The organism is Archangium lansingense, from assembly GCF_026626635.1.
In the GTDB taxonomy this organism is placed as follows: Bacteria; Myxococcota; Myxococcia; order Myxococcales; family Myxococcaceae; genus Archangium; species Archangium lansingense.
The window spans coordinates 12,001,162-12,459,368 of the sequence record NZ_JAPNKA010000001.1 but is presented as its reverse complement, the minus strand read 5'-3'; the positions used below and the strand labels follow the sequence as shown (position 1 = coordinate 12,459,368).

Genomic DNA, 458,207 nt, shown 5'->3' with positions numbered 1-458,207 from the left:
TGACGCGGCGCTCGCCCGGTGGAGCGGCGTGGCCGGGCCCGGCGTGCTGGTGCTGCTGGGCGACACGGAGTCCCTTCCCTGGGTGGATGGCCTCGTCTACCTCGGGCGCGACACGGCGGCCCCCTCGTTGCTGCTGCCGTGCACGCTCGCCCCGGACGTGGCCCCCGCGCTGCTCGAGCGCGCGCTCGTCGCTCGGGCCTCGGGGAGTACGCCGCTCGCCGTGCTGCCGGGCTCGGCGCACCTCGTACCCGTGGGCGCTGCGCGTCCCGTCTCCCGAGACACCGTGCGTGCGTGGCTGGCGAAACAGGAGAGCCCATGAGCACCCTGCCCGAGGCGCTGCGCCCCTGGGCCGCGCAGCTGTCTCTCTTCTCGGAGGACCTGGCGCTCAGCCTGGGCCACCACGTGGCGCGGCTGGCCGCGGCGCTCGGCCCCCTGCGAGCGCGCAATGAGCTCGAGGGCGGTGAGCCCCAGGGCTACGACGGCCTCTCCCGCCGCGGCTCTCCCGAGCGGCTGCTCATGAGTGAGTGGCTGATGGCCCTGGAGGCTCCGGACGAGTTCGTGCGCCGAGCGGCCTTCGGTGAGCAGTCCTTCCTCCGGACCGCCTATCGCCAGCCCCAGAGTGGACGCCGCACCGTGGCCCTGCTGGATGCCGGGCCGGACCAGCTCGGCTCGCCCCGTATTGCGCACCTGGCGCTGCTGGTGGTGCTCGCCCGGCGCGCCGAGGCCGCGGGCGCGACCTTTTCCTGGGGCGTGCTCCAGTCTCCTCCCAAGAAGCAGCCCTTCTCCACCGTCGACGCCGCTGCCATCGGCCAGTGGCTGAAGTCCGCCAACGCCGCGCCTCCCCTGCAAGCCCAGCTCGCCGCATGGCGCGAGGTGCTCGAGCTGGGGCGCGCTCCTGAGGACGTGTGGCTGGTGGGCGGTGCGAGGCTGGCGCGGTTGCCGGGCGCCGAGGACCTGTCCCGCGTGGCCGTGGACGAGGTGGTGGCTCCCGGTGCTCGGCAGCTCTCGGTGGAGGTGCGGCCCGCGTCCCGGCCGGCGCGCCAGGTGGTGCTGGACCTGCCGCCCGCGCCCCAGTGCGTGCGGCTGCTGCGCGACCCATTCGCCGCCGCTGTCGCCGCTCCCGTGCTGGATGCGAGCAACGGCGCCGTGCGCTCCATCCACTTCTCCGCGGATGGCCTGCGGCTGATGATGGCGTATGCCAACGGCAGCGTCTCGGCACAGGTGCTGCCTCAATCTCCACGGGACACGGTGCCCAAGCCCAAGCGCTTCCTTCTCCCGAGCGGTGAGCGGGTGGTGGCCACGGGCTGGCGCCGCACCGGTGGGTTGCTCGTGGTGACGTGGAACCAGGCCAGGCTCTGCCTGGGCGTGTATGGCACCCTGCGCGGGCGCCAGGGTCACGTGTGGACCATCCCCCACACGGCCTTGGTCGAGCCGCTCCGGTTCCCGCTGACCAGCGAGCCCCCGCTGCTGGCCCTGTCCCTGATGCGCGAAGGGCGGGAGAGCGTTCTCGTGCTGGACTCCACGCACACGCTCCGTCCACTCTTGGGGGACGAGCGCTCCCTCGTGCAGCCCCTCCGCGGGGTGACTGCGCTCTTCGAGCGCCGGGGCGGCCTCTTCTTCGTGGACCGAGACCGGCAGGAGGACCGGGGCATTGCGATGCCGCGCACCGGGTGTCTTCTGCCCAATGCGTTCGATGGATGGATACAGACGCTGCCCGTCGAGGGGAGCGGAGAGGCGTACTTCGGCCATGCGAAGGACTCCGCTCAGAAGGACCCAGGGCCTCCGCTCGCGGTGCGCCACCAGCCGGGCCGCTGGTGGGTGACGCGAGACTCTCACGATGAGAAGCAGGGGGTGATGGTGACCGTCGCCGAGGGCCTGCGCGTGGTGGGGTTGTGCTGCTGGCCGGTGGACACGGCGCGGCCAGGACTGGTGGTGCTCGGGCAGGACGAGCGCACCTTCTACCGGGTGCCCGCGGACGGCGTCCCCGAGTTCCTGGTGACGGCTCCGGCCCGCGTCGTCACCAGTTGCGTCAGCCCCGCTCAGCCCGTGCTGGCCTGGCTGACGGAAAAGGGAGAGGTGTGCGGCTGGAGCTTCCAACACCGGGCTCTCGTCTACCGCTCCATGCCGGGAGGTAAGCCATGAGACCCGCGCGCTCGCCGCGGCCTCGCGCCCATGTCCACCGGGGCTTCGTGGAGGCGGTGGCCTTCTGGTTCGACCCCGCGCTGCTGGGAGAGGCTGAGGCGCGCCGGCGCGTGCTGGCCGCCTGGACGCCGGGAGCGGCGGTGTACGCACTCGCTGGAGGCTTCCTGTTGCGGCTGACGGCCCCGTGCCGGGTGGAGTGTGCCGCGGCGCCGGGCCTGCCTTTGACGCAGCAGGACGGCGTCCTGCTCTCCGCGCCCCTCTCGTCCTCCGAGCACGAGCGACTCGCCCCCTCGTCGGGGAGTGCCGTGTTGGTGCGCGCGGGGACGGCACAGGTGCATCCGCTCGAGCCCTCGCGGCGGGTGGACGTGTCGGCGTGGCTCGACGTGTCGGGCTGGGGCATGGTGCCCGTGGAGAGCCTGGGTGCACTCCCGCCTCCGGTCGCCACGCCCGTGCCCGTCGAGGCGCCCACGCGTGCCCGCTTCGGGGTAGGTGCTCCCGCTCCCGAGGCCGAGGTGATGCGGGCTCGCCTGGAGGGGCGGCCCGAGCCTCAGCTTCCCCGCGCTCCGGGGCTGCTCGAGAGGCTCAAGGCCTGGTGGAACAAGAAGCCGCAACGGCCGGGCGAGGCGACCGTGGAGGCGGGGACTGCCGCGCGTGCAGCTGGGATGATGGAGAAGCTCCGCGCCTGGTGGCGAGGGACGTCGCAGCAGCCAGGTCAGGCCGCCATGGAGGCGGGGACTGCCACGCGTGCTCCAGGGTTGTTCGAGAGACTCCTGGCCTGGTGGAGCGGGCGCGAAGGAGGGGCCTCCTCTGAGGGGCGGGGCACATCCGGGAATGCGCTTCCCTCGCCGCCGCCTCCGCCCCAGGGGCCGGGGTTGTTCTCCCGGCTCGCCGAGTGGCTCGCCACCTCCACGCCGCTGGGCTCGCTGCTGGGCCGGCGCAAGGCGGAGTACGTGCGGCGACTCTTCGATCTCTTCGACGAGGGCAACCTGCAGGAGGCGCTGCGCTACGCCATCCCGCTGGACAAGGGGGCGCCCTCCGAGCAGGTGCGAGTGTCGCTCGGGCTGCCCGGCCCCCGAGAGCAGCTCGCCATCCAGCCGCGCCAGGGTGGAGCGGCCAGCGTCTTCGGAGGCGGAGCGGCGGTCTACGAGGCGCTGCGCGAGCGCTACCGCGAGGCCTTCCGGAAGCTGGAGCGCGAGGGCCGCATCGAGGAAGCGGCCTTCGTGCTGGCCGAGCTGCTGAACGAGAGTGCGGAAGCTGTCTCCTTCCTGGAGCGGCACGGGCGTTTCCGGCTGGCGGCGGAGCTGGCCGAGGGGCGCAAGCTGGCGCCGGGGCTGGTGGTGCGGCAGTGGATGCTGGCGAAGGACGTGGCCCGGGCCGTGGACATTGCCCGGCACACGGGGGCCTTTGCGGATGCGGTGTTGCGGCTGGAGCGCTCGCACCCGGCGGAGGCTCGTGTCCTGCGGCTGCTCTGGGGCGAGGTGCTCGCGCAGTCGGGAGACTACGCGCGTGCGGTGGAGGTGGTGTGGCCGGTAGAGGATGCGCGGCGGCTCACCCTCGCGTGGTTGGAGCGAGGCGTGGAGGTGGGCGGCGTCAGCGGGGCGCGGCTGCTGGCGCGAATGTTGTCGGCGTTCCCCGAGCGCTTCGACAAGGTCCGCACGCGAGCGCTCGCGCTGCTCGACGGGGAGGACGCGGAGGGTGCTCCTGCACGCCAGGTCTTCACCGAAGCGCTGGTCCGCGCGGTGGAGCATGACAAGAGTGGAGGGGACGCGGGGCATGTGCTCCTCCGTTCGGCGGTGCGCGCCTTGCTGAGGGACAGAGCGGCCGGTCACCTGCCCTTGAATCCCCGGGAGCTGGAGCGCATGGTGCAGCTCACGGGAGACACGGTGCTGCGAGCCGACCTGCCTCCGTTGCCGCCTCCGCCCGAGCGCAAGGGCTTCTCAGCGGAGGGCGCACGCCACGTCTTCGATGCGGCGGAGGGCGGGCCCTGGCCCATCTACGACGCGGTGCCCCTGTCCGGAGGCCGGCTGCTGGTGGCGCTCGGCGAGGCGGGCGCGCGGCTCGTCACGCGCGAGGGCCGGTGCGTGGCTCACTTCGACGTGCCCGCCTTCTCGCTGGTGCTCTCGATGCACGAGGACCGGGCGCTGGCGCTCGCACCTCGCGGGGCGGTGAAGCGCCTCTCGCGGCTGGAGCTCGCCCAGCGCCGGGCCGAGCCCTGGTGCGACACGCGCGTGGACGCCTTCGCCCGGGTGTACGACGGCAACCTGTGGTTCCTCGCCGTGGAGGACACGGTGATGGCGGTGGATGCGCTCGCCTCGGAGCCGCGGGCGCTGTGGCGGGTGCCGCAGTTGGGCGGGCATGTGCTGGAGGTGGCGGCGGGGCCGTCCGAGCTGAGCTTCGCCACCTTCAACGCGTCAGCGGAGCTCGAGCGGTGGACCTACTCGCTGCCGGGCCCCACGTTGCGCTCGCGCCAGGCGCTGCCGCGCGCGGTGGAGGAACTGCGGTACCTGTCGTTGAGGATGGACGGGGAGCTGGTGGCGCTCGACCAGGAAGAGGGCCAATGGCTGGGCGCCTACAATGCGAGCTCGTCTCGGCCTCCCGCTCAGGTGTTGCCCAGGAAGGAGCTGAGGGGAGTGGTCCTCGGCGGGCTGTGGATGGCGACGATGGAGCCCATGCCGGAGGGCGAGCGGGTGGGGCTGCTCGAGCGGACGCAGGGCACGGCGCGCGCGCAGTTTTTCTTCGAGGAGCATTGGGCGGTGTCGGTGCGCTTCCTCAACGGAGAGCTGTTGCTCTTCGACACGGCGGGCCGGCTGGCCCGGGTGGATCCGGCGAGAGGCGAGGTGCGGCGCGTGGTCCTGCGCTGACCACCCCCTCGTGCCCACCAGGAAACAGATGATGGGTCCACAGGGCAATTCAGTACGGGCCGATTCTTGCTGTCCCAGAGTCGTATGGACAGCTTGCGGGTATGGCCCTCCAGTTTTCGCTGTCGCAACAGGTGGCGCGCCTTTTGTCGGGCTGTCCCTCGACAGTGAGGGGGCGTGTCCTGCGTGAGCTGTCCCAGCGGCTCGCGGCCTCCCGGCCTCCACCCAACAAGGGGCTGGAGGTGGGCGTGCTGCGGTTGCCCTCTGGCTTCCAGGTCAGCTACCGGCTGGACCGCGAGCGGCAGCAGGTGGAGATGCTCGACCTGGCCGGCGCTCCCGGCTAACAGCGCCGCGTCGCCTTCTTCAGGAAGGTCCGGAGCACATTGAGGTCCACCGGCTTGGGCACGGCGCCGAGGATGCCCTCGGGCAGGGGTTGGGCGTCCCCCGCGCCGGACACCACCACCACCGGGAGCGAGCGCAGCGCCGGGTCCTCGCGCACGTAGCGCATCAGCTCCCAGCCGCTCATCACCGGCATCATCAAATCCAGCACCATCACCGCGGGCAGGGGCGCACCTCGAAGCCGCTCGAGTGCCTCCAGCCCATGGCCCGCCACGTCCACCTCATAGCCGAGCGCTTCGAGGAACTCGGCGAGCAGCTCCCGGCTGTCCGCATGGTCCTCCACGACGAGCACTCGGTTGCGCACTTCGCTCCTCTCCTCCCGGCCTTCCTTCTCGAGGGCGCGCCATAGCACGACAGCATGACGAAGCCCGGAAAGAGACTTGGGCTCTGCCGCGCCAGGGTTGGCTCCTGGACCGATGGGGGGACCCCGGAGGGCCGAAAAACCGTCCGGCGTGGGGGGTTGGACCCGGAATCGTTCGGGGTGGGACATCCCGGGTACTCGGGGAAGGCGAGAACCAGGTCCCATGTCCCGAGCAGGACGTGAATGGTCATCCCATCACCTGTCGGCTCCAGCGAGTTGGCCAACCTATTGCGTTCGGTTCGCCTCTGAAGCCACCCGCCGGGGGAACGATGAGGCGTGGCCTCGCAACCATGCGCTCCAGCGAGCACTATTAGGGTCCCAGGTTTTCGCGACTACCCATCCTGTCCTGTCGCGGGCTGCCTCTCCGGCTCTAAGCAGACGGCCTGATGGGTCGCCTCCGCGAGAGTCAGAGAACCACCATGGGACAACCGTCGACCGGCAAACTGGCAGCAAACGTGGGCGAGATTGCCCGCGAGGCGCGGGTGCGCTCGGGGTTGACGCAGGCGGACGTGGCGGAGCGGGTGGGGCTGGCGACGGAGGTGTACGGGCGGCTGGAGCGGGGGCGGATGTTGCCCAGCGTGCCCTCGTTGCGGCGGTTGTGCATTGCGCTGCGGATGCCCTCGGACTCCTTCTTGGGCCTCAACACGGGCGAGGTGGCGACCTGGGTGGCCGAGTCCTCCCCAGCCGAGTACGAGGAGGTGCCCGAGCTGCGCCGCCTCATGCGCACCCTGCGCAAGCTGGACGCCTCGCAGCTCAAGCTGATCGGCCTCGTTGCCGCGGCGCTGCAGAAACGTTAAGCGCTGGCGGGCAGGCGGGCCCCTTCGTGGCCGTCAGGGCTTGTCTTACCCCCGGGCAGGCTGGCGTCATGGGCTCCTTCCCTGCACGGACGGGGTGCACATGGCGAACGAGCAGCGGCGACTGAACGCGGAGTGGAGGCCCCGTACGGCCCTGGCCCTGGCCCTGGTGCTGGCCGGCCTGCTTCCGCTCGCGGCGGCCCGGGCGCAGGCACCCACCACGCCGCCCGGCCTGCAGAACATTCCGGACGCGCCCCTGGCCAGCCCCGATGCGGGCCTGGTGCCCACCGAGGTGGACCTGCAGCGCGCCGAGGACGGCTTCGCCCTGCAAGGGGCCGGGGATGGGGGCACGCAGCCGGGTTTCGAGGCCCCCACGCTGGTGGTGGACGCGCCCGCGCGCTATCCCGAGGCCCTCGCCGCCCAGCCGGTGGCGGGCACGGTGCGGCTGGAGCTGCTGGTGGACGAGCAGGGCGAGGTGGCCGAGGTCCGGCTCGTCCAGGGTCTGCACCCGCTGCTGGACGAGGCCGCTCTCCACGCCGCGCCCGGCCTGCGCTTCTCCCCCGCGAAGGTGGATGGCGCGCCGATGCCAGTGCGCCTGAACTTCGAGTACCGCTTCGAGGCTCCTCAACAGGTGGCCGAGGCTGAGACGCCCCTGCCCCCCGTGACGCTGCGCGGGTTGATCCGCGCCAAGGGCAACCGCAAGCCCCTGGTGGGAGCGGTGCTCGTGTCGGATGCAGCGCGGGAGATGCCCGTGGAGACGGGACCGGATGGCCGTTTCGAGGCGCGGCTGCCTCCGGGCACCCAGACGGTGCGCGTCAACGCTCCCGGCCACAAGCCTGGCGTCTTCCTCGAGGAGGTGCGCAAGGGCGAGGCGCTCGAGGTGGTGTACGGCCTGGAGCCGCTGGTGGTGAACCCCTACGAGACGGTGGTGCGCGGAGACCGTGAGCGCACCGAGGTGTCCCGCGTCACGCTGCACGACGCCGAGCTGCGGGAGATCCCCGGCACCATGGGAGACCCCTTCCGGGTGATGATGCTGATGCCCGGCGTGGGCAGCATGCTCTCGGGCATCTCCTACCCAGTGGTGCGCGGCAGCCAGCCGGCCGCCACGGGCTATTTCCTCGACGGCATCCGCGTCCCCATCCTCTTCCACCTGTTCCTCGGGCCGGCCGTCATCCACCCGGACTTCATCGACTCCATCGACTTCTTCCCGGGCAACCCGTCCCCCCAGTACGGACGGCTCACCGGAGGCGCGGTGGAGGGCAGGCTGACGCGTCCGCGCGATGACCGGCTGCACGGCAGCGCCTACGCGGACCTCATCAACGCGGGCCTCTTCCTCGAGTACCCCTTCCAGTCCACGGGCACCAACGTCTCGGTGGCGGGCCGCGTCTCGTATACGCCATGGTTGATTGCCCTGGCGGCCAACGCCCTACAGCCGCCCGGTGCCAACGACTCGAAGCTGGTGCTGGACTTCTACGACTACCAGGCGCGCATCGAGCAGGAAGTGGGGCCGGGCCGGCTGCGCCTCTTCGCTTTTGGCTCCTCGGACACGTTTGGCACCCAGGCGACGAGCGACAACGGCACCACCGCGCTGCAGTCCGTCCTCTTCCACCGGGTGGACCTGCGCTACCGCCACCCCGTGGGCGGTGGCGAGCTGGAGGGAGGCGTCACCTGGGGCTTGGACCGGTTTGCTCTCGGCGCTGAGACGGCCCGGGAGGGCGGCACCCGCATCGACATTGACCAGAACGACCTCACCGCGCGCCTGGGCTATCAGCGCAAGTTTGGCGAGTCCCTCTCCCTGCGCAGTGGCCTGGACGTGGACCACAAGCGCGCGCTCGTCACCCTCGAGCAGCGCTTCCGCCCGCCCACCGGCGGTCCGCTCGAGGAGACGAGGCTGGAACTGCCGGTGGCGATCGCCACCTTCAGCGGCGTGTGGGCGGAGCTGCTGTGGGAGCCGAAGGACTCGCCCTGGTCGGTGGTGCCCGGCTTCCGCGTGGACAACTACCACCTGGCCGGCGGCATCAACCACGTCGCGGTGGAGCCGCGCATCACCGCGCGCCGCAAGCTGGGCGAGCAGCTCACCCTCAAGGGCGGCGTGGGCCTCTACCACCAGCCGCCCACCACGCTCATCAGCTTGCCCATCATCGACATCGCGGCCCTGGGCCAGGGGCTGCAGCAGGCGCTGCAGGTGTCGGCGGGCGTGGAGTACAAGAACCTGTGGGGCTTCGACGTGAGCCTGGATGGGTACGTCAACCCGATGCTGCGCACGGTGGAGCTGACGCCGTTCGGCAACGAGGAGCTGCCCATCGAGACGCCGGACCAGCCCGGTGATGGGGTGGGGGACCCGAGGGATCCGCCGCCGCCCGGGACGGGGGGGAGGCGTGTGGTGCGAGGCATGGCGCAGGAGCAGATACCCCTGCCCGACATTGATATCCCGGACATGAGCAGCCGAGGCCTGTCGTACGGGCTGGAGCTGCTCATCCGCCGTCCGCTGGGGGGCAACTGGTTCGGCTGGCTGTCCTACTCGCTGCAGCGGAGCACGCGCCTGGTGCGCTTCACCCGCTTCAACGACCAGGACGTGCCGGTGGGCCAGGACGAGGCGGACCTGCCCTACGTCTTCGACCAGACGCACGTGGCCAACCTGGTGCTGAGCTACAAGTTCGCCAACAACGTCACGCTGGGCGGGGTGCTGCACTTCAACACGGGCCGTCCCGAGTCGGGCAACCTCACCAGCCGCACGATGGTGGAGGGCCGAGATCCCCTCGGCCAGTCCCGCTGGGTCCGGGTGGACATGGACAAGGTGGAACGGTTACCGCCCTTCTTCCGCTTCGACGTGCGCGTGTCCAAGGCCTGGGCCTACGACACCTTCACGCTCGAGGCCTACCTGGACATGCTCAACGTCACCATCAGCCAGGAGGTGGTGAGTTTCGACTATATCGGTGGCCTCGGCGTGCCCCTGGAGAGGCGTCCATCGGGCGTGCCCATCGTGCTGCCCATCCTTGGGCTCAAGGGACGTTACTGAGCCAGCACCCACCGCCCCGTCTTAGAGACATCCACCCCACCGTCTCCGGGCCGGGCTCGAATTCGAGCTCCCGGGAATGCGTTTCCAGGCCAAAGGTTGGGAGGTCATGGCCGACACCGGGAGGGTCATGGCATACTACTTCCCGCACCGGTTTCCTGCGCATTCCAGAGCCTTCGCGGGGGCGGTGAGGTGGGGGGACTGCATGACTTCATCCTGGGTTCCAGGGCCCGAGCTCGCGTGGCAACTACATGCCGAGTGCCCGGATGCGTGCATCCTCTTCCAGTCCGTGCGGGAGGAGGCCGGCGCGCTGCTCGACTTCCAGTGGAGGGCGCTCAACCCGGCCGCCGAGGTGTGGGTGCGCGGCCTGGGTCTGAGCCCCGCGCTGTCGGCGTGGGGCGGCGTGCTGGAGGGCCTTCCGGAGCACGGCCTCCTGGGCGAGGTGGTGGAGACAGGCGCGCCGCTGTCCTTCGAGCTGCGGAGCCGCCTGGGCGGGGTGGAGCGCTGGTACCGGGCCCGGGCGCTCAAGCGCGACGATGGGTTCTCGCTGTGGCTCTCCGACATCACCGACATCCAGGCGGAGCGGCAACTGCTGCGCGAGGCCTTGGCGCAGGAGCGGGCCGCGCGGGCCCGGGAGGAGCACCTGCGGCTGGCGCTGGAGACGGCGCGGATGGTGACGTGGGAGTGGACAGAGGCACGGCACAGCCTCGTCTGGTCTCCCAACGCGGAGGACTTCTTCGGCCACCGCCCGGGCAACACCCTGGAGTGCCTCCTGGAGGAGGTGTACCCCGGAGAGCGAGCGCGGGTCGCCGAGGCCTTCGTGGAGGGGCAATGCGCGGAGAGCCCCTTCACCTTCCAATTCCGCGGGCCTCGGACGAACGGTACGCAGCGCTGCTTCGAGGTGGTGGGACAGAGCCACCGCGAGGAGGGCCGGCCCACGCGCATGTTGGGCGTGGTGGTGGACTGCACCGAGCGCGAGCGAGTGCAAGCTGCGCTACGCGAGGCCGAGGAGCGCTACCGGCTGGTCTCCTGGGCCACCAATGATGTGCTCTGGGACTGGAACCCCAATGGCGAGTACATCCACTGGGGTGAGTCCAGCCGCGCGGTGTTCGGCTACGCGTCCGAGGAGATGGGCGGCATCTCCTGGTTGCGGCAGCAGCTCCACCCGGAGGACCGGGAGATGGTGCTGCGCACCCTCGAGCACGTGGTGCAGTCGGGCGGGGAGTCGTGGATGGCCGAGTACCGCTTCCGGCGCAAGGACGGCACGTATGTGCACGTGCTGGACCGGGGCCTGGTGGCGCGGGACGCCCAGAGGCAGACGGTGCGGGTGATTGGCTCGATGATGGACATCACCGAGCGCAAGCGCGCGGTGGAGCGGATGCAGGAGGAGGCGCAGTTCCGCGAGCGCTTCATCGGGATTCTGGGGCATGACCTGCGCAGCCCGCTCAACGCCATCATGCTGTCGGCGCGGCAGTTGCGGCGGCGCAGCACGCTGTCCCCGGTGCAGCTTGCCCAGCGCATCGAGGCGAGCGCGGAGCGCATGGGGAAGATGATCTCCGACATCCTCGACCTGACGCGGGCGCGGCTGTCCGGGGGCATTCCCCTGCACCTGTCGCCCACGAGCCTGCCCGCGCTGTGCCGGCAGGTGGTGGAGGAGCTGTCGGTGGCGCACCCGGGGCGCGACATCTCCGTGGAGGCCGAGGGCGAGGGTGAGGGCATCTGGGACCCGGATCGGCTGGCCCAGGTGGTGAGCAACCTGGTGGGCAACGCGCTGGAGCACGGCGAGGGCGAGGGGCCGATCCGCGTGCGCTGCCGGGGCGAGACCGAGCTGCGGGTGCTGGAGATCTCCAACCGGGGCACGCCCATCCCCAACCATTTGCTGGCCACGCTGTTCGACCCGTTCCGTCAGGGGGGCTCGTCGCGGAGCGGGCGGAGCAGCGGGCTGGGGCTGGGGCTGTTCATCGTGCGCGAGCTCGTCGAGGCCCACGGTGGTCAGGTGTCGGTGCGCTCCACGGAGAAAGAGGGGACGACGTTCTCCGTCCTGTTGCCCTCGGACGCGCGTCCGTTCGCCCGGGAGGGGAGTACCCTCTCGGAGGAAGCGCATACCGGCTGACGCCACCCACGGCCCCGGTCAGGAGTGCGCGCTGGCCGCCTCGGCGTGGCGCAGGGTGAAGAAGGCCACCTCGGGGTAGGTACCCCGCCGCAGGTACGGCCCGCCGAAGCCGAAGCCCAGCCCCATGTTCACGTAGAGCTGGTTGCCGCGCACATGGTAGTGGCCCTGGATGTACGGCTGGCCGGCGCGGCGGAAGATGGCCTCGGTGAGGCCCCGCACCACGAACTGGCCCCCGTGCGTGTGCCCGGAGAACTGCACCAGGTTGCTGTTGGGCGGCAGCTTGTCGATGGTGGGTGGCGCGTGCGTGAGCACCAGCCGCGTGCCCGACTCGGGTGCGCCCCGGAACGTCCGCTCCACGTCATCGCGGCCCGTGCGCCCATCATCGATGCCCAGCACCGCGACCGGCGCCCCGCGCATGTGCAGCACCCGGTGCTCGTTCTGCAGCACCGTGTAGCCCAGGCGCTCGAAGCCCGAGCGCAGGTAGTGCGCGTCCACCCAGTGGTCATGGTTGCCCAGCACCACGAACACCGGGCTGGAGAAGCCGGACAGCAGCTCGATGACGCGCGGCAGCGGCTTGGGGCTGTGCGTGACGTAGTCGCCCGTGAGGAACACCAGGTCCGGGTTGCGCGCGTTCACCTCGGCCACCGCCCGGCGGATGCGCACCGCCGATGTCGCCTGTCCCACGTGGATGTCCGACAGGTGCGCGATGCACAGCCCGTCGTGCTCCTGGTGCATCCCCGGCACGTGCAGCACATTCTCCGACAGCGTGAAGTGGTCTCTCCAGCGCAGCCGTGCCTCGGGCCGCAGCGGATCCGGCCCGATGGCCCTCAGCTCGTTCCGCTTCATGTGGTTCCGGTGCGACCCGGGAGCGGGGGCGGAGGCCGCCTCTGCGGTCTGGGTGGCGGAACGGCGGCGGGCGAGTCTCAAGGCCATGAATTTCCTTCCGTCGGCGGGGGACGGCTCGAATTGTAAAGGACACCGGCGACATGCGACGAGGGCGTGCCTCGGGTTCGCCTGCCCGGTCTCCAGCCGATGTCAGCGGGCGGAAGGTAAAGGCCGAGACGTCTCCAAAAATTCCGGGCCGCCGACATCTCGATCGGCGGCCCGGGGACGGAGGGGGCCTCAGTGGCCTCGGATGACCGTGAGACCCCTGTTGGTGAGCACGTAGAGCATCGCCGGCTTCACCGTGGGGTCGTACAGCAGCTGCTCCACCACCGTGCCATCCACGCCCGCCACGTGCGTCAGCTTCTTGCCATCCAACCGCCAGAGCCCGAAGCCCTCGGTGCCGATGAAGAGCGAGCCGTCATCCGTGGCGGCCAGTGAGCTGAGCCGGTCGGTGGGCAGCCCCGCGACCTTGGTGCCGAAGGCCTCGGAGCGACGCGCGACGCTCATCTGCCACAGGCCGTAGTCCTTGCTCGCCAGGTAGTAGAGCCCATCCGCGGTCTGCTGGATGCCTCGCCAGTAGTCCTTCTCTTCCTCGCTGTTGAGCCCGCGCAGGTGGGAGTTGAGCTTCTCGGGGTTGGCCGTCTGGCTGGTCCTGTCCCAGTCCACCAGGTTCTCCGAGGGCGTCACCACGCCCACGCTCCAGTCGTTGCCGATGAGCACGTCTCCGTTCTGTGCGATGCCCAGCGCATACGAGTAGCCGGCCATCTGCGTCACGCCGCCGTCCGGCTTGGGCTTGAACCACACCGGGTGCCGGTGGCTGTTGTAGGTGAGCCCCTGGATGCGCGTCACACCGTGGTTGGTACCGATGTAGACCTGACCCTTGTGCTTGCCGCGCATGACCTTCGTGCAGCTGAGCACCGAGCGGTCCTCGTCGAAGTGGTGGTCATTCGTGTTGCGGATGCCGATGTCCTGCGGCCCGGTGCTGCGTGCCGAGCGGCCCAGGTGCGTCTCCAGCGCCACGCTGCCGTCCGGCTGCAGCTTCACCACGTCCAGGTCGCCCTTCTGGTACTCCTGGTAGCGCACCGGGTCGAAGCGCGTCGGGTCCGGGTCGTTGTAGCCGGGGAAGTTGCTCCCATCCGGGCTGTAGATGAAGGCGCTGTCCAATTCATAGGTGTGGTAGCCCACGTAGGCGCGGCCCGCGCTGCCACCGCAGATGACGGTGGAGCCGAGTGCGAGCTTGTCAGGACCGAAGCCTGGCGCTGCCTGGCCCACGCCGCTCGTCCAGCGGGGTGAAGTGTCCCCGGCCCGCAACACACCGATGCGGTCACCGTGGAGCAGCCAGATGTTGTACGCGTCGTCCACCGCCACCGCCTGCACGGAGCCGAGCCCGTAGCGGCTCGAGTAGTTCACCACCGGCTCGTCCGGCCAGGGCCCCGCCGTCACCTCCGGGTCCGGATTGCCAGGGTCGATGGGGCCAGGGTCCGGGTCCGGCTCGCCAGGGTCGATGGGGTCCGGGTCCGGCTCGCCAGGGTCGATAGGGTCCGGTTCCTCGGGGGGCTCGGAGACAGGGGGCGGCTCGACGACCGGAGGAGGCCGCTCGCCCGTTGGAGGCGGCTCCTCGGTACGAGCCGTGTTCTCATCCACTCCCGGAGTGCCCGGCGTGCTCGTCGTGCTGCCGCAGCCCCACGCCACCAATGCTCCCACCGCCCACGCCCCCAACAGTCTGCGCATGACCTCTCCCGCCTCCTCGGGCTTCGCCTCGAAACGCGTCTCGAAACACTTCGGGTAGAGCAAGCGCCATACCCGCGGGGGTGAGGCGGTGCGAGGGCGCGCGTGGGAGGCGGGCTTCGCTACGGAGGGAAGCGGATTGCACCGCGCGTTCCCCCACCGTGCCGGAGCCAGGGCGGAAAATGACCGGGCCCGCTCCCCAGAGAGGGAAACGGGCCCGGCTGCATCCAAGGTGGCTGTTTCAGGTGTTACCGCGGAGGCTCACGCTGGGTATCCGGCGTGCCCCTACTTGGTGCCCTTCTTGGCTCCCTTGGGGCTGGTGGCCTTGAGCTCCAGCGCCACCGCGTCATCCCCATCAATCTGGAAGCTGGCGCGCACCTGGGCGCCCTCGGGGATGTCTCCCACCACCACCTTCTTGCCGTCCAGCAGCACCACCGTCTGGGCGCGCACGTCCAGTTCCACGTCCGGCAGGTTCTGGCTCTGGCGCGACAGGATGATGTCGTCATTGTCCGCGCGCTTGAGGGTGCCGTTCACGTTGAAGGCGTTCGCCTTGTTCATCAGCGCGTCGGTCTTCTCCTGGTCGTGCTTCTGGGCCTTGGAGCCACTCAGGCCCGGCAGCACATCGGTGGCCTCGACGCCCGTCTCGATGCTGCGCGAGTCGTCCTTCTTGGTCTCGTCCTGGGCCTGGGTGTTCTGGTTGACGTCCGTCTGCGCCAGGGCAGCCGAGCTCAGGGTGAGGACCAGTGCGGCCAGCAGCTTCTTCATGATGACCCCTCCGTCTCCATGTGGGATACCTGCCGCAAAAGGGTGGTATCCCAAAGGGCCAGCGCCAACCCGACGGCACTCGGGAGACGACGTGCCGTCCGGAGAGCAGGCAGGCGGGAGGGCAGGGGCTGGACGTGCGGGGCGGGCGGCACTAGACGCAGCGGTCACACAGGCCGCGCAGCTGGATGTCCACCGAGCGTGCGGCCACCGACCTGGGCGCTCCCTTGGTCGAGGTGAGGCGGACCGACTCCGAGGGCAGGCAGGCCACGGAGCCGCAGTCCGTGCACGTGAAGTGCGGGTGCGTGCCCTGGTGTGCCTTCTCCTCGCGCTTGAGCTCGAAGCGCCAGACGTGGTCGCCCAGATCTGCCCGCACCACCAGACCGGCCTCGGTGAGGTCGGTGAGGTTGCGGTAGATGGTGACGCGGTCGTAGCCCTCTTCCCCCAGCGCATCCACCAGGTCGGCGTGACTCAGCGGTGCAGTGGCGGACTCCAATTCACGCAGCACCGCTACCCGAGGTGAAGTACTGCGCAGCCCGGCGGCGCGCAGACGGTCCTGGTACTCGGTGAGCTTGGGTTGGGGTGAGTTCTTCCTTGCAGCCATCTCCTTCCGCATAACTCAACTCCTAGAAAGTTGCATCTCACTTGCTACGCACAAGGTGAGGCGCCGTGCATTTTGGGTAGGAGAGCAGGGGATTCCGGCCGGTCAGCGGACGGCCGGGCGGCGCCGGCGTCACGCCGCGGCCCGCTCCGTCGTGTCCGTAAGGAGGAACACGTAGAGGGAAAACGGGGGGTGATGCAACTCTATTTCAGGTGCAGGATGGTTGCGTTGAACCCGGAGTAGGAGTGGGCGGCACGAGGGGGTTGGCTGGAGGAGGCGGTGGTGGGACGGGGGGTGTAGTTCCTCGACACGCTGCGCCTTGGAGGAAGTGCCGCGAGGCCTGTCCTAAAAAGGCCGCATGTCCTAGCGTTCGGCTTTTGAGGAAGGCCCGGGACGGGGGACACTCCAGGGTCTGGCAAGCGGGGAGGCCGGTACGTGCTACGGGTGCTCGTACTCGAGGACGATGCAGACTTGAGGACCATCCTCTGCGAGCTGCTGTCGCTGTCCGGAGCGGACGGGTGCGTGAGCGCCGGTACCGTGGCGGAGTTGAAGGGCAAGCATACGGAGGCGCTCGGGTGCGGGCTGGCCCTCCTGGACATCAACCTTGGGGCTGGAGTGCCCAGTGGGCTGGATGCGTACCGCTGGCTGAAGGACAACGGGTACGCCGGGAGGACCGTCTTCCTCACCGGCCATGCCCGCTCCCATCCGCTGGTGCGCGAGGTCCTGGAGCTGACACACGTCCAGGTGCTCTCCAAGCCCATTGAGTCGAAGGTCCTCCTGGCGCTGGTGAGGGACAGCTCCTATGGGACCGGAACGGCCTAGGCTGCGCGCGCTCGGGGTGGTGGAGGAGGAGCTGCTGGGCCGGGGCTGGCGCGGCGCCTTCTTCGGCAGCTTCATGGTCGTCCTGACGGAGCTGGCCTACGTCTTCATCGACTACCAGGTGTTCCGCGGCGCGCTCCTGATGCCGATCCTGCGCGCGCTGCACGTGCTCTGGGCCCTGGGGGTGCTGGGCGTGCTGCTCGCACGCCGCCACCGCCTCTCCCCGGCGTTGATTCACGCCAGCTTCGCGGCCGTGGTGCTGCCCTTCCTGCCCCTCTTCGCCGCGGCCGAGTACTCCATGACGGGCTCGGGTCTCATCTGGATACCCATGACGGGCCACCGGCTGGTGATGCTGGCCATCGGTGTGCTCGCCCCCACGGGACTGTGGCTGGGTGGGGGGTTGATCGCCTCCTTCGCCCTGGAGGCGGTGGTGCTCTGGTACGTGCTGGGGCTTGGGAGCCACCCGGGAGTGCGCTCTCCCTGGGAGCCCTGGGGCACCCTCATCTACGGCGGCGTGGCGCTGGCCATGCTGGCCTACCGGGTGCGCAGCCACAGCATCGAGCTGAAGCTGCGCGAGGTACGCGCGGAGGCCGAGGCGCTGGAGCGACTGGCCCGGCTCTTCCTCGCGGTCCGCGACGCCACCAACACCCCCTTGCAGACGCTGGAGTTGAGCATCGCCCTGCTGCGCCGGCGCAACCCCGAGACCGAGCCCACCACCGCCGCCATGGAGCGGGCCGTGGAGCGGCTGCGTTCCCTTGCCCAGCGGCTGGGGAGTGTCGATCCGCTGCTGGTGTGGCGCGAGGGCGATGAGTCCTTCGACGCCGATGCCATGCTCCGCCATCTGGAGGAGGACCTTGCGCGCGAGCTCGAGCGCCGGCGCCACTGAGTCGCGCCCTCCAGTCGACAGTCGCCTCTTGTCAACCCTGCTCCGCATCCCCAAGTTCCTGTGCGAGGCCTACACGAAAGGACATCGGATGCCGGAGAAACAGACGCTCCAGCGCGCGCGCCAGGCGAAGCGCATGGGCAAGAGGCCCACGACGCAGGCCAGTGAGTTCGTCCGCGAGGAAATGCATCACATGAAGGAGGGCAAGCACGGGTCCGAGTCGCGCGAGCAGGCCATCGCCATCGGCCTCTCCAAAGCGCGTCGGGCCGGAGTGGACCTGAAGCCCCCGGCTCCCGGTCAGGCGAAGCGCAAGACACGCCAGAGCGCCCGGAGCGCACACCGCCTCGGGCAGCAGGAGGGAGAGCTGAGCGACAAGAAGACCGCCCCTCCTCGCCGCCGCTCCACTACCGCGCGCAAGAGCACCACCGCACGTAAGAGCACCACCGCCCGGGGCTCCAAGAGAGGAGGCCGCACCGCTGCCGCGGGTCGCACCGGCCGCGCGAAGACGGCGTCGCGGAGTGGTACCCGGAGACGCTCCTCCTCGCGCACGAAGAAGTAGCCGCGTGCCCCATTCGCGGTGGGTCCACGAGCCGGCCCTCCTTTCCCTGTCGTGCCGGTTCTGCTTTCGTGGACCTTCCGCCCCATGGCTCGCTCCCCGCGCCGCAAGACTCCTCCCTCGCCACCCGTGTCTCTCGCGCCGGTTTCACACCTGGAGGCGCTGAGAGCCCGGGTGCCCGCGTGGGCGCTCGTCCTGGTCGTGGCGCTCGGGGTGCGCCTGGCCTACTTGCTTACCGCGCGGGGCCCCGCCTTCGACGCGCCGCTGATCGACGCGGACTACTACGACTACCTCGGAGAGCGGCTGGCGCGGGGCGAGGGCTTTGACGCAGGGCCCTTCTGGCAGCCCCCGCTCTACCCATTGCTGCTGGGTGGCCTCTATTGGGTGGGCGGACACAGCCTGTGGTGGCCGCGTCTCCTCCAGGCCCTGCTGGGCGCTCTCACCGCCGCGCTCGCGTGTGGGGTGGCACGGCGCGTCTCTGACCGCCACGAGGTGGGGCTGATCGCCGGCCTTTTGGTGGCGCTGCACGGTCCGCTCGTCTTCTACGACGGAGAGCTGCTGGCCACGTCGTTGGGGACCTTCCTGGGCACCGCGGCGCTCTGGCTGGCCGTTCGCGAGGCTCCTCGCCCGGGTACCGCGCTGTTGTGCGGGGCGTGCATCGGACTGGGAGCGCTCGCGGTGGCGCCGTTGCTGCTGCTCGTACTCCCGCTGGCGTGGGCGCTCGCGCGGGGACGTCCGGTGCGGGCCCTGCTGTGTGGATTGGCCTGTGCCGCCGTGGTGCTGTGCGCTACGTCCGCCAACCGCGTGCGCTCGGGCGAGTGGGTGCTCATCTCCGCCAACGGGGGCATCAACCTGTGGTTGGGCAACAACGCGGATGTGGACGGTGCCATGGCCCTCCGTCCCGGTGCAGCCTGGGAAGCGCTCGTCAACGAGCCCGCCCGTTATGGCTTCCACACGCCGGCGGCCCAGGACGGCTATTTCCATCGGAAGGCGCTGGACTGGTGCCGCTCGCAGCCACTCGACTGCGTGGGCAATCTGCTGTGGAAGGCCCGGTTGCTGCTGGTGGCGCGCGAGCTGCCACGCAATGAGGACCTCTACGTCGCCCGCGCGCAGTCCCCTGTGCTGTCGGCCCTCACCGTACGGCCCGGCGGCTTCGCGCTGCCCTACGCTCTGCTGTGGCCCCTCGCGGCGGCGGGCGCCGTGGTGCTCTGGCGCAGGTGGCGAGCGAAGGAGGACATGCGCGCGGTGCTCACCGTGGTGGGTGCTGCCCTGATGCTCGCCGCGCCGTCCGTGCTCTTCTTCGTCACCGGCCGCTACCGCGCGCCTCTCGCCCCCGCGCTGTGCGTGCTCGCGGCGTTGGGACTTCAGGCGCTGCTGTCGCGTGCCTCTTCTCGCGGGGTGCCCGCGGGGATGGCTCTGGCCGTGCTCGCGCTGTCCGTGTGGCCGGTGCAGTTGGCGGTGGACGCTGTCGACTTCGAGGCCGAGCAGCACTACGCCGTGGGAGGCCGGTATGCCCGGCTCGGCAACGACGCGGCCGCGGTGGAGGCCTGGCGGCGCGCCGTGCTCCGCAAGCCGGACTATCTCGAGGCGGGTTATAACCTGGGGCTCGCGCTGGAGCGGTTGGGCCGGACGGACGAGGCTGTCCGCACCTACGAATCCCTGTTGCGTTGGTACCCGCGCGAAGCCCTGCTGCGAGAGAGGCTCGTCATCGTGAAGGGGACGGCGCGGGACGGCGGGCCCTGAGGGCCTGGCGTAGGGGCACTGCTCTGGGGGCCCGTCGTCCCACAAAGTCAAAGAAGGCCGGTGGTGCGGTCACGACTTCTTGCTGGTCATCACGTTGACCTGGGAGATGCGCTTCTCCACGTCCTTGGTCCGGTGGCAGATGGGGCACTCGGCCACGCGCTCATCGTGCTCCTTCACGTGCATCTGGCTGGTGAAGGGCTGCTTGCACCTGGTGCAGAAGAATTCGTAGTTCGGCATCGCCGTTTCCTCTGTCGGGTTGCGTCACGTGCAACTTCCGTCCCCCGCATGGGGGAGGCATCGCACCCCGGGGCGGGAACGGGCTGGATGGGGCTCGGCTGCCTGCCCGCGGCTTTGTACGGAGCGGTGGTCTGCCTCCGGCCGCGTCCCTAGCTTGCGTGGGAGCGTGGCAGAGGTGGCGGATGACTGTATGTGAGAACTGTCGGGCGAGGCCCGCGGTGGTGTTTCTCAAGCAGCAATCGGGGGATGGGCGAGAGCGCTCCCTGAGCCTGTGCAACCACTGCGCGAGTGCCATGGACATGGGCGCGGGAGGAATGCCCTTCGGCTCGTTGGAGAGCCTGTTTGCACAGATGACGGGCCCTCGGCCGAGGCGGGAGAATCTCCTCGCGCAGCTCTCGGAGATGGCGCAGCAGGTGTTGGAGCACGCGGCGCGGCTGACGCTGGAGTGGGGCTATGAGCGCATTCGTACCGAGCACCTGTTGCTGGCGCTCATCCAAAAGGTCCCCGACATCCGCGCGGCGCTCGAGGTGGAGGGAACGGATGTGGCCGAGTACGAGGCTCGGCTGGAGCAGGTGATGGAGCGGCGGGAGCCTCGCCACGCCGAGGGAGTGGGGTTGTCCTCGGGGATGAAGCGCGTGCTGCAGCTCGCCAAACTTCAGGCGGTGCAGATGGGGCACACCTTCATTGGCCCAGAGCACCTGTTGCTGGCCATCATGGCCGAGGGGGAGAGCTTCGCCGCCCAGTTCCTCTCCGACATCGACCCGGATGAGCTGCGTCAGTTGTTGAAGGCGCCTGTCGCGGCGGCCACTTCCGCGGGCGGGCGGGGAGAGGAACCGCTTCCCCCCAACCTCACACGCTTCACGCGAGACCTCACCGCGCTGGCGAAAGCGGGAGACCTGGACCCCATCATCGGCCGCGAGAAGGAAATCGGGCGCTGCATCCGCATTCTCAGCCGCAAGACGAAGAACAACCCGGTGCTCATCGGCGAGCCGGGCGTGGGCAAGACGGCCATCGCCGAAGGCCTGGCCCAGCGGATTGTCTCGGGCGAGGTGCCGGACGTGCTCAAGGACAAGAGGGTGCTCTCGCTGGACCTGGCGGGGGTCATCGGTGGCTCGAAGTTCCGCGGCGAGTTCGAGGAGCGCTTCAAGGGGCTGATGGAGGAGATCCGCGCCCTCAAGGGCAGGGTCATCCTCTTCATCGACGAGGTGCACACCATCGTCGGTGCTGGGGCGGGCGAGGGCTCGATGGATGCGGCCAACATGCTCAAGCCAGCTCTTGCGCGGGGAGAGCTGCACTGCCTGGGCGCCACCACGCTCGACGAGCACCGCAAGCACATCGAGAAGGACGCCGCCCTGGAGCGTCGCTTCCAGCCAGTATTGGTGGCCGAGCCCACCCCGGAGCAGGCCATTGAGATCCTCCGGGGCCTGCGTGACTCGTACGAGGCGCACCACCGGGTGAAGATCTCCGACGCAGCGCTCACCGCCGCGGTGGAGCTCTCCGACAAGTACATCAGCGACCGCTTCCTGCCGGACAAGGCCATCGATTTGCTCGACGAGGCGGCGGCGATGGTGCGGCTGGGAGCGCACACCGAGCCGGGTCGCATGAAGGAGTTGGAGGCACGGCTGGCGCAGAAGGAGAAGGACAAGGAGGCCGCGGTGGCGGGCGAGCGCTACGACGAGGCCTCGCGGCTGAAGGGCGAGCTGGAGGCGCTGCGCGCGGAGGTGGACGGGCTGCGCACGCAGTGGCAGCAGGCCCGGGGCGTGGCCGAGCCCACCGTTATGCCGGAGGCCATCGCCACGGTGGTGAGCGAGTGGACGGGCATTCCGGCGAAGAAGCTGCAGCAGGAGGAGTCGCAGCGGCTGCTGGAGATGGAGCAGTCGTTGCGCCAGCGTGTGGTAGGCCAGGAGGAGGCTCTGCGTGCCATCTCCGAGGCGGTGCGCCGCGCCCGTGCAGGGCTGAAGGATCCAGGCCGGCCCATCGGCTCGTTCATCTTCCTGGGGCCCACGGGCGTGGGGAAGACGGAGACGGCGCGTGCGCTCGCCGACTACCTCTTCAACGATGAGAACGCGATGCTGCGCTTCGACATGTCCGAGTACATGGAGCGGCACACGGTGAGCCGGCTCATCGGCGCGCCCCCGGGCTACGTGGGCTACGAGGAAGCCGGCCGTCTCACCGAGGCCGTGCGGTGGCGGCCCTACTCGGTGCTGCTCTTCGATGAAATCGAGAAGGCGCACCTGGATGTCTTCAACCTGCTCCTGCAGATATTGGACGACGGGCGGCTCACCGACTCGCGCGGGCGCACGGTGGACTTCAAGAACACCGTCATCATCATGACGTCCAACCTGGGCGCCGAGCAGTTGGGGCTGCGCAAGGGAGCCCTGGGCTTCCAGCGGCCCTCGGAGGGTGGCATCAGCGTGGAGGACGAGCGCGTGGCCGCGACGGTGATGGACGCGCTGCGCCAGCACTTCCGGCCGGAGTTCCTCAACCGCATCGATGAGATCATCGTGTTCCACCCGTTGGACCGAGAACAGCTCAACCGCATCGTGGACTCGATGCTGGCGTCTACGCGGCGCAAGCTGCACGGGCAGAACGTCACATTGGAGGTGAGGGACTCGGCGAAGGACGAGCTGGCGCGGCGCGGGTTCGATCCGAAGTTCGGTGCTCGGCCGCTGCGGAGGGTCATCCAGCGAGAGCTGGAGACAGAGCTCAGCCGGATGCTGCTGCGAGGGGAACTGCGCGAGGGGGACAAGGTGCTGGTGGACTTCGCGGACGGGCGGTTCACCTTCGGCGTCGAGGGACGGGTCGCCGAACAGGGAGTGCCCGTGCACTGACGACCCTCACCCTGACCCTCTCCCAGAGGGAGAGGGAATTGGCTTCGACCCTCTCCCTTTGGGAGAGGGCCGGGGTGAGGGTATCGAGTGGACTTGGTTTCACCTCAGGCGTGGATCTCTTCCTGCCGCCCACCGCGGGGCTGCTCTTCTCGCGGCACGACCTTCCGCAGGGCGTCCCGCTTGCGTGCTCGCACGCTCAGCCCCACCGAGATGCCAATGCACGTCACGATGATGGCCACCGAGACCAGGGGGGCCACGTGGACCCACTCGGACAGAACCATCTTCAACCCGGCGAACGCGAGCACCGCTGCCAGTCCCCAGTGGAGGTAACGCAGCTCGTGCACCGTCTTGGCCAGGGCGATGTAGAGCGCGCGCAGCCCGAGGATGGCGAAGACGTTCGAGGTATAGACGACGAAGAGGTTGTGACTCACCGACAGCGCGGCCGGCACCGAGTCGATGGCGAAGGCCACGTCCGACAGCTCGATGGCGATCAGCGCGATGAGGAGCGGAGTCGCCTGCCACTTGCCGTCCACGTGCTTGAAGAACTGCTTGCCCTCATACTCCGAGGTCACGGGCAGACGCTTCTCCAACCAGTCCACGACCTTGTTGTCCGACTCCTCCGAGGGATGGCGACGTGCCACGCGCCACGCGGCGACGAGCAGGATGGCGCCGAAGATATAGACCACCCAGTTCCAGCGCTCGATGGCCTCCAGGCCCAGGAAGATGAACAGGCCTCGGAACACGAGGGCCCCGAAGATGCCCCAGAAGAGCACCCGTCGCTGCTTGTTCTCGGGCACGCTCAGGCTGGCGAAGATGACGAGGAAGACGAACAGGTTGTCCAGGCTGAGGCTCTTCTCGATGAGGTAGGCGCCCAGGTACTCCTGTGCGGTGTTACCCCCATGCCTCAGCCAGACGAAGAAGCCGAAGGCCAGGCCCACGAGTATCCACGCGATGCTCCAGGCATACGCCGCCTTCTTCGTCTCCCCTCGCTTCGTCCGGTGGGCGAGCAGATCGATGAAGATCATCGACACCACGACCACTCCGAAGAGGCCCCACTCCCACGGTGCTATCTGCCCTGAGCTCATCGGCCCGCTCCTGGCGTCTTCGAGGCCTCCTGCGGGTGGGCAAGCGCTTCGGCGGTCACTGCGACCGCACCAGGCACTCCCCGGCGGATGAACGGACGAGCCATGCACACCTCCCGGCCACGGATGCGGCGGCCGTGTGGGGAAGCTGACAATGCAGCGGCCCATCAACAACCTGGACTCCTCGGGACTCGTCATCCCGTGTGCGCTTCATCCTTTCGGAAGCCGCTCAGCGTGCGACGAGCATGGCGCCTGTCCGTCCGCCCTCCCTACAGCTCTCGTTGTCGAGTGCTCGGGTCTCCCGGCGCGGGGCTGCCCTCTCTCCACTGCTGAGTCGGCTCACGATGTGGCGCCGCGCAACTACGGCAACCTGCGCATCGGCGCGTCCACCTCCATCAGCCGTCCCATCCTCTGCCTGGAGCTATCTCCCCTCGAACTGCTCAGCTGCCTCCATGCGAGGTGGCATGGCCGGCACCGTCCACCTGCGGCGGGGCGAGGCGCTGGAACTGGTGGCCACACTCAACATCCCGCCTCCTGTGATGGACGCCGTGCGCGTTGTACCTCGGGGCAAGGGCATGGCGGGCCTCGCCCTGGGCACGGGGGAGCCAGTGCAGACGTGCAACCTTCAGGCGGACGAGAGCGGCCGCATCCAGCCTGGGGACCGGCGCGTGCCCGTGCGCGCCGCGGTGGCCCTGCCCGTGCTCGACGCGGCCGGTGAGGTACGCGCCGTGGTGGGCATCGCCTTCTTGCACGAGGGCGACCTCTCCTCCGAGCTGACGCGGGCGCTGATGGCCGCCGCGGCCGAGCTTCCGTTGGCGGCCTGTGAGCCGATGCTCAAGGCCAACGCCAGACGCCGTTGACCCCGGAGTCTCGCGGGAGTTGGACGGTACCGGACTTGGAACTGGGTATCCGAGGCATGCGCCCATCAGGGCCCCCCAGGGCGATGCACACGGGATACTCCGCGCCATTCGGCAGCAATGCTTTCGTGTAGCGGCCGATGACGGCTTCCCGGCCGACGTCATCCGTCAGGCCAGGGCCTATCCACAGGTAGCCATACAAGAGCGAGCCCTCCACCAGCAGCCCCTCTCCAACCGTGATGCGGCCGACGACGGGGCCTTCCTTGTAGAGCCCCATCTCCCACGCCTCTCCCGGCTGGTTGACGTCGACGAGTGCCCTCAGAGGGCTGGCCGTATGGAACTTCAGTTCCTTGAACATCGCCTCGGTGGCTTCCGTGGGGCAGTTGGCCGGTGTGGGCTTCACCTGGACAGCGGGGCAGCCCAGTCCGATGGTGGCGCACAGCCAAACGGCGAGGATGCCTGAGCGCGAGGAATGACGAGGGGAGGAGGAGTCCTGGGGAGCGATGGGGTGAAGCACGGGCGGGTTTCCTCTCTGATTGGGGGCGGACATACCAGGCTCCGCCACGGGGGAGGACGCGAGCGTGGCTCGTCCGGAGAGCAGTCCCATGGCGCCAAGGACGAGGAGTGCCGCCAACGCGGCGATGAGCCACCTCCTCCGGCGCCCCATGCCGTGCGCCCGGGGGGGCGTCTCCTGCTGGGGGTCCTCTTGCGATGGAGCATTCTCCGAGGGTCGAGCCGCCTGCGCGTCGGCAACTGCTTCCTGGTTCCAGCCCGCCTGCTCCTTCGACGCCTCGAATGCCGAGCTGTCTGGCGCGGTCAGGGGGACCTTCCAGGCGGGGGACGTCCTCTCCTGCTCTGCGGCCCTCTCCAGCGTCACGAGCAGTGACGCGGTGTCGGGGTAGCGCGCCTCGGGCTTCTTCTCCAGCAGCTTCATGGCGATGTCGCTGAGGGAGCGCGGCGCCAGGGGATTGAGGAGGTGGGGGGCGGCCGGGGTGACGGTGGCGATGGCAGCCACCAATTCCTTGTCCGGCAGCTCCGGGTCGAAAGGGTGCAGGTCCGTGAGGGCTTGATAGAGCAACACCCCCAGTGCATACAGGTCCGCGGACACGCCTCCGTGGAAGGGTTCTCCCCGCTTCCACGCCTCGGAGCGTGTGTAGGCCAGGAGCTCGGGCGGCAACAGGTGCAGCACACCCTCGGGCAGGCCCAGCGTCTTCGTGAGGGCTCCCGGAATGCGCACGGTGCCGAAATCAATGAGGAAGGGCCTGCCGTCCTCGCGACGGATGAGGATGTTCTCCGCCTTCAAGTCGCGGTGGTGCACGCCTCGTGCGTGCAACACGCCCACGGTACGTACCACGCTGGAGAAGGTTTCCACCAACCGGGCTGAGTGAGGGGGCTTGCGCCACCGCCACTGGTGCCAGTTGTCCCCGTTCACGAAGTCGGTGACGAGAAAGGGGTAACCCTTGGTGGGGTTGGGCCAGAAGTCTACCCCGTACACGCGCAGCAGGTTGGGATGGGAGGAGTAGGTGAATAGGGCCGCCGCCTCGCGCGCCAGTTGCCGGTAGGTGCTCTTCTCCTCCACGTACTGCTCTTCCGTGAGGTCCTCCCTGGATTGGGTGAGAGGGAGCAGCGCCATCTTCAGGGAGTAGGGGCGGCCATCGCGCTCCACCTTGAAGACGCGGGAGGACCCTCCACGGCCCAGCACCTGGACGATGAGCCAGGGCCCCACCATGTCGCCGGGGTTGAGATGGTCGGGGTGCAGCGCGTCCGTCATGGCCGGCCTTCCTAGAGTTCCGCAGTGCCGATGACAAGGTGCCGCTCGCCACCCTTTTCCCGCAGTTCAAGGCGGAATATCTCGGCGACGTTCCAGTAGGGCGATTCCGTCTCGGCTACCACCAGTCCCGTTTCCCCTGGGGCGAGTTTCGGTCTGTCCATGCGCACGGAGAGCACCTTCACGGGCATGCCGTCCGCCCTGATGAGCCGCGCCTCCCCTGCTGTCCATGGCTGCTGCCCGGGGAGGTTGTGCACACGCATGGCGACCAGCGCCCAGGTTCGTGCTCGGAACCCGGTGCCCTCCTTCAGTTTCATGCCGGACTGGATGTCCTGAATGAGTTTGATGCGCCGGGCCCGGACGCCATCGAGATCCAATCGTCCGGAGAACACGAGATTGGCGGGCCCGCCCGCTTCGCACTGGGCCAGTGCCGCTTCCAATGCCGCCGGGAAGCGTTGCATGCGTGCAACATCCACCCGCGTGTCCACCATCGTGGGGTGGGACACGAGAGCGACGACGGCATGCGCCGGGGAACGACCGTCCTTGTAACGCACCCGCACACCCAGTCGCTCGCCGTCCCCAGGTGCCACGAGAGGTTCGAGGAAGAGAGTGCGCTCGCCTGGGTCCACCAACCGGAAGCGTGTCGACTGCCCCTCTACCTCTATCGAGGCCCTATCGATGGGGGCGTCGAACACGAGAGTGGTGGCGATCCCGGCCGCCACCCGCACCTCTGGCACCGGCTCACTCGAATTGCTCGGGACGAAGACTTGCCGCTCCTGGCGGTCGTGGCCAGGGTGCTGGGGCTGCTGAGCTGTCGCCGCACTCCCCGTCAGGATGAGAACGAGCGTTAGCAACGGTAGAAGTTGCACCAGGGTGGAATACCTCCAGAGTCAACCCTAGCAGATGCCGCATCACATGCGAGCGGACTCCTAGGAGCCTGTCGGAATACCTCGGCCACCCACTACATGAGGGGTAGTGCGACTCAAACACACCGCTATGGTTGGTATGTAGGAGTCGTTTTTCGGCGGTACTCCGACAAGCTCCTAGGAGCGCTCTAAGTCATCCGAACCAAGTCTCTTCAAGCGGTGCACTTGCCGCAAAGACGAGGGCACCTTCTGGCCGCGTGGCGTGCCGACTGGTCCGACCATCGGACCAGTTGCTCCCGAGCGAGGCCAGGACCTCCCTCCCCTGAAAGAACTTACTAGCGTGCTGGTGCGAGGCGTTGCGGCACTACGGCGAACCACGAGGACATCCAGGCTGACAGCGGGGGCCATGTCACGCACAGTGTGACTTCGCTATTGACTAATGATGTGTGGAGGTGTACTACATATCCACGCTCGACGCAGGGAAGACGCTCCCTGCACCGCTTGGCAGCAAAGCGCGCCGATTTCCTCTTTCGGGGGTCGCGCTCAACAAGTCAACCGCCTAAAGGGAAACGCACCGCCTGTATGGGGTGGCCTCCCCACCAATGCTTGTCACGGCTTCCGCGGTCCTGTTGCGACCGCGATTCGTTACACCATTTCACCCGGAGGTAGCACATGCACTACGAAGAGAAGACGAGCTGCCCGCATTGCCACTATCACGGCCCCATCCAGAGGGATTTTGGATACCGGCGCAGGAAGGACGGCTCCCTTCACCCTCAGTCGTGGTGCAGGATCTGCCGCCGAGAGGAGCGGAAAAAGCGGCGACTCATGGGGAGTCCGTCGAGGAAGTATTGAGTGCTCGCTTGTTGCGAACATGCCTCGAACCTGACCTCTGACCCCACTCTCACGTGGGGCCCTCGTCCACCACGACGCAATGAGGAATGCGTACGAGCATCTCAACGCGGTTCGGCAACGAGTCTTCCCGTATGCAACTTCCCGCCTTCCTGCACGGTTCACGAGGTACGGTCCATCGCAAGGCAGTGGCCGAGGGGCGGCGCTGTGCCCGGCAGTACCAGAAGAACGGCTCCTTCACGCTGCCTCGCGAGATGCTCGAGCTTTCACCCGTTGACGTGGTGAGCACCTATGGCGGCTCGGACTTCCAGCAGCATCTTCCGGCGTGGCGGCTGTACCTGCTCTTCGATGTGGAGATGAGCCTGTGCGAGGCCCTGGAGCGCGGCGACTGGAGACAGGCGGAGGACCAATACGAGGTGTTCTTCCGCGAGACCGCCTGGGGCGCGTTGTACTACGCCATCGCCGAGAAGCTCCCCGAGAGCGCCGAGCGCACGGCGCAGCGCATCCAGGCGGTGCTGCGCTCGTGGGAGATGCTGGAGACGGCGCGCTACCATTACAAGAAGCCTGGCGCCATTCTCGGCCTGGGTGAGCTACTGGGCTGTGCCCTGGACTGGGTCCTGGAAGGCTGGTGCTCCGAGGGAGGAGACTCCGTGCGGGCCGCCCTGGAGGTCGCGGCTGCTCGAATGGCTCGCGCCAGCCGCGGGGACTGCGAGGAGGTCATCCTCAGGCGCCTGCCCTGGGTGTTTCAGTTCGCGGAGCAGCTCCAGCACCCGGAGACGGTGACCGACATCGCCTTCTGGCGTGAGCGGCTCCCCCTGCTCGACACCGAGTCCTTCGATCGCATCTCCGCCGCTTCCCCCGTCAGCGTGACGCAGCTGCTGTACCAGTGGGACCGGCAGCTCTCGGGGCACTGAGCCCCTCACCCGGAGGGTGAGGGGAAGGGCGCTCACTGAGCCTCTCTACCGGCGCGGCTGCTCAGGCAGGGCCGGCTCAAGCGCCACGGCCTCCAGCGTCTCCGCCAGCGTGAGCCCCATCACCTGCGAGTAGAAGGCCAGCTCGGCCTCCAGCGCCTTCTTGGTGTCCGCAGTGATGCGCGGGCCGTACGGCTCGCCGTCCACGGGCAGCATCGCCGTGGGCACGCCGTTGGCGCGCAGCTTGCGCATCATCTCTTCGGTCTCCCGCTGCGACGTCTGGCCGTCCAGCCGGGCCTGGATGAACAGCAGCGGGCTGCGCTTGATGTTGTCCAGGTGCACGCTGGGCGAGCGGTCCTGCAGCAGTTGCCTGGACTCGGGCTGGGGTCCGAGCACCTGGTCCATGTAGTGGGCCTCGAACTTCTCCGCGTGCTCCGCCAGCGACTCCAGGTTGGCGACGGCGCTGGCGCTGGTGCCGCAGCGAAGGATGTCGCGGAAGGCCAGCAGCGACAGCGTGGTGTAGCCGCCCGTGCCGCTGCCGCGCGCCACCAGCCGCTTCGCGTCTGCCTTGCCTTCCTGCACCAGCCGCAGCGCGGCGTTGGCGCAGTCATCCACGTCCATCACACCCCAGTTGCCGTAGAGCGACAGGCGGTACTCGCGCCCGTAGCCGGTGCTGCCCCGGTAGTTGACGTCCACCACCGCGAAGCCTCGGCTGGTGAAGTACTGGATGGTCCAGTCCAGCTTCGTCGAGGCGGAGGCCGTGGGGCCGCCGTGGTTCATGATGAGCAGGGGCGGCTTCTCACCCGCGGGAGCGCTGTAGCCCGGGTGGGTGGGCGGGTAGTACCAGGCATGGGCCTCGCCCAGCTCCGTGGTGGGGAAGTGCAGCGGCTCGCAGCGCGAGAGGTAGGGCACCAGCTCCTCGGGCAACCGCGTGCAGGCCTTGAGCACCTGCGGCTTGCCGGACTCCATGTCCAGCCGCACCACGGATGCCGGCTGCTCCGGCCCGCCGCCCACGAAGTAGGCCGTGGCGAAGCCCCCGCGCACCTGGGACACATCCGTGAAGGGCGTGGCCAGCTCGGCGAACTGGCCGAGCACCACGTCCAGCCGCCCCAGCTTCCACTGGCCCTGCTCGTTGAAGGCACACACCACGTGCCGCGGCGAGATGAAGGCATAGGTGGACATGCCGAGCTGCCACTGGGCCGCGCCGAACTCCGCCTTGCGCTCCAGCACCGGCACCACGCTGCGCCCTTGCAGCCGGTAGAGGTTCCACCAGTTGTTGCGGTCGCTCACGAAGTACAGCTCGCCCTGCGGGCTCCACTCAGGCTGGAAGACGGACTCGGTGGTGCTGCCGGCCACCAGCCTCGGGTGGTGCAGCACGCCCATCTCGTCCACATCCGCCACCCACAGCTCGCAGCCATCCCACGGCATGCAGGGGTAGTCCCAGGCCAGCCACGCCATGCGCCGGCCGTTGGGGCTCAGCGTGGGCGAGGAGTAGAAGTCCCGCCCCTCCGTCAGCACCGTCTGCCGCTGCCCATCAATGTCCACCGCCACCAGCGAGGCGCGCGGCTGGCCGTCCTTCAGGTTGCGCCAGTCCTCGCGCACGCACACCACGCGGTTGCGCGTCCGGTCCATGACCAGGTCGCCGAAGCGGTGCTTGCCACCCGTGTCCGGCGTGAGGGGCACCGGCGTGCGGCCCGGGTTCACCCGGTACAGCCGCTGGTCCACGTGCATCCCGGTGCTCGCGTGGTTGACGAAGACCACCAGCCCCTCGGACACCGCGAAGGAGCCTCCGCCCTGTCCATACACCAGGCTGTGCGAGCTGTAGGCCGGCTTGCCCTCTCCCGGCAGGGGGAGGATGTCCGTGAGGGCCCCGTCCACCGAGCGCCGGACGATGGCGTGCCGTCCCCGCTCGCTGGGGCGGACCTCCAGCCAGTACACGTCATCGCCATCCACGGCCACCTCCCCCAGCGACAACGTCTGGGTGGCGATCATGTCGGCGGTGATGGGGGACTTCCATGAGCCGTAGGGAGCCTCCCGACTAGCGAGCGTCATGAGCAGGCCTTTCCTTGGGTACGTGTGAGCGACGGAGCCCTGTTTCTAGCACCCCAGCACGACGTGCCGTGCCGGGGGCGGGGACCCGATTCCGTGGGGAAGTGTCGCATTTCGCGCACCCGGCGTCGATCTACGCGCCCCGGGGGGAAAGGATGCCCCGGTTAGAAACTTCCGCCCAGGCCCACCAGTGCACCCCGCGAGGAGAAGGCCAGCACGGGCTGGAGCCGGCGGGGCGCGGAGGCCATGGCGGGGGCCTGGGGGCCGGGCGCTCGCTCTGGCCGAGTGAGCTCGTAGCCCACCATGGCGCCCATCAGCGGGAAGGAGAAGGCGAGGGGCAGCCCGAGCGTATGGGGAACAAACATCGCTACGAGGATGCCGGGGAGGAGGCCCAGGAGCGATCCGGCCAGGGCCCCCAGGAGATTTCCGTCCCCACCCATGAGCTGACCACTGCTCCAGACACCCAGGGGTATCCCGATGCCGACGCCCAGGAGCACTCCGATGAGGTTCGGACCCAGGCAAGGCATGAAACCGCCCTGGAAGCCCAAGAGGTCCGCGTCACACATGGCCTGGCTGGTCACGATGCCGGCGTACCCACCTCCCAACCCCAGCAGCACGCCGACCCCCGCCTCGGTCACGAGGCGCCACCCGGGCGAAAGGCGAGAGGCGTCGTCCGCTTGTGCCCACGGTTCTTCGCTCAGCCGCAGGGGGGCATGCTCTTGCGTGCCGGGCTGCTCGGAAGCGGCGAGAGGGGGCTGCTCCTCGGTGGCCGGCTCTTGGGCGGAGAGGCCCACGCCGGGGGCGAGCAGGAGGATCAGCAGCAGGGGGAGTCGGGTGGTGATGGACGAGAAGTCGCTCATGGCCGCGGCCGCTTGCAACAAGAGGGCCGTTGCCTCACCGAGAGCGGAGCGGGACTGCGCACTCCAGGGCCTGTGCAATAAGCGACACGGGAGTGCTGACGGGGCTGCACAGGGCTTCAGGGAGGCACTTCAGAAGAAGCCACCCAGGCCCACACGGGACAGGTGCGAACCCGGGTTGGCGGGCTCCGGAGTCCTCAGGGCGTTGGGCGCACGTTGTCCCGAATCCACTGCAGATACGGAGCGTGGCCCTCCGCCACGTCCAGCCGCAGCACCTCCGGGCACTGGTAGGGGTGCACCGCCACTACGCGCTCGCGCAGCGCCTCGAAGAGCGGGGCTCGCGACTTGAGGATGAGCAGGGCCTCCGGTTCGTCGTGCACCTTGCCTTCCCAGCGGTAGATGGAGCGCAGGCCGGGCACCACGTTGCCGCACGCTGCCAGCCCCTCCTCCACCAGCGTGCGGGCTAGCTCCGCGGCCTTGTCGGCCGTAGGCGCGGTCACCAGGACAAGGATGGCATCGGTCATGGGTCCACACATACCCGCCCGCTCGCGAGCGGGGAAGAGGCTGCCAATTCCTTACATGGCCCACATCTCATTGTCTGAGAGTTATTATCCAGACGGATCATTCCTGACATGAGGTCTGGAATGTTTTGCCTGTCTTAAATCAGTACGTCAGATGTTGTGTACAGCCAGACAGCAGGCCGCCGGTGGGGCCATGTCCGACTCCGCGCGCGGGCAGTGAAATGTCTCATATTGGATGCAGCAACCCTCTGCCTTCACAGGAGAAATAGGGGGAATGCGCCTTCGGGGCTGGAGGAGTGTCCGCTAGCGTCCATGCGCCGGGCCGTGTGCTCTGGGACAGTAGGCGAGCAGGCGTGGTTTCTCGTATTCCCTCTCATGTATGTTACTCGCAGTGCTCTTGGATTCCTTGCAACCGTCAGGGAATGCAAGGGGCACGGTCCAAGGGGGGAAAAGCGACATGTCATTCGCCACGCACGCACTGTCCCATCAGTCCGGAGTGTCCGCGGAGCCCTCGCGCAAGGTGTTGCTCGTCGACCAGGCCAAGGAGTTGCGGCTGTACCTGACGCCGCTGCTGCGCGCGGTGGGCTGCGAGGTGGTGTCGGTGGACAACCTGTTGTCGGCGCGGGTGGAGCTGAGCCGATTCCGGCCGTTGATGGTGGTGGTGGACTGGAGGGTGCTGCCGGCGGATGGCTCGCCGGGGTGTGCGGCGCTGCGGGGCCACGCGCAGAACGGAGACGTGCCCATCCTCGTGGTGGTGGGAGACCACACGCCGGCGGAGCTGCTGGAGGCGTGTGTGCAGGGCGGGGCAGAGGACTGCATGCTGGGTCCGGTGCGCGTCCCCGAGCTGCAGGCGCGCATCGACGTGCTGCGCGAGCGGGTGCCCGGGACGACGCCCCGGCTGATGGAGCGGCGCACCCCGCGCACCGTGCTGCTGGTGGGCGAGAGGCCAGGCGCGCGCGGTGGCTTGGGTGCGGACCTGGAGGCCTGTGGCCACCACCTGCTGTACGCCTCCACCACCGAGCAGGCCGTGGCCCGGGTGGCTGAGTTCGGTGAGCCCATCCACCTGCTGCTCACGCGCGCCTCCGTCACCTCGGCTGAGGAGATGATGCGCGTGGAGCGCCTGCGCACCGAGTCGCGGCTGGGGCGGGTGCACACCGTGGTGGTGTCGGACGGCGAGGTGACGGCGGTGCCGATGCTCGGGCAGGTGTGGCTGAGCGCGCGCACCCTGGCGCCGCGCCACCTGCTGGCCCGCATCAACGGTCTGATGCAGCGCAACGTGTCCACACTGCTGGTGGACGAGCGCGTCCCCTTCGTCTGCCCGGTGGAGTACCGCGAGGTGGGTAGCTTCTCCTGGTCCTCTTGCTACTCCAGCGCGCTGAGCCCGGGCGCCCTCTTCGTGCGCACCCTGGTGCCCGCCCGCGCCGGCGCCGCCCTGGAGCTGCGCATCCACCTGCCCACCACCCGCGAGGTGCTCGAGGGCCCCGGCCTCGTCTCCTGGTCCAATCCCTACACCTCGCGCCGCACCTCCACCTATCCGCTCGGCATGGGCATCCAGTTCCTGGGGATGAGCCCCCGGCGGCTGATGCAGCTGCGCGAGCTCATCCGCGCCAGCAGTGGCCTCATCTGATTTCCCCTTCTGTCTTTACCCCTTCTCGGAGGAACGACATGGCCAGGAAGAAGATCCTCCTCGTCGACGACTCGAGCACCGTGCTGTTGCTGCACCGGATGATGCTGGCCCACTGCGGCTATGAGCTGCTCACGGCCAGGGATGGCCAGGAGGCGCTCGACAAGGCCTACACCGAGCGGCCGGACCTCATCTTCTTGGATGTCCTCATGCCCCGCATGGATGGCTTCCAGACGTGCCGGGCCTTGCGCTCGCGCTCGGAGACGAAGGACGTGCCCATCATCCTTGTCACCACCCGGGGCGAGCCGCACTACGTGCGCCAGGGCTTCGAGAGCGGGTGCACCGACTACATCACCAAGCCCTTCGATGGTGAGGAGTTGCTGGCCAAGGTGCGCAGCCATCTGGAAGAGGCGAGGAGCGCATGAGGGAGGAGCTCCGCTGGGAGAACGAGGCCCTGCGCACGGAGGTGGCGGCCCTGCGCGCGGAGAACGGACGGCTGCGTGCCTCGCTCGCTCGCCACCAGGAGGAGGAGCAGTGGAGGGCCCAGCGTCAGGGCCTGGTGGAGGCAGAGCTCGCTCACCTGGTGCGCCTGCGCGTGGCCACCCAGCGGCTGCACGAGACGCTTCATCCGCCGGAGCTGCTGTCCATCCTCCAGGATTTGCTCGTCAACCTGGTGGGCTCGGAGACGCTAGGCATCTTCGAGCGCGAGGGCGCGGAGCTGGTGCTGCGGGTATCGCTGGGCATCGACGCCGAGCGCTTTCGTCGGCTGTCGCTGGAGGACGGCCCTATTGGTCGGTCGGCGAGCACCGGCACCTCCTGGTTGGAGGAGTTGATGGAGACCGGGAGCGCTCAAAACCAGACAGAAAGGCCGCGCGCGTGCGTCCCCCTGAGACTGGGAGGGCACGTCCTCGGGATGATGGTGCTGTTCGGCCTGCTACCCCACAAACCGCGCCTCGAGCCTGAGGACCGTGAGCTGCTGGAGCTGCTCGCGACGGAAGGTGGCAGGGCCTTGTACTGCGCCCGCGGCATGGCCGCGGGCAAGCCGTCCTGAGAGGGCGGTTTCGAGGGAGGGGGACGAACTTGGAACTGGATCGCGAGCGATTGCTCGCCACCTTTGCCGAAGAGTCGGGCGAGATCCTCACGGAGATGGAGGAGACGCTCGTCTCGATGGAGGAGCACCCAGACGAGGAGCGGCTGCGGTCCATCTTCCGGGGCGCTCACACGGTGAAGGGGGCGGCAGCGGCGATGGGCATCTCCGGCATGACGGACGTGGCGCATGTGCTGGAGGACGTGCTGGAGATGCTGGTGGAGCGGCGGCTGCCGGTGTTGGACGAGCACGTGACGGTGCTGCTGGCGGCGGTGGACCGGCTGCGAGAGCTGCTGGCGGCGGTGCTCGCTGGGCAGGAGCGACCGGCGGAGGAGGATGCAGGGCTGGTGGAGCGCCTGAGGGCCTGTGTCGAGGCGTTGCGTCAGCAGGAGGCGCCGCGGGTGGTGTACGCCGCGCGGGTGGAGGAGCCGGCGCTGGAAGACCTGGCGGGGCGTCGCGCGCGCACGCTACGCGTGGACGTGGAGAAGCTGGACCGGATTGCCATCCTCACAGGAGAGCTGGCCATCGCGCGCACACGGCTGGCACAGGTGCTGGCCACGGGCACGGCCGAAGAGGCGCTGGAGATTCACCTCGAGGCGGACCGGCTGCACGAGGAGCTGCAGGAAGAGGTGATGCGGGTGCGGATGGTGCCGGTGGGTCCGCTCTTCCGGCAGCACCTGCGCACGGTGAGGGATTTGACGCGGACGGAGCGCAAGTGGGCGCGGCTGGTGCTGGAGGGCGAGGAGGTGGAGGTGGACACCGCGCTGGTGGAAGGCCTGCGCGAGCCGTTGCTGCACCTGGTGCGCAACGCGGTGGACCATGGACTGGAGATGCCGGAGGAGCGGCGGGCGGCGGGAAAGGAGGCCTGCGGCACGCTGGTGCTGAGGGCCTTCCACGAGCCGGGCTCACTGGTGGTGGAGCTGAGCGATGACGGCCGGGGCCTGCACTACGAGCGGCTGAAGGAGAAGGCGCGCGGGCTGGGAATGGAGCCCGAGCGGATGACGGTGGAGGAGCTGGAGGAGCTCATCTTCCTGCCGGGGCTGTCCACGGCGGAGGAGGTGACGGAGGTGTCCGGGCGCGGGGTGGGCATGGATGTGGTGCGCCGGAGCGTGGAGGCGCTGCGGGGCTCGGTGACGCTGCGCAGCCAGGAGGGGCAGGGCACCACGGTGACGCTGAGGGTTCCGCTGACGCTGGCCACCATCCAGGGCTTCTCCGTGGGGGTGGGCGAGGAGACGTACGTGCTGCCGCTGGAGGCGGTACGCGAGTGCCTGGAGCTGCCAACGGATCGCAGCGGGCAGCCGGGGGGCGGCGTGTTGAACCTGCGAGGCCGGTCGCTGCCCTACCTGCGGCTGCGCGAGCTGCTGGGGGTGCAGGGCCCCGGGCCCGACCGGGAGAGCGTCGTCGTGCTGGGCCACGGAGGCAGCCGCGCGGGCCTGGTGGTGGACTCGTTGTTTGGCGAGGGCCAATGCGTCCTCAAGCCCCTGGGCCGGCTCTTCCGTCACCTGCCCGGCGTGTCCGGCTCCACCATTCTCGGGAGCGGCCGGGTGGGGCTCGTCCTGGATGTCCCGACCCTGCTGCGCACGGCTATCCGCCAGCGGGCCGCCGTGGGGTAACGCCCCGAAGGCCCGGACTCCTCATCTCTTGAAAGACAACCATGCTCCAGAACCTCACCATTTCCCGAAAGCTGCAGCTTGGATTCGGAGTCCTCGTCACGCTGCTCGCCACCGCCATCTGGGGGGCCTACGCCTTCTTCATGATGTTGGTCAACCAGCCTGATTACTACCGCTCCCATGAGGTGCGCATAGAGCTGCTGAACATGGGCATCAGCCTGGTGGCCATGCATGACCAGGTGACGGAGTTCATGCTCACGGGCAAAGAGGCCTTTCTCGAGCCGCTGCCCCAGCGGAAGTCCGAGTTCCTCAATGCCCACGCTCGGGCGAAGGAGCTGACGGCCAACACCGCGAAGGAGCAGGACCTGCTCCAACAAATCATGGGGCAGTACCAGCTGCAGTTCCTTCCTCACCTCGAGCGCATGACGGCACTGCGCCAGGACGTGGACGCGGGCCGTGTCCCCATGGAGCAGCTCTCCGAGTTCGTGAAGAGCGGCAAGGGGGGACAGATTCTAGGGGTCATGCAGGGCATGGCGGAGACCATCAAACAGGATGAGTTGGAGGGGCGCCGCCGTGTCACCGAGGTGTCCGACGCGCAGATCGCCTCGCTCAAACAGATGTTGCTGGGAGGAGGCATCGTGGGGCCGGTGCTGGCGATGCTGCTGGCCTGGATGCTGTCTCGCAGCATCGTCCGGCCCCTCAGTGAGGGCGTGAGGCTCACCGGTCAGCTGGCCTCGGGAGATCTCACGGCGTCCATCGAGGTGCAGGGCCGGGACGAGACGGCACGGATGCTGGTGGGGATGCGGGAGATGGTGCAGCGCTTCGGCAGCGTGCTGGGAGAGGTGAGAGGGGCGGTGGGCTCGCTGTCGGGCGCCTCGGGACAGGTGGCGGCGGCGGCCCAGGCGTTGTCACAAGGGACGAGCACACAGGCGGCGTCAGTGGAGGAGACGACGACGAGCCTGGAGCAGCTGAGTGCGTCCATCAGCCAGAACGCGGAGACGAGCAAGCAGCTGGAGGCGATGGCGGTGAGGGGAGCGGTGGAGGCGGAGGAGAGCGGGCTGGCGGTGAATGAGACGGTGGAGGCGATGGCGGCGATAGCCGAGAAGATCTCCATCGTGGAGGAGATTGCGTACCAGACGAACCTGCTGGCGCTGAACGCGGCGGTGGAGGCGGCGAGGGCGGGAGAGCACGGGAGAGGGTTCGCGGTGGTGGCGGCGGAGGTGAGGAAGCTGGCGGAGAGGAGCCAGAAGGCGGCCAAGGAGATAGGGGGACTGGCGGGCAACAGCGTGAAGGTGTCGGAGCGCTCGGGGAAGCTGCTCAAGGAGTTGGTGCCGTCGATACGGAGGACGGCGGAGCTGGTGCAGCAGGTGGCGGCGGTGTCGAGGGAGCAGGCCAGCGGAGTGGTGCAGATGAACCGGGCGATGGTGCAGGTGGACCAGGTGACGCAGAGGAACGCGTCAGCGGCGGAGGAGCTGTCGTCGACGGCGGAGGAGCTGGCGGCCCAAGCCGAGTCGCTGCAGCAGATGATGATGTTCTTCCGGGTGGTGGCCGAGGAGGTGCGCTCGACGCATGGAGTGGCGCAGCAGCTGCGGTCGCTGAGGCCAGCACCCGTGCACCTTCCTCTGGTGCACTCGCCGGTGCAGGGGCTGAAGGCGGTGGCGCAGGTGCTGCCAACGCAGGTGTCGCCCGCGTCCGTTCCAGGGACACCCGAGCGTGCGGCGCCTGGCGTGGACCACGACTTCAAGCGCTTCTAGCGACGCGACATCCATGCTCGAGAACCTCACCATTGCCAGGAAGCTACAGCTTGGGTTGGGCCTGCCCGTTGCCTTGCTCGTCGCCATCATCTGGGGGACCTATGCGCTCTTCGCCGGTCTGGTGGACGCCGCTGTCGCGAACTACCGCTCCTATGAGGTCGCGGGTGAGGTCGAGACTCTGAAGGTCCTCCTCCTGGACATGGAGGACCGGATGCGAGGCTTCGCACTCACGGGGGACGACTCCTTTCTCGAGCCACAGCCCCAGTTGCAGTCCCAGTTCCTCCAAGCTCATGCGGCCTTGAAGGAGAAGAGCGCGACAGGTGGCCATGCGCGCGAATTGCTTCAACAACTGCTGGACCAGTATCAGCAGCAATTCCTTCCGCACTTCGCGCACCTGGTGTCGCTGCGCCGGGACGTGGATGCCGGGCGCATCGGGATGGAGCAACTCTTCGATTACGTGAAGAGCGGCAAGGGACGGAAGATCATGGGGGGGTTGCGCAGCACGGCGGAAGCGCTCCAGAAGGCAGAGGGGGTTGCGCGAGAGCAGCGTGACGAGGTGTCCGGCAAGAGTGTGGACCACTTGAAGCACATGCTGGTGCTGGGGGGGCTGGGGGGGCCGGTGCTGGCGGTGCTGCTGGCCTGGGTGCTGTCTCGCGGCATTACCCAGCCGCTGAATGAGGCGGTGGCGCTCACCGGTCAGCTGGCCTCGGGAGATCTCACGGCGAGCATTGAGGTGAGGGGCCAGGACGAGACGGCGCGGATGCTGGCGGGGATGAGGGAGATGGTGCAGCGCTTTGGCAGCGTGCTGGGAGAGGTGAGAGGGGCGGTGGGCTCGCTGTCGGGAGCCTCGGGACAGGTGGCGGCGGCGGCGCAGGCGCTGTCACAAGGGACGAGCACACAGGCGGCGTCGGTGGAGGAGACGACGACGAGCCTGGATCAGCTGAGTGCGTCCATCAGCCAGAACGCGGAGACGAGCAAGCAGCTGGAGGCGATGGCGGTGAGGGGAGCGGTGGAAGCGGAGGAGAGCGGGCTGGCGGTGAATGAGACGGTGGAGGCGATGGCGGCGATAGCCGAGAAGATCTCCATCGTGGAGGAGATTGCGTACCAGACGAACCTGCTGGCGCTGAATGCGGCGGTGGAGGCGGCGAGGGCGGGAGAGCACGGGAGAGGGTTCGCGGTGGTGGCGGCGGAGGTGAGGAAGCTGGCGGAGAGGAGCCAGAAGGCAGCCAAGGAGATAGGGGGACTGGCGGGAAGCAGCGTGAAGGTGTCGGAGCGCTCGGGGAAGCTGCTCAAGGAGCTGGTGCCGTCGATACGGAGGACGGCGGAGCTGGTGCAGCAGGTGGCGGCGGTGTCGAGGGAGCAGGCCAGCGGAGTGGTGCAGATGAGCCGGGCGATGGTGCAGGTGGACCAGGTGACGCAGAGGAACGCGTCAGCGGCGGAGGAGCTGTCGTCGACGGCGGAGGAGCTGGCGGCCCAAGCCGAGTCGCTGCAGCAGATGATGATGTTCTTCCGGGTGATGGCCGAGGAGGTGCGCTCGGCGCATGGAGTGGCGCAGCCGGTGCGCTCGCTGAGGCCAGCACCCGTGCACCTTCCTCTGGTGCACTCGCCGGTGCAGGGGCTGAAGGCGGTGGCGCAGGCGCTGCCAACACAGGTGCCACCCAACGGCGTACCCCAAGACTTCAAGCGCTTCTAGGAACCGCTCTCTTCTCCTTCTCGGCATCCACTCACAGGACATCCATGATCGACAGCCTGAGTATCGCCAGGAAGCTCCAGCTTGGGTTTGGTGCGCTCGTCACGCTGCTCGCCGCCGTTGTCTGGGGTTCCTTCCTGCTCTTCCTTGGCCTGCTGGACACAGCGGGGGAAAGCTCTCGTTCCTACGAGGGTCTGCTGGAGTTGCGAGCCATGGGCATCGCCCTGATGGATCATGAGGCCCGGCTGCAGGGGTTCGCACTCAGCGGCTCTGAGTCCGCCCTCGAGCTGATGCCCCAACGGCAATCCGAGTTTCTCCGCAGCCATGCCAAAGCGAAGGAGCTGACGGCGGAGAATGCCCGCATCCAGGAGCTGCTCCATCAACTGCTGGACCACTATCAGCAGCAATTCCTCCCCCACGTCGAGCGCCAGGTGTCGCTGAAGCGGGACGTGGACGCTGGCCGCGTGCCCTTCGAGGAGCTCGTGGCCTACGCCAAGAACGGTCGGGGACAGAAGATCATGGAGTCCATGCGGGGTCTGGCGAACGCCATCCGCGCGGAGGAGAAGGTGTTGCGCGAACAGCGTGACGCGCAAGGCCAGGCGCGGGCGAGCCTGGTGAAGTGGATGTTGGTGGGCGGCGGCATTGTGGGGCCGGTGCTGGCGGTGCTGCTGGCCTGGGTGCTGTCTCGCAGCATTACCCAGCCGCTGAATGAGGCGGTGAGACTCACCGGGAAGCTGGCGTCGGGAGACCTGACGGCGAACATCGAGGTGAGGGGCCGCGACGAGACGGCACGGATGCTGGTGGGGATGAGGGAGATGGTGCAGCGCTTTGGAGGGGTGCTGGGAGAGGTGAGAGGGGCGGTGGGCTCGCTGTCGGGGGCCTCGGGACAGGTGGCGGCGGCGGCGCAGGCGCTATCACAGGGGACGAGCACGCAGGCCGCGTCGGTGGAGGAGACGACGACGAGCCTGGAGCAGCTGAGTGCGTCCATCAGCCAGAACGCGGAGACGAGCAAGCAGCTGGAGGCGATGGCGGTGAGGGGAGCGGTGGAGGCGGAGGAGAGCGGGCTGGCGGTGAATGAGACGGTGGAGGCGATGGCGGCGATAGCCGAGAAGATCTCCATCGTGGAGGAGATTGCGTACCAGACGAACCTGCTGGCGCTGAACGCGGCGGTGGAGGCGGCGAGGGCGGGAGAGCACGGGAGAGGGTTCGCGGTGGTGGCGGCGGAGGTGAGGAAGCTGGCGGAGAGGAGCCAGAAGGCGGCCAAGGAGATAGGGGGACTGGCGGGCAACAGCGTGAAGGTGTCGGAGCGCTCGGGGAAGCTGCTCAAGGAGTTGGTGCCGTCGATACGGAGGACGGCGGAGCTGGTGCAGCAGGTGGCGGCGGTGTCGAGGGAGCAGGCCAGCGGAGTGGTGCAGATGAGCCGGGCGATGGTGCAGGTGGACCAGGTGACGCAGAGGAACGCGTCAGCGGCGGAGGAGCTGTCGTCGACGGCGGAGGAGCTGGCGGCTCAGGCCGAGTCGCTGCAGCAGATGATGATGTTCTTCCGGGTGGTGGCGGAGGAGGTGCGCTCGGCGCATGGAGTGGCGCAGCCGGTGCGCTCGCTGAGGCCAGCACCCGTGCACCTTCCTCTGGTGCACTCGCCGGTGCAGGGGCTGAAGGCGGTGGCGCAGGTGCTGCCAACACAGGTGCCACCCACTGGCGTATCCCAAGACTTCAAGCGCTTCTAGGACGGAGAGCCTCTCCATGAGCACGAATACGAACACCGCACCTGACCTCGCCCGTCCGGCGCAGTACCTGGGCTTCTCGCTGGCGGGCGAGACCTACGCCATCGAGCTGCTGCGCATCCGTGAAATCATCGAGCACGTGCCCATCACGCGGGTGCCGGGCATGCCTCCAGCGGTGCTGGGCGTCATCAACCTGCGGGGCCGGGTGGTGCCCGTGGTGGACCTGGCGGTGACGATGGGGCTTGGCCCTCGTCCCATCACCCGGTGGACGTGCTTCGTCATCGTCGAGGCGCTCCTGGACGGGGAGCGCACCTCGCTGGGGCTGTTGGCCGACACGGTCAGCGAGGTGCTCGACCTGGGGGCGGATGACATCGAGCCGCCGCCCGCCTTCGGCACGCGCTCTCCCGTGGACTATCTGCGAGGCATGGGCCGGCAGGAGCAGCGCTTCATCCTCCTGCTGGACCTGGACCGGTTGCTGAGCGCGGACGAGCTGCTGGGCCTGGTGGGGGCCGCGAACAGTGGGGGCGCATGAGGGCAGCGGCTTCAGCGGAGACCGCGCTACCCGGTGTGGGCCCGCTCCCGTTGACGGAGCGAGAGTTCTCTCTCTTCCAGTTGTTGGTGGAGCGGGAGGCGGGCATCCACCTGGGCCCCTCGAAGCAGGCGCTGCTGGTGGGGCGGCTGTCCCGGCGGGTGCGCGCGCTGGGGTTGCCGTCCTTCGGCGCCTACTACCGCTTCGTCACCGCGCGGGGGAACGAGGCGGAGCGGGTGAGGATGCTGGACTGCCTCTGCACCAACGAGACGCACTTCTTCCGCGAGCCGCAGCACTTCGAGTTCCTGCGGCAGCGCGTCTTCCCCGAGTGGACGCGGCGGGCCGCGCAGGGGTTGATGGCGAGGCGTGTGCGGGTGTGGAGCGCGGGGTGCTCAACGGGCGAGGAGCCCTACTCGCTGGCCATGGAGCTGCTCTCTCATTTTTCGCCGGGCTCGGGCTGGGAGGTGGAGGTGCTGGCAACGGATCTGTCCACCTGGGCGTTGGAGCGTGCCAGGCAGGGGCTGTGGCCGATGGAGAAGTCGGCGAGCATCCCCCGGTCGCTCCTGCGCGCCTTCATGCTCAAGGGCGTGCGCAGCCAAGAGGGGTGGATGCAGGCGGGGCCGGAGCTGCGTGAGGTGTTGCGCTTCGCTCGCGTCAACCTGAGCGACGAGCGAGGCTGGCCAACGGGGCCCTTCGAGCTCGTCTTCTGTCGCAACGTCCTCATCTATTTCGGGGCCCAGGCCCGGGCGCAGGCGCTGAGTGCCCTGATGCGGCGGCTGCCTCCCACGGGCTACCTCTTCCTCGGGCACGCCGAGAGCCTCACCGGCAGTGCCGAGCCCGCCCGCTGCGTGGCTCCCAACATCTACTGCGCCAGGTCCTCTCCGCCCGCGGGCGGCGGCCCTACTTGACGGGGATGCGCTCCAGCGCCAGGTCGAACAGCGCCGTCTCCAGCCGCTCCACGTCCTTCTCGGTGATGCCCTGCATGGCGAACGAGACGCGGTGGGTTCCAATCTTGCGCTGCACCGCCACCACCCGGGCCTTGCCCTTCACCGGCTCCAGGTTGCCCGGCAGCCGCAGGGTGAAGCCCGGCTCCTCCGTCTCGACGGGCGGCTTGTGCAGCATCACCGAGAAGCCGCCCACCGACACATCCAGCGTCATGGCCCGGATGGGTCCGCTGGCGAAGGCCAGGTCCACCTGCAGTCCCTGAGCGATGCGGAAGCTGCGGCGCGCGGACTGCCCGGGCGGCAGGCTCATGCCCTGGGCCGCCGTCAGTGCTCGCGCGAACTGCTCCCGGGCCGCAGCGTAACGCCGCTTCTCGTCCTCCGGTAGCTGTCCCTTGCGCGCACGCGCATGGAGTGCCCGGAATTGCTCCACCCACAGATTGGCGCTCATCGCGGCTCTCCGGGGTGTACGTCTACGGAGCGGTGATGCCCACCCGCTCCAGCGCGAAGTCGATGAGGAAGCCCTCCAGCAGCTCCATCTCCCGCTCGGTCAGGTCCATGAAGGCGAAGGAGGCGCGGTGCTTGTCGGCGCGCTGGAACTGGGACACCACGCGCACGCGGCCCGCCAGCGTGGAGCCATCCGGCAGGTACAGCAGGGCGCTGGGTCGCTCCTTCACGTCCACCGCGTGCGGCAGCGTCACCGAGAAGCCACCGGCCGAGATGTCCAGCGTGTTCGTCCACACGTTGCCGTAGGCCATCTGCAGCTCCACCGGGAGCTGATGGGCCACGCGGTAGTGGCGCCGGGCCTCGGCTCCGTCGAGCATCAGGCCCTGGGCGTTGAGCAGGGCCCGCGCGAACTGCTCGCGCTTGGCCAGGTAGTCCTGGCGCTCGGTATCCACCAGTTTGCCCTGCCGCGCTCTCGTGTGGAGCGCGCGGAACTCGTCGATGAACTGGATCACGCCCATGGTGTCGCTCCTGTCTCCTGGTTCTTACTGGGATTTTAGCGCTCCCGCCATCAGGGAGTGGGCTTACGCCCCAGGTTGCGCGCAACCCCGTCCAGGCGCGGCGGTTCGCCCCGGCTCATAGGACGGCTCCGATCAGACACTCCTGAAAGTCGCTGCTGAGGCTGCCCCTCATGGGTGCGTACTTGTGGGAGAAGGATCCAGGTGGAATGCATCGCTGCCCGCAGGATAACCGGGAGTCGGGGAGGGCCGGAACCCGGAGTGTATGCTTTCTCTCCGGGTGTGATTCTCTCTCGCTGAGAGGATTGCCGGCCCAGGGTGCTACGGCGTCGCGGGTCCGGCGTACTCCGGGGAGCTGAGCCCCGCCGCGCGGGTGGAGACGGGCCGCGCCGCGCCGATGACGATGGGCGGCTCGATGAGCTCCGGGGGCGTGGCGTCCTTGTCATCCGCCACCCACTCCGGTTCGCGCACCGTCTGCCCTCGCTTCCAGTCGCGAGGCACCCGCCTCAGGCCGACTGGGTAGAGCCACAGGCGCCCGTCCCGATCGATACGCATCCGCAGGAAGTTCTTCCAATCCGGGATGGTCAACGAGGAGAACGCCTCGTTGGCGTGCGCCCCGAAGCCGTTCAGGGAGATGAGCAGGTAGAGGCCCATGAGCGTCGGTCCGAGCAGGAAGCCTCCAGCGAAGACGAGCACCGCCCCGAGCAGCTCCTGCGGCACGCTGCCGAGTGGCAGCAGGGCACCCGTGAGGGCGAAGGCGCCCCAGAAGACGAAGAGCGACGCCGCCAGGTGCGCGCATCCGTGCAGCAGCCCCACCACCCAGCGGGCCCGGCCGAAGCGTGCGTCCGCCAGGCCGATCATCCCCAGCACCAGCAGCACCGAGAGCAGAATCACCCCTGGGTTGACGAGCCCCGTGCTCAGCACCCGCGACAGCTTCCACGCCACCGTGCTGCCCTCGCGCAGGTCCGCCACCTGCATCCACGCCAGCAGCAGGTAGAGGATTCCCGTGGCGATGCCGAAGGTCGGGTTGTGCCCGAGGAACCCCAGGTTGCGCCAGCACAGCCGCCTGGACTCCGCGGCGTCCGGGTACAGCTTGCGTGCGGTGAAGCCCTCCGGCAGCGCGGCCTCCTTCCGGGGCACGTGCGTCGGGTGCAGGAAGGCCCCGCCCCCTCCCGCGATGATCTTCTGCCGGCCCTCCTCGTTGGCGTGCCGCCGGTAGTGGTGGATGTCTCCCGTGAGGAAGACGCTCACCTTCTTGCCCAGCACCTGCTGCTCGAGGAAGACGAGGTTGTTGTCCAGGTACGTCCGCTCTCCTGGAGGGCGTACCTGGGCCAGCAGCCACGCCGGCTCCGCCAGGCAGAGGATGATGCGATCCTCTTCATTCATCTGCTTCGCCAGCTCCTGGAAGTACTGCACCTGTGGCTCGTCGAGGTCCGACTCGAGCTGCATGTCCGTGCCAAGCAGCCACCAGCCGTGGGGTAGCTTCACCGCGAAGTAGCTGCGCCGCTGGTGCGTCTGCCAGCCCGCGGGCTGACGGCCCTGACAGAACAGCCGCATGAAGGAGACCAGCCCGTCATACCAGTCGTGGTTGCCGGGAACCGCGAACAGGTGGGGCGCTGGCCCCTGCCCTCGCATCGCCGCCTCCCAGGGGCGCACGGTGCGCTCCTCGTACTCCTTCACGCTCGCCTCCGGGTACACCTCGTCCCCGCCGAAGACGAGCACCTCGCCCCGGCGCGTCTCGTAGGTCGTGCCCGTCTCGTCCTTCAGCGTCAGGGTGGGCCGGGAGACCGCCTGTGCCACCGCGTACGTGGAATCCCAGCCGTCTCCCAGGTCCGCCACGAAGTCGAACCACAGCTCCTCGCGCGGCCGGCCCGCCCCGTCCACCGAGAAGTCACTGGGCTCCACCTTCGGCGCCGCCAGCGCATCCAGCAGCCGGCGATCGGCCTGCTCCCCGAAGGTGGTCGCGATGGTCGAGCGGATGCCCGCCTTGAGGAGCACGAACGGATCGAACCAGCGCACCATCTTCCGGCCTCGGGGGCGCTCGGGGGGCGCGGCCGGTGAGGGGGCTGGAGTGGTGAGGACGTCTATACCCGAGGCCATGGCTCTTCCTCCGTGTAAACGGGAAGGGGCACGCGAAGCGGTACGGCACGGGGCTCCTTCAAACGTGCTCGGCGCCGTGGCTCGGAACAAGGCGGAGTCTTTGCTCGCACCCGAGTGTCGGGTTTCCCGCACGGAGTGGGACATGCCAGGCGAGCGCCTCGTCGGGGCCCTCCACGGCCCGCGAGTTTTGAGAACCATGCGCTCCTGTCTCCCGAGGGGTTGCCTCCGCACTGGGTCCCAACACATTGATACCGGTCGTCACGGCCCACGTGGCAGGGGGTGAACCATGGACGAGTCCTTTTCGCGGCCTGGTCTGGAGCGGACGCTGCGAGCGCTCGCCTCCGCGGCCCGCCCTCATCCGACCGAGTCGGAGGAGTACGCTGTCATCGCGCTCGCGGCCCGGGCCCTGCTGTTCCTCCACTCGCGCGACGAGCTCGAGGACTTCTACGGCTGGCTCGAGTCGCGTGAGGCCGGCAATGGCTTGTCCAGCCCCGTCCAGGCTTTCTCCTCCATGCGCGAGGCCCTGGGTTGGCTCGAGGTTCAGCCCGAGGCCACCCAGGGCTCCCTCGTCGAGGTGGAGCACGAGACGTATGTCATCGCGCTCGGGCCCACTGGCTCCTTTGTGCTCGTGCGCACGGTGACGCACCACGCCGCGGTCGGGGGGTAGGCACGGTGGGGAGGCACGGTGGGGAGGCACGGTGGGGAGAACGGGCCCGGGCACCCTCACCCCGTCCCTCTCCCGGAGGGAGAGGGGAAGTAGGGGGGGGAAGTAGGGGGGCGGGGAAGTAGGGGCAGGGTTGTTTATTTTAGACGGTGGCGTGGGGGGACTTCAGTGCTCCTGGGCTCGCCATCGGCAGCGTGAAGGTGAACGTGCTGCCCTTGCCCCACTGGCTCTCCGCCCAGATGCGGCCACCGTGCGCCTCGACGATTCCCTTGGCGATGTACAGCCCCAGCCCCGTGCCCCGGCTCTCCGCGTCCTTCGCCTGCCAGTAGCGCTCGAAGACGTGTGGCAACGCCTCGGCACTGATGCCCGTGCCCGTGTCCCGTACCCAGAGCAACAGCTCGCCCCGGTGCAGTCGCGCCCCCGCCGTCAGCTGCCCACCGTCCGGGGTGAACTTCACCGCGTTGCCCAGCAGGTTGCCCAACACCTGCAACACCCGCGTCCGGTCGCACCTCACCCGCACGTCCTCGTCCGGCAGCTCCGCTGTCACCCGCAGCCCTCGCGCCTCCGCCAGCGGACGCACACTCTCCAGCGCCTCCGTCACCAGCGACACCACGTCATGCTCCGACGGCTCCAGCGGCAGCCCGCCCGCTTCGATGCGGCCCCAGTCCAGCAGGTCCGAGATGAGTCGCCCCATCCGGTCCGCCGCTGCCTGGATGCGACCCGCCTGCTTCAGCACCGGCTCGCTGCCCGGTTTGCCCTGCGCACCCCGCAGCAGCAGCGCCGAGGCCAGCTGCACCACCCCCAGCGGGTTCTTCAAATCGTGCGACACCACCGCCAGCAAGTCCTCACGCGCCCGCGTCGCCCGCCTCGACTCGCCAAAGAGCCGCGCGTTGTCGATGGCCAGGCTCGCCCGCACGCACAGGTCCTCCGCCAATGCCAGATCGCTCGGGCCGTAGCGCCGCCCCGAGGCCGATGAGACGAACGTCACCGTCCCCAGCGTGTGCCCCCGCGCCTTCAGCGGGATGATCATGTACGAGCGCGCCTGCAGTCGGCTGAGCAGCGCCGGGTGCTCGGGCTCGGAGGCGGCGGCGCGCAGCAGTGAGTCCGTCACCGCCGGCACCAGCTCCGGCTCGCCCGTGTGCAGCACCCGCAGCACTCCCACCGGGGCCTCGCGCCGCTCGAAACGTTTCGTCAGTGCGCGGGCCTGCTCGAACTGCGTCGGGTCCAGGTACGCTACCGCCACGCGCGACACCCAGGGGCCCTGCTCCACCGCGTCCACCAGGCACCAGTCCGCCAGGTCCGGCACCGCCAGGTGCGCCAGCAGCGTGTACATGCCCTGCGGGTCCGGCGGGTGCGCGAAGAGCGTCGTCATCGCCTGGTAGAGGAAGGACTGTCGGCGCTCGGCGGCTTCCACCTCGGCTCGGGCGGCCTGCTCCATCGCCAGCGCGCGCGAATGCACGGCCTCCGCCTCCGTGAGGGCTCGCACCGTCACCAGCACCCGCACCGGGCCTTGTCCGTCCCGCATGGGCGTGAAACAGAAGGTATGGGGCCGGGGGCCTCGCCCGTTCGGCCAGCTCGCCTCCACCGAGTATGGAGCGCCCGTGGCCATCGCCACCCCTCGCCCTGACTCCAGCAGCGAGCCTTCCTCGGCACCGAGCGCCAGCCCGGCCCAGTGCTGGCCAGCGAGCAGCTCTGGCGGCATTCCCAGCACCGCCGCTCCGACCGTGCTGCACGACAGCACCCGCCCCGCCTCGTCCAGGAGGTAGGTTGGTTCCGGCAGGGCCTTGAAGGCCATCTCGAATCCGGAGGGGGAAAGACTCATGGCAACGCCACAACCGGCGGCGGATGACTCCTCTTCATTTCATAGCACCGGAACTGCCACCGACTTGTTTGAAGAGCAGGCGGGCGAGAGGCGTCCGGAAGGCGACGTTGGCTCGCGCATTCGTGCGCCTGCTCACGCTCCCCCGGCCTCTACCCCGGCGAGATCCCGGAAGCGGCGGGAGATGTCGCCGAGTGGCAACACCTCATGGACGAGTCCCGCCGACACGGCCACCCCCGGCATCCCGTAGACGACACTCGTGGCCTCATCCTGGGCCATCACCCAGCCTCCGGCTTCATGTACCTCTCGCAAACCCTCCAGGCCGTCCTGCCCCATCCCCGTGAGGACAGCAGCGGCCAGGGAAGCGCCAAACACCTGGGTCGCCGAGCGGAAGAGCCACGTGCCCGAGGGCCGGAAGCCTCCCACCGGGGCTGCGTTGGACACCTCCACACGCCCGTCTGCTCGTACCCCGAGGTGCCGATCATCCGGGGCGATGTAGACCACTCCCGGGCGTAAGGCCTCGCCGTCCTCGGCCACCTTCACCTCCAATGGGCACACGCTGTCCAGCCAGGTGGCCAGGCCCTTGGCGAAGCCCAGGGCGATGTGCTGCACCACGAGAATGGGGAGGGGGAAGCCCGCGGGCAACTCCGAGAGGATGCGGTGCAGGGCCGCGGGGCCTCCCGTGGAGGCGGCGATGGCGAGCAGCGCGGCCTTGCCTCGGCGGGGCTGAGCCACCGTGGGGCGCTTGGGGACTCCGTCCTCGCGTGAGGGCCAGTGCCGCATGACCTTCACCTCGGCCATGGCCTTCACCGTGTCGCGCAGCCGGCGCGCCTCGTCCTCGAAGTCCGGCGCCTGCGGGCCCACCAGCTTCTGCAGCACCGCCAGCGCTCCGGCACGCAGCGCGGCCATGGACGTCTGGATGTCGCGCTCCACCAGCGTGGACACCACCACCACCGGCGTGGGCACCTCCGTCATGATGCGCCGGGTGGCCTCCAGTCCATCCATGTTCGGCATCTGGATGTCCATGGTGACCAGTTGCGGGCGCAGGCGGCGGGTGAGCTCCACCGCCTCCACACCATCCTTTGCTTCGCCCACCACCTCGAAGGCGGGGTCGGCCCGCAGGATTTCCACCAGCAGACGCCGGGCGGTGGGGGAGTCTTCGGCGACGACGACGCGGAGCTTGTCGGGCTTCATAGGAGATGCCTCAGGGTCTCCAGCAGGTGGGTCTGGTCGAAAGCACTCTTCACCAGGTAGGCGCTGGCGCCCACCTGAAGGCCGCGCGCCTTGTCCTCGGGCCGGGCTCGCGCGGTGACGAGGACGACGGGCAGCCGGCCGAAGCGCGGAGAGCCACGCACCGCCTCGGTGAGGGCGAAGCCGTCCATGCGCGGCATCTCCACGTCCGAGACGATGGCGTCGGCTCCTTCGGTCACCAGCCGCTCCCAGGCCTCCTGCCCGTCCACGCACGCCAGCACGTCATAGCCGGCCGCCTCGAGGATGCTCTGCTCCAGCGCTCGGGTGGTCATCGAGTCGTCGGCGAGCAGCACACGCCTGCGGGTCTTCTTCTCGACAGGAGCGGGGAAGAGTCCGGCGGGGGCAGTGCGGCCCTCGGCGGCGCGCACCAGGGAGGCGGCGTTGAGCAGCAGGGCCATGCGCCCATCCGGCAGCACCGCCACCCCCGAGACATGGCGCGCGCGGCGGATGCGCGAGCCCAGGCCGCGGATGAGCACCTCCTGCTCGGCCACCACCTCGTCCACCACCAGCACCGCGCGCACCTCACCCGCGGCCAGCACCATGGCGCCAGGGCGCGGCCGCGGGGCGCTCGCCTCCAGGCCGAGCACCGTCGTTAGCGGCGCCAGGGGCACCAGGGCTCGTGTCGCGACCCACATCTGCCGGCCTTCCACCACGCGCACGTCCCCTGGCTCCAGCCGCAGCAGGCGCTCCACGCTCTCTCCCGCCACCGCGAAGGACTGCCCGCCCGCAGTGACCAGCAGCACCCGCAGCGTGCTCAGTGTGAGGGGCACGTCCAGGGTGAAGCGCGCGCCCTGGCCCGGCTCGAAGGCCACGTCCACGCTGCCCCGCATCGCCTCCACCTGTGCGCGCACCACGTCCAGCCCCACCCCTCGGCCGGACACTGCCGTCACCGACTCGGCGGTGGACAGGCCTGGCATGAAGATGAGCCGAGCGTCCCCCGCATCCTCCAGCACGGGCAGCCCGCGGGCCCGCGCTTTCTCGCGAATAGAGGCCACGTTCAGCCCCCGCCCGTCGTCCTCCACCACCACCTGCACCCGGCCCCCGCGCAGCCGCGCGGACAGCGTCACTCGGCCCTCCTCGGGCTTGCCTGCTTCTTGCCGCGCCGCGGGGGTCTCCACCCCATGTGCCACCGCGTTGCGCACCAGGTGCAGCAGCGGCTCGCGCAGGCCCTGCAGCAGCGAGCGGTCCAGCTCTAGCGCGCCACCCCGCACCTCCAGCCTCACCCGCTTGCCCAGGGCGAGCGCCAGGTCCCTCGCGTTGCGCTCCAGCCCCGCGCAGGCCTCTGCGAAGGGCAGGGTGCGCGCGCGCCGTACCTCCTCGTCCAGGCCGCCTGTGGCTTGCAGCAGCATGCGCTGGTCCGTCGCGAGTGCCCGGCCGAGCTGCGCCAGCCGCGTCTCCAGTCGCCGCGCCGCCGCCTCGTCCGTACCCCTCAGCCGCAGGCGGAGCTGGTGCAGCTCGTCGTGCATCGCCTCCACCAGCTCCACCCGTCCCTCCATCCTCAGTCCTGCCACGCGCAGCTCGCCACTGCGGGCCAGCAGCGCGTCCAGCTTCTGGGCGGACACGCGCACCGGCAGGCTCTCGGCGCCGGTGGTGGGGGCTTCCGGTGGGACGGCGGGTGCTGGGGTTTCGGGCGGGGGTGGGGGCGGGGGCTCCGAGGGGCTCGGGGGCGCGGGGCGGGGGGACTCGGGCGCGTGCGCGGCCTCCTGCAGCCGGGGTAGCAGGGCCTCCAGGGGCGAGCCCTTCAGCTCCTGTTTCAGCGCCAGCCTCCGTCCCGCGTCGTCCAGTGCGTCCGCGGCGGTGAAGCACACCTCCATCAACTCAGGGCTGGCCTGACCCTGGCGCTGGACCTCCAGCAGCACCTCTTCCAGCCGGTGGCAGGCCGTCTCGATGAGGCCCTCGCTCACTGCCCGCGAGGCGCCCTTCACGCTGTGCACCGTGCGCAGCAGCGACGTCATCAGCTCGCCGAAGCGCGCAGGGGAGGTCGCCTTCTCCAGCGCGAGCAGGTCCCGGTTGAGCGCGGCCACATGCCCCTCGAGCTCCTCGAGGAAGGTGGCCATCAGCGCCTGGGCGAGCCTGTCCCGGTCCATCGTCATGCGGCGCGCCCGTACTCGCTCAGCAGGCCCTTCAGCTTCTGGCCCATGGCGTTGAGGTCCTGCACCGCGCGCTCCGTCTGCCGGATGCTGGTGAGCGTCTGTTGAGTGGCCTGGCTCACGTCCCGCATGGCCTGGCGTATCTGCCCGGTGCCGGTGGCCTGCTGGCTGGCAGAGGCCGAGATCTGCGCCGCGGTGAGCGAGGCCTGCCCCAGCAGCTCGCCGAGCGTCTGGATGGTGGCGCCCGCCTGCGTCACCACCCGGGTGGCCGAGGCCACGCTCTTGGTTCCCTCCTCCGTTGTCATCACCGCGCCCTGGGTGGCCTTCTGGATTTGGCCCAGAATCTGCCGCACCTGGGCGGTGGCCTTCTTGGACTGGTCCGCCAGGGCCTTCACCTCGGCGGCCACCACGGCGAAGCCCCGGCCGTGCTCTCCAGCGCGACTGGCCTCGATGGAGGCGTTGAGGGCCAGCATGTGCGTCTGCTCGGAGATGTCGTTGACGGTGGTGATGATGTCGCCGATGGCCTGCGCCTGCTCGGCCAGGGCGAGAATCCGTGAGGCGATGGACTCCACCTGCTCGCGCACGGTGCCCATGGCGGCGATGGCCTCGTCCACCGCGCGCCGGCCGCTCTTGCCCACCTCCTCCGAGTGGCGCGCCGACTCGCTCACCCCACGCGCCCTTCCCGCGGCCTCCTCGGACATCTGGGCGATCTCCTCCACGGTGCTCACCGTCTCCGCCACCGCGCTGCCCTGCTCCTGGGCTCCGGCCACCTGCTCGGTGGTGCTGGCGAGGATTTCGGCGGTGGTGGCCGTCAGTTGATTGACGAACTCAGCCACCGTCCGCAGGGTGTGCTCGCGCTCCTCGGCCTGCTTCGCCAGTTGTGCCTCCGCCTGCTGGCGGCGCTCGGCCATGGTGTTGAAGGCACGCGCCAGCTCTCCCGTCTCGTCAGCGGAGTTCACCTCGATGCGGTGGGCGAAGTTGCCGCGGCCAATCTGCTCGGCGCCCTTGACGAGTTTGTCCAGCGCGCCGGTGATGCCGCGGGTGAGTCGAATGCTGCTCAGAGCCACCAGCACCGTGCCCAGCGCCGAGCCGAGTCCGATGATGAGAAGCACGCGATCGGACGTGGTCTCGGCCTCGCGCTGCCGCTTCTCCCACAGGGCGCGCTCGCTGTTGAGCAGCTCCGCGGTGAGCTGGCGCACCTGCCTCATCCGCTCCGTGCCCTGGCCGCTGGACACGTACGCCAGCGCCGCGTCCTGGCCGCGCTCCTGGCGCAGCTCGACGCCCGTGGCCAGTGAGTCGAGCCGGGCCTGGAAGAGCGGCTCGACCTGCATGATGCGGCGGCTCTGCTCGGCATCGTCCTTCTCGGAGTCGCGCAGCCGCTGCAGGGCTGCCTTCGCCTCGCTCACCGAGGCGCGGTAGCGGGTGAGGAAGTCTTCCTTGCCGGTGATGAGGTAGTTACGCTGGTGGGCCTCGGCGTCCACCATGTGGGAGATGAGCTCGTCCACCCGGTCGACGGTCTGCTGGCTCTCCACCATCTGGACGGTCGCGCCCCGCAGCTCTCGTGCCCCCTGAAAGGCCACCGCTGCCACGATGAGGAGGACGAGGAGGCTCAGCCCGAACCCCGCGGCGATCTTCTTCCCGATGCTCATGCGCTCCGCTCCTCGGAGAAGTCGAAGAAGAGGCGACCATCCCCCAGCAAGGTCTCTGCCTCCAGGACGATGATGCCGTCACGGCTAATGCCGGACACGAGTGTCCGCTCCTGCGCGCCGAGCGCGGGCGGTGGCGCCAGGAGGGTGTCGCGGGCGAGGACGAGCACCTCCTCCACCACGTCGGCGCGCAGGCCCAGCTCCGGCCGACCCTGGCCCACCACGAGCACGGGGCCATGGGTGGCGGGCGCGGAGCGGCCAAAGAGGGGCGCGAGCTCCACCACCGCGAGCACCTCGCCGTGCAGCAGGGTGAGCCCGTGCAGCAGCTCCGGTGCGCCCGGCAAGGGAACGAGCTGCTCCGGGGCGCGCATCACCTCCAGCACGAAGCGCGTCTCCAGGGCGTAGTCCTGCTCGCCGGAGCGGAAGTGCACCAGCTCTAGCAGCGGGCCCGCCTGGCGTTGGTGCTCGAGGGGCCGTGCCAGTGCCCGCGCGCGCTCGTCGAGCAGCGCCGCCTCTCGCACGGGGTCGACCGAGGTGGCGGCCTCGGTGGTGGAGGCGAGCCGCTCCAGCCGCTTGTAAGCCGCGGCCCAGTCCAACCCGCCGCCCTTCGAGTCATCGCCTCCTGTCATTCACGTGTCTCCTCGCGAACTGCTTCCAACCGGGTGCGCTCCTCACGGGCCACCTCCGCCAGGCGGCCGGCGCGCTCGCCGTCGGCCAGGGGCACCAGGGTGTCCGGGGCCAGCGTGGCGCACAGCGACTCGGCGGTGCGGAAGGCGCGCCGGGCCCCCTCGGTGTCTCCTTGGCGCCGGAGGATATGGCCCAGCATGAGGTGGGCGACGGCCAGAGAGGGCTCGAGGTAGATGGCCTGGCGTGCAGCGCGCTCGGCATCTGCGAGGCGGCCGAGCCCCAGCAGCAACATGGCCTCCAGGTAGCGCAGCTCCACGGCGAGCGGGTGGCGCCTGATGGCCTCGGTACAGGCGCGCACGGCGGCCAGCGGATTCACGTTGGCCAGGGCTCGGATCGCCATGGCCTCTGCTTCCGCGTCCTCCGGGTGCGCCGCGGCCAGCCGTGCCGCTTCGCCCCAGTCTCCAAGCGCGAGGGCTCGCTTCGCTCCCTCCAATCCCAGGGGCGACGGAGACTCTGGCATTGGCTGCGGCGAGGGCATGGGCGGCGTGGAGGCGACGGGCGGGGGCGTGGGAACGGGCCGCGGCGCGGGTGGGGGCGCGTGGCGGACGGAGTGAGCCCACGGAGCCTGGCCTGGGGCGGTCCGGTGGTAGACGAGGCCCCAGTCGGTGAGGATCGTCTCGAAGGGGGCGAAGGTGTTGAGGGGCGGGTCCGAGGGGCCGGCGATGAGGAAGCCGCCTTCGGCGAGCGAGGCGTGGAGCCGGCGAGCCACTGCTTCGATGGTGGGGCGGTTGAAGTAGATGAGGACGTTGCGGCAGAAGATGAGGTCCATGCCCCAGAGGCCTTGGGTATGGGACGGCCACGTGTCGTCGGCGAGGTTGAGGTAGCCGAAGTGGACGCGGTTGCGCACCTGGGGGACGAGCCTGTAGCGCTTGCCCTCCGCGAGCAGGAAGGGCCGCATGTGGCGGGCTTCGGAGCCGCGCAGGGACCACTCGCTGTAGCTTCCCAGCTGGGCCCGAGCGAGCGCTGCGCGTGACACGTCCGTGGCCCGCACCTCCATCCGCTCCCCGTAGCCCTCTTCCATCAGGAGGACTGCCAGCGAGTAGGGCTCCTCGCCCGAGGCGCAGCCGGCGCTCCACACGCGCACCACGTGTCCCGGGCCCCGCCGGCGCAGCACGTCCGGCAGCACCTGGTAGCGCACGAAACGGAAGTGCTCCGGGGTGCGGAAGAAGTACGTCTCCCCGATGGTGAGCTCCACCAGCAGGTCGTCCAGCATGGCGGGTTCTGCTTCGAGCCGAGCCAGGTAGGTGGGGAAGTCGGACAGGCCCGCGCGGGCCATGGCCCGGTCGATGCCCTCCATGGCGGCGGGCGGGCAGCTCGGTGGCAGCAGGCCGGCGCGCGCGGCAACGAGGTCGATGACGGCGACGTAGCCGGGGTGCCGCCAGTCCTGAGGGCTGTCACCGCTCACTGCCGGGCTCCCTCCTTCGCGAGCGCCTCCCCCAACTCGAGCGCCTCCGCTTCCGAGAGGAAGGTGCGCAGGTCATGCAGGAGCACGAGCCCATCGGGCAGCTTGATGGCACCGGCCACGTAGCCCACGCCTGGCAGCTCGCTGGGGGCGGCGTCGAGCTGGTTCGCCTCCAAAGAGAGCAGGCCCTCGGCCCGGTCCACCCGCAGGGTGACGCGGCGGGGGCCGGCCTGGGCCACCACGAAGTGGTCCGAGGAGGAGAGCGGGCGGGCAGGCAGGCGGAAGCGGCGGCGCATGTCCAGGACGGGGAGCAGCTCACCGCGCAGGTTGAGCAGCCCTTCCACCACGGCGGGGGCTTGGGGCAAGGGGGTGAGGCGCACGGCTCGGAGCAACTCACGCACGTCTTCCAAGGGGAGGGCGTAGCGGTGCCCTTCCAGTGTGAAGAGGAGAACCTCCCGGGGCTGCGGCATCACCATGCGTCTCCCAAGAGTGCACAGTGTAGGCCTTGGTTGCTCGCCGTGGCCGCCCGCGTGAGGGGCAACGGGAAGACTTGACGTCTGGTGGACGTCGCGCGAGCCCGGCCTCATCTATCCGCTGTGGCACAGTCCGCTGGGCGGGTGTCACGTTGGAAGGTGAGGGCGGAGGCTGCGCGTCCGGGCGGCGCGGAGGAGGGGGATGGCCGGGAGTGCTGGCCGCTCTGGGAGGGAGCTTCCCGGCCCTCAGGGTGGGGTGGCAGCCTCTCGACTGGGGGCTGCTCCATCTTCAGGGCATGGCGGAGCACCCAACACCGCTGGAAACACCTGAGCAACTCCCTCTCCACGACTTCATCCGGGGGCATCGCGCCCACATCCTGGAGGACTGGGAGCGGGCGGTGCGGTTGCTGCCCAGCACCCGGGGCCTGCCCTATCCCCGGCTCGGGGCCCATCTCCCGGTGTTGCTCGAGCGCATGGCGGTGATGATGGAGGCGCTCCACCAGGGCGCCTCGGGGGAGTGGGCGGAGACGCCGCGGCTCGATGTGCTGGATCGGCTGGACCTGGGCCATGACCTGGAGGAGGTGTCGGGCGAGTACTCGGCCCTGCGTGCCAGCATCCTCCGGCTGTACGCCGAGCACCTGGAGCACCGTGGGGGGCAGGGGCTGGCCGCGGTGTTGGGGGAGCTGGAGCGCTTCAACCGGGCCTTCGACGCGCTGGTAGGTGCCGCCGTCGCGCGCCATGCCCGGGCGCGCGAGCACACCTTCCAAGTGCTGGAGCGTATCTCCCAGTCGGCGCTGGGGACGGAGGACCTGGACACCATCCTCCCGAAGCTGCTGCGCGTCATGCTGGAGGCCACCTCGGCGGTGGACTCGGTGACGCTGCTGTTGCGCGAGGGGGACGTGCTCCGGGCACGTGCCTCGGTGGGGCTGGAGGAACTGGTGGCCTCCGGCTTCTTCGTGCACCTGGGTGAGGGCTTCGCAGGACGCATCGCCGCCGAGCGGTGTCCCATGGCGCTGCGCTCGGCGGCCACGTCCTCGCAGGTGAAGTCGGGGGTGTTTCGGAGCCAGCGGACGCGAGGGTTGTATGGCATTCCTCTGATGCAGGGGGAAGAGGCGCTGGGCGTGGCGCTGATGGGCAGCCGCACCGCCTTCGACTTCTCCAACGAGGACAAGCTGCTCTTCGGCTCGATGGTGAGCCGGGCCACCGCCTTCATTCTCCAGGCGCAGCTGGCGGCGAGGGAGCGTCAGGCGCGGGAGCAGGCGGAGCGGGCGTTGGAGCGGCTGCGAGAGCAGGAGTCGCGCACGAAGCGTCTGCAGGAGGTGACGGCCGCTCTGTCGCAGGCGCTCACCACCGCGCAGGTGGCCCACGTCGTGGTGGAGAAGGCGGTGCGGGCGCTGGGGGCCGCAGGGGGGTCGCTCGGGCTGTTGTCGGAGGACGGCCAGTGGTTCGACATGCTGGAGGCCACCGGCTACTCCGAGGACGAGACTCGCGACTGGACACACTTTCCGTCCGATGCCCCCGTCATGTACCGCGACGCGGTACGTACGGGCGCCCCTCTCTTCTACGAGTCGCTGGAGGCGATGCTGGCGGACTACCCTCAATGGAGGGACCACCCCAGGATGGAGGAGTACGGCGCCTTCGCCTGCCTGCCGTTGGGGGTGGAGGGGCGGGTCATCGGTGCCATCGGGTTGTCCTTCCGCCGGCGCCACCCGTTTCCCGCGGGCGAGCGGGCCTGGATGGGCGTGGTGGCGGGCCAGTGTGCCCAGGCGCTGGAGCGCGGGCGCCTCTACGATGCCGAGCGGCGGGCGCGCACCTCGGCGCAGGATGCCCTCTCCCGGTTGGACGCCATCATGGAGACGGTGCCGGTGGGCCTGGGCTTCTGGGACACGGAGCTGTGCTACGTGCGGCTCAACGAGCACCTGGCCCAGATCAACGGGGTTTCTCCCCAGGAGCACTTGGGGAAGACGATACGCGAGGTGCTGCCGGCGATTGCGCCCCAGGTGGAGCCCCTCCTGCATCGGGTGATGGAGACGGGCCAGCCGGTAGTGGACGCGGAGATAGCGGGGGAGACGCCTGCCCGGCCCGGGATGAGGCGCCACTGGCTGGCGAGCTACTACCCGGTCCGAGATGCGGATGGCACCGTCGCTGGGCTGGGCGTGGTGGTGGTGGACATCACGGAGCAGAAGCGCGCGGAGGAGCACCTGCGCCGGACGGCGGAGTTCCGCGAGCGCTTCATGAGCATCGTCTCGCATGACCTGCGCAACCCGCTCAACGCCATCCTGCTGTCGGCCAACGCGCTGCTGCGCTCGGAGGACCTGGGGGAGCGGCACGTGAAGGGAGCGCGCCGCATCATCGCCAGCGCCGAGCGGATGAAGCGGATGATTTCAGACCTGATGGACTTCGCGAGGGGGCGGCTGGGAGGCGGGATTCCCATCAGCCCGCGGGAGGTGGAGCTGGCGGCGCTGTGCCGGGAGGTGGTGGAGGAGCTGGAGGCGGGACGGCCCGGGCGGGAGGTGGACCTGAAGGTCGAGGGGGACTTGCAGGGCGAGTGGGACGCGGACCGGCTCTCGCAGCTGCTCATCAACCTGGGGAAGAACGCGCTCGACTACAGTCCCGAGGAGTCGCGGGTGTGCTTCTCGCTGTATGGGGAGGAAGGCTTCGTGCGGCTGGAGGTACAGAACGAGGGCACGCCGATTCCGCCCGAGCGGCTTGGCTCTATCTTCGAGCCCTTCCAGCGGTTCGCGGGGGAGGCGCAGTCACCGACGTCGACGTCGGGGCTGGGGCTGGGGCTCTACATCGTGGATCAGATTGTGCGGGCGCACGGGGGCGAGGTGTCGGTGTGCTCCACGGAGGAGGAGGGCACCACCTTCACGGTGCGGCTGCCCCGGCATCCGGCGGGGACGGGGGTGCACTGAGGGGTCCGGGCCCGGCGTCTCCAGGTGTGCCTCCATCAGGCGTTCCCCCGTCCGGGCCTGTGTCGGGAGTTCCTCCATCCAGGTCGGGGGAAGGCGAGGATGGGGACTCCTGGGTCACTGGAACGCGCTTGCCGGCCCGCCACTGCCACGTCCCCGCGTCATCAAAGGGAGACATCGTGTTGCCGAGCGGGAAGTCGGGACTCTCTGGGATTGGCACAAAACCCGGGATCGGCTCGATGACGATTACGTCGGGCATGGTCACCGGTTCGGTGGTGACCATCAGGACTCCACTGTCGGGCCTGTCCAGATCCTCCAGGGTGGGGCTGTCTCCCGACTCCGTGACGACCGTCACCCTCCCGCCATCGGGGGTCTCCAGACTCCAGACGTGATCATCCTCGTCCAGCCCATCAAGGACGCGCCGGAGGATGCGACCGTCCTTGCTGATGGCGTATTTCGCGCCTGAATCCAGCGCGTGAGTCGTGCGGCCGCAGTAGGCGAGATCTTCGTTGACGTAGACGAAGATGACGTCTCCCCGACGGGTGAACCGGAACGTATGGGCCTGCGGCTTGAACCTGCACGGCAGCTCCAGTTTGGAGGTGTCTGGAGGAAAGAGGTCATTGGAGACGATCATCAGCGCACGCAGCACCTCGCCATCCAATTCATACGTTTCCTCTTGGGGCTTGATCTCGACAAGGCCACTTCCGACGGACAGCGGGAAGATGACGGTCCTGTCCTGCTCCGGCCGTGTCGAGAAGGGCTCCCACTTTCGTATGCAGCTCGAGAGCGCGAGGGCAGTGACGACAATCAGTTTTCTCGGACTCATGAATCATCCTCAATGTGGATTCCGGCCGGCGTCTTCCTGGATGCTTCTGAGCCGATAGGTTTTGTCATTGAGCCACTCGAGGATTTCGTGCTTCGTCATCTTCCAGCGGCCCTGCGTCTGGACCCACGTCGTGACCACGCGTGTGGCGGGAACATATTGATAGAAGCCATCGCAAGTAGGCGCCGCTGGGGCCTTCGATCGCGAGAAGAAGGCGATGATCGCGAGCCGGACCTTGCCGTTCCTCGTTTCGACTTCCCAGGCGTGATGGTAGGCCATTTGTTCGATGAACCGGTAGTCGCTCAAGGAGAGGGTGCCGCCGAAGGGATGATTGTGAAGGGCGAAGATGTATTTGAGTTCGCCCGGCGCATAGCGCGAGTCATTCACGTACGTGGGGAGCACACAGGTTTTCTTGTGGGTCACGAGATCATCCGGCTGAGACAAGTCCGTCAGCATGCTCATCTCGTACTTGTGCTCCGGAGTGTAATAGAGCCAAGCGCAATATTCGGTGGAGGTTCGGGCTGCCAGTTCGGGGTTCAAGTCCTGGAGATAGCCCACGGTGGCGTTGGGCTTGGAGAGGATGAGCGGGCAGGCGGCCTTCAGTGCGTCCGCGTAGGAGTCGAACGGGCCGAAGTTCTTCATTGGTCCCGGGATGTGGTCCGGGTCCTCCCCGGGGCCAGGGCGCCAGACGCCTTCGATGGGCCTGGGCGCTGAGCACCCCAGCCCGACGAGGAGTGTAACCAGGAGCCACGGGTTGAGGTGCTTCGCTGCGGACATGGGAGGAATCAGCCTACCCGCCTTCCGCGAGCATCGCCATGCACCCAGTTTCTCGCGCTCCGCTCTCGCGCGGCCTCAATTCACGAGCATGGCCAGCCTGCCTGGGTTGTCGCGCGGGAGTCTCGCGGTGAAGGTGGTGCCATCGCCCGAGTGGGACTCGGCGCTCAACGTTCCACCGTGAGCGAGGATGATCTGCTGCACGATGTAGAGCCCGAGCCCGAGCCCGCCACTGTTGTGCGTGCGCTCGCGGGTACCGCGGCGGAAGGGCTCGAAGAGCTCCGGCAGCACGTCCTCGGGGATGGGTGCGCCCTCGTTGTGCACGGAGAGCATCACCTCATGAGGTGCGTGCCCGTCCACGGTGACGCGGATGGGTGAGCCCTCGGGGCTGTACTGCAAGGCATTGCCCACCAGGTTGGAGATGACCTGGGAGAGCCGTCCCGAGTCCCACTCACCCAACCCATGTCCGAGCACTCGCAGCGACAGGCGCGAGCCAGGGTGCGAGGTCTCCAACTCCTCCAGCGCCTCGCGACAGATGGCCGACAGGTCCGCCAGGCTCGGGTCCACGGGCATGCCGCCTCCCAGCCGGCTGCGGGTGAAGTCCAGCAGCTCGGAGATCATCCGCACCATCCGGTCCGCGCTGGAGGCAATGCGCCGCACCGCCTTCAGCTCGCGCTCGGGCAGGGCCTCGGACACCAGCAGCACGCGGGCCGAGAGGGTGATGGCGTTGAGGGGGTTGCGCAGGTCATGCCCGACGATGCCGAGGAAGCGCTCGCGGAACTCCGCGGTGGTGCGCAGCCGCTCCAATGACTCGTCGCGCTGCTGCTCCAAGGCCAGGCGCTCCGTCTCGTCGCGGGCGGTGAGCACGGCGCCCACGGGCGAGCCGTCCGGGCGGTGCAAGGGCGAGGCAGTGCCGCACAAGGTGCGGACCGAGCCATCCGGGCGCCTCACCAACCAGCGGGCGTTGCTCACCGGCTCGCCCTCGAGGGCGCGGTAGAGGGGCGTCTCGCTCAGGGGCAGGGGCTGCCCGTCCAGGGTGAGCAGGCCGAAGGTGGAGGCCCACTCGGGGGCGGACACTTGCTGGCGGGTGACGCCGTGCTGGCGCTCGGCCTCGGCGTTGAAGAGCTGGATGACGCCCTGGGCGTCCGTCACCACGATGGCATCCCCGCTCTGCTCGATGACAAGGTCCAACAGCGCCTGCCGCTCCTCCACTGCGCGGTGGGCGGCGTGCTCGCGCTCCAACATCCCGGCCCGTTCCGTCTCGGCGCGCACGCGCTGCCGGAGCGCGCGTAACAGGAAGACACCCAGGGCCAGGGTCACCAGCACCGTCCCGAGGAAGCCCAGGGCGAGCATCCCCAGCGCATGGGTGGAGTTCGACCGGGTCTGATAGCGGGCCTCCCAGTAGCGCTCGCGCTCGTGGTCGGCCAGTGCGTTCAGGGTCTTCTCCAGCTCGACGCGGATGGGTTGCAGCTCCGCCAGCAGCTGGGGGCCGGACGCGGGGCCCTCTTTGAGCCGCCGGTCGATGATGCGCTCCAGCACGGGGCTCGCCCGAGTCCGGGTCTCCAGGAAGTGCTCCACCAGCCGGCGCTCCTCTGGCGTCCGGGGCTCGTGGCGCGTGAGCTGCGCGATGACGGTTCCGAAGTTCAGCCGAGCCTGCTGCAGCCCGGCCAGGTAGCGCTCGTCCTCGAAGAGGAGGAAGTCACTCGTCCGGTGCATGAGGTGGGTGTTGGCCGTGACGAGCTCCTGGGTGAGGACCACGTCCTCCATGTACCCGGTGATGAGCTGGTCCTGGCTGTGCAGGGTGGAGTGCAGGACGGCGAGCGAGCTGGTGCCCAGCAGCATGGCGACCAGGGCGACGAAGATGAAACCGGCGACGGCCTTTCGCATCGGCGGGAAGAACGCCCGGGCCAGCGGGAATCGTGCCATCGGGGCTGAAGAATCAGGACGCCTGCCCGCCTGGAGAGCTGCAACGCCGGCGGCTTCCAGGCATCGTAGCGCCGCCATGGTACGTCACGTCATCGTCGTGGGAGCGGGACCCGGGGGCCTGTCGGCCGCCATCAACCTCGCGGGGTTGGGGCTGAAGGTCACGGTAGTGGAGAAGGAGCGGGTGCCCGGAGGGCGGATGAGGGGGCTCACCCTGGGCGAGCACGGCGAGTACGCCGTGGACACGGGGCCCTCCATCCTGCAGCTCCCCGGGGTGCTGGAGCGCATCTTCGAGCGCTCGGGCAAGCGCATCTCCGACTATGTGAAGCTGGTGCCGCTGGACACCAACACCCGGGTGCACTTCTGGGACGGTACGTACCTGGACACCACCCGAGACGCGGCGCGGATGGAGCGGGAGGTGGCGAAGTTCGGCGCGGACAAGGCGCCCGCGCTGCGCCGCTGGCTGGAGGAGAGCCGGGAGAAGTACCCGCTGGCCTATGAGAAGTTCATGGCCACGCATGCTGACAGCCTGGCCTACTATGCACCCTGGCGGTTGCTCTCCACGCTGCGCTTCAAGCCGTGGCAGACGCTCTACCGGCACCTGGACGGCTTCTTCCACGATGACCGCATCACCTACGCGCTCTCCTATCCCTCCAAGTACCTGGGGCTGCACCCCACCACGTGCTCCTCGGTGTTCAGCGTCATCCCCTACCTGGAGCTGGCCTTCGGGGTGTGGCACGTGGAGGGCGGTTTCCGAGCCCTGGCGCGGGGGATGATGAAGTGCGCCGAGGACCTGGGCGTCACCTTCCGGATGGGCACCCCGGTAGAGCAAGTCCTGGTGGAGTATGGCCGGGCGGCGGGGGTACGGCTGGCGGGCGGCGAGCGGCTGGAGGCAGACGCGGTGGTGGTGAACGCGGACCTGCCCTACGCGGCCCAGAAGCTCGTCCCCTCCGAGGCTCGCGCCGGCACGCGGCTGACGGACGAGGCGCTGGAGAAGGCGAAGTACTCGTGCAGCACCTTCATGGCCTACTACGGGGTGGACCGGGTCTATGAGGAGCTGCCCCACCACCTCATCTATCTCTCCAACAGCGCGCGGCGCACGGACCGGGAGGCCCTGGAGGACCAGAAGGTGGACGTGGACGACCCGCCCTTCTACGTCTGCAACCCGGGGGTGACGGACAGGAGCGGGGCGCCCGAGGGCCACTCCACCTTGTATGTCCTGGTGCCTACGCCCAACACCTCGCGGGAGGTGGACTGGGCGGCCACGGAGCGCACGCTGCGCGAGCGGATTCCGGCCATGCTGGAGAAGGTGGGTCTGAGGGGGGTGCGCCAGCACCTCCGCGCCGAGCGCTACTTCACCGCCCAGACCTGGCGGGACGACTTCAATGTCTTCCGGGGGGCCGTCTTCAATCTGTCGCACACCTGGACACAGTTGGGTCCGCTGCGACCCCATGTGAAGAGTCCCAGCGTCGAGGGGCTCTACTGGGTAGGGGGTGGGACGCACCCGGGCAGCGGGCTGCTCACCATCATGGAAAGCGCCAACATCGCGGCGGACTACCTCTCCCGGGAGGCAGGGAAGGGGCCCCTGGCCGGTTGGCCCTATGTGCCGCCGGTCGAGGAGCATTCGACCGGGCTCCATGCACGTGTGGGCTGAGGTCATCCGGAATACGTGGTAGGACTCGGAGCCTTCCGACACGCGAACGATGAACGAAGCGCTCCAAGTCCTGTTGACCGACGGTGTGATTGACGAAGTGGTGGGCCGCCTCAAGAGTGGCAAGGAGGCGGACGTGTATCTTGTCCGCCACCACGGAGAGGTGGTCGCCGCGAAGATTTATAAGGAGCGCGAGCACCGCAACTTCCGCAACAACTCGGGCTACCGGGAGGGCCGGCAGGTGCGCAACAGCCGCACCGCGCGCGCCATCGCCAAGGGGAGCCGCTTCGGGGTGCAGGCCGCCGAGGACGCGTGGAAGACGGCCGAGGCCGATGCCCTGGGCAAGCTGTTCGCCGCCGGGGTGTGCGTGCCCAAGCCGGTGATGTTCTACGAGGGCGTGCTGCTGATGGAGCTGGTGCTGGACCTCGAGGGTCACCCGGCACCGCGGCTGGAGGAGGCGGCGCTCACGGCCGAGGAGGCCTCGGCGCTGTACTTCGACCTGCGCAACCAGGCCATCCGGATGCTGTGCTGCGACCTCATCCACGGAGACCTGTCGGCCTTCAACATCCTGCTGGGCAACCGCGGGGCCACCATCATCGACTTTCCGCAGGTGGTGGATGCGGCGGCCAACAGCCAGGCCGAGTTCTTCTTCAATCGGGACGTGGAGAACCTGCGCCGCTACTTCGAGGCGGCGGACCCGAGCCTGCGGGCGCGGGCAGGGGACGCGAGCGAAATCTGGCGGGCGTACACGAAGCGTGAGCTGACGCCGGACTTCGTGCCCACGGGGCGCTTCCAGGGCAACGGGCCGCGCAACGGCGGGAACCGTTTCAATGGGGGAGACCGGCCGCCGCGGGGAGACCGGCCGCCGCGGAACGACCGTCCGCAGGGCGAGCGCTTCCCTCGAGGCAACGGTGAAGGCCCGCGCCAGTGGTCGGAGCAGGGTCCTCGGGAGATGCGTCCCCAGGGTGAGCGTCCTCCTCGGAGTGACCGTCCGCAGGGAGACCGGCCACCGCGGAATGACCGTCCGCAAGGCGAGCGCTTCCCCCAGGGAGACCGGCCACCGCGGAATGACCGTCCACAAGGCGAGCGCTTCCCCCAGGGAGAGCGGCCGCCGCGGAATGACCGTCCACAAGGCGAGCGCTTCCCCCAGGGAGAGCGGCCGCCGCGGGGAGAGCGGCCGCCGCGGGGAGACCGTCCGCAGGGAGAGCGGCCGCCGCGGAACGACCGCCAGCAGGGTGAGCGCTTCCCTCAGGGAGACCGTGCACGGGGAGAGCGACTCCCTCGGGGCAACGGAGAAGGCCAGCGGCGGTGGGGAGAGCAGGGCACGAGGCCCTCGGAGCAGCAGGGGCCACAGGGCCCGCGGGGGCGTCCTCCGGAGCGGAGGAGCGAGCGGCCCGAGCGTGGGCCACGTCAGCCTCGAGGCGGTGGCGGTGGCGGTGGCGGTGGCGGTGGTCCGGTGGTGTCCTACGTACAGAAGGCCCCGGCCCCTTCCGCTTCGCCGTCGAAGCCGGAAGACGAGTCCTAGGGGTAGCGGTGCGGCGGCGGTGGCTCGGGCTGGCAGGCCACCTCGAGGAAGGTGGTGCTGCGCCCGCTGACGAGCACCCAGAGGCATCGCAACAGGCAGGTGGCTCCGAACTCCCGGTAGATGAGTCCCAGGTTTTCGAGCACCTCGCGTCCGGTGATGACTCCCCGCATGCCGCACCCCCTGATGAGCGTCGCCAGGGGCCAACTGCAAAGGCTTTGCCGAGCCCTTCCTGTCGAAATGACAGGGTTTGTCGGCGGCTGAACGCGCCAAGCCCCTCACCTTCCGTTGGGAGATTTACGCCCACCTGCGCCGAGGTGTGACGGCCCGGCCTGAAGCCTGAAGTTCCTACAGGCGGCCTGTGGAAAGGTTGACGGGGGCTCGTGGATGATGCGCCCGCCGTCCAACCCCTCCCTCCCTGGAGTCCCCCATGCGTCGCACCGTCATCGCCGTTGCCGTGGCCTTCGTCCTCGGTGGTTTCTCTCAGCGCGCCTTCGCCGAGAAGCAGCCCAAGATGGAGGAGGCGCTCGTCCACCTGCGTTACGCGCTGGCCGCGCTCAAGTCCGCCTCCCACGACAAGGGCGGCCACCGCGCCAAGGCCGTCGAGCTCACCGAGAAGGCCCTGGAAGAGGTGAACAAGGGCATCGCCTCCGACAACAAGCGCTAACGCTTTGCGTCAAACCGCCGGGGTGGGGGCAGCCCCGGTGGTTCTCATGATCCGAAAAAACCGCCCTACGCAACTGGAAACCTACAGGGCCGATAATCGTAAATAAGCAGGTTCCGTACATCTTCCGCCCTAAGCGCACCCCAGGCGCACGCTGGTCCCTCGCGAGGTTTCCCCATGTCGATCAAGAAGACGGATGGCTCCACTTACGTTCCGAAGCCGAAGCCGCCGGAGCCGAAGCCCGTCGAGACCAAGGCGAAGCCGACCACGACGACGGCCAATGGCAACCAGGGGGCGGCGACGACGCGCAACCAGGTGAAGCCGCGGCAGACGCGGGACGGGTTCGACGGTGGCAAGGCGCCCTCCTCGGCAGCGCGTGGCCAGCAGGCGGAGAAGCTGGGGTCCACCACGGCGCCCACGACGGCCCAGCCCGGCGCCGCCACGGACAAGGGTGCGCTGGCGAAGCTTGGCCTGACGGAGGACGACCTCAAGAAGGCGGGCGAGGCGGCGCGTCCGCACCTGGAGAAGGCAGTGCAGTCGGTGGCGGGCGGGCACCCGGAGCAGGCGCTGGAGCACCTGCGCAACGCGGCGCTGGCCTCGCCCGAGGTGGCGCAGAAGGCCATCCGCGGTCTGGCGCAGAACCTGCCCGAGGGTCCTGCCAAGACGCTGCTGACGGATCCGAAGGTGGCCAAGGAGCTGGTGACGAACAACCAGCTGCACGCCTCGGTGGGCAAGCTCATCCAGAACCCGGGTGACACGGCCGCGGTGCGCGAGCTGCTCAACAACGCCCCCGCGCGCGACGCGGTGCTGGGCGCGCTGAGCAATGACCCGAAGGTCAAGGAGCAGCTGGCGAAGGTCGGCCTGGAGCCGAAGGACCTGGTCGAGGCCGGTGCGGCCGCGCCGAAGCTGTGGGACGCCGCCGAGAAGATCAAGGCGGGCGACATCAAGGGCGGTCTGGCGGACATCCAGGCGGCGGTGGAGGCCGCGCCGGGGCTGGCCGCGAAGATTGGCGAGAAGCTCGAGAAGCTTCTGCCGCAGGGCGTGAAGGACCAGTTCGCCAAGCTGGGCATCACGCCGGAGCAGATCCGCACGGCGGGTCCGGCGCTGCCGCACCTCTATGAGGCGGCGGACGCGGCGGCCAAGCAGGACTGGGGCAAGGCCTTCAACGCGCTGAAGGAAGCGGCCATCGCCGCCCCGGATCTCACCACCCAGGCCATGAAGGGCCTGGCGCAGCAGCTCCCGGCCAGCCTGGGCGCGGTGAAGACGCTGCTGACGGACGACAAGTTCCTCAAGGAGGTCGTCACCAACCGCGACCTGCACGGCCAGGTGGGCAAGCTCTTCGACGAGTCCACCCGGATGGAGGGACTGCGCGGGCTGCTCAACAACGACAAGGTGCGTGACACGGCGCTCACGGCGCTGGGCAACGACCCGAAGGTCAAGGAGCAGCTGGCGAAGATCGGCCTGGAGCCGAAGGACCTGGTGGAGGCCGGCAAGGCCGCGCCGAAGCTCTTCGATGCCGCCGAGAAGATCAAGGCGGGCGACATCAAGGGAGGTCTGGCGGACATCCAGGCTGCGGTGGAGGCCGCGCCGGGGCTGGCCGCGAAGATTGGCGACAAGCTGCTGAAGATCCTGCCGCAGGGCGTGAAGGATCAGTTCGCCAAGCTGGGTATCACCGAGCAGCAGCTGCGCACGGCAGGTCCGGCGCTCCCGCACCTCTATGAGGCGGCGGACGCGGCGGCCAAGCAGGACTGGGGCAAGGCCTTCAACTCGCTGAAGGAGGCGGCCATCGCCGCCCCGGATCTCACCACCCAGGCCATGAAGGGCCTGGCGCAGCAGCTCCCGGCCGGCCTGGGCGCGGTGAAGACGCTGCTGACGGACGACAAGTTCCTCAAGGAGGTCGTCACCAACCGCGACCTGCACGGCCAGGTGGGCAAGCTCTTCGACGAGTCCACCCGGATGGAGGGACTGCGCGGGCTGCTCAACAACGACAAGGTGCGTGACACGGCGCTCACGGCGCTGGGCAACGACCCGAAGGTCAAGGAGCAGCTGGCGAAGATCGGCCTGGAGCCGAAGGACCTGGTCGAGGCCGGCAAGGCCGCGCCGAAGCTCTTCGACGCCTTCGACAAGATTCAGAAGGGTGACGTGAAGGGCGGTCTGGCGGACATCCAGGCGGCGGTGGAGGCCGCGCCGGGGCTGGCCGCGAAGATTGGCAACAAGCTGGTGGATGCGCTGCCGCAGGGCGTGAAGGACCAGTTCGCCAAGCTGGGCATCACCGAGCAGCAGATCCGCTCGGCGGGTCCGGCGCTCCCGCACCTGTTCGAGGCGGCGGATGCGGCCTCCAAGCAGGACTGGGGCAAGGCCTTCAACGCGCTGAAGGAGGCGGCGATCTCCGCGCCGGACCTCACCACGCAGGCGCTGAAGGGCCTGGCGCAGCAGCTCCCGGCCAACCTGGGCCCGGTGAAGACGCTGCTGACGGACGAGAAGTTCCTCAAGGAGCTCGTCACCAACCGCGACCTGCACGGCCAGGTGGGCAAGCTCTTCAATGAGTCGACCCGTCTGGAGGGCCTGCGCGGCCTGCTGGGCAACGATGCGGCGCGCGACACGGCGCTCACGGCGCTGAGCAACGACCCGAAGGTCCAGGAGATGCTGACCAAGGCGGGCCTGACGCAGCAGGATCTGCTGCAGGCCGGCAAGGCGGCGCCGCACCTGTTCGACGCGGTGAAGGCCTTCTCCGAGGGCAAGATTGACGACGGCATCACCGCGCTGGGCGCGGCGGCCGAGGCGGCTCCGGAGCTGCTGAACAAGATTGGCGAGAAGCTGATCAACAAGCTGCCCGAGGGCCTGCGCAAGAACATCTCCGACCTGGGCATCACTCCGTCCGAGCTCATCCAGGCGGGCCGGGCGCTGCCGGATCTGCTGAAGGCGGGCCAGGCGCTGGGCCAGGGTGACTTCCAAGAAGCGCTCAAGGGACTGCAGGGCGCGGCGAGCAAGATGCCGCCGTCCATCATCGAGAAGGCCATCACCACGACGGCCGGGAAGCTGCCGGACGAGGGCTTCGCGGGCGTGGTGAAGTCGATGCTCACGGACAAGGACTTCGTCCACCAGCTGGTGGCGAACCCGGACGTGCACGCGGCCTTCGGCAAGATGATGTCGGGCGACCTGGTGCAAGGCACCAAGGACCTCCTGACGAACCCGGCGCTGGCCACGGCGGCGGGCAACGCGCTGGCGAAGAACGCGGGGCTGATGGAGAAGCTCAAGCCCTTCGGCATCGAGAGCGGCGCGGACATCGCGGCGCTGGGCGGCGCGGTGTTCGACGTGATGGAGGCGGGCAAGCAGATCGCCGAGGGCAAGCCGGGCGAGGCGCTGAAGTCGCTGGGCAAGGCGCTGGCGGACGTGCCGCCGGAGCTGCGTGGCCGCATGGCGGGCAAGCTGGCGGAGAAGCTGGGCGCGCCGGAGTGGGCCAAGGACACGATCGTCGCGGCGGCGAGCCTGCTGGGCAACGACCAGGTGGGCGATGCGCTGGGCAACGCGTTCGACGCGCTCAAGAAGGGCGACATCGGCGGCTTCGTGAAGGGCCTGGCCACCACGGGCAAGACGATTGCCCAGACGGCGCCGGAAGCGGCCAAGGCGTTCCTCAACTCGCTGTCGCATATTCCGGGCAGCCTCGGTGAGCTGTTCGGGGACCGCGAGCTGAACGCGGCGATGGTGGACTCGGGCGCGGTGACGAACCTGTTCGAGGCCGCGGAGAAGCTGTCGACCGGTGACATCGGCGGGGCGCTGCGGGAGATCGCCGAGGCGGGTGGAGCGCTGCTGACGCAGGGCGACCACTTCGAGGTGGCGGGCCAGGAGCTGCCGTTCGGGCGTCAGGGCATCGAGAACATGACCCGGCTGTTCGGGCGGTTCGTGGACGCGCTGCCGGACGAGCTCAAGGAGAAGATCGCCAAGGAGTCGGCGAAGTTCGCGGCGAAGGCGGGCCTCAAGTCGGTGCCGCTGCTGGGCAACATCATCAGCGCGGGCAGCGCGATTGGCAGCGCCAAGGACCTGTGGGACGAGCTGCACAAGGACCCGAAGGACGGGCTGGACATCGCGCTGGCGGCCGGTCAGCTCGGCCTGGACGTGGCCGGAGCCATCCCGGGTCTGAACAGCATCACGGGCCCGCTGCAGATCGTGCTGGGCACGGCGAAGGTCATCAAGGGAGCCGCGGACCTGATCGGCGACGTGAGTCAATTCCAGCAGAGCCTGGTCGGCGCCTGAGCCCCAGCCGTTCCCCCTCCTCATCCCTCGCCCCAACCACCCCTCGCCCTCCGGGAGAGGATCCCCCCGGCGTTCAAAGGGGGGGAAAGCCCCCCGGGGTGAGGGTATCGGAGGCCCCGGGTTGACCCCGCGTCAACCTCCTCTCCCACTGTGAGAGGGGGAGGGGTGAGGGTTTGCCCGGGGGGATGACGCGGCCGTCCCCTCTCGATATGGTGTCCTGAAACTACCCACGTCCCGAGGCCTGAGCGGTCCGGGAGGTGGGAGGCGGGGGGCCCCCATGCGGAGAGTAGAGGCAGGTGGGTGTAAGGTGCGCGTGGGCTCCTCGCGCGAAGGAGGAGCGCCTTGCTACGAGTACAATCACCCATGAAGAGTTTGCCGCTGGCCGTTCTGCCCCTGATGACCCTTCTCGCGGTTCCGGCTGTGGCCGCGCCTCGCGTGAAGATCATCCTCCCGGAGAAGACGAAGAACACCTGCATCCGCAAGGTGGCGCGTCTCTCCTCCACGCTCAAGTACGAGGCGGCGCTTGCCGGGCTCGCCGAGCCCGGGTGTACACAGGACCTGGGGACGGACGAGCAGCTGTGGGTCTCGCTGATGGAGGGCATGCTGCACCAGGCCCTCGGGCAGACTCCTCAGGCGGAGGACGCCTTCTGCCGCGCGTTCAAGCAGGAGGAGCTGGCGAGCCTGCCCCTCGCCGACAAGCCCACGGCGGAGCTGGACGGGCTCTTCGAGAAGATGCGGGTGGAGTGCCCGGAGCGCAACAAGCCCAAGCCCGAGCAGGCCGAGGCTCCGGCGCCCGTGGCTCCGGTGGTGGAGGCTGCTCCGCCGCCCGCCCCGCCCCCTCCCGCGGTGGAGGAGACTCCCCCGGCGCTCTCGCTGGCGGACTCGTTCGAGCTGTACGCCGGAGTGCATGGTGAGGCCGATGTGGGAAGCTCGGGACCGCTGCCGCTGGGTGGCCTGAGCGTGCACGGCTCGGTGCACCTGCTGCACGGGCTGAGGGCGGGAGTGGGCCTCACGGCGCTCGGCTCGCCGCGGTTCGCCTCCGCCATTGGCCTGGTGCATGCTGACGTGCGGCTGGCCTATCCGGTCATCGCCCGGACGGAGAGCTTCGGCCTGCATGTCTTCGCGACGGGTGGCCCGCTGCTCTACGGGCCCAGCCCCATGGCGGTTGGAGGCAGGGCCGGACTGGGCCTGGCGATGGACGTGTCCAAGGTGCGCGTCTCGCTGGGTGGTTCCTACGAGTGGCGCAGCCACTACCGGCTCGACTACGCGGCGCCGATGGCGTGGCTCGAGGTGGGTTGGAAGATCGCGGGCCGCTAGGCAACACTGCCGCGACTAGAAGCCGCCGAGGTCCAGGGATTGCCTGGGCCCAGGCGGCTTCTCTGTTTTAGTCCCTGCGTTGCTCGAGCCGCTCCAGCTCGGCCTGCAACTCCTTCAAGCGCCGCTCCGCCTCCTCACGGCGCCGGGTCTCCTCTACCAGGTGTTTCTCCGCCTCCAGGCGAAGCCGGGTCTCCTGCTCGCGTCGGTGCACCTCATCCTGCAGTTGGCGGGAGTCCTCTTCGGCGCGGTGCTGCACCCCATGCAGCAACTCCTCCAGCCGGGCGATGAGCTCGTCCGACTCCATCAGCAGCGCGGTGCCCGTCCAGAAGCGCAGCCGATCTCCCTCCACCTGCAGCTCCAGTCCCAGCACCCGCGAGACATAACGCCCCTGGCGCTGCTCCATGGGCACGTAGGTGTGAGCTTCGGGTGAAGCCAGCCGGTACGCCTCCAATCGCTGCCGGGCCCGGTCGTAGATGAAGTACTCGGGAATGCCGAGCCGGGCGTAGCGCTGCACGTTGTACTCGGCGTCCTTCTTGCGATCGCCGCCCACGTGCACCTCCATCACCCAATCCAGCCCCTTGCCCTCGGCACTCACCACCCACTTCTGGCGCGGGTACGGCTCGGCATCCAGCACGGCGAGCAGATCCGGCGCGAAGCGCCGCTCGCCCGGGTAGTAGATGGGCAGCTCGGCGCCCAGGTACACCTTGCGCTCCTGGCGTTTGAAATAGCCGCGCAGTGCATCCATGGCCTGGACCTTGCCCTGGAAATGCCGGTCGCCCTCCGGCATGGCCATCTCGTCCCACGTCACCTCCCCGGGCAGTGAGTCCACCACCCGGTCCCGCTCCTCCTGCCCCATCGCCTCCCACTCCTCTTGCGTGGGCGCCCGGGGGAAGGCGTCTCCACGCTCGTCCGTGTGCCGTCCCATGCGCATAAGCGTGCGACGGGTGACCTCGGCGGTCAATTGCCCCCACGCTACTTCTCAGCAAGGAGTAGGCCGAGTGGACAAAGTCCGCCGTGCCGAGCGGACGGTGCGTGGGAGCGCCCGCGGCACGGGTCCCGCTCGGGAGGCGGCATCCCGTGGCGCGGATGTCTGACGGGTGCCAGGAGAGGCTCTTCTGTAAGAGGTCTCGAAGGGGCCAGAGGCCCCGATGTGCAACCGGCCCACGACTTGCTGTGCCTCGTCTCGAGGGGGACGGGGATAGCGGCGACAGGTTGACCTTGGAGGTCTCCCGCCTCACGCTTCGAGACATGGAGCGCGATCGGCGGGGCAACGCAGAGGCCATCCCCCACGCACCCTCCCAACAGGAGTGGGAGGCGATGAGCGTGGAAGAGCGGGAGCAGGTGGTGGCCTCACTGCCCGGGGAGGTGACATGGGAGGAGATGGCGCTGCCGGAAGGAGACCGGCACTTCCTGGCGAAATTGGGCGCTCTGGATGTGTTGAGGGGCCACTTCGGCCGCCACCGGCGGCACAAGGTGTACCTGGGGGCGGAACTGCCCGTGTACTACCCGGGCGAGCGGCGTTTCGCGCCGGACCTGCTGGCGGTGCGAGACGTGGAGCGGCACGAACGGGACAAGTGGGTGGTGAGTGCCGAGGGCAAGGGGCTGGACTGGGTGATGGAGGTCCACGTGGGCGGCGATCGCAAGAAGGACGCCGAGTACAACGTGCGGCGCTACGCCCGGCTCGGCATTCCCGAATACTTCATCTACGACCGGAAGAAGGAGCGGCTGGTGGCGTACCGGCTGCCGGGAACCGGGGCGAGGAAGTATGCGGGTATTCCCCTCGTGCGAGGCCGCTACCACTCGGAACAGCTGGGGCTGGAGTTGCAGGTCGAGGAGGGACGGCTGCGCTTCTGGGCAGGGCGCACGCCACTGTTGGAGTCGGACGAGCGCATTGCATGGTTGACGAAGGAGGCGAAGCGCTTGCGGCGGCGCGTAGACGAAGAGGCGCGGCTCCGGGAAATGGCGGAGCAACGCCTGGCGAAGCTGCGAACCGAGCTGAAGCGGCTCAAGACACGTGGCGTCTAAGCGTCGAGCCCGCCCAGAAGGCGAAGGTGCACCGGGGGGAGGGTCTGCCCCTCCACCCCGTTCGGAAGCACCTACCCGAGCTTCTTGATGAAGGCGGCGGCGAGCTCGGCCTTCTTCGCATCGCTCTCGTTGGCGGGCACGATGAGGATGCGGTCGGCGGGGAGCACCTTGCGCGCGCGCTCCTGCAGGTGGGCGGAGTACTTGGCCACGTACTCGTCGGCGGTCTTCTGGGCGACGCCGGAGGCGAGCCCCTTCTTGCGCTGCTCCTCGAGGCCGGCGAAGTCGAGCACGCACCCATCAGCCTGGCCGAGGTAGAGCAACCAGCTCACGCTGTAGACGCCGATGCGCTGCTTGCCGGCGGCGAGCTTGTCGAGCGCGTCCTTGTAGTAGGGGGCGAGCTTGGGGTTCTCCCCCGGGGGAAGGTCGCCCTTGAGGAGCAGCTTCTGGGCCTCCTTATTATCGGAGACGGCGTCCGTGATGGCCTCGTTGTCCACGAAGGTGAGCTGGGACGTGGCGCAGGCGCGGGCCATCCAGGGGGCGGATTCGGCCGGCTCGTTGTCGAAGACGATGACGAAGCGCTTCATCGAAGGGGGTCTCCAGGCGAGGGATGGGGCCATCATAACCCCGAGAGGCTGGTCGGAGAGCATCCTGGCGGGCGGAAACTGGGAGGGGAACACGGAGCCGGAGTCCGGAGGCCAGGCGCATGTGGCGGCACGGGAGATGCGGCACACGTGGGGGCGCCGGGTTAGAGAGAGGGCGTGTCTCCTCCGCATGTCACGGCGCGTCCCCCCCAATCCCTCAAGGCCCGGCTGAAGAACGCGGGCAGCCTCTTCCGGCAGTTGCCGGGCACCTTCCGGCTCTTCTGGGAGGCGAGCCCCTGGGGCGCGGTGGTGCTCGGGGCGCTGACGCTGGTGGCGGCGCTGGTGCCAGCGGCCATCGCCTGGGTGGGAAAGCTCATCGTGGACGGGGTGGTGGCGGCGTCCTCTGGCGGGGGGCCGGCGGCGCGCGAGCAGGTGGTGCGGCTGGTGGTGCTGGAGTTCGGGTTGATGGTGGGCTCGGTGACGCTGGACCGGGCGCTGGCGCTGACGCGGGAGCTGCTGCGGGCCAGCCTGGGCAACCTGCTCAACGAGCGGATCCTCCAGAAGGCGCTGCAGTTGGAGCTGCGGCACTTCGAGGACTCGGACACGTACGACAAGATGCAGAACGCGCGGCGCGAGGCGAACAGCCGGCCGCTGGCGCTGGTGATGGATGCGTTCGCCATCGTGCGCAACATGGTAACGCTGTCGACGTACGCGGTGCTGTTGGTGGCGCTGTCGCCGTGGAGCGTGGTGGTGCTGGTGGCGGCGAGCATCCCGGCGTTCATCGCGGAGGCGCGGCTGGCGGCGGAGGGCTTCCGGCTGTACTCGTGGCGCGCGCCCGAGGGACGCAAGCTGAACTACCTGGAGTGGATCCTCACGCGAGACAACCACGTGAAGGAGGTGAAGGTGTTCGCGCTGGGCTCGCTGGTGCTAGGGCGCTACCGGACGCTGTTCCAGAAGTTCTTCCAGGAAGACCGGGCGTTGGCGCTCAAGCGGATGGGGTGGGGCCTGGGGTTGGGGCTGTTGTCGCTGGGGGCGTTCTACGGGTGCTACGTGTTCGTGGCGAACCGGGCGGCGCAGGGGGAGATCTCCGTGGGAGACATGGTGCTGTACCTGAGCGTGTTCCGGCAGGGGCAGGCGGCGTTCCAGGGGATTCTCTCGAGCGTGGGGAGCATGTACGAGGGGGCGCTCTTCATGAGCAACCTCTTCGCGTACCTGGAGATACCAACGGGGCAGGAGGCGCCGAGGGTGTTGCCGGCGCGCACGGCGCCGAAGGGGCGGGGCAACGCCATCGAGCTGCGCAACGTGTCGTTCCGCTATCCGGGGAAGCAGGAGTGGGCGCTGCGCAACCTGTCGTTGAAGCTGGAGCCGGGGGAGAAGCTGGCGCTGGTGGGGGAGAACGGGGCGGGGAAGAGCACGCTGGTGAAGCTGCTGCTGCGTCTGTACGAGCCGACGGAGGGGGACATCCTCTACGGGGGCGTGAACCTGAAGGACATGGAGCCGGAGGACTTGCGCTCGAGGTTCGGAGCGGTGTTCCAGGACTTCGTGCGCTACCAGTTCAGCGTGGCGGAGAACATCGGGTTGGGGCACGTGGCGGCGCTGGAGGACCGCAACCGCATTGTGCGGGCGGCGGAGCAGGGAGGCGCGAGCGCGGTGATTTCAGCGCTGCCCAACCAGTACGACACGATGTTGGGAGGCTGGTTCGAGAAGGGGCAGGAGCTGAGCGGAGGGCAGTGGCAGAAGCTGGGGGTGGCGAGGGCGTTCATGAGGGAGGACGCGGAGGTGCTCATCCTGGACGAGCCGACGGCGAGCATCGACGCGGAGTCGGAGCACGCGCTGTTCGAGCGCTTCCAGGAGCTGGCGGCGGACCGGATCGCGCTTGTCATCTCCCACCGGTTCTCGACGGTGCGGATGGCGGACCGCATTGCAGTGCTGCACAACGGGGAGGTGGAGGAGTTGGGGAGCCACACAGATCTGATGGCGCGCAACGGGCGGTACGCGCACCTGTTCAACCTGCAGGCCCGAGGCTACCGGGACTGAGCCGAGCCTCCACTTCGCCCAATATCCCCTCGCCCTCCGGGAGAGGGACGGGGTGAGGGTGCCACGCCTCCCGGGTTCCCCAGGTGTGCCCTTCAGGTCGGAAGGCGGGGGCCTACCTCCTGACTTCTTGCGGAGCGGCGGGCGAGGGATAAGAGCCCTGTCATGCGCTACACGCCCATCATTGGCACGCTCGGCTACGTCATGTCTCCGGACGGGACGAAGGTGCTGCTCATCCACCGCAACGCGCGTCAGGACGACGCGCACCTCGGCAAGTACAACGGGCTCGGTGGGAAGATGCACCCGGACGAGGACGTGGTCTCCTGCATGCGCCGGGAGATCCGCGAGGAGGCGGGAATCGAGTGCACGGAGCTGACGCTGCGAGGCACCATCAGCTGGCCGGGCTTCGGCCCGAAGGGGGAGGACTGGCTGGGCTTCATCTTCCGAATCGATCGCTTCGAGGGCACGCCGCACGAGCGCAACGTGGAGGGAACGCTCTCGTGGGTGCCGGTGAAGGACATCATGAGCCTGCCGTTGTGGGACGGGGACCGGCACTTCCTCCCGTTGGTGTTTGACGGAGACCCGAGGGCCTTCCACGGCGTCATGCCCTACGAGGACGGTCGAGCGGTGAGCTGGTCCTTCACTCGCATCTGAATCTTCCCTCCGCGGAAACACGGCCCCACAGCTGGATGCCCGTGTCCGACTGCGCGAGGGCGGGGGGCACCCACTGCACCCGTGACGCGGCGCAGCCAGCCAGGAATACGAGTGCGAGCAGGATGTTGCGGCGAGTCTGGGGATTGATAGGGCCTTCTCCTCGGGAGGGTCGGGGTTGGAGGGACCCTCGGGGGCCGGTACCCTACGCCATCCATGGCTCACCCCCTCTCCCCGCCTCCGCCCTCTGCTCCGCCTCCAGCTTCGCTCCACTCCGTTTCCTCCCCAGAGGGCAGTGCCCCGCGCTTCGGCTGGCTGCCCACGCCGGGCTCGTGGAAGTTCCACCTGCTGCTGAGCGCGGTGGCCATCTTCGTGCTGGGGCCGCTGGGAGGCATTGCTGCCTCGTACATGAACTTCAGCCTGGGCTTCTTCGTGGGCGGGCAGGTGCTGGCCGGCATCCTCGGCAGTGCCGTCACCTACGGCTACGGCCCCGAGGGCAAGCACGGCGCCAACTACATGCAGACGATGGCCGCCTCGGTGGCCTCCATGTGCGCCATGTCCGTGCTCATCCAGGCCATGGTGTGGCTGGGCATGCCGCAGCCTCCGGCGTGGCACCTGATGCTCTTCGTGGGCTGCGTGGGCATGTTCGGCGTGGGCGTGGGAATGCTCTACACGCCGTTGCTGGTGGACCGGCTGCAGCTCGACTACCCGTCGGGGTATGCGGTGGCGAACATCCTGCGGGCGCTCACCGACAAGCGGTTGCTGAAAGCCTCCATCGCCAAGCTGGGCGGTGGCATGGGCCTGGGGGCGGTGGTGGCGGGGCTCACCGAGCGCGTGGTGGCGCTGGGCTCGTTCGGCGTGAGCGCGTCCACGGTCGGCGCGGGCATGGTGGTGGGCAGCCGCATCACCGTGCCGGCCATCATGGGCGGCCTCATCGGCTATGCCTTTACCCCTTACCTGCGCAGCATCGGCTGGCTGGGGGAGAACGAGCCATTCCGCAAGATTGGCTTCCTCATCGGCCTGGCAATGATTTGCGGCGCGGCGGTGGTGGACCTGTCCTTGCTGGCGGTGCAGGCGGTGGACCGGGTGCGCAACCGGGCGCAGGCCCCGGCCGACGAGGTGCCCGCGTGGAAGCAGGTGAGCTTGCCCAAGCTGTTCGGCTGGGTGGGCTTCTGGGCGGTGGCGGTGGTGGTGGTGGCCACGCAACTGCTGGAGCAGCCCCTGGGCTTCATCCTCTTCGGAATCGGGCTGTCGCTGCTCTTCGTGCTCATCAACGGCATCGCCTATGGCATCACCGACCAGAATCCCATCTCCAGTGCCTTCGTCATCTCGGTGCTGTTGATGTCGCTGCTGGGGCTGAAGAACCCGCTGGTGGGCGTAATGGCCGCGAGCATCCTGCTCATCTCCACCTCGGTGGGCTGTGACATGCAGCAGGACCGCTCCACCGGCTGGCGCCTGGGCACCGACCGCACCATCCAGTTCCGCTATCAGGTGATTGGCATCGTGATGGGGGCGGTGCTGTGTGTGGGATTGGCGCGGGTCTTCATGAGCGCGTATCCGGTGCTGGCCATCAACCAGCTCGACAACCCGGAGATGCAGGTGGGCCAGTGGAGCTCGGCGATGACGTACAAGTTCGTGGGCGCCATTCGCAGCCTGGGCTCGATGTCGGACCACACGGTGAAGGCGTTGCTGCTCGGCCTGTCGATTGGCTTCACCATCGAGGTGGCGCGCAAGCTGCTCAAGCGCAATGCGCGCTACCAGGCGTTCCTGAAGGGCTCTCGCGCGGGCTACGTGGTGGGCTGGACGATGGACTCGGTGCTGCTGTCGAGCCCGTATGCTTCGTCCTTCGGCGGCTTCGTGAGCCTGCAGTCGGCGCTGTGGTTCGGCGCGGGCGGCGTGGTGTCCTCGCTGTGGAACACGCTGACGAAGAAGCCTGCGCCGCACACGGCGGGCTCACCGGGGGAGGGCGAGGCGCTGCCCGAGGACATGAGCACCACCTCGCTGGTGGGTGGAGGGCTCATCGCCGGCGAGTCGCTCTACTTCCTCATCGTGGGCCTGGCCGGGTTGCTAGCGCTGCTGTGGTGAAGCCCCCTCTCTACCAACCCTCCTGTACCAACCCCTCTGAGCCAACCCTTCCTCTCCCTCCGGGAGAGGGTCGGGGTGAGGGTATCGAGGTCCCAGGGTTGTACCCGTCTGCTGTAACTCCTACCGATTTCGGGACTCCCTCATGCCCCCGTGGAACCCCAACCCGTTGAAATCACGAGTCCCGACCCCAGAAACCGCGCTGGCACGCGAGATGCTCTATCTCCCTGCGTGAGGTGAGTAGGGCAGGGCGGGTGGGGCAGGACGGGCGGGTGGGGCAGGACGGGCGGGTCGGTCGAGGGCGGCGGGTAGGGGTGGGGTTGGGGTTGGGGAGCAGTACGAAGGGTAAGGGTAGGGCTTCTTCGGGTGCAGTGCCTGGGGTTGTTACGGGGGCAGTACAGCGGGGAGGAGCTGCTTGGGGGCGGCTCCTCCCCGAAGTTTTTCCGGGCGTTGCCCTACTCGTGGGTGCGCTTGCTGAGGACCTCGCACTCGGTGCTCATCTCGTAGACGAGCGGCACGCCGGTGGCGAGCTCCACGCCGACGACCTGCTCGCCGGTGAGCTTGTCGAGCTTCATCACCAGGGAGCGGTTGGAGTTGCCGTGGGCGACCACGAGCACGTTCTTTCCCTGGCGCAGGTCGCCGGCGATGGCGCGGTCGTAGAAGGGCAGCACGCGCTTGGCCGTCATCTCCAGCGACTCGCCATTGGGGGGCGGGACGTCATAGGAGCGGCGCCACTTCTTCACCTGGTCATCGCCCCAGCGCTTGGCGGCGTCCTCCTTGTTGAGGCCCTGGAGGTCGCCGTAGTGGCGCTCGTTGAGGGAGGCGTCGCGGATGACGGGGATGCGCTGGCCGAGCGTCTCGAGGATGATGGCCAGCGTCTCCTGAGCGCGGGTGAGGGCCGAGGTATAGGCCACGTCGAACTTGAGGTGCCCCAGGGCCTTGGCGGCCTGCCGGGCCTCGGAGCGGCCCTTCTCCGTCAGGGGCACGTCCACGAAGCCAGTGAAGCGGTTCTCATGGTTCCACAGGGACTGTCCGTGTCGGACGAGAGCGAGGATGGGCATAGGCGCCCCACTCTAACCAGGGTCGGGCTGTAAACAACCATGGGAGCGCGGCGCCTCCACTGACAGGACGAGCCCTGGTCGCCAGAGGACACGCGAGTGCTCCTTTGATGCGAAGTCCACACCGTTACGGGACTCGTTGATGAGGGCGAAGCCATACGCGCCGGAGCCCGTCACCACGGGGGTCACGTCGTACTCCACCCAGCTTCGGTGGGGCACCTCGCCCAGGTCTCCCAGCGGCTCTCCCGTTATCGAGGGCCGCTGGCTCCACGTGAGGGTGTTCTCATTCAAGTCCGTGGTGGTTGGGTAGAGCTTGGGGCCGTCGGTGCTGCCATCCAGCGCGAAGAGGCGCAGCGAGGCCTGCATCACAGGGCCCGGCAGGGCGGGCACGTTGAAGCGCAGGTAGGCCGAGCGTCGGGAGAGGTTGTCCGCCACCAGCTTGCGCTCCACGCCGGAGCCCGCCTGCTCCAGCCCCTCTTCCACATAGCCGTCGTCCGTGGGCGCAACGGCCAGTTCCTGCATCTCCAGTCCCGAGGATTTCTGACAATCCACTTCGCTCGAGGGGGCCTCATCGCCACACCCGGCGAGCAGCACCAGTGCCGCCCACCCGGTGACACCCCTAACGCCCCAGCGCACACCTTGCTTCATGCTTCCCCCGTTTCTCCACGAGGGGGGTGCACCAGGGATGCCAAAGGACAGGTGCCAGAGAACCCCGATTCGTCCGCGAAACTCTGCGCGCGTGGGGCGATGCCGCGCTCACTTCGGGAAGGCGCGTTGCCCTCGGGGTGCAGGCCCGGGGGCAGCTTGAGGCGTGACGGCTCTTGCTCCAGCCCCTCGGGGCAGGGCTGTGTGCGGCGCGCGACGGACGCGAGCTCAGTGGCCTCGCGTCGGAGCCGGACGGCCCTCCGCGGAGGTGCTGTCTCGCAGGGCCACGCTGCTCATCAGAGCGCGGGCGCGCTCCAGCAGCGACACGAACTCCTCGCGCTCGGCATTGCCGGCGGGGGTGGCACCGCGGGCGATCTTCAGCACCTGCTCGAAGCTCCAGCGCTCGGCGTGGGGGCTGCGGCGGAGCAGCTCGGCGGCGCCCATGACGGCGGTGGCGAAGCGCAGGTCCGCGGAGGCCTCGGGGAAGGAGGCCGCGAGCGCCGTGGCGGGGAAGCGGAACGAGCGCTCCGAGGCCGTCTCACCGCGGGGCCGCTTGGCTCGCAGACGCACGGTGGCGAGGCCCTCGCCCGCGCCGGGCTTCAGCTCCAGCTCGTAGAGCGCGGTGACGGTGTGGCCGGAGCCAATCTCTCCCGCGTCCACCTTGTCATTGCGGAAGTCGCGGTCGGCGATGTCGCGGTTCTCGTAGCCCACCAGCCGGTAGCGCGCCACCTGGGCGGGGTCGAACTCCACCTGGAGCTTCACGTCCTGGGCGATGACCTCCAAGGTGCCGCCGAGCTGCTCCTGGAAGATGCGACGCGCCTGGAGGAGCGAGTCCACGTAGTAGTGGTTGCCATTGCCCTGGTCGGCGAACTGCTCCATGACCGTGTCTTTGTAGTTGCCCATGCCGAAGCCCACGGTGGTGACGGTGATGCCCTCCTTCACGTGGCCGCGGATGAGCTTCAGGATTTCCTCATGGGAAGAGGGGCCCACGTTGGCATCGCCATCGGAGAGGATGATGACGCGCGAGATGGAAGTGCCATCGAGCTGCTTCATGGCCTGCTGGTAGGCGAGCTGGATGCCGGAGGCCATGGCGGTGGAGCCGCCGGCGGTGAGGTCCTCGATGGCGGCATGGATGAGGGCCTTGTGCTCCAGGCCGGTGGGAGGCAGCGCGAGCTTCACGCCGCCCGCGTAGGTGACGAGCGCCACGGTGTCGCCATCGCGCAGGTTGTCCACGAGCATGCGCAGGGAGCGCTTGGCGAGCGGCAGCTTGTCGGGAGACTGCATGGAGCCGGAGACGTCCACCAGGAAGGTGAGGTGGGCGGACTTGCGCTCGGAGACGCTGAGGCGCTTGCCCTGGACACCCACGCGCAGCAGGTGGCGGCCAGGAGTGAGGGGCGAGGGCGCGGCATCCAGGTGCACGGCGAGCGGGGAGCCCTCGGGCTCGGGGTACGAGTAGCGGAAGTAGTTGAGGAACTCCTCCACGCGCACGGCCTCGCGGGGCGGCGGTGTGCCCTCGAGGAGCTTGCGGCGCGCGAGCGTATAGGAGGCGGTGTCCACGTCGATGGCGAAGGTGGACAGCCGGTCCTCGGCGGTGGTGACGAAGGGATTCACCCCGTGGTCGCGGTACTGCTCGGTGTTGCCTTCCGAGGGCGGCTCGGCGGGGACGCTGGCGGTGGGGGGACGCACGCTGGCCCTGCCGTTGAGGGAAGCCCCGGCGCCCATGCCGACGCCCTGCCCGTAGCCTCCACCCCGGCCCCGGGTGCCGATGGAGCCGATGCCGATGACGTCACCGCCCCCGCCACCTCCGCCACTGCCCTTGATACCGAGCCCTCCGAGTCCCTGGGCGGTTCCTCCGCTGCCCGAGCCGAAGAGCTGCGCGGCCGGGAGCGGGGGCGCGGGGGCATCCTTCTTGCCAATGGCGGCCTCTTCCCCCTTGGCGTTCTCCTGTTTCTGGGCCGGTGCGGAGAGCTCCTCCGGCGTCTGGACCACGAGTCGCTGCAGCCCGCGCGTCGGGTCCTCCTCGGACCTGGCACGCTGGCATCCTCCGAGCGTCCAGCTTCCAACGGCCAGCGCGCACACGACTCCCGTGACGGCGAAGGGGCTCCGCCTCATGTACTGCCTCCAGAACAGGTGGGGTTCGTCTCTCGGAGCCCTTGGACAACGGTGCGCGCGGCAGGTTCCCGGGTATTCACGCGAAGACTGAGGGCCTCTTCCCCCGAAGGCCCAGATGGTCCAGGCTGAGGCGCACCGTGGAACGTTCGCGCGCCCCCGTTCGTACACCTGAGGCCTCCGGCGAGGTCGTCCCCGAGCCCGTGAGCCTGGAGCCGCCTCCGTCCGCGCGCTGGCTGCTGGAGCAGGTGCGCGCTCCAGGTGTGGCGCGGGCCGAGGTGGATGCTCTCCTGCGCGGGCTCGAGCTGCCGTTGGGGCCTGGGGAGGCGGCTCGCGAGCGGGCGGACCTGTTGCACGGCATCCTGGAGGACGAGGAGGTCCGCGAGTACACGGGCACCGGTGGCCGCAAGGTGGGCCATGTGGCGGTGCTGCAACTGGTGGAGCTTGGCTTCCCGTACGCGCTGGAGGTGCCTCCGGAGCTGTTCGCCCAGGCGCGGGCCGCCGGAAGCGGAGGCGCACCCCAGGAGGGCTCCTCGCGCGGTGGGCCGAAGGGCTGGATGGTGGTGCTCGCGGGGGGCCTGGAAGCGTTGCCCGCGCTCGCCTTGGCTACCTCGGGCCTGGGAACCGGTGGCGGGTCCGACGACATCACCACGGCTTTGAGCTGGTTCCTGGTGGTGTCCCTCACCTCGTTCGTGCCGGCCTTCCTGGCGGACACCGAGCCGGTGTTGCGCAGGCGCTGGCTGCACTACCTCATGCTGCTGGCGATGGCGCTGCCGGCTCTGCCCTGGCTGGCGGCCACGGCTCTTGTGTTTGCTGCCGCGGACGGGAAGTTTTGGGCGTTGCTATTCTTCGTACTGCCCCTAGGGATGGCGCTGCTTCGCCTGATCGGCGCGAGATCCCTGTATGGCCCGGCGCCTGAGGCGAAGCCCGCAGAGGAGTCCGACGAGGAGCAGTCGGGGTTGGAACCCAGCTGACAGAAGGCAGGGGTTGGATGCCTGGCGGGGAGCGGGTGAGCGAGCGGGGCCTCGCCGTACGGAATGCAAGGGGCGGGAGGCATTCCTACCTTCCGGAGGTATGCGCCGCCGAACGAGCCTCGTGCTCCTCAACGCGCTGTCGTTGTGCCGCCTGCCGCTGGCGGTGTTCTTCGTGTTGATGGAGGACTCGCTGGCCCGGGTGGGGTTGGTGCTGGCGGCGGCGCTGACGGACTTCCTGGACGGGTGGATCGCGCGTCACCGACACCTGGAGTCGTATTGGGGAGCGCTCATTGATCCGCTCGCGGATCGGGCCTTCGTGATGGTGGCGCTGGTGACCTTCGTGGTGGAGGGAAAGCTAACGCCAGTGGAGTTCGGCATCCTGGTGGTGCGCGACGTGGCGACGGCGCTGGGGTTCTTGGTGGCGCGCATCGTGCCGAGCTTCCGGCTGGTGAAGTTCCAGGCGCGGATGCTGGGCAAGGTGGTGACGACGCTGCAGTTGGGGGCGTTGCTGGCGGTGCTGGTGGCGCCGGTGTTGGTGAGGCCGTTGGTGGTGGCGGTGGGAGTAACGGCGCTGGCAGCGGTGGCGGACTACACAGCGACGGTGTGGAGGAAGAGGACGAGGCGCCAAGGCCCCCGAGGTCCCACTCTCCCCAATATCCCCTCGCCCACCGGGAGAGGGACGGGGTGAGGGTACCGGCAGCCCCGGGTTGCGCCGGAGCGTCCCCCGCGGGCCTCAGGAGCGCAGCTGCGTGAAGAACCGCGCGAGCTTCTCCGTATCCAACCTGCCATCCGTCCGCACACTGCTGCACAGGTCGAGCCCGAAGGGACCCACCTGGCGAATCGCCTCGCCCACGTTCTCCGGGCGCAGACCCCCAGCGAGGAACACGGGCACGCGCACCTGCTCGCGGATGTGTCGGCTGATGGCCCAGTCATGAACGCGCCCGGTGCCGCCCAGCTCCTTCACGGCAAGGGACTGATTGCCCGAGTCGAGCAGCAGCGCATCCACGTGGGACGCTACGCTCAGGGCCTCTTCGAGGGACTCCTCGCCGGTGACGTGAATGACCTGGACGAGCGACACGCCGGGCATGGCGCCCCGCAGGTCCGCGTAGCTACCCGCGGTGAGCCGATCGCAGATCTGCACGGTGTTGGTCCGGCAGCGGCGCTGCTGGGCGATGATGTCCCGAGCGTCCTGGCTGCACGTGAGCAGGAAGGTGCCGATAGGAGGCGGGACGGTGGCGGCGATCTCCGCGATGAGCGGCTCGGAGATGACGCCGGGGCCGCTGGGCATCGACGAGACGAGTCCCAGTGCGGAGGCTCCAGCTCGGATGGCGGCGTGAGCCTCTTCGACGCTGGAGATGCAGCAAATCTTGATGCGCGGGATGCTGCTCGCTTCCATGGGGGTTCTCCTACCACTCCACGTGGGTGATGAAGTCGGTGCCGGAGGGGTTCTTCACCTCCATGCGCACGCGCGCGTTCACCTTGGCGGCCTTCAGGAGGGCCTGCTCCACGACGCCCTGCATCCACGCAGGGCCGAGCAGCTCGCCGTGGCAGATGAGGCGGCCGGAGCGGGGGCCCACCCGCTCGTACGCTCGCTCGCCGAAAGCGGTGACGGCCTTGTAGGCGGAGGGGGAGCTGGCCATGAGGCGGTGAGGCTCATCGCCGGACAGGAAGGACATCATCTTGCCGGCCTGGGAGTCGAAGAAGTAGTTCACGGCGGCGCGGCCGAACTCGGCGATGGAGTCGTGGTAGCCGCGCGAGGTGGTCTTGGTGCGCTTCACGCCGAGGTCGGCCATCCGGAGGAGGTCGGCCACGGGGTAACGGAAGAAGCTCACGATGCTGCGGGAGCCGAAGACATCCCTGCGCACGTTCTCGGCTTCCGTGGGGCCGAGCTGCCGCTGGAGGTTCTCCATCGAGCTGTCGAAGAACATACCGAGCAGCACATCCTTGTCGGTGGCGGCTCGGATGCGGAGTTGCAACGCGTCACTGGTGTCCATGAAGCCCCCTGCGGAAACAGGGCGGGTGCCTACCACCAAGGTGGGGTGGCCGGGAATCCGTTTTCTGTAGGACGGGGGTGGGCTGGTTGCCCGCCTGTGTACGTGCTGGGCGGGGCTCGAGCAGGTCTCTGGCCAGACGGCGCAGGGCCTCTCAGCTCAGCCCACCCGCGAACGGCATCGTCCGCCAGCGCTCGAGCGAGGACGCGAGCCACTCGGCCAACATCGGCAGTTGGGGCACGAGCGCATAGCTGGCGACCATCCGAATCATCCCCGCGGCGTCCATGACGCGCAGGACAGCCGGGTCGAGAGGCCGCACGCCTGCCCGCGCTGCCGCCGCGTTGTAGACGGCGGCGCCTTCCGGACCGAGGAACGAGAGATCCCACTCCACCGGGCCGAGGTTCACGTCCTCGAAGTCCGCGTAGCGCACTCCGGAGGTCGTGCGGATGATGTTGTACGACGGGGCGTCACCGTGGATCGGCTGGACGCTGACGTTCGGGAACGCCTTGGCGAAGCCCTCACGCGAGGAGAGCACGGGCTGAAGGACAGTCCACTCGCCTCGAACCCGCTCGAGGTCGGCGGGAGCCAGGGGCCCGGGGTTCTCTTCCAGGAGCGCGAGGCACGAGGGCACGCTCTCCGTGACAGGTGAGAGGAACGAGAGCTGGCCCGGGTAGTCGCGCAGCGCCGCATGCAGGTCGGCCGCGAGCGCCGCGTCGGCAATGAAATCTGGCTGGCGCGAGGTATCGACCTCCACGAACTCCCAGAACGTCATCGAGAAGCCGTCCCGCTGTACGGGCTCGCGGGGGACGAGGGGACTTGGGCGAACAACGGGGAGCCCCCGGTCGGCCAGCCATGCGACCGCGGCCAATTCGCGCGCCTGGCGCGCAGTCTGCGGTGCCCCATTGAGCCCGGGCGGCAGCGCTACGGGGACTCGGACCACCACGGGGGAGGGCGCGAGGTGCACGACGACGGAGAACACGTCATGCAAGACCTTCGGGTCGGCAACGTCGAGTCCGAGCGCACGGCCCGCGCTCGTTGCCGCGGCAACGGCTCGGGCCGTACGGGCCTTCAGGTCACTGGGCGTCAGGTGCTCGATGGGCATCCCGTCATCCTGCCATGTGGAGAGTGCCTGGCCATGGGGTTCGGGTCTCACTCCCAGTGGGAGGCCGCGGCCCTCCGCGATGGCGCTTCACTTTCGCCGGTCTTGGCCGGTGATCTCCTGCCTCTCCGGGTGTGCCGTGGCTCCGCCGACGGTGGGGCAGGCCAGCCGTGCCCGCTGAGCACTGGCGATGGGACCTGCCCGGCGGAACCATTCATGTTGGCTCAGCTCGGCGAGCGCACGGGGCTTGGGGCCTTCCTGCTCGAGCGAAGGAATCGGGTCCACCTCCGTCCAGACCCGGTTCACCCGGAGACGCAGGGCCAGCTCCACGGTGCCAGTGCAGCAGGAGCGCACCTCGCCTTGGAGCTCGCGGGGGAGCAGCGCCGATGACCGGGAGAGATGGGGACGCTCCGGGGAGATGCGGAGGGAGAGGCATCCGAGAGAGGAATCCGCGGCGGGCCGGGTCTCCAGCAGCAGGGGGAAGCCATCTCGTCGTCGGAGCCGGAGCTGCGCGGTCCCCAACTCGCGCTGGAGCTCGAGAATCAGTGCGTCGTCCATCGCTTGTGCCCCGGTGAGATGGAGCGAGGGCTGGGAAGGAACTGGGACCATCAGCCATGCATCGAGCCACGCGGTGAGTTCTCGGACGAAATCCCGTGCCCACGGAGGAGGGCTCAGGGCTACTTCGAAGTTGCTCCGGGGGCCCAAGTAGACACGCGCGTCACGCTTGCCAGGCGGTTTGAGCCAGAGCCGAAGCGTCTCGGGGGTGGCGGTCAGCCGCGCCACGGTCTCGTTGAACAAGGGCGAGGAGAGGGTGAGCTCGACCACCTTGCCGCGCACTGCGATGAGCTTCCAATGCCCCTCCAGCTTCCGTTCCCCCGTGGCTTCCACCGTCACCCGGCCCTCCAGACCGATGACGGGGAGCTTCTCCCGGAGCGCGAGGGTCCGGGTGATGAGCTCCGTCTCGAGGTTCTTGCGGTCCGTGGGCCAAGGCTTGTCCGCCTCGCACCCCACGAGTGCCAGGAGGAGGACCGGGAGGACGGCGAGCAGCGCGCTTGCGGCGGGGACACGCTTCAGCAGCACCTTCCCTCCTGGAGCTTGAGGACGCGATCGCAGCGAGCCGCGACCCGCTCATCGTGCGTGGCCACCAGCACCGCTCTGCTGCGGTTCTCCTCCGGTGCCAGGAGCAGCTCCCCGACGACGGCCGCGTTGGCGGCATCGAGTGCCCCGGTTGGCTCATCTGCGATGACGAGCGGCGGCTGCTTGATGAGTGCTCGGGCCACGGCGACTCGCTGGGCCTCGCCGACGGAGAGAACATCCGCCCTGCGATGGGCGAGCGGCCCGAGTTGCATGGCCTCGAGCAGCAGTTCGAGCCGGGCCCGCGAGGTCCCTCGTGCTTCCTCGGGAAGGGGTTCGAGCGCCAGCAGCAGGTTCTCCTGGACCGTGAGGAAGGGGAGGAGGGCCGCGCGCTGGAAGACGAAGCCAATGGTCATGGCTCGCAGCTGCTCCAGCTCTCGGGGGCGCAGGGTGGAGAGCGCGCGGCCCTGAATGTGGACTTCGCCGCCCTCCGGGGGCCTGAGCCCCACGAGGTGGACCAGGAGTGTGCTCTTGCCGCTTCCACTCGGCCCCATGAGCGCGACGGTCTCTCCGCGGCGCAGGGTCAGGTCGAGTCCTTCCAGGATAGGCGGCTGGCCCGGCGCGTAGCGCACCGTCAGTCCGCGCACCTCCACGAGTGGCTCGGATGCCCGGGTCTCCATGTGTCCTCCCTAGGGCCTCATGAGCTGGGCGGGAGGGACCGACCCCGCGCGCAGTCCGGGGCCCAGCGCGCCCAGCATCGCCGTGACGACTCCGGCCACCATGGCCAGGGTCAGCTCCACCGGGGGCAGCCATCCTCCCAGCCCGGGGTGGGCGGCGGGGACGATCGTCAGCAGGATGAGCTGTCCCACGAAGCCTCCGTTCATGGCTCCAAGCACTCCGAGGAGGGCTCCCTCGCACAGCACTTCGCCAGCGATGGCCAGCCTGGAGAAGCCCAGGGTGCGCATCACGGCGAACTCCGCGGACCGCTCGCTCACCATGCCCCAGAGCGTGAGCAGTGCGATGAGCGCGCTCAGCGTACCCACCAGCACGGTGAGTGTCCGCGCGATGAGCCGGAGTGGGGCGGAGGCCGCATCGGCGCGGGCGCGAGCGGTACTCAGACTGGAGACATGCCACTCCGGCAGCACCGCCGCGACACGTTGCTCGTGCTCCGGCGCCCGAAGGCCTGCCTTCAGCTCCAGTAGGGAGAAACTCAGCTCTCCTTCCCGTCCCTGCTCCTCCTGCAACACCGAGAGAGGCACGTAGACGTCCGCCGTCACCACCTCGGGCCGGCGCTCGAAGAGCCCCACGACCGTGAACGGCGGGCTGCCTCGGAACAGGGGCAGGGCGCTGCCAGGAGTCAGCCCCCTGCGGTCCGCCAGGTTCCGCTCGACCATCGCGGTGCGCTCTCCGGGCCTGGGCGCGCGGCCCTCGCGCAGCATGTAGAGCTCGGCCATCTCCGGCGGAGCGGGCTGCGGGAAGCTGCAGAGCACGAGGGGCACCGGGTCCCGCTCGTCGATGAAGGCCGTGAGCAGGAAGTCATGACGTCCCGTGACACCGAGGGTGGCCAGTGCCTCCTGGTGGGCATCCAGCTCGCGGCTCTCGAAGCTGGTCGTATAGCTGTCGTAGACGAGCAGGTAGCGGCTCTCGAATTGGGCGAACAGCCCCGCGGCGCGCTCGGTGGGACGGACGGTAAGCTCCCGGGTGACGAGGATGGTCGCCACCGCGGCGGAGACGGTGGCCACGGCGAGCAGGCTGCGTAGCCACCGGTAGCGCAGCGAGGACACCGCGAGCCAGACGAGCCGCTGGGGGCTCATGGTGCCACCACTGCGCTGGCGAGCACCTGGCGCTCGTCGTGCGAGAGCGAGACGTCCAGCCCCAGCTGCGACCGGCACAGCCAGAGGGCGACGGCGGCGGGCACGTCCGCCACAGGCCGCCCATCACCGTCCCGCGAGAGCTGGATGTCCACCAGTGAGGGCAACAACCGAGTCTCGAGCCCGGCCCGCGCCAGCACCTTACGGACGGCGGCCTTGCCGGCGAGCCGGGCGGCCACGGCGCTCACGGGGTTGCGGCGCGAGGCCAGGGCAGTCAGCTCCGCGGGTGTGAACCAGCGGAGCAAGGGGCCGTGTGGCCCGTCCGCCTCGCGCCACCATTGCTCCACGGCGCGTGTGGAGGCCACGACGGTGGCCGTGTGGAACCGCCGTTCAGGCATCCGGCTGCACCCTGGTCGCGGGCTCTCGCGGCTCCACGGGTGGCTCCTTCGCGCCGACCGCATTCCGCAGGGCCTGCCGGGCCGACAGGAAGAGGATGTAGCGGACATAGGTGTCCACGGTGATGAAGCTGAAGAGGTCGCGAAGCTGCAGACTGGTGACGGCTGCATCCGGCTGGTAGCCCTTGGGGACCTCCGTGGACATGAGAGCGGCGAGCTGCTTGACCCGGATGTAGGCCATCCGTTCCCGGGCTCGCGACGAGCCGCCCACCTCACGCCAGAGACTGAAGAGATCTCTGGAGGGCAACGGGCTTCCCTGCAGGGACTCCTGCACCGCCTCGGATTCGAGCACCGCGACCTGGCTGGCGAGGTCCGGGTCCTTCGCGAGCACGTCCCGGAGTGCCGCTGCCAGCTCGGGTGTTCGCCGGAGCTCCAGCACCAGATGCCCCACCGCCCGGCTGGCGTTCACATCCTCGCGTGCATCGCCGACGGCCGTCCGGAGCTGGTGAGCGAAGTCCGGCTCCTTCATGGTGTCGTGGAACATGCGGAGCATGCGCTGGCGCACCTCCGGGTCATCACCTCCCGGGCGGACCGACTCCTCCTTCATGAACTCGAACAGGGTGGTGCCGCCGAGCTGCTTCTCGAGCCGCTCCAGTCCCTCCAGCAGCGGCATGCGGAGCGTCTCCTCGTCCGCCTTGGCATCCGGGATGTCCAAGCCGAAGTCCTGGCGCAGCCGGTACGTCAGCTCCAAGAAGGCGATGGAGTCCGCATCGAGGTCCGACACGAGCCGGCTCGCGGGTTTGATGTCCTCGGCGTTGAGGACGAGGATCTCCGCGAGGATGGAGGTGAACTTCTCCCGCACCTCAGCATCGCGGAGGGGGTGGCGGATGGTGCTGATGACGTTTTCCACGGGAAGCTCCTTTCAGTCCTGGGCCCTGCGCCGATTGACGTATTTGAGGGAGTAGCCACCATCCACCCCCAGCTCCTGGCCGTTGATGTAGGCGGCGTGAGGGGAGACGAGGAACGCGACTGCTTCGGCAACGTCCTCGAGGGTGCCGAAGCGGCCGAGCGGGATGGCGGCCCGGAGCTGCTCGCCGAAGGACTCGATGCCGAACGCGCTCATGTCCGTGGGAACGACGCCTGGGGAGACGAGGTTCGCCGTGAAGTCCATGCGGGGGGAGAGCTCGTTGGCGAGCGTCTTGATGAAGCCCGCGAGTCCCGCTTTCGAGGCCGCGTAGGCGCACTGGCCCTGGAGACCGCCATGCGTGCCCACGGGGGAGCCGATGGCGACGACCCGACCATGACGCCTGCGCGACATGCCTGGCACCGCGGCGGCGGTGAGGTGCAGCGCTGCGTGGAGATTCGTCTCGAGCGTCTCGCGGATGCCCTCGAAGTCTGCGCCCATGATGGGGCCCCCCCTGGCCACCCCAGCGTTGTGGACGAGGATGTCGAGCCGCTTCAGCTCTCCTTCCGTGTCGGTGACCACCCGCTTGCAGTGGGCCGGATCTCGCAGGTCTGCCTGGAGTAACAGGGCCCTGCCACCCGCGGAGTGGATCTCCTCGGCCACCGCGCGTGCGCCCTCCTCGCTGGCGCGGTAGTGCACCGCGACGGCCGCTCCTTCCCGGGCGAGCCGCAGGGCGATGGTGCGTCCGATACCGCGTCCCGCGCCGGTGACCAGCGCGACCTTCCCTTCGAGGTTTTTCCCCGGGGTCATGCTTCCTCCCAACGCCGGAAGATGAGCGTGGCGTTGACGCCGCCGATGGCGAAGCTGTTGGACAGCACTGTCCGGAGCCCTGGGACTTCGCGCCCTCCCTCGTGGACGTAGTCGAGGTCGCACAGGGGGTCCGGTTTGAGCAGGTTGCGAGTGGGGGGCACCTTCTGGTGCTCGAGCGACTTGATGGAGATGAGCGCCTCGATGGCGCCCGCCGCGGCGATGAGGTGCCCGGTCATGCTCTTGGTGGACACCACGGGGATGCGCCGGGCGTGCTCCCCCAGCACACGCTTGATGGCGTGGGTCTCGATGCGGTCATTGAGCGGGGTGCTGGTCCCGTGCGCGTTGATGTGATCGATGTCCTCGGGCGCGAGACCCGCGTTGTGGAGTGCCATCGTCATCGACAGGACGGCCCCCTCGCCGTCCTCGGAGGGAGCGCTGATCTTGTACCCGTCGTCACTCGAGCCGTAGCCGATGAGCTCGGCATAGATGCGCGCCCCGCGGCGCTGGGCCTGCTCCGCGCTCTCCAGGACCAATGCAGCGGCGCCCTCGCCGACCACGCAGCCATCGCGGCGCAGATCGAACGGCTTGCTGGCGCCTTCCACTTCTTCGCTCTTCCCCGTCACCGCGTTGAGCTTGCAGAAGGCCGTCAGGTCCAGGGAGTTGAGCATGCTGTCCGCCCCGCCCGCCAGCATCACGTCCGCATCACCACGCGCCACCATCCAGGCCGCCTCGCCAATCGCCTGGGCACTGGCCGCGCAGAGGCTGACGATGGTCATGTTCGGGCCCATGGCGCGGTAGCGCATGGCGATGTACGCCGCCGCGACCGACGGGCACTGCTGCAGGAAGTAGAGCGGGTTGAGCTCGCGCGCGACAATCTCTCCGAACTGCCGCGCCAGGTCCTCCGCCGGGAGACTCATCCACTGGGCCTCGTTCTTCTCCTGGCGGGCCTGCCCCCGGTATTTGTCGAAGACCCCCAGGGCGACCTGCTGCATCAGCGTGCGTCCGGACAGGCCCATTCCGAGGCAGACCCCCATCCGCTTGCGGTCCACTCCTGGCGTCTCCCCAGCGGCCGAGCTGCCCTCGCCAGCCAGCAACGGCTCTTCGAGACGGGCGTCCGACAGCGCGCGCAGGCAGGCGCACAGCGCCCATTGGTGCACCGTGTCCATGGTGCGCAGGTTGCGCAGCGTGTCCCGGTCCTGGACGAAGCGCTTCGCGTCGAAGCCCTCCACGACGCCGCCAATCTTGCAGGGCACCGAGGAGGTATCGAAGTGCGTGATGCGCCGGATGGCGCTCTCCCCGCGGTAGAGGCGCTGGAAGACCTCCTCTGTGTCGAAGCCGTGGGGAGCGATGGTACCGAGGCCGGTGACGACCACACGTCTCAAGGGACGTCTCATGTCCGTTTACTCCTCCATGCGTGCATCCCACGGGCCTTCGATGATCCGGCGCAGCATCTCTCCCTGTTGCACCACGGCCGCGTACTCGGGCTCGCCGCGGTATTCCTTGAGCGCGAAGCTGAGCTCCGCGCGGAGGGCCAGCTCACCGTCGACCCGGCCCGAGGCCTGGGTGGTGGCCAGGCTGCGTTCCAACACCTGCAGCCGGGCCTCGATGACGAGCTGATCTCCAGGGCGGATGGCTCGGACGAAGCGGGCGCGGGACACTCCCGTGAAGAGAGGAAGGACCTGCCGCTGCTCCTTTTCCCAGACGGAGCGCGAGATGAGGTAGCCGGAGCTCTGCGCCAGCGCCTCCATACCGAGCACGCCAGGGAGGATGGGCATCCCCGGGAAGTGCTGGTCGAAGAAGGCTGACTCCATGGTGACGTTCTTGAGCGCGACGATGCGCTCGCCAATGTGCAGTTCCCGGACACGATCGATGAGGAAGAATCTCAAGCACCACCTCGGGGGTGAGGGCTCAACAGATGGACGACAGCCGTTGCATGGTCTCCGCACAGGGCGGTCTCGGCCTGGAGGGTGGCGCCTCTGGCGCGGACGAGCGCCGCGGGGGCTCCGTAGAGCGTGACCTCGGCGGTGTTGCGCTCATCGAGCCGCACCTCGATGTCCGTGGCTTTGATGCCGGCGATGAAGCCCGTGCCGAGCGCCTTCAAGGTGGCCTCCTTGACCGCGAAGCAGAGCGCGAGCTCCTCGACACCCGCGTGGCCTGCACGGTGTTCGACCTGGGTGAAGAGCTCATCCCGAAAGGCCGGCGGATTGCGGCCCAGGACGCGCGCGAGACGCGGGATGGACACCACGTCGCAGCCAATGGAGTCTCGGGAGCGAGGGGCCTTCATCGGGACATCGTCCTGTGGAAGTCATGGAGGGCCGCCGTGCTGGCATCCAAGTCCTGGCGGGAGACGGAGGGGGGAGGGGGCAGCAGCTCACCGACCTGCACCCGGGCGTTGCCCGTCAGTCCGAAGCGCACGGAGACAGGTAGCAGGCTCGCGCCCAACCGGATCGCCAGCCAGGCAGCACCCCGCTTGGTCATGCCCTTGCGCTGATTCATTTCCCGGCCATCCACCATCAGTCCCAGGAGGGCACCGCGGCCGAGTACCGCCTCCGCCTCGTCGAGCAGGCGCGTGCTCAGCATGTCCGCGGGCGACACGAAGATGACGGAGAAGGTGCGTGCGAGCTGGCGGGAGAACGGGAGGCGCCGCATCACGGTGCTGGCGAGGAAGGTGATGTCCCGTTCCAGGAGCGTGGAGAGCAGCAGCCCGCTCCTCACACCCAGGCCGGTATGGTTTACGGCGAGGATGACGCGTCCCTGCTGGGGGATACGCTCCAACCCCTGCGCCTCTATCCGGTGCATTCGGCGTACGAGGCGGTGGAGCCAGACTGCGGAGGGACTTTGAAGCATCGTCACTCCTTCCGGGTGGGGGTTGCCAGCCAGGCCTCGGGAACGGGGCCCTCGAGGAAGCGCAACACCTTCTCCAGCTCCCGGTGGGGTGGCACTTGGGGTTGCTCCGCCGGGTATCCGATGGAGATGACGCCCGCGAGCTGCAGATTGGGCGGGAGGTGCAAGAGGCGGTTCACCACGCCTCGCAGGAAGGGCAGAGGGCCCGAGTGCATGCAGGCGCTCAACCCCTCCGCATGCGCAGCGAGCAGCAGGTTCTGGATGGCCATCCCCAGGGTGATGAGGTTCGGATTGTAGTGAGTGACGTCTCCAGCGGCCTCGTTGGCGGAGGACAGCATCTGGTCCAGTCGCTCCGGAGAGGGCTTGTAGAACGCGAGCACGATGACCGGGCTGCTCCTCAGCGGGTAGAGCCAGGTGCGCACATGGTCGAGCAGGTGGAAGAGCTCATCCGCTTTGTCCGAGGACCCGACGCGTGCCACGCCTCGCTCGAGCAGTTCATAGATGGCCTTGCACCAGGAGGGCTCGTCCGCGACGACGAACTGCCAGGGCTGCCGATTGAAGTTGCTCGGGGCCCTGGTGGCGCAGTCGATGAGCCGGGCGGTCAGGGCGCGTGGCACCAGGCGCTCCGCGTAGACCCGGATGCTGCGGCGCGTCCGGGCGAGCTCGAAGAACGCATCCCCCGCCTCCGTTTGGGCCTCCGCCTGCAACGGCTGGACAGGTTCGCTCATCTTCCCCCCTGGATGACAGCGCGTGGCCAAGCCTAAACAGGAAGCCCGCGCGTCAGGAATTACATGGGGGTGTCCGCGTCGCGCTCGGAGGTAAATCCTGTCCGTCGGTCAACATCGCCGGCCTGGGTACTGTGCAGTCATGAAGCGTCCGCCTGTCGCTCCTGCTCTGGACAGGCCTCCCGGTCACCGGAGGGTCTTGCGCTTCCTCTTCACTTCTACGTTCTGCCCCGTCTTCTTCAGGCTTCCCGCTTTGCCGGTCGCGCTGATCGTGACCTCCAGCTCGAATTCACCGCCCATCTCTTCGCTGCATCGGACGCACACCAAGGTGTCAGGCATCGCTTTGAGCCGTGCCTGGGGGATCTCGGCTTCACACACACCGCAGTGAACCACCTCGGTTGTTTCGGTCGCCATGTCCTTTGTCTCCCTTTTGGGCGCTCGATGCGAAGGCATCCCCACGCCCGAGTCGCCAGACGGCAACCGGGGTGGGGCACTGACACAGGGGTCTTGTTTGCGCGCAGCATGAGTGCGGACGTCGGCGCGATGCAAGGGACTCGGAGCGCCGAAGTCCGAGGGTTTGCACTCTCCATCAACCATTCTTGCTCTCGGGTCCGAAGACGGCGAGACCCACCCCGGGGCGCAGTGCTAAGCCGTCCCGCGTGAAAACCACTTCTTCGAACTCCCTTGCCGCGACTTTCCGAGCTCTGCACGCCAACGAGCAACTGCTGCTTCTCCCCAATGCCTGGGATGGCGCGAGCGCCCGCCTCATCGAAGCGTGTGGGGCCGCCGCGATTGCGACCAGCAGCGCCGCCGTGAGCTGGTCACATGGTGTTCCCGATGGGGAGCACCTGACCCTCGAGATGCTGTTGGCGACGACGCGCGAAATCATCCGCGCCGTCCGGGTGCCGGTGAGCGTCGACCTGGAGGCGGGCTACGGTGCCACTCCCGAGGCGATTGGCCCAGTCGTCCGCCAGGTCGTGGACACCGGCGTCGTCGGCATCAACCTCGAGGACGGGGCTGCTCCCCCCGAGGTGCTGGTGGCGAAGCTTGAGGTCGCCAGGCGCGCCGCGGCAGCCGCGGGAGTGGAGCTCTTCATCAACGCGCGGACGGACGTCTACCTGCGGGGCCTGGTCGCTCCGGAGGAGCGCGTCCAGGAGACCCTGAAGCGGGCGCGCCTCTACCGCGAGGCTGGGTGCGATGGGCTGTTCGTGCCGGGCATCGCCAGGCCGGAGGAGATCGCGGCCATCGCGCAGGCAGCGGGCGTTCCGCTCAATGTCATGGCGCTGCCCGGATTGGCGCCAGCCCCCAAGCTCAAGGAGCTCGGCGTGCGGCGGCTCAGCCTCGGAACGGCGCTCGCCCAGGCAGCGCTTGGAACGGTGCGGCGTCACTGCGTGGCCTTGCTCGAGCGCGGCGAGTACGGCGGAGTCTTCGAGGGCCAGGTTTCCTATGGGGAGATGAACGCGCTGCTGTCGCGGAGCTAGCTACTTCCCCTTTCCGTCCCTTCGCCACTCTCGCGGAGATTGGCCCGTCCAACGACGGAAGGCATGGTGAAAGGCGCTCGGCGCCGGGTAGCCGAGCCGCCAGGCCACCTCGGCAATGGGGGTCGCCGCTTCGAGGAGGACGTGGGCCTGGTGTCGCCGGAAAGCCTCGCGCTCGGCTTCCAGCGACGTGCCTTCGTCGCGCAGGCGGCGCTGGAGCGTGCGGGGACTCATCCGAAGGCGAACGGCCAGGTGAGCGAGGTCCGCGCCGGATTCGGGCAGCAGCTCGGGCAGCAGAGCCCGGACCTGGTCCGCCACGCGCGACGAGGCGGGGAGGCCGGCCAACATCCGGTCCGTGGAACGCGCGAGCACTCTCGACAAGCCGGCGTCAGCTCCAGGCAACGGGCTCGTGAGAAGGGCTGCGGGCATCACCAGCACGTCCTGCGGTGCGCGGAAGGAGACCGGCACGCCGAGCACGCTCGCATACGCCGAGGCCTCCGCGGGGCGTGGCCCGTGCAACCGCAGGCGAGCCCCCGGCAGCCCGCCTACCAGCCGCCCGCCATTCACCACGAGGTCCGCGAAGACGAGCTGGGCCATCAGCCGGTGCGCGAGGCGCTCGGGCCCGTAGGGATGGTACGTCACCGTCACACGCCCGGCGCTTCGCTCCAGCGAGAATCGCTCTCCCTCGCTCCACAGGCGTTGATAGCGCAGCACGTGCTCCAACGCGTCACCGAGCGTGTGGCTGCTCACCATGAGGAAGCCGAGTGCATCGAGATCGTCCACGCGGAGGGACACTCCCAGGTGCAACCCGAGACACCTGTCCTCCAGCCGGGTCGCTGCCTCCTCCAGGAGCGTGTAGACGCAGAGCAGGGGAACCCGAGCCTCTGGCTCGGTGAGCCGCGCGCGCTCGAGCCCGGAGGCCTCCAACAGGACGCGTCGTGAAAGCCCTCTGGCCTCGGCGGAGTCGAGCACGCGGAGCGCCAGCCCGGCCCAGGCGGTGGGCCCTGCCGGTGCCGAGCGCGGTTGGCGCGTGGGAGCATTCCTTCTGGCGCGTGGCATCACTCACGTCCGGTGGGGCCTCTCTACATTGGAGGCATGAGAGGCCCCTGGCTGATGGGAACGGATGAGAATAGGCAGACGCAGCGACTGGGAGCACCAGAGGACTTCGTACGAGACACGTGGTACCCGGTGCTGGAATCGAAGCGGCTGGGCCGCCGGCCCGTGGGGGTGACCCGGCTCGGCCGTCAGCTCGTGCTGTGGCGAGACGCCCAGGGCAGACCCGTGGCACAGGATGCGGCCTGTCCCCACCGGGGTGCCGACCTCTCCAAGGGTCGCGTGGTGAGCGGCTGCCTGGAGTGCCCCTACCACGGCCTGCGCTTCGCAGCGGATGGCGCGTGCGTGCGCGTACCCTGTGAGGGGAGCACACGCCCGATTCGGGCTGACCTGAGGGTGAAGGGGTACGTGGTACGCGAGGGGCTCGGCCTGGTGTGGCTCTGGTGGGGCGAGGAGCGGGAGGAGCTTCCCCCGCTGCCTTGGACCCACGAGCTTCCGGATGCAGGGGCGGGCTCATGTACCGCCACGCTGACCTGGAACGTCCCCTTCGCCCGGGTGATGGAGGGGAACCTGGACCTCCACCACTTCCCCTTTGCTCACCGCCGGTGGGCGCCTGGGATGGGGACCTTGCTGGACCCGTACACGGCGCGACTCGAGGGCGACACCATCCACACTCACGGTGTTCTTCGCAGGGATGACGGCAAGCCCTGGGACGGTCGAAGCGGATTCGAGGCGGAAATCCGGGTGCTCTTTCCGCACCTGGTGCTGCTCCGCTTCGGCAGCTTCACCCAGGCCATGGCGGCGGTTACGCCCATCGACGCGGAGAGCACCTGGGTGGTCTTCCGCTACCGCAGCAGCCTCCCGCTCCTGGGCGGGCTCGTAGCGTGGCTCCTCGTGCAGTCTGAGGTGCGACTCATCCAGCCGGAAGATTACGCGCTGCTGCGCGACAGTGAGCCCCGGCACCCTGCTCGCGAGGACTTCCATCTCGTGCGGGCCGATGCGGGCATCGCGCTCTGGTACCGCTTGTATGAGCGGCGGCTGGAAGCCCAGCGAAGGGCGCTCCCGTCGGGGGAGGTTGTCCAGCGGGCCGTGCGTTGAGTGGAACTCGGCTTCGGAAGCTCGGAAGGGGGGCTGAGCGGGGGCTCTATCTGGCTGAAACCGCTGTCAGTACGATGGGGGCTCTGAGGAGCGTTTCCCCATGCGTCCGGATTTTGAGGTTGAGCTGCGGGCGGCCCTGGCCGAGGGCCTTCTCTCCGAGCAGGAGGCAGACAGTCTGCGCGAGGAGGCTCGGCGCCTGGAGCGGAGTCCCCTGGCATTGCTCCGTGAGCGAGGCCGCTTGTCCGAGGGGACGCTCATCTCGATGATGGCGCAAGTACGGGGCGCCACGCCCCAGGCGGCCGACGCAGCCCCTCCAGCATCGTCAGTCCCCGAGGTCCCAGTCTTTCCCGTCAGCGGTTGGGAGCGTTACCAGTGCGTGCGCTTCCTCGGCGAGGGTGGAATGGGGCGGGTCTTCCTCGCGCATGATCCGCGGCTGAACCGCAACGTGGCCTTGAAGTTCGTCCGGGGTGACGAGCCCGAGCTCACCCAGCGCTTCCTCTCCGAAGCCAGGGCCCAGGCGCGGGTGAACCACGAGCGGGTGTGCAAGGTCTACGAGGTGGGCGAGGTCCAGGGTCGCGTCTACATCGCGATGCAGTTCATCGAGGGGCGGACGCTGAGCACGCTCGCCCGCGAGCTCTCCGTCGAACAGAAGGTGTTGGTGCTCCGGGAGGCCGCCGAGGGCGTGCACGAGGCGCACCGAGTGGGCCTCATCCACCGGGATCTCAAGCCCTCCAACATCATGGTGGAGCGCGCGGAGGATGGGACGCTGCGCCCCTACGTGATGGACTTCGGGCTGGCGCGAGACTGGAACGATGGGGCCACCATCACCGGCGCGGTGATGGGCACGCCCCAGTACATGTCGCCCGAGCAGGCCCGCGGAGAGATCTCCAACCTGGATCGCCGGGCGGACGTCTACAGTCTGGGCGCCACCCTCTACAGTGTGTTGACGGGCCACCCGCCCATTCCCGGCGGTAACGGGCTGGAAGTGCTCAGGAACGTCCTCGAGGTGGAGCCACGCCCGCCGCGCGCGGTGGATCCAAACATCCCCGCGGACCTCGAGGCCATCGCGCTCAAGTGTCTGGAGAAGGAGCGCTCGGCCCGGTATGACTCGGCGCGCGCCCTGACCGAGGAGCTCGACCGCTTCCTCTCGGGCGAGCCGGTGCAGGCCCGCTCCAACAGGGCCTGGTATCGCCTGCGCAAGAAGCTCCACAAGCATCGGCTCGTGGCGTCCGTGGCCGCGGTGGCGGCCGTGCTCGTGCTCCTGGCCCTGGGTCAGGCGGGGATGGCCCGCCGCGAGACCGCCGTGCGCGAGCGCCTGGCCCGGCGGTTCACCGAGTCCGTGGAACGCATCGAGGCGCTGGCGCGCTACTCGGACCTCTCCCATCTGCACGACACACGCGCGGATCAGCGGGCCATCCGCGCGAGGATGGCGGCGCTCGAGGCGGAGATCCAGGAGGCGGGCGAGCAGGCCGTGGGGCCTGGCCACTACGCGCTGGGGCGCGGCTTCCTCGCGCTCGGAGACGAGGCCAGGGCTCGCGAGTCCCTGGAATCCGCCTGGAAACAGGGCTTCCGCGAGCCTCGGGTGGCCTACGCGCTGGCCCTGGTGACGGGGCACCAATACCAGGAGCAGCTGCTGGAAGCTGAGCGCATCCGCGACACCGAGCGGCGAGAGGCTCGCAAGCGGGAGGTCGAGCGCCGCTACCGGGAGCCGGCGCTGGCCTATCTTCGCCAGAGTGAAGGGGCAGAGGTTCCCTCCGCTGCGTATGTGGCAGCGCTGCTCGCCTTCTACGAGAACCGATGGGACGAAGCCCTCGCTCAGCTGGACGCCATCGGCACTGAGCTCTCCTGGTTCTATGAGGCCCCGAAGCTGCGCGGAGACATCCTCTTGGCTCGTGCCATGCGGCAGTGGAACCAGGGCAAGCACGAGGGAGCGCTGGCGGACTTCGAGGCGGGCCGGAAGGCCTATGCCGAGGCGGCTTCGATCGGCGAGAGCGTGGCTTCGATCTACGCAGCTCAGGGCGAGCTGGAGTACGGCGCGCTCATCCTGGAGCTTTACGGGAAGGGCGAGGTCACTCCCCATTACACCCAGGCGCTCCAGGCTGTCTTTCGCGCGCTGGAGGCCATGCCGGAGCATTACGACGCCCGCGTGTTGGAGTCCCGTCTCCATCGGCGGCTCGCCGAGCATCAACGCAACCTGGGCGATTACTCGGAGACGTTGCCGGAGAAGGCCGTGGCCGCCGCGCAAAGCGCGCTGAAGCTCGAACCCTCGCGGTCGAAGGCTCGGCTGGAACTGGGGCAGAGCTATTGGATTTGGGGTGACACCCGCCAGAGCCACTCGTTGGACCCGCGCGAGCAACTCCGCAAGGCAGTCGAGAGCTTCGAGAGCATCGCCCCGGAGGAGCGGGACTACGACTTCCTCCTCAACCTGGGCATGGTCTACCAGACATGGGCCGACTACGAGGAGCAGGTGGGCGCGGATCCACTGCCCAGGTACGGCAAGTCGATCGAGTCTTATCACTCCGCCATCCAACGGGACGGCCAGGTGCCGGAAGGTTGGATCAACCTGGGCATTGCGCACTACACGCGCGCCACCCATCCACGGGCCCCGGAGCCGGACGGAGACCTCACCCAGGCGCTGGCGGCATTGGACAAGGCCCGGACCCTCAACCCTGGTCACGTGGTGCCCTATTTCTACGCGGGGCTGGCGCATGAGCTCGTGGCCCGGAGGCTTCGCGTCGCGGGAGGTGAGCCGGGCCCCTCGCTGGAGCGCTCCGCGGAGATGTTCCGGAAGGGGCTCGAGCTCAGCCCCAGCATTCCCCAGCTTCACAACGGCCTGTGCCTGACGCTGATCCAGCAGGCTCAGGCGAGCTGGGACCGCGGCGGCAATCCCTTCCCTGCGCTGGAGCAGGCCCAGGCTGCCTGCGAGAAGTCCGTGGCCATCGCTCCGAAGAGTGGCTACGGGCAGATCAACCTCAGCGAAGTGCTCGCCCATCGAGCGCTGTACCAGCGCGCCCGGGGAGAGGATCCCAGCCCGAGTGTACGAGCGGCCGACGAGGCCCTGCGGCAGGCGCTCCAATGGCTTCCGGAGAACGCGGGGGCCCTGGCCAACCGCGGCATGGTCCATGCCATCCTGACCACGTTCGAGCTGGAGCATGGGAAGGACCCTCGCCCCAGCATCTCGCGGGCGGAGGTGGCGCTGCGGCAGGCACTCGCGCGCAATCCGACCCACGCCGAGGCCTGGTACTACCTGGGAGAAGCGCTGGGAGCCAAGGCGCTAGCCCCGGGGGGGCGCCCCCAGGACTCCGAGGACGCGGCCCAGGCGTTTCAGAAGTGTCTTGAGCTGGCGCCGGAGCGGCAGGAGTTCCGCATTGGCTTCGGGCATTTCCTCCGCCGCTGGTCCACCCGCTTGATGCAGGGGAAGCAGGACCCGGCTCCCTCGCTCCAACGCGGGCTGGAGCTGGCCCAGCAGCTCCTCGCGGTGCGGCCCGGATGGCCAGACGCTCGCCTCTTGCGAGGCAGTCTGTTGGCGGTCCAGGCGGCGCTCCCCTCCGCCGCCCCCGGACAGAAGCAGGAGTGGCGCGGACAGGCCCGGGAGGAACTCTCCAGCGCGCTCTCCGCCAACCCGGGCTTTCAACGGGAGTGGGGAAGCGCCCTCCAGCGACTCCAGTCCAGCGGGCCCTAGCCCCCGGGGGCCGCGACGTTTCGCGAATGTCGGCGACATGTCGCTGACAGCTGCTCCACCCCCTCCCAGCCCTGCCCGGCGGGGGTTCTCCTCTGAACAGCCCCCACGCAGGTGTTGGCACGCAGCGTGCTCAAGGGCACTCCGAGTTCATTCGAGACTCCCCGAACCCGGAAGGCCCACCCTCATGTACGCCCCCCGTTGGAAGAAGCTGATGTTCGCCGCCAGCCTCGCCGTCCTCCCTGCCTGCGGGCTGGAGGACCCGAAGAGCCCCGAGGCCAAGGGGCTCGACCCGCAGGCCCCCACGGAACTGGGCCAAACGCGGGCCGCACTCACGACTGGCCCGGCGAGCTGCCAGGACATCAATAACGCCAATCCCTCTGCGGCGGATGGCGAGTACGTGCTGTTCCACGGCGGCGATAGGTCCAAGCCCTGGTCGGCGTGGTGCCGCAACATGGCGGGCACTCCCGCGGAGTATTTGTCGCTGCCGTCGACGGGCCCCTCGCTCAACTTCTCCCAGTACACCGCGGGAGTTAACAACGGCGGCGGCACCAACGTGCGGACCCTCTTCACCAAGGTTCGCATCGACCCCGCCACCCTGCGCGTGAGCGCCGGCGACCAGACCTTCTCCACCTCCTCCGGGTTGCTCTGGCACGGGGATGCCGTCACCTCGATGTCCTATGCCGCGGCGATGAACTGCGACTTCGGCAACCCTGGAGTGGGCAATATCGACCTGCGGGGCACGTCCTTCGCGGTGGCGCCCAACCAGTTCGTGGCGGTCGGCTCCTACCCCTCTGGTGCGGCCACCTACAGCGCGAACAACCAGGTGGTGGACCTGTGGGGCCGGGGGGATTGCGGCTGGATGTCGGTGCAGGGCGCCGACCATCCCTTCAACGGGCGGCCCGCGCAGTTGCAGCTCCAGTACAGGCAGAGCACCCCGGCGAGCTGCCAGGACATCAAGAACGCCCATCCCTCCGCGGCGGATGGCGAGTACGTGCTGTACGTCAACGGCGACGCGGCCAAGCCGTGGGAGGCGTGGTGCCGCAACATGGCGGGCACTCCCGCGGAGTATCTGTCGCTGCCGTCGACGGGCTCCTCGCTCAACTTCTCCCAGTACACCGCGGGAGTTAACAACGGCGGCGGCACCAACGTGCGGACCCTCTTCACCAAGGTTCGCATCGACCCCGCCACCCTGCGCGTGAGCACTGGCGACCAGACCTTCTCCACCTCCTCCGGGTTGCTCTGGCACGGGGATGCCGTCACCTCGATGTCCTATGCCGCGGCGATGAACTGCGACTTCGGCAACCCTGGAGTGGGCAATGTCGACCTGCGGGGCACGTCCTTCGCGGTGGCGACCAACCAGTTCGTGGCGGTCGGCTCCTACCCCTCCGGTGGGGCCACCTACAGCGCGAACAACCAGGTGGTGGACCTGTGGGGCCGGGGGGATTGCGGCTGGATGTCGGTGCAGGGCGCCGACCATCCCTTCAACGGCCGCAGCGCCCAGCTCCAGCTCGAGTACGCGTCTGCTCCTCCCGCGCCTCCCGCGCAGCCGACCTCGGGCAGCTTCAACTTCAACGCCTCCAACACCAACAGCGCGACGCAGAACACCACGCCCTTCGACGTGACGCTCACCGCCGGGCAGACGCTCTCCTTCGGCACCTGCTCGGTGAACGGCGCGTCCGGCTCGGGTGACACCTACCTGCGGCTGTATGCCCCGGATGGCACGCACGTGACCGCGAATGACGACGCCTGCGGTTACCTCTCGTTCGTGGGCTACACGGCCACCCAGTCCGGCACCTACCGGATCCAGGCCGGCTGCTACTCCTCTTCGAGCTGCAGCGGCACGGTGGCCTTCACCATCCAGTAGGGGCCTCTCTCAAGGAGTGTACGATGGGCGGACCATGCGCCCCGTACACTCCTTGCTCCTCGTCTTGTGTCTGTCCTGCACATCCCCTTCGTCGAGTTCCCCGTCCACCCCGAAGGACTTCTTTCAGGAGCCGGACCGGGTGCAAATCTTCATCGCCGTGACGGATCCGAAGCTCCTGGGTGAAGAGCCCTTTCCCAACCAGGAGAACCTCCCTCACAACGGTCAGTACGTCTTCTCCGAAGAAGGTTCCGAGCTGAGCAGGGCGGAGCGTCAGGCGTTGGCGAAGAGCTGGGTGGCACCGGAGAACTACACGCCAATGCCGCCGCGCAAATGCCTCTTCAATCCCAACATCGCCCTGCGATTCTGGCGCGGCAAGACCTGGGTGGATGCGGTCGTGTGCTTCACCTGTCATCGGATCAACTTCCTGGACGAGCAGGGGAACAGCATCAACCCAGGCTTCCTGCAGGACTTCGGCTTGCTGGGCCAGCTCTCGCGGCGCGCGTTCCCCGGCAGGCAATTCATGGGCTTGCAATGAAGGAGAGGCAGAGCGTCGGACCTCTCCCTGCTGCGCATGCTCCCTCTCCCTCTGGGAGAGGGCGGGGGGTGAGGGTAGTCCCCTGCGTGTCTCTCGCTGCCGCGATGTCATACAGAGGGAAGACCCTCACCCTAGCCCTCTCCCAGAGGGAGAGGGGACATCCACGGGTGCGGCGCTGAGGAAGGCGTTCGCGATACCTCCCTCCCAGAGTCGAAGGTGATGACGTCGAAGCGGCGTTCCATGCGTGCTGGGTGAGCCATCTCTCGAGGGTGGGCTTGCCCCGATGACGTGGGGCCGGCTCGACAGGAACTTCCCTCAGGGCTTGGAGGCTGTGAGGGAGCCGGGCTGGCCCTGCCCGCCGATGGGCACGGGTCTCTGCCCCAGCCCGCTGAGGCGCAGGCTATAACGTGACTCTCCCGAGTCACCCGCGAGCATGTGATTCACCTCGAGGATCCTGCTCCCGCTCTCGATGTCCACGCGATCCTCCTCATCTTCACTCTGGGGGTCCCACAGTGACTGGAGCGAGGTGGCCAGCTTCTTGATGAGCCGCCCGGGTTCCAGCGTTGGCCGGAACAAGGGGGTCTTCTGCTCCTCCTGCTTGAAGAACCACAAGCCAGCGCCCCCGAACTCGTCGGGCTGGAGCACGATCTCGATTTCATCCTGTGGCGCCACCACCAGGTACATCTCGGGTTGATCGTCTGGCTCCCACGTTCCCTTCCAGTTGACCACCACCCTGCTGGTGACCTTGGACTGCCCTGCCTCGGAACGGATCGGGTATTTCCTGCTGAGCTCTCTGGAGATGATCAGTTGATGTCTCGCCACGGTGCTGCTCCTTTCGAACCTGCGCCAACGCTGTGCAGCGGACATGCCGCGATTCAGGAGCTCCGGGCGCTCAGGCCCAGTTCCTTGAGGCGCCGGTTGAGCGCCTTCTTGGAGACCTCCAGGCGCTGGACCATGGCGTTCAGGTCGCCTCCGCACGTTTGATGGCAGGCGGTGATCTCCTCCGCGCTCAGGGTTCCCGCCCGGCGGATGTTCGGGTGCTTGTCGATGAGGTCGTAGATGGAGGAGCGCGGAATCCCGAGCGTGTCCGCCGCCGACTTGAGATCCCAGGCGTGCTGCCGCAGCGCGGAGAGGAGTTCCTCTCCGGTGACCTCGGTGGACTTGCGGCGAGCCACCGCAGTGGGCGTGGGGGCGGGTTCTAGCTTCGGAGCGGGCCCCGCGGCGTCCAACTCCTCGGCGAGCCGTGGATCCAGTTGCAGGACGGCCTGCCCCCGGCTGCCAATCACCAACTGCCGGGTGATGTTGCGCAACTGCCGGATGTTGCCGGGCCAGGCGTAGCGCAGCAGCCGCACCGCGAGCGACGCGGGCAACCAGGGCTCGGCATAAGGGTCCTGGGGCGTCAGGCGGTGGGCCTCGCCAATGGCCTCCAGCTCCTCTCGCGCGAAGTGTTGGAACAGCATCCCGAGGTCCTCGCGGCGCTCGCGCAGGGGGGGCAGCCGGATTTCATAACCGGCCAGGCGATGCAGCAGCGGCGCCTTGAAGCGCCCATCCCGGATGTGCTCCTCCAGGTTGGCGTCGGTCGCGGCGATCAGCCGGACATCCGTCTTGATGGGCGTATGCCCGCCCACCGGGTACAGCTCGCCGGTCTCCAGCACCCGGAGCAGCATCACCTGCACCTCCGGGGGCGCCTCGCCCACCTCGTCGAGGAACAGGGTGCCCCCCTGGGCCGCCCGGAAGAAGCCCTCCCGATCCCGAGTCGCTCCAGTGAAGGCGCCTCGGTGCGCGCCGAACAGCTCGGCGGCCGCCAGCTCCTTGGGGATGGCGCCCAGGTTCACGCTGATGAAGGGGCGCCCCTTGCGCGGGCTGTGCTGGTGGATGGCCTGGGCCACCAGCTCCTTGCCCGTGCCGGTCTCACCTCGGACCAGCACCGGGACGTTGAGGTCGGCGATGCGCTGGATGTGCTCGCGCACGCGCCGGATGCCCGGGCTCTCGCCCACCATGCCCAGCGTGTCCCCGGGTGCTCGCGCCTTGTTCGAGGCCTGGTGCAGCAGCACCACCACCCGGCCCGAGAGCTCCAGCAGCACGCCCGCCGCCAGCTCCTCCGGCGTGAATTCACGGCTCGTCAGCAGCTGCCCATCCACCACCACCCGGGTTCCGCCCTCTCCCACGCGCACCCGGAGCCGCCCTTCTTCGCCAGGTGAGAACACGATGGGGGTCCGGCTCACGAAGGGATCGGACAGGGGCTGCCCGAAGGTCTCTCCAGGCCGGGTGAAGTTCGGGCCGTTGCGAGACACGGCCACCTCTCGGCCCGCCGCGACCCCCTCCAGCACGAGTCGCTCTCCCGCCCGGGTGGCCGTGGGGTGGGAGATGAGGGTCAGCACCGGCACCGCCTGGTCGGCGGATGCCACGGTGCTTGGCGTATGGCCGATGGCCGTGGAGACCTCGGCGACCAGCGGGGGGGACTGGGACTCGCGGGGCTCGGAGCGAGACATCGCCCGCGACTGTACCACTTCCCTCCCGTGGCCCGTCTCGCGACCTCCAGGGCCGCGACGTTTCGGGGAGTTGGCGACATGTCGCCGACAAACCGCGCCATGGTCTCCGAGGCCTTCCCCGCGGGGTTTCTCCTCGGAAGCTCCTCCGGGGACGTGCTGGCACGAGGCATGCTCAGGGTCGCCGCGAGCTCGTTCAAGGCTCCCTGAACCCAGAAGGACCCACCATGAAGAAGATTCATCCCCCCGACTTCGCCATTTGCCTCCCCGTGAAATCGAAGAGCCTCCCCTTGCGGGGATTACTCCTGGGCGCCGCGCTCATGGCGGGCGTGGGCTGCGGCCCGGGGGAGGAACTCCCCGCGCAGGAGGAGACCGGCTCGAGCGGCCAGGCTCTCGCCACCACGGTGCTCCTCTATGAGCATGGGAACTACGGGGGCCGCGTCCAGTCCCTCCAGCCCGGCCGCTATGACATGAGCCAACTGACCGGCGTGGGCAATGACTCGGTCAGCTCCCTCCAGGTGCCGAGCGGCTGGAGCGTCACGCTCTACGAGCACGGCTTCGACGGCAGGTCGAAGCTCTTCACCGCCGATACCGTCTGGGTGGGAGACGACTTCAATGATTTGACCTCGAGCGTGGTGGTGGAGGCGCCCTCCATGCCGCAGAGCAACTCAGTGTATGGCCATTGGAGCGGCTCGGGCGGGATGAACCCCGCCAGCACGGCCAACCGCCAGTTCATCGTGGACTACACCGGCCCGGCCAGCACGGTGACGTTCAACCTCACCGCGCCGCTCGACACCTACCTCTACCTGACGGATGTGAACGGCAACGTCCTCGCCCAGGACGATGACAGCGGTGGGAACCTCACCTCGCGTCTGTCCTATTTCCTGTCGCCGGGCACCTACAAACTCGTCGCGGCGACCTACTCCCCCGGGGCGAGCGGGGAGTTCACGCTCAAGGCGGACAAGGCGGTCATCCGCTACCCCCAGCGGCTCTTCGTCCAGGCGGCGACCTCGTTCAACTGGATCTACGACGACCATGGGACGGGCGCCGACAACGATGTGGCCGTCTGGCGCGCCAACCTCGCCCAGTACCCCGGTTACTACTCGCTGGGCGACGTGGCGCAGCCCTTCCATGGCTCGGCTCCCCGGGTGAGCTGGGTCGCCAGCGGCGAGGGCGATGTGCTGGCGCGGCCCGCCGATTACGCCTGGGTGTGGAGCGATTGGGGCTCGGGTGGCACGCATGACGTCTCCATCTGGGAGCCGCTGCCCGCCGCGGGCTACACCTGCCTCGGCACCGTCACGGTTCTCGGCTACGACAAGCCCTCGACTGACCTCATCCGCTGCGTGCGCAGCGAGTACGTGCTCCCGGCGAACCCCTCCGGGCTCTGGAATGACAGCGGCTCGGGCGCGGACTACGACGTGGGCATCTGGCAGGTGGAGCCTCGGGACCATCGCGGCCTGGCGCTCTCCACCTTCATCGCCCGGCCCAGCCACTCGGACACCGGCGGCAACCGCTACTGGGTCATCAACAAGAGCGCCACCGCCAACGTGGAGTTCAAGGGCACGCCCGTGGATGCCGTGACGGCCGCCCTGTTCGCGCCGCTCATCTGGCTGCATGGGGAGGAGTATTACTTCCCGTCCTCGATCGGGTTCTTCCTCCCCAACGTGCACGAGTCCAACGGGTACATGGTGACCAACCAGGCCCTGGGGTGTGACTCCTGCACGGATCCCCAGTTCCTCGATGGTCAGCGCCCGAACACGACCTCGGTGCCCATCTACGCGGAGATCATCAACCGCACCCAGGGTGGCCAGCCGACCAACATCACGGACATCGTCTACTGGACCTTCTACCCGTACAACAACGGCAAGCGCGTGTGCATCGGCTGGTACTCGCCCTGGGGCTGTGTTGGCGGTTACTCCACCTTTGGCAACCACGTGGGAGACTGGGAGCACCTCACGGTCCGCTTCGTGGAGGGCCGGCCGTCCCAGGTGTTCCTGAGCCAGCACTCGGGGGGGCAGACCTTCAACTTCGGGGACAAGAACAACCTGGCCCTGGCGGGCTTCCACGCGGAGGTGTACGCGGCGCAGGGCTCGCACGGCATCTACCCGGACGCCGCCCGGCACATCTACAAGACCATCGGCAACGGGGACTTCCTCGCCGATGACACGAGCCGCGGCATCCCCTGGTACACCTGGAACAGCACCGTGTCCTTCGTCCGGCAGTCGCCCGGTACGTATGGCGGGAGCCAGTCGTGGCTCAACTCCACCAGCCGTTGGGGCAATCCCAAGTCCGGGTGCAACTTCTCGGAGCAGGTGAGCGGTGAGTGCGTGCTCAACGACGGACCCACCGGAATCATGGACAAGTCCGCCTCCAATCCCGAGAACCTGACGCTGGACTGAGGCTTCTTGGGCTCCCGTCTCCGCTCAAAGCCAGAGCTGGAGTCCAGGCCGTACCGCGCTCAGGCGCCGCAGGAAGTCACCTGGCTGCACGAACTGCTCGACGTGCAGCACCCCACCCGGACGATGGCCGGAGAGCAGCAGCCGCGCGACCTCGGCCGCAACCAGCCCGGTGAGTTCCGCCTCTCGTCTGCCGGAGAGCGCGAACTCCCGGGTGGCGGGGCGGGTTCCGATAAGTCCCTCGGCCCGAGCCAGAATGGCGCAGTCCTCCGAGCCGAGGTGCACCGCACGTAGCGAGCGGATCGCACCTCGGCGGATGATGGGCCTGCGCAGCAGCCGCGACAGGCGCAGCCGCGAGGCAAGGCCCACCATCGATGTGAGCAGCGCCGAGTCGAAGCACATCCAGGTGGAGACAGTGGGAAGGGTGAGCGTGCGTGCCACCACGCGCTGATCAGGGAAGTTGAACCTGTAGGCGCGCCGCTCCTGTGAGGAGCCTGGAAACCGGACGCGTGCGTGCTCGCCAAAGCCACGGACACGGCGAAGACGACCGTCCTGGAAGACGTCGAACTCCTCATCCAGGTTGTCCAGCATCCACCCGATGGCCGCCTCGCCATGTTCATCGCCGGCCCCCAGCATCAGGAAGAGGTCCATCTTCCCCACCCGGTCGAACTGCCTGGCCGCATGAGCCGCCAGAAGGTTCGTCAATCCAGGGGCAACACCCACGCTGAGGAGTGCCGTGCTTCCGCTCTGTCTGGCCAGGGAGTCAAGCCGCTCGAAGGACGTCAGTGACTCCTGCTTTGCGGTCACGTCGATGTAGTCGATACCAGCGGCGAGGCAGTGCTCGACGAGCTCCGTTCCGTCCTGGTCCACGCACATGATGACGAGCCGTGCCCGGGCCAGGAGGGGGTGCTGACAGCCCGCCGTGAGCTCGAAGTCCGTTGCTTGGGCACCACCTCCGAGCGTGGCGGCGAAGGCCTCGGCCTTCACCCGGCTACGACCCGCGATGACCACCTGTCCGGGGAAGATGGGGGCGAGGAAACGGGCTACCGCCTGTCCGACCTGACCATATCCACCCACGATGAGAATGAGGGGCTCTCCACTCATCTCCCAGCCTCCCAGCCCGCGGTGACGGAACGCGCCCGGAGCCACTCGCGGAGGATGCGCCAGTGCGACCGCACCACCCACGCCGCGATGGGAACCTGCAAGACACCGGTGAGCTCGAAGAGCAGGTCATCGGGCAGGGAATAGACGGAGGCCGGGAAGAGGCGGCCCATCACCTGTGGACTGGCGCCCGCCAGGAACAGGAGGTCCTTGAGGACGTGGCTGTACAATCCCTCGAAGGCACCAAGCCAGCCCACCGGAATGGCCGCCGTCAGGAGCGTGAACACGGCGAGGCCCACGCTCCGGTAGGTGACGGACGCCGCGCTCGCCCCGAGAAGCAGGGCTCCGGCAACCACGGCGAGCCCCACCACATGCAGGCGCCAGGGAGTGGCATAGAGCCATGCTCCGTAGACGTGGTGGACGACAGTGAGCAACAAGACTCCCAGGGACGCACGGGTGGAGCGTCGGACCAGAAGCCGGAAATCGGTCGGGTTCTCATGAGCAGGCATCGCTGATTTTCTGTACCGTGCGAGTCCTGAACACCAGCGCGCTTCGGGAACCTCACTTGTGCGCGCCGCGCATGAATCATGGAATGGGGAGCCACTCCAGGTGAAATCCCTCGCGAACATCGAAGCCTTCGTCCGAGCCGTGGAGCAGGGAGACTTCACCCGTGCGGCCCGGACACTCGGGCTCACTCCCTCTGCCGTCAGCCGGCGGGTTGCCCGCCTGGAAGAGGAGCTCGGATTGGCGCTGTTCCGCCGGACGACTCGCGCCTTGCGGCTCACGGATGACGGCCGTGCGTTCTACGACCGATGCAGGCGCGTCCTGAGCGAGCTGGAAGAAGCCCAGGAGGCCATGACCCGCGTGCGAGCCAAGCCGACGGGAAGGCTCCGGGTGGATGCCCCTCAGGTTCTCGGACAGCTCATTCTCGTTCCCGCCCTTCCGAGATTCTTCAAACAATACCCAGGCATCCAGCTCGAGCTCACCCTCAGGGATTACCTGGTGGATCCAGTGGTCGAGGGCGTCGACGTGCTCCTGCGCATTGGAACCCTCCGGGACTCGGGGATGATGGCTCGAAAGCTGGGGGTCACCCGGATGGTGGCGTGCGCGTCGCCGGGCTACCTGAGGCACCACGGGCGCCCCCGGACACCCGAGGACCTCTCCACGCATCACTGCCTCGGGTTCCTGCGGGAATCAGGTCCCGTCCCGTGGCGGATGAGCACGGGGGAGTACGAAGTGACGGGTCCGTTTCACGTGAACCAGGGCGCGTCGCTCCGCGATGCTGCCGTGGCCGGCCTGGGCATCTGCTGGCTCTTCGATTTCATGGTCGCCGAGGAGCTGGCATCCGGGAAGGTGGTGCCGGTCCTGGAGGAGTACGCGTGTGACGAGAGGCCCATCCACGCGCTCTACTCGGAGAACCGGCACCTCCTACCGAAGGTGCGCGTCTTCCTCGACTTCGCGGCGTCTCTCCTGGCGAAGCCCCGAAGGGGATGAGGGGCGAGGTGCACCCGCAGCCCGTGTTCTGCTCCGGAGTGTCCCGTCCTACGGCTCAGCTCACTCAGGCTCTTCTTCGCAGGCCATCACGCCCAGCTCGACGTTGGGGATGCGGGAAAGCTCGAGCTCAGCGCGCTCCAGGGCCTCCAGGATGTCCTGCGGGGAGGCCAGCTTCACCTCCACGTTGCAACCGGTGAGGAACTTCAGGTCGTCGATGGCATGGGAATGGGTGGGGTCGCTCATGGCGACGGTGAGCGTGCTGCCAACCCGACTCAAGGGAACCAGGCTGTGCTTGCGGGCCAGTTCCAGCGGTACGACGCGCCGAAACATGTCCAGATCGAGCTCGCGGCCGTGGAGCTGGATGCTGTCCTTGGGGGAGACGAGGCCCACCGGCACCGCAACGCAGTGGCCGGCCCGGGCGTGCTGCGCGGCCTCCTGCGTGCTTTGGCTCAGGTACACCCGCTTGTGGCAACTGCCGCACCAGCGCACTCCGGCCTCGGCGGTCTCCTGGAGAGCGTCCCACTGCATTGGGCACTTGAACTGAAAGCGCACGTGGCAGTTCTGGATGGGCTTCTCGGCCATGCTCACAAGCCTACCACGCTCATGAGCAGGCTGATTTCGAGGCCTTGTCCGTGAGGCCTGTCACGGATTGACGCAGGTGAAGCTCTCGGCCGAGGTGGCAGCTCCCGTGCCGTTGTACCTGGGGTACTGCGGGTATTTGCACAGGGGGCGGGAGAAGACGCTCTGGCCCGTTTCGGCGTTCAACTTCGTCGCCACCAGGTTCGCCTGGGAAGGAGCGACGCCCTTCTCGACCCAGTTCTCCAGGGCGGTGAGCAGATCCACCGCGTCCGCGCCCGCGCCGCCGAAGCAGTGGTTGACGCCGGGAGCGGGGAAGTACTCGACGAACGTGTCCGCCGCGGCCTGGCCACCCGCAGCCGTGACCAGCCTTTCGTAGTACGCGGCCGTGCCATGCTGGCTGATGGCCGCATCGGTGCCGCCGTGCCAGAGAATCAGCTTCCCGCCGCGCGCCTGGAATCGCCCCAGGTCCGCGCTGTTGGCCGACACCAAGGTCGACGCCGCGTTGATCTCCGGGAGCCATTCGTCCGGGTTGAACGCCAATGGGTCGTAGTCAGGGTTCTTGGTGATGAAGAACTTGATCAGGCCGGCCCCAAACAGGCCGCCTCCCGTCAACGAGGCATTGTCATTGCCGGTGATCCACGCTGACCAGCCTTCCGGGTCAGCCTCGCCTCCGAAGGGCCATCCCGGGTTGATGACCTCCCCATTCAGCACCATGGGGGAGTAGAGGGTCCGGACCGAGGCCTCCTGCTCGGCCGTCAGGCAGCCCATGTTGTCGGGTCCGGTGCAGCGCAGGGCGGCGGGGTCGAACTCGCAGGCGGCCGGGTGGGAGATGATGCCGTCGGCGAGGCCATCTTTCGCGTCACAGGTGTCGAGGACTGCCTTTCCCAGGATCCCGAGCTTCACGTTGGGGAGACCGGCCCCGGGCTTGGAGAGCTGCCGGTGGTTGCGGTTGAACGCCAGCATCAGCTCCACGAAGTTGTAGGCGGGGGCCCGGGCAATGATTCCGTCGAAGTCTTCCGGCCAGCGTTGCGCTTCGATCAACGCTTCACGGCCTCCGTTGGAGCAGCCCTCGAAATACGTCTTCGCGGAGCTCTTACCGTAGCGCTCCTGGATGATGGCCTTCGCGACGGGCAGCACGCGGTGGGTGGAGAGCTGCGCGAAGTCCTCGAGCTTCACAGGGTCCAGGGCGAATGAGCCGTCCAGGGCATTTCCCGTATGCCCACCATCCGAGGCGATGGAGGCGTAGCCCTTCGCCGTGTAGATGTCTCCACTGGGAATGGAGCCGTCGAAGCCACCACCCCCTGCGAAGACGGTCTTCTCGTTCCAATCGGTGGGCAGGCGCACCTCGAAGTTGAGCGAGGGCTCCAGCGCACCCTGGACCTTGCAATACTCCGGCAACTTGTCGGACGCGGCGACGAGCACGGCGCTGGTGATGCGAGCTCCCTGTAGGGTCTTTCCCCGGAAGCTCTCGCAGTGAGTCCGGGCCGGAGAGCCACACCCTCCCAGGGTCAGTAGCACTGCGACGGACGCGCCGAGCCAGGGACTCGAGTGGCGCACACCCTGATGCTTCTCTGAACTCATGATGCTGTTCTTCTCCGATGTCATGAACGAGCCCCGGCCCGACTCGATGGCGGACGAACATAGCGGCGAGATGCTCGTGAGGACAGCAGCAGGATGCTGGTTGGGAGAGGGTGGTTTACAATGGTGCGCTACGCCGGGCCCGTGGAGGTGGCGCGATGAGACGCTGGTGGATGCGAGGAGGGCTGCTCGCGGTGCTGGCCCTGGGGATGGGGTTGGCCATGTTGCGTGCTCCGGACGCTGCATCTCTGCCGGCCGCGGAAGGCGCGTCCGGTTCTCGGGGGCCCATGGCCCGGATGTTCCAGACGCTGTTGCTTGCCGAGCCTTCCGCCGGCGAAACGACCTTGCACATCCGGGGAACCGTGAAGGGCGCGCAGGGACCCGTGGCGGGAGCGCGGGTGCTCGCCTCGGCCACGGTGGAGGGAGAGTCGCTCTCGGAGCTGCCCTGCCCCGACTCCCCCATGAAATCCATCTCCGAGTGTGCCAGTTCCGCTCCGTTGCTCGAGCTCGTGGCGCAGCGCTCCGGCGAGGCGCCAGTGCTCGCGCGGGCCACGTCCGCCGCGGATGGCTCCTTTTCCCTGGAGGGGCTGAAGGCAGGCCGCCATGCCCTCTGGGTGGAGAGCCCCGAGGGCACCGCGCTGCTGCTGGACGTGATGGCGGGCGAGGAAGGGGTGGAGCTGGTGCTCGGGCCGGGCGTGCGGGTGTCGGGAGTCGTGAGCGGAGATGACGAGAAGCCGGTCGCGGGGGCGCTCGTCACCGCCATCTACAAGGCTCACAGCCGCTTCTTCGAGGCGGTCTCCGACGATACGGGACACTTCACGTTGGGCACGCTGCCTCGCGGTGAGTACAGCCTGGTCGTCTCCCGGGAGGGTCTATTGCCCCTGCGCTCGGGGTTCCTGGGCTATCCAGCCGAGATGAACCTGCGCCCCCAACTCTTCCGCGCGCGGCGCATGTCGGGCACGGTCGTGCATGGGGGCGAGCCCATGGCGGGGGTACAGGTGCGTACCCACTCCTATTGGGACTTCATCGAGCGGAAGGCGCTCACGGATGCGAGCGGACGCTTCTCCTTCGAGGGCCTCCCTCCCCAGGACACGTATGGCCTTACAGTCGTGCACGAGGGGCTGAAGGCCGCGCTCGACGTCGACTTCAAGGCGCCGGAAGGTTCCGACTCCAAGCTCCTCGGTGAGCGCACGGAGTTGCTCGTGGAGCTGACGCCTGCCATCGAGCTGCGAGGAATTGTGCGGGACGAGGCGGGTCGGCCCATTCTGAATGCGGAGGTGACGGTGGAGCAACAGGAGGGGGAGTTCTTCACGTACTCCACCTCGGCGGAGACGGATGCGGAGGGCCGCTACGTGCTGGACGCCTTGGAGCCCGGCATCTACCAGCTTGCAGTCGATGCCGAGGGCCATCTCACCTCGGAGCGGCAAACGCTGGAGGTGCTCAAGGGGACGGGCCATGCGGACTTCGTCCTCCCGCGCGCGACGCTTCTCGAGGGTGTTCTGGTGGATGCCGAGGGAGAGCCCGTTCCGGGTGAAACGGTGAACCTGACCTCGCCAGATCTGGAGGAAGCCTTCAGCACGATGTCCAAGGAGGGAGGGCGGTTCTCGTTCGACCTGTCCCATCCCGGGCCCTACCACCTCCAACTGCCTGGCGGGAGCATCCAGGAGCAGTCCCGCGTGGAGGTCACCGCCCCGGGGGATGTGCTTGTTCGCGTCGAGCGCCTGCCCAGGGTTCGAGGCCAGGTCGTGGATGAAACGGGCATGCCCCTGCCCTATGTCGAGGTGTCCATCTGGGCCGAGGCGCCTCACGACTCGAGGCACCAGCTTGGTTCCGCTCAATCGGGCTCGGATGGACGCTTCTCGCTCAAAGCTCCCTCCGAGGGCCGCTACCGGCTTGCCGCCGAGTTCTTCATGAGAGGCATTGCCGAGACGGTCATCCAGCGCGTGGAGGTGGACAAGCGAGGAGCTGAGGTGCAGGTGCGTCTGGGAGAGGGTGGCCGTGCGCTCTCCGGCGTGGTGGTGGATGCGCGGGGCCAGCCATTGGAGGGTGTCAACGTCGAGGTCCTCTCCACCCTGCACGCCTCGCTCCTGCGATGCGGGATGCCCGCGGGGGGGATGAAGACGGGCCCCGATGGCCGCTTCCAGTTCCAGCGCGTCTCGGGAGAGTCCCTGGTTCTGAAGGTGAGGAAGGACCTGTACGCGCTCTCTTGTTCGGAGGACGAGAAGCAGGAGTTGTTCCCGCTGACACCGGAGGCTCGGGAGGTGCGTGTCGTCCTCGTGAAGAGGGCCTTCGTCTACGGGCGGCTTGTCCAGGAGGATGGCGCGCCCGTGAACTCCTACACGCTCAACGGTTCGCAGAGGGCCCAGTCCGAGGGCCGCTTCTCATGGCTCATCCGGTGTACGGGGCCCCTGACGCTCGAGCTGTCCGCGCCGGAGGTGGTGCCCGGCTCCGTGCCGGTGCGGCGCTCCGTGGTCGTCCAGGAGGAAGTGAAAATGGATCTGGGGACGATCGTCATCGCCCGCCCGTGAGCACCTTCCGTCCCATCCCAGGAGCGCTCAGGAGCGGCTGCATGTTGGACGGTGCCAGCACCTCGCCCACGTCGAGCAGGGAGCGGACATGCCGGAGTAACTCGCTCCATTGACCGGCCGTGGATTTTCAGGTCGGTCAGGTTCACGAGGAGAGTGGGGGCGGAATCGGCCAGGTGCGTCCGAGGAGGGCTGCCTCGAGGAGTTACTGGAGCTTTTCCGAAGGAATCCACGGGGGCGCATCACCTGGACAGTCGTCGAAGGTGCGTGGGATCGTTGCATCAACTTCCGGCAGTTCATCAGGGCCATCGAAGATGCAAACGCTTCTGCTCACCCTCCTGCTTGCCGCGGCGGCCGCCGAACCCGCCGCGGGGCAACGCGTCTATGTGCGCGGTGCTTCCGTCAACCTGTGCAAGGAGCCCTCGTTGCAGGCGGAGTGCTTGGAGACGCTCCAGAGCGGAACGGAATGCCGAATCACCGAGAAGCTGGAGGGGGACTGGCTGAAGCTCCAATGCGGAGGAAGGGAGGGCTACGCGCCCGAGCCCTTGTTCGGAGCGGAGATGCCCTCGTCCGAGCAGCGTGCGGAAGAGGCCACGAAAGCGGTCTCCGGAAGTGGCGGCGTCTCCGCCGTGGATCTCATCCAGAAGAACTACAGCGCCAGATATGCGGGCCCGGCACCGGTGCCCTTGGCTCCCGAGGTGGCACCCGTCACGCTCGCCGTGCCCACGGTCGCCCAGGCGCTCCATGACTGGTACGCCGCGGAGATTCGCAAGGACAACAAGGCACTGGCCAGGAAGCTGCGCAAGCTCAAGGCCAAGGCCTACAACAACGTCCTCGCGCAGCGCCGGACCAAGGCGCTGGAGTGTGTCACCAGGCTACCCGCGGAGCTCCAACCGCAGGTGGAGGCGTTCCTGGCAGCCAGCGAGGCGGAGGCTCAGGACGCCTCCGTTCGCAAGCTCCAGGAGGCCACCGAGGGACAGCCCCGGGAGGTTCTCGACTGTGTGGATGCCGCGGTGGTGAAACTCGACAGCCGGGGAGTGCTCGTGGGCGGGTTGACATGGGGGAAGACGGCCGAGGGTACCGAGAAGCTCAAGCCGACCCGTTACAGCCCCGGGCTGGCATTCATTCTGAGGCCCCAGGTGCTCACTGCCTGGCCCGGTCGGGCCGACTCCGCCCTGCGTGTGATTGATCCCCGGCAGGGCCCCTGGAAGGTCCTGCTGGCCCACACCTACGGAGAGAAGACCGGGACCCACCGAGAGAGATGGAAGAGGCTGAAGGCCACACAAGCTGCGGACTATCTCCAACAGAAGAACAACGGGAACATTCTCCTCGTTGACGAGGCGGATGTTCCCCTGGGGTGGCTCGACATGGACCAGGCCGCGTTCTACGAAGAGGAGTGGGCTGCGTCCGCGGACATCTCCAAACCTGTTTTCACGAGTGGTATTGCCGCCTTTGTTCAGGGAGTTTGGTGGAATCCTCAGGGATTCTCCGAAGCAGGTGGCGCGGGAGGCGTAGCGACGACCCGTTACCAGGATTCCGTTTACGTCATCGACTTCCTTCGTCTCGTCAAATTGGAGACGAGCCAGACATCAGTACCCGTGCGCAATCCCTATTCTGAGCCCTTGCAAAGCCGCCAACTCCGGAAGCTATATCAAGGTGAAGGGATTTATGAGAATGAACTCAAGGTGGTTGCGGAGTGTCGGGGTCACCCGGACTTCCTATGGAGTACCGGAGAGGAACTTGGCAGCATCACGGTCCACAAGGGGCGCCTTCAGTACAAACTGAAGACAGCGAACGTTAGGACGACACTCAGGAAACTCTACCGCCTGCGCTGAGTCACGTGAACGCCTATGGCTGACAACAACTATCCCTTCATCAAGCGCGAAGAGTATCAGCTTGAGCCAACGGCTGTTCTCCAGTCATCCCGCCTCTACCCTATCGATGGTTACGAAATACCGCCCGGGATCCTCGCGCATGCAACCCGGTATCACTTCATCCGGGTTCCGCTCCTTGGCCAGTTCAACCCGCGCGCAGGTGTGGACAACTGGTGCGGGCGCACCTCGGCCTCGATGCTGTGGAACTACCACCGACTCGTCGCCGGCCAGGTGCACTCCAGTGACGATTACATCACCCACTGGCGAGGCAGCGACGGCCAAGGTCAGATGAACCTGCGCTATCCGAGAGGAGATATTGCATTCATTCTACCGGACGGTCGTTATGCTTTCGAAGGACAACTCCGGGATGCATTCCAGTCCGTAAGGCTGGAGCAAACATGCATTCTCCCGGACAATGTTTCAAATCGTGACGGGCGCCTCCGAGACGCAGAGGAGATCCGCTTCTCGCTGGACAAGCAACGGCAGCATTTGAGTCCCATCCTGAAGTCGCTCGAGGACAACAACCCGTGCATTCTCTACACGGGCATGTCCACCTCATACGGTGGACATATCATCCTCGTCTGCGGTTACTGCGAGATGCCCGACCGGGACGGCAGCCTCAAGCTCTGGCTGCTTATCGCTGACCCCTCCCCGCCCAAGACCAGTAAGGGGCCCATGTGTACCCCGGTGGGTCATGGGAATGAGGACGACCATCTGCTCTTGTCGAAATTGCAAGAGGGGCAGAATGCACTCGTTGCGATTGCCAATGGCTCATGGGCATGTACGCGCGGTTATCTCTATCTCCTGCGAGCAAGCAAGCTGTTCGAGAGGAACACGCACAACCCTGCGGCGAAGATCTTGTGGCTGGACGACCTCTTGAATGAGAAAGTGGGTGGATACTTCATCCACAAAACCACACCGACTTTGCTTGACCCTCGGGTGGTCGTCACCAAGAACGTCATCAACAATCTCTGCTTCCCCTTTCAGGAAAAGCCCTACATCCTGACCAGCCCGATCCAATATTACACGCAAGCGGAGGCAGCTGGCTCTGGATTCTACCCCCTCGGCTCGAATCAATCGCTGCACGGGGGCGTTCACCTGCCACTCCCAATTCCCGAAACCCATTGGGTCAAGAGCAGTGCGCCAGGCTATATCGTGGCGGCGCGACTCTCGAAAAATGGTGCGGATAAGCCAGTTCGCGAGTTTCTCAACAACCACAACGGGTTTGTACTCGTGCGGCACGAGGTCGTGGAGACCATCAAGGGTGATGTCAGCGATGGAGCGAAGAAGCCCATCTCGAAGCCTGTGCCCTTCTATAGCCTGTACATGCATATGATGCCGACAGGCTGGCCGACGGACCCGGATGACCCCTACCAGGACATTCCCTGGCTCCGCCGATTCTTTTTGTTTCGTCACGGCGCGGTGGTGAATCTCGACTCCAAAAGTGGCCCTATTGGTCGGCTCTCCTGGGCTACGAACAAGATAGACATCGACAAGAACAAGTGCACGATTTACGAAGATCCCGCAGACTTCCTGCTGACGCAGGAGCGAAAGCTTCGCGATGGCAACCGCTACCTGGGCTACGTCAAGGTTCCGCAGGGTGATATGGTGCAGGCCTACGAGGCCCTTGGGTCCGGTGCAGTCGTGACCTTCTCGGGTCCGTTCCTGCCCGTAGAGCATGGCGAGATGCTGGGCTTCCTCCGCCCTCAATCGGAGACGCACGAGCAGGCGGGTTGGCTTCACTGGGAGTTCCTGGCACCTGCGGCCAGGGAGAGTGCGATCAAGAAGGTGTGGGACCTGGCCCACAACCACTTCAAGCTGGACCTTCCCCAAGTGTCCGAAGTCGGGGCGCAGAAACAGGACAATCTGCTAGAAGCCGATGAGGTCAAGAGCCTGCTGCTGGAAAAGCTTCCCATGGGGGATGATAGGAAGCTCTTTCAGTATGTTCTGCCCGCGATAAAGGAAAGGAATTACGACGGGTTCCGCAGTGCGATGAGCCGATTCATGAGTGAGCTCTCGAAGTTTGCTCACCAGCCGATGGGGCAGAAACTCGTCAGGCCCGAGTTCGAGACCAGAAACGAACAAGAGTTGAAGCGCCTCGCTACGCAACTTTACACCGTCACCCTCGAGATCGATAACACGCAGTACCGTGTCACTTCATCCAGCAAAAACCCCGCCCCCTACAGACTGGGTCTCATTTATCGTGGCGAGAGCATCCCGAATTTGAACGGTGGCCCTGTCATCGCCCGGGCGAGCGTGGAGTTGACGGAAGCGGACCTCGCGAAGGACAAAATTGAGCTCAACCTCCAGGTCCCGGCGAGCGCGGTCGCTGTCGAGATCGACTGCCCCCATTTCCACCTGGATTCCGGAGCCTCGGGCGGGCCGGTGGACACGAGTCTGGCTCAGGCCTTCATCGATGCTCGCTGGCGGGGGCTCGTGCTCAAGCATGCCAGCGAATGGAGTCCCGCGGGGCTGGACACGCTCGTCCGCAGGCTCTGTGAGCACGACCTGATGGACACCCCTCCAGGAGGCGTCGACAAGGCAGTCGAGGCGGTCAGGCCGTCCTCCTGGTACGGGGTCGACCTGAGGACGACGAAGAAGCCCAACGCCCCGGTCGAGATTCCCATCCTGGGCACCGACGGCAAGGAGCTGTCTCTCTTCGACGAGAGCAAGGGCATGCTGCCCGTGAATAATGGCAGCGGCGAGGTGCTCAACGTCCATCCGGTCACCTTCCTGTGGCTGCTCAAGCTGATGCAGAAGGGGGACCTCTGCAGCCTCGTCACGGAGTTCAAGCCGGACCTGAGCGAAGAAGGAAAGGAAGGCCCCCTTTTCTGGGGCTGGTTCCCTCATGAGACGCGGCCTCGGCGCGTGGGCGAGTCCCTGAGCGTGGTCTCCCTCCGGCGGGACTGGGGCTCCGGGCCGGTGACGCTGGTGGCCGAGCGGCTCGATGCAGGGCCTCCTGGTACGCCTCGTGTCCTCGAGCTCGCGACGGGCAGCTACGCCGACGGCGTCTTCTCTTCGCGGGTTGCTCCCTGGTTCTGGGGACAGTGGACGCTCAAGGTCAAGGGCCACGAGGGCGAGAGCCCGCAGCCGCAAGGTGGCATCGAGCCGCCCGTCAGCCTTCACGTCCTTCCGCCCAGGCTCGCGCGGACCTTCGAGCCCAAGAAGGATGCCAGGACCGGCCTGTACAGCGCGGAGCTCCACTTCATCGAGAGCTGTCCGGAGGCGCTCGGGGGCTACCTTACCTACGCGTTCACGAAGGTTCCCCACCCTGCCGACAAGGAGTTTCCCCAGGCGGAGAAGTGGCTCCTGGACGCCGATACGGCCGGCTACATCGAGGGCCTCAAGAAGGGCGAGAAGAACGTCACCGCTCACTACACGCTGAGCGATTATCTCGGTGTCTCCGAGGGCGCGCAGCGGGTGAGCGTGGAGCTCTGCAAGGCGGTCGAGCGCTTCCGTAAGGCTTGCAGGGTCGTCCTTCGGGTGATTGAGCTCTCCGAGGACGGGCATACCGCGATGCTGGAGGCCCGAGGACCCGCGAAGCTCGGCGCCCTCCTCCAGTGTGCCGAGCAGCAGGCCGGGGCGTTCGACACCTCCATCGAGGCTCAGGAGGTGGAGTTGGAGGTGGGGCGGAAGAAGAAGAAGGTCATCCAGCTCAAGTTCACCGCCACGAGACGCCCCTTGCCGCTCGTGTGGCAGGAGGCGAGTTGCTGCAACAATGTGTATGCGACCCGAGTGCCTCCGGATGATGGGGCCTTCAATCGCGAGGGAGACTTCCTGACGGGCCTCAAGTCAGCGAAGGCCAAGGACGCACGGGTCTCGGCCCATTACACGTGGAGCCAGTACCGCAAGGCCGCAGGCGGCGGTGCGTTCAAGCTGAGCAGGCACCTCGCGGATCAGCTCGAGGCCCTGCGAAGCGGCGTCAATTTCAAGGTGTTCATCCAGGCGCTGAGCGCGGACGGGCTCACGGTGGGTGTGCACTGCGAGAAATGGAAGAAGAACAAGGGCACGCTCCAGGCACATGCCGCGCTGCTCAGGTATCGGAAGGATGGACGGGAAGAGGGCTCCTTCCTGCCGGAGAGCCTCGTCTTCAAGAAGCTCCCCCTTCCCGGAGAGGCCGGCCCGGAGGGCTTGGAGGTCCTGGTGCTCTCCGTGAAGCCGCCACCGCTCGATACCTCCGGATGGCTTCGCTTCGAGTTCGATCCGCGCGACATCTTCGCGGAGCTCTTGCGGCAGGCCACGCCCGCGCCGAACGAGCGGGTCTGGCTCAAGGCCTCCTTCGTCGCGCCCAACTGCTATCAGGTCGAGCATTACGAGGGACCCTCCCGTACGCCCGTCCCGACTCCACAAGGCTCCACCGTCGCCGAAAGCCTGAAGGCCGAGGTCGAGGGCGTCTTCAAGACGCTCGCATTGCCAGGCTTCGAAGGTGTACGTCTGAGCGTCGCAGGACAGTCCCTCTCCATCCAGGTTCCGCTCCGGGGCCGCAGGGAGGACTGGAGCAACGCAAAGCCAGCCATCTCCGTCGACGGCACGGAACAGCTGGTGAAGCCGAGCGCCGCCGGGCTCGTGTGGACGCTCCCGCTCTCCTCCAACAAGCCGGACACCATCGTCCATGGCAACAAGGAGAAGTTGTCCATCAAGGCGTACATCACCAATGGCGATGCTCTGTTCGATGGGGAGCGCATCGGTATCGAGCCGGTGTCCTGGGAGGGCAATACCATTCCCCGGCTCCTTGGACCGTTGATGGCGGAGGCGCAGCCAGGAAAGGTGACGCTCCGTGCTCGGGTCTACTGCTGCCCGACTCGCGCTCCCTGTCCGAAGCTCCGCTACACCGTCGTGAGCGAGCAACTCCCCCCCGTGGGCTCGAAACGGAAGAAACAGCGTCCCACCCAGGGCTTCGTGACCGGTGCCCGTATCAGCTACACGGGGATGGAGCTCGAGGGCCTCTTCGAGGCGGAGTTCCCCACCAGGCCGGGGGAGAGCTACCACTTCGAGCTGGTCTCGGGAGGGGCCGACGGAAAGCTTCTGGGTGCACCCATGGAATCGCTCCACCTCGATTACACCGCTCCGGTCGAGAGCCACTGAGCAGGGAGGCTTCTCATGACAGAAGACAAGGACAGCAAGCCCCAGCGGGCCCCGCTACGGATGGAGTTGGGGTTCGCTGGAACCATTCGCCTGGTGGCCTCGCCCATCACGGAGCTCACGCTCAACCGGCCCACGAGTCCCTTGGATCCCGGTGTCATCACCGTCGATCGGCTCAAGAAGCCCATCGTGGTGACGGGCAACTACAAGGGCACGACGGAAAAGGTCATTCCCGCGAACCTCGTCTGGCTCATCCATTACTACAACCCTCCTGACTACAATGAGGTGGCGATCCCTGGGCGGATGCACATCGACAAGGATGGCAACTTCCAGTTCAAGGCGGCGAAGGCGGACAACCCGGAGGGGCATCCGGAGCTCGACGTGTTGCGGCACCGGCTCTTTGGAAAGGGCTCGGTCGGTTACCGCCTCACGCCGCAATACCCCCATGCGCCGAGCGAGACGATGCCCCCAGGCCTCATCGAGTTCGACATCCCGCTGGATGTGAAGTTCAACCCCGTGCCTGACCCGGCCATGGGCTCGCGCCTCCAGTTCATGCTCGACAAGGACTGGGCCGTCGAGCAGCTCCTCCAGTCCGGCCACAAGGTGCGACTCGTCATCGACGAGGAGGACGCAGGGGAGGCCAAGGTCAAGAAGGGCTATCAGGATCTGCGGGTCGAGCTGTTGTGGGGTTCCGCGAACATGAACGAGGCGCTGTCTTGGCTGATCGGCTGTAGCGCGACCAGCATCCCGGAGAACCCCCGGCTCGACTATCCCGAGGCCAAGGAGGAGAAGGACTTCGAATTCTCCTACCGGTTACTCATCGACCTGCCCGAGCCCAAGCCCCCTCCCAATGGAAAGAAGGTCAAGACGCCGGCTCCCCTTGAAGCGCGAAAGTCCCAACCCCTCGTGAAGGTTCCCCGGCCCGCGCTCGAGAGCTTCTCACTCTCTTTCGAGCCCGCTCGCGAAGGGCACGAGCCTCGGCTGGTGGCGCGAGGGGAGATCGCCGGACTCGCCAGAGGCATCATTCCCACGGTCGACATCAGCCTCTGGCGCAGGGCGGCCAAGGCCGAGGGGCGGTTCACTCGGGTCAATGGCCCCTTGACCATTCATGTGGATGCCGGCCGATTCGAGGCCGTGGTCCATACACTGCCCTTGGACCCCGGATCCTTCGGAGATGATCCCCTCTGGGAGTGGGCATCCACCTATGCAAAGCCGGGCGCGGGCGAGAGACCGGAGCCGGCCCTGTTCGCGACGGTGTGCATCAACCCGGGACACCTGAGCCAGCCGAAGCTGCCCGCCTGCGCATCACTGGATTTCGACGCCGGGCGCTTCGACGCCTTTGACGAGGGCAGAGGTGTCATCAGCAGCCCTCTGGCGGGTGGCAGCATCTGCTCCTCCGAGTCCAAGAGTGGCTCCGCCGTGGTGGCGAGCCTCATGGCCCTGTTCACGAGGGTCGCCGGAGGCTGAGCCGCGCGCATCGGCCCGGCGTGCTCAAAGGCACGTGGGGCCCCTTGGCCGTGAGCGCGGCGTGCTCCAGTCTCAGAGTCCATCGCCCTCAAGGGCGGGGATCCCAATTCTGTCCCACTGGATAACTTTGGCGGTGTAATGGCGGGTGCGGGGGGGCGTCATATGTGGAAACGATGGGGGCTCGTCGCCGGTTTTTGCCTGTTCCTGGCATCGTGCTTCACACCGATTCCGGGTGACCCATGCGGCAAGGAGAACAGGTCCCACTGCATCAATGGGACGAATGCGATCTTCTGCGAAGGAGGCACCTACCGTGCCTACTTCTGTACGGGTCCGGGTGGATGCACCGAAGAAGGGGATGCGGCCAGCTGTGATCTCGCGCGCTCTCGGGCCGGCGAGGCCTGTCCGAGTCTCCTGGAAGGGCAGGGGCAGTGTGATGCCGCCCAGCCCGATAAGGCGCTCATGTGCAGGACCGGAACCTGGGTGTCGCAGGTATGCAATGCTTGCTCGATGAATGGGGGTGGCTCGGTGTCATGTGGGGCCGAGCGGGTTGGCGATCCCTGCACCACCGAGGGTCGCGAGCAATGCATGGCGTCCTCGAGCGACAGGGCGATGGTCTGTCGCAGCGGCGTCTGGGCGACGCTGCCATGCAACTCCTGCACGCCGAAGGACGCCGACAACGTGACGTGTGGAGTGCCTCTGGCAGGTGAGCCGTGTAGCGCCTCGGGCAAGAGCCAATGTGATGCCTCCGACGGTAACCGGAAGCTGGAGTGTCGCGGGGGGCGATGGGTGGCGGAGGCGTGCAACAACTGTGGGTTGAAGAATGGCCAGGTCGAATGTGGCCCGCCCCGGCAGGGTGATACGTGCACCTCCGAGGGGAAGGCCCGATGCGACTCCACTCGTGTCGATCAGCTGCTGGTGTGCAGGGCCTCACTCTGGTCCGCACAGGAGTGCAAGGCCTGCACTCCCTCTGGCTCGACGGTCAAGTGCGCGGCGGCCAGTGTCGGCGACCCCTGCATCCCCTCGCAGGAAAACGACCTCCAGTGCAATGCGGAGATCCCGGATCGGATCATCGTCTGCCGTGGCGAAAGGTGGCTGACGCAGATGGAGTGTCCCCAGGAGACGGTCTGCAGCACCCCGAACGGCAAGCCTCAGTGCAGATAGGGAGATGCCGCTGGATGTCTCATGACTCCTGGAGGCGGTGCAGCGCCTGTGCGGCGTCATCGAAGACCTTGGCCAGTACGGGCTCCGCCGGCCGGTGGGCCTCGATGAGTGGCGCGTCCTCGGGACGCCCCACGTGCTCGAGCAGGACGGCGGCTCGGAGGGAACAGTTAGGTGATGAACTGGCCGCCACGCACTTGCGGGCCACCTCGCGCAACTGGGAGCGGGCCTCTTCCGGGAGACTGGGGAGGAGATGCTGGGGGTGTAACAGCAACAGAGCGAAGAGGTCTTCGCAGTAGTACGTGGCGGCCCCTTTCTGGCTCGCGGCCGTATCGGCCAGGGCTCGGGCCGTGGCAATGAAGGAGGGAAGGGTGGCCCACAGTGTTTCGGGTACTTCTTCCGTGAGGATCGCGAGCACCTCTGCCTTCTGCTCCACGGGCACCGATAGGTCTCGGGCCCAGGTGCCGAGTTCTCCTGGCGGCTTCTCCAGAAGCACGAGCAATCCATGCAAGGGAGTCGGTTGGGTAGGGGCGAGCCGCGCGACGGCCTCACGGACGGCCGGAAGCAGGTGCGGGTGACGCCTGCGCCAGAGCGCACAGGCCACGGTAGTCATGTCCGAGCGTCCTGCTTCACTGGCGGTCAAGCGCTCCAGCCGGCGGACGAGGACGTCCCGTGCGCGCGTCGCCTCGATGTGTCCAAGCGCTTGGGTGATGGTTTCCGCGACGGACTCTCCGTCATGACTCCGCCGCGCCTCTTCGAGGGCGAGCTGCTGCTCCAGCCGTCTGGCGCTGGCGTTGCCGCCCAGCTCACCCAGGCCGAAGACCGCGGCCTGACGGACGAGGGGAGCCGGCTCCTCCAGCATGGCCTCCAACAAGGCTCGGGCCTTGCGAGGTCCGGGCTGTCGTACCAGGGCCCGGGCTCGGGACTCCTCCCCGAACTTGCAGGCCGTCACCAGTTCGTCCCGCCATTGCTCTATATCCATATCTCGCGCCATGGCTTCTCCTGGATTCGAACCTATGGGTACTTCACACCGGGCGGGACATATCTCTTGAGCAGCTTTCCGTTGAGCAGGTACAGCTCGTGGATGGCTGCCGAATCCGCCCGTATCATCGAATCGAAGGCGTCGAGCTCTCGCTGCATGTCTCGAGGGTTGGAGACATAGTTGATATTGTGCCGCACGCCATCCGGCCGCAATGAGGAAACGTCTGGCTTCCGGAAGCGCACGCCCTTGACTGGCTTCGTGTCGAAGACGCGTCTGTCTCGATCACTCACCTGGGGCTTGTTCTTCCGCAGATCGCCATGACCCGCTGCTTCTCGGGCGGCGAGCTCCTTCTCGATGGCCTCGTTGTGGGGCGGATTCTGCTGGGTGTGCGGCTTGCCGTAGCGGGTGGAGAGCTGCTGGGTGCCGCTGGATGCACTGCCCGAGGAATTCGTCGTGCACAGGGCGAGGCCGGAGCAGGCGGCGGTGCCCGCGGCCACACCGGAGACGAGGAGGGATCCGTCCGCCACCACCTGAACGGTGGAGATGGACTGCGCCAGGGTGAGCCCCTCGGGCGTCAGCGAGGGCAACAGCCGCCAGATGCCACCCTCGGGCACCTGGGGAATGAAGCGGGCCACGCCCAAGGTGCCCACCGTCACCAGCACGCGCAGGTAGGTGCCGCCCATGGACTTGCCGAAGCGCGCGGAGGCAGCCTCCAACTGGTGGGGCGTGGAGGCGGCTTCGCTCTCCTCGTACAGACGCAGGCAGGCGAGGGCCAACTGGCCCACCTCCACCACTCCCACGGCGAGGGAGAGTCGCACGGTGAGTGCCGCGGCGAGCGCCTTGGAGAACAATGGCTCGGGCGCCAGCCAGGCGGAGAAGTAGACGATGATGGAGAGGCAGACGCTGAGGACGAAGGCCGGGGAGGTGAAGAGCTCGATGGCGGCCTCGCGGATGCCCTCGGCCATGTAGCGGGTGGAGAGCTGGAGGGCGAGGAAGAGGCGGCTTGTCGCCAGGGACTCAGGCAGCGGCAGCAGAGGCGGGCCGAATTGGGAGATGAACTCCTCGCGCATGCGCCGCTCCCAGGAGGAGGCGGGCCCCTGGCCAGTACGGTCCGCCTCGGGCGACTCCAACAGGTGCAACCGGGCGCGAGGCTCGAGGCCGAGGGAGTGGAAGGCCGTGAGGAAGGGGCGCACCTCCGCGAGGCTCAGTACCTCCAGCTCGGGGTTGGGCGAACGGGGAGGGATGATGAGCCTCCAGCGTCCATCCGGCAAGGCGTCGGTGCGGAGGGCGGGGGACGCTTGGGGCGAGGGCGCTTGATCGGCAAGCCGTGCCCCTGAATGGGTGGAGGAGTCCAGCGTCGGCCATGGCGCGCTCTCGGAGCCGGTAGCGTGTGGCGAGGCGCTGGCGGGAAGGTGGGGCGCACGAGGGTCGCCGTGCGGCGCGTGCCCTTGCGAGGTAGCGCAGGCGGCTTGCAGCAGGAGGACGCTCAATGCGAGGGTGAGGTGTAGCGAGGCGGGGACAGTCCTCATGGCCCGCGAGCATGCCCCACCTGGGCGTCCGGGACGAATGGGGCGCCTCTTCGCAGAGAGCCTGGCGCTGCGGCTCCATGCCATCCCCCCCACTGCGGAGAGTCGGCCCCCATCCCCCTGCAACCCCCGAGCATCCCCTCCCCATCACCCCTACGGTGGCACACCACCACCGGCGTGATGCCCATCAACCAGCTCGCTCACGCGCCCATCAGCCAGCTTGCGCGTCAACAGGTAGGCTGGAGCAGAAGGCGGAGGAGAGTCGCAGCCCCTGCCGGATTGCGCTTCCAGTGCCGCGAAGGGAGGCCCACCCCTGCCACGAGGGATGGGCCCCGGTCGCCGCCTACTTCGCGTCGAGGTAGGAGCGGTAGGCCTCGAAGCCGTAGGGCCGGCCGAGGAAGTCCTTCACGAGCTCGGCGGCAGGCTTGGAGCCACCGGGCTCGAGCACCGTCTTGCGGTACTTCATGGTGGTGGCCGTATCCAGGTAGCCGTGCTTCTGGAACTCGGTCTCCAGGTCCTTGGCGATGACCAGTGACCAGACGTACGTGTAGTACGCGGCCGAGTACCCCTCCAGGTGGCCGAAGGCGAGCTGGAAGTGCGTGCCGTCGCGGTACTCGTGGCGGAACGGGCTGTACTTCTCCTGCTGCGTCTTGAGGGCCTCGGTGGTGTTGAAGCCCGGCGTGCGCGAGTAGTAGTCCAGCGACACCGCGGCCAGGAACATCTGCCGGCGCGTCCACAGGCCCTTGCCGAACTCCTTCGAGGCGCGGAGCTGCGCCACCTGCGCGGCGGGGATGACCTCACCCGACTGATGATGGCGGGCGAACTCCTGGAGGATGGTGGGGTTGGAGGCCCACTGCTGCAGCAGCATGGAGGGCGTCTCCACGAAGTCCCACTCGGTGGAGATGCCGGTAATGCCCTTCCACTGCTGACGGCCGGCGAAGACGTGGTGCAGCAGGTGGCCGAACTCGTGGAAGAACGTCTCCACCTCGTCCTGCGTCATCAGCTCGCCGGGGCGCGGGAAGTTGCACACCAGTGAGCCCTCCGGGTAGCGCTTGCCGGCCTGGCCCGCGACGAGATCGAACTGGGCCGCGTGCTTGTACTTGTCCTCACGCGGGTGCATGTCCAGGAAGATGCGGCCCAGCAGCGTGCCATTCTCGGTGACGTCGTAGGCCTCGACCTCGGGGTGCCACACGGCGGCGTCCTTCACCGGCACGTAGGTGATGCCCCACATGCGCGAGGTGATATCCATCACGCCCTTCTTCACGCGTCCGTACTCGAAATAGGCGCGCAGCGACTGCGAGTCGAAGCCGAGCTTCTCGGCCTTGAGCCGGTCCTCGTAGTAGTCCTGATCCCAGGGCTCCAGGGTGGTGGCCTTGGGGTCATCCTTCTGCTTGCGGGCGAGCAGGTCCGCGTGCTCCTGCTTCGCGCGCTGCTCGGCGGTGGCGGCGACCTTGTCGATGAACTCGGAGGCCACCTGCTGGGTGCGCGTCATCTTGGTCTCGGTGACGAACGCGGCCCAGGTGGGGTAGCCCAGGAGGGTGGCCAACTCGTGGCGCTTGGCGATGAGCTGCTCGAGCACCGGCAGGTTCTTCGGATGCGCGCGCTGGTGGTAGGCGCGCCACACCTTCTCGCGCGCCTTGCCATCGCGGGCGTACGTCATGAAGGGGAAGTAGTCGGGGTAGTTGGAGGTGAGGACCACCTTGCCGTTGGCGCCCGGTGCATGGGCCTTGATGAAGTCCTCGGGGAGGCCGGCGAGCTCCTTCGGCTCCAGCTCCACCTTGCGCACGTCCTCGGCGATGTTCTGGTTGAAGGTCTGGCCGAGCTTGAGGATCTCCTCGTTGAGAGCCTTCACCTTCGCGCGGGTGGCGTCGTCGCGGTCCACGCCGGCGCGGCGGAACTCGAGCAGGGTGCGCTCCATCCAGTAGCGGGTGGCGGCGTCGGCCTGAGAGAGGTCCACGGCGGACAGGGCGTCATAGACGCTACGGTCCTGGGAGATCTCCACATTGAGGGCATCGGCCTTCTGCTCGCAGGCGCGGGCGGCGTCGCGGAAGGCGGCCTGGGGATGGACCTCGCGGGTGAGGCTGGAGCGGTTGAGGGAGGCGCCGAGGGCGGCGGTGGCCTCGTCATAGGCCTCGAGGATGGCGCGGCCGTCGGAGGAGGGCTTGAGTGCCTTCAGGGAGGCAATCTGCGCGCGGGCGCGCTCCAGGTCGGCGGCGCAGGCGGCGTTGAAGGTCTCGAGGGTGCCGGAGAGGAGCTTGGAGCCTTCGGGGGCGGGGAGGGGCTTGCGGGCAGCAGCCTGGGAGGCGGAGGGCTCGGGATTCGGCATGGGGGAGTGGGAGCAACCGGCCGCGGCGAGGGCGGCGGCGAGGGTGAGTGCGGCGATTCTCAAGACGACTCCTTCAGGGGGGAAACGGAGGGCGGAATCTACCGTCGGCGGGAGGACGCCGCAGCGGGAAGGATGCCTCTGTGAAAGAGAGCCCACACTGTCCGCATGTCCCCTCGCCCTCCGGGAGAGGGACGGGGTGAGGGTGCCACGGGCCCTGGATTCCCACCCGTGGTTGCTCTCCGCGTCCTCTCGGGCTCACGAGGCGCTACGCTGCGGCCTCCAGACCCAAAGGCGTGGTGACCGTGAATCAACGACGTGGCTCCTGGCTGTGGCTCTGCTGTGTCCTCGGAGTGTCCTGGAGTTGCGATCCGGGAGCGCCCGATTCCAGCTCACCTGGCACGGGGCCGGGGGTGACCGCGTGTGGAGCGAACGGGGTGCTGCTCTGTGACGACTTCGAGCAGGCGACCGTAGGTGGGGCGCCCGACCCGGCGAAGTGGGAAGTCAGCGTCTTCGAGCAGAAGGGCCGCATCGCCATCGACGGCACGCAGGCGCACTCCGGCACGAAGTCGGTGTACGTCAACGGCACGGGACAGGGCAGCTACCGCTCGGTGTTGTTCTCGACCACGGCGCCCTTCCCGCCGCAGCACAACAGCTTCTACGCGAGGGTCTTCCTGCGCTCGAAGAACGGGATGGGCGAGGGGCACAGCACGTATTTCGGAGGGGGCTCGGCGGACAACCAGCGCATGGTGCGCATCGGCTTCCACCAGTACGTGCTCGAGGCGAACCTCATCCATCCGGGGACGGAGTACGAGGTGCTCTCAGGTCCGTGGGGCCAGCCTTCGCAGGGCATCCAGCTCCAAGCGGGCAAGTGGCACTGCGTGGAGGCGTTCTTCAATGGAGCCCAGCACGAGCTGCGCGTGTGGTTCGACGGGAGTGAGGTGGCGGGCCTGCACACGACGAACTGGAACAAGAACCTGACGACCTGGTCGCCGCAGTATGCGCGGGCGTGGTTCGGCTTCGAGACCTACCACAGCGAGCAGGATGAGCTCTGGTACGACGACATCATCATCGGGACGCAGCGGATTGGCTGCGGCGGATAGGACATGCGGATTGGCGTCATCGGAACGAAGTGGGGGCTGATGCACGTCGGCGCCTTCCGCGCGGCGGGAGCCGAGGTGGTGGCGCTGTGCGGTCAGCATGCGGCTCCCACGCGCGAGGTGGCAGCGAGAGAAGGCATTGCCCTGGCGACGGCAGATGTCCGGGAGCTGTGCGCGGCGGTGGATGCGGTGGTGGTGGCGAGCCCGGATGCGTTGCACCGGGCGCACGTTGAGGCGGCGCTGGAGGCAGGACGCGCGGTGCTTTGCGAGAAGCCCCTGACGCTCACCCGTGAGGACGCCGAGGCCCTGGTGGAGAAGGTCCGGCGCGCGAAGCGTCCCTGTGCGGTGAACTTCCCCTACCGGATGCTGCCGCCGCTGCGAGTGCTGAGGGCCTGGCTGATGGAGCACCGCGCGCACCACCTGGTCATCACCGTGCGCAACCACTTCGTCCCCAAGGAGGCGCTGGAGCCCGGGGCCTACGTGGGGCGCTCGGCGGACTTCGGGGGCGTCTCGCACCTGCTGGACGCGGCGCTGTGGCTGACGGGCGCTTCGCCCACGTGGGTGAAGGCCTCGCTGTCGGGCCGGCCAGTGCACACAGCGGCGTTGCAGGTGGGGCTCTCCAATGGAGCGGTGCTGGTGCTGACGCATGCGGCCTGTCCGGAGCCGGGGCTGCATGGCGGCTGGTCGCTGCTGGGCGAGGACTGGGAGGTGGGTTTCTCCGGTGGCTTCATCCCCGTGCGTGAGGGCTGGTGTGTCTCGCCGGTGCGCTGCTTCGAGTCCGGTGCGTGGAGGGACCTGGCGCCGGGACTGGAGCCAAGGCCGGGCGAGCGCGAGCCCTGGGCGGAGGCCCACGTGGAGACAGCGCGCCGGTTTCTCGGGTTACTCAGGAGTCCGCCAGAGGTGGAGCCAGAGCTGGCCACGGTGGAGGAGGCGGCCACAGTGCAGCGCATCCTCTCGGCGGCCATGGAGTCGGAGGACGGCGGCTGCCGCATTCTTCTGGACTGAGTGGCGGCCCCATCCTTCCGGTGCCTGACAGCGGACAACCCGCCCCTTCTCTTCCGGTTGCCGCGCTTCTCGCCGAGCGCCAGGACTCTGGTTTTCTCGGTGATTGAGTGGATGGGAACAGCAAATGCGTCCAGAGTGCGACTCCCGAGTTCTCCTGGAGGGAGGTGTCCTCCTCGCCAGGTCGTGAATACGTGTTTTCCACGATGAAGCAGGAAGAGTGTTTTACAGCAAAAATTTAATATTATAGTCTTACTGGCTGAGAGCAGTTGGCTCTCCAGGGTTCCCGTCCGCCTCGAGGTTCTGATGCTTTCCGTCCTCCCGTCCGGTTCCGCCGCGTTCGCCACTTTGGAAGAGGTGCCTTTCCTTCGTGGACCCAGCCTCTCGACACTGAGGATGCCCGCGTCCTGGCAATCGGAGCCGAGCCTGCACGCGAAAGCGATTGATCGCGCCACGCGGGCGCGGGTGCTGGCGGTGAAGCTGCTGCCGAAGGTGCAGCCGGCGGTGAGGCGCTTCGATGCGAGCCAGTTCGGTCTGCTCACGGCTTACACCTATCCCCAGGCGACGCGGGAGCGGCTGGAGGTCTGCAACGATTGGCACGTGTGGCTGTTCCTCTTCGATGATCAGGCCGACGAGCAGGAGGAGGTGGGGCAATGTCCGGAGTACCTCCAGGAGTATGTGGAGGCCTGTCTCCAGGTGCTGCGCGGACGGCCGCTGCGCACGCGGGCGACGCCGCTCGAGCGCTTCACCCACCACCTGCGCGAGCGCATGAGCCGCCTGGCGAGCGAGGCGTGGTTGGAGCGCTTCGCCCGGGACGTGGAGGACTACCTGTACCGGGGCACGCTTCCGGCGGCGCGCCACTGGGCCGCGGGCACCGTGCCCGAGCTCGAGCCCTATATCGAGCAGCGCGCCATGGACTCGGCGATGTACACGGCGTTGGATTTGGTGGAGTTCGCCCGCGAGGGGCAGGAGCTGACCGAAGAGCTCTTCCAGCAGCCGCTCGTCCAGCGGATGCGGCACTTGTGTGCGCGCGTGGTGGGGCTGACCAACGACCTGTTCTCCTTCGAGAAGGAGGTCCTCTGGCACCGCAACCCGAACAACTTCGTGCACGTGCTGCGGGTCAACCAGCAGCTGGGGCTGAAGGAAGCCATTGGCGAGGCCATTGGCGTCATCAACGCGGACACGGACGCGTTCCTCGCGTGCGAGGAGGCGCTGCTGGAGCAGGGGCCGGTGGACCCGCGGGTCCTCTCGTACGTGGAGGGGATGAAGGCGTGGATCCACGGCAACGTGCGCTGGTCGATGGTGACTGGGCGCTACAGCTCGCCGACCTCGCCATTCCCCGAGCTGCGCCGCTAGTCAGGCTTTGGGCAGGTGGTCCCGGATGACGCCGAGCCAGTACTCGCGCCCGTAGTACTGGCTCATCTTTCCGAGCAGCTTGCCGTCGCGGAACAGCAGGAAGGTGGGGATGCCGTACAGCCCGAAGCGCCGGGCCAACTCCTCGTGCTCGTAGGCGTTCACCTTCACCACGCGCATGCGCGCGCCCTCGAGCTCGGAGAGCAGGGCGGGCTCGGCGGCCGCGTAGATGTCGCAGTTCGGGCAGCCGGGTCCCCAGAAGTCCACCACCACCAGCTCGTCCTTTGGCTGCATGACCAGCGTGTCGAAGGTCTCCGTCGTTGCGTCGTAGCTCACGGGATGTGACATGCCCCCCTGAGTAATGGCGCGCGGCGCCCGCTTCAACCGGGGAAGCGGGCGCCCGGGTGCTTCAGCGGCGCTCCCCGGCGGGCGGGCGGGCCTGCCGCTGCTGAGGCTGTTCAGGCTGCTGGCCGACCTGCGCCTGGGGTTGGGATTGGCCGAGGAGCTGGTAGGCCTGGGTCCGGTGCTCGCGCAGCGTGGGCAGCAGCCCGTCCAGAAGGGGAGCCAGGTCGGGGTACAGCTGCCGGCCGATCGTCACGATCTGGATGACCTCGTCATGGGCGGAGACCTGCGAGGCCAGATACTCCTGGTCATAGAGCGGGGCATCCAACACCGAGAGCTTCGCCTTGGTGGCTTCGTTGGCGTCCTTGAGCCGGACCTGCACGGCGTTGGTGGGCTGGAGCCTGGCGGGGAGCTGGATGCCGCGCTGTTTGGCGAAGTCCAGGAGCTGCTGGTCGGCTTTCTTGTGGTCCCGCACCATGTGCTCGCCGTACTGCTTCACGGTAGGGGTCGAGGACTTCTGCAGGGTGAGCTCCCCGAGGGCAATCTCCGTCTCGTTGATGGAGTGGAGCTGCGCCAGGAAGGCCGGTGCGCCGTCCGCGACCATCAGCCGGCCCATCTGCTCGGCCTGGTACGCCTGCGGGTGTTTCCTGTACTCCGGTTGCTTCTGGCCCATGGGGGGCTGGGGCCACTGGGGCTGCGCGGGCACGCCGGTTTGCGCGTGTGCCAGCAAGCCTCCCACCCCCATGGTTACCACCATCGCCCCGAGCATTGCCCACCGTCGTCCCCACGAGCGCCTCATGTGTCCTGCTCCTTTCGAGCCTTTTCCGGGGAAGCTGGGCTCGGGAGGGGTGGGGAGGACAGGGGAGGGCAGGCCGCCGAGCGAGGCCCCTCTGGCAGGGAGGGGGGGCCCCGGAGTCGGGGTCAGCGCGCGGTGATGTCCAGGGTGAGGGTGATGTCGGCCTCGAAGTCTCCGGTGGACGAGCGGGGAGTACTCCCGCGCAGCCCGAGGAGGAAGTCGCTCCGGGCCAGGTTCGCATCCAGGGACTCCAGCGACTTGCCGGTGGTGTCCATATCGAGCTGGGCGCTGCCCTTGGGGTCCTCGAGGGTGGCGATGTCCACCTGGGCTCCGGTCTCACTGGCGCGCAGGAAGGCCGTCACGTCGCCGGTGAGCACCTCCTGAAGCGTGCCCACGTTTTTTGACTCCGTGACATCCAGTTGCATCCGCGCGCTGGTGACCTCGAAGCGGGAGGGGGCCTCGCCCAGGGTGGTGCGGGCCTGGGACAGGAAGGCCGTCCACTGGGGGTCTTCGGGGGTCACGCGGATGCTGTCGGCGATGGTGCCGCCGATCACGCTGCTGGGCTTGAGGCGCACTGAATAAGTCACAGTGCCTTCGTGGCTGGGGCCGCAGGCGATCAGGGAGAGGGCGAGGGGCAGCAGGAAGAGGAGGCGGGTCATGGGGCTCCAGAAGGGATGTGGAGGGGTGCTCCCGTTGGTTGACTCCATACGGGATCAGCTGCTCCGGGATGCGGAAAGGCTGCCCGAGAGGACCGCGGCTGTGCACAATATCCGACGAGGCGCACTGCGCAGCAGGCCCCGGGCGCCATAAGTTGGGGCCCTTCGACGCGGAGGGGATATGTACGAGTGGCTGGAGGGACTTCAGAAGTCGGCGAAGCGGACGGCAGCCGGAGTGGGACCCGAGGATGTCCAGCGGGCGGAGACCGAGTGCGGGGTGCCCTTCCCCGAGGAGCTCGCCTCGCTGTACCGGACGTTCGACGGCGGTGAGCTCCAGGGGGACGTGACGCTGTTCCCGCTGCATGGTGCCGAGGGCGTGCCCAGCGTGCTGGAGAAGACGCGGCTGAAGCTGGAGAGCCTGCCGGCAGCTGGAGTGTGGCGCATCGGGGTGAAGGGGCCGCACCGGCAGCTGTTCGCCGCGCGCAAGTCGGCGATGGTGGAGCAGGCCGATAGCCCGCTGCCGGGATGGGCGGAGTCGCTGTCGGGGGAGGACTGGCTCTACGGCACCTGGGAGACGGAGAAGCGCGAGCTACGGCTGTACCGTTCGCTGCAGACGATGCTCGAGGTGCTGGTGCCTCCCGCTGAGGTAGAGGAGTTCGGTGACAGGACCTATGCACGAGCCCTCTCGGCGGTGCAGGGCGCGCTGAGCGACTTGTCGGTGGAATACGACGAGGGCCAGCGGCCGGTGGCTGAGGCGGAGGAGGAGGAAGAAGAGGCCGAGGAGGAGGGCGAGGAGGAGGAGGTCGAAGAGGAGGGCAAGGAAGCGCGGGCTGAGGAGGCGGCGGAGGAGGAAGAAGAAGAGGCCGAGGAGGAGGCCGAAGAGGAGGGCGAGGAGGAGGTCGAAGAGGAGGGCGAGGAAGAGCGGGCTGTGGCGGAGGAGGGCGAGGAGGAGGAAGAGGCCGAAGAGGTATCCGATGAGGAGCTGCGGAAGCCTGTAGTTGCGGCTGCTGAGCGCCGGGTGGTGCAGCTCCGGCAGGCGGCTCCCGAGGCGCAGGCCGAGCCCGAGAGTCGTGTTCGGAGCACCGTGAAGAAGGCAGCAGCCGTGGCACAGGGGGCCGCGAAGACGGTCGCTGCCGTGGCGAATGTCGCCGCGATGACGGTGGCTGGCGGCACTACGTCCACCGCTGGTGCTGGTGCGAAGGCTCCTGCGAAGAAGGCAGCCGTGAAGAAGGCTCCTGCGAAGAAGGCAGCAGCGAAGAAGGCTCCTGCGAAGAAGGCAGCAGCGAAGAAAGCTCCGGCCAAGAAGGCAGCAGCGAAGAAGGCTCCGGCCAAGAAGGCAGCAGCGAAGAAGGCTCCGGCCAAGAAGGCAGCAGCGAAGAAGGCTCCGGCCAAGAAGGCAGCAGCGAAGAAGGCTCCGGCCAAGAAGTCGGCAGCGAAGAAAGCTCCGGCCAAGAAGGCAGCAGCGAAGAAGGCTCCGGCCAAGAAGGCAGCAGCGAAGAAGGCTCCGGCCAAGAAGGTAGCTGCGCGCGGTCGTCGCTAAGCCGCGTCGTCGTTCGCCCTCACCCTCATCCCCTCTCCGAACGAGAGGGGAGTGGCCTCAGTGCCGGATCGCGGGCGGCTCCGCGCCAGTCGGTGAATCTCCAAGGGGCAGGCCCTCGCCTACCCTTCAGGCAGATCATTGGGCGGCATGGGCCGCAGCGGCTCCCGGGGCCGAGCGGTGAGCTCCGCCTCCTGCTCCTCCTCGTCTCCCCTCCGGAACTCGTGAATCTGATCCGGGAGGATGTCCCGGTAGTCCGGGTCCTCTTCCAGCGGTGGGGTGGCGGACAGCTCCTGATCCGTGAGGTTGATGTGCTCCTGGCCGGTGACGGGGTCCCGGTTGCGAAGGGATTCGGACTCACCCACGTCCTCGGAACCGAGTTTCTTGAATCGCATGGCGCTTCCTCCGAGCACGCCGGGTTGGCTGCTCCGAGCCAACGGTGCGAACCCATTGGATTCCACGCAACAGAGCGGGGCCGCCTGCCTGTCAGGTGGCTCAGCGCGGCGCGGCCAGCGTTCGGCCGGAGGGGTAGCGGGGCTCCGCCTCGGCCAGCACCATGCCCAGGGCGAGCACCCGGGAGAACGTCTCGCGCAGGGCGTAACGGCGAGTTCGGGGCCGGCCCTCGTCGGCGGCCACCCCCCAGGCGTCGATGCCCACCGAGTTGGCGATGTAGAGCGCTCGCGTCAGGTGGAAGCGTTGGGTGACGAGCACGGCCTCGCGCACCCCGAAGACGGTGTGGGCCCGGACGGAGCTGTCATAGGTGGACAGGCCCGCGTCGTCCTCCTCCACCGCCGAGGACGGCACCCCCCGCTCCAGCACGTAGCGCGCCATGGCCCGTGTCTCGTCGTGGAAGGGGTCCGAGTTGTCCCCGCTGAGCAGCAGCGAGTCCACCGTGCCCGCCCGGTATAGGGCGATGGCCGCGTCCAGCCGCTGGGCCAGCACGGGCGAGGGCACGCCTCCGGGGGCCAGTCCCGCCCCGTACACCAGCGCCACCGGGGCCTGGGGCGCCTCGGCGCGCGGGATGATCCGGTCCGCGTAGCGCTTCTCCACATAGAAGGAAACGACCCACACGCCCAGGACCGCGGCCAGCCCCATGGCCAGCAGCCCCAGTACCCACCTGCGCGCGGGATGCGCCTTCTTGCCGCCTCTCCCCATGGTCCCCGGCCAAACCGCCGGGAGGCTCATTCTCGTCCCTTCATTCCCAGATGGAAGGTGCTCTCTCGCCTGCTGCTCACACGGGGACACCCGCTTGGGGGTCCTCACCCTTGAGCGCATGCCGCTCTACTGCCTCCAGGACCTGTTGGGGGTCCGCCGGCTTGCCCAGGAAGGCCGCCACCCCGTAGCTGGAGGCATACAGGGCCCGGTCCCTCGCGCCCATCCCCGCCATGGCCGCCGAGAGGATGACCACGGGAATGGCGCGCAGGGAGGCATCCCCCTTGCGTGCGGTGAGCACTCGGTGGCCGTCCAAGACGGGGAGGGTCATGTCCAACACCACCATCGACGGCTGGGGGCGGCGTCCCAGGTGCTCGAGGGCCTCCCTTCCATGGCTGGCGACGCGGACCGGGTAGCCATGGGCTTCCAGGAAGTGCTGGAGCGACTCCCGGATGTCCGGGTCGTCCTCCACGATCAATACCGGGCCACGCAGGGGGGCCATGGTTCAGAGCTCCGCTGACAAAGGGAACCTGCCCTCGAAGGCTAAGCCCGAGGCGCCGGGGTGACATCCCCGGGGCTGGGTGGTGCGTCTCCGCCTGGATGCTCGGCTCCAGCCCCAAGGCCCCCCTTGTTGGAAGGCCACGGTTGACCGGCCGCCATACCGCCTATATAGGGGGCCGCGTCCAGGCCCTGCCCTCTCTCACCTGGAGGGGCGCTCGGGCCCGCGTTTCCAGAGGAGTTGGTGGCCCCATGGCGTCCCTTCGCGATATCCGCAAGCGCATCCGCTCGGTGAAGAACACGCGGCAGATCACCAAGGCCATGAAGATGGTCTCCGCCGCCAAGCTGCGCAAGGCACAGGACGCCATCATCGCCGCGCGTCCCTACGCGCAGATGCTGGACCAGATCATCTCTGACCTGTCCACCCGTTCCGGTGACCAGGAGCTGGCGCACCCGCTGCTCACCGCCCGTCCGGTGCGCAAGGTGGAACTGCTGCTGCTCACCTCGGACCGCGGCCTCGCCGGCGGCTTCAACTCCAACGTCATCCGGCGCGCCAGCCGCTTCCTGTACGAGAACAGCGGCGTGGAGGTGGAGGTCTCCACCGTGGGCCGCAAGGGCAACGACTTCTTCCGGCAGCGTGGCCAGAAGATGCGCAAGGACTTCGGCTTCCTCTTCCAGCGGCTGGACTACCCCCACGCCTCGCAGGTCGCCGAGGAGATGAGCGCCCGCTTCCTGAAGGGCGAGGTGGACGCCGTCTACGTCGTCTACAACGAGTTCCTCTCCGCCATCAGCCAGAAGGTCACCCTGGCCCAGCTGCTGCCGCTGCAGACGCTCTCGGTGGGCGCCCCCACGGCGGCCCTCGCCGGTCAGAGCGCTCCGGTGGCTGCTCCCACCCCGGCCCTGGTGGACTTCAAGTACGAGCCCGGCCGCCAGGAGGTGTTGGATCGCCTGGTGCCCCAGGCGGTGGCCATCAAGCTGTACCGCTCCCTGCTGGAGAGCGTCGCCAGCGAGCATGGCGCCCGCATGAGCGCCATGGAGAACGCCACGAGCAACGCCTCGGACATGATCGCTAGCCTGTCGCTCACGTACAACCGCACCCGCCAGGCGGTCATCACGAAGGAGCTGATGGAGATCGTGTCCGGCGCGGAGTCTCTGAAGTAGAAGTTCCGCTTCTGGCCGCGGGGCCATCAAGCTTGACCCCTGGGGGAGGCCACCTGTAGAGGGGGCCCGCCCATCCCCCGGGCCACAATTTCGACGAGGGACGGAAGACATTCCATGAGCGCTCAAGTTCAGACGGTTGGCAAGGTGACCCAGGTTCTCGGTCCTGTGGTCGACGTGGAGTTTCCGCCCGGCGGTCTCCCGGAGGTGTTCACCGCCCTCAAGGTGACCAACGCGAACATCAGCACCGAGCAGGACAACCTCACGCTCGAGGTGGCGCAGCACCTGGGTGAGAACACCGTGCGCTGCATCTCCATGGACTCCACCGAGGGTCTGGGCCGCGGTGTGTCGGTGAAGAACACGGGCGCCCCCATCATGGCGCCGGTGGGCAAGGCCACCCTGGGCCGCATCCTCAACGTCACCGGCGATCCGGTGGACGAGAAGGGCCCCGTGAAGGCCAAGGAGTCCTGGCCCATCCACCGCGCGCCTCCCGCGTTCACCGAGCAGGACGTGCGCGTGCAGATGTTCGAGACCGGCATCAAGGTCATCGACCTGCTCGCCCCCTACACCCGCGGTGGCAAGATCGGCCTGTTCGGCGGCGCCGGCGTCGGTAAGACGGTGCTCCTGCAGGAGCTCATTCGCAACGTGGCCGTGGAGCGTGGTGGCTTCTCGGTGTTCGCCGGCGTGGGCGAGCGCACCCGCGAGGGCAACGACCTGTATCACGAGATGCAGGACTCCAAGGTCATCAAGATCGACAACCTGGAGGAGAGCCAGGTGGTGCTGGTGTACGGCCAGATGAACGAGCCGCCCGGCGCCCGCGCCCGCGTGGCCCTCACGGCCCTCACCATGGCCGAGTACTTCCGCGACGTGGAGGGGCGCGACGTGCTCCTCTTCATCGACAACATCTTCCGCTTCACCCAGGCCGGTTCCGAGGTGTCCGCTCTTCTGGGCCGCATCCCGAGCGCCGTGGGTTACCAGCCCACGCTCGCCACGGAGATGGGTGGCCTCCAGGAGCGCATCACCTCCACTACCAAGGGCTCGGTCACCTCGGTGCAGGCCATCTACGTGCCCGCCGACGACCTGACGGACCCCGCCCCGGCCACCACGTTCGCCCACCTGGACGCGACCACGGTGCTCAACCGCGCCATCTCCGAGCTGGGCATCTACCCGGCCGTGGATCCGCTCGACTCCACCAGCCGCATCCTCTCGCCGGACGTGGTGGGCGCGGAGCACTACGCGGTGGCCCGCAAGGTCCAGGGCATCCTCCAGCGCTACAAGGAGCTGCAGGACATCATCGCCATCCTCGGCATGGACGAGCTGAGCGAGGATGACAAGCAGGTGGTGGCGCGCGCCCGGAAGATCCAGCGCTTCCTGTCGCAGCCGTTCTTCGTGGCGACCATCTTCACCGGCTCGCCGGGCAAGTACGTGAAGCTGCAGGACACCATCCAGGGCTTCAAGGAGATCGCCGACGGCAAGCACGACGACGTCCCCGAGTCGGCCTTCTACATGGTGGGCGACATCAACGAGGTGCTGGAGAAGGCCCGTAAGATGGCGGCGGCCTAGTCGGCCGTCTCTCGCTGGGAGGTAGCCCACGTGCTGCGTTCCGCCCTCGTACTGATGCTGTTGGTAGTGGCGCTCCCGGCCGTGGGTCAGGAGCGCTCCAGCCGTGCGCGGGTGAGCGCCAACGGCACCTACAGCGTGCGCCTGGTGGAGCAGGCCGGGAAGTGCACGCTGGAGGTGTCGAAGGAGAGCGGCCCGGTGTGGACGCTCAAGCAGTGCGTGGGCGGGGTGGACGACCTGTACTTCGTCTCCAATGACGGAGAGCGGGTGTGGGTCCTCTTCCCGCTGGCGCCCAAGGGCACGAAGAAGCTGCCCGGCAAGCAGTACAAGAAGGTGCCCGCGTGGGCCAACACGGTGGTGGCGGAGGAGTATGACCGCCAGGGGCGCGTGCAGGAGCGGCGCCTGATGAGCTTCGTGAGCCCGCGTGAGGTATCGGAGGTGCGGGAGTTGGGACAGCACCTCAAGTGGTTGGAGGGCGTGCTCGGAGTTCCGGGCAAGGGCCCGCGCCTGACGGACGCAGGGCGCATCGAGTTCGAGACGGTGGGCGGCAAGTCCCACCAGCTGACCTTCTGAAAAAGCGGTACCCAGGGAGCACGGAAGCCCATGGCCAAGCTGACGGTCGAGATTGTGACCCCCGAGAAGCGCATCCTGTCGGTGCAGGCGGACGAGGCGATCGTCCCGGGCGGCAAGGGCCTGTTCGGCGTGCGGCCGGGCCACACGCCGTTCCTGTCGCTGGTGGAGCCGGGGCCGATGACGCTGCTCGACGGAGGGCGTCGCGAGTACTTCTTCGTGGCGGGCGGCTTCGTCGAGGTGGCCAACGACAAGGTGCTGGTGATGGCGGACGTGGCGGAGCCGGTGACGGGCATCGACGTGGAGGCGGCGAAGCGGCGGATGGCGGAGGCGCAGGAGCGGCTGCGCGGCATGTCGTCGGATGACGTGCGCTTCGACATCGAGCAGGCGACGGTGCGCCGCGAGACGGCCCGCATGAACGCTGCGACGATGCGCTGAGCAAGTTCCCAAGCAGGCGAAACACCTTCTCCCCAGGGGAGAGGGCTAGCGAGCCCCCATGCACGACGCGCCCCGATACGGGCGCTGTGCATCGGGGGCTTCGTCATTTTCACTACCCCTACATTGCCCTATCAGCCCTGCTCCCCCGAGGATCTCTTGACACCGTGCTCTGAAAAGAGCATCTAGAATGCATCTTTAAAGATGCATGTTGAATGCATCGAAACAGGGACCGCATGCGGCCCGGGGAGCGAGCGCACATGAGCACCAACGTCGCGGAGAAGAAGAGCAGCGTGTACGAGCAGATTGGCGGGGAGCCGGCGATGGCGGCGGCGGTGGAGCTCTTCTACCGGAAGGTGCTCTCGGACGATCGCATCAGCCACTTCTTCGAGGACGTGGACATGGAGCGCCAGGCGGCGAAGCAGAAGGCGTTCCTCACCATGGTGTGCGGGGGGCCGAGCGCGTACTCGGGCCAGGACATGCGCAAGGGGCACGCGCACCTGGTGAAGCGCGGGCTGAACGACACGCACTTCAACGCGGTGGCGGAGCACCTGGGGGCGACGCTGGCGGAGCTGGGCGTGGCGAAGTCGCTGGTGGAGCAGGTGCTCGCCATCGCCGAGAGCGCGCGAGCGGACGTGCTCAACCGCTGAGTCAAGGGAGAGCACGCACATGGCGAGCGTAAAGCACGAGGGACAGTGGTACGGGCTGGACGAGGGCGAGTCAGTGCTCGACGGGCTGCTGCGGCGGGGGGTGGACGTGCCGCACTCGTGCCGAGCGGGGGCATGTCAGTCCTGTCTGATGCGTGCCGAGCGCGGCGAGGTGCCGGCGAAGGCCCAGGTGGGGCTGAAGGAGACGCTCAAGGCCCAGGGGTACTTCCTCGCATGTGCGTGCCATCCCGAGGGCGAGCTCGAGGTGGCGGGGGCGGGAGCGGAGCTGAGAGTGCCCGCGCGCCTCACCGCGCTGGAGCGGCTGAGCGACAGCGTGCTGTGCGTGCGGCTGCGCCCGGAGGGAGCCTTCGAGTACCGGGCCGGACAGTACGTGTCGCTGCTGCGTGATGGGCTCGCCCGCAGCTATTCGCTCGCGAGCCAGCCTCACGAGGACACGCTGGCGTTGCACGTGCGCCGCATCCCCGGAGGCCGGATGAGCGGGTGGCTCTTCGACGAGGCCCGGCCGGGAGACGTGGTGGAGCTCCAGGGCCCGGCGGGCGAGTGCTTCTACGTGCCGGGGCGGCCAGAGCAGCCGCTGCTGCTGGCGGGCACGGGCACGGGCCTGGCGCCCTTGTACGGCATCCTCCAGGACGCGCTGGCGCGGGGGCATACCGGGCCCATCTGGCTCTTCCATGGTGCGCTCGAGGCCTCCGGGCTCTACCTCGTGGATGAGCTCCGCGCGTTGCAATCCCGTTACAATCACATCCAGTACCGCCCCTGCGTTCTCAAGGGCCAAGAAAGGGTGGGAGTGACGGTGGGGGCGCTGGACGCGGTCATCAAGGAAACGTGCCCTCGGCCGACTGGTTGGAGAGCCTATCTGTGCGGAGACCCGGCCCTGGTGCTATCCCTCAGGAAGAAGCTCTTCCTCGCCGGGCTGTCGCTCAAGGAACTCCATGCGGATGCGTTCCTTCCGAGCACTCCTCCGCCGCAGGCGGGAGCGGGAGTGATGAGCCGTGCATCTGACGCTTCACGCTGACTACGCGCTGCGCGTGCTGCTGTACCTCGCGGCCAACCCGGATCGGGTGGTCTCCACGGGCGAGGTGAGCGACGCGTACGGCATCTCCAAGCACCACCTGGTCCGGGTGGTGCAGGGTCTGGGCCGCCACGGCTTCGTGGAGGTGAGGCCAGGACGTTCCGGGGGAGTGGTGCTAGCGCGGCCACCCGCGGAGATCTCCGTGGGGGAGGTCGTGCGCCACATGGAGCCGGACTTCCACATCGTGGAGTGCTTCGATCCATCGACGAACACCTGCCCCATCACTCCGGCCTGTGGGCTCATCGGCGTGCTCCACGAGGCGACGCGCGCCTTCCAGGCCACGCTGGACAAGTACACGCTGGAGGATTTGGTGCGGCGCAGCCCACGCAAGCTCTCCAACTACTTCCTCAAGCCCGCGGCGGGCGCCGCCGGAGCGGGCGGGGCATGACGGGGCAGGTGCTGGAACTCTTCCACCGCATCGCGGATCCGCCCTCGGCTGCTGCGCGCCGCTACGTGGTGGACTACGCGCTGGAGGACCGGGTGAGCTTCCGCAATGTCGCCTTTCCGGAGGCGGAGGCGGCCTGGCGAGAACTCGGTGGACACAGCACCCCAGCACTCTGGGATGGCGAGCACCTGCACCAGGGCGCTGAGGCGGTCGTGGCGAGACTGCAGGCCGTTGTCAACCTCGGTCGCGACGGCTAGGGCGGTGGGCGGCTTGTGGTGGGAGAGCGTCCTTCACCCAAGCTATGCGCCGGCATGCGGGGAACTCACGAAGAGATGAAAGTCGGGGCTAGTCATCGAACGCGGCTCGGTTATCTTGCCGCTCCCCATGTCGCTGACCCCCGCCGAACGCCAGGACAGGTTTCAAGCGGCGTTCCTGGGACTTGCCATCGGGGATGCCCTGGGCTTTCCGCTGCGGGGCGTCCCGCCGGCGAGCCTCACACGCCTACCTGGACTGGCGGAGGACTTCGCGCCTCGGCCTCGGGGGAAGTTCGCCAAGGGCCAGTTCTCCGATGACACGCAGCTGATGCTGGCGGCGGCCGAGAGCGTCATCCGCGAGAACAAGGTGGATGGGCGCAGCGCGGCGGCGCACCTGGCGTGGCTGTGGCAGGAGGGCATCATCCTCCAGCCGCCCAAGCAGCTGGCCGAGGCGCTGCAGAAGCTGGCGCAGGGCACGCCGTGGATGAGCGCGGGAGCGCCCCTGGGGGTGAAGTGTCCCTCGGTGCTCAGCCGTGCGGTGGTGGTGGGCCTCTTCGAGAGCAAGAGCCGGGTGCGCATCCGCCACGACGCGGGCGTGCTGACGGTGCTCACGCACAAGGACCCCACGTGCGCGGCGGCGGCTGCTGCGTTCGCCCAGGCGATCGCGCTGGGGCTGACGACGAGCGAGCCCCTCACGCCCGCGGAGTTCTGCGAGGAGCTGGCACTCTCGGCGGCGGCGCACGACAAGGAGCTGGCCGAGGAGCTGCGGCACCTGCCCCGGCTGCTGACGTGGGACCCGGCGCGGGCGCTGGCGCAGCTTCGCAAGGTGAGTGTGCCGCCCAGCCAGCTGAAGGGTGTGGATGGGCTGCCGCCGCACGTGGTGCCGGTGCTGCTCACCGCGCTGTACGCCACGCTGAAGGTGCCCCACGACTTCCGCCAGGCGGTGGAGCTGGTGCTGCGCTGCGGAGGCGAGGCGGACGTGGCCGCGGCGTGCACGGGAGCCCTGGTGGGGGCGCATCTGGGCACGGCGGCCATTCCCGCGCGGCTGCGCAAGAACGTGCTGTACGCGGACACGCTGCTGGACACGGCGGACCGCCTCTTCCAGGCCCGGCAGGTGCGCGAGACGCTGGCCACTGCCCTGGCCCAGCAGCACCACCCGAAGCGCCGCCGCTAAGCACGGGCCGGGTGCCGGTCCCCTGGCTGCTCGCTCGCTGGAGGGGAGGCGGCCGGGCGTAGTCGACGCCCGGGCGGCCAGACTTCCCGTGGAATGTGTCCGCTCCCACCTTCCGCGGGAGAGCGGGACGCGCCTGGTACCCCGGGTGGGCCCGCCGGATGCCCCGGGAGGCGGAGACGTGGAACTCGAGTCGGAGCGTCTGGAGCGAAGGCAACTGGAGTCATTGTCCACGGCGGAGCTCATCCGCCATGCCATTGAAGAGGCCCGGCTGCTGGCGCGGGCCGAGGTGCTTCATGCCAAGAAGGAGCTTCAGCAAGAGGTCAAGGCGGCGCGCACCTCGGGCATCCTCCTGGGCGCCGGTGGCGTGCTGGGGCTGATGGGCCTGGCAGCCCTCCTGGTGGCGTTGGGGCTGGCGCTGCCGCTGGGGGAGACGCTCGGCGTGCTGCTGGTGGGGGCCTTCCTGGTGTTGGTGTCGGGCGGCCTGGCGTTCGCGGGCGTCAAGCGGCTGCCGAAGAAGCCCCTGCCGCACACCCAGGAACGACTGAAGACGGACCTCGCCCGCACCCGGGAGACACTGCAATGAGCGAGCAGGACAACAAGGGCGGCGGACCCATCACCGCCGGCATGAGTGACCGCGAGCAGGTGGAGAAGACGGCGGACCGGCTGCGCGACGAGCTGCTGCTCACCCTCGAGGAGCTCGACCGGCGGCGCGAGCGGGCCATGGACGTGCGGTACCAGGTCAGCCACGCCATCGAGAAGAACCGGGACGTGCTCTTCCAGGCGGGAGGCGTCGCCGTGGTGCTGGCCGTGGTGGGCGTGGGCTATTCGTGGTGGCGTTCGCGCCACCGGGAGGAGCTGCTGTGGAAGCATCGCGCGCAGGCGGTGCGGCGTGCCTGGGAGCACCCGGACCGGGTGGCCTCCCGCGCGGACGAGCGTCCCGTGGGCATTGAGCTCGGTCGCAAGCTCGTCCTCATCTTCGTCAGTACGCTGGCCACGGCCCTGGCGAAGCGCGCGGTGCAGTCGCTGGTGCCTCCCTCCGAACAGCAGCAGGCCTCGGAGGGCAAGAAGCACCTCGGGCCGCGCTTCTTGCAGTCTCCGGCCCACGCGTAGCTCTGGGCTGAGCGGGTGGATGCGGCTCTCTCCGGCGACGGGGAGCGCCGCGTTCACGTCCTGGCATGAATAAGAATTATTGATTGCGTGGAATTAACGCATAAAGCAGACTCATCCACGCCATGGATCTGCTCTACGCGCGTGCCCAGATGGGCCTGTCCCTCGCCTTCCACATTGTCTTCGCGGCGGCGGGAATTGCGCTGCCGCTGCTGATGGTGCTCAGCGACCTGAAGGCCCGGAGGACGGGAGACGCGGACTACGCGCTACTCAGCAAGAAGCTGGCGAAGGGGACGGCCATCCTCTTCGCGGTGGGGGCGGTGAGCGGCACGGTGCTCTCCTTCGAGCTGGGGCTGCTGTGGCCCGCCTTCATGGGCACCTATGGAGAGGTCATCGGCCTGCCCTTCGCGCTGGAGGGGACGGCCTTCTTCACCGAGGCGGTGTTCCTCGGCATCTACCTGTACGGACGTGAGCGGATACCGGCGGGGCTGCACCTCTTCTCGGGGGTGATGGTGGCGCTGAGCGGCGCGGCGAGCGCCTTCTTCGTCACCCTGGTGAACGTCTTCATGAACGACCCGTCGGGCTTCACGCCCACTGCGGGCGGGCCGGTGAACGTGGACCCGGTGGCGGCGATGTTCAGCCCGGGCTGGCAGCACCAGACGGCGCACACGCTGCTCGCGTGCTACCAGGCGAGTGCCTTCGCCATGGCGGGCATCCACGCCTTCGTGCTGCTGCGGCACCCGGGGGCGGCCTTCCACCGCAAGGCGCTCTCGGTGGCGCTGCCGCTGGCGTGTGTCAGCGCGCTGGTGCAGCCGCTGGTGGGCCACCAGTCCGCGGAGCACGTGGCACGTGCGCAGCCGGTGAAGCTGGCCGCGGCCGAGGGCCTCTTCCAGACGCAGCGCGGGGCGGGGCTGAGCGTCGGCGGGCTGCCGGACGTGGAGACAGGCACCATGCCCTATGCGGTGGAGATACCCAAGGCACTGTCCATCCTGGCGTTCTCGGACCCGGACGCGGAGGTGAAGGGGCTGAACGAGTTTCCGCGCGACGAGTGGCCGCCGGTGGCCAAGGTGCACCTGGCCTTCCAACTCATGGTGGGAACGGGGAGCGCGATGGCGCTGCTGGCGGTGGTGACGCTCTTCCTGCGCTGGCGGCGCAAGGCCTGGCCGGAGGACCGGCGGGTGTTGTGGGGATGGCTCTTGTGCGGGCCGCTCGGGGTGGTGGCGATGGAGGCGGGGTGGCTCGTCACGGAGTGGGGACGTCAGCCGTGGATCATCCGCGGGGTGATGCGCACGTCGGAGGCGGTGACGCCGGTGCAGCACCTGGCGGCGCCCTTCTGGACGTTCACGCTCGTGTACCTCTTCCTGGGAGCGATGGTCGTCTTCCTCATGGTGCGGCAGGTGGCGGGCACGCTGCCGGGCCGGGAGCCGCCGTCGGGCGAGGTGGCCCATGAGCACTGAGCTCTCGCTGGGCGGTGCGCTGGTGGCCGCCTTCGTCCTCTACGCGCTCTTCGGGGGCGCGGACTTCGGCGGCGGAGTCTGGGACCTGCTGGCCTCGGGGCCGCGCAAGGCGGAGCAGCGGGCGCTCATCGCCAAGGCGCTCGGGCCGGTGTGGGAGGTGAACCACGTCTGGCTCATCATCGGAATCGTCATCCTCTTCTCGGGCTTCCCGAAGGCCTTCGCGGCGCTGTCGGTGGCGCTGCACGTGCCGCTGACGCTGTTGCTGCTGGGCATCGTCTTCCGGGGCACGGCCTTCACCTTCCGCACCTACGACGCGCGCGGGGACGCGGTGCAGCGGCGCTGGGGCCTCGTTTTCAGCATCGCGAGCGTGCTGTCCCCGGCGCTGCTGGGCATGTGCGTGGGCGCGGTGGTGAGCGGGGACATCCGCGTGCAGGGGCTCACGGTGGTGAGCGGCTTCTTCTCCGCGTGGCTGTCGCCCTTCGCGCTGGCGGTGGGGGCACTGGCCCTGTGCCTCTTCGCCTTCCTGGCGGCGGTGTACCTCACCGCGGAGACGCACGAGCCCGGGCTGCGGGAGGACTTCCGGCGGCGGGCGCTGGGCGCGGGCGTGGCGGTATTCCTGGCTGCTTTTGGCGTGCTGGTGCTCGCACGAGAGGGGGCTCCCCGGGTGTGGTCGGGGCTGACGGGCTCGCCCTTCGCGCTGGCGCTGCACGCGGGGACGGCGGTGACGGCGGTGCTGGCCTTCGGGCTGTTGCTCGCGCGGCGCTTCTGGCCGGCGCGCGTGGCGGCGGCGGCGCAGGTGGGCTTCATCGTGATGGGGTGGGCGGCTTCACAGTACCCGTACCTCGTGGTGCCGGACCTCACGCTCCAGGGCGCGGCGGCCTCCGCGGCCACTCAGCGGGCCCTGCTGGTGGCGCTCGGGGTGGGCGCCGCCCTCATCATCCCCTCGCTGCTCTTCCTGCTGCGCGTATTCCAATCCCCACCGGCGGAGCCCGCCCGGAAGTAGTGGGGCGCGCCTACGCCTTCTCCCTCCGGGCCTGGGTGTTCCCCCAACCCCGGCCCTGAGGGAAGAAATCACCCCCAGGGCCGGGCACTGCTTCACATATCAGTCGAGGGTCGCCGTGATGGACACGCCGCTGTAGGCCGCGTAGCCGTACATCATCACGTAGTAGGTGACCGGGCTGATGACGTAGGTGGCACACGACTCCGAGTTGCCGCCATTGACGGACTTGCACTCGTAGGTGGTCGTGGTCGGCTGGAGATCCCGGCGGACATACACGTCCGCGTCCCCAGTGCCGCCCGTGGTCCGCACGGTCAGGAAGCCCTGGCCGGACGGCACGGTGACGCGCCAGTAGCGCATCGAGTCCATCGCCCCGGACAGTCCGGACACCGTCTGGCCGAGCGTCAGCACATCCGTGGGGGGATTGGGATTCCCGCCGCCGGTGACGTAGCTGCCGCGCAGGGTGGCGTTGGTGAGCGTCTGGGACGAACCCGCGTTGTAGACGCGCACGTGCCAGGTGCCGGCCGCGGGCGAGTTGATGGTGCACGACTGGCTGTTGTTGCTGGAGCCGCCCATCGTGCCCTTGCAATCATAGGACGACAGCGTGGGCACGGCTTCGCGCTTCACGTACAGGTGGGCGGAGCTCCCGGAGCCGCCGTAGGTGTTGAAGGTGACGCTGGTGGCTCCCGACGGGACGTAGAGCGTGTAGTCGCAGGAGAAGCCCCCCGGCGGCGCGCTCACGCCGTACGTGGACGAGTTGTTGGTGAGCGGGCTGGTGGATGTGCACCCCGGCTGGCCTTCCGACAGGGTGTAGGTGCCCGTGATGCCCACGCCGGAGAACGTCCCGGTGCCGTACAGGCGCGCGTAGTAGGTCCCGGGGGACGTCACGGAGACGGAGCAGCTCTCCGTGTTGGTGTAGTAGCTGGATTTGCAGTCGTAGACCGTCTCGGTGGGGGATGCTTCCCGGCGCACGAACAGGTCGCCGTTGCCGGTGCCTCCGCTGGTGGTGAACTCCACCCGGGTGGCCCCGGTGGGGACATAGAGCTTGTAGATGCAGGACCAGCTGCCCGTGGTCGCGCCCACGCCGGTCGCTGGCACGCCGTTGCTCAGGGTGGTGCTGCTGGTGCAGCCACCCGTGCCGGCAGGCGTGTACGTCGCCTTCAGACTCAGGCCGCTGAACGCACTGTAGCCATAGAGCTTCACGTAATACGTGCCCGCCTGCGCGCCGGAGATGGAACAGGCCTCCGCGTTGCTGGAGCCCGCGGAAGAACAGTCGTTATCCCCCGACGTCGGCTCCGAGCCACGCTTCACGTACAGATCCGCGTCGCCCGAACCGCCGGTGGTGGTGAAGGTGAGGTTGCTGTTCGAAGAAGCGACGGACAGCGTGTACGTGCAGGACCATTCCCCTGTGTTCGCGCTGATGTTGGTGATGGCCACGTTGGGCGTGAGGGCGATGTTGCCGGAGCAGGCGGCCATGGCCCGCACGCGTTCCTCCGGCGGCGGTCCCTTCTTCGCCGCCGGGGCTTGTTCGCCGGCCTCGGGGATGGGCTCCACCGCTGCCTCCGGGCCCTGTTCCAGCTCCGCGCCACAGCCCGTCACGGCACACGTCAGCCACGCCGCGGCCAAAGCCTTCCATGCAAGACGATTCAAGTTTTTTCTCATTTGTGGAAATGTGTTTCATCCGGAGCGGCGAAAGCCTGTCGTCACTGGCCGCCGGATGATGCGAAAGCTATCAAGCGTGTCTGACATTCTGGCTGGGGCCGGCACCGCGCGGCGGGTGCGGGTGCATGACACAGGTCCAGGCCGTCCGGGGTAGGGTGCCCGGGCGAGCTGTCAGGTCGGCGAACCGCGAGTCGTCCATGAGATGGCCCCAGGTGGCCCGACAACACCTGGCTGTGCCGTTGCCGATGCCCGGTATCAGAGCACAGGCAGCGCGGAGCCCGCCCGGAAGCAGTGGGGCGCGCATTCCACGGGTGGAGGCACGTCAGCGGGACAGGGTGAAGCGATGGACGACGGCTCCCTCCTTGTCCATCAGGGAGATGTCGAGCGTGTGGCCCTGCTGGAGGCGGTAGACGATGCGCCGCACCTGATCCTCGCCTGGCGTCTCGAAGATTGCCTGCCCCACCCCGTCCGTCTCCACGAGCGCGTACTCCAGTGCGCGGCCGTCGCTCTCCTGGGGCGTGAGCTTGGGACCGAAGTGCAACAGCCGCATGATGACGGCATCACCGTCCCGCTCGAGCGTCATCAACTCATGGAAGCCGGCCGTTCCGTTCTTCATCGCCCGGAACATTCCAATCATCGACTCTCCCTCGGGCGCGCTCCAGGTCTCCTCGAAGTAGGTCGTCCCCGCCTTGCCATGCCAGCGGCCGGAGAGCCAGTCGAGCCGCATCACGGCCGTTGGCTGGGACGGCGCGGAGGGCGTGGGGGGCGACGACGCGCAGGCCGTCAGGAGCGTCAAGGCGAGCAGCAGGGGAAGGGGCGAGGTCACGGGCCCCGGTTAGCGCAGTTCCTCGCGAGAGGGAATCTTCCCTGACACGCCGCGCCCGTCGGGGTCAGGGGGCGCGCCGCGCGACGGCGGGCACGTATGTCCTGTCGTCGGGGGCCGCCGCCAGAAACTGGTCTTCATCGGCGTGGGCCTCGATGAACGGGCCCTGCACGCCAGGCTGGATGCAGTGCTCCTGACGGAGCCGTCCTCAAGAGGCTCAGGTCCCCTGCCGCGCCCCTCATGGGAGGAGCATGCCCAGGCATGTGACTGCGATGCTCCCCCAAGCGGGGGCGGAGGAGGCGAGCGTGGAGCCTGAGGCGGTGGAAAGGAGGGAGCCGAAGAAGGAGCGGACGGAGCGAGTGGATCAGGCGGGGCTGCTGATGAGGACGTTGGACTTCGACGTGTCCGCCTGCGTGAGCTGTGGAGGCAGGCGGAGTGTATTGGCGCGAGCCCGGGCCGAGGTGCCCTCCGGGCCGGTGGCGCGAGGAGCTCGGCCTGCTGGACCTCGCTCATGGAACTCTCGAGTGCCCACGGTCGTTCAAGAGGGTCGTCTCTCGGAGGACTCCCATGGTGTTCACCCTTGGATTGATCGCCCTGCTCGCGGCCACTCCCGCTGAGCCTGTCGAGCTCGAGGTCTTCGTTCCGCTGTGCGACGGTGCTCAGCTCGACTGCGGTCGGAGGGGAGCCGGGGACCCACGTTCCCTGGAGGCGAATCTCTATTGGGGAGCCGCCTTTGGTGCGGAGCGGTTCCTGTCCCGCGCTCCAGGCTTCCGGGTTCGAAGCCGGCGCGATGGCCCCCCTGCCTCCGGGGTACTGCGCGAGCTCGTCATCGAGCGGGCGGCCACGAAGGGAGAGCGGCTTGTCCGGCTCTCACTCCGGGCCTACTCCGGAGATCGGATCGATGACGCCCTGGAAGACTTCCTGCGCGCGGCCGCTGGCGGGAGCTCAGCGGACCTCGTGGTCTGGGCCGGGCACGACCGGCTCATGGACCGGGCTCCGCCCGAGCTCCGGGCCCTCCCGGGTGCCACACCGCGGCCCGTCGCGGTGCTGGCCTGCATGAGCGAGCAGTACTTCGGGCCGGTGCTGCAGTCCCTCGGGGCTCGGCCGGTCGTACTCACCCGGACCATGATGGCACCGGAGGCCTACCTCCTCGAGGCGCTGGCGGCGACGGTTGCGAGGCATGGGCCCACCGAGGCGGGACTCCTTCGCACCGCGCTGGTGGACGCCTATGCCCGCTATCAACGCATCACGCCCCGAGCCGCGGGCACGGTCTTCTCCAGGCTCCCCCAGCCTCAGGTGGTGGCGTCGCAGCCGAAGCAGTGACGATCGCTCGCGCCCTGCTGCGCGTCTTCCAATCCCCACCGGTGGAGGCCACCCGGGAGACACCCTCTCCTTCTGGGAGAGGGTGGGGGTGAGGGTCATCCCCTGTATCTCTCGGAGCTGCGCGCGACGGCGGGCACATACGTCCTGTCGTCGGGAGCTGCCGCCACCGGCTGATCGGGCCGACCCACCTCGGGCGTGGGTCCATCCGCGTCGAGCAGCACGCTCTCGAGCACATCCCGGAATCGCTCGCGCAGGGACTCCTCGTACAGCACGAAGCGCACCTCACGCAGCCGGCTGCCGCCCAGCAGCAGGTGCCAGCGCAGCGCCGAGGCCTCCGCGCGTGCGCTCGCCTCGACGGTGACCCTTCCCGCGCCCGTGCCGAGAGCCGGCACGGCGAGCGAGCTCAAACCCTCCTCCTCCGCGGTGAGCAGCGCCCGCTGCATCGCCCTTCCGATGCAGCTCACCTCTTCCCACGCGCTCACTGCGTGCAGCACCCGCCGGCACTCGAGCCGCCCCGCTCCCGTGGAGATGCACGCTCCCAGAGGCTGCTCTCCCCAGTTGCGCGCCTCCTGCTCGATGCTCTCCCCGCCGTGAGCACGCAGGGCCGCCGCGGCACCTCCGCTCATGCTCAGCTCGGGAACGGCCGGGCTCACAATGCCGTCTACGCGCGCCCGCGCGAGGTCTCCGGTCTCACAGACAATCCGCGTGGGGCCGAAGGCCAGGGTGCCATCGTCCAGGCGCGCGGCGGCACTCGGCGGGCGCGTGGTGGTGGCCAGCCGATCGAACAGGTGACGCACCTGGGCCACGTCAGAGAATCGGGCCTCGGGGTGGGGCGCGAGCATGCGTGCCAGCACGTGCTGGAAATATGCCTCCTCGGGACCGCTGGGCGTGGGGAAGACGGGGTGCGCCTCGCCGCGGCGCCGGGGCTCGAGCCCCTCGAAGGGAGGCCGACCGTAGCGCAGATGATAGGCGGTGGCGCCCAGGCCAAACACGTCCGCACGCCGGTCGAACGCCTCCCCGCGCAGCACCTCGGGGGCCATGTACGGCCCGGTGCCGGAGATGTCCCCCACCTGCTCGCGGCCCACGCTTTTGGCTACCGCGATGCCGAAGTCACCCAGCTTGGTGCCCAGCTCCGGCGAGTCGAGGATGTTCGACGGCTTGAGGTCGCGGTGCAGGATGCCGGTGAGGTGTGCGTCGGCGAGCCCTTCGGCCACTTGAGCGAGCACCTCGCAGACGAACCACAAGGGCAACCCGTACCCCAGGGCCCGGCGCCTGCGCACGTCCACCTCGTCCATGTCGATGCCGTCCACGTACTCCTGCACCAGCAGCGGAGTTCCCTTGTGGATGCGCACGTCGGTGGCTCGCACCACGCGGTGGCTGGGCACGCGCGCCATCAGCCGGGCCTCGTTGAGCATGCGCCGGTAGCGCTCCTCGGGGTCCGCCTGGAAGTGCGGCTTGAGCGTCTTCACCACCAGTGGCGAGGCGAGCAGCACATGGCGAGCAAGCCACACGTCGCTCATCCCGCCGCCGCCGATGCGGCCCCAGATCTCGTAATCCCCGATGCGCGCGCCGGCCTCGATCATGGTGCGGGTTCCTCTCATACCCTGGAGGTCCCCGCATGTCGAAGGGGGGAGGCCGCATCCAGCCGGTGCGAGTCGTCGCGCACCCGGAGAGGACACGCGCCCCCCTGTGCCGGACGAGTTACGGGGCCTTATGACAGACGTCATTCACAAACATCTCCTCGAAACCCTCGGCGGAATGTTACGAGAAATACATAAAATCCTGGGATGTTGACTTTATCGGCTTTTTGTCTAGTTTGCCCGCCCGCTTCACCTGACGAGCAGGATCAGGCGAGAAAACCATGCTCATGAAGAACGTGGGCTTACTCTGGGGAAATCACATGAAGACGTCTCTCAAGCGGATGGCCGCCACGGTAGCGGTCACCATGCTCGGCGCCGTACTCAACCCTGTCGCGGCGCACGCCGGTACCCGGTTCGCCCCGACCACCACCGACACCGGCCAGGTGTATGACCTGGTGATCGAGTACATGTTCAACAACGGCGACGCCCTGCACTTCGCCGCCGACTCGAACCAGATCCAGCAGGACTTCTTCGAGTCCGCGCCGATCAACAAGCTCTATTACGTCAAGCAGACGAACACGACGTTCTGGGAGCGCTTCGGCATCAGCGACAGCGCCATCGCCCTCGAGCGCGACACCACCGCGCCTCCCGGCTCGCCCAACAATTCCTATGACGCCTACCCGCACGGCAGTCTGTGGATGCCCCGCTACTGGACGGTGGGCCAGGAGACCAGCTTCAGCACCACCATCAAGTGGTTCGACAAGACGACCTGCCGCTACACGGGCCGGCAGGATCCCTGGACGTACGGGCGCCACTTCCTGCGCTACCAGGGGCCCATGGCCATGGGCGGCAGCCTCGGCACCATCGACGTCGTCATCATCGACCGGTACCACTGGATCTCCGACGATCCGAACTCGGCCCAGTACTACAACAGCCCCGAGGCCGAGCGCTTCTGGTTCGCCCGCGGCCGCGGCTGGGTGCGCTGGGACTACTTCGCCAACCGCACCACCACCACGAAGTGGAACTACTCCGACCCCACCAGCCTGCTGAGCCCCGGTGCCACCACCACGGTGCTCTTCACCACCAACAGCCCCAACAACAACTCCAAGACGCCGAACAAGCTCTGCAACGGTGGCGTCTTCTGATTCTTGACGCGGTGGGTCATCCACTTGCTTGGGCGGCGGGTGACCCACCCATGCTTTCTTTTTCCACCACTGGTGTGGGGAAAAGCGCTTCCGGACCCATCCAGTAGGGCCCCGAGTTGGAGTAGCGTCCCGGGTCCTGAGGCACAGGGGGGGTCCCAGGACCACCGCCCACTTCCCAGAACCCAAGGAGCCCGAACCCCGATGACGAGCCCCAAGTTCGAGACGCTGGTCGATGTCTTTCTTCAGAGCATTGCTTCCTTCGGCCCACGGCCGCTCTTCGGTGAGAAGAAGAACGGACAGTGGACGTGGATGACGTACATCCAGTTCGGCCAGATGGTGGATGACCTGCGCGGTGGTTTGGCCCAGCTCGGCGTGACGCACGGAGATCGGGTGGCGGTCATCGCCAACAACCGTCACGAGTGGGCGGTGGGCGCCTACGCCTGTTACACGCTGGGGGCCGCTTACGTCCCCATGTACGAGGCGCAGCTCGACAAGGAGTGGGCGTACATCCTCAATGATTGCGGCGCCAAGGTGGTATTTGCCGCCACCGACGCCATCGCGGCCAAGCTCAAGGCGCTCAAGCCGGAGCTTCCCGCGCTCGAGCACATCATCCGCTTCACCGGCACCGCCACCGAGCCGGACACCTTCGCGTGTTTGCTACGCCGCGGCGCCGACACGCCCAGCCCCGTCACCCAGCCCAAGGCTGCGGACCTGGCCGGCCTCATCTACACCTCGGGCACCACCGGCAACCCCAAGGGTGTGATGCTCAGCCACTCCAACCTCGCGCGCAACGTGCAGGCCATGCACGAGCTCTTCCCGATGAACAAGGAGGACCGCTCGCTGTCCTTCCTGCCGTGGGCGCACTCCTTCGGGCAGAACGTGGAGCTCAACGGCCTCTTCTCCATGGGCGCCTCCATGGGCATCGCCGAGGGCGTGGACAAGATCGTCGACAACCTCGCCGAGGTGCAGCCGACGCTGCTCTTCTCGGTGCCGCGCATCTTCAACCGCATCTATGACGGCTTGCAGAAGCGCATGGCCGCGGAGAAGCCCATCAAGCGCATGCTCTTCAACCGCGGCCTGGAGGTGGCCAAGCAGCGCAAGGCCCTGTCAGACAAGGGCCAGAGCAGCGTGCTGTTGGATCTGCAGCATGGCTTCTTCGACAAGGTCGTCTTCTCCAAGGTGCGCGCTCGCTTCGGCGGCCGGCTGAAGTACGCCTTCAGCGGCGCGGCGGCCATCTCGCGCGAGGTGGCGGAGTTCATCGACAACCTCGGCATCACCGTCTACGAGGGCTACGGCCTCACCGAGACGTCCCCCATCGCCACCGCCAACTACCCCAACAACCGGAAGATCGGCTCGGTGGGCAAGGCCGTCCCCGGCACGCGCGTCGTCATCGACCGCTCCGAGACGGGCGACCCCAAGCAGGGGGAGATCGTCGTCTACGGCCACAACGTGATGATGGGCTACTACAACCTGCCCGACGAGAACGCGAAGGTCTTCACCGCCGACAGCGGCTTCAAGACCGGTGACATGGGCGTGCTCGATGACGACGGCTACGTCTGGATTACCGGCCGCATCAAGGAGCAGTACAAGCTGGAGAACGGCAAGTACGTGGTGCCGGTGCCCATCGAGCAGGGGCTGCAGCTCTCGCCCTTCATCACCAACGTGATGCTGCACGGGCAGAACAAGCCCTTCAACGTGGCCATCATCGTCCCGGACATGGAGTCGCTGAAGAAGTGGGCCACCGAGAAGGGGCTCGACATCAGCTCCATCCCCGAGCTGCTCAAGCGTGAAGAGGTGCAGCAGCTCTACCGCGAGCAGATCAACCAGTTCTGCAAGGAGGCCAAGGGCTACGAGAAGCCCCAGCGCTTCCTGCTCATCAGCGAAGACTTCACCACCGCCAACGACATGCTGACGCCCTCGCTCAAGCTCAAGCGGCGCAACGTGCTCAAGAAGTTCGGCGAGGCCGTGGACGCGCTGTACGCCGAGGCCGAGAAGAGCGGCGAGCGCGCGGCCTGAGTTTCACGAGGGCCCGGCGGGCTCCGGCACCTCTCGGGTGCCAGAGCCCCCGTACCTCAGGCGGCCTTCGCCAGGAAGGCCGCCACTGACTCGATGGTGGGGTACTGCCGCAGCAGCGTCTCGTCGAGCTCCCGCTGCAGCCAAGTCTCCAACTCTCCGATGACGCGCAGCTGCTCCATGGAGTCCAGCCCGTAGTGCTGGAAGGGCGCGCGCACGTCGATGTCCGCGGGCGTCAGCTCCAGGAAGCCCGCCACTCTCTCCACCAGCCAGCGCTGAATGTCCTCAGACGTCCTCGCGCTCACTTGCCCGTGCCCTGACGCAGGCGCGTCGCCATGGCCGCCAGCTCGGACTGCTCCGTCGGCGTGCCCACGATGGGGGGCAGATCCGCCATGGAGTCGGTGGGAATCAGGTGCACGTGGGCATGCGGCACCTCGTAGCCCAGCACCACCTCCACCACGCGCTTGCACCCGGTGCGCTCCTTGAGCAACTGCGCCACCGTGCGCACCGCCTGCATCAGCTCCACGTACCGTTGCGGCTCCAGGTCGAACAGGTAGTCCCCGTCCGCCTTCGGAATCACCAGCGTGTGTCCGGGCTTCACCGGCCGGATGTCGAGGAAGGCCAGGTGCTTGTCGTCCTCCCAGACCTTGTGACAGGGAATCTCACCGCGAACGATGCGGGCGAAGATGTTGTTCTCAGCCACTCTGTGCTCTCCGTCTTGATTGAAAAGTCGGTGCTCCCTTGATTACCGGGCAGGTCTACTTTACACACTAAGTATGGACTCTGGGGTGATGCAGCGCACGGCGATCGCTCATCCGGAGGGGTTCACGTTCCTTTCGTGGGGTGGGGTGGGCGTTGGCGTGTTGGAGGAGCGGCTGGATGGCCCCCTCCTCAAGTACTTCCTGTCACCCAGGGAGCAGGTGTTCCTCGACCAGATGGTACTGCCCCAGCGCCAGCCCGAATGGTTACGCGGACGTCACGTGTGCAAGCAGGTGGTCCGGGAGCTGCTCGGCCCAGAGTGTCTGGCGCGCCAGGTGGAGGTGTTGCCGGATCCCCAAGGTGTGCCACAGTTGCACTTGCAGGCGGGTTTCGGGTCCCTGGAGGTGTCACTCAGCCATGCGCGCGCACTGTCGGTGGTGGCCGTTACGGCAGAGGGGCGGGTCGGGGTGGACGTAGAGTCCGTGGCCCCCGTGGAGGAGCGCCTGTGGCACTTCTTCCTCACACCCGCTGAGCGGACTCGCTGCGAGCAGGAGCCGGAGCTGGCCTTGAAGCTGTGGGTGCTGAAAGAGGCGCTCTACAAGGCCGTCCGCCCACCCCGGCATGTGCCGCTGCGTCATCTGGTGCCCGAGCTGGGTGAGGGCGTGCTCCGGCTCGCTCCTCCTTATGAGCGCGAGCTCTCCTTCACTTTCCTGACCCTCCGCAACCACCTGCTGGCCGTCGTGCGCTCATGAATCCCTCCTCCTCTATCCGTATCCACGGCATTCACTACACGCTGCCCGAGCGGCAGGTCGGCCTCGAGCAGCTCGCGGCGGAAGGGCGCCTCGTCAGCACGCCCGAGACGATGCGTGACTTCGGCTTCGGCGACTGCCGGGTGTCCAACGTGCCGGCCACGCAGCTCGCCTCCACCACCCTCAAGGCGCTGCTGGAGCGCCACGGGGTGGATCCTCTAGAGGTGGGGTTGCTCATCAATGCCAGCGTGCTGCCCACCAGCTCGCTGGTGCCGCGCGGAGAGTCGCTCGCCGAGTTCCCCACCGGGGAGAATGCGCACCTGGGGTTGTTCCGCTTCTCCAGCACGCGCCTCCAGGACGAGCTGGGCCTGTCCAACGCGCGCACGGTGGGCCTGAGCGAGCTGGGCTGTGTGTCCCTGTCCCATGCGGTGTGGCTGGCCCATGCCGTCATGGAGATGGAGGACTTGAAGTACGCCCTGTGCGTCAACGCGGACGTCTTCCCCGACGGCATCAAGCGCGAGGTGGTCTACAACGTCTGCAGCGACTCGGCGTGCGCGGTGCTGTTGTCTCGCAACCCCGAGGGCTTGCGACTCAAGACGTACCACACGCTCACCCGCGGCTATTACTGGGACCCGGACGGCCACCAGAACGAGCTGCTCGCCGCCTACTTCCCCACCGGCAAGCGCATTCTGGAGAAGACCTTCAAGGCCAGCGGCCTGGCGCGTGAGGACATCAAGCTCCTCATCCCTCACAACGTCAGCCTGCGCAGCTGGGAGATCCTCAGCAAGTTCACCGGCATTCCGCTGGAGAAGATCTACACGGAGAACATCCGCCCCAAGGGTCACTCAGTTGCGGCGGACAATTGGATCAACCTCAAGGACGTCATCGATCGCGGTCTGGTGAAGAAGGGCGACCACGTGATGATGTTCTCCTTCGGGCTCGGCGCCCACTGGGGCTGCAGCATCGTGCAGATCTAGTTCCGCCCGGGTTCGCCTCTCTCCCCCCGGAGTTCCCCCCAGAGGTTCCCCCCTCATGCATCTGTTTCTCACCGGAGTCACCGGCGCCGTCGGTATGGAAATGGCGCGCTGGATTGCCCGCAACACGCCGAAGGCGCGGGTGTATGCGCTCATCCGGGCCCCTTCGTCCGTGGTGCTCAAGGCCCGCTGGTCGAAGCTGGCGGCGAAGCTATGGCCGGATGTCTCGGCGCGCCCGCCCGAGGGCCAGTTCATCCCCGTGCTGGGTGACATCACTCAGCCAGGGCTGGGGCTGTCACCCGAGGATGCGGCGCGGCTGGCCAGTGAGGTGACGCACGTCATCCACTCGGCGGCCAACGTCGAGCTGGACGCGCCCCTGCCGGAGGCGCGGCAGGCCAACGTGGACGGCACCCGCCATGTCTTCGAGGTGGTGCGCACCTTCCGTAGGCTGGAGCGCGCCGGCTACGTGAGCACCCTCTTCGTCGCGGGCAAGCGCCCGGGCCGTTTCCTGGAGACGGATGAGGTGCACGAGGCGGACTTCGTCAACCCGTACGAGCAGAGCAAGTACGAGGCGGAGCACCTCGTGCGCGGGCTGATGAAGGAGCTGCCCATCGCCATGTACCGGCTGGCCTACCTCATCGGCCGGGATGACGGCGAGGTGACGCGGTACAACTCCATGCACTCGCTCATGCGGCTCTTCTACCAGGGGCACGTGGGCGCGTTTCCGGGCACGCCGGACTCGCGGATGGACTTGTCCTCCAACGACTACGCGGCCGCCGCTTTGCTCACGCTCTTCCTGGAGCACTACCAGCCGGGACGCACCTTCCACATCGGTAACGGCGACGAGGGCCTGCGGCTGCAGGACTTCATCGACACCATGACCGAGGTGTCCGCGGAGACGGAGCGGCGCTGGGCCCAGGGCGTCTTCCTCCCGCCGGACGTGGTGGACGAGGACACGTACACGCTGCTGCGGCGCACGCTACTGCAGACCCAGAACAAGCAGTCCCACGAGGTCATCCGCCTCGGGGACACCATGTACGGGCACCTGCTGGCGAGCCAGGTGTTTGACGCCAGGCCCGTGCACGCGTTGCTCGGCGAGCGGGTGAAGCCGCCGCCCGCGAAGCAGTTGCTGCGCGACGTGCTGCGCCACTGCGTGGCCACCGATTGGGGTCGTAACCGCATCTGACGAGGGACAGACTCATGGACAGGAATCAGTTCGAGGAGCGGCTGCTCACCTTCATTCGCAAGCTGTGCGTGGAGAACGGCATCACCGCGGACATCGGCCGGGACACCGCGTTGTTCGAGAACCGGCTCATCAACTCCATGCGCATCATTGACCTGATGGGCTTCATCGAGAGCGAGCTCTCCATCGAAGTTCCCGAGGACAAGTTGACGATGAACTTCTTCCGCACGCCGCGGATCATCGCCGACACGTTCTGCCCCGCGGGTGGAGAGGCGAAGGCATGAGCGCGCTGACGGTAGACCCGAAGAGCCTGGCCTTTGGCTCCGGGCGTTCGCCCCGGCCCGAGACCATCGGCCAATTGCTGGAGCGGGGAGACCTGCGCTCCTACGACAACGGCACGCTGGGCATGTCCGGCCCCGCGCTGTGGCTGTTCCGCTACTTCGAGCGCAAGTTCCTCGAGCTGGCGTTCAAGTACGGCGCCTCCGAGCGCCAGTACCCCACGCTGATGCCCATCTCCGTGATGGAGCGGACGGACTACTTCAAGTCCTTCCCGCACCACGCCACCTTCGCCATGTGCCTGGACCGGGACGCCACGCCCATGCGCCAGTTCGTGGACGCGGTGAAGGGTGGCCAGCGCGTCGAGGAGTCGGCGGCCTCCCGGGTGCGCTCGGCGGGCGCGGTGCTGTCCGGCGCCGTCTGCTACCACTGCTACGCGGAGCTGCAGGACCGCGCCATCACCGGCGAGCCCCTGGTGCTCACCACGCAGGGCCGGTGCTTCCGCTACGAGCACGGGGAGTTCGCCCCGCTGCGCCGGCAGTGGGAGTTCACCATGCGGGAGATCGTCCTGCTGGGGCCCGAGGCGCCCATCGCCAGCATGCGCGAGAAGCTGCTGCTGGAGGTGGTGGAGTTCGCGAAGTCGCACGGCCTTACCGGGCGCATCGACGTGGCGTCCGACCCGTTCTTCGGAGCGGTGGAGGGCCGGGCGCGCACGCTGCTGCAGCGGGCGCAGTCGCTCAAGTATGAGCTGCTGGTGGATGTCACCGGGCAGAAGGGGGGCGATCTGGCCATCGCATCCTTCAACCTGCACGGGGACTCGTTCTCCCGCACCTTCGGTCTCACCCTGCCGGACGGCCAGCTGGCCAGCACGGGCTGCATTGCCTTTGGCCTGGAGCGCTGGGTGGCCGCCTTCACCGCCTACCACGGGGTGGACCCCGCAGCGTGGCGCGAGGTGATTCCCGCCTCGGAGTTCGCACCCTCACCGAATCGAGGAGCGGTATGACGACGGAGCGCTACTACTACGACTTCTTCGGCGCCAAGTCGGAGTCGCGTTGGAACGTGGAGAAGGACATCCCCTGGGGGGAGATTGACCGGGAGGCCGCGCTGAGCCAGCCGGACATCCTGGATAAGGTGCGGCGCACGGCGCTCATCGAGTCCTACCACGCCCTGGGCACCGTCTCGCTCATCAAGCTGCTCTATCAGGACGTGGACGCCACCTCGGTGTTCCAGGTGGAGTGCTTCGAGGGCTTCCGGCACTTCTGGAGCCTGCGGCGCTACCTGGACCTGGTGGGCTTCGAGCCGCGCATCACCGACGAAGAGTTGGTGGAGATCCGTGAGCGCAACATCGAGCACGTCAACTACAAGCCCGAGGACACCGTCCAGGAGCTGGTGAACTTCATCTGGTCCGAGCACGCGGCGGGCTACTTCGCCCGGCAGCTCGGCGCACAGTGCAAGGACAAGGTGCTGGCGAAGCTGCTCGGCTTCATCTCCGTGGACGAGTTCCGCCACGCGGAAGGCGGCTACCAGATTCTCACCAAGTTGCTGGAGCGCCAGCCGGAGCTGAAGCCCGAGGTGCTGCGCGCGGCGAGCAATTTCAAGCACTACGGCTGGCACGTGTGCGAGCTGCCGGTGGCGGTGGAGAACGACTTCACCACCGTGCTGCAGATGAAGCGCAAGTTCGAGAAGGTGTGCGGTGCCCGCATCGTGAGCTGGCGCGAGGGCTGGTCCAATGGCTGAGGCGGCTCGGCGGCTGAGTCCCGAGGCGCACGAGCCGTCCTCGCCCGTAGCCAACAAGGCGGGCTGGGTCCTTCAGGAGCCCGTCTTCGGGTGGACCACGCCGGACGGCAAGCCGAAGGAGCCCACGGTGGGCGAGGCGCTGCGCGAGTGGTGGAGCGCGGTGAACTTCTTCGCCGACGCGCGGCGGCTGCCGTCGGCGCTGCATGTCGCCTTCCACCTGGCAACGCTGGGGAGCCTGGTGGCCCTGGTGGGCTGGCACCTGTCGTTGAAGAGTGCGCTGTACTTCTCCGTGTCCGCCTTCTTCCTGGCCACGGTGACGCACACCGCGTGGCTGCACCGCTATTGCTCGCACAAGGCCTTCGATTTCCGCAGCCCGTGGCTGGCGCGCGTCTTCCTATGGCTCAACGGCATGACCGTCCGCGAGGACACCTATGCGATTCCGCACCGGGTGCACCACCAGCGCTCGGACAGGGTAGGGGACCCGTACGGCCCCCACCTGGGACGCATTGGCAGCTACCTGGCCATCGAGTCGGTGGCGAAGTTCAACACCGACATGGCGCCGGAGCAGTACGAGCACGTGGCGAAGACGGTGAACCACATCGGCTTCCCCGTCAGTACGTACGAGCAGTTCCGGCGCACGGGCACGGTGGAGCATGCCGGGCACCTGGCGGTGCGCACGATCTTCGCGCAGGTGTTCTGGAGCGGATTGGCATACGTGGTGGGCGGCGTGCCGTGCGTGCTGGCCTGGTACGCGGCGGTCTTCTTCGTCACCTTCCTGATCCGCGACTTCAACTACCTCGGCCACGGTGGCCGGCGGCCACGGGCGAAGATTCAGGGCTGGGAGTTCGACGATCGGACCCTGGCCCTCAACCAGGTTTTCTACGGCCTCCTCGCCTCCGAGTGGCACAACAACCACCACAAGTTCCCCCGCTCGGCGAACCTGCAGCTCGTCCCGGCGCAGGTGGACATGTCCTTCCTCTTCATCCGCCTGTTGCACGCGGTGGGGGTGGTCACCTCCTACGTGGACGCGGTGCCTCGCTTCCGGCAGCAGCTCGCCGATGGCAAGGCGGTGCGTCCCATCGCCGGAGACGAGGAGTACGCCAACGCCACCGGCATCGCAGACGGCAACGACGGCACGCCCCTCCCCGAGCGTTCCTGAACTTCCTGGACGTCATCCCGAGGACCCGCGGATGTCCCCTCTCCCAAAGGGAGAGGGAGCATGCGCAACCCAGAATCCCTACCCCCGACCTGGAGCACCTCCCCCATGGCTTCTGACTGCATCTCGGGCGCGACCTCGCTCGCCCAAATTCTTCACCGCCGCGCCGAGCGTCACCCGGAGCGCAGGGCCCTCACCTTCATCGCCCGCGGCACCGAGGAGCGTAAGGCGCACTCCTTCGCGGGACTGGACCAGCGAGCCCGCACCATCGCCGCGCTGCTGAAGTCCCATGGGGTGGAGGGCGATCGCGCCCTGCTGCTCTATCCCCAGAGCGCTGAGTACGTGGAGGCCTTCCTGGGCTGTCTCTACGCGGGCACGGTGGCGGTGCCGGCCTACCCGCCGGACCCCACCCGCCTGGAGCGCACCTTGGGCCGGTTGCTCGGCATCATCGCGGACTGTCGTCCCAAGGTGGTGCTGTCCACCGCGGAGATCTGCGCCATGGCGGCCGCCTTCGCCGAGCAGGTGCCCGGACTGGGCGAGCTGACGTGGCTGGCCACGGATCAAGCGGACCTGGGCGTGGCGCCGCTGGAGTCGCCGGCCAGCGCGCGGAGCGAGCAGCTCGCCTTCCTCCAGTACACCTCGGGCTCCACCTCGTCGCCCAAGGGGGTGATGGTGAGCCATGGCAACCTGCTGGCGAACCTCGCGCACATCCGTGGCAGCGTGGCGCTGGGTGAGGACTCGTGCTCGGTGACGTGGCTGCCGTCCTTCCACGACATGGGCCTGGTGGATGGGCTGCTGGAGGGCTTCTATTCGGGCTACCCGGTGTACCTGATGTCCCCGGCGGACTTCCTCAAGCACCCGCTGCGCTGGCTGCAGGCGGTGTCTGCCTTCAAGGTGACGCACTCGGGCGGACCCAACTTCGGCTACGAGCTGTGCGTGCGCAAGGCGACGCCCGAGGCCCTGGCTGCGTTGGACTTGTCCTCGTGGCGCAGCGCCTACTGCGGCGCTGAGCCCGTGCGCGCGGGCACCATGCGGCGCTTCATCGAGACGTTCTCTCCGCGGGGCTTCTCCCCCTCGGCACTCTTCCCCGTGTTCGGCCTGGCGGAAGTGACGCTCAAGGCTCCGGGCCCGCAGGGGCGGGGTGTGGTGACGCTGAGCGTGGACAAGGAGGCGCTCAAGGAGGACCGGGTGCTGCCGCTGCCCGCGGGCGATGCCAACGCCGCGGAGATCGTCTCCTGTGGCGAGTCCGAAGAGGGTTACGGCCTGGCCATCGTGGACCCGAGTCTCGCGATGCGCTGCCGGACGGGCGCGTGGGGGAGATCTGGGTATACGGCCCGAGCGTGGCACAGGGCTACTGGCGCAAGCCGGAGCTGTCCGAGGAGACGTTCCGTGCGCGCATCCGTGGGGATGACTCGCGCCAGTGGCTGCGCACGGGAGACCTGGGCTTCATCCGGGACGGGCTGCTGTACATCACCGGCCGGAAGAAGGACCTCATCATCATCGGTGGGCAGAACCACTATCCGCAGGACATCGAGTGGACGGTGGAGGCGGCGCTGCCGGCGGTGCGGCCGGGGTGTGGCGCGGCCTTCTCGGTGGAGGTGGAGGGCGAGGAGCGGCTGGTGGTGGTGGCAGAGGTGGACACGCGGCAGCAGCAGGGGGGGGCGGTTCTGGACCTCGAGGCGGCGACGGCCACGGTGCGCCAGGCCGTCAACGAGGCCTACCAGCTGCGGCTGCATGACCTGGTGTTCCTCAAGCCGGGCAGCGTGCCCAAGACGTCCAGCGGCAAGATTCAGCGGCAGGCGGCGAAGCGTGCGTACCTGGAGCGCGGCCTTCAGCCGGTGACGGAGGAGCAGGCGGCATGAAGGTGGCCATCGTCGGGGGCGGCATCGCGGGATTGGGGGCCGCCTACAGCCTGCACCGTCAGCACGAGGTGACGCTCTTCGAGGAGTCGCCCGTGTTGGGAGGCCACGCGTACACCGTGGAGGTGACGCGCGGGGGCCGCACGGTGCCGGTGGACATCGGGTTCCTCATCTACCACGACTGGGTGTACCCGAACCTGGTGGCGCTCTTCCGGCGGCTGGGCGTGGAGACGCAGCCAATGCGGCCGGGTCTGGAGCTGTCCATTCACTTTCAGGGAGGCCACTGGCGCACGGGACGGGACTCGGCGTTCTGGGAGTCCATGCGGGACGAGGTGGACCGCTTCCAACAGGCGCTGCCAGAGCTCGTCTCGAACCCGAAGAAGTACATGCCCCTGACGGTGGAGCAGTACCTGGACAAGGAAGGGTACTCGGAGGACTTCAAGTACAAGGTGGTGGCGCCGCTGCTGTCGGTGCTCTTCGTCACCCGCATCGGCCTGCTGCAGATGTCGATGTTCATGGTGGCGGCAACCTTCGGGCCCGTGAGCGGTTACTCGCTGGCGGGGCCCACGCCGTGGCGCACGGTGAAGCAGGGCTCGCGCGAGTACATACGTCGGCTCGCGGCCCACTTCGCCTCGAGCGTGCGGACGGGCTGCGGGGTGCGCTCCATCCGCCGCGAGCGGGACGGCGTGACGGTGACGAGCGCGGACGGTGGGGTGCACCGGTTTGATCAGGTGGTGCTGGCCACGGAAGCGGGTGTCGCGCTGAAGCTGCTGGAGGACCCCTCCTCGGACGAGGCAATCCTGCTGGGTGAAGTGGAGTACGAGCCGGCGAGCATCGTGCTGCACACGGACCCACGGGTGATGCCCGAGGACCGGAGCCTGTGGGCGGCGTACACGTATGTGACGTCCGAGGCGCGGGGGCCTTTCACGCGGGCGTATTACAACTACTACCTGCCGGCGCTGCAGGACTGGGTGGGCGAGGACTTGTTCGCCACGTGCAACCCGCCCGAGGGTCTGATTGATCCGGCGAAGGTGGTGAAGACGATGCGCTGGCAGCACCTGGTGTGTGACGGGGTGCATCCGGTGCGCTCGGCGGAGCTGCACCGCATCCAGGGCAAGCGGCGCACATACTTCTGCGGGGAGTACGTGGGCTTCATCTCGGGGCACGAGATGGCGTTCACGTCGGGACTGGCGGTGGGTAAGGCGCTCGGAGGGGAGTTTCCGTTCGAGGACAGCGAATTCGCGCGGCGGAGCTTCTACGACCTGGCAGTGCACCACATGAAGGTGGTGAGGCCGGAGGATGCGCCGGTGGAGGAGTCCCCCACGTGGTGGCCGCCGCCGATGGCACGGGTGCAGTCCGAGGTGCTGCGCGCACTGGTGGAAGATGAGGTGCGGCGCCGCATGCGGGCGGTGCTGCCGCTGCCCCAGTTGCTACGGCCGCTGGAGCAGGCAGTGGCGGGCACGGTGGCCGGCCGCGTCTCGCTCTACGACGAGCTGCGCAAACAGAAGAAGCCGAGCACCTGATCGCGGACATATTCCCTCTCCCGGAGGGAGAGGGGACATGCACGGTCCCTCCATTAGAATCGCGGTCCATGTTCCGACCGGTCCGCTGGTTCTTCGTCCTGCTGGGATGTGTCACGTGTACGCGCACCCAGCAGTCATCTCCGCCCAGCCCTGACGCGAGCCGCTCCGTGCGCGTGCTCTTCATCGGCAACAGCTACACCTACTACAACGACCTTCCCGCGATGCTCGAGGGCTTCGTCCGAGCGTTGGCGCCAGGGACTCGGCTGGAGACGGGCTCGGTGCTCATGGGCGGCGCGACGCTCGAGTCCCACTGGAAGGGGGCCGAGGCGAGGGCGCTCATCCGCAGCGGGGCCTGGAACTACGTCGTGCTGCAGGAGCAGAGCCTGCTCGGGAACCTGAGCATCAACGGAGTGGCCCACATGAACGCGCCCGAGGATCGCTTCTTTCCCTACGGCCGCCTCTTTGCCCAGGATGTGGCGGCAGCAGGAGCGCGGCCGGTCTTCTACATGACGTGGTCACGCAAGGCGGATATGCCCGCCCAGGAGGTCCTCACGTACGCCTATGCGCGCCTCTCGCGCGAGGAGCGAGGCGTGCTGTCTCCGGTGGGAGTGGACTGGCAGCGGGTGCGGCGGGAGCGGCCCGAACTGGAGCTGTACGTGGAGGACGGTCACCATCCGGGACCCGCGGGCACATACCTGGCGGCCTGTGTGCTCTACGCCTCGCTGTTCCACCAGCCCTGCCTGGGCGCGCCGAGCACCCTCATTGGGCGCCCCTGGATGGACACGGCTTTCGATACCTCGCGCACCGAGGTGATGGTGACGCTCCCGGAGGACACCGCGCGATACCTCCAGCAGGTGGGCTCCGAGGTGGGGCTCGCCGCCGAGTTGCCCGAGAGCGTGGCTTCTCCCCCTCCTGCCCCAGTGCTCCCGAGCCTGCCGCGCGGCATCCCGTTGGACGTCTCGCGAGTGGCGGGCACGTGGGAAGGGACGCTCGCGTTCTACCCGGCTGAATTGGGCATGGCGCCAGTGCCCTTCCAGCTCTCTCTGGACACTCGGGGGACGCGGCCCGTCGGCCGCGTGCGCATCCTGTTCCCCCAGCAATCGCCGCTCGAGGCCGATGTGGAGCCGCGGGTGGAGGGCGAGGTGCTGTCGTTCTCCCTCCCGGACGCCACGCTGCTCAAGACGACGCTGCAGTTGCGAGCGGTGCTCGTGGAGGGAGAGTTGCGTGGGGTCGCCAGCGCCGAGGACCCCCGAGGCGGGCGCTGGTTCGGCTCCTGGTCCGTTCACTCCGCCCCGGGTTCACAGTCCACGGGCTCGGGGCGGTGAACCCGATACCCTCACCCCGACCCTCTCCCGGAGGGAGAGGGAGAGGGAGGAGTGGGGGCGAGGGGGCGGAGTGGCGCAGGGCTACTTCGATGTGGGGGCCGGCACCTTGCTGTTCACCGGCCGGTACTTCATGCCCAGCTCGTTGAAGAGGAACGCGTAGACGTCCACCTCTTCTTCGATCTCCTGGTCCAGCGGCGTGCCCATGCCGTGGCCCATGTTGTTGGTGCGCAGCAGCACCGGCCTCTTGGAGCCCGTGGCCTCCTGCAGCCGCGCCACCATCTTGCGCGAGTGGAACGGGTCCACGCGCGGGTCGTTCTCGCCCGACGTGAAGAGCACCGAGGGATACTTCACCCCGTTCTTCACCTGGTGGTACGGCGAATAGGCCTGCATCGCCTGGAAGTGCTCGGGGTTCTTCACCGTGCCGTACTCGGTGACGTTGAACTGGCCGTTGGGCGTCAGCTCCACGCGCAGCATGTCGTAGATGCCCACGTGCGCGAGCACGGTGCGGTACATCTCCGGGTGCTGGGTGAGCGCCGCGCCCATCAGCAGGCCGCCGTTGCTGCCACCCTGGATGGCCAGGCGCTCGGGCTTCGTCCACTTCTGGTCCACCAGCAGCTTCGCGCAGGCGTAGAAGTCGTCGAAGACGTTCTGCTTCTTCGTCAGCGAGCCGTTGGCGTGCCACTCCTCGCCGAACTCGGCGCCGCCGCGCAGGTTGGCGATGGCCACCACGCCCCCCTGCTCGATGAAGGCGAAGTTCATCGGGCTGAAGCCCGGGGACAGGGAGATGTTGAAGCCGCCGTAGCCGGTCAGCAGGGTGGGGTTGTTGCCATTCAGCTTCGTGCCGCGCGTGTGCAGGATGTTGAGCGGCACCTGGGTGCCGTCCTTCGAGCTGCACATGACGCGGTCCACCACCACGTTGCTGGTGTCCACGGGCGAGGTGCGGCCCAGCGCCGTCTTCGTGAGCTTTCCGTCCTTCGCCCCGTAGCGGTACAGGGTGGGCGGCTCGGTATAGGTGCTGGTGCCGAGCAGCAGGTCGTCACCGCCCAGGTACACTCCGGTGCCCACGGACGAGACGGGCGGGGTGGGCACTACGCCAATCTCCTTGCCGTCCAGGCCCACCATGCGCATCCGCGAGGGGCCGCCGAGCTGCTCCACCACGTAGACGCGGGTGGCGGTGGGGCGGAAGCCAGCGATGGAAGCCTGGCCCTCGGGGATGAGGACGGTGGCCTTGTCCAGCGCGGGCGTGGCGAGCGGAATCCTCAGCAGCTTGCCGCGCGGCGCGTCCTTGCGCGACAGCGCGTAGAGCGCGCCATCCATGCCGAACGCCGCGCTGATGAGCTTGTCCTCGAACTTCGACAGCTGCGTCCAGGTGCCCGAAGGCCCGCGCAGGTAGAGCGCGTACTCGCCACCGTCGCCGTTGCCCAGGATGGCCAGCACGTGCGAGCCGTCGTTGGACGTCTTGAGGTCGTAGTTGGCGATGCGCGGGGCGTCCTTGCCCAGCTCGTACGTGTCCTTGTCCGTAGTCGTGCCGAGCTTGTGGAAGTACACCTGCAGGAAGAAGTCGCGGTCCTCGGCCGGACGCTCCTCGCCGCGAGGGTAGCGCGTGTAGAAGAAGCCCGTGCCATCCGCGTTCCACGTGAGGCTGCCGCCGGCCGTGCCGCCGTTCACCCGAGGCACCACCTCGCCGGGCAGCGGCTTGCCGGTGGCCACGTCGTAGACGGTGATGTCACCGCTCTCCGTGCCGTCCTTCGACAGCGACACCGCCACCTTCTTCCCGTCCAGCGAGGGCACGTAGAAGTCGATGGTGGTGTGGCCACTCGGGTCCAACACCATCGGGTCCACCAGCACGCGGGCGCTGGAGGTGTCGTCCATCGAGGGCAGCACCACCAGCATGGACTGCTGCCGGGGCGGCTGGAACTTCATGGAGAAGAGGACGCCGCCGCGCTGAACCATCGCGTAGTGGGCGGCGGACTTGTGGGAGAGCAGCGTGGTGATGCGCGCGCGGATGGCATCGCGCGAGGGCAGCTTGTCCATCACCGCGCGCATGTGCACCGTCTGCCCGTCCACCCACTTGCGCACCTCGGGGTCGTCGCTCTTCTCGAGCCACTGGTACGGGTCGTCCACCTTCGTGCCGTGGTAGGTGTCCGCCACGGCCTTCTTCGCGGCGACGGGCGCTGGAGGCACGGCCCCCTTCGCACCAGCCAGCGACGTGAGCGGAAGCATCAGCGACAGCGCGGCGACGGCCGGCTTGAGGCGTTGTTGCATCGAGTCCCTCGGGTTGGTTGAGGGCCCGTAGCCTGCCACGCGTCGTTACCGTCCGCTCGTCCCGGCGCGTCAGCTCGCACGCCCGCCAGCCGCGCGGCGCTTCCCGTGTGCGCTCCTGGGACGCCATCCCATTTCCGGACACGCTTCACTGTCCGTCATGGAGGCAAGCCGCCACCTTCATGCGCGCCGCGAGGACCTCTTCGCCGCGGGCTTCTTCGCCGCGGGCTTCTTTGCCGCGGGCTTCTTCGCTGGAGCCTGCTTCTTCGGCGTGGCCGTCTTCGCTTTCTCCGGGGCGGATTTCTTCTTCGCTGCGGGCTTCTTCTGCGCGGCCCGCAGGGCGGCGTCCACCGCGCGGCGGGCCCAGGGCAGCAGCGCGTGGGCGTCGTCGCTCGCGTCCGCCGGAGGCGTCCAGTAGGACATGGTGACGGGCTTGCCCTTGCCCGAGTCGTAGACGAAGGGCTCGCCCCCCGCGGCCTCGAAGTCGGGGCGCGTGGTGTCGTCCGTCTTCAGGTAGAGCCGGTCCTCCACGATGAGGCCGATCATCCTCCCGCCGTAGTACACGCCCCATCCGCCGAACATGGCGCGCGCCTGCACCGGGCCCAGGGGCTCCAGTAGCTCCAGCGTGTACTCCACGTAGCTGTCCATGCGCGCCATGCGGTGTCCCTCCCGTTCACCCCATCATGGCGCCGGGGACGTGGCGGTGGCCACGCCCTTCTTCACCAGAGGTGGTGCGTTGGCCACCACGGCCGTGCGCTCCAACAGCGCGTCCAGCTCGCTCCTCGGCAGCCAGCGCCCGCGCACCATCACCCCGGCGATGTCGCGCGTGTGCTTCACGTCCTGGAGGGGGTTGGACTCCAGCAGCAGCAGGTCCGCGCGCCGGCCCTTGGCCACCGTGCCCCAGGTGCCCGCCTCTCCCAGGTACTCCGCCGCGTTGCGCGTGGCCGCCTCCAGCACGCCGTAGGGCGGAATCCCCGCATCCGCCAGGGCCTCCATCTCCCGGTGCACCGCGAAGCCCGCCACCATGAAGAGCTGGGGCGAGTCCGAGCCCACCATCAGCTTCGCCCCCGCTTCGTACAGCCCGCGCGTCACCTGCCGTCGCAGCTCGGCGAACCTGCGCTTGCGCTCGGCCGGTGCGTTGGCCATCTGCGAGTCGTTGGACATCATCTGCGTCCACGTCTCCACGGAGGCCTGCTTCACGTAGCGCAGCTCCGGACGCGCTCGCAGGGACTTCACGCCCTCCGGACTCGTCACCGTCTCGAAGAGTGCCAGCGTGGGCGAGCTCCACACGCCTGCCTTCTTCGTGGCCTCCGCCAGCGCGGGGAGGCGCGCCGGGTCCATCCGCTCCAGCGGTTCGCCCACCTCCACCTGGCCCACCTCCGCGCGCGCAGGGTCATTCTCCGGCAGCAGCTCGTTGAGGTAGCCATCCAGGTGCTCTAGCTGCTGCCCCGACTTCAGCGCGTGGAAGAGGCCCACGTCCGGGGTCACGTGGCCGCTCACTGGCAGTCTCTGCGCGCGCGCCTCGGCCATCATCGCGTCGTACGTGTCACGGCCGAGAAAGCCGTGCGTCTTCAGCCCGTCGTAGCCGGCCGCCTTGTACTCGCGCACCCGCTGGCGCGCCTGCTCCGGGCCCTGCACTGACTTGCCGTGCATCGACGGCGCGGCCACGCGCAGCGTGGGCCCGAGCACCTCGCCGCGCGCCACCCGGTCCCTCACCACCCGTGAGGTGTCCTTGGGTCCGCCCAGCGCTCGCGCGGAGGTGACGCCATTGGCCAGCAGCAGGGCGAGCACCTGTCCAGCAGGGTCCTCCGGCTGCCCCGTGCCTGGCACGAGGTGCAGGTGCATGTCGACGAGCCCCGGCATCAGGTAGCGGCCTTGGCCCTCCACCCGTGCCGCGCCCTCGGGCACCGGCGTGGAGTCCACCGGGCCCAGCGCTACAATGCGCTCGCCCCTCACCACCACCGTTTGGTGGGCGAGCAGGCGCTCGGAGTCCATGGGCACCACGTTCACGTTCACGAAGGCGATGGTGTCCTTTGCCAGCGGTGCCTCCGCCTTCAGAGACGGGTTGGTCGTGCCGCAGGCCGTCATCCAGAGCGCCAGGCCCATGGCGCTCCACCCTGGTCGCCGTGTCTCTCCTTGCATGTCGTGTGCTCCCCCTGACCCGGGATGCCCGGGCGGTGCCACCAACATGCTTGCCTGCTGGCTTGTTCCCAGGGCTAGCGAGCGAGCAGCATGGCCGGAAATGATTTGGAATAGTGAACAGGTCCTCCGTCGTTTCCGCGCGGCCTACCCATGATCCTGCCCACGCTCTTTCTTCTCGCTTCCGCTCCGGCAGTTCCCCCTGCGCGCAACACCGTGGTTCCCGAGATTGGCGTCCCCTTCGCATGCGGCCGTGTGTTTCCGGTGAGCCAGGGCCATGACACGGGCAGCCACCTGCAGAACGACACCTATGCGTGGGATTTCCGCATGCCCGTGGGCACGCCCGTCGTGGCCGCCGAGGAGGGCTTGGTACGCCTGGCGCGTGGCGACAGCACCCAGGGTGCGTGCGACCCGAAGATGGCGCAGCACGCCAACTACGTCGTCGTCGCCCACTCGGGTGGCGTGGAGACGCAGTACCTGCACTTCAGCGCCGTGGTGGTGAAGCCTGGCGAGCGGGTGCGCAAGGGACAGCTCCTGGGCTATTCGGGCAACACCGGCTGGTCTTGCGGCCCGCACCTGCACTTCAAGGTGGCCCGCGCGGTGGGCTCCGGGTGGAACAACCCGTCCGTTCCGGCCCTCATCGTTGGCTATGGCGATCCGGTGCGCGACACCCTGATCGCCGCGCCCGCTTGCGGCAGCAACCAGGACATGCCGGTGATGGCTGCCAATGATCCGCGCGGCAACGAGCCGCTCGCGCCCGCTGGCGAGCACCTCTTGCGTGAGGGTGAGCAGGCCGCCGGTGGTATCCCGTCCGGGGCTCGCTCCATTGTGGAGAAGGTTTCTCGCACGGCCGCTGAGACCGCTCGTCAGCGCCAGGATGCGCCCGAGGCGCGCACTTCGGACGGAGCTGGCGGTTCCCGCTAGCGGAGTGTCCGCGAAGTCCCTGGATATATCCCCTCTCCCTCTGGGAGAGGGTCAGGGTGAGGGTTTTCCCCCTGTGCTGCATGGCTGTGAAGCGGGGTGACACGGAGAGGACTACCCTCACCCCCCGCCCTCTCCCAGAGGGAGAGGGAGCATGCGCACTCCCAGCCGAATTCTGGATTGGTCGTGCGGTTCAGCCACCATCGTCGCTCTTCTCGCAACACTTCTCTGGGAGAGCACATGGGCGCACTGGACGGAAAGACTGCCATCATCACGGGCGGCGGCTCGGGAATTGGGTTTGCGATTGCCGAGCGCTTCGTGCGCGAGGGTGCGCAGGTGGTGATTGCCGGGCGGCGTCAGGAGCGGCTCGATGCGGCGGTGGCGCAGCTCGGACGCGGTGCCCGCGCTGTGCAGACGGACGTCGCCGACGAGGCCCAGATCAAGCGGCTCATCGACTCCGTTTCAAGCCTCGACCTGCTGGTGACCTGTGCGGGTGGGGCGGTGTTCGGTCCGGTCGAGCAGGTTCAGACGAAGGCCTGGCGCGAGCTGTTCGACGGCCGCTTCTTCGGACAACTCTCTGCCTGTCATTACGCCGTTCCGAAGATGAAGCCGGGCAGCTCCATCATGTTCTGCTCGGGCATTGCCGGCCACGCTGCCCTGGCGAACTACGCGGGCGGGGCGGGCCTGTGCGGCGCGGTCAATGCCATGGGGCGCTCGCTCGCGATTGAGCTGGCCCCCAAGGGCATCCGGGTGAACGTCCTGTCTCCGGGGCTGACCCGTGACACGGCCATCGATTGGGGTGTCCCTCCCGAGGCCGTGCCTGGCTTCCTGGCCGGGCTCTCCAACAACATTCCGATGAAGCGCCCGGGAACGGTTGGAGACATGGCCGACGCGGCCTTCTTCCTGGCGACGTGCGCCTACGCGACCGGCATGGTGCTCGACATCGACGGAGGCTGGACGGCGGTCTAAGCCCGCCGGATGAGGGCGAGCAGGGCTCGGGCGGCCTCGCGCGGGGGACGGAGGCTGTCCTGCACCGTCTCTCCCAGCCGGCCGCCGAGCGCGCCCAGCCGCGTGACGAAGTGGCCGAGCCCCGCGTGGCGCACGCCCCGGGTGGTGCCCGCGAGGCTCGCCGAGGCCAGCAGCGCCCCGGCTCCCGCCAGCAGCGCAAACAGGGCCCCTGCGTTGAGGAAGTAGTCCAAGCCCAGCAGTGGCCCCTCGACGTACGCGCGCACCACGCGGTAGCCCACGTGCCCTAGCAGCGCCAACAGGGGCAGGTTGATGAGCGGCAGCAGTAGCCAGCGCGCCAACCGCCACCAGCGGGCCACCGTTTCTGCAACTGCCGTGGTGACGGTGTAGCGCCAGGCGCTCGCTCGCGCGGACTTCAGCTCCGTGAGCACCATGTCTACGTCCGGCAGCCCCAGGGACTCCGGGGACAGGCCGCTCGCGTGCGCCAGACTCCGGGCCTCCGCCAGTGCGGCGCGCGCGGCCCCTTCCACCGCGAGGTCATCCTCGAAGGGCTCCACCACCGCCGTCTCCGCCGCGCGTGCCCGAGTCCTGTCCCGCACCGCATCCAGCACGGTGGAGGTGGCCGCCACTGCCAGTCCCACCGGCAGGCTGCGCCGAGCCACCAGCGTCGCCGCCCCCAGGCCACCGGCTCCCACGTAGGACAGTCGCATGCCCCACGCCGCTGGGCCCCAGAAGCGTCCCGCCGCCTGGTTGCGGACCTCCGAGGCCAGGTGGCCCTGTGCCAGTCCCAGCCGCGTCTCGAAGTCTGTCTTCAGCCCCTCCGAGGTGCGCGCCAGTCCCGACTCCAGCGCCGCGCGCGTTCGGGCCAGCGTGTCCTCCGTCTCCTTCAGCGCCGCCTCTACCCGTGAGGCAATCTCTTCCAGCGCGCCCCGGGCGTTGGAGCGCCGCACCCGCTCGGCCACCGCCTGTGTGCCCAAGGACTTGAGGTGGAAGAGGAAGGTGCCGAACTCGCTGGAGGGATCCTGCCCCGCCTTCGCTGCCCGGCCGCTGATGGCGAAGACGGGCACCGACTCCAGTGGCAGTCCGTACTGCTCCGCGGCCAGCCGGCGCGCCTGGGACTTGAGAGTCTCGCGCGATTCGGCTGACAGCTCGTCCGCGAAGTTGATGAGGAACACCAGTGAGCGGCGCCGGGCGAAGCTGGCGAGGAACTCGACCTGGGTGGCCTCGGCCACGCTCCCCCGGTGCATCACCACCAGCGCCACGTCCGCGCGCTCCAGGGCCGCGCGAGCCACCTCCCGGTGCGTGGTGGCCACGCTGTTGAGGTCCGGTGTATCGATGAACACCTGGCCGCTCCACAGCCCCTGGGGGCCTGGCGTGTAGCGCACCACCCTGGCGCCCACCTGGGCCAGGTCCTCGAGTCCGGCACCCTCGGGGGCGAAGACGGTGGCAGCGGTGCTGGTGGGCCGATCCTCCCCCTCGCGCGCGAGCGCCTGGCCAGCCAAGGCATTGAGCAGGGTGGACTTGCCCGCGCCGGTGGCACCCACCAGGGCCACGGTGAGGGGGGCGTCCTTGCGCTCCAGGCCGCGGGCGTAGTCCTGGCGCAGCCGCTCGAGCCGGGCCGCTTGGGGCTTGAGGGACGGAAGGGCCAGCGCGGCGGAGAGCAGGGGTTGGAGCTCGTCGGGGTCGGGCAGGGTGTCGGGCGGGGTGTTCACGGGCCCAAGCCTCGCCAAGGAGTGCGCCGGTGCACAGTCCTGAATGCGGGCGAGCTTCCGCCACCGGGCATTCCGGGCCCTTCCGCCGGGAACGGGCGCCTCCCCGGTATGGCTCCATGCTAGAGGCGTCGGGAGGATGCAGCTCTACGAGCCCACGGCGACGGCCTTCCTGCTGACCGCGCTCGGCGTGCTGATGGGCGGGAGCGCGCTCTTCAGCCGCGCCGCCGGACGGTTCGGCGTCCCCGTGGCGCTGCTCTTCATCCTCCTGGGCGTGTTGGGCGGCTCCGAGGGCATTGGTGGCATTGCCTTCGAGAACTACGGCTTCACCTTCCGGCTGGGCACCGTGGCGCTGGTGCTCATCCTCTTCGATGGTGGCCTCAACACCCCGCTGTCCGCGATGCGCCAGGGCCTCAAGCCCGCGGCGCTGCTCGCCACCATGGGAGTCATGGGCACGGCCGCCGGCATGGGAGTGGCAGCGCGGCTCTTCGGCTTCGAGTGGAAGCAGGCGCTGCTGCTCGGGGCCATCGTGTCCTCCACGGACGCGGCGGCCGTCTTCTCCGTGCTGCGCGGCAGTGGGCTGCACCTCAAGCGCCGGGTGGGCGTGACGCTGGAGCTGGAGTCAGGCCTCAACGATCCCATGGCCGTCATCCTCACCATGGCGCTCACCGGGGCGCTCCTGAGCGGCGAGCCCCTGGGCGGGTACATCCTGCTGGAGGCCGCCTGGCAGATGGTGGTGGGCGCGGTCCTGGGCATCGGCTTCGGCTACGCGGGCCGGCTCCTGCTCAAACGCGTGCACCTGGCCGCGGGCGGCCTCTATCCCGTGCTCACCCTGGCGCTGGCCTTCCTGGCCTTCGGACTGCCCACGCTCTTCGAGGGCAGCGGTTTCCTCGCCGTGTACGTCGCCGCCGTGCTGATGGGCAACGAGTCCTTCCCCTACCGCAGCGGCCTGCTGCGCGTGCACGACGCCATGGCCTGGCTGGCGCAGGTGTGCATGTTCCTCATGCTCGGCCTGCTCGCTTCCCCCACGAAGCTCGGGGAGGTGGCCTGGGTGGGTGCCGGGCTGGGCCTGGTGCTGGCCTTCCTCGCCCGACCCCTGGTGGTGGTGCTGTGCCTGCTGCCCTTCCGCTTTCCCCCGCCTGAGGCCTTCTACGTGGGCTGGGTGGGCCTGCGTGGCGCGGTGCCCATCATCCTTGCCACCTACCCCGTGCTGGCCCGGGCGCCGGGGGCCTTCTCCATCTTCAACGTGGTGTTCTTCATCGTGGTGGTCAACGCGCTCATCCCTGGCGCCACGGTGCCGTGGCTCACGCGCCGGTTGGGCCTCGTCTCCCTCGCGCCGCCTCCGCCTCCGGCTTCGCTGGAGCTGACGTCCACCCACCAACTCGACGGCGAGGTCGTTCCCTTCTACGTGGACCGGGCCTCGGCCGTGGCCGGCGCCACCATCGCCGAGCTGCCGCTGCCCGGCTCGGCAGTGGTGACGCTCATCGTGCGTGGCAAGGAGTTGGTGCCCGCCAAGGGCGCCACCCAGCTCCTGCCCGGGGACCACGTCTACGTCTTCTGCAAGCCGGCGGAGCTGGCCGAGGTCCACCTCCTGCTCGGCCAGCAGATGGAGGAGTGAGCCGGCCTCAGGCGGACTTCTTCCGCTCGTCCTTCTCGAAGAGCTCCTCCAGGTCCTTGCGCGCCTGCTTCGCGATCTCGGTGAGCTTCGTCACGTCCTTGTGGTGCTTGTACGAAGACTGGAGCAGCGTCTCGTCGTGCTGCCGGAAGCGGTCCAGCGCGCTCTTGCTCTCGGACCAGGTGAGCCCCAGCTCCTGGAGGATGTCGCCCGTCAACTCCAGGCTGCCCGCGTACGTCTCGCGCATGACGTGGGTGATGCCCAGGTTCATCAACTGGTAGGCGTGCTGCCGGTTGCGGGCGCGCGCGAAGATGGTGAGGTGGGGGAAGTGCTGGAGCACCGTCTCCGCCGTGCGCACCGAGGCCGCCACGTCGTCGATGGCCAGCACGAACACCTTCGCCTTGTCCGCTCGCGCCGCCCGTAGCAGGTCCAACCGCGAGGCGTCCCCGTAATAAACCTTCGTGTTGCCGAACTTCTTGAGGAAGTCGATGTGCTCGGGGCTGGCGTCCATGGCGGTGAAGCCGATGTGCTTCACGTGCAGCAGCCGGCCCACCACCTGCCCCACGCGCCCGAAGCCCGCGATGATGACGGGGTGGTCCTCCTCGGCCGCCACGTTGAAGTCGCGCTGCTCCTTCTTGTTGAACCGGGGGCGCACCCACCGGTCATAGACGAGGAAGAGCACCGGGGTGACGGCCATGGAGAGGCTCACCACCACGACCAGCAAGTCCGCCAGCTCGCGCTCCATCACCCGGAAGCCCACCGCGAGCCCGAAGAGCACGAAGGCGAACTCGCCGCCCTGGGAGATGACCACCGCCATGCTCAGGGAGGGCTCGTTGCTCTTGAAGGCCCACTTGCCCAGGGCGTACAGCACCAGCGCCTTGGCCAGCACCAGCCCGAGCACCAGGGCCACCACGCGCACCGGCCCGCTGGCCAGCAGGCCAATATTCACCGACATGCCCACTGCGATGAAGAAGAGGCCTAGCAGCAGGCCCTTGAAGGGCTCGATGTCGGCCTCCAGCTCGTGGCGGTACTCCGAGTCCGCCAGCAGCACGCCTGCGAGGAAGGCGCCCAGCGCCATGGACAGCCCTACCTTGCTCACCAGCAGCGCGGTGCCCACCACCAGCAGCAGCGCGGTGGCGGTGAAGAGCTCCTGGCTGTGCAGCGAGGCCACGAAGCGGAAGACGGGCCGCAGCACGTAGCGGCCGCCGAGCACGACGCCAGCCAGCACCCCCACCACCTTGAGCGCCGACATCCACCCGGGCTCCGTCGACTGCGCCACCGGCTCACCCAGGAAGGGCAGCAGCGCCAGTAGCGGGATGACGGCCAGGTCCTGGAACAGGAGGATGCCGAAGGAGGCCCGCCCGTGCTCCGTGGTCAGCTCGTTCTTCTCCGCGAGCAGCTGGAGCGCGAAGGCCGTGGAGGACAGCGACAGCCCCAGGCCGGCGATGAGCGCGGTGGCCGGCCTCAGTCCGAGCACCATGCCCACCCCCGCCAGCACGGCCCCCGTGGCCACCACCTGCACCCCACCCAGGCCGAACACGGACTTGCGCAGCTCCCACAGGCGCGAGGGCTGCAACTCCAAGCCGATGAGGAAGAGCAGCAGCACCACGCCCAGCTCAGCGAAGTGGAGGATGCTCTCCACGTCGGAGATGAGCCCCACGCCCCACGGCCCGATGACCATGCCGGCCGCGAGGTAGCCCAGCACCGAGCCCAGTCCGAGCCGCTTGAAGATGGGGACGGACACCACGGCGGCCGCCAGGAAGATAAGGGCCTGCTGCAGGAAGGACATGCTGCCCTTCATGGCATTGCCCCTCGCGGAAGGGCAAGACGGGGAGGGGTGTTCCAGACGCGCCAGCCATGGGGTGAAGCGTGCTCTTGACGCAGTCGGACGAGGCCAGCGCCGGAGCGGTTCCACGGCGTGCCCCATGCCGGAGCGCCGGCCGCTCGCCCCGAGGAGCATCAGCCAGTGAGCAACCTGGTGGCCGATCACGACTTCATGGGGTTCTGGTTTGAGGGAGATGCATGCAAGGAAGGGGTGTAGTTCTGCCGACTGATGCTGACCAGGCGGACAATGAGAGGAGGGCTTGGACGCTGGGTGAAATGGCACTCGCAATATCCGCTGTTGGTTTCACCTCATATCGACGGATTTGCTCCATCCATGCCCCTTCGCTCGTCTGACCCGCTGGGCAGTACCCATGAGATGCCGGGGGAGGAGTCTCCCGCCAGTCCGGTTCCCTCTCCCCAACTCCCTCCTATCCAGCCGGAGTACGGCGAGAGCTTCCGCCTCCTGGTGGAGAGCGTGGAAGACGCCGGCCTCTACATGATTGACCCCGAGGGCCGCATGGCGAGCTGGAACGTAGGTGCCGAGCGCATCACGGGCTACCGAGCCGGGGACGTCATCGGGCGGCACTGCGCGCTCTTCTTCGTCGAGGAGGACCTTGCCGCGGGCCTGCCCCAGCGGCTGCTGGCCGAGGCGGAGGCGTTGGGCAAGGCGCGGGACGAGGGCTGGCGAGTGCGACGGGATGGCTCGCGTTTCTACGCCCTCATCCTCCTCACCGCGTGGCGAGACTCGGAGGGGCGGCTGCGAGGCTTCTCCGGGTTGGTGCGTGACCTCACCGCCCGCCGGGAGACCGAGGTACAGCTCTGCGAGGCGCGAGCAGCCCTGCGCCGCAACGAGAATCTGTCCCTGATGGGCGCACTGGTGGCTGGCGTGGCCCATGAAGTCCGTAACCCCCTCTTCGGCATCTCCGCCACCCTGGATGCCTTCGAGGCGCGCTTCGGCTGCTCGCAGGAGCACGCGTCCTACCTCTCCGTGCTGCGGCGAGAGGTGTCGCGTCTGCATCACCTGATGAACGAGCTGCTCACCTATGGTCGGCCGCCGAGCTCCGAGCTTTATCCCTGCTCGCTCCCCAGCGTGCTCGACGAGTCCGTGGCCACCAATGCCGTCCTTGCCCGTGAGCGCGAGGTGCTCGTGGAGGTACGGGTGGAGCCGGAGCTGCCCCGGGTGCCGATGGATCCAGGCCGGCTCGCGCAGGTGTTCCAGAACCTGCTCGCCAACGCGCTCCAGCACTCCCCGCGAGGCACCATCGTGCGGCTCACCGCGCGGCGGCTCGTGGACGAGGGGCGCACCTGCGTGGAGTGCGTGGTGATGGACCAGGGGCCCGGCTTTGTCCCCGAGGACCTGCCGCGCGTCTTCGAGCCCTTCTACTCCCAGCGGGCCGGGGGGGTGGGCCTGGGCCTGTCCATCGTCCAACGTATCGTTCAGGAGCATCGCGGCGCGGTCTCCGTGGGTAACGGGTCCGAGGGAGGAGCCGAGGTCCGGGTGTATCTCCCGGCGGAGGGGTAGCCGAGTGCAGCAGCGCATCCTGGTAGTCGATGATGAGCCGGCGGTCCGCTTCGGCATCCGCCACTTCTTCGAGGCGCACGGACTGGAGGTGGTGGAGGCGGAGACCTGCCGCGAGGCGCGCGAGCTCTTCCGGAGCTGCCGGCCGGACCTGGTGCTGCTCGACTACCGCCTGATGGATGGCACCGCGTTGGATTTGCTTCCGGAGATGCGGGCGATGGACCCCTCCATCCCCGTGCTGGTGCTCACCGCGCACGTCACCGTCGACACCGCCATCCAGGTCATCAAGCAGGGCGCGGAGCACTTCCTCCCCAAGCCAGTGGAGCTTCCCACCCTGGGCGTGATGGTGGCGCGCCTGCTGGAAGTCCAGCAGACCCGCCGGCGGCAGCAGGCCTTGGTCGCCAGCCGCTCCGAGGAGCTCAATCCCTTCCTGGGCGTCAGTCGGGCCATCCGCGAGCTGGAGGTCACCGCGCGCCGCGTGCTCGACAGCGACAGCCCCGTCCTCATCCAGGGGGAGACGGGCACCGGCAAGGGCGTGCTTGCCAACTGGCTACACATGCATGGCTCTCGCGGGGGAGGCCCGCTTGTCCAGCTCAACTGTGCGGGGCTACTGTCCCAGTTCCTCGAGACGGAGCTCTTCGGCCACGAGCGCGGCGCCTTCACCAGCGCCGTCAGCCGCAAGCAGGGGCTGCTGGAGGTGGCCCACCGCGGCACCGTGTTCCTCGACGAGATTGGCGACATGGACCTGCAGGTGCAGCCCAAGCTCCTCAAGGTGCTGGAGGAGAAGCGCTTCCGCCGGCTGGGCGAGGTGGAAGATCGCTCGGTGGATGTGCGCCTCATTGCCGCCACCCATCAGGACCTGGCCCAGTTCGTGCGCATGCAGCGCTTCCGCTCTGACCTGTACTTCCGCATCAGCACCCTGCCGCTGCACCTCCCCGCGCTGCGCGAGCGGCCCGAGGACATCCCCGTCATCGCTCGGGACTTGCTCGTGCGGCTCTCCCGCGAGCTGGGCCGTCCAGGGTTGGAGCTGATGTCCTCGGCCGAGTCCGCCCTGCGTGCCTACGCCTGGCCCGGCAACCTGCGCGAGCTGCGCAACGTGCTGGAGCGCGCCGTGCTGCTCTCCTCCTCCCATGTCCTCCGGCCGGAAGACTTGCAGTTCAACCACGCCTTGGCGCGAGCACTCTCCACCGCACCGGCGGAGTGCAAGGAACCCCCGTCCGAAGCGTCAGAGCTGAACCTGACGCTGCAGGAGGTGGAGCGCCGCCACATCGAGCGGGTGCTCGCCGCTGAGGGCGGGCACGTCGAGCGAGCAGCCAGGCGGCTCGGCATTCCCCGCAGCTCGCTGTACCAGAAGCTCAAGAGCCTGGGCCTGTCGTCCAAAGTCTAGAATCCAGAATCCAGGCCCCAGACAAGGGCCGGGCGGGGACGCCCCTGGGGTGTGATTCCAGGGCTTTGTCAGTCACGGAACAGTGGCGTGAGAATTGCTCTTGACAGCCCCGCGCACATGACCTGGTTCCATGACCTGAAGATTACTACCAAGCTGCTCGTTGCCTTCCTCGCGCTGAGTGCGCTCTCCCTGTTGCTGGGGTTCTTCGCCATCCGCCAGATGGAGGTGATGAACAATGCGACGGATGAGGTGACGGGCATTTGGGTGCCGAGCCTCGCCTACGTCTCGGACGCGAACACCGACACCTCGGACTTCCTCATCGCCGAGCTGCAGCACATCCTCTCATCCGATGCCACACAGCGGGCCCAATCCGAACGGGACATGCGGGAGTTGCTGGAGACGATCGAGCGGGGCCTCTCGCGGTACGAGCCCCTCATCCGGCTCGATGAGGAGCGGCGCCTGTACGAGGCTTTCTCCCGGGACTGGAAGTACTACCTGCAAGAGCACGAGAAGGTCCTCGAGCTGTCGCGAGCGAACCAGCAGGACGCGGCCCGCGACCTCCACCGCGAGCGCTCGAGGCCCGCTTACGTGGCCGCCATCGACAACCTGGAGGCGCTGGTGGTCGTCATCCAGAAGGCCTCGCAGCAGGCGTCGGAACACTCGGATACCACTTATGAGGTCTCGCGGGGGTGGATCCTCTCCGCCATGGCGGGCAGCCTGCTGTTCGGCCTGCTGCTCAGTATCTTCATCGCCCGGCTCATCTCGCGGCCGCTGAACGACGCGTTGGCGGTGGCGGACCGCCTCGCCGAGGGAGACCTCACCGTGCGCGTCTCCGCGCAGGGGCAGGACGAGACGGGGCGGCTGATGGCTGCCCTTCAGCGCATGGTGCAGAAGCTCGGCCAGGTCATCGGCGAGGTGCGCGAGGGCGCCAGCGCGCTCGCCTCGGCTTCCTCCCAGGTGTCCGCCTCCTCGCAGAGCCTGTCGCAGGGAACCAGTGAGCAGGCCAGCAGCGTGGAGGAGACCACCTCCAGCCTGGAGCAGATGACGGCCAGCATCACCCAGAACCGAGACCATGGCCGGCAGATGGAGCAGATGGCCATGCAGGGCGCCAAGGATGCCGAGGAGGGCGGCCGGGCGGTGAAGGAGACGGTGGAGGCCATGAGCTCCATCGCGGAGAAGATCTCCATCATCGAGGAGATTGCCTACCAGACGAACCTGCTGGCGCTGAACGCGGCGATTGAAGCGGCGAGAGCGGGAGAGCACGGCAAGGGCTTCGCGGTGGTGGCGACGGAGGTGCGCAAGCTGGCGGAGAGGAGCCGGACGGCGGCGAAGGAGATCTCTGGGCTGGCGACGAGCAGCGTGAAGGTGGCGACGCGCTCGGGACAGTTGCTGGAGGATCTGGTGCCCTCCATTCGCAAGACGGCGGACCTGGTGCAGGAGGTGGTGGCGGCCTCGGCGGAGCAGACCAGCGGCGTCACCCAGATGAACAAGGCGATGCAGCACGTGGATCAGGTGACGCAGCGAAACGCGTCGGCGTCCGAGGAGCTGGCGTCGACGGCGGAGGAGCTGTCCTCGCAGGCGGAGGCGCTCAGCCAGTTGGTGTCCTTCTTCCACCTGACAGAGAGCTCCGAGCGCTCCTGGCGTTCAGGCTCTCGGCCCTCGCCCACCGGTCACCAGGCGGGGCGGGCTCCTTCCGCGGGACATGGGCTGAAGGCCGCGGCGAGCGCGCTCGGTTCCATGGGCCCGGCTTCCCGAGCCTCCGTTCCGGCCGTGCTCCCCGACGAGGACCGCGAGTTCAAGCGCTTCTAGGTACCCGCGATGAGTGAGCAGACTTCTGTGACGTCCATGCAGTACCTCAGCTTCATCATCGCCGGAGAGGAGTACGCACTCGGCATCCTGCAGGTGAAGGAGATCATCGAGTACGACACGGTGACGAGGGTGCCGGGAACGCCGGTGTGGGTGAGGGGAGTGTTCAACCTGAGAGGCAGCGTGGTGCCGGTGGTGGACCTGGCGGTGAAGCTGGGGATGGCGCCCGCGACGCTGACGCGGTGGAGCTGCATCGTGGTGGTGGAGGTGAAGCTGGGGGGAGAGCGCGTGGTGCTGGGTTTGCTGTCGGACGCCATTGGGCAGGTCATCGAGCTGGAGCCAGAAGCGGTGGCAGCGCCGCCGACGTTCGGCACACCGGTGCACGTGGACTACTTGCTGGGGATGGGGCGGTTGGGAACGAGCAAGAAGTTCGTCCTGTTGCTGAACATCGACAAGGTGCTCAGCAGTCAGGAGGTGCTGGCGGCCAGCTCGTTGCGGGCCCCGGTGGAGACGCCCGTGGAGCCGCCTCCCTCAGCGGCCGAGACGGGCAGCGCAGGCTCCTCTGGCGCCACGCCGTGAGCCAGGCTGTCTGGGGCGCGTAGAGGCTGGTTTTCCGCACGAGCGCTCGCTGCTCACCAGCCGAGGGCTCGACTGCGCACAGCAGCGCATCCACGGCGAGACGGGTCCCTGGCCCTCTCTCCTTCGCTCGCCCTCCGTGAGAGAAGCACGCGCTCCGGGCCGGTTGTCTGGAGTCTGGAATCCGGAATCTGGATGCTGGACTCCGCGAGCGCAGCCGGAGACCTGGGACGCAATTCCAGGGAGTTGTCGTCATGTGAACACTGGCGTGGGGATTGCTCTTGACGAGGGCAGATGAAGCCTGAGTTGGAGAAGGTCCACGCCGTCTTCCTCACCGAGACGGAAGAGCAGCTCGTCAGCCTGGAGCAGGAGCTACTGGCTCTGGAGTCGTGCCCCGGATCGGAGTCCTTGCGAGCGGTCTTCCGCACCGTCCACACCCTGAAGGGCGGCATGGCGGTGATGGGGTACTCCGCCGCGGTGGAGCTCGCCCACACGCTGGAGGAGCTGCTCACCCGGCTGGAAGCCGGAGTGTTGGTGCTGCACTCGGGGCTGGGGACCCTGCTGTTGCAGTCGGTGGACGCCCTGCGCGAGCTGGTGGGCCTGCGGCCCGTGACCGAGCCCGACCTGCGCCTGCCCGCCAGTGACGTGCACAGCCTCCTGGCCTCCACCGCCGCGGCCTCGCGGCCCGTCACCTCTGCTTCGGGGGTGGGGGCCGCGGAGTTGCACGGAGGAGGCGAGGCGTCTTGCGAGCTTCCCGAGACCCCCCCGGCCCGGGAGCGCACGCTGCGCGTGGGGCTGGACCGGTTGGATCGGATGCTGGACCTCACCGGGGAGATTGCCATCGCGCGCGGGCGGCTGACCGCCATGCTCTCCCAGGCGCACCGCTACACGCCCCAGCAGTTGCTGGAGGCGCACCGCGAGGCAGACGGGCTCTACCTGGACCTGCAGGAACTGGTGATGAAGGTGCGGATGGTGCCCATTGGCCGCACTTTTCAGACCTTCACCCGCACGGTGAGGGACCTGTGCCTGACCACCAGCAAGCGAGCGCGGCTGGAGGTGTGCGGCCAGGACGTGGAGGTAGACACGACCGTCGCCGAGCTCATCCGTGATCCGCTCACCCACCTGGTGCGCAACGCGATGGACCATGGGCTGGAGACGCCCGAGGTGCGTGAGGCGCAGGGCAAGGACCCGACCGGCACGCTCGCGCTGCGCGCCTTCCATGAGGCCGGCAGCATCGTCATTCAAGTGGCCGAGGATGGGGCCGGGCTGGACCGGGCGCGCATCCTGCGCCGGGCGCGGGAGCGCGGGATGGTGGGCCCGGACGAGGAGCTGGAGGACGACGCGCTCTTCCGCCTCATCTTCGAGCCGGGCTTCTCCACCGCCGAGCGGGTCACGGAGCTGTCGGGACGGGGCGTGGGAATGGACGTGGTGGAGCGCAACGTGGAGCTGCTGCGCGGCACCATCTCCGTGGACACGACGCCCGGCAAGGGAACCACGTTCAGCCTGCGCCTGCCGCTCACCCTCTCCATCATCGAGGGCTTCTCCGTGGGGATGGGGGAGGAGACGTACGTGATTCCGCTGGAGCACGTGGTGGAGTGCCTGGAGCTGCCGCCAGGTGAGGGTCGCCCTGGGCGCACCGGCGTCTTCAACCTGCGTGGCGAGCCCATGCCCTACCTGCGCCTCCGCGAGCACTTCTCGCTCGGGGGCGAGCCGCCGTCGCGGGAGAGCATCGTGGTCATCGGCCACGGGCGGGGCCGGGCGGGCCTCGCGGTGGACTCGCTGCTGGGCCAGGGCCAGACGGTCATCAAGCCTCTGGGCAAGCCGTGCCAGGGACTGCCCGGGCTGGCCGGCTCTACCCTGCTGGGTGATGGACGCGTGGCCCTCATCCTCGATGTGCCCGCGCTTCTCCAACAAGCCCTGAAGGTGACCCCTCCCTCCGCCGTGGCCTGACTCCTTCGCCCATTCGAGCGTCCATGAGCTGGTTCGACAACCTGAAGATCTCCTCCAAGCTCCTTGTCGCGGTCCTCGTCCTCTGCGTCAACGGGGGGGTGATGGGCGCGGTGGGCATGAGGCAGATGGAGCCGATACGTCTCGCGGCCAAGGAGGTGTCCCAGCGCTGGTTGCCGGGTATCAGCTACATCTCGGATGCGAATACCCACCTCGGGGCGTTCCGCAACGCGGAGTTGCAGTACACCTACTCGACCGATGCTGCTCAGAAGGCTCTCTTCGAGCGGCGGATGCGTGAAGCGCGCGAGGAGATCGAGCGCGATTTCGAGCGGTTCACGCCAACCATCCTACTGGAGGAGGAGCGCACCCTGTTCGACGAGGCCCGGGCGCGCTGGAAGGACTATCTCGGGGAGCACGAGAAGCTCCTTGCCCTCTCGCGGGCGGAAGATGGCCAGGCGGCGTTCCTCGTCGCCCGGGAGCGCGAGCAGCAGGTCTTCGATGCCGTGTCGGCGAAGCTGGATGCGCTGGTGGCCCTCAACGTCAAGGCTGGCGCGGAGGCGGCCCTGCGTTCGGACGCCGCCTATGAAGGGATGCAGGGGATGTCCCTCCTCTTGTGCGCGCTCTCCAGCATCGTCTTCGTGGTCATCGGGCTCGTGCTCACCCGCTCCATCTCCCGGCCGATGCTCAGAGCGGTGGCATTGGCGGACCGCATCTCCGAGGGGGACCTCTCCGTCCGCATCGATGTGCGGCGCGAGGACGAGGTGGGGCTCCTGCTGGCGGCCATGCAGCGCATGGTGCAGAAGCTCGGCCAGGTCATCGGTGATGTGCGCGAGGGCGCCAGCGCGCTCGCCTCGGCCTCCTCCCAGGTGTCCGCCTCCACTCAAACCCTGGCCCAGGGAACCAGTGAGCAGGCCAGCAGCGTGGAGGAGACCACCTCCAGCCTGGAGCAGATGACGGCCAGCATCTCGCAGAACCGGGACCACGGCCGGCAGATGGAGCAGATGGCCGTGCAGGGCGCCAAGGATGCCGAGGAGGGCGGCCGGGCGGTGAAGGAGACGGTGGAGGCCATGAGCTCCATCGCGGAGAAGATCTCCATCATCGAAGAGATTGCCTACCAGACGAACCTGCTGGCGCTGAACGCGGCGATTGAAGCAGCGAGGGCAGGGGAGCACGGCAAGGGCTTCGCGGTGGTGGCGACGGAGGTGCGCAAGCTGGCGGAGAGGAGCCAGACGGCGGCGAAGGAGATCTCTGGGCTGGCGACGAGCAGCGTGAAGGTGGCGACGCGCTCGGGACAGTTGCTGGAGGATCTGGTGCCCTCCATCCGCAAGACGGCGGACCTGGTGCTGGAGGTGGTGGCGGCCTCGGCGGAGCAGACCAGCGGCGTCACCCAGATGAACAGGGCGATGCAGCACGTGGATCAGGTGACGCAGCGAAACGCGTCGGCGTCCGAGGAGCTGGCGTCGACGGCGGAGGAGATGTCCACCCAGGCGGAGGCGCTCAGCCAGTTGGTGTCCTTCTTCCGCCTGTCGGAGGGCTCCGAGCGCGCCTGGCATCCGGTGTCCCGGCCTCCCGCTCGGCGGGCTTCCTCCGCGGGACATGGGCTGAAGGCCGCGGCGAACGCGCTCGGCCCCATGGCCGCTTCACCTCCTTCTCTCGCTCCGGCTGCGCTCCGGGATGAAGACCGCGAGTTCAAGCGCTTCTAGGTACCCGTCATGAACACACAGCCTTCTTCCGTGTCCACGCAGTACCTCAGCTTCATCATCGCCGGAGAGGAGTACGCACTCGGCATCCTGCAGGTGAAGGAGATCATCGAGTACGACACGGTGACGAGGGTGCCGGGAACGCCGGTATGGGTGAGGGGGGTGTTCAACCTGAGAGGCAGCGTGGTTCCGGTGGTGGACCTGGCGGTGAAGCTGGGGATGGGGACCTCGACGCTCACCCGGTGGAGCTGCATCGTGGTGGTGGAGGTGAAGCTGGGGGGAGAGCGCGTGGTGCTGGGGTTGCTGTCGGACGCCATTGGGCAGGTCATCGAGCTGGAGCCCGAGGCGGTGGCAGCGCCGCCGACGTTCGGCACACCGGTGCACGTGGACTACCTGTTGGGGATGGGAAGGTTGGGGACGGGCAAGAAGTTCGTCCTGTTGCTGAACATCGACAAGGTGCTCAGCAGTCAGGAGGTGCTGGCGGCCAGCGCGCTGCGGGCCCCGGTGGACGCTCCGCCTGACACTCCCTGACCTGACGCCCTCCTCTGACACCCGCTTCCATTCCTCTCTTTCGCACTGCTCTCCATGGCCTCATTCCGTGACTTGAGGATCTCCTCGAAGCTGCTCGTCGCTTTTGGCGTCCTGCTGGGATTCACCACCTTCCTGGGCCTCTTCGCCATTGCGTGCATGGATGACATGCGCAGCGCGTCCGATGATGTGTCCGCGAACCGGCTGCCGAGCATCCTGCACCTCGCGGACGCGACCGATCGTCTGGCGAGCTTCCGCCGCGCCGAGCTGCTGCATTCCATCTCGCGCGACCCCACGGTCATGGCCAATTACGAGAAGCGAATGCTCGAGGACCTCGCCAAACTCGAGAACAGCATGGAGCAGTTCGCGCCGCACGCCGTCTCCGAGGAGGAGCGTCGCGACTTCGCGGAGTTCAAGGAGCTCTGGAAGGCCTACGTGGCCGACCATGACCGGATCATCATGCTCTCGCGGGCCGGGCAGATCGCCGAGGCGCAGGACCTCATCGCCAATGGCTCGCACCACAACTTCTTTGCGACGAACACCCAGCTGCGCACGCTCCGGGACACCCATTACAAGGCTAGCATGAAGGCGGTGGCGCACTCGAACGCCACCCACGAGAGCGCCCGCCGGTGGATCTTCTGGGTGCTGTTGGCCAGTCTCGCTGTGAGCGTGTTGTTCTGCTTCTTCGTCTCCCGCTCTATCTCTCTGCCGCTGGCGCAGGCGGTGGTGGTGGCGGACCGGATCGCCAGCGGTGACCTGGGCGTGCGAATCGAGGAGACGGCTCGAGACGAGACGGGGCGGCTGCTGGCGTCCATGGGGTACATGGTGCTCAGGCTGGCCGAGGTCATTGGCGAGGTGCGCGAGGGCGCCAACTCGTTGGCCGCGGCTTCGTCCCAGGTGTCCGCCTCTTCGCAGAACCTGGCCAAGGGAACCAGTGAGCAGGCCAGCAGCGTGGAGGAGACCACCTCCAGCCTGGAGCAGATGACGGCCAGCATCTCGCAGAACCGGGACCACGGTCGGCAGATGGAGCAGATGGCCGTGCTGGGGGCGAAGGATGCCGAGGAGGGCGGCCGGGCGGTGAAGGAGACGGTGGTGGCCATGAGCTCCATCGCGGAGAAGATCTCCATCATCGAGGAGATCGCCTACCAGACGAACCTGCTGGCGCTGAACGCGGCGATTGAAGCAGCGAGGGCGGGCGAGCACGGCAAGGGCTTCGCGGTGGTGGCGACGGAGGTGCGCAAGCTGGCGGAGAGAAGCCGGACGGCGGCGAAGGAGATTTCTGGGCTGGCGACGAGCAGCGTGACGGTGGCGGCACGCTCGGGTGAGTTGCTGGAGGCACTGGTGCCCTCCATTCGCAAGACGGCGGACCTGGTGCAGGAGGTGGTGGCGGCCTCGACCGAGCAGGCCAGCGGGGTGGCGCAGATGAACAAGGCGATGGTGTACGTGGACGGGGTGACGCAGCGAAACGCATCGGCATCCGAGGAGCTGGCGTCCACGGCGGAGGAGTTGTCCTCGCAGGCGGAGGCGCTGCTGCGGTTGGTGTCCTTCTTCCAGCTGGCCGAGGGTTCTGGTCGCGCCGTGATGCTCCCGCCGCGCGCTCCAGGCGTCTCCACCGGACACGAGCGGGAGGCCGCGGCATGAGCGAGAGCCTTCGGAAGGAGGGAGCCCCCGTTCTCCCGAAAGAGCCACCGCCGCTGACCGACCGGGAGTTCACCGGCTACCAGAAACTCGTCTACCGCGAGGCGGGCATCTGGCTGTCTCCGGCGAAGAAGGCGCTGCTGGTGGGGCGGGTGTCGCGGCGGCTGCGCGAGCTGGGAGGGCTCTCGTTCGGCGCCTACCTTCAGCAAGCGGAGGAGGATGCAGTGGAGCGGGTGCGGCTGCTGGACGCGCTCTGCACGCACGAGACGCACTTCTTCCGCGAGCCCCGGCACTTCGAGTTTCTGGAGCGCGAGGTGCTGCCCCGGTGGCGGGAGCGTGGGGACACCGGCACTGGCGAGGGACGGCGGGTGCGGGTGTGGAGCGCGGGTTGCTCGTCGGGCGAGGAGCCCTTCACCCTGGCCATGGTGCTGCGCCACCATCTGCCGGCTGAGGAGGATTGGGACATCCAGGTCCTGGCGACGGACCTCTCCACGCGTGTGCTGGAGCGGGCGCGCCAGGCGCTCTGGCCCTTGGAGAAGGCGGAGGGGATTCCAAGGAACTACCTCCGGGCGTACATGCTGCGCGGGGTGGGCAGTCAGGAAGGGAATATGAAGGCTGGCCCGGAGCTGCGCTCGCTGGTGCGCTTCCAGCGGGTGAACCTGAATGATGGCCAGGGGCTGGTGGGCCGCTTCGATCTCATCTTCTGCCGCAACGTGCTCATCTACTTCGACGCGGCGTCGAAGGCGCGGGCGGTGGAGCGGCTGTTGAACCACCTGTCGCCTCACGGGCTGCTGTTTCTCGGACACTCCGAGAGCCTCACGGGCCCCGGGTGGGGCGTGCGCACGGTGATGCCCACCGTCTACGCGCCGCGGCTCCAGAACCGGGAGACCACCCGGAAAGGGTGAGGCATGGCTTCGGTGCTACGCGTACTGGTGGTGGATGACTCCGCGGTGGTGCGCCAGGGCGTGCTGCTGCTCCTGGAGCACGTGCCGGGAATGAAGGTGGAGGTGGCCTCAGACCCGCTCATCGCCCGGCAGAAGATGAAGAGCCGCCGGCCGGACGTCATCCTGCTGGACCTGGAGATGCCCCGCATGGACGGGCTGACGTTCCTGCGCGAGCTGATGCGGGAGGACAATCCGGTGCCGGTGGTGGTGTGCTCGGGGCTGGCGGGGCCGGGCTCGGAGACGGCGGTGCGCGCGCTGCAAGAGGGTGCACTGGAGATCATCGCCAAGCCCCAGCTTGGAGTCGGGGACTTCCTGCGCGAGTCGCGGGCTCGGCTCGTGGAGGCGCTTCGCAACGCAGCGCGGGCTCGGTCCCGGCTGGCGCGGCGGGGGCCTCCGGCGAAGGTGGAGGTGGAGCCACCGGAGCGACTGCTGGAGCGGCCGTTGTCCTCGCTGCTCACGGTGACGACGGACAAGGTGGTGGCGGTGGGGGCCTCCACGGGAGGGACGGAGGCGCTGCGGCAGGTGTTGGAGCCGATGCCTCCGGACTGCCCGGGAATCGTCATCGTGCAGCACATGCCGGAGCAGTTCACCTCGGCCTTCGCGAAGCGGCTGCATGAGATCTGCCGCATCGAGGTGAAGGAGGCGGAGCAGGGAGACCGCGTGCTGCAGGGCAGGGCGCTGATTGCGCCGGGCAACCGGCACCTGCGGGTGAGGCGCACCGGAGGCCACTATCAGGTGGAGCTGATGGACGGAGGGCGGGTGTCGGGGCACAAGCCGAGCGTGGACGTGCTGTTCCAGTCGGTGGCGAGGGCCGCGGGGGAGAACGGGGTGGGGGTGCTGCTGACAGGGATGGGCGAGGACGGAGCAGAAGGGCTGCTGGCGATGAAGCTGGCCGGGGCGGAGACGATTGCCCAGGACGAGGCGAGCTGCGTGGTCTTCGGGATGCCGCGAGCGGCCATTCAGCGAGGCGCGGTGGACGAGGTGGTTCCCATCTCGGCCATCGCAGGGGCCGTACTGCGCCGGGCGCGCCGCATCCGCGCACCCTGAACCTAAAACCCCCAATATCCCCTCTCCCACCGGGAGAGGGACGGGGTGAGGGTGTCGCGTAGAAGCAGGTTCCCACCTGGGAGTGCGCGAACCCCACGCACCCCCGGGCCTTACTTGTCCTTGCCGGGCGGAGGGCCCGCGGGAGGGCTCGCGACATACCCGCCCTTGGAGAGTCGCTCGGCGCTGCGCTCGTAGACCTCGACGGGGTGCTCGCGAACGCCGGTGGCATCCGCCCACCGGTTGTAGAAGTTGAACAGCGAGCAGACGGTGATGGCGTCGTAGATGGCTTCCTCCGTCCAGCCTGCTGCCTTCACAGCCTCCACATCCTCCTGGCGGATGTGCTCCGCCTCTCGATTCACCTTCTCCAGGAAGCGAAACAACACCCGCTCGGCCTCCGGGATGGGAGCCGATTCGTAGTTCTCCAGGACGGCCTGGACCTTCTGCTCATCGCCCAGCATTCGCGCCGCGACCGCGGCGTGAGAGTTCGTTCAAAACACACACTGGTTGCGCCGCGACGTGAAGGCAGCAATCAGCTCGCGCATCCCGGGCGGGAGCGGCGAGGGGCCGCGCATCGCCGCCTGGGTGAACTGCGTCAGCGCCTCCGTCATCTCCGGCTTGAACGCGAGCAGGTGCCACAGTCCCGAGGGGGCTGCCCCGTTCTGCCGGGCCCTTCGGATGAGCTCGGCGTACTGCCCCGTGCCTTCGTGCGTCTCGACGTCCTTGAGGAACATACGCCCAGTGTACCAGAGCCGGCCGCCTCCTATCCGAGGGCCTCCTCGAGTCGCTTCTCCAACTCCTGGATGTTGAAGGGCTTGCGCAGCGAGGCGAAGGCGCCCAGCTGCCGGTGCTGCTCCTCCTGCCTGTCGAGGTCACGGTGCGCGGAGATGAGGATGACGGGAACCCCGTTGCCTCGATGGCGCAGCTCCTCGAGGACGCGGGTGCCGTCGAACACGGGCAGCATCAGGTCGAGCACGACTGCGTCGAACGCTTGCTCCTCGAGTAGCTCCAGCGCACTGGTGCCGTCCTCGGTGGGGGTGACCTCGTAGTGGGTCTCGAGCAGCATCGTGAGTGAATCGAGGATGTCCGGGTCGTCATCGACGACGAGCACGCGCTTCATACCCGCGCCTCCGAGAGCGCTTCCGGCAGGAAGATGGTGACGGTCGTGCCCTGTCCCTGCTCACTCTGGATGCGGAGCCCACCGCCATGCGCTTCCACGATGTCCTTGACCAGGGGCAGCCCGAGCCCGAGCCCGGGGAAGTTCTCGGGAGAGACGTTGCTTGCGCGGAAGTAGGGCCGGGTCAGGAAGGGAACGTCGGAGGCGGGAATCCCGATGCCCTGGTCCGAGACGGACAGCTTCAACACGTCTCCCTCACGGGCGAGGCAGACGCGGATGGTTCCTCCCTGGGGTGAGTACTTGAGGGCATTGATGAGCAGTCTGTCCAGCACGTGCTCCAGGCGCTCACGGTCCGCGAGGACTGGCCAGGGGCCCGGGCCGATGGACAGCTCGAAGCCATGGCGTTGGCGTCCTCGGGCGCGGAGCGTCAGGGTGTCGCGGTGTTTCGCCACGACCTCCTGAACGAGCTCGGACAGCTCCAGCTCCTCCTTGTTCATGACGAGCGGGAGGTTCGCGTCCCGCCGCCCGGTGTCTTCCAGGTCATGCACCAGGGTAGAGACCCGATCGAGCTGTGCGCTCATCCGCATCAGTGCGCTGCTCGTCGCTGGCTCCGCCTGCTCGAGCTGCCGACGCATCGCTTCCAGGTACATCTGCATCGAGCACAGGGGCGTGCGCAGCTCGTGAGCGGCGAGGGCGACGAAGGTCGCCTTGGCCCGGTCCGCCTCGAGGCGTTCTTGCACGTCGACGCAGCTTCCGATGAAGCCCGCGAAGTGGCCCTGGTCATCCGTGAAGGGCACGCCCCGGTCGAAGATGCTGCGATAGACGCCGTCGCAGCGCCGCAGCCGGTATTCCATCTCGAAGGGTTGGCGCCGCTCGAAGTTGGAGAGGTAGATCTCCATGCAGCGCTTCATGTCGTCCGGGTGGACTCCGGAGACCCACCCGTTTCCCACCTCTTGCTCCTGGGTCCGTCCGGTGAATCGCAGCCAGGTGGCGTTGAAGTAGTTGCACAGGCCGTCCAGCCCCGAGCGCCACACCATCGTGGGGGCGTGCTCGACCAGCAACCGGTATTGCTCCAGCGGGAGCGTCGTATCCATATGGGGGCTCCTCCTGTTTCGTGAGCGCCGCCGCGGAGTGCGCGGCGCTGCTGCTCCCCCACGGCTTCAACCGTCTGGCGGGCACATTTTCCTTCAGGGACAGGCCCTTGCCCGCCCGCTGTCCCGTAGGGCACTCAGGGGCCCGGTGGCTCAAGAGTTTCAGCCTCCCTGAACACCCAGGAGATGGAGGGGGAGGCAGACCTGCTTCTTTGGCCACTTCGGCACGCCGAGGGTTCAATCAAGCCCGCCGTCTGGTGCAAGCTGCTCCGCCCTATGACCGCTACCGCTACTGTGTTGGTGTTGTCGCTGCTGGGCGCTCCGCCCGCCTCTTCTCAGGACCCGCTCTGCGCTAAGCGCGAGCCGTGCCGCGTCGTGGAGACGCTCGACGCGGGCAAGGACGCCCAGGGCCGTCCCATGCAGGTAAAGCACCTGGACCTCGGGTGGGCGGACGTGGACACGTCCGCCGAGTTCCTCGGGCGCAAGTTCGGCCCTGGTGGCCGCAAGGCGGAGGGCTCTCGGGCGGAGGGCGAGTGCGAGGCCGCCGAGTGGTGGCTGATGCGCCCGTCCCAGCCCGCCCAGCTCCTCCTGTCCGTGTGCAACAACGGCTATGGCGCCGCGGGCGTGGGCGAGGACTCGGTGACGGTGGCGGACAACCGCTTCACCCACGAGCAGAGCGGCGGCAGCCGTCAGCGGTGGAGCGTCTCACGCACGTTGCAGCTCTCTCCGCTGTGGCTGGTGATCGAGGGGCACCGGAGCTCGGATGCCATGGACTCGGAGGTGAAGGAGGATGGCGACTACTGGGACCTCGAGACGCTGCGCGGAGAGGTTGTCCGCTCCGCCCCCGAGTGCGAGTCGGGCGAGCCCTCTCTGGGGGAGCGGACGCTGCCGTACCTGCCCCAGGTGCAGGTGGACAAGGCGTACCTGCAGGGCGGGTGGAAGCAGGCGGGGCTCGGCGCATGCGGCTTCGAGTCGGGCAACTTCCTGCTGGGCAACCAGGATGACCCGAAGGACGCGTCGCTGAAGGCGCTACTGGTGACGCCGGACACGCTGCTCGTCGAGGTGCGGGACGACAAGTGGACGGGCCCGAGCGCCAAGTGGCTCAATGACGACCACGTCGAGGTGTGGCTGGCTCCGGAGGCTCCCCAGGAGCTGACCGGTTGTGGCAAGCCCACGGACGCGCAGAAGCCTTCGCAGTGGGGCATTCGCGTCACGGACGGCAAGGTGTTTCCCGCCTTCGGCTCGCCCAAGCAGACGATTCAGGTCGAGCGCGCCGAGCTGCCCGGCAAGCAGGGCTACCGGTTGAAGCTCAAGCTCCCCACGCCCTTCAAGGGCATCAGCGTCGTCTACAGCGACAGCGACAGCGGGAAGAAGCAGGAGCTGATGCTCGCCACCAGTGCGGTGAAGTTCGGCCGGCCCGAGACGCTCAACCCCGTGCGCGGGGTGTCCCCCGCGGAGGCGACGTGCGCGGTGAAGAACGGGCAGCTTGCCCTGGTGCCGGGGACGGCGAAGAAGACCGAGCCCGACGTGGCAGTGTTGCGCATGGACTAAGCGCCCGGACATAGATGTTGTCCATCCCTCGCCATGAGGCCACCGCGGATACGGGGGCGGGGGCGCGCTGCACCTTCTGGCCGCGAGTTGTCCCAACTGGTCCGACCATCGGACCAGTTGCTCGAGCTCGCGCCCGGAAGCCGCCCGGCTCTTCGCACCGAGCCAGACGTGGACAGAAACCATGTCCTGGGGCTTGGCGCGGCCGTTGAGGGGGCCCAGTCGCGTGTACCGTAGACCCTCACCCCAGCCCTCTCCCAGAGGGAGAGGGGGCATGAACGGACTCTGAGAGTTCTCTCAGAGTCCTCTCAAGCGGTGTTGGCGCGTGGCCTTTACGGTGCGCGTCATGGTTGCCGTCCTCGCCGCGCTCCTGCTGGCCGCATCGCCCCCGGAGGTCACTCCTATGACCTTCGAGGAGGCGCTCTCGCTTGCTGGGCGCACCCCTGGTCCCGAGAGCGCCGCCCGCGCTGCTGAGGTTCGCCGCTCCGAAAGCGCTCGCCTCTCTCCCTTCGTCTTCAACCCTCAGGTCACCGTCGAGCCCGGCTACCGCCAACGCGCGGATGAGCGTGGCGCCGATCTGCGCCTGGGCGTGAGTCAGACCTTCGGCCTCTCGGGCCAGACGGGCGCGCGTGACACCACCGTCCGCGCCGAGGAGGCCGTGCTCGACGCCGAGGCCCGCGCTGTCCTGCTTGCTCGCCGGCTCGTCATCGCCGAGGCGTGGTTGCGGCTCTGGGCCGCCGAGCAGGCGATCGTCCAGAGCACACAGGAGCTCCAACTGGCCGGGGCTTTCCGAGAGGCGGTGCAAGGGGCCGCGAAGCTGGGGGCCTCCACGAAGCTGGAGGTCGCCGAGGCCAGCGCGTACCTCGCTGAAGCCCGGCTCGCCGAGCTGGGTGCGGAGGAGCAGGTGGCCAGGCGCCGAGTGGAGCTGGCGATGCTGCTCGGCAGGGACCCATCGCGACCCCTCCAGGCAAGTGGTGTGCTGCCCGAGGTGGAGCTGCCGCCGGACGAGGAGTGGGCGCCGCTGGTGGCGCAGGCCTCGCGGATGCCGGAGGCGACGGCGCGGACGCTCGGGGCCCAGCTGGAGCGGGCACGTGCGGCCGAGGCTCACGCTTCCCGGGGCACGCTGTTGCAGGTGGGTGTGGCCGGGTTGCGCGAGTATGACGGGGCCGTCGGTGGGGCCCTCACGCTGACGCTCACGCCGTCCCTCTTCGAGCGAGGGGAGAGGGACCGGGGCGCGCTGCTGGCCGCCGCCGAGCGGCTCGAGGGCGAGGCCCGTGACGCAGGCCACCGTGCCGCCGCCGGGCTGAGCCTCTCCCTCCATGATGTGGAGCACTCGCGCGAGGTACTGGCGACGCTCCGGGGTGAGCTGCTGCCTGCTGCCGAGGAGGCCGCCCGGCTGCGCGAGCTTCTCTTCCAGTCCGGGGACTCCACCGTCCCCGAGGTGGTGTTGGCGCGCCGTGCGCTGGCCGCCGCCCGTATCCGTCTGGGCCACGCCCGCGCCGACGAGGCCTGGGCTCGCGTGAAGGCCCGCTTCTTCATCGACGCTCTCTCCGGAGTCTCTTCGCCATGAGCCGTTCCGCGCTCCTCTCCTCTGTCCTTCTGCTGGGCGCGGCCCTCGGCTGCTCCTCGCCACCCGCTCCGGCAGCGGCGCCTCCGCCCGCTCAGTCCAGCGCGCGCACCGCCTGGGTGCATCCGCGCTCCCCCCGGGGCGTGCCCCTCACTGAGGCTCCCGCCCACGTGCTTCCTCATCCCGAGGGTGCCGCGGCGCTCGGCCTGCCCTTCCGAGGCAGTGTTACCCGCATCGCCGTGCGGCCCGGCCAGAAGGTGCGCAAGGGCGAGGTGCTCGTCGAGGTGCTCATGCCCGAGGTCGTGCGCGCCGCGGGGGACTACGAGGCCGCCTCCCTGCGTCGCGAGGCCTATGAGCGCCGCACGGCGCAGCTCAAGGCCCTCCAGGAGCAGGGCATGGCCCGCGTCTTCGAGCTGGCCGAGGCCGAGGCGAATCTGGCCGAGGCTCGCGCGGCACAGCAGAGCGCGCAGGCCTTGCTGAAGGTGGCGGGGGTGGAGGGGCCGGCTGCGGCTGGGGTAGCACAGCGTGGCATGGTGGCGCTGCGCAGTCCGGTGGACGGCATCGTCACCGGGGTGGACGCGGTGCTGGGGCAGACGCGCGAAGGAGGCTCGGAGCCGCTGGTGCGTGTCGCGGGCGAGGGCCCTGCGCGTCTGGAGGCCCGGCTCTCCCTTGTGCTGCCGGAGGACACCGCCTTCGAGTTCGCCGCGCCAGGCGTGGAGGCCGTGCCGGTGCGCCTGGTGGGGCGTGCGCCCGCGGTGACGTGCGAGATGGCACTGTGTCCGCGTGGTTCGAGCCCGAGCCGGCGCGCTCCCTGCCGGCGGGTCTGCAGGGCACGCTGCGAGTCAGGGCGGACGGGCTGCCGGAGGTGAAGGTAGTGCCCGCGCGGGCGCTGTTGCTGGAGGGCAGCGAGGTCGCGGTGCTGGTGCGTGAGGGCGAGGGCCACCGCCGCCAGCCGGTGAAGGTGGTGGGGCAGTCGGGCGCGGACGCACTGGTGCACGGGCCGTTGAAGGAGTCGGACGCGGTGGCGGCCGATGCAGCGCGTATTCCGGCTGCGGGAGGGGAGGGGTGATGATGGAGCGACTGGTACGGGGCTCGGTGAAACACCGCGGCTGGACGCTGGGGCTCACGGCGCTGTTCGCCGTGCTGGCCTCGGTGGTGGCGGCGCGGATGGAGCTGGACGCGCTGCCGGACATCACCACCAACCAGGTATTGGTGCTCACCCGCGCTCCGGGCATGACGCCCGAGGAAGTGGAGCGGCTGGTGACGCGGCCGGTGGAGACGGGGCTCGGCGGGATGCCGGGGCTGGAGGAGCACCGCAGCCTGTCTCGCTACGGAATCTCCTCTGTGACGGCCGTCTTCGGGGATGACGTAGACCCGTACCGTGCGCGCCAGCTCGTGCAGGAGCGGTTGAACGCGCTGGCGGGCGAGCTACCCCCAGGCGTGGAGGCGCCGGAGCTGGGTCCTCTCACGGGAGGACTGGGAGAAATCTTCCACTTCACCGTCAGCTCGTCCCACCGCACGTCGGCGGAGCTGCTGGAGCTGGCGGAGTTGCGGGTGGCGCCGCTGCTGCGCGGGGTGGCGGGCGTGGTGGAGGTGAACAGCTGGGGTGGGCAGCAGCGCACGCTGGAGGTGCGCGCGGACCCGGTGAAGTTGGCGCAGCGTGGGCTGACGCTGGAGGAGCTACAGCGGGCGCTGGAGGACGTGTCGGGCAGCGCGCCTGGGGCGAGCCTCACGACGGGAGACCGGCAGGTACTGGTGCGCGCGGTGGCACGCCCTCCTGGGCCGAGCGAGCTCGGCGGCGCGGTGGTGCGTGGCGCGGACGGCCGGACGCTGCGGCTCGCGGACGTGGCCGAGGTGGTGCCGGGCGCCCTGCCGCGCATCGGCACGGCGACGTCGAACGGCCGGGGCGAGACGGTGTACGTGATGGTGCAGATGCTGCGCGGGGCCAACGCGCTGGACGTGATGGAGGGCCTGCACGCGCGGATGGAGCAGGTGCGCAAGGCGCTGCCCCAGGACGTGCGGGTGGACGAGGTGTACGACCGGAGCACGCTGGTGCGCGGCACGCTGCGCACGGTGACGAAGAACCTGCTGGAGGGCGGCCTGCTGGTGGTGGCGGTGCTCTTCCTGCTGCTGGGCAGCTTCCGGGCGGGCCTGGTGGTGGCCTCGGCGATTCCGCTGTCCATGCTGGGGGCGGCGGTGGGCATGGTGCTGCTGGGGATTCCAGGCAACCTGATGAGCCTGGGCGCCATCGACTTCGGCCTGCTGGTGGACGGCGCGGTGGTGATGGTGGAGGCCGTCTTCCACCACGTGGGGCATGAGCGGACGGGCCGGGGGGAGTGGCGGGAGAAGGTGTCGCATGTGACGGGCTCGGTGGCGCGGCCGGTGTTCTTCTCGGTGCTCATCATCCTGCTCGTCTACGTGCCGATCCTGGCGCTCAGCGGGGTGGACGGGAAGATGTTCCGCCCCATGGCGGTGACGGTGATGCTGGCGCTGGCCACCTCACTGGTGCTGTCGCTCACCTTCATCCCCGCGATGGCCAGTCTGGTGCTGCGTCCCGAGGACGTGCCCGAGCACCCGCCCCTGCTGGTGCGCTTCTTCGACAAGGTGTACCGGCCCGTCCTCAATCATATGGTCCACCATCCGCGCCGGGTGGCGCTCGCGGCGGTGGTGCTGCTCGCGCTGGGCGCGGGTCTCTTCATGCGCGCGGGCAGCGAGTTCGCCCCGCAGCTCGACGAGGGGGACATGGTGGTGCAGACGACGCGCGCGGCGGACATCAGTCTGGAGGCGGCGGCGCGTGAGGCGGAGCACCTGGAGGCAGTGCTGCTCAAGCACATCCCCGAGGTGACGCAGGTGGTGTCGCGCGTGGGCAGCCCCGCCGTGGCCACCGACATCATGGGCCTGGAGCAGGCCGACGTCTTCATCCAGCTGAAGCCGCATGCGCAATGGCGGCCGGGCCTCACCCGTGAGGCGCTCATCGAGGAGATGGCGGCCGTGTTGGAGAACCAGGCGCCCGGGAGTGAGCCGGCCTTCACACAGCCCATCCAGATGCGCTTCAACGAGCTGCTGGGCGGCTCGGTGACGGACGTGGCGGTGAGCGTGTACGGAGAGGACCTGCGCGAGCTGCGGCGGCTGGCCGAGCAGGTGGCGGCGGAGGTGGGCCGGGAGCCCGGGGCCGTGGACGTGCGGGTGTTGGCGCCTCCGGAAGTGTCGATGCTGGAGGTGGTGCCCCGGCCGTTGGATGCGGCACGTGCGGGCTTCAGTGTGCGCGAGGTGCTGGAGGCGGTTCAGGCGGTGCGCACGGGGCTGGAGGTGGGCGCCACGTATGACGGGGCGGTGCGGATTCCCATCATGCTGCGGCTATCGGGCGCGGACGGGGCTTTCTCCCTGGCGGAGCTGCCGCTGCCGGTGGCCTCCGGGGGCACGGTATCGCTGTCGCGGGTGGCGGACGTGAAGCTCGTCTCGACGCCGGGCCTGGTGAGCAGGCAGGACGGGCAGCGCCGGCTGGTGGTGGGCTTCAACGTGCGCGGAGCGGATCTGGGCACGGTGGTGGAGAATGCGCAGGCTCGGGTGGTTTCGGCGGTCTCCCTGCCAGACGGTTACCGCATGGAATGGGGAGGCCAGTACGAGACGCTGACGGAAGCGGCGAGGCGGCTCTCGCTCGTCATTCCCGCGGTGCTGGTGCTCATCGTGGTGGTGCTCTGGCTGACCTTCCAGCGCCTGCGCCCGGCGCTCATCATCTTCACCAACGTGCCCTTCGCGTGCGTGGGAGGCGTGGTGGCACTCATGCTGCGGGGGATGCCGGTGTCCATCTCGGCGGCCATCGGCTTCATCGCCCTGTCAGGCATCGCGGTGCTCAACGGGGTGGTGCTGATGTCGAGGCTGTTGCACCACGAGGCGAGCGGCCTGCCGGTGAAGGAGGCGGTGCTGCTGGCGGCGCAGGAGCGCTCGCGGCCGGTGCTGATGACGGCGCTGGTGGCCGCGCTGGGCTTCGTGCCGATGATGCTGGCCACCGGGGTGGGCTCCGAGGTTCAGCGCCCGCTGGCCACCGTGGTGGTGGGTGGCCTGGTGACGTCCACGCTGCTGACGCTCGTCATCCTCCCGTCGCTCTACCCGTGGTTCGCGGGACAGCGCTCCGGGAGGGCCGGGAGCCAGGGGCCTGGTACGCGGGAGCCCGGGCCGGCCGAGGTCCACGCGGAGGGCCCTCGGGAGGTGGCCGCATGAAGTCGCCGCGGGGGGTATCATGCCCTCCGGTATGCGTGCTCTGGGATTCCTGCTCCTGTTGTTGCTGGCGGCTCCGTCGCTCGCTCAGTCCGAGCGGGCGAAGACGGTGCTGCTCTTCGTTCCAGAGGCCGTCACGGTGCCGGCCATCGCCGACTTCACCCGGAGCTTCCGGCAGACGGTGTTGAACGGAGCGCGAGGGCCTGTCTCCGTCAACATCGAGTACCTCGACATGGCCTGGTTCAGCAGCCCCGAGTACGAGCGCGCGCTGCGCGACTTCTATGTCGCCAAGTACCGGGAGCAGCGGCCCGAGGCCCTCGTCGTCTTCGCGGATGCCACCCCCTTCGTGCTCAAGCTCCAGCGGGAACTGTGGCCGGAGGTCCCGCTCCTCTCCATCCTCAACGATGACTTCCTGGCGGCGGCCCTGCCCCAGAGCCCCTACCTCCGTGGCAACTGGGCGGACCTCGACATACCGGCCACCGTGCGGACGGCCCTGCGGCTCCTCCCGGATACGCGCCAGGTCGTCCTCATTCTCGGCTCCAGTCAGCGAGAGCTGGACGCCTGGTCCTTCGTGGAGCAGGAAGTCCGCTCCGCCGCGCCGGACCGCGAGTTCGTCGGACTCTCCGGGCTGACGCTGGAGGAGCTGCGGCAGCGGGTGCGCACGCTGCCCGAGGACAGCGTGGTCTTCCTCATCGGCTTCATGCGGGATGCGAAGGGGCAGAGCCTCAGCGGGTACGAAGCGCTGCGGCTGCTGCATGCCGACGGGAGTCCCCCCATCTTCAGCGTCCACAAGACGATGCTGGGCAGTGGAATCGTCGGGGGCGTGCTGATGGACTACCAGCTGCTCGGCCAGCAGGTGGCGCGGCGTGCCCTGCGGCTGCTCGAGGGCGAGCCGGCTTCGAGCTTGCCCCCCGGTCCCTTCGAGGCCAACGTGCTCGCCTTCGACGCCAGGGAGTTGCAGCGTTGGAACATTCCCGAGAGCAGGCTGCCCCCCGGCAGTGTGGTGCACTTCCGCCAGCCGGGCCTCTGGGAGCGCTACCGCTGGCAGATGACGGGGGCGCTGGTGGCTGGCCTGTTGCAGGCGGTGCTCATCGCCGTGTTGCTCCTGGAGCGCCAGCGGCGCATGAGCGCCCAGCGGCTGCAACTGGCGGTGCTGGATTCGCTCCCGGGCTCCGTGGCCATTCTCGACAGGCAGGGCGTGGTGTTGCGGGCCAACCCGGCCTTGGCCCGGCTCGAGGTCCTGGAAGGGTTGACCCCCGAGAAGCTCTTCATGCCGGGAGGCTCCTGTCTGGAGACCTTCCGCGAGGCGGCGCGCACGGGCCGCCCCCCCGAGATGGCTCCGGTGGCCGCGCTGCTCCAGGACGTGCTCTCGGGCCGCGCTCACGAGGGCGTGGTGGAGTTCCGCGGCTTCACGGCGGACACCTGGTTCGAGCTGCGCGCTCGGCGGTTGGAGCTGCCCGAGGGCGGAGCCGTCGTCTCCCTGATGGACGTCACTCCCCGCCGGCGCGCCGAAATGGAGGCTCGCCAGGCGAGGGACGAGCGGGCCCATCTGGAGCGCGTGGCCGTCGTGGGCGAGCTGGGCGTCTCCATTGCCCACGAGCTGAACCAGCCCCTGGCCGCCATCCACACCAACGCGGAGATGGCCCAGCGCCTGTTGCAGCGCACGCCCATGGATCTCCCCCTGGTGCGCGAGATGCTCCAGGACATCGTCTCCGACAACAAGCGGGCCGGGGAGATCATCCGCCACATGCGGGCGCTGTTGAAGAAGGGCGAGGTCTCGTTCGTCCGCCACGATTTCAACGAGCTGGTCCGGCAGGTGCTGCGCCTGGTGGGCCATGACGCGCAGCTTCGCGGGGCCGCCCTCACGCCGCTGCTGGCTGGCTCACCTCTGCTCGTCAAGGCGGACGGTGTGCAGCTCCAGCAGGTGGTGCTCAACTTGCTCGTCAACGCCCTGGATGCGGTGGGTCCGTGCCCCTCCGGAGAGCGGCAGGTCTGGGTGCGCACGCGCCAGCAGGAGGGCCGGGCGGAGCTGGTCGTGGAGGACTCCGGCCAGGGCCTGAGCGAGGAGGTGCTCGCGCACATCTTCGAGCCCTTCTTCACCACCAAGCCCAAGGGCCTGGGCATGGGCCTGTCCATCAGCCGTTCCATCCTCGAGGTGCATCAGGGCCGTCTCCAGGGCGAGCGCCGGCCGGGTGGCGGTGCCCTCTTCCGCTGCACGCTTCCGCTCGCTTGAGTCTGCTGTGCTAGCGTGAGATGGCTGGTGGGATATGGGGGGCTCACCTTGGATGGCCATCCGATACAAGAGCGGTCCACGGTGTTCGTCGTGGACGATGACCCTTCGGTGCTGCGCAGTCTCGTGCGCATGTTCCAGTTGGAGGGTTATACGGTGGAGAGCTTCGCCCACCCGCGGCCGATGCTGGAGCGGGTGCCCGGCGAGCGCCCGGGGTGCGTGGTGATGGACTTGCGCATGCCGGAGCTGAACGGGTTGGAGCTGCAGGAAGAGCTGCGGCGGGCGGGGTGGAAGCAGCCCATCATCTTCATCAGCGGGCATGGGGACGTGCCAGCGGCGGTGAAGGCGATGAAGGCTGGAGCCGTGGACTTCCTGCCCAAGCCCTTCAGCCCGGCGGAGCTGCTGGCGGCGGTGGCGCGAGCGGTGGCGCAGGACCGTGAGGCGATGGCCGCCGACGGTGAGCGCGAGGCGCTGCGGACTCGCTTCTCCTCGCTGTCTCCCCGCGAGTGGCAGGTCTGCCAGCGGGTGGCTCAGGGGCTGCTCAACAAGCAGATCGCCGCCGAGCTAGGCACCGCCGAGCAGACGGTGCGCCTGCAGCGCGGCCGCGTCATGGAGAAGCTGGCCGTGGACTCGGTGGCGGAGCTGGTTCGGCTGATGGAGCGGCTGGACGCTTGAGCCGGAGTGGAACAAAAATTCTATAATCTAGTAAAAATTCAGGGATTCTGTCAATTCAACAAAGAGGCTATGGGCTTATCCCTGGTGAGTGCCTACCTAGGGGTTTCCCCTTCCCGCGTGCGTGTCCTCCGCAGGCAGGGAATGTGCGCTCAGGAGCCTCATGCAGACCCAGGACAGCCAGAGCGCTCTCGAGTTCGAGCGGACCCTCGTGAAGCCGGAGGCCGAGCCACCCCCTGTGCGCAGGCGGATACCGCCGTCCCTTGTGGCTCGGTACGAGGACATCCGCTTCGCTGGCGAAGGCGCGATGGGGACTGTCTACCGGGCAGTGGATCCGCAGCTCGGCCGCACCGTGGCGCTGAAGCTCCTCAAGAGCGGTGAGCCCTCGCTCTGCCAGCGGTTCATCGCGGAGGCACGGGCCCAAGCGCGCATTCGGCACGAGCACGTGTGCGGTGTGTTCGAAGCCGGACTGGCGGATGGCGAGCCGTACATCGTGATGCAGTACATCGACGGCGAGCCGCTGTCGCGAGTGCGCGAGCGCCTGACACTCGAGCAGCAGGTGAAGCTGCTGGAGGAGGTCGCCACCGCGATGCACGAGGCGCACCGGGAGGGGATGATCCACCGGGACCTCAAGCCGGGGAACATCCTCGTCGAGCAGCGCGAGGACGGTTCGTGGAAGCCGTACATCGTGGACTTCGGCCTGGCGCGCCAGGTCGCGGAGCAAGGGCAGACCCAGACGGGTGAGGTTCTCGGGACGCCCGCCTACATGTCTCCAGAGCAGGCCAATGGGGATGTGCACCAGCTCGATCGGCGTACGGACGTGTACTCCCTGGGAGCGACGCTGTACGACGTGATCGCCGGTCGGCCCCCCTTCGTCTCTGAGCACCCGTGGAAGTTGCTCGTGATGTCGGCGCTGGAGGATCCACCGCCGCTGGGGCAGGTGAAGCCGGGAGTCCCGAAGGATCTCGAGACCATCGTGATGAAGTGCCTCGAGCGGGACCCGGCACGTCGCTACGACTCGGCGCGGGCACTCGCGGAGGAGCTGCGGCGTGTCCTGGATGGCGAGCGAGTCCAGGCGAAGCGGGCCTTCTGGGGACACCGTCTCTGGAAGAAGGCCCTGCGGCACAAGCTGCTCACGGTGAGCCTGGGAGCGCTCGTGGTGGGAGTGCTTGGGGTGGGGGCCGTCTGGGTGAGCGGCCAGCGCCACGCAGCGGAGCAGGCGCGGCTCGCCCAGGAGTTGGGAGAGAGCGTGAAGGAGATGGAGCTGTTCCTTCGCGCGGCGTACGGGCTGCCGCTGCATGACGTGGAGCGGGAGCGGGATGTGGTGCGCGCCCGGCTCGAGGAGATAACCCAGCAGTTGCGCGAGTCGGGCGCGGCTGGAAAGGGGCCCGGCCACTACGCGCTCGGGCTGGGACAGCTCGCGCTCGGTGAGCCCGCGCTGGCGAGGGAGCACCTGGAGCAGGCACTCGCAGCCGGGTACTCGTCGGCGAGCCTCGAGTACGCGCTGGGGCAGGCACTCGGCGAGCTCTACCGGCGTGCCCTGGAGGACACCCGGCGCATCACCCACCCGGAGGAGCGGCGGAAGAAGGTGGCGCTGCTCGACCAGGAGCTTCGCGAGCCCGCGCTCCGCCACCTGCGGGCGGCAATGGGGACGAGGCTCGAGGTGCCCGAGTACGTGGAGGGATTGATCGCCCTGTACGAGGGGCGACACGAGGAGGCGATCGCGAAGGCGAAGGTAGCCTTCGGCAAGGCCCCCTGGATGTACGAGCCGAAGAAGCTCGAGGGGGATGCGCTGTACGCCGAGGGCAGCAAGTACCGGCACGACGCGGCGTTCGACTACGAGAAGATGAAGGGCTACTTCGAACGGGCGGCGGAGGCGTACCGGGAAGCGGCGGAGATGGGCAGCAGCGATCCGGCCGTTCACCGAGCGGAGTGTGAGCTCTGGGAGAAGATGGGGTGGGCGGACTTCTCGCAGGCACTGCCGCCTGGCCCGTCCCTCGATGCCGCCCAGGCGGCGTGCGATCGCGCGGTGCGCTCGAGTTCGAGGGATGGCGAGGCCATGGTGCGGCGGGCCCTCGTGCTCCTGGCACGCGTGCATGTGCTGAGCGGCAGATCTTCGGAAGATACGGTCCTCCTGGTGGAGGAGGCGCTCGAAGCCGCCGAGAAGGGACGGCGGGCGCGCCCCCAGGAGGTCATGGCCCACTACGCGGTGGCCCAGGCCCTCTTCCTTCGGACTTCACTCCTGTACAAGCTGGGCCGCGAGGCGTCCATGGAGTCGGCCATCTCGGCCTACCAGCGGGTCCTCTCCCTGGAGCCAGGCTTCACCTGGGCTCATAACGAACTGGGGGAGGCGTATCTCGAGGAGGCCAGGAGCATCATCGCGCGGGGACATGAAGCGGCGCCGCTGTTGGAGAAGGCGGCCCTTCAGTACGAGCAGGCCCTGGCGTTGGACCCGGTCTTCGAGCTACCCGTGGGCGGCTTGCTGGAGGCCGCGAAGGTCCGACTCGAAGCGGAGATCGCCCGGGGGCGTGAGGCGCCAGAGGCGCTTCATGCATTCTCCCACGCACTGGCCCGGCTCGAGCAGACGGGCTCCAGCCCCTCGCTCCTGGCAGTGTGGAAGGCGCGTGCGCACCGGCTCCGTGCCCACCACGACTTCGTGCTCGGCCGGGATCCTCGTCTGCCTTTGGCGGCCTCCATCGAGGAGATCCGTGCCGTCGCCGGAGAATCGCCGAAGGACTCCTGGCTGCTCATGGAACTGGTCCTGGATCGTCTCCTTGAAGCAGAGAACGAGCGGCGCCTGGGGCGGGATCCGGCGCTGGCTCTGGAGAAGGCGCGGACCGCGCTGCGGAAGGTGAGCGAGGTGAACATGAAGCGCGCCGAGATGACCTGCAAGGCGGCGGCTCTGCTGAGTTCGCTGCTGACCCGGGAGTGCCAGCGCCTCTCGGATGACACTCACAACTTCATCCGATGAATTCATGATATTCAATTGCTTGTGTAACTCGATATAGTTTTTAAAAAATCCCGCCGGTCATGAATATCTAGAGATGCCCGAGCGGAGTCCGGAGAATCCCATGCAGATCCAGTTCGCACGTATCCTGTTCACCACAGTGCTCATGGCCGGCCTTGCCGGATGTGGAGGAGTCGAGGAGGACGCTCAGCTCGCAACCGTCAGACAGGCGGCGAGAGGGATGGACGATGAGCGCACCCCGCCCAGGGGGCTGAATGGCACAAGCCCTGCCTGTTTCTGGGCCCATAACACCCAGAAGGCGCTCCGGAGCCTGGGCAATACCGCCCTCGACCAGGGCGCGGGGTTCCTGCCGGACATCCCCCTGAGCCAGGTGTCCGAGTCCTGCCGTCCCGTCCTCCGCTCCGCCGTCGAGTGTGCCCTCACCCCGGACCAGTCCGTGATCGATCCCGTGACGGGCGAGCTCTACACGGGTTGGTGGGGGCTCGCCCCCTCGTGGTCCAGCAACGTGCTGGATACCAGTGGCCGCCGGTATGTGACGGCGTGCATGGTCCAGCGGCTGAACTACTACGGGACTTCCGTCCCCATCCTCCTGGAGGGGCCCTCTCCCGTCATCGCGCAGAACGCATCCTTCGCCACGCAGTATCCCATCGAGGAGTCGACCGTCTTCGGCGATCTGTTCTCGTCCCCTGTTCCCCTGCTGGGACTCCTGCCCGCGTTCAGCGTGTTCGTCTGCTGGGAGTCCCTGCTGCCCCAGTCGTGTGGCCTGCTGGGACTGCCCCTGCTCGGAAAGCGGATCTGCGACGACGCGCCGCTGTGCGGCCTCGTGCCAGTGGGGCCCTGCGCCTTGTCGTGCGTGCAGAATGGCCCTTATTGGAAGTGTCGGCCGGACCTGCTCGCTCCGTTGTGGACGGAGACCGTCCGGGTGAAGCTCGAGACGGCCACCTGTCAGTGAGTCCGCTGCGGGCCGGGAGGGAGGAATCCGGCTCGCCCGCCTGATGGGCTGGCCGCCGGTCCCACGAGGCATTCGCCACCGCTCGGTTACTGCTTGGAATGGGGAGGCCGGTAGGGGACGCTGACGGGGCATGAAGCTGCTGCTCGTCGAGGACGAGGAGAAGATGGCCCGGCTGTTACAGCGGGGCCTGACTGAGGCGGGGCACCAGGTGGACGTGTGTGAGCGGGGCGAGGACGCGCTGGAGCAGGCGCTGCAAATTGCCTACGACACCGTGCTGCTGGACTGGAACCTGCCGGATCTCGACGGCCTGGCGGTGCTGCGGCGCTGGCGTGAGCAGGGGCTGCGCACGCCGGTGTTGATGCTCACCGCGCGAGGCACGGTGGGTGAGAAGGTGATGGGGCTGCGCGCCGGGGCGGACGACTACCTGGTGAAGCCCTTCGCCTTCGAGGAGCTGCTGGCGCGGCTGGAGGCGCTGCACCGCCGGGGCGATGCACAGGGGCCGGCACAGCAGGTGGGCCCGCTGGTGCTGGACTCGCGGCGGCGGGTGTTGCGGCACGGGGAGCGGGAGCAGGTGCTCACGGGTCGCGAGTACGCGCTCTTCGCCGAGCTGGCCAGCCACGCGGGCGAGGTGCTGGCGCGCTCTACGCTGCTCAGCCACGTGTGGGGCGACAGCTTCGACGGGCCTCCGAACATCGTGGACGTGTACGTGGGCTACCTGCGCGGGAAGCTGAAGAAGCTGGAGGTGGAGCCGGTGGTGTCCATCCAGGTGGTGCGAGGGGTGGGCTTTCGGCTGGTGGTGGAGGGGCGCGGGTGAGGCTGGCGACACGGCTGTGGTTGCTGGGCGCGCTGGTGCCCATGGCGGGCCTGCTGGTGACGCTGACGCTCGCGGCGGAGTTCTTCGAGGCGTGGCTGGCGCGCTCGGTGGATCGGGGACTGCTGTCGCAGGCTGCGGTGGAGTCGGTGAGCCTCTTCGATGGGCCGGGAGGCCAGCCGCACCTGCACATGCTGAGTTCGGCGCTGGAGAAGGAGGTTCGCCCCTTCGCGCCGGTGGCTGAGCTGTTCGCTCCGGATGGCCAGCGGCTGGTGTCCTATCCCTCCTCGGACGAGGGAGCCTATGGGCCGACGCCCGCGCCGAACCCTCCAGGAGAGCCGCCGCGCTTCGAGACTGTGAAGGGCGCGGATGGAGCGCGGCTGCGGCAGCTCACCCTGGGCGTTCGGGCTCCGGCGGGCGGGGTGTACACGTTGCGGCTGTCGGCCTCGCTGGCCCAGCAGGACTCGGCGGTGCGGGCCTTCCACGGGGTGACGCTGGCGGTGGCGGTGCTGCTGGGCGTGGTGCTCTTCGGGTTGCAGACGTGGCAGGCGCGGTGGCTGGCCGGGCGGCTGGACCAACTCCGAGGGCTCATCGGCCGGTTGCGCGAGGGGGTGCTTCCGGGGGGCGTGGGGAAGGGGCGGCGGGGAGACGAGGTGTCCGAGGTGGAAGGGGCGCTGCACGAGGCCTCGGCACGGCTCAATGAGGCGCGGGAGGCGCAGGAGCAGCTCATCGCTCGGGCAGCGCACGAGCTACGCACGCCGCTGGCGCTGATGCGCACGAGCCTGGACCTGGCGTTGTGGAAGGAGCGCGATGCGCAGGCGCTGCGCGAGGCGCTGGAGGAGACGCGGCGCGAAGTGGAGCGGCTGAGCGCGCTGGCGGGAAACCTGCTGGACCTGGCCTCGTTCGGAAGAGGGGGCTGGGAGGTGCGCGCGGGAGACCTGCGCGAGGTGGTGGAGGACGCAGCGGCGGCAGCGCGTGCGGAGGCGGAGGGGCGGGGCGTCTGGGTGTCGGTGGAAGGGCCCGAGTCGGCCTCCTGTACCTTCCACGCGTCCTCGGTGCGGCAGGCGGTGGACAACCTGCTGGCGAACGCGTTGCGGTACGCGCCGAGGGGGACGGAGATCGCCGTGCGGCTGGAGCGCGAGGGCGAGCGGTGGAGGCTCTCGGTGAGGGACCGAGGCCCCGGCATTCCGGCCGAGCACCGCGAGTCCGTCTTCCAACCCTTTCACCGGGTGGAGCAGAAGGGCGCGGGTACGGGGTTGGGACTGGCCGTGGTGCAGGAGGTGGCGAAGCGCCACGGAGGACGGGCCTGGGTGGCGGAGGTGCAGGGGCCGGGGGCGGAGGTGGTGCTGGAGCTCCCCGCGGAAGGTCCCGGCACGACAACCGCCGCCGCGTGAATCCCCTCAGGGTGTTTCCACACCCAACCGGCAGAACACGTGGAGCGACAACCCCACCTCTTCGAGGGACACGGGCGTCTGCTCCACGGCGCCGGGAATCGTGCAGTCCACCACGTGAAGCGGAGCCTCGGACGAGCCCACGGCTGCGGCTATCTCTCGCGCCCGGGCGACGAAACGGCGGAGCAGCTCCTCACGGTGGGACTCGGGCTGCGAGAAGATGGCCTCCACGGAGCCGAAGTTGAAGCGGGGCTGCTTCTTCATCTCGCGGCTGTCTCGCTCTACTTCGTGGCACACGCGCACCAGCGAGCCCACCCGGGAGCTCCGCGCCCAGAAATCCAGCTCAGCGGGGAGCGGTACCACGAGCAGCCCATCCACGGCGACGAAGGTTCGGTCCTCGTCTTCGGGGAGTGACAGCTTCTTCGGGGCCGAGCGGTTGAATCGCGTGTCCCTCGGCCGGAGCGTCACCTCGGTGCCAGTGGCCTCCCGAGCACGGCGCTGGAGCTGCTCGCAAGCGCGCTGCAGGAGGGGGAGGGTCTGTTCGATGCCCTCGGTCTCGAGGGAGACGGAGAAGGACACGCGCAGCAGGTCCGGCCGCACGACGAGCTCGGCGCGGACGGGGGCGGGCTCATGCAGAGGGGAGGCGTACTTCTCTTTATAGGAGAGGGACATGGCGGACGGCGAGCCTACCTGCTGGCAAGCTGCGCGGTACACTTCCGGTGCACGGGATGGTCATGGCCATCCGCTGGAGTCCACTCATGAAATTCTCTCACCTCGTCTTCCCCGGCTGCGTGGTGCTCGTCTGTCTATGGACCTCGTGTGGCCGCTCTTCGGTCTCGAGTGCCGTGGCCAGCTCGTACGAGTCCGACACCGTTCCCGCCCACGAGACGGTGGAGGAGGGCCTGAAGGTGCGCCCGGACGTGTTGCTGCTGTCCTTTGCCTTCCGGCAGGAGACGGAGGCGCTGGACCAGGCGGTGCCGAAGCTGAAGGCGGCGGTGGAGCGCTACGTGCGCGCCGCCACGGAGGCCTCGAAGGTGGAGGTGACGGTGAAGATGAAGGACGTGCGCCTGGAGTCCGGCAGGAAGATGGCCGGGAGCGACGCGATGGCGCACGGCGTGCTGGAGGTGGCGCTGCCCGAGTCCCTGGACTTCTGGGGTCGCTCGGCGCTGGTGGCCACGCTGGTGCGGGTGGGGAGCCAGGAGGCCGCTGCCGCGGAGAAGGAGAACACGGGCCTGCGGGCGTCATTCGGCTTCCCGGTGGCCCAGGTGCGCGACCCGGAGGCGCGCCGGGATGAGTTGATGAAGCGCTGGGTGGATCGCGCCCGGGGCTTCATCTCCCAGGCGCAGTCCGAGCGCTCCCCGCTCCAGCTCGTCGGCTGTGAGCCTCCGGGGGCGGTGAAGCAGGCAACGGTGTCCGTGGACGAGGTGGTGCTCTCGCTCGCGGTGAGCTGCCGTCTGGACTCGGTGGCGAAATGAGCGCTTCTCACCCATCTCCTGAGCAGGACCTGGCCATCGCCCGTGCGGCAATTGCCCGGGGAGACCTGTCTCATGCCGCGCGGCACCTGGCTGGCGCGCTCGCGGCGGACCCGCTGCACCCCGAGTTCCTGGAGACGGCGGAAGCGCTGCTACGAGAGGCCCCGGAGAACGCAGCCCAGCTCATTCCGCTCAACGAAGGCGGGTGGTTCGGGGAAGTGGCCCTGCGGGCGTGGCTGCTCGCGAGGACGGGAAACGCCACGGAGGCGTTGAGCCTGTTGCTGCAGGTGGTCGCGGTCAAACCCGAGGTGCCCTACCTGGCGTGGACGCGGCGCTGGTTCGAATCACCCGGGTTCGTTCGTGCGGTGGAGCCGCTGCCCGTAGCCGCCGCGGCCGAGCAGATTCTCCGCGGGGTGGACCTCTCCGCCCACCCAGCCACGGCGGACTCGGCGATCGAGCTGCTGGCGCGTGTCCGGGCCGTGCACCCGGAGGTGCCGGAGTTGCTCCTGGTGCATGCGCGAATGCTCCGGGGCGCGAATCGGTTCCAGGAGGGGCTCGAGAGCGCACTCGCCTACGAGCGGGCGTATTCCAACTGGACGGCGGCCATCGCCGTGGCCGGTGCGTACCGCTGCCTCGGTGACGTGCCCTCGGCATTGGATTACTTCCGCCTCGCGCTGACACGCAAACCGGAGGACCTCGCGGTGCGGCTCGACATTGGCGACCTGCTCTGGGTCGAGGGCAAATCCCAGGAGGCGCTTGCCTCGTATGAGGAAGTGCTGGCGCGCGAGCCGGAGCATGCGTGGGCCCTGCCCTCGGCGTTGCTCCTGCGCGCCCAGGTGACGGGAGATGCGGCGCTGCTGCGCGACTTCCTGCGGTTCGCGGAGCAGCACCCGGAGAACCCGCGTGCCCAGGACTTGAGGCAGGAGGTGCTCGCCGCGGGTTACACCCCGCCGCCGGAGGGGGAGCCCTGGGTGGACTACCTGCCCGAACCCTCCGAGGCCACGATCTCCGCGGTGCTGAAGGTGCTCGCCGCTTTCGCGGAGGGGGAGGTGGGTGCCAACGAGGCCAACGAGGAGATGAAGCTCACCGTGAGCTGTCTCGAGGCCCCGAGCGCGATGCTCTCCGCTCGACGCCAGCTCGCCACCCAGGGACGCGGGGAACTGCGGGTGACAGTGCAGAACATTCCGAAGCCGGATCCACGTGTTCCCCGCCAGCAGGGATGGCTCCAGCGGCTGGGTTTCCGGCCGCAGCGGCCGGCGCTCTGGCGCTACGAGGGTACGGAGGCACATCCGGCCGTCGAGCCACCTGCCGCCAGGGTCTCGGAGCGGATTGGCGCGCTCGCCGCCAAACCCTTCCACCTGGGCCGGTGGCGGGCGGAGGCGGCCACGCTCGCCAGGGAGCTGGCTGAGGTGCGTCCGTTGGAGATCGCCGCCACGATGGTGCATCCGCCGCCCGGGCCCAGCGACACGATGGCGTGGAATTGGCTCAACGCCGTGCAGGTGGCGGCCGCGCTGGTGCTTGCCGAGAGCGAAGCTGGACGCGCCCTGCTGCACGACATCGTGCTCGGGCCCACGGACTGGGTCGCTGGAGCGGCCGTGGTCGCGTTGACCGCGTATGCCGGCGAGGATCGCGAGAAGGCGGGGCCGGTGCTGGGGATGATTGTGAAACTGCTCGGCGAGCGCCCGTCCCAGGGCCACTGGTGCCTGGAGTATCCCCTGGTGGTGAGCGCGCTGCGCATGAGTGGCAGCGAGCCGGAGAGCCGCGACTGGCTCCAGGAGTGGCGGCGCCGGCTCGAGTCCTGAAGACGGGGGCCGGGCTCAGCGGGGCTCGGACGGGGCGGGGGCTTCGGTGTCTTCGTCCAAGGCGCGTCGGAGCGCGGACGCGCCGTCCTGGAGGATAGGGCGGCCGTGCGCGAAGCAGAGCACCTCGACGGGCAGGTGGTCGAGGATGCGCTGGACGCTCATCCGGGTGCGGCCGGGCTCGTCCTGGTACTGATTGTCCACGAAGCGTGGCGTCCCCTGGCCGTAGTGGGTGAGGAGGTCCGAGAGGAAGATGACGCTCCGGGGCCGCTCCATCCACAGGGCATACATGGACTCGACGGGGCCGGGGGTGTGGTAGGCCATGAGGCCGCCGGGGAGGTTGTCACCGGGGCCATAGGTGGCATCCGGCGTGTCTTCCAGGCCGTAGGCGTCCTGGGGGGCCCACACGGGGGCGCCGAAGAGCTTGCGGAAGTGCCAGGCCGCGCGCTGGTGGTTGCCGGCGGTGAGCACGATGGCCTCCACCCGGCCGAGTTTGCGCAGCGCCTTGTCGTCGATGGGCAGCGGGTCGATGAGGGTGACCGCGCCGTCCTCGGACACCACGGCATAGGCCTCGCTCTCCGCGCCGCCGATGCGGTCATCACGGACGCTCCAGCGGTGGACGCTGGGAATCACCTGCACGGTCCGGTGGGCTCGTTCCTTGGGCTCGCTCATGCGGCAAAGCTAGGCACCCGTGTGCATGGGGCGTGGAGGCCTGGTCGCTCGGGCCCTTCCGGGGCGAGGGGTTGACCTCCCTGGGCATTGGTGGCGGGTGCTCCCAGCTTTGGAAGAAGCAGGAGGGGAGCCCCATGCGTGCTGTCTTCCGAATGCTTCAGGACTTGCCCGCTCGGCGGCCGCGCAGGCGTACGAGGAGACGGGAGGGCCGTCTCCTTGGCTGGCTCGTCGAGCGCTCGGTGGCACCCCCACACCACCGGCTCGTCCGTCAGGTGTTCCTCCAGGCCCTGGGCGGCATCTACCTCATCGCCTTCACCTCGCTGAGGCGGCAGGTGAAGGGCCTCTACGGCTCGCGCGGCATCCTGCCTGTCCGCGACCTGCTGTCCTCGCCGCGAATGACGGCGATGGGGCACGAGCGGTACCTCTGGTATCCCACGCTGCTTTGGTTGGACGCGTCCGACAAGACCCTGGTGCGCGGCCTTCGCGCTGGCCAGGTGCTGTCGCTGGCGGTGATGGCGGGCCTTGCGCCTCAGGCCGCGCTGACGGGGCTATGGGCCCTCTACCTCTCCTATGTCTCGGTGGGGCGGGAGTTCCTCTCCTTCCAGTGGGATGCGCTGCTGCTGGAGATGGGGTTGCTCGGCATCCTCACGGCGCCGACGGGACTGCGGCCGGGACCAGGACGCTACGAGCCCTCCGCAGCGCAGGTGGTGCTGTGGCGGGCGCTCGTCTTCCGACTCTATTTCGGCTCGGGAGTATCCAAGCTGAAGTCCGGCGACGAGACGTGGCGCAAGCTCACCGCGTGCGACTACTACTATGAGACGGAGCCCCTCCCCAATCGCGGCGGGTGGTACGCGCACCATCTGCCCCAGAAGGTGCAGAAGCTCTCCACGGCGGCGGTGCTCGCGTTGGAGACGGTGGGCCCATTCCTCGCCCTGGCTCCGAGGCGGTTGCGGCTCCTGGGCTTCTGGCTCTTCTCCGGGTTTCAGGGCATCCTCATCGCCACCGGCAACTACGGCTTCTTCAACGTGCAGTCGCTGGCGCTCGGCCTGTGGCTGCTGGATGACGCGTCCCTGCGGCGCCTCCTGCCGGCCCCGCCTCCCGCGAGGCCTCGGCCCTGGTGGCGCACCCTGGGCGCCTGGCTCCCCGCTGCGCCCTTCCTCGTCCTGGGCGCGAATGAAGTCCTGGCCCGCTTCAACCGTCCGCGCAGCTCGCCGCGATGGCTGGAGTGGTTGGAGATGCGGGCCCGTCCGCTGCGGGCGGTGAATCCCTATGGCCTCTTCGCGGTGATGACGGTGCGCCGGCCGGAGATTGCCATCGAGGGCTCCGACGACGGCGAGACATGGCTCGAGTACACCTTCCGCTACAAGGTGAGCGACCCAGAGAGGGCTCCGAGGCAGGTGGCCCCGCATCAGCCCCGGCTGGACTGGCAGATGTGGTTCGCGGCGCTGGGCTCGCCACCTGTCTGGTTGCTCGCCTTCCTGCTGCGCCTGCTCGAGGGCGCTCCGGACGTGCTGAAGCTGCTCGCCATCAATCCGTTCCCCGAGCGCCCGCCGCGCTACATCCGCGCCACGTTCTATGACTACCGGATGGCGGACTTGGAGACACACCGGCGCACGGGGGCGTGGTGGAACCGCGAGCGGGTGGGGCTGTACCTGCCCCCCCTGAGTCTCGCCCCGGGAGGGACGGGGAGCCGGCTGCAGTGGTACGCCGGGGAGTGAGGGCTCAGCGGCTGGGTTGGGAAGGGGTGTGGGGTGCCAGGTGCGGCGCCGGGGCCGCATCGTTGGCTTTGGGAGCAGGGGGGGCGTAGACGCCGCGGTACTCCGGGGGCATCAGCTCCGCCACCCGCCGCATCATCGCGTCGGTGAGGGCCTGGCGCGGGTCCTCGGACTCGGCGGTCTCGGCCTCGAGCTCGTCCAGGTGGAACGGCTTGCCGAAACGCACGGTGAGGTGGGAGCGGCGCACCTGTTCCCGCCCCATGTCCCGGTCATCGATGGGCATGAACTTTTCCGTCCCGGTGAGGGCAACGGGGACGATGGGGACACCGGCCCGGCGGGCGATGAGGGAGGCGCCCTTCTTGGCCTGGGTGAGGGCCCCCGTCCGGCTGCGGCCGCCTTCGGGGAAGATGAGGACCGAGTGGCCCGCCTTGAGCGTCTCCACGGCGCGCTTGATGGGCTCGATGTCCGACGAGTTGGGGCGGATGAAGATGGTGTCCACCGCCTCGGTGCCGAGCCGGGTCATCACGGTGCTCTGCAGCTTGATGCCGGCCAGGAAGTACACCTTCAGGGGCCGCAGGGCGCGGTCCAGCGTGAAGCCATCCGCGTTGGACAGGTGGTTGCAGATGAAGAGGCAGGGCTCGGAGGGGAGGTTCTCCCGCCCGATGGCCTCCTCGGTGGTGCGCAGGTGCCAGACGGTGTCCATCAGCTTGCGCACGGCGGCCCGGCGAGGGCGTGCCGGAAGGATGGACAGCAGCGCAAAGAAGTTGTGGATCACAGCCGGTTCCCCCTGGCTCCCCGAGCGGAGAGTCCCATTCGAGCGAACCTCATCCTTCCGAGGTCCATTCCAGCGTCGGGTACCCGGCGGAAGCAGGCAGTCGGGCGAACGGGGGGCTTGCGAATCATTGCGCCCTGGCCGTATCGAAATACAGTCACACGCGCCTTTGTTCGAGAGGCACGCTCGTACGCCCGCAAGCCCCCCTACCGCCTTGAAGATCCTGACGTCCGTCCGCTCGCTGCTCTTGTTGTCCGTCCTCGTCCTTGGCGCCTGCCGGTCCGCGCCGGAGACGCTCACCCTCGCCATGCCGGAGAACCGGCCCCTGCATGCTCATGGAGAGTCCATGGTGCTGCAGGCCGTCGCGCTGGATGGAAATGGCCAGCCGGTGGAGAACCCCAAGCTGCGGTGGGTGAGCTCGGCGCCGGAGGTGGCCACGGTGGAGAACGGGGTGGTGGTGGCGCGCAAGTCCGGCAAGGCGAAGATTTCCGCGGCGGCTGGCAAGGCGCGGGCCTCGGTGGAGGTACAGGTCTCCATCCCCAGCGTGGTGGACATCCGGGTGGATGGAGCGGACTTCCTGCTGGCGGGCAACTCCATCGCCATCTCCGCCGTGGTGAAGAACGAGCTGGGCAAGCCGCTGGTGGACGTGCCGCCCCAGTGGACCACCAGCGACCCGTCCGTGGCGCGTGTGGAGAATGGGAGGCTGATTGGCGTGGCGCCCGGAAAGGCCACCGTCACCGCCACGGTGCCTCCGCTGAGCCGCAACCTGCAGGTGCAGGTGGTGCGCTCGGACTTCGCGCGCGTGGAGGTGGAGCCTACGCACCTCGTCTTCGTGAAGATCGGCCAGAAGCTGCAGCTGCGCGCCAAGACGTTCAACAACCGGGGCGTGCTCCTCAATGATGTGCCTGTCACCTGGTTCAGCTCGGACTGGTCGGTGGCGACGGTGTCCCCCACCGGGCAGGTGACGGCGGTGGGGCCGGGGCGCACCGTGGTGACGGCCACCGCTGGCAGGCGCAAGGCGGCCGCCGAGGTCGTCTTCGAGGTCACGGCCAGGCGCTGAGCCCCCCGCGGTCCCATCCACTTCGACACGTGTGGAAATGAAACGGGGCGCCGGTAAGGGCGCCCCGCGCGTCACTGCCTACTGCCGCCGTGGGGTCTTCAGCGAGTCTCCGCAGCGGACTTGTTGTACTCCGGAGCCTGCTTGCGGCCCTTGGTCGACTTGACCGGGGGCAACGCCTGCTCCGCGGCGGGATCCGTCGGGCAGGGAGACGTCAGCGCACCCGCGGAGGGCGGCAGGATGGTGAACTCGACCCGGCGGTTGAGCGCCATGTTCGACTCGGAGTCGTTGGCGGCCAGCGGGCGGCTGCGGCCGAGGCCCGCCGAGCACAGGCGCTCCACGGCGATGCCGCTGTCGAGGAGGAAGTTCATCACGCTGGCGGCGCGGCGGCGCGACAGGTCGTAGTTGTACGCGTCGTTGGCACGCGCGTCCGTGTGGGCCTCGACGAGCACGCGCTGGATTTCCAGGTGCTTGAGCAGCTCGTCGGCCACCTCCTCGAGGATGGGGAAGGACTCGGGGAGGATGACGTCCTGGTCCGTGGCGAAGTGCACCTGGTCGAGGATGATGATCTTGTTGCCCTCGATGCGCGCGAGCGGGCAGCCCTCGCGGCCGCGCGGGCCGGCCGGGCTGGCGGGGCAGCGGTCGAGCCGGTCCACCACGGCATCGCGATCCTCGTCCGTGTCGGGGCAGCCACCGTTCTCCACGGGGCCCGCGGCAGTCGGGCAGCGGTCCCCCTCACCAATGACGGAGTCTCCGTCCGGGTCCACAGGCGGCGGGGGCGGAGGAGGTGGCTCCGGGGGCTCCTTGAAGCGCGCGATGGCCTCGTACTCCTTGGTGATGGAGGGCACCCAGATGATGGAGGTGAAGAGGCGCATGGTGGGCGCCGTCAGCGAGCAGCCGCAGCCGCCGCCACCTCCGACGGTGAAGGTGAGCCCGAGACCGCTGTACCAGCGCAGGCCGACGAGCAACTCGGCGGGAATCTGCAGCAGATCCTCCGGGCGCTTGTCCAGGGGGGTGCTGCCGGAGAGCATGCCCACGGCGGTGACACCCCAGCCGCGGATGATGGGGACCTCGGCACCGAGCCCGAAAGTGGCGGAGTTGCCCCACTGCACGCCGGCGAACTCGCGCTCCGGGCGCAGCCACAAGCCGGCGTTGAGGGCCAGCAGGATGCCCGACTCGAAGCGGTAGTCGAGCAACAGGCCGGGCGTCCAGGTGGTCTCGCCGTCGCTGGCGAAGGCCTCCTGGAGACCGGTGGGCAGACCCATGCCGAAGGTGAGCGCGCCACCGAGCCCCGAGCCCTCGGGAGTGCGGCGCAGGCCAGGGATGGCCACCTTGCCGGTGAGGCGCAGGTCTCCGGGGGTGAAGGATTGGACGAAGCCCTCGGTACCGATGGCCTCCAGGTTGTCTCCGGCCTGGGCGAGCACCAGGGGCATGTCCACGCCGAGCTCGAACCAGTCGAGCAGCCCCACGGAGGCCATGACGTCGAGCTGGAGGCGATTGCCCACCACGCTGAGGGCCTTGGAGTTGGTGCCCGCAGCGACGAGCATCAGGGGATCCAACGCGAAGTTGAGGAAGGCGCCGCCGGAGACGGAGAGGTGCGAGATGGGGCGGGACTGGCCGACGACGACCAGGTCCTGGGCGGCCCCGAGTGGACGGAAGGCCTGCACGTCGAAGCGTGCGTCCTGGGCGGAGGCGGAGCCGGAGGTGGCGAGCCCCAGCGCGAGTCCGAGGGCGATGCAGGCAGAGCGCATCACGCGGCGCCTCGCGGGCGGAGGGCGAGGAAGGCAGCGACGAGGAGCAGGAGGGCGAGGCCGCCGGGAGTGCTGTCCGCGGTGGTGCCGCAGCAGAAGGCGCCACCCTGGGGCTCGGTGCCGGGCTTGCGACGGCCGCGCTCACATTGCTGGGTGGTGGCTGAGCAGTGCTGGACGCCGAGGCAGTCGTTGCTGTCCACGCACGAGGTGGTGCAGGTGTTGAGGGCGGTGTCGCAGGTGCCGCCGCAGGGGCAGTGGGCGTCAGCGAAGCACTCGACGCAGGTGTCGCCGTAGCACACCGTGCCCTCGGCGCAGCTCACCGCGCAGGTGGAGGCGGAGCAGGTACGCGTGTTGGGGTCGCAAGTGCCGCCGGGGCCGCAGTCGGCGTTGTCGCGGCAGCCTACGCAGGAGCTGCCCTGGGTGGTGCCGTCCGTGATGCAGAAGGGCTGCTCGCCGGGGCATGCCTCACAGCGCTCACCACAGCGCTTGTCCGTGGTGCACGAGGCGCACTCGCCGCTGAGGCAGAACTTGCCGTCACCGCACTCGAGGTCCGAGCGGCACTCGACGCACACCTGGCCGTCCATGCAGTAGGGCCGGTCCGAGGGGCACTTGACGCACTGGGAGCCGCAGCGCTCCGAGGTGTTGCACTCGGCGATCTGCTCCACGCAGCGGCCGTTGGCGATGTCGCACTTCTTGCCGTCGGAGCAGTCGGTGTCGCTGGTGCACTCCACGCAGCTGGGAGAGGCGCCGGGGGAAGGAGAGGCGCACTTGAGGCCGCCGGGGCAGCAGTTGCAGGAAGTGCCCGCGCAGCTGTCGTTGGTGGAGCAGGCCTGGCAGGTGTTGTCGGCGCAGGTCTGTCCGCGCGGGCATTGGTCGTCCGTGACGCACTCATGGCACTCGTTGTCGGCGCCGCAGAACTCGCCCTTGGGGCAGTGCGCGTCGGTCTTGCAGCCGCGGCACTCGTTGGTGGCCGTGTCGCAGCGGCCGTTGGGACACTGCGAGTCGTCCGAGCACTGGACGCAGGTGAACGTGCCGTTGCGGTTGAGACACAGCGGAGTGGACGCACCGCACGGAGAGCAGCTGGGGCCGCAGAAGACGGAGGAGTCACAGGGCGCGCACAGCGCCGCGCCGTTGCAGTAGTAGCCCGGGTCGCATCCATTGTTGCCAGCGGTGTTCGCGTACTGGCGATTGCACTGCTCGCATTGTGCAGGGTCCGGGAACGACGGACGCCCGCTCTCCGTCTGGTAGAAGGCGGAGGGTCTGGCCAGGGTGAACCCCGCGTCCAGCAGCTTGATGACTGGGGCCTCATTCGCCGGCCGCTCGAAGTCGCTGAACGTACCGACCAGGAGCGCCAACTCCAACGCCGCGTGCTCTCCGAACTCGGCGTAGACCACCTCGACGGGATACAGACCCGGCTTCATGAAGGTGACGCTATTGGTCGTGCGATAGGTCGGGAACCCGGTCCGAGGCGGCCGGTTGATGACCGGGTAGCGGTTGTTGCTCTTGTCGTAGACGGCGAACGCCACGGCGTCGTCGGAGTAGAACCCGAAGTGGATGGGCAGGCCCACCATGTCCGCGGTGATGTTCAGATAGCCGCGGAGCCGACTGCCGAAGGCGGCGGCGGGGTCCACACCGAAGAAGTGGCAGCCGCCGCTCGGGCATCCCGTCACCACGTTCTCGTAGTCGCCGTAACTCAGCCTCAACCCGGAGGTGTTGTTGTTCGAGAGATCGAACAACGTCTGGAGCACCGACGTGACAGGGGCGTTGGGATTGCCCGCGCCGGGTTGGCTATCCAGGAACGAGTTCACGCCTCCAGCAAAGCCGGAGTTGCTCAGCGGGAAGTCGATGTCTGGAGCCGTCGAGACCCTCGTTGCCACGCACAACCCGGAACCGGGTTGTGCGGGCGACGCTGCTACGGGATCTCCGGTGACGACCACCGTGGGGAGCTGCTCGGCGTGGGCCGCTCCGGCCAGCACTACCAACAGCGTCGCCGCCAGGGCGGCCATTCTTCGGAAGGGATGCACGGACACGGGCCCGGAGGATCCCCCGACCTACTTATGCGGTCAAGTTACGGCCGGGGGAACTGTTGAAAGGTGGGACGCGATTCTACCCCGGCTCCCGACTTGGCCTCCAGCGACCGTTACTCCTTCTTGAGCGCCACGGCCAGCCGGCCCAACAGCTTGATCTGCCCGGAGTCGAGCTGACGCAGCACGCGCAGCACCGCCCTCACTTCCGGCTTCTCGCCCTGCTCGCTCGGTGGGTCGGCGAGCCGCAGCGAACCATCCGGCCCGGCCAGCCCCAACAACTCATCGGCGGATATTCTCAGCGCGCGGCACAGCCGCAGCAGCGTCGGAACGCTCGGCACCATGCCGCCGCGCTCGATACGGCCGTACACCTCGGTCACCAGGTCGACCATCTCCGCTACATCCGCCTGGGTGAGCTGCGCACGCAGCCGGGCCGTACGGGCGGCCTCCCCAATCGTCTTCGCCAGTTTCTTGTCCATACCTGAACCCACCCTACAGTGTAGGCAAGGCGGAATACGACGCATCAGGTTGTCGGAACAGGACTGTAAAGGTCATTTCTTCAACCCTATTTTTAAAGTCACCCTGCTCTGTCCTGGTTCCCGCGAAGGCCGGAACATGCCGCCTTCTCCTCCTGCGCCCAACCCCGTTCTTCCCTCGGGCAACCCATGTGCGAAGTGCTCCCACCCGCCTCGTGTGGTCCGCGAGATGCGGTTGGACACAGAATGCCGGAGGGGTCTGACACGGCGGGTACTCAGGAGGAGATCCGCGAGGTCGTCTCGGAAAGGGTAGAGGCGGTGCGCGCCCAATCCGAAACCTGGGCGTCGAGGTGCCCGAGCAACTCGGCGAAGAAGCGCCGTTCCAGGGCTTGGGCGAGGGTGGCGCCATGGGCCTCGGCCCACTTGAGGGTGAGGCGCTCGCGGATGTCCGAGCCCAGCGCATCCACGAAGCGCTCCAGCAGGGGCGTGGACAGCAGCGTGCCGGCCCAGATGACGGCGTCGTGGCCGAAGCCGCCCGTGGCCACCGTCACCACCGCGGCGGCCCCCGAGGGTACCGAATAGACGAGCGTGGTGAGGGTCTGCAGCACCTCCTCGCGCAGGCCGCCCTGGAGCTCGGTGCCCACCAGCCCCCGGCAGAAGGTGTAGAGGCTCTCGCGGTCCGCGGTATGGGCCTGCAGGGCCTCGAAGCCCAGGGGCTCGTCCAGGCGCGCGAGGGTGGGAGGGCCGAACGCCTCGGAGAGCAGCTCGCGCGTTCGGGCATCTCCATGCCAGGCGGCCACTTCGGGGGCGAAGAGCTCCACCATCCGCCGCACCCCATCGCGCAAGGTGTCCTCGGCGAGCTGGCCCACCGGGGCGGGCGTGGGCTCGGGGCCGGTGAAGGAGCGGCGCACCTGGCGCGAGAGGAACGTGAGGGCCGTGGCCAGCCCCCGGAAGGGCAGGCGCACGTAGCGGTGGAAGGCACTGCGCGCGTCCAACTCGTCGCGGAAGGCCTCCACCAGTACGTCGGCGGGTACGGCCTTGAGGGCCGCATGACGGCCCACTCCGAGCAGCTCGTGACGCAGCCGCTGGCGCAACCGCTCCGGCTCATGAGCGGCGGTGGTCGCGGCCCGGGCCAGTTGCTCCATCTCCGCGCGCGCGTCCCGGAGCGAGGCGGCCAGGGCCTGAGCCTTGAGTGCGTGGGCGTGCTCGGCCTCACCCAGCAGCGTGGTGAGGGCGGGGGCCGCGTCCAACGGGTTCGTGGCGAGGGGCTTCTCCCCAGCCTCCACCTCCGGCTGGTGCGGGGCGAGGTAGCGCGCCATGGGGGGATGGCCCACGTCCGAGGCCAGCTTCTCCAAGTGCCCGCGCGCCACCTCCTCGCGCGTGGCCTCGTTGTAGACGAGGAGGTAGGGGCGCCCATGGCCCACGGCGGCGCGCAGGAAGTCCACCAGCGCGGCGTTCTGGTACGTCTGCCGGCTGACGACGAAGGCGAGCACGTCCACGGTGACGAGCAGGGCCTCGGCGCGCTCGCGGTTGTCGCGGTAGACGCTGTCGAAGTCCGGTGTGTCCATCATCACCAGGCCATGGGGCACCGCCTCGGCGAGGACGAGGTAGAGGCGCCCGGCGGGCCCCGGCTGGTCCACTGGCGCGGCCTCGCCCGAGGCCACGGTGACGATGTCGTAGCGGCGGGTGAGGAAGTCCTTGAGCGAGCCCGTCCAGGTGTCCGGGTGCGCGGCGGCGAGGCACTGCTTGGTGAGGCCTCCCTCGGGGCGGGCCGGGGAGAGTGTCGTGCCCACCAGCGCGTTGAAGAGGGTGGACTTGCCCACGTTGTTGGGCCCGGCGATGGCTACCAGCAGCAGGGGCGCGTCCGCTCCGCCCAACCGGGGCAGCAGGTCGCGCCGTAGCCGCTCCAGGAGGCGGCGGGCGGTGTCCGCATCGGCGGCCTCGGGGAAGCGCTCGGGGGGCGGGAGGGCGTCGCGGGCGGACTCGAGGGCGGTGCGCAGGTGGGTGAGGTCGTTCATCCGGTGGTCGGAAGACAGCACGTGGCGGGCCGGATGCCCATGGAAGACGTGCCAGGTCTGTCGGCCCTGGACGAATGTGCCTCGTCAGGGCTGCTTCGGGTCGGTGCTCGACCCTGAGCCCGTGGGGGCCTGGGAGGTGCCCACCGCGTCCAGCCGTGGTGCCGTCTTCGCCATGCGCCGCACATCGCGCTCGAGCTGCTTCTGGAGTCGCGCGGACTGGGCCCGGAGCAGGCGGATCTCCCGGGCGGCCTCGTCCTCCAGGGCAGCGTGGGCGTTCGAGGCGAAGGTGAGGGACACGAGCACGGCCAGCGCGATGTGCTTCACGGGGATTCTCCTGTGCCCTTGCAGCGGGTCGCGGAGCGGTATTGCGACGCCCGTGCCATGGCACTTCCTCTCGGAAGGAGGCCGGCCTGGGGAGGGGCACGGCTGTGGCATTCCGCCGCAGTGGAGGTCCACTGCGGGTGGGTGCGGCGTTTGGGGACTGGGGCGATCCGCCACAGTGCCGACTTCTGGAGGGGAGGCCGGCTCAGCGGCGAGAGCGCAGCGCTCGACTCACCTTGCGGGCCAGGTCCGTGGGGTCCACGGGGAGCGGCACGTAGTCGTACACGCCGCTCGCGACGGCGCGGGACATCAGAGAGAAGTCCTCTCCGCTCCCGCAGAGCAACACGGGCGGAGCGTGGGGCCGGCTGGCCAGGGTGCTCGCCAGCGCCAGGGCTTCCTCCTGGGCCCGGTCACTCCGGGGCACCACTACCAGCGCGGCCATACCCTCCAGGGAGTCGTCCTCTCGGCAGGGCACCACCCGGTAGCCGCCCACCGACAGCGCTGTGCCGATGCCATGGGGATTGGCGGGGCCGTCCGGCTCGATGAGGGCCACGGGTCTCGCGAGCAACTCGGGCGAGGGCGCGACAGGAGGGGCGGGCGGAGGCTGTACGCGTTCCTGCTTCTTGCCCTCGCCGCGTGCGGGAGGGGGAGCCAGGGCCTCGCGCAGCCGAGCGGCCAACTCCCGCGCGCTCGCCGGGCGCTGCGTCTTCGCCTTGGAGAGGCTCGCGAGCACCAGCGCCTCCAGTGCCTCGGGAATGCCTCGCTCCGGCCTGAGCTGGCGCACGGGTGGAGGTGGGCGGTACAGGTGGCCGCTCATCACCTCCACGGCGGGCGAGTCCCCGAAGGGAGGCCGGCCCACGAGCAGTTCGTGCAGCAGGCACCCCACGGAGTACAGGTCGGCGCGCCCATCGGGCAGCTCACCACGGCAGTGCTCGGGAGACATGTACGCGGGCGTGCCGAGCACCTGGCCGCTCCCCGTCAGCCGCTCCTGCTGCCCCGGGTTCACGAGCGCGGCCAGCCCGAAGTCGAGCACCTTCACGGTGGGAGCGGAGAGCTCGCCCACCAGCATCACATTGGAGGGCTTGAGGTCGCGGTGCACCATGCCCAGGTCGTGTGCTGCCTCCAGTACCTCCAGCACCTGCGCGGCGAGCTCCACCGCGGTTTTCACCTCCAGCGGTCCGTACGTCTCCAGCACCTCGTCCAGCGGGACGCCGAACACCCGCTCCATGGCGAGGTAGAGGGTGTCCCCGTCGGCGCCGTGGTCGAACAGGTGCACTGCGCCCGGGTGCTTCAGCCGGGCCATGAGCTGCGCCTCACGCTGGAAGCGGGCGATGGCACCAGGCGTCTTCGCCACATGAGGGTGCAGCACCTTGAGGGCCACATAGCGCTCCAGGCCGAGCTGCTCGGCCTCGTACACCGTGCCCATGCCGCCGCGGCCGAGCGTCCCCGTCACCTGGTAGCGCCCGGCCACCACCCGGCCTACCCAGGGGTCCGCCTTCCCCGCCATGTGCTACTCCCCCGAGCCCTTGATGCGGTCGAGCTTGCGGTAGAGCGTCTTGCGGTCCAGCCCCAGAATCTGCGCGGCGAGCGACTTGTTGCCCTTCACCTCCTCCATGACGCGGAGGATGTAGCGGCGCTCGACCTCCTCCAACGTGGTGAGCTCCGAGGGGTCTCCGCTGGCCACCACCACGTGCGAGGCGCGGTAGGCGCGAATCTTCTCCGGCAGGTCCTCCACGGTGAGGCGCTCGGTGACGGTGACGGCCACCGCGCGCTCGATGCAGTTGCGCAGCTCGCGCACGTTGCCGGGCCAGCTATAGCTCATCAGCCGCTCGGCCACGGCCTCGTTGAGGCCCGTCACCCGCTTGTTGGCCCGGGCGGAGAAGTGCTCGATGAAGTGCTGGGCCAGCAGGAGGATGTCCCCTCCGCGCGAGCGCAGCGGCGGCAGCTCCATCTGCACCACGTTGAGGCGGTAGTAGAGGTCCTCGCGGAAGCGGTTCTCCTCCACCATGCCCTCCAGGTCGCGGTTGGTGGCGGCCACCAGGCGCACGTCGAAGGACACCTCGTGGTCCCCGCCCACCGGGCGCATCACGCGCTCCTGCAGGGCGCGCAGCAGCTTGGGCTGCAGACCCAGAGGCATCTCCCCCACCTCGTCGAGGAAGAGTGTGCCACCGTTGGCCTGAACGAAGAGGCCCGAGCGTGCTGCCTTGGCGTCGGTGAAGGCACCCTTGGCGTGGCCGAACAGCTCACTCTCCAGCAGGGCCTCGGGCATGGCCGCGCAGTTGACGGCCACGAAGGGCCCCGAGGCGCGCCGGCTTCGCTCATGAAGCGCCCGGGCCACCAGCTCCTTGCCCGTGCCGCTCTCGCCGTTGACGAGCACCGTGGCGTCCGAGTCCGCCACCCGGGTGAGCAGGTCATACACCTTGCGCATCGGCGGGCTGGAGCCGAGTAGACCTCCCAGGCGCTGGGACTCGGTGACGACCTTCTTCAGGCGCACCACCTCGCCCTTGAGGTGGTGGTGCTGCACGGCGCGGGCGAGCGTCAGCGCCAGTGCATCCATGTCCACCGGCTTGGTGATGAAGTCGTAGGCGCCGGCGCGGATGGCGGCCACGGCCGTCTCCATGCTGCCGAAGGCCGTCACCACCACCACCGGCAGCTCCGGCAGGTTGGCCACCACGCGCTCGCACAGCTCCGTGCCGCTCAGCCCCTGCATGTTCAGGTCCGTGAGCACCACGTCGAAGGGCTGCTCCAGCAGCAGGGGCAGGGCCGCGTTGGGATCCGTCAGGGTGGTGACGGTGAAGCCGCGCCGGGTGAGGCGGTTCTGGAGCATCTCCACCATGCTCGGATCGTCGTCGATGAGAAGGACTCGGCCGCTCATATGCGCGGGGCACCATATCCCACTCCCGCCGGGGCTGAGGCAGCTTGCCTTCTCCCCTGCCCGCCCCCGGAGTAGGGTGCCGGGCTCATGAGAACGCACCTCTCCAGCCTGCTCGTGCTGGGCCTGCTGGCCTGCACCGGCGCGCGGACCTCTGCTGTGTCCGAGCCCGCGGCCTCGCATGCCAGGACCCCCTTGCCGTTCATCGAGGATGACTACCCGCGGGCCCTGGCGGAGGCGAAGTCGAGGGGATTGCCCCTCTTCGTGGATACCTGGGCGCCGTGGTGCCACACGTGTCGCTCGATGCGCGCCTTCGTTTTCACGGATGAAGCGCTCGCGCGGCACGCCGGACGGTTCGTCTGGCTCGAGCTCAACACGGATCTTCCCAGTAACGCACTGTTCCAAGAGAAGTACCCGGTGGAGTTCTGGCCCACCTTCTTCATCATCGACCCGAGGGAGGAGAAGGCCCTCGTGCGCTTCGCGGGCAGCGCCACCGTGCCCCAGCTCGAGAAGCTCTTCGAGGACGGAGAGCGTGCGTACAGCGGAGCTGCCCAGGGTCCCGAGGCGCTGCTGGCCCGCGGCGATGCCCTCTATGGTGAGGGCAAGTCAGCCGAGGCGGCGGACGTGCTCGCCCAGGCGCTGGCCGAAGCTCCCGCGGACTGGTCTCGCCGTGGCCGTGCGCTGGAGTCCACCCTCACCGCCCAGTACGGGGCGAAACGTCTCGAGGCGTGTGCCAGGACGGCGCTGGCGGAGCTCCCCAAGGTGCCGCACTCGGCCTCGTGGGCGAATGCGACGGTTCTCGGACTCTCCTGTGCGTTGCAGGTGCCGGAGGAGGGCACCGCGGACGCCCAGGCGCTGAGGGAGTCGCTGGAGGCGAAGGCCCGCGAGGCGCTCTCGCCGGACATCGCCATGCCGGGTGATGACCGCTCGGGCGTGTACGACGTGCTGGTCCAGGCCCGCCAGGCGGCGAAGGACGAGGTCGGTGCGAAGGCACTCGCCGGACAGTGGCTCACCTTCCTCGAGGGCGAGGCCGCCCGGGCCCCGACGCCCGAGCAGCGCACGGTGTTCGACTCGCATCGCATCGGCGCCGCGCTGTTGCTGGGTGACCCGATGAGGGTGGTGCCGGCCATCGAGCAGAGTGAGAAGGATCTGCCGGACGACTACAACCCGCCCGCGCGCCTGGCCAACCTCTACCGGCGACTGGGACGCCTGGACGATGCGCTGGCCGCGAGCACCCGCGCCCTGTCGAAGGTGCAGGGGGGCCGGCGGTTGCGCGTCCTGTCGGAGCGGGCGGACATCCACCTCGCCAGGGGAGACAAGGACGCGGCCGTGAGCACCCTGGAGGAGGCGATCGCCTACGCGAAGACGCTCTCCGAGGCACAGGCCTCGCCGCGCATGGTGGCCGCCCTGGAGAAGAAGCTGGCGGACACGAAGTCGAAGTGAGGGGATGGGCCCGTGCTCAGGGCCCGCCCTCGTCGAACAGGTCGCCCGGGTCGTTCTGCCACCGGGCGAGCTGCTCCTCGGTGGGGAAGCCCTTCACCCGGTAGCGCTCGGGGTACAGCCCCTCCACCGGCGCGAGCAGCTGCCCGGCCACCCGCGACACTTCCTCCCACCGGGCGATGCCCACCGGCGGGGCCTCCGGACCGAGTGCTGGGTCCATGAAGAAGATGACCTCTGCTCGCGGGAGGATGGTGTCCACGCCCTTGAGCCAGACGGCGTAGCTGAGGCTGCGCCCGCGCTCGTCCTGGTAGGGGGTGTACGCGGCTACGAAGAGGTCCACGCCCTTCTCCTCGTAGAGCTTCTCGAGCTGCTGCGTCTGCTCGTCGTAGTCGCGTGCCCGAGTGAAGAGCTCCAGCTTGCGGAAGTCCGCCCAGGCGTTGTTGAGCCGCTCGGGCATGTAGGGCACCCAGCCTTCAGACCCGAGCCGCATGGCGCGGCCGTCCAGTGCACGTGGGGCCATCACCGCCCGCAGGGCCTGCGTCGCCAGCTGATTCAGTCCGTCTTCATCCTCGGAGCCGGTGATGAGGAGCAGGTCTCGATGGGGCACGAGCACCACCGGCGTCCCCTTCACCGGGCAGCGGCGCACCACCTCGTCGAGCAACATGCGCGAGGCCGCGTAGCTGTCCTGCCAGGGGGACTTGCAGGTGCCTGGGGCGAGCTGCTCGAGGGGTTCGGTGCTGCGCGAGCGCAGGTTCTCCACGGCCATGCCGAGCGCCTGCTCGAAGGAGACCCCCCAGCGCGTCAGCTCGCCGGGCCCGAGATAGCGCATGGTGTCCGGCCCGTCGAAGGCCAGTCCCACGCCGAGGAAACCCCCCAGGGGCTTCCACGCGACCGGCGTGGCCTTGCCGGGCGTGCTCTTCATCACCAGGGGGACCTGCTCGAAGAAGGTGCGGCTGCGCACCACCGGCAGCAGGTTCGGCCGGGCCTCGGCGAGCGTCTCCGGCATCTCCGGCATGGCGCGCACGCGGGCAATTCGGGCGAAGACTCCCCCATGCTGCTCCGGTGGCAGGGCGAGGTACTCGTCGAAGAAGTTGGCCAGGAACACCGTGGTCCCGTCCTTGTCCCCGAGCCGTAGCAGAAAGCCGTCGGCGTCGTAGTGGATGGGGCGCGTCTCGCCGGAGGCGCGCAAAGCCTCTATGGCTTGTCGGGCGAAGGCATCCCGCTCCGCTAGCTGCTGCTCGGGGGACGCTTCCTCTTGTCCCTCGGCGTGCTCCGCAAGCTGCGTCTCGGTGGCCCGGGCCTGCCGGGTGGACGCACGCAGGCCAGGCCCCGCACATCCACCCAGCCCCAGGGCTCCCACGAGCGTCAGCCCCACGAGTCTCCGCGTCGTCTTCCTCATCCCTGTTCTCCCTGGAGCGTGTTCCCGAGCGGCCGTGCCGATGCGCGGGCATCAAGATCAAAGAGCTCGTAGGCCTCCAACGGTGACTCGCGCATGCCGCCGTCGGTGAAGACGAGCACCGCCTCATCGGGGCCGGCCGGAGGCGGGGCGCCGTGGCGATAGTGGAGGGTGGTGCCGTCGGTGACGAGGTAGCGCAGCACGCCATCCCGGGTTCCCTCGCGGGGCTGCGCGAGCAGCTCACGGCTGCGTTTGTCGCGCGTGTGGCCCACCACCTGGGTGAGGCCGGGCGGAAGCCGGTGCGGGTCGAAGCGGCGCCGGGGCGTGGCGGCGCGTTGGGCGGCGTCCTCGGGACGCAGGCTGGGGCGATGGTAGAAGATGCCGCGACCCTCTCCGTACGAGGCGCTGCCGGGTTGGTACAGTCCGGGAATGGAGAAAGGGCCCTCCTTCCATTGCGCCACCGCGGTCGCGAGCGCCCGCTCGAGTGCATCCGCTACCATGGGGGCGTGGGCCTGTTGGGACTCGGGCAGCCCCACCGTGTGCAGGTCCTCGCGAGTGACGCCCGCGTGCAAGACGAGCAGGTGCTCCGCCGCGGCGAAGGCCACCCGGAAGCGCCCATTGCGCAGCAGGTACGCCACCCAGTCGCGTTGCACCTCGCGGAAGTTGCCGAAGTCCCGGGCCGCCAGCTCGACGTTGGGCAGCTCCGGGTAGCGGGTGAGGAAGTCGCGCTCCCGGGCTTCGTCGGTGTCCTCTCCCCGGTAGATGCCGTCCGCCTCCGCCTGAGCGGCGGCGAAGCGCGCGTCGGTGAATCCGGCGAGCTCGCCCACTCGGCCCAGGTCGTGGTTGCCCAGCAGCAGCACCGCCTGGTCCGCCGGGTGCGCGGCCATCCACGCCACCAGCTTCAGCGCGCTCGAGGCCACCTCCTCGCGCTCGGTGGGCCTGCCCCAGTCGAAGTGGTCCCCCACCGAGATGAGCTGCACCTCGGGCAGCAGCCATCCCTCCGGGCCGAGCAGGCCATGGCGGTCGAGGATGGCGAGGAAGCGGGTGAACTCCGCCTGCGGATCTCCGATGACGAGACGCCGGGTGCGGTGCTGGCCATCGGGCGGCGTGGAGTGGGGGCCACTGCGGATGGCCTCGGCGGCGCGGGCGAGGGCGGACTGGAGTCGCTGGGAGCTCACGGGCGCATCCTAGTCCCGCCCGCGAACAGGTGCCGCCGTGTTCCGCCCGGGTGTCGTCCGGTGCCTGGTTGCCCGCCCCGCTCAGGTGGCCAGGAAGCACTTGGCAATGAGCGCCGAGCGACTCTCCACCTGAGCCTTGGCCAGGATGCGGGTGACGTGGACCTCCACGGTGCGCTCCGCGCAGCCGAGGTGCAGGGCAATGGCCTTGTTGGACTCACCGCGCACGAGCCGTCCGAGCACCTCCATCTCCCGGGCGGTGAGCCCCCAGCCGGTGCTCAGCGCGTGCACGCGGGCGAGGGCCTGCAGGGGCTCGCCCTGAACGACGGCCAGGTAGTGCGTGGGCGTGCCGGAGAGGCGCAGCGGGGTGAAGGTGAGCTCCCCGCCCAGGGGCTCGCCCCGCAGGTACCTCTTCAGCGCTTCCGCCACGAGTCCAGTGTCCCTCTCGAGCCGGGCCCGCCCCATGCTGTTGGCGAAGGCCACGCGTCCAGTGGACGTCACCACGTACGCCGCCTGGCCGAGCGCCTCCAGCGCCGCCTCGAGGGCCGCGTGGAACACGCCTGCCTCGCGCAGGCGCGTGTCCAGCGTCAGTCTGCGCTGAAGCGAGGGAATGAGCTCCCGCAGCAGGCGCACCTCCCGCCCTTCAAAGGGCTCCGTGCGCATCGCCCCCACCCACCCCAGCAGGGCCGGGCCGTCACAGACGAGCACGCGCAGGAACATCATCCGATCCAGCCCGCACCCCTGAAGGAAGGTGCCGACATTGGATTTCACCTGGGCCTGCACTCGCGCCCGCTCCTCTGCCGGGAGGTCGAGCGTCTTCCAGAGTGTGAGCCGCTCGTCCTGGGGCGGGGGGATGGGCGGAGCATCCAGGTTGGGAGCCTGAAACTGGAGCTCCCGGTTGCGCTGAGAGGGTTGGGGGCAGGCGGGGTTGAAGTACCCCCAGGGGTCGCGCCGGGTGCCCACGAAGCTGTCCAGGGACGCGTGAGCATCCGCCGATGTCATGGGGAAGCCGGAGATATGGGTATAGCTCACCTGGTAGCGTTCGGGCCCGATGTCCACGCCATAGGCGAGGCCCCGCTCTGCGTTCAGCGCTTCCCGCAGCGTGTCCACCACGGCCGGCAAGACATCCACTCCCGGCTCGACGGTCTCGAGGCGGGCCTGCAGCTCCTCCAACCGTTGCTGATCCCGCGAATTCAATGGTTCCAAGCTATTTCGGACTATAGGCGGGTTGGCTGGAATGCCAAGGACCCTCTGTCGTTATGAAAAAAGCTGTCACTGGGGGTGGGAGTGACTACGGGATTTCCCGCATGGAATTGGGACGCACAGTCGCGGGCGCCGCGTGAGCGAGTCCGTGGGGTGCCAGGACCAGGTCACGCGGCTCGTGGTGGCTACCCGCGGGTTACTCCACGGTGATGTCGCGTCGCAGGCCCCGTCGGTCCGCCAGGGGGCGCGAGTACACGCCGGCTGCCGCTCCGAGGAACGTGCCGAGGACATGGAGCGCGGTCCATCGCCAGAAGCCAAGGCCATACATGAAATAGAGCAGGTCCGGCGTGTCGAAGCCGTAGAAGAAGGCGATGATCGCCGGCACGGCCACCGAGGACACGGCCGCCGCCACGAATGCGCGTTTCCAGCGCTTGGCGAAGAAGCCTCCGAAGACGCCTCCCAGCAGTCCGTTGAGGAACGGCATCCAGAAGGTGATGAGGCCCACGAACGTCATGGTGAAGGCGCCGATGATGAAGCCCCGGTTCTTGATGGGGAGGCCCTCGGTGGGAACGTCGCGCACGGCGACCCCGTGGTAGCCGGTCTCCTCGATGTCGGGCAGGGGCTCGGTGGCGGCGGTGCGCAGCTCGCGGCCGCCCAGGATGCCTCGATCACACTGGCCGTCCTCGAGCACCTCGCGGCGAGTCTTCGGCCTCGGATTCTTGGGATCAATGAATTCAGACATGCGTGCTCTCCCGGTGGGTGGGGGCGGAAGGCTCCGCCGTGGTGGCTGATGCCGTTGAAGATGCGTCATCCCAGTGGGGGAGACAGGGGAGGTCGCTCCACGGGGGGGCGGACGTCCAGGCGAGCGTGACAGGGCTTGGCGGCTCGGGGCTGGCCGGTATGCTGCGCCTCCCTCGTGCCCCTGTCCGGCTGGATGGAGTTCACCATGCGTCCGATGCGTCCTCTGCTGTGCTTTGCCCTGCTGTCCCTCGGCCTGCTGTCGGCCTGCGCGCTGCGTCCGTTCTACCGGCAGGTGCTGCCGCCCGACCTGGCGGAGATGAAGCCCCAGGCGGTCCAGGGCAAGCAGGAGGTACTGCTGCGCGTGGTGGAGCCGGGGACGGATCAGCCCATCTCGGGGGCTCGGGTCCTCCTGAGCACCAGCCGCGCACGTGTCTCCCTGACGAGCGACGTGAATGGCCTCGTGCAGATGCCCGTGGCGCCGGACCTGCTGGCGGAGAACCCCCTGGTGGAGGTGGTCCTGCCTCCGGGCCTGCACGGCTACGTGTTCCAGCCGGTGACGGTGGAGCCCGAGTCGCAGCCTGAGAGTGAGCCGGCACCGCAACAGTAACAAGATTGAGCTAATCTCCGTCGCCATGCGTCATGCATGGATTGTCGGAAGCCTGCTGCTCCTCGCCGCCTGTTCGAACAAGGCGACGGACAGCGCAGTGGCCCTCACGGTCAAGTACCAGGGCTATACCCCGCTGTGCCTTCGAGTGACCGCCTCGGATGCGGCGGCCTCGGAGCGCAAGAGCGACGAGCTCATCACCCAGTCCAAGCTGGCCACGGACGAGGACCGGACGCTCATCCTCGCCGTGTACCGGGAGAAGAGCTGGAGCCAGCAGTTGCAGGTCGAGGTGGCCTCCTATGCCACGGCGGACTGCACCGGCGACGCCATCGAGACGCGCCGGCTGGCTGCGGCGGTGACGCTGCCCGAGAAGGGCTCCGTACCAGCGGCGCTCGAGCTGCTGGCCCAGGACGTGGACAAGGACGGCCATGCCGCCAGCGTCCCGGGTGACAGCGCCATCAAGGGCACGGACTGCAACGACAGCAGGGCCGCGGTGCACCCCGGCGCCCTGGCCGTGTGCGACGGGTCGGACAACCTCAACACCGACTTCAACTGCGACGGGAAGCTGGACTGCAACGGTGGGGGCTGCTCGAGCGATGCGACGTGCGGCTCGGGCTTCTGCGTGGCGGGCATCTGCTGCAACAGCGCCTGCAACGAACAGTCGCAGTGCCGGAGCGCGGGGGTGTGCAGCACGGGAACCTGCGTCTATACGGTCGCCACGGGCGCTTCCTGCGACGACGGGAGTGCCTGCACCACCGGCGATACGTGCAGCGGCGACGGGGTGTGCACGGGCACGCCCAAGACGTGCAACACGCCGCCGGGCCAGTGTCATGTGGCGGCGGGTACCTGCAACAGCTCGACGGGCGCGTGCGAGTACAGCCCCCGGCCCACCACGGACGCCTGCGACGATGGAAGCCAGTGCACCATCAATGACCGGTGCAACGGCAACGGGACGTGCGCGGGTACGCCCAAGACGTGCAACACGCCGCCGCAGTGTCGCGATGCGGCGGGCACGTGCAACACCACGACGGGTGCGTGCGAATATCCCCCCAAGAACACCACGGAGACCTGTGACGACGGCCAGCCCTGCACCGAGGGGGACAAGTGCAACGGCAGCGGGACGTGCGCGGGCACGCCCAAGGTGTGCAACTCGTCACCGGGCCCGTGCTTCGAGGGGACGGGCACCTGTGACACCGCGTCGGGCGTGTGCAACTACGCTCCCAAGCCCTCCTCCGCGTCCTGTAGTGATGGCCAGGACTGCACCTCGCCGGACACGTGCAATGGCTCGGGCGGGTGCGTCAGCACGTTCAACTGCCCTCCGCCGAGCATCTGCAAGGAGGCGCTCCCAGCCTGTACCATGGACGGCAAGTGCCAGTTCCAGGCGGCCGCTGGACAGGCGGGCAAGGCGTGCGTCGAGAGCGGGAAGGCGGGAACCTGCCTGGCGGATGGGACGTGTCAGCCGTTCCAGTTCAGCTATTCCGTCACGGGCAACTTCGACCCGGTGGCCATCGCTTCCAACGCTTCCACCCCCTTCAATGACCTGAACATCTCGTGCGACACCACCTTCGATTCCTCGGGTACACCGTCGTGGACGAACTCCGGGTGTGGCCTCACGCCCCCCGCGCACGTGGTGACCGGTGATGGCTTCGTGGTGGTTCCGGTCCGCGACCTGACCGTGAATGCTCCCCTGCGGGTGGTGGGCGCGAGGCCGGTCATCCTCGCGGTGTACGGCAACGCCACGTTGAACAACAATATTCTCGCCCACTCGAGTCATACGGAGGCGGTGATGGGGGCCGGGAGCGGGGTGGTTTGCTCGGGACGTGCGGGTGGCTCGGGCAACGTCAGCAATGCGGATGGGAGCGGTGGCGGTGGCGCTGGCCTCGCGACGGAAGGTGGCCTCGGCGGCACCAATGATGACGGCAGCGCGACGGGAGGCACGAAGGGGAGCCTCCTGCCGGGCGGATTCACTCCATTGGTGGGCGGTTGCCAGGGCGGCAGTGGTGGCAATCCTGCTGGCACGGTAGCGGGCGTTGGGGGCAATGGTGGCGGGGCGCTGCAGATCTCCGTGGCGGGTACGCTGACCCTGAGGGGCGTGGTGACCGTGAGCGGCGCCGGGGGCAAGGGGGGAGGACGTCCCCCCGCTCCCGCCTCTCCTCCCTCCAACAGCGCGGCGGGCGGCGGAGGTGGAGGTAGCGGAGGATTGCTGGTGCTCGAGGCCGACGATCTCGTGGTCGATCCCAGTGCCCGGGTCACCGCGAATGGCGGCGCAGGAGGTGAAGGCGCGGGAAGCAGGGGCTCGAACTACTATCCGGGCAGTTCCGGAGCCAATGGTTCCACGGATAGCGCAGTTCAGGCCTTGGGTGGTCACGGTGCCGCGGATGACGGAGGCGCGGGAGGTGTGGGTGGGGCGGGAAGCTCTTCTCCTGGCAATGGAGTCTCGGGGAGCGGCTCGCAGGGCGGCGGAGGTGGCGGTGGTGGTGGTGCCGCCGGCCGCATCCTCCTGAGAGGTGTAACGAGCTGCGCCGCCATTCCCGCGGGGGCCATCATCAGTCCGCCCTACGACAAGGGGACGGGTACCTGCCCGTAGCCGCCGGAGCGCGCGGAGTCCTGGAGCGCCCCGTTCGCGGGGCGTATGGTGCGCGGCCTCTCCAATCGAATGGACTGCTCGATATGAAGAAGCTCCTCCTCTCCGCGTTGTTGGTCCTGCCTGACGTGGCGTCCGCGCAGCTCGACGAGGCCTCGCTCGCGAAGGTGCCGGTGAAGTCCATTCCGGTGGCGGGCAACGTGCACATGCTCGAGGGCGCGGGCGGCAACATCGGCGTCTCCGTGGGCCCGGATGGAGTCCTCATCGTGGATGACCAGTTCGCGCCCCTGGTGCCGAAGATCCGCGCGGCGCTCGGCAAGCTGGCCAAGGGCAAGGAGAAGACGCCCGAGTTCATCTTGAACACGCACTGGCACTTCGACCACACGGGGGGCAACGCCGCCTTCGGCCGCGACGGCACCATCGTGGCGCACAAGCACGTGCGCACGCGGTTGATGAACGGGCTGGAGAGCGCGGCGCTGGGGATGAAGATTCCACCCGCGCCCAAGGAGGCCCTGCCGGTCATCACCTATGACCAGGGCATCTCCATCTTCTTCAACGGTGAGGAGGTGCAAGTGACGCACCTGCCGACGGGCCACACGGATGGAGACAGCATGGTGTACTTCACCAACTCCAACGTGCTGCACATGGGCGACCAGTTCACCGGGGAGAAGTACCCCTTCATCGACCTGGAGAGTGGCGGCTCGCTGGAGGGCTACCTGCGCAACGTGGAGCGGGTGCTGCAGACGCTGCCCGCCGGGGTGAAGATCATCCCGGGCCATGGGGCCATCTCCGGGCGTCAGGAGCTGGAGACCTTCGCGCAGATGCTGCGCGACACGGTGGACCTGGTGAAGGGAAAGCTGGCCGCGGGCAAGACGCTCGAGCAGGTGAAGGCCGAGGGCATGCCCGAGAAGTACAAGAGCTGGGGTGAAGGCTTCCTCAAGCACGAGCAGTGGCTCACGATTGCCTACAACAGCCTCAGCGGGCAGAAGCCGGAGCCGGCGAAGAAGCCGGAGGAGCCGAAGAAGTAGGGCGTCCTGCTCCGAGCTCCCGGAGGCGTGGGGCGGTGCGCACGAGCACCTCCCGCTGCTCGGGGTGGAGCTTCACGCCGCGACGTGCGCGCCGTAGGTGCTGCTCGGCGCCGTGCACGTCCGGGCTGTGGCCGCGGGCCAGGAGGACGGCCGCGGCAACGGTGCTGGACCTGCCGTGCCCGTTCGCACAGTGGACGTACACCGGGCCGGGCTCCGCGAGGACGGCGCTGACGACGGACAGCAGCGAGTCCTCATTCAGCGCGCACGTGTCCAGCACCGGGCTGCAGAGGTAGCGCGCCCGGGTGCGGACCTCGCGCGGCTCGGCGAACTCCGAGGTCAGGTCCACGATGAGGGAGACCTCGGGCGGCAGCTCGTGTGCGAAGGGGCGGCGTCCCAGCAGGAGTCCGGGGGCCACCTCGTGGAAGCAGCGCTCCTGGGAGAGCGCGCGCCGCACGTGCCACACTGTCCACGTGAAGAGGAAGTAGGGCAGGAGCAGCAGCACCGGGCCCCACGCCTGGGAGCCATCCTCCCGCTTACCGAGCAGCCGCGTTCCCCGGCCCAGGTAGGCCCCGCCCACCCCAAGGAAGCTGCCGCCGAGCCACGCGAGTGCCCAGGCCCCGGATGAGCCCTGGGCGAACGCCAGTAGCAGGCAGGCGCTGCCGCAGGCCATCAAGAGGAATCCCGTTCGCATCGTGTCTCGGCTCCGGCGGCCAGGGCTCCCTGCTCCCCGGCCGTGGGCAGAGTGTTGCACGGGCCGAGCCCGGGGAGCCCCGCTCGGAAACAGGTCCAGGAGGAGCGGCGAGGCTGCCAGCTTGTCAGGCGGCCCCCTGGTCTTCGCGACACGGTGTCTCCCGGTGGCGCGGGCCCGGATTGAATCAATCCGGGGGGCAGCCGTCTGAAGGAGCAAGAACGATTGGAGGATAAGACGATGATGCTCCGGCACGGACTCTTCACCCTGGCTCTCTCCGCGATGTTCCTGGCTCCGGTGGCCGCGCGGGCCGATGACTCCTGGGGCCGGCATGACGCCTCGCCGGTGGGCCAGGCCTCCCACGGCGGGCAGCACATCCACACCGGGGGCTGCTACCACCCGGCGCCGACGCCTCCTCCGGCCCAGCCTCCGCGCTCGAATTGGCCGCGTCAGTCGGGCCGCTACGAGCTCCAGACGGTCCGCGAGTTCGTGCCGGGCCGCTATGAGCAGGTCTGGGTCGAGCAGAACTGCAGGTACCGGCCGCGCCGCAACGTGACGAAGTGCGAGGGCGGTCACTATGAGCAGCGCTGGGTGGCGGGCTACTACCAGTCGGTGCAGGAGTGGGTCTGGGTCCCCGTGCACCGGGGCCCCTACGGCCGCGGCTGAGTGGACCGCGCTCTCTCCGTTGAAGCTCCTGACCCTCTCCTAGACGCCTCGGCCCTTCTGGCCGGGGCGTTCGTGTTTCGTCTGCCAGGACAGGGAGGGAGCTTCTCCTGGCGGTAATCTTTACTTCTCTTCGGGGGGGCGCCGCCTCCCGTGGTGCACCGGGTGCCGGGACGTACGCCCGGTGGAAAAGGCCTGGGTGTCGAGGAGGTGGCCGGCCCGCGGTTCGCCACCGGACAGCGGCATCCGGGTCGTGGACTGCCCCTGCGGCAGGAGCCGGGGTAGAGTCGGGGGCGTGTCTCTCCACGAGCCATCTCTTGGCGTCGTCCTGGTGCCCGCGGCTTCGGCCGCGCGTGAGCCGCTCGCTCGCGCTGTGGCCCTGGCCGGCCTGCGGGTGGTGGAGACGCCGGAGCGGGCCACCATCGGCCTGGTGGACCTCACCACTCCGGAGGGGTCCTCTGCGCTCAACGCGCTGCTCGCCACGCCGGCGGGAGCGAGGCTCGCGCTGGTGGCCCTCGTGGAACCGCGCGAGGAGTCCTTCTCCGTCCTGGAGTCGCTCAAGCCCTCGGAGGTGATGACAGCCGGGGGCCAGCCCTCCGAGCTCGCCTGGAGGCTGCGGCGCGTCGCCGAGCGCCACCGCGAGCACCAGGAGCTCATGCGGCGGCAGCAGGACCTGTCGTTGCTGGTCGAGCTCACCGCGGACTACGCCGAGAGCTTCGATGTGGAGGCGCTGCTCCATGACGTCACCCGCCGACTCGCCGAGCGGCTCGGAGTCAGCCGCGCCGCGCTGGTGATGTTGGACCGGCACGGAGAGGGGGCGCGCGTGGTGGCCGCTAGCGACGCGCCCAACCTGGAGGACGTGCGCATCGACCTGGAGCGCTACCCAGAAGTGCGCGAGGCGGCGCGCACGGGCAAGCCCGTCATCGTGGAGGATGCCTCCCACCACCCGTTGCTGGAGGGCGTGCAGAACGAGGTGGCCGCGCGAGGCATCCAGGCGCTCGCGGCGCTGCCGCTGCACATCCGGGGCGAGGTGCGCGGGGTGCTGCTGCTACGGGCCTCGGGAGGGGATCGGCGCACCTTCGCGCCGGATGAGATCGACTTCCTCAACACGGTGGCACATGCCACGGCGGTGGCCCTGCGAAACGCCTCGCTGCTGCAGACGGTGCGGGGGCAGACCGAGCGCGAGATGTCGGCGCGCATCGCCGCGGAGGCCAAGGCCGCGTCGCTCGAGACGTACCACCTCTTCTTCGCCAACGTGCGCGAGGGCGTGGCCATCCTCGACGACAAGGCGTGCGTGCTCAGCCTCAACCCCGCGGGCGAGGCCATCCTGGCAACACCCTCCGAGAGCGCGTACGGCCGCCACCTGGTGGACGTGACGCAGCCTCTGGACGAGTCCGTGCTGATGGAACTGGTGACGGCGGCGCGGCGGGGTGAGTCCCGCTCGGACGTGGACCTGATGGTGCGTGCGCCCAATGGCCGGCGCCTCACGCTGAGCTTCTCGGCGGCCCCTCTGGAGGACGGCCGCCGGGCCATCATTCTCTCCTTCCGGGACGTGACGCAGGCGCGCCAGCTGGCCGACGAGCTGCGCCACACCAAGGACTTCCTGGAGCGGCTCATCGACTCCTCGGTGGACGCCATCGTCGCTGCGGACATGCAGGGCCGCATCATCCTCTTCAACAAGGGTGCCGAGGCCCTCTTTGGCTACGGTGCTCCGCAAGCGCTGAGCGGCATGCACGTCAACCAGCTCTACCCCAATGGAGTGGCCCAGCGCATCATGAAGCAGCTGCGCAGCCCGGAGCTCGGTGGGCGCGGCCGGTTGTCGGTGTGCCGCCAGGACGTCGTCAACCGGCTCGGGCAGTTGGTGCCGGTGAACATGACGGCCTCCATCGTCTACGAGGGCGGCCGCGAGGTGGCCAGCGTGGGCATCTTCACCGACCTGCGCGACCGCATGGAGCTGGAGCGCAAGCTGTCGGACGTGGAGACGCGCCTGGAGGAGAGCGAGAAGAACGCAGTCATCGTCGCGCTGGCCGGCACCGCCGCCCACGAGCTCAACCAGCCGCTCACCTCGGTGATGGGCTACGCGGAGCTGCTCAAGCGCAGGCTGAAGGAGGAGGACACTTCCTACAAGCCGGTGGACATCATCTACCGCGAGGCCGAGCGGATGGCGGAGATCGTCCGGAAGATTGGCCGCATCACCCGTTACGAGACGAAAGCCTACATGGGGTCCCAGCAGATAGTGGACCTCGACAAGGCCAGCTCCCATGACGACTGAGTCGCGTCGCCTGCCCGTGCCGGAGGGCCCCTCCGCGGAAGCCTTTCGTGCCTTCTTCGAAACGGTGGAGCTGCCGGCGGCGCTCTGCGACACGCAGCTACGGTTGCTGCTGGGCAACAACGCCTTCGCGCGCTTCTGTTTCGACCATGGGCTGACGGTGGAGCAGATGATGGAGGGGTTGGCGGAGGCGCGGCGGTTGCCCGAGGACGGGGCCGGGTGCGTGGTGGAGGTGCCGCTGCCGCAGGGGGGCGTGGTGGTGATGGAGCTGGCGCGGCGGGGCGATTCCTTGTCGGTGGTGGGGCGGCGCGAGTCCGAGCTGATGCGCGGTCAGCTGGTGGTGGTGGAGCAGGCGCTGCTGGAGCAGGCGCGCACCGAGGGGGTGCTGCTGGACCTGGGGCGCAGCGTGGCCGAGGCGGGCAGCGAGGAGGAGCTGGTGGCGGCGGTGGCTCGCGGGGTGAAGGAGCTGTTCCCCGGCCGCTCCTTCTGCATCCGCATCATCGACGCGCGCACCGGAGTGCTGACGAGCCTGTACGCCGAGGGGCGGCTGAAGGAGGGCTCCCGCGAGCCGCTGGTGCTCAAGCGCACCGCGGTGGAGAAGATGCACCTGACGGCGGAGTCGATTCCGGCGGGGCGGGTGGTGGTGGCCGCGCTGGTGCCGTTGCTCTTCGAGGGCAGCACGGGCGGGGTGAGCGCGCCGCTGGTGGCCAGTGGGCAGCTCTACGGCGTCATCAACCTGGAGTACCCGGCCTCGCTTCGCGAGGATCCGGACGTGCTGCAGGACGAGCGGGTGCTGGTGCAGCTGGCCAACCAGGTAGCGGTGGCGGTGAAGAACGCCAAGCTCATCGACGAGCTGACGTTCGTGCGCAAGTACCTGGAGGAACTGCTGGAGAAGGCCAACGCGCTCATCCTGGTGGCCAACCGGGACAAGAAGGTGGTCGTCTTCAACCAGGCCATCAGCCGCCTCACGGGCTTCAGCAAGGAGGAGGTGCTGGGGCAGGACGTCTTCTCGCTGGTGCCCGAGGACGAGCAGCTGCGGCTGGCCTCGGTGCTGGCGGCGGCCCTGAGGGGCGAGGCGGTGCCCAACTTCGAGCTGCGGCTGCGCACGCGCTCGGGTGAGGCGCGGGCTTCGTTCGCGACCTCGTCGGCGCTCACCTCGCAGGGCGAGGTGGAAGGCGTGATGGCCATCGGGCAGGACGTGACGGTGGTGGCGCAGCTGGAGCAGCGGGTCATCCACGCGGAGAAGCTGGCGTCCATGGGGCAGCTGGCGGCGAGCGTGGCGCACGAAATCAACAACCCGATGACGGCGGTGGTGGCGTACTCGGAGTCGCTGTTGCAGCGGGCGATGATGATGGGGAGCGCGGGGGCGGCGGACGCGGAGAAGCTGCGGAAGATACAGGAGAGCGGGCAGCGGATATTGCGCTTCACGAGGGACCTGACGTCCTACGCGCGGCCGGCGAAGGACAAGGTGGAGCGGGTGCAGCTCAACGCGCTGTTGGACAAGGCGGTGGGCTACTGCGAGCACGTGGTGGCGCAGGCGAAGGTGAAGGTGGAGCGCGACTACGGGGAGCTGCCGCCGTTGCCGGCGGTGCCCGCCAACCTGGAGCAGGTGTTCGTCAACCTCATCACCAACGCGTGCCACGCGATGAAGCCGGGCGGGCAGGTGTGGCTGCGGACGATGCGGGAGGGGAGGGACGCGGTGGTGTGGGTGAAGGACACGGGGAGCGGCATCGAGCCGGCGAACCTGTCGCGCATCTTCGAGCCCTTCTTCACGACGAAGACGGAGGGGCAGGGGACGGGGCTGGGGCTCTCCATCGTGCAGCGGATTATCGAGAAGCACGGGGGCCGGTTGAACGTGGAGAGCGAGCTAGGCCAAGGCACCACCTTCATCGTGCACCTGCCGCTGGCCGACTGAGCCCAAGCGAGCCACCCCAAGCCAATTACCAACCCCTCTCCCCCCGGGAGAGGGTCGGGGTGAGGGGGCCCGGCTCCCGGGTTCCCCCGTGCGGTTCAGCTCCGCTCAGCTCTCCGACTCGTCATCGAGCTCGCGGGTGAACTCCTCGTTCGTCAGGAGTCCCTTGCGAGCCATGATGCGCATGAGGGCCCAGAACTTGCGTTCCAGCTCCTCCACCCGGTCCACGGGCTCGGTCGGGGCCGCATTGCCGAAGAGCGAATCCAGCTCTGCGCTGACGTCCCCGGCAGGCCTGGTCCCGGTAGGCCGTGCCTGGCCGCGCTTGAGCCGCTGCTGCTGCTCTCGTTCCTGGATGAGCTGCTCGAGCGAGACGCGGCGCGTGTTCTCCCCGGGGGGCAGCTCCTCGCCGACGATGATCTCCTCGACATCGTCCTCCAGGGCGTTGGGAAGCGGCTCCGGCGCCTGGGTGGAGGCCGGAGCCGGGCTCGGGGCAGGCCGGTGGTAGTAGCGCTGGATGGCGGTGCGCACGGCGGACAGCGGCGCCACGCGGGGGCTCACCTTCAGCCCCGTGGTGAACTCCATCTCCTGGAGGCCAGCGGAGTCGAGCGGGTCGGCCATGGCCACCACCAGCACCCGGCGCCCGCCCACGCTCTCCAGGGCCACGGGGAACAGGTCATGCTGCTCGCAGAAGCGCGAGCGCAGCAGGTGGATGGCGCTCCAGTCCGGGGCTCGGGCCGCCAGGTCGATGACGGGCACCCCCAGGGCCTCGCTCAGCGCGTGGGCCAGGGTCTTCTCGGTAATGGCACCCAGTGACACGAGCACGGCCCCCAACCGCTGGTGGGTCCGCTGCTGCGCCTGCAGTGCCGCTTCCAACTGGGCCGCGGTGATCGCCCCCCTCTCCAGGAGCAGCTCGCCGATCCGCTTTCGGGCCATGATCGGCCGCCCTTAGCCTCCCCCCCCGGGTCCGTCAAGCAGGCGACGCAGCACGAAATGATCCGTCCGTCTGCCACCAGACCTGCCGTCCTGGCGGTGTCCGATCGCAAAATTCCTGTGGGATTTCAGCAACTAAGAGCACGGAGCGTGCCTTGACACTCCATGACCGCCGTTCTTAAAGTCCGGCGTCCATTCAATGCCATTCCCGGCATGCAAACCGTGTGGGAGTCCGTACGGGGAGCCAGCCGGTTGGCAAGGCCCGCCATGTCGGGCACGCCCCTCTCTGGAGGCAATAAGCGATGAACCTGGGGTTTTTGACGAATCTGACCATCCTCGCCAACGCCGGCGGTCACGGCGCCCAGCGCTCGTTTTTCGAGGAGGTCGCCATGCGCTGGGAGGCGGGTCAGTGGGGTATGTACCCCATCGCCGTCTGCCTGGTGTTCGCGCTGGCCATCATGATCGAGCGCGGCATCGTGTTGTTCGGTAAGGCCTCCATCAACAAGGACGCCTTCCTGCGCGGGCTCAAGAAGCACATCTACGCCGGTGACCTGGACAAGGCCATCAACTACGTGGCCGGCCAGAAGCAGACGCCGCTCACCCAGGTCATCAAGGCCGGCCTGATGAACGTTCCCAAGGGCGAGGAGGAGGTCCAGGCCGCCCTCGACGAGGCCAGCCTGCGGGAGACGCCGAAGATCGAGGCCCGCACCGGTTACCTCGCCATGCTCGGCAACGCGGCGATGCTCGCCGGTCTGCTCGGTACGGTGTCCGGTCTGATCTCCTGCTTCGAGGCCGTGGCCAACGTGAACCCGGCCGACAAGGCCACCATTCTCGCCAACGGTATTTCTGAAGCCATGAACTGCACCGGCTTCGGTCTGCTCACGGCCATCCCCGCCGTCGTGGCCTTCTCCATCCTGTCGGGCCGCGCCACCTCCATCGTCAACGACATCAACGAGACCAGCGTTGCCGTGCTGAACCTGATCGTGAACAACCGCGACAAGTTCAAGAACGCCACCGTCTCGGCCTCCGCCCGGGACTCTGAGGAGTAGTCGTTCACTCCTACAGGGAACCTGGAATTCGGGCGCGTTGTCGGTGGGTATGACGCGCGCCCTTCTTCGTTGAACGTCGTAGCGAGCGCGGGCGGAAGGAGAGTGCCATGGCCGGCGGAATGGATCTGGGGGGAGGTAAAGGCAAAAAGTCACTCGACGTTGCCATCAACCTCACCCCCTTCATTGACCTGATGGCGGTGACCATCAGCTTCCTCATCATGACGGCTGTCTGGACCCAGATTGGTCGGCTCCAGGTGGCGCAGGCCGGTGGTCCGGCCACCGAGGAAGAGCAGAAACAGGAAGAGCAGACCAAGACGGTCCAGCTCACGCTATTCGTCACGCCCACCGAGCTGCGGCTCGCGGCGGACCAGAGCGAGTTCCCGCCCATCGAGGCCAAGCGCGGTAGCAACGGCAAGCTGGACCTGGCGCCGTTGGTGGCCCGCTTCAAGGAACTCAAGGCGCAGTTCCCGGATCAGTCAGCCATCACGCTGCAGACCGAGGACAAGGTCCGTTACGAGGACCTGGTGCGCATCATCGACCAGTGCATCGGCGCCGGCCTGCCTCAGGTCTCGGTGTCCGCCATCATGGGTTAGGGAAGGCATCCACCATGGCCATCAAGGTTCCCGGCAAGCGCTACGGCAAGCGGCTGCAACACTCCAAGGTGTTCGGCCACGGCGTGCATGGCAAGCACGGCGGCAACGCGGACGTGCTCATCACGCCGCTCGTCGACATGTTCGTGATCATCGTGCTCTTCCTCATCGCCAACTTCTCGGCGACGGGCGAGGTGCTGATGATGACCAAGGACATCCAGCTGCCCGAGGCAGTCAACGTCAAGGAAGTGGAGATGCACCCGGTGGTGATGGTCTCCGGCGAGGAGGTCACCATCTCCGGCACCGTCGTGGGCCGGGTCCCGGACCTGGTCAAGGAGGAGTACCTCAACATCCCCGCGCTCGAGGAGAAGCTGCGGGACATGAAGAAGCAGTTCGAGGACCTCCACTCCATGGCCGAGGGCAACACCAACGCCTTCAAGGGTGACGTGAACATCCAGGCCCACAAGGACGTGGAGTTCTCCATCATCAAGCGGGTGATGTTCAGCTGCGCCAGCGCTGGCTACAACAACATCAACTTCGCCACCCTGCAGAAGGGCGAGGCTGGCGCCGAACCTCCCACGGCCGCCGCCACCCCCTGACACCAGGCCCCTCGGCCTGACGTGCCTGCGCCCCGCGCTCCGGACTTGTCCGGGCCGGGGCGTTGGTGTTTCCAGGGGGTATGCACATGCACCTGCGCGCCGCGCTCTTCGACCTGGATGGGACCCTGCTGGACTCGCTGCATGACCTCGCTGTGGCGATGAACCACGCACTCGCCACCCATGGCCTGCCTGTCCACCCGGTGGCCAGCCACCGCAGCTTCGTGGGCGAGGGCGTTCGGGTGTTCGTGGCCCGCGCCGTCCCCGCGGACCGCGAAGACCTGCACGAGGCAGTGCTGGCCACCTATAAGGCCTTCTACTCAGAGCACATGATGGACCACACCCGGCCCTTTCCCGGCGTGCTCGAGGTGCTCGCCCGGCTGCAGGGCGAGGGCGTGAAGCTGGCGGTGCTGAGCAACAAGCCTGACGCGGCCACCCGGCGGCTGGTGGAGAGCCTGCTCCCGGACGTGCGCTTTTGCGCCGTCTACGGTGAGCGGGCCGGGGTGCCTCGCAAGCCGGACCCCACGGCGGCGCTCGGCATCGCGGCCGAGCTGGGCGTGGAGCCCGGGGACTGCGCCTTCATCGGCGACACGGGGGTGGACATGAACACCGCGCGTGCCGCCGGCATGTACAGCGTGGCGGTCACCTGGGGCTTCCGCGACGTGGAGGAACTCCAGGCGCATGGAGCCCGGGCGCTCGTCCGGACGTCGGACGAGCTGCTCCAGGCCCTCTCCGGCATGCCTCGGGCCGTTACACGACCCTGACACGGGAGGGGTAGCCCCTCGCCCTGTCCTTGTCCTCGGCGCGGTTGTGCGCGGTGGCCGCCGAGACGATGTGGCACACCCAGCCGAGCAAGCCGCCGGTGCCCAGCCAGAAGCCCGGCGTGAAGATGAGCCAGAAGAGGCCCCGAAGGATGTCACCGTTGTAGATCTGACCCAGTCCGGGGATGAAGAACGACAGCACGGCGGCGATACCAGGGCGGGACATGTGTCTCATTTCCTCCTTGCCCCTTCCTACGAAGGTCGTGCCGGCCCATTGCATCCCCGGGACGGGGAGTGAATTTCGCTCGCTCATCTGTCTGGTGGGCAGAGGAGCAATCACGGAGGACGTTTTCCGCGCGCTCCGGGCGGGATAGCATGGCGCGTCAACACCGCTGGCTGGCCAGCGCGTGTATGGGGGGCACCACCATTCCGTCGCATCCACAGCACCTCGACCGCTCGTCGTCATCTGGCATGCGGGGTATCGCCGAGATGCTCGCGCTGGCGGTCGTGTATCTCGCCTCCTGCTGGCTGGGCCTGACACAGGCCACCATCGCCAGCGCGGCGAGCCCGGTGTGGCCCGCAACCGGCGTGTCGCTGGCGGGTCTGGTCCTCCTCGGAGTGTCCCGCTGGCCGGTCATCTTCGTGGCGGCTTGCACCTCCATCCTGTGGTTCGGCTCCGTACCTCCCGCCGCGACGCTGGCCATGGGGGTGGGCAACACGTTGGAGGCGGTGCTGGGCGCGTTGCTGCTCAGGCGCCTCGGTTTCTCTCCCTCGCTCTCCCGCACCCAGGACGTGCTGGCGCTCACCACCACGGCCGCCACGTGCACGCTGGTCAGTGCCTTGGTGGGCTCTCTGAGCCTGGTGCTGACGGGCAAGGTGGCCTGGACCGGTATCGGCCTCACGGCGTGGGTGTGGTGGCTGGGCAACGCCATGGGGGCCCTGGTGGTGGGGCCGGTCCTGCTGCTGCTCTCTCGGCCGCGCCCGGAGCCGCGCTGGCGGGAGGCGCTGCTGCTGGCGGTGATCACCGTGGGGGTGGCTCTGTGGGCCTTCAGCGGTGGCAATCGGGGTTCGCCCCTGGCTTATGCCCAGGTGTTCCTCCTTTTCCCCTTGGGCGTGTGGGCGGCGTTGCGCTTCGGCTCACGAGGGGCGGCGTTCTCCACGCTCTTCATCGCGGTGGCGTCCATCTGGGGCACCGTCGCGGGCCATGGCGCGTTCATCTCGCGGGAGGACGGGCGGACGGTGGACCTGCTGGAGCTGCAGCTCTTCCTGGCCATCATCGCCTTCACCGGCCTGCAGCTGGCGGCGGCCCGCGCCGAGCGCAAGAGCGCCAGTGCACAGCTGGAGCTGCTGGCCACGGCCGTGCGCAGCGTGCACGAGGGCGTGCTCATCTGCGAGCTGCGTCCGGGCGAGGAACTCCAGCTGGTGTACGCCAACGAGTCCTTCCGCGCCATGGTGGGCTGCTCCCATCAGGAGCTGGCGCGCCGCGCGCCCCGGGAGCTGTGTGGAACCGGTATAGAGCCGGAGGTGCAGCAGCGGCTGGAGGAGGCCCTGCTCGTGCGCGACTTCTTCCGCGGCGAGGTGGTGCTGGCGCACAAGGACGGCTCGCGGGTGCACAGCGAGGTGCAGCTGTCCCCGGTGCGCAACGCGGAGGGCCAGGTGCTCTACTTCGTGGCCACCTATCGCGACATGACGAAGCAGAAGCAGCTCCAGGCGAAGCTGGTGTCCGCCGAGCGCATCGCCGCGGTGGGCACGCTGGCCGCCGGGGTGGGTCATGAAATCAACAACCCGCTCGCTTATCTGATGCTGAACCTGGAGGGTGTGGCCCAGAGTCTGGCCCGGGGACCAGCGGGGCTCGCCGAAGCCGAGGTCAACCTGGAGAGTGCCCGTGAGGGCGCCGAGCGCATCCGCGTCATCGTGCGCGACTTGAAGGTGTTCAGCCGGCAGCAGGGGGAGGAGCGGGCGATGCTGGACGTCAACGAGGTGGTGGTCCCCGCGCTGCGCATGGCGGCCCATGCGGTGCGGCCCCGGGCCCGGCTGGTGGAGGACTTCGGCCATCCGCCTCGGGTCATGGGCAGCGAGGCGCGGCTCGGGCAGGTGCTGCTCAACCTGCTCGTCAACGCGCTGCAGGCCATCCCCGAGGGGAACCCGGAGCATCACGAGGTTCGCGTGCGCACCGGCCGCGATGACACGGGTCGCGCCCTGGTGGAGGTCACCGACACGGGCTGTGGCATGCCCCCGCCCGTGCTGGCGCGCATCTTCGACCCGTTTTTCACTACCAAGTCGTCGGGGGAGGGTACCGGATTGGGACTCGCTATCTGTCAGCAGATCATCCAGGCGCACGGCGGCGAGCTGCGCGTGCGCAGCGAGGAGGGCAAGGGCTCCAGCTTCACCGTCCTCCTGCCCTCCGCTGAGGGGCGGCCCGCGAAGACGCCCCTGCCCGCGGCGCCCACGCCCGTGCCTGTCACCTCGCCGCGCCGACGCATCCTCATCATCGACGACGAGCCACGCCTGGCCCAGTCCATGCGCATGCTCATCGAGCCCTCGCATGACGTGTTCGTCACCACGCGCGGGGCCGAGGCCCTGGCGTGGGTCAACGAGGGTCAGCGTTTTGACCTGGTGCTGTGTGATTTGCAGATGCCGGGGACGACGGGCATGGACGTCTATGCCCACCTGCGCGCGCACGTGCCGGAGCTGGCCGAGCGGCTCGTCTTCATCTCCGGCGGCGCCTACACCCAGGCCACGCGCGACTTCGTGCGCTCGGTGCGCAACCGGATATTGGAGAAGCCGGTGCGGCCCGACGAGCTGCTGGCCACCATCGACGAAGCGTTGGCCACCACCCCTTCGGCGGCCTGAAGCGCCTCGGGGAGAGGCGCCCCGGAAGTGCAGCTCAGACGCGCAGCCACTTGCGCGCGGTGGGCCCGAAGTAGCGCATCACTCCGGACACCAGGAGGAAGCGCACCGAGCGCCCCAGCACCGCCGCCAGGAAGAAGCGGTCCAGCGGCACGCCCACCATGCCGCTGCCGATGGCCACCACCTTGAAGGGGGTGGGCAGCACCGAGCACAGCAGCGCGAGCGCCCAGAAGTTCTGCCCCAGCAGCTCGCCCAGCGTGGCGTCGATGCCAAAGCGCTGGATGCGCATGTTCATGTCGATTTCCAGGAAGCTGATGGCGCCCTGGCGGAGCAGGTCTCCGAGGTAGTACCCGATGAAGCCACCGAAGAGGCTGGCCACCGTGCCCATCACCGCGTAACGCAGCCACTTCTGCGGCTGGGCGAGCACCATGGGCACCAGCAACGCGAAGGGCGGAATGGGGAACACGGAGCCATCCACCACGGACACCAGCAGCATGGCGGCCACGGCGTGCTTCGTGGAGGACAGCGCCTCCACGCGCAGGTAGAGACGGCGATACCAGGAGAGAGTCGCGGGAGGAGCGGCCACGGGAGTCGGGTCGGACATCGGGTCGCGCACCCTAGCGGAATGTGGGGACTTTACCAGCCTTCCGTCCCAGGGCTGACGCCTGCCTGGCGGCTGGGGATGCGCCGCGTTCACCCCGTCGCTATTACCGGGCTACGGTGACCCTTCCATGACGACGGCCCTTGAACGCATTGCCCTCACCACCCACGCGCTGAAGGTCTTCCCGCTGCCCTCGGCGGTCCTCTTTCCGCACGCGGCCCTGCCCCTCCACATCTTCGAGCCACGCTACCGGGCCCTCGTCCATGATGCGCTCGCTGGAGACAAGGTGATGGCGCTCGCCCAGCTGCAGCCCGGCTGGGAGGGGCAGTATGGCGAGCGGCCTCCCATGCAGCCCATGATGTGTGCCGGGCTCATCATCTGGCACGAGGAGCTGGGGGACGGGCGCTACAACATCCTCCTGCAGGGCATCACCCGCGCTCGCCTGCTCGAGGAGCGAGAGGGAGAGAACCTGTACCGCGAGGTGCGCGTGCAGTTGCTGCCCGATGCCGAATACCAGGGGCCCGAGGAAGAGAGGCTTCGCCAGGCTGTCTTCGAGCTGGCCGGGCGTGTGCCCGCCTCCTTCGCGGAGAACCTGCTACCCGTGGTGGCCCGCTCCCAAGGGGGCGCCCTGGCGGACGTGGTGGCCGCCGCCGTCGTCCCGGAGCCGGAGCGTCGCCAGGAGCTGCTGTGCGAGCTGGATGTTCGCACCCGGCTGCGATCGGTGATGGATGACGTAGGGGAACTCATCGCCCGCCTCAGTCCGGTCAAACCGGTGGGGCCGTTGAACTGAGCTTTCCCACCGAATCCCTTGCGTGCAGCCCTCGCCGGGCGTCTGCTAGCGCTCCACCAACTCGTAGGGAGGAGCACGTTCCATGCGGCTCGTGAAGATTGGGCTCGCCAGCGTCAACACCACCGTGGGCGCCTTCGGACGCAACGTGGACAAGGCGCTCGACCTGGCGCGCCGGATGGCTGCAGATGACGTCACCCTGGGCGTCTTCCAGGAGCAGCTCATCGGTGGCTACCCTCCTGAGGACCTGGTGCAGTGGCAGGGCTTCGTCGAGCGTCAGTGGCCGCAGCTCGAGCGCTTCGCCCGTGAGACGGCCTCGCTGCACACCGTGTTCCTCGTGGGCGTGGCCATCAACCACCAGGGCCTTCGCTACAACTGCGCCGCGCTCGTGGCGGGCGGGAAGATCCTCGGCCTGGTGCCCAAGGAGAAGCTGCCCACCTACAACATCTTCTACGAGGGGCGCACCTTCTCGCGTGGCTACCCCGGCATGCGCGAGGAGTTCCGGGGCGTTCCCTTCGGCGACTACATCTTCCGCTTCGACTTCGGCCTCATCTCCCCCGAGGTCTGCGAGGACATCTGGAGCCCCGAGGCCCCCATGCGTCGGCGCACCTACTCGGGTGCCGAGCTGGTGGTGAACCTGTCCGCTTCGCCCTTCCGCGTGGGCCAGGGAGACACCCGGCGCGAGCTGCTCGCCACGCGCGCCTCGGACCACCAGTGCACCGTCGCCTACTCCAACGCGCTGGGCAGCAACGACGGCATCATCTTCGACGGCGGTGGCTTCCTGAACCAGAACGGCAAGCCCGTGCTGGAGGAGCCGCGCTTCCAGGAAGGCTTCGCCGCAGCCGTGGTGGACCTGGACCGTACGCTGCGCCTGCGCGCGGAGAACACCACCTGGCGCAGCGACCGCGAGGCGTGGCTGCGCGAGGGCGGCAAGCAGGTGCCCACCATCGACTGCACCGCGGCCTTCACCAGCCGGCGCGAGAAGCTGCGCTACCCCGTGCCCGCGCACCGCAGCTTCTTCCTCCCGGGCCCCGATACGCGCCGCACCCCGCGCGAGGCGCTGTGCGAGGACATCCTCGATGCGCTCTCCCTGGGCGTCGGCGACTACTTCGAGAAGACGCGCGCCTTCAAGGTCATCGGCATCGCGCTCTCGGGTGGTCGTGACTCGCTGCTGACGCTGCTCATCGCCCACCGCTATGCGAAGCGTGTGCGGCCGGACAACCCCGGCAGCCTGCTGCGCGCTTTCTACATGCCCAGCCGTTACTCCAGCGACGCCACCCGCGAGGCCGCGGAGACCATCGCTCGGGAGCTGGGAGTGTCCTTCCTGGTGGTCCCCATCGAGGAGGCCTTCGAGCGCGAGCTGTCCATTGCGCACACCATGCTCGCGGGCGCCGAGGTGACGCCCATCACCGAGCAGAACATCCAGGCCCGCCTGCGCGCCCAGCGCATGTGGAACTGGTCCAACTCCAGCGGTGGCCTCTTCCTGCAGACGGGCAACATGAGCGAGCGCGCCGTGGGCTACACCACCACGGGTGGAGACCTGATGGGCGCGCTGGCCGTCATCGCCAACGTGCCCAAGACGGTCGTCATGTTCCTGTTGGACTACCTGCTGGAGCAGACGGGCTACGAGGGCATCCGCAAGGTGCTGGCCAAGCCGGCCGGGCCGGAGCTGGCGCACAACCAGGTGGGCGAAGAGGAGCTGATGCCCTTCCCCATCCTCGACGCCTGTTTCTATCTCTTCGCGGGAGAGAAGCTGGTCCCCTCGGAGATGCAGGCCGCATTGGAGGCCATGTTCCCCGAGGTGGAGAGCGCGCGGCTGCGCGGCTACGTGGAGAAGTTCACCCGGCTCTTCCTCCAGTCCATCTACAAGTGGGTGCAGGCGCCGCTGTCGCTGCACATCGGCAACCTGGACCTGGACCGTGAGCGTGCGCTGCAGCTTCCCGTCGTCACCAGCAGCGACTGGACGAAGGGGTAGAGGCGCTGTCCTCTAAGCTGCGCACGCTCCGCGCCCTCGCCATCCCTACCTCGCCCGGTTGGATGCTTCCCGGTCGAGGTCACGGCTCAATCCCGGCTCTTGCTTCAAGCCTTGCCTCGGATCTTCCCGGTAATGAACTTCTCGTCAGCCACCCGACGGACGGAGGTTCGGATGAAAGTGAAGATTCTGGCTGGGCTCGTGACCGCGCTGATCTACGGCAATGCCGCGATGGCCCAGGACGTGGACGACACGAACACCGACAACACCCAGGGACAGCAGACGTCCCCGGACAACTTCGGCGGCTCGGGTCTGAGTGACACCGATCAGGATGATCTCATCATCCTCGACCAGGAGGACGTCGCTCCGGTGCCCGACACCGGCCTGCAAGAGGAGGGCGTGGGTGGTTCGGGCCAGGTCGGTCAGCCTGGTCAGCCCATGCAGCCTGGTCAGCCCATGCAGCCTGGTCAGCCCGTGCAGCCCAAGCCGGGCATCCCCATTCAGGGCCAGGGCGGCATGACGCTCTACTGCACTCCGGTGCAGGGCCAGGCCACTGGCGGCAGCGGTGAGATGCAGGGCAACGAGCCGTCCTCGCTGCAGCCTGAGACCGGCCAGGCCACACCCCCGCCGAGCGAGGCCACACCCCCGCCGAGCGCGGTCGTAATCCCTCCGAGCGAAGAGGCCGTCGGCGGCTCCGGCTACGAGGTGAAGGAGGAAGACCAGGGCCAGAAGAAGGGCGACATGCGCGGAGTGTCCGTGCTCGTCGGTGCCGGCGTGGAGGGCTACACCGGTGGCCTCGCTCCTGAAATCAACCCCGGCGCCACCGTGGGCGTGGTGGCCGCCTTGAAGCCCACCAAGGTGCTCGGCCTCGAGCTCGGCTACAGCGGTGCGGTGAACAACCTGGATACGGACGTGGGCGGCAGCGGTCCGGACATCGTGCGCAACGGCGCCGTGGCCAACCTCACCCTCGGCCTGACCGCGGCTCCCATTCAGCCCTACCTGCTCGGCGGCTTCGGCATGAACTGGTACAACATCCGCAACGGCCAGGGGCTCGGCTTCACGGACGACACCAGCTCGCGCATCCCCCTGGGTGCCGGTCTGCGCACGCACTTTGGTGACTTCACCGCCGACGCGCGCGTCAACTACAACGTCCTCCTCAGCGAGGACTTCGCCCCCGGCGTGGACAGCAGCGAGTTCACTAACGGTAGCTACCAGGGCACCCTCAACATCGGCGGTACCTTCTGAGATTGCCCGTGTGATGGCGGCATGACAGTCCAGCGGCGCGGTGCCTCGACGAGTGGGCACCGCGCCGCGTTTTTCCTTCCGAGAGAGCAGCGCGCGTGCCACCAGCACGTTAAGGTGGGGCCTTTCACGGGAGACAGTGCATGAGCTTGAAGGTGGATGACGTGAAGGTGGGTACGGGCGCCGAGGCGACCTCGGGCAAGACGGTGACGGTTCACTACGTGGGCACCCTCACCAATGGCTCGAAGTTCGACAGCAGCAGGGATCGCGGCCAGGGCTTCTCCTTCCGGCTCGGCGCGGGCCAGGTCATCCAGGGCTGGGACAAGGGCGTGGCCGGGATGAAGGTCGGCGGCGTGCGCAAGCTCACCATCCCCCCCGAGCTGGGGTACGGCGCCGGCGGCTTCCCGCCCGTGATTCCGCCCAACTCGACGCTCGTTTTCGAAGTGGAACTGCTGGAAGTCCGCTAGGAGGCCTCCATGGCCACGATGGAAATCGGTAAGGAGAACTTCGAGGCCACGGTGTCCAAGCAGGGCATCGTCATGCTCGACTGGTGGGCAGCGTGGTGCGGTCCCTGCCGCAACTTTGCTCCCATCTTCGAGAAGGCCTCCGATAAGCACCAGGACGTCATCTTCGGGAAGATCGACACGGACGCGCAGCCGGAGCTCTCTGGCATGTTCCGCATCCGCTCCATCCCCACGCTGATGATCTTCCGCGACGGCATCCTGCTCTTCGAGCAGGCCGGAGCGCTGCCGGCGGCGGCCCTGGAGGAGCTGATCGGCAAGGTGCGCGCGCTGGACATGGACGAGGTGCGCCGGGAGATCGAGAAGCACAAGAAGGCTCAGGAACCGCAGGCCTGAGATGTCCCTGAGCGCGGTCCTGTTCGACATGGATGGAGTCCTCATCCGCAGCGAGGAGGCGTGGCTGCGGGTGTTGGAAGACGCGGGACGGCGCTTCCGGGGCAGCCCGGTGACGCGCGAGGAGTTCGCGCCCACCTTCGGGCAGGGCACGGCCGAGGATGTGCGCGTCTTCGGCCTGCGCTGCACCCCCGCAGAGCTGGATGCCTTCTACGTGGAGCACCTGCCCGCCTATGCCGGTGAGGTGTGGGTGAACCCGGACGCGCGCGAGCTGCTGGATTCCCTGGCCTCGCGCGGCCTGCGCCGGGCGGTGGTGACCAACACCGTGTCCGCGCTCGCTCGGGCGCTGCTCGGGGCCGCGCGCTTGCTCGACTTCTTCGAGGTGCTGGCGTGCTCGGACCTGGTGGTCCACGCCAAGCCGGCGCCGGACCTGGTGCTGTACGCGCTCGGCCAGTTGGGGGTGACGCCAGGAGAGGCGCTGATGGTGGGGGACTCTCGCTTCGACCGGGGTGCTGCCCAGGCCGCGGGCGTGCGCTTCGTGGGGCTGGGGCTGGACGGGGATGTCCGCATCGAGCGGCTGGGCGAGCTGCTGCCCCTCACAGGGGCCCCGGCGTCTCCTGGAGCGCGTTGAGGTAGTCGACGATGGCGCCCACCTCCGCGTCGCTGAGCATCTGCTCGGTGAAGGCGGGCATGGCGCCCACTCCCTTTCGGATCTGCGTGCGCATGGCAAAGCCCGGCAGCGGCTTGTTGGCGATGCCTGGGCCAAGGCCCCCTGCTCCTCCCGGGTGGCAGCCGTTGCACTCGCGCATGAAGAGGGCCTGCCCCTGCTTCTGCCGCTCGGTGAGTTGCAGAGGTGGTCCGAAGGGTACTCCCCGGCGGGCAGGGCCACAGCCAGTGGAGGCCAGGGTCGCCAGGGTGGTGAGCGCGAACAGGCAGCCGGTGGCTCTCATGGGCCCTCCTTCTTGCCGGTGGGCGTGATGCGCCAGAGTACGCCCGTGCTCCGGTGGGGCTGGATGTCCTTGCCGAGGACGGACATGACCCCGAAGTCGACGACGTACAGCGCACCATTGTCCGGGTCGAAGCGCACGGAGATGGGGCGCTCGAGCCCGCCAGTGCCCAGGTGCGAGGCCGGGCCGCCATTGCCCTGGTCCTTGTTGGCGGCGAAGTCCTGGACGACGCCGGTGCTGATGTCCACGCGCACCACCTTGTAGCCCACCGGCGACATCACCTTGCCTGTGTCGGGGGCCTGGTCGCCGAACTGCGCCACGAAGGCCTGCCCGCCGTAGCCGAAGGCGCCGCCGCGCGAGAAGTCGAGCCCGTTCGAGGACGAGTGCACACCGAAGAGGGCCACCGGTTGCGGTGGTGGGGCAGGGTGCTCGGCCAGGAGGAACTGGGGCGGATGGTCCTTGTCGGGCGGTTTGAACCACTCCTGATTGACGGGGCGGCCCCCGGCGAAATCGGGGAAGCCGTACCAGCGTCCGGGCTCCACCGCCCAGAGGTAGTCCCCGGCACCGAAGATGGGGCGGCTGCCGCGTTCGTCGTAGCCGTTCTCCGTCACGTACAACTGGCCCTCTGGAGAGAAGGCGAGGCCATACGGGTTGCGGAAGCCCCACGCCACCAGCTCCGGCACGGTGGCACCAGGCGCGAGCCGGAAGACGGCGCCGGAGCACGGCAGTCGACCTCGGATGACCTGGTCCGGTTTCGTGGCCGTGCCGAAGGGGACGAAAGCGCCGGTGGTGGTCTGGTCGTCCGGGTCGGGCGTGCGGGGGTCAGGGCTGGTGAAGCTGAGTCCGCGCAGGATGACGTCGCGGCAGGGAATGTCGTGGAACTCGGAGGCACGCGACATCCAGTTGATGCTCTCCGCGTTCGAGCTGTCCGGCCCCACCACGCCTGAGTTCGTCGCAGTGCCTACGGAGAAATAGAGCGCTCCATCCGGACCGACTGCGGGCCCGTTGGTGTGGTGATCTCCCAGGCTGGGCAGGCCGGAGACGATGGGGGTGAGCGTTCCGTCCGGGGTGATGCGGACGATGCGGCCACCTCCCTGGGTACCGCCCTCGGCGACGTAGAAGGCGCCCTCGTGGAAGACGACGCCTGTCCAGGGCGGCTGCGCGCCCGTGGCCACCACCGTGTGGGTGCCGTCCGGGTTGATGCGCAAGAGGCGTGGCTCGGTGAAGTCCTCGCCGTAGGAGTAGCCTGCCTCGATGACGTAAGGCGTGCCCTGGGCGTCGAAGGTGACCGAGGTGGGGTAGGTGAGGCCGGTGGCGATGGGGTCGATGCGGTAGTCGGCGGGCAGGGCGATGGCGGCTGGGTCGATGCGCCGAGGCGGCTGGAACACCTCCCGGGTCTTGTCTCCCGCGGTGAGGCGGAAGCAGCCGGAGCCGAGCAGCAGCGCGCAGGTCACGAGGGCCGGACGGACGAGGTCGAAGCGCATGAGAGGCGCCCGGACAGTAGGGGAACTCCGTTCAGCCCGTCAGCGCATTCCGTGACCAGCGTCGCGTGTGGAACGTTGCTGTGGTGCAGCGCCCAGATGCGACGCGGCGGTCCGTCTGACCCGAGCAGTCATCTGTTAGGAGGTGCCCAGCCGAGGGGCCAACGGCTGGCTGCTCGTGGCAACTCACACGGGGGACGAGCAGGTTCATGCCGAGCCCTTCGACGCGGTGGAGCGCCGGTGGCTCGCCCTGGAGCCGGCCGGGCTGTGAACAGTCGGGTGCCCCCACGTTTCCGGGCGGGGGCCCTTCTGAGGCAGGCTTGGGGTCATGGCGTTGGAACGGGTCCGGTCCTGGTGGCGCGGCGAGACGGCGCAACCGCTGCGTCCGCTGGTGGAGTGGTTGGGTCGCTACCCGTTGCTGCTCGTGTTCCAGGCGCTGCCGGTGTGCATCGTCTGGGGTGGGTTCGAAGCGCTCGGACTGCCGAGCCTCTTCTTCCACGACGTGCCCCGGGTGACGTTCATCGCGGCCTTCATGGCGGCGATGTTGTTGGGGCAGCTGTGCTTCATCGGCTACCTGTTGGACGCGGACGAGGAGTGGGCCCTGTCGCCTCGGCGGGGCAAGCCGGGTGGGGTTCCGCCCACCATCCGCTGGTACCTCTTCAGCACCGGCACCTATCCCGCCTGGCTGGTGGTGCTCAGCATCCCGTGCCTCATCGACCGGCACTTCGCCTTCCTCTTCGGTGTCCTGGCCGCGGTGGGAGCCATGCTGCTGATCACACGCGGCGCCGAGGCGTTGCAGCGCTGGTGCGAGTCGGACCGGAAGCGCCACCGCTGGCTGCGGTGGATCGAGGCCACGTTCTTCCGCAGGCGCTCGACGCACATCGTGGTGCTGCACGTGCTGCAGGGCGGGCTGCTGGCGATCTTCCTGCTGGGCTATCTGCTGGTGGCCGCGCACGTGTCCATCACGGGCAATCACGGGTGGGTGTCGCCGGCCGTGGTCATCTGCGTGGCGATCGGCCTGTGCGGAGCCATCTACGGGGCCATCTGCTTCTTCTTCCCCGAGCGGAACCTGGGCGCCCTCATCCTCTCGGGCGTGCTGGTGGTGTTCGCTGGACGAGGGTGCTCGGACGTCTCCTCCTATGACGAGCTGTCCCTGCCCCAGCCGCCCGCATACGCGGGAGCGAGCCTCGCCTCTCCCCAGGACGCGGGGCTGCTGGGAGACGGGGCGGTGCTGAACGCGTGGCTGGCGCGGATGCGGGCGGAGCCTCCTCCGGGTGCGGTGTGGCCCTCGCCAGGCGAGGTGCGGCTCGCTTCAGGGCAGGCGGGGCCGCGCTGCGAGCCGGGGCCGAGGCCTCGGCTCGCCCTGGTGGCGACGAGTGGCGGGGGCATCCGCGCCGCGGCGTGGACGGCGCACGTGCTCTCCAAGCTGCAGGGGCCGGAGGGCGTGCCGGGCTTCCACCGCTACGTGCGTCTCGTCACCGGGGCCTCGGGTGGCATGGTGGGAGCGGGCACGTGGGTGGCGGGGCTCCATCCCGGAGGCCTGGCGAGCCCCGAGTCCCTGCCCACGATGATGCAGCAGGACAGTCTGTCTTCGGCGGCCATCGCGCTGCTGCTGCCCTTCGGCGAGGGTCGCGGGCGAGCGCTGGAGAGCGCCTGGGTGCGGCACACGGACGGCCTGCTGGGACGCACCTTCGGGGACCTGCGCTCGGGCGAGGCGGAGGGCTGGCTTCCCTCCCTGGTGTACACGCCCATGCTGGTGGAGGACGGGCGGCGGCTGCTGGTGAGCAACCTGGACCTGTCGGCGCTGACGTCGTCGGAAGCGAGCTCTCTGGTGGTGGAGCGCAACGGCGATGAGCCCCGGGGCAAGGCGCTGTCCCGGCTGTCGCTCTCGGGGGTGCAGCTCTTCCAGCTCTTCCCACTCAAGCAGCGGGCCTTCGAGGTGGCGGCCGCGGCGCGGATGAGCGCGTCGTTCCCCTACGTCAGCCCGGCGGGCTCGCTGCCCACCTCGCCGCGCATTCGCGTGGTGGATGCGGGCTACTACGACAACTACGGGGTGGACCTGGCGGTGCAGTGGCTGCACACGCATCGCGAGTGGGTGCTCGAGTGCACCTCGGGGGTGGTGCTCATCCAGATTCGAGATCACCTGGGCAATGGCCGGCGCACGAAGCTACAGGTGGTCGCGGAGAGCCAACTGATGGATGGGCTGACGTCCCCGGTGGAGGCGGTGCTGCGGGCGCGCGAGTCCAGCATGTCCTTCCGCAACGACGAGCTGCTGAGCCTGGTGCAGGACGAGCTGAACGTGAACGAGCCGTGCTTCTTCACCACCGCCATCTTCGAGCTTGGCGAGACGGCCCCGTTGAGCTGGGCGCTCACGAACCAGGACGTGGCGAGGCTGGAGCACGCGGCGGACAGCCCCGCGCTGCGCGCCCGGGTGGACGCAGTCCGCGAGTGGCTCACCGCGGGTCCCGAGGCACAGCAGCGGGCTCGGGAACGCGGACTGTGTCCTGGTGGACGCGAGCTGTAGCCCTCGCGCCCGAGGCCCTCAGACGCCGGGGATGATGGGGCGCAGCGCCGCGGCGAACTCCTCCTCGCCCGGGTAGACGGGGTGGCGCACCCACGTCCGTGCCTCCACGCCGCCGCGCAGCAGCTGCGTGCCCGTCTCCGGCTCCAACGTCCACTCCGGCACGTCCCCCACGAGGTACTCCACTCCCCACGGTGAGGCACATTCTTCCCAGTCTTCCTGCGGCAGGTTCCCCCATGGGTAACGCCTTCCATCCGTCCCACGGGCCGCCATCTCCCACTCATCCGCACTGGGGAGGCGGATGTGCGTGTTCTCAATCCGTGAGAGTTCCTCGCACAGCCGCTCGGCTTCCTTGAAGGAGCCCAGCCACACCTGTTCGTGGTCAAGCACGACACGGGTGGGTAGCGGGTTACCCACCCATTTCGCGAGAGGACGATCCACGGGGACCTGGGCCACGAAGAAGCCCGGGGACGTCACCTGGCGCACGGGGTTGGCGCCCAGCAGGTGCTCCACGGGGGCAATCCACCGCAGTGGCAGCCCCGAGCGCTCCAGGTAGAAGCGGCCATCTTTTTGGATCACCCCGGGCGGCAACTGCCGGGGCGTCTTGCCCATGGCCAGGGGCGTGGTGAGCGCGTGCAGCAGCATCGACGCGGGGTCCGTCACCTCCAGATCGCCGGCGAGCAGGCGCCACAGCGGCCGGAGCGGATCCCTCCCGGGCACGCTATCCCCTGGGTGCCGGCGCTCCTGGAGGTATCGAATGACCCCCTGCCAGAGCTGCTCGAGGAAGCGGCGCTCGCGTGGCTCATCCACCTCCTGAAGCAAGGTGGGCAGGTCGGAGGACTGGAGGGCGGGCAGCACCTCTCGCGCCCGCAGCCGGGCGGCGGCCAGCACCGCTGTCATCCGCACCTCCAGGTCAGAGTCCTTGAGGGCCAGGCGCAGCACCTCGTCGAAGCGGGGATCATTGCCCTGCTCGAGCATCAACCAGCGCAGCGCCTGCCGCCGCTCCTCGAGCGTGGACAGGCCCCGGGACACCACCGTGTTCTCCTGGCGCTCACCAGACTCGGGCAGGAGCCCCGGGTATAGCTGACCCCCCACCTCCTGCACCCCAGAGAGGCCCCGGCCGACGAGCGACTGCACCCTCAGGACGTAGGGGCCGATGACCAGCTCGTCCTCGAATTTCAGTACGGACGGATGGGCGACCGGTCTCCCGTTGAGCCAGGTTCCATTCTTCGAGCCTTCGTCCAGCACGATGGCGGCTCCCTCGATGGCGACCAGTCTGCAGTGGGTGCGTGAGACGCTCCCACTGTCGAGCACGAGATCGTTCGTCGGGTCCCTCCCGATGGCAATCTCCCGCGATGACAGCGTGCCCGTCTTCATGTTGCTCTCTCCAATGAGCCCGACAGTGATGTTGAACACGCGTGCTCCTCTGTCTGGGGGGCCGGTCCACCGCCCGGCAGCTCCCAAAATACCAAGCACGATGCGTGCCAACCGTGGACTTTTACAGGGTGCCCCGTACATCCGGGCATTTCAGGGCCCGGTGTGCGCCCCCTATACCCGGGTCCGGGGGCGGATGCCTGTCAAAACTGCTATCAATCGTGACAGTGAAGTCGCACTCGGGAGCGCGCATGACGACCGGTGACGATGGGCCGCCCTCTCCTCCGAGGCGGCTCTCACGTAGCTGGACGCACGAGGCCGTCCCCTCGACCCGTGTGGACGATCCGGAGCTGGACCTCGACACGCGCAACGAGCGGGTGATTCGGGAGCCCCGAGAGGCGGAGGCCGGCCCGGAGGGGGCCCTGGGCTGGGAAGCGCCGTACAGCGAGCCCAAGGCCCTGTTGGTACAGCGGGAGGGCGTCGAGGACTTGCTGGTGCCGCTGTACCCGGACCGCTCGTATGTCTTCGGGAGGGCGCCCGAGTCCACGGTGGTGTTCCCGCACGATGCGGTGTCGCGGCAGCACGGGCGGCTGTCATTCCGCGAGGATCTGCGCTGGGTGTACCGGGAGCTCAACTCGAAGAACGGGAGCTTCATCGGGCGCGAGGAGGAGCAGGGGGTGGTGGACGCTCGCCTGCACTTCCAGCGGGTGGGCCCCTCGCGCGATCAGGTCCTCGAGGCTGGGGACGTGGTCCTGCTGGGCAACGGCAAGAGCCGCATCACCTTGCTGGCGGAGGTGCCGCAAGGCGTCGGTGCGGACCCTCGTGCGGGGAAGGAGCCCTCTTCTGTCACGGTGCAGTTGGATCGCTCCATCGAGCGCTGTGCTCGCCATCACCTGCCGGTGTTCCTGTTGGGCAAGTCGGGCACGGGAAAGACCTTCATCGCGCGGGAGATCCACAGCCGCAGCGGGGTGGAGGGTAACTTCGTCATCCTCAACTGCGGCCGGCTCCCGCAGGACATGAATGCGCTCACCAGCGAGCTGCTCGGGCACGTGAAGGGCGCGTTTACCGGGGCGGCCATCGCGCGGGTGGGCAAGCTCTACAGCGCCAACGGGGGCACGCTCTTCCTGGACGAGGTGGAGCACCTGTCGAGCCTCGCGCAGGACTTTCTCATCGACGTGCTGGAGGGCACGGGTAGCCTGGCTCCTTTCGGGGCGGCCCCGGACTACCGCGAGCCACCGCCCCACTTCCGGCTCGTCTCCGCCTCGAAAGTGCCGTTGCGGCAGACCGGTCTCCGGCAGGACCTCACACAGCGGCTGGCGACGGGAGACTTCATCATCCTCCCCACGCTCGAGGAGCGGCGCGAGGACATCCCGAATCTGGTGGAGGCCTTCCTGCACCGGCTCAAGGTGGAGCAGCAGTACGACGCCGAGCTCACCAGTGATGCCATCGCCTTCCTGCAGAAGGCGAGCTGGCCGGGGCAGATTCGTGAGTTGGAGTCGACGGTGAGGACGGTGGTGGCCCGCGAGGCGGCGCAGCAGGAGCTGGAGGGGCTCGTGCGCCGGCGGACCGTCGTCACGCTGGAGGCGGTGCGGACCTACCTGGAGCAACGGGAGCTGGGTTTTGGAGGCCCGGCCTCCGAGCCGGTGACGCAGGAGCACCGACCCTCGAGGGAGACGCTCGTGCCCGTGCGCAAGCGCCCCAGTGACCTGACGGAAGAGGACATCCGGCGCGCCCTGGAGAAGCATGAGGGCAACAAGACCCGGGCCTCCGTGGAGCTCCGGGTCGCGCTCAACACGCTCAAGGCGCGGATGAAGGTGCTCGGCATCGACTGATGAAGCGGGGAAGCCGCACCGGCAACCGCTCGAGGTGGGCCCGGCTCAGGGCGGGTTCCTGGCGCTCCCACCGGACCAGTTCGAGCAGTCCTGCCTGGAGGTGGGTCCGCCCGGAGGTGCAGCGTCCGACGAGCGACTGGACCTTCAACACGTAGGGGCCGATGACCAGCTCATCGTGGAAGGTGAGGAACGAGGGATGAGTCAGCGGCTCGCCGTTGATCCAGGTGCCGTTGCTCGAACCCTCGTCCATCACCAGGGCCCCACCCTCGACGGACACCAGCCGGCAGTGGTGGCGCGAGACGAGCTCGTTATCGAGCACCAGGTCATTCCCCGCGGCGCGGCCGATGCTGATTTCGCGCGGCGCCAGCGTCCCCGTCTGCTTGTCGTTCTTTCCGATACGCCTGACAGTGATGACGAACACGTGTGCTCCTGATGGCGAGGCGTGGTCATCAACCGGTCCAATCGGTTGATGGGCACCACCCAGAGCACGGCGCGTGCCGGGAGCCATCGAGGTGTGATTCCCCAGTTATTTCAATGGCTTGTGTCCGGACGTTGCCTGTTCCCCGGGGGCCTGTCGGCGGTGACTCATCAAAGCTGCTATCAATGTTGACGGCAATCAGTCCGGAGGGGGCACGCATGACGACCCGGAAGTGGCCAGGGGATGAGCAGGGCGAGGAGGCGCGGGAAGGGGAGACGCTGAGTGGCCCCTCGCTCGAGAAGACCCGCATCTCCATCCGTGCGCTCACGGAGCCCTCCCGCGACCCTCGCGTCAACTGGACGTCGGACCTGTCCTCCACCAGCGGTGGTCAGTTGAGCGTGCTCGGGGAGCTGACACCGGAGCAGGACGTGGAGGATGCGCCCTACCGCGAGCCCAGGGCGCTGCGCGTCCAGCGGGAGGGGGTTGAGGAGCTGATCGTCCCCCTGTACCCGGACCGCTCGTATGTCTTCGGGAGGGCGCCCGAGTCCACGGTCGTGTTTCCGCACGACGCGGTGTCGAGGCAGCACGGGCGGCTGTCGTTCCGCGAGGATCACCGTTGGGTGTACCGCGACCTCAACTCGCGCAACCACAGCTTCCTGGGTCGGAGCGAGGTCCAGGTAGAGGGAGACGAGCGCAGGCACTTTCAGGGCATCAGGGCCTCGAGGGACCATGTGCTGGAGGCAGGTGACGTCATCCTGCTGGGGAACAGCCGCAGCCGCATCACCCTGCTGGAGGAGGTGCCGCACGGATTGGTGGCGGGCCCTCGCTCGCAACAGGCGGGATCTCCCGAGACGCTCCGGCTCGAGCGCGCCATCAATGTCTGTGCCCGTCACCACCTGCCGGTGTTCCTGCTGGGCAAGTCGGGCACGGGGAAGACTTTCATCGCGCGGGAGATCCACAGTCGGAGCCAGCTCGAGGGGAACTTCGTCATCCTCAACTGTGGCCGGTTGCCGCAGGACACGAACGCGCTCACCAGCGAGTTGCTCGGACACGTGAAGGGCGCGTTCACGGATGCCATCTCCCGGGTGGGCAAGCTCTACAGCGCCAACCGAGGCACGCTCTTCCTGGACGAGGTGGAGTTCCTGCCGCGCCTCGCGCAGGACTTCCTCATCGACGTGCTGGAGGGCACGGGCAGCCTGGCCCCACTGGGGGCTCCCGCGGACTACCGCGAGCCACCCCCTCGATTCCGGCTCATCTCCGCCTCCAAGGTGCCGCTCCAGAAGACCGGTCTGCGGCCGGACCTCACGCAGCGGTTGGCGACGGGAGACGTCATCATCCTCCCCACGCTCGAGGAGCGGCGCGAGGACATTCCGAACCTGGTGGAGGCCTTCCTGCACCGGCTCAAGGTGGAGCAGCAGTACGACGCCGAGCTCACCAGTGATGCCATCGCCTTTCTGCAGAAGGCGAGCTGGCCAGGGCAGATTCGCGAGCTGGAGTCGACGGTGAGGACGGTGGTGGCCCGCGAGGTGGCGCACCAGTCACTGGAAGGCATCGAGCACCGGCGGGCTGTCATCACGCTGGAGGCGGTGAAGAGCTATCTGCTCCAACGGCAGGTGGGCTTCGAGGGGGTGGAGCCCTCCTCCGTGGCCAGGGCGACGATGACCATCCCGGCGCTGCCTGCGTCCGTGCGCAAGCGGCCCGCGGACCTGACTCGGGAGGAGCTCCAGGGTGCACTGGAGAAGCACCAGGGTAATAAGACCCGGGCTGCCCAGGAGCTGGGCATCGCGGTGAATACGCTCAAGGCTCGGATGAAGGCGTTCGGCCTCGGGTGAGGGGCCCGGGCAGGGCGAGCGACTCATCTGCCGAGCTCGTTGAGAGGCAGCCTCCACAGCTCGCGGCCCGTGGCTGAGGTGGCGGTGACAAAGAAGACGTGCCTTCGGGTGGCCCTGAATACGTTCGGAAAACTGTCCATCAGCCCCGGCGACAACTCCTGGAACAGGCGCGTCCCTCCCGGCGTGCCGTCGCTCATCCACAGCTCGATCCCGGTGGTGCCGTCATTCGCGGAGAGCAGCATCCGCCCGGCTACCACGAAGATCTCCAAGGGATTCCCACTGGCCGCTCCAGGTGCGATGTCCTTGAAGAGGACGGTCCCCTCCTGCGTGCCGTCGCTCACCCAGAGCTCGGTGCCCAACGCACCGTCGTCGGCCCCGAAGAAGAGCTTGCCCTGAAACACCGCCAGCGGAGTCGGGAACGAGAAGCCCGGTCCCGGCTTGATGTCCCGCAGCAGCACGGTGCCCTCGGAGGTGCCATCCGTCCGCCACAGCTCACGGCCGTGCTCGTTGTCCTGCGCGACGAAGAGGACCGTGCGCCCCAGCACCGTGAGCTGCGTGGGAAAGCCGCTCTCCGGGCCGGGGAGGATGTCCCGGAGCATGAAGGTGCCTTCCGGCGTCAGGTCGCTTCGCCACAGCTCATTGCCCAGGAACGAGTTGGCGCTGAAGATGATGAGCTCCGGAGTGGCGACCAGCTCGTTGATGCCGAAGCTTTCCGGCCCGGGGGTGATGTCCACCGCGAGCCGCGTGCCCCGCTGGGTGCCATCCGTGAGCCAGAGCTCGCGACCATGCTCCTCGTCGCCCGCGACGAAGAGGAGCTGCCCGCCCCGCTCGGTGAAGATGAAAGGAAACGAGCCATCAGCGCCGGGGTTGATGTCCTTCACCAGCCGCGTGCCCCGGGTCGTCCCGTCCGTCCGCCACAGCTCCGTGCCGTGGACGCCATCGTCCGCCGCGAAGTACGCCGCGTCACCCAGCACGAACGCTTGGGGGAAGCCGACGCTGCCTCCAGCGCCTGGGTTGATGTCCTTCACCAGCCGCGTGCCTCCCGGCGTTCCGTCACTCCGCCACAGCTCCGCGCCGTGGACGCCGTCGTCCACGAAGAAGAGCACCGCGCCGTCGAGCGCACACACCAGTTCTGGTGTCGAGCCCTCGGGTCCGGGAATGATGTCCTCGACGAGCCGGGTGCCCTCGGCGGTGCCGTCCGTCCTCCACAGCTCCGCGCCGTAGCTCGGGTCGTTCGCGGTGAAGAAGAGCTTCTGGCCCAAGGCGAGATTCCAGGAGATGAACGGGTCCCCCGGCCCGGGGATGATGTCCTGCACCAGCTGCGCCGGCCCGGAGCCGCCCGCGCCTCCATTGAACTCCGTCGCCTGGGATGCGAGCCCGGTGTTCACGCCAGCACCCTCTTCATCGGGCTCTGCGAAGGAGGCCACCCTGGCCGCCTCGAGCATCCGCCCGCGACTGCCGAGCTTCATCGCCCACAGCTCCGTGCCGCGGTTTGGCTCCGTGGCCACGAAGAACACCCGCGAGCCAGCGCGCGTGAACTCGTGGGGCGCGCTGGAGAAGGCACCGGGCACCAGGTCCTCGAGCCGCTTCGTTCCCGCTGACGTGCCGTCGCTCGTCCAGGGCTCGTGCCCCCGGCTCCAATCGCGGGCCGTGAAGAAGAGCCGGCCGGCCTGCGCCGTCAATTGCTGGAGACTGGAGCTATCCGGTCCGGGCCTCACGTCCTTGACGCGGAAGGTGCCGCGCTCGGTGCCATCGCTGCGCCACAGCTCGTCTCCCGCCTCCGGCGTGTACGCGGAGAAGTACAGGACGCCGTCGAGCTGCGCCGACTCACGGGGGTGGGCGCTGCCCGGTCCCGGGAGGATGTCCTTGACCATTCGTGTTCCCCCTCGCGTGCCGTCGCTCGTCCACAGCTCGGTGCCATGCACGCCGTCGTCAGCGAGGAAGAAGAGGCGGCGGCCCGCGGTAACGAGTGTCTGGGGAAGGCCGAAGCGCAGCTCGGCGAACACCTCCGCGACGGGCACCGTTCCCTCGGGCGTGCCGTCGCTCTTCCAGACCGTGATGGGCCGCGCCGGCGCGACGGAGAGGTCATCGGTCTCCTCGCCCACGATGAAGTAGAGCACTCCGTCCGCTTCGACCGGGTTCGTCTCGAACACCTCGAAGGGCGCGCCCGAGAAGTCATGCAGCAGCACCGTCCCTCCCGCCTTGCCGTTGCTGCGGTAGAGCGCATCATCCACGAAGAAGAAGAGCCGGCCGTTCATCGCCGTCAGGTTCCCCGGTGCGGACGGCAGGCCGGTGGGGACGGGACGGGTGCTGCCAGGTGTGCCCTCCGTTCGCCACAGCACCTGGCCCACGTCCGGGGAGGACGCGATGAAGTAGAGGACGTCATCCAGCGCCGTCATCGCGAAGGGGAACGAGCCCTCGGGACCGGTGTTGATGTCCTTCACGAGCCGGGTGCCCGCTCGGCTCCCATCGCTCGTCCATAGCTCCGTGCCATGGGTGCCATCATCGGCGGTGAAGTAGACGCGCCGCCCCGCCACGGTGAGGTCCAGAGGATCCGAACCGACCGGCCCGGGACGGATGTCCTCCACCACGCGCGTCCCGCCGGGGGTGCCGTCGCTCTTCCACAGCTCGGTGCCATGCTCGACGTCCGTGGCACCAAAGAAGAGCGTTCCCCCCACGTCCCTCAGCCCGTGCGGTCCAGAGCTGAGCTGGCCGGGGACGATGTCCTCCACCCGGGCTGGCTCGCCGTGCGAGGTGGAGTTCCGAGTCTCCGCTTTCACCACGGTCTGGCTCTCACCGGCCGCCTGCACGTCCTCTGGTGTCTCTTCGGGAGATGGAGGGCTCCCCTCACAAGCCAGGCCCAGGGCGAGGGTCAACGGGAGCAACCGAAGCAATGAGGCAGACAAGCGCATGCGGCACCGTTCCTTGCGCACGAAGGGCGTCTCGGGGTGCCAAAGGTAGAGGTGCTCCGCGCGCGAGCCAGAGGTTCCGCGGGAGGTCATGCGTGTCGCCTACACCACGGGGAAGCAGCCCCCGTGGGCGGACGAGCTGCCAGTGAACCCACCAGCCCTGAAGAAGCTGGGCTGCTCTTCCTGGGCTGGAGGTTGGCGCCTTCCGCTCGCCTCAGCTGCAGTCCGGCTGGCCCTTGAGGGGCCTGTTCGTCGTCGTGGAGCAGGCGCAGTTCCTGACCCTGCACTTGAATGAGGTGCTCTCGTCACAGAGGGCGCTCACCCGCCGCCAGCGCAGGATGGGACTGCCCGTGTGCTCCAGATCCTGCGTGAAGAGGTCATCTCCCCGGACGGCGAAGGCGTAGGGGAAGGTTAATTCTTGATGATATTCAACCGGGCGTAGTTGCCGTACTCGCCAGCGTAGCCCTCGATGATGATCAACAACTTCACGCCCTTGACGAGGCCCGAGAGGGTGATTCGCGACTGGAGACCGCTTCCGTAATCGTCGTTGCAGCCCATGATCGACGAAGTGCTGCTGAGGTGGCGGATCTGGAGGACGGTATCGAAGTTCGAGCCGGAAGTGCCGAAGCTGTAGGAGCCCGTCTCAGGCACTGTCCACACGTAGGAGATGTCTCGTGACGAGCCACCGTTGCAACTGACCGACCACTGGTTGGAGGTCGTGGCGATGTTCGCGTAGGTGGCGAGAGGGGAGCCGATCCGCGTGCCCAGGTCTCCCAAGAGGGCCTGCTGATGCACCGTCTCGGACTGCGAGATTTCGGCCGCGGCAGGATCGATGGTTTCACCCGTCTCGGGTTTCGCGGCCGCGGGCGTCACGGGCGCTTCTCCCTCGAGGGGCTCACCCTCGAGCGCGGGGCCACAAGCGCCCAGGAGAAAAGCACAAGCGGCCGCAGAGACAACGGACGTTCCAAGCTTCTTCATGTTCCACCTCGTCAGGGTTGTGTTCGTCAGCTCGAGGTGGGCTCTTTGTTCACGAAGCATTCGCTGCGACGCGTAGCCCGAACCCACTCTCAATAAAGAGAGACAGACCGCGGCCGGGTTATGCATTTCAAATATTTTCCTCATCATCGCCGGAACCAGGTCTGCTCCCTCGGACAGATGCCATTGCCGGCCACGAAGGCGAGCCCCGCCCTGGGAGCGTGTGTCTCCCGGCCGCACCTGGCCGTTGCGTTCCACCGTGCAGCGCACGACGTCCGCTCCCCTGTTCATGACCCCCACGCGTGACACCGCTGGCCTCTCCGGTGGATGCTCGCCCACCGGCGCGTAGGCCAACGACCAGGACGGTGATGATGCGACTTCTCATTCTGTGCGCACTGGTATCGAGCGCGTTGTTTGGCTGTCACCACGAGAGTGAACACGTCTTGCAACTCATCCCGTCGCCCAACGGGGCCTACCAGGTCGTCGTGCTGGATTGCGCCGCGGACGCGAGGGATTGTTCCACCCTGCTCAAGGTGATTCGCGCGGGCGAACCGAAGACCCGCGAGACCCGGTCCGTGCAGGAAATGGTGTTGACCCGCGGCGTGCAGCCGCGCATTGCCTGGATGTCGGACAGCGAACTGGTCATCGAGGTGCCGGGAGGCTCTTCACGTCCCACCATGAAGGGCGAAGTGTCGTTCGTGCTCGCGCCGTGGCGGGCGACAACTTCGTTGTTCGGTTCGAGGCTCCCTCCTGGTGCCGGTATGGCCAGGACCCCTGTCCCGACAGGGCCGCCCACGCTGGCGGAATCGGTCGAAACGAGCTTGGACGAGGCCGTGCGCAAGGGCCTGCTGCGACGCGCGAACCTCGGCGACAAGAAACAGTGGGAAGCGGAGATGGCGCGCCTGGCGCCAGAGCGCGGATTGCCACCGGGTACGGGCGAAATACGGTCCCTCCGCGCGAACTCGGCGGGCACGTTGTCCGACGCGTACGTCGTGCTGAGGCCCATGACGCTTCCGGCAGGCCTCTACGGCGCACATTCTGCGGCGTTCTTCGTGCCGAAAGGCACGGCGCGTCCGCGCGGCAATCCCGGCCATTCCGTGATCTACGACTTCAACGACATGAGTTGTACCGGCGTGGGTTGCGGTTAGTCACCGCTGATGGGCTTCGAGCACTAGGAGCTTGTCGGAGAATCGCCGAAAAACGACTCCTACATACCAACCATAGCGGTGTGTTTGAGTCGCACTACCCCTCATGTAGTGGGTAGCCGAGGTATTCCGACAGGCTCCTAGCGCACCACCACCTGGTCCCGCCCCGCCTGCTTCGCCTGCACGCACGCCGCCTCCGCCGCGTCCAGCAGGTTGCCGTAGGGCTCTCCGGGCCGCAGCCCCACGACACCCGCTGACACCGTGAGGTGGAAATCGCCCGCCTCCGCGTGGAAGCGCCTCGCCGCGAGCCGGCGGCGCAGTCCCTCCGCCAGCCGCGCTCCCATGTCCGGTGTCACCGCGTACAGGCTCACCGCGAAGGCATCCGCCTCCATGCGGCCAATGGGCCCTCGGCCATCCAGCTCCGCCGCGAGCTCGTCCACCAGCCCGCTCAGTGCCGCATCCATCGCCTCGCGCCCGTGCGTGTCGTTGCCTTCCTGGGTCTCGTCCACGTCCACCCAGAGCACCGTCAGCGGTATCCGTGCGTGGTGCGCGTCCGAGACGGCCTTCGCCAGCAAGGACTCGAAGTAGGGGCGCAGGTACGCCCCCGTCAGGGGACAGACTTGTGGGGCGTGTTCAGACAATGGGAAGACCCTCACCCCCGCCCTCTCCCAGAGGGAGAGGGAGTGGACTCAGCCCGCCTTGCGCGAGGCCGCCTTCGTCTTCGCGTGCGCCTTGTCGAAGCCCTCGTAGAAACGCACCGCGTGGTCTCCCACCTTCTGGATGTGCTGGTTGTTCAGGTAGGCCGTCACCGGCGCCGCCACGAACGGCATCGCCCGCCCGAGCGTCTGCAGGCCCCCCTTCTTCAGCAGCACCTCGGCCACCTTCCCCAGCACCCTTGGCCCCGAGCGCTGAATCGGACCCACCCCTGTCGTGTACCCGTACAGGTCCAGCAGCTCGTCGCGCGCCCGCTCGCTCTTCAGGTTCACCTTGTACAGCGTGGCCACGTCCACCAGCAGCGTGAGCTGCAGCCACGCCATCACCGTCAGGTCCGCCGGCAGCCCCAGCAGTCCGAACGCCCCGAACACCCCGCCCGTCATGCTCGCCACGTGCTTCTTCTCGTCGATGATGCGCTGAGCCCGCTCGCGCACCCCCGCCGACGGATAGCGCTGCTCCAGCTCCAACATCCGCTTGCGCGAGCGCGGCACCTCCTGCTGCACCAGGTCCGACAGCTTCGTGTCCGCCAGCTTCTTCAGCTCCGCCGGCGTCAGCTTCTTCACCTTGTCGGCGATGGGGTCATAGAAGGCCATGTGTGTCTCCTCCCTCAGTAACCCCGCTCGGCGAGGTAAAGGTCCACCAGCGCGCCTTCTTCGTACCAGGCGTGACGCATCTCCGCGTCGAACCAGCGCGAGTCCGGCTTCGCCGTCCGCACCTCAATCTTCACCCGGTTGGGCGCCGTGTCGATGACCGCTGCCCGCGCCTTGCAGCCCGAGCCCGGCTCGTCCCCGTAGCCGCCTTCCAGGCACACCTCGTCGCCCACGGACAGCCGGCGCGTGTACACGGTGGCCAGGTACTTCGCCTCGTCACAGTTGCCCCGTATCGAGGTCCCGTGCTGCGAGCACCGATCCTTCAGCGGCGAGCGCACCAGCTGCACCGCTCCCACGAACGGATCCTCGTCGTTGGGATTGGGCCGGAAGGCTTCCTTGTCGGTGGTACAGCCCGCCAGTGCCAGCAGCAGGCCACCGCATGCCCAAGTCCACTTCATCGCGTCCTCGCCTCCAGGGCGGCCAACCGCCCGTTGCTCATGGACGCACGAGCATGGCAAGCCCGCGCCAGAGCGTAAAGCGGTGGGAACCGAGAGCGTCCGGCGCTGCTCAGGCGATGCGGCGCGCCGGGCCCGGAATCTCCTCCGTCTTCCCGGGCACGATGCGGTTCTTCGGGTCCACGAAGACGACCGTGGGCTTCCAGTGGCGCGCCTCGTGCTCCTCCACCTCCGCGAAGGTGGCCAGGATGACCAGGTCCCCCGGCTTGTTGAGGTGCGCGGCGGCGCCGTTGATGCAGATGACGCCGCTGCCCGCCTCGCCTTCCAGCGCGTACGTCTCGAGGCGGGTGCCGCGCGTCACGTTCCACACCGCCACCTTCTCGAAGGGGAGGATGTCGGCGGCGCGCAGCAGCTGGCTGTCGATGGTGACCGAGCCCTCATAATCCAGGTCGGCCTGGGTGACAGTCGCGCGGTGGATTTTGGACTTGAAGAGGATTCGGCGCATGAGGGGGGCCCGGAAGATTGCGGCGCAACCGTAACGGCTGACGCGCCGGGGGACAACTTCCAATGGCGCGTCCGGTCGTCTGCCCCCTTGCCCTACCTCCTAACGCCGGAAATTCAGGAGTTGGGAGACGTCCAGGGGCACGTTCTGCGCGCCGGACACGAGCTTGCCGTCCCACTTCACCTGGGCGTTACCTCCCGAGCGCAGGGCGTTGGCCGCGGTGGCGGCGCTGAGGAAGTTGATGGTGAGGGGGAGTTTGATCTGCCGGGTGGTGCCGGGCTCCAGCATGCCCAGGTCGCCGGTGGAGAGGTTGCCCACATTGGAGCCGGCCACCTTGAGGGCGCCGCTGATGCCGGCCACCGGCAGGGGGAAGCTGTTGCGGTTCGTCACGGTGAGGGGGAACTCCACCGTGGCGCCCTGGAGGGTGACGTTGGCGATGCGGGGGGACTCGAACTGGACCTGGGGAATCTTGGGGACCTCGAAGGTGCCCTCGTGCTCCAGGGGGAACTTGAGCACGCCGATGGGCGTCTTGATGCCCACGCTGCCCTGGGCCTTGTAGCGGGCGGAGTCCTTGGTGAGGAACGTCGTCACCACGGGGGCGATGTCGGCGAACTTCACGTTGGCGGGGAAGACGAGCTCGGACTTGCCCTTGGCGGCAATGTCCAGGCCCTTGGGCGGGGTGCCGGCCACCACCTGCTTGTCCTCGACGAAGAAGGCGTAGTCGATGGAGGCCAGGGACAGGCCCAGGGGGTTGGGGTTGTCCAACTGGTAGACGAGGTCGACGGTGGCGTCGGCGAGCGAGGCCTTGGTCAGGCGCGCCGTCTTGAAGGTGAGGCGCGGCTGCTTGAAGGCGTTTTTCAGCATCTTCTGCATCGAGGCGCAGCCGGCGAGCAGGACGAGACTGAGGGTCGCGACGAGGAGGAGGGGACGGTTCTTCAGGTTCATGGTCATGAGCTTGTCAGCGGACGCGTGAGCAGCCGAGCAATTCAAACCGGCTCGTGGGGCGAGCCGCCATTCATGGGGGAGTGCGTGGGTGGGGGCAGGAGTGGTAATCCTGGGACACCGTGAGAACGCACGACCCAGTTTTCCCCCCATCTCCCCTCTCCCGCCGGGAGAGTGACGGGGTGAGGGTGCCCGCATCCCGGATTCTCCCCGCCCTCCTGTGTGCCTTGCTGTTGCTGTCGTCCTGTACGCGAAGTGCGGGCGCGGAGCCAGCGCGCAAGGTCGCCCTCACGCCGTGCCGGCTGGAGGGTGTAGGCCGGCAGGCGCTGTGTGGCACCCACGAGGTGTGGGAGGACCGCGCGGCGAAGAAGGGGCGCAAGGTGGCGCTCAAGGTGGTGGTGGTGCCGGCGCTCGCGTCCTCGCCGGAGCCGGACCCGCTGGTGCTGCTGGCGGGTGGGCCGGGACAGGGCGCCGCGAAGCTGGCGCGGCACATGGTGCCCATCTTGGATCGCATCCAGCGCAACCGGGACCTGCTCTTCGTGGACCAGCGTGGCACGGGGGACTCGGGGTCGCTCGAGTGTGACCCGGTGCCGCCGGATGCGCCGCTGGCCAAGCAGTTCGACACCAATTACTACGAGGAAGAGTTCCGCAAGTGCCTGGCGAGCTACGACGCGGACGTGCGCCAGTACACCACGCCCATCGCCATGGACGACCTGGACGAGGTGCGTGAGGCGCTCGGCTACGAGAAGCTGAACCTGTACGGCGTCTCCTACGGCACGCGCGCCGCGCTGGTGTACATGCGCCAGCACCCGGAGCACGTGCGCTCGGCCATCCTCGAGGGTGTGGCGCCCATGTCGCTGCTGCTGCCCCTCTACGTCGCGCGTGACAGCCAGCGCGCGTTGGATCTCCTCTTCACCCATTGCGAGCAGGACGCGCAGTGCGCGAAGCGCTACCCGGAGCTGCGGGGTCGCTTCGACGCGATGCTCACGCAACTGCAGCAGGCGCCGGTGCGGACGCGGGTGGAGCACCCTCTCACCGGCGTGCCCGAGGACCTCACCCTCACCCGGGACGGCTTCACCGCGGTGCTGCGCGGGCTGCTCTACATGCCCGAGGCGGCGTCGCTGCTGCCGCTGGTGCTGGACCGGGCGACGCAGGGGGACTGGCGGCCGCTCGTCGCCATCCACCAGGGCATGAGCGGGAGCTTCAACCGCAACATGAGCCAGGGCATGTTCCTCTCGGTGGTGTGCGCGGAGGACGCGCCCCACATCTCGTCCGAGGCCATCGCCCGAGAGGCGAAGGGCACGTGGATGGGTGAGGCGGGGGTGAGCACCATGCTGCTGCCCTGCGCCTTCTGGCCGCGCGGCGAGCTGCCCAAGGACTACCGCGAGCCGGTGAAGTCGGACGTGCCGGTGCTGCTGCTCTCCGGAGAGTTGGATCCGGTGACCCCGCCCTCGTGGGCCGAGGACGCGAAGCGGACGCTGACGCACAGCCTGCACGTGACGCTGCCCGGAGTGGGGCACGGGACGAGCTCCATCGGGTGTGCACGGGCGCTGATGGCGGACTTCGTGGCCCGCGGGAGCGTGGAGGGGCTCGCGCCGAAGTGCGGCGAGGGCCTCAAGCGTCCCCCCTTCTTCACCTCCTTCGCCGGCCCGGTGCCCTGACATGATTGAAGTGACAAACCTGCACAAGCGCTTCGGCGCGGTGACGGCGGTGGAGGACGTGAGCTTCCGCGCCGAGGACGGGGTGGTGACGGGACTGCTCGGGCCCAACGGCGCGGGCAAGACGACCACGCTGCGGATGCTCTACACGCTCATCCGGCCGGACAAGGGCAGCGCCAAGGTGGACGGGATTGAGGTGGCCGAGCGCCCGCTGGAGGTACGCCGGGCCATTGGCGTGCTGCCGGACGCGCGAGGCCTCTACCCGCGCCTGACGGCCCGCGAGCATGTGCGCTACGCAGGCGAGCTGCACGGCCTGTCGGGCGCCTCGTTGGACAAGCGCATTGGCGAGCTGGTGGAGCTGCTGGACATGAAGGACATCGCCGACCGGCGCACCGAGGGCTTCAGCCAGGGTGAGCGCATGAAGGTGGCGCTGGCGAGGGCTCTGGTGCACGGGCCGCGCAACGTGCTGCTGGACGAGCCCACCAACGGGCTGGACGTGATGAGCACGCGGGCGGTGCGCACGCTCATCCGCCGGCTGAAGGACCAAGGGCACTGCGTGGTGTTCTCCAGCCACGTGATGCAGGAGGTGGCGGCGCTGTGCGACCGCATCGTGGTGGTGGCGCGCGGCAAGGTGGTGACGGACGGCACTCCGGACGAGCTGCGCGCACGGACGGGGAAGGACAGCTTGGAGGAGGCTTTCGTGACGGTCATCGGCAGTGACCAGGGGTTGATGCAGTGAAGGCGCTCCTGAAGTCGATCTTCCGCAAGGAGATGAGGGACCATCTTCGTGACCGGCGCTCGGTGGTGAGCGCGCTGGGCTTCACGCTGATGGGGCCCATCATCTTCGGGATGATGTTCACGGTGATGGCGTCCTGGTTCCGCAAGGACAAGCCGCTGGAGCTGCCAGTGGTGGGGCGGGCCAACGCGCCGAGCCTCATCGCGTTCCTGGAGCGGGCCGGTGCACAGCTCTCCGAGCCGCCCGCGGACTACGAGGCGCGCATCCAGGCGGGCAAGCTGGACGCGGTGCTCATCATCCCCGAGGACTACGGCAAGTCCTTCGAGGCGGGGCGCACGGCGGAGGTGCACCTGGTGATGGACAACTCGCGTAACCAGGCGCGAACCACCGTGCACCGGGTGTCTCAACTGCTCCAGGCGTACTCGGGGATGCTGGGCTCGCAGCGGCTGATGGCGCGGGGAGTCGCGCCGGAGCTGGCCATGCCCGTGAAGGTGGAGGAGGTGGACCTGTCCACGCCGGAGCGGCTGGCGGCCAACCTGCTGACCATCATCCCCATCTTCCTGGTGTTCGCGGCCTTCTCGGGCGGGATGAACGTGGCCATCGACGCGATGGCGGGCGAGCGGGAGCGTGGCTCGCTGGAGTCGTTGCTGCTCAACCCGGTGCAGCGCGAGGCGTTGGTGACGGGCAAGTGGCTGGCGACGGTGGTGTTCGCCTGCGCGGCGGCGACAGTGTGTCTGGCGGCCTTCATGGTGGTGGTGACCCAGGTGCCGTTGCAGGACCTGGGGGTGAAGGTGCGGATCGACGCGGCGACGGTGTTGGGCTTGTGGGTGGCGGTGCTGCCGCTGGCGCTGATGGCGTCGGCGGGGCAGATGTTGCTGTCCACCTTCGCGCGCTCGTTCAAGGAGGCGCAGACGTACATGCAGGTGCTGTCGCTGCTGCCCACGCTGCCGGGCATGGCGCTGGTGCTCTCGCCGATGCAGAGCAAGACGTGGATGTTCGCGGTGCCGGTGCTGGGTCAGGAAATGCTGGTGCAGGAGCTCATGAGGGGCGAGCCGGTGGGCGTGCTGCCCTTCGTGCTGGGCCTGGTGAGCTGTGGCGCTCTGGCGCTCGTGTTCCTGGGGTGGACGGCGCGGTTGCTGGGAGACGAGCGCATCATCTTCGGCCGCTCCTGAGACGGATAAATAATACAGTCGCCAGCAGGCGGTGCACCGCCCACTGGCGACTGGAGTCGAGCGTGTTCGCTGGGCCTACTTCACGACAATGCTCTTCGCGAGGAGGACGGGGAAGCCACCACCGCCGCCGCATCCACGCCCACTGATGGTCCCAGTCGCAATCAGGCCGCCACGAATCGTCGTCTTGATCTTCATGTGTTTTCTCCCTTGGGGATGAGTCGCTTCAAATAAGTAAGAGGGGGAAATGGGCGTTTGTGATTCGGCGGAGTGAGCGTTTTCGTCGCATCGTCCTCAGTCCGCTGCAGCAGGCAAAAACACAATCGCCAGCAGGCGGCGTACCGCCCACTGGCGACTGGTGTCGCGCGCATGTGCCTGGATTACTCCACGACGATGGTCTTGGGGAGCAGGACAGGGAAGCCACCGCCGCCGCCGCATCCGCGACCCACGATGGGTACAGTCCGAATCGCCGTGAGACCACCACGAATCGTCGTCTTGATCTTCATGTGTTTTCTCCCTGGGAAATGAGACACTTCAAGCAAGATAGAGGGCGGAGGAGGCACTTGTGATTCGATTTGTTTTTCGAGTCATTTCGCGACCTCAGTTCCCGATGGGGGTGCAGCGCGTGGCGTCCTCGGTGTTCTCGATGGCGATGCCCAACTCCTCTCGGAGCACATCCATCAAGTAGGGCAACACGCCGTGGGTTCCCACGCGCAGGCGGTGCTGGAGCGAGAGATCCGAACCGGAGAACTTCCGCGCTGGATGGGGCCGCTGAAGCAGCGCGTTGACCTGGCGCTGAGCATTCTCCAGGGCACGAAGCGCTGGCCGCTCGATGGCCAGGAACTCGGCCGTGGCGTCCGCCACTGCGTCGAGGGCGGCTCCACGGGCCCCTGAGGGGGAGCCCGCGCGCGAGCGGATCAGCTCCCGGAGCCGCAAGCGGGTCTCCGCATCGACCTGGTCCCTCGCGGGGGTGAACACGTCCTGCAAGCGGAGCAGCGTGTCCTCTCGGAATCCCCTCATGCCTCGCTGGGCGCGGTCGAACATCTCGATGTAGCGGGCCTCGGCCCAATCCCGTTGGAGGGCCTGGTTCAAGCGCGTGGGCAGGATGGTCTCCCAGTCCCGCTCGATACGCTCGCGCAGCCGGCTCAAGACGCCACCCGGCTCATCCTCCACCTCGAGAAGCGCCGCGCGAATCTCCTCATAGGCGCGGCACATGTAGCTCCAGAGATTGAACTGGAGGCTGTAGAGCTGGAGTCCGAGCAGCCCGTAATCCACCGCCGCGGGGACATCCGCGTACCACTCTGCCGAGGGAGGAGGCGCACCCGTGACGGGCTTACCCTCCAGCAACGTCGCGAAGAGCTCCTCCACCATGGGCTGGGGACCTGCGCAGACGCCGCGGCCCGAGATGAAGAAGTTGCCATGCTCGACCAGGCGGAACAGCTCGGGTGCCGTGATGGGCGTGTCGTACTGCATCGGCTGCTCTGGGAGGAAGAGCAGGTAGGCGAGCACCATCCGGACGCCATCCGTCACCCGGAAGATGGAGGACAGGACGGGGTCCAGCGTGCCGTTGGGGACGGGCGAGTTCCCGCGCATCAGCAGCAGCGTCGGCAGGGCCAATACGTCGCAGGCGAGGGCGTGGAGATCTCCCATCCGCCAGTGCCCGTCTGGAGGCAGGGTATAGCGGCGCAGGAACTCCTCGCGAACCGCGAGTAGCCCCTGCATCATGGGCTTCCAATAACGCGTCATCGCCTTGAGCGCCGTCAGATTCATCATCGCTTCGTTGCGATAGCGGCTGCCTGGGTACTGGCACATGCGCCACTCCGTCGGAATCTTCATGCGCATGGCGTCGGGGAAGACGTTCATCTCCCCGACATGACGCCCCTCCGCATCGAATGCCGGATGGGCGATGCGATGCATCACGAGCACTGACTCGAGGAAGCCCAGCTCCAGGGGCTGTCCCGTCAACTGCTCCATGACGCGGGGACAATCCGGGTTCCACCACATCGGCTCGGTGGGCGCGTCCCGCTGGGCCTCGGCCTCCATCAATTTCTGATGAAACTCACTCACAGCCGCAGGCGGCTGGGGCTCGCGCGAGAGGAACTCCTCGGACAACAGGGCCTCGAGCAGCCGCTTCACTCGCGCCCACTCGTAGGGCTCACCCGTGCTCCACCGGGTGGCGCTGCCTGCCATGAACTGGTCCTGTTTGATCAGCGTCTCGCCAAAGGCGAACAGGTCCGGCTCATCGAACGACACCTCGTTGAAGCCGAAATGGATGAGCAGCTCCCGTTTGCCCTCGGAGTTGGTCACGTACTCGCTCAGGAAACGGCGCCGCAGAGGGACGTACAGCATTTCATGCGGATCCAACGGTACGGCTTCCTGACTCGTGGGGGGTTCAAGCGACGCGGCTTCCTGATTCATGCCAGAGCTCCAGGGAGCAGGCCCGAGGCGTTCAGGCGCGCAGGGGCCGCTCCAGACGGGGGTAGTCCCAGAGAAGACTGAGCCCAGGGCCAGGTCCGTGTGATTCGAGCCCATTCCCACCATGCCTGCCTGGTGGATGAGCAGGCCGCGCCTCCCCACGGATGGGGACTCCTCACGAAGCCGGCTGGAGGGCTCCATCTCCGAGGTAGCGCTCTGGTCAGTCAGTTCAATCGAGCACGAGGGGGGGGGGGAACTCATGAGGGTCCTCCATGAGGTCCTCCATGAAGGTTGAAGGCATGTTTCCACGCACATTGCGCACGCTGTTGCGCCGACAGGGGCGGTTGGCCCTCTGGCTGTTGCCGGTAGGGCTGATCGCAGTCTGGGGAAGCTGGTTCCTCCTGGCGCGTGTCACCGTCTACGAGCGCAGCGTCCAGGCACGTCTGGAGCTCCATCGCGAGGTGTATGCGATTGATGCCCCTGCGGATGGGCGGGTGGTGGGGACTCAGCTGGAGCTGCACCGCTCCGTGCATGCGGGGGACGTCCTCGTCGAGCTGGAGCATGACCAGCAGGCACGCCAGGTGGCGGAGGCGGAGGCCGTGCTCCAAGGGCTGGGGCCGCAGCTCGAGGCGGCGCGCGCAGAGCTCGAGGCAGAGCAGAGCGGGCTGGTGGAGCAGAAGGGGCAGGGGGCCGCGGGCGTGGAGGAGGCTCAGGCCCGGCTCACCGATGCCGAGGCCGTGGCACGCCGGGCTCGGAAGGAGGCGGCCAGTTTCGAGCAGCTCTGGCAACGAGGGGTGGTGAGCGAGATGGAGTGGAGCAGGGTCCGCACCGAGCTGGAGCGCTCCCTGGCTGCCGAGCAGGCCGCACGTGCCTCACTGATGCGGGTGAGATCAGAAGGAACGATGCAGTCCACGGATCGGCGCACCCGCATTGCCGCATTGCTGGGGGAGATCGCCCGGCTCGAGGCGGAGGAGGGGGTTGCGCGCGCCAACCTGGAGCGCCTGCGTGAGGAGCTGGATCGCCGGGTGGTGCGGGCACCAGCAGAGGGCATCCTCGGTGAGACGAGCTCCATACGAGTGGGCACGCAGGTGAAGGCCGGAGATCCCATCGCGACGGTCGTCGCGGGGGGGCCCGTGCGCATCGTCGCGCAGTTCTCCCCGGAAGCCTTGGGACGCATCCGCGCGGGCCAGTCGGCACGCATGCAGCTGGAGGGCTTCTCCTGGACGGAGTTCGGCATGCTCGAGGCCACGGTGGTGGCGGTGGCGAGCGAGGCGCGCGAGGGGCTGGTCCGCGTCGAGCTCTCGGTGGATGAGCTGCCCGCGGGCATCCCGCTCGAACATGGGCTGCCGGGCAACGTGGACATCTCGGTGGGTCGGTCCACGCCGTTGCAGCTCGTGCTGCGCGCCATGGGGCAGGGGCTCGACGGCCCGGCGAGGCAGCACCCCAGAGCCTTGCCGGTGACCGCCGAGACGGCAGCACCGAAGGGCGGGAGCTGAGGCCATGGCGGGTGCACCACGTCTCTTCGTCCCAGAGGTCATCCAGACGTCGGCCATGGACTGCGGTCCGGCGGCCCTCAAGTCCCTGCTCGACGGCTTTGGCATCCCCGTCAGCTATGGACGGCTCCGAGAGGCCTGCCAGACCGATGTCGACGGTACGTCCGTCGACATGCTCGAGGAGCTGGCCGCCAGGTTGGGTCTGGATGCGGAGCAGTCCATGCTCCCGCGAGATCATCTGTTCCTTCCGGAGACCCGAGCACTGCCGGCCATCGTGGTGTTGAGCCTCGCGAACGGCAACCTGCACTTCGTGGTGGTCTGGAAGCGGTGGCGCAACTTCGTCCAGATCATGGATCCGGCGCTGGGGCGGCGGTGGGTGCCCGTGGCCAGGCTGCTCGACCAGCTCTTCGTGCACGCGATGCCTGTGTCCGCCGAGGCGTTCCGCGAATGGGCCGGTACGGAGGAGTTTCTCGCTGGCTTGCGCCACTGGCTGTCAGCGCTCGTTGACGAGTCCTTCGCGGAGCGGCAGGTCACCGAAGCTCTCGGGGATTCCACCTGGAAGAGCCTGGCCTGCCTGGATGCGACGGTGCGGCTGGTGCAGACGCTCGTGGAGGGCGGCGGCGTCCAGCGGGGCGAGACGGCCGCGAAGTTCGTGGAACAACTCCTGCGCGAGGTGCGCTCGGCCTTGGAAGAGGGACGCGCCGAGCAGCTCATCCCTTCCACCTACTGGACGGCCGTGGGGCCGCCGGACGCCGAGGAGCTCAACCTGCGCGGAGCCGTGTGCGTCACGGCCAGGGGGCTGCGCAGTGGTGAACGCGGGAAGGATGAAGCGCCGCTGCCTCCAGAGCTCGAGGCCGCCTTGCGCGAGGCGCCCACTCGCCCTCTGAGGGAGCTGGTGGCCTTGCTGCGCCGGGATGGAGTGCTCGCGCCGGCGGTGCTCGCCGCCATCGGGGTCACCGCGGCGGTGGGAGGCTTCCTGGAGGCCCTGCTCCTGCGCGGAGTCATCGACGCGGGGCGCTATCTCACGACCCCGGGGCAGCGCATCGCCGGCATCGTGACGCTGATCACCCTGTTGGGCGTGCTGCTCACGCTCGAGCTGCCACTCGCGCTCGGGACGCTCCACCTGGGGCGGCGGTTGGAGCTCCGCCTCCGGCTCGCGTTCCTCGACAAGATTCCGCGCCTGGGCGATCGCTATTTCCGCAGCCGACTTGTCTCGGACATGGCGCAGCGCTGCCATGTCATCCACCAAGTGCGCACCGTGCCGACCCTCGCCGTCACGCTGCTGCGTGCTTTCGTCGAGCTGCTCGTGACGCTCGCGGGCTTGATGTGGCTGGCGCCTCGAAGCACACCGCTCATCCTCCTGGCGGGTGGGCTGGCGCTCACCATCCCCGTGCTCGCCCAGCGCACCTTGCTCGAGGCCGATCGCCGGATGCGGGACTTCGATGGGGTGCTCTCGGGCTTCTACCTCGATGCGATGCGCGGCTCCGTGGCCCTGCGGGCGCATCGGGCTGGGCCAACGATTCGCCGGGCTCAGGAAGAGCCGCTGCACGAGTTCCTCTCTGCGGCTCGCGCCCTGCTGCGTCGTGGCGTCACCATTGAGACGTTCGCCTCGTTCGCAGCCACCGGGGGCTCGGTGGCGATCGTCGTGCATGCGCTCTCGCAGGGGCTGCAACCCGGGGCCGTCCTGCTGCTCGTCTACTGGGCACAGGCCGTGGTGACGCTGGGCCGGCAGATCTCCGAGGGGTTGCGTCAATACCCCGCGGCGTCGTCGCTCACTGGCCGTTTGATGGAGCCGCTGCTCGCCCCCAACGAGGTGGACAAGTCCGTGGCGCTGGCCACGCGGCCGAGCACCGAGCGACCGGCGGGTGCAGCCCGGGGCGTTGGTTTCTCGCTGCGTCAGGTGGAGGTGCGAGCCGCGGGTCACACCCTCCTGCAGGGAATTGATCTCTCGGTCCGGCCCGGGGAGCACGTCGCCATCGTGGGTCCCTCGGGCGCGGGGAAGTCGTCGCTGGTGGGCCTCCTTCTGGGCTGGCACCGGGCGGCTGGAGGTCAGATTGAAGTCGAGGGTGCGCCGCTGGAGGGAGAGGCCCTGTGGCGGTTGAGGCGGGAGACCGCGTGGGTGGATCCCGAGGTGTCGCTCTGGAACAGGTCGATGGTGGACAACCTCACCTATGGCGCCGACGCGGGTGAAGTGCTGCCACGGGTGGGGCAGGCGCTGCACCGGGCCGACCTCATCGAGTTGATCGACAAGCTGCCCGAGGGGCTCCAGACCCGGCTGGGCGAGGGGGGCGGTCTGCTGTCTGGCGGGGAGGGGCAGCGAGTGCGCCTGGGCCGGGCATTGCTCCGGCCAGGGGTTCGGCTGGTCATCTTCGATGAGCCCTTCCGGGGCCTCGAGCGTGACCGCCGCACGGCGCTGCTGGAGCGGGCGCGGCAGGGATTCGAGGGGGCCACGCTGCTCTGCATCATGCATGACATCGCTGAAACGCTCTCGTTCGACCGCGTCCTGGTCATCAAGGGCGGGCAACTGGTCGAGGACGGCACCCCCCAGACGCTCGCGGCGCGAGAGGACTCTCACTACCGCGCCTTGCTGAACGAGGAATCGGCGATGCAGCGGGAGTTGTCCGGGCGGGATGGGTGGAGGCGGCTCGTCCTGGACCAGGGCGTGCTCACCGAGCGACGTGGAGAGGAAGGGAATGCACATGGCGAGTGAGCTGGATGCCTTGGCCTGGCCGCTGGAGCGCGCTGGCGATGCGATGGAAGCGTTAGCGCGTGCGGTGCGGATGCCGCTCCCCAACCCGCTTCCGGCGCTCTCGCATGTGGTACCCGGGGACCCCAGGCTCGTGGACTCATGGCTGGACACGGGGGCCCAGGCGCTCGGGCTCGAGTTGCAGCCGCATTACACCCGACACGGGGACGTGGAGAGAGTTCTGCGCCGCGCGGCCCCGGCCATCGTGGAGGTGACGAGTGCTCACGGGAAGGCGGTGATTGCCCTGATCCGCCTGTCCTCCTCGGGAGAGACCGCGTGGGTTGTCGCCCCAGATGAGACGGTGCACGACGTTCCTTTCTCCACGCTGTCCGCCGCCTCACGGGCGCGTGTCGAGCATCTCCAGGGGCCGGTGGCTGAGCGCATTCTGGAGCGGGCCGGACTGCCGGAGCCTCAGCGGTTGCTGGCTCGGCGGGCGTTGCTGGGAGCACAGCTCGCCAACACCTATCTCTTCGCCGCGCGCACGCTCCGGCTGCCACCTGGAGCTCGCATGCTCCACCACCTGCGAGCGCTGCGGGCCGGACGGAGGCTGCTCCTGCTCCTCCTGCTGACGACGATCATCCAGGTGTGCGTGCTCTCCAGTTGGTGGTTGGTGGGACGGGGCGCGTTCGAGGGACGGCTGGACACGGGGTGGCTCTGGGCCTGGGCCCTCATGGGGTTGACGGTGGTGCCGCTTCAGGCGGTGCTGGCCTGGTCGCAGGGGTCTCTGGCGATGGAACTCTCCGCGCTGCTGCGCAGGCAATTGCTGTCAGGAGCACTCGCGCTGCCTGTGGACGAGGCGCGCAGAGGTGGAATTGGCCAATACGTTGGGAAGACCTTCGAGAGCGCGGGGATGGAGCAGTTGGTGCTGACGGGCGGTTTCGCGAGTCTGCTGGCGGTGGTCGACGTGCTGCTGGCCACGAGCGTGATGGTGACGGGCCCCGCGGGCTGGTACGGGCTGGTGGCGCTGGTTGGCTTCTGCTTCATGCTGGGCGTGCTCGTGGTGCGCCAGGCGTCACGTTTTCGCGCGTGGACGGATGCTCGGGTCTCCATGACGCATGCCCTGATTGAGCGCATGCTCGGCCACCGGACGCGGCTCGCTCAGGAGCAGCCGGAGAAATGGCACGAGGCGGAGGACCAGGAGCTGGCGCACTACGCCGAGGCTTCCGAACGCCTGGATGCGGCGACGGCTCGGGTGGCGGCGCTCGCCAAACGGGGACTCCTCCCGGTGGTAATCATTGCAACGCTCCCAGCAGTGCTCCAGGGGGCCTCGACCGCGAGGATCGCGGTGGGCGTGGGGGCCGCGCTTCTCGCAGCGCGTGCCGTGGGGTCGTTGTCCATCGGAGCTCTGTCCTTGAGTGGTGCGCGAGTGTTGTACCGCGGCGTTCGTCCCATTCTGGAGGCTGCCAGGCGCTCCGGTTCCACGAGCACCGGGGGGCCGGCTTCCCTTCCCTCGCCAGAGGCGTCTCCTTCGAAGACCCAGGCCCTGCTGGAGGTGCGAGATCTCGTCTTCAAGCACGCGGGAGCTCCCCGGGCGGTGCTGGAGGGCGCCTCCCTGTCCGTGCGCGCGGGGGAGCGTGTGTTGCTCGAGGGCCCGTCTGGCTCGGGCAAGTCTACGTTTGCTTCCATCGTGACGGGGCTGCGAGGTCAGGGCTCAGGACTGATGCTGCTGGGTGGGCTGGACATGGCCACCTGGACGCAGGATGGGTGGGGCGCGCAGATTGCCAGTGCCCCTCAGTTCCACGAGAACCACGTGGTCTCTGGCTCGCTGGCACTGAATCTGCTGCTGGGACGTGCCTGGCCGCCCACCCCCGAGGACCTGAACAGCGCGAGGATCCTCTGTGAGGAGCTCGGGCTGGGGGATCTGCTGGGTCGGATGCCCTCTGGCTTGATGCAGCTCGTCGGAGAGCGCGGCTGGCAGCTCTCGCATGGGGAGCAGAGCCGGGTCTTCGTGGCTCGAGCGCTGCTCCAGCGGGCCCGGGTCGTGGTGCTCGACGAGGCCTTCGGGGCGTTGGATCCCGTGACCATGCGCAAGGTGATGACGTGTGTGGAGGCTCGCGCGTCGACGCTCATCGTCATCGCGCACCCCTGAGGACCCGGGGGGTTGTCATGTGCTGGGGTGGATCTGCGAAGCTCCTGGGCTCGCCGGTGTCGCGCGCCGGCCTCTCTCGACCCCGGAGCCACCGTGAGCCTTTCGAGCCATGCCTCTCCCGAGCCGTCTGTCCGCACCGTGCCCGTTGCTTTCCTCGACACCGTGCGGCGACAGCCCGACGCCACCGCCATCCGCTGGAGCGAGGGCGAGGGCTTCGGCTCGTGGACCTGGCGTGAGTACGCGGACAAGGCCGCTCGGATCGCCGCGGGTCTGCGCGAGCTCGGTGTGAAGCGCGGGGACCGCATCATCCTGCTGATGCGCAACCGTCCCGAGTTCCACATCGCCGACGTGGGCGCGCTGCTCGCGGGCGCTACGCCGGTGTCCATCTACAACTCCTCTTCTCCCGAGCAGATTGCCTACCTCGCTGGCCACTGTGAGGCGGTGGCCGCAGTGGTCGAGGACGGCGTCTTCCTCTCCCGTGTCCAGGAGGCCCGTGCATCGCTGCCGCAGCTGCGCCATGTGCTCCGGGTCGGTGGTTCGGGGGCGGTGCCGTCGGGGGTCCGCGAGCTGTCCGAGCTGCTCGCGGCTTCGCCGCTCGACCTCGAGGAGGCGGCCAGGTCGGTTCAGCCGGGAGACCTCGCCACCCTTATCTACACCTCGGGCACTACCGGCCAGCCCAAGGGCGTGATGCTCACGCACCGCAACATCGCCTCCGAGCTCGAGGCGCTGTTCCACTATCTGGGCCGCAACGGGGCGGGCAAGCGCGTCGTCTCGTTCCTGCCGATGGCGCACATCGCCGAGCGCATCGTCACGCACTACCTGCACACCGCCTGGGGCAGTGAGGCCACCTGTTGTCCGGACGCAGCGCAGCTCACCACTTACCTGGTTGGTGTGCGGCCCACGTTCATGTTCGGGCCCCCGCGCGTCTGGGAGAAGCTCCATGCCGGCGTTCGCGCCGTGGTGGGAGTAGACCCCGCCAAGGCGGAGGGCTTCGAAAAGGCGCTCACGGTGGGTCGCAAGGCGAGCGACGCCCGCGCGCTCGGTGTGCCGCTTCCGGCCGAGCTGCAGCAGGCCTGGGAGACGGTGGATGCGGCGGCGTTCGCGCCGTTGCGCAAGAAGCTGGGCCTGGATGCGCTGGAATTCGCGTTCAGTGGCGCCGCGCCCATCCCGCCGGAGGTCATCCAGTTCTTCCGGAACATCGGTCTGCCCATGTCCGAGCTGTTCGGCATGAGCGAGGGCACCGGCGCCATGAGCTGGGACCCGCACCGGGTGAAGGTGGGCACGGTGGGGCGGCCCGTTCCTGGCGTGGAGATGCGCAGGCTGGAGGACGGAGAGATCGTCTTCCGCGGCGGAATCGTGTTCCCCGGCTATCTCAATGACTCGGAGCGCACCGCCGAGGCGCTCGACTCGGACGGCTGGCTGCACACCGGCGACATCGGGGAGATCGACGCCGAGGGCTACCTGAAGATCGTGGACCGCAAGAAGGAGCTCATCATCACCGCGGGCGGCAAGAACGTCTCGCCGGCGAACCTGGAGTCGATGTTGAAGACGCTGCCGCTGGTGGGGCAGGCCGTCGCTGTTGGAGACCGGCGGCCGTATCTGGTGGCGGTGCTCCAACTCAACCCCGAGGTGGCTCCTGGTTGGGCCAAGGCTCGCGGCCTCGCGGCCACCGACCTGCGCACGCTGGCGGAGGAGCCAGTCGTGCAGCAGGAGCTCACCCGGGGGTGGCGGAGCTGAACGGGCGTGTCTCCACCGCCGAGCAGATCAAGCGCATCGCCCTGGTGAGCGACGAGTGGTTGCCGGACTCCGACGTGCTCACGCCGACCATGAAGCTCAAGCGGCGCGGCGTCAGCTCGCGCTACGCCGGACTCATTGAGCAGCTCTACGCGGGTGGCGGAATCCCGGTGGAGTGAGCGTCAGGCCAGCGCCGGGCTCGAGTGCCGCAGTCCGGCGTACTGCAATCCGGCGAAGACAGCGACCGCCAGCGCCTGCACCACGGTGAAGAGGTAGCCCCAGAGTGTTGGGGCGACCCACCCCGTGGTCAGGAGCAGGAGGCTGTCGATGGTCCACAGCAGGTTGTAGCCCACGATTCCCCAGACGAGCGGACGGGGGACGTGGGGTCGCACGGCGAGGTACACCAGCAAGGCGGCGAAGGGGAGCAGGCTGAAGCCCGCCGTCCGCAGCAAGGTGGTCTGCAGCCCGAGCAGTTGGCTCAGCGGGCCAGCGGCGGCGAACATCAGGGCGCCGGTGGCACCACTGACGACTCCGTCGGCGAGCAGGGCACGGCTCAGCAGGGTCTGGGGAACGGTCGTTGCGCTCATGGGTGTCCTCCGTTGGGATTCGGTTGCTTCGAAACCCAAGGTGCGCCGCTCGCGTTCCGGTGTCGATTACGTCCGAGGTAATTGGTGGCACTACGTCCCGGTCCTATCTTCGGGACATGACGCTCCCAAGCCGCCCCGTCGGAGAGCTGCTGCGCACCTGGCGCCAGCGGCGTTCCCTCAGCCAGCTCGACCTCGCCTGTCGCGCGGACGTCTCCGCCCGGCATGTCAGCTTCCTCGAGACTGGCCGTTCGAAGCCGAGCCGGGAGATGTTGCTGCACCTCGCGGAGGAGCTCGACATCCCCCTGCGTGAGCGCAACGCGCTGCTGGTCGCCGGCGGGTTCGCCCCTGTCTATTCCGAGGAGAGCCTCGACGCTCCTGCTCTCAGGGCCGCACGGGAGGCGGTCGAGCTCGTTCTCACCGGGCACGAACCGTATCCGGCCCTGGCCGTGGATCGGCACTGGACCTTGATCACCGCCAACCGCGCTGTCGGCCTGCTCCTCGCCGAGGTCTCGCCTGAGCTGCTCCAGCCTCCCGTCAACGTCCTCCGGCTCAGCCTGCACCCCGAGGGTCTTGGCCGGAAGATCGTCAACCTGGCGCAGTGGCGGGCCCACGTGCTCGCGCGGCTCCAGCGGCAGATCGATGTCTCGGCGGATGAGACCCTCGCCGCGCTCCACAAAGAGCTCCGCGGTGATGCCGCCCATGGCGGACCGCCTCAGCCTGGTGGGCCCTCACGAGAGCAGGACTTCGCGGGAGTGGTCATCCCGATGCGGTTGAAGACCCGATACGGGGTGCTGTCGTTCTTCAGCACCACGACCGTTTTCGGTACTCCTCTCGACATCACCCTCTCGGAGCTGGCGATCGAGTCCTTTTTCCCCGCGGATCGGCCAACCGCCGAGCTGCTGCGGCGAATCGCGGAGAACGGTGCGCGCACCGACGCGTGAAGCTCACCGGGCGTGGGCCTTCACCCGCCGGACGATGTCACAGGCGACGCGAGGCAACTCCACCCCTCTGGACGTGTCCTCTCCTTCCGGAGAGGGCCAGCCAGGAGGACCGTATGCGAGCAGAGACCATCATTCGTGCGTGGAAGGATCCGAAGTTCCGCGCGAGCCTCACCTCGGAGGAGCGGGCGGCGCTCCCCGAGCTCCCCTCCGGCAAGCCGGTGACCGAGCTCGACGAGGGCGAGCTGTCGGACGCCATGGGGGGTCTGCGCCTCCGGCCACCCCGTGGCTGTGATCCCCGCAACTTCACCGACATCCCGTGCAGTGCGATCGACGCCTGTCCCAGTGCCCTGGGCTGTACGTTCGTCACTCCCTGCTGACGGCTGTCACCACGAAGCGGGGCGGTAGTCCTTGAAGAAGTTGCCCCACACGTACTGGCCGGTGTTCTCGGCGGTCATGACCGGGTCCACCACACGCGCCGCGCCATCGACGATGTCCAGCGGCGGGTGGAAGTCGAGCTCGTTCTGCTTGCGATCGGCGTGCTGCGCTGGGTCCTCATCCGTGACCCAGCCGGTGTCCGCCGCGTTCATGAAGATGTTGTCCTTCGCGTAGTCGGGCGCGGAGGTCAGCGTCATCATGTTCAGGGCGGCCTTGGCCATGTTCGTGTGGGGATGTTTGTCCGTCTTCGTCCCGCGCGAGAAGATGCCCTCCATCGCGGAGACGTTCACGATGTGCCCAGGCGACGAGCGGTCGCGCAGCATCAGCGGCTTGAGCTTCCCGCAGAGGATGAAAGGCGCCACCGTGTTCACCAGGTGGACCTCCAGCATCTCGGCCGTCGAGACGTCCGCGAGCTTCATCCGCCAGGAGTTCATCTCCCGCAGGTCCACCTGCTGCAGGTCCGCGTCCAGCCGGCCCTGGGGGAAGAGGGTGCTCGTGTCCCCCTCCTGCTCGAGCGCGTAGGGGATGAGCGACAGCGCAGCGGACGAGTGGATGCCGATCGCCGGATCACCGCTGCGCCATGTGGGCGTGAGCGAGGAGGGATCGGCACCGCCCGGGCCGAGCGTGGGCTGCACCGACGCGACGCACTCCACGTGTCCGGTGAGCAGCGGGCGCAGCTCCGGGGGAAGGTCCTCGACGCGGCGCTGCTCGCCCGCCAGCAGGTGCGCGTAGAAGCCGGGCGGACGGCGCACGGTCTGCGCCGCGTTGTTGATGAGGATGTCCAGCCGGTGGTGCGTCTGCTCGAGGTGTCGCGCGAAGAGCTCGACGCTGGGGGCGTGCCGCAGGTCCAGCCCGTGGATGTGCAGCCGGTGCGACCACTCCGCGAAGTCGGGCTCGCGCGCGTAGCGCTCCGCCGAGTCCATGGGGAAGCGAGTGGTGGCGATGACCCGCGCCCCCGAGCGCAGCAGCATCAGCGACGCCTGATAGCCAATCTTCACGCGAGCGCCGGTGATGAGCGCGACCTTCCCGGACAGTGACGCCCGCTGGGTCCGCTTCGCGTAGTTGAAGTTCCCGCAGTCCACGCACAGCGTGTCGTAGAAGAAGTGCAGCTTCCGGTACTCCGCCTTGCAGACGTAGCACCTGCGCGGATTCTCGAGGAGCCGCTCCGGGCCCTCCTCCGAGGGCGGCGGCGGTGGAAGCTGCGGTACCGTGAACACGGGGGAGCGGCGCAGCGTGCGGATCTCCGACGTCTCACGGATGTTGCGGTCGTGCTCGCGCTTCGTCTCCCGCTTCTCGCGCCTCATCGCCTTGTGGAGCCGCGTGATGGTGGTGCGCTCCGGGTTCACCAGGCGGCCGGCCGCGGCCAGCAGCGCCTTCCGGTCCGACTCGGGGACGCCATTCAGCAGGATGCGGTTCTCGGCGATCGCCTCGAGGAGGCGGGTGCACTGGTGCACCTCGTCCAGCGACAAGGCGGGCCGTGGCTCGGTGGACGGGGGCGTCGGGGCACTCTCGGCGTTCTTCATCGCACCGCTGCATACCTGCCAGGGCGCTGAGAGGGAAGGGCTCCGGCGGGTCCAGGTCGGGCGGAAGGGAGGGGACCGTGCGGCCGGGCCCTCGCAGTGAGCCCTCCCCTGGGAGTGGGCCTGGGTGCCCGTCCGCTGCTCACTCCACCTCGACGTAGATGAAGTGCTTCTTTTGCTCCGTGCGGTCTTTCAGGAGGAAGCCCGTGAAGCCAGGGTTCAGCGCCTGGAGCGTGGAGGTGCGCAGGTCGATGTCCGCCACCCCATCGTTCATGCCACTCAGTGAGCGGATGTCGAACGGCAGGCGCTGCTTCTTGCCCGCCTCGAGCTGGACCACCATGGGCGCACCCGCGGGCTTGTCACCGAGCTGCTCGGAGACCCATGCGATGCGCGCCTGCTGGGTCTCTGGTCTGGCGACGACGGTCACCCGCGTGCAGTCCTCGGACTCCGGTGTTTCCGCGAGCCAGAGCGTCCCGGGGCGGAGGCCTCGGACGAGCATGTCCGGAAACCGCGCCACCAGGTCCTCGCCGGCAACGCGGACGGGGGGCAGGGTGATTCGCGTGCTCGTTCCAGCCATCAACGTCACGGACGAGATGACCCGGCACTCGACGGTAGGTGGGTCCTCTTCGAGCGTGACGAAGTAGAGGTGGTCCCCTCCGCGCGCGTCCGTCACCATGACCCCCGTGTAGTAGGGCCCGTTTCCCGCCCCCAGGGCGTAGAGCGCGGGTCTGCACTGGGCATCCACGCCCAGCCGGACGACGGAGTCATGGGGGACGAGCCGCGCCGTCCCCGAGACCGGCAGGGTCCAGCGCTGTCCCTTCGGGAGCTGGACGACGACGTCTTCCGCGATGCGGCCCGGCTCGAACTCACGATAGGCCCACTGCTTCTTGGTGCGGAGGAGCGGCTTCTTGTAGGGATTGGGCTCGACGGTGAACTCCGCGCAGCTGCCTTGCGCCGCGGGGTGGGGGAGCGAGACCCAGGCCTTCCCCGGGGCGCGGGCCGTCACCGTCAGCCGGCCCCCTTTGTTCGTCACTTCGAGGACGTCTTTTCCCGCCAGAATCTGGCCCAGGGGCTCCGTCTCGTCTCGCGTGTCTCCCACCCGCATATGGCCCATCTGGATGGCCACCTTGCAGGGCGGTTGCCGGGACGGTCCCTGCGTGACTTGTGCCGGGGCTTCGAGCCGCGCCGGACATTCCTTCCGCTTGCAGCCCTTCACCTCCACCGTATGGGAGGGGGCGAAGTCGAAATCGAAGTCGAAATCGTCTTTGCGCCCGCCCGACTTGGACTGGAGTCGGTAGTGCCACGTCCCGTCGGCACAGACCTCGTCGACAAAGGTGAAGGACTCGTAATTCTCTTCCGCACGCCTGGCGTTCGCCGGCTTCAGCTCTCCGACTTCCTGCGTGCACTGAGTGTCCTCGAACGCGAAGCGCGTCCGGGCGCGGACGACCGCGTCGGAGTCCGACAGCCTGCGCAGCCGCTTCACCGTGACCTCGACCTTGCAGTCCCCGAGGGGCCTCGCGAAGAGCGACTTCGAGACGATGGGGTTGGCCGCACCCGGCCAGGCGCTCAGGGTGGCGAGGACTGCGAGAAGCCAGTTCAGCCGACGCATCACGGTTCACTCCTCATGGGCTTGTCCACTCGAGGTCCAGCTCGGACCGGGGAAGGAAGGGCTCGAAGCGCCACCGCCACTCCGAGGTCTGGCCGTGACGTTCGGCCGGAGGAAGGGGCCACGAGCAGCGCGGGTTACTCCAGGTCCGCGGGGCGCGCACGAGGAACTCCGCGCGTTCCAGGGGCCTGCCCCAGGCGAGGGCCGTCGTGACGAGGTAGCGCGCCCGCCGCGGGCCCATTCGTTGGCGGTAGGTGATTTCGACCACGGTCTCCTGGCCCGCCGGGTGGAGGGGCACCAGGAGCGTGACCGCGTCCGGCGCTCGAGCCCCCAGCCGTGCGCCTCGTACCTCCAGGACCTCGGCCGGTTCCGCGCCGGGCTCCGCTGGGAAGGGGTACTGGAGCGAGAAGGTCATCTCTCCAGGGGCGGTGCTCCGGAAGACGTACAGGCCTTCTACCTGGAAGCCTTCCTCCAGGAGGGTGACGACGATCCGCTCCCTGACGAACCGCGGGAGTCCGTCCGCCCGGGCAGGCCAGGCCGTCATCCAGGCTCCGAGGAATAACACCAGGTAGGCGCTGCGCATCCCTCGGGAGGATACCCGGGAGCAGGGGCGGCTCAATTCTCGACGCGGGGCGGCAATTTCCCCTCGAAGAAGCCTGGGCGGGGGACTACTTCACTGGTAAGGGTCCACCCCCGCACACTCCAGGCATCGTTCTGTGCGCGAGTGATCCGTCGCACCATGGGGCTGGGTGGCATGTGGGAAGGAGATGGCCCACCTTGGGTATTGAAATGACACCGGAGCGAGAACTGAGTCTCCTTCCGGCGCCGGCCTCCGTGGCGACGGCGTCGGGTGAACCCCGATTTGGCACCTACCAGGGCGAGCTGCCCGAGGTGGACCTCTCCCGGCTCAAGGGCCGGTGGGCCCCCGCGGCTGCCCCGGCCCGGTTGCTCAAACGCAAGCGCTGGCACTACACCCTGGCGGCCACGCCGGAGGTGCTGGCGCTCTTCGCGGTGGTGGATTTGGGCTACTCGGCCAACGCCTTCGCCGTGGCGTTGGACCTCAAGGAGCAACGTCCCCTCTGTGACGTGAGCTTCCTGGGCGCTCCCGGCCCGCTGGCCGAGGTGGGGGACAAGCCCGGAGCGGGGCTGATGGCTTCGTTCCGTACCCTGGGCGGACGGCTCACGGCTCGGCGCGGCGAGGACGACGAGCGCTACCACCTCCAGGTGGATGTGAGCCGGCTGCGCACGGGCAGTCTCCAGTCCTTCCAGTGGAATGGGGACCTGCTGGTGGCCGGAGGCCCTCCCGCGCTGACGGTGATTGCGCCTGTCGAGGGGGACGGCTTCGTCAACGTCACCCAGAAGCGCTGCGGCATGCTGTCCTTCGGCAGCCTGGAGGCGGGAGGCAAGCGCTTCCGGCTGGACGGCGGCGTGGGCGGGACGGACTACACCCAGGGCTACCTGGCGCGGCACACCGCCTGGCGGTGGGCCTTCGTGGCGGGCAGGCTGGCGGACGGCACCCCGGTGGGCATCAACCTCGTCGAGGGCTTCAACGAGAGCTCCGGCTCCAACGAGAACGCCCTCTGGTTGGGACAGCGGCTCTACCCGCTGGGCCGGGCGCACTTCGAGTATGACCGGAACGAGCTGATGAGCCCCTGGCGCATCCGGACGGGGGACGGAGCGGTGGATCTGCGCTTCCAGCCCCTTTACGTCCACCGAGAGGATCGTGACTTCAAGGTGGTGGTGAGCCACTTCGCTCAGCCGCTCGGCCTCTTCGAGGGCACGGTCCGGGTGGGCGGCCAGACGCACCGGCTGTCCGGGGTCCCCGGCGTCACCGAAGATCAAGACATGCTGTGGTGATAGGCTCGGGGGGCTTTGTCCTCTATTGAGCCTGGGACCACCGTTGGCCGTTACCGCGTCATCCGCCTTCTCGCCCAGGGCGGCATGGCCGAGGTCTATCGCGCCGAGCAGGCCCTCACCGGGGGCATTGTCCGCCCCGTCGCGCTGAAGGTCATCCGGCCGGAGTACTCGGAGTCCGAGGACTTCCGCGAGATGTTCCTCGACGAGGCGCGCACCGCCTGCACGCTCAGCCACCCCAACATCGTCCACATCTACGAGGTGGGCGAGGTGGACGGGCTGCTCTACATGGCCATGGAGCTGGTGGCCGGCGTGTCGCTCACGGAGGTGGAGCGCGCGCTGCGCGAGCGCGGGGAGCGCTTCTTGGATGAGGCCCTGTTGGCGGTGGGCATCGCCACCTGCTCGGCCCTGGAGGCGGTGCACGAGCGGCCCAACCTGGTGCATCGGGACGTGTCGCCGCAGAACCTGATGCTCTCGGCCGGAGGCTCGCTCAAGCTCATCGACTTCGGCATCGCCAAGGCGGCCACCAACCGCAACCTCACCCGCGCCGGCACCACCAAGGGCAAGGCGGGCTACTTCTCGCCGGAGCAGGCCAAGGGCAAGCTGCTCGATGGGCGGAGCGATCTCTTCTCGCTGGGCGTCACCCTGTACCAGCTCGCCGCGGGCGTAGGCCCGCTGGATGCATACCCCACCCTCATCTCGCGCAACACCGCGCTGGTGCGGGGCGACTGGGAGCCCCTCTCGCGCGTGTGTCCGAACCTGCCGCGCGGCTTCATCTCCGTGGTGGAGCGGGCCATGCGGGTGAAGCTCGAGGAGCGCTATCCCGACGCGCGCACCATGCGCGAGGAGCTGGAGTCGGCGGCTTTCGCGGCGGGCCTGCCGGTAGGCCCCGGCTCGCTCACGGGCTACGTGCGGGCCGAGGGGGAGGCCGTCTCCGTCTCGACGAGCCCGCGTCGGAACCGGGCGGGAGGAACCGGGGCAGCACAGCCCTCGGTCGCGACGGCTTCGCGTGCCCCGACGGCCCGTGCTCTCCCGGGAGGCCGCAAGGTCTGGGCGCCCGTGGCGGGCGTGGTGGTGGGCCTGACGCTCTCACTCGTCGGGGGAGCCTTCGTCCTCTCGCGCCAGGCGCCCGCGCCGGTGGAGTCGCCAGCGCCTGTGCCTCCGGTCGCCACACCCACCCCGGCGCCCAAGCCACCCACTGCCGTGGCTGAGGCGCCCGTGCCCACTCCGGCACCCGAGCCCCCAGCGGTGGCGCCCGCTCCCGAGGCCCGCCCGGAGCCTCCGAGTGCTCCTTCAGCGGCCGCGGTCGTGACTCGGTCGAAGCGCGAGCCCAAGCGCTCGCGGGATCAGGCCCATGCGGTGGCGGCACCTGCTTCCGCGCCAGCACCCGCGCCCGCCCAGGAAGTGCTGTCGGGCGAGGGCACGCTGCGCATCGGCGCGGCCCCCGGCATCCAGGGCCAGGTGAAGCTGCCTGGGCGCGGGCTCGAGGAGATACCGCTCGACCTGCGGCGCTGGAAGGCGGGCCACTACTCGTTGCAATTCACCTCCTCTGGGGGCTCGGCGAGCTGCTCGGTGAAGGTGCTCCCCGAGCGCCGCACGCTGGTCGTCTTCGACGGCAAGGGCTGCACGGTGAGCTACCGCGACTGAGCGAGGAGGAGGGCTGTACCGCCTCAGGCCACCCCTGGCCTAGAATGAAGCCCCCCGCTTCGGAACCCCCCATGTCCTTCTGCTCGAACTGTGGTCACGACTTTGGCAATGACGCGCCAACCTTCTGTCCCGCGTGTGGCCAGGACGTCTCGAACAGCGAGCTCAACGCCGGTGCCGGGGACTACAACGCGGGCGACTACTCCGGGGGCGAGTACAACGGGGACTACTCGTGGGATGCACCGCCTCCCTCGCCCCTCGCTCGCGCGGAGGAGCTGCTCTCCAAGGTGTCCGCCCCGGTGCTCGCCGTGGCCGGGCAGGCCGGGCAGGCCTTCCAGAGCGTGCTGGACGACCCGCGCCTGCGCTCGCGCCTGCCGGGCGGCTCGCTGACGCTGCTCGGTCTGGGGCTCGTGGGCCTGGGCCTCCTGCTCTCGGTGATTCCGGTTGTCGCGGGCATTGGCTTCCTCGGCTCGGTGGTGATGGTGCTGTGGGGCGCGCTCGTGGCCGTGAACGAGTGGCGCATCCTCAGCCGGCCGGAGGCCCAGGAGCCCGGTGCTCCGGCCCTCCGCCCCCTGCCGCAGTCGCTGGCCACGCTCCCCAGGGACACGCGGCACCCGGGCATCGCGCAGACCTTTGCCCTGCTTACCTGCACGAATGCCCTGTTGATGCTGGGCTTCGGGCCCATCTCGCTGGTGTGGATACTGGCCGCCGTGGTGCTCGGCTATGACCAGGGCTGGCGGTACTTCGCGGACAACTCCGAGGACCCTTCTGCTCTGGAGGAGAACCCCTCTGGCTTCCGGCTGCACCGCTGGGTGGTGGCGGGCGCTGTCCTCTGCACCTTCGCGCTCCTGCTCCCGTGGGGGCGCGGCAGCCTTCATACCCCGGGCCTGTCGGGCGCGGAGCAGCCGCTCTCGACGATTACCCAGTTCACGCTGCTGCTGCTCGCGTGCTCCGCCGTGCGCCACCGCGGCCTGTCTGCCTTCCACCCGCTGCTGCTCATCATCGCGGCCGTCTGGCTCGCCCTGTGGTTCTTCCTGATGATGAGCGTCTACACGGTGGGCCCGTGGTTCTTCCTCCCGGGCATGCTGGTCGTCGAGGCCACCATCGTGCGCCACCTCATGCCGCGGCGTCGCGGTGGTGAGAACCTGGAGCAGGAGGCGGCGTCGGACATGGACATGCAGGGGTAGCTACTTCAGGGCGTTGGCGAGCAGCTCCGCGAGGCGGTAGGCGGCCAGCGCCGAGCACTCCCCCGCCTTCTCACGCGCCCAGTCGAGATAGGCCTGGCTCGCGCGCGTCTCGGCGGGCTCCGCGAGGATTCGCACGTATGCCTCGCGCCCGAGCTCGTGTGACTGCCAGATCCACTGCTCGAAGTCCGTCACCGCGAGCCGCGCCGCGAACTGCTCCTTCGGGTAGCGGGCCCGGAGCAGCTCCGCGCTCGTGGTGAGCTCGGCCGCCCTGGAGGCCACCAGGCCATCCCAGAGGGAGTGCATGTTGTTGCCATTCACGAGCTTGAAGTCGTTGCCTCCCCTGTCGCCCTTGGGGAACTGGCTGTTGACGAGCGAGGTGCAGTGGAGCGGCTGGTGGATGTCGCCGACGAAGTGGGACACGAACGCGAGCGCATCCGCTCGCTCCGTCGCGTCCGTGCCCTGGGTGAGCAGGTGGAGCTGCTCGTTCATCGCGGACAGCACATGGGCTCCGCCGGGCAGGGGATTGTTCCTGTCCTCACCGGGTGTGAACGGAAGGGTGATGTAGTGCCAGGCCTCGGTCTTCGCCTTGAAGGCCGGGTCCTTCTTCATCTCGTCGGGCCAGGTGGCGTAGTTCGCCAGCTCGTCGCGGCCCTCCCGCGGATCGCTGGCAATGAGCTCGGCCAGCTTCTTCTTCGCGGCTGGGGAGTCCTCGTTCAGGAGCGCTTCGGCCAGCTTCGCGATGACGGCATGGCCGGGAATGCTCCACAGCAACCTGTACTCGGCCGTACCCACCACCGGCTCCTGGGGCCTGGCGGCCTTCCCGGTGTGCACCGTGTCCGACTGGGTCATGAGGCTTCCTCGCTGGCGAATGCGGGGGGCGAAGACTCTTCATCATGGCGGAACCCGGGGCCCGTGGCACCCTCACCCCGTCCCTCTCCCAGAGGGAGAGGGGTTGTGACTCAGTGGGGCTGTGAGTCACGGATTGTGAGTCACTGGGCTGTGAGTCAGTGAGTTGTGAGTCAGTGAGTTGTGACTCAGTGGGGTTGTAACTCGGTGGTGAGGGTGGTTCTCGGGGCTACGGCTGGTGCTTCAGCCAGGCGCTCACCTCGGGCATGGCGCGCTCGCGCAGGGCCACGTCCTGGGACAGCTTCTCCAGCGTCTGCTCCGTGGCCTGCTTCGCCTCCTCCACCGGGCTCGACGTCAGCAGCTTCTGCGCCGCGTCGAGCTGCTTGCGCTCTCGCAGGGCCCCCATCGACTCCACCACCCGGCGCAGCAGCATCGGCGCCCGGCCCGTCCTCCCCAGCACGTCCTGCCAGCGCTTCTGCGTCTCCGCCCACCACGCGTCGCGGCCCGTCCGGTTGCCCATCAGCCCCATCACGAAGCTGGCCACGTCCTGCATCTTCACCTTGTCCGTGAAGAAGAGCTTCTGCGCCGCGTCGGCCAGCGCCGGGTCCTCGAAGGACGTCAGCGCCATGAGGTAGCGCCGCTGCGTCGCCGGATCCGGCTCCACCGGCATCTTCTCCAGCAGCTTCTCGTAGAGCGCCCGGTCTCCCGAACGCGCCACCATGGCCACCGCCGCGTCCAGCAGGTTCGGCTCCAGCGCCGCCTTGTCCCCCTCCAGCATCTTCATCACCCGGGGCCTCGCCTCGCCCAGGGCCTCCGCGCTGCGCGCCACGCCTCCCACCGCTCGTACCAGCGCCGCCCGCCGCAGCTTCACCCGGTCCGACTCCCCCGGCGCCGAGTTCCAGCCGAGCTTCTTCAGTCCCGCCCCCAGCAGCTTCTCCACCCACTGCTGGAAGCGCTTCTGGTCCTCGCCCTCCACCAGTCGGCCCTCCACGTACGCCAGCCGGCCCACCAGATCGTCCAGGACCGCGTCGTCCTCCTCGTTGCCGAAGCGGCCCGCCAGGTCCAGGAAGGCCGCCACCGACGCCTGCCCGCTGCGCACCAGTGCCCACTGGTCCGCCAACAGTGAGATGCGCTCCGAGGGCGCCAGTGCCGCCAGGTTCGCCGACATCCGCTCCAGCGCCTGGGCGTCGTACTGCACCCGGTAGAAGCCCGTGGAGCCCGCGTTGGCGCACAGCCACTTCACCTCGCCCGAGCCCTCCAGCGTCACCTTCGTCTGCCCCTCGCGCAGCAGCACCCGCTGCTCGCGCACTCCTCCCGCGTCCGCGTACCGCAGCACCATCGGCACCGGCCAGCGCTCGCCGCTCTTCACCCCCGGCTCCGAGTAGTAGCGCTGCTGCGACAGCGTCATCGTCCGCCCGTCCAGCGCCACTGACACCAGCGGATAGCCGCTCTGGCCGATCCACGCGTTGGCCAGCTCGAGCACGGGCTGCGACGAGGCGTTGGCCAGCGCCCGCCACAGGTCGTCCGCCACCGCGTTGCCTCGCGCGTGCGTGCGCATGTACTGGCGCATGCCCTCGCGGAAGGGCTCCTCGCCGAGGAAGCCTTCAATCATGCGCAGCACCGCGCCGCCCTTCTCGTAGGTGATGAGGTCGAAGCTCTCGCCCGCCTCGTTGGCGTTGTGCACCTCGCCGCGGATGGGGTGGGTGGAGCGCAGCGCGTCCAGGCTCAGCGCCGCCGCCTTCCCCGAGTCGAAGTCCAGCCACACGCGCCAGTCCGGCTTCCAGTGGTCGACAATCTTGTACGCCATCCACGTGGCGAAGGCCTCGTTGAGCCAGAGGTCGTCCCACCACACCATCGTCACCCAGTTGCCGAACCACTGGTGCGCCAGCTCGTGCGTCACCACCTCGGCCACCCGCTTCTGCACCGAGAGCGGTGCGGTGGCGGGGTCCAACAGCAGGGCGATCTCCCGGTAGGTGATGAGGCCCGCGTTCTCCATGGCGCCGGCCTCGAAGTCGGGGATGCCTACCTGGTCCACCTTGTGGAAGGCGTAGGGCAGCCCGAAGTAGTCCTGCAGCCGGGGCAGCGCCGCCAGCGCCGCGTCCTGGCCGAAGCGCGTCAGGTGCGCCTTCTCCGGCAGCGCCCAGGTGCGCACCGGAATCCCCTGCACCTTCTCCTCGGGCGTGCCCACCAGCGGGCCGCACACCAGCGCCACCAGGTACGAGCTGAGCACCTCCGTCTCCTGGAAGGTCAGCTTGCGCAGCTTGCCGTCCTCCTCGTCCTTCAGCAGCGGCCCGTTGGCCAGCGTCGTCAGCCCCGGAGGCACCCGCACCGTGAGCGCCCAGCGCGCCTTGAAGGCCGGCTCGTCGAAGCACGGGAAGAGCCGCCGCGCGTCCGCCGCCTCGAACTGCGTGGCCGCCACCTTGCCCGCCGCGTACAGGCCCCGCAGGCCCTCGGTGAAACGGCCCGTCCACGCCACGTCCAGCGCCGCCGGCCCCGCCGGGAGCTGCTCGCCGAAGCGCAGCACCACCGTCTCGCTCACCTGCACGGGCTTGATTTCCGTGGGCTTGAGGCTCTTGCCGTTGCCACCCCGGAAGGTCACCTCGCCGAGCTGCAGCGCGATGGCGTGGAGGATGATCTCGTTGGAGGGCTTGTCGAGCTCCAGCTCGATGGTCTGCCGGCCCGTGAAGCTCTTGTCCTCCATGTCGAGCGTCACCGTCGCCGCGTACCGCCGGGGACGGATGGAGAGGGGAAGCCGGAAGTTCTTGTCGTCAGTCGGGTGCGCCATAGGGGCCCGACTCTAGCGGGACTGCAAGCGGGCGCCCGCTACAGAGTGGAGGGGCCCTGAATCAGGCGTCCACCGGGCGACGGCTCCGTCTGGAGGGACGGGGATGGATTCGTTAGCCTCGTGACGGGTAGGCGCCCATCCCCCATGCTAGCGTCTCCGGGCGCGATGTCCTTCTCGTCCCGTGCCCGCACCGTGTCGCTGGCCTGCGCCACCGTGGTGCTGGCCCTGCTGCTCAGTCTCGGGACGATGCTCGTGCGCCAGCCGGTGTCCCCGGACATCCTCTTCCTCTTCCTGCCCAATGCCGCCTTCCTGCGCGAGCAGCTCCTCGGGGGGTCGCTGCCGCTCTGGAACCCGCTCCTGCTCGCGGGCCACCCTTTCCTGGCCGAGCTGCAGACGCAGGTGCTCTACCCGCCGAGTCTGCTCTTCCTCCTGGGGTCGCCTGAGCGCGTCCTGGGGCCCTTCCTGTTCGCGCACCTGGTGTGGTTGGGGCTCGGGACGTGGCGGCTGGCGCGCTACTCGGGGGCGAGCCGTCGTGCGGCTGTGCTGGCCGGGCTCGCCGTGGGCCTCAGTCCTCTCGCCGTCGAGCACTATGCCCACCCCAACATGCTGTGCGGGTTGAGCTGGGTGCCCTGGGTGTGGGGTTCGGGCCGGCTCCTGGCGCGCCGCCCCAACCGGAGGGGAATGGTGCTGCTCGGCGTGCTGGTGGCGTGCAGCGTGCTTGCCGGCTCCCCCGAGTTGACGTTGCTCGCGCTGGCGGGGCTCGGGGTGTGCCTCTGGAAGCGCACGCGGTGGACGCTGGGGGCGGTGGCGCTCGGGGCTGGGCTCTCCGCGGCCACGTGGATTCCGTTCCTGGAGCTGCTCGTGCGCTCGGACCGGGGGGCGGGTATCGGCACGGGCGAGGCCACGAGCTTTGCCCTGTCTCCGGCCGAGGTGTTGGACCTGGCGTTGCCCTTTGTCCGCTTCGGCGCGGACCGTACCGGTGCGCAGAGCTTCCAGTCCGTGCTCTTCGTGGGGGCGAGCATCCTGCTGCTGGCGGCCTTTGGGCTGTGGCGGCGCAAGGGGCTCGCGGTGGTGTGCGTGGTGCTCTTGGTGCTGGCGCTCGGGGACTCGGGAGGGCTCTTCACCGGGTTCCATCGGTGGGTGCCAGGCGCGAGCCTCTTCCGCTTCCCCATCAAGTTCCTCTCGCCGCTGCCCGTGCTGCTGGCGCTCGCGCTGGCCTCGGGCTACTCCGCGTGGGAGCGGGGGCGGCAGCCCACCACGCGGCGTCCGGGAGCGGTGTTCGCCATGGTGTGCCTGCTGGGCGCCTGTGGCCTCGCGGTGGCGGACGCGGGGGCTGGCTGGGCGGTGAGCCTGGCATGGGTGGGGCTGATGGGCGGCGGGCTGCTGGCCTCGCGGCGTCTGACTCCGGGCCGGCGCGGGTGGGCGGTGGCGGCCGTCATCGTCATCGAGTGCGCCGTGTTCCAGCAGGGCGTGGGGACGCTGGCGAACCGCAGCGGAGGGCCTCCGTGCCGTCCCTCTCCCGCGTTCCGGCCCGAGGGCCGCGTGGCCTATGACATCGACTGGGGACGCGTGGACCTGGCGCACCGGGCGGAGGCGTGCGAGGTGGGCGTGCCCAACGCGAACATGGCGGGAGGCTTCGCCGCGCTCGAGGGTTTCGTGGTGCCTGCGCCCGCGTACGTGAAGCGACTGGTGCGCGAGGAGCCGGAGCGGGCGGCGGCGCTGCTCGGGGCGTCAGTGGTTGTTATCGACGACGAGGCGAAGCGCGCGGCGTACCCGGGCGAGGTGCTCTTCCAGAACGGGAGCTATCTCGCGCTGAGGCTGGGACGGCCGGGGCGGGCGGTGCTGGAGTCGGGAGGGGAGCGGCTCGAGGTAGAGCCCGAGGTGGACACGCCCTCGAGACTCGCCTTCGTGCTTCCCCGGGGCGGGGAGAGGCTCACCGTGAGGGATGCGTGGTTCCCCGGATGGGAGGCGGAGGCGGACGGGAGGCCGGTGCCGCTGCTCGAGGCAGAGGGCCTGCGCGCCATTCCGTTGCGAGGGGATGAGCGGCGGGTGGAACTGCACTACCGCCCGGGCTCCTTCCGTACGGGGCTGATGGTGTCGCTCGTGAGTCTCGCGGTGCTGGGATTGCTGTGCCTTCGTCCTGGGCGTCGGAACATACCGATGGCAAGTCGTTGATGTCTCAATTCCGACGCATACTGCTGTGCCACGATCAAGATCATGAAGCCCTGTGTAGGCTTGATACTGGGGGCGCACTCTCTGGGTCTCGTGGGCAGGTGCTTCCAGGCAGGTTGGCAAGGAGGCGGACAAAGAAAGAAGTAACCGTTCACCGGGTTGGGGCTTGTGAGGGCTGTGTCGTGCTTTGTGGGCCGTGTTGTCCCCTACGCCTTGCACCGGCCTCAGCGGTTGACGTGCGGTTGCATCACCGGAGAGTACAAGAGGATGTGACGGGCGCTTGGTCAACCCCCTTTGAACCGAGGTGGGCTGTGGGAGTTTCAGGGCGACTCGCGCGGATGTCTGCATTTGTGCTCCTGCGATTGCTGGCGGGTGCTCTGCCAATTCTCTCGGGGTGCAGTATCAATCGTTATCAGCCAGGCCACTTCAAGTTCGCCACGATTGTCAAGAAAACAAAACCCGGGCCCGATGGGTGGCGTGCCGCGTGTATACATGCAACCGTAATAAACAAATCGACCTTGGAGCCTTATTTCTGCGAATTCGGTGTGGGAATGCCCATTGAGAGCACGGATGCTGGATTCATGTCCGAGCCGCTTGCTCAGCGAATAGCCGCCGATTGCGCCAACAAGGCACTGAGTGAAGTGATCGCCGCTCCCGCATCTCCACTGCCTGGTCTTGTCTGTACGCAATTCAGGAGAACGTTCCACGAGACTCTGAATCGCGCCGTGCTCGGCTCGAAAGTGACGGCTTGGTGCGAAAAGAAAACAACTCCCTTCCGGGTTGACCTCTAAGCCATGTCGATTTCAGCGGAACACCTGCTTTCTGTCGTCCGGCAGTACTGGCGTTCGGACCATGAGTTCGATGGCAAGCTGGAAAGGAGCCCCGAGTTGGAGAGGTTCCAGACGTTGTGGGAAGAAAAGCTCAAGAAGATGGATGCATGGTACGTGCTCATGGACGAGCTCCAGGCGGCATTGCCGCAATTCGGTATCGGGAACGCAACGGCCACCTGTGATGCCAGTTTCCGCTGTTCCGTGTACACGGCCCGGGAGCCCATATATTCGAGTCAGGAGAATGAATCGATGACGCGCCGCTGGGTTGTTGTCGGCTGCGTCAGCATCCTGGCTCCTGTCTATATGGTTTACGGTGTGCAATACGACTTCAGAGGTGAAGAGCGCATTGCCGACAGGGTGTTTTTTGATCCGCTTCCGCCTGAGATGCGGGCTCCCGCAGAGGTCGTTGCCAGGAAGATCGAGGCGAGGTTTGGGGTGGAGGCCGTTCCTCGCGAGATCGCCGAGACCCGAATCCCGCTCATTGTGTATCCACATGAGCCGCCTGATACCACTCTCTTTCATGCGCTCTTCACGGCTTGGCCCGAAAGCGTGCCTTGAGGAGGATACTGCTCGGGCCAGCAGCGTCCTCTTCTCTCCGCACCATCCACCGGACACGCAATGGCCTCCGCCGAAGCTGGTTCATCTCATATCACATGCCCCAATCCAGTGAATGGTTGTGAAATGAGATGGATTGCCCTGATGACCGCCTTGGCAATGCTCAGCGTGGGGGCGCTCACTCGCAACAGCCAGAGTCCCCTTCCGGATGAACTGGAGCGAATGAGCCCTCCCGACCCAGAATAGGCACCAGGGCATGTCGGTGTGCCGTATGTCGACTGCCTCGGGCCGTGCCTCCCGGATGTGACTTGACGAATCCTGCGCTGCCTACCGCCGCGAGAAGTGGTAGAAGGGAGCGCAGGAGGTGACCGCGCATGGCGGACAATGCACCCTGGAAGGGTGGAAGGTTGGGAGTGTTTCACCTCGGCCGACGGTACAAGGACATCGGGACGGACCTGGGCCGTGTCTATGAAGCCGATGACGTTCACACGGGCGCTTCCTCCGTGGTGGTGATGCCCGGACAGGGCGCGGACTGGGAGCCCACCGAGGCGTGGCGGGTCCGGGTCTCCTCCCATCTGGTGCCTCCTCATGTCGCGTTGGCGGTGGAGCAGGCGCCCTCCGCGGGCAGGGTGCCAGAACTGTCGGCCATGCTCGACCTGCTGACCTCCGCGGTGGAGCGCCTGGAGAAGAGGCCGGAGGTGCGCATCCATCTGACTCGCGCGCGGATCGCGCCGTGGCGCAGGTGGACCGGACGCGCGCGCCGGCTGCTTCGCTCCCGGTGGCCCCTGCTGGCCGCAGGCCTTGCTTCATTGGCGATGGGCGGGGTCCTTTTATGGTCGCCCTCGGCTCCCGAGAGCAACGATCGGGCGGCTCTCGCCGGGAACGATGCGTCCCATCCCACGCCTCCCGAGCTGAGTGTGGTCAACGGTGACGGTACTGTCCTGGCCGCTACCGCCTTCCCCATGCCTGACAAGCCCTACTCCAACCAGGCGAAGCCGCCGTGCAGGCCCCGCCAGGGAGAGGTGGAGATCAACGGCGGCTGCTGGGTGGAACTGACCAAGCGTCCGCCCTGCGAGGACACGGTCGAGTACAAGGGCAAGTGCTACGCGGTGGTGGGGGCGCGCTCACCGCGTCCGCCGCAATCCATCGAGCCGTAGAACGCCGGACTTGCACGTCCTCGGAAGTTGTGTTGGGATACTGACCGCAGAAGTCATATGGGTCATCCACCGACTGCCAGCGGTGGACCCCATGGATCTGTGTGCTGTCTCCCTCCCAACGACGGTGTCCCGTGTCATCGCGGGGCATCATCTGCGACGCCCCGCCGAGATGCTTGGCAGCTCTCGGTGGGGCGTTGTTTTTGGTGGGACGTGACAAGGATTGTCGGGAAGAGTGCCCAGGGAGGGACGCAGGCGGCAGTACGGCGCCGATTGTCCAAGACACTGGGCGAGGTGGCCCGGACGGCGCGAGTCCAGGCGCGTCTGACCCAGGTGGATGTGGCCGAGCGCATCGGCCTGGCCACGGAGGTGTATGGCCGGCTGGAGCGGGGGTTGATGCTGCCCAGTGTTCCGACCTTGTGGCGCCTGTGCCTGACGCTCCGGATTCCAGCGGATCATCTGCTCGGGTTCGCCGTCGAGTCACCTCCCCAGTGGGCGCTCACGCCTCCCGCCGAGCAGGATGACGCCGAGGTGCGGAGGCTGATGCGCTCGGTGCGCAAGCTGAAGGCGTCCCATGTGCGCACGCTGAGCCTCATGGTGGCCGTGCTCCGGCGGGAGGCGTAGGGCGCTCACTCCCGCCATGACTCATCCAGGCCATCTGGCGCATGAGCGCGTCCCCGCCAATCTTCCAATGCGCCGGAGTCCGCGGGTATCGTGGCCGGCATGAACGCAAAGGGCGTGTTTCGTGTGGGCCGTGGTTTCGGTCTGTCGGGAGGGGTGCTCGTTCTGTGTTTACTCGGGGGAGTGCTCGCCACGGGCTGTCGTGTAGTCGACCCCCCGGATCAGGTGCCGGACGCGGGGATGAACGAGCCGGACGCGGGGATGAACGAGCCGGACGCGGGGATGAACGAGCCGGACGCGGGGATGAACGAGCCGGACGCGGGGACGGTGCTGGCACAGGTGGAGGTGGGCGCGTACAAGCCGAACCTGATGCTGCTGGTGGACACGTCCGGCTCGATGACGAACCCGGTGGACATGTCGGATCCGGACTGCCGCCCGGGTGGGGTTCTCTGTGGCGACTCGCGCCCGTGCAACACCGCCGTGTGCCCCACGCGTTGGAGCGCGCTGCAGGGAGCGATGCACAACTTCTTGTCCACCAGTGGCACCATCGCGCGTTTCGGGCTCGCCACCTACCCGAGCGATGACACCTGTGGTGCCTCGACCGCGATCAGCGTCCCGCTGCCCGATCCGGCCAAGGAGGACGAGGCCACGCTCGAGGCCAACGCCGACCAGGTGAGGAACAAGCTCCTGTCCATCAAGAACTACTCGACCACGGAGCCGATGCCACAGGGGGGCACGCCCACCGGCCAGAGCCTCCAGTTCATGGGCACGCGCCCCGAGTTGCAGGCGATGGGCCGCGAGGACTTCGTGCTGCTGCTGACGGACGGTCTGCCCAACTGCAATTCGAACTACCCGGCGAGCGCCGAGTGCTTCTGCACCCTGTCGGATTGCACCCATGTCCAGAACATCGGCTGCCTCGACAAGGATGCCTCGGTGGAGGCCGTGCAGGCGTTGCGCGCCAAGGAGATCAGGACCATCGTCATCGGCTTCGGCGCGGACTTCGACGCGAACACCATGTCGGGGAGCAAGGGCGCCGAGACCCTCAACGGGATGGCCGTGGCGGGTGGTTTCTCGATTGCTCGTACGTGCACGAGCGATGCGCAGTGCGGCACGGGGGACCAGTGCGACACTGCGGCGAAGCTCTGCAAGCGCCGCTTCTATCAGGCGTCCAACCAGAGCGAGCTGAGCTCCTCGCTCCAGCAGATCGTCGACACTCTGCAGAAGGCGTCCTGCCTCGTCCGACTCGCCGACGCGGGCTCCTATACGCAGGAGTCGCTGGTGGTCTCCCTGGACGGGCAGGTGCTGGCGCCCGGCGAGTCCTCGTGGAGCCTGACGAGCGAGGGGGTGCGCTTCACTGGCACGGCCTGCGAGCAGCTCGAGGCGGCCACGCCAGCGGCTCCGGTGCTCGTCGAGGTGCAGGTTCGTGGCTGAGCGGGGAGCGCGGATGATGAGACGACTCGGACCCGCCGACTACCGCGACATGCCCTGGAAGAACGGAGGGGGTGTCACCCGCGAGCTGTTGAAGCTGCCCCATCCGTCCGATCCGGCCCGCTTCCTGGCGCGCCTGTCGATCGCCACCGTTGGGGAGTCCGGGCCCTTCTCCCTGTTTCCGGGAATCGAGCGGACCCTCATGCTCCTCGACGGCGCGGGGATGGCACTGACCCTCGGTGGGGCGCGCGAGGTGGTGCTCGACCGGCGCTACCAGCCCTTCGTGTTTCCCGGCGAGGCCGAGACCCACTGCCGGTTGCTCGGGGGTCCGGTGCGGGACTTCAACCTGATGGTGGACCGGGCCCAGGCCGAGGGCTCGCTCGAGGTGGTTCATCTGGCCCCGGGGGAAACCCGTACGCTCGCGGGCGCCGCGACCGTGGTGCTCCATGTCCTGGAGGGACGGGCGGCGGTGGCCGGGACGCCGCTGGCCGCGGAAGAGATGCTCTGGCTGGAGGCTCCCGGGTCCCTGGCGCTACGGAGCGACGAGGGGGCCGTCCTGGCCGCCATCCTCTTGAGTCCGCGCTCGCTCGCTCCATGAGCACACCTGTCGCTCTCCAGGCCGCCTGCTCATAGGGATGCTGGCGAGAGGGCGGGGCCTGCGTTAGAGCCGACCTCCTGTATGGCCTCCTCCGACGCGTCAGCCGCCGCCCCCAACGTCTTCCGTCACCGTGACTTCCGTCTGTACCAGCTGGCACGCCTGTGTGCGGTGCTCGCCGTGCAGATCGAGTCGGTGGCCATCGGCTGGCAGGTTTATGAGTTGACCGGCAGCGCGCTCGCCCTTGGCTACACGGGTCTGGCGCAGTTCCTGCCCTTCTTCGCCTTCAGCCTCATTGGCGGCCAGGTGGCCGATCGCGTGGACCGGCGCACCATCCTCGCGGTGTGCCAGGGCGTCATGCTGTTGTGCAGCCTGTTGCTGCTCACCTTCTCCCTGGGCCACGTCCGGGACGTGCGCTTCGTCTATGGAGTGCTGGTGCTCTTCGGCACCGCGCGTGCCTTCTACTCGCCCGCGGGCTCCGCCATCACGCCCTACCTGGTGCCCACCGAGGAGCTCTCGCGCGCCATCGCGGTCAACTCCACCACCTGGCAGGTGGCCACCATTGCCGGTCCCGCCGTGGGCGGTCTCCTCGGCGGGTGGGCGGGCGCCACGGGGGCCTACATCGGCTCGGCCGCGCTGTGCGCGCTCTCCGTGGTGTGGATCCTCTCCCTGAAGGTGAGGACGGGCCGGGCCTCCAGCGAGTCGTTCTCCATCTCCACGCTCCTGGCGGGGTTGCGGTTCGTGCGCCGTCAGCGGTTGCTGCTGGGCAGCATCACCCTGGACCTGTTCGCGGTGCTGCTGGGAGGAGCGGTGGCGCTGCTGCCCATCTACGCGCGTGACGTGCTGCACACCGGGGCGTGGGGCCTGGGGCTGCTGCGCAGTGCACCCGCGGTGGGCGCGGCGCTCGTGGCGGTGGTGATCGCCGTGCGTCCCCTGGGAGGCCGGGCCGGCTGGAAGATGTTCGTCTCGGTGGCCATCTTCGGCGCGGCCACGCTCGTCTTCGGGGTGAGCCGTTCGCTGCCGCTGTCCATCCTGGCGCTGGCGGTGGCGGGGGCCGCGGACATGGTGAGCGTGGTGGTGCGCAGCACGCTGGAGCTGATGGCCACGCCGGATGAGATGCGCGGCCGCGTGGGCGCGGTGAACATGATGTGCGTGGGGGCTTCCAACGAGCTGGGCGAGTTCCGCGCTGGTGCCTTCGCCGAGCACGTGGGCGTGGTGCCCGCGGTGGTGGCGGGCGCGGTGGGGACGCTGGTGGTGGTGGCGCTCTGGGCCTGGGCGTTTCCCGAGCTGCGGCGGGTGGACCATCTCGAGGACGCGGCCCGCCAGCCCCTGCCCGGGGATGCCGGGCCCGAGGCCGTCGGCACGACGTCGTGAGTCCGCGCAAGAGCTCCGTCCGGGTGGAGACGAGGCCGTCGGGAGCCGGGGAGGACCCGGGCCCATATACTGTTCTGGATGGGAGACTGGATGGCCACGCGGCCGGCCTGGCTGCGCTGGACGGTGGCCCTCCTCACCCTGTGGCTCAACCACCGGGTGACGCACGCCTTCGTGATTGGCGCCTGGGCCTACTGACGTCTCCACGGCTCGCCACGGGTGCGAGCACAGGGAGCCCTGGAGTTCCTGAAAGGTAGGGCAGGCGTCCCTACTTGAAAGGTTAGAAGAAGACTGGGCAGTGGCAGGGGATGATGTTACCTTTCGAGTCGTGGGCTCGAGAGGTTCGGGCTCACGCAACGCCCGGAGGGCGAGGAGGTTGATGCCATGGCCGAGTCGATGGGTGGTGACGTCTGGAGTCAGGTGCTGCAGGCCGTCCAGGGCCTGAGCGAGCAGGTGAATGGGCTGCGCGGGGAGGTGAAGGAGCTGCGCGGGGAGGTGAAGGAGCTGCGCGGGGAGGTGAAGGAGCTGCGCGACCGGATGGACAAGTTGGAAGTCCGGATGGACAAGCTGGAAGCCCGGATGGACAAGTTGGAAGTCCGGATGGACAAGCTGGAAGTCCGGATGGGCAAGCAGGAGGTGTGGATGCAGCGTCTGGGCTTCGAGTTCACGGACACTCGTGACGAGGTCAAGCAGCTCCGCCAGGGTCTGCGTGCGGAGCTGCAGACGGAGCTGCAGCTCGGAATCCGGCAGACGCATGATCGCATCGACCGCAACAACGATGCGCTGCTCTTGATGGTCTCGGGGCTGGATCGGAATACAGCGGAGCGTTTCAGGCCCATGGAGCATCGGCTGCACGCACTCGAAGCGCGCTGACCACGGAAGAGGGAAGGGGCGGCCGGGCCGTGTAGAGTCGCGCCCCGCCATGCCGCCCCTCGCCCCACTCGTCCACATCCACGACCACGCTCTGCCCGACGCGGACTTCTCCCGCCTGTGGCGCAAGGTCCGCGCCCTGGGCACCGAGCGCCTCCGTCAGACGTACCAGACCACCTTCTGGTTCGAGCTCGGTGAGCCCACCAACGTCATCGAGCAGGTCATCCTCGCGCTGCGTCCACGCGTGCCCCTGCGCCGGGGCCTCGCGGGCGTCGAGTGGTGGTTCTCGCGCATGCGCACCACGGACGTGCAGGTGGACTTCCACCAGGACCGGGACGAGAAGCTCGCCCTGCGCGGCGGCCCGCTCATGCACCCGCGCTTCACCTCCCTGCTCTTCATGAACAGCGTCCGCGGTGGGGCCCTCGCGGTGACCAAGGCCCTGCCCTGCGAGGACAACCCCTCCCTCGCTCCCAATACGGACGCGTTCGATCTCGCCGCGCCCAGGCCCAACCGCTTCGTCTACTTCAAAGGCGATCTCACCCACGGCGTGCTGGATGCCGACAACCAGATTCCCACCGGGAAGCTGCCGGGCTCCTCGCGCCTGCGGGTGACGCTGGTGATGAACTGGTGGAGCCAGCGTCCCACCGACATCCCCACCTTCTCCGAGTCGAAGGTGTACCGCTCCCTCGCGCTCGCCGCGCCCCGGCGGCCTACTTCCGCGGGTCGGAGGCGATGAAGAAGACCGTGGCCGCGCCCACCACCAGCGCCGCGCCGCCCGCGTAGACCCACGGGCTCTCGTACCAGGGCTTCTGCTCGATGACCGAGAGCTGCAGCGGGGCCAGCGGGTTGGCCGCACGCGCCACCGTGTTGCCCTGGTTGTCGAGCGCCTCGAGGAAGTACCAAGCGGTGAAGGAGGCCGCGCGAGAAGGGGCGGGCAGCTCGCCCTCGCATGTGTCGCTCTGGCACACCATGGGCGTGGCGCGGTAGGGACCTCCCGGGACGGGGGCATGGCGCAGGAGCACCTCGCTGGCCCGGGACTGTGGGTCCTTCAAGGTGGCTCGCACCAACTGGGGCCGGCTCGCGTCCTCGCGCGGCAGCACCTCCAGCTTCGGCCGGGCGGAGAGCATCGCGCGCACCCGCTCCACCAAATCCCTCTGCTTCTGGGGCGCGTCGGCGGGAGGCCGCACCCAGGCGTCCAGCTCCAGCGCCTCGGTGGTGCGCTGCTCGGCGTTTACCGAGTCATCCAGCAGCAGGTGGATGAAGCCGAGCTCCAACAGGGCCTGGGCGCGCTCGGCGGAGGGCCGGTCGGGGTGGCCGAGGTAACGCTGGTACTCGACGACGGCTTCCTCGTAGCGCAGGGCGCCGGCGAGCTCACGGGCGCGGGCGAGGTCAGCCTGGGCCGCTCCGGGCGCGGGGGCCTGGGCGAGCACAAGTGAGGAAGCGGCGGCGAGGACGGGAAACGTGAGCGGAAGCACCGTCCCCGAGCCTACCCGGGCCGCCGGTGCTTGTCAGACCGGTGCGCTAGGAAAGCATGTGTCAGCACCGCGGAGCGCCGGGTCCGGGCGGGTCTCGGGCCCCGGCCTCCGCACTTCCCTTCGTCCTTCTCTCAGAGCCCGCTAGGGCCCAGCGCGCCTTCCAGCCCCTCGAAGGGCTTGGAGACGACGGCGTGCAGGACGATGTTCTCCAGCCTCAGCTCCAGCGGCAGCTCCAGCGGATTGCCAACGCCCGCCTCCGTCACCGTGTTGCTGACGATGATCCAGATGCGCTCCTTGCCGATGGCCTTCGCCAGCGTGGGCGAGTTGACGAGCACCGGCGTGCTCGAGTTGGGCGCGAACTCCTTCTGGGGCAGCAGCTCCTCGGAGGAGGCGTAGTAGGGGGGCAGGTTGCTGTCGCTGTAGAACTTGGGCTCGTCCGGCGTGGCGGTGCCGGTGAGGGACAGCCGCGCCGAGGACTTCAGGGTGAACGTCTTGGAGGGGTTCACCACGGTGAGGTCGGCGGTGATCTCCTTCACGTTGACATCGAGACTCTGCGTCTCCTCGGGCATATCGACGGCCACCTCGACGTGGATGGCCCTGGCCACCGAGGTGACGGGGATGGCGACGGACTGGGGCGGCGTGTCCACGGAGACGTCGGCGGAGCACGCGGTGAGCAGCAGCGGGCAGAGCAGGGCGAGGAGGTGGCGTCTCATCGGAAGGTCCAGGACAGATCGAAGGCGGGGATGACGGGGATGCGGCCCTCGTTGATGGGCAGCAGGGGCTCGCTCACGTCCACGTAGGCGGCCCCGAGGGACATGCCGAAGTTCTCTCCGGCGTAGCGGATGCCGGCGGCACCGCGCAGGGGGTAGCCCTCCTCGAGGCTGACGCCGAGCTCACCCACCACGGACCAGTTGCCGGCGAAGTTGACCACCAGGCCGCCCGTCGCTCGGGTGGTCGCCGTCTGGTAGCGCCAGTGGCGCACCTCGGCCTGCACCAGCACCGGGCCGAGCTGCAGGCCGTACAGGGCGTAGGCGCTGGGCCCCTCGAAGGCGATCTCGAGCTTCTTCACCGCCGGCTGCTGCTGGGAGATGAAGTCCGAGACCACCTGGTTGCCGAGGAACTTCGTGTAGCGCGCGCCGATGACGAAGCGGTGGGGCCCCGCCTCCAGCGCCCAGCGCAGGCCCAGGTTGGGGGCTAGCGCCGCGTCGGCCAGGACGGAGGTGTCCAGCGCGAAGCCCAGCCCTATCGGCAAGGCCGAGCGCTGCAGGCCGAGGACGGGTTTCTTGATGACGGCGGCCTCGTCGGAGGCGAGGAGCCGCGCGTTGCCGGCGTGGTTGAAGGCCTGGGCTTCGGTGGACCCCAGAAGGGTGCCGAGCGCCCAGAGGACGAGCCCGGCCGCGGTGGGGCGGCCCAGGCGGGGGAATGTGTGTCGAGGTATCAACCCACTCACTCCTGGAGAGGAAAGGGAGGACTCTGGTGTACCGCGCTCTCGCCCGCCCTGTCACATACCCGGAGTGTTGTGCTGGGCACCCAACCACACTCGCCGAGGAGGCAGGCGCCCCGGGCGCAGGTAGGCCTTGCGAAGGGCTCCCCCGGGGCGTATTCGAGCAATTATATGGGCTCCCATACAAATCGACGCCCGAGGGCCGCGGCGGCTCCGGCGGAGACGGAGGACGTGCGGACGGTCCTGGACGCCATCCGGCGCCTCGTGCGCTTGCTGCGTGTCTCGGCGCGTGCCTCCGAGGGGCTCGTGGGCATCAGCGGCGCGCAGCTCTTCGTGCTCCAGCAGCTCGCCGAGGCGGGTCCCTGCTCCATCAATGAGCTGGCCGAGCGCACCTTCACGCACCAGAGCTCGGTCTCGGTGGTGGTGAGCCGGCTCATCGAGCGAGGGCTGGTGTCGCGCCGGCCCTCGGAGGAGGACGGGCGGCGGGTGGAGGTCTCTCTCACGCCCGAGGGCCGGGAGCTGCTGCGCACGGCGCCGCCCATGGCTCAGGCGCAGCTCATCGCCGGGCTACGGAAGCTGGAGCCCGCCCAGCGCGCCGCACTCGCGGGGGGACTGGCGGCACTGGTGCGGGAACTCGGGCTGGACGCGGAGGCCGCGCCGCTCTTCTTCGAGGACGAGGCGCCCTCACGGCAGCGCCAGGGGAAACGACATCATGAAGAAATCTGAGCTCATCTCGGTCTCCGAGGGCACGGGTGACAGGGAGTCCCTCCCGGTTGCACCCTCCATGGGGCCGACGCTGGAGAACGTGCCGCACGGGCCGCTGACCGTGCAGCCGGTGGATGCGCGCCTGGTGCTCATCAGCGGCCTGTGCATCCTGGTGGCCATCGGCGCGGGGCTGGTGGCCCAGCTGCTCGGGGCACTCATCTCGTTCATCACGAACCTGGTCTTCTTCGGCCGGGTGTCCCTCCACGAGGCGTCGCCAGCGGAGCACACGCGGGGGCTCTGGGTGCTGGTCATCCCCGTGCTCGGCGCGCTCGTGGTGGGGGTGATGGCGCGCTATGGCTCCAAGGCCATCCGCGGCCACGGCATCCCCGAGGCCATGGAGCAGGTGCTGCTCAACCGCAGCCGCATTCCTCCGCGCGTCACGTTCCTCAAGCCGCTGTCGTCGGCGGTGGCCATCGGCACGGGAGGGCCGTTCGGCGCCGAGGGCCCCATCATCGCCACGGGTGGAGCGCTGGGCTCGTTGCTGGGGCAGGTGCTGAAGGTGACGGCGGATGAGCGCAAGGTGTTGCTGGCGGCGGGCGCCGGAGCGGGCATGGCCGCCACCTTCGGAGCGCCGGTGTCCGCGGTGCTGCTGTCCATCGAGCTGCTGCTCTTCGAGTTCCGTCCGCGCTCGGTCATCCCGGTGGCGCTGGCCACCTGCACGGCCACGGCGGTGCGGCTGGCCTTCGTGGGGGGCGCGCCGGCCTTCGAGATGCCGGACGTGGCGGCGCCGGGCGGGGGCGCGCTGGCCTTCTACATCGGCATGGGAGCGCTCATTGGCGTGGCATCGGTGATTGCCACGCGGGCCGTCTACCGCATCGAGGACGCCTTCGAGAAGCTGCCCATTCATTGGATGTGGTGGCCGGCGCTCGGGGCCATCGCCGTGGGCGTGGTGGGCTGGTTCGAGCCGCGCACGCTGGGCGTGGGCTACTCCAACATCGAGGACATCATCTCTGGCCGCTTCGTGGGCATGGCCGCGCTCGTCTTCTGCCTGCTGAAGTTCACCTCCTGGTCCATCGCGCTGGGCAGCGGCACCTCGGGCGGGACACTGGCGCCGCTCTTCACCATCGGCGGCGGGTTGGGCTCGGCGCTGGGGGCGTTGGCGGTGTGGCTGGTGCCTGGGCTGGGCGTGGACGTGCGCATCGCCGCGCTGGTGGGTATGGCGGCCATCTTCGCCGGGGCCTCGCGCGCGCTGCTGACCTCGGTGGTGTTCGCCTTCGAGACGACGCGCCAGCCCATGGGTCTGCTGCCGCTGCTCGGAGGTTGCGCGGCGGCCTACCTCGTCTCCTCGCTGCTCATGCGACACTCCATCATGACGGAGAAGCTGGTGCGGCGCGGGGCGCGGGTGCCCATGGAGTACTCGGCGGACGTGCTCGCCAACACGCTGGTGGCGGCGCACGGACTGAGGCCGGTGGTGACGCTCGCGGCGGAGGACACCGTGGCGCAGGCTCGGGCCTGGCTGGCCGGTGGAGGCGCGAGTACTCGGCACCAGGGCTTCCCGGTGGTGGATGGGGCGGGGCGGTTGGTGGGCGTCGTCACCCGGCGGGAGCTGCTGGAAGGGGACGGGATAGAGGGGCTGCACGTGCGGGAGCTCATCCGCAAGCCCCCGGCAGTTGTCTTCGATGACAGCACCTTGCGTGAGGCGGCGGACCACATGGTGCGCGAGGACGTGGGACGGCTGCCGGTGGTGAAGCGCGAGGCGCCGTGGACGGTGGTGGGCATCCTCACGCGGAGCGACCTGCTGGCCGCGCACCGCCGCCGGCTGGAGGAGGCGCACCAGTCCGAGCGAGGAATCGGAGGCGGCCCCCCCAGGCCCAGGGCTCCCACCCCAGCATGAGTGGCGGCATGGACACGGAGCACCTGCGGGTGCTGGAGCTGCTCAAGCGCCATGGGTGGAACGCCACGTCCTTCCAGGTGCTGGAGCCGGGGTACTCGTACTGGTTCGACGGTGAAGACGCGTGCGTGGCGTACGTGGACACGGGCAAGGCGTGGGTGGTGGCCGGTGCCCCCATCGCGTCGCACGAGCGTCTGGCCGAGGTGTCGGAGCGCTTCGAGGTGCATGCGGCCAGCGCGGGCCGGCGCCTGTGTTTCTTCGCCACCGAGCAGCGGATGTTGGACGCGGCCCCGCTCCGAGGGTTGGCCATCGGTGAGCAGCCGGTGTGGGACCCGAGGCGTTGGGAGCAGAGCGTGCGCGAGAGCCGGAGCCTGCGCGAGCAGTTGCGCCGGGCGCGGGCCAAGGGCTTGCGGGTGCGCGAGGTGTCTCCGGCCGAGCTGAAGGACCCGACGCACCCGGTGCGGGCGGGAGTGGATCGGCTGATGGAGCACTGGTTGGTGTCTCGGCGGATGGCGCCCATGGGCTTCCTGGTGCAGCTCTCCCCGTATGCCTGGGCCGAGGAGCGGCGCTCCTTCGTGGCGGAGCGGGACGGAGAGGTGGTGGCCTTCCTGTCGGCGGTGCCGGTGTATGCGCGCAATGGCTGGCTCGTGCAGCACCTGCTGCGGGACGGGCAGGCACCCAACGGCACCGCGGAGTCGCTGGTGGACGCGGTGATGCGCGCGGCGGCGGCCGAGGGACGGAGCTACCTGACGCTGGGGCTCGCGCCGCTGGCTGGCGACGTGGCCGGCTGGCTGCGCGCGGCACGGGTGGTGGGCATGCCGCTCTATGACTTCGAGGGGCTGCGGGCCTTCAAGGCTCGGCTGCGCCCGCACGCGTGGGATCGCATCCACCTGGCCTGGCCCGCCCGGCACGCCTCGCACCTGCCGCTGTACGACGCGCTCACCGCCTTCGCCCGAGGGAGCCTCGCGCGCTTCGGCCTGGCCACGCTCCTGCGCCGGCCCTTGCCGCTCGTGAGGTTGCTCGCGGTGTTGCTGGTGCCTTGGACGGTACTGCTCGCGCTGCCGGCCAACGCCCACCGCTTCCCCTCACCGCTCGTGCAGTGGGGCTGGGTCTTCTTCGACGTGGGGCTGACGGTGGGGCTCTTCTCCCTCATCCGCCGCTGGCGCTCCGGGCTCGCCACGCTGCTGGCCTCGCTCATCACCGGCGACGCCTGCCTCACGCTCTTGGAGGCGCTCCTCTACAACCTCCCCCGGGCACGAGGGCCTGGAGACTGGCTCGTCATGGCGGTGGCTGTACTCGCCCCGACCACGGCGGCGGTGCTGCTCTTCTGGGCTCGCCGGCACCCAGCGCTCGTGCCTGCCTGAGCGGGCCTCACTCGCTCGGCGGTGTCAGTCCTCGGGCGGGGGAGTGGTAGGGGCGGCCGCGAGATACACCTCTCGGCCCTGGACGCGCTCCACGCGGTGGAAGTGCACCATGTAGTCCCGCCGGGCGGGCGAGCCCTGCCCCAGCTCGAAGTGGGTGTCCCCCACGTTCGACACCGTCCCGAGCTTCCGCCCTTCCCTGTCCTTCACCGTCATTCCCTCGTGGATGTCGCCGGGGTCGATCATCTTGGTCCTCTGTCCGCGTATGCCCGTGGGGCCCTTGTGATGAACATCTCGAGCGATCCTCACTCCCAGGCACTCGCTCCCTCCTGAAGGGAGCGGGAGGCGCCCATGCTCCTTGGTGGAGGAGCACACGGGCGGCCACAGCGCCGGGTCACGTCAGGGGCCGCCACCTACCTTCTCTCCCGAGGGCTCATGACGCACGGGGGAGACGCGCATGGCGGAGGCCCAGGCCTCAAGGTTGGCATCGCTCAAGATTGACCGCACAGCTCGCCCCCGGCGGAAGCTCCTGCGCCGGTGGCCGCTCTGGGTGGGGCTTGCTGTCGTGCTCGCCCTGGTGGTGGGGGCCGCAGTGGTGGGTCGTGCCCCCAGCGTGCGTGTGGCCGAGGTGCGAGAAGCACGACCCGGCGAGCAGCAGACCGAGCTGTCCGCGGCTGGCTATGTGTCCTCGCGCCGTCGCTCCATCATCGCGCCCCAGGTGGCGGGACGATTGGTGGAGGTGGCGGTAGAAGAAGGCGACGCGGTGAAGAAGGGGCAGGTGCTCGCCCGCCTGGATGACCGGGATGCGCGGGTAGGGGCTGCGCGTATTCGTGCGGAGCTCCAGGCCGCCAGCCAACGGCTCGTCGCTGCCCAGGCCACGGCGACACGGGCGCGGAGCGATCTGGCGCGTGCGGAGCGGTTGGCACGGGCCCAGGTCATCACTCGGGCCAGTCTGGAGGAGGCACAGGCCCTGGCGAGGGCCTCGTCTGCCGAGGAGCATGCAGCCAGTGCCCAGCTCGCCGCGGCGCGGGAGGCAGCCCAGGCGGCGGAGCTGCAGCTCTCGCATACGGTGGTGCGGGCGCCTTTCGCGGGCACAGTGGTTCGCAAGTTGGCGGACGAGGGGGCCGTGCTCGCGCCAGCCGCGCTCGAGCAGGAGAACATCGGCGGCATCGTCGAACTGGTGGACTTGGGGGCGCTGGAGGTGGAGGCCGAGGTCAGCGAGGAGCAGTTGCCGCGCATCGAGCTGGGGCAGCCCGCACTCGTCTTCCTGGATGCATACCCAGACCAGGCCTTCGCCGCGAAGGTGCGCTCGGTGCGTCCAGCCATTGACCGCTCCAAGGCCACGGCGGACGTGAACGTGGAGTTCGAAGAGATTCCCCCGGGGGTGCTGCCGGACATGGGCGCGAGGGTGGCCTTCCTGAAGGAGGCGCTGCCGCCAGAGGCGCTCGTGGAGAAGGACGCGGCGCTGCGGGTACCAGCCTCGGCGGTGGTGCAGAACGGCGGGGAGTCGGTGGTGTGGGTGGTGCAGGACGGGAAGGTGAAGCGCGAGCCAGTACAGGTCGCGGAGAAGGTGGGGGACGAGATGGCCCTGGCCCAGGGCCCGGAGCCGGGGACACAGGTGGTGGTGTCGCCCAATGGCACGCTGCGTCCGGGACGCAAGGTGAAGGTGCGGACGGAGGGCGGATGAGCACTGCGCCCGTGCAAGAGGCGAGGTCTCCCTTCATCCGGCTGCGGGGAGTCTCCAAGGCCTACCAGCGGGGCGACATCGTCGTGCCCGTGCTGGAGGGGGTGAACCTGGATATCGAGACGGGGGCCTTCGAGGCCTTCATGGGCCCGTCCGGCTCGGGCAAGTCCACGCTGCTCAACCTCATCTCGGGGTTGGACCGGCCCTCCACGGGGGTGGTGGAGGTGGGCGGGAGGGACCTGGCGCGGATGAGCGACAAGGAGCTGTCGGACTGGCGCGCGGGGCACGTGGGCTTTGTCTTCCAGCTGTACAACCTGCTGCCGGTGCTCACGGCGGCGGAGAACGTGGAACTGCCGCTGCTGCTCACGCCGCTCTCCCGCTCCGAGCGCCGTGAGCACGTGGCGGCCGCGCTGGAGGTGGTGGGCCTGGGGCACCGCATGGGGCACCGGCCGCCGCAGCTGTCCGGAGGCGAGCAGCAGCGGGTGGCCATCGCCCGGGCCATCGTCACGGACCCGGACCTGCTCATCGCGGACGAGCCTACGGGAGACCTGGACCGCAAGTCGGCCGAGCAGGTGTTGGACCTCTTCGAGGTGCTGCACCACGAGTTGCACAAGACGCTCGTCATGGTGACGCACGACCCGCACGCCGCCGAGCGCGCGGACCTGGTGCGGCACCTGGAGAAGGGGCTGCTGCAATGACGTTCGGGCGGCTCATCTGGAAGGACCTGCTGCGCAACCCCCTGCGGTTGGCGCTCACGGTGCTGGCGGGGGCGGTGGGGGTGATGGCCTTCATCTTCCTGCGCACGGTGGTGGACCTCTTCTATATGAGCGCGGAGTCGGCACAGGCGGACCGGCTCTTCACTCGTGCCAAGGCCTCCATCACGGCGGACCTGCCGCTGTCTTACCTGCCACGCATCTCCACCGTGCCAGGGGTGGACGACATCACCTTCTACGGCTTCTTCGGCGGGCGGTACGGTGAGTCCCAGCGCGACTTCTTCGGCTCGGCCTTCGTGGACCCGCCTTCGTTCATGCGCGTGTTCGATGAGCTGATGGTGCCGCCGCAGCAGGTGGCGGCCTTCCAGGCGGACCCGTGTGGCGCGCTCATCGGCAAGGACCTGGCGAAGCGCTACGGATGGAAGGCAGGAGACCGGGTGACGCTCAAGGGCACCATCTACCCGGGCGAGTGGACCTTCAACGTGCGGGGCATCTACGACGTGCGGACGGGGACGCTGGACACCAACTCGCTCTTCTTTCCCTTCCGCTGCCTCAACGAGAAGCTGCCGGACGAGCGAAAGGACCGGGTGGGGGCCTTCATGATTCGCGTGGAGGACCCGTCGCGCTCGGCGGCGGTGGCCTCGGCGGTGGACGCCATGTTCACCAACAGCCCCTACCCGACGCGCACGGAGAGCGAGCGCGCGGCCACGCTGGGTTTCATCTCCATGCTGTCGGCCATCATCACCGCGGTGCAGGTGGTGGCCACCGTCATCCTGCTCATCATCCTGCTGGTCATCGGCAATACGCTGGCCATGAGCGTGCGCGAGCGCACGAGAGACCTGTCCACGCTGCGAGCCATGGGCTTCAAGAGCGGGCGGGTGGTGATGCTCGTGCTCTTCGAGTCCCTGGCCATTGGCCTGGCGTCGGCGGGGCTGGGGGTGCTCCTCGCGCCGCCGCTCATCCGAGGCTTCATCTCGGTGGTGGGCTCACAGCTCGGCGTGCCCGCGAACTTCATGCGGGAGAGCACGCTGGTGCTCGGGGCGCTGGCGGCGGTGGGGGTGGCGCTGCTGGCCGGGGCCATCCCCGCGGTGCGCGCGGTGCGCATTCCCGTGGCCGAGGGGTTGAGGAAGGTGGCCTGAGCGATGATTCCCCTCTACTACAACACGCGCAGCCTCTGGGCGCGGCGGCTGTCCACGGGGCTCACCGTGCTGGGCCTGGGGCTCGTCGTCTTCGTCTTCTCGGCGGTGCTGATGCTGGCCAACGGAATCGAGTCCGCGCTCGCCTCGGGAGGAGACCCGCGCAACGTCGTCCTCCTGGCCGAGGGGGCCACCAGCGAGCTGATGAGCAACGTGGAGCGGGACGCGCTGCGCGCCCTGGGCAGCGCCCCGCAGGTGGCCTCCTCGGTGGAGGGGAATCCCCTGGTGGCGGGCGAGCTGGTGGTGCCGGTGCTGCTCCCGCGAGGAGATGGGAAGGAGTCGAACATCAACGCTCGGGGCATCGGCCCGGAGAGCTTCGCCATCCGGCCCACGGTGCGGCTCATCGCCGGCCGGGAGCCCCGGATGGGCACCAACGAGATTGCGCTGGGCGAGGCGCTGGTAGGCCGCTCGCCAGGGGCGCACTTGGGAGGGGAGCTGGTGTTCGCCGAGGAGCGCTGGCCGGTGGTGGGCGTGTTCACCGCCGAGGGCGGGGCCTACGAGTCCGAGCTGTGGGTGGACGTCAATCGGCTGGGGGCTGCCTTCGAGCGGCCGGGGCTGAGCGCTGTGGTGGTGCGCACGGGCTCGGAGCAGGCGCGCGACGCCTTCATCAAGGGAGTGGAGGCGGATCCACGCTTCACGCTCGAGGCGAAGTCGGAGCCCGAGTACTGGGCAGAGCAGGCAACGTGGCTGGCCACCTTCATCCGGGTGCTCGGCCTGTTCGTGTCCTTTATCTTCAGCGTGGGCGCGGTGCTGGGGGCGATGATCACCATGTACGCGCAGGTGGCGGCGCGCATCGGCGAGCTGGGGATGCTGCGGGCGGTGGGCTACCGGCGCCGGAGCGTGCTGGCGAGCATCCTCATCGAATCCGCGGTACTGGGAGCGGCGGGAGGCGTGCTGGGAGCACTGGGGGCGCTGGCCACGAGGTGGATGGAGATCCGGACGCTCAACTTCCAGACATTCGCCGAGGTGCGCTTCGGCTTCACACCGACGCCGGGAATCGTGGTGGCGGCGATCGTCTTCGGAACGTTGATGGGCACACTGGGCGGACTGCTGCCCGCCCTGCGCGCCTCACGGCTGTCCATCCTGGATGCCTTGAGAGCTTGAATCCCCTCAACATCCCCTCTCCCCTCGGGAGAGGGTCAGGGTGAGGGTGCCCGGATCCGTACTCCAACCCATGTGACGAGGGCTCCCTGCGATCCAACTCGGGGCTCGAGATACCCTCACCCCGTCCCTCTCCCGGAGGGAGAGGGGATATTGAGGGAGAGTGAGGGGAAGGGGCGCGGTCGACTGCTCAGCCCGGCGTGGCGACCTGGCGGAGGATGTCGAGCGACTCGAGCGCCTTGCCCGCGCCCATCACGACGGCGGACAGCGGATCCTCGGCGAGGAACACCGGCAGACCCGTCTCCTCGCGCAGCAGCGTGTCCAGGTTCTTCAGCAGCGCGCCACCACCGGCCAGCACGATGCCGCGGTCGGCGATGTCACCGGCCAGCTCTGGCGGCGTGCGCTCCAGCGTCAGCTTCACCGCCTCGACGATGCCGTTGACGGGCTCGCTCAGTGCGTCACGCACCTCGTCGCTGCTCACCGTCAACGTGCGCGGCACGCCGGCCACCAGGTCGCGACCCTTGATCTCCATGGTCATGACCTCTTCGGTGGGGTACGCCGTACCGATGCCCATCTTGATGAGCTCGGCCGTGCGCTCGCCGATGAGCAGGTTGTACTTGCGCTTGACGTACTGGATGATCGCCTCGTCCAGCTTGTCGCCACCGATGCGCACGCTCTTGGCGAACACGATGCCGGCGAGGCTGATGACCGCGACGTCGGAGGTACCACCACCGATGTCCACAATCATGTTGCCGCTGGGCTCCGTGACGGGCAGGCCGGCGCCGATGGCCGCGGCCATCGGCTGCTCGATGAGGTAGACCTCGCGGGCACCGGCATTGGCGGCGGCCTCGCGCACCGCGCGGCGCTCCACCTCGGTGATGCCCGAGGGGATGCCGATGACGATGCGCGGGCTGACGAGCGACTTACGATTGTGCGCCGTCTGGATGAAGTAGCGGAGCATCGCCGCGGTGATCTCGAAGTCGGCGATAACGCCGTCCTTCATGGGGCGGATGGCCACGATGTTGCCCGGCGTGCGGCCGAGCATCTCCTTGGCCTCCTTGCCCACGGCGAGCACTTTCTTGCCGCCGCGCGCGTCCTGTTGGACGGCCACCACGGAGGGTTCGTTGGAGACGATTCCCTGACCGCGGATGTAGATGAGCGTGTTGGCCGTGCCCAGGTCGATGGCGAGGTCACGCGAGAAAAGAGTGTGGAGCCAGTCGAACATACGGGGGCGGAAACTTTCAAAGGTGCGGCGTCATTTCCCTGCACCAACAGGGAGTGCGCGGCAACCTACTACGCAGGGCCCGATGCAGGAAGAAAAGCCAACTGTCAAGGGCAGGGCCCGGCCGGAGAGCGTCCGGCCCACGACGTCTCCTGTTCTTTCCCTCCATCACCCCTTTCCCCCTCTGAGAGCAGGTCCGGGGTGAAGGGTCTTCCCTCCTGAAGGGCCTGGTTCCCTGTCTCCTTTCAAGGGCTGGGGTGGAGCTCGCTCTCCTCGGCGAGGAGGAAGGTGTCCGCCGCTTCCCCGGCCTCCTGCTCGGTGGAGACGGGGGCGAAGTGCTGGGGCTCGGCCACGGTGCCGTTCTCCACGGCATGGCGGTACTCGGGCGTCTGGCGCAGGGCCTCGCTGGTGACGCGCAGGAAGGCCTCTCGCACGGGCTCGAAGAGCAGGCCGGCGACGTACCAGAAGGGGGCGTAGTCCAGGCGGATGAGCCCCTTGACGCTCCAGCCCTTGTCCTCGTAGTCCCAGGGGCAGCGGCCGAGCGCCCGGCGCAGCAGCCAGCCGGTGGCGTACTCGGCGCCGAAGATGACGGCGGTGTAGGCGAGCGCGCGCACGGGCCGGGGCAGGAAGCGCAGCCGGTCATGGAGGAACTCCAGCCCCAGCGCGGTGGCCCCATAGATGGGGTGCATCCAGAGGTACGTCTTCGCCGTACCATGCGAGTCCCGCTGGACGAGGGCCGCGCTCATGCCGGTGAAGCACACCTCCATCACCCAGCCAGCACACCCGTAGAGGAGGAATCGCGGTAGCACGCCGGGAAGCTAGGGACCGGCGGCCCAAAGGGCACCTGGAGGCAGGAGGGCGGGGAAGCGGCCGCCGGGTGGACGGGGGCTCCCCTGGGGGAATGGGGAGGTGTCAGCTGTTGGACAGCCTGGTGCCCCGGAACCTCAGCGTTTGATGGCGTACTTGCCGATGGCGTAGAGGGCCCGGACGCCGTCCTTCCAGCCGATCTTCTTGCCCTCCTCGTAGGTGCGCCCGTGGTAGCTGATGGGCACCTCGAAGACGCGCCAACCGCCGCGGGCCACCTTGGCGGTGATTTCGGGCTCGATGCCGAAGCGGTCCTCCTCGATGTGCACCGACCGGATGACCTCGGCCCGGAAGGCCTTGTAGCAGGTCTCCATGTCGGTGAGGTTCAGGTTGCTGGTCATGTTGGACAGCATCGTGAGGAGGTTGTTCAGCACCGAGTGCCAGAAGTAGAGGACGCGCCGGGGCGTGCCGGTGAAGCGGCTGCCGAAGACGACGTCCGCGTCCCCATCGATGATGGGCTGGAGGACGCGGGGAATCTCCCGCGGGTCGTACTCGAGGTCCGCGTCCTGGACGATGACGATATCCCCGGTGGACTCGGTAAAGCCGCGGCGCAGGGCCGCGCCCTTGCCCTGGTTCTTCTCCTGGAAGAGGACGCGCACCTCGTTGCGGTTCTTCGGGGTGCCGCCGATGGCGGACAGGCCCTCGCTGGCCAGACGCTGGAGCAGCTCGCGGCTTCCGTCGCGGGAGCAGTCGTCCACGATGACGAGCTCCTTCGGGAAGTCCACCGCAATGACGCGGCGGAGGAGCTCAGCGAGGGTGGAGATCTCGTTGTAGACGGGGATGACGACCGAGACGAGCATGGCGGAGCGGGCTCTATCCGATTTCCGCGCCCCGCGCGACTCTTCGGTGCAGGGGCCTGGGGACCCAGGGGGAAGGGCCCCAGGCAGGCCCTCACGTCCTCGGGAGGGTCACTCCGCCCAGGTGAGCACTTCCACCATGCGCACGAAGCGCCGGTCGTTGCTGACGGCGGCTACCACGAAGCCGGCCGACTCGCCCGGACCGCCCCGGCCCATGGAGCGCCAGCTCGAGATGTAGAGCCGCTGGCCAGTGCCCGATACCTGGGTGATGTACGCCACCGCTCCATTGACCTCGGCCGCGGTCGGCGTGCCCGAGTACGTGCGCTGCTGCAGCCGGGTGCGGAGCTCGGCCTCGGTGATGGGCGCGAAGAAGTACCCATAGTCGTAGTGGCTGCCGAAGGCCCACCCGTACGTCTCCGTCAGCGTCACCTGATTGGCCACGCCCTCGCCGTAGGGGATGGAGCCCTCCTGGATGCGCGAGGCGCTGGCGAGCGGTCCGCTCGCGCCGTACAGCTGGGCCGGCGTGCCCGATACCGCGTCCATGCTCAGCGGCGCCCCGTAGTCCGCCGCGTCGTTCAGCTCGTAGAAGTCGTTGAGGTACTTCTTCGCATCGTTCGTCAGGCCCGTGAGGAAGGTGGCATTGCCCACCTTGGTGGACAGGTGGGCGCGCTCCGTGGCGTCCACCCAGGAGTCCCAGGCGAAGGCGTCGAGCGCACCCACCATCTCCGGGCGGGTGACCGTCGAGCCACTGGGGCTGGTGCTTGTGCGCGCCGCCGTCATCTTCGAGTCGAAGAGGGCGATGTTCGCGGCGCTGTCCGCCAGGGCGGCCGGAGCGGCCAGCAGCACCAGACCGCCGAAAAGGGACTTGAGAGAAGAGGTGGGCTTCATGGAGGAGGCCTCGCGAAGGCCGGGGAGCGGCCTATGGGGTGAAACTTCGTCGCGGCTCCTACTACCATCCGTGATATCAGTTCCAGCATAAAATTCCTGTTTCACTGATTTCGCGGGGTTGTAACAGGAGGCTCAGACAGCCCGGCGCAGGGCGTTCAGGAGGGCGTCCAGGTCCTCATCGGTGGTGAGCGGATTGATGACGGTGGTGCGCAGCCACACGCGCCCGCCGAGCGTCGTCTGCACCAGGTAGAAGTCCCCGCTCGTGACGAGCGACTCGCGCAGGCGCACCTGGAGCGCGTCGAGTTCGGAGGTGGGGATGCCCTGGGGGGTGTGGCGGAAGCAGACGATGTTGCAGTCGGGAGAGACGGCCAGCTCGAAGTCGCCGGAGGACTGGAGTCGCTCGGCGAAGCGGCGGGACAGGTCAAAGGTGTCGGTGACGGAGTCCGCGAAGAGCTTCGTGCCCAGGGTGCTGAGGCAGGTGTACAGCTTGAGGGCCATCATCTCCTTGGTGCACTCGAGGGTGCGCAGCGCCACGTCGCTCCAGCGCCGTGTGTCCTGGCCGTTGAAGAGGTAGGAGGCCTCTTGCGCGAAGGCCTCGAAGGAGCGGTGGCTCTCGCGGAAGAGCACGGCGGTGATGAGCGCCGGCATCATCATCAGCTTGTGCGCGTCCCACACCACCGAGTCGGCACGCTCGATGCCCTTTACCTGGTGGCGATAGCGGGGGCTGAGTGCGGCCGAGGCGCCGTGGGCCCCATCCACGTGGAACCAGAGGTCATGCTTCGCGCAGAAGTCGGCCACGGCGTCGAGGGCGTCGAATGCGCCGGTGGCGGTGGAGCCGGCGCTGGCCACCACGGCGATGGGACGGCGGCCGGCGCGCTTCGCGGCGGCGAGTGCCTCCTCCAACGCCTCGGGACGCAGCCGGTAGCGCGCGTCCACGGGGACGGGGGTGACACCTTCGGAGCCCCAGCCCATCATCCGCACGGAGCGGGCGATGCAGTAGTGAGTGGACTCGGGGACGAGCACGGTGAGGGGAGGCCCAGCGGTAGGGCCGCCGTTCCACGCATCGAAGCCGGCCTTGGCCTGACGCGCGGCGAGCAGGGCGGTGAGGTTGCCGGCGGAGCCGCCCGAGGTGAGGACGCCGCCGGAGCCCTCGGGCAGGCCGAGCACTCCAGCCATCCAGCCACCACGTTGTGCTCCATGGCGGTGGAGATGGGCCCCATCTCGTAGACGGCCATGCCGTTGTTGAGGAGCGAGGAGACGAGGTCGCACAAAGCGGCCAGGGGCAGGGGGGCGGACACCTGGTGGCCCACGTAGTGCGGGTGGTGCAGGTGGTGCGACCCCTCGATGACGCGCGCGAGGAGGGCGGAGGCGTCGCCAGTCGGCTCCTCGGGGAAGTTCGCGGGGAAACGCTCGAGGTGGGCCGCGGGCGGGGCCCAGGGCAGGACGGGGCCCTCGCGACGGGTGGTGCGGGCGAGGTGGTCGGCGAGCTGGTCCACCAGTTGGTGTCCGAGGCGGCGGAAGTGCTCGGGGTCGTAGGCGGCGGCGAGGTTCGGACGGTGGGGAGCCATGGACGGCTGCATGCCGCTCGCCTACCTCTGCGTCAATCAACATCAGGAGGGAGCGGACAGGGGAACGGGTGTCCTGCTTGCACGCTCCTCGTGGTTCGGTATTTCAATGGCTACACACCAGGGAGGCGCACCCTTCGCGCCCCCATCCCGAGGAGACCCGCCATGGCGTCCCGCATCACCATCACGTTCTGTAGTGCTTGAGGCTACAGGCCTCGGGCCGCCCGTGCGGCGGCCGCACTGAAGAAGGAGCTGAACCTGGACGCGGAGCTGAAGGTCGGTCCTTCCGGCAGCTTCATCGTGGATGTGGATGGCACCCCGGTAGTGACGAAGGAGTCCTTCGCCTTCCCCACCGAGCAGCAGATTGTCGAGGCGGTGGCCAAGGTGGTGGGTGGCCCCTCCACCCCCGCAGGCTCCTAGGGCGCGGGCAGGCGGCCGGGGGCCTGGCTCCCGGCGCCGTGCTCCCCGGTGGGAGACCCGGGCCTCACCTTGAGCGAGTGGAGGTGAGGCCATGGGTGTGGAGTGGTTGGAGTCCCCCTTCGAGCGGCGCTCGATTCAGCACGGGATGAAGCTGCGTGACCAGGACGGGAAGGTCCTGGGGAAGGTGGCGTGCATCGGGGAGACGGTGCTGTTTATGCGCCAGCGCTTCTCCCGCAAGGTGTGGGCGGTGCCCCTGGCGCGAGTGGAGCGGGTGGCAGGCAAGGGGGTGTACGTGGCGGGGCGGGGGCGCGAGGCCCTGGAGCCCGAGGCGGGCCGGCTGCACACGGAGATTGTCACGGCCATCTACCCGCTGGCGGAGCCTCCGCACACGGCAATGGCGACGGAGCGGCACGCGCATGCATGAGGATGATGCGCCAGGTAGCGTTTCGTGCTTGAAGGAGCGGCCATGTCCTCCATCGAGAATCTGTCGCAGAAGGTATCCGCGGCCTTCGCGGACCGAGCGAAGCTGAAGGAAGCGGGGTACGTCGCGGCGGTGCGCGAGACGCTAGCGCTGCTGGATGCGGGTGAAGTGCGAGTGGCGGAGAAGGGGCCCGAGGGCTGGAAGGTCAATGCCTGGGTGAAGGAGGCCATCCTCCTGTTCTTCGGCATCTCGGACATGAAGGTGATGGAGGTGGAGCCCTTCGAGTTCTTCGACAAGATTCCGTTGAAGAAGGGGCTGGAGGCGGCCGGGGTGCGAGTGGTGCCGCCGGGCGTGGTGCGCTACGGGGCGTTCGTGGAGCGCGGCGCGGTGGTGATGCCTGGCTACGTGAACATCGGGGCGCGGGTGGGCTCGGGGACGATGGTGGACACGTGGGCCACGGTGGGGAGCTGCGCGCAGGTGGGGCGTGACGTGCACCTGTCGGGCGGCGTGGGACTGGGCGGGGTGCTCGAGCCGCCTACCGCCTCGCCGGTCATCATCGAGGACAGGGCCTTCATCGGCAGCCGCTGCATCGTGGTGGAGGGCGTGGTGGTGGAAGAGGAGGCGGTGCTGGGCGCCAACGTGGTGCTGACGGCGTCCACGCCCATCATCGACGTCACTGGACCGGAGGAGAAGGTCTACAAGGGCCGGGTGCCGGCGCGCAGCGTGGTGATTCCGGGCATGAAGGAGAAGCAGTTCCCCGCGGGTCGCTACATGGTGCCGTGCGCGCTCATCATCGGGCAGCGCAAGGAGAGCACCGACAAGAAGACGAGCCTCAACGCGGCGCTGCGCGACTTCGCCGTGCCGGTGTAGACCCCGCGCATGGATCCGTTCACCTGGCGCTCGGAGAGTGGGGAGCCCGCTCCATCGCGGCTCTCCCCTGTTGATGACCGGCTCACCGCGGATGCCGCCCTGAAACGGGTCCGGCGCGGCGAGCACCTGCTCTACACAGGCGACTTTCACAACGCAAAGCAGCTCCTGGGCGCCATGGGCCGCCGCCTCCCTCCACCCCGGGCGGCGCGCTCGCCCCTGGAGGCCTTCCGGACCGAGCGCCGCGCACGTCAGCTGGAGCACGAGACGCTCTCGCGCATCGTGGTGGCGCTCGACCGCTCCTACCGGCTGGAGCTGAAGCGGGCGCCCGATGTTGCCGAGGCCTGCCTCCAGGTGTGGGGCGAGCCCGACGCTGACAGGACCGTGGTCTCCCTGAAGACGTTGCTCGGCATGCTCGGAGCTGCCGAGTGGCGGCGCAAGGGCCTGGACGTGCCTGGCCTCGAGGGCAAGCTCCATCCGCACTACGGCGTGTATCTGCCTACGCGCACGGACTACGTCGAGCTGCTCCTGTCCGTCAAAGACGTGCGCGGCAAGAAGGTGTTCGACGTAGGCACGGGCACGGGCGTGCTCTCGTTCCTGCTGCTTCAGCGCGGAGCCGCCTCGGTGACGGCGACCGATATTGATTCGCGAGCGGTGGCCTGTGCCCGGGAGAACGCCGAGCGGCTGGGCCTGTCGAAGCGCTTCGAGGTCATGGAAGGCGACCTCTTTCCTCCCGGCAAGGCGGACCTCATCGTGAGCAATCCGCCGTGGATTCCCGAGCCACCGAAGAACCGGGTGGACCGCGCGGTGTTCGACGAGGAGAACCGCTTCCTGCTCGGCTTCCTCGAAGGACTGGCTGGGCACCTCAACCCGGGGGGCGAGGGGTTGCTGTTGCTCTCAGACCTCGCCGTGTTGCTGGAGCTGCGTGCCGCGGACTGGCTCGATCAGGAGCTCGCGCGGTACGGGCTCGTCGTGAAGTGGAAGCGGTCGGCCCCGGCGCGTCACTCGAAGGCCAAGGACAAGTCCGACCCCCTCCACGCGGCGCGCTCCCGAGAGATCACCACCCTCTACGGGCTCGTGCCCGCCCCGAGAGGAACACCATGAGCGATCTCGCCACCCGTCTCGCGCAATCCACCCTGGCCTTGTGCCGCATTGCCAGCCCCATCGGGGAGGAGCGGGCCCTCGCTGACCATGTGGAGCGCTGGGCTCACACGCACTTCCCGCAGCGAGAGGTCTTCCGACTGGGACACTCGCTGGTGCTGGGGAGCCTCCAGGACTCGAGGCCCACGGTGGCGTTGGTGGGGCACCTGGACACGGTGCCGGCGCACCCGAACGACCGCGAGCCTCGGATTGAAGGCGAGCGCGTCTTCGGTCTGGGCTCCTCGGACATGAAGGGTGGGCTGGCGGTGATGATGGCGCTGGCGGAGGACCTGCCGCGCGCCGAGCTGCCGGTGAACCTGGTGGTGGTGCTCTACGAGCGGGAGGAGGGCCCTTACCTGGAGAGCGGGCTGGGGCCGCTGTTCGACACGCGCCCGGAGTTGAAGCGGGTGAGGTTCGGCATCGCGATGGAGCCGACGGACGGGGTGGTGCAGGTGGGGTGCGTGGGGAGCCTGCACGTGACGCTGAGGTTCAAGGGGCGCAGCGCACACTCGGCGAGGCCATGGCAGGGGGAGAACGCCATCCACAAGGCAGGGCCGCTGCTCGCGAAGCTGCTGGCGCTGCCGAGGCGCGAGGTGATGTACGGCGAGTTCGCCTTCTACGAGGTGATGAACATCACGAAGGCCTCGGGAGGACGAGCGCGCAACGTGATACCGGAGGCGTTCGAGCTGAACCTGAACTACCGGTTCGCACCGGGGAAGACGGTGGTGCAGGCGCAGGAGGATGTGCGGGAGTTGGTGGGGGACGTCGCGGAGGTGGAGTTCACGGACCTGGCGCCGAGCGGCCGGGTGTGCGCGGACAACCCGTTGTTCCAGCAGCTCATGAAGCTGACGGGGCTGCCGGCGGCGTCGAAGCAGGCGTGGACGGACGTGGCGCGCTTCTCGGAGCTCGGGGTGGACGCGGTGAACTTCGGGCCCGGGGAGACGGCGCAGGCGCATCAAGCGAACGAGAGCGCGCCGATTCCCGCGCTGGCGGTGGCCTACGAGAAGCTGGCGACGTTCCTGAAGCAGGCCCGCTGAGCCCGTGTCCGCCCCCGCTTCGCCACCGCGTCACTCGGTCGCGGAGTGGAGGTCCGGCTCGTCCGGGCAACCGTCGAGGTTCGGGGCGAAGGTGTACGGCATCATCCCGTACCGCGTCTCGATCTCTTTCGAGACCTCCTGGTGGTCGTTCGAGTAGACCTTGCTCAGGACGTCCATTTCGCTCTCGCGCACGAAGGGCAACGGGTAGTTCTTGTCGCCCTCGGAGTCCTCCAGGAAGCGAACGGTCATGAGGGCATCGCCTTCATGAAGGGGCTTCAGCCAGGACAGGGCCTCTCCACTCCGTGGCCACTCGAGCTGGACGGCCTCGCGCTTGTCGCTCGACACCCCCGAAGCCCAGTAGCGCCCGTCCTGACATACCCATTTCATGTGGTAGGACTGGCTGAGGATGTACAGCGGGAGTCCGTTCCGGGCCGAGGCCGGTGTCGCCGCGTAGCGCACGCGCAGGTAGGGCCCGTCCGGGAATGCCTCCGAGAGCCGCTCCCAGAGCCGCTCCTCCTGGCGCCGCCGCTTCGCTTCGCTGGCCCTTTCAGCACGGAAGTCCGGGGTCTCACCTTCGTAGTCTTCCGCGCCAGCGCAGAAGGCGCAGTCCTCCGGGGTGCGGTCGTAGATGAGGCAGGCGTTCTGAGGACCCTGCTTCGGCTTCGCCTGGTCGATCTCGGAGACCTTCAGCATCTCGGCCTGGGTCCGGTCCCCGCGGCAGCCGAAGAGGTAGGTGAGTTCCACGGCCATGTCGTCGAGCCGCCTGAGCCGCATCGCCGCATGGGCCGCCACCTTGTACTGCTGAGCCTTCAGCGCGAAGGCCAGCAGCGCCTCCTCCGCTCGGGCTCGCTCGAGGGACCTCTCCGGCTCAGCCTGCGCCACACCCATCATGAGCCGGACCGCCTGACGCGAGTCCTCCGCCTGCATGTGCAATTTCAGGTGGCGCTCCAATCGCTCCCGTTCCTCTGGCCAGGGCTTGAGCATGCCCGACCGCAGGTACCCGGTGAGCACACGGGGTTTGCCCAGGTCGGCCAGGGTGGGCTCCGGAGGGGGTTCCTGTCCGCTCGAGTCCGTGGAGACGCCAGCGTCGTCTGGCGCGCCAGGTGAAGAGGTGCCGAGCTCGCGCAGGTTCCCGTCGTCCACCCGCGCGACCCGGAGCCAGTCCTGCCCGAGCTCGAGGATCCGCAGCGGCTCACCCTTCTCCAACGGCGGTCCGCTCGGCGCCTTCGGATCAGGGGTTTCTCGCAGTCCGTCGATCACCCCATCCGAGATGTACTCCGGGTACAGGTACCAGATATCGCCCACCGTCAGTTCATCCGCATTCTTCGGCCCCTGTCCTGGCGCGAGCTTCTCCGCCATCGTCTCGAGGTCGATGGCGGAGTGGAGGCGCTCCCTCCGGATGACCGCCTGAATCTCCAGGGGTTCGATACGAGAGGGGTCGAGTCTGGAGGCCAGCTCCAGGTACCGAGATGCGCTCTCGACCTTCAGCGTGCCGAGCGCATTCAGCGCCTCGTTCCAGGCCTCGTCGAAAGTGAATGGCTCGGCGCGCAGATCGCTCTCGCGCAGGTAGCCATCCATCTGCTGCACGGTGCTGTCCGAGTTGGAGCTTGAAACAAAGATGAAGCCATTCTGGCTCTTGGCCGCATCCACCTGGACTCGTGTTCCGAGGCGGGTCTGGTCCGCCCACTTGTAGGAATCGGGCCTCGGCTCGGAATAGAGCCTGGCCCAGGGGGATGCCACGTAGAGCACGCGAGGGGATGGGGGACGCGCGGCTTCCTGGGGAGCGGGAATAGGAGGTGCGGTTTCCGGGCTCTGGGTCTTCACCGGGGCCGCCTGGGGCTCCGGCGCTGCCCCGGAGCTTGCTCGGTGGATTCCGTATCCCACGCCCAGCAGCACTACCACCGCCAGCACGACCAGACCCGCCTGCGTCTTCTTCAATCCGTGCTCCCTCGAAGTAGATGGGAGCCTACCATGTGCCGAAACCTGCCCGGCCGCGGGTGCGGACCTCCGGGCGCACACCTCTGGCCGCGGTCATGTGCCCATGAATCTGGCGACTCCTCGGCCGTCCAGGCGCTTGAAGCCGGCATCGATACAGTCAAGTTCCACCTCCTCTGAAAACCCAATGAGTCCGGGCACTTGCGGGTGGCAGTAGGGGGGCGGCTTCGTGGACAACTTCCGATAGCCCGTGCCATCGTCGGTTCTCATTCGGCTGTCATTCAGGACCATCGAAGATGCAAACGCTTCTGATCTCCCTCCTGCTCGCCACGGCTGCTGCCGACACCGGGGAGCAACGGGTCTACGTCCTCGGCTCCTCCATCAACCTCCGTAAGGAGCCCTCCACGGAGGCAGAGATTCTGGAGAAGCTCCAGATCGGCACGGAGTGCCGGGTCACCGAGAAGCTCGAGGGACAGTGGCTGAAGGTCCTCTGCGGCGAGAAGGGCGGCTACGCGTCCGCGTCCATGCTGGGGCCGGAGAAGCCCTCAGCCGAGAAGCTCGCGGCCGAGGCGCGGGACACGAAGCTCCCGCTCAAGCAGCGCGAGGAGAGCGCGTTGCGCGCCGCGACCCTCTCCCCCGAGGACACCGAGCTGCAGAAGCTGCTGGGGAACCTCTTCTTCGAGCGGAACCTCGAGCTGGCCGCTGGCATCAAGAAGCCGGCGGTGCGCAGGACGTTCCAATATACGTGCTTCAATCAGAGTGACAGCTCGTGCATCGCGGTTGCCGCCGGAGCCGGAGTGAAGGATGTGAAGAGCCGGGCGGACATCAAGGGGAACCTGTTCGTAGTGGCCTTCGGAAATGCCGAGCGCGTGGTCGTCTATCGCGGCAAATACCAGCTCGACAAGAAGACCCAGGTGTTGAAGGGGGAGGTACTCGATCAGGCCGGCTTCTCCACGACCCCGGTGATGGAGAAAGCGCTCTTCTTCGGGATCGAGATGGGCCGTTCCGACCGATGGGACCTGGCTCTCGGTCAATTCGTTCTGGACGAGGCCTCCTACGCCTTCTTGGACGAGCTACCCAGGGAGTGGGCTGTTCTGGAGCGCAGCACATCAGGTCTCTGGAAGGCGCAGTGGGATGACTGCCTGAAGAGGCCGTATTTGTTGAAGTTCGTTCCCGACATTCACGGCCGTTGGCTGTTGATCATCGAGAACGTGGGCATGGACGCGGGGATCAAATCACGCTGGATCTCCGCCGTGTCGAAGCGTGGAAGCGAACTCGAGTTGACGCTCGAAGAGGACGCTGTTGGTACGACGCGCGAGGTGTTCAAGCTGCCCGAAGGGCGTGGCGACATCGGATACCTGGGGGACAAGGCGTATTCCTTCAAGCTCAATAGGTATCCCGAGGTGCATCACGCTTGCATTCAAGGCGGTCCGTAGACCGAAGTCTTTTGAGGGGGGGTCATGAGCAAGATCAGCAGGTATTGGCCAGACTGGAAGTACGAGCTGCCGGAAAAGCTGCTTGCCTCGCTGGATGAATATCACATCCTCAAGGTTCCGCTCCTCGGGCAGCACTACCCGGGAGGTCCACCGGACTGGTGCGGGCGAACGTCATGCGCCATGGCGTTCAACTACTACCAGCTCGTGCAGGGCGGTGATTTCGAGTCGAAATTCATCACGCATTGGGACGGGGGACAGCAGGGCCGGTTCGTGGATCTCCGCTTCCCGGGCGGTCAGAGGGCCTTCCACAAGAAGCCCACCGAGGGCCCTTACGGCATCAACCTCGATGGGTATTGGGTCTCGGATCCTGGCTACAAGAAGGGCGATGTCTCGCAAGTCTTGGCGCCGACCGAACTCCAATTCCAGAAGATGGAGTTCAGCGCATCCCACCTGTTGGGCTTCTCCTTCGGCGTGGTGCTGCCCTATGACCTGCCCAATCGCAAGGAGCAGGCGGCCCGGATCGCGAACACCCCCTCCCTCATCGAGTCGAGACTCGCGACCATCCTCGAGGCCGTCTCCTCCAACAACCCGGTCATCTTCTACTCCGGGTTCTCCATGCGGAAGGACGCGCCGATCCACCTCATCCTCATCACCGGCTATGCCTACCTGAAGGATGACACGGGCCGGCACCTCTGGCTCGCGGTGGCCGATCCCGCCACCCATGAGAAGAAGATCAATGCGGGCATGTATTGCGTGCCGTCGCCGAAGACGAAGCACGATCTGGATGCGCTCTCCCAGCTCAGCGGAAAGCACAACATGATTCGTGTGATTACCGGAACCTGGGACGCGGCCACGGCCTCGTTGGTGTTGATCCGGGCCCGGAAGCTCTTCGAGGAGAACACCCTCAGCAGCGTCCGCGACGACCTGTACATGGATTACAACGGGCCCAACAAAGGCGGGGCTTTCATCTATTCACACCGCCAGACGCCCGCTCCTCCCGAGTGCGTCTTCACCAATGTGTCGCACTCCGTCAGCTATCCCATGGATGGCCGGAAGGAGCGCTACCGCCCCGTCAACGGCTACGCGATGACGGAGGAGGCCGCCAAGGGTCTCTTCCCCCTGGGCAGCCAGCGCAATCTCCACTCGGGCGTCCACCTGGAGCTCGCCAGCTTCTCGCAGACGGCTCCGTCGCAGGCGAACCCTCGGGAGGTGCGCTGCCTCGCGCCGGGCTACATCGTCGCCGTCCGGTTGGCGAACGCCCTTCCTGAATCCAAGCAGGAACCGGCCACGGGGGATGCCACCGCGAAGACGAACGAGTCCGGTCAGGCCGCGAAGAAGGGGCTCGAAGCGAACCAGCTGTCCAAGGAGTTCGCGGGGAATCACAACGCCTTCATCCTGGTTCGCCACGATGTCGAAGAGCTCGTTCCGAAGAAGGAGCAGGAGCAGGCACAGGAGCAGTCGCCGAAGCGCTTCACCTTCTACAGCCTCTACATGCATCTGGTTCCCCCGGACTGGAAGAAGGCGGGGACGTACCAGGATGTGGGCTGGCTCAAGACCCTCGCGCGTCGCGATGGCTCCCTGTCCGTGCTCGATCCACGGCACGAGGCCTTCCAGCAGGTCCGGTGGATCCAGGGCCCTCTGGAGGGCGCTGACGCCCAGGCCAGCACCGGCACGAAGGAAGAGGCTGACCTCGTCACGAAGAAGGGCGGCACCTTCTCCACGATCGGGTCGGACCTCTCCAAGCCCCAGTCGTTCCAGCTCGGCGAGGAGGGGGACTACATCCGTGCGGTCTTCAAGAAGCCGGAGAGCGACCTGGCCGAGCTTCACGAGGCCCTCGTCGGAGGGGAGATCGTCACCCTGTGCCATCCCTACCTCAAGGTCCGGGCTGGCGAGCTGCTCGGCTATCTCGACGACAAGAGCGAGGCGGTGGGTGATGGCTTCCTGCACTGGGAGGTTCTCGCGCCCAGTGAGCCGGGCCAGCTCGAACAGCTCCTCCGGTTCGCGGAGGAGAAGCTCGGGCTGTCGAGCGGCGGCAAGCCCTTCTTCGAGGTCTTCGAGGAGAAGGAGCAGAACAACTATTTCGATCCCCCCGCCGCCCAGTCCGGCTCCGACAGCAAGGGCGAGCTCGAGTCCCTGCTGAAGCTCGCGCCCGTGCTGGAGCAACTGGGGGACGATGAGAAGCGGCTGCTCGCCGCCTTCCAGGACACCTACAATCAGGGCCTGCTCCAACGGCTCCTGGGTTCATCCCGGGCGCTTCCGTTCTATGCGCCCAAGTCCGAGGACAAGCCCGCGGAAGAGAAGGTTCTCAGCTACCCCGTCGACGTCGTCCTCGAGAACTTCAAGAACTGCCTGCCCTCGGGGTCCTACAAGCTCAGGTTCACCTTCGAGCCTTCCTCCTGCCCCCCGCAGGAGGTCGAGTACGACGGGAAGAAGACCCAGGTCCGCATCTACGTGCCCGCCCAGGCGCGGAAGATCTTCGTGCAGCCCGTGACACAGGGGAGCCTCTTCCTGCAGACCGGGGGCGCTCCGAGCAAGGACGAGAGCCTGAAGCGGGATGTCGAGCACTTCAAGGCCTTGACCTCCGTTCGTTGGCGCAACGTCGTCCTGCGGCACCTCAATGATTGGAGCCCCGAGAGCATCGTGAAGCAGGTGATGGAGCACCTGAAGACCCGCCCGGAGATGGTGCTCGGCTCGGACGTCCTGGACTCCACGGACGAGCAGGGGGCGAAGGAGATCATCCAGAAGTACGCGGATGCCATCGGCTGGTGGGCGAACAAGGAGAAGCCGGTGCTGGGCCCCAAGGGCGAGGAGAAGCCCTTGTTCGCGGACAACCCGGACGGCGAGCAGCTGCCCAAGAGCACCCTGCTCGACAACCCACACCCCGTCACCTTCGCCTGGCTCCTGATGCTGCTGACCCGGCACAACTTCGTCCAGTTCGCCGACGTGCCGCTCTGGCATTCGGAGGAGCTGAAGAAGATCGCCGCGGTGGGTTGGTTGCCGGCGCGCGAGCAGTATGAGCCCCGTCGAGTGGGTGAGCTCCTCCACGTCGGCGCGGTGCAGCGGGGCCATGGCAAGGAGAAGGTGGACCTGCACGTCCTGTCCTCGAACCCCCCGGACTGGCGGCTCGAGATCGCCTCGGGGACGTTCAACGAAGGGGTGTTTGCCCAGCCTGTGGAAGTGCCCGGCTGGGGCGAGTGGAGCCTCGATGAGCGCGATGCGAAGGGGATCGGCGGGCTGAAGATCCAGGGGCTCGAGCCAGCCCTGCTGAATACCTCCAGAGCATCGGAGAACGGCTCTCAACCCATCGTGCCTGATGCGGCGCTGATCAGCGGGAAGGATGGAACCTTCTCCTGGCGGATCGCGTTCCGGGCCAATTGCCCGAGGCTACTCCGCGGCTGGATCCTCATCCGCAAGTGGAAGGGCAAGGTGTCCGACGCGCTTCCAACGGATGCCGCTGCCTTCGAGACCGTCGGGGTGGCGATTCCCGTCGTCGCGCGGGAGGACAAGGCCCTCAAGGAGGAGGCCGGCTTCGCGGTCATCGATGGCTTCATCAAGAAGGGCAACATCAAGAACGTCAGCTCCTACGTCACGCAGCACTTCACGTATAAGGAGTTCCTCGATGCGGCCAAGGGTCAGAAGCTCGCCGCTGGTGCCGAGCCGCTGATCTCCTGGGACCTGGTCGAGGCGGTGGAGCGCATCCGGAGTGGGTATGCGGCACGTCAGGCCGTGTCACTGCTCGGCCTCTCCGAGGATGGGCTCTCCATCCAGCTTCGGGCCGCCAACCCGGAGAAGCTGCGTGAGGTCGTGGCCAGGGCGAAGGATGACGGCTGGATCGACGATGCCGAGGAAGCGGGGAAGGGCGAGGTCCGCATCCGGGTGAAGGCGCCGAGAGAGAGCCGCCACCCCGGCGAGCTGGTGGTCGAGTTCGATGCGAACGAGGCCTTCACCGAGCTCCGCAAGGAGTTCACCCATGAGGAGCTGTTGGCTGTGCAGTTCGGGTGCTTCTTCCCGAATGGAGGGAGCGCGCAGGATGGACGGCTGCTCCCGTCGGACACGCTCGGCAATCGGTACGAGTCCGTCATGCTGGAGGAGCTGAAGAAGCAAGCCCGGGGGGGATACCTGGAGCACTGGTCGACGGGAATCTCGGATGTGCTGCACAGCCCCATGTTCGGACAGCCGGAGGTCCGGCTCACCAGCAAGGGCGCCCAGGTCTGCGTGCCGCTCCTGGGGGGGAACGAGAGCTTCTGGAAGGCGGCCCAACCGAGCATCAGCTTCGGGAGCGAGGCACTCGACAAGAAGGCGAAATCAGCCATCCTGCCCAATCCAATGCGCGTCGTGCGGACGTTGGATTTCAACAACAAGGAGTTGAAGGGCAAGCAACTCGCAATCTCGGCCTTCGTGAAGAAGAAGGACGTGCCCTTGAAGATCGAGCGCATCGACGTCCAACGCTCAGAGGAAATTGGCTACGACATGGAGCCTGGCGCCGAGCTCCAGGCGGAGCCGTCGCTCTCAGACCCGTTCCTCCTGGCTGTCTCCGTATCGACGAACGCGGTTCCCGCAAGCAGGGGATTCAAGCTCGAGATCACCACGCCCTCAGGGACGTTGCTGGCCCTTCCGAAGGACTGCATCTCCTACGAGTTGCGGCGCAAGGGCGGGGGCGGCGTGACGGACTCGAGGGGAGTCTTCCGCGCCAAGGTGGATGTGAGCGACATCGCCGAGGCGCTCAAGGACGGCAAGACGTACAAGGTCCGCGCCGTGCCCCTGGACAAGGCGGATGAGGCGCTGGCCTGCGACAAGGAGTTCCCCATTCCCGAGCCTCTCCAGCAGCAGGCGCCGGAGGACACGATGGGTGATTTCCGCGGCATGTGGCCCGAGGGCCGAGGGGTGTTCACGGCGAGGGGGATGAACTGACATGACGACCGAAGCACAGGTGGCTCCTCCTCTCGAAGTGCGGCTCGAGCCGGGCGCCGAGGGCGTCATCCGCCTGGTGGCCGTGGCCCCCATCACCCTCAAGCTCTCCCTCTCCATGGAGGATGTCCGGCAAGAGGGGCGTCTCTACAAGGTCAAGCTGCGCGGCACCCAGAAGAACCTGCCCAGGGACGCGACGTGCCGCGTGGTGATCTCCGCGAAGTCGCTCGGAGAGCCCGTGCAATCCGAGCTTGGTGCGATCCCCATGCAGATCAACGGGGAGTCCTGCACTGTCGACCTGGAACTCGACACCTTCGCATCGGGTTTGTTCGGGGACGGGAAGGCCCAGTTCTCCGTCATCCCGGACTTCCCGTTCGTGACCCCATGCACCGTCTCCGGTCTGATGGAGTTCAACAACCCGCTGGATGTCACGGGAGCCACTCCCGACAAGGTCCTCCTCGGCAGCTTGCTGAAGCTCACGCCCGTGTTCAGCCAGAAATTCAAGGAGGCGAAACTCAAGCTCTCCGTCTTCCACGGTGGAGCGATCGAGTCGGGCAGGGCCTCCGACTCCCTGGCCTGGTCCATCTTCGAGTGGACCCTGGAAGACGATGACACGAAGGAGTGGCGCGTTGGCTGCGCGGAGAGCGGCGGCGAGTATCTGCTGACCTATCTCGACAAGCACCAGGACGAGTACAGCTTCGATCTCCGGCTCGAGGTAGTCCAGGAGACCGACGGGCAGGAGGTGAGCTATCTCGTCTGGGAAAAGAAGAAGGCCGTCTCGTTCCCGAAGCCCAAGCTGACGAGCTTCGAGGTTGGCTCTGGAAGCGCGCTCGCGAAGGTGGAGAACATCGATCCGGGCTTCCGCCTGCCGCTCGAGCTGACGCTCTGGCAATACGGGCTCCATCAGCTCGATCCCGTTGTCCGGACCCTGCTGATGAATCCCATCTCGCGGCCCGCGTTGGCGCAGGCGTCGTCCTCGGAGTATTTCTGGGAGTTGGTCCTGCCCAGCCTGGGGATGTCGCAGGTGCAGCTCTTCGCCTTGTTGCGGATCCCCAAGACGCTGTCGGGAACCGATACCTACGTGCCCGTCAGCGCGGTGATGGACTACGACGCGTCCAAGTTCCTCACCTTCGATGACGACCAGCTCTGGCTCGAGCCGCCTCCGAAGAAGGGGACCAAGCAGTCCAAGCAGAAGAAGACGCCCAAGGACCTGGCGACGGCGATTGCTTCCCAGGAGCTGAAGGACACTCCGACGAGGTCCCCCCACTTCGGGTCGATCTCGACAGGGGTGCGTGACAACAACCTGCTCGTGTCCATCAAGCTCGTGGGGGATCGCGGTTACTGGAAGGCCGCCGAGCCCACCTTTTCCCTCTACGACGAGACCGGTCAGAGCGAGCTCGCGAAGCTCACCGTCAAGCCCTCGGAGCAGAATCCCCGGTACCTCGAGGCGCTCGTCCCTCTGGAGGACCCGAACCTGTTTGGCAAGAAGGTGCGCATCCGCGGCCAGGTCACCAAGCCGGATGCGAACCTCTGGGATGAGCTGGTCGCGGCGCCGCCGGCGTTCTCCGTCTCCTACGAGGGCGTTCCCCGGTGGTTGGACAAGCCGACGCTGCGCTTCGTGGACCTCACCGACGCCACGTCCTATGTGCAGGTGCGATGCCAGGTTCAGCACGTCCCGAACGGAAAGAATGGCAGCACGCTCGGGTTCCGCCTCTATGAGCGCTTCGTGGGCATCGAGAAGCCCATCCTGCTCGCGCAGGTGCCCTTCCGGTACGACGTCCCCAAGGGGGCTGGAGGCCAATGCGACTCCCAGGGGCGGTTGGTGGCTCGTATCACGGACCAGGAGGTGGTCCGGAAGCTGAAGGGCCAGGGCAAGTACATGCTCGAAGCCTGCGTGCTGGACAAGGACGGGAAGGTCTTGTCCACCGAGGTAGCCTCCAGCTTCAAGGAGCTCGACGGGTCGCCGCGGAGGATCGAAGGCACGATGGTCTGGGGCTCGAAGGTGTCAGAGGAATTCAGGAAGAAGGTGGTGATCATCTGCGACCTCCTGAAGATCAAGCCGGATGACCTGATGGCCTGCATGGCCTTCGAGACGGGAGGGACGTTCTCGGCCAGCAAGCAGAACAACGCGGGCGGCCGGGCGTATGGACTCATCCAGTTCACCCCCAGTGGTACGGAAGGCCTTGGGAAGACGGTGGATGAACTGAAGGTGATGACCGAGATCGAGCAGCTCGACTACGTCTACAAGTACATGGCCCGCTGCATCTCGAAGAAGGGGCCGCTCACGACCCGGAGCGACATCTACATGGCCATCATCTGTCCCGAGGCCGTGGGGCAGCCGGAGACCTACACGTGCTACTCGCAGGCGGGCAGTCCGCGCGCGTACGGGGAGAACAAGGGGCTCGATTGGGGGAAGAAGGGGTACATCACCAAGGCGGACGCGACGGTGCCCGTAGACAAGTACTTCCAGGACGGTCAGCTCTACCGGCTGTGAAGGGGGCAGGGGACGACCGTTCGCCCCTGACTCGCGACCGTTCGCTCTCCCGGCCCGCGAGCACAGCGTGCGCCGCCCGATAGTCGAGGCATGCGACGCAACCTCTTCCTGCTGTTCATGGCCTCGGTGCTGTGGATACCGGCGCTTCATCTCTGGTTCAGACCAGGAGACCCCCGCGAGCTCGCGCCCGCCCTCGCCGAGCGGCAGCGCATGCTCGCGCTGAGTGACGAGAGCCCCGAGCGCGCTCTGCTCCGGCGCAATAACCCCGAATGGGACCTGATGAACCGCACCTTCTCCGTGCTCTCCTTCGCGAACCTCGCGCTGAAGGAGCCCACCCAGAAGGCGGAGCACCTCGCCGTCATCGACGCCGTGCTCGCCCGCACGCTCCGCGACGAGCGTAACGCCGATGACGAGTTCCTCCTGCCCTACGTGCACCGCGCGCCCTTCCGTGACGTGCGCGGGCGCAGCCTCTTCGTCGACGGGGAGATCGCCCTCATGCTCGCCGCTCGCCAGCTCGTGGAGCCGCGGGAGGACCTCGCGTCGCTGCTCCGTGAGCGAATCGACACCATCGCCGGCCAGCTCGAGCGTGCGCCCGTGCTGGCCGCCGAGAGCTATCCCGACGAGGGGTGGACCTTTTGCAACACCGTCGCGCTCGCGGCACTTCGCCTCTCCGACGCCGTCGATGGGAGGGACCACTCGGAATTACGACGGCGCTGGGTCGAGTCGGCGCGCAAGCATCTGGTGGACGCTCACACCGGGCTGCTCGTCTCGAGCTTCACCTTCAAAGGCGTCACCCGCGACGGACCGGAGGGCTCGACGCTGTGGCTCACCGCACACATGCTCCAGGTGGTTGATGAGGACTTCGCGCGAGAGCAGTACCAGCGCGCCCGTCAGGAGCTCATCGGCGAGGCACTCGGCTTCGCATGGGCCGCGGAGTGGCCCGTAGCCGCGCCCAACGTCGACGACATCGACTCGGGTCCGACGATTCCGCTCGTGAACGCGAACGCGGGCTCGAGTGGGCTCGCCTTCGTGGGGGCGGCGGCCTTCGACGACGAGCCGCTGCTCGAGGGGCTCACCACGAGCCTCCGTTTCGCTGCGTTCCCGGTGACGGACGACACCGGCCTCCGCTTCGCCGCGGGCAACCCGCTTGCTGATGCGGTGCTGCTGTACTCACTTGTCGAAGGTCCACTCTGGCGGCGCGCGATGGAGCCCCGCACGATGGAGGCGCGCCGATGATCCGCTCCGCTCTGGTGATGACCGCGGTCTTCCTGCTGCTGCACCTGCTCGGAGGCCGCCACTACGTCGGCATGCTCTCCGGCACACTGGAGGGGGGACGGTCGGGCCTTGTCTTCGGGCTTCTCTATGCGCTGAGCTGGTTCAGCACCGTGCTGTTGGTCCCGGTCCTACTGTTGGCGGGGCTGGCAAATGTCGCGCTTCGTCGGCGCCATGAGGTGGGCCGCATGAAATCGCCAGAGGGAGGTGTTGTCCCGAGATGAACCCGCAGCTGCTCCTCCAGGAATCGCCCTCGTTTCGGCGCACGGTGGTGCTGATGGTGCTGATCGCCATCCTGCTCTTCGATTGGCAGCCGGACTCCCGCCTGCTCAGCACGCCGGCGCAGAGGCGCGAGGAGGACCGCCCCCTTCCCGAGGATGGGAGCGAGGTGGATGCGCCCGCGGCGAGGCCGTTCCGCGCTGCGCATTTGGAGTCTCCGCCTCGTCCTCTTCCCGGCGTGCGGCAGGCGGCGAGGCGCCGTCCGGGGCGTCGCGGCTGAGCCCAGGGCCTAGGTGTTCTCGGCCCGCTCGCGGATGCGCGCGAGCGCCTCGCGGACCTGGGCGAGGTTGCTCCCGTCGTAGCGCAAGGCGTTGGGATGGGAGAAGCCCTCGTTCCAGCGCTGCGCGGGGAGAATGACGAGCCCCCGCGGGCGCCACTGCAGCCAGCGCTCCACGTAGGGCGGCCAGTCATCGACGAGCACCTTCCCGTAGACGAGCCCCTTGTCCATGGTGATGGTGACGGGTGTGCCGGGCAGGTGCTCCTGGCACCACTCGAGTTTTTCCGTCCACGCGCTCGGGGCCGCCACGGGCCCTTTGGTGAGCACGTGCACCTCGAAGTGCTGGGCCTGGAGCTCGCCGAGCACGTCGAAGCCGAGCTTCAACTTCGGCAAGTGCCGCCACCAGCCGCTCTGGCGCCGGATGAGCGACCGGCGCTCGCGCACCCACGGGTTCTCGTGCTCGTCGTCCGGGAACACCGCGGGGTCACCGGGACTGCGCAGCTTCTCCATGTCCCGGGCCATGGTGCCCTCGTAGTCGCACAGCGTCCCGTCCATGTCGACGAGCGCCACCAGTTCGGATTTCTGCATGCGGTGGAGCCTACCCCTATCGGGCAGGCGCGGGGGCCTTCCGCTGGCGTGCGAGCAGCGTGAGGAACACGCCGAACAACAGGGCCGAGCCCGAGCCCACCAGTCGTGGCGTCAGCGTCTCGCCGAGCAGCAGCACGCCGCCCGCCGCCGCCACCACCGGCACCGCGAGCTGCACCACCGCCGCCCGCATTGCCGTCAGGTGCGGCAGTGCCGCGTACCACAGGCTGTAGCCCACTCCCGAGGCCAGCGCTCCCGATGCCACCGCGAGCCCCACGCCCGCCACGGTTGCTCGTGGTGCTCCCAAGGCCAGCGGGGCCAGCACCGAGAGCCCCAGCGTCATGGGCACGCTCCGCAGGAAGTTGTCCGCCGTGGCCGCCAGTGGATCCGCGGTGCCTCGCCCTCGCAGCGAGTACACGCCCCACGCTATGCCCGCTCCCGCCATCAACGTGGCTCCCAGCGCGTCCGGCGCCGTGGCTCCCGGCAGGCGCAGCGCGATGAGCCCTCCGAGCGCCATTGCCAGTCCCAGCCACTCGAGTGCCCGGGGGCGCTCGCCGCGGACGAGGCCCACGCTCAGCATTGTTGCCTGCACGCAGCCGAAGAGGATGAGTGCTCCGAGCCCCGCGGGGATTCGCACGTACGCCAGTGAGAAGCCCGCTGCGTAGGCGAAGAGTGCCAGCGCCGAGCCCCAGGAGCCCTGCCTTGTGCCTCCTTTGCTTCCTCGCATCCGTAACAGCAGCCCGAGGACCAGCGCTCCTGAGCTGAGGCGGATACTTGTGAAGCTCGCTGCGTCGATGCGCCAGGCTCCGTTCTCGAGTGCGGCCCGGCACAGGAGGGAATTGGCCGCGAATCCGAGGAGCGCCAGGAGCGTGAGGGCCCCGGTCTTCCACAGGGGGCGATGACCCTCACCCTGACCCTCTCCCAGCGGGAGAGGGGATTGATGCAACCCGGGGCGGTCGGCACCCTCACCCCGTCCCTCTCCCGGGGGGCGAGGGGATTTCATCGCCACAGCCCCACGGAGATTCCGAAGTCCGAGTAGCGCCTCGAGACATCGAAAGAGGCTGTCAGTGCCCAGTCGTCCATGTACCGGAACAGGAACAGCTCGAAGCCTCCTGTCACGTGCGCCCTCGGTAGGTGGTTCGTGAACGGCGAGGGCTCGATGAAGGCCCCCAGCCTCGTGCGCAGCCTCCCAGGCCACGTCTCGTGTTCCACTCCCACCCTCGGCTGCAGCATCCCCGTCACGCCGACGTTCACCGGCGTGGTCAGTGCCGTGAAGGAACGCACCGGCACCGCGTTCTCTACTCGCGAGATGAAGTCAGCCTGTGCGCTGATGAGCCACTGGCCCGCGGGTCCCGCCGCTCCTTCCTCGGCCGGTACCTCCGAGAAGTGGTCCCCCTCCAGCATCTGCCGCCGCGCCGCGGGCGAGAGCTGGTTGTAGCGCTCGGAGCCCTTGCCCAGTCGCCAGCTCGCACCCAGCGACATCACCGCCGGCGACACCACCGCCGCGTAGAGCTGCCGGCCCGCGAGGAAGGGCACCTGTCCCGACTTCCGCTGCCACGCGCCCACCACCTCCGGTCTCACCGACACTCCCACCCGGTAGGAGCGTCCATGCGGCCGGTAGAGCATGTCCAGCGCCAGCCCCGTGTCCCCGTACTGCCAGTCGCCTTCCGGCTTGTGGCTGAAGACCGCCTGTGCGCTGTAGATGCCGAGGCCGATGATGAAGTCGTCTCGTCCCAGCGCCACCGCTCCCGCCAGCGACGACTGCACCAGGGACACGCGGATGCGATCGCTCGCGTCGCAGATCACCGTGTTGCAGTAGGCCACCTGGTAATTGCGCAGCGAGAAGCCCAGGCCGAAGTTGCGGTACTGCAACATCAGCGCGCCCTGGAGCTGCAACGTCTCTGGGGCGTCGTCGGCCTGGCCATCGTTGTCCAGGTCCTTGCCGTTCACCTTGGCCAGCGGCAGGTTCATCCAGGACAGGGTGACGCCTACGTCCCAGTCCCGGTCCAGCAGCGGTGAGCGGTGGGCCAGCGCGGCCTGGTTGTGAGTGAAGCCGGCCACGCCCTCGGCGATGCCCACGTAGGCACCGCCCAGCCCCACCACCCGCGACGAGCCCATCAACACGCCCGAGTTGAGGTACAGCCGCTCCGGCCGGGTGGCCTCGGGCACCTCCTCCTGAGCCCGAGCCACCGGTGCCGCCAGCAGCACCCCTGCGACGAAGAGTGCTGCCCGCATCAGCCCTGCTTCACCACCTGGGCGAACAACGTGTCCGCCTCGGCCGCCAGCTTCGTGTCGCGCCAGGTCAGCCCGCCCGCGTCATGTGTCACCAGCGCCAGCGTCACCTTGCGCCAGCGGATGTCGATGTCCGGGTGGTGGTCCGCCGCCTCGGCGGCCTTCGCCACCCGGCTCACGAACTCGATGCCCGTCAGGAAGGCCGGCGCCTCGTAGGTGCGGCGGAGCATCCCTCCCTCGTGCTTCCACTCGGGGTGCTCGGTGAGGAACTGCTTCAGCGCCTCGGGGGTCAACTGCGTGCGGTCGTAGGCCATCGGGGGTTTTCTCTATCGCGAACCGGGGCTGCTGTCTCAGGCGCGCTCCACCGCGCGCCGCCACTTGGTCAGATACCGCTCACGCACCTCGGGCTTCATCTTCGGCTTGAAGACCTTATCCACCTTCCAGGCGCGGCGGATGGCGTCCGTGCTGCTCCACACGCCCGCTCCCAGGCCCGCCAGGAAGGCGGCCCCCAGGCTCGTCGTCTGCAGGTTCTGCGGCCGCACCACCTCGGTGCCGAGCATGTCCGCCTGGAACTGCATCATCAGGTTGTTGGCCGCCGCGCCTCCGTCCACCTTGAAGGACGGAATCTCCCGCCCGCTGTCGCGCCGCATGGCCTCGGCCAGGTCATGAATCTGCATCGCCACGCCCTCGAGCGCCGCACGCGCCAGGTGGGCCACCGTGGTGGAGCGGTCGATGCCGGCGAAGAGGCCGCGCGCCTCCGGACGCCAGTGCGGCGCCCCCAGGCCCGCGAGCGCCGGGACGAACACCACGTCCCCGCTCTCCTTCACGCTGGCGGCGAGCGGCTCCACGTCCACGGCCTTCTTGATGACCTTCAGCCCGTCGCGCAACCACTGCACCGCGGCGCCGGCGATGAAGGAACTGCCCTCCAGCGCGTAGGACGTCTTGCCCCCAATCTTCCACGCCACCGTGGTGAGCAGCCCCGCCTTCGAGAACACTGGCGTGTCGCCCGTGTTCATCAGCAGGAAGGCCCCGGTGCCGTAGGTGCACTTGGACTCGCCCGGGTTGAAGCACGCCTGTCCGAAGAGCGCCGCCTGCTGGTCTCCCGCCATGCCGCTGATGGGAATGCCGTCCGGCAGGCTCTTCATGCCCCGGGTGGTGCCATAGCTCTCCGCCGAGCCGCGAATCTCCGGCAGGCACGCGGCCGGCACCTCGAAGAGGGTGCGCATGCCCTCGTCCCATGCGAGCCGGTTCACGTCCATCAGCAGCGTGCGGCTGGCGTTGGAGACGTCCGTGACGTGCGCCTGGCCTCCGGTCATCTTGTAGACGAGCCAGGTGTCCACGGTGCCGAAGCACGCATCGCCCTTCTCGGCGCGCTTCCGGGCCCCCTTCACGTGCTCCATCATCCAGCACACCTTGGTGCCCGAGAAGTACGGGTCCAGCACCAGGCCCGTCGTCTGCCGCACCCGGGCCTCCTCGCCCTGCTGGCGCAACTTCGCGCAGTGCTGCGAGGTGCGCCGGTCCTGCCAGACAATCGCGTGGCCCAGGGGCTTGCCGCCCTCGCGCATCCACAGGCCGGACGTCTCGCGCTGGTTGGTGATGCCCACCGCGGAGATGTCCTTGCCCGTGAGCTGAGCGTCCTTCAGTGCCACGCGGACGCAGTGCTCGACGCTGGACCAGATCTCCTCCAGGTCGTGCTCCACCCAGCCCGGCTTGGGGAAGTACTGGGTGAACTCCCGGTATGAGCTCCCCACCACCCGGAGCTTGTCGTCGAGGATGGAGACGTGCGTCCCGGTGGTGCCCTGGTCCACTGCCAGCACGTACTTCGTCTTCGCCATGAATGAAGCCTCCTGCGGCTGCCTGGGTGGTGTGCGGGCGCACCTTACCCGAGCCAGAGCCCTTGGCACGCGTGGTGTGGAACGCCTAGCCTGCGCCCATGCCTTCGGTGAAGGAATTAAGGGCGCTGCCCCAGGTGGATGTGAGGACCTTCCAGTCCGAGCACGGCCCAGTGGCGCTCATCCAGCAGCCTCCTGCCCCCGTCTTCCAGCGGGTGGCTCAGCAGATGGGCGGGGCGCGCACGGTGTTCATGGCCCACCGCTCGCGCCTGGCGGACCGGCTGATGGCGATGCTGCAGGGCTTCGAGCACCTGCAGGTCCTCTTCCTCAATCCAAAGACGGATGGCGAGGTGTTCGCCGTGGGACGGCTGGAGACGAGCTCTCTGGTGGTGCATGACCCGTCCGTCTCCAAGTTCCACGCGCTCATGCGCTGGAACGCGTCCGACAGCAGTTGCTACGTGCGGGATGCGGACTCGATGAACGGCACGTTCGTCAACGCCATCGCGCTGGGTGAGCAGGAGCAGCAGCTCGTCGATGGGGACGGCCTGTCCTTCGGCGACGCGCAGTTCCTCTACGTGCGCACCGATACGCTCCATGCGCATCTGGCCATGGCGGCCCCCGTCAATCGCTGATCCACACTCCCTGTCCTGGGCCTGACCCTCAGCCTCGAAGTCCCTCGGTGAAGGGGCGGCCGAACGTGGAGGAGGGAGTCGAACGCGCCCGCCCCCATGCGGTGACCTGACGCTCCACGAACGCGCGTGTTGGCACCTGGAGGGCACCCCGGCTGCGCAGTGCCAGCTCCAGGGCCAGGGCGTGGCGTCGCCGCATGGGGGCACTGGCGAGCGTGTCCAGCAGTACCTGTGGTGTGAAGGGCTGTCCCGCGAGGTAGCGCTGCCGCATGTCCAGGCTGGGGCGGACCTCCTGCCACCATGTGGCCACGGCATCGGCCTGGGGGAGCGGTAGCGCATCCTCGGGTCTGGGCACGAGGTCGGCGTCGAGCTCCTCCTGCTTCAGGAGGATGGGTTCCTCTGCCTCCGGCTCCTGGCTCCTGGCGCCGTATTGCCCTTCGATGCGCAGTCCGGTGATTGCGCTGAAGGCCTCGCCCGCTAGCGCCGCGACAGGCTCCTTCCGCATCAAATCCAAGCAGGCGGCAGCGGCGTCCACGCGGCCGGTGAAGCCCAGTGCCCACAGCACGTCGGGTTGAAGCGCCTCGTCGGAGAGCAGGTCCAGCAGCAACCGGGTATCCCGTTCATCGCCGCCCATGCCCAGCAGCAGCAGGGGCAGCCGGCAGCCGGGGGCACGCGACTCGACCGCGGTCCGACAGGTGGCCCAGGCGCCGCGGTGGCCGCCCATCAGCCCCGCGACGATGCCGACGTCGCGCAGCATGGGGTCGCGCGAGTCGAGCGCGCGCTGGAGCACGCGCGGCTCCAGAGGCAGGCACATGCGGCTGGCAGCGCGCAGGGCGGCGGTGGCCACCTGGGGCTCCGGGTGCGCGAGGAAGGGCGTGCACAGCGATGCCGTGGCCAGGCCGTGCGCGCCCAACGTGTCGAGCACCAGGGCGAGCAGCTCAGGGGGGGCATTCTCCTTCTTCAAGAGTGCCGCGAGGTCGGCGGGGATGCTCGAGGGGCTTGTCAGCTCGAGCGCGCGCCGAAGGGCGATGAGCGCGGGAGGCTCGGCGTGGGAAAGTGCGGCCAGCACCGCCGCGGGGCCTGAGGGTTGCTTGCCGCCGAGGAGCGCCAGGGCCGCGGCCACAATGCGTTCGGCTTCGTCTGCCGCCAGTGCCGGCTCCAGCAGGCGCTGGGCCACGGGCTCGTCGCCCAGCACCAGTCCATCCAGGTGGGCGGCTACCAGTTCCTCGATCTCCGCCACCTCTCCCAGCACGTCATTGGGGTCATCGAGGGCGCGCTCCCACTGGCTCCAGCGGAAGGCCGCCTCGTCGAGGTGCTCTTCATAGATGTCCCAGCGCGGCGGTCGCCTGGCGTGCATTGGCATGGCGCTAGAGGTCGTGATCGCAGACAAGGCACTTCGACTTGCCGGCGCTCCCTCCGTTGGCGATGACGGGCCCTTGCATGACAGGGGAGGGCGGCGTGTTCTTGTCGTTGTGCAGCATGAGATCGAAGGCGCGCGCCACGTTCTTGCCCTCGAACTTCACGTCGAAGGAGAAGTTGACGAACTCTGCCTTGCCCTTCGTCTTGCCCGAGACCACGCCGCCGCCGGCGGTGCCCGCCTCGTCGCCCGTGCTGGTGCTGAAGTTGGAGTCCTTCACGCACACCGGGTTACCGCCCACCGTCACCTTCTTGGTGCCCTTCGCGGTGTCCGAGGACTTCGCCACGTTGGGGTAGGGAATGGGGACGGGGCCTCCGGGGCTGGGGGTCTTGCACACGTCCGGGAAGACCACGGTGGTGCCGCTGCTCTCCTTGGTCACCACGGACAGCTTGTTGACACCGGTATTGACGGCCATGGGTCCACCTCCGTGCGCAAGAGAGTACCGTACCGAGCCTCGCCGTGCGATCCGCGGCCCGGTAACCGGGAGACTCCTCCCTCATGGGCGGGGCTGGACGCGGATGCCCCAGTCTCCGTTGTACTGGACCGCCATGGGCACCCGGGCGAGCGGTGGGCAATAGCGGTATTCCGTCTCCGTGAGCTGGAAGCCCGCCCGCTCCCCCAAACGCAGCAGGCCCAGCCCCTCCAGCCAGAGGAAACGGTGCGGCGCGAACGCCGTGACGGGCGTGGCGAAGGACCTGGCACGCGTCTCCGTCTCTTCCTCGTATTCCATCAGGGCCGTGGCGAAGTGCTCGGCGAAGGCGTCTCGGTCTCCAGAGAGCAGGGCGCGGGTCAGTCCGCACCGGCTGGCGTAGGTGTCCTGTCCCACCTCCTCCAGCCGAGTGAGCAGGTGCTCCAATGTCGGACGCGAGGGGGGTTCCTGGCGCGCCAGCTCCTGCAGCACGCGAGCCCAGAGGAACTCATCCTCGTACTCCTCCTTCTTCTGCCACTCGGTGGGGGACACCGCGGCCACTGCATTCGCCAGGGCGAAGTGGCCGGCGGCGAGCGCACAGACGAGGGGCCCGTTCTTCCGGGCCGGCGGCGGCGCGAGCGCGCGGGTGCGCAGCAGTTCCAGCAGGCGGCGCCCGTTCTCCGCCGCCCGGCAGAGGTTGAGGAGGAAGTGCTGGGTGTTGCCGTCCACCAGCAGGGTGGCGGCCGCGATGAGCTGCAGGTCCAGCACGATGGCGTCCACCTGCGTCAGGAGCGTGACGCGGTCCTCGCCGGGATCGAATCGACGCATCCGCTCCGCGAGCATGGACGCCGCATCGGCGCGCAGAGCCATCAGGTCGGGCATGGGGACTCCGGTTGGCAGCAGGTCCCCAGTGTATCGCAAGGGGTGGACAACCCTGGGGGATTGGAGGCAGGGTGGGAATGTCGGCCGGAGAGGCTGGCGGCTGAGCATCGGAGGTGCGCGGATGCCATATCTGAAGCCCAAGGAGATGAACACGACCCTGGCCAAGAGGCTCAAGGCCATCTTCGACCGGAGTCGGGATCATCGCTACGCCGCGGCCAAGGAAGCCAAGAAGCTCAAGCCCCCCAGCTCGGGCGGCGCTGGCGACCCGGGCGGGGACCACGTGGACTCCGACGCGCCCCCCAAGGGCGTGCTCGGCAAGGACGATGACTACGCCCAGCGTGGCTCCGACTACATCCGCTCCAAGAACGGACGCGGGGTGTATCGCAACTTCAGCCACCCCCACCTGGAGCAGATCCGCGACATGGTGCGGCAGATGGCCGAGTTTCCGGGTGGCCCGGTACAGAACTTCACCCCGAAGTCGAAGGACGAGAACGGCAAGCCGGTGGGGCAGAGCACCCCATACACCTGGGAGGCGCACCATATCCTCCCGGGCTCCGCCTTCTATTACGAGACCGCCAACGGCCCCTGCTTCACCTACCAGCAGCTCCGGCTCATCTTGCTGACCGATTACAATCTCAACCACGGCCACAACATCATCATGCTGCCCAAGGACTCCTGGGCCGTGCCCGTCCACACCCTGCTCCAGCACCCGGGAGATCACCCCCAATACACCCAGCGGGTGATGGGGCGGCTCAAGAATCTCTCCAAGGACATCCAGGCGAAGATCGACAAGGGGGAGCCGCACAAGGATGTGATGCTGGACCTCTTCGAGCAGCTCAAGGACCTGGAGGAGGAGTTCTGGGACTTCATCGTCGGCCTGAGCGAGGTGGTCGTGGCCGCGGTGACCTCGGGCCAGACCTACGTCCACGACCACGTCCGCTTCGCCCCGGAGAATCGCCTCAGCACCTACGAGTACGGGGCTCTCTTCTGAGGAGCATCAGCGCATGAACTATTATGTCCTGACGACGGTCTCCCACCAGGATGCAGCCGTCATTGATGCGTACCCGCGGGGTAGCCCGGCGGATTGGAAGTTCGACGAGGGCATCAGTCTGGCCCGTGAGTTTCCCGAGCGGGCGGAGGTCGTCTTCTCCAAGAGCTTCCCCGACTTCCGGAAGCTCTATGACTTCCAGTCCAACATCCTCAGCGCATTCATTGTCTCCGGGAAGGCCCGGCAGCTCATCGAGTCCCTGAGGGTGCCCAACGCCGAGTTCCTCCCCGTGGCCCTCAAGGATCACCGCGGCAACGTGGTGGCCGAGGACTACGCCATCCTCAACCTGCTCGGAGGCGAGGACGCCATCGACATGGAGCGCTCCGATTACAAGATGAACCACATCGACAAGGAGCAGATCGGCCGCATCAAGAAGCTCGCGCTCAAGCCGGACGCCATCTCCCCCGAGGCGAGGATGTTCCGATGCAGCCGTATGCGCCGGCTGTTCCTCATCCGCGAGGACGTGCTCGCCGCCTTCAACGAGGCGGGCCTCACCGGCTTCCGCACCTACCCCGCCGAGGGTTGGAAGGGCCTGGAGCTCTGACCGGCCGGGAACCGCATGCCGCCGCCCCTCTCCTTCGAAGCCTTCGTCGACACCCTCACCGACACGTACCGGACCGTCATCCACCGGAACCTGCCCGTGCCGGAGTCGGAGCGGGAGCGCTGGGTCCGCCCCGATGAGCTGGCGTGGCTGGGCCTGGGCCATGAACAGGAGAGTTTCTACTTCGGCTACGCGCTCGGGCTGGCCGAGGGAGAGGAGCCGGGTGGTGCGAGTGGGGCCCTGCCGCTGAGGGAGCTGCTCGACCCGGGTGAGCACGAGACGCTCGTCGCCGCCGTTGATCGCTTCTCATATCCACCCCCTCCGGCCTCCGAGGCTCGGGACCCCTGGTATGAGGACTGCCAGGTGTTCGCGCGGTATGCGCTTCGCCTCGGGCTGGGGCTGGTGGCGCACCGGCTGGGGTCGCACCCGGAGATGCTGCCGATGGCGCCGGGCCCGGGCTTCCGGGTGACCGTCTTCGACGACATCGAGTCCCCGGCTTTCGAGGCGGAGGTGCCTCGCTGCGAGCTGCCCTCCTCTGGCGATGGGGACCAGGCCGCGCGCCGACAGCTCCTGGCCGGGGCGTTCGCCTCCACCCCCGCGTGCCGGGAGCTGCTCGCGGAGCTGGGTGAAGGTCGGCTCCTGCATCTGCCCCTCACGGAGGTACTCGAGATGCACCGTACGTCGCGCGTCAGTCTCCTGGCCGACCTCCAGGCCGCCAAGGGGCCGTCCAGGTAGGTCGTCGCCAGATACGAGAGGGGGCCTGGCTGCGGGGCTCCGCGCTCAGCCCGCGCGACTCGGGGCCACGGCGAGGTGGATGGCGGCACGCTCCCCCGTGTCCGAGGAAGAGAGGACGAGGAGGGACGGGGTGCGCGAATAGCCACGTTGCAGGGCCTGGAGCGCCACCGCGGTACCTACTCCACCGGAGGCCGCACCGGTGGCGCCGAAACCGTCCGCAGGTAGCCAGGTACGACAGTCGCGGAAGCGAGGGTCCAGGGTGCTCAGGTGGAGCAGCAGCATGCCCCATTCGTGCCCGCGGTACGGCCGACCATCATGGTCCAGTACGAGCACCGGGAGAGGCTCGCCAGGGAGGAGCCTCCCCAATGCGGCCAGCGCGAATTGGGTGATGGCCCGCCCATCGGACGGGCGCCCCGTGCCTGGGAGGTTGGGCTCCATGCCCAGCACCACGTCCCGGACGAGCACGCGCGGCTCCGGCGTTTCGGTGCTGGCCGGAGGGGGACGGACGAGCAGCAGCGCCACCCCGGCCTCGCCCGCCATGAGGCCCACGGGGCGCGCGGCCGTCTTGAGCTGGCCCTCCGCGTTGAGGAGCTCCAGCGTCCGCGTGGAAACAAGGCTGTCCACCGCGCAGACGAGCCCGGCCTGCGTCTGCCGCGTGCGCAGATCCTCCTCCGCGGCGGCCAGCGCCTGGGCGAAGGCGGCATTGCCTCCGTGGAAGGAGCGCAGTGGGCCTTTCCAACCGGGCAGCCTCAAGGCGTCCCAGGCCCCACGCACCACCCGTTCCGCGAGCAGGGCCACGCGCCTGGCCGCGTCCGGCGGATCCTCGTCGCTCGGCTCCTTCCCCGTGGTGAAGCCGCGCGTTTCCGGGTCCGGCAGGGCGAGGTACAGGCCCGTGCCGGGGTTCAGTTGCTCGAGCTCCTCACGTGAGCCCAGGTCCACCAGCGTCTCCACCAGGAGGGCGACCAGCCGGCCCACTCCGGAGAAGCCATAGGTGGCCGCGCCCGCCGCGAACACCGCCACGGTGCCGGGCCGCTCGTCCCCGGGAAAGAAGGTCTCGAACTCGGGAGCCGGAGTCGATCGGGTCAACCGGGCCCGGAAGGCCGCGCACCCAGGCACCAGCGGTCCCAACGCCGACGCCATCCCCATGGCCCTCACCCAGCTCTGCATGCGAGTACCGCTCAACGTGTCGGCTCTCCTTCGGGCGGCGGTTGCACCTTCACCCGCTGGTGCGGCCACGACTTCGGGTCGCGGCGGGTGAAACGCTCCGGTACCGCCATCGCCCACCCAGCGTGGGTGAACAAGGGCTGCATTCTCCGGCGACCCCTGGGGACAGAGCAAGGCAAGTCCCCAACTCTCCAAAGGGGGCCCCCTCCCTCTGGAGAGAAAGGGGGTGGGGGACTCTCATCAGGCGGGAATCTGCCGGCGGCCCATGAGACGGCGCGCGGTGAGGAGCGCGAGGCCCCCGAGGCTGATACGGCCCAGCGGGGTGAGTCCGTGCAGGAATCCCGCCGCGGGGCGCCGGGCGTAGGGGTTGCGCCGGTACCAGGGACGGCGGTGCTTCTGGATGAACTTCGAGAGAAGCCATACGCCGAATGCCTTCTGGGCGAGGGCCATGCTGTTGCTCCCGTTGAGGTGTCACCCGCGAGTCCAGTCCCGCGGTGCGTGTTGGCTCTCAAACTGGGGGCAGAGAGGGCTCGGGTCAGCCTGCGTGCGAGCCGGGGCCTGGCTGCTCGCTCACCGTTCGGACGGCGCCTCTGCGCTCGGCCTCCAGACCGTCAACTGTGTGGCGTCTCGGGACCTTCGGGGCCCCGTCCGGCCGTGCCGCGCGTGGGCAATGCCTACCTTGCCCGTGTCCCGGAGGCGGTAGCGCACCCGGGAGAGGGAGGGAGTGGATGATGGGGTTCATCTTCGAGGAGCTGAACGGTGGGGCGAGCTGTCGCACGTACCTCATCGTCAGCCCGCGAACACGCCAGGCGCTCATCGTGGACCCGGTGCTGGAACTGGTGCCCGGCTACATGCAGCGGCTGGCGAAGGATCAGCTCCGGCTGACGATGGTGGTGGACACGCATACGCACGCGGACCATCTGTCCGGAGGCCGGGAGCTGGCGCGGATGACGGGAGCGGTGCATGCGGGGGCTCCCGAGGGGTCGGTGCAACGGCCGCTGCATGATGGCGAGGTGCTGGCGGTGGGCGATGTGCACCTGACCGTCTGGGCGAGCCCCGGGCACACCTCGGACGCACTGGTGCTGGTGATGGAGGACCGGGTGCTCACCGGCGATACGTTGCTCATCGGCGCCACGGGCCGGACGGATCTGCCGACAGGCGACGCCGAGGCCGAGTACCTCAGCCTCCAGCGGCTACTGTCGTTGCCAGGGGAGCTGCTCGTGTTTCCCGCGCACGACTATGGCGGGCGGACGTTCAGCACCATTGGCCACGAGCGTCTCACCAACCCGCGCCTGCGGTTGGACCATGAGGCTTTCATCCGGCTGATGACGTCTCCGCGCGCCGAGAAGCCCGCGCGTCTGACGGAGTCGCTCGCCTACAACACGCGCCCGCTGGAGGCGCGTGACGAGCCGGTGGAACAGCTGTCCGTGTTCTAGGCGACCCTCGTGCTGCGCTGGACGCGCTCGCGGGCGATGAGCTCGCGGGCCTCCTGCTCCGTGGAGACGAAGTGCATGTCGAAGGTGAGCCTTCCCGTCATGGCGTGCACGAAGGCCAGGCTCTTGGCCAGGGCCTTCTGCACGAAGCCCGCTCCGATATAGACGGAGCCGAGGAACCAGCTCGGGTTGATGCTCTTGGTGGTGTGCTCCCGAGCCTCCGCCTCGAAGGAGGTGGCCTCCGTGAGGTCCGTCACCACGTAGAAGGGACTCTGGCTCCCCAGCTCTTTGTAGAGCTCCAACGCGGCGATGGCGTCCTGCAGGGTGGTCTCTCCTTGAATGCTCACCCATAGGATGTCTGGCTGCTCGAAATGGGCGGAGTGCGTCCCGAACTTCCACTCGCGGCGGATGCTCATGTAACCCCCCGATGACGGTTGTGACCATCCTACCCGTCAGGGTGGAGCGAGCGAGCGGGACTCGCCTCATCTGTCCAGCAGGGAGCGTTCGTCGGCGATGAGCGCGCGTGCTTCGTTCTCTGTCGAAACGAAATGCTGGGGCAGGGTCGCCTTGCCAGTGAGCGAGTGGAAGAAGCTCATGCTGTTGGCCACGGCTCGTTGGACCAGTCCCGCTCCGATGTAGATGGCGCCGTGGAACCACTCCGTGTGGGAGTTCCAGGAGACGTGGTCCCGGGCCTTCAGGTCGATGGTGGTGGCTTCCGAGAGGTCCGTCACCAGGTAGAAGCGCTGGTGGCTACCCACCTCGCGGTAGATCTCCAGAATGGCGACGCCGTCCTCGAGCGTGGTCGCGCCACGGATCTTCATCCACAGCACGTCCGGTGACTCGAGCCAGGCCTGGTGCGTTCCGAATGTCCACTCGTGCGGCCGCGGCATGGTGCTGCCTCCCGTCGGACGCGGTTTCACACCGCCGGTTTTCCCTCAGCGTCCTGGAGGGGGCGTGTCGCCGTAGCCCGTCAGCTCGACGTAGCCACGGCCCTGTACCGGCTGGCCCGCGTGCGTACCCGAGAAGCGTACCGAGCCCTCCCAGTAGCGCACAGTCACCGGCAGCTCTTGGTCCGCGAGCGCGGGCGTAATGTCCAGTGTCAGACCACGCGAGGGCACCGCGAGCCGCCAGCGGGCCGGGTACTCCACGCCGCTATGAGGGCTCTTCCAGGTGTCCGTCACTTCCAGCCGCAGGTCCTCGAGTGACAGGCGAACTGGCTCGCCCTGCGCGGGGACGAGGGTGCCCGCGCTGAACGGGTCCGCTGTGCCGTCGCGCCGGCGGAGTTGGTAGACCATGAGCTCGCTGCCGTCCGAGAGCTGGAGCGAGAACCAGTCCCAGCCCACCTGCTCCTGGCCGAGCGCGCTGGAGCTCCACTCGCGGTCCATCCAACTCTGGCCCGTCACCTCGTAGGCTCGGCCGTCCACCGTCACCTGTCCGCGCGTGGGCATGCGGGTGAGTGAGTAGTAATAGGAGGCGTTGCCCGGCTCGGGCCCCTTCTGGCTGAGGCCCCGGTCGCCCTGGAGCACCAGCGGCTTGCCGGCCTCCAGCACCAGCGACAGCGACACGTCCTTACCCTGGGCGGTGAGTCGCAGGGGCAGGGCCTCGTCCCCGGTGGCCTCCGCGCTCCAGTCCTCCAGCCACACCCGGAAGGGCTCGGCCCGTGCGCCCGACAACCCGAGCGCCTCGCGGCTGAAGCGCTCGGTGGCGTGGAATCGCCCGCCGCCGATGTCCGAGAGTGCCAAGTGTCCCATGTAGATGGCCTGCGAGCCCCACGCCGATGTGCGCTCCTTGCCCTCAGGGGTCAGTGCGCTGCGGAAGAGGGTGAACTGGTAGCCGAAGTCGCGCCCGTCCGCCGTGGAGAGGTTGCCCGTCCAGTACCACCACTCGGCGCGGAAACCGGAGTGGGGCCCGTGGTCCTCGGGGAAGTGGAACTCCCGGGGCTCGAAGGCCCGCGTGTAGCCCTCCGTGCCAGCCTTGCCTCCGAGCACTTCCGACACCTTCAGCCTCGGTGCGTTCTCCAGGGGCGGCGACGTGTCCCGGGTGACATAGGCCGCGCCCGTCGCGAGCCCTACGAGCACCACCGCTACGCCGATGACGAGTCCGCGTCCGCGCATCGCCTCACTCCTCCCTCAGCGCCAGGGCGGGGTTGGCGCGCGACATCTTCCAGGACGGGTACAGGCCCGCGAGCGCCGCCGCTGACAGTGCGAGCACCATCGCCTGGGTGAGCACGTCTCCGGTGACGAGCAGTTGCAGCGTCCACCCGAAGGAGCGCTGGTTGATGACATGGACGAGCACGTACGCGAGCGCCACGCCGAGCGGCAGCGAGAACAGCCCCGCGAGCAGGCCCAGCAGCCCCGTCTGGAGGGACACGAGGCCCCAGAGCTGGCGCGGGGTGAGGCCGGTGGCGCGCAGCACCGCCAGCTCGCGCGCCCGTTCGAGCTGCAACGCCATCAGCGCGCTCAACACGCCGATGAAGGCCACGCCCACCGCGAGCAGCCGCAGCACATGGGTGATGGTGAAGGTGCGGTCGAACACCTCCAGGGACAGCTCACGCAGCGCGCGGTTGGACTGGACGCCCAGCGCCTGCACGTTCCCGGCGCGCTCGCGCACTCGGGCCACGAGCTCGTCCACGTCCTGCCCGGGCGCGGCATAGAGGGCCACGCCACTGACGCGCGCATCCTCGAAGTGGAGCAGGTACGTGTCGCGCAGCATCAGCACCGTGCCCGTGTCCGAGCCATAGTCGAAGTACACGCCCACCACGCGGAAGCGGCGCGGGCCCTGGTCCGTGGCCAGCTCTATCGTGCCGCCTACGCCCAGCCGGCGGTGGAAGGCGAAGGGCTCGGAGACGAGGACGGCGTCTGGTGCCTCCAGCTCCTTCCACACGCGTGCCGGGTCTCCCTCCTTGAAGCGGTAGGGGCGCACCGGGGTGTTGCCGAAGTCCATCGCGCGCACGTCCGTGGGCACGCCATCTACACGCACCTGCACCGTGCGGATGGTGCTGCTGCTGGCCACTCCAGGCGTGGCGCGCACCTGCTCGGCGAGGCCTGGCGCGAAGGTGGCTCCACCTCGCCGGGTGACGAGCGCGGGCGGGGAGACGTAGACGTCCGCCTGCAACGAGGACTCCAGCCAGTCCACCACCGTGCCGCGGAAGCTCGTCACCATGAGGCCCACGCCCACCGTGGTGGCCACCGCCACCATGAGTGCCGCCAGGGCCACGGCGGTGCGGCTGAGGTTCGATGTCACGCCTCGCGCGGCCATGCGCCCCAGCAGTCCGAAGGGGCGTCCCAAGGGACCCGCGGCCAGGCCCGCAAGCCTTCCCGTCAACCAGGGCACCAGCAGCGACGAGCCGAGGAGTACCGAGAAGAGGCCACCGTAGGCCGGCAGCAGCTCGGGAGTAGGCAGGGCCAGCAGCCCCACGCCCAGCGCGAGCACGAGCAATCCCAGCAGCGCGAGCCGGGGCGCCCGGTTGCGCGACACGTCCTCCAGGGTGGAGCGGCGCAGGGTCACCGCGGGCGCCGAGCGTGCGGCCTCCCACGCGGGCAGCAACGCGGCGGCGAGCGTCGCGCCCAGTCCCAGCAGCACTCCCTTGGCCAGTGTGAAGGGTTCCAGCGAGAGGCCGCGCACACTCACCACGAGGTACAGGTCGTTGAGCGTCCGGGTGACGAGCTCAACCAGCCCTCGCCCCATCATTACGCCCAGCAGCAGTCCCGCCACCGTGCCCACCACGCCCAGCACCGCGGCTTCTCCGAGCACCAGGGCGAAGAGCTCACGCCGGGTGATGCCCACCGCGCGCAGCCGGCCGAGCTGCTCGCGCCGCTGCACCACGGAGAAGGTCATCGTGTTGTAGATGAGGAACGTTCCCACCACGAGCGCCAGCAGCGACAGCGCGGTGAGGTTGGTGCGGAACGCCCGCGTCATCTGCTCCACCGCATTGCCGCGTGCCCGGGGGCGCACCACTTCGACGCCCTCGGGCAGCAGCGGGCGCAGGGTCGCCAGTTGGGCTTCTCCCGCCTTGCCATCCGGCAGCTTCAGGTCGATGCGCGAGAGGTGCCCCACCTGGCCGAGCACTTCCTGCGCCGTGGAGACGTCGGTGAGCACCAGGCCCTCCATCGCCCGGGTGCTGTTCTCGTCTCCGGGCTGGAGCAGCGTCACCACGCGCAGCTGCTTCGCCACGCCTTCCACGCCTACCACGAGCGGCTCTCCGGCCTTCACCCCCAGCGCCTGGGCCGTGCGCTGGGTGAGGAGAACGGCACCGGGCTCGGTGAGGAAGGTGCCCATGTCCACCCTGCCACCGCCCCTCGGCACGAAGGAGCGAAAGGGGGCCTCGGCGAAGGGGTCCACTCCGAGCACGGTGAGGATGCGCTGGTCTCCACTCCTCGCGCGCACGTGGCCCTCCACCACCGGGGCGGACACGGGCGCTCCGGGCAGCAGGCGCACGTCGCGGTACACCGACTCGGGCAGCCCCGAGGGCCCACCGACGAGCTGGTGGGTGGCGCGGCCCGCCACCGTGTCAGTGGAGCGCTCGAAGGCGCGCATGGCGCTCGCGTTGGCGAGGTCGATGGACACCACCACCGCCACGCCCAGCGCGATGCCCAGCAGGGACAGGGCGGTCAGCCACGGGTGGCTGCCCAGGTGGCGCAGGCTGGCGCGGACCAGGAGACGCTGTCTCACGCGCGGGCCTCCCGCTCCAGCAGCCGGCCTGTCTCCAATGACAGCACGCGGTCCGCTCGTGCGACGAGGCCCGGGTCGTGGGTGACGATGAGCGCGCAGGCCTTCTCGCGGCGTGTGAGGCCCTCGAGCAGGTCCAACACCTTGCGTCCCGTCTGCTCATCGAGGTTGCCGGTGGGCTCGTCGGCCAGCAGCAGGGGCGGGGTATGGGCGAGGGCGCGGGCCACGGCCACTCGCTGCTGCTCGCCGCCGGAGAGCCGGTCGGGGAAGCTCGCGGCCCGGTTGCCCAGGCCCACCGTGTCGAGCAGCTCGCGCACCCGGTTGCTCGAAGCGGGGCCCGCGCGTCCGGTGAGCTCCAGTGGCAGGAGGATGTTCTCCTCCACCGTGAGAGTGGGCAGCAGGTTGAAAGCCTGGAAGATGAAGCCGATGCGTTCGCGGCGCAGCAGGGTGCGCTCGTGCTCGCTCAGGGTGACGAGCTCGCGGCCATCGACACGCACCATGCCCCGCGAGGGCAGGTCGATGCCGCTGATGAGGTTGAGAAGCGTGGACTTCCCCGAGCCGCTGCGGCCGAGCAGCACGACGAACTCGCCCGCGTGCAGGGTGAGCCGCACGTTGGAGAGGACCTCGCGGACGGCATCGCCCTCGGAGTAGGACTTGGAGACGTCGTGGAGCTCGACTACGGGCTGGGCGGGGGACATGCGGGAGGAGTGCCTAACGTATGCGCGGGCCCCACGCACCTTCCGTGTGAGAAACAGGTCCTCGTCAGCCCGCCTGCCCTGAGGGAGGCCGTGCGGCCTGGACCTGGAGTTGGTACTGTTCCAGGAACTGGAGGCGGGCGCATGAAGCTGACCGAGGACATCAAGCCGGTGACCTACATGAAGACCCGCGCCGCGGAACTGCTGCGGGAGGTGAAGCGCTCGCGCAGGCCCGTCGTCATCACGCAGAACGGGGAGGCCCAGGCGGTTGTCCTGGACGTTGCCACCTACGAGGCCCTCCGCGATGCCTCGCTGCTCCTCCAACTCACCTCCCAGGGTGAGGCGGATGTGCAGGCGGGGCGCACGATACCTCAGTCGGAAGTGTTCGTGCGTGCACGGCGGCGGCTCGCCCGGGAGAAGTAGGCATGGGGCGGCGCTACGCGGTCGAATGGGCGGAAGTCGCGCGCACCGACCTCGATGAGTTGCTCGACTACATCGAGCAAGATGAGCCGGGAGTGGCACTCGCCGTCTTGGAGCGGCTGGAGCAGGCCGCGAAACGGCTGGAATCAATGCCACTCCGGGGGCGGGTGGTTCCGGAGCTCGCCCAACGAAACATCCGGCTCTATCGAGAGCTCATCGTCCGCCCCTGGCGCATCATCTACCGCGTGGGGACGGACCGGGTACTGGTGCTCGCGGTTCTGGATGGGAGAAGGGACCTCGAGGGACTGCTGCTCTCCCGGTTGCTTCGCCGGAAGTAGAGCCCGGACGTCTTCGCCTGCTGCCGGTACGGGAGTCCCGAGGTGCCGGTGTTTCCGCCCCTGGCCGTGTAGACTGCCCGGCCGTGTGCGGCATCGCTGGAGCCCTGGACCTGAAGGGAACACGCCTCTTCCCCCGGGAGCGGCTCGCGAGCATGGCGCTCGCCCTCGCGCATCGCGGCCCGGATGACGAGCACCTCCACCTGGAGCCCGGTCTGGCGCTGGCTACCCGCCGGCTCGCCCTGGTGGACCCCTCCGGTGGGCGCCAGCCGCTGTCCAACGAAGCTGGCGACGTCTGGGTGGCCAGCAACGGCGAGCTCTACGACTACCCCGAACTGCGCGAGGAGTTGCTCGCCCGCGGTCACACGCTCGCCTCGCACTGCGACACCGAGGCCTGGGTCCACCTCTATGAGGAGCACGGCGAGGACACTTTCTCGCGAGCCCGGGGTCAGTTCGCCGTCTCCTTGTGGGACCGCTCGCGCCGCACGCTGCTGCTGGCCCGGGACCGGGTGGGCATCTGCCCGCTGTACTACACCGAGCGCGACGGCTGGCTCCTCTGGGCCTCGGAGGTGAAGGCCCTGCTGGCCTCGGGGCTCGTCCCCGCACGCGCGGACGCCCGGGGGTTGAATCACCTCTTCTGCTTCCTCGCCGCCCCTTCGTTCCGCTCCTTCTTCGAGGGCATCCGCCCGTGCCTCCCGGGCACTTCCTCGCCGTCCGGGAGGGGACGGTGGTGTCACGCCGCTATTGGGACCTCGATTTCCCGGACGCGGGAGAGGAGCGCCGCACGGAGCGTCCCGAGGCACTGGTGGACGAGCTGGAGGCGGTGCTCTCGCGGGCGGTGGAGCGCCGGCTGCGCGCCGATGCGCCCGTGGGGGCCTACCTCAGTGGAGGCCTGGACTCCACCGTCGCACTGGCGCTCGCCGCCCGGGTGCGCGGCACCGCCCCTCGGGCCTTCACCATCGGGCTGGATGGAGCGGGGCTCGATGAGCGCCCCCATGCCGCCGCGGCGGCCCGGGCCGTGGGCGCGGAGCTCGACGTCGTTCCCCTGGGCCCCACCGCCATCGCGGACACCTTCCCCGAGCTGGTGGTCGCCACCGAGTCGCCCGTCTTCGACACCGCGGATGCGTGCCTGCTGCGCCTCGCGGGCCGGGTGCGCGAGCGGGGCTTCAAGGCCGTCCTCACCGGAGAGGGCTCCGACGAGGCCTTCGCCGGCTACCCCTGGTACAAGTCGCACCACATCCTCTCCTGGCTGGAGCGCCACGGGGCGGCCTGGGCCCCTCGGCTCCTGCGGGGTGCCCTCTTCGGCCTCGTGGGGCCGGCACGCGCGTCCCCGCCGGCGCTCCTGGGCGAGGGACGGTGCGCTCAGGAGGACCTGTTCGAGCCGCTCTCCCGTGCTCGGGGCTTCCTCTATAGCGAGGCCCTGTGGGAGCGGCTCGGTGACGCCTCGCCCCTGGACGACCTGGACCTGCACCACCCCCGGCGGCACCGCTGGCACCCGCTGCATCAGTCGCTCTACGTCGAGCACAAGCTGCTGCTGGCCGGCCACCTGCTGGCGGACAAGGGAGACCGTGTCTCCATGCACTCCTCGGTGGAGGCGCGCTACCCCTTCCTGGACGAGGACGTCGTCGCCTTCGCCGCGAGCCTGGCACCCGAGTACAAGCTGCGCGGCCTGACGGACAAATGGCTTCTGCGGCAGCTCGCGGCGCGCCTCGTGCCCGAGCGTCTGGCGCGCCGGCCCAAGGCAATGTTCCGCGCCAACCCCGTGTTCCACGGGCCCCACCGGCCGCGCTGGGCCGAGCAGCTCCTCTCCGCCGAGTCCCTGCGAGCCTCCGGCTGGTTCGAGCCGCTCGCGGTGGAGCGGGCCCGGAAGCTCGTCGAGCGGCTGCCGGCGTACGCACCCCGGCGCTACGTGCTGGAGGCAGGGCTGTCGGGCGTGGTGACGACGCAGCTGTGGCACCACCTCTTCCTGGGTGGCGGGCTGTGCGAGCTGCCTGTCTGGACTCCGCCCGTGCCTTCAGCGCAGCAGCGCGAGCACCTGCGGCTCGGGTAGCTCGCCGGAGCCGAGCAGCGGCTCGAGTGGCGCCGAAGACAGCGAATGCCAGAAGAGGAAGCGTCGGGGGCGCGGGTCGGCGCGTGCGAGGGCCATCAACCCCGCGGCGGCCTTGGCTGTATAGGTGGTGTCGAGCACCACGCCGTCTCGCGCGAAGAGGGCCTGGGCTTCCAGGGCGGCCTCGGTAGGGTGCCCGTAGCCCGCGCCGAGCTGGCTCAAGTCCACTTCCAGCTCCGGGGGAGCGTATGGGGAATCGCGGCCCGGCTCATTCGCTAGCGCGAGTGTGCGCCGAGCCATCCACGTGAGCGCCATACGGTTGGCCGCCCACGCGCTCCACACCCCCACGCCCACCACCCGGCACGGAAGGCCTACCGCGCGCACGCCCGCGGCGAGCCCCGCCAGCATTCCCCCGGAGCCGAGCACGCAGACCATCACGTCTGGCCACGGGAGCTCCCCGTTCGCACGCTGCCGCGCGAGCTCCTCCACCGCGCGCACATAACCCACCGCGCCCAAGGACGAGCTCCCCCCGGGAGGAATGAACCAGGGGCGCCGGCCGCGCAGCCTCAGCCGCAGCAACTCGTGCGCCAGCCGGGGGACGGCCGTCCACTCACTGCGCGTGGGCACGAGCCGACAACCCAGAGCGGCGGCGGCCCGCAGGGACTCCTCCGCCTCGGGCGAGTGGGGGCGAGGCACGACGAAGGCCGTCACCGCGAAGCCCAGCGCCCGGCCGTGCACCGTGGTGGCCAGGACGTGGTTGGAGCCCGCCGCGCCCACGAGGACGAGGTCCGTGGCCCTACGCGCTCGTGCCTCGGCGAGCAGCATCGACAGCTTGCGCGCCTTGTTACCGCCGTACGCCGGGTGCGTCTGGTCATCCCGCTTTACGTACACCTCGCGGCCGAGGGCCTCCGACACGTGCTGGGCGAGCTGGACGGGGGTGGGCGTGAGGGCGAAGGCGGGGGAAAGGAGCGCCTCGCTCATGGCTGCAATCCACAGCGCGACAGGAGCGCGAGGGTGACCAGGCACGCGTGTGCCCAGGGTAGGGCCCAGGGCTTCACCGGCTGGAGGGGCTCACACGCGGGCAGGGCCCACAGCGCGTCGAAGTGCGCGAGGAAGTCCGCCACCAGCTCGGGGCTCTCCACCTCCACGTCCGTCTCCCACCAGGCACCATTGAAGGAGTTGGGGGTGTAGTTGGCCTGCCCGCCGATGAGGAGCGCCTCGCTGCCGGGGCCGACGAAGGCCGCCGTCTTGAGGTGCATCATCGTCCCCCCGCCCGAGTGGTGGACGCGCAGCGCGAAGCCGGGAGGCGCCCGTCGGCGAGCCGTTTCGAGCACGCGCCGGTTGACGAGCTGCCGCACGAAGAAGGCGGCCGGCGCGGGCAGGGGCAGGGCGGCCGTGTCGTCGATGAGGACGCGCACCGACACGCCCCGCCGAGCCGCGTCGAAGAGCCGCTCCAGCATCGGCAGGTCCGAGAAGTAGGTGGTCGCCACGGAGATGTGGCCACCCGGGGGAACGCGGTCGATGGCCGCCTCCAGCGCGGGGCGGATGGCCTCGTTGTCCAGCACCCGCAGCCGCGCGGACCGTGGCGGTGAGGGAGGCAAGGCGGGGGCTTCGGGCGCCGTGAAGCGCTCCAAGGCTGGGGCGAGGGGCCGCGTCTCGTAGGGCCTGGGGCTCGGGGCCTCTCGGGAGAGCAGGGCCTGGAGGGCGGAGCGCCCCGTGTCATCGAGCCGCTGGGGAATCTCCAGCGCCAGCCGGAGCGCCTCGCGGGCGGAGCCCCACAGCGCCTGGGCCGGCTCGCCATCGAAGAGGAGGAGGTTCTCGTGCCAGCACGCCGCGGCGTCGAAGAGGTTGTGCGAGGTGACGGCGCCCCAGGCCCCCTGGTCGATGACGAGGTTCTTGCGGTGGTCCTCCACGTTGTGCAGCGACTGCCAGTGCTGCTGGCGGGCCACCCAGTCCCCGGGCCCGTGCTCGCGCCAGCGCAGGTGGAAGTCCATGCCGGGCAGCAGCGTGCGGCGGGCCTCGAAGCGGGTGTGAAAGAGGTTGGCGTTGAGGACGAGCACTCCGGCGCGCTCCAACTGGTGGCGCACCAGGTCTCCCGGAATGCGCACGCGGGCCGGGTCGTCGGGGGTGTTGGTGTCGAGCACCACGACGACGAGGACGTGCGGCTCGCGCCGGCGCTTCTCGATGAGCCAGTCGGCCACCATCTGCGCATGGGGGAAGCGCCCAACTCCTGGCCGCAGCAGCGCGAGGTGCCCATCGGCGGCGAAGAGGTACATCTGGAGCACGATGCTCTCGCGCGCCATCTGGATGAGCTCGTGGAGGCTGTGGGCGAGCTGCCGGGGCTCACCGACGTAGGCCACCTGGGCCGTTGCGCTCACGTCAGTCTGTCCAGCACGGCACGCAGCAGGCCCGCACCACACAGCGGGGAGCTGGCGAGCCGCTTCGAGAAGCTTCGTACCCCCATCTCGTCCGAGGTGGACAGCCGCTTGCCGTAGAGCGCCCGGCGCTGGCGTGGAGTGAGGCCCTCGTCCCGGGCGAACTGTTCCACGCCGCGCTTCCAGGCCCGGTCCATCTGCATGCCCACGCACGCCATCACCCCGAGCATCAGCAGCACCTGGAGCCCCACACGCCAGCGGGGCTGCTCCTTCGCCGCGTGCGCCAGGACGCGCTCATCCAGTGCCACGTGGCCTCGCTCCTCGCGGGCATGCAGGCGCATCACCTCGTGCAGCGGTGGGTAGGACTCCTCGGGGCGCTCGTCCATCACCACCGGGACGTAGAGCGTCATCTCCTCGAAGAGGGCCGCCAGCAGGAAGAAGGTGACGGAGGGCGAGAGGCGCAGCAGCAGCCGGTCCACCCAGCTCCAGCGGTGCATCTGGAGCCGCCGTCCAGCATGGAGCTCCGGGCGCAACCGCTCCAGCGCGGCGTAGAAGGCGTCCACGTGGACGCGCTCCTCGTCGATGAAGCAGCGCACCCGCCGCTCCGGCAGGGGGCCGAGCCGCGCGGGGTAGCGCTCGAGGTACTCGATGACGTAGCGCTCGAAGTGGACGAAGGACTCGCAGCTGAAGCGCACCGCGAGGTGGTTGAGGCGCACCCGCTGCTCGGGGGTGAGGAAGGAGCAGTCCCCGCGCATGCGGTAGTGGTGCTCGGGGATGAGGAAGTGGTCGGGGACCGGGGGCGACCAGTCGATACGTCCCCAGGCACCAGGGAGGGGAGCCGTGGAGGGAGCGGCCGGATGCGTGGCGGTTTGCACGCGTTCCGACTGTAGCAACTTTCAGTGCTGAGCAGGCGGGGAGGCGCTCCCGTGCTTCCGCGGCCGTGTCCCGTGCCTGCTGCGTAGTCTCAGCCGGAGCCGGAACGCGCCGGGGCGGGAGGCTCCCGGCTCTCTGGCGCGGCGTCCGCTCCCCGGAGCCGGTCGAAGAAGCTCCCCACCTCCGAGGCGAGCAGGGGCCCGCCCTTGTCGCGGGGCATGATGTGGAAGCCGACCCGCAGCGAGATGAAGCGCACCAGGGATGAGGCGGTGAGGCCGCGGACCAGCACCTGGCCGCCCCCGGGGTCCACCACGTGGTCCTGCTCCGCCACCGCCACCAGCGCGGGGCTGCGCACCCGGGGCAGGACGCTCATTGCCATGTCCTGCAACTCCCACAGGTCTTGCAGCCGCACCGAGGGGAAGGCCGGGAGGATGGGCGCCTCGGCCAGCACCGCCGGGTCCGATACGTCCGTACCCGTCTTCTGGACCCAGGGCTTGAGTCGCTCCAACAGCCCGTGGCGCCGCAGACGCTTGAGCAGCCACATGTGGGGGCCCTTGAAGCGCAGCGCCGGAGCGACGAGCGCCAGCCCGTGCACCTGCTCCGGGTAGTCCGCCGCCAGCCGCAGGGACAGCAGGGCTCCCATGGACAGACCCGCGACAAAGATTCGGCGGTAATTGCGCAGAGACAGCAGGGCGTGGGCCGCGGCCTGCATCCAGTCGCGATGGTCCACGCTCAACAGGGCCTCGGGCGTGGAGCCATGACCCGGCAGTTGGGGGGCCCGCACGTACAGGCCTCGCGCCGCGAGGGCCTCGCCCAGCGGGCGTACGTCCCAGGGGCTCCCGGTGAAGCCGTGCAGCAGCAGGCAGGCATCTTCTCCCCGCCCCAGCTCGAACGGTGCCGTCTTCTCCGCGTCCAGCCGTTGTGCTCGCACAATCACACAGTCTAGTCACCGCGCGCGTCTGGCGGTATGCCCCCCCTCCCATGTCGGATACGCCCAAGCCCCCCGATGTCCCCTTGCAGATTCAAATCGATGATGATGTGGCCAATGGTCACTACGTGAACATGGCGCTCGTCAATCAGACGGAGACGGAGTTCACCTTGGACTTCATCTACATCCAGCCGCATCAGCCACGCGCCAAGGTGCGCTCGCGCGTCATCCTCAACCCCAAGCACCTCAAGCGCTTGCTGGCCGTCCTCCAGGACGGTGTCTCCAAGTATGAGGAGCGCTTCGGCCCCATCGTCCTTTCCGAGGACGGCCGGCACTGAGAGGGCTCCCACCCGGCCGGGGTCAGGGCGGGAGGCCCCGGGTTCAGCTTTCGCTCACCACGTGTAGCGGGAGAGCACGGGGAAGTGGTCGCGCCACCCCGCGGCCAAGCGAAGACTCGGTGACGTTTCTGTTGGTCACGCGTTTCCGAGCCCTCTCCGGTTCCAACGGCGGGCTGCGTCATGTCGAGGGTGTTCCGGGCCGACAGTGTTCTCCGCGAGCCTTGTCGGGATGCTGGCCTCCGGCGCCGGGTCAGCGCAGACTCTGAGATCTTGTGCGCTCCGTCGTCCTGCTCCTCGTTCTGATGCTTTTCGCTCCGGCTGCTCATGCCAACTGTCGCTCGGATGGCGTGCAGGTGTTCCCCGTACCCGGCGCGGTGGTCCCTACCAATACCCGCTTCCTGCTCGAGGGCCTCGGCGCCTATAGCTCGCGGGTGGCCGAGCTCCCGGGCCGGGTCCTGCGGCTACAGTCGGACGGCCACGAGGTGGAGGTGCGCGTTCAGCGAGGCTGGAGCAGCACGCTCGGCCGTTCCACCGTCGTCCTGAGGCCCTCGGGCGCGCTCAAGCCGGGCCATGTCTACACGCTGCGCCTGGACGACGTGCTGCCCGGCGTGAAGGTGCTCAACGGAGGCGGCTCCACGCTGCCTGAGTGGCACAGCGGCCGGGGCCAGGACGTGGCGCGCCCGCGTTGGCTCGAGCGTCCCGCCGTCAGCGAGGGACTCTTCCGCCGCACCCGTGAGGGCACCGAGCGCTTCGTCAAGCTGCGCATGTCCCTGAGCGAGGACAGCCCCTCTTATGTGGTGGTGACGCTCTGGCGTCGCGGCCAAGACATGGCGCCCCAGCACTACTTCACCTCGCTGAACGACGGCGTGGCCCTGGTGGGACACCAGGCCTGCAGCGGAGCCTTCGCCCTGGAAGATGGGAAGAGCTATCGCGCGAAGTTGGAGGTCTTCGACGCGGCGGGTAATACCGCGCCTGCGGTGCCCCCCTTGCAGTTCGAGGCGCCCGTGGCGACCCAGGAGAATCCATGACGGTGGATGTGGAGAAGTTGAAGGAGCGGATGGCGGAGTTCATCCACGGGCTGCAGGACGACATCTGCGGCGCGCTGGAGCAACTGGATGGGAAGGCCCGGTTCCGCGAGGACCCCTGGCAGCGTCCGGGTGGTGGTGGCGGGCGCAGCCGCGTGCTGGAGGACGGGGCGGTGCTGGAGAAGGGCGGGGTGAGCACCTCGGTGGTGTTCGGCGAGCTGGAGGAGGCCTTCGCGAAGAAGTTGCAGGGCGAGGGCCGCACCTTCTGGGCCGGGGGCATCTCGCTGGTGCTCCATCCGCGCAACCCGCACGTGCCCACCGTGCACGCCAACTATCGCTTCATCCACCAGGGCGGGAAGGCCTGGTTCGGCGGTGGGGCGGACCTGACGCCGTACTACCTCTATGACGAGGACGCGGCGCACTTCCACCGGGTCCACAAGGAGGCCTGCGACCGGCACGACCCCGCGTACTACCCGCGCTTCAAGGAGACGTGCGACAAGTACTTCTACCTGCGCCACCGCGAGGAGGCCCGGGGCGTGGGCGGCATCTTCTTCGAGAACCTCGGCGGGGACTTGGAGCGCGAGTTCGCCCTGGTGCGAGATGCTGGCCGGGCCTTCCTCCCCGCGTACCTGCCCATCGCCGAGCGGCGCAAGGACCTGCCGTACACGGAGGCGCAGCGCTTCTGGCAGGAGGTGCGGCGCGGGCGCTACGTGGAGTTCAACCTGGTGTGGGACCGGGGCACTACCTTCGGGCTGGAGACGAAGGGGCGCACGGAGTCCATCCTCATGTCGCTGCCCCCGCAGGTGCGCTGGCGCTACGACCACCACCCGTCTCCTGGTACCGAGGAGGCTCGGCTGGTGGAGGTGCTCCGCAACCCGCGTGACTGGGCTGGGTCCCGGTAGGGAGGCGCCAACGTGGACAACCCCGTTCCCGACAAGCCGAGCAGGGCTTCCCGGAAGAGGGTAGGGCTGGTGGTGGCGGTGCTGTGCCTCCTGGTGGTGGTTGGCGGCGCCTTCGCCTTCCTCCGCGGCGGTGGGAGCGTGGGAGACCCGAGCCTTGCGAACGAGGCGCGCGTCAACGTGCTGCGCCTCTGTGGCGACGTGCAGTCCTTCCGCGATGAGCACGGCACCTTCCTGACAGGAGGGCCAGTGCCTCGGGAGGTGCCGCAGGGCGGCGAGTCGGTGCCCTTCGAGCCAGACGAGAACCTGAAGAAGATTGGCTTCAACCCCGGCGAGCGCGTCCACTACCAGTACCAGGTGGTGGTGCAGGAGACGCCCCTGGGGGAGGCGGAGGTCACCTGCTACGCGCGCGGAGACCTGGATGGGGATGGCCAGGTCTCTGTTTTCAGCGTCACCCTGGATGCCAACGGGATGACCTCTCCCGTGAAGGCGGAGCGGGAGACGGAGTGAGCGAGGGCTCGTGGTGGCCATGCTGGCCAGCCCGTGACGCTCAGTGGGCGGAGCTCTTCGAGAACAGGTTGATGACGAGGCAGCCGCCGAGAATCATGGCCATGCCGAGGATTGCCGGGGCATCGAGCTTCTGTTGATAGAGCACGAAGCTGGCGATCGCGACCAGGACGATGCCGAGGCCCGACCAGACGGCATAGGCGATGCCGACCGGAATCACCCGGAGCGACAACGTCAGGCAGTAGAAGGCGGTGATGTAGCCCGCGGCGACCAGGAGGCTCGGCCAGGGCCGGGTGAACTCCGCGGTGGCCTTGAGGGACGAGGTCGCGATGACCTCGGCGAGGATGGCGATAGCGAGATAGGCGTAGGGGTGCATGCTGGGCACCGGCCTATACAGGTGTCTGGCCGGAAGGGGCATCCCCGGCTGCCTCCCTTCCAGACGGGCTCCTTCCACCGGATGAGAAAGTCCCCCGGTGGACCACCCGTCCCAGGTGGCGCCCACCGCGGTGTTACCGGCAGTGCCGACCTGCTCGGACGGTCGCCTACCGGTGAACGGCCACCCCTCGCAGTATTGCTTGGGGCGTGGGGCGCTCATGGTAGGGTGGCGCACCCTTGGCTACCGACGATCTCACTCTCGTCAAGCGCGTCCGTGATGGAGACCAGCGCGCCTTCAAGCTCCTTGTCGAGCGTTACCAACGCAAGGTGTATGCCGTCGCGCTGGGCATGCTGAAGGACAAGGAAGAGGCGATGGACGTCTCCCAGGAGGCGTTCGTCAAGGTCTACAAGTACCTCGACCACTTCAAGGGCGACTCCTCCTTCTACACCTGGCTCTACCGCATCACCGTCAACATCTGTATCGACGTGATGCGTCGGAAGGGCGCCTCCGGGGGCGATGCCGAGGAGTTCGACGAGTCCGTCGCCACGGACCTGTCCGAGGCCCGCATTGGTGCCCTGGGCAGCCGCCTGGGCACCAACCCCCAGAAGAGCGCCCTGCGCCGGGAACTGGCGGAGAAAATCCAGGAGGCCCTCGCGGCCGTTCCTGAGAAGCACCGCGCCATCCTCCTGCTGCGCGAAATCGAGGGAATGTCCTACGAGGACCTGTCTCGCACCCTGGACATTCCCAAGGGCACGGTGATGAGCCGGCTCTTCCACGCGCGGGCCAAGGTGCAGAAAATCCTCAGTGAATACCTTGAGTTGGACGAGGCGAAGAGCGGGGTGGGAAGTGAGTGAAAGGGGCTGGAATATCGGCTCCCCACTCCCGTCCAACTCGCACGTCCCCCATTACGCTGGGTGAGGAACATGGCCGGAAATCCCGCGTGCGAGCGCTTTGTCCCGTTGCTGTCTCCCTACATCGACGGGGAGCTGTCCCCCGCTGAGCGCGTCAACGTCGAGCGTCACCTCTCGGCCTGCCGCGACTGCGCCGGCCGCGCCGCGGACCTGCGCGCCGAGTCCGCCCTGCTGCGCGTGGGGATGGAGATGGCGGTGGACGAGGTGGACTTCAAGGACTTCACCCAGCGCGTCATGGCCCGGGTGACGCCCGAGCGTCCGCCCCTGCTGGAGCGGCTGCGCATCTCTCTCTCCGAGATGTTCCTCTACCACCGCACCGCCATGGTCTCCTCCCTGGCTACCGCCGCGGTGCTCGCCCTGGTGGTGGTGCCCATGCTGGTGAACCAGAACGAGGCCCCCATGGGCTACGGCGCGGACCGGATGCGGGTGCGCGCGGTACGGGCCTCAGAGGGCGCCAAGGTGGCCCCGGTGGTGCTCGAGTCCGATGATGGCAACACCATCATCTGGGTGGTGGACCAGGAGGCCGCTCCGGCGCACGATGCCTCTGCGGCCGAGCCCCCGTCCGGCGACTCGTCGGACGAGCTGGGTGATGGGGAGCCGCCCAAGAAGGGCCCGGCCAACAAGGCCGAACCGCCCAAGGGAGGAGAGCTATGAGGATGACGACGCGCATGCCGGGGGCCCTGCTAGCGCTGGCCCTGCTGGGGCTGTTTCTGTTGCCGGGGACCTCGCTTGCGCAGGAGCAGAAGCTCAAGGTGGAGGTGGAGGTGGTGCTCGTCTCCCGCAAGGGCACCGAGGTAGACCCGCCCCAGCTCCAGAAGATGAAGGAGACCTTCCAGCGTCAGAACTTCAACTTCACCTCCTTCAAGCGCCTCTCCCAGCAGTCCATCGAGGTGAGCAGCAAGGAGCCCACCGAGGTGAAGCTGCCCAACGGGGTGAATGCCTCGCTGCGGCTGCTGCGCATGCAGGGCGACACCGCCACCCTGCGCGTGGATGTTCCCCAGCTCTCCGCCGTGGACGTGGAGCTGGGTCGCGAAGGCGCCGTCTACCAGCGCGCCGGCAAGCACGTGGGGGGCGAGCTCATCATCGTCCTCTCCTCGCCGCCCGCGAAGTAGTCCCCCTCACCAGCTGATGAGGTAGGTGCAGTCGCCGCTACCCTTGTGGCGGCACCCCAGCGGCGCGTGCTCCACGCGCACCCAGACGGACTCCTTCGGCCGGAAGCGCTCGCACAGCGCCTCGATGATTCCGTGGTCGAAGTTGCACGGGTAGGGGTTGTCGCAAATCATCCGGCCCCCGTGCGGCGCCGTCTCGAAGCGGTAGCCGCCGATGTTGCCGCCCTGCTGGCCCCGGTGGTTCATCTGGTAGGCCATGTCCAGTGCGCGCAGCGCCTGCTCCAGGGTGTTGATCTCCGGTGGGAACTTCGCGTGCTCCGGAACCTTCCGGCCCACCGCCCGCATCGTCACCGGGCCAATCTTCTCCTCGATGCTCTTGATGGCCGTCAGCGCGTTGCTCATGGGGTACCAGCCCTGCGGCTCGAGCGTGGGAATCCCGTTCTCCGCGAGGATCCTCATCGCCCTCGATTTGAGCAGCTCCATCCCTCCGATCATCGCCATGATGGACTGACCCAACACCTGGACTTCGGGCGGAATGACGCGGTTCTGCATCGTGATGGCTCCCGAGGTGAGCTCGTCAGAAGTGACGGGAAGAGGAAGAGTAGACGCGATCGTCGGCGGTGCGGGCAGGGGAGTTTTGCTGTCGGTTCCGCGGACCCGTTACCTTTGCGATAGAGCGGCCCTGGCGCCGGGTGTGTGCGTCTCCGCGGCTGTCGGTTCCGGTCATTCGTTCCGGGGCCCTCCACCCCGTTCTGTAGAAAAGTCAGTTCCTGGCACGGGGCTCGCGAGGCACTTACCTGGTGTGAGTCCAGTAATTCCAAGGGCTTGCGTGTGGGCATGCAGGTTGCTCTGAAGGTCTGGCGTCGGGCGGCGGCGTGGGGCGTCGGCAACGAGACGGACAACCCAGACCAGAGGGAAGGGCGAACCATGGCGAAGACCCAGCGTGGTGGACAGGTGATGAAGCAGGTGGCGCGTCGGGTGAAGGGCACGGCGGGGCGGGCGGTGGCGAAGGCGAGCCGGCCGGTGCGCAAGGTGCAGGTGACGCTGGGGGATTTGATCGCCGCGGCCTTCGATGTGGCGGGCGAGACGAAGGCCGCCGCGAAGCTGGTGTCGTCGCGGGCCATGGCCCAGGCGATGGGCAAGCAGATCGTCTTCGAGGGCTGAGTCGCGGATTTCGGGCAGCGGCCCGCGTCCAGGGAGGACCGGGAGCGAGTCGGGGAATGGGGAAGGTCGGGGCAGGGGTGGGCCTCGTTTCCGGAAACCCTCTCTGGACGCAGGCCGAGGCCCACTTCCTCACACGTGCAGCTCGCTTGCTCGATTTCCGAGGAAGCGATGCATGCGCGAGATTGATGTCCTGTCACCGGGCACGTCGCGGGAAGCGGGGTAGAGTGGCGCGCCATGATTGGTGCCCTCCTTCTTGCCTCTGTGCTTCATCAGGCCCCCAAGGCCTTCGTTGAAACTCCCGCCGCGCCCGCGGAAGAAGGCGTCCAATTCCAGGCGGCCCTCGAGGTGGGCGGACAGGCCCTGCCCTCGGGTACCGGCGCCAATGGGATGGATGGCTTCGCTGTCGCCTTCCCACGTCTGGGCGTGAAGGTTGGCGATGAGTTCGAGTTCGAGCTGGGCGCGCCGTTGCGCGTGCGGCTGCTGGATCAGGAACCGCTGCAGACGGAGCAGGACTACGGCGGCCGGCTGCGTCGCCAGGACTGGGACGAGCGCAGCGACTTCGGACAGATTCTGAGGGACCTGAGCATCGGCCGGGACGATGGCCATGTGCAGCTGCGCGCGGGCGGCTTCTCCACCTACTCGCTCGGGGCGGGCTGGCTGGTGAACCGCTACTACAACCGGCTTTCACCGGACTACCACCCCGCGGGCGGCAACGCGGTGGCGTACCTCGGGCCCACGCGGGTGGAACTCTTCGCCAGCGACGTGCTGGCCCTGCGCCTCTTCGCCGCCGAGGTCCGGTTGGATTTGGGCCGGCTGCTGAGTGATCAGGACACGGCCTTTGACCGTTTCCTGCTGTCGGTGGATGCGGCGCATGACTTCGGCCAGGCGGGCGGCTCGTCGCCGCCGCTCTCCGCGGCGAGCGTCGGCTTCCAGGCCGGCGTGTTGAAGAACGAGAAGCTGCAACTGTGGTTGCAGGCCGCGGCGGGTGCGCGGGCCGACACGCTCATCGAGTCGATACCGGACTACGGTGCGGCCTTTGGCGTGGTGCTGCGCAGCCAGCCGAAGGAGATGGTGGACTTCACCGGCCGACTGGAGGCGCGGCGCCAGGGAGGCCGCTTCCGCTTCGGCTTCTTCGGCGCGGGTTATGAGTTCGCGCGCTTCTCCGGCGTGGGCCTGAGCGAGCAGCCGCTCGCCACGGAAGTGCTGCCGGCGACCTTCTCCGGCTATGGCGAGTTCGCGGTGTCGGTGAGCCCGGGTGGCGAGGAGGACCTGGAGCTGACGGCCAGCGCGTCCGGGGAGTACTTCGTCAGCACCGGCCGGGTGGACGCGGACGCCATGCTCCAGGCTCACCTGCCTGGCGGCAAGACGGTGGCCGAGCTGCGCGTCATCCTCACCGACCTCACCGTCCATCCGCGCTACTCCGCGGCCCTCGCGGTGCGTCACCGCTTCCTGCCCGCTGTCTACGGCCTCGTCACGGCGGGCCGGGAGCACTTCCCGCAGGCCGAGGGCAACCTGCTGCACGGCTTCACGGCGGGCCTCGGCATCGGCGTGGACATCCAGCGCTGAGCGCGTTACGGGAGTGAGAGACGCGAGGAGGCGCGCGCGTCCATGCAGGCTCCCGAGCTTCTCCAGGAATTGGTGGTTGTCTTCGGGGTGGCGGTGGTGGTGGTCCTGGCGCTTAGTCGGTTGCGCCTGCCCACCATCGCCGGCCTCATCGCGGCGGGTGCGCTCATTGGCCCAAGTGGCCTGGGCTGGGTGCGGGACACCTGGCGCCTGGAGGCCCTGGCTGACCTGGGTGTGGCCTTGCTGCTCTTCGGCATCGGGCTGGAGTTCTCGCTCGAGCGGCTGCGGCGGCTGTGGAAGGTGCTCACCCTGGGCGGAGGCCTCCAGGTCACGCTCACCCTGCTGGCCGTGGTGGTGCTGGCCCTGGCGTTGGGCTTTGCACCTCGCAAAGGAGTATTCCTCGGCTTTCTGGTGGCGCTCTCCAGCACGGCCATCGTGCTGCGTGCCCTGAGCGAGCGCCAGGAGACGGATGCGCCCCACGGGCAGCTCATCATCGGGGCGCTCATCTTCCAGGACCTGTGCGTGGTGCCGATGATGCTCGCCATTCCGCTGCTGGCGGCGCAGGAGGTGAGCGCGGCGTCCATCGCCTGGGTGCTGGCGAGGGCGGCGCTGCTGGTGGTGGCGACGATTGTCTTCGGGCGGGTGGTCGTGCCGCCGCTGCTGAAGGCAGTGGCGGGTACACGCCGGCGCGAGCTCTTCCTCCTGGCGGTGCTGGGGCTGGGCGCGGGCATCGCCTGGCTCTCCTCACTGGCGGGGCTGTCGCTGGCGCTGGGGGCCTTCATGGCCGGGGTGGCGCTGGCGGACAGCGACTATGGCTACCAGGCCCTGGCGGACATGCTGCCGCTGCGCGAGACGTTCGCCAGCCTCTTCTTCATCTCCATTGGCATGCTCTTCGACGTGCGCGTCGTCGTGGAGCACCCGCTGTTGGTGGCGGCGTTGCTGGCGGGTGTGCTGGTGGGCAAGTCGGTGCTCGGCGGAGTGGGGGCGCTGGTGATGCGCTTCCCCCTCCGGGTCGCGGTGCTGGCGGGCGTGGGGCTGGCGCAGATTGGAGAGTTCTCCTTCGTGCTGGCCAACGCGGGGCTGCAGGTGGGGCTGCTCAGCGAAGGGGAGCGAGACCTCTTCGTGTGCATGAGCGTCCTCACCATGGCGGTGACTCCGGTGGCGCTGAGCTTCGCGCCCCGGCTGGCGGCGGGGGTGGCGCACCTCCGGCCGCTGGAGGTGCTGTTCGGCGCGCATGGGCCGCACCGGCTGGAGCCCGAGCACGAGGCGCTGTCCGAGCACTTCATCGTCGCGGGGCTGGGCACCGCCGGACGCATGGTGGTGCGAGCCCTGCGCGCTAGCAACCTGCCCCACGTGGTCATCGAGCTGGATCCGCACGTGGTGGCGGAAGCGCGGCGGCGCGGCGAGGTCATGTACTACGGCGACATCACCAGCCCGGAGATATTGGAGCGCGCGGGCATCCACCGGGCGCGAGCGCTGGTGCTGCTCATCAGTGACCCGGAGGGCTCGCAGCGGGCGGTGTCTGCCGCGCGGAGGCTGTCGCCGGACGTGCCCATCCTGGTGAAGGTGCCTCGGCTGCGGGACATCGGAGACCTGCATGAGCGCGGCGCGAGCGACATCGTGGCCGGTGAGTTCGAGACAGCGCTGGAGGCGGTGACGCGGGTGCTGCACGCGGGCGGGGTGGCGGAGGAGGTCATGAACGAGCTGCTGGCCGCGCTGCGCCACGAAGGCGTCCCCGAGCACGGCCCCGTCTCCGGGCCACGGCGCATGCTGGGGACGATGGGCGGACTGCGGCGCGGTACCGCCACCACGTGCTCGCACCTGGAGCTGTTGCGGTACGACGTGCTGCCCCGGACGTCGGGCTGCGAGGACTGTCTGGCCCAGCACCTGCGATGGCACAACCTGCGGATGTGCCTGACGTGCGGCCACGTGGGCTGCTGCGATGCCTCGTTCGGCCGGCACGCGGTGAAGCACTACGAGGCCACAGGACACCCGCTGATGCGCTCCTTCGAGCCGGGGGAGTACTGGGCGTGGTGCTACGTGGACGCCATCGAGATTGATCCGATGCCCCCACGTCCTCCCGTAGAGCCCGACCCGGAGCTCAGAGCTCGACCCGCTCCCCAGGCGTGAACCCCGGCTCCTGGAAGTACGGGCGGCCCCCGGACTCGAGCGCGCGCAGCAGGAACTGCTCCAGGCTGTCGGCGACGCGCTCTCCGTGCCGGGCCTGGTTGTCCTTCACCCAGACGATGGGCAGCAACGGCCTGTCTGCGAGGCCGAAGTTGAAGGCCAGGAAGCTGCCGTCCGCCAGGTCGCAGAAGCGCGTCCAGCCGTGGGGGCTGCTTGTCGTTTCGCGGGAGTTCGGGCGCAACCAGCGGTTCTTCTCCCGGAACTCGAGCTCCCTCGTGGCACGGAGCCGGTACGTGGGCATGCCCTGCTTACCGAAGAGCGAGACCCCATCGCAGGTGCTGTACAGGCGCACGATTTCGGCCGCGAGCCCGGCGTCCCCCCACGTGTCCTTCCACGCCGAGAGTCGCTCCTGCGGGAGCGGAGGCGTTGCCTGATGCTCCTCGCATACACGCCGCAGCAGGGCCTCCAGGCCGAGGTCATCGTGGACGACCCAGCCAAGCTCGGGGCGCAGGGCCATCGTCTTCGAGGACTGGCTCACGCCCAGGAAGCCAGCGGTGAGGGCCAGGCTCCGCTTCTTCTTGCCTCCGGGTGTGTGCTCCTCGAGGGTGAGCGGAACACGAGAGAGCCCGGTGGGCAGGCTCTCGCTTTGGATCCACCCGAGGGGCGGGACGGGTCCACCCTCATCCTCGTCGGTGGCGCTGGCGTCGGACTCGAAGACCGGGCTCCGGACGTCGTACTGGCCGGTGACGCCATTGCGGAGGAAGGGGAACAGCTTGCAAACCCACCCGTTGATGACGTCTCCGCCGTAGGCCTGCCGAGGCTTGTAGATGTCCCGCCAGAACGCCCGGTCCGCGTTCCCCTGTGAGGCTCTCACGAGCTGGTCACAGATGGGCAGCAGGTGTCGCGTCCACCAGTCCAGCCCGTATCGGGAGAGCTGCTCGACCTTCTCGCGGAGCCGGCTCCAGTCCGCCGGAGTGCCCTCGAGCGTGACAGTGGGAATGCCGCAGATGCACTCCAGGACGTAATCGAAGTACTCGCGCAGCGAGTCCATCAGCACCACCTGGCTGACCACGCGCTCGATGGTGCCCGTCGTCGAGAAGTCGCACACCATCAAGTCATGGAGGGCCGTGCTCTCCTCGTGGAGCATCGCCGAGAAATCGCCGACGACCCCGTTCCAGAACTCCGCCGAGGAGAGGTCCCACGCCGTGCGTGGCACCACGAGCCGCTTCTTGCCCTGGTGACGGACCAGGTCGAACCGCAGGGACTCCGCGTTGCGCACGATGTGCAGCGCGAGCCCTTGGGCGATGGTCACCCAGAGGATGTCGGGCGAGAGCACCAGCGGGCGGTGCTCGCTGAAGGCCAGGTGCACCGCGGCCATGAGCGGATGCGTGTCCTCCGGTGGGACGAAGCGGGCCTTCAGCGCGTGGGATGAACCGAGTACCGGCTCCTTGAGCCTCGCCGCGAGTGACTCGGCGAGGTCGCAATCCGGCAGGGGAAAAGGGGCAGGGATGACGTCGTCCACGGCGAAGGTCACGCTGGGAGTCATGCCCTCATTACACGGCGCCTGCCCGCCTCCGTGCAATGGGTTCCCAGGCTGTTACTTCTTCCCGTCCTCGCCGCCCGTTCCAGTGCCGGCACCACCCGTGCCGAGGCTCGCCGCCTGCTCACCCAGGAGCTGGTAGGACCGCTCTCGGAGCTTCAGGAGCTCGGGCTGCATCTCCGCGAGCACCGCGGCGAGCGGCTGTCCGGAGAACATCTGTTGGCCAGCCAGGACGGTCAGGAGCAGTCGGTCATGATCGCTGACCTGGGCGGCGAGGAAGGCTTGATCGAATGCCTCACCAGAGAGCGTCTTGAGCTTGGTCTCGGTGGACTTCTCGAACGCGACGGTGCTCCGCTCCTCGTCCGTTTTGGGCTTGAAGGTGCCGGCCTGCAGCTTCTGCTCCTTGAGGTGCGTCTTCAGCCGGTCATCGAAAGACTGATGGGTCTTCACCAGCGTCTCGGAGAGCTCCTTGACCTGCTGCGACTGGCTGCTGCGCTGGGCCAGCTTGCCCTCGTCGATGATCTCCCCATGCAGGTAGAGCATCCGCTCGACGAACTGCTTCGGGTCGGTGGAGAACTTCATCCCCCGGAAGTCCATCGTCTTGTCGCGGGCCTGTCCCTGCGCGGCCCACAGCATTCCAACGAGCAGCAGTGCGTTCGCGACGTGTCTCATGGTGCTCTCCTCCGGCGGTGCCTATTCCCGCACGGGGGGCAACGCTATGGAGCGGACACATCCGGGACACCAGGAGGCGGGTGCCCAGCAGGTATGCCGATGGACACTCGCGGTGCGTCAATTCGTGCTGCTGAACACTGCTGCCGGGCGGCTGGCCCCGGTGCTCAGCGGCCGAACAGGCCCTTGCGCTTCTGGGGCGCTCGCTCCTGCTGGGCCATCTTCGCCAGCCGCTGCCCGAGGATGCGGCTCATCTCCAGCGCCACGGTGGGGTTGGCCATCACCATCCCCTGGAAGTCCTCGCGGCCCACGGCGGCCAGCTCGCACGCCGTGGCGGCCATGGCAGTCGTGGCGCGCGGCTCCCCCGTGAGCAGGGCGATCTCCCCGAAGAAGCCTCCAGGCTTCACCACCTCCACCAGCCGCCCGCCCTCGGCCAGCAGGTTCATCTCGCCGGAGACGACGACGTAGAACGACTCTCCCGCGTCGCCCTTCTTGAAGAGGCTCTCACCGGTCTCCTTGCGGATGTAATCGGCGCCGCGCGCTACCGAGGCGAGCTGCTCGTCGTTGAGCGGCGCGAGGAAGTCCACCTTGCGCAGCAGCTCCGCCAGCGGCGTGTCGCTCTGGCGCTGGAGCTCGGCAGTGAGGCACTCCACGGCTCGGGCCAGCTCGGCGCGCCGCGCCACGAGGATGATGGTGTGGCCCGCCCGCAGCACCGTGTTCCCGTCCGGTAGCGTAATGCTGCCCTCCGGGTCCACCACGCCGATGAACACGCACTCGCGGGGGAATTCGGGCAGCGCGCGCACCTGGGCCACCGTGCGCCCGGCCACCAGCGCCTTCGCGCTTATCTCCAGCTCGAAGAGGATGGCCGTCCCCGCCGCCAACGGCAGCGAGCCCGCAACCTCGGGGAAGTCGATGGCCGTGCTCATCTTCGCCACCACCACCTCGGCCTCCGCCACCAGCTCGCTCACCCCGGCCAGCCGGTAGGCCTGGCGGTAGCGGCTGTCCAGCATGCGCACCATGACGCGCGCTTTGCTCATGGAGCGCACCAGCGTGGCGAAGGCCAGGTTCTCCGCGTCGCGCGCCAGCACTCCCGCGGCGATGTCCGCGCCCGAGATGCCCGCCGAATCCAGCACCGATGGGTCATTGGCATCCCCGCACACCGTTACCGCGCCAATGTCCTCGAAGAGCCGATTGCAGATGTTCTGGTCCTTCTCCACCACCGTCACATGGTGGTGCTCCGCCACCAGCCGTGCCGCCAGCGTCCCACCCACCCGTCCACCACCCGCGATGATGATCTTCATGACGCCTTCCTCTCACTGCCCGCCTCATGCTCCTGGGCGCTCGCCAGCACGTGCTCCAGCTCCAGTGTGCGCGTGTCCAGCTTCGCCAGCTGCGCCTCGGCCGTGACCTCGGGGATGAGGCCGGCTCGCCGGGCCGACAGCAGCGCCGTGCGCTCCGCGTCGATGAGGCGGCGGCGCGTGGCCAATACGATTTTCGCCCCCTGTGCCAGGTGCTGCTCGCTGAGCCGGCGCAGCTCGCGCTCGGCGCTGGCGATGCCCACCTGGTAGTCGCTGCGCAGGTGCTCATAGGCCGCGCGGGGGATGAGCCCCTGGTCGTGCAGCTCCTCCAACTCCTGGCGCGCGGCGCGGCTGGCGATGAGGCGCGCCTGCTGATCCGCCACCGCGTAGGCCACCGGGTCCTCATGGAAGAGGCCCAGCCGCTTGAGGATGCCGGTGAGCATCAACCCCTGCAGGACCAGGGACAGGAAGCAGACTCCGAAGGCGATGGCCACCAGCAGCTCGCGCGAGGGCGTGCTCTCCGGCAGACCGAGCGCCAGGCCGATGGACAGCGCGCCCTTGATGTTGCCGAGGATGAAGACGTGCTGCCAGCGCACGGGGACGGCCTCGGAGGGGCGCAGCCAGCGCAGCAGCAGGAAGGGGAGGTAGATGGCCACCGCGCGGCCGGCGAAGACACAGGCCACCGCGATCAGCGTCTGGGGCAGGTAGCGCACCAGCGTCTCGGGCCGGGTGGTGAGCCCCATCGAGAGGAAGAGGAAGGTGTTCACCCCGAAGGCGGCGTACTCCCAGAAGGTGTGGATGGCCACCTGGCTCTGCGGGGACACGTGGCGCCGCAGGTTGATGCCCGTGGCCAGCCCGGCCGTCACCGCGGCGATGGCGCCCGACAAGTGCAGCTGCTCGCCGATGACGAAGGATGCGAAGGCCAGCGCCGAGGTCACCATGATCTCCGCGAGCGGATCCTCCGTCCGGCGGATGATGAAGCCGGCCACCAGGCCCAGGGTGAGGCCGATGGCCAGACCTCCGATGGTGGCGCCCAGCACCTTGGCGCTGATGAGCGGCAGCGAGAACGAGGACTGGCCGCCTACGACGATGCTGGAGATGGCCGCGTAGGCCACCAGCGCGGTGCCGTCGTTGAAGAGGCTCTCGCCCTGCATGATGCCGGAGAGGCGCCGGGGCACGGGGGCGCGGCGGAAGGCGTAGAGGATGGAGACGGTGTCGGTGACGGCGAGGATGGCCCCGAGCAGCAGCGCGGGTCCCCAGGCGAGCGCCAGGGTGTAGTGGAGCGCCGTGCCGGTGGCGGCGATGGCCAGCACCATGCCCAGGGTGGCCAGCATGGCGATGGGCAGGAGGTTGGCGCGCACATTGGCCACGTCCGCGGTGATGCCGCCCTCGAAGAGCAGCAGCGGGAGGCAGACGAGGAAGACGACCTCGGGGTTGAGTGGAGGCACGCCCGTGAGGACACCTCCCACGGAGAGGAGCAGGCCACCCACCACCAGCGCGACGTTGTACGGAATCCGGACGCGCTTGGCGGCGATGGCGAGCGAACTGGCGGCCACCATCAGGCCGATGATGAGGGGCATTTCGAGGTGCACGCGGGACCAAGCCTCGCAGAAGCGCGAGCCGCCTGCACGGGTTGCCTGAGGCCGGGTGAGAACTCGTGCCGGAGGGATGGAATATTCGGGCCTCGCAACAGGGGGGCCGGGGAAGCGAGCCCTTGGGTTCACTCCTGGAGCATGGACAGAGAGGTGGGAAAGGGGAGGGCCCTCTTCTGGTTGGGGGCCCCATGAAACACATCCTCCTATCGCTTGCTCTCCTGGCGTGCGCGGCTTGTGGTCCCGAGCTACCCGGAGATGTCTCTTCAGAGAATCCCTCTCTGGACACCGTGGAGACTCACGAGGCTCCGGTGGTGACGCCGCCCGCGGGCTCCATCCCCGCGGGTCTGCCCGCGCGCTTGATGGTGGGTCTCTTCGAGGACACCGGCCAGACGTGGATGAAGGACAGCGCCGTGCCCTGGGACGTGCGCTACCGCTACTTCACCAAGGGGTGGGTCAACAACTGGGGCTGGTCGGCCTCCGATGGCTCCTGGGGCAAGCAGTTCATGACGGAGTCTGCCCTCCAGGGCTTCATCCCAGCCATCCAGTACTACCAGGTCAATGAGGAGCCCGGTGGCGGCGAGGCGCAGTTCCTCGCCAAGGCGCAGAACGCCACCACGATGAAGAGCTACTTCTCCGACTTCAAGGTGCTGATGCAGCGGGCCAAGGAGTTCGGCAAGCCGGTGCTCGTGCTGATGGAGGCGGATGGCTATGGCTACCTCCAGCAGCACTCGAACAACAACCCCGGCGCCTATGCGGCCGTGGCGGCCACGGGGCTGCCGGAGCTGGCGGGGCTGCCCAACACGGTGGCCGGGTGGGGGCTCGCCTTCCTCCAATTGCGCAAGGCGGTGGGGGCCAACAACGTCACCCTGGGCATGCACATCTCGGGGTGGGCCAGTGGCAAGGACATCGCTCACTTCTCCGTGACGGATCCGCTGCAGCCGGAGGTGGACAAGGTCTACAACTTCCTCAAGCCGCTCGGTCTGGGGCCCAACGTCACGGGCGCCACCTATGACGTGCTGGTAGGAGACCCGCTCGACCGCGACGCGGACTTCTACGCGCATACGTTCAGCCAGGACCGGTGGTGGGACGCCAGTGACTCGGCCTCCATCTCGTCCAAGAGCTTCAACCGGTATGCCGAGTGGCTGCGGCTGTGGAACGTCACCTCGGGCAAGCGCTGGGTGCTGTGGCAGCTTCCGGAGGGCAACTCCGACAGCCTGAACGTGGACAACACGAGCAACGCGCCGCGCGCGGGCTACAAGGACAACCGCACCGAGTACTTCTTCGGCACCGGGGGCGCCACGCACCGCGAGAAGTTCGCGAGCAGCGGTGTCATCGCGCTGCTCTTCGGACGGGGCGAGGGGCAGCAGGCCTCGCACACCAACGACCATGACAAGAACGGCCAGCTCTTCCTGAAGACCTACGCGGGTGCCTTCCTGAAGGCCGGTGGGCTCGCCATCCCCGCGGGCTCCACCACGACGCCCACGCCCACGCCGACACCCACGCCCGGTCCTGACACCGCGACGTACAGCTTCGAGTCGGGCACTCAGGGGTGGACCTTCTCGGGAGCGCTCGTGAAGGGCGTGACGGCGTCCACCGCGAAGGCGTATGCGGGCAGCCGCTCGCTCGCGGTGACGATGGGGGGCACGGCGGCTGGGATGTCCCGGGTCTCCGTGCTCAACGCCGCCGTGCCCGCGGGCCGGACGGTGTCCTTCCGCGTGTGGATTCCGGCGGGCAGCCGCATCACCGGCCTCCAGCCCTATGTGCAGCAGGGCTCGACGGGCGGCTGGCTGTGGACGGGCGCGTGGGTGGCCCCCACGTCCCTTAAGGCCGGTGACTGGAGCACCGTCACCGTGAAGCTGCCCACGAACGCGGTGTCGCCGCTGCACCAGCTCGGCCTCGAGCTCTTCACCGATGCCGCCTGGTCCGGCACGGTGTACGTGGACTCGGTGAGCTGGTGAGTTCGAGGGGCCGCGTGCGCCCGACTGGGCACGCGGCCCCTGCCTCGTTCAGCGGCGGATGCGCAGGATGACGTCCTTGCGCGCCGTGCAGTCTCCTCGGCTGTCACAGTTGCTGGTGGTGACGTAGAGGTGGCCGTCCGGACCCATGATGGTCTCCCGCAGGCGGCCCCACTCGTTGCGCAGGTACACCTCGTGCTGGGCGACCTGGTTTGGATTCTCCTGGGAGAACACCACGCGATGAAGGTGCCGTGAGCCGAGTATTCCGATGAGCAGGGAGCCCTTCCACTCGGGAATGGTGTCACCGGTGTAGATGGCGGCTCCACCCGGAGGCGCCGCGTCCTCCCAGGTGAGGGACGGGGTGACGAAGCCCTCGCCGGACTCGCAGCTGTAGAGGGTGGGCCAGCCGAGGTTGTCGCCCTTGCGCACCACGCTGACCTCGTCGTGGCCTCTGCGGAGCGTGTCGCCACTGGGGCCATGGTCGGTGAAGTAGAGCGTTTCCCGGTCCTTCCAGTCGAAACCCTGGGTGTTGCGCACACCGATGAGGAAGGCGGGCTTGCCCGGGAAGGGGTTGTCCTCGGGCACTTCGCCCTCGGGCGTGAGGCGCAGCAGCTTGCCGGCGGGAGTGTTTACGTTCTGCGAGTTGTCCGGCGTGCGCGCGTCTCCCGTGCCGACGTAGAGCATGCCGTCCGGGCCGAAGCGGATGCGCCCGCCGTCGTGGTACATGGCCGCGGGGATGCCGCCGAAGATGACGCGGTCGAAGGTGGCGGTGGTGTGGTCCTCGGAGAGCGTCCACCGCTCCACGCGGTTCTGTGTCGAGCCGCCCTCGTCGGTGGTCACGTAGATGTAGAACTGCCGGTTGCTCGCGAAGGAGGGATTCGCGGCGATGCCGAGCAGGCCGCTCTCGCCGGCAGAGGAGATCTTCACGGTGGCGACGGGAGCCGGCTGGAGCGTGCCGTTGCGCAGCAGTCGGATACGGCCGGGACGTTCCGTGACGAGGGCATCGCCACCCGGGAGCCAGGCGATGCCCCAGGGGACGTCGAGGCCCTCGGCGACGACGTCGACGGTGATGGGCACGGTACCTGTGGGACCGAAGTCATCCTCAACGAGGATGCAGTCGGGGGCGGTTTTCGCCTGACTCTTGCGGCAGCCGGAGCAGGCGGCGAGGAACACGAGTGCGGAGAGTGTGAGGCAGGTACGCATGCCGCATCTATGACGGTCAGCCGCTCCGTGCGCCACTGGACCGTGGCGGGCACGTCAGGAGGTGGACGCGGAGCGCGATTCGTGACAACCGGCGTGCATGGGATCCGCATAGCGTCCTCCATGGCTGTGGTCTGGGAGGTGGTGATGAGGCGTTCCGTCCTGCTGCTCGGCTTGGCCGTACATGAAGGGGGCCACCAAGAAGGGTAGAGGTCCCTGAGATTTTCGAGTTCGAATTGGAACAACCACCATGAATGAGGATCTCTCCTCCTCACGGCTCATCGAACTTCTCCACCGCTACTACCCCGCCAACTTGCATGGCGACGCGGAGGGCTACGATGAATCAGAGCAGTACCAGCGCATGTTGCAATTGCGGGGGCATGCACTGAAGAACCCAGGTGATTGGCGGAGGCTGATCGCCCGACTTCGCGAGGTGCTACCCGAGTGTAAGGTGCAGGACTGGACCGTACTCTTCTCCGACGATAACTGCTGGCGTGTCAGGGTGGAGCTGCCCGAGGTGCTGAAGCTTCCTGGCGGGCAAGACGAGGTCAGAACCGTGGTTGTCCTGGTCAGCATCCTCGCGCCTGTTTACGCCCGCTACAGTTCGTTCCAGCGCTATTCACTGGTTGAGAAAAGAGCCTGGCCCTCGGAGACCTTCTACGAAGACGTCCCCGAGACGAAGTCCTACGCGGACAAGGTCGAGGGCATCGTTCGGGACGTGCTGCATGTCCACCGCCTGCCCAACGAGACGCTCTTCACGCCCGTACCCGACATCCAGTGCGGCAACGTGGCGCTTGGTGATGCGAAGCTGATCGACTGCCTCTTCACCGATGACCGGTGGTAGAGGAGTCGCGAGCCCGTGAACTTCCCCCTCCTCGCCCTTGGCACCTACAAGTCCCCTCGGGACCCGAGTGCCTATGCGGCGATCGAGGTGCGCATGGAGCGCGCCCTCGCGTATGTGGAGGCCTTCCGTTCTCGCTCGGGCCAGCGCCTCACGGTGACGCACCTGGTGGCCAAGGCCGCCGCCGATGCCCTGCGCCGTTACCCCGAGGCCAATGCCATCCTGCGCTGGAACCGTCCCTGGCTGCGCAAGCGCGTGAGCGTCTGTGTCCTCGTGGTACAGCCCGAGCACCTCGGCCGCGTGGACCTCACCACCGCCACCGTCCCCGATGCGGATGCGCTCTCGCTCCAGGACTTCGCCAGCGCGATGCAGGAGCGAGTCGAGCACGTCCGTCACCGCCGTGACGCCGTCATCGAGCGGGGCAAGCGGCGCTCGTACCGCGTCCCCGGCCTCTTCATGCACACCGTCCTCCGGTTGCTCTCCTTCGTCTGGTTCACCCTCAATGTGGACCTCGCATGGGTCGGCATGCCGAGGGACCCGTTCGGCTCCGTCGCCGTCTCCAACGTGGGGTCGCTCGGTCTGGAGCGAGCCTGGCTGGCCATGGTGCCCTACACCCGCGTGGCCCTTTGCCTTGCCTCCGGTGCTGTGCGGGAAGTTCCCGTGCTCGAGGGGGACTCGCTCGTCCCCGGCAAGGTGATGACGCTCTCGTGCACCTTCGATGCGCGCTTGCTCGATGCGGAGCTCGTCGCGCGTGTCCTGCGCCACATTGGCGATGCGCTGGAGAATCCCGAGTCCGCCTGGGGTCCTCCTGCCCCCGAGGTTCCCTCGGCGCGGTAGGCTGGCGCGCACATGAAACTGCCGCTCGTCATCACCCTCGCGCTCTCCACAGCCGCCTCTGCCGCGTCAAAATCCTCGCTCCCGGCTGGCTATTGGCCCGAGTCCAGGACCCAGGAGCTGCTCGCCAAGACCGAGACCATCCGCCTCGTGCCAGACCTCTCGCGCCTCTCGCCCGAGGAGCAGCGGGCCGTGAAAGACCTCCTGGAAGTGGGGCAGCTCCTCCAGCGCGTTTACGAGGAGTCCCGCCATCCCCAGGCGCTCGAGGCGCATGCCCGCCTTGCCCGAACCGACCAGCAGCTCCGCGGCTCCAAGGAGACGCGCGACCTCCTCACCCTCTACCGCCTCTTCCAGGGTCCCATCGCCACGACGCTCGACAACCGCCGCGAGCCCTTCCTTCCCGTCACCCCGGAGGTGCCCGCGCGCAACGTCTATCCTTCGGACGCCACGCGCGAGGAACTCGATGCCTTCCTGACCCGCTTCCCGGAGCAGCGCGAGGCGATTCTCGGTGAGCGGACCGTCGTCCGTCGCGCGACGAAGGCCTGGCTCGACCGAGACCTGGCCACGCTCGTGAAGCACCCCGTGCTCGCGGTTCTCCACCCCCGGCTCGCCCCACACCTGAAGTCACTCGCGAAGAAGCCCGATGCGAAGACGTTCTACGCGGTGCCGTACCCGGTCGCGTACGCGAACGACTTCCTGCGCGCGTATGAGCTGCTCATGAGCGCCGCGGACTCGGTGGAGAAGTCGGACGGCGAGTTCGCCCGCTTCCTTCGCAACCGCGCTCGGGACCTGCTCTCCAACGACTACGAGAGCGGCGATGCGTCCTGGGTGACGGGCCGCTTCCAGCGCCTCAATGCGCAGATCGGCTCCTATGAGACGTACGATGACGCGCTCTTCGGCGTGAAGGCGTTCCACAGCATGAGCCTGCTCCTGGAGAACGAGGAGGCGACGCGTGAGCTGCGCCGGGCCCTCGGTGGTTTGCAGGCGCTCCAAGACTCCCTGCCGTATCCGTACCCTCGGCGCGTGCGCGAGGACATCCCGGTCGGCGTCTACGAGGTCATCGCCGACTTCGGCCAGGCTCGTGGCACGAACACCGCGAGCATCCTCCCCAATGACGCGCTCTTCTCTCGTCGCTACGGCCGCACCATCCTGCTGCGCGACAACATCATGAAGAACCCGGACATCTTCGCCGCCGACGAGCGCATCTGGCGCGCCGTCACCGTGGAGGCCCACGCCGGAGACCTCGCACCCGAGGGGAACTCCCAGCGCACGCTGTGGCATGAGATCGGCCACTACCTTGGTGTCGAGCGGGACGTGAAGGGGCGCACGCTCGAGGTCGCGCTGGAGGACTACTCGGACGCGCTCGAGGAGATGAAGGCCGACCTCGTCTCGCTCTTCGCGCTGCACTCCATGCACAAGGCGGGGACGGTGAGCGATGCCACGCTGCGCGCCGTGCGGGCCTCCGGTATCCGCCGCACGCTGCAGAACGCGAAGCCGCGCCGCGACCAGCCCTACCAGACGATGCAGCTCATCCAGTTCAACTGGTTCCTCGCGCATGGGCTGATCGAGGCGGACCCGAAGACCGCGCGCCTCACCCTCCGGTACGAGCGCTACCCGGAGACCTTCACCTCGCTGCTCAAGGAAGTGCTCGCGCTCCAGCACGCGGGAGACAAGGCCGCCGCCGCGCGCTTCTTCGACCAGTGGACCACCTGGACGCCCGAGCTGCATGAGGCGCTCGCCGCCGGCATCCGCGAGGCCCAGGGCGCCCGCTTCCGCGTCGTGCACTACGGGGCCCTCGGCGAGTAGGTGTCATCCACTCGAGGACCCTGATGGCCACGGGGCGCCCCCAGGTGTCCCCGGGATGCGCCCCGTGTTCAATCAGGGAGGCTCGATACCCTCACCCCGTCCCTCTCCCGAGGGGAGAGGGGAAGTTGGCTCCGTGGGAGTTGGGTGTTGGGAGTGGGGTGTTGGTTTGGCGGGGCCCGGCTCAGATGTCGTAGTAGAGCTGGTACTCCATCGGGTGCGGACGCAGGCGGATGGCGTCCACCTCCTTCTGCTTCTGCTCAATCCAGCTCTCGAGCGCGTCCTCGCTGAACACGTCCCCCTTCAGCAGGAACTTGTGGTCCTTCTTCAGGCAGTCCAGCGCCTCCTCCAGCGAGCCCGGCATCTTCGGCACGTCCTTGAGCTCCTCCGGCGACAGCCCGTAGATGTCCTTGTCCAGCGGATCGCCCGGGTCGATCTTGTTCTCGATGCCGTCCAGCCCCGCCATCAGCTGCGCCGCGAACGCCAGGTACGGGTTGCAGCTCGGATCCGGTGAGCGGAACTCCAGCCGCTTCGCCTTCGGGCTCGCGCTGAACATCGGAATCCGGATGGACGCGCTCCGGTTGCGGCTCGAGTACGCCAGGTTCACCGGCGCCTCGTAGCCCGGCACCAGCCGCTTGTACGAGTTGTTCGTCGGGTTGCAGATCGCCGCCAGCGCCCGCGCGTGCTTCAGGATGCCGCCAATGTAGTGCAACGCCATCTCGCTCATGCCCGCGTAGCTCTCGCCCGCGAACAGCGGCTTGCCGCCCTTCCACAGCGACTGGTGCGTGTGCATGCCGCTGCCGTTGTCCCCGTACAGCGGCTTGGGCATGAACGTCACCGTCTTGCCGTGCCGTGCCGCCACGTTCTTCAGCACGTACTTGAACCACATCAGGTTGTCCGCCGTCTTCACCAGCGTGTCGAAGCGGAAGTCGATCTCCGACTGGCCTGCCGTCGCCACCTCGTGGTGCTGCCGCTCCACCGAGATGCCCACCTCACCCAGAATCCGGCACATCTCGTCGCGCATGTCGTTGTGCGCGTCCGTGGGCATCACCGCGTTGTAGCCGTCCTTGAAGCCCGGCTTGTAGCCCAGGTTGCCGCCCGGCTCCTCGCGGCCCGTGTTCCACGCGCCCTCGATGGAGTCCACCTCGAAGAACATGTGGTGCGGTTCCGTGCTGTAGCGCACTCCGTCGAAGATGAAGAACTCGGCCTCCGGTCCGAAGTACGCCGTGTCCGCCAGGCCCGTGCTCTTGAGGTACTTCTCCGCGCGCGCCGCGATGTTGCGTGGATCCCTCATGTACTGCTCTTTGGTGATGGGATCGCTCACGTTGCACAGCAGCACCAGCGTCGGCGTCTGCGTGAACGGATCCATCACCGCCGTGTTCGGGTCCGGAATCACCAGCATGTCGGAGTTGTGAATCTCCAACCAGCCCTTGATGGACGAGCCGTCGAAGCCCAGGCCCTCCTCGAAGATGCCCTCGCTCAGCTCGTGCAGCGGCACCGCGAAGTGGCGCCAGCGGCCGATGAAGTCGATGAACCGCAGGCTCACCATCTGCGTGCCGTGCTCCTTGGCATACGAGAGCACGTCCTTCGCCGTCTTGTTGCTCATAGGGGCGCAGTCCTTTTCTACCGAGTGGGTAGTCCCAGTGCGTCGCGGACACTAGGAACGAGCCCCTCCAGAGGAAAGGAGGAACCTGCGCACGGCGCGACACTCCGCTCGCGCCCAATCAGTGCGCGGGGGTGTCACGTCAAAGTGATGACACTCGGGCTCGAGCCGGGCCCGTCTGGGCGGGGCTTTCAGCGTTTCGCGCGGGTGAGCAGCACCACCGAGCCCAGGATGGCCCCCATGGCGAGCATCCCCCAGGTGCTCAGCGACTCGCCCGCCAGGAAGGTGCCCAGCAGCACTGCCACCATCGGATTGACGTAGGCGTAGCTGGTGGCGAGCGCCGGCCTCGCATTGCGCAGCAGGTAGCCGTAGGCGCTGAAGGCCACCAGCGAGCCGAAGAGCACCAGGTAGAAGAAGGCGCTGAGCGCGCGCACCGAGGGCATGACCGCGAGGCGCTCGCCGAGCCCGAAGCTGATGAGCAGGAAGAGGGCGCCGCCGGTGAGCATCTGCGTGGCGGTGGACATGAGCCCCGGCGCCATGGGCAGCCTGCGCGACCAGATGGAGCCAAAGGCCCACGTGATGGGGCCCAGCAACAGCGCGAAGGCGGCCCACGCGTTGCCGCTCATGTCGCTGCCCAGGTTGAGCAGGATGAGGCCGCAGAAGCCGATGGCCAGGCCCCAGCGCTCGGCGCGTCCCGGCCATTGGCCGAAGAGTCCCCCGAAGAGTGCCGCCCACAAGGGCACGCTGCCCACCACGAGCGCGGCTACGCCCGAGGGCACGTACTGCTGCGCGAAGACGACGCTGCCGTTGCCCATCACCAGCAGCAGCGTGCCGATGAGGGCGCCTGCTCCCCACTCCCGCGCTGACGGGTTGGCGTACCCGCGCAGCCGCAGCACCGTGTAGAGGATGAGGCCCGCCAGCAAGAAGCGCATGCCCGCCATGAGGAACGGCGGGAAGCCCCCCTGCAGCGCCCAGCGGATGGCCAGGTACGTCGAGCCCCAGACGACGTAGAGCGCGAAGAGGCAGAAGATGAGCATCCCGCGATTGGGGTCCGCGGGCGTGGTGTCCGCGGGCATCGCCGCGGTGGGGATCGAAGAAGAGGCGGAGGACAAAGCGTCGCGCTTCTAACGCCGTGGCCCTTGCTCCGCGATGTAATTCCTCGGCCTACCCTGCGGGGCAATGCCTGGCTGCCTGCCTCACATCCGCCGCCGGAGGCGTCTGCTCTGCGACACCTGTGCCTTGGGGGCGATGGAGGCGTTCGCGGTGGCTCCCTACGGTGGCGCGCGTTTCGCCGCGCAAGACGCGTGGCGGGGGGAGGGTACTGCCGTGAGCAAAACCCGGGCTGGCTGGCGGGCGTGGTTCGTCTGCGGAGCCATCGTGCTGGCGGGTTGTACGTGCTCCAAGCGTCCAGCCTCGGAGGAGGGCACGGGGGGCGCGGGCGGTAGCGGAGAGCCGGCGCCCCTGGGCCAGGACAGCACGCGGCGGGGAGACGAGGAGATTGTCCTGGAGGTGGTTGACGTCTCCGTCGGCGGCGAGGGCGCGGAGGCCTCGGGGACCTCCTTCGTGACGGTCGAGTCCATCACCGCGCGCGGCCGGGTGCGCAACGCGGAGGAGCTCGAGGCGCGCATCCAGTGGAGCCTTCAGCCGGTGGGGACCCAGACGGGGCCCGCGGACCCGGTCACGAAGGAGGGGCAGGAGGTCGTCTTCCACGCCAGCTCGCGCGTGGGCACTCAGGGCAACCGCCAGCCCAATCCGCCGCTGGAGTACGAGCTGGTGGCGTCGCTGCCCTTGGAGGGCGGGGAGACGCTCGAGGTTCGCCTGCCCCCGACCACCTTCCTCCGCCAGGAGGAGGACGATGTGCTGCGGCAGGAGTACCTCGACTTCGGAACACGCTTCAAACCGGGTCGCGCCCATATCTCCGTTCCGGGCCGCCCCGTCCTCAACACCGGCAACTACAGCGTCATCGCCGAGACGGAAGCGGGCGGGCTCTCGCGCCTGTTGAACCAGCTGGATGAGCGGGTCAACGCGCTCCTCCAGAACGACGTGCAGGAGAAGCGGGTGGGAACGCGCGGGTTGACGCCGCAGACGGTGGTGGTGTCGCCCGGCGCGCCCATCCTCACCGTGGGGGCGCTCGGGGACACGGACCCCGAGAAGGATGACGTCTGCGCGGGTCCCCAGGTCGGCGGGCGGTGCAATGGCCCCATCCTCGCCGGGCCGAACGGCATCGCCGACACGCGCGCCAACAACCGCGAAGCGCGGGTGCAGCTGGAGGAGTTCGTCAGCAGCGCCTTCCGCAACCCGCAGCGCAACCGCGCCGCTGGCTCCGCCACCATCAACAGCCGCCACACGAGCGGGAGCGCGCTGGACATCGACCCGCGCCGGATGCCCATCCCGGGCAAGACGCCGCAGCAGTTGATGTGCATCGTCGAGGCCGCTGGAGACGCCGTCGTCGGCGAGCGCGCCTCCTTCACCGAACGCGGCGCCACCCTCTTCCTCGCCTGCGACAGCCCGGCGGCCGACCACGTCCATGTCCAGCGCTGAGTCCCGGAAAGGAAACATGCCCATGGCTTCCCCTACCTTCCGTCTGCTCGCCTGTTGCGTGCTCCTCTCCTCCGCGGCCTGGGCCCAGCAGCCCTCCACCGCTCCCAGCCGCTCATTCGCCGTCGCGCCCCCCGGACGTTACGTGCCCGCTCCGCCCTCCGCCGCCGCTCGCGAGGCGCTGCGGCTCCACCAGGAGGGCTGCCAGGCCGAGGGCTTCGACGACGCCGCGTGCGAGAAGGCCGTGCGCCAGCTCGAGGCCGTGGTTCGCGATGACCCGCGTCAGCTCGATGCCCAGCTCGCGCTCGCGGATGCCGTCTGGAACCAGGCCTTCCGCCAGCCCGAGGGCAGCGCTGAGCGCGCACGCCTCCGCCAGCGCTCGCTCGACCTCTACCAGCAGCTCGTGAACCTGGGCATCCAGGATGCGCGGCCGTACTACGGACTCAGCGTCCTGACTCGCGACCCGGAGGCCCGCATCCGGCTGCTGCGGCGCACCCTGGAGCTCAACCCGAAGCACCCCGAGGCTCACAAGGACCTGGCTGGGCTGCTGCTCGACCAGGGCCAGACGGACGAGGCGGTTCGCGAGTACCGCACCCATCTCTCGGTCCGCCCCTATGAGGGCCGTGAGGACGCGCTGGCGGACATCCAGTTCGCCGACAGGCTCGCCGCGGCCGGGCGCGTGCGCGAGGCCGCTCAGGTGTACGACGCCGTCTGGGATGCCACCGCCAAGGAGCCCCGGGCCGAGCGCTGCCAGATATTCAAGTCCGTGGACCTCGACCCCTACGAGCGCATGGGCGCTCGGTTCGCGCAGCGGCTCCGTGAAATCCGGACCGCCTGTTCTGGGACGCCCCGCTTGGAAGGGGCCGTGGAGCTGGAGCGCCAGGGGAAGGACGACGCCGCCATCCAGGAGCTGGAACGTCAGATTCAGGAGAACCCCGCACCGGCGGAGCCCTACCTCGCGCTGCAGCGCCTGCACCTGAAGCAGGGACGGGCGGAGGAAGCGGCAGGCGTCATGGCTCGCTACTTCCAGCAGGAGAAGGACCCTCAGGAGCGGTGCCGACACTTCCGGACACTGTCCCCCCGGACGACGCGGGCGATGGAGCCAGCGCTTATCAGTGAGTTGGACCGCACCTGCCGCGCACGGAAGCCCTGAACCGTGTGTGGACAGGTATGGGGGAGGTGGGGGCCTGCTCGCTCGCTCCCTGGAAGTGCGGGGGATTGAACCGTTCCTTCCACCTTCTTAATGTTTCAGGGCATGGTCGGTGTTTCCGCCCGTCCCGGGCGAAGCGCCGTTCGTTGGAGAGTGTGAGCCAAGGATGTCCGAGGAGCTGCTGGGTGAGCGCGAGAAGGAAGTCCTCCGCGCTGTCGTTCAGGAATACATCGCCACGGGTGGCCCGGTCGGCAGTCAGCACCTGGCACGGCGGGCGGAGTTCGACGTCTCCTCCGCCACGCTGCGCAATGTGCTCGCGGACCTGGAGGAGCTCGGCTTCCTCGAGAAGCCCCACACCTCCGCTGGCCGAGTGCCGACGGACCGCGGTTATCGCTTCTACGTGGACACGATGGTGCGGCTGAAGGATCCCGCACCGCGCGACCGCGAGCTCATCCACGCCGGGCTGGCGCACGAGTCGGGCATGGAGGAGCTGCTCTCCGAGGCCTCGCGCCTGCTGCACTCGCTCACCCGGCACGCGGGAGTCGTCGTCACCCCGCGCCCGGACGTGGCCATCTTCCAGCGAATCGAGTTCGTTCGGCTGCGCGAGGACCGGGTGCTCGCCATCCTGGTGGGGCAGAACGGCCAGGTGCACAACAAGCTGCTCGTGGTGGACTTCCCCGTCACCTCGGACGAGCTGCTCAAGGCGAGCAACTACCTGTCCGAGCTGTTGCACGAGGTGACGCTGGAGGAGGCACGCGAGCGCATCCGGGCGGAGCTGGACCAGGAGCAGGCGCTCTACAACGCGCTGACGTCCAAGGCGCTCAAGCTGGGCGCGGCGGCCACGGACCTGCAGACGGGTGAGCGCGTGCTCATCGAGGGCACCGGCTCGTTCCTGGAGCAGCCCGAGTTCGCTGACGTGGAGCGCATGCGCGCGCTCTTCAAGGCGCTCGGGGAGAAGCACAAGCTGCTGTCGCTGCTGGACCGGGTGCAGCGCGCGAGAGAGATGCAGATCTTCATCGGCACCGAGAGCGAGTTCTCCTCGGCCGGTGACGTGACGGTCATCGCGAGCCCCTACGGCAGCCGCGAGCAGGTGCTCGGCACGGTGGGCGTCATTGGCCCCACGCGGATGAACTACCAGCGCATCATCCCCCTGGTGAACTTCACCGCCCAGGTGCTGTCGATGGCGCTCGACAAGGCCTGAGCCCTCCTCCCTCTCCCTCTGGGAGAGGGCTGGGGTGAGGGTCTGCCCCCGGGATTGAGTGTGGCCGAGCCCGAGCCACCTCTCCCAAACTCGAGTCCCGCCTCAAACCCCCCCGTTCAAACCACTTCGGCCAGCGTTCGCTACCCGCACGGGTCTCACTGAGAGCTCGTGTCAGGAGGCGCTCTGCCCGTTGCGGATGAACCGATGGACCCCTCACGCAGCTTTTACGCGGAGAGAGGAAATAGCATGTTTTTTGCATAGATTTGTACTTGTACGAATTCCTTAGAAATGTTGCAAAGCGCTTCTCTCTTTCTTGGTATTTAAGACCGGTAATGCAGTGAACCCGGTGAAGAAGGACCAAGAAGAATGCGCACTCTGAACAAGCTGTCTGTCGCGGCGGTGTTTGGCCTGGTGCTCGGCGGTTGCGGAGCCACGGAGCTGGACCTGGGGGGCGAAGGCGTTGCCAGTCAGATGGAGCAGGACTTTGGTGGTCCGAACGGGCTCATGGAGTTCTTCCAGAGCCACACGGAGGAGGAGATCCGGGAGGCGCTGAAGCCCTACGGCATCGGGTACGTCGTCCGCGGTCGGGTCACCGAGGAGGCGATCAGCGACTGTCCGAAGTACTTCCCGACGGGCGACCGGAACATCTGGCACAACTTCGACGGCGAGTACTACCTCATCGACGGCTCGGGCCGGCCGAGCCGGGCGTACAAGTACCTGCCGCCGATCTCCGCCGCGGCGCGCATCGACTCCTGTCAGTTGAACGTGGGGCAGTGGGGCGACGCGGAGAACCCCAGCAACGACTATGACGGTGGGCACATGATCGGCTCGCAGCTCGGGGGCTGGGGTGGCCGGGCGAACCTGGTGCCGCAGGATGCCAACTTCAACCGCGGCAACTGGCTGCAGCTCGAGAACAAGATGGCCACGTGCGGGAGCCTGCCGAGCGGCCGGATTCGCTACTACATCGGTGCGAACTACCCGAACTCCACCGCGCTCGTCCCCAACAACCTGACGATGGAGCTCAGGAACCAGTCCTCGGGCGCCACCGTGACCTTGTCCTTCTCGAACGTGGACTACGGCGGCTCGAACGGCACGACCCAGCGGACCACGGGCGTGAACTGGCTGGCGAGCCAGGGCTGCAACTGATGCGTCAGCGCCGGGCTGGCCTCCCTTCTCGTTGAGGCGTGGCTCGGCTGCGTCGCGTATCCGCTGGCGGCGGTGCCCTCGTGGACCCGCCGTCCGGTGGTCACAGAAGTAACTGGGGCGTGGACGTGGAGGACTCCAGCGGGAGCGCCTGCGCGTTTGGGGTGTGCCCCTTGGGGCATGTAGCATCCCTCTCCATGCTCCCTGAGACTCAGAAAGACATCTTCCTGGGCCGCGACCGGCAGCTCAAGGATCTGCGCAAGATGATGTCGGGCTTCTTGACACCCGACAATGCCCTGCCACATGTCGCGCTCATCTGGGGACAGGGCGGTATCGGTAAATCGGCGCTCCTGCGTGAGTTCCTCCGTCTCGTGGAGAATGAGTATGCGGGGCGCTTCCGGACTCTGCGAGTCGACTGGGAAGAACAGAGAACTCACAACCACGGTGTCCTCAACGTTCGTACGGAAGACCTCGACATAGAGCAGGTGCTCCGGATTCTTCTCGATGCCGCAGGCGAAAGACTTGGCCTGGCCGCGGTGTTCAAGAAGGGCGCTTTCGTGAAGATGCGGGAGCGGATCGAGCATGCGTGGGGGGTGTTCGAGGAGGCCAGGAAACGGAGCGAGGCTCCACCTCGTGCAACCCAACCCGGAGACCTGTTCAAACCAGCCGAGGATCTGGTCAAGGATCTGGCCATCACCGCCGTCACGGGCGATCCGGGATTGGGAATCTGGAAGAGTGCGACCCGGTTCGGGATGCAGGCGCTCAAGAACCTGCTGGCACAGAACAAGTTACGCCTCCCCAATATCGATGAAACCCTGCTCACGGCGGGGCCAAGGCACCTGGCTCAAGCACTGGGCAAGGACCTGCGTGTGGCTGCTGCCGACTGGCCAATCCTGGTGGCGCTCGACACCTACGAGATCGTCGATGTCGTGGACCCATTCCTTCGCGAGGTCATCAAGGCAGCGGGCCCTCGCGTGGCATGGGTCATCGTCGGGCGGCGCGACTTGTACGAGACCTATGAGCTTCGCTCGGGGACGCGCGAAGTTGGCTATCGCGAAGAAGAGGATCATTCCTATCACATCCGCCCGATCGATCTCCACGCACTCGCGCGCCCGGACATTCGCGAGTACTTCCGCCAGGCGGCTCCGGGACGTCCGGTGCTCGACGACGAGCAGTTGAATGCCGTCAATCGTTCCACCCGCGCCATTCCGCTGGCCATCCGGCTCGCCGCCGCGATCTGGAACGATACCGGCGACATTCATCACATCCACAATGAAGATGGGCTCACCAATGAAGACCTCCTGAGTCGGATGATCGCTCGCTACGAGCTCCACTGCGTGGATGAGTACGACCGGCATGCTCTGGCCGCGATCGCCATGGCCGAAGGCGATACCGAAATTCTCAAGGCCATGCTCGTTCCGGAATGCGACGTCAGGAAGTGCGCTTATGAGGCATATATCCAGCGCGTCCGCGAGCGATACTCGGCCGTGCAACGCCAGTCGAGCAGCTCGCCACGGCTCCATGATGAGCCGGCCCGGTTCTATATCGAGCACTTGCGTGGAGCCTGGCGCACTGAGGAGTGGGTCCGCACGTATGCTCAGCGAGCCTCCGAGCACTGTCGCAAGGTGATGCAGAAGCCTTGCGCCTACCATACCCGGCTGCACGAACTGGCGGCCGACAAGAACTACATCGAGGCAAGCCGAAAGCTCATCAATTACCTCTTCTGGATTCAGGAAGATGAGGCGTGCCGGTTGCTCACGTTGCGATTCCTGGAAGGAATTTCGTACAGCCAGGCCCTCAGGGACGCGGTTCTGGAAATGGGTGAATCGTGGCGTGGTGTCCTGGATGACCGAAGCCGCAAGCGCCTGAACATGCTTCGTGAAGGGCAGCATGTCTGGGATACAGGCGCTCGCCTGCGCCTGATGATGCTGTTGGAGAAGGATCTGGAACGGCGCTGGTTGCCCGAGGAGGATCAGGGCGACGCACATGCGGGCGAGCGCTCAGCGATCAAGCTCTGGATGGAGGCGCAAGGTCTAAGATATTCGGGGCGGTTGAGTGAAGCCCTGGATCGTATCGTGAAAGCAATCAACTGGTGTCCACCTGATCTGGAGACGCCTCTGCGCCGAAGGCTGTCCGATGAGGCGTTGGGTATCTCGTGTCAGCAGGACGAGAGCAATCATCGCGAGTTGGGAGTCACTTATAATTGGCTCAGGAGGCATGGCAAGGCGCTGGAGCACTTCTTGAAGGCGGTGGAGTTGGACCCTAGGAGCTTGTCGGAGAATCGCCGAAAAACGACTCCTACATACCAACCATAGCGGTGTGTTTGAGTCGCACTACCCCTCATGTAGTGGGTAGCCGAGGTATTCCGACAGGCTCCTAGGGACGCGAGCAATCATCGCGAGTTGGGAACCACTTTCCGCTGGCTTAATCAGTTTGGTAAGGCGCTTGAGCACTGCCAAATAGCAGCACAACTAGAGCCCAAGAACGCAGACTACCATGGCGCCCTGGGGGATACACAGCTATGGCTCGGGCTTTTCAGGGATGCGGAGGCTTCTTTGATGAAGGCTCGCATGTTGGCCGAAACCGATGCTCGGTCCCTGGCACTGTATGCCCGGCTGCTTCTGTGGAGAAGCGAGTGTGACCAGTCCGAAGCGATGTGCTCACGTTCGCTCTCCGTGGACTCTTCTAATGAATGTCTTGCCTTTTATGTGCGGGCTTGCCTTCGCTATGCGTCCAAGGATTTTCGGGCGGCCCGAGAGGACTTCAGTGCCGTGGTCAGGATTGACCCGGATCGTGAGATGGGGCTCTTGGCGCTTTGGGCAATCCATAACGTAATAGGAGGTGATGAGGCGGGCATCACCGAAGAGTTCCGAGACAAGACGAGGCAGCTTGTTGCTCGCTCACCCAGGCTGCTGCCGAAGTCCGCACTGCACGCGGTCGAGGGCGAGCACGACCTCGCGCTCGAGTTGCTCGCACAGGCAATCAAGGCTGCACCTGGCACCAGCGCGGAGGCGAAGGTGCTCCCGCAGTTCCATTTTCTACGAGAGCATCCACTGTTCATCGAACTGACGGACCGGGCATTCGATTGACACGTGGTGGGTATTCATCGGCGCAGGCCCCTTGGCCACTCCGAGCGGGCAAGAGGAGCCAGTCATGCATCCGTACATCGCCCCCGCTCTATGTCTCCTGTTGCTGGTTTCTTTCCCGGCCCGAGCCGTTCCTTCCGAGGTCGAGTCCCGGCTCCGATTTCTGGAACCCGTGAGTCTGAGCGAGTACCACGACCCAGCGCAGGGTCGTGGTCTCAAACTCACCTTCAAGCCGCTTCGGCCGGATCCATCATTGGCCCGATTCACGCCCGATGACGCGCGAGCCATCGTGGTGGCGCTGGAAGAGGAATTCAAGGTGGTGAAATCGAGAGCTGGTTCTCCTCCGTTGGCGAAGCGCCCCATGGGCATGCCTGCTGCAGGTACCGGACTCATGCTATCGACGACTGCCAGGTCCTCGGACCTGGAGAGACTGGTGCGCCAGCAATACGGTGCGCTTTATGGGCCCTCCTCGATTCCATTGCCAGCTTCCCTGGAGGATGCCCGGTGGTTCCAGGCGCTCGCGCTCTCGCCACGTTACATGGGCGCGGGTGTTCGTGAGGCGGCCATGGAGATGTTCAGCTCCCCCGCTGTTCTGCTGTCCGTGGGGATGTCCATGATGCTGTATATGATTGCGTGGGCAGCACCCGAGCCAGTGCTTTCAAAGGCATTGGCGGCGGCGGTCACTCTCGGTCTGTTGATGACCTACACCGCGGCGGAGCTCTTCAATGTGGGATTGGCATGCCTGAACCTGTATCGTGAAGCAGAAGCCGCGAGGACCCAGGCCCAGTTGGAGGCGGCAGCCGAGCGCTTTGGTCAGGTGATAGGTGGAGTGGGTCTGCGGGTGTTGCTGACAGTGGCAGGGGCGAAGCTGTCCAGGAATCTCCCGGAGGTGCCCAGGGGAGGTCTGTGGGAGAAACTCTCGCCCCCCTCGCCATGCTTTCGCGGGAGGCAGCCCACCGAGAGGTTTCTTCATTGGGGCAGGGGCCCGTGCCGAGGTAGCCGTGGCGAACGGCACGGTGGTGCTCATGGGGGCGGCGGCCGGAACGACAGTCCAGGCAGCCTCCTCGGCGGTCTCTTCGGCACGGACAACAGGAGCCTGCCGGAGTGCATCGGATAAGGGCGATGCGAAAGGCCATCACCTCGCTACCGACAAGAACGACAAGGCCGATGTCCGTGGCGGTCCCTGGACACCTCGATTCAAGAAGCTCTTCGACAAGGTGGGGATGAGCCTCGATGACCCGGCGAACATCATCTATCTCGTCGGGCACGTGGGGCCCCACCCCGAGGAGTACCACCAGGAGGTCTATCGGCGGCTCGAGGACGCACTCAAGAATTGCCAGTCCCAGGCTGAATGCAGGGGCAGGCTCGTGGATGCACTGGATGAGATCGCGGGCGACGTATGCACTCCTGGCTCCAGGCTCAACAAGCTTGCCACGAGGAAGCCATGAGTCCGGTGAGCAGGTATTTCGATCTGTGGGACGAGATGCGCATCGAGGGGCGTTGGCATTTGGATGGTCCCTTCGATGCGCGAGGCGAGGAGTTGAATCCCTGGCAATTCAAAGAGGGAAGAGTTCTCGAGCTGCAAGGAGAGCCACGCTTCCGTCCGGACCCTGTCGGCAAGCCGCTCGACTTCACGTTGGCCGGCTTCACGGTCCCCTTGGTTCACGGTCGAGTCGTTTCCATCTTCGACCGGCTGGGCCTCCGGGACGAGGTGCAGTTCCTCCCGGCGCATGTGGAGGGAGAATCAGAACCCTATTGGATCCTCAATGCCCTGCGGATCATTCGATGCATCGACGACGCGAGGTGTGAGGAGGTCCGGTTCTGGGAACCCAGACACGGAGCTCCCGACAGGGTAGGGGAGTATCGGAACGTCGCGGGGCTCAAGATAGACTCCGCGAGGGCAGAGGGTGCCCAGATCTTCCGACCCTGGGGTTGGACGGGGGCGCTCATCGTCTCCGAGCGTGTCAAGCTGGAGATGGAACGCATGGGCATCACTGGCCCGCGGTTCATCGAGGTTTGATAAGGACTCCCGTATGCACACGGCTCAGAAATTCGAGCTCAATGGTATGGAGATGTACTGCGAGGTTCGCGGCGACGGCGAACCCCTGGTGCTGCTGCACGGTGGCACGGGAGCCGGCAGCGACTGGCGCTACGTCTTCGACGAGTCGCTCGAGGGATACCGGACGATTGTTCCGGACCTGCGCAGCCACGGACGATCGACGAATCCCTCTGGGACGCTCACCTTTCGCCAGGTGGCGAGCGATGTGCTCGCGTTGATGGACCGCCTCGGTGTCGAGCGCTTCAAGGCCATTGGCATGAGCCTCGGCGCCAAGGCGCTGCTGCATGTGGCGACCGCTCAGCCAGCGCGCGTTGATGCCATGGTGCTCGTCAGCGCGACTCCGTATTTTCCTCCGCAGGCCCGGGCGATCATGGCGCAGACCAACGCCGATACCCTGACCGAGGCGGAGTGGAAGGTGCTGCGGCAGAAGCACGTCCACGGCGATGAGCAGATTCGCGCGCTGCACGCGCAGCTCCGGGCACTCAAGGACAGCTACGACGACATGAACTTCACGCCGCCGTACCTGTCGACGATTACGGCCCGCACGCTCATCGTGCACGGAGACCGTGATCCCTTGTACCCGGTGAACCTGGCGATCGAGATGTACACAGCCATCCCCAGGGCGGCGTTGTGGATCGTTCCGAACGGAGGACATGTTCCCCTCTTCGGCCCGATGGCTCCGCGATTCCGCGAGACGGCCCTGGAGTTCCTGCGGGCCGGGTGAGGGGCTGTCCCCGTCAATCTGCCCGGGTCAACTGCAGGGTCTGCTCCGCGCCGCCCTCGCGCCGCACTGTCACCTGTACCGGTGTGCCGGGCGCCCCCTGGGTGCGGCGCTCTGCCTCCGTGCGGTTGCGCACCACCTGCCCGTCCACCGCCAACAGCCGGTCCCCTACGCGCACGCCGCCCTGAGCCGCGGGTCCCTCCGGCGTCAGCCAGGCCACGGACACCCAGCCACGATCCTCGCTGAAGCCCGCGCCCACGCTGCCCGCGTTCGCTTTGCGCGCTGACACCTGCACGTCTCCGAGGTCTACGGCCTCGCTCGTGGCCACCGTCACGCTGCGGGCCTCTGGCTTACCCTCGGGTGCGAGCAGGTGCACGGTGTGCGCTCCCGGCGTCACGTCCTTCAGGCGGAAGCGTCCATCGGGTCCCGTGCGCGCATCGGCCGACGAGCCCGGTGGACGGTCCAGGTAGAGGCCCACGCCCTGAACGGGTGCCCCTGAGTGGCTCCATACCGCCCGCCCCGAGATGGACGATGCGCCGCCCGTCAGCGGCACTTCCACGTCCGCGCGCAGTCCTGGCGAGAGCGTCACCTGCGCCTCGCCCGTGCGCCCGTCGGTGGTGCGCACGCTCACCTTCAGCGGCTGCCCCGGTGCGTCGGTGAGCAGGAACTCGTTGCCGGGGAACGTCCGCTGCGTGTCGCGAGCCCAGACCGGGGCCGAGCCGTCCGCCTCGAGCAGGCGCAGGGTGAAGCCGCTCGGAGCGGCACCGCTGCGTGCCACCACTCGTCCCCGGAGCGTGGCCGCGGGGCGAAGCTGGAGCTTCAGCTCGCCCGCACCCTCCGGGATGGGCAGGGGCGCGCTCAGCCGGCCCGCGTTGTGCGCCTGCAGCGTCAGCGCGGTGGGCTGGGGGTGGGGCGGAACGCTGAAGCGCCCCTCTTCGTCCGCGTCCACGGGAATGGAGAGGGGGAAGTCTCCCGCCTGGGTTGCCACCACCAGGGCCCGGGGACTCGGCGCTCCCGAGGGCTCCAGCACCACACCGCGCAGCCCGCGCTCATCCATCAACGAGAGGTCCATCGTCACCGAGGTTCCGGGCTCCACCGTCACCGCTGGGTCATCCACGTGGTAGTAGGTGTAGCGGGCGCCCGGCAGCACTGCGGTGAGCTGGTACACCCCCGCGCGCAGCTCGAGCTGGTAGTGGCCCTCCGCGTCTGTTTCGGCGAGGCCCATGTCCATGAGGCCGCCGGAGCCCTCCTTGGCCATCGCGCGCACCACGGCCGGCTCGGGCAGCGGCTCGCCCGAGGCCAGCGTCACCCGGCCCTGCACCAGGCCTGTCTCCGAGAGCATGAAGTCCACCCGGCCCCGCGCGCCCGTGGCGAGCTGCGCGGTGCGGCTCGTCCACACGGCCGAGGTGTCCTGCTTCGCTCGCACTCGCACCGTGCCCACCGGCAGTCCTTCCAGTAGGTAGGTTCCCGCTGCATCGGTGCGCGTGTAGAGCTCCTCGCCCGAGGCACCCCGCAGCAGTCCCGCGCGCACGCTCACTCCAGCCAGGGGCCGTCCTCGCGGGTCCACCACCGTGCCCTCTACCGACGCGGTGCCCTCCAGGCGGAAGTCCGCCACGGTGTACCGGTCTGCCTCCACCACCAGTCCCTGGCTCGAGGCATCCGTGTGGCCCGAGGCCAGCACCCTCACGTCATAGTCCCCCGGCGGCAGCTCCAGTGCGTACTGGCCCGCCGCATCCGTCCGTGCGCGTCCCAGCTCGCCGCCCGCACCGGTCGGGCTGGCCACCAGCCATGCTCCCTCCACGGGCCCGGCGTCCGCCACGCGCGTCACCGTGCCCGCCAGGTGCCCGGTGGCCCCGAGCCGCACCGTGACATCGCGCGCTGTCTCCCCTGGCCCCACCACGATGAAGCCCGGCGCTCGTCCCACCTGGCCGCCCTTTCGGGCAATTACCCAATACGTCCCGCTGGACACCTCCAGCGAGAAGCCGCCGCCCGCGCCCGTGGTGGTGCGGAAATCCGTGGGCCCTCCCAGCACCCGCACCTCTGCGTCCAGCGCCGGCTGCCCGTCCGCGCCCAGCACGAAGCCCTCCAGCGTGGAGGCCGGCCACAGTCCCACTTCCAGCTCGCCCGAGGTCGGCACTGGGACGAAGCGCAGCGTCCGGCGGCTGAAGCCCGGTGCCTCCGCCACCAGCTCGTAGCGGCCCGGCGCGAGCCCGGTGAAGTCGAAGCGCCCTTGCTCGTCACTCGTCGCCACCGCCACCTCTTCGGGCAGCGCGTGGGCCTGGGCTGACGGGCTTCCTGGCTCGGTGTAGGGACGCAGCGTCACCTCGGCCAGAGGCACCGGCTCGCCGCGGCCCTCGGCCACCGTGCGCCCTCGCAGCGAGACGCTGGCGGGCAGGGACAGCTCCACCACCGTCTCCGACTCACCCTGGTGCCGGGCCACTTCGCGACGCGCGGGCGCGTAACCCTGGGCCTGGGCACTGAGGAGGTAGAGGCCCGGGGCCGCGGGCAGCCGCAGCGAGCCGTCCTCCGCCGTCGTCCCCTCGCCCGCGTGGCGCCACGAGGGCTGGCCCGCGCTGTCCTCTGGCCCCTTCAACCAGGCCCGCACTGTCGCCCCCGATACGGGAGCGCCCGAGGCCTTCACTCGCACCACGAAGCTTCCATCGGCCAGCGTTGCGGGCGTGTCGAGCGGCGGGGTGGGACGGGGCGGAACGCGGGCCGGGGAGACGCCGGACGAGCCCGGGCGCGCGACGGTCCGGGTGCCCACCGTGGCCGTGCTGGGAGTCTCCTCGCCCAGGGTGGGGCGGAGCCACAGCAGCAGGAGTGCTGCCACGCAAAGAATGGCGGCAACCACGAGCGGGAAGAGGGGACGTTGGCGCACGAGCTTCTCCGCGGGGATGGACGACACCCCATGGAGAGCCTAGCCGCGAATCCGGTGCGGGCCGAAATCTCTGCTCAGTGAGTGGCGGGGGGCGCGGGGACGTAGACGCGGAGGGCCGCGGGGGCGAGCTCGAAGCGCACCGGCGTGTGGCCGATGATTTCCCCGTCCGCGTTGACGTCCTGCGCGGGCTGCGCATCCACGTACAGGCGCGTGCTGTGCACCGAGGTGACGGACGGGTGGCTCACGTGCTCGCCCCGGCGCAGGGACAGCGCGATGCGCGCCAGGGTGGAGAGGTCCTGCATGTGGCCCAGCCCCGTGCCCTCGCGCCCGGACTCGGCCGAGGGAGCGGTGATGGTGTAGGCGTCCAGGCGGTGGTCATCCAGCCGGGACTCGGGCGTCACCACGTTGCCCGCGCCGTGGTAGCGCCCGTTGCCCACCACGAGCTGAAGTACGTCCAGCTCCAGGTCCCCGCGGTCGGTCGTCATGCGCACGTGGAAGGGCTGGTGCTCCCAGAGCTCCGCGACGGCGGCCACGGGGTAGGCCAGCTTGCCGGCGCGCCGTTTGAGCTGGGGCGTCAGCCGCCGAGCGATGGCGGAGGCCAGGCCGAGGCTCACCGCGTTGAGGAAGGGCCGTCCATTGGCGAGCCCCACGTCCACGCGCGCCGTATAGCCCGCGGCGATGACGTCACAGGCAGCCTCCAGCGTGGGGGCGATGCCAAGCGAGCGCGCGAAGTCATTGCCCGTGCCCAGCGGCAGCACGCCCAGCGTCACGTCGCGTCCGAGCAGGTGTTGGACGGCGTTGTTCAACGTGCCGTCCCCGCCGCCGATGAGGATGCGCCGCACCCCGGCCTCCAGGGCGTCACGCAGCACCTGGTCCATGCGCTTCTGGCGGGAGAGCCGATGGCAGGCCGCGAGGGAAATGCCCCGGGCCGCGAGCGCCGCGCGTGCGGCTGGGAAGGCCTCGCGTCCCATGCGGCACTTGCTGTTCACGACGAGGAGCGCGGGTCCCTCATCGGGGGTGCCGCGCTTGGGTAGTTCCGTGAGTGCAGCGTCTGGAGAAGCTTCGCCGGCCATTTCCGGCAAAGGTGCGCACGAGCGGGCAGGGGAGCCAGGGGGGCAGCGGGGGAGGGAGCGAGGGGCCGTTACATCAGTTGGCGCCCTGGCCCTCGATGATGCGGCGCTGGATTTCCTGGCGCAGGGGCAGGGCCTCCTCGGTGCTCAGGTGGCCGTCCTTGTTGGTGTCGTACTGCGCGAGCAGCTCCTGGCGGCGGGCGCGCGCGGCGGCGAGGCGGTCCTCGCGGAGCTGGGAGCGCTCGGTGAGCTCGAGGGTGCCGTTGCCGTTGGTGTCGTACTGCGCGAGCAACTCCTGGCGCTTCTGCTCCCAGGCGGCGCGGATGGCCTGGGCGGCGACCTGGCGCTCGGACTCATCGAGCGTGCCGTCCTTATTGGTGTCGTACTTCTCCAGGGCCTGCTGGTGGAGGCGCTGGCAGCGAGCCTCCATGGCATCCACCAGGGCGGTGCGCTCCTCGGTGGACAGCGTCTTGTCGCCGTTCTCGTCGAAGGCCCAGCGCACGCGCCAGAAGGCCCACTGGCGGATGCGCATGCCCTGGCGGGCGAAACGCGGGGCGCGGCCCTGCTCGGCGAGGTCCGCCTTGAGCTCCCTCAGCTCGGCGCGGTCCAGCTTGCCGTCCTGGTTGGCGTCATACTTCTCCAGCACCTCCTGGCGGCGGGCACTGAAGTCGCAGATGCCCGGGCTGCCCGTGGTGGGCTCGGTGGCGGTGTCCGCGTCCTCGGTGCTCATGGACGTGAGCGTGTCGGAGGAGGCATCGACCACGGCGTCGGAGCCGATGTCCCCGGTCTCCTCCGAGGCGGAGAGGAAGGACGCGGCCTCTCCGACGACAAGCTCCGCCTCTTCGGGCGAGCCGTTGCAGGCCACGGTGGCCAGAGGGAGGGTGAAGCAGAGGGCAGCGGTCAGCAGACGGCGGTAGGGCGTGGTGCGGTTCATGGGCTTTCTCCGAGGGTTGGTGTCCGGCCTCGTTCCCATGAACCCAGGTCCCGCGAGTTGGTTGCGGGCGGGATTTCCTCTTCTTTTTTCCGCCCTAGCGCGGCTCCTCGTCCTTGGCGGCGGCCACCGCGTCCTCAGCCCACGGCCAGGTGTCTCGCGAGGAGTCGTAGTGGGCCAGCAGGTCCGCCGGGTCCTGATAGATGGCGCGGCAGCCCGCCGTGCGCAGATCCTCCTCTGGGAAGCCGCCGCACAGCATGCCCACCGTGGGCACCCCCAGCTTGCTTGCGGCCAGCGCGTCGTACGGCGTGTCCCCAATCACCACCACGCTTCGCGTGTCCGGCCGGCCCAGCCGCTCCAGCGCCGCCTCGAAGATGTCCGGGTGCGGCTTCGACTTCGACACGTCGTCCTTGGACGTCTCGCCGTCCAGCATCCCCTGGATGTTGCACAGGCGCAGGTAGAACTCGAGCTCGTCCTCCTTGGCGCTGGAGGCCACCGCGATGCGCAGCCCGTCCTTGCGCAGCCGCTGGAACAGCTCGCGCACCCGCGGGAACGGGCGCAGCTTGGGCATGAACTCGCGCTTGAAGAGCGTGGAGCGGAAGTCGCTCAGCTCCTTCCCGAACTTCTCCAGCTCGTCCTCGGTGAAGAAGACGGGCATCAGCTGGTCCGCGCCCTTGCCAATCTGGCTGCGCACGTGCGCGAAGGGCACGTCCCGGCCGAACTCCAGGAAGGCGCGTCTCCAGGCCTCGGCATGCTCATCCACCGAGTCCACCAGCGTGCCATCCACATCGAAGATGACGTTTTGCACCAGCGCCATGACCTCGTGCTCCTTCCCGGTGGGGAAGGTGGGGACGCTCCCCGAGGTCATCAACCCCGCGTGGACGTCCTACCGCCCCCCGAGCGTCGCCAGCGTCTTCGTCTCAACGTCGTAACCCCCGGGCGCGCTGAGCGCGAAGGTCTCCGCGGGCAGGGTGGGGTTGAGCTCCACGCGCGTGAGGGACGTCTCGGCCACCTGCTGTCCGCCACCCCACTGCGTCAGCCGCTTGGGCACGCACAGGCCGAGGGCCTGCTCGCAGTGCTCCTCCTCCACGCGGATCTCCGCGGTGTCCGCGCCGCTGCGGGTGCGCTTGCCGAGGAAGTCCATGGCGGGCCAGCGCAGCACATACGTCACCTCCACGTCCGTGCCGGCGGGCTTCACCGTCAGCTCCACGGCCTCGGGGCCGCGTGGGTGCGGGGTGCGGCGGGCGCTCACGCCCTGGCCGGGCAGCAGCGGCGCGCGGAAGCCCTCGGGGGCGAAGGGGGCGAAGAGCGCCGTGAGCACGCCCGCGCGCTCCTCCGGGCCGAGTCCTCCGTCATAGGTGCGGAACTTCTTCGCCGCGTCGTCGCGCTCGAAGAGGTGCTCTCCGTCCCAGGCGAAGGTGCGCGAGACGGGGGCGCCGAGCGTGCCCAGCATCTTCTGCGGAGCGCGGTAGGCGAACTGGAAGTCCATCGTCTGGGCGCCCTCGCGGGCGGTGCCCGCCAGCACGTAGCTGGTGAGCTTGCCGTCGCGCGCGGACAGGCGCTGCCGGGCGTCGGAGAGCAGGGCGGACGTGTCGTCTCCACGGCGGCAGCCGGCGAGGACGAGCAGGAGCAGGGACAGGTGGCGGACGGACATGGGGGGCTGAAGAAGGGCGCTGAAAAAGCAGAAGGCCCCGCTGTCGCCAGGGGGCCTTCGCACGCTACGTGCAAATGGCGGAGACTGACTACTTCACCGCCACGCCGGTGGCCTGGGACATGGGGAAGCCGATGATGAGGCCGGTCAGGGCGAAGATGCCGTGACGCGGCGTGGTGCCGGCCGACAGCAGCTGCACCTTGTTGCCGCCCATGGCCTTGGCCTCGGCCACCAGGAGCTTGTTCACCACGGTGTCCAGGTCGCTCTGCACCAGGTCAACCACGTGGAAGATGGCGGTCAGGCCCAGCGAGGTGCCCTGGATGACGGCGATGGGCTCACCACCGGTGGCGGCGACCTCGTTGCCGGAAACCACCGCGGTCTCCACGCTCGTGCACGCCAGCAGGCTGCTCGCCAGAAACGCCGAAACAATGGCCTTCTTCATCGTGTGCTTCCCTCCGAATTGTCGCTGGGAGCACGGAGCATTCCGCTGACTAGGCCCCCAACAGGTCGATTGGTCTTCAAGCTGCCGGGCCGTCGTAGCAAAGGCTCCTTTCAAGTCAAGCAATGGATCTTCCGACCCGCGGGCCTGGCCCGTTCGCCCGGGTGCGCGTTGAAATGTGGAGGGGGCATGGCTACCCCCTTCCAGCACCATGGAGAGCGCCCCCGTTCGAACCGTCAACCGCCCGTGGTTGCACCTGCTGCTCTTCGTGCTGACCGTCGGCACCACCTCGCTCACGTTCGACAGCCTCTTCCTCGGGGCGTCCCTCCCGTGGAGTGCACGGCTCTCCGAAGCGCTGACCTTCAGTGTCGCGTTGCTGACCATCCTGGGCGCGCACGAGATGGGGCACTACCTGCTGGCGCGCCTGCACGGGGTGGATGCGTCGCTGCCCTACTTCATCCCGCTGCCATACCTCGGGGTGGGCACGCTGGGCGCCGTCATCCGCATCCGCAGCCGCATCCCCACCCGCAACGCCCTGGTGGACATTGGCGCGGCGGGGCCCCTGGCCGGCCTGGCGGTGGCCCTGCCCTTTCTCCTCTGGGGCCTGGCCCACTCCCCGGTGGTGGATGTGCCCGAGGTGCACGCCTCCTTTCCGGGCCGCACCTCCCTCTGGAGCCTGGGCGGGGACTTCGTTCAATGGCTCCAGGTGAAGCTCTCCCTGGCCGAGGCCCCCCCGGACAGCTCCTTTACCCCCCAGCATGCCCTCCTCGTCTTCGGGGACGGGCCGCTGATGCAGGGGCTGAAGTGGCTGGTGCTCGGGCCGCTGCCCCCGGGCAAGGGCCTCCAGGAGCACCCGGTGGTGATTGCCGGCTGGTTCGGCCTGCTGGTGACGCTGCTCAACCTCGTCCCGGTGGGACAGTTCGATGGCGGACACCTGGCATACGCCCTGTGGGGGAAGCACGCTCGCTGGGTGGGGAAGGCCATGGCCCTGGTGCTGCTTTTCCTCACCCTGTTCTACACGGTTACCTGGGGGCCCTGGTTCCTGGTAGCGACCAAGCTGGTGGGGTTCGGCCACCCGGAGGTAACGCAGCCAGCCGAGCCTTTGGGACTCGGGCGGAAGCTGGTCTGCGCGGTATGCTTCCTCGCCTTGGTGGGGTGTGCCATGCCCGTGCCCATCCGAATGGAGATCTGGTGAAGTACTTCTGCGAGGCTTGCGAGCGGCTCGTTCCTCCGGCGTCGTTCCGGTTGGAAGACGGCATGCTCGTGGTCAAATGCTCGCGCTGCAAGGTGGAGATGCGCGGCGTGCCCGAGCAGGGAGAGGAGGCTGCCCCCGCGGCCCCCTCCAAATCGTCGAAGTCGTCGAAATCGTCGAAGTCGTCGAAGTCGGCGGAGCCGGTGATCATGCTCGGCGAGGAGGAGGCCGAGCCGGACCCTATCGAGAACGAGCCGACCCGGCGTGTGGCGGTGCCGGCGGAGGTGCTCGCGGCCATCGAGAACGAGGCCCGAGAGGCGCGCCGCAAGGCGAAGGCGCCCGAGTCGGCGAAGACTCCGGCGCCCGTGTCCGAGCCGGCGAAGACTCCGGCGCCCGTGCCCGTGGTGAAGGCCCCGGTACCCGAGCCCGTGGTGACGAAGTTCCCCGCGCCCGAGCCCGTGGCTGCGAAGGCTCCGGCGCCCGAGCCGGTGTCGGCGAAGAGCTCGTCGTCCCGGTTGGCGATGTCGGAGGCCGCGGCGGCGAACTTGATGGTGCTGCGGATCTCGGAGGTGCAGTCGCGAGGGGGCGAGTCCGCACCCGCGCCCGCTGCTCCGGAGCCCATGTCGGCGAGGGCCTCGAGCACCCAGCTGCGCGTGGTTGCAGACGCCTCCACGCCGTCCGCTCCGCCCTCCGCGCAGTCGTCGTCGGAAGACCCGTTCATGCCACCGGCGGGTTACTGCCCCAAGTGCATTGGCGTGAAGAAGGAGGGCGCGGCGGTGTGCCCCTACTGCGGGCTGGACTACGCGCGCTTCCGGGCCGAGGAGTTCCGTCCTTCCGGGGCGGTGGCCTCCACGTGGCTGGGGGTGCTGGAGCTGTGGGAGAGCAAGAGCGCTCACGACAAGGTGCTCGCGCTGTCCTCGGAGCGCGGGGAGCTGGCCGCGCTGGGCCGCCTGTACCGCATCCGGCTGGCCCGCAATGGGGATGACGCCGTGGCGAAGCGGGGGCGCGAGGAGGTGCTCCGGCTGGCCTCTGCGGGCTCGACCTTCATGGCCACGCCTCCGCCGGACAAGCGCACGAAGCTGAAGATGGCCGGGCTGGGCGTGCTGTTCCTGCTGCTGATGGTGGCGGCCGTGGTCATCGGCGCCCAGGTGCGGCGGATGCTGACGTCTGGGACTCCGTAGGGCAGTGCGAGACGCTCAGTCCATCAACCTCTCCTGGCTGCTGCGCCTGCGCTGGGGCGCCATCGTCGGGCAGGTGGCCCTCATCCTGGGCGTGCACTTCGGGCTGGGCATGCTCCAGCGGCTGGGGCCGCTGTTCGCCACCATTGCCGTGGCGGCAGCGAGCAACGTGGCCCTGGGGCTGTGGGCCCGGCGCGAGCGCCTCATTCGCGAGCGGCTGCTCTGGGCGGTGATGGCGTTGGACGTGGTGCTGCTCACGGTGCTGCTGGACCTGAGCGGCGGCCCCTTCAACCCCTTCAGCGCGCTGTATCTGGTGCACATCGCGCTGGCGGCGGTGGTGTTGCGGGCGGGGTGGACGTGGGGGCTGACGGGGCTGGCCATCGCGTGCTTCGGCGCGCTCTTCGTGGACCACCTGTGGTTTCCCAGCTGGGGCAGTGAGCTGTCCTCCGCGCACCATCCGCAGCACCACATTCATGACGTGCGGATGCACCTGGAGGGGATGTGGGCGGCCTTCGCGCTGGCGGCGGGCTTCATCGTCTACTTCGTGCAGCGGGTGACGCGGGCGCTGGCGGCGCGTGAGGCGGAGCTGGTGGAAGCCCGGGCAGCGGCGGCGCGCCACGAGAAGCTGACAGCGCTGGGCACGCTGGCGGCGGGAGCGGCGCACGAGCTGTCCACCCCGCTGTCCACCATCGCCGTGGCGGCGCGGGAGCTGGAGCGCCAGTTGGCGCGCACCGGGGCGGAGGCCACCACGCTCGAGGACGTGCAACTCATCCGTGAGCAGGTGGCGCGTTGCCGGGACATCCTGACGCAGATGACGTCGGACGCGGGGGCGAGCCAGGGCGAGTCCATGGTGGAGCTGGCACCCGCGGCGCTGGTGGAGGAGGCGCTGGAGGGGTTGCCGGACCGGGAGCGGGTGCAGACGGAGCTGGATGCTCGGACGCGGGAGGAGCGGGAGCTGGTCCCCGCGCACGCCTTCGCTCGGGCCATCCGGGGCGTGGTGAAGAACGCGCTGCAGGCCTCGGCGCCGGGGACGCAGGTGCGGCTGGGGCTGGTGCGCGAGGCGCAGGGGTGGCGGCTCACGGTGGAGGACTCGGGCGAGGGGATGCCGGCGGAGGTGCTTGCGCGGGCGGGTGAGCCCTTCTTCACCACCAAGGCACCCGGGGAGGGGATGGGGCTGGGCCTCTTCCTCACGCGTGCGGTGCTGGAGCAATTGGGCGGAGGATTGGTGCTCCGCTCTACACCGGGCCAGGGGACGACGGTGGTGCTGACGTGGCCGGCGGGGGGGCTGCGACAATCCGCCGCGTTGCCTCTGGAGGCGTCCCGCGCGAAGCCAGGACCATGACGAGCCCGACGCCCGGCCATGCCCCGACCCTTCTGCTGGTGGACGACGAGGCGGTGTTCCGCGAGCGGCTGGCGAGGGCTTTCCGCGAGCGCGGCTTCGAGGTGAGCACCGCGGGCTCGTATGACGAGGCGCTCGCGCTGGCCACGAAGGAGTCGCCGGAGCTGGCGGTGGTGGACCTGCGGATGCCGGGGCGCGGTGGGCTGGAGCTGGTGCGGGCGCTGCACGCACTGGATGAGTCCACGCGCATCATCGTTCTCACAGGCTACGGCAGCATCGCCACGGCGGTGGAGGCGGTGAAGCTGGGGGCGTTCAACTACCTGCCCAAACCGGCGGACGTGGATGATCTGCTGGTCGCCTTCTCACGAGGCCCAGGCGAGCCGGCGCAGGTGACGGAGGACTTCCAGCCGCCGACGCTGGCGCGAGCCGAGTGGGAGCACATCCAGCGGGTGTTGGCGGACTGTGGCGGCAACATCTCCGAGGCAGCGAGAAGACTGGGGCTGCACCGGCGCTCACTCCAGCGGAAGCTCCAGAAGTACCCGCCCGCGCAGTAGAGAACCAGGGAGTCCTGGGTCGCAGATATCTCCTCGCCCTCCGGGAGAGGAGGCCCCCGTCGTTCAAAGGGGGGGCAAGCCCCCCGGGGTGAGGGGGCCAAGGACCCCGGGTTGTATCCGTGCCTGCACCCTCTCCCTCTGGGAGAGGGCTGGGGTGAGGGTCTTCCCCGAGGGACTCAGGTGTCCCATGCCCCCCGAGCAGGCACTCGGACCCCTCCGTCACAAAACCCGACGAGCGAGCGTTCCACTGTTATTCTCGCGTGCCTCTCCCTCCCGCGCCTTTCCCCGCAATGTCCCTGCCCGCCCCCTCGCTCCGGCTCTCTGTCGACACGCTGCTCGGCCCTGGTGGGGCGCTCCAGTCCGCGCTGGAGGCCTACGAGTACCGCCCGGAGCAGTTGCAGATGGCGCGCTCGGTGGAGAAGGCCTTCAGCGAGCGGGGCTACCTGCTGGCCGAGGCGGGCACGGGCACGGGCAAGACGCTGGCCTATCTGGTGCCGGCGCTGCTGTCGGGCCGGCGGGTGGTGGTGTCCACGGCGACGAAGACGCTGCAGGAGCAGATCTTCTTCAAGGACCTGCCGCTGCTGCGCGAGCGGATGGGCCTGTCCTTCGAGGCGGCATACCTCAAGGGGCGCAACAACTACCTGTGCCTGCACCGCTACGAGTCCTTCAGCAAGGATCCGCAGTTCGCCTCGCGCGAGGAGGGGCGGTACTGGAAGCACCTGCAGGCGTGGGCGAGCCGGACGGAGACAGGGGACCGGAGCGAGCTGGAGCTGCCCGAGTCCTTCAGTGCGTGGAGCCGGCTGTCGACGACGTCGGACACGTGCCTGGGCTCGAAGTGCCCGGTGTACGAGAGCTGCCATGTGACGCGGGTGCGGCGAGCGGCGGAGGCGGCGGACCTGCTGGTGGTGAACCACCACCTCTTTTTCGCGGACCTGGCGCTGCGAGGCCGAGGCCAGCGGGGCGAGGGCGTGCTGCCGCAATACGACGCGGTCATCTTCGACGAGGCGCACGCCCTGGAGGACGCGGCGGGGAGCCACTTCGGGCACTCGGTATCGAGCTTCCGGCTGGAGGACCTGGTGCGCGATGCGCTGGGGACGCTGGAGACGACGGACTCGCGCTTCGGGATGCTGTCCTCGCTGGTGGTGCGCCTGCGTACGCATGCGGAGGCGCTCTTCTCGCAGGCGCCGCGGGTGCTGGGGCTCAACGAGAGCGAGGGTGCGGTGGCGCTCAAGCCCGAGCGGCTGGCGCTGCTGTCAGGCTCCATCGAGCAGGTGAAGGCGTCGCTCTCGGCGCTGTCGGCCTTCACCACGAGCGAGCGTGAGCCGGAGCTGACGCTGCTCACCCGGCGGTGCGCAGAGCTGGTGGCGGACCTGTCCTTCCTGGAGAAGGTGGAGTCGCACGACCACGTGTACTGGGCGGAGGCGCGCGGGCGGGGAGTGTTCCTGCGCGCGAGCCCCATCGAGATTGCCAGGGAGCTGCAGGAGCGGCTCTACGGAGGGGTGGACACGGTGGTGTTCACCTCGGCGACGCTGGCGGCGGAGGGCCGCTTCGACTTCTTCGCGCGGCGCATGGGGCTGTACGACGAGGAAGGCGTGCCGGTGGCGAGCGTGCGCACCGTGTCGGTGCCCAGCCCCTTCGACTTCGAGCAGCAGTCGGCGCTGTACCTGCCCACGCACCTGCCGGACCCGGCGGCCACCGGCTTCATCGAGGCGGCGGCGGAGGAGATCCTCCGGTTGTGCGAGGTGACGGGAGGCCGGGCCTTCGTGCTCTTCACCAGCTTGCGCAACATGGAGCGAGCGCACGCGCTGACGCGCAGCCGGCTGCCCTACCAGGTGCTGTTGCAAGGCGAGCGTCCCAAGCAGCAGCTTCTGGAGTCCTTCCGCGAGGTGCCCAGTGTGCTTTTCGCGGCGCACAGCTTCTGGGAGGGCGTGGACGTGCCGGGGGACGCGCTGAGCCTGGTCATCATCGACCGGTTGCCGTTCGCATCGCCGGGGGATCCGGTGGTGGCGGCACGCATCCGCCAGCTCGAGGCGCGGGGTGAGGAGGCCTTTGGTGGCTACCAGCTCCCGCAGGCGGCGCTGGCGCTGCGTCAGGGCTTCGGCCGGCTCATCCGCACGCGGGCGGACCGGGGCATCGTGGCGATGCTGGACCGGCGCATCGTCACGAAGAACTACGGGCGCGCCTTCCTCACCAGCCTGCCGCCGGCGCGGCGCATCGACCAGCTCGACGCGCTGAGTGCATGGTTCGAAGGCAGGCCCGAGGTCGTGCGCGAGGACGACATCGACTTCTGAGCGTCTCCCTTTCGGGACGCTGGGAGTCGGCGTGGACGGGGGCGTTGGTAGGTCCGTCGCGAGGTCGCATTGGTACGCGTCATGCTGAGCACTGCTCGCCATGTCCGGTCCCCATGACCTCTTTGTGCGATTCACCCTGGGCCAACCCGAGCGGGCGGCGGCCGAGCTGCGCGCCGTCTTGCCTCCAGAAGTCGTGTCCCGAGTGGACTGGTCCACCCTGAGCCGCGAGCCGGGCTCTGTCGTGGACCCGGAGCTGAGGGAGACCCAGAGCGACCTGCTCTTCTCAGCCCGTCTGTTCGGGGGACAGCAGCTCCTGCTCTACATCCTCCTCGAGCACCAGTCCTCGGTGGATGGATGGATGGCGCTGCGCATGCTTCGCTACGTGGTTCGTCAGGCCGAGCACTGGCGCAAGGCGCACCCGGAGAGCGAGCGGCTACCGGTGATCGTTCCCCTGGTCATGTACCACGGGCCTGGCGGAGCCTGGACGGCGCCTCGCCGGGTCGAGGAGCTTTTCGAACTGCCAGAAGAGGCGGAGGTGAGGGAGCAATGGAGGACGCTCATTCCACGCTTCGAGTTCCTGCTCGACGACCTGACGGCAGAGCGCGCGGAGGGGTTGATGGCACGCCCTGGTCCTCCCCTGGCGCGACTGGCGTTGCTCGCGTTGCGCTACGGACGCTCCGAGGAGCTCAGCCAACGGTTGGCGGGTTGGACGGCGTTATTCGCGGAGGTTCACGCCGCCCCCGATGGGCTCGACAACCTGCGCGTGGTCGTCCGTTACCTCTTCCAGGTGGGGAACAAGGCGGCGCGTGAGGCCACGAAGGAAGTGTTACGTTCCGTGGCAGGTACGAAGCGAACGGAGGACGTGATGATGACTGTGGGTGAGGAACTCATCGAACAGGGTCGCCAGGAGGGAATCCTCAAGGGTCGGCTCGAGGGGCGTGCCGAGGACATCGTTCGAATTCTCACCATGCGGGGTATTCACGTGGACGACAACGCTCGCAAGCTCATCCTGACGTGCAGGGACCCGGCGCTCCTGGACCGGTGGCTCGAGCGGGCCCTGAAGGCCAGCAGTGTCTCGGACGTCACGGCGGAGGCGTGACTCCCCGCCGCGCGCGTGCCCACTTGAGGCTCAGTGCGAGCCGCCGGCCTCTCCGAGGTCGAACTCGGGCACCTCGAACTCCGGCTTGAGCCGCTGGAGCACCTTGGCGAAAGCCTCCTTGTCCTGGGCCTTCTCCATGGCGGCCTCCGGAGTGATGGTGTTCGCGGCCACCAGCTTCTCCAGGTTCATGTCCAGCGTCTGCATGCCCAGGTTCTGGCTCGCCTGCATCTTGCTCGCGATTTGAAACACCTTCCCCTCGCGGATCATCGACGCGATGGCGCTCGTGCCGATGAGGATCTCCAGCGCGGCCACGCGGCCCTTTCCATCCGCCGTACGGATGAGCTGCTGGGCCACGATGCCGGCAAGGCCCTCGGCGAGCATGCCGCGCACCTGGGGCTGCTCCTCTGCGGGGAAGGAGTTGATGATGCGGTCGATGGTGGCTGGTGCGCTGTTGGTGTGCACCGTGGCCATCACCAGCACGCCGAAGCTGGCCAGCTGCAGTGCCAGCTTCATCGTCTCGTTGGTGCGCAGCTCGCCAATGAGGATGACGTTGGGGTCCTCGCGGCCCGCAGAGCGGATGGCCGTGGCGAAGCTGGAGGCGTGGATGCCCACCTCACGGTGCGTCACCTGGGACTTCGCCGACTCGTGCACGAACTCCACCGGATCCTCGATGGTGAGGATGTGCGCCGGGCGGGAGTGGTTGATGTGGTGGATCATCCCCGCCAGCGTGGTGGACTTGCCGCTGCCGGTGGGGCCGGTGACGAGCACCAGTCCGCTGCGGCGCTCGGCCAGCTTGCGCACCACCTCCGGAGCGTTGAGCTCCGCCAGCGACAGCACCTTGCTGGGAATGGTGCGGAAGACGGCCGCCAGTCCCGACGTCTTGTAGAAGTAGTTGGAGCGGAAGCGCGCCTTGGTGCCGTAGCTGTAGGCGAAGTCCAGGTCGAGCTCCTCCATTATCTGCCGCTTCTGCTCGGGGCTGGTGAGCTCGAAGAGCAGCGACTCCATCTCCTGCTGGGTGAGGAGGGCCTCGCGCAGGGGGGTGAGCTGGCCGCGGATGCGCCCCAGGGGCGGGTGGCCGATGCTCATGTGCAGGTCGCTTCCCTTGTTCTCCAGGAGCTTGTCGAAGAGGGCGGCGATGCGCGGCGTGGAGCTCATGATCAGGCGCTCTTCCGGTTGAGGAGGTTGCCCATCTTGGACAGCAGTTGCTTGGCCCCATCCGGCGACTGTGCGCCCTCGGGGGGCGCGCCGGGCCGCTTGCCCGTCACCATGGCCTCCAACTCGTCGGGGCTCTCGGCGTAGGCCTTCGCGATCTCCAGCGTCGTCTTCCCGGAGCGCACCAGGTCGGCGAGCGAGTCGTCGAAGCGGACGATGCCCAGCGACTTGCCGCGCTGCTGCAGGGAGGGAATCTGGTACGTCTTGTTGTCGCGGATGAGGTTGCCCAGGGCCACCGAGCCCGGGAGCAGCTCGGCGGCGGCCACCATGCTCTGGCGGTCCGCGCTCGGCAGCAGCCGCTGGCTGACGATGAGGCGCAGGCTGCTGGCGAGCGTCATGCGCACCTGCGCCTGGTCCGCCGGAGGGAAGAGGTCGATGAGCCGGTCGATGGTCTTCGCCGCGCTGGGCGTGTTCATCGTGGAGATGAGCAGGTGGCCCGTCTCGCTGGCGGCCAGCGCCATGCGCACCGTCTCGGTGTCGCGCAGCTCGCCCACCAGGATGACGTCCGGGTCCTCGCGCAGGCTGCCCTTGAGGGCGCTGGCGAACGTCTTGGTGTGCGTGCCCACCTCGCGCTGGCTCATCAGCGCCCTCCTGCGCGGGTGGAGGAACTCCACCGGATCCTCCACGGTGAGCACATGGTGGGTCGTCTCGCAGTTGATGCGGTCCACGATGGCCGCCAGGGTGCTCGTCTTGCCGTGGCCGGAGGGGCCGGTGACGACGATGAGGCCCTGGTGGTGGTGGGTGGCCTTGGCGATGTCCACCGGCAGGCCGAGCGACTCGAGGGTGGGAATCTGGCGGGAGATGAGGCGGAAGCAGCCCTTGTAGCCGGTGCGCTGGCGGGTGACGTTGACGCGGAAGCGGCCGGACTCGCCCAGGTCGAGCGAGAAGTCACAGCTCCCCTCGCGGTCGAGCACCGGGCGCAGGCGCGCGGGCACGTGCGGCAGCAGCATCGTCTCCACCGCGTCGGGCGGCAGCGGGTCGCCGTGGGGCAGCAGCTCGCCCACGAGGCGGAAGAGGGGAGGGCGGCCGGCGACGACGTGCAGGTCGCTCGCGCCCACGGTGCGCGCGTCCTCCAGCAGCATCGTCAGGTTGCGCGCGGACTCTGGCCGCACGACGAGCCGGGGGGCCTTGGGCTCCTCGACCACGGGCTCGGCGGCAGCGGGCGGAGGCGGCTCGGGCTGCTGCGCCGGAGGCTCGGGTGTGTTCTTCTCCGTCGGGAGGATCTGCACCCCTCGGGCTGGCTTGGGGGACAGGCCCGCCGGGGCCGCCGGACGCGAGGGGGCGGCAGGAGCCGAGGGGGCGGCAGGAGCCGAGGGGGCGGCAGGAGCCGGGGGGGCGGTGGGGGCTGGCGCGGGGGCCCGGGGCGCGGGTGCTCCGGCCTGCTCCGGCTCGGTGCGGATGACACGCACGTTGAGCACGTCTCCCCGGAGCAGGGCGCCGACAACGACGGGGCCCACACCCTCCAGCCGCAGCGCCCACTGGCTGGGCTTGTCGGAGATACTGGTGGCGCGAGCCTCGCCCACCAGCGTCTGGAGCATCACGTGGAGCCTCGGCTGGGTGAGCGCGGTTTCGTCCAGCGCCTCGAAGGCGCCGAGCGCCGTCTTCACCATGGGGGCCCGCCCGGAGATGAGGGCGAGCTCGACTACACCCGGGCGGGTCAGGTGACGCAGCAACTCCGTGAGGGTCTTCATTCCTGGCTCATCCTTCTTCCAGCCCGGGGCCCCACCGCCGCCGGGAGAGCGGAGCAGCATAGCCGCGAATTGCCTCGAATTCTGGAAAGAGGACGGCCGGTGCGCCGCCGGGCCCGTGGGCGGGCGGGAGAGCGGCCATAAAAGAGAGCGCCCGGCACGGGCCCTCGGGGAGGGTCCTTGCCGGGCGCTTTCAGGAGAGGGAGGAGGCGGTCCTGGAGGACGCGGCCGCTCTTCCCGTCCTGGGAGCCTCGCTCACAGCTCTCGAGACATGAGGAGGCGCAGCTTGCCGGACTTCTTGGACACCACCGTGGCCACGGTGGTGAAGCCCGCGTTGCGGTAGAAGCTCACCGCCGGGGCGTTGGCCGGGTCTACCCGCAGGGCAATCGTCTTGCGGAACATGTCCCGCGCCACCTGCAGGGCCTGGTTGAGCACCGCCATGCCCAGGCCGCGCCGGCGCAGCTCCGGCCGCACGACGATGTTGCGCATGTAGGCGGCGCCGGGCACCGGGCCGTCCCGCTCCACCGTCACATAGCCCACCACCTGGTTCTGCACCTTGGCCACGTGGACGAAGGGCCTCAGCGCCGTCAGCGCCTTGAGGCTGTCCTCCACCGTCTCTCCGCGGCTCTTCCAGGGCTCCGAGCTGGAGCGCAGGGCGGCCACGGACGCCATGTCCTCATCGGTCGGGGCGGAAAACTTCACCGCCGGCGCCAGGTCGTTGGGCAGGTTGGCCATATCCGGCACTGGCATCGCGGCCACCTCCACGCCCGGGTCCACCCGCTTCATCGTCATGCCTTGCTCCTCCATTGCGCTACGATCCTAACCGCTTCCCCGGTGCCCATGCACGCCCTGGGTTCGGCGCACATTTCCCCTCACGGGGGTAGAGCCGGACTTTCCCAAACTGCGCATGGGCTCCAGGCATTCCAAGGCCGCCCGCTCCCGCCTCATCCGGGGGTTTTCACACGGGTAGGGTGGGGGGCGGCTTTCAATGCTGAACACCTTTCACTATAAAAAACCGTCCGCCTGGAGCGGGTTGGCCGAACCTTCCCCCTCCCTCTCGGCAGCCTGAGCTCCGCACGTGCAACTCAACCACGCCCAGCGCGAACTCACCCTGAAGATCGTCTACTACGGCCCAGGGCTGAGTGGGAAGACGACGAACCTGCGTGCCATCCACGCGCGGGCCCGGCCGGAGGTTCGTGGCCGGCTGCTCAGCGTGGAGACACACGAGGATCGTACGCTCTTCTTCGATCTGCTTCCGGTGTTCTTCACCAGCAGCTCGGGCTTCAAGGTGAAGCTCAAGCTCTTCACCGTGCCGGGGCAGGTGGTGCATGACGCCACCCGGCGGGTGGTGCTGCAGAACGCGGATGCGGTGGCCTTCATCGCCGACAGCCGCCGCAGCGCCTCCGCGGAGAACAACGCCTACTGGCGCAAGCTCCGGGCCAACATGAGGGAGATCGGTCTGGACGCGACGCAGGTGCCGGTGGTCATCCAGTTCAACAAGCGGGACTTGCCGGACGCGCAGACGGACGCGGAGCTGGACGAGGCGCGCAAGAAGGGGGCGGAGCCGGTGGTGGGGGCGGTGGCCCTGAGGGGCGAGGGCGTGATGGAGACGCTGCACGCGCTCTTGCAGTCGGCGTGGCGCAACCTGGACGAGCGCGCGCGGCTGTCGCGCAACATCGGCCTGACGGAGAAGGAGTTCCTCACGCACATCTTTCAGCAGATGGACCTGACGGGCACCGCCCTCGAGTCCCTCTATCCGGCTTCGGCAGGGAGGGCGCGATGAGCGCCGACAAACCAGGCGCCGCGGGGAGCGGGCCAGAGCACGCCGGCTCGGTGCTCCAGCGAAAGCCCTCGTTGGTGGACATGTTGGATCCACTCACCTTCGGGGATGTGGTGGAGAGCCTCGGAGAGCTGTACCGGGTGGGTATCCGGGTGGTGGACGAGCGGGGCCGGACGCTGGCGGACACCAAGGGCAGCAACGGAGACTTCTGCGGCTTCGTGAACACCACGGCCCAGGGGCGCTCGCGGTGTGGGGCGCTGGTGGCGCGGTTGATCGATGGCCCGCTCGCGCCCTCGCAGGGGGCACAGGTGCTGCCTGGGACGAGTCCCCTGGGAGGAGAGTGGCTGGCGCAGCCCTGCTTCACCGGCCTGCGTTATGTGGTGATGCCGGTGCAGTGGGACGGGGATGTGCTGGGGCGGGTCGTCTTCGGGCCGTTCGCACCGGAGGAGATGGCGGACCTGCCGGCCTCGCTGGCCGAGGTAGAGGGGCTGGACCTGGAGCGGGCGCGGGAGCTGCTGGCTCAGGTGGGGCGGCTGTCCGAGCACCGGGTGGCGAAGATGCTGGCGCACGTGGCCCACGTGATGACGGCACTGCTGTCGGCCGGGCAGAAGTCCTATCTGACGGGGCAGATGCACCTCGAGGCGATGCTGGAGACACAGCGGGACCTGGAGGCGCAGAACGCGCAACTGCTGCGGCTCAACCAGCGGCTGAAGGAGGCGGACCGGATCAAATCCAGCTTCCTGGGGACGGTGAGCCACGAGCTGCGCACGCCGCTGTCGTCCATCATCGGCTACTCGGAGATGTTGTCCGAGGGGCTGGTGGGGGGGCTGAACGCGGAGCAGATGCAGTTCGTGCGTACCATCATGGAGAAGGGCAACACGCTGCTCAAGCTCATCTCCTCCATCCTGGACATGAGCCAGATCGAAGCCGGCAAGGTGCGGCTGGCCTTCGAATGGGTGGACGTGCAGGAGCTGGTGGAGAGCTCGCTGACGAGCGTGATGCCACAGGCGCAGCGCAAGGGCCTGACGGTGAAGATGCAGCTGCCGGAGGTGGTGCAGCCGCGGGTGGTGGCGGACCGGGAGAAGCTGAGGCAGGTGGTGGTGAACCTGCTGGCGAACGCGGTGAAGTTCACGCCGGGCGGTGGGCGGTTGGAGGTACGGCTGTCGGAGCAGGGCCCGCAGGCGGACCTGGGAGTGGACGGCTACCGCATCGAGGTGGAGGACACGGGGGTGGGAATCCCGGTGGACCAGCGCGAGCGCATCTTCCAGAGCTTCTACCAGGTGGACGACAGCCCGACGCGCGAGTACGGCGGAGCGGGGTTGGGGCTGGCGATCGTGAAGAGCTACGTGGAAGGGCACGGCGGGCAGGTGTCCGTGACGAGCGAGGTGGGTCGGGGCTCGTGCTTCCGGGTGGTGCTTCCGAAGGAGCCGCCGCTGTCGGGGCAGGGACCGGCGTACATCCCGCCACCGATCGATACGGATCCCGAGCGTTTCTGAGCTCCACTACGCCCTCTCCCTCTGGGAGAGGGCCGGGGTGAGCGTCTACCCTGCGCTCCGTGAGCACACGGGCCGCGGGCGAATTCACCTTCATCGATCTTTTCCTCTCCCACTTCCCGCGGGCGCGAGTGCCCGTGGGCCCAGGAGACGACTGTGCCGTCCTCGCCCCCTCCAAGGGCGCACAGTGCATTACGACCGATGCAGTGGTGGAGGACGTGCACTTCACGCGGGCCTGGTTCTCTCCGGAGGACATCGGCCACAAGGCGCTGGCGGTGAACCTGTCGGACCTGGCGTCGATGGGAGCGGTGCCGCGCTGGTTCGTCTGCGCGCTGGCGCTGCCCCGGGACTTTCCGCGCCGGGACCTGTCCGGCATCGCGAGGGGCATGAGCGCACTGGCGCGCGAGCACAACATCACCCTGGTGGGCGGCAACTTCACCTCCGCGCGCGAGCTGTCCATCACCCTCACCGCGGCGGGAGAGCTGCTTCCGGGCACCGCGCCCATCACCCGCGCGGGAGGCCGGCCGGGAGACGTGCTGTACGTCTCGGGCACGCTGGGGGACGCGCGGCTGGGACTGCAACAGCTCCAAGCGGGTCTGCGGCGCTCGGCGGCCATTCTTCGCCAGAAGCGCCCGCTGCCGAGGATGACGCTGGGCCGGCTCGCCGCGCGCTTCGCTTCGGCGGGGCTGGACCTCTCCGATGGACTCGCGCAGGACCTCGGGCACCTGTGCACCGCCTCGCGCGTGGGCGCCGAGCTGGAGCTCGAGCGATTGCCCCTCTCCCGGGCCGTTCGTGCCTCTCTGGGGAGCGAGGGAGCGCTCGCGGGCGGCGAGGACTACGAGCTGCTCCTCGCCGTCCCACCTGAGCGTACCTCCGCCTTCGAGCGAGCCTGTCTCCGAGGAGAGGAGTCCGTCACACGCATCGGCCGGCTCACTCCGGGTGTGCCGGGACACATCCGTGACGCATCGGGACGAAGCTTGCGCTTGCCTGCCGGCTTCGATCACTTCCGAGGGGGCCGCCGGATTGACCGATCCGGACGGGAGGGCTAAACCCGTACCCCGTTGTCGCTGTCCCCCGGAAAAAGCGAAACCGTGCGCCGCCCTCTCCGCGACGATCCATCTCCCGGCCTCACTCCCCGCCGTGATCCCGTGCAGCGGCTGCTGCGCAGTGTCGAGCAGCCCGGCACGGGAGGGCATGAGGTCTCCCTACAGCTGAAGATCTTCACCGGCTACCTGATGATGGGGTGCGTGCTGACGGCGGCACTCCTCATCGCGGAGCCGCTGCTGGATTTCTACTGGCGCATCGGCATGGCGCTGGGCATCACCCTGGGGCTGGCGCTGAGCCTGCCTCGCTACCTGGCTCGCGTGACGCGGGTTCGGGTGCTCTCGCGCTCGGCCTTCGAGATCTCCCAGGGTGACCTGTCCAAGCCACTCATCGTCGAGCCGCCGCGCGCCCTGCGCCGCGATGAGATCGACGAGCTGGCGATGGCCATCCGCCGGATGCAGGAGAACCTGCGCGACCTGGTGGGCAAGATTCAGGACACCGCCAAGAGCGTGGCGGATACGGCCAAGGATCTGCAGGGCTCGGCGGAGAACGTCAACGCGACCAATGAAGAGGTGGGCTTGTCCATGGACAAGATCGCCCAGGGCGCGGAGACGCAGTCGCAGCTGGTGGGCAAGACGTCCAAGGTGATTACCGAGATGGCGGGCAGCATCCAGCGCACTGCCGCGAGCGCCGAGGACGCCGCCCGCACCGCCGCCGAGACGAGCAGCGCAGCCGAGAACGGCAGCAAGGCGGCGCTGCTGGCTGGCGAGAAGGTGAAGAAGGTCTTCAACCGCATCGAGGCGGCGAGCCAGCAGGTGTTCGCCTTCGGCGAGAAGACGCAGGAAATCTCGAAGATCGTCGACGCCATCACCCAGGTGGCCCAGCAGACGAACCTGCTGGCGCTCAACGCCACCATCGAGGCGGCGCGCGCGGGTGAGTACGGCCGCGGCTTCGCCGTGGTCGCCGACGAGGTGCGCAAGCTGGCCGAGAGCGCGGGCCGCTCGGCGGAGCAGATCTCCCGGCTGGCGCGCGACATCTCCGGCCAGTCCACAGCGGTGGTGAGCGCCATGAAGGAGGGCATCGAGGAGCTGGCCGAGGGCCGTGAGGACCTCACCGGCATCGTGCGCTCCATGAGCGCCATCACCGACACCGTGCGCAAGGTGGCCGAGAAGGTGCACCTCATCTCCGAGAGCGCCCGCGAGCAGCTCAAGGGCAGCCAGGAGATGGTGAACGCCACCGAGGAGATCTCCCTGGTGGCCCGCAACAACGCCGCCTCCACCGAGGCCATCCAGGCAGTCATTCAGGATCAGACAGATGCCATGGTGCGGATGACCTCGCTGGCCAGCGAGCTGACCAACCTCTCCATCGAGCTACAGAGCGTGGTGCGCAGCTTCCGGCTGAATGCCTGAATCCTGTCCACCCACCCCCTCTCCCCCTGGGGGAGGGGCGGGGGGAGGGTCGCCCGCTTGTTCGCTTTCACGTATTTCCCTGAACCCCAGACCTGCTGATAGAAAGTCTTCTCCGTGCGGCATGTCATCTTCCGGGTGGAGAAGGAGCGGTACGGGCTGCCGCTGGCCGCGGTGAAGGAAGTGGTTGTGCCTCCAGAGCGCTTCACCCGGGTGCCTCGGGCTCCGGCGGCGGTGACGGGGGTGATGAACCTCCGCGGTCGGGTGGTGACGGTGGTGGAGCTGCGCCAGTTGTTGGGCCTGCCGGATGGGCCCACCCCATCAGGCCGGGTGGTGCTGTTGGAGCGGGGGCGGCGGGACATCGGCCTGCTGGTGACGGATGTGGATGGAATCGAGGCGGTGGAGCGGGTGAGTGCGGCTCCGGGCAAGACGGTGCCGGCGGTTCGCGGGGTGGCGCGGTTGAAGGGCCTGGCAGTGACGGTTTTGGATCCAGAGGGACTGGATTCCGCGGTGGTTGGACTCTTCACCGCGACTCAACAGAAGTGAGTAGCCGCCCGAAATGGGCGGGTGGTAGTGTCCGCGGCCCTCTCGGGGCCTTAAGCGGAGGCGGAGCTGCACATGGCTAAGCGGGTGCTGGTCGTCGACGATGCCATCTTCATGCGCAACATGATCAAGGACATCTTCGCGTCCGGTGGCTTCGAGGTTGTCGGAGAGGCGGCCAACGGACTGGAGGCCGTGGAGAAGTACAAGGATCTGAAGCCAGATCTCACCACGATGGACATCGTCATGCCGTTCAAGAGCGGCATCGAGGCCACTCGGGAGATCATCAAGTTCGACGCCAACGCGGTCGTCATCATGTGCTCGGCGCTGGGCCAGGAGAGCCTGGTGATGGAGGCCATCGAGGCGGGAGCATCGGACTTCATCGTGAAGCCGTTCCGGGCCGAGGACGTGCTGGCCGTCGTGAAGAAGGTACTGGGCGAGGGCTAGCGCCCCGCCCTGATGCAGGCGTGCGGAGAGCTGTCGTGCGCCACCGAGGCAGGACATGACGATGGACATGTCCCGCTACCTCGGCCTGTTCCTGACCGAGGCGAGCGAGCACCTGGAGGGGTTGGGCAGGGATCTCGTGCAGCTGGAGCGCGAGGGCGCCCCCGCCGTGGTGGACTCCATGTTCCGCCACGCCCACTCGGTGAAGGGCATGGCCTCCTCGATGGGCTTCGAGTCCATCGCCGTGGTGGCCCACCGGGTGGAAGACCTGGTGGACGCCATTCGCCAGGACCCCAGCAAGCTGGAGCGCACCCTGGTGGACCTGCTGCTGGGTGCCACCGACATGATGCTGGCTCAGGTGCGCTCCGTGGCGGACAACAAGCCGCCGGATGATGCCTCGGCGCTGCTCGGCCAACTCGCGGACAAGGTGAGCGTCGTCACCGGTCGCACGCCCGGCGCCACGCGGGTGCTCAACCGGCCGTCGGTCAGTATCCCGGCGGTTGCCGCGCCCGCGCCAGTGACCGTCGCCGCGCGTGTGCACCCCGAGCCTTCCGAGGCCACGCCTCCGCCTCCTCCCGCGGCCGAAGCCCCGGCAGCCGCTGCGCCCGCGACGGAAGGGGAGGGGGCTTCGAAGACGGCGACGCGCTGGGCGGTGCGGTTGCGCATTGCCCCCACCTGCCAGACGCCAGGGGTGCGCGCCTTCCTGGTGCACAAGCGGTTGACGGGCCTGGGCACGCTGCACGGCCTGCAGCCTCCGCTGGAGGACCTCAAGGCCGGCCGCATCCCCGAGGGCAACATCCAGGTGGAGCTGGAGACGGCCGAGGGCGAGGAGGGCATCCGCAAGGCGCTGCGCAACGTGGCGGAGGTGGAGCTCGTCTCGCTGAAGCCGGCGGTGGTGGCGCCGCCGCCCGCGTCCGCCACTGCTGCTGCGAGCCCCGCAGCGGCGGAGGCTCCCCGGCCCCCCACGGGCGTGGATGCGGCGCGCACGGTGCGCGTGCGCACGGAGCTGCTGGACTACTTCCTGGACACCGTGGGCGAGCTGCTGCTGGCCACCGCGCGCCTGCGCGAGCTGGGCAAGGTGCTGCCGGAGAGCTCGCGTCCCCCCATCGAGGAGGGCGTCTACCGGTTGCAGGCGCTGGTGAAGGACCTGCACGACAAGGTGATGAGCGCGCGCATGACGCCGCTGTCGCTCATCACGGACCGGCTGCCCCGCGCGGCGCGCGACATCGCCCGGCGCCGGGAGCGCGAGGTGGACCTGGTGATAACGGGCGCGGAGATCGAGCTCGATCGGGCCATCCTCGACGAGCTGGCGGATCCGCTGCTGCACATGCTGCGCAACTGCATCGACCACGGCCTGGAGCCGGCGGAGGAGCGCCTGGCGGGGGGCAAGGGCGCGCGCGGGCGCGTGCTGGTGTCGGTGCGTCGTGCGCGTGACCGGGTCGTCCTGGAGATGGAGGACGACGGCCGCGGCATGAATGCGGCGAAGCTGAAGGCGGCGGCGGTGGCTCGCGGCGCCCTCAGCGCGGAGGCGGCGGCGCGGATGACGGACCGCGAGGCCTTCATGCTCGCGTGCCTGCCGGGCGTGTCCACCGCCAAGGACGTGTCGGAGATCTCCGGCCGCGGCGTGGGCATGGACGCGGTGAAGCGGGTGGTGGAGAACGTGGGCGGGACGCTGGAGATTGAGAGTGAGCTGGGGCGCGGCACGCGCTTCACGCTGCGGCTGCCGTTGACGGTGGCAGTCGTGCACTTGCTGCTGGTGGCGGTGGGGGACGAGGTGTTCGGCCTGCCCATCGCCAAGGTGGTGGGGGCGATGGAGGCGGACAGCGAGAAGCTGGACCGCAGCCGGGAGATGCCGCTGTTGCCGCATGGCCAGGGGCTGCTGCCGGTATACGGGCTGGACGAGCTGGTGGGCGTCCGGGCCCCGCCGCGCAAGGGCGTCAGGCCCTTCGTGGTGATGGAAGGGGACGCGGGACGGGTCGCGCTCGCGGTTGACCGATTGGTGGGGCAGGAAGAGGCGGTGCTCAAACCGCTGTCCCGGCCCCTGGACTTGCTGCCGGGGCTCTCGGGAGTGACCATCCTGGGAAGTGGCCGCCCGGTCTTCATTCTGGATGTGCCGAGGTTACTGTCCGCGTGAGCCCTTCTCCGAGCGACATTCAGCTGGACGCCCTCCGCGAGGTGGCCAACATCGGCTGCGGGCATGCCGTCAACGCGCTCGCGCGGCTGGTGGGAGGCCGCACGGTGAACCTGTCCGTGCCTCGTGCCGTGCTGGCCGCGGCCTCGGAGGTGGCGGAGCTGCTGGGCGGCAGTGAGGCGCCCGTGGTGGCGGCCAGGTTGGGTATGGAGGGGCAGCTTCGGGGCACGTTGTTGCTGGTGCTGCCCCGCGAGGACAGTGTGGCGTTGGAGGCGTTGCTGCTCCGGCGTCAGGACGCGCCGGCGGAGGAGCGTGAGAGCGCGCTGTCGGAGGCGGCCAACATCGTCGCGAGCGCGTGCCTGTCAGCCATTGGGACGCTGACGGGCTGGAGGCTGCTGCCCTCGGTGCCAGAGCTGGTGCGGGGCGCGGCGGGCCTGGTGGTCTCGCGCGCGGTGGCGGAGGCGCAGGGGGACGATCGCGTGGTGGTCCTGGAGACTCGCTTCTCCTCGGTGGGTGCGCCCGCGGTGTCCGGCCAGGTGCTGCTGGTGCTCGAGCGCGAGAGCTCCAAGGCGTTGCTCGCCCGCCTCGGCGTCTAGGGCAGCCGGGCAGCCGTTCATCCGGGCTCGTTGCGGTATCCGAGGCCTCTCTCCACATTCCCCGTGGGGTGGCGGTTCTCCGCCCTGGGGGGCAGGCGAGCATGAGGCGAATCATCTGGGGCGCGATGGTGGGCGCGGTGCTGCTCGCGGGCTGTAGGACGGACAGGACGGTGGCCATGCGCAGCGGCTCGGGCAGCGAGGGCACCGTGGCGAAGAATCCCCACTCGCTCGAGCGGGGCTTCACCTTGAAGGGCACCGTCACCGGCGAGTACTCGGACGTGCTCGTCATCGAGGACAAGTGGGGCAGGCCCCGCTACCTGCGCATCACCGACCAGACGCGCTACTACCAGGATGGTAAGCAGATCGGCCGCGAGTTCCTGGCGCCTGGCTCTACCGTGCGCGCCGCGTTCGCCAACAACGACACCGAGATGATCGCCCGGGAGATCATCGTCGTGCAGGACGTGGGCAAGGCGGACCCCGTGCAGCTCCCGGATCGGACCAACACCGTCCCGTATTGACACAGTGCGCTGGCGCGCCGTGTCATTTTTCAATCCACCTCGTGGGTGATGTTGACAACGCGTGTATTCGCGGAGCGCTTTACGTGAAAAAGACACGATAACCTCGTGGATCTCCGGAGGTTTCGGGACACCCCGAGTCGAGAGGTTCACTTTCCAAAGCGGGTGTGAAAAAGTCCCGCGCAATGGTTGATTCGTCGCCTTGTCGCCCCCAGACCAGACGCGCGAACATTCGTCATCCTCTCGCCACCTCCCTGCTGCTCTTCCCGCTGGCGCTCGCGGGCTGCGCTCACCCGCAGCCGCCGCCCCCGAGGGAGACCACCTCGGAGGTGAGTACGGGCGCGTCGGCTCCGGCGGCGCCTGAGGCCGCTGCATCCCCTGCTGCTCCCACGCCTTCCGCGCCCGTCGCGGCTGCTCCCGAGGCTCCCGCGCGTCGCTGGGCCGACGAGGTCCTCTACTTCGTCGTGCTGGACCGCTTCGCCGACGGCGATGCCGCCAACAACCTCAAGGTGGACAAGAAGGCCCCGGGCGCCTTCCACGGCGGAGACTTCAAGGGCCTGCGCGAGCAGCTCGACGAGCTGTCCTCGCTGGGTGTGACGGCGCTCTGGATTACCCCGGTGGTGAAGAACATCGACGGCTTCGTCTCCGGCGCCGGCTTCCCGGACTGGGGCTACCATGGGTACTGGGCGGATGACTTCCACCAGTTGGATCCGCGCTTCGGCACCGAGCAGGAGCTGAAGGCGCTGGTGGACGCGTGTCACCAGCGGGGCATCCGCGTGCTGCTGGACGTGGTCTACAACCACCCCGGCTACCTGTCGCGCTACCTCCAGGCGCCCGAGACGAAGGGCTGGCTGCGCTCGGAAGAGAAGGGTACCTGCGGGCAGGATGACCTGACGAGCTGCGTGTCTGGCCTGCCGGACTTCAAGACGGAGCAGCCCGAGGTGGCGAAGTACCTGCTCGACGCGCAGATTGCCTGGGGCAAGCGCTCGGGCGTGGACGGCTTCCGGCTGGACACGGTGAAGCACGTCGACCATCCCTTCTGGCAGGAGCACCGCCGCCGCACGCGCGAGGAGCTGGGCAAGGACTTCTTCCTGCTCGGCGAGGTGTGGGGCGGGGACCGCGAGTCGTTGGACCCCTGGTTCAGCAACGACGAGATGGATGCCGGCTTCGACTTCGGCTTCCAGGGCAACGCGCTCGCGTGGGCGCTGGGGCGCGGGCGCACCGTGGCCTTCGACTCCTACCTCCGCTCGCGGCACAAGGTGCGCAAGGGCTACCACCTGTCGCACTTCCTGTCCTCGCACGACGTGCCCGGGCTGCTCTTCCAGCTCAAGGGCGACAAGGCGCGCTTCCGGCTCGCGGCGGCGCTGCAGCTCACCACCTCTGGCATCCCCGTCATCTACTACGGCGAGGAGGTGGGCCGTCCCGGCGGTGACTGGCCGGCCAATCGCAGCGACATGCCCTGGGGCGAGCGCGCGGTGCAGCCCGGCGCGGGCCTGCCGCGGGATGAGTCCCTGCGCGAGCTCTACCGCAAGCTCATCTCCATCCGCCGAGCCCACCCGGCGCTCTCGCGCGGCTCCCACAAGGGGCTCGCCACCGAGGGCGAGGTCTACACCTTCCTCCGGCACGACGCGGAGTCCGGCGACGCGGTGGTGGTGGCGGTGAACCGCAGTGACAAGAAGGCGTCCGCCTCGTTCCCCTGGCCCGAGGCCTGGAGCGGCGCGGACGCGGAAGATTTGCTCGACGGAGGCCGCCTGACGGCTGCTCCCACGGTGGAAGTCACCGTCGAGCCGCTGTCCGTCCGCATCCTCGGTCGGGCGCGATGAACTGGTTGCAATCCCGCGTGGGGAGAGCCTGAAGATGGCCGGAGTCGTTTTCAAGAATGTGGCCAAGCGGTACGGAGATGTGTCCGTCATCGAGGGGTTGAACCTCGATATCCGCGACCACGAGTTCATGGTGCTGGTGGGCCCTTCCGGCTGCGGCAAGTCCACCGCGCTGCGGATGATCGCCGGCCTGGAGGAGATCACCGGCGGCGCGCTCTCCATCGGCGATCGCGTGGTGAACGAGCTCGCCCCCAAGGAGCGCGACGTCGCGATGGTCTTCCAGAACTATGCGCTCTACCCGCATATGACCATCCGGGAGAACCTCGAGTTCGGCCTCAAAATCCGCAAGACGCCCAAGCCGGAGATGGACCGGCTGGTGAACGACGCCGCGGAGATTCTCGGCATCACCCACCTGCTGGAGCGCAAGCCCAAGCAGCTCTCTGGTGGCCAGCGCCAGCGCGTCGCACTCGGACGCGCCATCGTGCGCAAGCCGGCGGTGTTCCTCTTCGACGAGCCCCTGTCCAACCTCGACGCCAAGCTGCGCGTGCAGATGCGCTCGGAGATCAAGAAGCTCCAGCAGCGCCTCGGCGTCACCTCGGTCTACGTGACGCACGACCAGATCGAGGCCATGACGATGGGCCACCGCATCGCGGTGATGAAGGACGGCAAGCTGCAGCAGCTCGGCACCCCGCTGGAGGTGTACGAGCGCCCGGCCAATGTCTTCGTGGCCCAGTTCATCGGCTCGCCGCCCATGAGCTTCACCTCCGTCACCCTGTCCGCCAACGGCGAGGCGCTCGAGGGCGACGGCTTCACGCTGCCGGTGCCCCAGAGCCTGCGCCCGGTGACGGCGGGCAAGGGCGGCCGCAAGCTGAAGGTCGGCATCCGTCCCGACAACATCGTCTCGCCCTCGGTCACCGCCCGTGGCGAGACGGCCCAGGTGGAGGTGAAGGTGGAGCTCGTTGAGCCGCTCGGCAACGAGGTCATCGTCCACTCCCGCCTCGCTGACAACTCGCTGGTCTTCCGCCTCCCGCCCCAGCACACTCCCGAGACTGGCGCGAAGGTTCCGGTGCTCATCGAGTTGGACTCGCTGCACCTCTTCGACGCTGAAACCGAACAACGTCTGTCCCTCTAGTCCGAGTCCCTACCCCCAGGAGCTCCCGACATGAAGAACCTGCGACTGATGATCGCGGCCGTGTGCTTGTGTGCGCTCGGCCTGCTGTCCACGCCCGCCTCCGCTCAGACCAAGGAGCTGGTCCTCTGGCACGCCTACCGCGCTGACGAGAAGGATGCGCTGGAGAAGGTCGTCGCCCAGTTCAACGCCGCCAATGCCGCCAAGGGCATCAAGGTCACCACGCTCGCGGTGCCCTACGACGCCTACGCGGACAAGATCTCCGCCACCGTGCCGCGCGGCAAGGGTCCGGACCTCTTCATCTTCGCCCAGGACCGTCTGGGCGGGTGGACCGAGGCCGGCAACATGGAGCCGTTCGACTTCTTCATGGATGACGCCACCCGCAAGCGCTTCATCCCCACCACCATGGAGGCGATGACCTACCGCGGCACCGTCTACGGCCTGCCGCTCAACTACAAGGTCATCACGCTCATCTACAACAAGAAGCTCGTCCCCGTGCCGCCCAAGACGAGCGGCGAGCTGGTGGCGATGGCCAAGAAGCTGACGGACAAGAAGGCGGGCCGCTTCGGTCTGGCCTACTCCTACGGCGACTTCTACTACCACGCGGCCCTGATGAACGGCTTCGGCGGTGGCGTGTTCGGCCCGAACGCCACGCCCACCCTCAACTCGGCGCAGAACCTCAAGTCGGTGGAGCAGATGATGAAGTGGGCGGAGAAGGACGGCATCATGCCCTCCGAGCCCTCCACCGCGCTCATCACCTCGCTCTTCAACGAGGGCAAGGCGGCCATGGTGTTCTCCGGCCCCTGGTTCCTCGGGGAGATCGCCAAGGGCGTGGACTACGGCCTGGCCCCGCTGCCCACCCTGGACGAGGCCGGCGGCAAGCCGATGCGTCCGTGGATGACGGTGGAGGGCGTGTACATCTCCGCCCAGTCGAAGAACAAGGAAGCCGCCTACGAGGTTGCCAACTTCCTCACCAGCACCGAGGCCGCCAAGGTGCTCGCGCTGCAGGGCCGCCAGAGCCCCGCCAACCAGGCCGTGTACGCCGACCCGAAGATTGCCGGCGACGCGCAGCTCAAGGCCTTCCGCGACCAGGTCGAGGTGGCGGTGCCGATGCCCAACGTGCCGGAGATGTCGATGGTCTGGTCGCCGGCCACCTCGGCGATGAACGCCATCCTCAAGAAGGCTTCCACCCCCAAGGCCGCCCTGGACGGGGCCCAGAAGGCCGTGGCCAAGGACGTGGCCGGCCTGCGCAAGAAGTGAGGCACTGAGTGAGCACGACGGCCCCACAGCGTTCCGGCGGTGACTCCGCCCACCCGCTCAGCGAGCGCGGTGCCTCTGAACCCCTCCACAGCACGGGCGGTCCCTCCGGGGTCCCCCAGGGTCGTGCACCCCACCGCGTGCGGGTGCTCGTGGGGCTGTCCCTCGCACTCGCTCTCTCCCTCGTGCTCGCCCAGGGCCTGCTGACCCGGGCCCTGGAGAGCATCGCCACCGAGCGCACTGACCGGCAGGCCTTCGTGTCCCTTCGGGCGCTGGAGGACCTCGTCCAGCGCGCGGGAGGCTCGGGCGACTCCGTGCGCGCCCTGCTGTCCTCCTGGCAGCAGCAGCTCCCGCCCGGCAGCGCGGTGCGGGTCATTGCCTTCTCGGGCATCAAGCTCGAGGCCTCTACCTTCCCCGAGGACCAGGGGGAGCGCGCGGCCCCGCGCCGGCTGTCGCGAGAGGAGAAGCCCATCTATGACCGCGGCCAGCGGCTGCGCACCGCGGTGGAGACCAACCGCGAGGAGGGCACCGCGCGCAAGCTGGAGGTGGAGGCCGAGGCGCTCCCCAACGGCGGCCGTCAGCTCAGCGCACCGGTGGAGGTGGAAGGCGCGGTGGTGGGCATGGTGGAGCTGGCTACGCCTCCGCTGAAGGCCCCGCTCAAGCCCGGCACGGGCACGCTGCTGCTGTGGTTGCTGGTGCCGCTGGCGCTATGCGCCGGGGCGGCCTTCGCCGTGCGCAGCCAGCGTGTGCTCGTCATCGCCTCGGTGGTGGCGCTCGCGGTGGGCGTGGGCGGCTACGCCTCCTATTCGCTGGGGATGCTGGACGCCCAGGTGCGCGAGACACAGTCGCTCGTGGCCGGGCAGATGCGCTCCATGGCGGAGCGGGCCCAGGCCGTCATGGCCGAGCACCAGCTCGCCGCCGAGCCCGCCCTGCAGCCCGGCAGCTGGGACGCGGACCAGTACCGCCGTCCGCTCGGGCTCGTCACGCCCGAGGGCGCGGTGAACGAGGCGGCGGTGTCCGCTCGCGTGGCCGAGCTGCGCTCGGGTGCGAGCCGGGCGCTGGGTGGCCTGGGCGCGCTCGCGCTCGCCGTGCTGCTCTTCATCGGCATGGGCGGCCTGGCCCGCACGGTGGAGACGGTGGTGGAGAACCGCACCGCCTACCTCTACATCGCCCCCGCCATGGTCGGCATGGTGGTGCTCGTCTTCTTCCCGTTCTTCTACGGCATCACCCTGTCCTTCACCGACTCCAACCTCTACAACACGGGGCAGCCGCTGACGGACATCTGGGTGGGCGCGCGCAACTACGTCGAAATCCTCGGTGACTTCAACTTCACCAAGGAGGACGGCTCCACCAACTACCTCAACTTCTATTACACGCTCGGTTTCACGGTGGTGTGGACCATCACCAACGTGGTCATCGGCGTGAGCGTGGGCCTGATTCTGGCCCTCATGCTCAACATCAACGGCCTGGCGCTGCGGCCCATGTACCGCGTGCTGCTCATCCTGCCCTGGGCCATGCCCAACTACATCACCGCCCTCATCTGGAAGGGCATGTTCCACGAGCAGTTCGGCGTGGTGAACCATGTCATCCGCATGTTCGGCGGCGAGGGGCTCGCCTGGTTCAACTCGCCCTTCACCTCCTTCATGACGGCGCTCACCACCAACGGCTGGCTGAGCTTCCCCTTCATGATGGTGGTGTCGCTCGGCGCCCTCCAGTCCATCCCCATGGAGCTGTATGAGGCCGCTCGCGTGGATGGCGCCTCGCGCTGGCAGCAGTTCACCGCCATTACCCTGCCCGCGCTCAAGCCCGCCCTGGTCCCGGCCATCATCCTGTCGGTCGTCTGGACCTTCAACATGTTCAACATCATCTTCCTGGTGACGGGCGGCGAGCCGAACAACTCGACCGAAATCCTCGTCACGCAGGCGTACAAGTTCGCCTTCCAGCGCTACCGCTACGGGTACGCGGCGGCCTACTCGACGGTCATCTTCGGCATCCTGCTCCTCTACAGCATGGTGCAGAACCGCATGTCGCGCGCCACGGAGGCCGCCTGATGTTCTCCCGACGCGAGGGCTTCCCTCACTGGCCGCTGCACCTCCTGCTGGCCGCCTTCACCCTCTTCACGCTCTACCCCATCCTCTGGGTCGTCTCCCTGGCCTTCTCCGGCCAGCAGAGCCTGGCCGTCATCACCCTGCCCAAGGACCCCACGATGATGGACCGCCTGCGGGCGGTGGCTCCCTGGCCGGCCCAGTGGTCCGCGTCCAACTTCGTGGACGTGATGACCGAGCAGCCCTTCGGTCAGTGGATTCTCAACAGCGCCATCATCGCGCTGGGCACCACCGTGGTGGGCGTGTTCCTGGCGTGCACCGCCGCCTACGCCTTCAGCCGCTTCAAGTTCACCGGCCAGCGCACCGGCATGATGGCCTTCCTCGTGTCCCAGATGTTCCCGGGCACGCTGATGCTGATTCCCCTCTACATCATCCTGGTGCAGTGGCTGGGCCTGGGCAGCTCGCGGCTGGGCCTCATCATCGTCTACGCCACCACGTCCATTCCCTTCAGCGTGTGGATGCTCAAGGGCTACTTCGACACCATTCCCAAGGACCTGGAGGAGGCCGCGCTCATCGAGGGCGCCTCGGTGGGCCGCATCTTCTGGACCATCATCCTCCCGCTGGCCAAGCCGGCGGTGGCGGTGACGGCCCTCTTCTCCTTCATGACCGCGTGGAACGAGTTCATCCTCGCCGCCACCTTCATGGACCAGGAGGCGATGTACACGGCGCCCGTGGGCCTGCGCTTCTTCGTGGGCGAGTACCAGCAGCAGTGGGGCTACTTCGCCGCCGGCTCCATCATCGTGTCCATCCCGGTGGTCATCCTCTTCCTCTTCCTCCAGAAGTACCTCGTCTCCGGCCTCACCGCCGGTAGCGTCAAGGGCTAGTCCGCAGTTCCCCAGCGCAGTTCCCGCAACCAGGAGAGATTGCAATGAAGACCTCGCGTCTCGCAGTGCTGTCCCTGGCCGCCGCGCTCCTCAGCGCCCCGGCCCTCGCCGCGAACAAGGTGTCCTTCAAGGACCCGACCGGTGACGACAACGGTCCCGGCAAGTATTCGTACCCGACCGACGTCGTGTACAAGCGCGGCTCGTTCGACCTGACGGACTTCACCTTCGAGAAGAAGGGCAACAAGGCCGACATCACCCTGGGCTTCAACACCACGCTCGAGGACCCCTGGAAGACGACCTCCGGCTTCTCCGTGCAGATGGTCTTCATCTTCATCGACACGGACGGCAAGGAGGGCAGCGGCTCCACCGACTCCCTGCCCGGCCTCAACGTGAAGTTCGCCCCCAACAACGGCTGGGAGAAGGTCATCGTCATCTCCCCGCAGAACTCCGCCCGCGTGAAGGCCGAGGTGGGCAGCAAGGCCGGCGCCGCCAAGGACAACGTGCTCGTCCCCACCCGCACCAAGGGCTCGGGCCGCAAGGTGACCGCCACCGTGGACCTGGCCGGCCTCGAGGGGGACCCCTCGCAGTGGGGCTTCCAGGTGCTGGTGCAGTCCAACGAGGGCTTCCCCGCCGGCAATGATCTGCTCACCCGCAAGGTGAACGAGTACGAGGGCCAGCACCGCTTCGGTGGCGGCAACGACGGCGACTGTGATCCGCACGTGATGGACATGCTCGCCGGCGAGGGCAAGGGCGACGCCTCCGAGACGAAGGCCCAGCACGAGATGCTCAGCTACGAGTGCGCCGAGGACGGCTCCGCCAAGAAGCCGGCCACGCTGACGATGGTGGGTGGCACGGCGAAGCCGGCTGCTGCCGAGGAGCAGAAGTAGTCCTTCCCAGATTCATGCATTCCTGCCGGAGGCCGCGCGGGCGGTGATGAGCCGCTCGCGCCGGCAGCCGGGAAGCCCCCGCTTCCCGGTGCGGCTGCCAAGAGAGGGGTATCACCCATGAAGACGAAGTCCCTGCGGAAGGGCGCAGTTGCCCTCACCGCCGCTGCCACCCTGCTACCCGCTACTGTCTCGCTCGCCCAGGAGGCCCCCAAGCTCCAGATTGGCGGTACCACCTACACCAAGTGGCTGTATGGCAACACGCGCCAGCAGGGCGCGATGTACAACTTCACCACCATCCCCAATGAGGGATCTGGTGACAACGGCATCGGCACCGAGCTCGAGCTGCTCCTCAACGCGCGGCTGTCCAGTGCCGTCGAGGTGCGCGGCCGCATCCACAGCCGCTTCAGCCAGAACTTCTGGTCGAACTTCGGCGGCTTTGGCGGCAACCCCAACGCCCCCTGTGTCAATGGCGACTGCGGTGAGTTCGACGCGCGCTCCAACCAGTACATCAAGCTGCGCGGTCTCGCCGTCACCCTGACGCCGGGCTACCTCATCGACTCGGCCACCATCGGCGCCAACGACTTCGGCCAGTTCGATCCGTACGTCGTCGGCCGCATCCGCTACATCGACCGCGACAACGCCTACGGCGTGCTCGTGCAGGGCTCGGCGCTCGAGCGCAAGCTGACGTACGACGTGGCCGGCATCTCCCTGCCCCGCCTCTGGGCCGGCCCCAACTACACCACGGGCGCGTTCCACACCACGGACGCCTCCTACGTCTTTCAGGGCAAGTACGCCTTCAACGACATGTTCGACGTGGGTGGCATCTTCCAGTACGCCATCGACAACGAGCTGAACACCGGCGACTTCAACCTGGACAACGGGCGGGAGCTCTTCCCGCGCTTCCGCAACGGCGTGGGCGGCGTGAAGGCCGGCTTCCACTGGGGCTCCGTGCTGGACGTGCGCGGCGCGTTCTACCGCTCGTACATGCACGCGGAGAACACCAACTACTTCGGCGTCGACGACAAGGATCCGCGCTGGGTGCCCAAGAGCTTCAACGACATCAACAAGTACTCGCCGGTGCCCGCGGGCAAGCACGAGGACAACACCTGGAAGGTGGACCTCACGCTGAATGATCCACTGGAGATCGGCCTGTCGCTCAACGCGCAGGCGTTCAGCATTGGCGCGGACTACGTGGCCATCATGGCCGCCCGGCGTGAGTCGGACGTGCTGCTCACCGAGGGCCACGACGCCTCCTTCGCTTTCCCTGGCCCCAACAACGCCAAGTACGGCGTGTTCGCCGGCAACCCCACCAACATTGGCTACGGTGGCTGGACCAGCGAATCCCAGCAGGTGGCTACGCTCAACGTGGACAACGAGTTCACCGACTTCGACGAGCCCATGGCCGAGACGGCCATCGGTTGGAAGGGCGTGACGTTCAACCCCGTGTACAGCAACGGGGCGCTGGATGTCGCCGGTGAGTACTCGTTCATCACCTACAACCAGAACTGGCAGGCCTGGGGCGACGACTCCCGCTCCGTCACCGACACCGACTACCCGGGCACCGAGCTGGGCTCGGGCGTGCTGCACAACTTCCGCAGCGCCTACCAGCCCTTCCAGGAGAAGCAGACGCAGATCGTGGCCCTCAAGGCCCGCTACGTGCTCGACTTCGGCCGCGGCATCGACGTGTTCGGCAAGTTCAAGTACATCCACGACACCGACAAGCGCCTGAACGACAAGAAGTACCTGCCCTACCAGGACGGGGACTGCCCCGGCGGCGGCGTGGCCTGCGCCGGCAACAAGCGCTACTACTACGATGACGGGGCGGGCACCCAGCGCTCCACCGCGGACGCGGTCTACTTCCAGAACCCGGGTCTGGTCACCAACACGGACGGCGTGTCGGGCTACCAGTTCAAGCCCTTCGACGACATCTCCGATGACGACCGCGTGCTGAACTACACCAGCTTCAACCTGGGCGCCGGCTACCAGCTCACCGACGACCTGTACGCGTCCCTCAGCTACACCAAGTTCATGGCGGACCTGCAGGACGGCAACACGGCCTTCCAGTCGTACAACCTGCACCAGATGGTGTCGGGCAAGCACGACAAGAACCTCGTGTCGCTCAAGGCCAAGTACATCCTGGCCGGCGTGGAGTTCGGTCTCGAGGGCCAGTACATCTTCGGTACCTACACGCCTGACTACGGCACGGGTTTCGTGCCCCAGGCCGCCGACGAGAAGATCTCCAAGGATCATGGCGTGGCGGTGGGCTCGCTGGGCTTCGCCAACCGCTACGGCGGCTGGAACCCGCTGGACACGCGCTCCTTCGAGCACATGCGTCTCAAGGCGTTCATGAAGGCGCAGTTCTAGTCGTTTCCGAAGCAGTCTTTCGAGACAGTGCAAGGGGGGCCCGGCGCGCGGTGATGCCCGCCGGGCCCCCCGCTTTTCAGCCCCGAGGAACCCTCCGTATGGTGCTTCTCCGCCGATTCTCCCTATTCCTGTTGCTGGCCGGCTGTGCCAGCGCCTGCCGCGCGACGCGTGGTGACACGCAGCTCTTCTCCCTGGAGGACCCGAGGGGGGACGACCATGGGGATGGCCAGCTGCGCTACCCGCTACGCCAGGACCTGGGGCCCGGCTCGTTGGATCTGCTGTCCTTCCGTGCGGACGCGGAGAGCGGGGGCACCCGCTTCGAGGCCACCTTCGCCCAGCCCATTCCAGTGCCCCAGCGCCGGACGTTGGACGCGGCAGGCACCACGCTGGCGGACGTGGCCCGTTTCGGCTTCTACACCTTCAACCTGGACGTGTACGTGGACGAGGACGGGGCAGAGGGCTCGGGACGCACGGACACGCTCCCGGGCCGTCACCTGGTGCTTGCGCCGGGCAGTGCCTGGGAGAAGGTCATCCTGCTCACCCCGCGTCCCTACGAGGCGCGTGAGGCGCTGCGCAAGTTGTGGCGGGAGGCGGCGTTCGCGGAGGCCCAGAAGCAGGGCTCGCTGAGTGAGCCGGCGGTGCGGGCCCTGGAGGCGCAGGTGGAGCAGCGGTTGGAGGCGAGCGTCTTCTTTCCCACCCGCATCCGCGTCTCCGGCCACTTGGTGTCCTTCTTCGTCCCGGAGGCCTTTCTCGGCGGCCAGGCCCGGCCCTCGTGGGGCTATGCGGTGGCGGTGACCGGGGCCACGCTGGACAGACGGGTGGAGCTGCCCCCCGTGCTCGGCAGCATGACGGCGCCTGCGGCGCAGGGGCTGATGGTGCTGGGCATCGGGCCAGGGGTGTCGCACGAGCGCTTCGGCGGCGGCCGCATGGGCGGCACCACGCCCCAGTCCCCGGTGGTGGACCTGCTGGTGCCCGAGGGCGTGAGTCAGGAGGAGGTGCTCGGGCCCCAGTCGCCGGGCTGGCCGGCGGTGGTGCCGGCCCCGTCCGCCCCGCCCGCGCTACCGCAGGCGCCAGATGCCGGTGGCGTGAGCGGGCAGGGTGACGCTCCACCCGCTGTCACCCCTCACGAGTGAGCCCGCGGAGGGGGCGGCGAAGAGCACCTCGGCCGACTCACCCTCCAGCGCGAAGGGGCCTGCCGTCTCCGTCCCGCCGGTGAGGTTGTGCACCACGAGCACCCGCTCCTCACCCCACGTGCGCAGGAAGGCCAGCGTGGGCGCGCGGCCCTCGGTGGAGGTGAGCAGCCGCAGGCCACCGCGGTCCAGGGCCTCCGAGGCGTGGCGGGCCCGGATGAGGCCGCGGTAGCGCGAGAGCAGCGAGCCGGGGGCATTCGACTGCGCGGCCACCTGGGCGCTCTCGCGGCCCGGGGAGAAGGAGAACCAGGGCGTGCCGGTGGTGAAGCCAGCGCCCGCGCTGGCGTCCCAGACCATGGGCGTGCGCTTGGCCTCGTCGTTGTTGCTGGTGCCGTTGGCCAGGCCCACCTCCTCGCCGTAGTAAAGGAAGGGCGAGCCCTGCAGGGTGAGCAGCAGGGAGGCCGCGGTGGCGAGCTGGCCCGTGTTGCCGCCGAGCTGCGTGGCCACGCGCACGTGGTCGTGGTTGGTGAGGAAGGGCGCGTCCGCCACGCCCACCGGGTAGCGGGTGCGCATCTCCGCCAGCTTCAGGGTGACTCCACTGCCATCCCCCGTCCGGGCCGCTTTCAGAAGCTCCTCGGCGAGGGGGAAGTTGAAGTTGAGCTGCAGCTCGTCCCCACCGGGCACCTGGGCCGTGGAGCCGTAGTAGGTGGCGATGGTCGGGGTGGTGGTCCAGTTCTCCCCCACCAGCACCGCGTCGGGCTTCACGCTCCGCACGTGCGCGGCGAACTCCTTCCAGAAGGCGTGCGTCTCCGGCGTGTCGGCCTGGCCCACCAGCCCACCGCTGGTCTCGATGAGGTAGCGCGCCGCGTCCAGCCGGAAGCCATCCGCGCCCTTGCCCAGCCAGAAGGAGGCGATGCGCTTGACCTCCTCGCTCACCGCGGCCGTCCTCAGGTTGAGGTCCGGCATGCCGCTCCAGAAGACGCCGTAGTAGTACGCGCCGTTGAGCTTGTGCCAGGTGGAGCCCCTGGAGAAGAGATCCCAGGGAGGAGCCCAGGCCAGGTCGGTGTCACTCCACTGGTACCAGTCCCGCTTCGCCGAGGTGCGCGAGGAGGCGGACTCCACGAACCACGGGTGCTGCGAGCTGCTGTGGTTGATGACCAGGTCCAGGATGACGCGCATGCCGCGGCGGTGGGCCTCGGCGCACAGGCGCTCGAAGTCCTCCACGGTGCCGTAGTCCGGGTGGATGCGCTCGTAGTCCACCACGTCGTAGCCGTGGTAGCTGGGCGAGTCGAACACCGGCATCAACCACAGCGCGTCCACGCCCAGGTCCGTGGTGGTGTTGGGGTCTCCGTCGTTGAGGTAGTCCAGGCGCGAGATGAGGCCGGGCAGGTCTCCTTTGCCGTCGCCGTTGGAGTCCTGGAAGCTGCGAACGAAGACCTCGTAGAAGACGGCGTGCCGGTGCCACGCGTCACCCGCGGGCGGGGCGAGCTCCACGGGGGGCCGCGCCGGAAGCGGGTTGTCGGGCGTGCCCGGGCCCGAGATGCAGGCCGTGAGCGCCAGGGCGGGAAGGAAGCGGAGGGAGCGCGGGTGCGACATGGCCCCCTGCTTTAGCAGCGTGCCAGGGGCACGGGCCAGCCGCCGCAGGTGAAGGGGCCGGGGCTCTGCTAATCTTCATGTTGCTCCCGCGGGCGGTGACGTCGTCTCGAGCGCGTGGAGCTTCCTCAAGACCCGAAAGACCGTGCGGACTGGCTCGTCTCCAGGAGGGGCTCGGTCCGTGCTCCCAGGAAGGTGTGTTGATGCAATTCCCCGTCTTTTCCCGGCTCCCCTCATGGACCCGGCCGCTGTCGCTCGGTCTGCTCGGCCTGTTGTCGAGCGCGGTGGCCTCGGCCGCCGAGCCCTCGCGCGTCACGCTCGTGGGCAGCTTCCAGTCCGAGCTCGGCTGCAGCACCGATGGTGATGCGACGTGCATCGCGACGGACCTGACGTACGACGCTGCTGACGACGTGTTCCAGAAGTCCTTCGATCTGCCCGCGGGCGACCACACCTACCGGGTGGCCATCGACGGGGGCGCGGGCGGCACCTACGGCGCGGGCGCCGCGCTCAACGGGGCGGAGATCTCCCTGAAGCTCGCCGCTCCCGCGAGCGTGAAGTTCTACTTCGATGCCAAGAGCCACTGGGCGGCCAGCCGTCCGGCCAGCACGGCGAACGAGGTCATCGCCACCGCTCCCGGCAACTTCCAGAGCGAGCTGGGCTGTCCCGGCGACTGGCAGCCGGACTGCCTGCGCTCCCTGCTGCAGGACCCGGATGGGGACGGCCTCTACACCTTCACCACCACGGCCCTGCCCGCCGGCGGCTACGAGGGCAAGGTCGCCATCAACGAGGGCTGGGACGAGAACTACGGCCAGGGTGGCGCACCCGGCGGCAGCAACATCGGCTTCTCCGTTCCCTCCAATGGCGCGGAGGTCCAGTTCCAGTACAACTCGACGACCCACGTCCTGGTCGTCAAGGTCGCGGGAGCGCCCGTCGGTGACATCAACCGGGCCCGCGCGTACTGGGTGACGAAGGACACGCTGCTGTGGGCTCCGGACGAGCTCCCCGAGGCCGCGCAGCTCAAGCTCCACTACGACGCCACCGGCACCCTGGTGCTGCGGACCACGGGCATCGAGGGTGGCGAGTCCATCGCCCTGGAGATTGAGCCGGCCGGCCCGAGCGCCGCGGTCAAGGCGAAGTTCCCGCACCTCTCCTCGCACAAGGCGCTGAGGATTCCCGAGGCGCAGCTGGGCAAGGTGTCCGAGCTGCTCAAGGGGCAGCTGGCCCTCTCGCTGGCGGACAAGGATGGCAAGCTGGTGGATGCCACCTCCGTGCAGATGCCGGGCGTGCTGGACGCGCTGTACACCTATGACGGGCCACTGGGCAGCACCTGGAACGACGGCGTGCCCACCCTCCGTCTCTGGGCGCCCACCGCACGCTCGGTGCGGCTGCATGTGTTCGACACCTCGGACGCGGCCACGGCCAGCCAGGTGCTCGACCTGACGCATGACGCGAACACGGGCGTCTGGAGCATCACCGGCCAGGCGGACTGGAAGAACAAGTTCTACCTCTACGAGGTCGAGGTCTACGTCCGCTCCGAGAAGAAGGTGGTGAAGAACCTGGTGACGGACCCGTACTCGCTGAGCCTGGCCCTCAACAGCACGCGCAGCCAGCTCATCGACCTGGCGGACCCGACACTCGCTCCCGAGGGCTGGAATGCGATGAAGAAGCCCCTGCTGCCCGCTCCCGAGGACATCGTCCTCTATGAGCTGCACGTGCGGGACTTCAGCATCAACGACACCTCCGTGCCCGCCGACAAGCGCGGCACCTTCGCTGCCTTCGCCGAGAAGAGCTCCAACGGCATGAAGCACCTGACGCGGCTGGCCGGCTCCGGCATGACGCACGTGCACCTGCTGCCGGTGTTCGACATCGCCACCATCAACGAGAACCGTGCCGACCAGATGGTGCCCGCGGGGGATCTGGTCTCCCTGCCTCCCGACTCCGAGGAGCAGCAGGCCGCGGTGACGGCGGTGCGCGACGCGGACGGCTTCAACTGGGGCTATGATCCGTACCACTACACCGTGCCCGAGGGCAGCTACGCGGTGAACCCCGACGGCAGCGCGCGCGTCCTCGAGTTCCGCCAGATGGTGAAGGGGCTCTCCGACAGCGGCCTGCGCGTGGTGATGGACGTGGTCTACAACCACACCAACTCCTCGGGCCAGGACGCCCGCGCGGTGCTCGACCGCATCGTCCCCGGCTACTACCACCGGCTCAACGCGGACGGGAACGTGGAGACCAGCACGTGCTGCCAGAACACGGCCTCCGAGCACGCCATGTTCGAGAAGCTGATGGTGGACTCGCTCGTCACCTGGGCGAAGTACTACAAGGTGGACGGCTTCCGCTTCGACCTGATGGGCCACCACATGAAGTCCAACATGGTGAAGGTCCGGGATGCCCTGGCCGCGCTCACCCTGGAGAAGGACGGGGTGGATGGCTCGAAAATCTACGTGTACGGCGAGGGCTGGAACTTCGGCGAGGTGGCCAACGGTCAGCGCGGCGAGAACGCCGTGCAGCTCAACATGGCGGGCACGGGCATTGGCACGTTCAGCGACCGCCTGCGTGACGCGGTCCGCGGTGGTGGTCCCTTCAGCGGCCTGCAGGAGCAGGGCTTCGCCAGCGGCCTCCTCCACGAGCCCAATGCCACCAACCAGGGCTCCGCGAACGACCAGCGCCAGAGGTTGATGCACTACGCGGACCTCATCCGCGTGGGCCTGGCCGGCAACCTGCGCGACTACTCGCTCGTCAACAAGGAGGGAGTGACGGTGAAGGGCTCGGGGGTGGACTACAACGGGCAGCCCGCCGGCTACACGATGGATCCGCAGGAAGTCATCACCTACGTCTCGGCGCACGACAACGAGGCGTTGTTCGACGCCATCCAGCTCAAGGCGGCTCCGGAGACCCGCATCGAGGAGCGCGTGCGCATGCAAAACCTCGCGCTGGACCTGGTGCTGCTGGCCCAGGGCATCCCCTTCATCCACGCCGGTGACGAGATGCTGCGCTCCAAGTCGCTGGACCGGAACAGCTACAACTCGGGCGACTGGTTCAACAAGCTCGACTTCACCTACGCGTCGAACAACTGGGGCGTGGGTCTGCCCCCGGCCGGCGACAACCAGGGCAACTGGCCCATCATGGGGCCGCTGCTCGCCCGGCCGGAGCTGAAGCCGACCCAGGAACACATCGTCTCGGCCGTGGAGCACTTCAACGAGATGATGCGCATCCGCAAGAGCACCGCGGCCTTCCGTCAGCGCACGGCCGAGGACATCCAGTCCAAGCTGCGCTTCCACAACGAGGGGCCGGACCAGATTCCGGGCCTCATCGTGATGGAGATCAACGACGCGCAGGCCGCCGATGGTCGCACCAGCGTGGTGGTGTTCTTCAACGCCAGCAACGAGAAGCAGGAGTTCGCCTTGTCCGCGTACAAGGACAAGCAGATGCAGCTCCACCCGGTGCAGCAGGGCTCGCGTGATGCGCGCATCCACGAGGCCAGCTTCGATGCCTCCAAGGCTTCGTTCTCCGTGCCGGCGCGGACCACTGCGGTGTTCGTGAACGTCCCGAGCAAGGGCGACACGGGCTGCGGCTGCTCCGGTTCGAGCGGTGGGGCCTTCGCCGCCCTGGCGATGCTGCTGGGCGGAGTGCTGTTGTCGCGGCGCCGCCGGGTCCAGGCGTAGCCGTCTCCCGTGAGGCTCCCTCTCCTCCGCGGGAGGGGGCCTCCGGCCCGTCAGGGTGAACCTCCAGGATGCGACGGCCCCGGACGGCATCACGGGGGGGCGGAGGCTGCGCTGGCACTGGCGGTGAGGCCTTCAGCACCCTGTCGCTGCTCCTCGGCGGCATGCTGTGGTCGCGCCGCCGCCGGATGCTGCTGTAGGCCTCTTTACCCGCACCTTCCGGTCGCGAGTCAACCGAACTGGTCCGACCATCGGACCAGTTGCTCCCCGACTGTACCCGAGCATCCCCCCTGCCAGAACCTACCCACCGCCCCGCACAGTGGGGTAGAGGGGCGGGCATGGACGAGAAGACGCTCACCCGACTGCTCGAGCAGGTGAAGGGCGGCAAGGTCTCCGTGGATGACGCCGTAGGCCGGCTCAAGGACCTGCCGTTCGCCGAGCTCGGCTATGCCACCGTGGATACCCACCGCAGCCTGCGCTTCGGCTTCCCGGAAGTGGTACTCGGCGAGCCGAAGACTGCGGAGCAGATACTGGGCATCGTGGGCAAGCTGGTGGAGCGCAAGCAGCCGGTGCTGGTGACGCGGCTGCAGCCGGAAAAGGCCGAGGCGCTCGTGGCTGCCTTCCCCAAGGGCGAGTACCACGCCGTCGCGCGCATCTTCCACCTGAAGCAGGGCAAGCCGAAGGCGGGCAAGGTGACGGTGGTCACCGCGGGGACGAGCGACATCCCCGTGGCCGAGGAGGCCGCCATCACCGCGGAGGCCATGGGCGCCACGGTGAAGCGCGTGTACGACGTGGGCGTGGCGGGCATCCACCGGTTGCTGCGGCGGCGCGAGGAGATTCAAGACGCGCACGCGGCCGTGGTGGTGGCGGGCATGGAGGGCGCGCTGGCGAGTGCGGTAGGCGGGCTGGTGGGCATTCCCGTGGTGGCGGTGCCTACGTCGGTGGGTTACGGCGCCAACTTCGGAGGCGTGTCCGCGCTGCTGGCGATGGTGAACTCGTGCGCCTCCAACGTGGCGACGATGAACATCGACAACGGATTCGGAGGCGGCTTCTACGCGGCGCTCATCTCGCGCACGAAGGGCCGGCGCTGAGCCAACAACTGGGAGAACCAACCGTGCGCAAGATTCTCTACCTGGAGCCGGTGGGCGGCATCGCCGGGGACATGTTCCTGGCAGCGGGAGTGGACCTCGGCGTGTCGCCGGACGCGATTGCCCAGGCGCTGAGCGGACTGAAGGTGCCGGGCTGGAAGCTGGCGGTGAGCCGGGCGGCGCGGCACGCCATCAGCGGCACACACTTGGACGTGGTGCTGGACGAGCGCGAGGCACACCCGCACCGGGCGTACTCGGACATCCGCCAGCTCATCGAGGCGGCGACCACGTTGTCGCCCCGGGCGAAGGAGCGGGCGCTGGCGGTGTTCCGGGCCATCGGCGAGGCCGAGGCGAAGGTGCACGGAGTGTCCATCGACGCCATCCACTTCCACGAGGTGGGGGCGGTGGACTCCATCGTGGACATCTGCGGGGCAGCGGTGGTGTTGGATTTGCTCGGAGACCCGGAGGTGTACTCAGCGCCGCCGCCGCTGGGGAGCGGCACCATCCGGGTGGCGCACGGGAACATGCCCATTCCGGTGCCGGCCACGCTGGAGCTGCTCCGGGACGTGCCGGTGCGCTTCGAGGGCGTGGGCGAGCTGACGACGCCAACGGGCGCGGCGCTGCTGAAGGTGCTGGCGCGCATTGGCCAGCCGCCACCGGACTTCATCGTGGAGCGCATCGGCTACGGCGTGGGGACGAAGGACTTCAAGGACCGGCCCAACGTGCTGCGTGCGGCCATGGGCCGGGCCGAGGCACGGGCCGAGGGCCTCTGGGTGGTGGAGGCCAACCTGGACGACAGCACGCCGCAGTTGCTCGGCTACCTCCTCGAGCATGTGCTGGGGAAGGGCGCGCTGGATGCCTGGGTAGTGCCCGCCACGATGAAGAAGGCCCGGCCGGGGCACGTGCTGAGCGTGCTGGTGGAAGGGGGTGCCCGGGAGACAGTGACGGACACGCTCTTGCGCGAGTCCACCACGCTCGGGGTGCGCTCCTACTCCGTGGAGCGCACGGCGCTGGAGCGGGACTGGGTGGAGGTGGAGACGCCGTGGGGCCGGGTGCGGGTGAAGCGCGGCCTGCGCAACGGCGTGGTGCTCAACGCCCACCCTGAGTTCGAGGACTGCCGCAAGGTGGCCGAGGCCGCCGGGGTGCCGCTCAAGCAGGTGATGGCCGCAGCGCTGGCGGCGCTCAGCTCGGGGCGGTGAGGCGGTCCAGCATCAGGCCGAGGAAGTCGCTCTCGCCGTGGAAGGCCCAGCCCAGGTGCGTCTTGCAGGCCGCGCACATGGCGTACTCCCAGACGAAGCCTGGGAACCAGCTCGCCTCCGCGGTGGGCGGGCCGATGACGAGGCAGCCCTCGGCCCGGGTGAAACAGCCGAAGTGGAAGACGAAACCGGAGGGGTTGACGCGGGTGTGCGTAGCGCGTCCGTTGACGGTGGTGCGGTCGCGTTCGCGGGTGATGACATGGCCGCAGCGCGCGCAGCACAGCGGCGTCTCAGGTTCACGAGACTCCGTCTTCTCCTCGGCCTGGCGGACGGGCGTGGCCTCGGCGGGAGCGGCGGGGCTCTCCTTGAGCCGCCGTGCTCCCGGGGACTGTCGTGGCCAGGGGGAGGGATTCATGGTGTAGGGAGTCTCCTCGACTGCTCTTGCCCATGCTTGCGGACGGATGCAAGGCCGGGCCCGCGTGGTATGCCCACCACGCAAGTGGGAGGACGGTCGCCTGGCGCAAAACGAGCACATACCGCTGGAGGTCTTCGGCGTCACCAAGGTGTACCCCGGCGGTGTCCAGGCGCTCGACCAGGTCACCTTCAAGATTTTGCCGGGGGAGCGGGCCTGCCTGCTCGGCCCCAATGGCGCGGGGAAGACGACCCTCATCCGCCTGCTCACCGGCGCGCTGCGGCCCTCGTCGGGCCGGGTGAGCCTCTTCGGGCTCGGTGTCGAGGACCCTGACTTCCTCCAGGCCAAGCGGCGCGTGGGCATCGTCCCCCAGTCCCCGGGCATGTACCGAGACCTCACGGTGGACGACTTCCTCCTGCTGGTGCGCGACCTGTACGGCAGCGGGAACATCCCCGAGGTGGTGGAGGCCTTTGGCCTCGGGCCCTTCCGCACGCGGCGGATGGCGGAGCTGTCCGGAGGCATGCAGCGCCGGCTGTCCATGGCCGCCGCGCTCGTCTCCTCTCCGGAGGTGCTGCTGCTGGACGAGCCCACCGTGGGGTTGGACCCCGTGGCCACGCGCGAGGTGCACACCTTCCTGCGCAAGGTGATGCCTGGCCGCACGGTGCTGTTGTGCACGCACAACCTGGCCGAGGCCGAGGCGCTCTGCGAGAGCGCGGTCATCCTCCGTCAGGGCCGGGTGCTGCTGCACGAGCGCATCGCGACGCTGCGCCAGCGGATTCAACCGGTGCTCGTGCTGCGCGCTGCCCAGGGGCCCGAGCGGCTCGCCGAGGCCCTCTCCGCGCAAGGCTTCGTGCACACTCGCGAGGCGGACGCGGTGCATGTGCACGTGGCGGACGCGGTGGCCCAGGCACCCGGGTTGTTGCGCCACCTGCTCGGCACGGGCCTGGAGGTCTACGAGTGCCGCGTTGTGACACCGAGCCTCGAGGACCTCTTCCTGGAAGTCGTGGGGGCGAACGATGCTCGCGCGTGAGGTGCGCATCCTCTTCCGCAAGGAGTGGCGCCAGTTGCTGCGCAGCCGCGGCGCGATGCTGACGGCCCTGCTGCTGCCCATCATTCTTCTAGTCATCGTCCCGGGGCTGCAGATGCTCGGGATGAAGACCGGGGCCGCGAGGCCGGTGAACCTCCCGCCCGGAGTGGAGCTGCCCCCAGGGATGGCGGAGCTCATCCAGAGTCCCCTGGCGATGATGCGCGCCATGATGGTGCCGTTCATCGCGCTCGGCGGGCTCATCGTGCCTTCGGTGACGGCGAGCTACATCCTCATCACCGAGCGCGAGTCCCGCACGCTCGAACTGCTGGTGGCGCTGCCGGTGCGCGTGGGGCAGATATTGCTCGCCAAGCTGCTGGCCCTGCTCGCGCTGGCCTCGCTCGTCACCCTGGTCCTCTTCTCCGTGGACGCGGTGCTCATCCTCGCGTGGGACATCGGCTCGCCCGGCTTCGTGCTGGCCCTGCTGCTGGTGCTGCTGACGTCGCTGACCTTCTCCACCACCACCGCGTTGCTCGTCAGCTTGCTGGCGCGCGACTTCCGCACGGCCAACAACATCAACGGCCTGCTCATCGGCCCTACCATCCTCGTCTGCTTCGCCGTCGTGCTGGCGGTGCCGGGCCCCATCGTCACATCGCTGCTGCTCGCGGCGCTGTTCGCGGTAGGGTCCGGAGTGGCCACCTTCGTGGCCATGAAGGTGGTCACTTTCGAGCGTCTGCTGCGCTGACCTTCCTGGAAACCCATGCTCCCGACCCTCATCACCGAGCTGCACGCCGAGCCGCTGGACCTCTCCCTCACCGAGCCGTTCGCCATCGCCACGGGCGCGCCGACCATGGCGAACAACGTGCTGGTGCGCCTGACGCTGGCGGACGGGACGGTGGGGCTGGGCGAGTCCGCGCCCTTCACCGCGGTGTCCGGAGAGACGCAGGCCAGCACGCTGGAGGCCATTCACTCCATGCGCCA

At 68.4% G+C, this 458,207-nt stretch carries 389 protein-coding genes and 4 pseudogenes (2 of these 393 only partly in view); 231 read left to right on the top strand and 162 right to left on the bottom strand.

Features of this window, described 5'->3' with window-relative positions; translation table 11 throughout:
* The 4 genes from OV287_RS49960 to OV287_RS49945 all read left to right on the top strand — a co-directional run.
* A protein-coding gene (locus OV287_RS49960) for a bpX5 domain-containing protein (RefSeq protein ID WP_267542579.1) crosses the window boundary here: on the top strand, positions 1-319 show its 3' portion. The gene continues 131 nt to the left of window position 1, outside the view; the window shows 319 of its 450 coding nt (coding positions 132-450); the start codon falls outside the window, past its left edge; it ends in the stop codon at positions 317-319.
* Positions 316-2,142 carry a hypothetical protein gene (locus OV287_RS49955; RefSeq protein WP_267541163.1) on the top strand — a complete coding sequence of 609 codons (1,827 nt, stop codon included), beginning with the start codon at positions 316-318 and terminating at the stop codon, positions 2,140-2,142. Before OV287_RS49960 ends, OV287_RS49955 begins: the two co-directional genes overlap by 4 nt.
* Entirely contained in the window at positions 2,139-5,003 is a 2,865-nt protein-coding gene (locus OV287_RS49950) for a bpX6 domain-containing protein (protein ID WP_267541162.1), read from the top strand. Before OV287_RS49955 ends, OV287_RS49950 begins: the two co-directional genes overlap by 4 nt.
* 101 nt (positions 5,004-5,104) lie before the next feature.
* On the top strand, positions 5,105-5,344 hold the full coding sequence (locus OV287_RS49945) for a hypothetical protein (RefSeq protein ID WP_267541161.1): 240 nt from the start codon (positions 5,105-5,107) through the stop codon (positions 5,342-5,344).
* Here the strand turns inward: OV287_RS49945 and OV287_RS49940 are convergent.
* Positions 5,341-5,703 carry a response regulator gene (locus OV287_RS49940; RefSeq protein ID WP_267541160.1) on the bottom strand — a complete coding sequence of 121 codons (363 nt, stop codon included), beginning with the start codon at positions 5,701-5,703 and terminating at the stop codon, positions 5,341-5,343. The genes OV287_RS49945 and OV287_RS49940 overlap by 4 nt on opposite strands.
* A 476-nt stretch (positions 5,704-6,179) precedes the next feature.
* Between OV287_RS49940 and OV287_RS49935 the strand changes: the two genes are divergently transcribed.
* The 3 genes from OV287_RS49935 to OV287_RS49925 all read left to right on the top strand — a co-directional run bounded on the left by OV287_RS49935 (position 6,180) and on the right by OV287_RS49925 (position 11,683).
* The gene (locus OV287_RS49935) at positions 6,180-6,557 is read left to right on the top strand and encodes a helix-turn-helix domain-containing protein (RefSeq protein ID WP_267541159.1); all 378 of its coding nucleotides are present in this window, start codon (positions 6,180-6,182) and stop codon (positions 6,555-6,557) included.
* Positions 6,558-6,657: 100 nt separating this feature from the next.
* Positions 6,658-9,573: a TonB family protein gene (locus OV287_RS49930; RefSeq protein ID WP_267541158.1), complete on the top strand. Its 2,916-nt coding sequence runs from the start codon at positions 6,658-6,660 to the stop codon at positions 9,571-9,573.
* A 202-nt stretch (positions 9,574-9,775) separates the two neighbouring features.
* The gene (locus OV287_RS49925; protein ID WP_267541157.1) at positions 9,776-11,683 is read left to right on the top strand and encodes a sensor histidine kinase; all 1,908 of its coding nucleotides are present in this window, start codon (positions 9,776-9,778) and stop codon (positions 11,681-11,683) included.
* A gap of 18 nt (positions 11,684-11,701) precedes the next feature.
* Here the strand turns inward: OV287_RS49925 and OV287_RS49920 are convergent, their stop codons facing one another.
* From OV287_RS49920 to OV287_RS49905, 4 genes are all read right to left on the bottom strand, one after another.
* Positions 11,702-12,616, bottom strand: a complete 915-nt coding sequence (locus OV287_RS49920) for a metallophosphoesterase (RefSeq protein WP_373371886.1) — start codon at positions 12,614-12,616, stop codon at positions 11,702-11,704.
* Positions 12,617-12,805: 189 nt separating this feature from the next.
* A complete protein-coding gene (locus tag OV287_RS49915; RefSeq protein WP_267541155.1) occupies positions 12,806-14,299 on the bottom strand; it encodes a hypothetical protein in 1,494 nt (497 codons plus the stop codon).
* A gap of 282 nt (positions 14,300-14,581) precedes the next feature.
* The gene (locus OV287_RS49910; RefSeq protein ID WP_267541154.1) at positions 14,582-15,061 is read right to left on the bottom strand and encodes a hypothetical protein; all 480 of its coding nucleotides are present in this window, start codon (positions 15,059-15,061) and stop codon (positions 14,582-14,584) included.
* Positions 15,062-15,212: 151 nt separating this feature from the next.
* Complete coding sequence (locus tag OV287_RS49905) at positions 15,213-15,662, bottom strand: Fur family transcriptional regulator (RefSeq protein WP_267542578.1); 450 nt, start codon at positions 15,660-15,662, stop codon at positions 15,213-15,215.
* 432 nt (positions 15,663-16,094) lie between these two features.
* Here OV287_RS49905 and OV287_RS49900 point away from each other — a divergent pair, with 432 nt between their 5' ends.
* The 4 genes from OV287_RS49900 (at position 16,095) to OV287_RS49885 (ending at position 19,660) form a co-directional block, all read left to right on the top strand.
* Positions 16,095-16,481, top strand: coding sequence for a response regulator (locus tag OV287_RS49900; protein WP_267541153.1), 387 nt, complete (start codon positions 16,095-16,097; stop codon positions 16,479-16,481).
* Positions 16,462-17,364, top strand: coding sequence for a hypothetical protein (locus OV287_RS49895; protein ID WP_267541152.1), 903 nt, complete (start codon positions 16,462-16,464; stop codon positions 17,362-17,364). Before OV287_RS49900 ends, OV287_RS49895 begins: the two co-directional genes overlap by 20 nt.
* 28 nt (positions 17,365-17,392) lie before the next feature.
* Positions 17,393-17,920, top strand: a complete 528-nt coding sequence (locus tag OV287_RS49890) for a DUF6496 domain-containing protein (protein WP_267541151.1) — start codon at positions 17,393-17,395, stop codon at positions 17,918-17,920.
* An 84-nt stretch (positions 17,921-18,004) separates the two neighbouring features.
* Positions 18,005-19,660, top strand: coding sequence for a tetratricopeptide repeat protein (locus tag OV287_RS49885; RefSeq protein ID WP_267541150.1), 1,656 nt, complete (start codon positions 18,005-18,007; stop codon positions 19,658-19,660).
* Between the two features lie 69 nt (positions 19,661-19,729).
* Here the strand turns inward: OV287_RS49885 and OV287_RS49880 are convergent, their stop codons facing one another.
* A complete protein-coding gene (locus OV287_RS49880) occupies positions 19,730-19,897 on the bottom strand; it encodes an FmdB family zinc ribbon protein (RefSeq protein WP_267541149.1) in 168 nt (55 codons plus the stop codon).
* Between the two features lie 182 nt (positions 19,898-20,079).
* On the opposite strand from OV287_RS49880, the gene OV287_RS49875 reads away from it, so the two are divergent.
* Positions 20,080-22,728, top strand: a complete 2,649-nt coding sequence (locus OV287_RS49875; RefSeq protein WP_267541148.1) for an ATP-dependent Clp protease ATP-binding subunit — start codon at positions 20,080-20,082, stop codon at positions 22,726-22,728.
* Positions 22,729-22,832: 104 nt separating this feature from the next.
* On the opposite strand, the gene OV287_RS49870 is transcribed toward OV287_RS49875, so the two are convergent.
* Positions 22,833-23,813, bottom strand: a complete 981-nt coding sequence (locus OV287_RS49870) for a TerC/Alx family metal homeostasis membrane protein (RefSeq protein WP_267541147.1) — start codon at positions 23,811-23,813, stop codon at positions 22,833-22,835.
* A 461-nt stretch (positions 23,814-24,274) separates the two neighbouring features.
* On the opposite strand from OV287_RS49870, the gene OV287_RS49865 reads away from it, so the two are divergent.
* On the top strand, positions 24,275-24,670 hold the full coding sequence (locus OV287_RS49865) for a GAF domain-containing protein (protein WP_267541146.1): 396 nt from the start codon (positions 24,275-24,277) through the stop codon (positions 24,668-24,670).
* Here OV287_RS49865 and OV287_RS49860 read toward each other — a convergent pair.
* Positions 24,645-26,438, bottom strand: coding sequence for a serine/threonine protein kinase (locus tag OV287_RS49860; RefSeq protein WP_267541145.1), 1,794 nt, complete (start codon positions 26,436-26,438; stop codon positions 24,645-24,647). The genes OV287_RS49865 and OV287_RS49860 overlap by 26 nt on opposite strands.
* A gap of 11 nt (positions 26,439-26,449) precedes the next feature.
* Positions 26,450-27,304 (bottom strand): DUF2381 family protein, encoded by an 855-nt coding sequence (locus OV287_RS49855; RefSeq protein WP_267541144.1) that lies wholly within the window; start codon positions 27,302-27,304, stop codon positions 26,450-26,452.
* A 980-nt stretch (positions 27,305-28,284) separates the two neighbouring features.
* Between OV287_RS49855 and OV287_RS49850 the strand changes: the two genes are divergently transcribed.
* On the top strand, positions 28,285-29,064 hold the full coding sequence (locus OV287_RS49850) for a hypothetical protein (protein ID WP_267541143.1): 780 nt from the start codon (positions 28,285-28,287) through the stop codon (positions 29,062-29,064).
* A 45-nt stretch (positions 29,065-29,109) separates the two neighbouring features.
* Here OV287_RS49850 and OV287_RS49845 read toward each other — a convergent pair whose 3' ends face one another.
* From OV287_RS49845 to cutA, 3 genes are all read right to left on the bottom strand, one after another.
* Positions 29,110-31,113 carry a S9 family peptidase gene (locus tag OV287_RS49845; protein WP_267541142.1) on the bottom strand — a complete coding sequence of 668 codons (2,004 nt, stop codon included), beginning with the start codon at positions 31,111-31,113 and terminating at the stop codon, positions 29,110-29,112.
* 161 nt (positions 31,114-31,274) lie between these two features.
* Positions 31,275-31,970: a hypothetical protein gene (locus tag OV287_RS49840; RefSeq protein ID WP_267541141.1), complete on the bottom strand. Its 696-nt coding sequence runs from the start codon at positions 31,968-31,970 to the stop codon at positions 31,275-31,277.
* 194 nt (positions 31,971-32,164) lie between these two features.
* Complete coding sequence (gene cutA / locus OV287_RS49835) at positions 32,165-32,491, bottom strand: divalent-cation tolerance protein CutA (protein ID WP_267541140.1); 327 nt, start codon at positions 32,489-32,491, stop codon at positions 32,165-32,167.
* A gap of 454 nt (positions 32,492-32,945) precedes the next feature.
* Between cutA and OV287_RS49830 the strand changes: the two genes are divergently transcribed.
* From OV287_RS49830 to OV287_RS49790, 9 genes are read left to right on the top strand one after another with little or no spacing between them, the layout of a single operon-like run.
* Positions 32,946-34,115: a response regulator gene (locus OV287_RS49830; RefSeq protein ID WP_267541139.1), complete on the top strand. Its 1,170-nt coding sequence runs from the start codon at positions 32,946-32,948 to the stop codon at positions 34,113-34,115.
* Positions 34,116-34,153: 38 nt separating this feature from the next.
* Positions 34,154-34,537 carry a response regulator gene (locus OV287_RS49825; protein ID WP_267541138.1) on the top strand — a complete coding sequence of 128 codons (384 nt, stop codon included), beginning with the start codon at positions 34,154-34,156 and terminating at the stop codon, positions 34,535-34,537.
* Positions 34,534-35,163 carry a GAF domain-containing protein gene (locus OV287_RS49820; RefSeq protein ID WP_267541137.1) on the top strand — a complete coding sequence of 210 codons (630 nt, stop codon included), beginning with the start codon at positions 34,534-34,536 and terminating at the stop codon, positions 35,161-35,163. The genes OV287_RS49825 and OV287_RS49820 overlap by 4 nt, the downstream gene beginning before the upstream one ends.
* A gap of 29 nt (positions 35,164-35,192) precedes the next feature.
* Positions 35,193-36,812, top strand: a complete 1,620-nt coding sequence (locus OV287_RS49815; RefSeq protein ID WP_267541136.1) for a chemotaxis protein CheA — start codon at positions 35,193-35,195, stop codon at positions 36,810-36,812.
* Between the two features lie 41 nt (positions 36,813-36,853).
* Positions 36,854-38,563 (top strand): methyl-accepting chemotaxis protein, encoded by a 1,710-nt coding sequence (locus tag OV287_RS49810; RefSeq protein ID WP_267541135.1) that lies wholly within the window; start codon positions 36,854-36,856, stop codon positions 38,561-38,563.
* Positions 38,564-38,576: 13 nt separating this feature from the next.
* Complete coding sequence (locus OV287_RS49805; RefSeq protein ID WP_267541134.1) at positions 38,577-40,256, top strand: methyl-accepting chemotaxis protein; 1,680 nt, start codon at positions 38,577-38,579, stop codon at positions 40,254-40,256.
* Positions 40,257-40,300: 44 nt separating this feature from the next.
* A complete protein-coding gene (locus OV287_RS49800) occupies positions 40,301-41,980 on the top strand; it encodes a methyl-accepting chemotaxis protein (protein ID WP_267541133.1) in 1,680 nt (559 codons plus the stop codon).
* 16 nt (positions 41,981-41,996) lie between these two features.
* Complete coding sequence (locus OV287_RS49795; protein ID WP_267541132.1) at positions 41,997-42,509, top strand: chemotaxis protein CheW; 513 nt, start codon at positions 41,997-41,999, stop codon at positions 42,507-42,509.
* The gene (locus OV287_RS49790) at positions 42,506-43,414 is read left to right on the top strand and encodes a CheR family methyltransferase (RefSeq protein WP_373371885.1); all 909 of its coding nucleotides are present in this window, start codon (positions 42,506-42,508) and stop codon (positions 43,412-43,414) included. Before OV287_RS49795 ends, OV287_RS49790 begins: the two co-directional genes overlap by 4 nt.
* Here OV287_RS49790 and OV287_RS49785 read toward each other — a convergent pair.
* The 3 genes from OV287_RS49785 to OV287_RS49775 form a co-directional block, all read right to left on the bottom strand.
* Entirely contained in the window at positions 43,407-43,898 is a 492-nt protein-coding gene (locus tag OV287_RS49785) for a PilZ domain-containing protein (protein ID WP_267541130.1), read from the bottom strand. The two genes, OV287_RS49790 and OV287_RS49785, sit on opposite strands and share 8 nt — an antisense overlap.
* Positions 43,899-43,920: 22 nt before the next feature.
* A complete protein-coding gene (locus OV287_RS49780) occupies positions 43,921-44,412 on the bottom strand; it encodes a PilZ domain-containing protein (protein WP_267541129.1) in 492 nt (163 codons plus the stop codon).
* Between the two features lie 318 nt (positions 44,413-44,730).
* Positions 44,731-46,509, bottom strand: coding sequence for a metallophosphoesterase (locus tag OV287_RS49775; RefSeq protein WP_267541128.1), 1,779 nt, complete (start codon positions 46,507-46,509; stop codon positions 44,731-44,733).
* A gap of 286 nt (positions 46,510-46,795) precedes the next feature.
* Here OV287_RS49775 and OV287_RS49770 point away from each other — a divergent pair, with 286 nt between their 5' ends.
* Entirely contained in the window at positions 46,796-47,176 is a 381-nt protein-coding gene (locus OV287_RS49770; RefSeq protein WP_267541127.1) for a hypothetical protein, read from the top strand.
* Between the two features lie 139 nt (positions 47,177-47,315).
* Here the strand turns inward: OV287_RS49770 and OV287_RS49765 are convergent, their stop codons facing one another.
* From OV287_RS49765 to OV287_RS49735, 7 genes are all read right to left on the bottom strand, one after another.
* Positions 47,316-48,995 carry an ATP-binding protein gene (locus OV287_RS49765; RefSeq protein WP_267541126.1) on the bottom strand — a complete coding sequence of 560 codons (1,680 nt, stop codon included), beginning with the start codon at positions 48,993-48,995 and terminating at the stop codon, positions 47,316-47,318.
* Positions 48,996-49,127: 132 nt separating this feature from the next.
* Positions 49,128-50,186 carry a chemotaxis-specific protein-glutamate methyltransferase CheB gene (cheB, locus tag OV287_RS49760; RefSeq protein WP_267541125.1) on the bottom strand — a complete coding sequence of 353 codons (1,059 nt, stop codon included), beginning with the start codon at positions 50,184-50,186 and terminating at the stop codon, positions 49,128-49,130.
* Positions 50,183-52,330 carry a hybrid sensor histidine kinase/response regulator gene (locus tag OV287_RS49755; RefSeq protein WP_267542577.1) on the bottom strand — a complete coding sequence of 716 codons (2,148 nt, stop codon included), beginning with the start codon at positions 52,328-52,330 and terminating at the stop codon, positions 50,183-50,185. The genes cheB and OV287_RS49755 overlap by 4 nt, the downstream gene beginning before the upstream one ends.
* A 2-nt stretch (positions 52,331-52,332) precedes the next feature.
* On the bottom strand, positions 52,333-53,982 hold the full coding sequence (locus OV287_RS49750; RefSeq protein ID WP_267541124.1) for a methyl-accepting chemotaxis protein: 1,650 nt from the start codon (positions 53,980-53,982) through the stop codon (positions 52,333-52,335).
* Complete coding sequence (locus OV287_RS49745; protein WP_267541123.1) at positions 53,979-54,608, bottom strand: chemotaxis protein CheW; 630 nt, start codon at positions 54,606-54,608, stop codon at positions 53,979-53,981. Before OV287_RS49745 ends, OV287_RS49750 begins: the two co-directional genes overlap by 4 nt.
* On the bottom strand, positions 54,605-56,071 hold the full coding sequence (locus OV287_RS49740; RefSeq protein ID WP_267541122.1) for a CheR family methyltransferase: 1,467 nt from the start codon (positions 56,069-56,071) through the stop codon (positions 54,605-54,607). The genes OV287_RS49745 and OV287_RS49740 overlap by 4 nt, the downstream gene beginning before the upstream one ends.
* Positions 56,068-56,544 (bottom strand): chemotaxis protein CheW, encoded by a 477-nt coding sequence (locus OV287_RS49735; protein WP_373371884.1) that lies wholly within the window; start codon positions 56,542-56,544, stop codon positions 56,068-56,070. The genes OV287_RS49740 and OV287_RS49735 overlap by 4 nt, the downstream gene beginning before the upstream one ends.
* A 209-nt stretch (positions 56,545-56,753) precedes the next feature.
* Between OV287_RS49735 and OV287_RS49730 the strand changes: the two genes are divergently transcribed.
* Complete coding sequence (locus OV287_RS49730) at positions 56,754-59,456, top strand: GAF domain-containing protein (protein ID WP_267541121.1); 2,703 nt, start codon at positions 56,754-56,756, stop codon at positions 59,454-59,456.
* Here OV287_RS49730 and OV287_RS49725 read toward each other — a convergent pair.
* From OV287_RS49725 to OV287_RS49715, 3 genes are all read right to left on the bottom strand, one after another.
* Positions 59,410-60,279, bottom strand: a complete 870-nt coding sequence (locus OV287_RS49725; RefSeq protein WP_267541120.1) for a hypothetical protein — start codon at positions 60,277-60,279, stop codon at positions 59,410-59,412. The genes OV287_RS49730 and OV287_RS49725 overlap by 47 nt on opposite strands.
* A 9-nt stretch (positions 60,280-60,288) precedes the next feature.
* On the bottom strand, positions 60,289-60,918 hold the full coding sequence (locus OV287_RS49720) for a hypothetical protein (protein ID WP_267541119.1): 630 nt from the start codon (positions 60,916-60,918) through the stop codon (positions 60,289-60,291).
* A 210-nt stretch (positions 60,919-61,128) separates the two neighbouring features.
* Complete coding sequence (locus tag OV287_RS49715; RefSeq protein ID WP_267541118.1) at positions 61,129-62,976, bottom strand: sensor histidine kinase; 1,848 nt, start codon at positions 62,974-62,976, stop codon at positions 61,129-61,131.
* 76 nt (positions 62,977-63,052) lie between these two features.
* Here OV287_RS49715 and OV287_RS49710 point away from each other — a divergent pair, with 76 nt between their 5' ends.
* On the top strand, positions 63,053-64,627 hold the full coding sequence (locus OV287_RS49710; protein ID WP_267541117.1) for a phytoene desaturase family protein: 1,575 nt from the start codon (positions 63,053-63,055) through the stop codon (positions 64,625-64,627).
* A 49-nt stretch (positions 64,628-64,676) separates the two neighbouring features.
* On the top strand, positions 64,677-66,149 hold the full coding sequence (locus OV287_RS49705) for an RIO1 family regulatory kinase/ATPase domain-containing protein (RefSeq protein ID WP_267541116.1): 1,473 nt from the start codon (positions 64,677-64,679) through the stop codon (positions 66,147-66,149).
* On the opposite strand, the gene OV287_RS49700 is transcribed toward OV287_RS49705, so the two are convergent.
* On the bottom strand, positions 66,146-66,319 hold the full coding sequence (locus OV287_RS49700; RefSeq protein WP_267541115.1) for a hypothetical protein: 174 nt from the start codon (positions 66,317-66,319) through the stop codon (positions 66,146-66,148). The two genes, OV287_RS49705 and OV287_RS49700, sit on opposite strands and share 4 nt — an antisense overlap.
* Positions 66,320-66,576: 257 nt before the next feature.
* Here OV287_RS49700 and OV287_RS49695 point away from each other — a divergent pair, with 257 nt between their 5' ends.
* The 3 genes from OV287_RS49695 to OV287_RS49685 all read left to right on the top strand — a co-directional run bounded on the left by OV287_RS49695 (position 66,577) and on the right by OV287_RS49685 (position 72,381).
* Entirely contained in the window at positions 66,577-66,813 is a 237-nt protein-coding gene (locus tag OV287_RS49695; RefSeq protein ID WP_267541114.1) for a hypothetical protein, read from the top strand.
* Between the two features lie 174 nt (positions 66,814-66,987).
* On the top strand, positions 66,988-71,064 hold the full coding sequence (locus OV287_RS49690; RefSeq protein ID WP_267541113.1) for a hypothetical protein: 4,077 nt from the start codon (positions 66,988-66,990) through the stop codon (positions 71,062-71,064).
* A gap of 363 nt (positions 71,065-71,427) precedes the next feature.
* Positions 71,428-72,381 carry a hypothetical protein gene (locus OV287_RS49685; RefSeq protein ID WP_267541112.1) on the top strand — a complete coding sequence of 318 codons (954 nt, stop codon included), beginning with the start codon at positions 71,428-71,430 and terminating at the stop codon, positions 72,379-72,381.
* 67 nt (positions 72,382-72,448) lie between these two features.
* Here OV287_RS49685 and OV287_RS49680 read toward each other — a convergent pair whose 3' ends face one another.
* Positions 72,449-73,306 carry a Uma2 family endonuclease gene (locus OV287_RS49680; protein ID WP_267541111.1) on the bottom strand — a complete coding sequence of 286 codons (858 nt, stop codon included), beginning with the start codon at positions 73,304-73,306 and terminating at the stop codon, positions 72,449-72,451.
* A 323-nt stretch (positions 73,307-73,629) separates the two neighbouring features.
* Between OV287_RS49680 and OV287_RS49675 the strand changes: the two genes are divergently transcribed.
* On the top strand, positions 73,630-74,406 hold the full coding sequence (locus OV287_RS49675; protein ID WP_373371883.1) for a Uma2 family endonuclease: 777 nt from the start codon (positions 73,630-73,632) through the stop codon (positions 74,404-74,406).
* A 71-nt stretch (positions 74,407-74,477) separates the two neighbouring features.
* On the opposite strand, the gene OV287_RS49670 is transcribed toward OV287_RS49675, so the two are convergent.
* The gene (locus OV287_RS49670) at positions 74,478-74,990 is read right to left on the bottom strand and encodes a hypothetical protein (RefSeq protein WP_267541109.1); all 513 of its coding nucleotides are present in this window, start codon (positions 74,988-74,990) and stop codon (positions 74,478-74,480) included.
* 174 nt (positions 74,991-75,164) lie between these two features.
* Between OV287_RS49670 and OV287_RS49665 the strand changes: the two genes are divergently transcribed.
* From OV287_RS49665 to OV287_RS49655, 3 genes are all read left to right on the top strand, one after another.
* Complete coding sequence (locus OV287_RS49665) at positions 75,165-77,024, top strand: ABC transporter ATP-binding protein (protein ID WP_267541108.1); 1,860 nt, start codon at positions 75,165-75,167, stop codon at positions 77,022-77,024.
* A 162-nt stretch (positions 77,025-77,186) separates the two neighbouring features.
* Entirely contained in the window at positions 77,187-77,675 is a 489-nt protein-coding gene (locus OV287_RS49660) for an NUDIX hydrolase (protein WP_267541107.1), read from the top strand.
* Between the two features lie 213 nt (positions 77,676-77,888).
* Positions 77,889-79,757, top strand: a complete 1,869-nt coding sequence (locus OV287_RS49655) for an OPT/YSL family transporter (RefSeq protein ID WP_267541106.1) — start codon at positions 77,889-77,891, stop codon at positions 79,755-79,757.
* Positions 79,758-80,209: 452 nt separating this feature from the next.
* On the opposite strand, the gene OV287_RS49650 is transcribed toward OV287_RS49655, so the two are convergent.
* From OV287_RS49650 to OV287_RS49640, 3 genes are all read right to left on the bottom strand, one after another.
* Entirely contained in the window at positions 80,210-80,815 is a 606-nt protein-coding gene (locus OV287_RS49650; protein ID WP_267541105.1) for a 2,3-bisphosphoglycerate-dependent phosphoglycerate mutase, read from the bottom strand.
* 12 nt (positions 80,816-80,827) lie between these two features.
* Complete coding sequence (locus OV287_RS49645; protein WP_267541104.1) at positions 80,828-81,460, bottom strand: CBM96 family carbohydrate-binding protein; 633 nt, start codon at positions 81,458-81,460, stop codon at positions 80,828-80,830.
* Between the two features lie 225 nt (positions 81,461-81,685).
* Positions 81,686-83,569 (bottom strand): vWA domain-containing protein, encoded by a 1,884-nt coding sequence (locus tag OV287_RS49640; RefSeq protein ID WP_267541103.1) that lies wholly within the window; start codon positions 83,567-83,569, stop codon positions 81,686-81,688.
* A 137-nt stretch (positions 83,570-83,706) separates the two neighbouring features.
* On the opposite strand from OV287_RS49640, the gene OV287_RS49635 reads away from it, so the two are divergent.
* A complete protein-coding gene (locus tag OV287_RS49635) occupies positions 83,707-84,540 on the top strand; it encodes a hypothetical protein (RefSeq protein ID WP_267541102.1) in 834 nt (277 codons plus the stop codon).
* Positions 84,541-84,640: 100 nt separating this feature from the next.
* A complete protein-coding gene (locus OV287_RS49630) occupies positions 84,641-85,228 on the top strand; it encodes a CDP-alcohol phosphatidyltransferase family protein (protein ID WP_267541101.1) in 588 nt (195 codons plus the stop codon).
* Between the two features lie 45 nt (positions 85,229-85,273).
* Here the strand turns inward: OV287_RS49630 and OV287_RS49625 are convergent, their stop codons facing one another.
* From OV287_RS49625 to OV287_RS49555, 15 genes are all read right to left on the bottom strand, one after another.
* Positions 85,274-85,936 (bottom strand): phosphoribosylanthranilate isomerase, encoded by a 663-nt coding sequence (locus tag OV287_RS49625; RefSeq protein WP_267541100.1) that lies wholly within the window; start codon positions 85,934-85,936, stop codon positions 85,274-85,276.
* A gap of 10 nt (positions 85,937-85,946) precedes the next feature.
* Positions 85,947-86,534, bottom strand: coding sequence for a TIGR02265 family protein (locus OV287_RS49620; protein ID WP_267541099.1), 588 nt, complete (start codon positions 86,532-86,534; stop codon positions 85,947-85,949).
* Positions 86,535-86,685: 151 nt separating this feature from the next.
* Positions 86,686-87,633, bottom strand: coding sequence for a phosphotransferase (locus tag OV287_RS49615; protein ID WP_267541098.1), 948 nt, complete (start codon positions 87,631-87,633; stop codon positions 86,686-86,688).
* 87 nt (positions 87,634-87,720) lie between these two features.
* Positions 87,721-88,710, bottom strand: a complete 990-nt coding sequence (locus OV287_RS49610) for a hypothetical protein (RefSeq protein WP_267541097.1) — start codon at positions 88,708-88,710, stop codon at positions 87,721-87,723.
* Positions 88,701-89,384 (bottom strand): ABC transporter ATP-binding protein, encoded by a 684-nt coding sequence (locus OV287_RS49605; RefSeq protein WP_267541096.1) that lies wholly within the window; start codon positions 89,382-89,384, stop codon positions 88,701-88,703. Before OV287_RS49605 ends, OV287_RS49610 begins: the two co-directional genes overlap by 10 nt.
* A 9-nt stretch (positions 89,385-89,393) precedes the next feature.
* The gene (locus OV287_RS49600) at positions 89,394-90,518 is read right to left on the bottom strand and encodes an ABC transporter permease (protein ID WP_267541095.1); all 1,125 of its coding nucleotides are present in this window, start codon (positions 90,516-90,518) and stop codon (positions 89,394-89,396) included.
* Positions 90,515-90,913, bottom strand: coding sequence for a holo-ACP synthase (locus OV287_RS49595; protein ID WP_267541094.1), 399 nt, complete (start codon positions 90,911-90,913; stop codon positions 90,515-90,517). Before OV287_RS49595 ends, OV287_RS49600 begins: the two co-directional genes overlap by 4 nt.
* The gene (locus OV287_RS49590; protein ID WP_267541093.1) at positions 90,906-91,820 is read right to left on the bottom strand and encodes a phosphopantetheine-binding protein; all 915 of its coding nucleotides are present in this window, start codon (positions 91,818-91,820) and stop codon (positions 90,906-90,908) included. The genes OV287_RS49595 and OV287_RS49590 overlap by 8 nt, the downstream gene beginning before the upstream one ends.
* 12 nt (positions 91,821-91,832) lie before the next feature.
* Positions 91,833-92,624 (bottom strand): SDR family NAD(P)-dependent oxidoreductase, encoded by a 792-nt coding sequence (locus tag OV287_RS49585; protein WP_267541092.1) that lies wholly within the window; start codon positions 92,622-92,624, stop codon positions 91,833-91,835.
* The gene (locus tag OV287_RS49580; RefSeq protein ID WP_267541091.1) at positions 92,621-94,018 is read right to left on the bottom strand and encodes a beta-ketoacyl-[acyl-carrier-protein] synthase family protein; all 1,398 of its coding nucleotides are present in this window, start codon (positions 94,016-94,018) and stop codon (positions 92,621-92,623) included. The genes OV287_RS49585 and OV287_RS49580 overlap by 4 nt, the downstream gene beginning before the upstream one ends.
* A 6-nt stretch (positions 94,019-94,024) precedes the next feature.
* Positions 94,025-94,510 carry a 3-hydroxyacyl-ACP dehydratase FabZ gene (gene fabZ / locus OV287_RS49575; RefSeq protein ID WP_267541090.1) on the bottom strand — a complete coding sequence of 162 codons (486 nt, stop codon included), beginning with the start codon at positions 94,508-94,510 and terminating at the stop codon, positions 94,025-94,027.
* Positions 94,507-94,908, bottom strand: a complete 402-nt coding sequence (locus OV287_RS49570; RefSeq protein ID WP_267541089.1) for a holo-ACP synthase — start codon at positions 94,906-94,908, stop codon at positions 94,507-94,509. The genes fabZ and OV287_RS49570 overlap by 4 nt, the downstream gene beginning before the upstream one ends.
* Positions 94,905-95,423, bottom strand: coding sequence for a lysophospholipid acyltransferase family protein (locus tag OV287_RS49565; protein WP_267542575.1), 519 nt, complete (start codon positions 95,421-95,423; stop codon positions 94,905-94,907). The genes OV287_RS49570 and OV287_RS49565 overlap by 4 nt, the downstream gene beginning before the upstream one ends.
* Positions 95,424-95,473: 50 nt before the next feature.
* Positions 95,474-96,196 carry a nitroreductase family protein gene (locus OV287_RS49560; protein ID WP_267541088.1) on the bottom strand — a complete coding sequence of 241 codons (723 nt, stop codon included), beginning with the start codon at positions 96,194-96,196 and terminating at the stop codon, positions 95,474-95,476.
* Between the two features lie 183 nt (positions 96,197-96,379).
* Positions 96,380-96,607, bottom strand: a complete 228-nt coding sequence (locus OV287_RS49555) for a TraR/DksA C4-type zinc finger protein (protein ID WP_267541087.1) — start codon at positions 96,605-96,607, stop codon at positions 96,380-96,382.
* A 245-nt stretch (positions 96,608-96,852) separates the two neighbouring features.
* On the opposite strand from OV287_RS49555, the gene OV287_RS49550 reads away from it, so the two are divergent.
* Positions 96,853-97,674, top strand: a complete 822-nt coding sequence (locus tag OV287_RS49550; RefSeq protein WP_267541086.1) for an isocitrate lyase/PEP mutase family protein — start codon at positions 96,853-96,855, stop codon at positions 97,672-97,674.
* On the opposite strand, the gene OV287_RS49545 is transcribed toward OV287_RS49550, so the two are convergent.
* Positions 97,675-98,730, bottom strand: a complete 1,056-nt coding sequence (locus OV287_RS49545) for an AraC family transcriptional regulator (RefSeq protein WP_267541085.1) — start codon at positions 98,728-98,730, stop codon at positions 97,675-97,677.
* Positions 98,731-98,784: 54 nt separating this feature from the next.
* On the opposite strand from OV287_RS49545, the gene OV287_RS49540 reads away from it, so the two are divergent.
* The 4 genes from OV287_RS49540 (at position 98,785) to OV287_RS49525 (ending at position 105,903) form a co-directional block, all read left to right on the top strand.
* Positions 98,785-99,822 carry a Rieske 2Fe-2S domain-containing protein gene (locus tag OV287_RS49540; protein ID WP_267541084.1) on the top strand — a complete coding sequence of 346 codons (1,038 nt, stop codon included), beginning with the start codon at positions 98,785-98,787 and terminating at the stop codon, positions 99,820-99,822.
* Between the two features lie 100 nt (positions 99,823-99,922).
* A complete protein-coding gene (locus tag OV287_RS49535) occupies positions 99,923-103,504 on the top strand; it encodes a serine/threonine-protein kinase (RefSeq protein ID WP_267541083.1) in 3,582 nt (1,193 codons plus the stop codon).
* A 184-nt stretch (positions 103,505-103,688) separates the two neighbouring features.
* On the top strand, positions 103,689-105,368 hold the full coding sequence (locus tag OV287_RS49530; RefSeq protein ID WP_267541082.1) for a GON domain-containing protein: 1,680 nt from the start codon (positions 103,689-103,691) through the stop codon (positions 105,366-105,368).
* A 139-nt stretch (positions 105,369-105,507) separates the two neighbouring features.
* Positions 105,508-105,903, top strand: coding sequence for a hypothetical protein (locus OV287_RS49525; protein ID WP_267541081.1), 396 nt, complete (start codon positions 105,508-105,510; stop codon positions 105,901-105,903).
* A gap of 315 nt (positions 105,904-106,218) precedes the next feature.
* On the opposite strand, the gene OV287_RS49520 is transcribed toward OV287_RS49525, so the two are convergent.
* Together OV287_RS49520 and OV287_RS49515 are read right to left on the bottom strand one after the other, a co-directional pair.
* Positions 106,219-106,725, bottom strand: coding sequence for a hypothetical protein (locus tag OV287_RS49520; RefSeq protein ID WP_267541080.1), 507 nt, complete (start codon positions 106,723-106,725; stop codon positions 106,219-106,221).
* 53 nt (positions 106,726-106,778) lie between these two features.
* A complete protein-coding gene (locus OV287_RS49515; protein ID WP_267541079.1) occupies positions 106,779-108,395 on the bottom strand; it encodes a sigma 54-interacting transcriptional regulator in 1,617 nt (538 codons plus the stop codon).
* A gap of 78 nt (positions 108,396-108,473) precedes the next feature.
* Here OV287_RS49515 and OV287_RS49510 point away from each other — a divergent pair, with 78 nt between their 5' ends.
* Together OV287_RS49510 and OV287_RS49505 are read left to right on the top strand one after the other, a co-directional pair.
* Positions 108,474-108,602 carry a hypothetical protein gene (locus OV287_RS49510; protein ID WP_267541078.1) on the top strand — a complete coding sequence of 43 codons (129 nt, stop codon included), beginning with the start codon at positions 108,474-108,476 and terminating at the stop codon, positions 108,600-108,602.
* 17 nt (positions 108,603-108,619) lie between these two features.
* Positions 108,620-110,791, top strand: coding sequence for a Vps62-related protein (locus OV287_RS49505; protein WP_267541077.1), 2,172 nt, complete (start codon positions 108,620-108,622; stop codon positions 110,789-110,791).
* 24 nt (positions 110,792-110,815) lie between these two features.
* Here OV287_RS49505 and OV287_RS49500 read toward each other — a convergent pair whose 3' ends face one another.
* Complete coding sequence (locus OV287_RS49500; RefSeq protein ID WP_267541076.1) at positions 110,816-111,892, bottom strand: saccharopine dehydrogenase family protein; 1,077 nt, start codon at positions 111,890-111,892, stop codon at positions 110,816-110,818.
* A complete protein-coding gene (locus OV287_RS49495) occupies positions 111,889-112,323 on the bottom strand; it encodes a hypothetical protein (protein WP_267541075.1) in 435 nt (144 codons plus the stop codon). The genes OV287_RS49500 and OV287_RS49495 overlap by 4 nt, the downstream gene beginning before the upstream one ends.
* Positions 112,324-112,498: 175 nt before the next feature.
* Here OV287_RS49495 and OV287_RS49490 point away from each other — a divergent pair, with 175 nt between their 5' ends.
* Positions 112,499-113,383, top strand: coding sequence for a LysR family transcriptional regulator (locus OV287_RS49490; RefSeq protein WP_267541074.1), 885 nt, complete (start codon positions 112,499-112,501; stop codon positions 113,381-113,383).
* Positions 113,384-113,443: 60 nt separating this feature from the next.
* On the opposite strand, the gene OV287_RS49485 is transcribed toward OV287_RS49490, so the two are convergent.
* Positions 113,444-113,965: a GspE/PulE/PilB domain-containing protein gene (locus OV287_RS49485; protein ID WP_267541073.1), complete on the bottom strand. Its 522-nt coding sequence runs from the start codon at positions 113,963-113,965 to the stop codon at positions 113,444-113,446.
* A 60-nt stretch (positions 113,966-114,025) separates the two neighbouring features.
* On the bottom strand, positions 114,026-115,543 hold the full coding sequence (locus tag OV287_RS49480; protein WP_267541072.1) for a tannase/feruloyl esterase family alpha/beta hydrolase: 1,518 nt from the start codon (positions 115,541-115,543) through the stop codon (positions 114,026-114,028).
* A gap of 155 nt (positions 115,544-115,698) precedes the next feature.
* Between OV287_RS49480 and OV287_RS49475 the strand changes: the two genes are divergently transcribed.
* From OV287_RS49475 to OV287_RS49460, 4 genes are all read left to right on the top strand, one after another.
* A complete protein-coding gene (locus OV287_RS49475) occupies positions 115,699-118,068 on the top strand; it encodes a carboxypeptidase-like regulatory domain-containing protein (RefSeq protein ID WP_267541071.1) in 2,370 nt (789 codons plus the stop codon).
* A 437-nt stretch (positions 118,069-118,505) separates the two neighbouring features.
* On the top strand, positions 118,506-119,900 hold the full coding sequence (locus OV287_RS49470) for a hypothetical protein (protein WP_267541070.1): 1,395 nt from the start codon (positions 118,506-118,508) through the stop codon (positions 119,898-119,900).
* A 1,287-nt stretch (positions 119,901-121,187) separates the two neighbouring features.
* Complete coding sequence (locus OV287_RS49465) at positions 121,188-125,024, top strand: hypothetical protein (RefSeq protein WP_267541069.1); 3,837 nt, start codon at positions 121,188-121,190, stop codon at positions 125,022-125,024.
* Between the two features lie 15 nt (positions 125,025-125,039).
* Positions 125,040-126,488 carry a hypothetical protein gene (locus OV287_RS49460; RefSeq protein ID WP_267541068.1) on the top strand — a complete coding sequence of 483 codons (1,449 nt, stop codon included), beginning with the start codon at positions 125,040-125,042 and terminating at the stop codon, positions 126,486-126,488.
* 1,180 nt (positions 126,489-127,668) lie between these two features.
* On the opposite strand, the gene OV287_RS49455 is transcribed toward OV287_RS49460, so the two are convergent.
* The 3 genes from OV287_RS49455 to OV287_RS49445 form a co-directional block, all read right to left on the bottom strand.
* Complete coding sequence (locus tag OV287_RS49455) at positions 127,669-128,640, bottom strand: HEAT repeat domain-containing protein (RefSeq protein WP_267541067.1); 972 nt, start codon at positions 128,638-128,640, stop codon at positions 127,669-127,671.
* 20 nt (positions 128,641-128,660) lie between these two features.
* Positions 128,661-129,899 carry a hypothetical protein gene (locus tag OV287_RS49450; protein WP_267541066.1) on the bottom strand — a complete coding sequence of 413 codons (1,239 nt, stop codon included), beginning with the start codon at positions 129,897-129,899 and terminating at the stop codon, positions 128,661-128,663.
* Positions 129,900-130,497: 598 nt separating this feature from the next.
* Entirely contained in the window at positions 130,498-132,480 is a 1,983-nt protein-coding gene (locus tag OV287_RS49445) for a M3 family metallopeptidase (RefSeq protein ID WP_373371940.1), read from the bottom strand.
* A gap of 434 nt (positions 132,481-132,914) precedes the next feature.
* Here OV287_RS49445 and OV287_RS49440 point away from each other — a divergent pair, with 434 nt between their 5' ends.
* From OV287_RS49440 to OV287_RS49430, 3 genes are all read left to right on the top strand, one after another.
* Positions 132,915-133,580 carry a hypothetical protein gene (locus OV287_RS49440; RefSeq protein WP_267541064.1) on the top strand — a complete coding sequence of 222 codons (666 nt, stop codon included), beginning with the start codon at positions 132,915-132,917 and terminating at the stop codon, positions 133,578-133,580.
* A 3-nt stretch (positions 133,581-133,583) separates the two neighbouring features.
* The gene (locus OV287_RS49435; RefSeq protein WP_267541063.1) at positions 133,584-134,582 is read left to right on the top strand and encodes a Gfo/Idh/MocA family protein; all 999 of its coding nucleotides are present in this window, start codon (positions 133,584-133,586) and stop codon (positions 134,580-134,582) included.
* A 393-nt stretch (positions 134,583-134,975) separates the two neighbouring features.
* A complete protein-coding gene (locus OV287_RS49430; RefSeq protein WP_267541062.1) occupies positions 134,976-135,935 on the top strand; it encodes a terpene synthase family protein in 960 nt (319 codons plus the stop codon).
* Here the strand turns inward: OV287_RS49430 and OV287_RS49425 are convergent, their stop codons facing one another.
* The 3 genes from OV287_RS49425 to OV287_RS49415 form a co-directional block, all read right to left on the bottom strand.
* Positions 135,936-136,280, bottom strand: a complete 345-nt coding sequence (locus OV287_RS49425) for a thioredoxin family protein (RefSeq protein WP_267541061.1) — start codon at positions 136,278-136,280, stop codon at positions 135,936-135,938.
* A 61-nt stretch (positions 136,281-136,341) separates the two neighbouring features.
* Positions 136,342-137,073 (bottom strand): DUF4142 domain-containing protein, encoded by a 732-nt coding sequence (locus OV287_RS49420; RefSeq protein ID WP_267541060.1) that lies wholly within the window; start codon positions 137,071-137,073, stop codon positions 136,342-136,344.
* Positions 137,074-137,195: 122 nt separating this feature from the next.
* Positions 137,196-137,729, bottom strand: a complete 534-nt coding sequence (locus tag OV287_RS49415) for a hypothetical protein (protein WP_267541059.1) — start codon at positions 137,727-137,729, stop codon at positions 137,196-137,198.
* A 178-nt stretch (positions 137,730-137,907) separates the two neighbouring features.
* On the opposite strand from OV287_RS49415, the gene OV287_RS49410 reads away from it, so the two are divergent.
* Positions 137,908-139,266 (top strand): SMI1/KNR4 family protein, encoded by a 1,359-nt coding sequence (locus OV287_RS49410; protein WP_267541058.1) that lies wholly within the window; start codon positions 137,908-137,910, stop codon positions 139,264-139,266.
* Positions 139,267-139,385: 119 nt separating this feature from the next.
* On the opposite strand, the gene OV287_RS49405 is transcribed toward OV287_RS49410, so the two are convergent.
* From OV287_RS49405 to OV287_RS49395, 3 genes are all read right to left on the bottom strand, one after another.
* The gene (locus tag OV287_RS49405) at positions 139,386-139,658 is read right to left on the bottom strand and encodes a hypothetical protein (RefSeq protein ID WP_267541057.1); all 273 of its coding nucleotides are present in this window, start codon (positions 139,656-139,658) and stop codon (positions 139,386-139,388) included.
* 100 nt (positions 139,659-139,758) lie between these two features.
* Entirely contained in the window at positions 139,759-140,448 is a 690-nt protein-coding gene (locus OV287_RS49400) for a SanA/YdcF family protein (protein ID WP_267541056.1), read from the bottom strand.
* A gap of 46 nt (positions 140,449-140,494) precedes the next feature.
* Positions 140,495-140,917: a response regulator gene (locus tag OV287_RS49395; protein ID WP_267541055.1), complete on the bottom strand. Its 423-nt coding sequence runs from the start codon at positions 140,915-140,917 to the stop codon at positions 140,495-140,497.
* A 248-nt stretch (positions 140,918-141,165) separates the two neighbouring features.
* On the opposite strand from OV287_RS49395, the gene atpG reads away from it, so the two are divergent.
* From atpG to OV287_RS49330, 13 genes are all read left to right on the top strand, one after another.
* On the top strand, positions 141,166-142,074 hold the full coding sequence (gene atpG / locus OV287_RS49390) for an ATP synthase F1 subunit gamma (RefSeq protein WP_267541054.1): 909 nt from the start codon (positions 141,166-141,168) through the stop codon (positions 142,072-142,074).
* 114 nt (positions 142,075-142,188) lie between these two features.
* Positions 142,189-143,634: a F0F1 ATP synthase subunit beta gene (atpD, locus tag OV287_RS49385; RefSeq protein WP_267541053.1), complete on the top strand. Its 1,446-nt coding sequence runs from the start codon at positions 142,189-142,191 to the stop codon at positions 143,632-143,634.
* 30 nt (positions 143,635-143,664) lie between these two features.
* Positions 143,665-144,204, top strand: a complete 540-nt coding sequence (locus OV287_RS49380) for a hypothetical protein (RefSeq protein WP_267541052.1) — start codon at positions 143,665-143,667, stop codon at positions 144,202-144,204.
* Between the two features lie 30 nt (positions 144,205-144,234).
* Positions 144,235-144,639, top strand: coding sequence for a F0F1 ATP synthase subunit epsilon (locus tag OV287_RS49375; protein ID WP_267541051.1), 405 nt, complete (start codon positions 144,235-144,237; stop codon positions 144,637-144,639).
* Positions 144,640-144,896: 257 nt separating this feature from the next.
* Entirely contained in the window at positions 144,897-145,286 is a 390-nt protein-coding gene (locus OV287_RS49370) for a group I truncated hemoglobin (RefSeq protein WP_267541050.1), read from the top strand.
* 19 nt (positions 145,287-145,305) lie between these two features.
* A complete protein-coding gene (locus tag OV287_RS49365) occupies positions 145,306-146,319 on the top strand; it encodes a 2Fe-2S iron-sulfur cluster-binding protein (protein ID WP_267541049.1) in 1,014 nt (337 codons plus the stop codon).
* The gene (locus OV287_RS49360) at positions 146,297-146,764 is read left to right on the top strand and encodes an RrF2 family transcriptional regulator (protein WP_267541048.1); all 468 of its coding nucleotides are present in this window, start codon (positions 146,297-146,299) and stop codon (positions 146,762-146,764) included. Before OV287_RS49365 ends, OV287_RS49360 begins: the two co-directional genes overlap by 23 nt.
* Complete coding sequence (locus tag OV287_RS49355) at positions 146,761-147,018, top strand: hypothetical protein (protein ID WP_267541047.1); 258 nt, start codon at positions 146,761-146,763, stop codon at positions 147,016-147,018. Before OV287_RS49360 ends, OV287_RS49355 begins: the two co-directional genes overlap by 4 nt.
* Positions 147,019-147,145: 127 nt before the next feature.
* On the top strand, positions 147,146-148,189 hold the full coding sequence (locus OV287_RS49350; protein WP_267541046.1) for an ADP-ribosylglycohydrolase family protein: 1,044 nt from the start codon (positions 147,146-147,148) through the stop codon (positions 148,187-148,189).
* Positions 148,190-148,367: 178 nt separating this feature from the next.
* Positions 148,368-148,772, top strand: coding sequence for a phage holin family protein (locus tag OV287_RS49345; protein WP_267541045.1), 405 nt, complete (start codon positions 148,368-148,370; stop codon positions 148,770-148,772).
* Positions 148,769-149,299, top strand: coding sequence for a hypothetical protein (locus OV287_RS49340; protein WP_267541044.1), 531 nt, complete (start codon positions 148,769-148,771; stop codon positions 149,297-149,299). Before OV287_RS49345 ends, OV287_RS49340 begins: the two co-directional genes overlap by 4 nt.
* A gap of 122 nt (positions 149,300-149,421) precedes the next feature.
* Positions 149,422-150,753 (top strand): cytochrome ubiquinol oxidase subunit I, encoded by a 1,332-nt coding sequence (locus OV287_RS49335; protein ID WP_267541043.1) that lies wholly within the window; start codon positions 149,422-149,424, stop codon positions 150,751-150,753.
* Positions 150,743-151,756 (top strand): cytochrome d ubiquinol oxidase subunit II, encoded by a 1,014-nt coding sequence (locus OV287_RS49330; RefSeq protein ID WP_267541042.1) that lies wholly within the window; start codon positions 150,743-150,745, stop codon positions 151,754-151,756. The genes OV287_RS49335 and OV287_RS49330 overlap by 11 nt, the downstream gene beginning before the upstream one ends.
* A 99-nt stretch (positions 151,757-151,855) precedes the next feature.
* Here the strand turns inward: OV287_RS49330 and OV287_RS49325 are convergent, their stop codons facing one another.
* Positions 151,856-153,400, bottom strand: coding sequence for a PPC domain-containing protein (locus OV287_RS49325; protein WP_267541041.1), 1,545 nt, complete (start codon positions 153,398-153,400; stop codon positions 151,856-151,858).
* 334 nt (positions 153,401-153,734) lie between these two features.
* The gene (locus tag OV287_RS49320) at positions 153,735-154,238 is read right to left on the bottom strand and encodes a DUF6265 family protein (RefSeq protein ID WP_267541040.1); all 504 of its coding nucleotides are present in this window, start codon (positions 154,236-154,238) and stop codon (positions 153,735-153,737) included.
* Between the two features lie 34 nt (positions 154,239-154,272).
* Between OV287_RS49320 and OV287_RS56645 the strand changes: the two genes are divergently transcribed.
* Both OV287_RS56645 and OV287_RS49315 read left to right on the top strand, forming a co-directional pair.
* Positions 154,273-154,551, top strand: a complete 279-nt coding sequence (locus OV287_RS56645; RefSeq protein ID WP_373371939.1) for a GTP-binding protein — start codon at positions 154,273-154,275, stop codon at positions 154,549-154,551.
* Between the two features lie 251 nt (positions 154,552-154,802).
* On the top strand, positions 154,803-155,558 hold the full coding sequence (locus tag OV287_RS49315) for a hypothetical protein (RefSeq protein ID WP_267541039.1): 756 nt from the start codon (positions 154,803-154,805) through the stop codon (positions 155,556-155,558).
* A gap of 95 nt (positions 155,559-155,653) precedes the next feature.
* Here OV287_RS49315 and OV287_RS49310 read toward each other — a convergent pair whose 3' ends face one another.
* On the bottom strand, positions 155,654-157,141 hold the full coding sequence (locus OV287_RS49310) for a serine/threonine-protein kinase (protein ID WP_267541038.1): 1,488 nt from the start codon (positions 157,139-157,141) through the stop codon (positions 155,654-155,656).
* Between the two features lie 317 nt (positions 157,142-157,458).
* Here OV287_RS49310 and OV287_RS49305 point away from each other — a divergent pair, with 317 nt between their 5' ends.
* Both OV287_RS49305 and OV287_RS49300 read left to right on the top strand, forming a co-directional pair.
* On the top strand, positions 157,459-158,283 hold the full coding sequence (locus tag OV287_RS49305) for a hypothetical protein (RefSeq protein WP_267541037.1): 825 nt from the start codon (positions 157,459-157,461) through the stop codon (positions 158,281-158,283).
* 201 nt (positions 158,284-158,484) lie between these two features.
* Positions 158,485-160,299, top strand: coding sequence for an AMP-dependent synthetase/ligase (locus tag OV287_RS49300; protein ID WP_267541036.1), 1,815 nt, complete (start codon positions 158,485-158,487; stop codon positions 160,297-160,299).
* A 56-nt stretch (positions 160,300-160,355) separates the two neighbouring features.
* Here the strand turns inward: OV287_RS49300 and OV287_RS49295 are convergent, their stop codons facing one another.
* Together OV287_RS49295 and OV287_RS49290 are read right to left on the bottom strand one after the other, a co-directional pair.
* Positions 160,356-160,601, bottom strand: a complete 246-nt coding sequence (locus tag OV287_RS49295) for an acyl carrier protein (protein WP_267541035.1) — start codon at positions 160,599-160,601, stop codon at positions 160,356-160,358.
* On the bottom strand, positions 160,598-160,999 hold the full coding sequence (locus tag OV287_RS49290) for an HIT family protein (RefSeq protein WP_267541034.1): 402 nt from the start codon (positions 160,997-160,999) through the stop codon (positions 160,598-160,600). The genes OV287_RS49295 and OV287_RS49290 overlap by 4 nt, the downstream gene beginning before the upstream one ends.
* A gap of 88 nt (positions 161,000-161,087) precedes the next feature.
* Here OV287_RS49290 and OV287_RS49285 point away from each other — a divergent pair, with 88 nt between their 5' ends.
* The 11 genes and pseudogenes from OV287_RS49285 (at position 161,088) to OV287_RS49235 (ending at position 171,777) form a co-directional block, all read left to right on the top strand.
* On the top strand, positions 161,088-161,747 hold the full coding sequence (locus OV287_RS49285) for a 4'-phosphopantetheinyl transferase family protein (RefSeq protein ID WP_267541033.1): 660 nt from the start codon (positions 161,088-161,090) through the stop codon (positions 161,745-161,747).
* The gene (locus tag OV287_RS49280; RefSeq protein ID WP_267541032.1) at positions 161,744-162,721 is read left to right on the top strand and encodes a 3-oxoacyl-[acyl-carrier-protein] synthase III C-terminal domain-containing protein; all 978 of its coding nucleotides are present in this window, start codon (positions 161,744-161,746) and stop codon (positions 162,719-162,721) included. The genes OV287_RS49285 and OV287_RS49280 overlap by 4 nt, the downstream gene beginning before the upstream one ends.
* A gap of 55 nt (positions 162,722-162,776) precedes the next feature.
* Positions 162,777-163,904, top strand: a complete 1,128-nt coding sequence (locus OV287_RS49275) for an SDR family oxidoreductase (RefSeq protein WP_267541031.1) — start codon at positions 162,777-162,779, stop codon at positions 163,902-163,904.
* A gap of 14 nt (positions 163,905-163,918) precedes the next feature.
* On the top strand, positions 163,919-164,185 hold the full coding sequence (locus tag OV287_RS49270; protein WP_267541030.1) for an acyl carrier protein: 267 nt from the start codon (positions 163,919-163,921) through the stop codon (positions 164,183-164,185).
* Complete coding sequence (locus OV287_RS49265) at positions 164,182-165,180, top strand: class-II aminoacyl-tRNA synthetase family protein (protein ID WP_267541029.1); 999 nt, start codon at positions 164,182-164,184, stop codon at positions 165,178-165,180. Before OV287_RS49270 ends, OV287_RS49265 begins: the two co-directional genes overlap by 4 nt.
* On the top strand, positions 165,177-165,914 hold the full coding sequence (locus OV287_RS49260) for a hypothetical protein (protein WP_267541028.1): 738 nt from the start codon (positions 165,177-165,179) through the stop codon (positions 165,912-165,914). Before OV287_RS49265 ends, OV287_RS49260 begins: the two co-directional genes overlap by 4 nt.
* Entirely contained in the window at positions 165,907-167,073 is a 1,167-nt protein-coding gene (locus OV287_RS49255) for a fatty acid desaturase family protein (protein WP_267541027.1), read from the top strand. Before OV287_RS49260 ends, OV287_RS49255 begins: the two co-directional genes overlap by 8 nt.
* A 60-nt stretch (positions 167,074-167,133) precedes the next feature.
* Positions 167,134-168,126: pseudogene (locus OV287_RS56760) on the top strand (AMP-binding protein); the annotation flags it as partial.
* Positions 168,127-168,380: 254 nt separating this feature from the next.
* Entirely contained in the window at positions 168,381-168,932 is a 552-nt protein-coding gene (locus tag OV287_RS56755) for an acyl-CoA synthetase family protein (RefSeq protein ID WP_308809851.1), read from the top strand.
* A complete protein-coding gene (locus OV287_RS49240) occupies positions 168,929-170,452 on the top strand; it encodes an FAD-dependent oxidoreductase (RefSeq protein ID WP_267541026.1) in 1,524 nt (507 codons plus the stop codon). The genes OV287_RS56755 and OV287_RS49240 overlap by 4 nt, the downstream gene beginning before the upstream one ends.
* Positions 170,453-170,520: 68 nt before the next feature.
* Positions 170,521-171,777 (top strand): SGNH/GDSL hydrolase family protein, encoded by a 1,257-nt coding sequence (locus OV287_RS49235; RefSeq protein WP_267541025.1) that lies wholly within the window; start codon positions 170,521-170,523, stop codon positions 171,775-171,777.
* Between the two features lie 81 nt (positions 171,778-171,858).
* Here OV287_RS49235 and OV287_RS49230 read toward each other — a convergent pair whose 3' ends face one another.
* The 3 genes from OV287_RS49230 to OV287_RS49220 all read right to left on the bottom strand — a co-directional run bounded on the left by OV287_RS49230 (position 171,859) and on the right by OV287_RS49220 (position 176,181).
* Positions 171,859-174,042: a prolyl oligopeptidase family serine peptidase gene (locus OV287_RS49230; RefSeq protein WP_267541024.1), complete on the bottom strand. Its 2,184-nt coding sequence runs from the start codon at positions 174,040-174,042 to the stop codon at positions 171,859-171,861.
* 177 nt (positions 174,043-174,219) lie between these two features.
* Positions 174,220-174,696 carry a TfoX/Sxy family protein gene (locus OV287_RS49225; RefSeq protein ID WP_267541023.1) on the bottom strand — a complete coding sequence of 159 codons (477 nt, stop codon included), beginning with the start codon at positions 174,694-174,696 and terminating at the stop codon, positions 174,220-174,222.
* A 24-nt stretch (positions 174,697-174,720) separates the two neighbouring features.
* Entirely contained in the window at positions 174,721-176,181 is a 1,461-nt protein-coding gene (locus OV287_RS49220; RefSeq protein ID WP_267541022.1) for an amidohydrolase family protein, read from the bottom strand.
* Positions 176,182-176,331: 150 nt separating this feature from the next.
* Between OV287_RS49220 and OV287_RS49215 the strand changes: the two genes are divergently transcribed.
* Positions 176,332-177,102, top strand: coding sequence for a M23 family metallopeptidase (locus OV287_RS49215; RefSeq protein ID WP_267541021.1), 771 nt, complete (start codon positions 176,332-176,334; stop codon positions 177,100-177,102).
* A 237-nt stretch (positions 177,103-177,339) separates the two neighbouring features.
* Positions 177,340-178,068, top strand: coding sequence for an SDR family NAD(P)-dependent oxidoreductase (locus OV287_RS49210; RefSeq protein ID WP_267541020.1), 729 nt, complete (start codon positions 177,340-177,342; stop codon positions 178,066-178,068).
* On the opposite strand, the gene OV287_RS49205 is transcribed toward OV287_RS49210, so the two are convergent.
* Positions 178,065-179,777 carry a GTPase gene (locus OV287_RS49205; protein WP_267541019.1) on the bottom strand — a complete coding sequence of 571 codons (1,713 nt, stop codon included), beginning with the start codon at positions 179,775-179,777 and terminating at the stop codon, positions 178,065-178,067. The genes OV287_RS49210 and OV287_RS49205 overlap by 4 nt on opposite strands.
* 136 nt (positions 179,778-179,913) lie before the next feature.
* Between OV287_RS49205 and OV287_RS49200 the strand changes: the two genes are divergently transcribed.
* Complete coding sequence (locus OV287_RS49200; protein WP_267541018.1) at positions 179,914-181,392, top strand: potassium/proton antiporter; 1,479 nt, start codon at positions 179,914-179,916, stop codon at positions 181,390-181,392.
* A gap of 7 nt (positions 181,393-181,399) precedes the next feature.
* Here the strand turns inward: OV287_RS49200 and kefC are convergent, their stop codons facing one another.
* Positions 181,400-183,178, bottom strand: a complete 1,779-nt coding sequence (kefC, locus tag OV287_RS49195; RefSeq protein WP_267542573.1) for a glutathione-regulated potassium-efflux system protein KefC — start codon at positions 183,176-183,178, stop codon at positions 181,400-181,402.
* A gap of 369 nt (positions 183,179-183,547) precedes the next feature.
* Between kefC and OV287_RS49190 the strand changes: the two genes are divergently transcribed.
* The 10 genes from OV287_RS49190 (at position 183,548) to OV287_RS49145 (ending at position 196,305) form a co-directional block, all read left to right on the top strand.
* Positions 183,548-184,735 (top strand): two-component system sensor histidine kinase NtrB, encoded by a 1,188-nt coding sequence (locus OV287_RS49190; RefSeq protein WP_267541017.1) that lies wholly within the window; start codon positions 183,548-183,550, stop codon positions 184,733-184,735.
* Between the two features lie 4 nt (positions 184,736-184,739).
* Positions 184,740-186,119, top strand: coding sequence for a sigma-54-dependent transcriptional regulator (locus OV287_RS49185; RefSeq protein WP_267541016.1), 1,380 nt, complete (start codon positions 184,740-184,742; stop codon positions 186,117-186,119).
* 87 nt (positions 186,120-186,206) lie between these two features.
* A complete protein-coding gene (locus tag OV287_RS49180) occupies positions 186,207-187,928 on the top strand; it encodes a methyl-accepting chemotaxis protein (RefSeq protein ID WP_308809803.1) in 1,722 nt (573 codons plus the stop codon).
* Between the two features lie 9 nt (positions 187,929-187,937).
* Positions 187,938-188,504: a chemotaxis protein CheW gene (locus OV287_RS49175; protein WP_267541015.1), complete on the top strand. Its 567-nt coding sequence runs from the start codon at positions 187,938-187,940 to the stop codon at positions 188,502-188,504.
* 291 nt (positions 188,505-188,795) lie between these two features.
* Positions 188,796-190,451 carry a chemotaxis protein CheA gene (locus OV287_RS49170; RefSeq protein ID WP_267541014.1) on the top strand — a complete coding sequence of 552 codons (1,656 nt, stop codon included), beginning with the start codon at positions 188,796-188,798 and terminating at the stop codon, positions 190,449-190,451.
* A 23-nt stretch (positions 190,452-190,474) separates the two neighbouring features.
* Positions 190,475-192,151: a methyl-accepting chemotaxis protein gene (locus tag OV287_RS49165; protein WP_267541013.1), complete on the top strand. Its 1,677-nt coding sequence runs from the start codon at positions 190,475-190,477 to the stop codon at positions 192,149-192,151.
* A gap of 9 nt (positions 192,152-192,160) precedes the next feature.
* Positions 192,161-192,679: a chemotaxis protein CheW gene (locus OV287_RS49160; RefSeq protein ID WP_267541012.1), complete on the top strand. Its 519-nt coding sequence runs from the start codon at positions 192,161-192,163 to the stop codon at positions 192,677-192,679.
* Between the two features lie 54 nt (positions 192,680-192,733).
* On the top strand, positions 192,734-194,317 hold the full coding sequence (locus tag OV287_RS49155) for a methyl-accepting chemotaxis protein (protein ID WP_267541011.1): 1,584 nt from the start codon (positions 192,734-192,736) through the stop codon (positions 194,315-194,317).
* Positions 194,314-195,219: a CheR family methyltransferase gene (locus OV287_RS49150; RefSeq protein WP_267541010.1), complete on the top strand. Its 906-nt coding sequence runs from the start codon at positions 194,314-194,316 to the stop codon at positions 195,217-195,219. Before OV287_RS49155 ends, OV287_RS49150 begins: the two co-directional genes overlap by 4 nt.
* A gap of 3 nt (positions 195,220-195,222) precedes the next feature.
* Positions 195,223-196,305 carry a protein-glutamate methylesterase/protein-glutamine glutaminase gene (locus OV287_RS49145; RefSeq protein ID WP_267541009.1) on the top strand — a complete coding sequence of 361 codons (1,083 nt, stop codon included), beginning with the start codon at positions 195,223-195,225 and terminating at the stop codon, positions 196,303-196,305.
* 110 nt (positions 196,306-196,415) lie between these two features.
* Here the strand turns inward: OV287_RS49145 and OV287_RS49140 are convergent, their stop codons facing one another.
* The 4 genes from OV287_RS49140 to OV287_RS49125 are packed head-to-tail and all read right to left on the bottom strand — an operon-like array spanning position 196,416 to position 198,513.
* Entirely contained in the window at positions 196,416-196,763 is a 348-nt protein-coding gene (locus tag OV287_RS49140; protein ID WP_267541008.1) for a carboxymuconolactone decarboxylase family protein, read from the bottom strand.
* Between the two features lie 30 nt (positions 196,764-196,793).
* Entirely contained in the window at positions 196,794-197,036 is a 243-nt protein-coding gene (locus OV287_RS49135; protein ID WP_267541007.1) for a carboxymuconolactone decarboxylase family protein, read from the bottom strand.
* Positions 197,037-197,065: 29 nt separating this feature from the next.
* Positions 197,066-197,422, bottom strand: coding sequence for a response regulator (locus OV287_RS49130; RefSeq protein WP_267541006.1), 357 nt, complete (start codon positions 197,420-197,422; stop codon positions 197,066-197,068).
* The gene (locus OV287_RS49125; RefSeq protein ID WP_267541005.1) at positions 197,419-198,513 is read right to left on the bottom strand and encodes a PAS domain-containing sensor histidine kinase; all 1,095 of its coding nucleotides are present in this window, start codon (positions 198,511-198,513) and stop codon (positions 197,419-197,421) included. Before OV287_RS49125 ends, OV287_RS49130 begins: the two co-directional genes overlap by 4 nt.
* A 273-nt stretch (positions 198,514-198,786) precedes the next feature.
* On the opposite strand from OV287_RS49125, the gene OV287_RS49120 reads away from it, so the two are divergent.
* The 11 genes from OV287_RS49120 (at position 198,787) to OV287_RS49070 (ending at position 214,870) form a co-directional block, all read left to right on the top strand.
* On the top strand, positions 198,787-200,061 hold the full coding sequence (locus OV287_RS49120) for a DOMON domain-containing protein (RefSeq protein WP_267541004.1): 1,275 nt from the start codon (positions 198,787-198,789) through the stop codon (positions 200,059-200,061).
* Between the two features lie 343 nt (positions 200,062-200,404).
* Positions 200,405-201,628: a TolC family protein gene (locus OV287_RS49115; protein WP_267541003.1), complete on the top strand. Its 1,224-nt coding sequence runs from the start codon at positions 200,405-200,407 to the stop codon at positions 201,626-201,628.
* Entirely contained in the window at positions 201,625-202,494 is an 870-nt protein-coding gene (locus tag OV287_RS49110; protein ID WP_267541002.1) for an efflux RND transporter periplasmic adaptor subunit, read from the top strand. Before OV287_RS49115 ends, OV287_RS49110 begins: the two co-directional genes overlap by 4 nt.
* A complete protein-coding gene (locus OV287_RS49105) occupies positions 202,491-202,694 on the top strand; it encodes a hypothetical protein (protein WP_267541001.1) in 204 nt (67 codons plus the stop codon). Before OV287_RS49110 ends, OV287_RS49105 begins: the two co-directional genes overlap by 4 nt.
* Positions 202,694-205,846, top strand: a complete 3,153-nt coding sequence (locus OV287_RS49100) for an efflux RND transporter permease subunit (RefSeq protein ID WP_267541000.1) — start codon at positions 202,694-202,696, stop codon at positions 205,844-205,846. Before OV287_RS49105 ends, OV287_RS49100 begins: the two co-directional genes overlap by 1 nt.
* A 19-nt stretch (positions 205,847-205,865) precedes the next feature.
* Positions 205,866-208,076 (top strand): sensor histidine kinase, encoded by a 2,211-nt coding sequence (locus OV287_RS49095; protein WP_267540999.1) that lies wholly within the window; start codon positions 205,866-205,868, stop codon positions 208,074-208,076.
* Positions 208,077-208,157: 81 nt separating this feature from the next.
* Positions 208,158-208,748 (top strand): response regulator transcription factor, encoded by a 591-nt coding sequence (locus tag OV287_RS49090; protein WP_267540998.1) that lies wholly within the window; start codon positions 208,158-208,160, stop codon positions 208,746-208,748.
* Positions 208,749-208,908: 160 nt separating this feature from the next.
* Positions 208,909-211,716: a serine/threonine-protein kinase gene (locus OV287_RS49085; RefSeq protein WP_267540997.1), complete on the top strand. Its 2,808-nt coding sequence runs from the start codon at positions 208,909-208,911 to the stop codon at positions 211,714-211,716.
* 100 nt (positions 211,717-211,816) lie between these two features.
* Positions 211,817-212,665 carry a hypothetical protein gene (locus tag OV287_RS49080; RefSeq protein ID WP_267540996.1) on the top strand — a complete coding sequence of 283 codons (849 nt, stop codon included), beginning with the start codon at positions 211,817-211,819 and terminating at the stop codon, positions 212,663-212,665.
* A 130-nt stretch (positions 212,666-212,795) separates the two neighbouring features.
* Complete coding sequence (locus OV287_RS49075; protein WP_267540995.1) at positions 212,796-213,479, top strand: response regulator transcription factor; 684 nt, start codon at positions 212,796-212,798, stop codon at positions 213,477-213,479.
* Positions 213,476-214,870 (top strand): sensor histidine kinase, encoded by a 1,395-nt coding sequence (locus OV287_RS49070; protein WP_267540994.1) that lies wholly within the window; start codon positions 213,476-213,478, stop codon positions 214,868-214,870. The genes OV287_RS49075 and OV287_RS49070 overlap by 4 nt, the downstream gene beginning before the upstream one ends.
* 6 nt (positions 214,871-214,876) lie before the next feature.
* Here the strand turns inward: OV287_RS49070 and OV287_RS49065 are convergent, their stop codons facing one another.
* Positions 214,877-215,539, bottom strand: a complete 663-nt coding sequence (locus OV287_RS49065) for a hypothetical protein (RefSeq protein WP_267540993.1) — start codon at positions 215,537-215,539, stop codon at positions 214,877-214,879.
* Between the two features lie 86 nt (positions 215,540-215,625).
* Between OV287_RS49065 and OV287_RS49060 the strand changes: the two genes are divergently transcribed.
* Both OV287_RS49060 and OV287_RS49055 read left to right on the top strand, forming a co-directional pair.
* Complete coding sequence (locus tag OV287_RS49060; RefSeq protein ID WP_267540992.1) at positions 215,626-216,342, top strand: hypothetical protein; 717 nt, start codon at positions 215,626-215,628, stop codon at positions 216,340-216,342.
* Positions 216,339-218,141 (top strand): tetratricopeptide repeat protein, encoded by a 1,803-nt coding sequence (locus OV287_RS49055; RefSeq protein WP_267540991.1) that lies wholly within the window; start codon positions 216,339-216,341, stop codon positions 218,139-218,141. The genes OV287_RS49060 and OV287_RS49055 overlap by 4 nt, the downstream gene beginning before the upstream one ends.
* Positions 218,142-218,156: 15 nt before the next feature.
* Here OV287_RS49055 and OV287_RS49050 read toward each other — a convergent pair whose 3' ends face one another.
* The gene (locus OV287_RS49050; protein WP_267540990.1) at positions 218,157-218,810 is read right to left on the bottom strand and encodes an MBL fold metallo-hydrolase; all 654 of its coding nucleotides are present in this window, start codon (positions 218,808-218,810) and stop codon (positions 218,157-218,159) included.
* Positions 218,811-219,049: 239 nt separating this feature from the next.
* Here OV287_RS49050 and OV287_RS49045 point away from each other — a divergent pair, with 239 nt between their 5' ends.
* Entirely contained in the window at positions 219,050-220,528 is a 1,479-nt protein-coding gene (locus OV287_RS49045) for a lipase maturation factor family protein (protein WP_267540989.1), read from the top strand.
* Between the two features lie 4 nt (positions 220,529-220,532).
* Here OV287_RS49045 and OV287_RS49040 read toward each other — a convergent pair whose 3' ends face one another.
* Positions 220,533-221,300 (bottom strand): lysophospholipid acyltransferase family protein, encoded by a 768-nt coding sequence (locus OV287_RS49040; protein ID WP_267540988.1) that lies wholly within the window; start codon positions 221,298-221,300, stop codon positions 220,533-220,535.
* Between the two features lie 211 nt (positions 221,301-221,511).
* Here OV287_RS49040 and OV287_RS49035 point away from each other — a divergent pair, with 211 nt between their 5' ends.
* Positions 221,512-222,357 carry an Ig-like domain-containing protein gene (locus OV287_RS49035; RefSeq protein WP_267540987.1) on the top strand — a complete coding sequence of 282 codons (846 nt, stop codon included), beginning with the start codon at positions 221,512-221,514 and terminating at the stop codon, positions 222,355-222,357.
* Between the two features lie 98 nt (positions 222,358-222,455).
* On the opposite strand, the gene traB is transcribed toward OV287_RS49035, so the two are convergent.
* The 7 genes from traB to OV287_RS49000 all read right to left on the bottom strand — a co-directional run bounded on the left by traB (position 222,456) and on the right by OV287_RS49000 (position 231,819).
* Positions 222,456-224,105, bottom strand: a complete 1,650-nt coding sequence (gene traB / locus OV287_RS49030) for an outer membrane exchange protein TraB (protein WP_267542571.1) — start codon at positions 224,103-224,105, stop codon at positions 222,456-222,458.
* Complete coding sequence (gene traA, locus OV287_RS49025; protein WP_308809802.1) at positions 224,105-226,135, bottom strand: outer membrane exchange protein TraA; 2,031 nt, start codon at positions 226,133-226,135, stop codon at positions 224,105-224,107. Before traA ends, traB begins: the two co-directional genes overlap by 1 nt.
* A gap of 110 nt (positions 226,136-226,245) precedes the next feature.
* Entirely contained in the window at positions 226,246-226,608 is a 363-nt protein-coding gene (locus OV287_RS49020) for a helix-turn-helix domain-containing protein (RefSeq protein WP_043412376.1), read from the bottom strand.
* A 272-nt stretch (positions 226,609-226,880) separates the two neighbouring features.
* A complete protein-coding gene (locus OV287_RS49015; protein WP_267542569.1) occupies positions 226,881-228,623 on the bottom strand; it encodes a GTPase in 1,743 nt (580 codons plus the stop codon).
* Between the two features lie 84 nt (positions 228,624-228,707).
* Positions 228,708-228,947 (bottom strand): hypothetical protein, encoded by a 240-nt coding sequence (locus OV287_RS49010; protein WP_267540986.1) that lies wholly within the window; start codon positions 228,945-228,947, stop codon positions 228,708-228,710.
* Positions 228,948-229,149: 202 nt separating this feature from the next.
* Positions 229,150-230,451, bottom strand: coding sequence for a serine/threonine-protein kinase (locus tag OV287_RS49005; RefSeq protein ID WP_267540985.1), 1,302 nt, complete (start codon positions 230,449-230,451; stop codon positions 229,150-229,152).
* 3 nt (positions 230,452-230,454) lie between these two features.
* Positions 230,455-231,819, bottom strand: coding sequence for a sigma-54-dependent transcriptional regulator (locus OV287_RS49000; protein ID WP_267540984.1), 1,365 nt, complete (start codon positions 231,817-231,819; stop codon positions 230,455-230,457).
* A gap of 87 nt (positions 231,820-231,906) precedes the next feature.
* On the opposite strand from OV287_RS49000, the gene OV287_RS48995 reads away from it, so the two are divergent.
* Positions 231,907-233,259: a thioredoxin family protein gene (locus tag OV287_RS48995; protein WP_267540983.1), complete on the top strand. Its 1,353-nt coding sequence runs from the start codon at positions 231,907-231,909 to the stop codon at positions 233,257-233,259.
* Between the two features lie 16 nt (positions 233,260-233,275).
* On the opposite strand, the gene OV287_RS48990 is transcribed toward OV287_RS48995, so the two are convergent.
* The 4 genes from OV287_RS48990 to OV287_RS48975 all read right to left on the bottom strand — a co-directional run bounded on the left by OV287_RS48990 (position 233,276) and on the right by OV287_RS48975 (position 237,772).
* The gene (locus tag OV287_RS48990) at positions 233,276-234,655 is read right to left on the bottom strand and encodes a DUF1444 domain-containing protein (RefSeq protein ID WP_267540982.1); all 1,380 of its coding nucleotides are present in this window, start codon (positions 234,653-234,655) and stop codon (positions 233,276-233,278) included.
* Positions 234,652-235,830 (bottom strand): metallophosphoesterase, encoded by a 1,179-nt coding sequence (locus tag OV287_RS48985; RefSeq protein ID WP_267540981.1) that lies wholly within the window; start codon positions 235,828-235,830, stop codon positions 234,652-234,654. Before OV287_RS48985 ends, OV287_RS48990 begins: the two co-directional genes overlap by 4 nt.
* Positions 235,831-235,911: 81 nt before the next feature.
* The gene (locus OV287_RS48980; protein WP_267540980.1) at positions 235,912-237,033 is read right to left on the bottom strand and encodes a helix-turn-helix transcriptional regulator; all 1,122 of its coding nucleotides are present in this window, start codon (positions 237,031-237,033) and stop codon (positions 235,912-235,914) included.
* Between the two features lie 193 nt (positions 237,034-237,226).
* Positions 237,227-237,772, bottom strand: a complete 546-nt coding sequence (locus OV287_RS48975; protein ID WP_267540979.1) for a hypothetical protein — start codon at positions 237,770-237,772, stop codon at positions 237,227-237,229.
* Between the two features lie 204 nt (positions 237,773-237,976).
* Between OV287_RS48975 and OV287_RS48970 the strand changes: the two genes are divergently transcribed.
* From OV287_RS48970 to OV287_RS48960, 3 genes are all read left to right on the top strand, one after another.
* Positions 237,977-238,378, top strand: a complete 402-nt coding sequence (locus OV287_RS48970; protein ID WP_267540978.1) for a hypothetical protein — start codon at positions 237,977-237,979, stop codon at positions 238,376-238,378.
* Between the two features lie 25 nt (positions 238,379-238,403).
* Positions 238,404-240,962, top strand: coding sequence for a putative metal-binding motif-containing protein (locus tag OV287_RS48965; protein ID WP_267540977.1), 2,559 nt, complete (start codon positions 238,404-238,406; stop codon positions 240,960-240,962).
* A gap of 83 nt (positions 240,963-241,045) precedes the next feature.
* A complete protein-coding gene (locus OV287_RS48960) occupies positions 241,046-241,987 on the top strand; it encodes an MBL fold metallo-hydrolase (RefSeq protein ID WP_267540976.1) in 942 nt (313 codons plus the stop codon).
* Here OV287_RS48960 and OV287_RS48955 read toward each other — a convergent pair.
* Positions 241,935-242,678, bottom strand: a complete 744-nt coding sequence (locus OV287_RS48955; protein WP_267540975.1) for a phosphatase domain-containing protein — start codon at positions 242,676-242,678, stop codon at positions 241,935-241,937. The genes OV287_RS48960 and OV287_RS48955 overlap by 53 nt on opposite strands.
* Positions 242,679-242,915: 237 nt before the next feature.
* Here OV287_RS48955 and OV287_RS48950 point away from each other — a divergent pair, with 237 nt between their 5' ends.
* The 3 genes from OV287_RS48950 (at position 242,916) to OV287_RS48940 (ending at position 247,522) form a co-directional block, all read left to right on the top strand.
* Positions 242,916-243,341: a hypothetical protein gene (locus OV287_RS48950; protein ID WP_267540974.1), complete on the top strand. Its 426-nt coding sequence runs from the start codon at positions 242,916-242,918 to the stop codon at positions 243,339-243,341.
* 292 nt (positions 243,342-243,633) lie between these two features.
* The gene (locus OV287_RS48945) at positions 243,634-245,610 is read left to right on the top strand and encodes a PAS domain S-box protein (RefSeq protein ID WP_267540973.1); all 1,977 of its coding nucleotides are present in this window, start codon (positions 243,634-243,636) and stop codon (positions 245,608-245,610) included.
* Positions 245,600-247,522 (top strand): ATP-binding protein, encoded by a 1,923-nt coding sequence (locus tag OV287_RS48940; protein ID WP_267540972.1) that lies wholly within the window; start codon positions 245,600-245,602, stop codon positions 247,520-247,522. Before OV287_RS48945 ends, OV287_RS48940 begins: the two co-directional genes overlap by 11 nt.
* Positions 247,523-247,627: 105 nt before the next feature.
* Here OV287_RS48940 and OV287_RS48935 read toward each other — a convergent pair whose 3' ends face one another.
* On the bottom strand, positions 247,628-248,452 hold the full coding sequence (locus tag OV287_RS48935) for a GspE/PulE/PilB domain-containing protein (protein ID WP_267540971.1): 825 nt from the start codon (positions 248,450-248,452) through the stop codon (positions 247,628-247,630).
* Between the two features lie 299 nt (positions 248,453-248,751).
* Between OV287_RS48935 and OV287_RS48930 the strand changes: the two genes are divergently transcribed.
* The 4 genes from OV287_RS48930 to OV287_RS48915 all read left to right on the top strand — a co-directional run bounded on the left by OV287_RS48930 (position 248,752) and on the right by OV287_RS48915 (position 251,448).
* Complete coding sequence (locus OV287_RS48930) at positions 248,752-249,498, top strand: MotA/TolQ/ExbB proton channel family protein (protein WP_267540970.1); 747 nt, start codon at positions 248,752-248,754, stop codon at positions 249,496-249,498.
* A gap of 107 nt (positions 249,499-249,605) precedes the next feature.
* Positions 249,606-250,091: a biopolymer transporter ExbD gene (locus OV287_RS48925; RefSeq protein ID WP_267540969.1), complete on the top strand. Its 486-nt coding sequence runs from the start codon at positions 249,606-249,608 to the stop codon at positions 250,089-250,091.
* A gap of 14 nt (positions 250,092-250,105) precedes the next feature.
* Positions 250,106-250,687, top strand: coding sequence for an ExbD/TolR family protein (locus tag OV287_RS48920; RefSeq protein ID WP_267540968.1), 582 nt, complete (start codon positions 250,106-250,108; stop codon positions 250,685-250,687).
* 86 nt (positions 250,688-250,773) lie between these two features.
* Positions 250,774-251,448 carry an HAD family hydrolase gene (locus OV287_RS48915; RefSeq protein WP_267540967.1) on the top strand — a complete coding sequence of 225 codons (675 nt, stop codon included), beginning with the start codon at positions 250,774-250,776 and terminating at the stop codon, positions 251,446-251,448.
* On the opposite strand, the gene OV287_RS48910 is transcribed toward OV287_RS48915, so the two are convergent.
* The gene (locus tag OV287_RS48910; protein ID WP_267540966.1) at positions 251,435-251,671 is read right to left on the bottom strand and encodes a hypothetical protein; all 237 of its coding nucleotides are present in this window, start codon (positions 251,669-251,671) and stop codon (positions 251,435-251,437) included. The two genes, OV287_RS48915 and OV287_RS48910, sit on opposite strands and share 14 nt — an antisense overlap.
* Positions 251,672-251,820: 149 nt before the next feature.
* On the opposite strand from OV287_RS48910, the gene espC reads away from it, so the two are divergent.
* A complete protein-coding gene (gene espC, locus OV287_RS48905; RefSeq protein ID WP_267540965.1) occupies positions 251,821-254,298 on the top strand; it encodes a serine histidine kinase EspC in 2,478 nt (825 codons plus the stop codon).
* 34 nt (positions 254,299-254,332) lie between these two features.
* Here espC and OV287_RS48900 read toward each other — a convergent pair whose 3' ends face one another.
* Entirely contained in the window at positions 254,333-254,899 is a 567-nt protein-coding gene (locus tag OV287_RS48900) for a YqaA family protein (RefSeq protein ID WP_267540964.1), read from the bottom strand.
* A gap of 127 nt (positions 254,900-255,026) precedes the next feature.
* On the opposite strand from OV287_RS48900, the gene OV287_RS48895 reads away from it, so the two are divergent.
* The 6 genes from OV287_RS48895 (at position 255,027) to OV287_RS48870 (ending at position 260,382) form a co-directional block, all read left to right on the top strand.
* Positions 255,027-255,686, top strand: a complete 660-nt coding sequence (locus OV287_RS48895) for an LON peptidase substrate-binding domain-containing protein (protein WP_267540963.1) — start codon at positions 255,027-255,029, stop codon at positions 255,684-255,686.
* An 82-nt stretch (positions 255,687-255,768) separates the two neighbouring features.
* On the top strand, positions 255,769-257,658 hold the full coding sequence (gene nadE / locus OV287_RS48890) for an NAD(+) synthase (RefSeq protein ID WP_267540962.1): 1,890 nt from the start codon (positions 255,769-255,771) through the stop codon (positions 257,656-257,658).
* A gap of 171 nt (positions 257,659-257,829) precedes the next feature.
* Entirely contained in the window at positions 257,830-258,900 is a 1,071-nt protein-coding gene (locus OV287_RS48885) for a hypothetical protein (RefSeq protein ID WP_267540961.1), read from the top strand.
* A gap of 140 nt (positions 258,901-259,040) precedes the next feature.
* Positions 259,041-259,364, top strand: a complete 324-nt coding sequence (locus OV287_RS48880) for an FKBP-type peptidyl-prolyl cis-trans isomerase (RefSeq protein WP_267540960.1) — start codon at positions 259,041-259,043, stop codon at positions 259,362-259,364.
* Between the two features lie 9 nt (positions 259,365-259,373).
* Entirely contained in the window at positions 259,374-259,754 is a 381-nt protein-coding gene (trxA, locus tag OV287_RS48875; protein WP_267540959.1) for a thioredoxin, read from the top strand.
* A gap of 1 nt (position 259,755) precedes the next feature.
* Entirely contained in the window at positions 259,756-260,382 is a 627-nt protein-coding gene (locus tag OV287_RS48870) for an HAD family hydrolase (RefSeq protein ID WP_267540958.1), read from the top strand.
* On the opposite strand, the gene OV287_RS48865 is transcribed toward OV287_RS48870, so the two are convergent.
* The gene (locus OV287_RS48865) at positions 260,348-260,701 is read right to left on the bottom strand and encodes a c-type cytochrome (protein ID WP_267540957.1); all 354 of its coding nucleotides are present in this window, start codon (positions 260,699-260,701) and stop codon (positions 260,348-260,350) included. The genes OV287_RS48870 and OV287_RS48865 overlap by 35 nt on opposite strands.
* Positions 260,698-262,182: a PQQ-dependent sugar dehydrogenase gene (locus tag OV287_RS48860; protein WP_267540956.1), complete on the bottom strand. Its 1,485-nt coding sequence runs from the start codon at positions 262,180-262,182 to the stop codon at positions 260,698-260,700. Before OV287_RS48860 ends, OV287_RS48865 begins: the two co-directional genes overlap by 4 nt.
* Positions 262,183-262,324: 142 nt before the next feature.
* Here OV287_RS48860 and OV287_RS48855 point away from each other — a divergent pair, with 142 nt between their 5' ends.
* Both OV287_RS48855 and OV287_RS48850 read left to right on the top strand, forming a co-directional pair.
* The gene (locus OV287_RS48855; protein ID WP_267540955.1) at positions 262,325-262,450 is read left to right on the top strand and encodes a hypothetical protein; all 126 of its coding nucleotides are present in this window, start codon (positions 262,325-262,327) and stop codon (positions 262,448-262,450) included.
* Positions 262,451-262,507: 57 nt separating this feature from the next.
* Complete coding sequence (locus OV287_RS48850; protein WP_267540954.1) at positions 262,508-264,703, top strand: patatin-like phospholipase domain-containing protein; 2,196 nt, start codon at positions 262,508-262,510, stop codon at positions 264,701-264,703.
* 18 nt (positions 264,704-264,721) lie between these two features.
* On the opposite strand, the gene OV287_RS48845 is transcribed toward OV287_RS48850, so the two are convergent.
* Positions 264,722-266,116 (bottom strand): FHA domain-containing protein, encoded by a 1,395-nt coding sequence (locus tag OV287_RS48845; protein ID WP_267540953.1) that lies wholly within the window; start codon positions 266,114-266,116, stop codon positions 264,722-264,724.
* Between the two features lie 209 nt (positions 266,117-266,325).
* Between OV287_RS48845 and OV287_RS48840 the strand changes: the two genes are divergently transcribed.
* Positions 266,326-267,906, top strand: a complete 1,581-nt coding sequence (locus OV287_RS48840; RefSeq protein WP_267540952.1) for a sigma-54-dependent Fis family transcriptional regulator — start codon at positions 266,326-266,328, stop codon at positions 267,904-267,906.
* Here the strand turns inward: OV287_RS48840 and OV287_RS48835 are convergent.
* Positions 267,872-268,327, bottom strand: a complete 456-nt coding sequence (locus OV287_RS48835; protein ID WP_267540951.1) for an FHA domain-containing protein — start codon at positions 268,325-268,327, stop codon at positions 267,872-267,874. The genes OV287_RS48840 and OV287_RS48835 overlap by 35 nt on opposite strands.
* A gap of 215 nt (positions 268,328-268,542) precedes the next feature.
* Here OV287_RS48835 and OV287_RS48830 point away from each other — a divergent pair, with 215 nt between their 5' ends.
* Positions 268,543-270,156, top strand: a complete 1,614-nt coding sequence (locus OV287_RS48830) for a sigma-54-dependent Fis family transcriptional regulator (protein WP_267540950.1) — start codon at positions 268,543-268,545, stop codon at positions 270,154-270,156.
* Between the two features lie 23 nt (positions 270,157-270,179).
* On the opposite strand, the gene OV287_RS48825 is transcribed toward OV287_RS48830, so the two are convergent.
* The gene (locus OV287_RS48825) at positions 270,180-273,158 is read right to left on the bottom strand and encodes an ELWxxDGT repeat protein (RefSeq protein ID WP_267540949.1); all 2,979 of its coding nucleotides are present in this window, start codon (positions 273,156-273,158) and stop codon (positions 270,180-270,182) included.
* 318 nt (positions 273,159-273,476) lie between these two features.
* On the bottom strand, positions 273,477-274,043 hold the full coding sequence (locus OV287_RS48820) for a hypothetical protein (RefSeq protein ID WP_267540948.1): 567 nt from the start codon (positions 274,041-274,043) through the stop codon (positions 273,477-273,479).
* A gap of 365 nt (positions 274,044-274,408) precedes the next feature.
* Here OV287_RS48820 and OV287_RS48815 point away from each other — a divergent pair, with 365 nt between their 5' ends.
* Positions 274,409-275,188 carry a hypothetical protein gene (locus OV287_RS48815; protein WP_267540947.1) on the top strand — a complete coding sequence of 260 codons (780 nt, stop codon included), beginning with the start codon at positions 274,409-274,411 and terminating at the stop codon, positions 275,186-275,188.
* A gap of 137 nt (positions 275,189-275,325) precedes the next feature.
* Here OV287_RS48815 and OV287_RS48810 read toward each other — a convergent pair whose 3' ends face one another.
* The 5 genes from OV287_RS48810 to OV287_RS48790 form a co-directional block, all read right to left on the bottom strand.
* On the bottom strand, positions 275,326-275,826 hold the full coding sequence (locus OV287_RS48810) for a GGDEF domain-containing protein (RefSeq protein WP_267540946.1): 501 nt from the start codon (positions 275,824-275,826) through the stop codon (positions 275,326-275,328).
* A 48-nt stretch (positions 275,827-275,874) separates the two neighbouring features.
* The gene (locus OV287_RS48805) at positions 275,875-276,492 is read right to left on the bottom strand and encodes an EcsC family protein (RefSeq protein WP_267540945.1); all 618 of its coding nucleotides are present in this window, start codon (positions 276,490-276,492) and stop codon (positions 275,875-275,877) included.
* Between the two features lie 14 nt (positions 276,493-276,506).
* Positions 276,507-276,947 carry a hypothetical protein gene (locus OV287_RS48800; protein ID WP_267540944.1) on the bottom strand — a complete coding sequence of 147 codons (441 nt, stop codon included), beginning with the start codon at positions 276,945-276,947 and terminating at the stop codon, positions 276,507-276,509.
* 109 nt (positions 276,948-277,056) lie between these two features.
* On the bottom strand, positions 277,057-277,449 hold the full coding sequence (gene panD, locus OV287_RS48795; protein ID WP_267540943.1) for an aspartate 1-decarboxylase: 393 nt from the start codon (positions 277,447-277,449) through the stop codon (positions 277,057-277,059).
* Between the two features lie 99 nt (positions 277,450-277,548).
* Positions 277,549-278,391, bottom strand: coding sequence for an LEA/WHy family protein (locus OV287_RS48790; protein WP_267540942.1), 843 nt, complete (start codon positions 278,389-278,391; stop codon positions 277,549-277,551).
* Between the two features lie 179 nt (positions 278,392-278,570).
* Between OV287_RS48790 and OV287_RS48785 the strand changes: the two genes are divergently transcribed.
* From OV287_RS48785 to OV287_RS48775, 3 genes are read left to right on the top strand one after another with little or no spacing between them, the layout of a single operon-like run.
* Positions 278,571-280,049 carry an alpha/beta hydrolase gene (locus OV287_RS48785; RefSeq protein WP_267540941.1) on the top strand — a complete coding sequence of 493 codons (1,479 nt, stop codon included), beginning with the start codon at positions 278,571-278,573 and terminating at the stop codon, positions 280,047-280,049.
* A 1-nt stretch (position 280,050) separates the two neighbouring features.
* On the top strand, positions 280,051-280,785 hold the full coding sequence (locus OV287_RS48780) for an ABC transporter ATP-binding protein (protein WP_267540940.1): 735 nt from the start codon (positions 280,051-280,053) through the stop codon (positions 280,783-280,785).
* The gene (locus tag OV287_RS48775) at positions 280,782-281,954 is read left to right on the top strand and encodes an ABC transporter permease (protein WP_267540939.1); all 1,173 of its coding nucleotides are present in this window, start codon (positions 280,782-280,784) and stop codon (positions 281,952-281,954) included. The genes OV287_RS48780 and OV287_RS48775 overlap by 4 nt, the downstream gene beginning before the upstream one ends.
* A 377-nt stretch (positions 281,955-282,331) precedes the next feature.
* Here the strand turns inward: OV287_RS48775 and OV287_RS48770 are convergent, their stop codons facing one another.
* On the bottom strand, positions 282,332-282,457 hold the full coding sequence (locus OV287_RS48770; RefSeq protein WP_267540938.1) for a hypothetical protein: 126 nt from the start codon (positions 282,455-282,457) through the stop codon (positions 282,332-282,334).
* A 94-nt stretch (positions 282,458-282,551) separates the two neighbouring features.
* Positions 282,552-284,300, bottom strand: coding sequence for a hypothetical protein (locus tag OV287_RS48765; RefSeq protein ID WP_267540937.1), 1,749 nt, complete (start codon positions 284,298-284,300; stop codon positions 282,552-282,554).
* A gap of 365 nt (positions 284,301-284,665) precedes the next feature.
* Here OV287_RS48765 and OV287_RS48760 point away from each other — a divergent pair, with 365 nt between their 5' ends.
* The 5 genes from OV287_RS48760 to OV287_RS48740 all read left to right on the top strand — a co-directional run bounded on the left by OV287_RS48760 (position 284,666) and on the right by OV287_RS48740 (position 292,607).
* Positions 284,666-285,862: an HlyD family secretion protein gene (locus OV287_RS48760; RefSeq protein ID WP_267540936.1), complete on the top strand. Its 1,197-nt coding sequence runs from the start codon at positions 284,666-284,668 to the stop codon at positions 285,860-285,862.
* Positions 285,863-285,866: 4 nt separating this feature from the next.
* Positions 285,867-288,569 (top strand): ATP-binding cassette domain-containing protein, encoded by a 2,703-nt coding sequence (locus OV287_RS48755; RefSeq protein ID WP_267540935.1) that lies wholly within the window; start codon positions 285,867-285,869, stop codon positions 288,567-288,569.
* Positions 288,559-290,694, top strand: a complete 2,136-nt coding sequence (locus OV287_RS48750; protein WP_267540934.1) for an ATP-binding cassette domain-containing protein — start codon at positions 288,559-288,561, stop codon at positions 290,692-290,694. Before OV287_RS48755 ends, OV287_RS48750 begins: the two co-directional genes overlap by 11 nt.
* Positions 290,695-290,787: 93 nt before the next feature.
* Positions 290,788-292,431, top strand: a complete 1,644-nt coding sequence (locus OV287_RS48745; protein ID WP_267540933.1) for an AMP-dependent synthetase/ligase — start codon at positions 290,788-290,790, stop codon at positions 292,429-292,431.
* On the top strand, positions 292,419-292,607 hold the full coding sequence (locus tag OV287_RS48740) for a hypothetical protein (protein WP_267540932.1): 189 nt from the start codon (positions 292,419-292,421) through the stop codon (positions 292,605-292,607). Before OV287_RS48745 ends, OV287_RS48740 begins: the two co-directional genes overlap by 13 nt.
* A gap of 3 nt (positions 292,608-292,610) precedes the next feature.
* Here OV287_RS48740 and OV287_RS48735 read toward each other — a convergent pair whose 3' ends face one another.
* A complete protein-coding gene (locus OV287_RS48735; RefSeq protein ID WP_267540931.1) occupies positions 292,611-293,015 on the bottom strand; it encodes a hypothetical protein in 405 nt (134 codons plus the stop codon).
* Positions 293,016-293,131: 116 nt separating this feature from the next.
* On the opposite strand from OV287_RS48735, the gene OV287_RS48730 reads away from it, so the two are divergent.
* Both OV287_RS48730 and OV287_RS48725 read left to right on the top strand, forming a co-directional pair.
* Positions 293,132-293,956 carry a helix-turn-helix domain-containing protein gene (locus tag OV287_RS48730; RefSeq protein ID WP_267540930.1) on the top strand — a complete coding sequence of 275 codons (825 nt, stop codon included), beginning with the start codon at positions 293,132-293,134 and terminating at the stop codon, positions 293,954-293,956.
* Positions 293,957-294,069: 113 nt separating this feature from the next.
* On the top strand, positions 294,070-294,333 hold the full coding sequence (locus tag OV287_RS48725; RefSeq protein WP_267540929.1) for a mersacidin/lichenicidin family type 2 lantibiotic: 264 nt from the start codon (positions 294,070-294,072) through the stop codon (positions 294,331-294,333).
* Between the two features lie 6 nt (positions 294,334-294,339).
* Here OV287_RS48725 and OV287_RS48720 read toward each other — a convergent pair whose 3' ends face one another.
* The 3 genes from OV287_RS48720 to OV287_RS48710 all read right to left on the bottom strand — a co-directional run bounded on the left by OV287_RS48720 (position 294,340) and on the right by OV287_RS48710 (position 298,061).
* The gene (locus tag OV287_RS48720; protein ID WP_267540928.1) at positions 294,340-295,914 is read right to left on the bottom strand and encodes an SDR family NAD(P)-dependent oxidoreductase; all 1,575 of its coding nucleotides are present in this window, start codon (positions 295,912-295,914) and stop codon (positions 294,340-294,342) included.
* A 139-nt stretch (positions 295,915-296,053) separates the two neighbouring features.
* Positions 296,054-297,523: a hypothetical protein gene (locus OV287_RS48715; protein ID WP_267540927.1), complete on the bottom strand. Its 1,470-nt coding sequence runs from the start codon at positions 297,521-297,523 to the stop codon at positions 296,054-296,056.
* A gap of 10 nt (positions 297,524-297,533) precedes the next feature.
* Entirely contained in the window at positions 297,534-298,061 is a 528-nt protein-coding gene (locus tag OV287_RS48710; RefSeq protein WP_267540926.1) for a hypothetical protein, read from the bottom strand.
* A 245-nt stretch (positions 298,062-298,306) separates the two neighbouring features.
* Between OV287_RS48710 and OV287_RS48705 the strand changes: the two genes are divergently transcribed.
* The 3 genes from OV287_RS48705 (at position 298,307) to OV287_RS48695 (ending at position 302,202) form a co-directional block, all read left to right on the top strand.
* Positions 298,307-299,374, top strand: coding sequence for a DUF2804 domain-containing protein (locus tag OV287_RS48705; protein ID WP_267542568.1), 1,068 nt, complete (start codon positions 298,307-298,309; stop codon positions 299,372-299,374).
* 15 nt (positions 299,375-299,389) lie between these two features.
* Entirely contained in the window at positions 299,390-301,018 is a 1,629-nt protein-coding gene (locus tag OV287_RS48700) for a serine/threonine-protein kinase (RefSeq protein WP_267540925.1), read from the top strand.
* A gap of 71 nt (positions 301,019-301,089) precedes the next feature.
* Complete coding sequence (locus OV287_RS48695) at positions 301,090-302,202, top strand: zinc ribbon domain-containing protein (protein ID WP_267540924.1); 1,113 nt, start codon at positions 301,090-301,092, stop codon at positions 302,200-302,202.
* Here the strand turns inward: OV287_RS48695 and OV287_RS48690 are convergent, their stop codons facing one another.
* Positions 302,203-303,051: a S1/P1 nuclease gene (locus tag OV287_RS48690; RefSeq protein ID WP_267540923.1), complete on the bottom strand. Its 849-nt coding sequence runs from the start codon at positions 303,049-303,051 to the stop codon at positions 302,203-302,205.
* Positions 303,052-303,277: 226 nt separating this feature from the next.
* Entirely contained in the window at positions 303,278-305,833 is a 2,556-nt protein-coding gene (locus tag OV287_RS48685; RefSeq protein WP_267540922.1) for a M1 family metallopeptidase, read from the bottom strand.
* A 144-nt stretch (positions 305,834-305,977) separates the two neighbouring features.
* Here OV287_RS48685 and OV287_RS48680 point away from each other — a divergent pair, with 144 nt between their 5' ends.
* From OV287_RS48680 to OV287_RS48640, 9 genes are all read left to right on the top strand, one after another.
* Positions 305,978-308,008: a hypothetical protein gene (locus OV287_RS48680; RefSeq protein WP_267540921.1), complete on the top strand. Its 2,031-nt coding sequence runs from the start codon at positions 305,978-305,980 to the stop codon at positions 308,006-308,008.
* A gap of 791 nt (positions 308,009-308,799) precedes the next feature.
* Positions 308,800-309,393 carry a hypothetical protein gene (locus OV287_RS48675; RefSeq protein ID WP_267540920.1) on the top strand — a complete coding sequence of 198 codons (594 nt, stop codon included), beginning with the start codon at positions 308,800-308,802 and terminating at the stop codon, positions 309,391-309,393.
* 371 nt (positions 309,394-309,764) lie between these two features.
* Entirely contained in the window at positions 309,765-310,547 is a 783-nt protein-coding gene (locus OV287_RS48670) for a hypothetical protein (RefSeq protein ID WP_267540919.1), read from the top strand.
* A 270-nt stretch (positions 310,548-310,817) separates the two neighbouring features.
* On the top strand, positions 310,818-311,168 hold the full coding sequence (locus OV287_RS48665) for a helix-turn-helix domain-containing protein (protein ID WP_267540918.1): 351 nt from the start codon (positions 310,818-310,820) through the stop codon (positions 311,166-311,168).
* 99 nt (positions 311,169-311,267) lie between these two features.
* Positions 311,268-312,596 carry an adventurous gliding motility lipoprotein CglB gene (gene cglB, locus OV287_RS48660; protein WP_267540917.1) on the top strand — a complete coding sequence of 443 codons (1,329 nt, stop codon included), beginning with the start codon at positions 311,268-311,270 and terminating at the stop codon, positions 312,594-312,596.
* 13 nt (positions 312,597-312,609) lie between these two features.
* Positions 312,610-313,191, top strand: coding sequence for a HutD/Ves family protein (locus OV287_RS48655; protein WP_267540916.1), 582 nt, complete (start codon positions 312,610-312,612; stop codon positions 313,189-313,191).
* A gap of 81 nt (positions 313,192-313,272) precedes the next feature.
* Positions 313,273-314,562 carry an MFS transporter gene (locus OV287_RS48650; protein ID WP_267540915.1) on the top strand — a complete coding sequence of 430 codons (1,290 nt, stop codon included), beginning with the start codon at positions 313,273-313,275 and terminating at the stop codon, positions 314,560-314,562.
* 381 nt (positions 314,563-314,943) lie between these two features.
* Positions 314,944-315,432 (top strand): coiled-coil domain-containing protein, encoded by a 489-nt coding sequence (locus tag OV287_RS48645; protein WP_267540914.1) that lies wholly within the window; start codon positions 314,944-314,946, stop codon positions 315,430-315,432.
* Positions 315,433-315,481: 49 nt separating this feature from the next.
* The gene (locus OV287_RS48640) at positions 315,482-316,165 is read left to right on the top strand and encodes a hypothetical protein (RefSeq protein ID WP_267540913.1); all 684 of its coding nucleotides are present in this window, start codon (positions 315,482-315,484) and stop codon (positions 316,163-316,165) included.
* On the opposite strand, the gene OV287_RS48635 is transcribed toward OV287_RS48640, so the two are convergent.
* The 3 genes from OV287_RS48635 to OV287_RS48625 form a co-directional block, all read right to left on the bottom strand.
* On the bottom strand, positions 316,140-316,904 hold the full coding sequence (locus OV287_RS48635; RefSeq protein ID WP_267540912.1) for a hypothetical protein: 765 nt from the start codon (positions 316,902-316,904) through the stop codon (positions 316,140-316,142). The genes OV287_RS48640 and OV287_RS48635 overlap by 26 nt on opposite strands.
* Before the next feature lie 131 nt (positions 316,905-317,035).
* Positions 317,036-317,617, bottom strand: a complete 582-nt coding sequence (locus OV287_RS48630; protein ID WP_267540911.1) for a hypothetical protein — start codon at positions 317,615-317,617, stop codon at positions 317,036-317,038.
* The gene (locus OV287_RS48625) at positions 317,614-318,345 is read right to left on the bottom strand and encodes a hypothetical protein (protein ID WP_267540910.1); all 732 of its coding nucleotides are present in this window, start codon (positions 318,343-318,345) and stop codon (positions 317,614-317,616) included. The genes OV287_RS48630 and OV287_RS48625 overlap by 4 nt, the downstream gene beginning before the upstream one ends.
* 234 nt (positions 318,346-318,579) lie before the next feature.
* On the opposite strand from OV287_RS48625, the gene OV287_RS48620 reads away from it, so the two are divergent.
* Genes OV287_RS48620 through OV287_RS48610 form a run of 3 tightly spaced genes read left to right on the top strand, consistent with a single transcriptional unit; the run spans position 318,580 to position 322,308 of the window.
* Complete coding sequence (locus tag OV287_RS48620) at positions 318,580-319,074, top strand: MarR family winged helix-turn-helix transcriptional regulator (RefSeq protein ID WP_267540909.1); 495 nt, start codon at positions 318,580-318,582, stop codon at positions 319,072-319,074.
* On the top strand, positions 319,061-320,947 hold the full coding sequence (locus tag OV287_RS48615) for a chloride channel protein (RefSeq protein ID WP_267540908.1): 1,887 nt from the start codon (positions 319,061-319,063) through the stop codon (positions 320,945-320,947). Before OV287_RS48620 ends, OV287_RS48615 begins: the two co-directional genes overlap by 14 nt.
* Positions 320,948-320,955: 8 nt before the next feature.
* Positions 320,956-322,308: a DUF2156 domain-containing protein gene (locus tag OV287_RS48610; protein WP_267540907.1), complete on the top strand. Its 1,353-nt coding sequence runs from the start codon at positions 320,956-320,958 to the stop codon at positions 322,306-322,308.
* A gap of 24 nt (positions 322,309-322,332) precedes the next feature.
* Here the strand turns inward: OV287_RS48610 and OV287_RS48605 are convergent, their stop codons facing one another.
* Positions 322,333-322,551 carry a DUF2171 domain-containing protein gene (locus tag OV287_RS48605; RefSeq protein ID WP_267540906.1) on the bottom strand — a complete coding sequence of 73 codons (219 nt, stop codon included), beginning with the start codon at positions 322,549-322,551 and terminating at the stop codon, positions 322,333-322,335.
* Between the two features lie 211 nt (positions 322,552-322,762).
* Here OV287_RS48605 and OV287_RS48600 point away from each other — a divergent pair, with 211 nt between their 5' ends.
* The 4 genes from OV287_RS48600 to OV287_RS48585 are packed head-to-tail and all read left to right on the top strand — an operon-like array spanning position 322,763 to position 327,002.
* Positions 322,763-323,992: an efflux RND transporter periplasmic adaptor subunit gene (locus OV287_RS48600; protein WP_267540905.1), complete on the top strand. Its 1,230-nt coding sequence runs from the start codon at positions 322,763-322,765 to the stop codon at positions 323,990-323,992.
* Positions 323,989-324,687 (top strand): ABC transporter ATP-binding protein, encoded by a 699-nt coding sequence (locus OV287_RS48595; RefSeq protein ID WP_267540904.1) that lies wholly within the window; start codon positions 323,989-323,991, stop codon positions 324,685-324,687. The genes OV287_RS48600 and OV287_RS48595 overlap by 4 nt, the downstream gene beginning before the upstream one ends.
* The gene (locus tag OV287_RS48590; RefSeq protein ID WP_267540903.1) at positions 324,684-325,841 is read left to right on the top strand and encodes an ABC transporter permease; all 1,158 of its coding nucleotides are present in this window, start codon (positions 324,684-324,686) and stop codon (positions 325,839-325,841) included. Before OV287_RS48595 ends, OV287_RS48590 begins: the two co-directional genes overlap by 4 nt.
* A gap of 3 nt (positions 325,842-325,844) precedes the next feature.
* Positions 325,845-327,002 carry an ABC transporter permease gene (locus tag OV287_RS48585; protein ID WP_267540902.1) on the top strand — a complete coding sequence of 386 codons (1,158 nt, stop codon included), beginning with the start codon at positions 325,845-325,847 and terminating at the stop codon, positions 327,000-327,002.
* 187 nt (positions 327,003-327,189) lie between these two features.
* Here OV287_RS48585 and OV287_RS48580 read toward each other — a convergent pair whose 3' ends face one another.
* The 5 genes and pseudogenes from OV287_RS48580 to OV287_RS48560 form a co-directional block, all read right to left on the bottom strand.
* Positions 327,190-328,224: a rod shape-determining protein gene (locus OV287_RS48580; RefSeq protein WP_267540901.1), complete on the bottom strand. Its 1,035-nt coding sequence runs from the start codon at positions 328,222-328,224 to the stop codon at positions 327,190-327,192.
* A 242-nt stretch (positions 328,225-328,466) separates the two neighbouring features.
* On the bottom strand, positions 328,467-329,030 hold the full coding sequence (locus OV287_RS48575; RefSeq protein WP_444546336.1) for a putative ABC transporter permease: 564 nt from the start codon (positions 329,028-329,030) through the stop codon (positions 328,467-328,469).
* 135 nt (positions 329,031-329,165) lie between these two features.
* On the bottom strand, positions 329,166-329,885 hold the full coding sequence (locus tag OV287_RS48570; protein WP_267540899.1) for a glycosyltransferase family 2 protein: 720 nt from the start codon (positions 329,883-329,885) through the stop codon (positions 329,166-329,168).
* 108 nt (positions 329,886-329,993) lie between these two features.
* A complete protein-coding gene (locus tag OV287_RS48565; RefSeq protein ID WP_267540898.1) occupies positions 329,994-330,770 on the bottom strand; it encodes a hypothetical protein in 777 nt (258 codons plus the stop codon).
* Positions 330,771-330,902: 132 nt separating this feature from the next.
* A pseudogene (locus OV287_RS48560) lies at positions 330,903-332,338 on the bottom strand (pyridoxal phosphate-dependent decarboxylase family protein).
* A 508-nt stretch (positions 332,339-332,846) separates the two neighbouring features.
* On the opposite strand from OV287_RS48560, the gene OV287_RS48555 reads away from it, so the two are divergent.
* The 4 genes from OV287_RS48555 to dapE are packed head-to-tail and all read left to right on the top strand — an operon-like array spanning position 332,847 to position 336,220.
* Positions 332,847-333,179 carry a PRC-barrel domain containing protein gene (locus OV287_RS48555; protein ID WP_267540896.1) on the top strand — a complete coding sequence of 111 codons (333 nt, stop codon included), beginning with the start codon at positions 332,847-332,849 and terminating at the stop codon, positions 333,177-333,179.
* 42 nt (positions 333,180-333,221) lie between these two features.
* Positions 333,222-334,046, top strand: coding sequence for a 2,3,4,5-tetrahydropyridine-2,6-dicarboxylate N-succinyltransferase (locus OV287_RS48550; RefSeq protein WP_267540895.1), 825 nt, complete (start codon positions 333,222-333,224; stop codon positions 334,044-334,046).
* Positions 334,047-334,055: 9 nt separating this feature from the next.
* Positions 334,056-335,147 (top strand): methyltransferase, encoded by a 1,092-nt coding sequence (locus OV287_RS48545; protein ID WP_267540894.1) that lies wholly within the window; start codon positions 334,056-334,058, stop codon positions 335,145-335,147.
* Positions 335,144-336,220, top strand: a complete 1,077-nt coding sequence (dapE, locus tag OV287_RS48540) for a succinyl-diaminopimelate desuccinylase (RefSeq protein WP_267540893.1) — start codon at positions 335,144-335,146, stop codon at positions 336,218-336,220. The genes OV287_RS48545 and dapE overlap by 4 nt, the downstream gene beginning before the upstream one ends.
* Before the next feature lie 30 nt (positions 336,221-336,250).
* Here dapE and OV287_RS48535 read toward each other — a convergent pair whose 3' ends face one another.
* Complete coding sequence (locus OV287_RS48535; RefSeq protein ID WP_267540892.1) at positions 336,251-338,158, bottom strand: hypothetical protein; 1,908 nt, start codon at positions 338,156-338,158, stop codon at positions 336,251-336,253.
* Positions 338,159-338,451: 293 nt separating this feature from the next.
* Here OV287_RS48535 and OV287_RS48530 point away from each other — a divergent pair, with 293 nt between their 5' ends.
* From OV287_RS48530 to OV287_RS48505, 6 genes are all read left to right on the top strand, one after another.
* Positions 338,452-339,591 carry an SH3 domain-containing protein gene (locus OV287_RS48530; protein WP_267540891.1) on the top strand — a complete coding sequence of 380 codons (1,140 nt, stop codon included), beginning with the start codon at positions 338,452-338,454 and terminating at the stop codon, positions 339,589-339,591.
* Positions 339,592-339,615: 24 nt separating this feature from the next.
* The gene (locus OV287_RS48525) at positions 339,616-344,502 is read left to right on the top strand and encodes a hypothetical protein (RefSeq protein WP_267540890.1); all 4,887 of its coding nucleotides are present in this window, start codon (positions 339,616-339,618) and stop codon (positions 344,500-344,502) included.
* A gap of 1 nt (position 344,503) precedes the next feature.
* Positions 344,504-346,993 carry a hypothetical protein gene (locus tag OV287_RS48520; protein WP_267540889.1) on the top strand — a complete coding sequence of 830 codons (2,490 nt, stop codon included), beginning with the start codon at positions 344,504-344,506 and terminating at the stop codon, positions 346,991-346,993.
* A gap of 90 nt (positions 346,994-347,083) precedes the next feature.
* Positions 347,084-348,229 (top strand): linalool dehydratase/isomerase domain-containing protein, encoded by a 1,146-nt coding sequence (locus OV287_RS48515; protein WP_267540888.1) that lies wholly within the window; start codon positions 347,084-347,086, stop codon positions 348,227-348,229.
* Positions 348,226-348,489, top strand: coding sequence for a hypothetical protein (locus OV287_RS48510; protein ID WP_267540887.1), 264 nt, complete (start codon positions 348,226-348,228; stop codon positions 348,487-348,489). The genes OV287_RS48515 and OV287_RS48510 overlap by 4 nt, the downstream gene beginning before the upstream one ends.
* The gene (locus OV287_RS48505) at positions 348,486-348,764 is read left to right on the top strand and encodes a hypothetical protein (protein ID WP_267540886.1); all 279 of its coding nucleotides are present in this window, start codon (positions 348,486-348,488) and stop codon (positions 348,762-348,764) included. The genes OV287_RS48510 and OV287_RS48505 overlap by 4 nt, the downstream gene beginning before the upstream one ends.
* Positions 348,765-348,773: 9 nt before the next feature.
* Here the strand turns inward: OV287_RS48505 and OV287_RS48500 are convergent, their stop codons facing one another.
* The 5 genes from OV287_RS48500 to glpK form a co-directional block, all read right to left on the bottom strand.
* Complete coding sequence (locus OV287_RS48500) at positions 348,774-349,349, bottom strand: 5' nucleotidase, NT5C type (RefSeq protein WP_267540885.1); 576 nt, start codon at positions 349,347-349,349, stop codon at positions 348,774-348,776.
* 16 nt (positions 349,350-349,365) lie between these two features.
* Positions 349,366-350,073, bottom strand: coding sequence for a DMT family transporter (locus OV287_RS48495; RefSeq protein WP_267540884.1), 708 nt, complete (start codon positions 350,071-350,073; stop codon positions 349,366-349,368).
* 272 nt (positions 350,074-350,345) lie between these two features.
* A complete protein-coding gene (locus OV287_RS48490) occupies positions 350,346-351,581 on the bottom strand; it encodes a hypothetical protein (RefSeq protein ID WP_267540883.1) in 1,236 nt (411 codons plus the stop codon).
* Complete coding sequence (locus OV287_RS48485) at positions 351,581-351,892, bottom strand: 4a-hydroxytetrahydrobiopterin dehydratase (protein WP_267540882.1); 312 nt, start codon at positions 351,890-351,892, stop codon at positions 351,581-351,583. The genes OV287_RS48490 and OV287_RS48485 overlap by 1 nt, the downstream gene beginning before the upstream one ends.
* 36 nt (positions 351,893-351,928) lie before the next feature.
* Positions 351,929-353,413, bottom strand: a complete 1,485-nt coding sequence (gene glpK / locus OV287_RS48480; RefSeq protein ID WP_267540881.1) for a glycerol kinase GlpK — start codon at positions 353,411-353,413, stop codon at positions 351,929-351,931.
* Positions 353,414-353,511: 98 nt separating this feature from the next.
* Here glpK and OV287_RS48475 point away from each other — a divergent pair, with 98 nt between their 5' ends.
* Entirely contained in the window at positions 353,512-354,042 is a 531-nt protein-coding gene (locus OV287_RS48475; RefSeq protein ID WP_267540880.1) for an FHA domain-containing protein, read from the top strand.
* A gap of 28 nt (positions 354,043-354,070) precedes the next feature.
* On the opposite strand, the gene OV287_RS48470 is transcribed toward OV287_RS48475, so the two are convergent.
* The 3 genes from OV287_RS48470 to OV287_RS48460 all read right to left on the bottom strand — a co-directional run bounded on the left by OV287_RS48470 (position 354,071) and on the right by OV287_RS48460 (position 356,747).
* A complete protein-coding gene (locus tag OV287_RS48470) occupies positions 354,071-355,402 on the bottom strand; it encodes a TIGR02270 family protein (RefSeq protein ID WP_267540879.1) in 1,332 nt (443 codons plus the stop codon).
* A gap of 4 nt (positions 355,403-355,406) precedes the next feature.
* Positions 355,407-355,871: a DUF4150 domain-containing protein gene (locus OV287_RS48465; protein WP_267540878.1), complete on the bottom strand. Its 465-nt coding sequence runs from the start codon at positions 355,869-355,871 to the stop codon at positions 355,407-355,409.
* Between the two features lie 81 nt (positions 355,872-355,952).
* Positions 355,953-356,747: an Imm49 family immunity protein gene (locus tag OV287_RS48460; protein ID WP_267540877.1), complete on the bottom strand. Its 795-nt coding sequence runs from the start codon at positions 356,745-356,747 to the stop codon at positions 355,953-355,955.
* A gap of 121 nt (positions 356,748-356,868) precedes the next feature.
* Here OV287_RS48460 and OV287_RS48455 point away from each other — a divergent pair, with 121 nt between their 5' ends.
* From OV287_RS48455 to OV287_RS48445, 3 genes are read left to right on the top strand one after another with little or no spacing between them, the layout of a single operon-like run.
* Complete coding sequence (locus tag OV287_RS48455) at positions 356,869-357,738, top strand: AHH domain-containing protein (protein WP_267540876.1); 870 nt, start codon at positions 356,869-356,871, stop codon at positions 357,736-357,738.
* A 13-nt stretch (positions 357,739-357,751) separates the two neighbouring features.
* Positions 357,752-358,339 carry an imm11 family protein gene (locus tag OV287_RS48450; RefSeq protein ID WP_267540875.1) on the top strand — a complete coding sequence of 196 codons (588 nt, stop codon included), beginning with the start codon at positions 357,752-357,754 and terminating at the stop codon, positions 358,337-358,339.
* Between the two features lie 15 nt (positions 358,340-358,354).
* Complete coding sequence (locus OV287_RS48445) at positions 358,355-359,071, top strand: hypothetical protein (RefSeq protein WP_267540874.1); 717 nt, start codon at positions 358,355-358,357, stop codon at positions 359,069-359,071.
* Positions 359,072-359,116: 45 nt separating this feature from the next.
* Here the strand turns inward: OV287_RS48445 and OV287_RS48440 are convergent, their stop codons facing one another.
* Both OV287_RS48440 and OV287_RS48435 read right to left on the bottom strand, forming a co-directional pair.
* Entirely contained in the window at positions 359,117-360,253 is a 1,137-nt protein-coding gene (locus tag OV287_RS48440) for a hypothetical protein (RefSeq protein WP_267540873.1), read from the bottom strand.
* A 222-nt stretch (positions 360,254-360,475) separates the two neighbouring features.
* Entirely contained in the window at positions 360,476-360,685 is a 210-nt protein-coding gene (locus OV287_RS48435; protein ID WP_267540872.1) for a PH domain-containing protein, read from the bottom strand.
* Positions 360,686-360,963: 278 nt separating this feature from the next.
* On the opposite strand from OV287_RS48435, the gene OV287_RS48430 reads away from it, so the two are divergent.
* On the top strand, positions 360,964-361,671 hold the full coding sequence (locus tag OV287_RS48430) for an MBL fold metallo-hydrolase (protein ID WP_267540871.1): 708 nt from the start codon (positions 360,964-360,966) through the stop codon (positions 361,669-361,671).
* On the opposite strand, the gene OV287_RS48425 is transcribed toward OV287_RS48430, so the two are convergent.
* The 5 genes from OV287_RS48425 to OV287_RS48405 all read right to left on the bottom strand — a co-directional run bounded on the left by OV287_RS48425 (position 361,668) and on the right by OV287_RS48405 (position 367,034).
* Complete coding sequence (locus OV287_RS48425) at positions 361,668-362,084, bottom strand: hypothetical protein (RefSeq protein WP_267540870.1); 417 nt, start codon at positions 362,082-362,084, stop codon at positions 361,668-361,670. The two genes, OV287_RS48430 and OV287_RS48425, sit on opposite strands and share 4 nt — an antisense overlap.
* Before the next feature lie 66 nt (positions 362,085-362,150).
* Positions 362,151-362,558 (bottom strand): hypothetical protein, encoded by a 408-nt coding sequence (locus OV287_RS48420; protein ID WP_267540869.1) that lies wholly within the window; start codon positions 362,556-362,558, stop codon positions 362,151-362,153.
* Between the two features lie 45 nt (positions 362,559-362,603).
* On the bottom strand, positions 362,604-363,782 hold the full coding sequence (locus OV287_RS48415) for a lipocalin-like domain-containing protein (protein WP_267540868.1): 1,179 nt from the start codon (positions 363,780-363,782) through the stop codon (positions 362,604-362,606).
* Between the two features lie 4 nt (positions 363,783-363,786).
* A complete protein-coding gene (locus tag OV287_RS48410) occupies positions 363,787-366,339 on the bottom strand; it encodes an ABC transporter permease (protein WP_267540867.1) in 2,553 nt (850 codons plus the stop codon).
* On the bottom strand, positions 366,336-367,034 hold the full coding sequence (locus OV287_RS48405) for an ABC transporter ATP-binding protein (RefSeq protein WP_267540866.1): 699 nt from the start codon (positions 367,032-367,034) through the stop codon (positions 366,336-366,338). Before OV287_RS48405 ends, OV287_RS48410 begins: the two co-directional genes overlap by 4 nt.
* A gap of 141 nt (positions 367,035-367,175) precedes the next feature.
* Here OV287_RS48405 and OV287_RS48400 point away from each other — a divergent pair, with 141 nt between their 5' ends.
* The 4 genes and pseudogenes from OV287_RS48400 (at position 367,176) to OV287_RS48385 (ending at position 369,836) form a co-directional block, all read left to right on the top strand.
* On the top strand, positions 367,176-367,454 hold the full coding sequence (locus OV287_RS48400; protein WP_267540865.1) for a type II toxin-antitoxin system Phd/YefM family antitoxin: 279 nt from the start codon (positions 367,176-367,178) through the stop codon (positions 367,452-367,454).
* A gap of 2 nt (positions 367,455-367,456) precedes the next feature.
* Positions 367,457-367,789, top strand: a complete 333-nt coding sequence (locus OV287_RS48395) for a type II toxin-antitoxin system RelE/ParE family toxin (RefSeq protein WP_267540864.1) — start codon at positions 367,457-367,459, stop codon at positions 367,787-367,789.
* A gap of 83 nt (positions 367,790-367,872) precedes the next feature.
* Positions 367,873-368,433 (top strand): annotated as a pseudogene (locus OV287_RS56635) (asparagine synthetase B family protein); the annotation flags it as partial.
* A gap of 41 nt (positions 368,434-368,474) precedes the next feature.
* Entirely contained in the window at positions 368,475-369,836 is a 1,362-nt protein-coding gene (locus OV287_RS48385; RefSeq protein ID WP_267540863.1) for an asparagine synthetase B family protein, read from the top strand.
* On the opposite strand, the gene OV287_RS48380 is transcribed toward OV287_RS48385, so the two are convergent.
* From OV287_RS48380 to OV287_RS48365, 4 genes are all read right to left on the bottom strand, one after another.
* Entirely contained in the window at positions 369,801-370,814 is a 1,014-nt protein-coding gene (locus OV287_RS48380) for a 1-aminocyclopropane-1-carboxylate deaminase/D-cysteine desulfhydrase (RefSeq protein ID WP_267540862.1), read from the bottom strand. The two genes, OV287_RS48385 and OV287_RS48380, sit on opposite strands and share 36 nt — an antisense overlap.
* Positions 370,811-372,211, bottom strand: a complete 1,401-nt coding sequence (locus tag OV287_RS48375) for a phospholipase D-like domain-containing protein (RefSeq protein ID WP_267540861.1) — start codon at positions 372,209-372,211, stop codon at positions 370,811-370,813. The genes OV287_RS48380 and OV287_RS48375 overlap by 4 nt, the downstream gene beginning before the upstream one ends.
* A complete protein-coding gene (locus OV287_RS48370; protein ID WP_267540860.1) occupies positions 372,208-373,083 on the bottom strand; it encodes a diiron oxygenase in 876 nt (291 codons plus the stop codon). The genes OV287_RS48375 and OV287_RS48370 overlap by 4 nt, the downstream gene beginning before the upstream one ends.
* Positions 373,084-373,172: 89 nt before the next feature.
* Positions 373,173-373,997 (bottom strand): alpha/beta hydrolase, encoded by an 825-nt coding sequence (locus OV287_RS48365; RefSeq protein ID WP_267542567.1) that lies wholly within the window; start codon positions 373,995-373,997, stop codon positions 373,173-373,175.
* Positions 373,998-374,062: 65 nt separating this feature from the next.
* Between OV287_RS48365 and OV287_RS48360 the strand changes: the two genes are divergently transcribed.
* The 4 genes from OV287_RS48360 (at position 374,063) to OV287_RS48345 (ending at position 376,781) form a co-directional block, all read left to right on the top strand.
* Positions 374,063-374,347: a DUF3467 domain-containing protein gene (locus OV287_RS48360; protein WP_267540859.1), complete on the top strand. Its 285-nt coding sequence runs from the start codon at positions 374,063-374,065 to the stop codon at positions 374,345-374,347.
* A 272-nt stretch (positions 374,348-374,619) separates the two neighbouring features.
* Positions 374,620-375,375 (top strand): hypothetical protein, encoded by a 756-nt coding sequence (locus tag OV287_RS48355; RefSeq protein WP_267540858.1) that lies wholly within the window; start codon positions 374,620-374,622, stop codon positions 375,373-375,375.
* Positions 375,372-376,274, top strand: coding sequence for an oxygen-dependent coproporphyrinogen oxidase (hemF, locus tag OV287_RS48350; protein WP_267540857.1), 903 nt, complete (start codon positions 375,372-375,374; stop codon positions 376,272-376,274). Before OV287_RS48355 ends, hemF begins: the two co-directional genes overlap by 4 nt.
* Before the next feature lie 12 nt (positions 376,275-376,286).
* The gene (locus tag OV287_RS48345) at positions 376,287-376,781 is read left to right on the top strand and encodes a hypothetical protein (protein WP_267540856.1); all 495 of its coding nucleotides are present in this window, start codon (positions 376,287-376,289) and stop codon (positions 376,779-376,781) included.
* 40 nt (positions 376,782-376,821) lie between these two features.
* On the opposite strand, the gene OV287_RS48340 is transcribed toward OV287_RS48345, so the two are convergent.
* Entirely contained in the window at positions 376,822-377,154 is a 333-nt protein-coding gene (locus tag OV287_RS48340) for a DMT family transporter (RefSeq protein ID WP_267540855.1), read from the bottom strand.
* A gap of 236 nt (positions 377,155-377,390) precedes the next feature.
* Here OV287_RS48340 and OV287_RS48335 point away from each other — a divergent pair, with 236 nt between their 5' ends.
* The 3 genes from OV287_RS48335 (at position 377,391) to OV287_RS48325 (ending at position 379,177) form a co-directional block, all read left to right on the top strand.
* Complete coding sequence (locus tag OV287_RS48335; protein WP_267540854.1) at positions 377,391-378,008, top strand: RNA polymerase sigma factor; 618 nt, start codon at positions 377,391-377,393, stop codon at positions 378,006-378,008.
* 69 nt (positions 378,009-378,077) lie between these two features.
* A complete protein-coding gene (locus tag OV287_RS48330; RefSeq protein ID WP_267540853.1) occupies positions 378,078-378,719 on the top strand; it encodes an anti-sigma factor family protein in 642 nt (213 codons plus the stop codon).
* Between the two features lie 2 nt (positions 378,720-378,721).
* Positions 378,722-379,177, top strand: coding sequence for a hypothetical protein (locus OV287_RS48325; protein ID WP_267540852.1), 456 nt, complete (start codon positions 378,722-378,724; stop codon positions 379,175-379,177).
* Positions 379,178-379,183: 6 nt separating this feature from the next.
* Here OV287_RS48325 and OV287_RS48320 read toward each other — a convergent pair whose 3' ends face one another.
* Positions 379,184-379,726, bottom strand: coding sequence for a hypothetical protein (locus OV287_RS48320; protein WP_267540851.1), 543 nt, complete (start codon positions 379,724-379,726; stop codon positions 379,184-379,186).
* A gap of 375 nt (positions 379,727-380,101) precedes the next feature.
* Here OV287_RS48320 and OV287_RS48315 point away from each other — a divergent pair, with 375 nt between their 5' ends.
* The 3 genes from OV287_RS48315 (at position 380,102) to OV287_RS48305 (ending at position 384,031) form a co-directional block, all read left to right on the top strand.
* A complete protein-coding gene (locus OV287_RS48315; RefSeq protein WP_267540850.1) occupies positions 380,102-380,338 on the top strand; it encodes a chaperonin in 237 nt (78 codons plus the stop codon).
* 234 nt (positions 380,339-380,572) lie between these two features.
* Positions 380,573-381,904 carry a hypothetical protein gene (locus tag OV287_RS48310; RefSeq protein ID WP_267540849.1) on the top strand — a complete coding sequence of 444 codons (1,332 nt, stop codon included), beginning with the start codon at positions 380,573-380,575 and terminating at the stop codon, positions 381,902-381,904.
* A gap of 42 nt (positions 381,905-381,946) precedes the next feature.
* A complete protein-coding gene (locus OV287_RS48305) occupies positions 381,947-384,031 on the top strand; it encodes a cation:proton antiporter domain-containing protein (protein ID WP_308809801.1) in 2,085 nt (694 codons plus the stop codon).
* Here OV287_RS48305 and OV287_RS48295 read toward each other — a convergent pair.
* The 4 genes from OV287_RS48295 to OV287_RS48280 all read right to left on the bottom strand — a co-directional run bounded on the left by OV287_RS48295 (position 384,003) and on the right by OV287_RS48280 (position 389,127).
* Positions 384,003-385,574, bottom strand: a complete 1,572-nt coding sequence (locus OV287_RS48295) for a DUF4419 domain-containing protein (protein ID WP_267540848.1) — start codon at positions 385,572-385,574, stop codon at positions 384,003-384,005. The genes OV287_RS48305 and OV287_RS48295 overlap by 29 nt on opposite strands.
* A 51-nt stretch (positions 385,575-385,625) precedes the next feature.
* Entirely contained in the window at positions 385,626-386,240 is a 615-nt protein-coding gene (locus tag OV287_RS48290; protein WP_267540847.1) for a DUF4142 domain-containing protein, read from the bottom strand.
* A gap of 164 nt (positions 386,241-386,404) precedes the next feature.
* Positions 386,405-387,538 (bottom strand): NAD-binding protein, encoded by a 1,134-nt coding sequence (locus OV287_RS48285; protein ID WP_267540846.1) that lies wholly within the window; start codon positions 387,536-387,538, stop codon positions 386,405-386,407.
* Positions 387,535-389,127: a cation:proton antiporter gene (locus OV287_RS48280; protein WP_267540845.1), complete on the bottom strand. Its 1,593-nt coding sequence runs from the start codon at positions 389,125-389,127 to the stop codon at positions 387,535-387,537. Before OV287_RS48280 ends, OV287_RS48285 begins: the two co-directional genes overlap by 4 nt.
* A gap of 191 nt (positions 389,128-389,318) precedes the next feature.
* Here OV287_RS48280 and OV287_RS48275 point away from each other — a divergent pair, with 191 nt between their 5' ends.
* A complete protein-coding gene (locus tag OV287_RS48275) occupies positions 389,319-391,088 on the top strand; it encodes a hypothetical protein (protein ID WP_267540844.1) in 1,770 nt (589 codons plus the stop codon).
* Positions 391,089-391,136: 48 nt separating this feature from the next.
* On the opposite strand, the gene OV287_RS48270 is transcribed toward OV287_RS48275, so the two are convergent.
* Positions 391,137-392,288 carry a PQQ-dependent sugar dehydrogenase gene (locus OV287_RS48270; protein ID WP_267540843.1) on the bottom strand — a complete coding sequence of 384 codons (1,152 nt, stop codon included), beginning with the start codon at positions 392,286-392,288 and terminating at the stop codon, positions 391,137-391,139.
* A 247-nt stretch (positions 392,289-392,535) separates the two neighbouring features.
* On the opposite strand from OV287_RS48270, the gene OV287_RS48265 reads away from it, so the two are divergent.
* Genes OV287_RS48265 through OV287_RS48255 form a run of 3 tightly spaced genes read left to right on the top strand, consistent with a single transcriptional unit; the run spans position 392,536 to position 395,766 of the window.
* Positions 392,536-393,129 (top strand): hypothetical protein, encoded by a 594-nt coding sequence (locus tag OV287_RS48265; protein WP_267540842.1) that lies wholly within the window; start codon positions 392,536-392,538, stop codon positions 393,127-393,129.
* Positions 393,130-393,144: 15 nt separating this feature from the next.
* Positions 393,145-393,963 (top strand): 2-oxo acid dehydrogenase subunit E2, encoded by an 819-nt coding sequence (locus OV287_RS48260; protein ID WP_267540841.1) that lies wholly within the window; start codon positions 393,145-393,147, stop codon positions 393,961-393,963.
* Positions 393,964-393,975: 12 nt separating this feature from the next.
* Positions 393,976-395,766, top strand: coding sequence for an NUDIX hydrolase (locus tag OV287_RS48255; protein WP_267540840.1), 1,791 nt, complete (start codon positions 393,976-393,978; stop codon positions 395,764-395,766).
* Between the two features lie 181 nt (positions 395,767-395,947).
* On the opposite strand, the gene glnA is transcribed toward OV287_RS48255, so the two are convergent.
* The gene (gene glnA, locus OV287_RS48250) at positions 395,948-397,369 is read right to left on the bottom strand and encodes a type I glutamate--ammonia ligase (protein ID WP_267540839.1); all 1,422 of its coding nucleotides are present in this window, start codon (positions 397,367-397,369) and stop codon (positions 395,948-395,950) included.
* A 188-nt stretch (positions 397,370-397,557) separates the two neighbouring features.
* Positions 397,558-398,403 (bottom strand): drug/metabolite exporter YedA, encoded by an 846-nt coding sequence (yedA, locus tag OV287_RS48245; RefSeq protein ID WP_267540838.1) that lies wholly within the window; start codon positions 398,401-398,403, stop codon positions 397,558-397,560.
* 289 nt (positions 398,404-398,692) lie between these two features.
* Between yedA and OV287_RS48240 the strand changes: the two genes are divergently transcribed.
* The 9 genes and pseudogenes from OV287_RS48240 to OV287_RS48200 all read left to right on the top strand — a co-directional run bounded on the left by OV287_RS48240 (position 398,693) and on the right by OV287_RS48200 (position 409,267).
* Positions 398,693-399,907, top strand: a complete 1,215-nt coding sequence (locus tag OV287_RS48240) for a hypothetical protein (RefSeq protein WP_267540837.1) — start codon at positions 398,693-398,695, stop codon at positions 399,905-399,907.
* Positions 399,908-399,929: 22 nt separating this feature from the next.
* On the top strand, positions 399,930-401,057 hold the full coding sequence (locus OV287_RS48235; RefSeq protein ID WP_267540836.1) for a tetratricopeptide repeat protein: 1,128 nt from the start codon (positions 399,930-399,932) through the stop codon (positions 401,055-401,057).
* A gap of 163 nt (positions 401,058-401,220) precedes the next feature.
* Positions 401,221-402,255: a heat-inducible transcriptional repressor HrcA gene (gene hrcA, locus OV287_RS48230; protein WP_267540835.1), complete on the top strand. Its 1,035-nt coding sequence runs from the start codon at positions 401,221-401,223 to the stop codon at positions 402,253-402,255.
* Between the two features lie 366 nt (positions 402,256-402,621).
* A complete protein-coding gene (locus OV287_RS48225) occupies positions 402,622-403,401 on the top strand; it encodes a DNA/RNA non-specific endonuclease (RefSeq protein ID WP_267540834.1) in 780 nt (259 codons plus the stop codon).
* Between the two features lie 194 nt (positions 403,402-403,595).
* Entirely contained in the window at positions 403,596-405,713 is a 2,118-nt protein-coding gene (locus OV287_RS48220; protein ID WP_267540833.1) for a hypothetical protein, read from the top strand.
* A gap of 243 nt (positions 405,714-405,956) precedes the next feature.
* Complete coding sequence (locus OV287_RS48215) at positions 405,957-406,487, top strand: TPR end-of-group domain-containing protein (RefSeq protein WP_267540832.1); 531 nt, start codon at positions 405,957-405,959, stop codon at positions 406,485-406,487.
* 64 nt (positions 406,488-406,551) lie between these two features.
* Positions 406,552-407,932 (top strand): annotated as a pseudogene (locus OV287_RS56750) (AHH domain-containing protein).
* Positions 407,929-408,504 carry an imm11 family protein gene (locus tag OV287_RS48205; protein ID WP_267540830.1) on the top strand — a complete coding sequence of 192 codons (576 nt, stop codon included), beginning with the start codon at positions 407,929-407,931 and terminating at the stop codon, positions 408,502-408,504. The pseudogene OV287_RS56750 and the gene OV287_RS48205 overlap by 4 nt, the downstream one beginning before the upstream one ends.
* A 13-nt stretch (positions 408,505-408,517) precedes the next feature.
* Positions 408,518-409,267, top strand: a complete 750-nt coding sequence (locus OV287_RS48200) for an alpha/beta fold hydrolase (RefSeq protein WP_267540829.1) — start codon at positions 408,518-408,520, stop codon at positions 409,265-409,267.
* A gap of 13 nt (positions 409,268-409,280) precedes the next feature.
* Here the strand turns inward: OV287_RS48200 and OV287_RS48195 are convergent, their stop codons facing one another.
* The 6 genes from OV287_RS48195 to OV287_RS48170 form a co-directional block, all read right to left on the bottom strand.
* The gene (locus tag OV287_RS48195; RefSeq protein ID WP_267540828.1) at positions 409,281-412,142 is read right to left on the bottom strand and encodes a carboxypeptidase regulatory-like domain-containing protein; all 2,862 of its coding nucleotides are present in this window, start codon (positions 412,140-412,142) and stop codon (positions 409,281-409,283) included.
* A 74-nt stretch (positions 412,143-412,216) separates the two neighbouring features.
* Positions 412,217-413,215 carry a lipid kinase gene (locus tag OV287_RS48190; protein WP_267540827.1) on the bottom strand — a complete coding sequence of 333 codons (999 nt, stop codon included), beginning with the start codon at positions 413,213-413,215 and terminating at the stop codon, positions 412,217-412,219.
* A gap of 73 nt (positions 413,216-413,288) precedes the next feature.
* Complete coding sequence (locus OV287_RS48185; protein WP_267540826.1) at positions 413,289-414,146, bottom strand: EF-hand domain-containing protein; 858 nt, start codon at positions 414,144-414,146, stop codon at positions 413,289-413,291.
* A 94-nt stretch (positions 414,147-414,240) separates the two neighbouring features.
* The gene (locus OV287_RS48180; protein WP_267542565.1) at positions 414,241-414,954 is read right to left on the bottom strand and encodes an HAD family hydrolase; all 714 of its coding nucleotides are present in this window, start codon (positions 414,952-414,954) and stop codon (positions 414,241-414,243) included.
* A gap of 75 nt (positions 414,955-415,029) precedes the next feature.
* Positions 415,030-415,797, bottom strand: a complete 768-nt coding sequence (locus OV287_RS48175) for a hypothetical protein (protein WP_267540825.1) — start codon at positions 415,795-415,797, stop codon at positions 415,030-415,032.
* A gap of 88 nt (positions 415,798-415,885) precedes the next feature.
* Positions 415,886-416,236 (bottom strand): hypothetical protein, encoded by a 351-nt coding sequence (locus OV287_RS48170; protein ID WP_267540824.1) that lies wholly within the window; start codon positions 416,234-416,236, stop codon positions 415,886-415,888.
* 208 nt (positions 416,237-416,444) lie between these two features.
* On the opposite strand from OV287_RS48170, the gene OV287_RS48165 reads away from it, so the two are divergent.
* From OV287_RS48165 to OV287_RS48140, 6 genes are all read left to right on the top strand, one after another.
* Complete coding sequence (locus tag OV287_RS48165) at positions 416,445-417,428, top strand: site-2 protease family protein (protein WP_267540823.1); 984 nt, start codon at positions 416,445-416,447, stop codon at positions 417,426-417,428.
* On the top strand, positions 417,368-418,606 hold the full coding sequence (locus OV287_RS48160; protein WP_267540822.1) for a hypothetical protein: 1,239 nt from the start codon (positions 417,368-417,370) through the stop codon (positions 418,604-418,606). Before OV287_RS48165 ends, OV287_RS48160 begins: the two co-directional genes overlap by 61 nt.
* 4 nt (positions 418,607-418,610) lie before the next feature.
* Positions 418,611-419,945 (top strand): ATP-binding protein, encoded by a 1,335-nt coding sequence (locus OV287_RS48155; protein WP_267540821.1) that lies wholly within the window; start codon positions 418,611-418,613, stop codon positions 419,943-419,945.
* On the top strand, positions 419,942-420,496 hold the full coding sequence (locus tag OV287_RS48150; protein ID WP_267540820.1) for a response regulator transcription factor: 555 nt from the start codon (positions 419,942-419,944) through the stop codon (positions 420,494-420,496). The genes OV287_RS48155 and OV287_RS48150 overlap by 4 nt, the downstream gene beginning before the upstream one ends.
* A gap of 290 nt (positions 420,497-420,786) precedes the next feature.
* A complete protein-coding gene (gene yoaA, locus OV287_RS48145; protein WP_267540819.1) occupies positions 420,787-422,787 on the top strand; it encodes a DNA repair helicase YoaA in 2,001 nt (666 codons plus the stop codon).
* A 100-nt stretch (positions 422,788-422,887) separates the two neighbouring features.
* A complete protein-coding gene (locus tag OV287_RS48140) occupies positions 422,888-423,886 on the top strand; it encodes an Rpn family recombination-promoting nuclease/putative transposase (RefSeq protein ID WP_267540818.1) in 999 nt (332 codons plus the stop codon).
* Positions 423,887-423,916: 30 nt separating this feature from the next.
* On the opposite strand, the gene OV287_RS48135 is transcribed toward OV287_RS48140, so the two are convergent.
* The 3 genes from OV287_RS48135 to OV287_RS48125 form a co-directional block, all read right to left on the bottom strand.
* Positions 423,917-425,041 carry a type IV pilus twitching motility protein PilT gene (locus OV287_RS48135; protein WP_267540817.1) on the bottom strand — a complete coding sequence of 375 codons (1,125 nt, stop codon included), beginning with the start codon at positions 425,039-425,041 and terminating at the stop codon, positions 423,917-423,919.
* A 2-nt stretch (positions 425,042-425,043) separates the two neighbouring features.
* Entirely contained in the window at positions 425,044-426,789 is a 1,746-nt protein-coding gene (locus OV287_RS48130; RefSeq protein WP_267540816.1) for a type IV pilus twitching motility protein PilT, read from the bottom strand.
* 252 nt (positions 426,790-427,041) lie between these two features.
* Positions 427,042-427,578, bottom strand: a complete 537-nt coding sequence (locus OV287_RS48125) for a GNAT family N-acetyltransferase (RefSeq protein WP_267540815.1) — start codon at positions 427,576-427,578, stop codon at positions 427,042-427,044.
* Between the two features lie 286 nt (positions 427,579-427,864).
* On the opposite strand from OV287_RS48125, the gene OV287_RS48120 reads away from it, so the two are divergent.
* The 17 genes from OV287_RS48120 to OV287_RS48040 all read left to right on the top strand — a co-directional run bounded on the left by OV287_RS48120 (position 427,865) and on the right by OV287_RS48040 (position 448,254).
* A complete protein-coding gene (locus OV287_RS48120) occupies positions 427,865-428,569 on the top strand; it encodes a GTP-binding protein (protein ID WP_267540814.1) in 705 nt (234 codons plus the stop codon).
* Positions 428,566-430,062 (top strand): ATP-binding protein, encoded by a 1,497-nt coding sequence (locus OV287_RS48115; RefSeq protein ID WP_267540813.1) that lies wholly within the window; start codon positions 428,566-428,568, stop codon positions 430,060-430,062. Before OV287_RS48120 ends, OV287_RS48115 begins: the two co-directional genes overlap by 4 nt.
* 59 nt (positions 430,063-430,121) lie before the next feature.
* The gene (gene thiL, locus OV287_RS48110; protein ID WP_267540812.1) at positions 430,122-431,108 is read left to right on the top strand and encodes a thiamine-phosphate kinase; all 987 of its coding nucleotides are present in this window, start codon (positions 430,122-430,124) and stop codon (positions 431,106-431,108) included.
* 42 nt (positions 431,109-431,150) lie between these two features.
* A complete protein-coding gene (locus tag OV287_RS48105) occupies positions 431,151-432,512 on the top strand; it encodes a methyl-accepting chemotaxis protein (protein ID WP_267540811.1) in 1,362 nt (453 codons plus the stop codon).
* Positions 432,513-432,626: 114 nt separating this feature from the next.
* Positions 432,627-433,055 (top strand): chemotaxis protein CheW, encoded by a 429-nt coding sequence (locus OV287_RS48100; RefSeq protein WP_267540810.1) that lies wholly within the window; start codon positions 432,627-432,629, stop codon positions 433,053-433,055.
* Between the two features lie 72 nt (positions 433,056-433,127).
* The gene (locus OV287_RS48095; protein ID WP_267540809.1) at positions 433,128-433,496 is read left to right on the top strand and encodes a response regulator; all 369 of its coding nucleotides are present in this window, start codon (positions 433,128-433,130) and stop codon (positions 433,494-433,496) included.
* Between the two features lie 55 nt (positions 433,497-433,551).
* Positions 433,552-435,627 carry a chemotaxis protein CheA gene (locus OV287_RS48090; protein WP_267540808.1) on the top strand — a complete coding sequence of 692 codons (2,076 nt, stop codon included), beginning with the start codon at positions 433,552-433,554 and terminating at the stop codon, positions 435,625-435,627.
* On the top strand, positions 435,624-436,220 hold the full coding sequence (locus tag OV287_RS48085; RefSeq protein ID WP_267540807.1) for a chemotaxis protein CheC: 597 nt from the start codon (positions 435,624-435,626) through the stop codon (positions 436,218-436,220). The genes OV287_RS48090 and OV287_RS48085 overlap by 4 nt, the downstream gene beginning before the upstream one ends.
* A 101-nt stretch (positions 436,221-436,321) precedes the next feature.
* Positions 436,322-436,738, top strand: coding sequence for a hypothetical protein (locus OV287_RS48080; protein WP_267540806.1), 417 nt, complete (start codon positions 436,322-436,324; stop codon positions 436,736-436,738).
* A gap of 326 nt (positions 436,739-437,064) precedes the next feature.
* A complete protein-coding gene (locus tag OV287_RS48075) occupies positions 437,065-438,558 on the top strand; it encodes an alpha-amylase family glycosyl hydrolase (RefSeq protein WP_267540805.1) in 1,494 nt (497 codons plus the stop codon).
* A 34-nt stretch (positions 438,559-438,592) separates the two neighbouring features.
* Positions 438,593-439,687 carry an ABC transporter ATP-binding protein gene (locus tag OV287_RS48070; protein WP_267540804.1) on the top strand — a complete coding sequence of 365 codons (1,095 nt, stop codon included), beginning with the start codon at positions 438,593-438,595 and terminating at the stop codon, positions 439,685-439,687.
* 30 nt (positions 439,688-439,717) lie between these two features.
* Positions 439,718-440,944 carry an extracellular solute-binding protein gene (locus OV287_RS48065; RefSeq protein WP_267540803.1) on the top strand — a complete coding sequence of 409 codons (1,227 nt, stop codon included), beginning with the start codon at positions 439,718-439,720 and terminating at the stop codon, positions 440,942-440,944.
* Between the two features lie 8 nt (positions 440,945-440,952).
* Positions 440,953-442,992, top strand: a complete 2,040-nt coding sequence (locus OV287_RS48060) for a carbohydrate ABC transporter permease (RefSeq protein WP_267540802.1) — start codon at positions 440,953-440,955, stop codon at positions 442,990-442,992.
* Positions 442,992-443,870, top strand: a complete 879-nt coding sequence (locus OV287_RS48055; protein ID WP_267540801.1) for a sugar ABC transporter permease — start codon at positions 442,992-442,994, stop codon at positions 443,868-443,870. The genes OV287_RS48060 and OV287_RS48055 overlap by 1 nt, the downstream gene beginning before the upstream one ends.
* 44 nt (positions 443,871-443,914) lie before the next feature.
* The gene (locus OV287_RS48050) at positions 443,915-444,757 is read left to right on the top strand and encodes a glucodextranase DOMON-like domain-containing protein (RefSeq protein WP_267540800.1); all 843 of its coding nucleotides are present in this window, start codon (positions 443,915-443,917) and stop codon (positions 444,755-444,757) included.
* A 117-nt stretch (positions 444,758-444,874) separates the two neighbouring features.
* The gene (locus OV287_RS48045) at positions 444,875-447,121 is read left to right on the top strand and encodes a hypothetical protein (RefSeq protein WP_267540799.1); all 2,247 of its coding nucleotides are present in this window, start codon (positions 444,875-444,877) and stop codon (positions 447,119-447,121) included.
* A gap of 98 nt (positions 447,122-447,219) precedes the next feature.
* Positions 447,220-448,254: a glucodextranase DOMON-like domain-containing protein gene (locus tag OV287_RS48040; RefSeq protein ID WP_267540798.1), complete on the top strand. Its 1,035-nt coding sequence runs from the start codon at positions 447,220-447,222 to the stop codon at positions 448,252-448,254.
* Here OV287_RS48040 and OV287_RS48035 read toward each other — a convergent pair.
* The gene (locus OV287_RS48035) at positions 448,180-449,847 is read right to left on the bottom strand and encodes an alpha-amylase family glycosyl hydrolase (protein WP_267540797.1); all 1,668 of its coding nucleotides are present in this window, start codon (positions 449,845-449,847) and stop codon (positions 448,180-448,182) included. The two genes, OV287_RS48040 and OV287_RS48035, sit on opposite strands and share 75 nt — an antisense overlap.
* Positions 449,848-450,047: 200 nt before the next feature.
* On the opposite strand from OV287_RS48035, the gene pulA reads away from it, so the two are divergent.
* From pulA to larC, 3 genes are all read left to right on the top strand, one after another.
* Positions 450,048-453,509, top strand: coding sequence for a pullulanase-type alpha-1,6-glucosidase (gene pulA / locus OV287_RS48030; protein ID WP_267540796.1), 3,462 nt, complete (start codon positions 450,048-450,050; stop codon positions 453,507-453,509).
* Positions 453,510-453,844: 335 nt separating this feature from the next.
* Entirely contained in the window at positions 453,845-454,597 is a 753-nt protein-coding gene (gene larB / locus OV287_RS48025; RefSeq protein WP_267540795.1) for a nickel pincer cofactor biosynthesis protein LarB, read from the top strand.
* Positions 454,598-454,620: 23 nt separating this feature from the next.
* Complete coding sequence (gene larC, locus OV287_RS48020) at positions 454,621-455,793, top strand: nickel pincer cofactor biosynthesis protein LarC (protein WP_267540794.1); 1,173 nt, start codon at positions 454,621-454,623, stop codon at positions 455,791-455,793.
* Here larC and OV287_RS48015 read toward each other — a convergent pair.
* Positions 455,777-456,205 (bottom strand): cereblon family protein, encoded by a 429-nt coding sequence (locus tag OV287_RS48015; protein ID WP_267540793.1) that lies wholly within the window; start codon positions 456,203-456,205, stop codon positions 455,777-455,779. The two genes, larC and OV287_RS48015, sit on opposite strands and share 17 nt — an antisense overlap.
* A 46-nt stretch (positions 456,206-456,251) precedes the next feature.
* Between OV287_RS48015 and OV287_RS48010 the strand changes: the two genes are divergently transcribed.
* The 3 genes in view from OV287_RS48010 to OV287_RS48000 are tightly spaced (at most 15 nt apart) and all read left to right on the top strand, a layout consistent with a single transcriptional unit that may run on beyond the window.
* Complete coding sequence (locus OV287_RS48010; RefSeq protein ID WP_267540792.1) at positions 456,252-457,232, top strand: ABC transporter ATP-binding protein; 981 nt, start codon at positions 456,252-456,254, stop codon at positions 457,230-457,232.
* The gene (locus tag OV287_RS48005) at positions 457,219-457,971 is read left to right on the top strand and encodes an ABC transporter permease (protein ID WP_267540791.1); all 753 of its coding nucleotides are present in this window, start codon (positions 457,219-457,221) and stop codon (positions 457,969-457,971) included. Before OV287_RS48010 ends, OV287_RS48005 begins: the two co-directional genes overlap by 14 nt.
* A 15-nt stretch (positions 457,972-457,986) precedes the next feature.
* Positions 457,987-458,207 carry the 5' portion of a dipeptide epimerase gene (locus OV287_RS48000; RefSeq protein ID WP_267540790.1) on the top strand. The gene runs 856 nt beyond the window's last position, so 221 of the gene's 1,077 nt are visible here — the first part of the coding sequence; it begins with the start codon at positions 457,987-457,989; its stop codon lies off the right edge, out of view.

Excerpts from the sequence above, each read along its gene's own strand:
- OV287_RS49955 (WP_267541163.1), top strand. The coding sequence starts at position 316 with ATGAGCACCCTGCCCGAGGCGCTGCGCCCCTGGGCCGCGCAGCTGTCT.
- OV287_RS49950 (WP_267541162.1), top strand. The coding sequence starts at position 2,139 with ATGAGACCCGCGCGCTCGCCGCGGCCTCGCGCCCATGTCCACCGGGGC.
- OV287_RS49945 (WP_267541161.1), top strand. The coding sequence starts at position 5,105 with ATGGCCCTCCAGTTTTCGCTGTCGCAACAGGTGGCGCGCCTTTTGTCG.
- OV287_RS49935 (WP_267541159.1), top strand. The coding sequence starts at position 6,180 with ATGGGACAACCGTCGACCGGCAAACTGGCAGCAAACGTGGGCGAGATT.
- OV287_RS49930 (WP_267541158.1), top strand. The coding sequence starts at position 6,658 with ATGGCGAACGAGCAGCGGCGACTGAACGCGGAGTGGAGGCCCCGTACG.
- OV287_RS49925 (WP_267541157.1), top strand. The coding sequence starts at position 9,776 with ATGACTTCATCCTGGGTTCCAGGGCCCGAGCTCGCGTGGCAACTACAT.
- OV287_RS49920 (WP_373371886.1), bottom strand. The coding sequence starts at position 12,616 with ATGGCCTTGAGACTCGCCCGCCGCCGTTCCGCCACCCAGACCGCAGAG.
- OV287_RS49915 (WP_267541155.1), bottom strand. The coding sequence starts at position 14,299 with ATGCGCAGACTGTTGGGGGCGTGGGCGGTGGGAGCATTGGTGGCGTGG.
- OV287_RS49910 (WP_267541154.1), bottom strand. The coding sequence starts at position 15,061 with ATGAAGAAGCTGCTGGCCGCACTGGTCCTCACCCTGAGCTCGGCTGCC.
- OV287_RS49905 (WP_267542578.1), bottom strand. The coding sequence starts at position 15,662 with ATGGCTGCAAGGAAGAACTCACCCCAACCCAAGCTCACCGAGTACCAG.
- OV287_RS49895 (WP_267541152.1), top strand. The coding sequence starts at position 16,462 with ATGGGACCGGAACGGCCTAGGCTGCGCGCGCTCGGGGTGGTGGAGGAG.
- OV287_RS49885 (WP_267541150.1), top strand. The coding sequence starts at position 18,005 with ATGGCTCGCTCCCCGCGCCGCAAGACTCCTCCCTCGCCACCCGTGTCT.
- OV287_RS49880 (WP_267541149.1), bottom strand. The coding sequence starts at position 19,897 with ATGCCGAACTACGAATTCTTCTGCACCAGGTGCAAGCAGCCCTTCACC.
- OV287_RS49875 (WP_267541148.1), top strand. The coding sequence starts at position 20,080 with ATGACTGTATGTGAGAACTGTCGGGCGAGGCCCGCGGTGGTGTTTCTC.
- OV287_RS49870 (WP_267541147.1), bottom strand. The coding sequence starts at position 23,813 with ATGAGCTCAGGGCAGATAGCACCGTGGGAGTGGGGCCTCTTCGGAGTG.
- OV287_RS49865 (WP_267541146.1), top strand. The coding sequence starts at position 24,275 with ATGGCCGGCACCGTCCACCTGCGGCGGGGCGAGGCGCTGGAACTGGTG.
- OV287_RS49860 (WP_267541145.1), bottom strand. The coding sequence starts at position 26,438 with ATGACGGACGCGCTGCACCCCGACCATCTCAACCCCGGCGACATGGTG.
- OV287_RS49850 (WP_267541143.1), top strand. The coding sequence starts at position 28,285 with ATGCAACTTCCCGCCTTCCTGCACGGTTCACGAGGTACGGTCCATCGC.
- OV287_RS49845 (WP_267541142.1), bottom strand. The coding sequence starts at position 31,113 with ATGACGCTCGCTAGTCGGGAGGCTCCCTACGGCTCATGGAAGTCCCCC.
- OV287_RS49840 (WP_267541141.1), bottom strand. The coding sequence starts at position 31,970 with ATGAGCGACTTCTCGTCCATCACCACCCGACTCCCCCTGCTGCTGATC.
- cutA (WP_267541140.1), bottom strand. The coding sequence starts at position 32,491 with ATGACCGATGCCATCCTTGTCCTGGTGACCGCGCCTACGGCCGACAAG.
- OV287_RS49830 (WP_267541139.1), top strand. The coding sequence starts at position 32,946 with ATGTCATTCGCCACGCACGCACTGTCCCATCAGTCCGGAGTGTCCGCG.
- OV287_RS49825 (WP_267541138.1), top strand. The coding sequence starts at position 34,154 with ATGGCCAGGAAGAAGATCCTCCTCGTCGACGACTCGAGCACCGTGCTG.
- OV287_RS49820 (WP_267541137.1), top strand. The coding sequence starts at position 34,534 with ATGAGGGAGGAGCTCCGCTGGGAGAACGAGGCCCTGCGCACGGAGGTG.
- OV287_RS49810 (WP_267541135.1), top strand. The coding sequence starts at position 36,854 with ATGCTCCAGAACCTCACCATTTCCCGAAAGCTGCAGCTTGGATTCGGA.
- OV287_RS49805 (WP_267541134.1), top strand. The coding sequence starts at position 38,577 with ATGCTCGAGAACCTCACCATTGCCAGGAAGCTACAGCTTGGGTTGGGC.
- OV287_RS49800 (WP_267541133.1), top strand. The coding sequence starts at position 40,301 with ATGATCGACAGCCTGAGTATCGCCAGGAAGCTCCAGCTTGGGTTTGGT.
- OV287_RS49795 (WP_267541132.1), top strand. The coding sequence starts at position 41,997 with ATGAGCACGAATACGAACACCGCACCTGACCTCGCCCGTCCGGCGCAG.
- OV287_RS49790 (WP_373371885.1), top strand. The coding sequence starts at position 42,506 with ATGAGGGCAGCGGCTTCAGCGGAGACCGCGCTACCCGGTGTGGGCCCG.
- OV287_RS49785 (WP_267541130.1), bottom strand. The coding sequence starts at position 43,898 with ATGAGCGCCAATCTGTGGGTGGAGCAATTCCGGGCACTCCATGCGCGT.
- OV287_RS49780 (WP_267541129.1), bottom strand. The coding sequence starts at position 44,412 with ATGGGCGTGATCCAGTTCATCGACGAGTTCCGCGCGCTCCACACGAGA.
- OV287_RS49775 (WP_267541128.1), bottom strand. The coding sequence starts at position 46,509 with ATGGCCTCGGGTATAGACGTCCTCACCACTCCAGCCCCCTCACCGGCC.
- OV287_RS49770 (WP_267541127.1), top strand. The coding sequence starts at position 46,796 with ATGGACGAGTCCTTTTCGCGGCCTGGTCTGGAGCGGACGCTGCGAGCG.
- OV287_RS49765 (WP_267541126.1), bottom strand. The coding sequence starts at position 48,995 with ATGAGTCTTTCCCCCTCCGGATTCGAGATGGCCTTCAAGGCCCTGCCG.
- cheB (WP_267541125.1), bottom strand. The coding sequence starts at position 50,186 with ATGAAGCCCGACAAGCTCCGCGTCGTCGTCGCCGAAGACTCCCCCACC.
- OV287_RS49755 (WP_267542577.1), bottom strand. The coding sequence starts at position 52,330 with ATGGACCGGGACAGGCTCGCCCAGGCGCTGATGGCCACCTTCCTCGAG.
- OV287_RS49750 (WP_267541124.1), bottom strand. The coding sequence starts at position 53,982 with ATGAGCATCGGGAAGAAGATCGCCGCGGGGTTCGGGCTGAGCCTCCTC.
- OV287_RS49745 (WP_267541123.1), bottom strand. The coding sequence starts at position 54,608 with ATGACAGGAGGCGATGACTCGAAGGGCGGCGGGTTGGACTGGGCCGCG.
- OV287_RS49735 (WP_373371884.1), bottom strand. The coding sequence starts at position 56,544 with ATGGTGATGCCGCAGCCCCGGGAGGTTCTCCTCTTCACACTGGAAGGG.
- OV287_RS49725 (WP_267541120.1), bottom strand. The coding sequence starts at position 60,279 with ATGAGTCCGAGAAAACTGATTGTCGTCACTGCCCTCGCGCTCTCGAGC.
- OV287_RS49720 (WP_267541119.1), bottom strand. The coding sequence starts at position 60,918 with ATGAAGAACTTCGGCCCGTTCGACTCCTACGCGGACGCACTGAAGGCC.
- OV287_RS49715 (WP_267541118.1), bottom strand. The coding sequence starts at position 62,976 with ATGGCACGATTCCCGCTGGCCCGGGCGTTCTTCCCGCCGATGCGAAAG.
- OV287_RS49710 (WP_267541117.1), top strand. The coding sequence starts at position 63,053 with ATGGTACGTCACGTCATCGTCGTGGGAGCGGGACCCGGGGGCCTGTCG.
- OV287_RS49705 (WP_267541116.1), top strand. The coding sequence starts at position 64,677 with ATGAACGAAGCGCTCCAAGTCCTGTTGACCGACGGTGTGATTGACGAA.
- OV287_RS49700 (WP_267541115.1), bottom strand. The coding sequence starts at position 66,319 with ATGCGGGGAGTCATCACCGGACGCGAGGTGCTCGAAAACCTGGGACTC.
- OV287_RS49695 (WP_267541114.1), top strand. The coding sequence starts at position 66,577 with ATGCGTCGCACCGTCATCGCCGTTGCCGTGGCCTTCGTCCTCGGTGGT.
- OV287_RS49690 (WP_267541113.1), top strand. The coding sequence starts at position 66,988 with ATGTCGATCAAGAAGACGGATGGCTCCACTTACGTTCCGAAGCCGAAG.
- OV287_RS49685 (WP_267541112.1), top strand. The coding sequence starts at position 71,428 with ATGAAGAGTTTGCCGCTGGCCGTTCTGCCCCTGATGACCCTTCTCGCG.
- OV287_RS49680 (WP_267541111.1), bottom strand. The coding sequence starts at position 73,306 with ATGGGACGGCACACGGACGAGCGTGGAGACGCCTTCCCCCGGGCGCCC.
- OV287_RS49675 (WP_373371883.1), top strand. The coding sequence starts at position 73,630 with ATGGAGCGCGATCGGCGGGGCAACGCAGAGGCCATCCCCCACGCACCC.
- OV287_RS49670 (WP_267541109.1), bottom strand. The coding sequence starts at position 74,990 with ATGAAGCGCTTCGTCATCGTCTTCGACAACGAGCCGGCCGAATCCGCC.
- OV287_RS49660 (WP_267541107.1), top strand. The coding sequence starts at position 77,187 with ATGCGCTACACGCCCATCATTGGCACGCTCGGCTACGTCATGTCTCCG.
- OV287_RS49655 (WP_267541106.1), top strand. The coding sequence starts at position 77,889 with ATGGCTCACCCCCTCTCCCCGCCTCCGCCCTCTGCTCCGCCTCCAGCT.
- OV287_RS49650 (WP_267541105.1), bottom strand. The coding sequence starts at position 80,815 with ATGCCCATCCTCGCTCTCGTCCGACACGGACAGTCCCTGTGGAACCAT.
- OV287_RS49645 (WP_267541104.1), bottom strand. The coding sequence starts at position 81,460 with ATGAAGCAAGGTGTGCGCTGGGGCGTTAGGGGTGTCACCGGGTGGGCG.
- OV287_RS49640 (WP_267541103.1), bottom strand. The coding sequence starts at position 83,569 with ATGAGGCGGAGCCCCTTCGCCGTCACGGGAGTCGTGTGCGCGCTGGCC.
- OV287_RS49630 (WP_267541101.1), top strand. The coding sequence starts at position 84,641 with ATGCGCCGCCGAACGAGCCTCGTGCTCCTCAACGCGCTGTCGTTGTGC.
- OV287_RS49625 (WP_267541100.1), bottom strand. The coding sequence starts at position 85,936 with ATGGAAGCGAGCAGCATCCCGCGCATCAAGATTTGCTGCATCTCCAGC.
- OV287_RS49620 (WP_267541099.1), bottom strand. The coding sequence starts at position 86,534 with ATGGACACCAGTGACGCGTTGCAACTCCGCATCCGAGCCGCCACCGAC.
- OV287_RS49615 (WP_267541098.1), bottom strand. The coding sequence starts at position 87,633 with ATGCCCATCGAGCACCTGACGCCCAGTGACCTGAAGGCCCGTACGGCC.
- OV287_RS49605 (WP_267541096.1), bottom strand. The coding sequence starts at position 89,384 with ATGGAGACCCGGGCATCCGAGCCACTCGTGGAGGTGCGCGGACTGACG.
- OV287_RS49600 (WP_267541095.1), bottom strand. The coding sequence starts at position 90,518 with ATGAGCCCCCAGCGGCTCGTCTGGCTCGCGGTGTCCTCGCTGCGCTAC.
- OV287_RS49595 (WP_267541094.1), bottom strand. The coding sequence starts at position 90,913 with ATGCCTGAACGGCGGTTCCACACGGCCACCGTCGTGGCCTCCACACGC.
- OV287_RS49585 (WP_267541092.1), bottom strand. The coding sequence starts at position 92,624 with ATGACCCCGGGGAAAAACCTCGAAGGGAAGGTCGCGCTGGTCACCGGC.
- OV287_RS49580 (WP_267541091.1), bottom strand. The coding sequence starts at position 94,018 with ATGAGACGTCCCTTGAGACGTGTGGTCGTCACCGGCCTCGGTACCATC.
- OV287_RS49570 (WP_267541089.1), bottom strand. The coding sequence starts at position 94,908 with ATGAAGGCCCCTCGCTCCCGAGACTCCATTGGCTGCGACGTGGTGTCC.
- OV287_RS49565 (WP_267542575.1), bottom strand. The coding sequence starts at position 95,423 with ATGCACCGGATAGAGGCGCAGGGGTTGGAGCGTATCCCCCAGCAGGGA.
- OV287_RS49560 (WP_267541088.1), bottom strand. The coding sequence starts at position 96,196 with ATGAGCGAACCTGTCCAGCCGTTGCAGGCGGAGGCCCAAACGGAGGCG.
- OV287_RS49555 (WP_267541087.1), bottom strand. The coding sequence starts at position 96,607 with ATGGCGACCGAAACAACCGAGGTGGTTCACTGCGGTGTGTGTGAAGCC.
- OV287_RS49545 (WP_267541085.1), bottom strand. The coding sequence starts at position 98,730 with ATGCCACGCGCCAGAAGGAATGCTCCCACGCGCCAACCGCGCTCGGCA.
- OV287_RS49540 (WP_267541084.1), top strand. The coding sequence starts at position 98,785 with ATGGGAACGGATGAGAATAGGCAGACGCAGCGACTGGGAGCACCAGAG.
- OV287_RS49535 (WP_267541083.1), top strand. The coding sequence starts at position 99,923 with ATGCGTCCGGATTTTGAGGTTGAGCTGCGGGCGGCCCTGGCCGAGGGC.
- OV287_RS49530 (WP_267541082.1), top strand. The coding sequence starts at position 103,689 with ATGTACGCCCCCCGTTGGAAGAAGCTGATGTTCGCCGCCAGCCTCGCC.
- OV287_RS49515 (WP_267541079.1), bottom strand. The coding sequence starts at position 108,395 with ATGTCTCGCTCCGAGCCCCGCGAGTCCCAGTCCCCCCCGCTGGTCGCC.
- OV287_RS49510 (WP_267541078.1), top strand. The coding sequence starts at position 108,474 with ATGTCGCCGACAAACCGCGCCATGGTCTCCGAGGCCTTCCCCGCGGGG.
- OV287_RS49505 (WP_267541077.1), top strand. The coding sequence starts at position 108,620 with ATGAAGAAGATTCATCCCCCCGACTTCGCCATTTGCCTCCCCGTGAAA.
- OV287_RS49500 (WP_267541076.1), bottom strand. The coding sequence starts at position 111,892 with ATGAGTGGAGAGCCCCTCATTCTCATCGTGGGTGGATATGGTCAGGTC.
- OV287_RS49485 (WP_267541073.1), bottom strand. The coding sequence starts at position 113,965 with ATGGCCGAGAAGCCCATCCAGAACTGCCACGTGCGCTTTCAGTTCAAG.
- OV287_RS49480 (WP_267541072.1), bottom strand. The coding sequence starts at position 115,543 with ATGAGTTCAGAGAAGCATCAGGGTGTGCGCCACTCGAGTCCCTGGCTC.
- OV287_RS49475 (WP_267541071.1), top strand. The coding sequence starts at position 115,699 with ATGAGACGCTGGTGGATGCGAGGAGGGCTGCTCGCGGTGCTGGCCCTG.
- OV287_RS49460 (WP_267541068.1), top strand. The coding sequence starts at position 125,040 with ATGACAGAAGACAAGGACAGCAAGCCCCAGCGGGCCCCGCTACGGATG.
- OV287_RS49455 (WP_267541067.1), bottom strand. The coding sequence starts at position 128,640 with ATGGCGCGAGATATGGATATAGAGCAATGGCGGGACGAACTGGTGACG.
- OV287_RS49445 (WP_373371940.1), bottom strand. The coding sequence starts at position 132,480 with ATGCCGAATCCCGAGCCCTCCGCCTCCCAGGCTGCTGCCCGCAAGCCC.
- OV287_RS49435 (WP_267541063.1), top strand. The coding sequence starts at position 133,584 with ATGCGGATTGGCGTCATCGGAACGAAGTGGGGGCTGATGCACGTCGGC.
- OV287_RS49430 (WP_267541062.1), top strand. The coding sequence starts at position 134,976 with ATGCCCGCGTCCTGGCAATCGGAGCCGAGCCTGCACGCGAAAGCGATT.
- OV287_RS49425 (WP_267541061.1), bottom strand. The coding sequence starts at position 136,280 with ATGTCACATCCCGTGAGCTACGACGCAACGACGGAGACCTTCGACACG.
- OV287_RS49420 (WP_267541060.1), bottom strand. The coding sequence starts at position 137,073 with ATGAGGCGCTCGTGGGGACGACGGTGGGCAATGCTCGGGGCGATGGTG.
- OV287_RS49415 (WP_267541059.1), bottom strand. The coding sequence starts at position 137,729 with ATGACCCGCCTCCTCTTCCTGCTGCCCCTCGCCCTCTCCCTGATCGCC.
- OV287_RS49410 (WP_267541058.1), top strand. The coding sequence starts at position 137,908 with ATGTACGAGTGGCTGGAGGGACTTCAGAAGTCGGCGAAGCGGACGGCA.
- OV287_RS49405 (WP_267541057.1), bottom strand. The coding sequence starts at position 139,658 with ATGCGATTCAAGAAACTCGGTTCCGAGGACGTGGGTGAGTCCGAATCC.
- OV287_RS49400 (WP_267541056.1), bottom strand. The coding sequence starts at position 140,448 with ATGAGCCTCCCGGCGGTTTGGCCGGGGACCATGGGGAGAGGCGGCAAG.
- OV287_RS49395 (WP_267541055.1), bottom strand. The coding sequence starts at position 140,917 with ATGGCCCCCCTGCGTGGCCCGGTATTGATCGTGGAGGACGACCCGGAC.
- atpG (WP_267541054.1), top strand. The coding sequence starts at position 141,166 with ATGGCGTCCCTTCGCGATATCCGCAAGCGCATCCGCTCGGTGAAGAAC.
- atpD (WP_267541053.1), top strand. The coding sequence starts at position 142,189 with ATGAGCGCTCAAGTTCAGACGGTTGGCAAGGTGACCCAGGTTCTCGGT.
- OV287_RS49375 (WP_267541051.1), top strand. The coding sequence starts at position 144,235 with ATGGCCAAGCTGACGGTCGAGATTGTGACCCCCGAGAAGCGCATCCTG.
- OV287_RS49370 (WP_267541050.1), top strand. The coding sequence starts at position 144,897 with ATGAGCACCAACGTCGCGGAGAAGAAGAGCAGCGTGTACGAGCAGATT.
- OV287_RS49365 (WP_267541049.1), top strand. The coding sequence starts at position 145,306 with ATGGCGAGCGTAAAGCACGAGGGACAGTGGTACGGGCTGGACGAGGGC.
- OV287_RS49355 (WP_267541047.1), top strand. The coding sequence starts at position 146,761 with ATGACGGGGCAGGTGCTGGAACTCTTCCACCGCATCGCGGATCCGCCC.
- OV287_RS49350 (WP_267541046.1), top strand. The coding sequence starts at position 147,146 with ATGTCGCTGACCCCCGCCGAACGCCAGGACAGGTTTCAAGCGGCGTTC.
- OV287_RS49340 (WP_267541044.1), top strand. The coding sequence starts at position 148,769 with ATGAGCGAGCAGGACAACAAGGGCGGCGGACCCATCACCGCCGGCATG.
- OV287_RS49335 (WP_267541043.1), top strand. The coding sequence starts at position 149,422 with ATGGATCTGCTCTACGCGCGTGCCCAGATGGGCCTGTCCCTCGCCTTC.
- OV287_RS49330 (WP_267541042.1), top strand. The coding sequence starts at position 150,743 with ATGAGCACTGAGCTCTCGCTGGGCGGTGCGCTGGTGGCCGCCTTCGTC.
- OV287_RS49315 (WP_267541039.1), top strand. The coding sequence starts at position 154,803 with ATGGTGTTCACCCTTGGATTGATCGCCCTGCTCGCGGCCACTCCCGCT.
- OV287_RS49310 (WP_267541038.1), bottom strand. The coding sequence starts at position 157,141 with ATGATCGAGGCCGGCGCGCGCATCGGGGATTACGAGATCTGGGGCCGC.
- OV287_RS49305 (WP_267541037.1), top strand. The coding sequence starts at position 157,459 with ATGAAGACGTCTCTCAAGCGGATGGCCGCCACGGTAGCGGTCACCATG.
- OV287_RS49300 (WP_267541036.1), top strand. The coding sequence starts at position 158,485 with ATGACGAGCCCCAAGTTCGAGACGCTGGTCGATGTCTTTCTTCAGAGC.
- OV287_RS49285 (WP_267541033.1), top strand. The coding sequence starts at position 161,088 with ATGCAGCGCACGGCGATCGCTCATCCGGAGGGGTTCACGTTCCTTTCG.
- OV287_RS49280 (WP_267541032.1), top strand. The coding sequence starts at position 161,744 with ATGAATCCCTCCTCCTCTATCCGTATCCACGGCATTCACTACACGCTG.
- OV287_RS49275 (WP_267541031.1), top strand. The coding sequence starts at position 162,777 with ATGCATCTGTTTCTCACCGGAGTCACCGGCGCCGTCGGTATGGAAATG.
- OV287_RS49270 (WP_267541030.1), top strand. The coding sequence starts at position 163,919 with ATGGACAGGAATCAGTTCGAGGAGCGGCTGCTCACCTTCATTCGCAAG.
- OV287_RS49265 (WP_267541029.1), top strand. The coding sequence starts at position 164,182 with ATGAGCGCGCTGACGGTAGACCCGAAGAGCCTGGCCTTTGGCTCCGGG.
- OV287_RS49260 (WP_267541028.1), top strand. The coding sequence starts at position 165,177 with ATGACGACGGAGCGCTACTACTACGACTTCTTCGGCGCCAAGTCGGAG.
- OV287_RS49255 (WP_267541027.1), top strand. The coding sequence starts at position 165,907 with ATGGCTGAGGCGGCTCGGCGGCTGAGTCCCGAGGCGCACGAGCCGTCC.
- OV287_RS49240 (WP_267541026.1), top strand. The coding sequence starts at position 168,929 with ATGAAGGTGGCCATCGTCGGGGGCGGCATCGCGGGATTGGGGGCCGCC.
- OV287_RS49235 (WP_267541025.1), top strand. The coding sequence starts at position 170,521 with ATGTTCCGACCGGTCCGCTGGTTCTTCGTCCTGCTGGGATGTGTCACG.
- OV287_RS49230 (WP_267541024.1), bottom strand. The coding sequence starts at position 174,042 with ATGCAACAACGCCTCAAGCCGGCCGTCGCCGCGCTGTCGCTGATGCTT.
- OV287_RS49225 (WP_267541023.1), bottom strand. The coding sequence starts at position 174,696 with ATGGCGCGCATGGACAGCTACGTGGAGTACACGCTGGAGCTACTGGAG.
- OV287_RS49220 (WP_267541022.1), bottom strand. The coding sequence starts at position 176,181 with ATGCAAGGAGAGACACGGCGACCAGGGTGGAGCGCCATGGGCCTGGCG.
- OV287_RS49215 (WP_267541021.1), top strand. The coding sequence starts at position 176,332 with ATGATCCTGCCCACGCTCTTTCTTCTCGCTTCCGCTCCGGCAGTTCCC.
- OV287_RS49210 (WP_267541020.1), top strand. The coding sequence starts at position 177,340 with ATGGGCGCACTGGACGGAAAGACTGCCATCATCACGGGCGGCGGCTCG.
- OV287_RS49200 (WP_267541018.1), top strand. The coding sequence starts at position 179,914 with ATGCAGCTCTACGAGCCCACGGCGACGGCCTTCCTGCTGACCGCGCTC.
- kefC (WP_267542573.1), bottom strand. The coding sequence starts at position 183,178 with ATGTCCTTCCTGCAGCAGGCCCTTATCTTCCTGGCGGCCGCCGTGGTG.
- OV287_RS49190 (WP_267541017.1), top strand. The coding sequence starts at position 183,548 with ATGCCCCTTCGCTCGTCTGACCCGCTGGGCAGTACCCATGAGATGCCG.
- OV287_RS49175 (WP_267541015.1), top strand. The coding sequence starts at position 187,938 with ATGAGTGAGCAGACTTCTGTGACGTCCATGCAGTACCTCAGCTTCATC.
- OV287_RS49170 (WP_267541014.1), top strand. The coding sequence starts at position 188,796 with ATGAAGCCTGAGTTGGAGAAGGTCCACGCCGTCTTCCTCACCGAGACG.
- OV287_RS49165 (WP_267541013.1), top strand. The coding sequence starts at position 190,475 with ATGAGCTGGTTCGACAACCTGAAGATCTCCTCCAAGCTCCTTGTCGCG.
- OV287_RS49160 (WP_267541012.1), top strand. The coding sequence starts at position 192,161 with ATGAACACACAGCCTTCTTCCGTGTCCACGCAGTACCTCAGCTTCATC.
- OV287_RS49155 (WP_267541011.1), top strand. The coding sequence starts at position 192,734 with ATGGCCTCATTCCGTGACTTGAGGATCTCCTCGAAGCTGCTCGTCGCT.
- OV287_RS49150 (WP_267541010.1), top strand. The coding sequence starts at position 194,314 with ATGAGCGAGAGCCTTCGGAAGGAGGGAGCCCCCGTTCTCCCGAAAGAG.
- OV287_RS49145 (WP_267541009.1), top strand. The coding sequence starts at position 195,223 with ATGGCTTCGGTGCTACGCGTACTGGTGGTGGATGACTCCGCGGTGGTG.
- OV287_RS49140 (WP_267541008.1), bottom strand. The coding sequence starts at position 196,763 with ATGCTGGGCGATGAGCAGAAGGTCCAGGCCGTCCTGGAGAACTACGAA.
- OV287_RS49135 (WP_267541007.1), bottom strand. The coding sequence starts at position 197,036 with ATGTTCCTCAAGGACGTCGAGACGCACGAAGGCACGGGGCAGTACGCC.
- OV287_RS49130 (WP_267541006.1), bottom strand. The coding sequence starts at position 197,422 with ATGAAGCGCGTGCTCGTCGTCGATGACGACCCGGACATCCTCGATTCA.
- OV287_RS49125 (WP_267541005.1), bottom strand. The coding sequence starts at position 198,513 with ATGGATACGACGCTCCCGCTGGAGCAATACCGGTTGCTGGTCGAGCAC.
- OV287_RS49120 (WP_267541004.1), top strand. The coding sequence starts at position 198,787 with ATGACCGCTACCGCTACTGTGTTGGTGTTGTCGCTGCTGGGCGCTCCG.
- OV287_RS49115 (WP_267541003.1), top strand. The coding sequence starts at position 200,405 with ATGGTTGCCGTCCTCGCCGCGCTCCTGCTGGCCGCATCGCCCCCGGAG.
- OV287_RS49110 (WP_267541002.1), top strand. The coding sequence starts at position 201,625 with ATGAGCCGTTCCGCGCTCCTCTCCTCTGTCCTTCTGCTGGGCGCGGCC.
- OV287_RS49100 (WP_267541000.1), top strand. The coding sequence starts at position 202,694 with ATGATGGAGCGACTGGTACGGGGCTCGGTGAAACACCGCGGCTGGACG.
- OV287_RS49095 (WP_267540999.1), top strand. The coding sequence starts at position 205,866 with ATGCCCTCCGGTATGCGTGCTCTGGGATTCCTGCTCCTGTTGTTGCTG.
- OV287_RS49085 (WP_267540997.1), top strand. The coding sequence starts at position 208,909 with ATGCAGACCCAGGACAGCCAGAGCGCTCTCGAGTTCGAGCGGACCCTC.
- OV287_RS49080 (WP_267540996.1), top strand. The coding sequence starts at position 211,817 with ATGCAGATCCAGTTCGCACGTATCCTGTTCACCACAGTGCTCATGGCC.
- OV287_RS49075 (WP_267540995.1), top strand. The coding sequence starts at position 212,796 with ATGAAGCTGCTGCTCGTCGAGGACGAGGAGAAGATGGCCCGGCTGTTA.
- OV287_RS49065 (WP_267540993.1), bottom strand. The coding sequence starts at position 215,539 with ATGTCCCTCTCCTATAAAGAGAAGTACGCCTCCCCTCTGCATGAGCCC.
- OV287_RS49060 (WP_267540992.1), top strand. The coding sequence starts at position 215,626 with ATGAAATTCTCTCACCTCGTCTTCCCCGGCTGCGTGGTGCTCGTCTGT.
- OV287_RS49055 (WP_267540991.1), top strand. The coding sequence starts at position 216,339 with ATGAGCGCTTCTCACCCATCTCCTGAGCAGGACCTGGCCATCGCCCGT.
- OV287_RS49050 (WP_267540990.1), bottom strand. The coding sequence starts at position 218,810 with ATGAGCGAGCCCAAGGAACGAGCCCACCGGACCGTGCAGGTGATTCCC.
- traB (WP_267542571.1), bottom strand. The coding sequence starts at position 224,105 with ATGCGCTCTGCCTGCATCGCCCTCGGACTCGCGCTGGGGCTCGCCACC.
- OV287_RS49020 (WP_043412376.1), bottom strand. The coding sequence starts at position 226,608 with ATGGACAAGAAACTGGCGAAGACGATTGGGGAGGCCGCCCGTACGGCC.
- OV287_RS49015 (WP_267542569.1), bottom strand. The coding sequence starts at position 228,623 with ATGAACGACCTCACCCACCTGCGCACCGCCCTCGAGTCCGCCCGCGAC.
- OV287_RS49005 (WP_267540985.1), bottom strand. The coding sequence starts at position 230,451 with ATGGCGGGGAAGGCGGACCCCTGGGTAGGCCGGGTGGTGGCCGGGCGC.
- OV287_RS49000 (WP_267540984.1), bottom strand. The coding sequence starts at position 231,819 with ATGAGCGGCCGAGTCCTTCTCATCGACGACGATCCGAGCATGGTGGAG.
- OV287_RS48995 (WP_267540983.1), top strand. The coding sequence starts at position 231,907 with ATGAGAACGCACCTCTCCAGCCTGCTCGTGCTGGGCCTGCTGGCCTGC.
- OV287_RS48990 (WP_267540982.1), bottom strand. The coding sequence starts at position 234,655 with ATGAGGAAGACGACGCGGAGACTCGTGGGGCTGACGCTCGTGGGAGCC.
- OV287_RS48975 (WP_267540979.1), bottom strand. The coding sequence starts at position 237,772 with ATGTCTGAATTCATTGATCCCAAGAATCCGAGGCCGAAGACTCGCCGC.
- OV287_RS48970 (WP_267540978.1), top strand. The coding sequence starts at position 237,977 with ATGCGTCCGATGCGTCCTCTGCTGTGCTTTGCCCTGCTGTCCCTCGGC.
- OV287_RS48965 (WP_267540977.1), top strand. The coding sequence starts at position 238,404 with ATGCGTCATGCATGGATTGTCGGAAGCCTGCTGCTCCTCGCCGCCTGT.
- OV287_RS48960 (WP_267540976.1), top strand. The coding sequence starts at position 241,046 with ATGAAGAAGCTCCTCCTCTCCGCGTTGTTGGTCCTGCCTGACGTGGCG.
- OV287_RS48955 (WP_267540975.1), bottom strand. The coding sequence starts at position 242,678 with ATGCGAACGGGATTCCTCTTGATGGCCTGCGGCAGCGCCTGCCTGCTA.
- OV287_RS48950 (WP_267540974.1), top strand. The coding sequence starts at position 242,916 with ATGATGCTCCGGCACGGACTCTTCACCCTGGCTCTCTCCGCGATGTTC.
- OV287_RS48940 (WP_267540972.1), top strand. The coding sequence starts at position 245,600 with ATGACGACTGAGTCGCGTCGCCTGCCCGTGCCGGAGGGCCCCTCCGCG.
- OV287_RS48935 (WP_267540971.1), bottom strand. The coding sequence starts at position 248,452 with ATGGCCCGAAAGCGGATCGGCGAGCTGCTCCTGGAGAGGGGGGCGATC.
- OV287_RS48930 (WP_267540970.1), top strand. The coding sequence starts at position 248,752 with ATGAACCTGGGGTTTTTGACGAATCTGACCATCCTCGCCAACGCCGGC.
- OV287_RS48925 (WP_267540969.1), top strand. The coding sequence starts at position 249,606 with ATGGCCGGCGGAATGGATCTGGGGGGAGGTAAAGGCAAAAAGTCACTC.
- OV287_RS48920 (WP_267540968.1), top strand. The coding sequence starts at position 250,106 with ATGGCCATCAAGGTTCCCGGCAAGCGCTACGGCAAGCGGCTGCAACAC.
- OV287_RS48915 (WP_267540967.1), top strand. The coding sequence starts at position 250,774 with ATGCACCTGCGCGCCGCGCTCTTCGACCTGGATGGGACCCTGCTGGAC.
- OV287_RS48910 (WP_267540966.1), bottom strand. The coding sequence starts at position 251,671 with ATGTCCCGCCCTGGTATCGCCGCCGTGCTGTCGTTCTTCATCCCCGGA.
- espC (WP_267540965.1), top strand. The coding sequence starts at position 251,821 with ATGGCGCGTCAACACCGCTGGCTGGCCAGCGCGTGTATGGGGGGCACC.
- OV287_RS48900 (WP_267540964.1), bottom strand. The coding sequence starts at position 254,899 with ATGTCCGACCCGACTCCCGTGGCCGCTCCTCCCGCGACTCTCTCCTGG.
- OV287_RS48895 (WP_267540963.1), top strand. The coding sequence starts at position 255,027 with ATGACGACGGCCCTTGAACGCATTGCCCTCACCACCCACGCGCTGAAG.
- nadE (WP_267540962.1), top strand. The coding sequence starts at position 255,769 with ATGCGGCTCGTGAAGATTGGGCTCGCCAGCGTCAACACCACCGTGGGC.
- OV287_RS48885 (WP_267540961.1), top strand. The coding sequence starts at position 257,830 with ATGAAAGTGAAGATTCTGGCTGGGCTCGTGACCGCGCTGATCTACGGC.
- OV287_RS48880 (WP_267540960.1), top strand. The coding sequence starts at position 259,041 with ATGAGCTTGAAGGTGGATGACGTGAAGGTGGGTACGGGCGCCGAGGCG.
- trxA (WP_267540959.1), top strand. The coding sequence starts at position 259,374 with ATGGCCACGATGGAAATCGGTAAGGAGAACTTCGAGGCCACGGTGTCC.
- OV287_RS48870 (WP_267540958.1), top strand. The coding sequence starts at position 259,756 with ATGTCCCTGAGCGCGGTCCTGTTCGACATGGATGGAGTCCTCATCCGC.
- OV287_RS48865 (WP_267540957.1), bottom strand. The coding sequence starts at position 260,701 with ATGAGAGCCACCGGCTGCCTGTTCGCGCTCACCACCCTGGCGACCCTG.
- OV287_RS48860 (WP_267540956.1), bottom strand. The coding sequence starts at position 262,182 with ATGCGCTTCGACCTCGTCCGTCCGGCCCTCGTGACCTGCGCGCTGCTG.
- OV287_RS48850 (WP_267540954.1), top strand. The coding sequence starts at position 262,508 with ATGGCGTTGGAACGGGTCCGGTCCTGGTGGCGCGGCGAGACGGCGCAA.
- OV287_RS48840 (WP_267540952.1), top strand. The coding sequence starts at position 266,326 with ATGACGACCGGTGACGATGGGCCGCCCTCTCCTCCGAGGCGGCTCTCA.
- OV287_RS48830 (WP_267540950.1), top strand. The coding sequence starts at position 268,543 with ATGACGACCCGGAAGTGGCCAGGGGATGAGCAGGGCGAGGAGGCGCGG.
- OV287_RS48825 (WP_267540949.1), bottom strand. The coding sequence starts at position 273,158 with ATGACCTCCCGCGGAACCTCTGGCTCGCGCGCGGAGCACCTCTACCTT.
- OV287_RS48820 (WP_267540948.1), bottom strand. The coding sequence starts at position 274,043 with ATGAAGAAGCTTGGAACGTCCGTTGTCTCTGCGGCCGCTTGTGCTTTT.
- OV287_RS48815 (WP_267540947.1), top strand. The coding sequence starts at position 274,409 with ATGATGCGACTTCTCATTCTGTGCGCACTGGTATCGAGCGCGTTGTTT.
- OV287_RS48805 (WP_267540945.1), bottom strand. The coding sequence starts at position 276,492 with ATGGCCTTCTATGACCCCATCGCCGACAAGGTGAAGAAGCTGACGCCG.
- OV287_RS48800 (WP_267540944.1), bottom strand. The coding sequence starts at position 276,947 with ATGAAGTGGACTTGGGCATGCGGTGGCCTGCTGCTGGCACTGGCGGGC.
- panD (WP_267540943.1), bottom strand. The coding sequence starts at position 277,449 with ATGCGCCGAATCCTCTTCAAGTCCAAAATCCACCGCGCGACTGTCACC.
- OV287_RS48790 (WP_267540942.1), bottom strand. The coding sequence starts at position 278,391 with ATGAACCTGAAGAACCGTCCCCTCCTCCTCGTCGCGACCCTCAGTCTC.
- OV287_RS48780 (WP_267540940.1), top strand. The coding sequence starts at position 280,051 with ATGATTGAAGTGACAAACCTGCACAAGCGCTTCGGCGCGGTGACGGCG.
- OV287_RS48770 (WP_267540938.1), bottom strand. The coding sequence starts at position 282,457 with ATGAAGATCAAGACGACGATTCGTGGTGGTCTCACGGCGATTCGGACT.
- OV287_RS48765 (WP_267540937.1), bottom strand. The coding sequence starts at position 284,300 with ATGCTGTACGTCCCTCTGCGGCGCCGTTTCCTGAGCGAGTACGTGACC.
- OV287_RS48760 (WP_267540936.1), top strand. The coding sequence starts at position 284,666 with ATGTTTCCACGCACATTGCGCACGCTGTTGCGCCGACAGGGGCGGTTG.
- OV287_RS48755 (WP_267540935.1), top strand. The coding sequence starts at position 285,867 with ATGGCGGGTGCACCACGTCTCTTCGTCCCAGAGGTCATCCAGACGTCG.
- OV287_RS48750 (WP_267540934.1), top strand. The coding sequence starts at position 288,559 with ATGGCGAGTGAGCTGGATGCCTTGGCCTGGCCGCTGGAGCGCGCTGGC.
- OV287_RS48735 (WP_267540931.1), bottom strand. The coding sequence starts at position 293,015 with ATGAGCGCAACGACCGTTCCCCAGACCCTGCTGAGCCGTGCCCTGCTC.
- OV287_RS48730 (WP_267540930.1), top strand. The coding sequence starts at position 293,132 with ATGACGCTCCCAAGCCGCCCCGTCGGAGAGCTGCTGCGCACCTGGCGC.
- OV287_RS48725 (WP_267540929.1), top strand. The coding sequence starts at position 294,070 with ATGCGAGCAGAGACCATCATTCGTGCGTGGAAGGATCCGAAGTTCCGC.
- OV287_RS48720 (WP_267540928.1), bottom strand. The coding sequence starts at position 295,914 with ATGAAGAACGCCGAGAGTGCCCCGACGCCCCCGTCCACCGAGCCACGG.
- OV287_RS48710 (WP_267540926.1), bottom strand. The coding sequence starts at position 298,061 with ATGACGGCCTGGCCTGCCCGGGCGGACGGACTCCCGCGGTTCGTCAGG.
- OV287_RS48705 (WP_267542568.1), top strand. The coding sequence starts at position 298,307 with ATGACACCGGAGCGAGAACTGAGTCTCCTTCCGGCGCCGGCCTCCGTG.
- OV287_RS48695 (WP_267540924.1), top strand. The coding sequence starts at position 301,090 with ATGTCCTTCTGCTCGAACTGTGGTCACGACTTTGGCAATGACGCGCCA.
- OV287_RS48690 (WP_267540923.1), bottom strand. The coding sequence starts at position 303,051 with ATGACCCAGTCGGACACGGTGCACACCGGGAAGGCCGCCAGGCCCCAG.
- OV287_RS48685 (WP_267540922.1), bottom strand. The coding sequence starts at position 305,833 with ATGGCGCACCCGACTGACGACAAGAACTTCCGGCTTCCCCTCTCCATC.
- OV287_RS48680 (WP_267540921.1), top strand. The coding sequence starts at position 305,978 with ATGCTAGCGTCTCCGGGCGCGATGTCCTTCTCGTCCCGTGCCCGCACC.
- OV287_RS48675 (WP_267540920.1), top strand. The coding sequence starts at position 308,800 with ATGTCGATTTCAGCGGAACACCTGCTTTCTGTCGTCCGGCAGTACTGG.
- OV287_RS48670 (WP_267540919.1), top strand. The coding sequence starts at position 309,765 with ATGGCGGACAATGCACCCTGGAAGGGTGGAAGGTTGGGAGTGTTTCAC.
- cglB (WP_267540917.1), top strand. The coding sequence starts at position 311,268 with ATGAACGCAAAGGGCGTGTTTCGTGTGGGCCGTGGTTTCGGTCTGTCG.
- OV287_RS48655 (WP_267540916.1), top strand. The coding sequence starts at position 312,610 with ATGATGAGACGACTCGGACCCGCCGACTACCGCGACATGCCCTGGAAG.
- OV287_RS48650 (WP_267540915.1), top strand. The coding sequence starts at position 313,273 with ATGGCCTCCTCCGACGCGTCAGCCGCCGCCCCCAACGTCTTCCGTCAC.
- OV287_RS48645 (WP_267540914.1), top strand. The coding sequence starts at position 314,944 with ATGGCCGAGTCGATGGGTGGTGACGTCTGGAGTCAGGTGCTGCAGGCC.
- OV287_RS48640 (WP_267540913.1), top strand. The coding sequence starts at position 315,482 with ATGCCGCCCCTCGCCCCACTCGTCCACATCCACGACCACGCTCTGCCC.
- OV287_RS48630 (WP_267540911.1), bottom strand. The coding sequence starts at position 317,617 with ATGAGACGCCACCTCCTCGCCCTGCTCTGCCCGCTGCTGCTCACCGCG.
- OV287_RS48615 (WP_267540908.1), top strand. The coding sequence starts at position 319,061 with ATGAAGAAATCTGAGCTCATCTCGGTCTCCGAGGGCACGGGTGACAGG.
- OV287_RS48610 (WP_267540907.1), top strand. The coding sequence starts at position 320,956 with ATGGACACGGAGCACCTGCGGGTGCTGGAGCTGCTCAAGCGCCATGGG.
- OV287_RS48605 (WP_267540906.1), bottom strand. The coding sequence starts at position 322,551 with ATGATCGACCCCGGCGACATCCACGAGGGAATGACGGTGAAGGACAGG.
- OV287_RS48600 (WP_267540905.1), top strand. The coding sequence starts at position 322,763 with ATGGCGGAGGCCCAGGCCTCAAGGTTGGCATCGCTCAAGATTGACCGC.
- OV287_RS48595 (WP_267540904.1), top strand. The coding sequence starts at position 323,989 with ATGAGCACTGCGCCCGTGCAAGAGGCGAGGTCTCCCTTCATCCGGCTG.
- OV287_RS48590 (WP_267540903.1), top strand. The coding sequence starts at position 324,684 with ATGACGTTCGGGCGGCTCATCTGGAAGGACCTGCTGCGCAACCCCCTG.
- OV287_RS48585 (WP_267540902.1), top strand. The coding sequence starts at position 325,845 with ATGATTCCCCTCTACTACAACACGCGCAGCCTCTGGGCGCGGCGGCTG.
- OV287_RS48580 (WP_267540901.1), bottom strand. The coding sequence starts at position 328,224 with ATGTTCGACTGGCTCCACACTCTTTTCTCGCGTGACCTCGCCATCGAC.
- OV287_RS48570 (WP_267540899.1), bottom strand. The coding sequence starts at position 329,885 with ATGCTCGTCTCGGTCGTCATCCCCGTCTACAACGAGATCTCCACCCTC.
- OV287_RS48565 (WP_267540898.1), bottom strand. The coding sequence starts at position 330,770 with ATGAAGCCCACCTCTTCTCTCAAGTCCCTTTTCGGCGGTCTGGTGCTG.
- OV287_RS48555 (WP_267540896.1), top strand. The coding sequence starts at position 332,847 with ATGGGTGTGGAGTGGTTGGAGTCCCCCTTCGAGCGGCGCTCGATTCAG.
- OV287_RS48550 (WP_267540895.1), top strand. The coding sequence starts at position 333,222 with ATGTCCTCCATCGAGAATCTGTCGCAGAAGGTATCCGCGGCCTTCGCG.
- OV287_RS48545 (WP_267540894.1), top strand. The coding sequence starts at position 334,056 with ATGGATCCGTTCACCTGGCGCTCGGAGAGTGGGGAGCCCGCTCCATCG.
- dapE (WP_267540893.1), top strand. The coding sequence starts at position 335,144 with ATGAGCGATCTCGCCACCCGTCTCGCGCAATCCACCCTGGCCTTGTGC.
- OV287_RS48530 (WP_267540891.1), top strand. The coding sequence starts at position 338,452 with ATGCAAACGCTTCTGATCTCCCTCCTGCTCGCCACGGCTGCTGCCGAC.
- OV287_RS48525 (WP_267540890.1), top strand. The coding sequence starts at position 339,616 with ATGAGCAAGATCAGCAGGTATTGGCCAGACTGGAAGTACGAGCTGCCG.
- OV287_RS48520 (WP_267540889.1), top strand. The coding sequence starts at position 344,504 with ATGACGACCGAAGCACAGGTGGCTCCTCCTCTCGAAGTGCGGCTCGAG.
- OV287_RS48515 (WP_267540888.1), top strand. The coding sequence starts at position 347,084 with ATGCGACGCAACCTCTTCCTGCTGTTCATGGCCTCGGTGCTGTGGATA.
- OV287_RS48510 (WP_267540887.1), top strand. The coding sequence starts at position 348,226 with ATGATCCGCTCCGCTCTGGTGATGACCGCGGTCTTCCTGCTGCTGCAC.
- OV287_RS48505 (WP_267540886.1), top strand. The coding sequence starts at position 348,486 with ATGAACCCGCAGCTGCTCCTCCAGGAATCGCCCTCGTTTCGGCGCACG.
- OV287_RS48500 (WP_267540885.1), bottom strand. The coding sequence starts at position 349,349 with ATGCAGAAATCCGAACTGGTGGCGCTCGTCGACATGGACGGGACGCTG.
- OV287_RS48495 (WP_267540884.1), bottom strand. The coding sequence starts at position 350,073 with ATGCGAGGAAGCAAAGGAGGCACAAGGCAGGGCTCCTGGGGCTCGGCG.
- OV287_RS48490 (WP_267540883.1), bottom strand. The coding sequence starts at position 351,581 with ATGCGGGCAGCACTCTTCGTCGCAGGGGTGCTGCTGGCGGCACCGGTG.
- OV287_RS48485 (WP_267540882.1), bottom strand. The coding sequence starts at position 351,892 with ATGGCCTACGACCGCACGCAGTTGACCCCCGAGGCGCTGAAGCAGTTC.
- glpK (WP_267540881.1), bottom strand. The coding sequence starts at position 353,413 with ATGGCGAAGACGAAGTACGTGCTGGCAGTGGACCAGGGCACCACCGGG.
- OV287_RS48475 (WP_267540880.1), top strand. The coding sequence starts at position 353,512 with ATGCCTTCGGTGAAGGAATTAAGGGCGCTGCCCCAGGTGGATGTGAGG.
- OV287_RS48470 (WP_267540879.1), bottom strand. The coding sequence starts at position 355,402 with ATGCCAATGCACGCCAGGCGACCGCCGCGCTGGGACATCTATGAAGAG.
- OV287_RS48465 (WP_267540878.1), bottom strand. The coding sequence starts at position 355,871 with ATGGCCGTCAATACCGGTGTCAACAAGCTGTCCGTGGTGACCAAGGAG.
- OV287_RS48460 (WP_267540877.1), bottom strand. The coding sequence starts at position 356,747 with ATGCCCGACCTGATGGCTCTGCGCGCCGATGCGGCGTCCATGCTCGCG.
- OV287_RS48455 (WP_267540876.1), top strand. The coding sequence starts at position 356,869 with ATGCCATATCTGAAGCCCAAGGAGATGAACACGACCCTGGCCAAGAGG.
- OV287_RS48450 (WP_267540875.1), top strand. The coding sequence starts at position 357,752 with ATGAACTATTATGTCCTGACGACGGTCTCCCACCAGGATGCAGCCGTC.
- OV287_RS48445 (WP_267540874.1), top strand. The coding sequence starts at position 358,355 with ATGCCGCCGCCCCTCTCCTTCGAAGCCTTCGTCGACACCCTCACCGAC.
- OV287_RS48435 (WP_267540872.1), bottom strand. The coding sequence starts at position 360,685 with ATGGCCCTCGCCCAGAAGGCATTCGGCGTATGGCTTCTCTCGAAGTTC.
- OV287_RS48430 (WP_267540871.1), top strand. The coding sequence starts at position 360,964 with ATGATGGGGTTCATCTTCGAGGAGCTGAACGGTGGGGCGAGCTGTCGC.
- OV287_RS48425 (WP_267540870.1), bottom strand. The coding sequence starts at position 362,084 with ATGAGCATCCGCCGCGAGTGGAAGTTCGGGACGCACTCCGCCCATTTC.
- OV287_RS48420 (WP_267540869.1), bottom strand. The coding sequence starts at position 362,558 with ATGCCGCGGCCGCACGAGTGGACATTCGGAACGCACCAGGCCTGGCTC.
- OV287_RS48415 (WP_267540868.1), bottom strand. The coding sequence starts at position 363,782 with ATGCGCGGACGCGGACTCGTCATCGGCGTAGCGGTGGTGCTCGTAGGG.
- OV287_RS48405 (WP_267540866.1), bottom strand. The coding sequence starts at position 367,034 with ATGTCCCCCGCCCAGCCCGTAGTCGAGCTCCACGACGTCTCCAAGTCC.
- OV287_RS48400 (WP_267540865.1), top strand. The coding sequence starts at position 367,176 with ATGAAGCTGACCGAGGACATCAAGCCGGTGACCTACATGAAGACCCGC.
- OV287_RS48395 (WP_267540864.1), top strand. The coding sequence starts at position 367,457 with ATGGGGCGGCGCTACGCGGTCGAATGGGCGGAAGTCGCGCGCACCGAC.
- OV287_RS48380 (WP_267540862.1), bottom strand. The coding sequence starts at position 370,814 with ATGAGCGAGGCGCTCCTTTCCCCCGCCTTCGCCCTCACGCCCACCCCC.
- OV287_RS48360 (WP_267540859.1), top strand. The coding sequence starts at position 374,063 with ATGTCGGATACGCCCAAGCCCCCCGATGTCCCCTTGCAGATTCAAATC.
- hemF (WP_267540857.1), top strand. The coding sequence starts at position 375,372 with ATGACGGTGGATGTGGAGAAGTTGAAGGAGCGGATGGCGGAGTTCATC.
- OV287_RS48340 (WP_267540855.1), bottom strand. The coding sequence starts at position 377,154 with ATGCACCCCTACGCCTATCTCGCTATCGCCATCCTCGCCGAGGTCATC.
- OV287_RS48330 (WP_267540853.1), top strand. The coding sequence starts at position 378,078 with ATGGCCGGAAATCCCGCGTGCGAGCGCTTTGTCCCGTTGCTGTCTCCC.
- OV287_RS48325 (WP_267540852.1), top strand. The coding sequence starts at position 378,722 with ATGACGACGCGCATGCCGGGGGCCCTGCTAGCGCTGGCCCTGCTGGGG.
- OV287_RS48320 (WP_267540851.1), bottom strand. The coding sequence starts at position 379,726 with ATGCAGAACCGCGTCATTCCGCCCGAAGTCCAGGTGTTGGGTCAGTCC.
- OV287_RS48315 (WP_267540850.1), top strand. The coding sequence starts at position 380,102 with ATGGCGAAGACCCAGCGTGGTGGACAGGTGATGAAGCAGGTGGCGCGT.
- OV287_RS48310 (WP_267540849.1), top strand. The coding sequence starts at position 380,573 with ATGATTGGTGCCCTCCTTCTTGCCTCTGTGCTTCATCAGGCCCCCAAG.
- OV287_RS48305 (WP_308809801.1), top strand. The coding sequence starts at position 381,947 with ATGCAGGCTCCCGAGCTTCTCCAGGAATTGGTGGTTGTCTTCGGGGTG.
- OV287_RS48295 (WP_267540848.1), bottom strand. The coding sequence starts at position 385,574 with ATGACTCCCAGCGTGACCTTCGCCGTGGACGACGTCATCCCTGCCCCT.
- OV287_RS48290 (WP_267540847.1), bottom strand. The coding sequence starts at position 386,240 with ATGAGACACGTCGCGAACGCACTGCTGCTCGTTGGAATGCTGTGGGCC.
- OV287_RS48285 (WP_267540846.1), bottom strand. The coding sequence starts at position 387,538 with ATGAAGATCATCATCGCGGGTGGTGGACGGGTGGGTGGGACGCTGGCG.
- OV287_RS48275 (WP_267540844.1), top strand. The coding sequence starts at position 389,319 with ATGAAACACATCCTCCTATCGCTTGCTCTCCTGGCGTGCGCGGCTTGT.
- OV287_RS48270 (WP_267540843.1), bottom strand. The coding sequence starts at position 392,288 with ATGCGTACCTGCCTCACACTCTCCGCACTCGTGTTCCTCGCCGCCTGC.
- OV287_RS48265 (WP_267540842.1), top strand. The coding sequence starts at position 392,536 with ATGAATGAGGATCTCTCCTCCTCACGGCTCATCGAACTTCTCCACCGC.
- OV287_RS48255 (WP_267540840.1), top strand. The coding sequence starts at position 393,976 with ATGAAACTGCCGCTCGTCATCACCCTCGCGCTCTCCACAGCCGCCTCT.
- glnA (WP_267540839.1), bottom strand. The coding sequence starts at position 397,369 with ATGAGCAACAAGACGGCGAAGGACGTGCTCTCGTATGCCAAGGAGCAC.
- yedA (WP_267540838.1), bottom strand. The coding sequence starts at position 398,403 with ATGCTCATCTTCTGCCTCTTCGCGCTCTACGTCGTCTGGGGCTCGACG.
- OV287_RS48235 (WP_267540836.1), top strand. The coding sequence starts at position 399,930 with ATGGCTTCCCCTACCTTCCGTCTGCTCGCCTGTTGCGTGCTCCTCTCC.
- hrcA (WP_267540835.1), top strand. The coding sequence starts at position 401,221 with ATGTCCGAGGAGCTGCTGGGTGAGCGCGAGAAGGAAGTCCTCCGCGCT.
- OV287_RS48225 (WP_267540834.1), top strand. The coding sequence starts at position 402,622 with ATGCGCACTCTGAACAAGCTGTCTGTCGCGGCGGTGTTTGGCCTGGTG.
- OV287_RS48220 (WP_267540833.1), top strand. The coding sequence starts at position 403,596 with ATGCTCCCTGAGACTCAGAAAGACATCTTCCTGGGCCGCGACCGGCAG.
- OV287_RS48215 (WP_267540832.1), top strand. The coding sequence starts at position 405,957 with ATGAAGGCTCGCATGTTGGCCGAAACCGATGCTCGGTCCCTGGCACTG.
- OV287_RS48205 (WP_267540830.1), top strand. The coding sequence starts at position 407,929 with ATGAGTCCGGTGAGCAGGTATTTCGATCTGTGGGACGAGATGCGCATC.
- OV287_RS48200 (WP_267540829.1), top strand. The coding sequence starts at position 408,518 with ATGCACACGGCTCAGAAATTCGAGCTCAATGGTATGGAGATGTACTGC.
- OV287_RS48190 (WP_267540827.1), bottom strand. The coding sequence starts at position 413,215 with ATGGCCGGCGAAGCTTCTCCAGACGCTGCACTCACGGAACTACCCAAG.
- OV287_RS48185 (WP_267540826.1), bottom strand. The coding sequence starts at position 414,146 with ATGAACCGCACCACGCCCTACCGCCGTCTGCTGACCGCTGCCCTCTGC.
- OV287_RS48175 (WP_267540825.1), bottom strand. The coding sequence starts at position 415,797 with ATGTCCGTCCGCCACCTGTCCCTGCTCCTGCTCGTCCTCGCCGGCTGC.
- OV287_RS48170 (WP_267540824.1), bottom strand. The coding sequence starts at position 416,236 with ATGAAGAAGGCCATTGTTTCGGCGTTTCTGGCGAGCAGCCTGCTGGCG.
- OV287_RS48165 (WP_267540823.1), top strand. The coding sequence starts at position 416,445 with ATGGAGAGCGCCCCCGTTCGAACCGTCAACCGCCCGTGGTTGCACCTG.
- OV287_RS48160 (WP_267540822.1), top strand. The coding sequence starts at position 417,368 with ATGCTTCCTCGCCTTGGTGGGGTGTGCCATGCCCGTGCCCATCCGAAT.
- OV287_RS48150 (WP_267540820.1), top strand. The coding sequence starts at position 419,942 with ATGACGAGCCCGACGCCCGGCCATGCCCCGACCCTTCTGCTGGTGGAC.
- yoaA (WP_267540819.1), top strand. The coding sequence starts at position 420,787 with ATGTCCCTGCCCGCCCCCTCGCTCCGGCTCTCTGTCGACACGCTGCTC.
- OV287_RS48140 (WP_267540818.1), top strand. The coding sequence starts at position 422,888 with ATGTCCGGTCCCCATGACCTCTTTGTGCGATTCACCCTGGGCCAACCC.
- OV287_RS48135 (WP_267540817.1), bottom strand. The coding sequence starts at position 425,041 with ATGAGCTCCACGCCGCGCATCGCCGCCCTCTTCGACAAGCTCCTGGAG.
- OV287_RS48130 (WP_267540816.1), bottom strand. The coding sequence starts at position 426,789 with ATGAAGACCCTCACGGAGTTGCTGCGTCACCTGACCCGCCCGGGTGTA.
- OV287_RS48125 (WP_267540815.1), bottom strand. The coding sequence starts at position 427,578 with ATGACGATGAAGCGGGTGGACCCGGGCGTGGAGGTGGCCGCGATGCCA.
- OV287_RS48115 (WP_267540813.1), top strand. The coding sequence starts at position 428,566 with ATGAGCGCCGACAAACCAGGCGCCGCGGGGAGCGGGCCAGAGCACGCC.
- OV287_RS48095 (WP_267540809.1), top strand. The coding sequence starts at position 433,128 with ATGGCTAAGCGGGTGCTGGTCGTCGACGATGCCATCTTCATGCGCAAC.
- OV287_RS48090 (WP_267540808.1), top strand. The coding sequence starts at position 433,552 with ATGACGATGGACATGTCCCGCTACCTCGGCCTGTTCCTGACCGAGGCG.
- OV287_RS48080 (WP_267540806.1), top strand. The coding sequence starts at position 436,322 with ATGAGGCGAATCATCTGGGGCGCGATGGTGGGCGCGGTGCTGCTCGCG.
- OV287_RS48070 (WP_267540804.1), top strand. The coding sequence starts at position 438,593 with ATGGCCGGAGTCGTTTTCAAGAATGTGGCCAAGCGGTACGGAGATGTG.
- OV287_RS48065 (WP_267540803.1), top strand. The coding sequence starts at position 439,718 with ATGAAGAACCTGCGACTGATGATCGCGGCCGTGTGCTTGTGTGCGCTC.
- OV287_RS48055 (WP_267540801.1), top strand. The coding sequence starts at position 442,992 with ATGTTCTCCCGACGCGAGGGCTTCCCTCACTGGCCGCTGCACCTCCTG.
- OV287_RS48050 (WP_267540800.1), top strand. The coding sequence starts at position 443,915 with ATGAAGACCTCGCGTCTCGCAGTGCTGTCCCTGGCCGCCGCGCTCCTC.
- OV287_RS48045 (WP_267540799.1), top strand. The coding sequence starts at position 444,875 with ATGAAGACGAAGTCCCTGCGGAAGGGCGCAGTTGCCCTCACCGCCGCT.
- OV287_RS48040 (WP_267540798.1), top strand. The coding sequence starts at position 447,220 with ATGGTGCTTCTCCGCCGATTCTCCCTATTCCTGTTGCTGGCCGGCTGT.
- OV287_RS48035 (WP_267540797.1), bottom strand. The coding sequence starts at position 449,847 with ATGTCGCACCCGCGCTCCCTCCGCTTCCTTCCCGCCCTGGCGCTCACG.
- pulA (WP_267540796.1), top strand. The coding sequence starts at position 450,048 with ATGCAATTCCCCGTCTTTTCCCGGCTCCCCTCATGGACCCGGCCGCTG.
- larB (WP_267540795.1), top strand. The coding sequence starts at position 453,845 with ATGGACGAGAAGACGCTCACCCGACTGCTCGAGCAGGTGAAGGGCGGC.
- OV287_RS48015 (WP_267540793.1), bottom strand. The coding sequence starts at position 456,205 with ATGAATCCCTCCCCCTGGCCACGACAGTCCCCGGGAGCACGGCGGCTC.
- OV287_RS48010 (WP_267540792.1), top strand. The coding sequence starts at position 456,252 with ATGCAAGGCCGGGCCCGCGTGGTATGCCCACCACGCAAGTGGGAGGAC.
- OV287_RS48005 (WP_267540791.1), top strand. The coding sequence starts at position 457,219 with ATGCTCGCGCGTGAGGTGCGCATCCTCTTCCGCAAGGAGTGGCGCCAG.